This is a genomic window from Streptomyces sp. CLCI03 (assembly GCF_053615355.1).
Genome location: NZ_CM132132.1, coordinates 5,101,572 through 5,556,654 on the forward strand (window position 1 = coordinate 5,101,572; position 455,083 = coordinate 5,556,654).

The following is a 455,083-nucleotide window of genomic DNA, read 5'->3' on the forward strand; positions in this document are numbered from 1 at the left end:
GGGCGCGCAGTACTTCTCGCCTTCTGCTGACTGATCACTGTTGTCGCCCCTCGCGGGTCGTCACGCCGAAATGCACTTCTTTCGACGTTCGACGAGACCCTCCGGAGGGCCCGCGTGTCCGTTTTCACCCACCTTGTTGCTGAGCTGGGCCGGCTTCTGGAGCCGGTGCTGGCACAGTCCGCGACCGCTGCCGCGATCGTGCTGTTCACCGTGCTCGTACGGCTCGCGCTGCACCCGCTGAGCCGGGCCGCCTTCCGCGGGGCGACTCCGGCGGCGGGGTGCCTGCCGGTGCTGCTGCAGCTGCCGGTGTTCTTCGTGATGTACCAGGCGTTCTCCTCCGCCGAGGTGGGCGGGAAGGCGAACGAGCTGCTCGGGCACCGGCTCTTCGCCGCGCCGCTGGGGGCCCGGTGGACCGACGCGCTGGGCGAGGGCGGCCCGTTCGGGGCGCAGGGGCTGGTGTTCCTCGGGCTGTTCGGGGCGATCGCGGTGGTGGCCGCGTGGAGCGCGGTACGGGGGCGCCGGACGGCCGCCTCGGTCGCGGCGGCGGCTGCCGAGGCCAAGGCCGCCGGCCCGAGGAAGTCGGTCGGGCGGGTCGCGCCCCAGGGCAAGGCCGGCGCCAAGGCGGGGGCCGGGGTCGGGGTCATGGCCGAGGTGAGCGCCGAGCAGCAGGAGGTCATGCGCAAGCTGGGCGGCGTACTGCCCCTGCTCTCGTTCGGGACGCTGATCACGGCCGCCGTGGTGCCGCTGGCCGCCGGGCTCTACCTGCTGACCACCACCGCTTGGTCGGTGGCGGAACGCGTCTGGCTCCAGTACCGCAAGGAGCGGGCGGAGCGGTCCGGGGAGCAGGTGGCGTAGGAGCGGGCAGCGGATGGAGGCCGGCGTTCCAGTCCGTGAACAGGGTCTTGCGGATGGGAAGGACATCTTGGAGGATCGACCAAATCCTCCGATGGCCGCAACCCATCGGCCGGCCCTGGGCACGCCCCGGGCCGACCACCCACGACCACGGGAGAATGCCCATGAAGCTGCTGCGTGTCGGACCCGTAGGGTCGGAGCGCCCCGCGCTGCTCGACCGGGACGGGACCCTGCGTGACCTGTCCGGCCTGATCACGGATGTGGACGGCGGCCTGCTGGCCGACGACTCCGTCCTGACCCGGGTGCGGGAAGCGGCCGAGTCCGCCGAGCTTCCGGTCCTGGACGCCGAAGGCCTGCGCATCGGGGCCCCGGTCGGCCGCATCGGCAAGATCGTGGGCATCGGCCTGAACTACTTCGGCCACGCCGCCGAGATCGGCGCGGAGCCGCCGGCCGAGCCGATCCTGTTCCTGAAGGCCGCGGACACCGTGGTCGGCCCCGACGACACCGTGCTGATCCCGCGCGGCAGCGTGAAGACCGACTGGGAGGCCGAGCTCGGCGTCGTCATCGGCAGCACCGCGCGCTACCTGGACTCCGCCGTCCAGGGCCTCGCGCACGTCGGCGGGTACGTTCTGGTCAACGACGTCTCGGAACGCGAGTTCCAGATCGAGCGCGGCGGCACCTGGGACAAGGGCAAGAACTGCGAGACCTTCACGCCGATCGGCCCCTGGCTGCTCACCGCCGACGAGGTCCCGAACCCGCAGGTCCTGGACGTGAAGCTGTGGGTCAACGGCGAGCTCCAGCAGGACGGCAACACCTCGGACCAGATCTTCCCGGTCGGCGAGGTCGTCCGGTACCTGAGTCACTTCATGACGCTGTACCCGGGCGACGTCATCGTCACCGGTACGCCGGCCGGCGTGGCGATGGGCCGGCCGGAGCCGAAGCCGTACCTGCGGGCCGGTGATGTCGTGGAGGTGGAGATCGAGGGTCTCGGCCGGCAGCGCCAGGAGTTCAAGGGCGCGTAGGCGGACGCCTTAGCGGGATCAGGGGAAGGGGCGGGGGCGCATCGGCGGCCCCGCCCCTTTCGTGGCGACGGCCGCCTTCCGGCGATCGACGTTCGGTGCCGGTGCCGGTGCCGGTGCCGGTCCGCCGTCCCGTCCCGTCGCGCGGGCGGCCTCAGCCGGATGCGGCCCCGGTGGCGGGAAGCTCCACGACCACGCCCTGCTCGGACGACCGGCGGGCCGCCTCCAGCACGTCGAGGCACTGTGCGGCCTCCAGTGCCGTCACGGGCGCGGGCCCGCCCGTGCGCAGCGCGGCCGCCACCGCCGCGTAGTACGCGGGGTAGTCGCCCTGCTCGGTCGGAACCGGGATGCCGCCGCCGGTCAGCGGGGACTCGCCGGAGCCGAGCCGCCCCCACAGGTGCGGGGGCTCCTCGCCCCACGGCAGGTCCCCGCCCGGCCGCAGTCCGTCGCGCAGGGCGCCCTCCTGCGGGTCGAGGCCGTACTTCACATAGCCGGCCCGGGAGCCCAGGACGCGCAGTCGCGGTCCGAGCTGGGCGGTGGTGGCGCTGACGTAGAGGTGGGAGCGGACCCCGTTCGCGTGCGTGAGCGCGAGGAAGGTGTCGTCGTCGGTCTCGGCGCCCGGGCGGCGCACGTCGGTCTCCGCGTAGACCCGTACGGCCGGGCCGAACAGCACCAGCGCCTGGTCCACGACGTGGCTGCCGAGGTCGTAGAGCAGACCGCCGATCTCCTCGGGGGCGCCCGACTCGCGCCAGCCGCCCTTCAGCTGCGGGCGCCAGCGCTCGAACCGGGACTCGAAGCGCTGGACCTCGCCGAGCTCGCCGTCGGCGATGAGGCGGCGCAGGGTCAGGAAGTCGTTGTCCCAGCGGCGGTTCTGGAAGACGGAGAGGAAGGTGCCGCTGCGGTCCGCGAGGGCGGCGAGCGCGCGGGCCTCGGCGGCTGTGGCGGCGATTGGCTTGTCCACGACCACCGGGATGCCGGCTTCGAGGGCGGTGGTGGCGAGCGGGACGTGCGTCCGGTTGGGGGAGGCGATCACGACCAGGTCGAGGTCCCGCTCCCACAGCTCGGCGGCGGTGGCGGCGATGCGCACGTCGGGGAACTCCGTGCGGGCCTGGGTCTGCCGGGCCGGGTCGGAGGTGACGACGGTGTCGAGGGCGAGCCCGTCGGTGGCGGCCACGAGGGGGGCGTGGAAGACGGAACCGGCGAGTCCGTAGCCGATGAGGCCGACGCGCAGCGGGGCGGGAGAGGTGGGGGAGGCGGAGGTGGCGGGGGTGCTCATGCCTCCACTTTGGCAACAGTGTTGCCGAAGTGCAAGGAAGGTGGACAATGGTCATGTGAACAGCGGGAGCGGTGACGGGCGCGGCGGGGTGAACCTGCCGACGCTGCGCGGATACAACGAGGCGCTGATGCTGGATCTGCTGCGCGGCGCGGATCCGGAGGGCCTGGGCCGCGCCGAACTCGCGGCCCGTGCGGGACTCACCCCGCAGGCCGTCAGCAAGATCACGGCCCGGCTCGGCGCGGACGGACTGGTCGAGGAAGCCGGGCGCGCCGCGTCCACCGGCGGCAAGCCACGCACCCTGCTCCGGCTGGTGCCGGAGGCACGGCACGCGCTCGGGGTGCACCTGGATCGCGACGAACTCCGGGTCGTACGGGTGGACCTGGCCGGTCACGTCGTCGCCGAGAGCCGTGGCCCGCTGGACTTCGCGGTCGGGCCGGACGCCGTGCTGGAGGCCGTCGTCCAAGCGGTCGCGGGGGTCCGTGAACCGGCCGGGCCGCCTCTGCTGGGCGTGGGGGTGGCCGCGCCGGGGCCGCTCGACCACCGGTCCGGGGTGATGGGCCGGGTGACCGGGTTCCCGGAGTGGGAGGGCTTCCGGATGCGGGAGCTGCTGGAGGGGCGGCTGGGGCTGCCGGTGCTGGTCGACAAGGACACGAACGCGGGAGTGGCCGCCGAAGGTTCCGGACGGTCCGGCGGGTGCGGGCCCGGCACCTCCGTGTACCTGCACATGGGGACCGGACTCGGCGCGGGCCTGTGGCTGGGCGGCGGGATCTACCGGGGCGCGCGCTCGGCGGCGGGGGAGTTCGGGCACCAGGTGATCAGCCTGGACGGCCCGCCGTGTCCCTGCGGGGCGCGGGGCTGCGCGGAGGTGCTGTGCCTGGGGGCCGTGGCCCGGGGTGATCTCGCCGAGGCGGCGCGGGTCCTGGGGGTGGCGGCGTCCAACCTGGTCGCGCTGCTGGACGTGGACCGGGTGCTGCTCGGTGGGCGGGAGGTGACGGCGGCGCCGGCGGTCTTCCTGAGCGGGGTCCGGGAGGTGCTGGTGGAGCGGGCGGCGGTGCCGGCCGCGATGCCGGTGGTTGCTCTCGCGCGGGTGGGGGTGGCCGAGGGGGCGGCCGAGCTGGCGCTCGGGCCGACGTTCGGGCGGCGGGCCGGATGAGCCACGGGCTCGGTGCCGGGTGCCGGGTGCCGGGTGCCGGGTGCGGGGTGCGTGTCGGGTGCCGGGTGCGGCGCCGTTGCCGGGGGCGCTGCCCCCGGACCCCCGCGCCTCAAACGCCGGCGGGGCTGAAAGGGGGCTCGGCGGGGCTGGAAGGGCGGTGGGGTTGACCTCGTGTGTCATTCGGGCGTAAACCGGTACGACTCAGGCGTGGCTCCCGGTGGCGGGTCGTGCGGGGGTGGCAGGGTGCGGGCAGGCCGGGGTGATTGTCACCTCGTCCGATCATCGTCCCGTCCGGCGAGCAGCGAAGGTCTTCCATGCGACTACGCAAAGCCCTTGCCCTCACCGCCGCCCTCTCCGCCGCCCTGGTCGCCACCACCGCGTCCACCGCCGGAGCCGACATCGGTGCGGGCGGCGGGCGCCCCGCGCCCGCGCTGCCCTCGCGCGCGCAGGCCACCTGCGGTGACGGGAAGAGCACGGCCTTCCCCATCGGGGCGCGGATCCGTGGCGGTCCGGCCGTGTACCGCACCGGTGCCGGGGCGCAGACCTGGTACCTGGACCTGACCAACACCACCAACTCCGAGTGCACGGCCATCCACCCGATCGTCGTCTTCACGGACAAGGCCCACACCCTGCGCCCCGCCCACCTGCGCATGGAGTTCGACGCCCCGGGCGGCACCTTCCCCGTCAGCCTGGAACACAGCGACCGCGACGAGATCATCGCCATCTTCGACGGCGGCGACGCCTTCCCCGGCTTCACCGTCGGCCCCGGGGGCTCCATGACCGTCAAGGTGGGCCTCTCCTTCGCCCCCGACGCGCCCGTCGGCGAGGTCGTCGCCGACGCCGCGCTCGTCCAGCGCAAGGGGGACGACGGCGACTGGATCGGCGAGGCCGGCGGCTACCGCTTCTCCGTCGAAGGGTCGGAGGATCCCGTCGAGGCGGGCTCCCTCGCCCACACCGGCCCGCGCGAGTGGGTGTACGGCACGGGCGCCGTGGCCGCGCTCGCCACCGGTGGCGGACTGCTGCTGGGGGCCCGCCGACTGCGCCGTTCCGGCCGCTGACCACACGTACGGCGGCCGCGAACCGTCTTGTGCCCCCGTCACCGCGCGCCGTCGACCGCCCCGCATAGAGTCCCACCGTGGACGAACAGACCCAGCGGCACCGCCCCGGCTCACCCGTGCGCTCCGGCATCCCCGAGCACGGCCGGATCCCCAAGTACTACGCCGTCAAGGCCCGGATCGCCGAGCTCCTCGACGTGCTCGGCGAGGGCGGCACGCTGCCCACCGAGCGTGATCTCGCCGAGCGGTACGAGGTGTCCCGCGAGACCGTCCGCCAGGCCCTGCGCGAACTGCTGCTGGAAGGCCGGCTGCGCCGCTCCGGCCGCGGAACCGTCGTCGCCGGCCCCAAGCTGGAGCAGCCGCTCTCCCTCGCCAGCTACACCGAGGGCGTACGCCGCCAAGGCCGCCGTCCGGGCCGTCACCTCATCGGCCTGGAGCAGTTCCCCTGCCCGCCCGACCTCGCCCCCGGCATCGGGGCCGAGCCCGGCGAGCCCGTCTGGCACCTGGAGCGGGTCCTGCTCGCCGACGACGAGCGCGTCGGCCTGGAGAGCACGTACATCCGGGTGGCCCGGGCCCCTCGCCTGAACAGCGACTTCCAGCCGGACTCCTCCTTCTACGGATACCTCCGCGACAGCCTCGGCATCTCCTTCGGCGAGGCCGACGAGAAGCTGGAGACGGTCCTGGCGACCCCCCGCGAAGCCCTGCTGATCGGCACCCCGCCCGCTCTCCCCATGCTGCTGATCCACCGCTTCTCGCGGGACCAGGATGGCCGGCCGCTTGAGCGGGTACGTTCGCTCTACCGTGGTGACCGGTTCAGCTTCACGACCCGACTCCACGCCGAATAGCCCAGGAGGAATCATCCGGTACAGGTCGAATCAGGACGCATTCACATCACAAAAAGATAACGGGTCTAGTCCAAGTGTCGGGGGCTGTTCACCGGCGCGTCGCCGGACGGATCCTCGCGGGCCACGGACCCGACCCACCGTTGGCGGCGTGAAAGTCATAGTCGTCGGAGGCGGCGTGGTCGGCACCATGCACGCCTGGCAAGCAGTCGAACGCGGCCACGAGGTCGTCCAGATCGAGCGAGAAGCGGAGGCCCGTGGCGCGTCCCTGCGTAATTTCGGCCAGATCTGGGTCAGTGGACGGGCCGGGGGAGAGGAGCTCGACACCGCCCTGCGGGCCCGCGAGCTCTGGGAGCGCATCGGTGCGGAGGTGCCCGGCCTGGGCTTCCGCGCCATCGGTTCCCTGACCCCCGTCCGCACCCCGCGCGAACTCGCGGTGGCCGAGGCGGCCCTGGCCCGCCCGGATGCCGCCGCCCGCGGCTACCGACTGCTCACCGCGGCCGAGGCCCGGGAGATCAACCCGGCCCTGCGGGGCGCGTTCGAGGCCGCCCTGTGGTGCGAACGGGACGCGGCCGTCGAGCCGCGCACCGCGCAGCTCCACCTCCGCGAGGCCCTGCGCGCCCGCGCCGCCGGCCGCTACACCTTCCTCGCCGGCCGCGAGGTCCGCGAGGTCGTCGGTCCCGGCGCCGTCCGCGACGACCACGGAGACGTCCACCGCGGCGACGCCGTCGTCCTCGCCACCGGCGCCTGGCTGTCCGGCCTGGTCCGCGAGCTGGTCCCCGACCTGCCCGTCCGCCGCGTCCGCCTCCAGATGATGCAGACCGAGCCGCTCGGTGAGCCGCTGACCACCTCGGTCGCCGACGCCGACAGCTTCCGCTACTACCCCGCCTACCGGTCCCCCGCGCTCGACGCCCTCAACGCCGAGCAGGAGCAGGCGCCGATCGCCGCCGAGCACAAGATGCAACTGCTGATGGTCCAGCGCCGGGACGGCGGACTGACCATCGGCGACACCCACGAGTACGAGCACCCCTTCGCCTTCGACACCCTCGAAGACCCCTACGAGCACGTCGCCGCCGTCGTCGGGTCCTTCCTCGGCCGCCCCCTGCCGAGGATCCGACACCGCTGGGCGGGCGTGTACGCGCAGTGCACCGACACCACCCGCGTCGTCCACCGTCAGCAGGTGGCCGACGGCGTCTGGCTGGTGACCGGACCCGGCGGGCGAGGCATGACCTGCTCGCCCGCCATAGCCGAGACCACCGCGAACGAACTGGGCTGGTAAGTCAGATGAACGACACCGACGTCACCAACAGCACCGGCAGCACCGACAGCACCGACACCACCGACGGAACCGGCAGCGGCGGCCGCAAGCTGGTCGTCCTCGACATGGCCGGCACCACCGTCGCCGACGGCGGCCTCGTCGAGCGCGCCTTCGAGCAGGCCGCCGAGCGACTCGGCGTCGAGCCCGGCACCCCCGACCACGCCGAGAAGCTCCGGTACGTCCTCGACACCATGGGCGAGTCCAAGATCTCGGTCTTCCGCCACCTCTTCGGCACGGAGGAACTCGCCCACCGCGCCAACTCCGCCTTCGAAGAGGCCTACGGCGCCCTCGTCGACGGCGGCCTCGTCACCCCGCTCCCCGGCGCCCGCGCCGCGATCGAGCGGCTCCGCGCCGACGGCCGCACCGTCGCCTTGACCACCGGCTTCGCCCGGGTCACCCAGGACGCCATCCTCGACGCCCTCGGCTGGCAGGACCTGGCCGACCTCACCCTCTGCCCCGCCGACGCGGGTGGCCGCGGGCGCCCCTACCCGGACATGGTGCTGACCGCGTTCCTGCGCACCGGCGCCGTGGCCGACGTGAGCGACGTCGTGGTCGCGGGCGACACCGCCTACGACATGCTCAGCGGCCGCCGCTCCGGCGCCGGGATCGTGGCGGGCGTCCTCACCGGCGCCCACGACCGCGAGGCGCTCACCCGGCACGGCGCCACCCACGTCCTGGCCTCCGTCGCCGAACTCCCCGCTTTTCTCGGGGAGTCCCCGTGAGCGGCATCCGCTTCGACGCGGTCAGCGTCGCCTACGGCGGCAACACCGTCCTGGACTCCCTCGACCTGACCGTCGAACCGGGCGAGGTGATGGCCCTGCTCGGCCCCTCCGGTTCGGGCAAGACCACGGCCCTGCGCGCCGTCGCCGGTTTCGTCCGGCCCGTCGCGGGCCGGGTGCTGATCGGCGGCCGGGACGTCACCGCGCTCCCGCCGCACAAACGCGGCATCGGCATGGTCGTCCAGCAGTACGCGCTCTTCCCGCACATGCGGGTCGAGGACAACGTCGCCTTCGGCCTCAAGGCCCAGAAGGCCGCGAAGGCCGAGATCCCGGGGCGCGTCGCCGAAGCGCTGGAGATGACCGGCATGGCGGCGTACGCGAAGCGCTACCCGCGCGAGCTCTCCGGCGGCCAGCAGCAGCGCGTGGCCATCGCCCGCGCCCTCGCCATCCGCCCCGGGGTGCTCCTGCTCGACGAGCCGCTGTCCGCCCTCGACGCGCAGCTGCGCTCCGGAATGCTCGTCGAACTGGCCCGCCTGCATCGCGAACTGCCCGACGTATCGATCCTGTACGTCACCCACGACCAGGTGGAGGCGCTCACCCTGGCCGACCGGATCGCCGTCATGGACCAGGCCCGGCTGCGGGAATGCGGGACCCCGCTGGAGCTGTACCGGGCCCCGCGCACCGAGTTCACCGCCTCGTTCGTCGGCAACGCGAACCTGCTGCCGGTGACGGTGGCCGAGCGCGGCGCGGTCTTCGAGGGCCGGACGTTGGCCCTCGACCGCGGGCGGGCGGCGCCGGGCGCCACGGCCACCCTGTGCGTACGGCCGCACCTGCTCGGCCTGGGGGCCGGCCCCAACGCGCTGAGCGGCACCATCACCGAGGTCCAGTGGCGCGGCTCGACGCACCGGCTGTACGTGGACGTCGCCGGTCACCGCGTGAAGGCGGACCTTCCCGAGCTGCGGGAGACGCCCGCGCTGGGGGAGCGGGTCACGCTGCACTTCGAGCCGCGGGACGCCGTGCTGCTGGCCGCGGGGGTGTCGTCCCGTGCCTGACGCCGTGCGGGCGGCCGCGCCCCCACGGGGCTCCGCCCCGGACCCCGTGCCGCGAACGCCTGCGGGGCCGGGGCCGGGGCGGAGGCGGGTGGCCCGGGGTCTGTGGGTGTTGCCGCCTGTCGTCGTGCTCGGGGCGGTGTTCCTGTATCCGCTCGGGCTGGTCGTCCAGCAGTCGTTCAGTCCCGAGAACGGCGGCGGCGCCTTCGACGCGTACGCCTCCGTCTTCGCCTCGGAGAGCTTCCGCGAGGCCCTCGGGACCACCGTCTGGTTGGCCGTCGGCGCGACCCTCGGGTGCCTCGTGCTCGGCTTCGTGCTCGCGCTGATCATCGCCTTCGTGCCCTTCCCCGGGGCCCGCGCCGTCGCCAAATTCATCGACGTCTTCCTCTCCTTCCCCTCCTTCCTCATCACCCTCGCCCTCCTCTTCGTCTACGGAACGGTCGGCATGGCCAACGGCCTCGTCACCGACCTCACCGGAGCCGCAGAGGGGCCCTTCCACTTCCTCACCACCCCCTGGGGCGTCCTGCTCGCGGAGATCACGTACTTCACGCCCTTCGTGATGCGCCCGCTGCTCGCCGCCTTCTCCCAGCTGGACACCGCCCAGCTGGAGGTCGCCGCCGGCCTCGGCGCCCGGCCCGCCCGGATCGTGCGTCGGGTGATCCTGCCCGAGGCCCTCCCGGCCCTCGCCGCGGGCGGCAGCCTCGTCCTCGTCATGTGCCTGAACGAGTTCGGGATCGTCCTGTTCACCGGCGCCAAGGACGTCACGACCCTCCCGATGCTCATCTACGGCAAGGCCATCCTCGAATCCGACTACGCGGCCGCCTGTGTGGTCGCCGTCGTCAACATCGCGATATCCGTCGGCCTGTTCGGCCTCTACCGGGTGGTGGGCAAGCGTGCTGGTGCATAGCAAGACCGGCCGCTGGGCCGCATGGGGCCTCTTCGGCCTCCTCTTCCTGCCGCTGTTCGCGCTGCCCCTGCTCGTCGTGGTCGCGGCCTCCTTCGCCACCCACTGGTCCGGGGCCTTCCCCTCCGGACCGACCACCGAGAACTACGCGGCCGCCGTGCGCGGCGAATCCCTCCAGGCCCTGACCACCAGCCTGGTCACCGCCCTCGCCGCGAGCCTGCTCGCGCTCGCCGTCGGCACCTGGGCCGCGCTCGTCGCGGCCACCCTGCGCACGCGGGGGAAGCGGCTCCTGGACGCGCTGTTCGTGCTGCCCGTCGCCGTGCCGTCCGTGGTCGTCGGCCTCGCCGTGCTGGTGGCCTTCAGCCGGCCGCCGGTCCTGCTCAACGGCACCAGCTCGATCGTCATCCTGGCGCACACGATCCTTGTCACGGCGTTCGCCCACCAGTCGGTCTCGGCGGCGATCGTACGGCTCGACCCCGCGTACGAGCAGGCGGCCGCCTCCCTCGGCGCCCGTCCCGCGTACGTGCTGTGGCGGGTCCGGATCCCCCTGTTGCTGCCGTCCCTCACGGCCGCGGCCGGCCTCTGCTTCGCCCTGTCCATGGGCGAGTTGAGCGCCACGATGATGCTCTACCCGCCGGACTGGATGCCCCTCCCGGTCCGCGTCTTCACCGCCACCGACCGCGGTTCGCTCTACAGCGGCTCCGCCGTCGCCGTGGTCCTGATGGCCGCCACCCTGCTGGTCCTCCTGGCCGTCTCCCGCGTCCGCACCAGGGCCTCCTACCGCTGAACCCCGTACGCGCTCCGTACGCACCCCGTACGGACCCGTGCTCCCCACCCCGCCGACTCCCTTTCCCCGTAAGGAAGTTCCATGACCGGCAAGAGACTCCTCCGTACCGCCACCGTCGTCACCGGCGCCCTCGCGCTCGCCTCCTCCCTCACCGCCTGCGGTGGCGGCTCCGCCGCCGACGCGAAGGGTGGCGAGAAGATCGTCACCGTCTACAGCGCCGACGGCCTCAAGAGCGAGAAGGGCGACGGCTGGTACGACAAGGTCTTCGCGGACTTCACCGCGAAGACGGGCATCGAGGTCAAGTACGTCGAGGGCGGTTCCGGCGAGATGGTGCAGCGCGCCGTCCGCGAGAAGACCAACACCCAGGCCGACGTACTGATCACCCTGCCGCCCTTCATCCAGCAGGCCGACGGCAAGGGCCTGCTCCAGTCCTACCGGCCGCAGGGCTCCGACAAGGTCAACGGCGCCGACAAGGCGGCCGACGGCAGGTGGACCTCGGTCGTCAACAACTACTTCGGCTTCGTCCACAACAAGAAGGAGCTCCCCGAGGCCCCCAAGACCTGGGAGGAGCTGCTGGACGCCAAGTACAAGGGCAAGCTGCAGTACTCCACCCCGGGTGTCGCGGGCGACGGCACCGCCGTGCTCATCAAGGCCATGCACGACTTCGGCGGCCAGGAGCCGGCGATGGAGTTCCTGAAGAAGCTCCAGGCCAACAACGTCGGCCCGTCCTCCTCGACCAGCAAGCTGGCGCCCAAGACCGACAAGGGCGAGCTGCTCGTGGCCAACGGTGACGTCCAGATGAACTTCGCGCAGTCCAAGTCCATGCCGAACCTGGGCATCTGGTTCCCGGCGAAGGAGGGCGGCAGGCCCACCAGCTTCGCCCTGCCCTACGCGGCCGGTCTGGTCGACAAGGCCCCGCACGCCGAGAACGGCCGCATGCTGCTCGACTTCCTGCTCAGCGTCGAAGCCCAGCAGCGGGTCAGCGCGGTCGGCGGCGGCTTCCCGGCGCGCACCGACGTCAAGCCGACCGACGCCAACGCCGTCGCACTCACCCAGCTCATGACGGGTGTGGAGATCTTCGAGCCGAACTGGGCCGACATCGACAAGAACCTCACCGGTTACGTCGACGCGTGGAAGTCGGCAACCGGAAGCTGACCGGTTACTTGCCGGCCATCCCCACTCGGCAGAGTGGCTTTTGTATAACGGGTCTGGACCGAGGACCGCACCTTCGGTCCGGACCCGAGCACACCGGAACGCCGCACACCGGAACGCCGCAGACCCGAACGCCGCACACCGCTACGTCGCAACGCCCCCGCTCCTTTCGCCGCTCACTTGCTCCCAGGAGGAGTACGTGTCCCCTGTCCTGTCCGGACGTCGTGCCATCGCCGCGACCGCCGTCACCGCCGTCACCTCAGCCCTGATCGCCGCCACCCTCGCGGCCACCCCCGCCGCCGCGGCGGCGAACACCGACAAGGTCCTCGTCATCGGGATCGACGGCGCGGTCCTCGACCGCGTCAAGGTCGCCGCCGCGCCGAACCTGAACGGCCTGATGGCCCAGGGCCTGACCGCCCGCAGCACCCTCTACGCCGGCCCGATGGCCGCCACCTCCTCGGGCCCCGGCTGGTCCACCATCGCCACCGGCGTCTGGCCCGACAAGCACGGGGTGAAGGACAACTCCTTCATCGGCAAGAACTACGCCGCCCACCCGGACTTCCTGACCCGCATCGAGAACGCCGAGCCGGCGCTCAACACCTACGCGGCCGCCGACTGGGAGCCCGTCACCTCCACCGACCAGAACGGCCCGATCTTCTCCTCCAAGGTCGACAAGCGCCTCTCCCTCAAGGGCGACCGCGACGGCTACCGCACCGAGGACCCCAAGGTCGCCGCAGCCGCCGCCGCCGAGCTGCGCGACCGGAACCCGGACGCCGCCTTCGTCTACCTCGGCGAGATCGACGCGGCCGGCCACTCCTACGGGGCGGCGAGCCAGCAGTACCTCGACACGATCGCCCGCGTCGACACCCTGGTCGGTCAGCTCCTCACCGCCGTCAAGAACCGCCCGACGTACGCCCAGGAGAACTGGAAGATCCTGGTCAGCACCGACCACGGCCACACCGACTCCGGCGGCCACGGCGGCTCGACCATCCAGGAGCGCGGCACCTTCGTCATCGCCAAGGGCCCGGGCATCCCGGCCGGTTCCGTCCGCTCCGACGTGCGCCTGGTCGACGTCGCCGCCACCGCGCTCGCCCAGGTCGGCGTCAGCGGTACCGGACTCGACGGCGTCCCGCTGAACGCCCCGGACGACGATCCCTTCGACAGCCTGCGCCCCAACCTCCAGGCCCGGGTGGACGAGACGGGCATCCCGGCCGGGGTGAAGGGCTTCACGCACACCCCGCCCGCCGGCTGGTCCGTCGACAATTCCAAGATGGGTACGGGCGGTGTCACCGAGTGGGCCGGCTGGGCGTTCGCGACCGACGAGTTCTGGACCCAGGCGCAGCGCGACCAGTGGCGCGAGCTGAACGTCCGCTCCCGTGACGTCTTCGCGGTCGCCGACTCCGACGAGTGGGACGACAAGAGCCACACCGGCACCTTCGACTCCACCCTCGTCACCCCCAAGTGGGCGGTCAGCGGCGGCAGCACGCGGAATCTGACCTTCCAGACGCACTACCGGCACGAGGCCGGCCAGACCGCCCAGGTCCTGGTCTCCTACAACGGCGCCGCCCCGACCGTGGTGAAGACCTACACCGCCGACGCCGTCGCCAAGGCCGAGTCCCTCGCCCTCCAGGTCCCCGCCGGCGCCACCGACGTCCAGGTCCGCTTCCGCTACAGCGGCACCAACAACTGGTTCTGGACCGTCGACAACGTCCGCCTGGGCTGACGGCTCCACGCTCCGGATCACGCTCCGGATCACGCTTCGGGTCCGGGCTGTGGACGGCAGGGACGTCCACGGCCCGGCCCCGATAGGGTGGTAGAGACCAGAGGTCGCAGGTCACCGAGAGCGGAGAACAGTCCAGTGGCAGAGCGCAAGCCGATCGAATCCTGGCTCACCGACATGGACGGGGTCCTCATCCACGAGGGCACCCCGATCCCCGGCGCCGATGCCTTCATCAAGCGGCTGCGCGAGTCCGGCAAGCCCTTCCTGGTGCTGACCAACAACTCGATCTACACCCCCCGCGACCTCCAGGCCCGGCTGAGCCGCATGGGGCTGCAGGTCCCCGTCGAGAACATCTGGACCTCGGCGCTGGCCACCGCGAAGTTCCTCGACGACCAGCGTCCGGGCGGCACGGCCTACGTCATCGGCGAGGCGGGCCTGACCACCGCCCTCCACGACATCGGCTACATCCTGACCGACCACGAGCCCGACTACGTGGTCCTGGGCGAGACCCGGACGTACAGCTTCGAGGCGATGACCAAGGCGGTCCGTCTGATCAACGGGGGCGCGCGCTTCATCTGCACCAACCCCGACGAGACCGGCCCCTCCACCGAGGGCCCGCTCCCGGCCACCGGCGCCGTCGCCGCGCTGATCACCAAGGCGACCGGCAAGAAGCCGTACTTCGCCGGCAAGCCGAACCCGCTGATGATGCGGACCGGCCTGAACGCCATCGGCGCGCACTCGGAGACCAGCGCGATGATCGGCGACCGGATGGACACCGACGTGCTGGCCGGTCTGGAAGCGGGCATGCAGACCTTCCTCGTCCTCACCGGCCTGACCACCGAGCAGGACACCGAGAAGTTCCCGTTCCGCCCCACCAAGACGGTCGCCTCGATCGCGGATCTGGTCGACCTGGTCTGATCCGTTCCCGGGCAGGGCGTACGGCGTACGGCCGAACGGGCGTAGCGCGTTTGGGGCGTACGGCCGACACGTACGGCGCCGCTCCGGATGCGCGGCGGCGCGCCGCGCGTGAATCTCCTTGTCGAGGAGGTTCACCATGCGCAGTGTTCCGATCGCTGTCCGCGCCACCGCGATGGCCGTCACTCTGGCGGCGTTCTCGGTGGTGACCGCGCCGATCGCCCTCGCGGGCGAAGAGGACCGCGGTGACCGCGGTGACCGCGGCAGCGTCACGGTCGACCCGAATCCGGCTCACCCCGGAGCGCAGGTCAAGCTGCGCGTCCAGGGGTGTGACGGCACCCGCGGAGCGGCCAAGTCCGCCGCCTTCGTGTCGGACGTCGACCTCTACGGCCGCGACGGCGGCCGCAGCCCGCTCTACGGCGACGCGATGATCAGCTCGCACGTCTCACCCGGCTGGCACTCCGTCCGGGTGATGTGCGACGGCCACGAGAAGTTCAGCGGCTCCGTCCGGATCGCCCAGTACCGCCCGTCCCACCACCCCAGTCCCGTCTGGCCGGTCCACGCGGGCGGCGGCGGAATGGCGGCCGAGCTGGCGGCGCAGCCGGTCAAGAAGGCCCACGGCACCGACGGCCCGGGGCTGCCGCACACGGTGATCGGCGCCGTCCTCGCCGCGGTGGCCACGCTGGCCGTCGCGGGCCGGGCGCTGGCCCTGCGCCGCCGCCGCAGCGGCGAGTGAGGTCGGTGAGGGCCAGGTGAGTGAGGACAAGGCCTCGGCGGGCGGCCGGCTGCTGACCTTCGCCGCCTGGGCGGTGCTGGTGCTCGGCCTGTGGCTGTGGGGCCGCCAGCTCACCGTGGCACCGGCCCCGCCCGCAGGTCAGGCCGGCGGGACGGTGGGTTCGGGGCTGCCGGCCGCGCACGCCCCGCTCGCCGCGGCCCCGCCCCAGCGCGTCGACGTACCGTCCATAGGCATCCAGGCCCCGGTGATCTCCCGGGACCTGGACAAGGACGGGGCGATCGACCCGCCCCCGTACGACCAGCCGGGCACGGTGGGCTGGTGGGGCCGGGGCACCCAGCCGGGTGCGGCCGGGACGGCGCTGATGGTGGGGCACGTGGACACCCGGTCCAAGCCGGCCGTGTTCTACGGCCTGAGCTCCGCGCAGCCGGGCGACAAGGTGCGGGTGGTGCGGACGGACGGATCGGTCGCCGAGTTCACGATCGAGGACGTACGGGTCTACGAGCGCGCGGCCTTCGACGCGCACAAGGCCTACGGCCAGCGGGTCCGGGGCCGCGCCGAGCTGAGGCTGGTGACCTGCGGGGGCACCTACGACAAGGCGGCCAAGGAGTACACGGCGAACGTGGTGGTCTCCGCCTACCTGACCGGCGTCGGAGCCCGTCCGGGCGCGCCGGGCACCGCGGCCTGAGCGGAAAACGAAGAAGCCCCTCGCAGCTTTCGCTGCGAGGGGCTTCTTCCGTCTGTGCGCCGCCAGGGACTCGAACCCCGGACCCGCTGATTAAGAGTCAGCTGCTCTAACCAACTGAGCTAGCGGCGCTTGCTGACAGGGAAAACTCTACCCCACCTCCAGGGGTGCCCGTGACCAGCCACGCCCGCCTTGTCCGATTAACCCATGTTTGACGGGTTTATCGTGCACCATGTGTCTGCGCCTGCCGCATCTGATGCTTCATCAGGTGCGGCTCCGGTCGACCGGTGGACCAGTGGACGAGTGGATGAGCAGGGGAGTGGACGGATCCGCATGACGATGCAGCCTCCGACGCATGTGCAGATGCCGATGCCCGGTTTCCAGGAGTACGAGCCCGCGGGCGACTGTGCGTGCCGGGGCTGCGCCCAGCGCCGCCGCGCCCTCGCCCGCGCGCGGGCCATACCGCTCCGGGACGGGGGGCACCCGGCCGCGCGCGGCGCCCGCAGGGCGCTGGTGCTGGCCACCGCCGCGGGAGTGGTCCTCGGCGGCGGCAGTGCGACCGCGGTGGCCCAGGTCGCCCCGCCCCCGTCCCCGGGGCCGGCGGTCCTGGACGACCCGAGTTCCCCGCAGGGTGCCCGGACCCCGCTGCACGGCCCCAAGGGCGGGCCGGTGGGGAAGCCCGGCGCTCCGGCCCAGCCGGGCGCGGTGCGACGGATCGACCGCGCGACGATCATCAACCGGGCGAAGCTGTGGCTGGACGCGGGGGTCCCGTACAGCATGTCCGAGTACTGGACGGACGGGTACCGACAGGACTGCTCGGGCTACGTCTCCATGGTCTGGAACCTGGGGTCGAACGAATGGACCGGCAGCCTCGACAAGTTCGCCACCAAGATCACCAAGGATGACCTGCTGCCGGGGGACATGCTCCTCTTCCACAACCCGGCGGACCCCAACAACGGCTCGCACGTCGTCATCTTCGGCGGCTGGGTCGACTCGACGCGCACGCACTACGTCGCCTACGAGCAGACGCGCCCGAACACGCGGAAGCTGGCCACGCCCTACGGGTACTGGAGCAACGCGACGAAGTACGTCCCGTACCGGTTCAACGGGGTCCCGGGCGGCCTCCTCCCGGACGCCCCGGCGGGCCCCAAGCCGGGGGACGCGACGGTCTTCCCGGGCGCGGACAAGTTCGCCCCCGGCGCCACCAACGACCACGTGGCCCAGCTCGGCCGGATGCTGATCGAGCGCGGCGCCTACCGGTTCTACCCCAAGGGGGTGGCCGACCGGACGTGGAGCGACCACGACAAGCTCGCCACCGCCGCCTTCCAGCGCGCGCAGGGCTGGACGGGCGCGGACGCCGACGGCATCCCGGGCGCGCACACCTGGAAGCTGCTCGTCGAGAAGCAGGGCAAGAACATCCCGCCGACGGTGGCGGCCGCACCCGGACCGGGTGGGGTACGGGCCTACCCGGGTGCCGCGGTGTTCCGCCCGGGGCAGTCGCACGAGGCCATCAGGGCGCTCGGTCGTCAGCTGGTGAAGAAGGGCTTCGGCAAGTACTACACATCCGGTCCGGGCCCGCGCTGGAGCGAGGCCGACCGCCGCAACGTCGAGGCCTTCCAGCGCGCGCAGGGCTGGACCGGCGCTTCGGCCAACGGCTACCCGGGCCCGGAAACCTGGCGCCGGCTGTTCGCATGACGGAGGTAACGATGTTCCCCACGCGCACCACCTCGACGACGGGCACCCTCCGAGTGCCGCCCCTGGCCGCCCCGGTGGCGGTCCGGTCGGCGGATCCCACCCCCGCGCCCGCCCCGGCTCCTTCCCCCGCGCCCATGGCCGTGCCGGCGGCGGTCCACCCCGGGTGGGCCGCGGAGCCGGCGCCCGTGCCGGAGCCGGCCTACGCGGCCGTGGCCGTCGCGGCGCCGCGCGAGGTCGCCGCCCCGGAGCACGCCGTCGCCGCCGAGACCTCCTTCGGCTGGGCCGCGGCGCAGGCCGCCCGCCCGACGCCCGAGCCGACGCACGGCTGGGAGGTGCCGGCGGCGCGGGCCCACCCGTACGACGAGGCCGACCAGGGCGCCGCCGACCCGTCGGCCGCCGGCCTGGACATCCCGCACCCGCAGGAGCCGGAGGCCCCCGTCGGAGGGGCCACCCTGCGCCTGCGGACCACCGAGGTCCACCCGCGGACCGAGCCGGACGCCGTACCGCGAGCCGAAGCCGCAGCCGAGGCCGCAGCCGCCACAGCCGCCCCCGAGCCGGAAGCCGTGTTCGAGCCCGAGCCCGACTTCGAACCCGAGCCCGAGCCGGAACCCGAGCGCGAGTTCGAGCCCGAGCCCGGACCGGTCACCACGCCCGAACCCGGGGACGCGGCACCGCACTCCGGCATCCCCGGGCCCGGACCGGTCGAGATCGTCGCCCAGGCGGTGGCCCGCGGCCTGGACGACGGGGCTGCCGCGCCGGACCTCCCGCACTCCGGAGTCCACCGGGGCACCTCCGTCACCGAGGTGCCGGTGCACCTCCCGTTCCGCGGTACGCGCCGGCCGCCGGTGGTCCCCGCCCCCGCACCCGCCGCGGCCACCGCACCCGCGCCCCGCGCCCCGCGCCCCGCCCCCGGCCGCCGCGTCCCGCGCGGCGACGACCAGCTCCGCGAGCACCGCGGCCCGGTGCTGCCCGGCTGGGTCGGCGTGGCCGTCGGCGGGCTCGCCCTCGCCGGCTGCGTGGCCGTGCTCTGGCGGGCCGGGGCCGTCCCCGCCGCCTTCGTCGCCGCCTTCGGGGCGGCGCCCCGCGCCTACCAGGGCCTGCGCGCCACCCACTGGCCGCCGCTCGCCTTCCTCGGCATCGTCGCCCTCGTGGCGCTCGGCGGACTCGGCCGGTCCCGCACCGGCCACGCCTGGGTGCTCACCCTCTTCGGCCGCTACCGCGGCACGGTCCGGCGTACCGGCCTGACCTGGGTGAGCCCCCTGCTCCTGCGCCGGCGTGTCGACGTACGCCTGCGGCACTGGCGCAGCGACCCGATGCCCGCGGTGGACTCGGGCGGCCTCGCCCTCCAGGTCGTCGTCCAGGTCGTCTGGCAGGTCCGGGACACCGCACGCGCCACCCTCGCCGTCGAGGACCACACGGAGTACCTCGCCGAGCAGGTCGAATCGGCGATGGCCCGCGTGCTGTCGCAGCTGCCCGCCGACGCCTTCCACGAGGACGCCCCGACCCTGCGCGACGCCGAGGCCGTCGGTGACGCGCTGACCCGGATGCTGGCCGCCGAGACCGAGGCGGTCGGGATCGAGGTGTTCTCGGCCCAGCCGACCCGGATCGAGTACGCGGCCGAGGTGGCCGAGGCCATGCGTCGGCGTCGGGTCGCGGCGATCGACGCCAAGCACCGGGACACCGTGCTGACCTCGGTCGTGGACGCCGTCGACGACACCGTCCACCGGCTGACCTCCCGCGGGCTGGTCGAGCTCGACGACTACGAGCGCAAGGCGCTGGTGAAGGACCTCACGGTCGCCTTCTGCACGGGCCGCTCCGAGTAGGGGCGCCGGCGGGGCGGGAGCGCGCGGGAGAACGGGTGGCCGGAAGGTGACGGACCACCCGTTCTCCCATTGGTATGGACATGGCCAACTCTCGTCAATAATCTGGGACTTGGTCTAGACCTGATCCCCACACGCGCGCGCTCTCATCGAACTCCCCCCACGTTCAAGGAGCATCATGCGTCCCATCCGCATGCCCAGAATGCCCAGGCGGGCCGGCGTCGCCGCGCTCGGCATCGGCCTCGTCGCCGGAATCACGCTCGTCAGCGCCCCCACCGCCAGCAGCCACGGCTACACCGACACGCCCATCAGTCGTCAGAAGCTCTGCGCCAACCGCACCGTTTCCAACTGCGGCGCGATCCAGTGGGAGCCGCAGAGCGTCGAGGGCTTCAAGGGGTTCCCGGCCGCCGGCCCCGCCGACGGCAAGATATGTTCCGGCGGACTCTCGCAGTTCTCCGAGCTCGACGACCCGCGCGGCGGCGCCTGGCCCACCACCAAGGTGACCAGCGGGCAGAGCTACGCCTTCCGGTGGCAGTTCACCGCCAACCACTCCACCACCGACTTCAAGTACTACGTCACCAAGAACGGCTGGACCGGCACCAGGGCCCTCACCCGCGCCGACCTCGAACCCCAGCCCTTCCTCACCGTCGCCTACAACGGCGCCCGCCCCTCGATGACCACCGTCCACCAGGGCGCCATGCCGAGCGGAAAGACGGGCCGGCACATGATCCTGGCCGTCTGGACCGTCAACGACACCCCGATGGCCTTCTACGCCTGCTCCGACGTTCAGTTCTGACGTAACGTCAACTAACCTCCGGCGGCATGCGGACGACGACTGCACCCGACACCGTCGCGGAGCTCATAGCGCGCCAATGGGGCGACCACCGGCCCGGGCTGATGCACCAGGACACCGAGCGGCACGTCCTCACCCACCACCGGACCGTCCAGGAGGCCGCCGCACGCGCCGCGCTCCTCGTCGACCTCATGCCCCCGGGGGCCGAGCCGCACCTCGGGGTCCTGCTCGACAACACCCCCGAGTTCCCGTTCTGGCTCGGTGCGGCGGCCCTCGCCGGGGCCGCCGTCGCCGGGATCAACCCCACCCGGCGCGGCCCCGAGCTGGCCCGCGACATCCTGCACACCGACTGCCGGATCCTGATCACCGAGCGCGCCCACCTGCCGCTGCTGCGCGGCCTCGACCTGCCCGGCGTCCGCGTCCTGGTCACCGGCACCGAGGAGTACGAGGCCCTGCTCGCCCCCTACGCGGCGGCCGAGCCCGGAGAAGCCGCCCTGCGGGCCCCCGCACCCGACTCCCGGCTCCTGCTCTACTTCACCTCCGGCTCCACCGGCGCCCCCAAGGCCGCGATCTGCACCCAGGGCCGGCTCGCGGCCGCCGGCGCCGCGCTGGCCCGCCGGTTCACCGTCACCCCGGACGACGTCCACTACATCTGCATGCCGCTCTTCCACGGCAACGCCGTCATCGCCGACTGGCTGCCGGCACTCGTCGGCGGGGCACCGGTGGCGCTGCGCCGCCGCTTCTCGGCCTCCGCGTTCCTGGACGACGTACGGGCCTACGGGGCCACGTACTTCACCTACGTCGGGCGGGCGATCCAGTACCTCCTGGCCACCGAGCCCCGCCCCGACGACCGCTCCCACACCCTGCGGCTCGGCTTCGGCACCGAGGCCGGTGCGGTGGACGCGGCCCGCTTCGCCGAGCGGTTCGGGGTCCGGCTGGTGGAGGGCTACGGCGCCACCGAGGGTGGCGCCTCCGTCCAGCACACCCCGGACACCCCGCCCGGCGCCCTGGGCCGCGCGGGCTCCGGCGACGACCTGGCGGTGATCGACCCGGCCACCGGCGCGGAATGCCCGCCCGCGGTCCTCGACCCGGAAGGGCGCCTGCTCAACGGCTCGGCGGCGATCGGCGAGCTCGTCAACCGCGGCCGCAGCCTCTTCGAGGGGTACTGGCGCAACCCGGACGCGGAGGCCGACCGCACCCGCGACGGCTGGTACTGGACGGGAGACCTCTTCTTCCGCGACCCGGCGGGCTTCCTCTACTTCGCGGGCCGCACCGACGACCGGCTCCGGGTCGACAGCGAGAACCTCGCCGCCGCGGTCATCGAGAACATCCTGGCCCGTTGGACGGACGCGGCGGCCGTCGCCGTCTACGCCGTCCCGGACGAGGTCGCGGGGGACCAGGTCATGGCGGCCCTCGCCCTGCGGGCCGGCGCGGCCTTCGACCCGGCCGCCTTCGCGGACTTCCTCTCCCACCAGCCCGACCTCGGCACGAAGATGGCCCCGCGCTACGTCCGCGTCGTCCGGGCCATGCCGACCACGGCCACGAACAAGATCCACCGGGTCTCCCTCCGCCACGAGGGCTTCGGCTGCGCGGACCCGGTCTGGCACCGCTCCCCGACCGGTGGCTATCGCCGCCTCGACGAAGCCGCCCTGACCGCGCTCCTCGCGACCTACGCGGCCCAGGGCCGTTCCGATCTGCTGCGACGGCCGGGGACACCTCCAGCGCGGAACGACCGGCCGTGCGGCGGCGTCGAAGCACCCGACGGGCCGTGACCCCGCCGGGGCTCAGTCGTCGGCCCGCACCACCGGGATCCACAGCTCGGCGTCCGCGTGCGTGCCGTCCTGCGACACCCGCGTGCGCGAGAGCGACGGGCCCGGACGGCTCCGGTACGGGTTCGACGGGAACCACTGCGTGTACACGTCCCGCCAGAGGTGCTGGACCGCAAGCGGGAACTCGCCCGAGGACTCGAACACCGCCCACGTCCCCGGCCCCACGTCCAGGCTCTCCGAAGCCCCCGGCACGTCCTCGTCGCTCAGGACCCCGTGGAAATAGTCCAATTCGGTGCCTTCCGCGTCCTGCGCGGAGTGGTTGTCGACCACGGCCAGGACCCCGCCCGGCTCACCCGACCCGTACGCCTCCCACCGCCCCAGCGTCTCCTTGCCGATGCTCTTGACGAACTCCACGATGGCCGGGTTCATCCCCTCGTAGACCAGCGGGACCCGCGTCCCCCTGCCCACGAGCCGGAACCCGTCCTTCTCCACCACCCGGTAGCGCATGCTGCTCCTCCCTTCGACGATCAACCGGAAGGACATCCGGGGCTGGGAGCGCAACGCCGCACCCGTCCGCCGCGCCTCGCCGGGGCCGACCCCGTGCATGGCGCGGAAGGCCCGCGCGAACGCCTCGCCCGAGCCGTAGCCGTAGCGCACCGCGACATCGAGCAGCGTCCGCCGCCCGGCGAGCACCTCGGCCCCCGCGAGCGTCAGCCGTCGCCGGCGGACGTACTCGGAGAGCGGGATGCCCGCCAGCGCGGAGAACATCCGCCGGAAGTGGTACTCCGACGTCATGGCGATACGCGCCAGCTCGGCCACGTCGACGGGCTCGTCGAGGTGCTCCTCGATGTGGTCCATGGCCTGGTTCAGCCGCTCCAGCACTCCTGGCCGTCCTTCCCTCACGGATCTCCACGCTAGGGAGGTCTCCCTGTGCCGGACCCGACTTCCCGTGCCCGGTGCGGTCGGGTCGCCCCGCCCGTTCCCGCGCGGCCGGCGGCCGCGCGGGGGTAGGGCCAGGCCTACCCCCGGGACGCCCGCAGGAGGTATCCCGCTCCGCCGGGCCCCCGGATAGCTTGCCCGTATGGACGATCAGCCCCGCACCCCCTGGCCCGCCCCGACCGGCGGCCGGTACCTGCGGTCCGCCCGGCCCTGGCGGGCCGCCGGATACCTCGTCGGCAGCGCCCTCACCGGGATCCCCGTGCTCCTGGCCCTCGTCCTCCTCGCCGGGGCCGGCGCCGCCCTCGGCCCCGTCCTCGTCGGCCTGCCGCTGCTCGCCCTGCTCTGCCTGGTCGGCGTACCGACCGGCGCCGTCGAGCGCCGCCGGCTGCGCCTCGTCGACCGCGCCCCCGCCCGCACCCCCCACCGCACGCCCGCCGAGCCCGGCCTCCTCGCCTGGGCCCGGCTGCGCTACCGCGAGCAGGCCACCTGGCGCGAGCTCGCCTACGCGGTCCTGCACGGGCTGCTGCTCTGGTGGGTCGACCTCGCCGCCGTCGCGGTCCTCCTCGGTCTGCCGCTGTTGTTGCTCACCACCCCGCTCCAGCTCGCCCTCGCCGCCGACGGCGAGGTCAAGGTGATCAAGCTGTGGCTGGTCACCTCCTACCCGGCCGCCTTCGCCTGCGCCGCCGCCGGGGCCGTCCTGCTGCCCGCCCTCCTCCACCCGCTCGGCGCGCTCGCCGGGGCCCGCGCCGCCCTCACCCGCGCCCTGCTCACTCCCCGCGAGCGCGAACTGAAGAACCTGCTCGCCGAGGTCACCCGCTCCCGGGCCCGGCTCGTCCACGCCTTCGAGGCCGAGCGCCGCCGGATCGAGCGCGACCTCCACGACGGCGCCCAGCAGCGGCTCGTCGCCCTCACCATGACCCTGGGCCTGGCCCGCCTCGACGCACCCCCGGGCCCGCTCGCCGACCGCCTCGCGACCGCCCACGACGAGGCCGGCAAGGTCCTCGCGGAACTGCGCGAGCTGATCCACGGCATCCACCCGCAGGTGCTCACCGACTACGGCCTCACCGGCGCCCTCGCCGACGTCGCCGAGCGGTCCGCCGTCCCCGTGGACGCCGATCTGGGCACCGCCCTGCCACGCCTGCCGGAGTCCGTCGAGGCCGCCGCCTACTTCGGGGTCTGCGAGGCCCTCGCCAACGTCGGCAGGCACAGCGGCGCGGCCCGCGCCGCCCTCACCGCCCGGCACACCGGCACCGCCCTGCGCATCGACGTCGCCGACGACGGCCGCGGCGGCGCCGATCCGGCCGCCGGCTCCGGGCTGACCGGACTGGCCGACCGGATCGCGGTCCTCGATGGCACACTGACGATCACCAGCCCGCCCGGCGGCCCGACCGTTCTGAGCCTGGAGATCCCGTGCCCGGTGATCAGCCCCACGAGCCATCCCTGACCATCGTCCTCGCCGAGGACGGGGTCCTGCTGCGCGAAGGACTCGTCGGCCTGCTGACGCGTTTCGGCCACCGGGTGGTGGCCGCGGTCGGCGACGCGGACGAGCTCCGCGCCGCCGTCGCCGCCCACACCCCGGACGTCGTCGTGACCGACGTACGGATGCCCCCGGGCCTGGCCGACGACGGACTGCGCGCCGCGGTCGAGCTGCGGGCCGCGCGCCCGGGCCTGCCCGTGCTGGTGCTCAGCCAGTACGTGCAGCGCTCGTACGCCGCCGACCTGCTGGATTCCGGGGACGGCAGCGGTGTCGGCTATCTGCTGAAGGACCGGGTCGGGCAGGTGGAGCAGTTCCTCGACGCGGTGGTCACGGTGGCCCGCGGCGGCACGGTGGTGGACCCGGAGGTCGTACGCCAACTCTTGCGTCGGCGGCGTGACCCGCTGGCCGCGCTGACCCCGCGGGAGCGCGAGGTACTGGGCCTGGTGGCGGAGGGGAAGTCGAACGGGGCCGTGGCCCGGGAGCTGGTGGTGTCCGAGGCGGCCGTCGGCAAACACATCGGGAACATCCTGGGAAAGCTCGACCTGCCGCCCGCCGAGGACACCCACCGCCGGGTCCTGGCGGTCCTCGCGTACCTCCGCGGCTAATGGTTTTGAGCACCCCTGAGGACCGGGTAGTATTTTCTCTGTCAGCAGGCGCCGCTAGCTCAGTTGGTTAGAGCAGCTGACTCTTAATCAGCGGGTCCGGGGTTCGAGTCCCTGGCGGCGCACCTGTCCTTCGGGCGGTTTCCGGTCTCACCGGGAACCGCCCGAAGTGTTTTCCGGGCCTGCGCCAGGGCCTGCCAGGGCCTGCCAGGCCCCGCCGGGGCCCGTCCGATCGGTTCCTAGAGCGTGAGCGACAGCAGCAGCGGTGCGGCCTTGCGGTTCAGGGTGTCCGCGGCGGCCCGCAGCCGGTGCGCGTGCTCGACGGGCATCGACAGGGCCAGGCAGCCCACCGAGGCACCGGCCGTGATCGGCACCGCCGCGCAGACGGTACCCACGGCGTATTCCTGCAGGTCCAGCATCGGCACGGTGGCGGGCTGGGCGTCCAGCTTGGAGAACAGGATCCGCTCGTTCACGATCGTCTTCGACGTGAGCCGGGCGATCTTGTGTCGGGACAGGTGGTCGCGCCGCCCGTTCAGGTCCAGCTGCGTCAGCAGGCACTTGCCGACCGCGCTGGCGTGCGCGGCGGAGCGGAAGTCGACCCACTCGTGCACCTTCGGGGTGCGGGGACTGTCCGCGAACTGTGTGATCCTGACCTCGCCGTCCACGTACCGGCTGATGTAGACGGCCGCGCCGACCGAGTCGCGCAGCCGGTCCAGGGTCTCCTGGAGCTTGTCGGTGAGCGCCTGCTGCCGGTCGATCCCGGAGCCGAGCAGGACGAGGGAATCCCCTATGGCGTAAGCACCGTCGGACACCTGCAGGACGTATCCCTCCCGGCGCAGCATGAGCAGCATCGGAGCGAGATGGGCTGCGGGCAGGCCGGTCTCACGCGCGATCTGCGCGTCCGTCACACCACCGGTGTGACGCGCGATCGTTTCGAGTACGCGTAGTGCGTACTGCACCGAGTGGAACGGCGCGGTCGGCTCGGGCTTCAGCGCCACGGTTTCCCCCTAGCAGGTTGTTACCGCTTGCCCTACCACGATAGCCATCAAGAGGCCCATGTGGAGCGCCTGTTGATGAGATTGATGGCTCAATCAGGTCTGCCTGCCTGGATCTACTCCATTGGCATATGCCACTGGCATGCGCGACGACTCCCAGCGCGGGGAATGCCCGGCGGCCGCCCACGGTTCGAACTCTTCGTACGGTGTCGCACTGATGTCGTACGGACCGGAGAGCGAAACGGGAGCGACGATGAGTGACGCAGGGGACGACGCACAGGGCGACGCGCGCGGCAGCCGCGAGGCGAACCGGAACGCGGGCGACGGGATCCGCGCCACCGCACCGGGCCGGGCGACCGTACCGCTCTCCGTCCTGGACCTCGTCACTGTCGGCGCGGGCAGCACCGCCCACGCCGCACTTCGCACGAGCGTCGACATCGCCCGCCTCGCCGAGTCCCGCGGCTACCACCGCCACTGGGTCGCCGAGCACCACTCCATGCCCGGCGTCGCCAGCTCCTCGCCGGCCGTGATCCTGGCCCACCTCGCCGCGCACACCTCCCGCATCCGGCTCGGTTCCGGCGGGGTCATGCTGCCCAACCACGCCCCGCTCGCCGTCGCCGAGCAGTTCGGCACCCTGGAGGCGCTCGCCCCGGGCCGGATCGACCTCGGACTCGGCCGCGCCCCGGGCACCGACGGCCGCACCGCCGCCGCCCTGCGCGGACCCGGACGCCTCGACGAGGCCGCCGACGAGTTCCCCCGAAGCCTCGCGGAGCTCACCCGCTTCCTCGACGACGACTTCCCCGACGGGCATCCGTACGCCCGCGTGCACGCCGTGCCGGGCCCGGTCCAGGGCCCCACCGGCCGACCGCCGCTGTGGCTGCTCGGCTCCTCCGGCTTCAGCGCCCGCCTCGCCGGCGAGCTCGGCCTGCCCTTCGCCTACGCCCACCACTTCTCGGCGGCCGGCACCCTGCCCGCGCTCGACCTCTACCGCCAGACCTTCCGCCCCTCGGCCGTCCTCGACGCCCCCTACGCCGTCATCGGCGTCTCGGCGCTCGCCGCCGACACCGACGCCGAGGCCCGCGCCCAGGTGCTCACGGGCGCGCTGTCGATGCTGCGCCTGCGCACCGGCCGCCCGGGTCTGATCCCGACGCCCGAGGAGGCGGCGGCGTACGCGTACTCCCCGCTGGAGCGGGAGTTCGTGGACAGTTGGCTCGCGAACGTCGTCCACGGCACCCCGGACGAGGTCCGCACGGGGCTGGACGACCTGGCGAAGAGGACGGGCGCGGACGAGCTGATGCTGACCACCAACGCCCACAGCGGGGCCGCCCGGTTGCGTTCGTACGAGCTCGTCGCGGACGCGTACGGCATGCCGGTGGAGGCGCCCGCTGCCGATTGACGGCGTACGAACGGCGTTTGGCTGGTTTGTTGCCGAAACCTTGCGAGGAGCTGCCTGAAGGCAGCCTTAAACCGCTCGTCACCCGGGGTGGCGGGCGGTTTCTGATGTGCGCCCATGTCTCTGACTTGGGGAAATAGCGCGTGAGTGGTCTAGTCCTTCTTTGGTCCGAACCATTGACGTGGGGGTGGAGTGATCGCTATCACTTCTCTCACCCGAACCGCTTGAACTCCCCTCCCACCCCCACGGAGACAGCTCATGCACATCCGTAAACCACTCCTCGCAGCCGCCGCCACGGCCGCGTTGGCCGCCGGAGCGCTGGCCTCCTTCGCGGGACTCGGCACCGCCCAGGCCGCCGACGCCTCGGCCGGGGCCGCGGCGGGCGGCGTCCGCATCGCCTACTACGACCAGTGGAGCGTGTACGGCAACGCCTTCTACCCCAAGCACCTCGACACCCGGGGCATAGCGGGCAAGCTGGACGTCATCAACTACTCGTTCGGCAACATCCACCCCACCAACCTCACCTGTTTCGAGGCGAACAAGGCGGCGGGCGACGACAACAACCCCAACGCCGGTGACGGCGCGGGCGACTCGTACGCCGACTACCAGAAGTCCTTCAGCGCCGCCGACAGCGTCAGCGGGGTCGCCGACAAGTGGGACCAGCCGATCGTCGGCGTCTTCAACCAGTTCAAGCAGCTGAAGGCCAAGTACCCCCACCTGAAGATCAACATTTCACTGGGCGGCTGGACCTACTCCAAGTACTTCAGCGACGCGGCGAAGACCGACGCCTCCCGCAAGAAGCTCGTCTCCTCCTGCATCGACCAGTACATCAAGGGCAACCTGCCGGTCGAGGGCGGATACGGCGGCCAGGGCGTCGCGGCCGGCATCTTCGACGGCATCGACATCGACTGGGAGTACCCGGGCTCCTCCGGCGGCCACCTCGGCAACCACTACGCCCCCGAGGACAAGCAGAACTTCACGCTCCTGCTCAAGGAGTTCCGCGAGCAGCTCGACGCCTACGGCCAGGCCAACGGCGGCAAGAAGTACCTGCTGACCTCGGCGCTCCCGGCCGGCCAGGACAAGATCAAGTACATCGAGACGGACAAGATCGGCGCGTACCTCGACTACGCGAACATCATGACGTACGACATGCACGGCGCCTGGGACAGCGACGGCCCCACCTACCACCAGTCCCCGCTGTACTCCCCGGCCGGCGACCCGACCGACCCGATCGCGCCGGGCACCCAGAAGTACAGCATCGACAACGCGATCGACTCCTGGATCGACGGCAACCCGGCCTACGGCATCACCGGCGGCTTCCCCGCCAACAAGCTGACGCTGGGCTACGAGTTCTACTACCGCGGCTGGAAGGGCGTCCCCGCAGGGGCGAACAACGGTCTCGCCCAGTCCGCGACCGGCGCCTCCGGCGCCCGGCCCACCAGCCAGCAGGCCGGTATCGCCAACTACAAGGAGCTCGGCGGCCTCGTCGACAACCCGGCGACCACCTTCTGGGACGACCAGGCCAAGGCCTCGTACTTCTACAAGGACGGCGAGTTCTTCACCGGCCTCAACCAGAAGGCCATCCAGGCCCGGGTCGACTACGGCAAGCAGCGCGGCCTGGCCGGCGCGATGATGTACTCCCTGCTCGGCCTGGACAACAACACCACCCTGCTGAACCAGATCTCGGACGCCCTCGGCGGAACCACCGTCCCGCCGACCACCCCGCCGACGACGCCTCCGACCACTCCGCCCACGACCCCGCCGACCACGCCCCCGACCACCCCGCCGACGGGCTGCGGCTCGACCCCGGCGTACGTCGCGGGCACGATCTACACGGCCGGCAACGAGGTCGCGCACAACGGCCGCAAGTACAAGGCCCAGTGGTGGACGCAGAACGAGACTCCTGGCACCACGGGTGAGTGGGGCGTCTGGAAGGACCTCGGCGCCTGCTGATCTCCCCCCACCCCGCGCCGAGCGACGCCTGTGCCCCGCCCCCACTCTCCCGGGGGCGGGGCGGAGGTGTGTCACCCGGGCGGGATCCGGCCTTCGGCCTCGTGGCGGTGCACCTGCTCGATGAGGCGGTGCAGCAGGGTGCGGGCGCGGGTGATCTCGCCGGTGGAGATGTCGGCGGTCAGCGCGCGGTGCACATCGGCGGCACGTGCCGTGATCTTGTCCAGTACATGGTGCCCGTGGGGTGTGAGGGTCAGGAGCGGCGAGCCGCGGTGGTCCGGGTTGGGCCGGAAGTCGGCCAGGTCCTCGCGGACGAGATCGTTGGCCACGCGTTGCACCCCCTGGCGTGCGATGCCGAGGCGGCGGGCGGCCTGGGCCACGGTCAGGGGCTCCTCGGAGACCACGCTCAGCAGCTGCCACCGGGCCTGCGTCTGCCCCTCGGTCGCGGCGATCGCCTCGCCGGACCTGCGCAGCACTCCCGCCGCCTCGAACACGTCGGCGACCAGTAGGGCCATCTCGTCCGGCATGCCGCCTCGCCTCCTTGGATTGACAACATGATGTCAGTGCGTAAACCTGTTGTCATTATAGGAGGGAGGAACCATCAGCACCGCGATCACCACCCTGCAGGCCGCCCTGGAGCGCGCGGCGACCGTCCGCCCCAAGGTCGGCGGCTTCCCCTACCTCGCCGAGGTCCTCCGCCAGGCCGGCGTCACCCACTGCCGCATGGCGGTCCCGTCGAACGCCATGCTGTACCTCACCGACGCGGGGCCGGTCGTCGTCCAGGGCGGGCCGCCGGCCACGGGCATGATCGACGTCGCGCCGTTCGACCGCGAGACGCTCGTCGCGGCCCTGCGCGCGGACCAGGCGGGAGAGACGACGTTCCCCGAGTTCGTCCAGGGCTGCCGGCAGGCAGGCGTCGTCTGGTACGACGTCGACCTCGGAGCGCGCACCTGCACCTACTACGGCGCCGACGGCGACAACTACGTCGAGGCCTACCCCGCGGTCGAGGTCGGGATCTGACGATTCCGACCCCGGAGCGTAGGGGAGTCGTTACGCTCGGCCGCAGGCCGAATCCGGCTCCGACCCGCGTTCGTATGGGGGTTACCGTCCCATGGTCCAGGCCCGCGACATCGATCCCAGCGCCTCGCCGCTGGACTACTACAGCTACGAGCTGCGCCGGCTGAGAGAAGAAGCGGGCCTCAAGCAGGCACAGCTCGGCGCGATCATCTTCTGCACGGGCTCCCTGATCGGCATGATCGAGAACGGCAAGCGGGTCCCGACGCGGGACTTCTCGGAACGGGTGGACGCCGCGCTGGGCACCGGCGGTGTGTTCTCCCGCCTGGTGGGGTTGGTCCTGCGGAGCCAGCTGCCGGCTTGGTTTCAGGCTTACGCGGAGATGGAAGCCAGGGCGACGCACATCTCATCGTTCCAGCCGCAGTTGGTCTACGGACTCCTGCAGACGGAGGCCTACGCGAGAGCGGTCCTCCAGGCGGGGTGGGGAGAGAAGCTTGACGAGGCGGTGGCCGCGAGGATGGAGCGTCAGCGCATCCTTACCCGGGAGCGCCCGCCGCTCGTCTGGGTGGTACTTGACGAAGCCGTGCTGCACCGGCCGTTCGGCGGTCGCGAAATAATGCGAGACCAGCTGAGCCACCTGCTGAACTTCCGGAATACCCGCGAGATGCGGATCCAGATTCTTCCGTTCAGCGCGGGTCATCACCCGGCCACTGTTGGGGCGTTCAACGTTCTTCGGTTCGAAGGGGACCCGGATATCGTCTATGCCGAGAGCTACGGTTCGGCTCATGTGACAGCGAATCCCGAGACGGCCAGCGACTGTGCACATCGCTATGACCATTTGCAGGCCGCAGCACTCTCGATGGACGAATCGGCGGCTCTGATCGCCCGTGTACGGGAGGAACGTTATGGGGACCATCCAGGACCGGTCGGGCGTGCTGTGGCGTAAGTCCAGCTACAGCGGCGGGACCGGCGGCGACTGCGTCGAGTGCTCCCCCCTCGGCACCGCCGCCTGGCGCACGGCTTCGTGCGGCGGTACCACCGGAGGAGACGGCCGGGTCGCGGTCCGGGACTCCAAGAACACCGGCGGGCCGGTCTTCACGGTCACGGCAGCCGCGTTCACCACCTTCGTGCGGAGCCTCTGACCTTACGGCGGATCGGCAGCCCCGGCCGGGGCTGCCGCACGCGCGGTCAGAACTGGTACTGGCCGACCGTGATGAAGTGGCGGAGCTCCTCCGGGGTGCCGTCCACGACCTTCTGGGCCGCCGCGTACAGGGCTTCGCTGATGCCCGGACGGGCCATGATCACGCCCACGGCGACGCGGTCGTCCTCGGTCTGGGCCAGTCGCAGGCCGGGCTTCAGGAAGGCGGTCCTGTCGGCCGGGGTGCCGTCCATGGCCTTGGTGATCTCGCGTCGGACGGCCTTGCTGGTGGCCGGCGTGGTGGCGAGGATGCGGCCGATGGCGACCCTGTTGTCCTCGTCCTGGGCCTTCGCGAAGCCCGTGGTCAGGAACGCCACGCGGTCCTCGGGAGTGCCGCTGAGGGCCGCGTTCGCCGCGCGGATCACGCCCTTGCCGCTCGCCGGGTCCGCCAGGATCTTGGCGATGGTGGCGGCGTTCTCCGTGTCGGAGCCCGGCGTCGCGCTCGCCGGTGCCGTGACCGACGTCTTGGCCGGCGCGGCGGTGGCGAGGGCCGGGGTGGCGAGCAGCAGGGCCGGGGTCAGGGCGCCGGCGGTCAGGGCGAGCGCGGTACGGGTGAGCTTCATGGCGATTTCCCCCCACAGGTCAGGATCTTGGTCAAGAACCCTTGGCCTGAAGATCGTCACAGGGGGGTTCGGGGCTGTCCAACGAGGAAAGAGCCCCTAGAAGCCCGCCGAACAGCCAACCGGAACGGCTAGCAGGGGTGGTCCGCGCCGGGCCGGGTGCCGATCATCTCGGCGATCCGTTCCGGGGCCACCGCCCGGGAGTAGAGCCAGCCCTGACCCGTGTCGCAGCCCACGCGCCGCAGCCGTGCCGCCTGCCCGGCGGTCTCCACGCACTCCGCGGTCACCGTCAGCCCGAGCCGGTGCGCGAGCTGCACCAGGGCCTCGACGATGGTCTCGTCGGCCGGGTTCGGGTGCGTGCCCTCCTCGTAGCGGAACCCCCGGACGAAGGAACCGTCCAGTTTCAGAACTGATACAGGGAGCCTGCTGAGGTAGGCGAGGTTCGAGTAGCCGGTGCCGAAGTCGTCGATCGCGATCCGCACGCCCATGTCGCTCAGCGCCTGAAGGGCCTGCAGTGGGCGGCCGGCCGAGCCCATCACGGCCGACTCGGTCAGCTCCAACTGCAGCAGCTGCGGGGCGAGGCCCGTCTCGGCCAGGATCTCCGCGACATCGCCCACGAGGTCGGAGTCCCAGACCTGGCGGACGGCGACGTTGACGGACACGAAGACGGGGGCGTCGCTGGGCTGTTCGATCTGCCAGCGCCGGGCCTGCCGGCAGGCGGTCCGCAGGACCCACTGCCCCAACTGGACGATGGACCCGTCCTCTTCGGCGATTCCGATGAACCGATTCGGCGTGAGCGTGCCGAACTGGGGGTGGTTCCAGCGCACCAGGGCCTCGACCCCGCGCACGGAGCCGCTCTCCAGGTCCACGAGCGGCTGGTACTCCAGCTCGAACTCGCCGCGTTCCACGGCCGGTCGGAGCGTGGAGGAGAGGGCCTGGCGGGTCATGCGGTGCGCGTTGCGTTCCGGGTCGAAGAGCGTCCAGCGGGCCTTGCCGTCCGCCTTGGCCCAGTACAACGTCGTGTCGGCGGCCTGCATCAGCCCGGTCGCCGAGGTGCCGGCCGTCGCCCGCTCCACGACCCCGATCGAGGCGGAGACCGACAGCCGCTGCCCGGCCAGGTCGAAAGGTTCCTGTACGGCGGCCAGCACGCTCCGCGCCAGATCGGCGAGTTGTTCGGTGCCGGTGGAGTCCTCCACCAGCAGGGCGAACTCGTCGCCGCCCAGGCGCGCGACCAGGTGCCCGCCGGTGCGCCCGTAGCCGGACTGGTCGGCGCACTGGGTCAGTCGGGCGGCGACGGCCGTCAGCAGCCGGTCGCCGACCCGGTGGCCGAGGGTGTCGTTGACGGCCTTGAACCCGTCGAGGTCCAGATAGCACAGTCCGATCCGGCCGGTGCCGCCGCCGTGTTCGTACGAGGAGGCCTCCAGGGCGGCGGAGAGCCGCTCGAAGAACAGCGCACGGTTGGGCAGGCGCGTGACCGGGTCGTGCATCTGCAGGTGGCGCAGCCGGGCCTGGAGGTCGCGGCGGTCGCTGATGTCGGTCACCGACAGCAGGACGTCCCCGGTACCGGGGACGGGTCCGAGGGTGACCTCGGTCCAGAGCGAGTGTCCGTCGGGATGCTTGAGGCGGCGGGTGCAGCGCAGTCGGGCCTGCCGGCCGCGGAGCACCTCCTGGTACGCGGCCCAGGTGCGGGCCTCCGCGGCCAGGTCCACCAGATCGGCGGCGGACCGGTGCACGAGGGTGTGCGGTTCGCTGCCGAGCAGCCCGGCGAAAGCCAGGTTGGCGGCGACCACGTAGCCCTCGCGGTCGACGACGGCCATGGCGAGGTGGGCCGCGTTGAACGCGGCCCGGTAGTCGCGCAGGTCGGAGTCGGCGCGGTACGACGACGCCGGCGTGGCCTGGCCGGCTGACGCCGACGGCACTACCGGCACTGCCGGGTGACGCTCCGTAATGGCCGATCGGATGCTGTCGGCCGCCGAACCGGTTCCTTCTGAGGTTCCGCTCACCGTTGGCTCCCGCAGTGTTCGTGAGTGTCCGCGCAGGAAAGTGTGCCGATCATAGAGGCTGTAGGGAGGCCCTATCCAGCGGCGCCACCGGTTGAGACGGTTCGGTTCGGCATGATGACGGATCGTCGACGCACGACCGGGCGATCGTTTCTGCGCGGCTCTGAGCGTGCGAGGGCTTCTGCTGATCTCAGGTGATCGGTCGTGACGTTCTGTAGGCAAGGGCGTGAAGTTCGGGGGTCACCGACTTGCCGTATTACTCACTCGTGTGGGGCAGCGGAACAGGGCATTAGTAAGACAATCGCCTCAAGGTGGATGAACAGGTACGAATCCACCACCGGAGGTCGATGTGGCGCGACAGCAGACACCCGGGGGAGTGGAACGCTCCCGCCTCCGACGTACCGCCGCGGGACTCACCTCTCTGACGGCGCTCGCCGCCATGTCGCTCGTCGCCGGCCCCGCGGTGGCCGACTCCGGAGCCGGACCCTGTGCGCTGACCCGCACCTCGGCGCACCACTCCCTCGGCCTGGACACCTGGAACGGCGCCTACCCCAAGCCCGAACGCACCCTCGACGCCGTGATGGTCTTCCTCTCCTTCCCCGACCACCACAGCACCCTGAAGACCGAGGAGATCGTCGCCGACTACTTCCCCGCCACCAGCGACTTCTTCGAGCAGGCCTCGTACGGGCGGTTCCGGCTGGCCCCGCACCCGCAGAAGCAGTGGATCCAGATGCCCAAGCCGTCGACCGCGTACGGCATAAAGCGCGACTGGGCGGCCGAGGACCGGGCGTCCTACCTCCGGGACGCGGTCGCCACCGCCGACGCCCAGGTGGACTTCCGCAAGTACGACGTCGTCTACTTCGTCGCCGACCCGGACGCGCCCGGCGTGGACTCCGACGCCACCAAGGTCGTCAACTTCGAGCACCCGATCGTCGCGGACGGCACGGAACTGCGGCGGATCGTCACGGTCTTCGAACGCCACCCGCCGGACCGCAACGTCCTGGCCCACGAGACCGGGCACGTCTTCGACCTGCCCGACCTCTACCACCGGCCCACGGACGGCAAGGGCGACTGGGACACCTACGTCGGGGACTGGGACGTCATGGGCAGCCAGTTCGGCATGGCCCCGGACCTCTTCGCCTGGCACAAGTGGAAGCTGGGCTGGCTGGACCCCGCCCAGGTGGACTGCGTGCAGACGGGCTCCTCGATGCACACCCTGCAGCCGCTGGCCCAGGCCCCGCCGAGCGGCGGCACGGGCGGGACCCGGCTCGCGGTGATCCGTACCGGCCCCGGCAGCGCGATCGCCGTCGAGGCGCGGGGCTCCGCCGGCAACGACGGGGACACCTGCACGGAGGGCGTCCTGGTCTACCGGGTGCGCAACGAGGCCTCGTCGGGCGGCGGCCCCATCGAGGTGCTGGACGCGCACCCGTCGACGGAGGCGTGCTGGGACCGCTCGGTGTACCCACCGCTGGCGGACGCGCCGCTGGAGGTCGGAGAGACGTACACCGTGCCGGGGGAGCGGATCACCATCGAAGTGGCGGACCGCACCCGATCCGGCGCGTACACGGTGAAGATCACGACGTGACCGTGGGCGCGCCGGGGGACGGCCCGCGGCGCGCCCCACCGGACGACGAAGAAGGCCCCCACTCGCGTGGAGGCCTTCTTCCGTCTGTGCGCCGCCAGGGACTCGAACCCCGGACCCGCTGATTAAGAGTCAGCTGCTCTAACCAACTGAGCTAGCGGCGCTTGGTGACGAGAGAGACATTAGCAGGAGGATCCGCGGAACGAAAAATCGATATCCCCAGGTCCGGTCGGTGCGGGGCTGCGGGCCGCCCGTACGAAGGCCCAGAGCAGGGCCTCCGGCCCGGGAAGCCAGGGCTCACGCGCGTCCGGGGCCACGAGCCACCGGGACTGGCCGGGGGTGGCGGCCAGCGGCGGCACGGTGACGGCGTCGCCGCGGCCGTGACACAGCGGCGCCGGGGCGGTACGGGAACCTCCCCACTCCTCCCACGCCAACAGGGCGGGCAGCCGGTGCGCGGTACCGGGCGCGGCGAACAGCAGCATCCGGCCGCGGTGCACGGCGACCGGCCCGGAGCCGGGGCCCTCGGCCCAGAGCAGGTCCAGGACGCGGCGCCCGAGGACGAGCGGGACGTTGACGACGTCGAACGGGTCCCCGCAGGGCAGCGTGGCCGGCAGTCCGGGCCGCGCCTCCCACACCGCGAGCGTGCGCCGGGGGTGGGCGGCCGCCGAGGTGAGCCAGGCGGCGCCCTGCGGGGTGACGTGGGTGGCGGGCGCGGTGCGGGCGGGGGCCGTCGTCAGCGTCGTCATATGCCAGGTGTACCCGCCGTAGCGATTTGGATGCCTGGAGTTACCGAAAACCGGGACGGGGAAGGTGTCGCTGGAGTATCTTGCGCACCGCCGGTCCGCCGCGTTCGGCGGTGCGCGCTCGACGGTCTAGGTGAGGTCGGTGCCGGTGCCGCGCTGGAGGGTCTCGCCGAATTCGATCATCTTGAGGGCGTAGTCCTCGGTCCACTCGGCCTGTTCGGCGATCAGCGCCGGCGAGAGCCGGTCGAACCGGCGGGGATCCGCCAGCTGGGCCGCCGCCAGGGCCTGGAACTCCACCGCCCGCTCCTGCGCGGCCCGGAAGGCCAGCGTCAGCTCGGTCGCACGGGTCAGCAGCTCCCTCGGGTCCTCGATCGACTCCAGGTCGAAGAAGTGCTCCGGGTCCGCCACGGCCTCCGAGGGCTCGAAGAGCAGAGGCGCCGGCCGCAGCCGCCGCTCGGTCCGCTCGGGCTCTGCCATGCGTGTCCTCCTGCTGCGCGTGCGAAGTGATTCCGGGCCACCGTCCATTGTCCAACGCCACGCAAGCCCCCTGCGCGAGGGGCTGGAACACCCGTACGGCCGATGGGGTGCGCGAGGGCGACGACGGGTTCGGTGACGGTTGAGTCGCACGCGTGATCGGCCGGCGCCGACATCCGCGCCGATTCGAACCGATCCGCACCCCCGCCGCCCGGTCGCGGGCACCGACCGGGCGGCGGAGGCGGGTGGCACCCGCGGCGGGGAGCCGGCTCAGACCGTGACGGCCTCGGCGGCGCGCCGCGCGGCCAGTTCGGCCACGTCGTCCAGGACCCCGGCGAGTTCGCCCGCGAGCGCCTCCGGGGCCTGGAAGCCCTCGGGGCCGAGCAGCTTGGGGATGCCCGGGATCGCGGCGGAACGCTCGGCGGGCAGCATGCCGAGGCGGGTGAGGACCGGCAGCAGCATCTCGGCGGCCGGGGCGCCGCCGGTGGGGCCGGCGCTGTAGCTGACGATGCCGACCGGCTTGCCCTTCCACTCGTTGTAGAGGAAGTCGATGGCGTTCTTGAAGGGGGCGGTGAAGCCGCCGTTGTACATCGGCAGGACGAAGAGGAAGGCGTCGGCCGAGTCGACCAGGGCGCTCCAGTCGCGGGTGTGCTGGTGCGCGTAGTTGCCGGTGGAGGCGTACTCGGGCTCGTCGAGGAAGGGCAGGGCGATCTCGGCGAGGTCGACGGAGGTGACGTCGAAGCCGCCCCGCTCGCGGGCCTGCTCGGTGACCCAGTGGGCGAGCGGGCGGCCGGCGGAGGTCGGGCGGGTGGCGGCGGAGATAACGTGCAGGCGGGTCATGCTGGGAACTCCCCGTTGGGTGCGGCTGTTGATGTGTCACCTGATGAAACCCAGGATCTGGATGACATGTCAACCAGGTAGGTGATGTGTCACCGACCTGGCTAGAGTGGCGGGCATGACCCCCGCACCGGAGCCAGGTCCCCGCTGGCTCACCGAGTCCGAACAGGACGCCTGGTACGCGTGGCGGCGGATGTTCCCGCTGGTCAACGCCGAGATCGCGCGCGACCTCACGCAGGACAGCGGACTCTCCGAGGCCGACTACGACGTCCTCTCCGTGCTCGGCTCCACGGACGGCCACCGTATGCGCATCAGCGCACTGGCCGAGCTGATGCGCTGGTCCCGCAGCCGGCTGTCCCACCAGCTCACCCGCATGGAGCAGCGCGGCGCCGTCCGCCGCGAGGAGGTGGCCACCGACGGCCGCGGGGCGGAGGTGGTCCTCACCGACGCCGGCGTCACCCTGATCACGGAGGCGGCCCCGCTCCACGTGGAGTCCGTGCGCCGCCACCTGATCGACGCCCTGACCCCGGACCAGCTCCGCACCCTGGCCGAGATCGGCGAGGTCCTCCACGAACGCCTGGGCGCCCGCCGTAAATCGTGAGCCGGCGAGGGCTCTCGCCCGCGGCGCCGCCGCCGGGACTCAGACGGTGAACCCGGAGACCCGTACGTGCGCGACGTCCCCGTCCTCGTGGTCGAGCTCGATGTGTACTCCGTCCGCGAGCCGGTGGCCGGCCTCGTCCTGCGATCGGGGGGTTCCTGGTTCCACATCCGCCCGAAGATCACAACGGCGGGGTGAGGTGACGGGGCGACCGGGCCCCGCAGACCTTCCCTACGGCCGCCAGGCCACCCGGTGCTCGGCCAGATGGGCCAGGACCGAGTGGTTCGCCTCCCAACCATCCGGAAATTTGACCGTCACGCCCAACTGCACCGGCTCCGTCGACGGATGGTCGTCCAGCAACTCCGCGATGCCCGCCCGGGCCACCACCACGCACGCGTGCCGGTGCCGGGACGCCAGCACGCACAGCCGGCCCGTCTCCAGATGGAACGCCGTCGCGTCCGGGCGGCCCGACAGCGGGTGCAGGACCACCGTCAGGTCGTACTCGCGGCCCTGCAGCCGGTTCGCGGTGTCCACCGTGACCCCCGTGACCCCCAGCGAAGCCAACGCCGCGCGGACCGCGGCCGCCTGGTCGCGGTGAGCCGTACCCACCGCGATCCGGTCCGCCGTCAGCGGAGCCGGCGCCGGGGACTGCTCGTCCGAGGTCACCGCCCCGCGGTCCAGGGCCCGGCGGACCACCAGCGCCACCGCCCGCACCGCCTCCGGGTCCGTACGCGGGGTGTGCCGCGCCGGCAGCTCCAGCAGACCCCAGCCCGCCTCCGCCGCCTCGTCCAGCACCCGATCCGGCCCCGACCCGTCCGAGGGCACCCCGTACGCCAGCCGCCGCTCACCCGGGCCCGTACCGCTGCGGAACTGCGTGTACGGGTAGAAGGCGCGCGAGACCAGCGGCGCCGCCGTCGCCGGAAGCCGCCACGACACCGGCAGCCGGTGCTGCGGCAGCTGCGGATTGTGCGCCAGCAGCGTGCTCACCGCCGAGGCCGAAGGATCGTAGGACAACCCCGCCCACTGCTCCGCACCCACCACACTGAACGGATCCAACTGCCCCGGATCGCCCACGAACAGCGCCCGCTCGAACAGCCCGGCCACGGCCAGCAGCGCGTCCGAACGCATCTGGTACGCCTCGTCGACGATGGCGTGCTCCCAAGGCTCCACATCCTTGACGAACGCCCACTTCGCCGCCGTGGAGATGGTGATCGGCAGCTCCGCCAGGTCCTTCGGCTTGGCCGACAACGTGACCGAGGGCAGCTCGCGCAGCGCCGGATCGTAGGCGTCCCCGTCACTGCTGTGCAACCGGCCGACCTTCAACTCCGGGTCCTTGTCGGCGAGACGCAGCACCAGGTCGTCGACCTGCGCGTTCGTCTGCGCCACCACCATCAGCCGGCGGCCCGCCGCGGCCAGCTCCCGGGCCGCCCGCACCACGAGCGTCGACTTGCCCGCGCCCGGCGGCGAGTCGACGACCACCCCCCGCTCCGTCCCGTGCAGGGTGTCGGCCAGGATCGCGGCGGTCGCCCGGGCGGCCGCCGCACCCGGGTCGAAGGAAGCGGTCGTGGTCACAGCAGGTCCTCGTCGGTCACGGAATCGGGCAGGGGGAGGACGCCGGCCGCCGATCCCGGCGGGCCGCCGTGCGTCCACGGGGTCTGCTCGGGCTCGGGAAGCTTCGGGCCGCCCCGCGCGTCGTGCTCGAAGAGCGTCCAGCAGATCCGGTCGCCCTTCTCCGGGACCGTCCCCGGCTCGGGGTCCCGGCCGCGGCCCATCTTGTCGAGGAGCCGCAGCACCAGCCGCCCGTCCTCCTCGAAACGAACGAACTGCGCGCTCTGCGGACGCCCGTCCAGCGAACGGAACACCTTCCCGCCACCCTCGTCGGCGAGCTGCGGCCGGTCCGCCGTCACCACCGTCACCAACGGGCGCGGACTCGGCCGCTTCGACTCCGTCCACTCCATCACCACCTCGGTGACCTCACCGGCGAAAGCCTCGCCCGCGAACCGCCGACCCGCCATCACCAACGGGTCGTCCAAGGCCTCCTGCGCGTCGAGCCGCACCTGCTCCGTCTCCCGCGTGGCCAGCTTCTGGGCCGCCGTCACCGCGTCGTCGCGGCGCGGCTGCGGCGGCTCGCCCGCCCGGACCCGGTCCCGGTGCCCCGTGTAGGACCAGCGGTCGCGCGTCCAGCGCTCCTCCGCCCGCTCGCCCGGCGGCAGGGCGCGCAGCAGGTCGATCGCCTCCCAGGTCCTCCGCCAGGTGCCCGACAGCTGGGACTCCACCAGCCGGCGCACCTCCCGCTCGGCCGCCCGGACATGCCGGTCGTCGTCCCCGAGCCCGGCCGCCAGGTCCGTACGCGCGGCGTCGTACCGGGCGATGGCCGGAGCCAGCAGCTTGTTGTCGAAGGCCGGGTCGGTCGCCGGACCGGCGGGCGGACACACCAACTGGCCGTCCCCGTCGCGACCCACCTCGGCCCGGTGGGCCTCCTCGGCACCCGACCGGCCCTCGGGCGGATCGATCCACCCCAGCAGCGCGCCCAGGTGCTGGTCCTCCAGATTGCTCTGGCCGGTGGCCCAGTGCCGGGACAGCAGGTCCGTCGCCGACAGCAGCATCGAGGAGCCGGGCACCCGCGAACGCTCGGCGAGATGCGTGAACCAGCGCCCGAGCAACGGCACCTGCGAAGGCGCCGGATACGGATTCTCCGGATCCTCCTCGGCGGTGCGCCGGAAACGCATCGAGCGCCCCAGCAGCCGTACGTACTCCACACCCGCCCGGCTCGGCACGATCAGCTGCGGCGCGTCCACGCACAGCTCGGTCTCCACCTTGACCCGCTTGCCCGTCTCCGGATCGGTCTCGCTGCGCTCCGCCGGCTCCACCACGTCCGCGTACGCGTCGATGTGCGCCAGCACCTCCACGGCCAGCTCCGCGAGGAAGGCCCAGCGGCGGTCCCGGTCGCGCGGCTGAGGTATCACGAACAGCCGCGGCTCGTGCCGATCGGTGCCCACCATCGCGCCGAGCGGGGCACCCGCCTCACCGGCCGTGGTCAGCGGCACGAAAACCATCGGGCGCTCGCTCAGATGGCGGTGCCGCACGGTCGCGAGCGGCTGGGCGCGCCCCGCGCGTACGGCCTCCAGCCGGGCCAGGGTGCTCAGCAGGGGCATGCGGGGGTCTCCGGGGAGGGGTGCGGCGGACGGACGGCGGCAAGCTCCAGGGCCTCGGCGCGCAGCCGGGCGGCCCGGTGCAGCGCGGCGGCGGTCGGATCCTCGGCACAACCGGTCCCGGCGGCCGCCGCGAGGGCGGCCTCGACGGTGGTCAGCGCGCCCAGCTCACCGCGGACCGACCGGCCCAGCGCGGTGACCTGGTCGGCGGAACGGGCCCGGTCACGGCAGTGGAAGGCCAGCTCACAGGCGGCCAGGCACTCGGGGGCGTAGGCGGCGTCCACCGCGGACACGGCCTCCACGAGCTCCTCGGCGGTCCGGGTCGCCGGGTCGAAGCTGAGACCCTCGGGCAGCGCGGCGGCCAGCTCCTCGACACGGGTCAGCCGATCCAGCTGGCGGCGGGTCACCGAGCGCTCGCGACGGATGTCGACGGGGGCGGCGGTGGGCAGGTTGGAGAAGTCCTTCGGGCAGACCAGCAGCACGGTGTGCCCCACCTCGGCGCCGGGCAGCTTCCCGGCGGTCCGCTCCAGGGCCAGTGCGTAGACGGCGGCCTGCCGGGCGGCGGCGCCCACCTTCGCCGCGTCGGCGGCGCCGTCGATCATCGGGAACGACTTGATCTCCACGACGGTCCACCGGCCGTCGGGATGGACGACGACGGCGTCGGGCTCCAGATAGGCCGGGGAACCGGCCACCTCCAGCGCCAGCATCGGATGGTCCAGCAGCGTCCAGTCCTTCGCCGACGTGGCCTCGCGCAGCGCGAGCGCGGTCCGCGCGGCACGGCCCTCGGGCCCGGCGGCGCTCAGATCGGGCACGCGGGCACCGGCACCGGGCGGCTCGGCGGCCGTGTCGAGGTGCGCGTGCACCAGCCGCAGCAGCTCGGCCCCGCCGTCGCCCTTGACCTTGGCCTCGAAGGAGTTCCCACGGACTATGGCGAACTGCGACTGCCCGAAGGCGGCGGGCGAGCCGAGCGCCGTGGCCAGGGCGGTCTTGTCCACACCGGCACCGTCGAGCAGGGCCCGTCTGCCACAGCCGGGATTGGCGGCGAGGGCCGCCAGTGCCCGGGCGTCGAGCGGACGGGGCGGCACGGCGGGGCCGCGCAGACCGGCGAGCCGCTGCCGCAGAGACGTCGGCTGCGCGGGGCTGGCGGGCGGGTAGGAGCTCACCCGCGGAAGTGTCCCATCCGCCACTGACAATCGTGGACGGAGTACGGAAACCGGTGGTGGGGAGCGGTGCGACCGGTGCCCCGCGGTGCCCGGCTGTTGGATGATGGACGGAATCGACTCGACCGGGAGAACTCACATGGCCCCCCGCATCCTGCTGGCCCGCCACGGCCAGACGGCGTGGTCCCAGCTCGGCAAGCACACGGGACGCACGGACGTACCGATGCTGGAGGAGGGCAGGCTGGGCGCGAAACTGCTCGGCGAGCGCCTGGCCAAGGACCCCTGGCGGGGACTGCCGGGCGTCGAGGTCCGCACCAGCCCGCTGGTGCGGGCGAGCGAGAGCTGCGACCTGGCGGGCTTCGGGGCGCGGGCCGAGCCGTGGGACGCGCTGATGGAGTGGAACTACGGCGAGTACGAGGGCATGACCCCGGCCGAGATCCAAGCCGTGCGGCCGGGCTGGCTGATCTGGCGCGACGGGGTCCCCGGCGGTGAGTCCGTGGCGGACGTCGCGGCGCGGGCGGACGAGGTCGTGGCGTGGGCCCGGGCGGCGGAGCGGGACGTGCTGGTCTTCGCGCACGGCCACATCCTGCGCACGCTGGCCGCCCGCTGGCTGGGCTTCGAAGCCTCCTTCGGCGCCCGCATCCGCCTGGAGCCGACCTCCCTGTCGGTCCTGGGCTGGGCGTACGGCGCTCCGGCGCTGGAACGCTGGAACGACACCGGTCACTTGGACGTGTAGTCCCGGCGGGGTCCCTGCGGTGTCCCTGCGGGGTGCTCGGCGGTGTTCAGCTGGACTCGGGCTGCGCCCGGGGCCGCGCCTCAATCGCCGGCGGGGCCGGTTCCCCTGCGGGGTTGCTCGGCGGTGCGGGTCGTCTGCCGGGCGCTGCCCGGACCCGCGCCTCGAACGCCGGCGGGGCTTGATGTGCGGGCCTGTGGCGTGGTGGGTGTCGGGGTGGGGGGCGGGGTGGGGTGTCTCCTCGGCTCGCGCCTTACGGGCATGTCTCGGCTGTCGGGCGGGGTTGCGCGCTCGTCCTGCGGGGACACCCCACCCCGTCCCCCCACCCCTCCGGCCGTACCGTCGAAGCCCCGGCGTGGGGCGGGGACACGCAGGAGGGTCCCCGCAGGACGAGGCGTCACCACGGCCGCCTTGCCGGGACGTGCCCGCACGCGCCGAGCCGAGGAGACCCTCCTGCGGGGCCCCGCACCACCCACACCCCCAGCCCCGCCGGCGATTGAGGCGCCGCCCCGGGCGCAGCCCGACCCGCACCCCACACCACCGAGCACCCCGCAGGGGCAGGGGCAAGGTCCGGCTGAACACCGCCGAGCACCCGCGGGTACCGCCGAGCGGACCGCAGGTCACACCGTGACACGGCGGGTCAGGAACGCCGCGACCCGGGGGGAGCGTTGGTGGGGGATGAGGGTTTCGGCCGTTTCCGCCAGCATCGAGCGGACGCGGGTGGACTGGACCTCGGCCAGGAGGTCCAGTACGCGGCCCCCCGCCCACGCGGCCTCGTCCGGGGCCCCCGCGCGGGCCAGGTCGCCGGCCAGTTCGGCGGTGTAGAGGGCCACGTTGCGGGCGAAGTGGGGGTCCTGGAGGTCGGCGGCGCGGCGGGCGTGCCGGGCCGCGCGGGCGTGCTCGCCCAGGGCCGACCAGCAGCGTGCCTCCAGGGATTCCAGTTCGGCCTGGCCGAAGAAGGACATCCACTCGGGGTCGGCGTCCGACTCGCCGCGGGAGAACTCCGTGTGCGCCCGGGTCAGTGCCTCCTCGCAGGCCTTGCGGTCGGCCAGTCCCGCCCATCCGCCCGCCTCCCGCAGCGCGAGCAGGGACAGCAGCCGGGGGGAGCCGAGGGAGCGGGCGGCGCGGAGGCCCGCCTGGGCGGCGCGGACCGCCTCGCGGGAGCGGCCGCAGTCCCGGGCCAGGAACGCCATGTTGCTGAAGGCGTGCGCCTCCAGGCCCGCGTCCCGTGCGACCCGGGCCGTCGCCAGGGCTTCGGCGTAGTGCGAGCGGGCGTCGTCGAAGCGGCCCGAGTCGTGGGCGAGCCAGCCGACCGAGACGGCCAGTTCGCCGGCGCCCGAGTGGAGCCGGTCCTCGGTGGACTGCCGGGTGGCTCCCGCGTCGAGCAGTGCGTAGGCGGTGCGCAGGGGTTCGGCGGCCCGCCGGTACAGGGCGTCGGCGCCGTGCCGGTCGTCCAGCAGGCGGATCTGGCGTACCGCGTCCTCGACGGCGGCGGCTTCGGACTCGCCGGCGCGGGAGGGGAGCCGGCGGGTGTCGCCGAGCAGGGTGAGGCTGAGCGTCGCGGCCGCCACGGTCGCGGAGCCGCCCGCCATGAACGCGCGACGCAGCACGTCGCTCTCCTTGGCACTGGAAGGGGATCGGTGGAGGGGGAGGGAGAGGGGAGCACGTCGGCCCGAGCGGCCGCGGACGCTCTCGCGGGGGGAGAAGCCGAGGTCGGCCAGGGTGCGGCCGGGGAACATGTGGAGGAAGACCCGCTCGTAGGCGTAGTTGGGGCAGCGGATCTCGCCGGACTCGACCCGGCCGATGTAGCGCGCGTCGCAGGAAACCGTTTCTCCGATTTCCTTCGCGGCCCGGCGTACGAGGGCCGCGAACTCGGCCGGGGAGTGCTGCCCGCGCAGTCGCCGGAAGGTGGAGTTGGGTGAGTGGGGGGACGCCGCCATGGACGTGACCTCTCTGGCAAGGAACGCAGTGCCGGTGCTGTGACGTGGGGGTCCGGCGCGCATGAACGTACCGCCAGCGAGGGGGTGTTCATGCGATGTTTGGCTACAAAACGGATATCTCACCCGCGATCCGCCATGAACTGCCATCCTTTGCGGGCTCTTGCCACCGCACCCGTTGACGTTCCCGTGCGTTGAACCCATGCGGATACGGATCGAGGAGGGGTTCCCTTGGTGGAGGGCGGCATGGAGAGCACTGGAACGAATACCGCGTCCGAGCTCGGCACGGCCCCGGACCTGGACCTGGTGACCGTTCCCACGCGGCAGGGGCTGGAGGCGGTGGACATCATCCGCCGGGCCGCCAGTCAGGCCGGTGGGGTCGGGCCGGTCCTGCACGACGGGTCCGGCGACACCCTCGGCTTCCTCGTCCCGTCCGGTACGGCCGACGCGTGGGACCTGCCGGGCAGTGCGTGTACGCAGACCAACGGGCGCGGTGTGCGCTTCGGGGACGCCGCCTCGCCGACCGCGGGCGCCACCGGCTGGCTGCTGCCGCCGGAGGCCGTCGGGCCGGTCACGGATCCGGATGTGCTGCGTGCGGCGCTGGGTGAGGCGGCGCGGCTGATCGAGGCCGCGGACAACTGTCGCTGACCGGTCACAATGGGGTGGTGGCAGGCAAGGACAGGAACAAGGGCAAGCAGCGCGGCCGGGGCGGCGCCGAGGCGGTCGTCGGGCAGGTGGACGGCGGCCGGGCGGAGCTGGAGCCGGACCGGGAGCGGGCCGATGCCTGGACCCTGCTGATCGACGGGGCCCCGCAGTCGCACGTGGACCTGGCCGATCCCGGGTACCTGGATTTCGCGTACCAGCGGCGGATCGGCCACCTGATCGACCTCGTCGCGCCCGCCCGGCAGCCCTTGAACGTGGTGCACCTGGGCGGCGGCGCCTTCACCCTGGCCCGCTACACCGCCGCCTCCCGGCCCCGCTCCACCCAGCAGGTGGTGGAGATCGACGCCGCCCTGGTGGCCTTCGTACGCGAACACCTGCCGCTGGATCCGCAGGCGCGGGTCCGGGTCCGGGCGGTGGACGCGCGGGCGGGTCTGGCGAAGGTTCCGGACGGCTGGGCGGACCTGGTGATCGCGGACGTGTTCAGCGGGGCGCGTACCCCGGCGCACCTGACGAGCACCGAGTTCCTGGACGACGTACGCCGTGCCCTCGCGCCCACCGGGTGGTACGTGGCGAATCTGGCGGACGGTCCCCCGCTGACGCACCTGCGGGGCCAGATCGCGACGGCCGCGTCCCGGTTCGCGGAGCTGGCGCTGGCCGCCGATCCGGTGGTGTGGCGGGGGAAACGGTTCGGCAACGCGGTCCTGGTGGCGGCCGACCGGGAACTGCCCGTAGCGGAGTTCACCCGCCGGGTCGCGAGCGACCCGCACCCGGGCCGGGTCGAGCACGGCCGAGCCCTCGCGGACTTCGCGGGCGGCGCGGCCCCGGTCGCGGACGACTCCGCGGTGGCCTCGCCGCAGCCGCCGCCCTCGGTCTTCCGGTAGCGGTTCCGTCGGTCAGGGGTCGACGAGTTCCACCAGCGGCGGGTGGTCGTGCCAGGTGCAGAAGACCGACACCTCGCGGCCGTCCCGGGTGAAGGTGACCCGGATCCAGAAGTCCGTCTTCCACACCTGCATCCGCCAACCGGCCGCCGGTGTGGCCGAGACGAGCTCGGCGGAGGACGCGCCCAGGGAGAAGACCACCCGGCCGCCGGACACCGGATAGGCCTGCACCTTGCCCGCGTCCGCGTCCTGGCCGTCGGGCCGCCGGTAGGGGTCCGGACCGGCGGCCGGCTTCGAGGACTTCTCCGGAGAGGGCCCGGCGGTCGGCGACGCCTGCGGTGTGGGTGACGCGGAGGGCGACGGGGACGCGGACGGCGAGGGGGACGCCTGCGCGCTGTGTGTCGACGAGGACAGGGGATGCGAGGTCAGGGGTACCGCGAGCGGTGGATCGTAGGCCGTTCCCGACATGACGGTGTGCACGCCCCACCACGACAGCGTCACCGCCGCGCCGGTCGCCAGCATCCAGGCCATGGCATGGAGAAGTCCTCGTCGCATCAGAGCACATACTGCACCACCCGCCACAAGAGTGGCCCGACACCCCGCTGAGTCGCTCGGATGGACTACCGTGCGGGCCATGGCAAGTGTGCTCGTGGTCGAGGACGACCAGTTCGTACGTTCCGCCCTCATCCGGCACCTGACCGAGGCCTCGCACACCGTGCGGAGCGTCGGCACGGCCCTGGAGGCCCTGCGCGAGGTCGCGCACCACCGTTTCGACGTGGTCATCCTCGACCTCGGACTGCCCGACCTGGACGGGTCCGAGGCGCTCAAGATGCTGCGCGGCATCACCGACGTCCCTGTGATCATCGCCACCGCGCGTGACGACGAGGCGGAGATCGTCCGGCTGCTCAACGACGGCGCCGACGACTACCTGACCAAACCCTTCTCCGTGGAGCACCTCTCCGCCCGGATGTCCGCCGTCCTGCGCCGGGCCCGGGCCGCCGCGGGTGCCGAGCCGCCTTCGCGCGTCCTGCGCGTCGGCGGTCTCGCCATCGACCCGCTGCGCCGCCAGGCCGAACTGGACGGGGCCGTACTGGACCTCACCCGCCGGGAGTTCGACCTGCTGGCCTTCCTGGCCGGGCGACCCGGGGTGGTCGTGGCCCGGCGCGAACTGCTCGCCGAGGTCTGGCAGCAGTCGTACGGCGACGACCAGACCATCGACGTCCACCTGTCCTGGCTGCGCCGCAAGCTCGGCGAGACCGCCGCCCGGCCGCGCTACCTGCACACGCTGCGGGGGGTCGGGGTCAAGCTGGAGCCGCCCCGGTGAGCGCGCGATGAGATGGGCGCTCGTCAAGGTGTGCCTGGCGGTCACGGCCATGGTGGTCGTGGCCTTCGCCGTCCCCCTCGGCCTCGTCGTCCAGGAGATGGCCAGCGACCGGGCCTTCTCCAACGCCGAGCGGCAGGCCGCCAGCATCGGGCCGACGCTGTCCATCACCACCGACCCCGTACAGCTGCAGAAGGCCGTGGAGTCCACCCAGATGGGCGCCGCCCGGAGGATGGCCGTCCACGTGCCCGCGATCGGTGACAGCCCGCGGGTGGACATCGGCCGGGGCCGGGCCGGCGAGCGCGCGGTCGCGGAGACCCGCCGGATGGGGCGGGCCACGACGGCCAAGGTGTCGGGCGGCGGCTCGGCGCTGCTCCAGCCGACCGCGCTCGGGTCCGGCGACATCGCCGTGGTGGAGATCTTCGTACCGGAGAGCGAGGTCAGCAACGGCGTCGCGACGGCCTGGCTGGTGCTCGCGGGCGTCGGGCTGGCCCTGATCGTCGGCTCGGTCGCGGTCGCCGACCGGCTCGGCGCCCGGCTGGTCCGGCCGGCCGAACGGCTCGCGGACGCCGCCCACCAGCTCGGCGAGGGCAGGCTCGGCGCGCGGGTGCCCGAGGACGGGCCGACGGAACTCCGTTCGGCGGCCGCCGCGTTCAACGCCATGGCGGACCAGGTCGTCGAGCTCCTCGCCAACGAGCGGGAACTGGCCGCCGACCTATCGCACCGGCTGCGGACCCCACTGACCGTGCTGCGGCTCAACACGGCCTCGCTCGGCGACGGCCCGGCCGCCGAACAGACCCGGGCCGCCGTGGAGCAGCTGGAGCGCGAGGTCGACACGATCATCCGTACCGCCCGGGAGCAGCGCCCGGCCACCGGCCCCGGATCGGGGGCGGGCGCGGGCTGCGACGCCTCCGAGGTGATCCGCGACCGGATGGACTTCTGGTCGGCGCTGGCCGAGGACGAGGGCCGCGAGGTGCGGCTCGCGGGTGTGGACCGTACGGTACGGATCCCCGTGGCGCGGCCCGAACTCGCCGCGGCGCTCGACGCCATGCTCGGCAACGTCTTCCGGCACACCCCCGAGGGCACCCCCTTCTCGGTGGACGTCCACGACGCGGGCGACGCCGTCATCGTGCTCGTCTCGGACGCGGGACCCGGGATCGCCGACCCGGACGCGGCCCTGCGTCGCGGCAACGACGGCGGCCGCGACGGGTCGACGGGACTGGGCCTGGACATCGTGCGGCGGGTCGCCGAGTCGACCGGCGGCGACGTGCGGCTGGGCCGCTCGGTGCTCGGCGGGACCGAGGTCCGGGTCTGGATCGGCCTGGACGGCCGGAGCCTGGGCGGCCCCGGCGCGGGGCGCGCCGGGCGCGGCCGACGCGGCAACCGACGTAACCGGGGGCGCGCCTAGCAGGCGCGATGTCGCCGTCTCGGTACGGTCCGCGGCATGGACACCCTCATCTTCGGCGGGCTCCTCGCCACGCTGGTCGCCCTGTACCGGGGCGCGTCCCGGACCGTCGTGCTCGGTGCGTGGTGGGCGGTGCTGATCGCCGTCACCCTGCTGACGGCCCACCACATCACCAGCGGTCTCGCGCTGAAGCTGAGCTACTGACCGTGGCCGCGACGATGCACAGCCTCGTGCCGGACGCCCCGCCGGAGAGCGGTCTGCTGGGCCGGGCCCAGTACTGGTTCGCCTGCTTCTTCGCCTTCGGCTGGACGTGTGTCGTCCTGGGGGGCCTCTACCACCAGTTCGGGCTGGGGCAGATCCCGTGCCCGCTGTGCGTCGCGCAGCGGATGTTCATGGTGCTGGCGGCCCTGGGCGCGGCGTACATCATCCGCGCGGCGCTGATCAGCGGCACCGTGACGGCCCGCGTCTACATGACGGGCTGGGGGATGTCGCTGCTCGCGGCGATCGGGGGCTCCTTCGCGTCCTGGCGGCAGACCACCCTGCACATCCTGCCGGGGGCCAAGGGGTACGGGAGCGAGGTGTTCGGCCTGCACCTGTACGTGTGGGCGTGGATCCTCTTCCAGCTCTCGGTGGTCGGCGTCGGTGTCGCCCTGGCCTTCGCCCACGTGACGGCCGACCGTGCGGTCCCGGCGGTCCGGCCGGGGGCCCTGCGGACGGCGGGCATGTGCGCGCTGTGGTTCCTGGGCATGGTGATCGCGGTGGACCTGCTGGCGGTGTTCCTGGAGGAGGGCCTCCACTGGTTCCTGCCGGACGCCCCGGACCGGTACCGGTTCTTCTACGATCTCGGGATCCTGGGTTGACCGGGCTTCGCGTGAAGGGACTTCCACAGTGCGCTTCGCAGTCTTCGGTACCGGCACGGTGGGTCGTACGGTGGCCGCAAAGCTCGTCTCCCTGGGGCACGACGTACGCGTGGGCACCCGTGACCCCGCCGCCACACTGGCCCGGACCGAACCGGCCGGGACCGGAGCCCCGGTCGCTCCGTACGCCGTCTGGCAGGCCCAGCATCCCCGGGTGGGGCTCGCGACCTTCGCGGAGGCCGCCCGCTCGGCCGAGGTCCTCGTCAACGCCACCGGTGGTCGGGTCAGCGTCGACGTGCTGAGCTCGGTGGGCGCCGAGCACCTGGACGGCAAGGTGCTCATCGACCTCGCCAACCCGCTGGACTTCTCGGGCGGGTGGCCGCCCGTGCTCGACCCGGGCAACAACGACAGCCTGGGCGAGCTGCTCCAGCGGACCTTCCCGGGCGCGCGGGTGGTCAAGACCCTGAACACCATGAACTGCGCGGTGATGGTCGACCCGGCCCGGGTGGCCGGCGACCACGACGTGTTCCTGTCCGGGGACGACGAGGAGGCCAAGGCGAGCGTGCGCGAGCTGCTGCGCTCCTTCGGGTGGCCGGAGGCGAACATCCTCGACCTCGGCGGGATCCAGACCGCGCGGGGTGTGGAGATGCTGCTGCCGATCTGGTTGTCGCTGACGGGGCGGCTGGGGCACGCCGACTTCAACTTCCACGTCCAGGGCGCCTGACGGCGCTCCGGGCCCGGGCCCGGACGGGGGCGCATATGTTGCCGCGCCCGCGGCCCGCGCGGAGGGTGGGCGTGACGGAAGGAGCCACGCATGAGAGTCATGCTCAGGGCGCACATGGACACGGCCGCCACCAACGAGGGCATCAAGACCGGCGCCCTGCCCCTGGCGATCACGACCCTGATGGAGCGGGTGGAGCCGGAGGCCGCCTACTTCGGCCTGCACGAGGGGGTGCGCTCGTGCTGGATGGTCTTCGACCTGCAGGACAGCGCGCAGATGCCGCCGCTGATGGAGGACCTGTTCCTGCAGTTCAACGCCGAGGTCGAGGTCGCTCCGGTGATGAACGCCGAGGAGCTGGCGAGGGGCCTGGCGGCGATGGGGAACCGGTCCTGAACCCGTCCTGAGCGGCCCCGCTACTGCACGCTGAACCCGTGCGGGTGGGACGGGTCGCGGGGGCAGGCGAAGACGTTGAGCTTGCCGTGGTTGCCGACGACGACGCCGGTCGGGCTCATCGGTCCGTCCTCCAGCGGGATCCAGCTCTTCCGGTCCGCCTGCCACTCGGTCGTCGCGACGGTCAGCAGCAGCTCCATCGGGCACCCGCAGGCTTCGCAGTCCATGGTTCCGGGCCCGGTGAGGTTCCAGGCCGCGTGCCCGCCGACCTTCCAGCCCGGGGCGACGGACAGATCGTACTGGTAGGTCGGCAGCCAAGGCTCGTCGCCGTCCTCCTCCGCTTCCTCCTCGGCCTCGTAGGCGGCCTCCTCCTGGGCGTCCTCCCACTCCTCGACCGCCGCTCCCAGCTCCCCGGTGAGCAGCTCGATGTACGGGTACTCGGTGATCCGCTCCGGGTGCAGCACGCACGGTTCGGGCAGGTACCCGTCGAAGCCGACGGCTGCCGGCGCCGGCAGTTCGGCCGCCGGCTCGTGGACCTCGGCCGCCCGGCGCCACCGCAGATGCGTGTACATGCCGTATCCGGTGGGCCCGTGGGCGTCGAAGGGGCACCAGAACACCTGCAGCAGATCGCAGCCGTCCGGGCCGGCCGGCAGGTCCGGCACGTCCCGGGCGTGGAGCTGGGTCAGGGCGACCAGCGGCAGCGGTTCCGGTCCGGGGGCACGCCGGTGCGGGGTGGTGCACACCGGCCAGGCTTCGTCGGCGGGCCACAGCATCGGCCCTCCTACGTGGCTGTCGTGCGGGCCGGGCGTGCCGGGGCGCGGGTGCAGCCGGGTCGCGGTGCGGCGGTGGGCGGCCAGGTCCGGGAAGAGGGACTCCACGTCCAGGGGGCGCGGGGGCGTGGTGCGGCCGGGTCGGTGGTCACTCGCGCGCATCGTCGTCTCCGGGCCGCAGAAGGGGGGATCATGATCGTAGCGGCGGGTGCGAGCGGACCGGCGGCCGCGTCCCGGAGCGGGCCGCGGCCGTCGGGACCCCTATCGCATCCCGTTCAGGCCGGTCTCCTCCCCGTAGGTGAGGAAGCTCCCCTTGCGGGCCAGGCGGGCGTACCAGTGGGCGCTGGAGCGGGGGGTGCGGGCCTGGGTCTCGTAGTCGACCTGCACGATGCCGAAGCGCTTGCTGTACCCGTAGGACCACTCGAAGTTGTCCATCAGCGACCACAGGAAGTAGCCCTCCACCGGGGCGCCGTCCGCCAAGGCGCGGTGGACGGACGCCAGATGAGCCTCCAGGTAGCCGATGCGCTGCGGGTCGTGCAGGTCCGGGGCGTACGCGGCGCCGTTCTCGGTGACCAGCAACGGCAGCCCCGGCGCCTCCCGGGTGAAGCCCATCAGCAGGTCGTACAGGCCGGTCGGGTCGATGGACCAGCCCATGTCGGTCCGCTCGCCCGGGGGTTGGTGGAAGGCGACCGTATCCGCCGCGGGCCAGGGGGAGTGCGCGGTGGCCCCGTGCCCGTCGGCGCGCGGGCCGGCCCCGTCGGGGGCGGCCGAGACCACCGCCGGCGTGTAGTAGTTCACCCCCAGGAAGTCCAGCGGCTGGTGGATCAGCGCCTCGTCGCCGTGGCGGACGAAGGACCAGTCCGTCACGGAGGCGGTGTCCGCGAGCAGGTCCTGCGGGTAGGCCCCGTGCAGCAGCGGGCCGGTGAAGACCCGGTTGGCCAGGGCGTCGATCCGGCGCGCCGCGTCCGCGTCGGCAGCCGAGTCGGTCAGCGGCCGTACCGCGCTGGGGTTGAGCGCGATACCGGCCCGGGCCCCGGCCGGCAGGGTCGCCGCGGCCAGTCCGTGGGCCAGGTTGAGGTGGTGGGCGGCGCGCAGCGAGTCGGCGGGGGAGGTGCGGCCGGGGGCGTGCACGCCCGAGGCGTAGCCGAGGAAGGCGCTGCACCAGGGCTCGTTGAGGGTGGTCCAGAGGTCCACCCGGTCGGCCAGCGCCGCCGTGACCTGCTCGGCGTACCGGGCGAAGGCGTAGGCCGTCTCCCGCTCGGGCCAGCCGCCCGCGCTCTCCAGCTCCTGCGGCAGGTCCCAGTGGTACAGGGTCACGCAGGGCCGGATCCCGTACGAGAGCAGCTCGTCGACCAGTGCGTCGTAGAAGCCGATCCCGCCGGCGAGGACCCGTGGCCAGGACACCGAGAACCGGTAGGCGCCGAGTCCGAGCGAGGCCATCAGGCGGACGTCCTCCCGCCACAGCCGGTGGTGGTCGACGGCGACGTCGCCCGTGTCGCCGCCGTGCACCTTGCCCGGTGTACGGCAGAAGGTGTCCCAGATGGACGGCCCGCGCAGGCCGGCGGCGCCCTCGATCTGGAAGGCCGCCGTGGCCGTTCCCCACAGGAACCCTTCGGGGAAGCGCAGTTCCCGCGCGCCGGCGTCCGTGTGCGGGTCCGCGCCGGCGGCTTCGACGTTCGTGTTCGTGTGCGTCATCCCTTGACCGCTCCTTGCATGATGCCGCCGACGATCTGCCGGCCGAAGACGAGGAACACCAGCAGCAGCGGGAGCGTGCCCAGCAACGCACCCGCCATGATCACCGACTGGTCGGGGATGTAGCCCCGGCCCAGTCCGGTCAGAGCCACCTGCACCGTCGGGCTGCCGTTCTGCGTCAGCGCGACGATCGGCCAGAAGAAGTCGTTCCAGGCCATGACGAAGGTCAGCATCCCCAGCACCGCCATCGCGGGCCGGGCGGCCGGGAACACCACGTGCCACAGCACCCGCAGCGAACTCGCCCCGTCCGTGCGCGCCGCCTCCACCAGCTCCATCGGCAGCGCGTGCACCAGGTACTGGCGCATGAAGAACACCCCGAACGCACCCACCAGCGTCGGCAGGATCACCGCCTGGAGCCGGTCGGTCCACGACAGCTTCGCGATCAGCATGTACAGCGGCACCACGCTCAGCTGCGGCGGGATCAGCATCGTCGCGATCACCAGCGCCAGCAGCGGCCGGCTGCCGCGGAAGCGCAGCTTGGCGAAGGCGAACCCGGCGAGGGTGGAGAAGAACACGGTGCCCGCGGCGACCGTGCCCGCCACGATCACCGTGTTCAGCAGGGCGGTGCCCATGTTGGCGTCGGTCCACGCGACCTGGAGGTTGCGCCCCAGGTTCCCGCCGAACCAGAACGGCGGCGGGGTCTGCGCCAGTCGCGTGTTGCTCCGGGAGGCCGCGATCGCCGTCCACACCAGGGGGAAGAGCGAGCCGGCCGTGAACAGGGCCAGCACCACGTACGTGAGCCGGCCCGCGCGCAGTGCCCTCATCGGGTCTCCTTCCGTCCGCGCAGCAGCCGCGCCGCCCCGGCGATCAGCAGCAGGATCAGGAACATCGCCCACGCGATCGCCGAGGCCCGCCCGAGGTGCAGGTTCACCCAGCCCTGCTCGTACAGGTACAGCCCGAGCGTCTGGAACTGGTGGTCGGAGCCGCCGGTCGCGCCCGACCCGCCGTTGAACAGCAGCGGCTCGCCGAACAGTTGGGTCGCCCCGATCGTCGACACCACACAGGTGAAGAAGATCGTCGGCCGCAGCGAGGGCACGGTGACGTGGAGGAACTGCTGGAAGCGCGAGGCCCCGTCCAGTGCGGCGGACTCGTACAGCTCCGCCGGCACGGCCTGCATGGCCGCCAGATAGATCAACGCGTTGTAGCCGGTCCACCGCCAGATCACGATGGTGGAGACCGCGAACTGGGAGGCGAAGGTGCCGTTCTGCCAGTCGACCGCGTCGAGACCGACCGTCGACAGCGCCCAGTTGACCATCCCGTAGTCCCGGCCGAAGAGCAGCACGAAGACGAGCGTGGCCGCCGCCACCGAGGTCGCGTACGGGGTGAGCACCGCGACCCGGAAGAAGGCGGAGCCCCGCAGACGGTAGTTGAGCAGATGGGCCAGGCCCAGCGCGATCGCCAGCTGCGGCACCGTGGACAGCAACCCGATGGTCACCGTGTTGCGGAGCGCGTTCCAGAAGAACTCGTCGTCCCACAGCCGGGTGAAGTTGCGCAGCCCCACCCACGTCATGCTGTCGGGATCGGTCAGCTCCACCTGGTGCAGCGAGGCCCAGCCCGTGTAGAGCAGCGGGAACAGCCCGAAGGCGGCGAAGAAGAGGAAGAAGGGCGCCACGAAGGCGTACGGGCTCCAGCGCAGGTCCCAGCGGTAGCGGCGCGAGCGCCACACCTGGCCCGGCCGGCTCCGGCCGCCCCCTTCCGCCGCCGGCCGCTCCGGGCCGACGGCGGAAGGGGACAGGACAGCCGTCTCGTCCGTCACCGGTGCCTCACTGGTCCAAGGCGTTGTCGATCGCCTTCACCGCGGCCTCCCAGCCCTCCTCGGGGCTCCGGCCCTTCTGGTCGACCTGGAGCATCCCGATGTCCGCCAGGTTCTGCGCGATCACCAGGTCCTTCGGACCGACCGCCGCCACCGGCACGGCCTCGGCCGCCTTCGCGAAGATCTCGCCGATCGGCGCGCCGCCGAAGTACGCGTGCTGCGCGCCCGACACGGTCGACAGCTTGTACGCGGCGCTCGCGCTCGGGAAACTTCCCCGCTTCTCGAAGAGCTTCGCCTGCTGCGCCGGGGCCGTCAGCCAGGCCGCCAGCTTCGCGGCCGCCTCGGCCTGCTTGCCGGCCTTCGGCACCACCAGGAAGGACCCGCCCCAGTTGCTGGGCTTCGGTGCCTGCGCCACGTCCCACTTGTCCTTGCCCGCCGAGCCCGCCTTGTCCTGGATGTAGCCGAGCATCCAGGCCGGGCAGGAGATGGTGGCGAAGTTGCCGTTGGAGAAGCCCTGGTCCCAGGCCGGGGTGAACTGCTGCAGCTTGGCGCTCAGACCGTCGGTGGCGAAGGAGGCCGCCAGGTCGAAGGCCCCGCGCACCGCCGGGTTGGTCTTGTAGACGACCTTGCCCTGGTCGTCGTAGAACCGCTGGGCGCTGCTGCCGGTCACCGCCGCCATCACACCCGACGCCGAGTCCACGAAGGCCTTCCCCTCGCCGGCCTTCGCCTTGTACGTCCGGCCCACCTCCAGGTACTTGTTCCAGTCGCCCGCCCACAGCGCCCCGACCGCCGCCCGGTCGCTGGGCAGTCCGGCCGCCTCGAAGAGGTCCTTGCGGTAGCAGATGCCCTGCGGGCCGATGTCCGTGCCGAGGCCGACCGTGGCCCCGCCCTTGGCCGCGCTCGCCGTGCCCTGGGCCCACTTCCAGGGCAGGTAGGCGGCCTTGTCCACGCCGGGGGCCTTGCCCAGGTCCACCAGCTTGTCGGCCTGGGTGGCGGTGATCTCGGCGATGTTGTTGACCTCGACGGCCTGGATGTCGGCGAGCCCGCTGCCCGTGCCCAGGTGGGTGAGGAGCTGGGGGTAGTAGTTCTCGTTCCGCTCGATGGAGGTCTGCTCGATGCGGATCCCGGGATTCTGCGCCATGTACTCGTCGTAGAGCCCGGCCTCCTTGAGGCCGAAGGCTCCGAAGACGCCGACGGTGAGGGTGGTCGTGGCGCCGCCGGAGGCGCCGGAGGTCGGGGCGCCCTTCCCGGAGTCCTCCTCGGGGTCCTGGGCGCACCCCGCGAGCAGCAGGGCGGCCGCCCCGAGCGCGGTGACGGTCGTGAGGAGGGTTCTTCGGGCTCGGGCTCGGGTTCGGACGCTCATGCGCTTCCTCCCTGAAGGACGGAACGTGCCAGGTGTCGTGTGACACAGTGTGGGAGCGCTCCCACAGTCGTCAAGAGGTAGATTCACAACCGGGAGGAAGTCATGAACGGGCACGGGCGCAGTGGGGGACGACCGACCCTGGAGGAGGTCGCGGCGCGCGCCGGAGTCGGGCGCGGCACGGCCTCCCGGGTGATCAACGGATCCTCCAAGGTCAGCGAGCACACCAGGGTCGCCGTCGAGGCGGCCGTGGCCGAGCTGGGGTACGTACCGAACCGCGCCGCGCGGGCCCTCGCGGCCAACCGTACGGACGCCATCGCCCTGGTGATCCCCGAGCCCGAGGCCCGTTTCTTCGCCGAGCCCTACTTCTCCGAAGTGGTCCGCGGGGTCGGCGCCGAGCTCGCCGACACCGAGGTCCAGCTCGTCCTCACCCTGGCGGGCAGCGACCGGGAGCGCCGCCGCCTCGCCCAGTACCTGTCCGGGCACCGCGTCGACGGGGTGCTGCTCGTCTCCGTCCACGCCGGGGACCCGCTGCCGGAGCTGCTGGCGGAGCTGGGCATCCCGACGGTGATCAGCGGGCGCCGGTCCGCCGGCGAGACCCTGCCCTGCGTGGACTCCGACAACCTGGCGGGCGCCGCCGAGGCCGTACGCCACCTCCTCGACCGGGGTCGGCGCACCATCGCCACGATCACCGGCCCGCTGGACGTGTACGGGGCCCAGTGCCGCCTCGACGGCTACCGCCAAGCCCTGGCGGCCGCCGGTCGTCCCGTCGACGAGCGGTTGATCGCGGTCGGCGACTTCACCGAGGAGGGTGGCCGGCGTGCCATGCGCGAGCTGCTGGAGCGCGATCCAGGGCTCGACGCGGTCTTCGCCGCCTCGGACGTCATGGCGGCGGGCGCCGGGCGGGAGCTGCGCGCGGCCGGCCGTCGGATTCCGCGGGACGTGGCGCTGGTCGGCTTCGACGACTCGGTGGTGGCCCGGCACATGGACCCGCCGCTGACCAGCGTGCGGCAGCCGATCGAGGAGATGGGGCGGACCATGACGCGGATGCTGCTGGGGAGGATCGCCGGGGAGGCGGGCGAGGCGGCAGCCGTGCTGCCGAACCGACTGGTGGTCCGGGAGTCGTCCTGACGGGCCGGGTGGGGGCGGACGGGGCCGGGCTGCCGCCGGACGGGACCGCCCGGCGGCAGGTCCCGCTCATGCAGAAGGCCCCGGTCCGCTTTCGCGAACCGGGGCCTTCCCGCAGGGTGAGTGACGGGACTTGAACCCGCGGCCACCTGGACCACAACCAGGTGCTCTACCAACTGAGCTACACCCACCATGTCCGGTCGGAAAACCGACCGGCCGAAGAAAAGGGTACAGGGTCCGGGAGGGTGCTCGCTCCACCCTTTTTCCCGCACCCTCCTCCGGAGGCTCGGAGCGGGACGCTACGCGCCCGGCGCCGTGTGCTTGGCCGCGATACCGCGGGCCGTGTCCGAGTCGGGCCCGGGCTGCGGCACGAAGACCGCTTCCCGGTAGTAGCGCAGCTCGGTGATGGAGTCCTTGATGTCCGCCAGCGCCCGGTGGTTGCCGTTCTTCGGCGGGCTGTTGAAGTACGCCCGCGGGTACCAGCGGCGCGCCAGCTCCTTGACCGAGGACACGTCCACGATCCGGTAGTGCAGGTAGCTCTCCAGCGCGGCCATGTCGCGCAGCAGGAAACCGCGGTCGGTGCCGACCGAGTTTCCGCAGAGCGGCGCCTTGCGGGGTTCCTTCACGTGCTCCCGCACGTAGGCCAGGACCTGGGCCTCGGCGTCCGCGAGGGTGGTCCCGCCGGCCAGCTCGTCGAGCAGGCCGGAGGCGGTGTGCATCTCGCGGACCACGTCGGGCATGGTCTCCAGGGCGGCGTCCGGCGGGCGGATCACGATGTCCACGCCTTCGCCGAGCACGTTGAGCTCCGAGTCGGTGACCAGTGCGGCCACCTCGATAAGTGCGTCGTCCGTCAACGAGAGCCCGGTCATCTCGCAGTCGATCCACACCATGCGATCGTTCATGTGTCCCACCTTATGCGGTCCCCCGGGGCGCGGACCGCATATGCGGAAGGTCCCCCATCGGCGGTGGCCGATGGAGGACCCTCGTGCGTCGTACTCAGTGCGCGGTCAGGCGTGTTCCCGCATGACCCGGCCCGGAGCGTAGAGCTCCGTCACCGTGGGACCCGACGCGGCCAGTGCCGCCGCCGCCCGGTGGGGCTGCGGAGTGCGCTGGTGCGGAACCGGACCCGCGTTGATCTCGGCCACCTGTGCCACGTCGGCCTGCGGTCGGCGTGCCCGGTAGGCGGAGCGGTAGGCGGCCGGGGAGGACCCCAGCTGCCGCCGGAAGTGACCCCGCAGGGCGACCGGCGAGCGGAACCCGCAGCGTCCGGCGACCTCGTCGACCGAGTAGTCGGAGGTCTCCAGCAGCCGCTGTGCCTGGAGCACCCGCTGGGTGATCAGCCACTGGAGCGGGGCGCTGCCCGTGAGCGAGCGGAACCGCCGGTCGAAGGTGCGCCTGCTCATGTAGGCGCGGGCGGCCAGCGTCTCCACGTCGAACTGCTCGTGGAGGTGTTCCAGTGCCCAGGCGACGACCTCGGCCAGCGGGTCGGCGCCGATCTCCTCCGGCAGCGACCGGTCGAGATAGCGTTCCTGGCCGCCGGTCCGGCGCGGTGGCACGACGAGCCTGCGGGCCAGGGCCCCGGCCGCCTCGCTGCCGTGGTCCGTGCGCACGATGTGCAGGCACAGGTCGATTCCGGCCGCCGTGCCGGCGGACGTGAGCACGTCGCCGTCGTCGACGAACAGTTCGCGCGGATCGACATGGACGGACGGGTACCGCTTGGCCAGCGTCGGCGCGTACATCCAGTGCGTCGTCGCGGGCCGGCCGTCCAGCAGACCGGCGGCGGCGAGCACGAAGGCTCCCGTGCACAGTCCGACGATCCGGGCCCCCTCCTCGTGCGCCAGACGCAGTGCGTCGAGCGCCTCGGGCGGCGGCGGTGAAGTGATGGAGCGCCAGGCGGGAACGACGACCGTTCCTGCCCGGGCGATCGCCTCCAACCCGTACGGCGCGGTCAGTTCGAGTCCGCCGGTGGTCCTGAGCGGACCGTCCTCACCGGCGCACACGAGCAATCGGTAGCGTGGAACTCCCGCGTCCTGCCGGTCAATGCCGAACACGGAAAGTGGAATGGAGCTCTCGAAGATCGGTCCGCCGCTGAAGAGCAGCACCGCGACGATCTCCCTGCGGCGACGCCCCGCGAGCTTCCGGCCGGCGTCTGCTGTGACGACGGCGGTGGAATCCTGGCTCATGGCGCTAAGCCCCCCTTGGGTGTCGCGACTCCTTGGTCTGGTCGCACCTGCACGTTTCCCCTCGGCCTTGCACGTGGATCCCCCGCCGTAAATACATGATCGAATCTACTGCGTCCCGTGGTGTCGGCGTGACAAGTTCAGCACGCAGCGCTATGTCGACTTCTCAACTTGGCGAAAAGCATTCGATCAGTAAGCGTTCCACTCCGCTACCCGAACGGGAAGCGTGGTCCCCGGCCATGGCCAGTACCTGTAGGGCCGGAACGCCCCCCGAGGTCTGTCGTCGCTGGTGGTGAGGGGGACGGTGGGACATTCCGGCAAGGAGGGCACCCTGCCGGGAAGTTGGCTGAAAACATGCGTGTGTGGGTGTGCGAATGAGTCAGTCCTGCGGGGAGAGGGGGTCGGAGCCCCGGCAACCGCGGTGGTGCCCGGCGCCGGTGCGCGAGCGCCGGCCGCGGTGGGCCGGCGGAAGCGACTCCTCCGCCCGCACCCGCGCCGCGGCCCGCTGGTTCTTCTCCGAGTGGCGCAGCAGGATCCGGCACGCGGCCGTGACGGCGAGCAGGCCGAGGGTGGCGACGGCGGCCCCGCCGTAGGAGGTTCCGTAGACGACGAGGACCACGGGGACGAGGAGGCAGCTGAAGGCGGCCCAGCGCACGACGTCACCCGCGGGGTCGTCGTGGGGGTGCCCGGCGGAACGCACGGACGGGTGAAGGGTGGAGCGGGCGGACGGCGCGAAGTGCGGGGCGGGGTCGGCGTTCTGGCGGGACCGGACGGACTGCGTCGGCTGAGTCGGCTGGACGGGGTGAACCGGATGACCGGGCACGGCGTACTCCCTGCGGGCTCTTACCTGAAGGTCGGACGCATGTCCCAACGCCCGGCGGAGGGGCTCGGTCACTGCGCCAACGGGTGGCGATGGCCGCTCTCGTCACTGGCTGTAGGGGACAGTGGTCATTGCCAAGGCGCGCTCGCTCCGGCATGCTCCCTGGGACGCTCTCCAAGGGCGGCATGCCCTGTGCAGGATAGGAGTGTCGCCGTACCCTGGTGGGTATGGGCTTGGGAAGATGCTTCCCGGACAGAGCTCCGTCACACTGCGTCGCCGATTTCGCCCCTGTTGCTTCCTCCAAGGACCTCTTCGCCGAGACACCCATGGCCGGTCACGAATTCTCCGAACCCGCGGACCGCAAGCGCAAACGCGTCGTCGACCCCTCGTCGGCCGCCGATCTGCGCGCGGTGGAACAGACACGCGTGCACTGCGATCCGGCCTTCCGGCACGGGGTCGTTGTGGGATTCGACGGATCCACCTCCAGTGAGCGAGCGCTCGCCTATGCGATCGGCATGGCCCGCCGCTCCGGATCCGGTCTGATCATCGTCCATGTCGCCAACCGACTGCCCACCACGGTGTGGGCCGGCTGCGAGCCGCCGGTCTTCGTGGACGTCCCGGACCACCGCACCGAGGTGCTCGGGCTGGAGCTGGCCTGCGCGGACTATCTGTCCGAAGTGCCGTGGATCCTGGTCGAGCGCGGTGGTGACATCTGCCATGAGCTGGAGGAGGTCGGCCGGGAGTATTCGGCCGACGCCATCGTGGTCGGCTCCACGCACGGCATCGTGGGCCGGATCTTCGGATCGGTCGCCGGCCGCCTGGCCAAGCGGGCGCAGCGACCGGTCGTCGTCATCCCCTGACGGTCCCTCGGTCCGCCCGGACTCCGTGACGTTCCCTCGGGGGCGAGAGGGCGGTCGATCCGTCGCTCACCGTTGTCATTTCGTGACCGCTTGTTAAGTCGCTTGTGCGGTTGTGCCCCCGTGTAAAGGGTAGATAAATGCTGCTGGGACGCAGCAAACAACTGCAGATCGAAGGGAGCCCGCCGTGGACAATGGTGTCTCTGCGGGAAGCACGGCCTCGACTTCGACCCTCGGGAACATCGCCCTGGGTCTCACCCTTCTCGCATTCGGTATCGGCCACACCGGTGTCATCGACGGCGTGTCCGCTGCCAACTCCGTGTCGCTCGCGATGTACGTCGGCGGCGCGGCCCTGTTCCTCCTCGGCCTCCTGGAGTACCGCGGCGGCGACGGGTTCAACGGCACCGCGTTCGCGGGCCTGGGCATCTTCTGGTTCACGTGGGCCAAGGGCGCGGGCGGTTCGGTCACCGACGAAGCCGCCGGAACGTTTCTTGTCCTGTTCGCGATGCTCGCGCTGACCCTCACGGTCGCCGCCGCGAGCGGTCTGTTCAGCCAGGGCGTCTACGCCCTGCTGACCCTGTCGCTGCTCCTGCTCGCGATAGGCGCGTTCGTGGACAACGGCACGCTCGCCAAGGCGGGCGGCTGGGTCGCCGCCGTCTCCGGACTGCTGGCCTGGTACGGCGCCACCGCGGCGCTGGCGCACTGGCCGATGGCCTTCGGCAAGGCCCGCAGCGGCGGAGCGGTCGCCGCGAGCTGACCGGCGGCGCTGGACGTCCCCGAGCATCTCGTCGAGGTGGAGGCCATCGCCGTCGTCGACCGAACGGGGACGCCCCCGAGGCCGTGGGCCTCGGGGGCGTTCGCGTGCGGTGGGGCGGTGCTTACTCGACGGTGACGGACTTCGCCAGGTTGCGCGGCTTGTCGATGTCCCGGCCCATGGCCAGGGCCGTGTGGTACGCCAGCAGCTGGAGCGGGATGCCCATGAGGATCGGGTCCAGCTCGTCCTCGTTCTTCGGGACCACGATGGTGTGGTCCGCCTTCTCCTGCTCGCGGTGGGCGACCGCGAGGATCCGGCCGCTGCGGGCCTTGATCTCCTCCAGCGCCGCGCGGTTCTTCTCCAGCAGGTCGTCGTCGGGGACGATCGCGACGGTCGGGAGCGAGGGCTCGATGAGCGCGAGCGGGCCGTGCTTGAGCTCGGAGGCCGGGTAGGCCTCGGCGTGGATGTAGGAGATCTCCTTCAGCTTGAGGGAGGCCTCCAGCGCCACCGGGTAGCCGCGGACCCGGCCGATGAACATCATCGACTTGGCCTCGGCGTACTCGGCCGCCAGCTTCTTGATGTCCTCTTCGCCCTCAAGGATCTCCTGGATCTGCGCGGGCAGCTTGCGCAGGCCCTCGATGATCCGCTTGCCGTCGGTGACCGAGAGGTCCCGGATGCGGCCCAGGTGCACGGCGAGCAGCGCGAAGGCCACGACCGTGTTGGTGAAGCACTTGGTGGAGACGACGCAGACCTCCGGGCCGGCGTGCACGTACACGCCGCCGTCGGCCTCGCGGGCGATCGCGGAACCGACCACGTTGACCACGCCGAGGACGCGGGCGCCCTTGCGCTTGAGCTCCTGCACCGCGGCGAGCACGTCGTACGTCTCACCGGACTGGGAGACCGCGATGTAGAGGGTGTCGGGGTCGACGACCGGGTTGCGGTAGCGGAACTCGGAGGCCGGCTCGGCGTCCGCGGGGATGCGGGCCATGCCCTCGATGAGGCCGGCGCCGATGAGGCCCGCGTGGTACGAGGTGCCGCAACCGAGGATCTTGACCCGGCGGATGCCGCGCGCCTCGCGCGGGTCCAGGTTCAGGCCGCCCAGGTGCACGGTGCTGAAGCGGTCGTCGATGCGGCCGCGCAGCACGCGGTCGACCGCGTCGGGCTGCTCGGAGATCTCCTTGTGCATGTAGGTGTCGTGGCCGCCCATGTCGTACGAGGCGGCCTCCCACTCCACGGTCTCCGGGGTGGCGTTGGTCGTCGTGCCGGAGGTCGTGTAGGTGCGGAAGTCGTCGGCCTTGATGGTGGCCATCTCGCCGTCGCCGAGGGTGACGACCTGGCGGGTGTGGGCGACCAGCGCGGCGACGTCCGAGGCGACGAACATCTCCTTCTCGCCGATGCCGAGCACCACGGGGGAGCCGTTGCGGGCGACGACGATGCGGTCGGGGAAGTCGGCGTGCATGACGGCGATGCCGTAGGTGCCGTCGATGACCTTGACCGCCTCGCGGACCTTCTCCTCCAGGGAGTCGGCTTCGGAGCGGGCGATCAGGTGGACGATGACCTCGGTGTCGGTCTCCGAGACGAAGACGACGCCCTCGGCCTCCAGCTTGGCGCGCAGCTCGGAGCAGTTGTCGACGATGCCGTTGTGGACGACGGCGACCTTGTTCTCCGGGTCCAGGTGCGGGTGCGAGTTGATGTCGCTCGGGGCGCCGTGCGTGGCCCAGCGGGTGTGGGCGATGCCGGTGGTGCCGGCGAAGCGCTTGGGGACGCGGGACTCCAGCTCGCGGACGCGGCCCTTGGCCTTGACGACCTTCAGAGCCGGCGCCTTCGGGGTGTTGACCACGATGCCCGCGGAGTCGTACCCGCGGTACTCCAGCCGTGCCAGGCCCTCCAGCAGCAGCGGTGCCACGTCACGCTTGCCGATGTAACCGACGATTCCACACATACGGTTCTGCCCCTCCTGAAGTTCGGTTCTGTACTCGTCCGGTGCCGCGTGCGGCGGCGGCCGGCTCAGCCGTAGACGATGCGGCGCAACTGCCGGAGCGAGAGCTGCGGCGGCGCCACGGCGCGGTGCGGCAGTTCGGCCGCGATCCGCTCGAAGATCTCCGCGTTCACCGCTCCGCCGGACTGCAGTTCCCGGTGGCGGCGGCGGACGAACTCCTCGGTCGTCTCGTCGAAGTAGGCGAGCACGTCCAGTACCACCCGGATCGCCTCACCGCGCTGCAACGCGGTGCTGCGCACCAGGTGGTCGACGAGGTCGTCATGCGACGGGCGGCGATCGAGCACTCGTAGATATTGGCGGCTTGCCGCGTCGAACGCAAAGATCCTGCCCGATTCCGGGCAGGATCTCTCTGGTCTGGACCAGTGAGGCGCTCGATGTGCCTTCCTTCGGATGATTTCCGCCCGCCCCGGATTCACCCACCGGACGCGGCGGCCCGCTTGGCCTATACCTGTGGGCATGAGAGTCCTGCGATGCACGCTCGGCACCCTCCTCGCCCTCGCGGCGGCCCCGGCCCTGATGACCGCCTGCACCGCCGCCCACGGTGACGACGCCCGACCCGGGGACGACCCGCCGGTGGCCCTCGCCCCCTTCGAACAGCTGCTGCCGGCGCCGGTCTCCGCGCGCGCGGAAGGCCCCGGCTACTCCTTCGGCGCGACCACGGTCATCCGCGTCGGCCACGGCGCGGACGAGGAGGTCCGCCGGGTGGGCGAGCTCCTCGCCGAGCAGCTGCGCGGAACCGGCGGGCTCCCGCTCCCGGTGGTCGACGGGGCGCAGGGCGACGGGATCCGGCTCAGGATCGACGGGGCGGCGCAAGGGGTGGGCGACGAGGGCTACCGGCTGGAGTCAGGACCGACCGGGGTCACCCTCACCGCACGGACGCCGGCCGGGCTCTTCCACGCGGGACAGACGCTGCGCCAGCTGGTGCCGGTGGCGGGACCGGGGACGGTGCCCGGTGGGACGGTCACCGACCGGCCGCGCTTCGCGTACCGGGGGGCCATGGTCGACATCGCGCGTCACCACTTCTCGGTGGAGCAGGTCAAGCGGTACGTGGACCAGCTCGTCCAGTACAAGGTCAACACCCTGCACCTGCACCTGACCGACGACCAGGGCTGGCGCCTGGCGATCGACTCCTGGCCGCGGCTGGCGGAGTACGGGGGCGGTAGCGAGGTCGGCGGCGGACCCGGCGGCCACTGGACGAAGGACGAGTACCGGGAACTGGTGGCCTACGCGGGGCAGCGGTACGTGGACGTGGTTCCCGAGATCGACATGCCCGGGCACGTGAACGCGGCGCTCGCCTCCTACGCCGAGCTGAACTGCGACGGGAAGGCCCCCGCGCGGTACACCGGCATCAAGGTCGGCTTCAGCTCGCTGTGCGTGGCGAAGGAGCGGACGTACGAGTTCATCGACGACGTGCTCGGTGAACTGGCCGAGCTGACCCCGGGCCGCTACCTGCACATCGGCGGCGACGAGGCGCACGCGACGCCGGCGGCGGACTACGCGGCCTTCATGGACCGGGCCCAGGAGGTGGTGGGGCGGTACGGCAAGACGGTGGTGGCCTGGCACCAGCTGGCGACGGCCCGCCCGGCCCCGGGCGCGGTGCTCCAGTACTGGGGCCACGACAAGACCGCGGCAGCGGACAAGGCCGCCGTGGTGGCGGCGGCGAAGGCGGGGCACCCGCTGATCCTGTCGCCGGCGGACCGGCTGTACCTGGACATGAAGTACGACCCGGCGACCGGGCCGGGCCTGGCCTGGGCGGGGTACGTCCCGGTGGCGCGCTCCTACTCCTGGAACCCGGGGGCGTACCTGGCCGGGGTCCCCGAGTCGGCGGTGCTGGGCGTGGAGGCCCCGCTGTGGACGGAGACCGTCGCGACGCGCGGCGACTGGGAGCAGCTGGCCTTCCCGCGGGTGCTGGGCCTGGCCGAACTGGGCTGGTCGCCGGCGGCCGCGCTCGACTGGACCTCCTACAGCCGCCGGCTGGCCGCGCAGGCACCCCGCCTGGACGCGCAGGGCATCGGCTTCTTCCGGGCGCCGGACGTCCCCTGGCAGTGACCGGCGGGGGACGGGATCAGGACCAGCAGGAGGTCGTGGCCCCGTCGGCCTCCGAGCCCGCCGTTGTCTCGAATCCGGCCCCGGTGGCGAATTCGGCGGCTGCCTCGGGACCGTAGAAATCGGTGATGAAGCGGGCGGGCGGGAAGGAGACGGTGAACGTCTTGGCCTGCCCGTCCTCGCCCTTCGTGAAGCACACGTCGCCCGAGTCCCGATCGAACATCGGCTCGGGCACGAACCGCCAGCCGTCGGCCTCGGCGGCCTCGCGGTAGTGGTCCACGACCTCCTGGCGGGTGCCGGGATACACGTAGGTGCGCCCGGCGGACAGCCAGGCGTCGCCGCTGTCGTCCGCGCACTCCGCATACACGCCGTCGAAGGTGCGGGGAGGCTCGCGCCGGGCGGCGGCGAGGCGAGCAGGGGCAGCGACTCCAGCTCCTTCATCCGCGCCTCGGTCCCCTCGCAGGTCTTGAACGGCGTCAGGAAGGAACAGCCGGACAGCCCCCCGGCCACGAGCGCGGCCGACAGGAGCAGGGCGGCCGCACGGCCAGGGTGGATCCGGAACGGCATACGGGCTCCCAGACGGATTCGGGCCGCGGGCTCCGGCCACGGGAGCGGACACACGAGAGCGTGACCGCGAAGAGGGCCATTGTGCTTCGCGGTCACGCCGCCCGGATCTCGGGGTGGGGAGAGGGAGGCATCGAGGGACCGTATCGATGCCTCCCCCGCCCGGTGGGTCACCGCCGGGCGAAGGCCGCGACGGGGTTTCGGAGGTTGCCGATCAGCTGCAGGGCGGCCGCCGGGTCGGCGAGGTCGACCATCTGCTTGTTGTTGCGCAGCTGGAGGCGGTTCAGGCAGGACAGCTGGAACTCCGGCGCGAACAGGTCGTACCGCTCGAAGCGCTCCGCGAGCTGCGGCATCGACTCCTGGTACGCGTGGCCGCAGTCCGCGACGGCCTGCCAGAAGGTGTCCTCGTCGCAGATGCCCTCGTCCGCGAGGATCGCGCCGAGGAAGCGGAAGAAGCAGTCGAAGACGTCCGTGAAGATCGACAGGAGCTTCATGTCCTCGGGGATGTCCGCCCGGACCCGCTCGACCGCGGGCGGCAGCACCGCGTCCGCGTCCATGATGACGATCTCCTCGGCGATGTCCTTGAAGATCGCCCGCTTCACCAGGCCGCCCTCGATGACGAGGATGGTGTTCTCGCCGTGCGGCATGTACGCGAGGTCGTACTGGTAGAAGCAGTGCAGCAGCGGCACCAGGTACGCGCGCAGGTAGTGGCGCAGCCACTCGGCCGGCGTCAGACCCGACTCCGCGATCAGCGCGCCGACGAAGGACTTGCCCTCGGCGTCCACGTGCAGGAGCGAGGCCATCGTGGCGAGGCGCTCGTCGCCCTCGATCCGGTTGACGGGGGACTCGCGCCACAGCGCGGCCAGCATCTTGCGGTACGGGGAGTACCGGTCGGTGGCACGCTCGTACTGGCGGTGGTGGTAGCCGATCGCCGCGCGCTCGCGGATGATCGAGAAGTCCACCGACTTCAGGACCTCGTCGCCCTCGATCAGCTGGTGCAGCCAGTCGTTGATGGCCGGGGTGGCCTCCATGTACGCGGCCGACAGGCCTCGCATGAAGCCCATGTTCAGGACCGAGATGGCGGTCTTGACGTAGTGCTTGTGCGGCGCGCTCCGGTTGAAGAACGTGCGGATCGACTGCTGCGCGAGGTACGCGTCCGGGCCCTCGCCCAGCAGCACCAGGCGGCGGTTCGCGATCTCGGCCGCGAAGGTGACCGTCGTCTTGTTCCACCACTGCCAGGGGTGGATCGGGAAGAGGTGGAAGTCGGCCAGGTCCAGGCCCAGCGCGGTCATCCGCTCGGCGAAGACGCCGATGGTCTCCTCGCCGAGCTCCTCGCGCATGAAGGAGTCGTGGTCCAGGCCCGCGCCCGCCGTGAAGGTGGAGACGTCCTTGCGGGCGGCCACCCACACCAGGTGGACGGGGCTGGCGGTCTCCGGGGCGTACGAGAGGTACTCGTGCACGCCGAAGCCCAGTCGGCCGTTGTTCGCGACGAAGCAGGGGTGGCCCTCGGTCATGCCCGTCTCGATGTCCTGGAAGGAGGACTTCGCGAGGACGTCGGAGGAGACCTGCGGCTTCGTGTACTTGTAGCCGGTGCCGGCCAGGGTGGAGGAGATCTCCTCCAGGTAGACGGGCAGCACCTCGGGGCTCAGGCCCAGGGCCTCGCGCAGCTCGATGTGGAAGTCGAGGGCGTCCAGCTCCAGCTCGGCACCGTCACGGTGACGGGTGATGGAGGCCTCGTCGACCGACCAGTGGTCGAGGGCGTGCAGGACGGCCTTGAAGCGGTACTCGACCGTGGAGTCGTCGCTGCGGACCGCGTACCAGGAGTCCCCGAGGGACTCGGGGGTCAGCAGGCGCTCGTGGGAGAACTCCGCGAGGCCCTTGCGGACGAGGGCGCGGTTGGCGCGGGCCCACAGCTCGGGGTTCAGGTGGGCGACGGCGTCGGCGAGGCTCATATGGAGACCCCCTGGGCGGCCGTGGCGGCCTCGAACCGGGCGCGGGTGCAGAAGCTCAGCAGGGCTTCCTTCTCCGGCTTGGTGACCTGGCGCTCCGGTACGAAGCCGACGACCTCGTTGAGGGCGTGCACGGCGGTGTTGGCGACGTCCGGTTCGACGACGACGCGCTCGGTGGCCGGGTCGGCGAAGATCGCGGCCATGACCGTGGTGATGACGGCGCGGGTGAAGCCGTGCAGCGGGGTGTCGCTGGGGGCGACGAGGAAGTGCATGCCGACATCGCCCGGCTGGGCGTCGTAGAGGCCGACCAGCTCCAGCTCGGACGGGTCGTAGGTCTCCATGAGGAAAGCCGGGCGGCCCTCGTGCAGGCCGATGAAGGCCTGGTGGTGCTCGTGCGCGGCGATCCTCATGTACTCGCGCTCGACGTCCGGCAGGGAGGCGTCCTGCATCATCCAGAACGAGGCCTTCGGGTGGGTGACCCAGCCGTGGAGCAGCTCCGCGTCGGCGAAGGGGTCCAGGGGGCGCACGGCGAAGGAACCGAGTTCTTTGTCGGTGCGGGAGAAGAGGAGTTCGGTGGTGCTCATCAGAGGGTGCCTTCCGGGGCGGCGAACTGCTGGAACGCGATGGACTTCTCGACCTTGTAGTGCTCGCGGCCGAGGAGCTCACCGACGATGTACGCGTTCCGGTACGCCGCCATGCCCAGGTCGGGCGAGGTGAGGGAGTGGTTGTGGGTGGTGCCGTTCTGCAGGTAGACCCCGCGGCCCGTGGTGTCGATGCTGTAGTTGCGGGCGGCGTCGAGACGGCCGTGCCCGTCGAAGTTCAGGCGGCCCCGCACCGGGTTCAGGAACTCCGGGAAGGTGTACTTGTAGCCGGTGGCCAGGACCAGGCCCTCGGAGGTGAGGGAGAAGTCCCGCTCCTGCTCCTCCTGGCGCAGCCCCAGCGTGTACGTGCCCGTGGTGGTGTCGTACGCGGTGCTGTTCAGGGAGGTGTTGGTCAGCAGGGTGGTCGGGACCGCGCCCGGCATGCTGATCTTCTTCTGGTAGAGCAGGTCGAAGATGGCGTTGATCAGGTCGCCGTCGATGCCCTTGAAGAGGTTCTTCTGCTGGGTCTCCAGCCGGTACCGGGTGTCCTCGGGGAGCGCGTGGAAGTAGTCCACGTACTCGGGGGAGGTCATCTCCAGGGTCAGCTTCGTGTACTCCAGCGGGAAGAACCGCGGCGAGCGGGTCACCCAATTGAGCTGGTAGCCGTGGACGTCGATCTCGGCGAGGAGGTCGTAGTAGATCTCGGCCGCGCTCTGGCCGGAGCCGATGAGGGTGATCGACTTCTTCTTCTGCAGTTCCGCCTTGTTCTGCATGTAGGCGGAGTTGTGCAGGAAGTCGCCGCCGAGGCCCTCGCAGGTCGGCGGGATGTGCGGCGGGGTGCCGGTGCCCAGGACCAGGCGGGGGGCCCGGTGGGTCTCGCCCTTGTCGGTGTGGACCTCGTACAGGCCTGCCTGCTCGTCGTAGGTGACCTCGGTGACCGAGGTGGACCAGCGGACGTTGTCGAGGCGGTCGGCGGCCCAGCGGCAGTAGTCGTTGTACTCGGCCCGCAGCGGGTAGAAGTTCTCCCGGATGTAGAAGGAGTACAGCCGGTCCTGGTCCTTCAGGTAGTTCAGGAAGGAGAAGGGCGAGGTCGGGTCGGCGAGCGTGACCAGGTCCGACATGAAGGGCGTCTGCAGGTGGGCGCCGTCCAGGAACATGCCGGCGTGCCACTCGAAGTGCGGCTTCGACTCGATGAAGAGACCGTCGATCTCGTCGAGCGGGGCGGTCAGGCAGGCGAGTCCGAGGTTGAACGGACCGACGCCGATGCCGATGAAGTCGTGGGTCTCAGCGGTGGAGGGCAAGGGATTCTCCCAGGAACTGCTCGGCATGTGCGGCGAGAAGGTCGAGGACGGCAGCGATGTCGGCCGTCGTGGTCTGCGGGTTGAGGAGGGTGAACTTCAGGTACTGCTTCCCGTCCACCTTGGTGCCGGCCACGACGGCCTCACCGGAGGCGAACAGGGCCTTGCGGGCGTGCAGGTTGGCCTCGTCGACGAGGTCGGCGCGGATGTCGCCGCCCTCGGGGACGTAGCGGAAGACCAGGGTGGAGATCTGCGGCTTGACGACGACCTCGAAGCGCGGGTCTGCGTCGATGACGTCCCAGCCGGCCGCGGCCAGGTCGATGACCTCGTCGAAGAGCGAGCCGATGCCGTCGGCGCCCATGACGCGCAGGGTCACCCAGAGCTTGAGCGCGTCGAACCGGCGCGTGGTCTGGATGGACTTGTCGACCTGGTTGGGGATGCGTTCCTCGGCCATGCGGCGCGGGTTGAGGTAGTCCGCGTGGTACGTGGCGTGCTTGAGGGTGTCGCGGTCGCGCACCAGCATGGCGCTGGAGCTGACCGGCTGGAAGAACGACTTGTGGTAGTCGACGGTGACCGAGTCGGCGCGCTCGATGCCGTCGAGGAGGTGCCGGCGGGTCGGGGAGGCCAGCAGTCCGCAGCCGTAGGCGGCGTCCACGTGCATCCACGCGGAGTGCTCGTCGGCGAGGCGGGCGATCTCGGGGAGCGGGTCGATGGACCCGAAGTCGGTGGTGCCGGCGGTGGCGACGACGGCCATCGGGAAGAGGCCCTCGGAGGCGCACTCCTCCAGTTCCAGGGCGAGCACCGCGGTGTCCATCCGGCGGTTGCGGTCGACCGGGACGGAGATGACGGCCTCGTAGCCGAGTCCGAGCATCGCGGCCGACTTCTGGACGCTGAAGTGGCTGGCCTCGGAGGTGAAGATGCGCAGCTTCGGCAGGAGTTCGGCCTTGGTGAGCTCGCGTCCCTCGTCGAGGGCCTTCTTCATGACGAGGCGGCAGGCCTCGTCACGGGCCAGGAGCAGGGCGTGGAAGTTGGACTGGCTGCCGCCGGAGGTGAAGATGCCGTCCGCGGCCGGGCCGAGGCCGATGCGCTCGGTGGTCCAGTCGATGAGGCGGCGCTCGATGAGCGTGCCGCCGATGGACTGGTCCCAGGTGTCGAGCGAGGAGTTGACCGCGGAGAGGATCGCCTCGCCGAGCACGGCGGGGATGACGACCGGGCAGTTGAGGTGGCCCAGGTAGCGCGGGTGGTGGAAGTACACCGCGTCGCGCAGGTAGACGTCCTCCAGCTCGTCCAGGACGGCGGCCGCGTCGGCGAGCGGCTTGTCCAGGTCGATCCCGTTGATGACCGGGGCGAGTTCGTCGACGGATATACCGGTGTGGGGTCGCTCCGTCGTCGCGAGTTTGGCGGCGACGCGCTCGACGCCCTCGGTGACGGATCGCCGGTAGAGGTCCGCGGTCGTCTCGTTCAGCAGATGCGAGCGCATCAACTTTCCTCCGGGCAGGGGGTGGAGATGGGGCGTGTGTGACGTGCGTCGATAAGGTTAGCCTAACCTTATCGAGGAACCAAATGCAGACAGACCCTGACTGAATAGCCAGGGCCTGCGTCAACTGCTCTATGGGGTAAGGGAACTGACTACAGCTCGGACGCCGGGTCCTCGCTGGGAGCCTTGCCCGCGTACGCCTCGGCGAGGAGCTGTTCCTCGCTCGCGCCGAGCCGCCAGTAGCCGGTGAAACGTACGGCGCGACGGTCGACGGATCGTTCCTGCACGAAGTGCCGGCGCACCGCGCGGATCGTGCCCGACTCGCCCGCCAGCCAGACGTACGGGGCTTCGGCCGCACCCGGGTCGGCCGAACGCAGGGCGCTCAGCACCTGCTCCGTCCGCTCCCGGCCGTGGCCCTCGCGCACGATCCAGGTGATGTCCGCGTCGGCGGGCACCCGGAGGTCGAGCCGGTCGTCCTCGTGCGGGATCTCGAACCAGGCCCTGACCCGGGCCTGGGCGGGCAGCCGGTCCAGGATCGCGGCCGCGGCCGGCAGCGCGGTCTCGTCCGCGTACATCCAGATCGCGTCGGTGTCGGCCGACGGCTGGAAGCGCACGGACTTGTTCTCCGCGACGGCCGGTCCGATCGCCAGGATCCGACGGCCGGTCACCGCCCGCCCGGCCCAACGGGACGCGGGGCTCGTGTCCCCGTGCAGGACGAAGTCGATGTCGACCTCGTCCGCCCCCTCGGGCGTACGGCGCTGCTCGCGCACCGTGTAGGAGCGCATCACCGGCCGCTCCTCGTCCGGCATCCCGCGCCAGGCGGCGAACCAGGTGTCCTCGTCCCTGGACGGCAGGATCGTGTGCTCCTGGTCGGCCGCGGGCAGGAAGAGCGACAGGCTCTGGTCGAAGCCGCCCGAGCGGAAGCCCGCGAGGGACTCCCCGCCGAACGTGACCCGCAGGAACGAGTGGCCCAGACGGCGCGTGCGGAGCACTTCGAGCTCGAAGAACCGGAAGTGGGCGACGGCCGGGGCGTCGGATGCGGTGGCGGTCATGCGGAGAGGTCCCCCTGGGAGTCGGTACGGCCTGCCTGGCGCCCGGGGTCACCGGGCGCCGACGGTCAGCTGACCTTCTTGGCGTTCTGGATGGACTTCGCGAGGTCTTCCAGGATCTGCGCGCACTTGTCGTACGAGAAGATCGGCTCGGTCACGCGGGGGGTGATCTGACCGGCCTTGACGGCGGGCAGCTCGTTCCAGGTCGGCTTGGCCTTCAGCTGCTCGGGCTGCAGGGTGCCGGTGCGGTTGTCGAGCAGGATGACGTCGGCCTTGTACTTGCCGACGTTCTCCCAGCTGAGGCTCTCGAAGAAGCCGCCCTCGTCCAGCTTCTCGGGGGTGACGAACTCGACGCCGAGCTGCTTGAAGTACTTCAGGTCGGCCGAGGTCTCCGGGGTGGACGCGTAGAACAGGGCGTCCGCACCGGAGCCGGCGAGCACCTTGACGCCCGGGTTGGCCTTGGTGGCCTCGCGGACCTTGGCGGCGGCGGCCTCGAAGCGGGCCTTGGCGTCCACGGTCTTCTTGGAGTTCATGTCCGCGCCCAGGGACTTGGCGAGGTCCGCGGTGCGCTCCAGCGCCTTGTCGAGGGTGACGTCGCCGCCCACCTTGATGGCGGCGTGCGGGGCGAGCGCGAGGATCTTGTCCTTCGAGGCCTCCGGCACGTACCAGTAGGTGCCGTCCCAGCTGTTGGTGACCATCAGGTCGGGCTGCAGGGCCGCGTACTTCTCGACGTTGAACTCGTCGTAGACGTTGCCGAGGATCTCGACCTTGGAGATGTCCATCGAACCGGCCTGGACGTCGGGCTTGCCGTCGGCGGTCTTGGTCGGACCGAACACGCCCTTGACCGGGACGCCGTAGTCGTACAGCGCGGCGGCGGTGCCGGTGAACGCGACGATGTTCTTCGGCTGGGACTTGGTGGTGACGTCCTTGCCGAGGTCGTCCTTGAAGGTCCAGGTGCCGGAGGTCGCGGCGCCGTTGTCCTTGCCGCCGTCACCCTTCGCCGAGTCGGTGCCACCGCACGCGGCGAGGACGGCGACGAGGCCGAGGGCGCCACCGGCCGCGATGAAACCGCGACGGGTGAAGGAGGAGGTTCGGGACTTGGGCATGTCGATGTCCGCTTTCGTGCGTGCAGGGGCGGCGGCTGGGCCGTTCGGTGAGAAGGTTAGCCTAACCTAATGAGATGTCCAGTGGTGGGGGAAGATCCGTTCGTGAGGTGGATCACCCTCCGGAATCCGGGCCGACCGGCCGGCACCCGTACCGCCCCTGACGGGAGCCCGAGTTGGGGGCTTTCACGCACCGGGTGGGGGATCGGCCCGCATGGGGATCCGCCGGCCCGCGGCCGCGACCCGACCACGTCCCGTCATCCACGAAATCCGATCACGCGTGTGAATACTGAGCGCATGCGAAGGAACTGGTGGATAACCGCGGGAACGAACCTGGTGATGGGAGTTCCCGGCATCGTGCCCGTCTGGCTCGTCTGGTACGTCGCCGTCAACGGGCCGCTCGCCGACCTCGGCTGGACCGTTCCGGAGCCCACGGAGAACGACGGCATGCTGGTGGTCCTGGTCCCGATCGTTGCGGCGTTCGCGCTGCTGTGGTGGCTCGCCAACGACTTCCTGCGGCGGTGGAACACGGCGGCCGCCCGCGTCTACTGGCCGGTGTGCGCCCTGGCGGCCCTGGTCCCCACTGCCGCGCTCATCGTCCTTCTCTGACCGTTCGCGGGCATGCCGAAGTCCGGCGCGGGCCCGTGGCCCGCGCCGGACGGCGTCATCGGGTGCCTCAGCCGGCGAAGCCCAGCTCGCGCGCGATCAGCATGCGCTGGACCTCGCTCGTGCCCTCGCCGATCTCCAGGATCTTGGAGTCCCGCCACATGCGGGCCACCGGGTACTCGTTCATGAAGCCGTAGCCGCCGTGGATCTGGGTGGCCTCGCGGGCGTTGTCGACCGCGACCGTCGAGGAGTACAGCTTCGCGATCGCCGCCTCCTTCTTGAACGGCTCCCCGGCCACGAGGCGGGAGGCCGCGTCACGCCAGCCGATGCGGGCCATGTGGGCGCGCATCTCCATGTCGGCCAGCTTGAACTGGATGGCCTGGTTGTCGCCGATCGCCTTGCCGAAGGCGTGCCGCTCCTTGGCGTACTTCACCGACTCGTCCACACAGCCCTGCGCGAGACCCGTCGCGAGCGCCGAGATGGCGATCCGGCCCTCGTCGAGGATCCGCAGGAACTGCGCGTAGCCGCGGCCCTCCTGGCCCACCAGGTTGGCCAGGGGGACCCGTACGCCGTCGAAGGACAGCTCACGGGTGTCCGAGGAGTTCCAGCCCACCTTGGAGTACGGGGCGGCCACGGTGAAGCCCGGCGTGCCGGACGGGACGATGATCGAGGAGATCTCCGGGCGGCCGTCCGCCTTGCGGCCCGTCACGGCCGTGACGGTCACCAGACCGGTGATGTCCGTACCGGAGTTGGTGATGAAGCACTTCGAGCCGTTGATGACCCACTCGTCGCCGTCCTTGACGGCGGTGGTGCGGGTACCGCCCGCGTCGGAGCCCGCACCGGGCTCCGTCAGGCCGAACGCGCCGAGGATCTCGCCGGAGCACATCTTCGGCAGCCACTGGCTCTTCTGCTCCTCGGAACCGAAGAGGTAGATCGGCATGGCGCCGAGGGAGACCCCGGCCTCCAGGGTGATGGCGACCGAGGAGTCGACGCGGGCCAGCTCCTCCAGGGCGATGCCGAGGGCGAGGTAGTCCCCGCCCATGCCGCCGTACTCCTCCGGGAAGGGCAGACCGAACAGGCCCATGCGGCCCATCTCGGCGACGATCTCGTACGGGAACTCGTGCCGCTCGTACAGGTCGCCGATCTTCGGGGCGACGACGTCGTGCGCGAACGCCTCCACGGTGCGGCGGAGTTCCTCGTGCTCAGGGGTGAGCCGGTGGTCGAGGGACATGGTGTGACTACTCCTTGTGGGAGAGGGCGCGGACGGTACGGGAGGGGCTGGGGCGTCCCAGCTGTTCGGCCATCCACACGCTCGTGGCGGTGAGGGCGGCCAGATCGACCCCGGTTTCGATGCCGAGGCCGTCGAGCATCCACACCAGGTCCTCGGTCGCGAGGTTGCCGGTCGCGCTCTTCGCGTACGGGCATCCGCCGAGGCCGCCCGCGGACGCGTCGACGGTGGTCACGCCGTGCTGGAGCGCGGCGAGCGTGTTGGACAGGGCCTGGCCGTAAGTGTCGTGGAAGTGCACGCCGATCCGGTCGGTCGTGACCCCGGCCTCGTTCAGCGCGGCGAGCAGGGCCTGGACATGGCCCGGGGTGGCCACGCCGATCGTGTCGCCGAGGCTCAGCTCGTCACAGCCGAGGTCCAGCAGGGCCTTGGCGACGGAGACGACCTGGTGGACCGGGACCGCGCCCTCCCAGGGGTCGCCGAAGCACATCGAGAGGTAGCCGCGCACATGCGCCCGCCCCTCCTTGGCACGGGCCACGACGGGCTCGAACATGGCGAGGGACTCGGCGACGGTGCGGTTGAGGTTGCGGGAGGCGAAGGTCTCGGTGGCCGAGCCGAAGACCGCGATCCGGGTGGCCCCGAGGGCGAGCGCGCGGTCCAGGCCGCGCTCGTTCGGGACGAGGACGGGCAGGTCCGCGGCGACATCGGCGAGCTGCGGGAACAGCTCCTCCGCGTCGGCCAGTTGGGGCACCCACTTGGGGTGCACGAAGCTGGTGGCCTCGATCGTCGTCAGCCCGGCGGCGGCGAGGCGGTGGATGAACTCCGCCTTGACGGCCGTCGGGACGGCGCCCTTCTCGTTCTGCAGCCCGTCGCGGGCGCCGACCTCGTGGATACGGACCCGGGCCGGGAGGCCGGCGGCCGGGACGTTCATGGGCAGCCTGTTCACGCGGCCTCCTCCGTCTCCTCGTCCGGGGTGACGACCGCCAGGATCTGGTCCATGGCGACCGTGCTGCCGGGGGTCACGTCCAGCTCGGTGACGGTGCCGGCGTGCGGGGCGGAGATGACGTGCTCCATCTTCATGGCCTCGACGACCAGCAGGCTCTGCCCGGCCGCGACCTTGTCGCCCACGGCCACCTTGACCACGGTGACGGTGCCGGGCATGGGGGCGGCGAGGGTGTTCGCGCCGCCGTGTCCGGCCCCGCTCAGGTTGGCCACGACGGGGTCGTACGTCTGGACGTGCCAGGAGTCGGCGTCCCGGCCGAGCCAGGTCCCCTCCGGGGAGGCGGCGTGGCTGAAGCGGTGCGTGACGCCGTCGAGTTCGATCGTGACAGTGTCCGGGGTGCGGCTGACGATCCGGCCGCGGGCCGGTACACCGGGGCTCTGCCCCGGACCCCGCGCCTCGATCGCCGGCGAGGCTGAATTCGCCCCGGCTTCGTCGATCACCAGCTCGTGGTCGGCGTCTTGGGCGCGGGATCGGACCGTCACCGGGTCCTGGCCGGGGAGGCGGAAGTGGTGGACCGTCCAGGCGGGGGTACCGCCCAGGCGCCAGCCGCTCGATGCGTCGAACGGGTCGACCCACCCGGCCGCCCGCTGCTCCGGCGCGGTGCCCGCCAGCAGCGCAGCAGCCGCGTACACCTCGTCCGGGACCCCCTCCGGCAGGAGCTCGGCGAGGTCGCGTTCGACCAGGCCCGTGTCCAGGTCCCCGGACACCACGTCCGGGTGTGCCAGCAGCCTCCGCAGGAAACCGGCGTTGGTCTGCACGCCCAGGATCACCGTATCGGCCAGCGCCGCCCGCAGCATCCGCAGCGCGGTGGGGCGGTCCGGGCCGTGGACGATGACCTTCGACAGCATCGGGTCGTAGGTGGAGCCCACCGGGACGCCCGCCGTCAGCCCGGAGTCCGTACGTACCGCACCGCCCGAGGGCTCGGACAGGGCCAGCACCGTGCCGCCCGACGGCAGGAACCCGCGCGCCGGGTCCTCCGCGCAGACGCGGGCCTCGATGGCGTGCCCGGTCAGCGTCACCTCGGACTGGTCGAAGCCCAGAGGCGCGCCCGCCGCGACGCGCAGCTGCTGCTCCACCAGATCCAGCCCGGTGATCAGCTCCGTCACCGGGTGCTCGACCTGGAGGCGGGTGTTCATCTCCATGAAGTAGTAGGAGGAGGGGTCGCCGCCCGGGACGATGAACTCCACCGTGCCCGCGCCGACGTACCCGCAGGAGCGGGCCGCGTCGACCGCCGCCGCGCCCATCGCCGCCCGGATCTTCTCGTCGAGCAGGACCGACGGGGCCTCCTCGATCACCTTCTGGTGCCGGCGCTGCAGCGAGCACTCGCGCTCGCCCAGGTGCACCACGTTCCCGTGGGCGTCCGCGAGCACCTGGATCTCGATGTGCCGCGGCCGGTCCACCCACCGCTCGACCAGCAGGGTGTCGTCGCCGAAGGAGGACCGCGCCTCGCGGCGGGCCGCCGCGATCTCCTCGGCGAGCACCGCTTCGTCGCGCACCAGCCGCATGCCCTTGCCGCCGCCGCCCGCCGAGGGCTTGAGGAGCACCGGCATACCGATCTCCATCGAGGCGGAGACCAGTTCGGCGTCGGTCAGGCCGCTGCCCGAGGAGCCCGGTACGACGGGCACGCCCGCCGCCTTCACGGTCTCCTTGGCGCGGATCTTGTCGCCCATCAGGTTGATGGCGCTCGCCGGCGGCCCGATGAAGGCGAGGCCGGCGTCGGTGCAAGCCTGCGCGAAGGCCGCGTTCTCGGCGAGGAAGCCGTAGCCGGGGTGGACGGCCTCCGCGCCGGTGCGGCGCGCGGCATCCAGCAGCCGCTCCACCGACAGGTAGCTCTCGGCGGCCGCCGCCGGGCCGATACGGACGGCCGTGTCGGCCTCCCGGACATGGCGGGCGTCCGCGTCGGCGTCGCTGAAGACGGCCACGGAGCGGATGCCGAGCTGCCGCAGGGTACGGATGACCCGGACCGCGATCTCGCCCCGGTTCGCCACCAGAACAGTGCTGAACATCAGTGAGGTCCTCACGTCACATACGGAAGATGCCGAAGCCCGAGTCGCCCAGCGGGGCGTTCGCGCACGCGGTCAGGGCCAGTCCCAGCACCTGCCGGGTTTCCATCGGGTCGATGACCCCGTCGTCCCACAGCCGCGCGGTGGCGTAGTAGGCGTTGCCCTGCTCCTCGTACTGCGCGCGGACCGGGGCCTTGAAGGCCTCCTCGTCCTCGGCGGGCCACTCCTGGCCCGCGCCCTCGATCTGGTCGCGCTTGACCGTGGCGAGCACCGAGGCCGCCTGCTCCCCGCCCATGACGGAGATCTTGGCGTTGGGCCACATCCACAGGAAGCGGGGCGAGTACGCCCGACCGCACATCGAGTAGTTGCCCGCGCCGTACGAGCCGCCGACCACCACGGTCAGCTTCGGCACCCGGGTGCAGGCCACCGCCGTCACCATCTTGGCGCCGTGCTTGGCGATGCCGCCGGCCTCGTAGTCCCGGCCGACCATGAAGCCGGAGATGTTCTGCAGGAAGAGGAGCGGAATGCCGCGCTGGTCGCACAGCTCGATGAAGTGCGCGCCCTTCTGCGCGGACTCGGCGAACAGGATGCCGTTGTTCGCGATGATCCCGACCGGGTGCCCGTGGATCCGGGCGAAGCCGGTGACCAGCGTCTGGCCGAACTCGGACTTGAACTCCTGGAAGCGCGAGCCGTCCACGATCCGCGCGATGATCTCGCGGGCGTCGTACGGGGTGCGCGAGTCGACGGGGACCGCGCCGTACAGCCCGTACGGGTCCACCTTGGGCTCTTCCGGCACCTCGACCGACCAGGGCAGGGCCCCGCGCTCGGGCAGGGTCGCCACGATGTTCCGTACGATCCGCAGCGCGTGCGCGTCGTCCTCCGCGAGGTGGTCGGTCACGCCGGAGATCCGGGAGTGGACCTCGCCGCCGCCGAGCTCCTCGGCCGTGACCACCTCACCGGTGGCGGCCTTCACCAGCGGCGGGCCGCCGAGGAAGATCGTGCCCTGGTTGCGGACGATGACGGCCTCGTCGCTCATGGCCGGCACGTACGCCCCGCCCGCGGTGCAGGAGCCGAGGACGGCGGCGATCTGCGGGATGCCGGCCCCCGACATGCGGGCCTGGTTGTAGAAGATGCGGCCGAAGTGCTCCCGGTCGGGGAAGACCTCGTCCTGCATGGGGAGGAAGGCGCCGCCCGAGTCGACCAGGTAGAGGCAGGGGAGACGGTTCTCCAGCGCCACTTCCTGGGCGCGCAGGTGCTTCTTGACGGTCATCGGGTAGTACGTGCCGCCCTTGACGGTGGCGTCGTTCGCGACGATCACGCACTCGCGGCCGCTGACCCGGCCGATGCCCGCGATGACCCCGGCGGCGGGGGCCGCGCCCCCGTACATGCCCTCGGCGGCCAGCGGGGCCAGCTCCAGGAAGGGGGATCCGGGGTCGAGGAGGGTGTCGACGCGCTCGCGCGGGAGGAGCTTCCCGCGGGCGGTGTGGCGGGCGCGGGCCTTCTCGCCGCCGCCGAGCCGGGCCGCGTCGAGCCGGGCGCGCAGGCCCTCGGTCAGCTCGCGGTGGGCGGCCTCGTTGGTCCGCCAGGCCTCGGACGCCGGGTCCGCGGCGCTCGTCAGCACTGGTGCCTGCTGCATCGGTCGAGCTCCCTTGCTCGTTCCACGCGGTTAATGAGCGTTAACGCTTGTGGGGCTCAGGTTAACGACCGCTAACGGCCCTGTCTAGAATGGTTTCCCATGAGCACCAGAGCGGCCGCCGCCCCGACCCGTCGCGAGCAGATCCTCAGTGAGGCCGCTCGTCTCTTCGCCGCGCGTGGATTCCACGGCGTGGGCGTCGACGAGATAGGGGCCGCGGTGGGCATCAGCGGCCCCGGCCTCTACCGACACTTCGCGGGCAAGGACGCCATGCTCGCCGAACTGCTCGTCGGCATCAGCGAGCGGCTGCTGACCGGCGGCCGGCACCGGGTCGCGGAGGCGGCGGGCGACCCGGCCCGGGTGCTGTCCTCCCTCATCGACGGCCACATCGACTTCGCACTCGACGACCGGGCGCTGATCACCCTCCACGACCGGGAGCTCGACCGGCTCCGGGACACCGACCGCAAGCTCGTACGGCAGCTGCAGCGCCAGTACGTGGAGCTGTGGGTGGAGGTCGTACGGGAACTGCACCCGGAGGTCGGCGAGGCGGAGGTACGGGTCGCCGTGCACGCCGTCTTCGGCCTGCTCAACTCCACCCCGCACCTCGCGGCCCTGGGGCGCGAGGCGGTGGAATCACTGCTCCGGCGCCTCGCGCACGGCGCGTTCGGGGCGCTGTCGGCATGACCCGGGGCGTCCGCCGACCGGAATGGACGCGCCGTCTGCGGCCCGGCGGCGGCAGAATGGCCCGTATGTCGAAGCCGATAGAGACGCCCGTACCCACCCGCGCCGAGCTCATCGACCACTTGGTCCGCACGCGGATCGCGGGCGAGGTCGCCACGCCGCGCGACAACAACCTCAGCCACTACCGCAAGCTCGCCAACGGAGACCGGCACTACTGGCTCGGCCTGGAACTGGGCGACCGCTGGACGGACGAGCAGGACGTGCTCGCGGTGATGGCGGAGCGGTGCGGGGTGGTGGACGACCCGGCGTTCCGGTTCGGTCAGGACACCATCGACCCCGAACTGACCGTGGCCGGCCTGGACCGCCTGGCGGCGAGACTGCGCAAGGCGGCGGCGGACCGGCAGAGCGTGCTCTTCGCGACCGGCCACCCGGGCGGCCTGCTGGACGTCCACCGCGCCACGGCGGCGGCCCTGCGGGCGGCGGGCTGCGAGATCGTCGTCATCCCCCGGGGCCTGGTGGCCGACGAGGGCTCGGTGTGGCAGTTCGCGGACGTCGCGGTCCTGGAGCGCGGCGCGACGCTGTGGCACACCCACTCGCCGGAGCCGATGGCCGCGATCCTGGACGGCCTCGCGGCGGAGAACCGCCCGCTGCCGGACCTGGTCGTCGCGGACCACGGCTGGGCGGGCTGCGCGGCGCAGCGCGGCCTGGACGCGGTGGGCTACGCGGACTGCAACGACCCGGCGCTGTTCATCGGCGAGGCGGAAGGCACCGTCCAGGTGACGATCCCCCTGGACGACCACGTCCGCGACCCGCGCTTCTACGACCCGATGGTGGCGTACATCCTGGACGCGGCGGGCCTGACGGACGCGTAGCCGCACCGGACGCGTAGCCGCACCGGACGCGTAGCCGCACCGGACACGGAGAAGCCCCGGCCGGGCGTGCTCCGGAGCGGGGAAGTCTCGCCGCCGCCGGTTGTCAGTGGCCGTGGTTACGGTCGGCCCATGGCGAAGTCTTCGAAGGTGCGCACCCCGCTGTCCGTCCTGGCCGAGGATCCCCAAGGGGGCTCCATCGGGCTGGAGTTGCCGCCCGGTGCGCTCATCGACAGACCCGGTCGGCGGGGGTGGTGGAGGGAGCCCGAGCCCTTGCTGTGGGTGTCCGACGAGGCCGTGGGGGTCGGTGCGCTCGCCGCTCACCGGAGTCCGGCGCTCGCCGCCGCCGGGCTGCAGGCCGTGCTGTTCCAGGGGCGGCGCGGGCTCGAACGGTGGTGGCAGGACGGGGAGTTCTCGCCGGAGCGGATGTCCGACCCCGACGACCACCACGTCGAGCCGGTGCTGCGCGAGTTCTGGAGCCGAGTGGTCCCCGATCCTGAAGAGGGGGAGGGGGAGGACGGCGGTGAGATCGTCGCGCCCTTCGGCAGCGACTGGCCCGGCCTCGCCGAGGACGGGCCGAAGGGGTCGAAGGGGCCGGACGGGCCCGACGGGCCGGACGGCGAGGACGGGTCTGACGATCCCGACGCCCTGGCCTGCGAGCTCGCGGACGCGCTGATCGCGAGCGGTGTCCTGCCGAGCCCGCGGCTCGCCCTGGTCCCCGCCGGCCGCGGGGCGGACGTACCCACCGCCGTGGGCTGGGGCGGGCCGACCAACTTCGAGAACGACACCGCCCTCATCAGCACCGTCCTGCGCTCCTGGGAGGACCGCTTCGGCGCCCGCGTCGTCGCCCTCGGCTTCGACGAGCTCCACGTGTCCGTGGCGGCCCCGCCGCGTACGACCGCCCACGCGCTCCCCGTCGCCGCGGAGCACTTCGCCTTCTCGCCCGACAACATCTGGCAGGGCTCCGGGACCATCCGTGCCTACGCCGACGAGGCGGTCACCGGTAGCAACCACTGGGGGTTCTGGTGGGACTGAGCGACCGGGCGGAGGTCACGCGCGCGGGACGCGTACGACACCCTCCTGGATGACCGTCACGGCCAGCCGGCCGTCCTGCGTCCAGATGCGGGCCTGGCCGAGGCCCCGGCCCGCGGCCGCCGAGGGCGACTCCTGGTCGTACAGCAGCCACTCGTCCGCGCGGAACGGCCGGTGGAACCACATGGCGTGGTCCAGGGAGGCGCCGACGACGTCGCCCACCGCCCAGCCGCCCCGGCCGTGCGCGAGCAGCACCGAGTCCAGCAGGGTCATGTCGGAGACGTAGGTGGCCAGGCAGGTGTGCAGCAGCGGATCGTCGCTCTCCAGCTTGCCGGCCGTACGGAACCACACCTGCGAGCGCGGCTCCACCGGCTCGCCGACGCTGCCCCAGGGCGGGGTCGTCGCGTAGCGCAGGTCCACCGCCTCCCGCGTCTCGATCAGTCGCTCCACCGTGCCGGGGTCGCGGAAGATCTCGCGGTACGCGGGCAGCGACTCGGCCGCGGTGGGCAGGGACTCCGGGTCCGGCGCGGACGGCATGGCGACCTGGTGGTCGAGGCCGTCCTCGTACTTCTGGAAGGACGCGGAGAGGTGGAAGATCGGCTGGCCGTGCTGGACGGCGACGACGCGGCGCGTGGTGAAGGAACGCCCGTCGCGGATCCGGTCCACCGAGTAGACGATGGGCGCGGAGGTGTCCCCGGTGCGCAGGAAGTAGGAGTGCAGCGAGTGCGCGGTGCGGTCCGCGGGGACGGTCCGGCCGGCCGCGACCAGGGCCTGGGCCGCGACCTGGCCGCCGAAGACGCGCGGTACCAGCGAAGGCCGGCTGGTACCGCGGAAGATGTTCTCCTCGATCTGCTCCAGGTCGAGCAGATCGAGGAGCGTCGTCAGTGCGTCGTTCATGGGGGAAGGGTAGGTGCCCGGATTCCCTACAGGCCCATGGACTTGGCGATGATGGACTTCATGATCTCGCTGGTGCCGCCGTAGATGCGGTTCACGCGGTTGTCGGCGTACAGGCGGGCGATCGGGTACTCGTTCATGTAGCCGTAGCCGCCGTGCAGCTGGAGGCAGCGGTCGATGACGCGGTGCGCGACCTCGGTGCAGAACAGCTTGGCGGAGGCGGCCTCGGCCGGGGTCAGCTCGCCGGCGTCCAGGGCGTCCAGGGCGCGGTCGGCGACGGCCTGCGCGGCGTCCACCTCGGCCTGGCAGGCGGCCAGTTCGAACTTGGTGTTCTGGAAGTGCGCGACGGGCTTGCCGAAGACGGTGCGCTCCGTGACGTACTGCTGGGCGAAGCGGACGGCCGCGGCGGCCTGGGCGTAGGCGCCGAAGGCGATGCCCCAGCGCTCGGAGGCCAGGTTGTGGCCGAGGTAGTAGAAGCCCTTGCCCTCCTCGCCGAGCAGGTCCTCGACCGGGACCTTCACGTCGACGAACGCCAGCTCGGCGGTGTCGGAGGTCTTCAGGCCCAGCTTGTCGAGCTTGCGGCCGATGGAGTAGCCCTCGGACTTGGTGTCCACGGCGAAGAGGGAGATGCCGAAGCGGCGGTCCTCGGCCGACGGGGCGGAGGTGCGGGCGCAGACGATCACGCGGTCGGCGTGGACGCCACCGGTGATGAAGGTCTTGGAGCCGTTGAGGACGTAGTGCGTGCCGTCCTCGGAGAGCTTGGCGGTGGTCTTCATGCCCGCGACGTCGGAGCCGGTGCCCGGCTCGGTCATGGCGAGGGCCCACATCTCCTCGCCGGAGACGAACTTCGGCAGGAAGCGCTTCTTCTGCTCGATGTCGGCCAGCATCTTGATGTAGGGGAGGGCGAGCAGCACGTGCACGCCGGAGCCGCCGAAGTTGACGCCCGCGCGGGAGGTCTCTTCGTAGAGGACGGCCTCGAACTTGTGGGTGTCCAGGCCCGCGCCGCCGAACTCCTCCGGCACGTTGATCCCGAAGACGCCGAGCTCGCCGAGCTTGTAGTAGAAGTCGCGCGGCGCCTGACCGGCTGCGAACCACTCGTCGTAGACCGGGACGACCTCGGCCTCGATGAAGGCGCGAATGGTCTCGCGGAATGCCTCGTGGTCCTCGTTGAAAACGGTACGGCGCACAGCCGGCTCCCTTCGGTCGCGGCGGTCCGCCGCCATGCCTAAGCGCTTGCTCAGCATAAGTTACCGGCCAGTCAAACTGGCTGTCCAGAGTGGAGACGCCGTGGAAAGGGTGGGGTGCCTCACCCTCGCCCGCGCGGGGCGGCCCGTACGGCGGCCCCTCGGTCGGGCCCCGCGGGCGATCCTGTGGCGCCTCCGAGGTGCCCCGACGCGCCCCCGAGGTGACCTCGGCGGAAGGGGCTCGTCCGCGCCTCCGTGGCCGGAATGTGCTCAAGAATGCCTTGTTCGTGGTCTCACGTACCGATTCGCCCTCCCCTAACCTGCCCGGCATGCCACTTTTCCGGAGAGCGAAAAAGGCCGGTTCGGGTGTGGGCGGGGGACAGGACAGGGGGCAGAGCGGGGGGCCCGGTGGGGAGCCGGATCCTTCGCCGGTGCCACCGTGGTGCGCATGGTTCGGTCCCGCCGACTGGCACGCCTTCGAGGCCCTTCTGAACGATGTCTTCCTGGACGGGAACACGAGCGGGCCGCCCATGCGCTTCGGGGAGCACCGCCACCTCTCGCTCGCCGCCGAGGGGCAGACCGGCGCCCCGCTGGACCTGGCCGAGATCGCCGAGCTGGTCCGCGCGCTGCCGCACGCGAACTGGCGGTCGGCCACCGTCTCCTTCCTGAACCAGAAACAGCGGCTCGCCGAGCGCCGCCGCGAACTGGAACGCGCCGGCTTCACCGAGGTCCGCAACCTGCTCATGCCGAGGCTGGTGACCGTCGACGCGGTCACCGAGCGCCACGCGCTGGCGGTCGCCCTCACCGAGGAGCTCGCGGCCGTCGTGGTGATCCAGGTGGGCGGCTCCCTCTCCGCACCCGTCCCGCCGGAGCAGTTCGACTCCTGGCGGGTGGACCGCTCCGAGGTCTGGGCCGCGGCCATGACCAACCTCGACGCCGCGCCCGTCTCGCTCCAGTACAACGAGGACGCGAACCCGCTGGTGAACGTCGAGGCCGACGGCGGATGGACCTCCACCCACCTCCTGCGCGCCGTCGACCTGATCGACCGCCCGGCGCCGCTGGGCATCCTCGCGATGGTCCCCTACCACGGGCACCTGATGCTGTGGGCGGTGGAAGGGCCGGAACTGCACACCTGCGTCATCGCCTACGGCCCGCTCGTGCGGAAGATGTGGCAGGACGCCCCCGAGGAGTACCGCCTGAGTTCGCGCCTGCTGTGGATCGGCGAGGACGGCATCGAGTCGGTCGACGTCGATCCCGCGCCGCCCGGCAGCAGGGAGCCGAGCGTGATCACCGGCTCCGCCCGCTTCCTGGAGATGCTCGCCTCCTTCAGGCCGCCGGACGACTACCCCGGCTGAACCGGGCCGCGGTCGGTGGTCCGCAGCGCGAACCACAGCTCCATCCGCACGTCAGGGTCGTCCAGGTCACGGTCCAGCAGTTCCGCGGCGCGGCCGACGCGCTGCCGGACGGTGTTGCGGTGCACGCCTAGGGCCGCCGCCGTGCGGTCCCAGTTGCCGTGGTGGGCCAGCCAGCCGCGCAGGGTCTCCCGCAGGGCGGGGGGGAGCGGCCCCAGCAGGGCCTCGGCGTGGGCGCGGGCCTCGGCCTCCCCGACCAGGCCCGCGAAGCCGGGGTCGCTGTGGTGGGCCAGCGGGGTGCGGGCCGCCTCCGCCCGCCGCACGGCCCGCTCCGCCTGGGCGTCGGCCGTGGCCAGCCCGGAGGGGGCGGCCGGGGCGCTCACCCCGAGCCGCCAGCCGGGCTGCGCGGCGGGCTCCCGGTCCGTGAGCAGCCGTACGCCGCCCTCGTACGGGTCCAGCAGTACGGTGCCCAGCGCGGCCGCGAGGGCCTGTGGATCCCCGGTCCCGCGGGCGTGGACGGCGTACCAGGGCCCGGCCGCCAGGGCTTCGGCCGGATCCCCGTCGAGCAGCAGCCGGGTCAGGGCCGCCGCCTCCGCCCCGGCGGGCCGTTCGGCGGTGAGCAGGGTCAGCAGGACGGCGGCCACCGAGGCCACGGTGTGGTCGCCGGGCGCGCGGACCGGGGTCGCCGTGCCCAGGGCCGCCCGCCCGGCCAGGGCGTAGGCGGCCAGGTGGTGTCCGCCCGCCCGGTCGGTGGCGGTGGCGGGCCCGCCCTCGCGACCGACCCGGGTCAGCAGCGCGGACAGGGCCTCCCAGGCCGGAGCCGGCAGCTCGGGGCCCGCCGCCCGGCCGCCGGGCCACAGGGCGACCGAGCCGCCCAGGCTCGCCGCGAGCCTGGCCAGCACCGCCGGGACCGGATCGGGGCGGGCAGCGGCCGCCGCCAAGGCCTGCTGGGCCTCGGTGACCCGGCGCAGCTCCCGCGTCCGGGCCTCCGCCAGCAGCCGTCCCACCGCGCGGGCGACCGCCGAGAAGGGGGTCCGCGGCGGCACCTCCAGCAGCGGCAGCCCGTGCCGGGCGCAGGCCTCGGCCAGCGCGGCCGGGACCTCCTCGTGCACCGGGGCCACGCCGAAGCCGAGCGCGGCCGCCCCCGCCCCGGCCAGCCGGGCCACGTAGCCGTCGGGGTCCTCGGCGGGACCCGCCCCGGCGGTCAGCAGCAGCTCGCCGCCGAGCAGGTAGGGGGAGGGGTCGGGCATCTCGGAGGCGTGCACCCCGTGCACCCCGGCCGTGGCCGGCCCGGCGAGGTGGCGCAGGCCGAGCTCCCGGTCGCCGAGCAGCGCGGAGAGCGGTACCGGTGGGGTGAGCGGTGCCGGTGGGGTGAGCGGCTCCCCGGCGGGGCCGTGGCCGTCCTCGGGATCACGGGGGCCGGCGGTCATGGATGCTCCGTACATTTCAGCACTGTCAGATGGATGAAACGTACACTCCCCACCCCTGGGTGGCCCGCTTACGCTCGAAGTACCGCACACGTCAGGCCAGAGAAAGAGGCACAGCCATGAGCACGCAGCCGCGCGGCCCCGTCGACTCCTCCCGTATCCCGCGCTACGCGGGCCCGGCGACCTTCGCCCGTCTGCCCCGCCTCGACGAGGTCGGCTCCGCCGACGTCGCCGTCGTCGGCGTGCCCTTCGACTCCGGCGTGTCCTACCGCCCCGGCGCCCGCTTCGGCGGCAACGCCATCCGCGAGGCCTCGCGCCTGCTGCGCCCGTACAACCCGGCCCAGGACGCCTCCCCGTTCGCGCTCGCCCAGGTCGCCGACGCCGGTGACATCGCGGTGAACCCCTTCAACATCAACGAGGCCGTCGAGACGGTCGAGGCCGCCGCCGACGAGCTGCTCGGTGCCGGCTCCCGCCTGATGACCCTGGGCGGCGACCACACCATCGCCCTCCCGCTGCTCCGCTCCGTCGCGAAGAAGCACGGCCCGGTCGCGCTGCTCCACTTCGACGCGCACCTGGACACCTGGGACACCTACTTCGGCGCCGAGTACACCCACGGCACCCCGTTCCGCCGCGCCGTCGAGGAGGGCATCCTCGACACCGAGGCGCTCTCCCACGTCGGTACCCGCGGCCCGCTGTACGGCAAGCAGGACCTGGACGACGACGCCAAGATGGGCTTCGGCATCGTCACCTCGGCCGACGTCTACCGCCGTGGCGCCGACGAGGTGGCCGACCAGCTGCGCCAGCGCATCGGCGACCGCCCGCTGTACATCTCCATCGACATCGACGTGCTCGACCCGGCGCACGCGCCCGGCACGGGCACCCCGGAGGCGGGCGGCATGACCTCCCGCGAGCTGCTGGAGATCATCCGCGGCCTGTCCTCCTGCAACCTCGTTTCCGCCGACGTCGTCGAGGTCGCCCCGGCGTACGATCACGCCGAGATCACCTCGGTCGCGGCCTCGCACACCGCGTACGAGCTGACGACGATCATGTCGCGACAGATCGCGCAGGCGAAGGGCAAGTAAGCGAAGTGACGCACGACCACGACCTGGTACTCCGTCCCACCGAAGCCCAGAAGGCGGCCGCGCTCGCGCCGCCGCCGGGGCGGACGGGCGGGGACCTGGTCGTGGAAACGCTCCGCGGCCTCGGCGCGACCACCGTCTTCGGTCTGCCGGGGCAGCACGCGCTCGCCCTCTTCGACGCGGTCGGCCGCTCCGACCTGCGCCTCGTGGGGCTGCGTACGGAGAACAACGCGGGCTTCGCGGCCGACGCGTACGGCCGGATCACGGGCGAGGCGGTGCCGCTGCTGCTGTCCACCGGCCCGGGCGCGCTCATGGCGCTGCCCGCCCTGGCGGAGGCGGCGGCCGCCTCGGCCCCGGTCCTCGCGATCTCCTCCCAGGTCCCGGTGGCGGGCCTGGGCGGCGGGCGGCGCGGGCACCTGCACGAGCTGCGGGACCAGTCGGCGTCGTTCCGGGACGTGGTGAAATCCGTCCACACGGTCCGTACGCCCTCCCAGATCCCCTCCGTGATCGCCGAGGCCTGGGAATCGGCGCTGACCGCCCCGCACGGCCCGGTGTTCGTGGAGATCCCGGAGGACGTACTGCGGGCCGAGACGATCGTCCCGCAGGTCACCGGCGTGGACGCGACCCCGCACGAGCTCGCGCCGCGGCCCGAGCTCACGGCGCTCGCCGCCCACTGGCTGGAGAACGCCACCCGCCCGGTGATCATCGCGGGTGGCGGGGTCGTCCGCTCGGACGCGGCGCGCAAGCTCAAGCAGCTCGCCGAGCGGCTGAACGCGCCCGTCGTCACCACCTTCGGCGGCAAGGGCGCCTTCCCGTGGACCCACCCGCTGTCCCTCCAGTCCTGGCTGGAGGACCGTCACATGACCGACTTCCTGGAGGACGCGGACGTCCTGCTGGTGGTCGGCTCGGGCCTCGGTGAGCTCTCCTCGAACTACCACACCTTCTTCCCGACGGGCCGGGTCGTCCAGATCGACGCGGACCTCGGCAAGCTGGAGTCGAACCACGCCGGCCTCGGCATCCACGCGGACGCCCGCCTGGCGCTGCAGGCCCTGCTGGAGACGGTGGCCGAGCGCCCGGACCCGTCCGCGCCGGAGCGCGTCCGCCTGCTCCTCGCGGACATCGCGGCCCGCCTCGCCACCCAGGACCTGGCTCTCGAACAGGAACTCCTCGGCTCGATCCGGGCCGCCCTCCCGGCCCGTTCCCCGTCCTTCTGGGACATGACGATCCTGTCCTACTGGGCCTGGTCCGCCTTCGACCCGAAGCACCCCAACACCATGCACTCGGCCCAGGGCGCGGGCGGTCTCGGATACGCCTTCCCGGCGGCCCTCGGCGCGTGCGTCGCCGAACCGGACACCCCGGTGCTCGCGGTGTCCGGCGACGGCGGCGCGATGTACTCCGTCGCGGACCTGGCCACGGCGAAGCAGCACGACCTCGACGTCACCTGGCTGATCGTGGACGACGGCGGCTACGGCATCCTGCGCGAGTACGGCTGCGAGGCCGGCACCCGGCTGGCCGGCCCCGACTTCGTGGCCCTGGCCCTGTCCTTCGGCGTCCCGGCCGCCACCACCACCCCGGAGTCCTTGAAGGACGATCTGAAAGCATCCCTCGGCACTCCCGGGCCTTCGGTACTGCTGCTTTCGGCCAAGCTCAAGATGTTCGCCCCCACTCACCTTTAGGGCCCCGCCCGGGTGACTCGTAGGGTATGCGTGATCAGATTCGGGCGGGTGACGAGGGGGAACGGTGTCGTTCGAGCAGGAGTGGGCCCAACAGAAGCAGGCCACGGCCGGCGTCTCGTCGCCGCAGATGCGGCTGAACCAGCTCCCCGCCGACCAGGGTGGCTCCCCGGCGCCCGGCGCCGGTGCCGGGTACGGGGTACTGGCCATCACCCCGCCCGAGAAGAAGAAGGCGGCCAACACCATCGAGAACGTCCTGCAGCCCGGCACCACGAAGGCGGCCGACGCGGCCGACGAGCCCACCAAGAGCGCGGTCAAGGCCTTCAGCGGCTGGGACACGGCGGCAGGCCTGTCGAAGGCGCACACGCACTGGGACGACCAGGTGAAGCGCCTCATGGCACGGCTGAACTCGGAGAAGACGGGCCTGCGCGGGGCTTCGACGCTCCTGTCGGGAACCGATCAGCTGACGGGCAGCAGCTTCCAGCCGGTGCAGTCCAAGGTCACCGGACTCCACTAGAAGGCCACAGGGCTCTACCAAGGGAAGACATGCCGAACTACGCCGAGGTCATGCAGACGGACCTCTCCGCGCTCACCACCGCCGCCGACGGCTGGAAAGCCATGGCGACGCAGCTCAAGACCATGGAGGACGTCTACAAGGACGAGGTCCAGAGCGTCTCCTCGGGCAACGGCTGGATGGGTTCCAGCCAGCAGGCCGCCGCCACCCAGTCCGCCATGACGCGCCAGGAGTACGGAGCCGCGCAGAAGGAGGCCCTGGCCATGGAGTCGCTGCTGCGCGACGCCCATGCCCGGTTCACGGACCTCAAGGCCCGCGTGGTGTCGGCCGTGGCGGACGCCAAGACCGCCGGCATGAAGGTGTCGGACGCCGGCATCGCGAGCTACGACTTCAGCAAGGCCGACCCGGCCTCCGTGAACGCGATCCGCCACGACCCCGACCTCCCCGGGATCGAGCAGTCCTGGACAAGCAAGATCTCGGACACGGTCAAGGCGGTGACGGAGTTCGACGAGGACGTCAAGGTCGCTCTGCTGAACGCGTCGGGCGCGGACGGCACGGCGATGTTCGGCTTCAACTCGAAGCCCGTCAACGACGTCGAGGCCGTGGAGGCGCTGGCCCTCACCCAGAAGATCCGTGACGGCAAGGCCTCCCCGGAGGAGCTGCGGCACTACAACGACGTCCTCAAACAGAACTCCGGGGACGCGCACTTCGGCGAGGCATACCTGCACGCGCTGGGGCCGAAGGACACCCTGCTGCTGGCGGACCAGATGAACCTGGCGTCCAACGACCGCGGCGCGTCGGCGGCCGAGAAGAAGCTCTACGAGTCGATCAATTCCGGCCTCGCGGGGACGATCGCCTCGGGCACCAAGGATCCGACCGGCTACGCCTACAAGCCGTTCGTCGACGGGCTCAAGGAACAGGGCCCGGAACTCGTCGCCAAGGGCCTGCGGCCGACGTACGGCTACCAGGCGCTCGTCACGGTGATGGCGAACGGCAGCGGCTACGGCAAGCAGTTCCTCAACGACCTCGGCGACGGCATGATCGAGGCCGAGAAGTCGAAGCCGCACATGTACGACCACGCCTACGACTCCCAGCGCCCGAACCTGGTCTCGGACCCGCTGGACGGCCTGCTGGGCATCATGGCCAAGGACCCCGACTCGGCGACGTACTTCCTCGACCCCGAAGCGCCGGGCAACAAGAACGAGCACCTGAAGTACATGCTCACCGACCGGGACATGCCCGACCCCTGGATCTCGACCGGCGTCGGACAGCCGATCGAGATGGACGGCGACAAGACGGCAGGCCTGGGCGCCGCGATCCAGGCGGCGGCCACGGGCCACACGGACGGCGAGAAGCTGGGAGAGCCGGGCCCGCACACCGAGGGCCAGGCCCGCGTGATGCACAACGCCATCCGCCTCCTTGACGACGAGATGGGCGGGGACGAGTTCCCGGAGGACCTGGAAGGCCTGCAACAGCCGATGGCGAAGGCGCTGGTCGACTACGTGGCCGACACCCACGAGATCCTGGGCGGCCAGAACTCCGACCTGGGTGGCGTCGGTGGCAGCGACGCGATCCACGGATCGGGCGACAAGGCCCAGATCGCGGTGGGCCAGGGCAGCCTGATCCGCGTGATGCGCGGCATCGCGGACGACGGCCCGTCCTACGCCCTGCTGGTCGAGGCGGAGCGGGCCTACTCGGCGGAGCAGCTCGCGACCGCCGCGCCGTACAAGGGTGACCTGCACGGTGTGAGCGCCGACTGGGACAATCGCGCCCATGGCATCGGAGCGGCCAGCGGCGCGCTCAACGGCATCGGCGCCGACGTCTACAAGGACAAGGAAGACGACCAGGTCAAGTGGGCGGAAGGCACGTCCGAACACACGGCTGCCGCTGCGAACGGGCTCATCGGCGAGATCCCGGTCGTGGGCACGGTCGGTGGTTCACTGATCGACTCGCTCAAGTACGAGTGGGTCGAAGGCGTCAAGGACGAGGCCGAGGCGCAGAGCAAGCAGGATTCCAGCAAGAACTACGCGGCGGGCGTGGAAGGCACCAACGAAATGTTCGATGCGTGGGGACGCCAGCGGAACGTCGGCGGCGACCCCGCGTTCACTCACGCCAAGAACGAAGCCGGCGAGGGGTTCACCTCGGGACGGGACGCAGCTCGTGCACACCTCATGCCGTGACGTGATCAAGACCCTCGGACGTTCGGCGGCCGCGCTCGTCTGTGTGGCGGCGCTGGCGTCGTGCACCTCGGGCGAGCCCGAGGCGAAGGCCGACCTGTGCGGGATCGGCGCCGCTTCGGAGGAAGAGGCGCTCGTGCGGGAGATCCTCGGCACCGCGGACTTCGAGACGAAGACCCACAGGTCCGAGAGCGTGCTGGCGGACAAGGTGAAACAGGCATTGCCGGGCATGCGGCCGGGCAAGAACTCGTACTTCAACACCGCATGCAGCTACCGGGTGGAAGACGAGCGCCGCGCCGTCAGTGCGACCTTCTCCTTCGGCTGGTCCCCCCGGGTACCTCCCGGGCCCCCTTCCGACGGAGTGTCCTACGAACTGAACGGTGCGAGCGGTGTCACCAGCGGGTCCAGCTCCACGCTGCTCGTCCAGTGCGATCTGCCTGGTGAACTCGGAGCGCAGTCGCGGAACGTGTGGTTCTCGGGGGACGCCTATTTCTCATCCATGCCGGCCACCGGGACGGATCCGGTGGATCAGGCGGGTAAGGACCGGCGGATGACCCTCACGTACCTCATGACCCGCCGTGTCACCGACGCGCTCGGCTGCGAGAACAAGCCGCTGGAGAAGCCCCCTGTGGTGAAGCCGCTCCCCACCCCCTGACCGGCGCCTCGGCCGGGGCCGCCACGATCGCGTGTACTGAGGGTCACCACACCTGATCTTTCAGTGCCCATGCCGCCCGTCCTCGTCCTCCTCCTCGCCCTCGTAGGTGTGGAGGAGGAGGCTGACCACGGCCACGCCCAGCGCCGTACCCAGCCGGGCCCACGGGTTCTCCGTCAGCAGGCCGACGATCTTCGCCGCGAGCAGCGCGATGAGGAACGCGGTCACGTACGGGACGACGGTGCGGACCGTGCGTTGCACGAAGGTGCCGCCGGTCCGGTGTTCGTGGTGAGTGGACATGGTCCTCGATCCCTTCGCTGCGCCACCGCGATCGGCGGGCGGCCGACCTCCAGCATCGGCAGCGCGACCCGTCCCTCACAGATCCGGAAAGTCGTGGCTTGACAGGGCCCGCTCCTGCGGCCCGCCCTGCCTCCCCGCCGCGTCCACACCGGCTCCGGACCGCCTCCGCGCCCCGGTCGGACGCGGCCCGCGCGCCCCCGCCGTACGACAGTGCGATTGTTGCGGCGGGATGAAATCCGCCGGTCGGAGCGTTGGCGCTTCCGGCAGGACAGGACGAACGGGGAGGCCTCACGTGGCGGCGGCTAAGACAGCGGCTGGGGAGAAACAGGGCTGGGGCAAGCGGCTGGCGGCCTACACCTGGCGGTACAGGACCAATGTGCTGCTCGCGCTCGGCTCCTCGCTGGCCGGTATGGCCGTCATGGCGGTCGTGCCGCTGGTCACCAAGGTGATCATCGATGACGTCATCGGGGACCGCACCAAGCCCATGGCGCCCTGGGCCGGGATACTCATAGCCGCGGCCCTGCTCGTGTACGTGTTCACCTACATCCGCAGGTACTACGGCGGGCGCCTCGCCCTCGACGTGCAGCACGACCTGCGCACCGACATGTACGCCACGATCGCCCGCCTCGACGGGCGCCGGCAGGACGAGCTGAACACCGGTCAGGTCGTCGGCCGCGCCACCAGCGACCTCCAGCTGATCCAGGGCCTGCTCTTCATGCTGCCCATGACGATCGGGAACTTCCTGCTCTTCGGGATGTCCCTCGGGATCATGCTCTGGCTCTCGCCGCTGCTGACCGTCGTCGCCCTGCTCATGGCCCCCGCCCTGTGGTTCATCGCCAAGCGCAGCCGCAAGAAGCTCTTCCCCGCCACCTGGTGGGCCCAGGGCCAGGCCGCCGCCGTCGCGACCGTCGTCGACGGGGCCGTGACCGGCGTCCGCGTCGTCAAGGGCTTCGGCCAGGAGGCGCAGGAGACCGGCAAGCTGCGCGCGGCCGGCCGCCGGCTGTTCGCCGGCCGGATGCGGACCATCCGGCTCAACTCGCGCTACACCCCCGCCCTCCAGGCCGTCCCCGCGCTCGCCCAGGTCGCCATGCTGGCCCTCGGCGGCTGGCTGGCCACCAACGGCCAGGTCACCCTCGGCACCTTCGTCGCCTTCTCCACCTACCTCGCCCAGCTCGTCGGACCCGTCCGCATGCTCGCCATGGTCCTCACCGTCGGACAGCAGGCCCGGGCCGGTGTGGAGCGCGTCTTCGAGCTCATCGACACCGAGCCCGAGATCCACGAGGGCACCCACGAACTGCCCGCCGACGCGCCCGCCACCGTCGAGTTCGACGACGTCCGCTTCGGCTACGACCCCGGGCGGCCGGTCCTCGACGGGTTCTCGCTCTCCGTGGCGCAGGGCGAGACCGTCGCCGTCGTCGGCTCCTCCGGCAGCGGCAAGTCCACCGTCGCGCTCCTGCTGCCCCGCTTCTACGACGCCGACGGCGGCGCCGTCCGCGTCGGCGGCCACGACGTCCGCGAGCTGACCTACGACTCCCTGCGCGGCGCGATCGGCCTGGTCCCCGAGGACTCCTTCCTCTTCTCCGACACCATCCGCGCCAACATCGCCTACGGGCACCCCGGCGCCACCGAGGAACAGATCGAGGCCGCCGCGCGCGCCGCCCAGGCCGAGGGGTTCATCCAGGCCCTGCCCGCCGGGTACGACACCAAGGTCGGCGAGCAGGGACTCACCCTGTCCGGCGGCCAGCGCCAGCGCATCGCCCTCGCCCGCGCCATCCTCACCGACCCGAGGCTGCTGCTCCTCGACGACGCCACCTCCGCCGTCGACGCCCGTGTCGAGCACGAGATCCACGAGGCCCTGCGCTCCGTCATGGCGGGCCGGACCACCCTGCTGATCGCCCACCGCCGCTCCACGCTCGCGCTGGCCGACCGGATCGCCGTACTCGACCGTGGGCGGCTCGCCGACATCGGGACGCACGAGCAGCTGGAGAGCCGGTCCGCGCTCTACCGCAGGCTGCTCACCGACCCGGACGCGCTCGGCGCCGCCTCGCCGCGGACCCCGGACGCCCGGGTGATGACCGAGTTCGAGCGCGAGCTCGACCGGGACCTCGAACGCGGCATCGAGCTGGAAGCCGAGATCGACTCGGAGCCCGTCAACGCCAAGCGTCGCGTCGCGGGCGGGGTCACCCCCGAGCTGTGGCGCCGCCAGGACGAGCCCGACGGCGCCCCCGGCGCCCCCGTTCCCGGTGCCCCCGCCGCCGCGGGCGGCGCGCCCGGAGCCGGGCATTCCATGGCCGGGTCCGTCGCCGGCATGCCCGCCACCCCCGAACTGCTCGCGCAGGTGGCCGCGCTGCCGCCCGCCGACGACCTGCCCGAGGTGGACGAGACCCGCGCCGCGGCCGCCGAGGAGAGCTACGGCCTGCGGCGCCTGCTCCACGGGTTCTGGGCGCCGCTCGCCATCAGCCTCGGGCTCGTCGCCGCCGACGCGGGGGCCGGGCTGCTGCTGCCGATCCTGATCCGGCACGGCATCGACCAGGGCGTGGAGCAGGCCGTGCTCGGCGCCGTCTGGGTGGCCGCCGGGCTCGCCCTCGCCGTCGTCGTCGCGCAGTGGGCCGCGCAGTTCGCCGAGACCCGGATGACGGGCCGTACCGGCGAGCGCGTGCTGTACGCCCTGCGCGTCAAGATCTTCGCCCAGCTCCAGCGCCTCGGCCTCGACTACTACGAGCGCGAGCTGACCGGCAAGATCATGACCCGGATGACCACCGACGTGGACTCGCTCAGTTCCTTCCTGCAGACCGGGCTCGTCACCGCCGTGGTCTCCGTCTTCACCTTCTTCGGCATCCTGATCGCGCTGCTCGTCCTCGACGTCGAGCTCGCGCTGATCGTCTTCGCGACCCTGCCCGTTCTGGTCGTCGGCACGATCGTGTTCCGCCGCAGGTCCGTCGCCGCCTACGAGCTCGCCCGCGACCGGGTCAGCCTGGTCAACGCCGACCTCCAGGAGTCCGTCTCGGGCCTGCGCATCGTCCAGGCCTTCCGCCGCGAGGGCTCGGGCGCCAAGCGCTTCGCCGAGCGCAGCCACTCCTACCGCGAGGCCCGGGTCCGCGGCCAGTGGCTGATTTCCGTCTACTTCCCCTTCGTGCAGCTGCTGTCCTCGGGGGCCGCCGCCGCCGTGCTGATCGTCGGCGCGGGTCGCGTGGAGGCCGGCACGCTCACCACCGGCGCGCTGGTCGCCTACCTGCTCTACATCGACCTGTTCTTCGCGCCCGTCCAGCAGCTCTCCCAGGTCTTCGACGGCTACCAGCAGGCCACGGTCGCCCTCGGCCGCATCCAGGGGCTGCTGCGCGAGCCCACCACCACCCCGCTGCCCGAGCGGCCGCGCGCGGTGGAATCGCTCGGCGGGGAGATCGCCTTCGAGGACGTCCGCTTCCAGTACGGCACGGCCGAGGAACGGGGCGAGAAGGGCGAGGCCCTGGCCGGGATCAGCCTGCGGATACCCGCCGGCCAGACCGTCGCCTTCGTCGGCGAGACCGGAGCCGGGAAGTCCACGCTGGTCAAGATGGTGGCCCGGTTCTACGATCCGACCTCCGGCCGGGTCACCGCCGACGGCGCGGACATACGGGAGCTGGACCTGACGGCGTACCGCCACCGGTTGGGCGTCGTCCCCCAGGAGGCCTACCTCTTCCCGGGGACCGTCCGTGACGCCATCGCCTACGGGCACCCCGAGGCGAGCGACGCCGAGGTGGAGGCCGCCGCCCGCGCGGTCGGCGCCCACGACATGATCGCCACCCTCGACGGCGGCTACCTGCACACCGTCGCCGAGCGCGGCCGCAACCTCTCCGCGGGCCAGCGCCAGCTGATCGCACTGGCCCGGGCCGAACTCGTCGACCCGGACGTGCTGCTGCTCGACGAGGCCACCGCCGCCCTCGACCTGGCCACCGAGGCCCAGGTCAACCAGGCCACCGACCGGCTCGCCGGCAAGCGCACCACCCTGGTGGTCGCGCACCGGCTGACCACCGCGGCGCGCGCCGACCGGGTCGTGGTCATGGACCGCGGCCGGGTGATCGAGGACGGCACCCACACCGAACTCCTGGCGCGCGGCGGCCGGTACGCCGAGCTGTGGCGCACCTTCGTCGGCGAGGACGAGCACGCCGCGGCCTGAACCACCCGCCCTCAGGGACGCCCCGGGATCAGAACTCGCCGAACAGCAGGTTCCCCGGGGCGTCCTCGTCGGTGCCGGTGTAGTACTCGCGTACCGCGTCGAGCAGTTCGTCGACGGTGAGGCAGCCGTCCCCGTTCGCGTCGATGCGACGGAACAGCGCCTCCGTGTCGGCGGGGCTCAGCCGCGTGTCGAAGGCCTCCTGCGCCCGGTGGAACTCCTGCGGGCTGATGAATCCGTCGCCGTCGGTGTCGACGATCGTCAGGATCGCCCGCATCATCGGCCGGAACGAGCGGTCGTAGGCGGGCCCGCCCTGCGCGTACAGGCGGGTCATGCCCTGCTTGTACTCCTCCGGCGTGACCTTGCCGTCCCGGTCGATGTCCAGCTCGGTGAACAGGTCCTGCCAGAAGTCGGCCAGACCACCCATCACCAGTTCCGCCTTGGGCGAGCCGGCCGGCTCCGCGAGGGCCGTCAGCAGCCGGGAGCCGAGCGCGATGATGTCGTCGGCGTCGATCACGCCGCTCCGGTCGGCGTCCAGGTGCGTGAAGGCGCGCGCCAGCTTGCGGTCGAGCAGGTCGTCGGTCATCTCAGGGCCTTTCACGGCCGCAGCACGGCTGCGGTGACGGCGAGCGGGGTACGGGTCACCTAGCGTAATCGCCTGCCCGGGTGCGAACTTCCCCTCTCCCGCGGGGAAGTGACGGATGCACCCGTACGAGGGAGGGTGGCCGACCTCGTGCGGGTCGGATCCGGGGTCGGACCCTTGCGCGCGGCAACCATCCGGGGGGTTCGGATGTCGTACGTGCGTGCGTGCTCCGTACGTACGACCGATCGGGGGACAGGGTGTTGCAGGGGTGGAGGAGGCGCGGCCGCCGGGTCGCGTCCCTGGGGGTTCTCACGGCGGCGCTGTGGCTGTGCGCGGGCGGGCTGTTCACGCCGCCGGCGGCGCGGGCCGCGACCGAGAGCTGCGGGGGCAGGCTGGCCCGGACGGTGACGTTCGAGACGGGTGAGGTGCGGGTCTACAAGAGCCGCAACCAGGCCTGCGCGATGACCGTGGCGCGGGTTCCAGGCGAGCGGCGCCGGATGGCGGTGAGCGTCCAGCCGCGTGGCGGGGTCCCCGTGCGCGAGGACGGGCGATTCACGCACTACGCCGGGCCCGTCACGGTGGGCGCGATCAACCGCTGCGTGTATGTAAAGGGGAGCGTAGGGGCCGGATCCGCGGATTCCGGCTGGATCCTGTGCTGACGGACAGGCCCAACTAGGTCTGTTCACCGGCGCGTTCGCCCAGCTAGGTTCACGGCGACCGAAGTGAACTCAAGGGGAGGGTGAATGCGCAAGACGCTCGGATGGCTGCTGTCGCTCGTGGTGCTCATCGGCACCGTGGGTGCGGCCGGCTCCACGGCGCAAGCGGCCACAGCCGCGCAGCCCGCGGCCGCCACGGACATCAAGGACCAGATCCTCGGCATTCCCGGGATGAGCCTGATCGAGGAGAAGCCGTACCCCGGCTACCGCTTCTTCGTGCTGAACTACGAGCAGCCGGTGGACCACCGGCAGCCGTGGAAGGGCACCTTCAAGCAGCGCCTGACCCTGTTGCACAAGGACGTCTCGCGGCCGTCGGTGTTCTACACCTCCGGCTACAACGTCAGCACCAGCCCGCGCCGCAGTGAGCCGACGACCATCGTCGACGGCAACCAGGTCTCTCTGGAGTATCGATTCTTCACACCCTCCCGTCCCGACCCGGCCAACTGGTCGAACCTGGACATCTGGCAGGCCGCCAGTGACCAGCACCGCCTCTTCACCGCGCTGAAGAAGATCTACAAGAAGAACTGGCTGGCCACGGGCGGCAGCAAGGGCGGCATGACGGCGACGTACTACGAGCGCTTCTACCCGCGCGACATGGACGGTGTCGTCGCGTACGTCGCGCCCAACGACGTCGTCAACGACGAGGACTCGGCCTACGACCGGTTCTTCGCCAAGGTCGGCACCAAGGAGTGCCGCGACAAGCTGAACGCGGTCCAGCGCGAGGCGCTCGTGCGCCGTGCGCCGCTGGAGGCCAAGTACGCGGTCGCCGCCGCCGAGAACGGCTGGACCTTCACCACCGTCGGCGACCTCGACAAGGCCTACGAGGCCGTCGTCCTCGACTACGTGTGGGCCTTCTGGCAGTACAGCCTGCTCGCCGACTGCGCCTCGATCCCGGCCGCCGCCACCGCGAGCGACCAGGAGATCTGGGACTCGATCGACGGGATCTCCGGCTTCTCGGCCTACACCGACCAGGGACTGGAGACGTACACGCCGTACTACTACCAGGCCGGTACGCAGCTCGGTTCCCCGGACATCAAGCTCCCGCACCTGAAGGGCCTGAGCCGCTACGGCTACCAGCCGCCGCGCAACTTCGTGCCCCGCGACATCCCCATGACCTTCCAGCCGGGGGCGATGGCGGACGTGGACCGGTGGGTGCGCGACAACGCCCACCAGATGCTCTTCGTCTACGGGCAGAACGACCCGTGGGGCGCCGAACCGTTCCGCCTCGGCTACAACGTCCGCGACAGCTACGTGATGATCGCGCCCGGCGCCAACCACGGGGCGAACGTCGCCAAGCTGATGGACGGCGAGAAGGCCCTCGCCACCGCGAAGATCCTCCAGTGGGCCGGGGTGGCCCCGGCCGCCGCGCTCGCCGACACGGGCAAGGCGGCGCCGCTGGCGGCGCCCGACGCGGAGCTCGACCGCCGTGACCTGGAGCGCGAGCCGCAGCTGCGGCCGTGACCGGGAGACCGGGACGGACCGGGGGACCGGGACGGACCGGACGCGCGAGCCGTGAGCCGTGAGCCGCGAGCCATGAGCCGAGGGCCGCGGGCGGGCGCCTGAGCGATCAGCGCGTCAGCCCGTGGCCCAGCGGGTAGCGGCCCGGCACCGGGACGGGAAGGCGGCCGGCGGGCCGCAGCGCCCCGGTGAGCACCCGGGCCGCCGCCCGCATCTCCACGTCCGTCCACGCGTACGTCGCCAGCTCGGCCGCGCAGGTCGGCAGCCGGGCCGGGTCGTACGGGTTGCGGACGGCCAGGGTGACGACCGGGACACCGGTCGCGATCAGGTCCGTCACCAGCGTGCGCTGCGGACTCGTCCCCTCCGGGACGTTGTACGTGCACACCAGCACGGCCGCGTGACCGGCCGCGGCGGCCACGGCGCGGGCCGGCGGCACCGCCGTGGCCCGGCAGCCCAGGGCGGTCAGCTCCCGAGCCAGTACGGCCGTAGGGGGGCCGGTGGTACCCGTGGGGGAGACCGGGTCCGTCCCGGTGACCAGCAGGCGTGGCCCGGCCGTCGCATCGAACGGCACCAGCCCGCGGGGGTTGGCCAGCAGGGTCGTCGTGGCCGCCGCGATCGCGTCGGCGGCGTCGAGATGCTCCTGCGCGCCCACGACGGCGTCCACGTCCCGGCCCGTGGTGTAGGCCTCGTCGAACAGGCCCCGGCGGGCCTTCAGCTCCAGGATCCGCAACACCGATTCCTCGACGCGTGCCTCCGTCAGCTCGCCCGACTCGACGGCCGCCCGCACGCTGCGCTGCGCGAGCGCCAGGTCCGGTGCGTTCAGCAGCTGGTCGCAGCCCGCCAGCAGGGCCAGGACGGGCACGCGGTCGTTCCCGTACTTCTGGCGGACCCCGGCCATGTCCAGGGCGTCGGTGACCACCACCCCCTCGAAACCGAGGCGTTCGCGCAGCAGACCGGTGACGATCGGTCGGGAGAGGGTCGCCGGGTCCCCCGAGGGATCGAGCGCGGGGAAGACGATGTGCGCCGTCATGATGGCGTCCACGCCCGCCTCCACCGCGGCCCGGAAGGGCGGCTCGTCCGTCTCCTCCCAGGCGGCCCGGGTGTGCCGCATCACCGGCAGCCCGACATGGCTGTCGGTCTCGGTGTCCCCGTGGCCGGGGAAGTGCTTGGCGGTGGCGGCGATCCCCGCCCCCTGGTAGCCGCGGACCTGGGCGGCGACGAGCTCCGCCACGGCCCGCGGGTCGGAGCCGAAGGACCGTACGCCGATCACCGGATTGGCCGGATTGACATTCACGTCGGCCACCGGCGCGTAGTCCTGCCGGATGCCCATGGCGGCCAGCTCGGAGCCCGCGATGTGCGCGGCCCGCCGGGCGTGGGCGGTGGAGCCGGCCGCGCCGAGCGCCATCGCCCCCGGGAGCAGGGTCGCGGGCTTGCCGATCCGGGCGACGGCGCCGTGCTCCTGGTCGGTGGAGAGCAGGAGGGGGATCCGGGCACCGGCGGTCAGGGCGGTCTGCTGGAGCCCGACCGAGAGCGCGGCGATCTGCCGCGGGTCGCGGGTGTTGTGGGCCCAGGCGAAGTAGATGACCCCGCCGAGGTGGTAGCGGGAGACCACTTCGGCGGCGGTGCGCACACCGAAGGCGGCCAGGTTCTGCTCGGCGTCCGCCGGATCGGGATCGGTCGCCGAATGCCCGTAGGCCCGGGAGACGAAGAGCTGCCCGATCTTCTCGTCGAGGCTCATCCGGTCCAGAAGGGCGCGCAGCCGCGCCCGGCCGGGGCGGCGGCTCGGGGGCCGCGCGTCGTCGGGGGTGTGGTGGGGGCGGGGGCCGACCGCGGCGGAAGCCGCCCCGGCGGCCGTGACGGCGACCATGGCGGCCGCAGCGAGCAGGTTTCGGCGCGAGGCGTGGTACGGCACGCGCCGGACCCTACTGCCGGGGTACGCCCCAGGGGTGACGGACACTCGGAAGGTCCCCCGGAAGGGACGGCCCAAGGGCTGTCCCGTCCTCCCCGGTGGATCGGCGCACGGCGTCGGATGCGGTGCATCGCAAGCGGCGGGGCGTCCTCGTACGGGGCGTACCAGGGCGTTCCGGCGACGCGGCGAGGTGCCGTAGCTGTCGTCGTGCGCCCGCCGGGGATCGCGGGACAGGTCTTAGGCCTTTTGGTGGTCCGCCCAGTGGTCCTGAAGGCTCCGTACGGCCTCGGTGATCGCGGGGCGTCGAGCCGCCCCGGTCCGCCACAGGGCGTACAACCGGCGTACGGGTCCCGGCTCCAGCGGTACGGCCACGGCCCCCGGCGGCAGCGCGCCGGTGCCCAGCCGGGGGACGACGGCCACCCCGAGCCCGGCCGCGACCAGCGCGACGATGGTGTGGTTCTCCTCCGCGACGTGCGCGATGTCCGGCTCGAACCCGGCCGTGCGCAGGGTCCGTACCAGCCAGTCGTGGCACACCCGGCCGGGCGGCTGGCAGACCCAGCGCTCGCCGCCGAGGTCGGAGCGTCGGATGACCCGGCGCGTGGTGAAGGGATGCCCGGCCGGCACCACCAGGTCGCAGAGGTCGTCCCCGATCACCGCCTGCTCGATCCCCTCGGGCGCGGGCAGCGGGGCGATGTCCCAGTCGTGGGCCACCGCCAGGTCGGTGACCCCCCGGGCCACCAGTTCCACGGAAAGGTGCGGGTCCACCTCGGTGAGGCGGACGTCCAGGGCCGGATGCCGGCGGGCCAGATCGGCCAGCACCCCCGGCAGCAGTCCGCGCGCCGCCGAGGCGAACGCGGCCACCGTCAGCAGCCCTCCGGGCTGCCCGCGCCGCTCCTCCAAGGTGGTCTCGGTGCGCTCCACGATCGCCAGCAACTCCTGTGCCGCGTCTGCGAGATGACGGGCCTCCTCGGTGAGCGCGACCCCGCGCCCACGCCGCTCCAGCAAGGTGGTGCGGGTCTCCCGTTCCAGCTTGGAGATCTGCTGGGAGACCGCCGAGGGGGTGTAGCCGAGGGCGGCCGCCGCACCGGCGACCGAGCCGTGGACGGAGACGGCGTGCAGGGCGCGGAGCCGGGCGAGATCGAGCATGCCTCCATCGTGACACCCCACATATTCGTAAGCAACGCTTCATCCATCACTGAAGACATCCGCGCTGGTGCTACATGGTCGGGCGGTCGATGCTCGAAGCATGCGTCCCGTACACACCGCCCTCGCCGTGCTCGTCGCGGCTGTCTGGGGCTTCAACTTCGTGGTCATCGAGATCGGCCTCGACCACTTCCCGCCCCTGCTGCTGTCCGCCCTGCGCTTCCTGGTCGCGGCTCTCCCCGCCGTGTTCTTCGTCGGTCGGCCCAAGGCCGCCTGGAAGTGGATCGTCGGCGTCGGGATCGCCCTCGGCGTGGCCAAGTTCGGTCTGCTCTTCACCGGGATGGACGCCGGTATGCCCGCCGGGCTGTCCTCGCTGGTCCTGCAGATCCAGTCCGTCTTCACCGCCGTCCTCGCCGCCGTCCTGCTGCGCGAACGGCCGGGCCGGGTCCGGGTGCTCGGGATGACCGTCGCGCTCGCCGGGATCGCGGTCGCCGCGGTGGACGGCGGGACCTCCGGGCCGGTGCTCGGCTTCACGCTGGTCGTGGCCGCCGCCGCGTGTTGGGGCGTGTCCAACGTGCTGACCCGCAAGGCCGCCCCGCCCGACGCCCTGAACTTCATGGTGTGGGTGTGCACGGTCCCGGTCCTGCCGTTGCTCGCGCTCTCGCTGCTGCTGGAGGGCCCGGAGCGGGACCTGGCCGCGCTGCGGGCCCTGGACTGGTCCGGGGTGGCCGTCATCGGCTACGTCGCCTGGGTGTCCACCGTCTTCGGCTTCGCCGCCTGGAGCTATCTGCTGCGCCGCTACCCGGCCTCCGCGGTGGCCCCGTTCTCGCTGCTGGTCCCGGTCTTCGGGATGTCCTCGGCGGCCCTGGTCCTCGGGGAGTCCGTCTCGGGGCTGCGCTGGCTGGCGGCCGTCCTGCTGGTCGGCGGGGTGGCGCTGACCTCGCTGACCCCGGCGCGGTCGGCGGCGCCGGCGCCGGCGCCGGCACCCGCCGGGATCAGTGCGGCCGGGTCTCCTGCAGCGGCAGCCGCCAGTCCTGTCCCGTCAGGCTCACCCCGTACGAGCGGTGCGGCCGCTCCGCGATCAGGGTGAACCCGGCCTTCAGGTAGAGCTCGCGGGCGCCGGTCAGCACGTCGTTGGTCCACAGCACCAGCTCGCGGTAGCCGACCGAGCGGGCGAAGGCCACGACGGTGTCGACCAGCAGGGTGCCGATGCCGTGGCCGCGGCCCTGCGGATCGACCAGGAGCAGCCGCAGTCGGGCGGTGCCGGGCGCGCCCTCCTCCCGTACGCACATCACCGAGCCGACGGGCCGGCCGTCCAGCTCCGCGATCCACACCCGTTCGAGGTAGGGGTCGTGGTCCTGGGCGAAGTCCGCGACGATCCGGGCGACCAGCCCCTCGAAGTCGCTGTTCCAGCCGTACTCGGCGGCGTACAGCGCGCCGTGGCGCTGCACGATCCACCCCAGGTCACCCGGTTCCGGGTCGCGGAGCCGCACGCTCTCAGCCATGGGCCAACTCTAGGGGGAGGGTTGGGCGGTGGGGCCCCCGAGGAGGCTCTTTCCTGCCGGCTATTTCTTGCCACTGCCGAGGATCTCGCCGAGCAGGTCCCCGAGGCCGCCGCTCGCTCCGGGGGCCGTTCCGGGTGCGGCGCCGGGGGCACCCGCGGCTCCGGCGCCCGCCGCCTTGCCGGAGGCGCGCTTGGCGAGGACGGCCAGGACGACCGGGATCAGCATCTCGATGACCCGGCTGATGGTGGCCGCGGGGATGCCGGTCCGCTTCGAGAGGGCCGCGGCCACGGGCTTGCTCACCTTGGCCAGCACCCCGGCCATCATTCCGCCGCTGAGCAGGCCGCCGAGGCCGCCGAGGCCGCCGAAGGTGGCCACGCCCTCCAGTGGCGGCTCGGCCTCGGCCACCTCGGCGATGGCCTGGCGCACCTCCACGCCGTCGGCGTCGTCGGCGTCGGCCTTCTCCCGGAGGTCGCCGGTCATCGCGCCGACGGTCTCCGCGACGGTCTCCCGGGCGCCGGTGGTGTCCGTGCCGAGCAGGCCCGCGATCTCGGTGAGCTTGTCGTCGCCGAGTTCGCCCAGCACGTCGTCCTGGAATGAAGATTCGCTCATGCCGGAAACGCTACTTCTGTGCCGATTCGCCGGCACCTTGAGTAGGCGTTTGGTAACGGAAACATAAAGCTGTGGCTCCGGGTGCAACCCTGCGGGCGTATGGCGGGTCGTATGGTGCGTCGGCACTTCCGGGGAGGGATCTGGGGGGATCGGGAAGTCCGACACGGGAGGGGTAACCGTGAGGGGGTCCGGCCGCGAGGCGGGACCCCCTTTGCGTTGTCCCTCCGCGTTGTCCACAGGACCGGCGCGCTGTCGGCGCCACCCGGTAGCTTCGGGTCATGGCAGCAGCAGAGGGGGCGCCGCGGGCGGTGCAACTGGCAGTGGTCGACGGCGTGCTCGAACGCATCACCTACGCCAACGAGGAGAGCGGGTACACGGTCGCCCGCGTGGACACCGGTCGCGGCGGCGGCGACCTGCTCACGGTGGTCGGGGCGCTGCTGGGCGCGCAGCCCGGCGAGTCCCTGCGCATGGAGGGCCGCTGGGGCTCCCACCCGCAGTACGGCAAGCAGTTCACCGTGGAGAACTACCGGACGGTGCTCCCGGCGACCATCCAGGGCATCCGTCGCTACCTCGGCTCCGGCCTGATCAAGGGCATCGGCCCGAAGATCGCCGAGCGGATCGTGGAGCACTTCGGCACCGACACCCTCGACGTCATCGAGGGGGAGCCGAAGCGGCTGATCGAGGTACCCGGGCTCGGCCCCAAGCGCACCGAGCTGATCGGCGCCGCCTGGGAGGAGCAGAAGGCCATCAAGGAGGTCATGGTCTTCCTCCAGGGCGTCGGCGTCTCCACCTCCATCGCCGTGCGCATCTACAAGAAGTACGCCGACGCCTCCATCTCCGTGGTGAAGAACCAGCCGTACCGGCTCGCCGCCGACGTGTGGGGCATCGGCTTCCTCACCGCCGACCGCATCGCCCAGGCCGTCGGCATTCCGCACGACAGCCCCGAGCGGGTCAAGGCCGGCCTCCAGTACGCCCTGTCCCAATCCACCGACCAGGGGCACTGCTTCCTCCCCGAGGACCGCCTGATCGCCGACGGGGTCAAGCTGCTCCAGGTGGACACCGGGCTGGTGATCGACTGTCTGGCCGAGCTCGCCGCCGATCCGGAAGGGGTCGTACGGGAGTCCGTACCGGATCCGCAGGGCGGGCCGGACCCGCTGACGGCCGTGTACCTGGTGCCCTTCCACCGGGCCGAGCTGTCCCTGGTGGGGCAGGTGCGCCGGCTGCTGCACGCCGAGGACGACCGGATGTCGGGCTTCCAGGACGTGGACTGGGAGAAGGCCCTGGGCTGGCTCGCCGGGCGGACGGGGGCCACACTCGCCCCCGAGCAGCGGGACGCGGTCAAGCTGGCGCTGACCCGCCGGGTCGCCGTCCTCACGGGCGGGCCGGGCTGCGGCAAGTCCTTCACCGTGCGCTCCATCGTCGAGCTGGCCCGGGCGAAGAAGGCCAAGGTGGTGCTGGCCGCGCCCACCGGCCGGGCGGCGAAGCGGCTGGCCGAGCTCACCGGGGCCGAGGCCTCCACCGTGCACCGGCTGCTGGAGCTCAAACCGGGCGGGGACGCGGCGTACGACCGGGACCGGCCGCTGGACGCGGACCTGGTCGTGGTGGACGAGGCCTCGATGCTGGACCTGCTCCTGGCCAACAAGCTGGTCAAGGCGGTCGCGCCGGGGGCGCACCTGCTGCTGGTCGGCGATGTGGACCAGCTGCCCTCGGTCGGCGCCGGGGAGGTGCTGCGGGACCTGCTGGCCGAGGACGGCCCGGTGCCCGCGGTGCGGCTGACCCGGATCTTCCGGCAGGCCCAGCAGTCCGGCGTGGTCACCAACGCCCACCGGATCAACACCGGCCTGCCGCCGATCACCGACGGGCTGCCGGACTTCTTCCTCTTCCCGGAGGAGGACACGGAGGCGGCCGGGGTGTTGGCCGTTGACGTGGCGGCCCGAAGGATTCCGGCCAGATTCGGGCTCGACCCGCGGCGGGACGTCCAGGTGCTCGCCCCCATGCACCGCGGCCCGGCCGGCGCCGGGAACCTCAACGGACTGCTCCAGCAGGCGATGACCCCGGCCCGGCCCGACCTGCCGGAGAAGAGGTTCGGCGGCAGGGTCTTCCGGGTGGGCGACAAGGTGACCCAGATCCGGAACAACTACGAGAAGGGCGCCAACGGGGTCTTCAACGGCACGGTCGGCGTGGTCACCGGCCTGGACGTGGACGAACAGCGCCTGACGGTACGGACGGAGGAGGATGAGGAGATCGTGTACGAATTCGGTGAGCTCGACGAGCTGGCCCACGCGTACGCCGTCACCATTCACCGTTCACAGGGGAGTGAATATCCGGCGGTGGTGATCCCCGTCACCACCGGGGCCTGGATGATGCTCCAGCGCAACTTGCTCTACACGGCGGTGACCAGGGCGAAGAAACTGGTCGTCCTCGTCGGGTCCCGCAAGGCCCTCGGGCAGGCGGTGCGTACCGTTTCCGCAGGCAGGAGGTACACGGCGGTCGCTGCCAGGCTGTCCGGCCGGATACCGGTGGGAAACATCACCTAGATGATCGATCATTTGGGGTTCCGGCACCGGTGCGGAGGGGGCAGGATGAGGAGGTTGGCGGCACTCAGTGCCGTCAGAAGCGCCAAAGGCCGACCCCGAGTGCACTCTCCTGCGCCAAATGGGGGAAGGTAGAGGAAGTCAGGGCACCTCGAAGAAGAGGCACTACGTCGGTGAGGGATGACGTGAGCGACAACTCTGTAGTACTCCGGTACGCGGACGGTGAATACACCTACCCGGTGGTCGAAAGCACCGTCGGTGACCAGGGCTTCGACATCTCGAAGCTGCGGGCCCAGACCGGGCTCGTCACCTTGGACAGTGGGTACGGCAACACCGCGGCCTACAAGTCCGCGATCACCTACCTCGACGGTGAGCAGGGCATCCTGCGCTACCGCGGCTACCCGATCGAGCAGCTCGCCGAGCGCTCGACCTTCATCGAGGTCGCGTACCTGCTGATCAACGGCGAGCTGCCGACCGTCGACCAGCTCGCGTCGTTCCGCAACGACATCACCCAGCACACGCTGCTGCACGAGGACGTGAAGCGCTTCTACGACGGCTTCCCGCGTGACGCGCACCCGATGGCGATGCTGTCCTCCGTGGTCAGCGCGCTGTCGACGTTCTACCAGGACAGCCACAACCCGTTCGACGAGACGCAGCGCAACCTCTCGACGATCCGACTGCTGGCCAAGCTCCCGACGATCGCGGCCTACGCGTACAAGAAGTCGGTCGGCCACCCGGTGGTCTACCCGCGCAACGACCTCGGCTACGTCGAGAACTTCCTGCGCATGACCTTCTCCGTGCCGGCCCAGGAGTACGACCTGGACCCGGTCGTGGTCTCCGCGCTCGACAAGCTGCTGATCCTGCACGCGGACCACGAGCAGAACTGCTCCACGTCCACCGTGCGTCTGGTCGGCTCCTCGCAGGCGAACATGTTCGCCTCGATCTCCGCCGGCATCTCGGCCCTGTGGGGTCCGCTGCACGGTGGCGCCAACCAGTCCGTCCTCGAGATGCTGGAAGGCATCAAGAACGACGGCGGCGACGTCGACGCCTTCATCCGCAAGGTGAAGAACAAGGAGGACGGCGTCCGCCTCATGGGCTTCGGACACCGTGTCTACAAGAGCTTCGACCCCCGCGCGAAGATCATCAAGGCGGCGGCCCACGACGTCCTCTCGGCGCTCGGCAAGAGCGACGAGCTGCTCGACATCGCGCTCAAGCTGGAAGAGCACGCGCTGGCCGACGACTACTTCGTCGAGCGCAACCTCTACCCGAACGTGGACTTCTACACCGGTCTGATCTACCGGGCGATGGGCTTCCCCACCGAGATGTTCACCGTGCTCTTCGCGCTCGGCCGCCTTCCCGGCTGGATCGCCCAGTGGCACGAGATGATCAAGGAACCGGGTTCCCGCATCGGTCGCCCGCGCCAGATCTACACGGGCGAGGTCCTGCGCGACTTCGTTCCCGTGGAAGCCCGCTGACCCGAGGCTTTCCTCCGCGCGGCGTGCGGCCGCGCGGAGCGCACCACCGATCACCCTGAGCATGCGAGAAGCGCCCCGCCGTCGATCCCCCCACGGGTCGACGGTCGGGGCGCTTCCCTTTTCCCCGAAACGGATTCCCCCCACGGGACCCGAGCCGGGGCGTCGGTGTGCCGGGACCCGTTCGTCCGGGAGGGCCGCTCAAAGCCTCCCGCGGGTACGTGTCCCGGCCGGCTGATACCCACGGAAACCCCCCAGGCTTCCGTGAAACGTCCCCCAAGACGTTCTTGGTATCGCCCCATTAGACCCGCGACGACCCCGGATGGTTACGTTGCGGTCACTGTGATCTGCGTCTCCTGTGAAGGAAGTGTGCGGACCGTGGGGAGGGGGCCACTAACGGAAGGACCGCAACCGGAGGCTGTTGGTCACCACGAAGACCGAGGAGAAGGCCATCGCGGCCCCCGCGATCATCGGGTTGAGCAGACCGGCGGCCGCCAGCGGCAGGGCCGCCACGTTGTAGCCGAAGGCCCAGAACAGGTTGCCCTTGATCGTGGCCAGGGTCCGGCGCGAGAGCCGGATCGCGTCGGCCGCGACCCGCAGGTCGCCCCGTACCAGGGTCAGGTCGCCCGCCTCGATGGCCGCGTCCGTGCCGGTGCCCATGGCCAGCCCGAGGTCCGCCTGGGCCAGCGCGGCCGCGTCGTTGACCCCGTCGCCGACCATCGCGACCGTACGGCCCTCGGCCTGCAGGCGGCGTACGACGTCCACCTTGTCCTGCGGGAGGACCTCGGCGATCACCTCGTCGATGCCCACCTCGCGGGCCACCGTCGCGGCGACGGCCTTGTTGTCACCCGTCAGCAGGACCGGGGTGAGGCCGAGCGCCCGTAGCCGGGAGACCGCCTCGGCACTGGTCTCCTTGATCGCGTCGGCCACGGTCAGGACCCCGCGCGCCGCGCCGTCCCAGGCGACCAGGACGGCGGTGCTGCCCGCGGCCTCGGCGGCCGTCTTGGCCTCGGCGAGGGCGGCCGGCAGCTCGATCGACCAGTCGGCCAGCAGGCGTTCGCGGCCCACCAGGACGGCGTGTCCGTCGACCACGCCCTGGACGCCGAGCCCGGCGACGTTCTCGAACGACTCCGGAACCGGCAGGGAGCCGGCCCGTTCCGCCGCCCCGGTGGCGACGGCCCGGGCGATCGGGTGCTCCGAGGCGTGCTCCAGGGATCCGGCCAGGCGCAGGAGTTCGCGCTCGTCGACGCCCTCGGCGGTGAAGACGCCGGCGAGGGTCATCCGGCCGGTGGTGACGGTGCCGGTCTTGTCCAGGACGACGGTGTCCACACGGCGGGTGGATTCCAGGACCTCGGGGCCCTTGATCAGGATGCCGAGCTGGGCGCCCCGCCCGGTGCCGACCATCAGCGCGGTCGGGGTGGCCAGGCCCAGGGCGCACGGGCAGGCGATGATCAGGACGGCCACGGCCGCGGTGAAGGCGGCGGTGGGGTCGTCGGTGATCAGCAGCCAGGTGATCCAGGTGCCGAGGGCGAGCACCAGGACGACGGGTACGAAGATCCCGGAGATCTGGTCGGCGAGGCGCTGCACCTCGGCCTTGCCGTTCTGCGCGTCCTCCACCATCTTCGCCATCCGGGCGAGCTGGGTGTCGGCTCCGATCCGGGTGGCCTCGACGACCAGACGTCCGGAGGTGTTGACGGTCGCTCCGGTGACGGAGTCGCCCACGACGACGTCGACCGGGACGGATTCGCCGGTCAGCATGGAGGCGTCCACGGCGGAGCCGCCCTCGACGACGGTGCCGTCGGTGGCGATCTTCTCGCCGGGGCGGACGACGAACCGGTCGCCGACCGCGAGCGCGCTCACCGGGATCCGTACCTCCTGGCCGGCGCGCAGGACCATGACGTCCTTGGCGCCCAGCTCCAGCAGGGCCTTGAGGGCGGCGCCCGCCTTCCGCTTGGAGCGGGCCTCCAGGTAGCGGCCGAGCAGGATGAAGGAGACGACGCCGGCCGCGACCTCCAGGTAGATGGCGGAGGAGCCGTCGGTGCGGGAGATGGTGAGGTCGAAGCCGTGGCGCATGCCGGGCATGCCCGCGTGGCCGAAGAACAGGGCCCACAGCGACCAGGTGAAGGCGGCCAGCGTGCCGACCGAGACCAGGGTGTCCATGGTGGCGGCGCCGTGCCGGGCGTTGGTCCAGGCGGCCTTGTGGAAGGGGTGTCCGCCCCAGACGACGACGGGGGCCGCGAGGGTCAGCGAGAGCCACTGCCAGTTGTCGAACTGGAGGGCAGGGACCATCGCGAGCAGGATCACGGGCAGGGCGAGCGCGACGGAGACCAGCAGGCGCTGCCGCAGGGCGGCGAGCACCGGGTCGGGGGTTTCGGCCCCGGCTTCGCCGCGTACCTCTTCGGCGGCTTCCGGCGTGGGCGGCGGCGGAGGCTCCTCGGCGGTGTAGCCGGTCTTGACGACGGTCGCGATCAGGTCGGCGACCCGCACGTCACCGGTGTAGGAGACGTGGGCCTTCTCGGTGGCGTAGTTGACCGAGGCCTCGACGCCGTCCATCCGGTTGAGCTTCTTCTCGATGCGGGCGGCGCAGGAGGCGCAGGTCATCCCGCCGATCGAGAGTTCGACCGCCGTTATCGGTCCGTCGTGCACTGTGCTGCTGCTCATGTTCCGGCTCCAGGGGGATGGCCGGGCCGTACGGGACCAGTATGAGCTGGCCGGCACGGCCCGGCGGGGTCCCGCGGGGCTGCCGCGGGTGTCGTGCGGGTGGGGCGGGCCGCTCAGACCTGTCCGGCGAACTCGTAGCCGGCCTCGTCCACCGCGGCGCGGACGTCCTCGTCCGCGAGCGGGGCGGCGGAGACCACGGTGACCTCGCCTGTCGCGGCGACGGCCTTGACGGTGCTGACGCCCGGCAGGGCGGAGATCTCGGTGGTCACCGCGCCCTCGCAGTGTCCGCAGGTCATGCCGGTCACCCGGTAGACGGTGGTGGTCTGGGTGTCCGTCTCGGCGGTCATGTCGTTCTCCTCTTCAGGGGCGTGTGCCGGTCACCGGGAGGGGCGGCCGATGGCTCCACCGTCCTCCCGACACGTCGAGACTATACCCCTGGGGGGTATAAAGCGAGCACCGGCTCCCGGTCTTTCGATCCTCGTGGGAAAACTGGCCGGTATGGCCGGACTGTACGTAAATGGCTGATATGGATCACTCGGGAAGCCTCGTCGACGTACTGAGTCAGCTGGGGCTGGCCATGCTGATCTTCCTCGCGGGGTACGAGATCCGGTTCGACCGCGTGAAGGGGGACACCCTCAAGCGCTCGGTGTGGGCCTGGCTGATCGCGCTCGCCCTGGGGCTGGTCGTCGGGACCCTGCTCGCCCGGGGCGGTGGTTTCGGCCAGGGGGTGTACGTGGGCACCGCGCTCACCAGTACGGCGCTGGGTGCCGTCCTACCCATCCTCAGGGACACCGGGGACCTCCAGGGCCGCTTCGGGTCCGTGATGATGGCGATGGGCGCGGTGGGCGAGTTCGGGCCGATCATCGCCATGTCGCTGCTGCTGAGCGGGCGTGCGCCGGCCGGCTCGGCGGCGCTTCTGGTGGTCTTCGCCCTGCTGACGGCCGCGGCGCTGTTCTGGGCGCTGCGGCCCAAGCCGCCGTGGCTGTCCCGGGTCATCGCCAAGACCCTGCACAGCAGTGCGCAGTTCGCCGTGCGGCTGGTCCTCCTGTTGCTGGTGGCGATGCTGGCGTTGTCCGAGGCGCTCGGCCTCGACATGCTGCTGGGCGTCTTCGCGGCCGGGCTGATCACCCGGCTGGTGCTGCACGGGGCCGCGCCGGAGAGCAGCGAGACCGTGCTGTCGAAGGTGGAGGCCATGGGGTTCGGCTTCCTGGTGCCACTGTTCTTCGTGGTCACGGGGATCGAGTTCGACCTGGACGCGCTGCTGTCGGGCGGGCGGGAGCTGCTTCTGCTGCCGGTGTTCCTGGCGCTCTTCCTCGTGGTGCGCGGTCTGCCGATCCGCCTGCTGGCGCCGCGCGACCTGGGGCGGTACGAGCGCTCTGCCCTGGTGCTGTTCGGGTCCACCGCGCTGCCGCTGGTGGTGGCCATCACGACGCTGGGCGTGGAGGACGGGATGATGACGCCGGGCGTGGCGGCGGCGCTGGTGGGGGCCGGGATGCTGTCCGTCCTGGTGTTCCCGCTGGTGGGGCTGTGGCTGCTGGCCCGCGCGCGGGGCCCGGAGGGCGCCGAGATGGTGCGGGCCGGCCGGGCCGGGCGGGTCAGCGAGGGGGAGTCGTGGTGATCATCGGCTCCAGGTAGCGCAGCAGGACGGTCTTGAGCTCGGCGGTGTAGGCGGCGCGCTCCTCGCCCTCGTGGGCCAGGATCAGGTCGAGGGACGACTTGAAGATGCCCAGGATCATGTTCGAGATGTGGGTGAGCTCCTGGGTCGAGGCTTCGGGGCAGAAGTCGCGCAGCACGGCCTCGATCCGGGCGAGCAGACCGACGTGCAGTTCCTCGTGCTCCTGGGCGATGCCGGGGACGCCGGTGCCGTGCATGAGTGCCCAGAAGGCCGGGTTCTCGCAGTTGAAGGCGATGACCGGGTCGAGGACGGCGTCGAGCAGCTCGGGCAGCGGACGCCGGAGGTTCTCGGGGCGGAAGGCCTGCCCGTGCGTCTCGTGCGCGCGCTGGAGCAGCTGGCCTCCGAGCTCGACCGCGATGGCCTCCTTGTTGGGGAAGTACTGGTACAGGGTGCCCGGCGACACGCCCGCCTCGCGGGCGATGGCGTTGGTGCTGGCCGAGGCGTAGCCGGTACGGCAGAACACTCCGGCGGCGGCGGCCAGCAGCTGGGAGATCCGACGTTCGCCGCGGGCCTGACGGCGGCGCGGGGTGGCCGTGGTGCCGGTGTCGGCAGTCACCTTCTCGGAGCCCTCGGTCCCCTTTCCGGGGCCTTCGGTCCCCTTTTCGGTGTTTTTGCCCATGCGTGTCCCTGGCATGTCCAATCCCCTGCTTCCCGTGGGCGATTGACAAACGCGAGTGATCGCTCGCATTCTTGAGAAACGCGAGCGACTGCTCGTGTTTGCCAGTCTAAGTGGCCTGGCAATCACGGTGAAGGGGACACCGAGTCATGTCCGAAGTCAAGAAACCGCCGTCCTCCGGGGCGGACGCGGGGTGGACCCGGTTCGTCACGGCCCGGCCGCGGCTCACGCTGCTGCTCGCCCTGCTGGTCACGGCCATGGCCGTGGTCGCCGGCGGCGGCGTCGCCGACCGGCTGGGAAGCGGCGGCTGGGAGGACCCGGGCGCCCAGTCCACCTACGCCACACGGGCCCTGGAGCGGGAGTTCCCGGACTCCGAGCCCAACCTGCTCCTGCTCGTCGACTCCGCCGCGGGCACCGGCGGGGTCGACGACCCCGCCGTCGCCGCCGAAGCCGAACGGCTCACCACCGCACTCGCCGCCGAACGGGGGGTCGTCGGCGTCGGCTCGTACTGGCGCGCCCAGCTGCCCACGCTGCGCTCGGAGGACGGCCGGCAGGCGCTCGTCGTCGCCCGCGTCCAGGGCGACGAGAAGACGGCCACCGCCACCCTGGAACGCCTGGCCCCGCGCTTCGAGGGCGAACACGGCCCGGTGCGGGTGTCCCTCGGTGGTCCCGCCGCGGTCCAGCGCGAGGTCACCCGGACCATCCAGGAAGACCTGCTGCGCGCCGAACTGATCGCCCTGCCGATCACCCTCGTCCTGCTCGTCCTCGTCTTCGGCAGCGCGGTCGCCGCCCTGCTGCCCCTCGGCGTGGGCATCGTGGCCATCCTCGGCACCAATGCCGTCCTGCGCGGACTCACCGAGGTCACCGACGTCTCCGTCTTCGCCCAGAACCTGACCACAGCCCTCGGTCTCGGACTCGCCGTCGACTACGCCCTGTTCATCGTCCGCAGGTTCCGCGAGGAACTCGCCGCCGGGCACGATCCGGTCGCCGCGGTCGGGGTCACCCTGCGCACCGCCGGGCGCACCGTGCTCTTCTCGGCACTCACCGTCGCCGTCTCGCTCTCGGCGATGCTCTTCTTCCCCATGTACTTCCTGCGCTCCTTCGCCTACGCCGGAGTCGCGGTGGTCCTGCTCGCGGCCGCGGCCGCACTGATCCTGCTGCCGGCCGCCCTGGTCCTCCTCGGCAACCGGGTCAATGCCCTCGACCTGCGCAGACTGTGGCGGCGGGGCCGGCCCGAGGCAGCCGCGACGGAACCCGCGGAGACGGGCAAGGGCTGGCGCTGGACGGCCGCTCTCGTGATGCGGCGCGCCCCGGTGTTCGCCGTGGCCACGACCGTGGGCCTGCTGCTCCTCGGACTGCCTTTCCTGGGCGTCAAGTTCGGCACGGTCGATGACCGGCAGCTCCCGAAGGACGCCTCCTCGCACATGGTGCAGGAGCAGATCCGCGACGGCTTCCCGAACAGCCCCGGCGGCGGTCTCACCGTGCTCGCCGAGGGAGCCCCCGGCCCCGAGAGCCTGATGGCCTACCGGGACCGACTGGCCGCCCTGCCCGGCGTGATCCGGGTCGACGGGCCGATCGCCTCCAGGACGGAAGGCCGCTACAGCTCCTTCTCGCTGTCCGTCGAGGGTGAGGCCGTGGGAGAGACGGCCCGGGACCTGGTCGACGACGTCCGCGCCGTGGACGCCGACTTCAAGACCTCGGTGACCGGACAGGCCGCCGTCCTCGTCGACGCGCAGCAGGCCATCGCCGGCGCCCTGCCCGCGGCGGCGGCCCTGGTGGTCCTTGCCACGCTGCTGCTGGTGTTCCTGCTCACCGGGAGCCTGCTGATACCGCTGCAGGCGGTGCTGCTCAACGCGCTCAGCCTGACCGCGATGTTCGGGGCGGTGGTGTGGGTGTTCCAGGAGGGCAACCTCTCCGGACTCCTCTCCTTCACCGTCACCGGCGACATAGAGACCACCCTGCCGGTGCTGATGTTCTGCATCGCCTTCGGACTCTCCATGGACTACGGGGTGTTCCTCATCTCCCGCATCAAGGAGGAGTACGACCGGACCGGGGACCACGAGAGCGCCGTCCGGACGGGGCTGGCCCGCACCGGTGGGCTGATCACCGCGGCGGCCGTGATCCTGGCGGTGGTGATGGTGGCCATCGGCACCTCCCGGGTGACCAACACCAAGATGCTGGGGCTCGGGATCGCGCTGGCGGTCCTGATGGACGCCATGGTCGTCCGCAGCCTCCTCGTCCCGGCGGTGATGAAGCTGACCGGCCGGGCCACCTGGTGGGCCCCGGCCCCGCTGCGCCGCCTGCACGAGAGGTTCGGCCTGAGCGAGGGCGAGTCCGCGCCCCGGACGTCGGAGCCGGACCGGATACCCGTAGGAGCCGGCACCTAGGGCCTGTCAACGGGGGCGCGGGCGGGTGAGGGGATCCGGGGGTCCCCTCACCCGGCGCCGAGCAGGTCAGTCCTCGCGGCGGCCCCGGTTCCCGGGCCGGCGGGCCACCCAGGCACGCACGGTATCGGCGTACCAGTAGGGCTTGCCCCCCTCCACGTGATCGGGCGTGGGCAGCAGTCCGTGCTTGCGGTAGGAGCGCACGGTGTCCGGCTGGACCCGGATGTGGGCAGCGATCTCCTTGTACGACCACAGTTGTCGGTCGCTCATGCTGGACACCTCCTTGTCCACGCCGCGGGGCCGGCCGGGAGGCCGTCGGGGGAGCCGGCGCGTGGACACTGACGATCACTCGGGTTGTGCCCGGGGAACGACGCGGAGTGACGACAGGGGAGGGGCTGTCGACCTCCTGTGACGGAAGACCCGCGTAATACGGACATGCGTGACAGAAGAGGGATCCCTGTGACAGGAGCGCCACAGGGGTCGGGTGTGATGAGTGGGCGGGGCGTCAGAGGTACAGGGCCGGGCGTTCCGTCAGCTCCACCACGGAGCGGGCGCCGCTGCGTGCCGCCGCGAGACCCGCCTCGGAGACGGCCGCCGCCGCGTAGCCGTCCCACGCGTCGGGCCCCGCCACCCGGCCGCGTCCGGCCGCGGCCACCCAGCTCCGTAGCTGGCGGTCGTAGGCGTCGGCGAAGCGCACCGTGAAGTCCTGGTCGATCGCGCCGCCCCACCGGCCCGCCGCCTGCACCACCATCGCGTGACCGTCGCCGATCCGGGCACTGCCCGCCTCGCCGACCGCCTCGCACTGCACCTGGTAGCCGAAACCGCAGTTGACGAAGATCTCCACGTCGACGACGGCCCCGCCGGAGGTCTCCAGCAGCACCAGCCGGGGATCGCTCAGCCCCTCGGGAGCGGCCGCCGTGGGCCGGGGCGAGAGCACGGTGACGGCGGTGATCTCCTGCCCCAGCAGCCAGCGGGCCGCGTCCACCTCGTGCACCACCGAGTCGCTGATCAGCATGTCGCTGGTGAAGAACGACGGCGACGAGGCATTGCGGTGCCGGCAGTGCAGGAAGAGCGGGCGCCCGATCCCGCCCGCGTCCAAGAGCTCCTTCAGCCTCGTGTACTCGGCGTCGTAGCGCCGCATGAATCCCACCTGCACCAGGCGCCGCCCCAGCCGCTGTTCGGCCTCCATGACCCGCAGCGCCCCCGCCGGGTCCGGGGTCAGCGGCTTCTCGCACAGCACCGGCAACTCCCGCTCCAGCGCCTGCAGGATCGCCTCCTCGTGGGCGGGCCCGGGAGAGGCGATCAGCACCGCCTGGACACCGGGTGCGGCTATCGCCGCCGCCGGGTCGGTGTGCGCCGTCGCCCCGTCCAAGGTGCCCGCGACCTCCTTGACCCGGTCCCCGTCCGGGTCGGCCACGGCCACCACACGGGCCCCGCCCACGGTCCGCCCGATCCGGCGGACGTGATCGGCGCCCATCTTCCCGGTGCCGATGACGGCGATGCCGAGCGTGCTCATCTCGTACTCCTCTTCCTTCCGAAGGGTCAGCGGGCGCCGCAGGAGCGGAGGTAGGCGCGGGTGCGGCGGGCGATGGGCAGCGGCCGGTCCGGCGCGCACGGGTACATGTCCTGCTCCACGATCGCGAAGAGGTCCACGCCCAGACGCTGGGCCGCCGCGAGCACCGGCTCCAGCGCGGGCACCCCCGAGGGCGGTTCGCACATCACCCCACGGCCCACGGCCGGCCCGAAGGGCAGCTCCTCGGCGACGACTTCGGCGAGGATCCGCGGATCCACCTGCTTGAGGTGGAGGTAGCCGATCCGCTCACCGAAGGTCTCCACGGCCCGCACGCTGTCCCCGCCGCAGTACGCGTAGTGCCCCGTGTCCAGGCAGAGGGAGACGAGCGCGGGGTCGGTGGCGTCCAGGAAGCGGGCCACGTTCTCCGGGGTGTCGATGTGGGTGTCGGCGTGCGGATGGACCACGATCCGCAGTCCGTACCGGTCCTGGACCTCACGGCCGAGGCGCTCGGTCTGCGAGGCCAGTTCACGCCACTGAGCGGGGGTGAGGGCGCGGTCCTCCAGCACCTTCCCGGTCTTGTCGTCCCGCCAGAAGGAGGGGATGACGACGAGATGGGCCGCGCCCATGGCCTGGGTGAGCGCCGCGATCCGCGACACGTGCTCCCAGGTGTCCTCCCACACGGCGGGCCCGTGATGGAGTCCGGTGAAGACGGTTCCGGCCGAGACGCGCAGTCCGCGCCGGGCCGTCTCCTCGGCGAGGCGGACGGGATCGGTGGGCAGGTAGCCGTAGGGGCCGAGCTCGATCCACTCGTACCCGGCGTCGGCGACCTCGTCGAGGAAGCGTTCCCACGGGGTCTGCCGGGGGTCGTCGGGAAACCAGACACCCCAGGAGTCCGGAGCCGAACCGATGCGGATACGCGTCAACGCGGGCGGGGAGGACGTCATGACGGCCACCTTAGGGTGGAGGACCAATGGGAGGACTGACTGTGACCGGCACCGGCGATCCGTTCTCGTTCGATCTGATCACGATGGGCCGGATCGGGGTGGATCTCTACCCGTTGACGACGGGCGTACCACTGGCCGAGGCGGAGACCTTCGGCAAGTTCCTGGGCGGCTCCCCGACCAACGTGGCCGTCGCGGCCGCCCGGCTGGGCCGCCGGGTCGCGGTCATCACCCGTACCGGCGCGGACCCCTTCGGCGGGTACCTGCGCTCCGAACTGCGGGGGTTCGGGGTGGACGACCGCTGGGTCGCCGAGGTCGCCGGGCTGCCCACCCCCATCACCTTCTGCGAGATCTTCCCGCCGGACCACTTCCCGCTGTACTTCTACCGGTTGCCGAAGGCGCCGGACCTGGAGATCACGGTGGACGAGGTGGACCTCGCGGCGGTACGGGCGGCCCGCGTGTTCTGGATGACGGGTACGGGCCTGAGCGAGGAGCCCTCGCGGGCGGCGACCCTGGCGGCCCTGGAAGCCCGCGCGCGCACCGGGACGACGGTCTTCGACCTGGACTGGCGGCCGATGCTGTGGCGGGAGAAGCCCGGACCGTACTACGAGCGGGCGCTGCGGTCGGCGACGGTGGCCGTGGGCAACACGGAGGAGTGCGAGATCGCCACCGGCACGTCGGATCCGCACGCGGCGGCACGGGAACTGCTCGCGGCGGGCGTGGAACTGGCGGTCGTCAAACGCGGACCGGAGGGCGTGCTGGCGGTCCACCGCGACGGCACGGTCGCGGAGGTCGCGCCGGTGCCGGTGGAGGTGGTCAACGGGCTGGGCGCGGGGGACGCGTTCGGCGGGGCGCTGTGCCATGGACTGCTGGCGGGGTGGGAACCGGGGAAGGTGATGAGGTACGCGAACGCGGCCGGGGCGATCGTCGCCTCACGACTGGCGTGCGCGGCGGCGATGCCGTTCTCTCACGAGGTGGAGGAGGTGCTGGGACGTGCCGGTGGTGTCTGAGTGGGGGATGGAGTGGACGAGGCTGATGGTCCTCGACCTGGCCCCGGGGGAGGTGTACGCGCACACGTCCGGCGAGTGCGAGTGGATCGTGCTCCCGTTGTCGGGCGGATGCCAGGTCCGTTGCCGGGCGCTGCCGAAGCCGGCCTCGCCGGCGTGTGAGGCGCGGGGTCCGGGGCAGAGCCCCGGGAACGGACCGGAGGTTTTCCAATTGCACGGGCGGACAGGGGTGTTCAGCGGAACCACCGACTTCGTCTACCTGCCGCGGGACGCGGACGCGGAGATCCTGTCGGCCGCCGGCGGCCGGTTCGCCCTCGCCGGGGCACGGTGCGAGACGCGGCTCCCCGCCCGGTACGGCCCCGCCGCCGACGTCCCCGTCGAGCTCCGCGGCGCGGGCCACTGCTCCCGCCAGGTCAACAACTTCGCCGCCGCCGGCCCGGACGGCTTCGACTGCGACCGACTCATCGCCGTCGAGGTGCTCACCCCGGGCGGGAACTGGTCCTCCTACCCGCCCCACAAACACGACGAGCACCACCCCGGCGAGGAGTCCCGGCTGGAGGAGATCTACTACTTCGAGATCGCCCCGCACGGGGACACCCCCGGGCTCGGCTACCAGCGCGTCACCCCCTCCCCGGCCGGGGAGACCGACATCCTCACCGAGGTGCGGACCGGGGACGCGGTGCTGATCCCCGACGGCTGGCACGGGCCGTCCATGGCCGCCCCCGGGCACGACATGTACTACCTGAACGTGATGGCCGGGCCGGGCGCGACCCGGGAGTGGCTGATCCGGGACCACCCCGACCACGGCTGGATCCGCAGCAGCTGGGACGGCCAGGACGTCGACCCCCGGCTGCCCTTCTCCCGAACGGAGGACCACCGATGAGGCTCACCGTCGCGCAGGCGCTGGTCCGCTTCCTGTCCCGCCAGTACACCGAGCGCGACGGGCACCGGCACCGGCTGATCGCCGCCACCTGGGGGATCTTCGGGCACGGCAACGTGGCCGGCATCGGCCAGGCCCTCCTGGAGACCGGGCCCGAGGTCATGCCCTTCCTCCAGGGCCGCAACGAGCAGGCCATGGTGCACGCCGCCGTCGGGTACGCCCGCCAGAGCGGCCGGCTCTCCGCGCACGCCGTCACCACCTCCATCGGCCCCGGCGCCACCAATCTCGTCACCGGGGCCGCCCTCGCCACGATCAACCGGATCCCGGTCCTGCTGCTGCCCGGGGACACCTTCGCCACCCGGCCCGCCGACCCCGTGCTCCAGCAGTTGGAGGTCCCCCACGCCGGGGACGTCTCCGTCAACGACACCCTGCGCCCCGTCTCCCGCCACTTCGACCGGATCAGCCGCCCCGAGGCCCTGATCCCGGCCGCGCTGCAGGCCGTACGGGTGCTCACCGACCCCGTGCAGACCGGCGCCGTCACCCTCGCGCTGCCGCAGGACGTACAGGCGCAGGCCCACGACTGGCCCGAGGAGTTCTTCGCCGAGCGCGTGTGGGGCGTGCGCCGGCCCCGGCCCGACCGGCACGAGCTGGCCCGCGCCGCCGAGGCCGTACGGGGCTCCGCGCGCCCGCTGATCGTCGCGGGCGGCGGGGTCCGGCACAGCGAGGCCGGTGCGGCCCTGGCCGCCTTCGCCGAGGCCACGGGGATCCCGGTGGCCGTCACCCAGGCGGGCAAGGGCGTCCTGCCGTACGGGCACCCCGCCGACGTGGGCGGGATCGGCCACACCGGCACCTCCGCCGCCGCCGCGCTCGCCCGGGAGGCCGACCTCGTCATCGCCGTCGGAACCCGGCTGACCGACTTCACCACCGCCTCCGCGACCCTCTTCCAGAACCCGGCCGTCCGGTTCGTCGGCCTCAACCTGGACCCGTACGACGCCCACAAACTCGCCGCCCTGCCCCTGGTCGCCGACGCCCGCGAGGGGCTCGACGAGCTCCGGGTCTCGGTCGGCGGCCACCGGGCGGACCCGGCGTACGGAGCGGGGTACGCGGCGGAGCGGGCCCGCTGGGAGAGCCGCGTGGACCTGGCCTACGCCGTCCCGGAGACGGCGGAGGACACCCCGCCCACCCAGGCCCAGGTGCTCGGCCTGCTCGACGCCCTGGTCGACGACACCGACATCCTGATCAACGCGGCCGGTTCCCTCCCCGGCGACCTGCACAAGCTGTGGCGGGCCCGGTCGCAGGACCAGTACCACGTGGAGTACGGGTACTCCTGCATGGGCTACGAGATCCCAGCGGCCATCGGGGTGGCGTTGGCCGCGCCCGGCCGCCCGGTGTGGGCGCTGGTCGGCGACGGCACGTACCTGATGAACCCGACCGAGATCGTCACGGCCGTCCAGGAGGGGATCCCGATCAAGGTGGTGATCCTCGACAACCACGGCTACGCCTCCATCGGCGGCCTGTCCGGGGCGGTCGGCGGTGAGGGATTCGGCACCGCCTACCGCTTCCGGGCCCCCGACTCCGGGTATACGGGGGACGTCCTTCCGGTGGACCTCGCGGCCAACGCGGGTTCCCTCGGGATGGCCGTGCTTCGCGCCCGCACCACGCGTGACCTGCGCGAAGCCCTCGCCGAGGCCCGCTCGGCGACCCGCCCCACATGTGTCTACGTACAGACCCGAACGCCCGACACTGTGTCGGGCCCACCCCCGGCACAGGCGTGGTGGGATGTTCCTGTGGCCGAGACCGCGACCCGCAAGGCCGCTGCCACGGCCCGTGAAGAGTACGACCGGCAAGCCGCGCAGCGACGTCGCCATCTGTGAAGGAGCAAGGCATGAAGACCGTCAACCACTGGATCGGTGGCAAGACCGTCGAGGGCGCGTCGGGCAACTACGGCCCGGTCACCGACCCGGCCACCGGCGAGGTCACCACCCAGGTGGCGCTCGCCTCGGCCGACGAGGTCGACGCGGCCGTACAGGTCGCCCGGGAGGCCTACCTCAGCTGGGGCCAGTCCTCGCTGGCCGCCCGCACCAAGGTGCTGTTCGCCTACCGCGCCCTGCTGGACGCCAACCGCGACGAGATCGCCGCCCTGATCACCGCCGAGCACGGCAAGGTCCACTCGGACGCGCTGGGCGAGGTCGCCCGAGGCCTGGAGATCGTCGAGCTGGCCTGCGGCATCACCACGCAGCTCAAGGGCGAGCTGTCCACGTCGGTCTCCAACCGGGTGGACGTCTCCTCGATCCGCCAGCCGCTGGGCGTCGTCGCCGGCATCACCCCGTTCAACTTCCCGGCGATGGTCCCGATGTGGATGTTCCCGCTGGCCGTGGCCTGCGGAAACACCTTCATCCTCAAGCCCAGCGAGAAGGACCCGTCGGCCGCCAACAAGCTCGCCGAGCTGGCCACCGAGGCCGGCCTCCCGGCGGGCGTGCTGAACGTGGTCCACGGCGACAAGGTGGCCGTCGACGCGCTGCTCGCCCACCCCGGCATCGCGGCCGTCTCCTTCGTCGGATCGACCCCGATCGCCCGCCACATCCACACCACCGCCTCGGCCAACGGCAAGCGCGTCCAGGCCCTGGGCGGCGCCAAGAACCACATGCTGGTGCTGCCGGACGCCGACCTGGACGCCGCCGCCGACGCGGCCGTGTCCGCTGCCTACGGTTCGGCCGGTGAGCGCTGCATGGCGATCTCCGCCGTGGTGGCCGTCGGCGCGATCGGCGACGAGCTCGTCGAGAAGATCCGCGAGCGCGCCGAGAAGATCAAGATCGGCCCCGGCAACGACCCGACCTCCGAGATGGGCCCGCTGATCACCGCGGCCCACCGCGACAAGGTCGCCTCGTACGTGAAGGGCGCGGCCGACCAGGGTGCCGAGGTCGTCCTCGACGGCACCGGCTACACGGTCGAGGGCAACGAGAACGGCTACTGGATCGGCCTGTCCCTGCTGGACCGCGTGAAGACCGACTCCGACGCCTACCGCGACGAGATCTTCGGCCCGGTCCTGTGCGTGCTGCGCGCCGAGACCTACGAGGAGGGCGTGGCCCTCATCAACGCCTCGCCGTTCGGCAACGGCACCGCGATCTTCACCCGCGACGGCGGCGCCGCCCGCCGCTTCCAGCTGGAGATCGAGGCCGGCATGGTCGGCGTCAACGTGCCGATCCCGGTGCCGGTGGGCTACCACTCCTTCGGTGGCTGGAAGGACTCGCTCTTCGGCGACCACCACATCTACGGCAACGACGGCATCCACTTCTACACCCGCGGCAAGGTCGTCACGACCCGCTGGCCGGACCCCTCCGAGGGCCACCTCGGCGTGGACCTGGGCTTCCCCCGCAACCACTGACCCGCCCCGCCCCCAGCAGCCCCCGGCCACCTTCCCCCGGCCGGGGGCTGCCGCCGTTCCCTCCCGTCTACGCTGACCCGTATGGCAGAACTCCCACATTTCAGCGTGCTGTTGACCCGGCTGGCGGAGCGCCGCGGGCTGGGCGTCGACGGCCTGGCCCGGCTGTCCGCGGTCCCGGACACCGAGCTTCGGGCCGTCTGCGACGGAGCGGCGCCCGAGCCGGCGCTGCTGCTCCGGCTCGCCCCCGCGCTCCAGCTGCACGCCGAGGACCTGTTCGTCATCGCCTCCGTGGCCCTGCCGCAGGAGATGACGCCCCTCGACCCGGACGCCGGGGGAGTGGCGGCCGTTCTCGCCCTGCACGCGATGGGCCTGCCGCGGCAGGAGCAGGAACGGTTGCGCCGGCTGGCGGCGGCACTGCCGCGGCAGGACCGCACCCGGCCGACCCCGGAACCACGCCCGTGGGAGCAGTATCCGCCGGGTCCCGGCGGACTGCTCATGCGCCTGCTCGCCAACCGGAACCTGGGATGGTCGGCCGGAGCGAAGGTGTTCCTGTCCCTGACCGGCCGGTACTGGTCCGCGGCCACGTACGGGCAGGTGGGCTGGGGCGAGGTGGAGCTGAGCCCCGAACTCCAGGCCGACTACGCGACCGTGCTCGGCATTCCCGCCGACGACCTCGCCGTACTGACCGGCACCGGCCTGCCCGACGGACACCGTCCGCCGCCGCGGGCCGCCGTCGAGGTGGCCGGCCTCGTCCGGGACGTCCGACGCCTGACCCAGGACCAGGTGCGGGAGCTGGCCGACACCGCGGAGCAGGGGCTGCGCGTGCCGTGACCGACCGGCGCCGTCAACCGCGGGCGTCCGTACCGGTCAGGGCGTCCGGGCCAGGTCCGGTACGGGGTGCGGCTGTTCGCCCGCCACCCGGCGACGGCGGCGCAGCACCCACACCGTGGCGCCCGCGCCCGCCAGGACCAGGAGCAGTCCGACGGCCGGCCAGGGCACGGCGACGAAGTCGGTCTCGGACACCGACACCAGGTCGGGGTGGGCGGCCGCGCCCGCCGTGACCTTCACGGTCACCCAGTCCGACTGGGGGGCGTCCGGCCACGGTTCGGACAGCTCGATCCGTTGGCCCGGCAGCAGGGTCAGCTTCAGCTCGCGGGCGGGCCTGTTCAGCACCGTCCGCCCGAACAACCCCTCCGCGGACACCGCCACCGTGGGCTCGACGACCACGTTGCCCCGGTTGACCAGCGCGTACGAGACCGTCGCGCGGGCGTTCTTGACCCACGGCAGCAGCGGCGCCGAGCGGCTGACCCGTACGTCCTCCACGCTCAGCCCCGCCGTGACCGGCCCCGGCACCCGGAAGTAGAGCCGGGCGCCGACCGAGCGCTTCACCCCGACCTGGACCTTGCCCTCCCGCTGCACGCCCTCCACGGAGGTGCCCAGGGCGACGATCCCGCCGACGTGGTCGCCGGGCGTCGCGTCCGCCGGGACCTTCACGGAGAACGGAATGTCCTTGCGCCTCTTGGCGGGCACGGTGACGGTGCTCGCGGTCTCCGGCGCCAGCGCGATCCAGGCGCCGACGTCCTTCGGTTTCGTCTCCACCGGCAGCAGCGCGAAGGCGCCGCCCGCCGGGGTGTTCACGGCGTCGGTGGCGAAGACCTGGAACGTCAACTCCTTGTCGGAGGAGTTCACGATCGTCACGCTGTCGCTCAGCGTGCTCCCGGCCGTGCCCTGATGGAAGAAGTACGCGCGGTCGGTCATCGCCGCGCCGGCCGCCGGCGTGGGGAACACTCCCCACGTGCCGTTGTCCGCGGCGCGCGCCGCGGTGGCCGGCAGCAGGCCCGCGCCGCCGAGCAGCAGGCCGAGGAGCAGACCGTACAGAAGGGTGCGGGTGCGACGACGGGTGCGGCTGCGGGTGGGCATGGGCGGTCTCCAGTGGGCGCGGAAAGGGGAAAGGGGTGGTGCGGCGCCGGAGCGCCGCACCACCCTGGGTCGAGCGGCCGTACGGGTCAGGCGATCGAGAAGGTCACGACCGTCTGGTAGGTGTCCGCGAACATGAAGGGCGGGAGCTGGATCATTCCGGCGCCGCCGACGGCGAACTCACCGCCGGTCAGCTCGTCCCCGCCGGCGGCCTGGGAGGCCACCTTCATCGGGACGTCGGAGATCGCGCCCGGGGTACCCGCGGTGCAGGTGCTCGGGCTGTCCGGGTTGGTCACGGTGCAGGACGGCTGGATGCCGATCTGCGCCTTAGCCATCGAGTGGCCGGTGGTCTGGTTCAGGAACGGCGTGCGCGTCGCCGTCACGTCCCAGCCGAGCGAGCCGCCGCGGAAGTCCTGGACGGTCGCGGCGTTGAAGACGCCGACCACCGACTGGGCCTTGCCGTTGATGGTGACCGCGCCGAAGCTGACGGCCGGCTGGCCGTCCTTCGGGCCCAGGCCCAGCGGACCGGGCAGGACCTCGACGTCGACCGGATTCTTCACACCGGCCTGCTCCTCCAGGAACACGAAGGCCTTGTACGGGGTGATCGAACCGTCGATCCTGATCGCGTCGGCCTTCTTGGTGACCGTGACGTTGCAGGTGGCCGCGCCGGACGCGTCCGCCGTGCCCGTACCGGTGTCACCGGTCGCGGTGCCCGCGAGCAGGGCGGAACAGGCGACCGGACCGGCCGGGAAGTTGGCGCCGGTCACGGTGACGGCGGTGCCCGCCGGGCCGCTGTTGGGCGTCAGCTTCGTGGTGACCGGGTCCTTGGGCAGGGCCTCGACCGCGACCGAGCCGAGCGAGGCGCTCGGACGCGGCGCCGGGGTACAGGTGGTGGTGAAGACCGAACCGGACAGGTCCGCGTCGGTCACCGCCAGGTCGAGGGCGACCTGGACCGTGGTGCCCTCGGTGCCGTCCGGGATCCTGATGGTTCCGGAGAACGCCTTGGGGTCGAGCGGCTGCCCGGCGATGACCGAGACGGTCTCCGGCGGGCTGGTGACCACCTGGGTGGTGGTCCCGACCTTGAGGGTGATCTTGGACGTGTTCACCGTGGTGACGGAGAACGAGGGGATCAGGGGGCTCGCACCCGGGTCGATCGTGATCGGGACGACGTCACCGGCCTTGGCGCCGTCGGGCAGGGTGACCGTGAAGTTCTGGTTGCCGGAGCCGTCCGGCTGCGGCGCCGGGGCGTCGCAGTTCTCGAAGACTGCCGTGGTCTTGGTCGCGGCCTGCGCGGATCCCGTCAGGGCCACCACGCCGCCCGTCAGGGCCAGAGACAGGGCTCCCGCCCCGGCCAGCACTCTTCGTCGAAGCGTTCTCGTACTCACTGGGTCGCGACTCCTTCGTCATGACGAACCCCTCCCCCCACCCGCTGTGTGGGGGAGGCCGAGCCGGTGCGGTGGCCGATATTGACGCGTCGCCGTGATGAGAAGTCAATGACTTGCTTTCGCCCGAAGCACACAGAAATTGATGGGCCATCAGGGAGAGTCTGATGGCCCGTCGAATACAGACCGGTCGGGGTGGGAGGGAAGGGGCGACTAGCGTCCGGTGGGGGTGTGGAGCAGCAGGTTCGGGGTGCCGGCCGGGAGCCCGGTGATGTGGTCGGACACGGCGCTGCGCAGCAGTTCCGCGGACACCTGCGCCGGGGTGCGCGCCGTACCGCGCGCCAGGACGAGCGCGGCGACCCCGGCCACGTGCGGGGCGGCCATCGAGGTGCCGGAGGCGCGGGCCGTGGCGGTGGTGGAGTCCTTCCAGGCCGAGGTGATGCGCACGCCGGGCGCCGAGAGGTCCACGCAGGGGCCGTGGTCGGAGAAGGGCGCCCGGCGGTCCTCGGCGTCGGTCGCCCCGACCGTGAGGGCCTGGGGGACGGCGGCAGGGGATCCGCCACAGGCGTTCTTGCCGTCGTTCCCGGCGGCCACGGTGAAGGTGATCCCCTTGGCCACGGCCCGGATCACCGCGGTGTCGAGCGCCCGGCTGCGGCTGCCGCCGATGCTCATGTTGGCCACGGCCGGGGTGGTCGGGGCCTTGGCGGCGTCCTTCACCACCCAGTCGACGCCCTTGAGGATCGCCGACAGGGGCGCGGAGCCACGGCAGTCGGCCACTTTCACCCCGACGAGGGAGACCCCCTTGGCCACCCCGTACGTCTCCCCGCCCACGGTCGCCGCGACATGCGTGCCGTGGCCGCTGCAGTCGCGGGAGCTGCCGAGGAACAGCGCGTTGTAGCCGGCCCGGGCGCGGCCGCCGAACTCCCGGTGGCCGGTGTTGATACCGGTGTCGAGGACGTAGACGGTGACGCCCTCGGCCCTGCCGGGGTACGTGTACGAGCCGTCGAGCGGGAGTTCGCGCTGGTCGATCCGGTCCAGCGACCAGGGCGCGGGGGTCTGCAGCCCGGTCGGGAGTTCGTCGGTGGTGTGGAACTCCGCGTCGGGCTCCACGGACGCCACCCGCGGGTCGGCGGCCAGGGCGGCGGCCCGGGCGGCCGTGGTGCGGACGGCGAAGCCGTTCAGGGCGGCCTCGTAGACGGGTCCGACCTCGTCGCCGGCGTCCACCGCCTCGGCGGCCAGGGCACGGGTCGGCGCGCGGGAGGTGGTGTCCTTGAGGACGACGACGTAGGGGGCGGTGGCGTCGGCGTCCGGAGCCGGAGGCGAACCCGTGACGGTGGCCGCGAGCAGGGCGGCGGCGGGGAGGAACACGGCGAATGCGGTCATGCGGCCGATGTTCGGCGAGCGGGGGCCCGGGCGCGCGGAGGGTGCGCCGAGTGGGCGCACGACACGCCGCGGCGCGGGTGGATCCGGGGGACCGGCCCGGCGTGGGCGGCCGACCGCTCCGTCAGGCCACGCGCCAGACCGTCATGTCCGCCATCAGGAAGCTCGGCAGGTTCTCCAACCACGGGGTCGACTTGATCGTGAGCACGAGCAGCGCGATGTCCCCCGACCGGTGCTTGACACAGAACTCGCTGCCGGCCGCCGCACTGTTCAGTGACTGGCTTCTCGTGCCCTTGCCGTCGAGGGCGGCCCGACAGGATTCGAGGGAGCCGTTCGGCTTGCCCGACAGCTGGACGATCACACTGGTGTCGCTCTGCAGTTCGCAGTCCACCCGGTCGCAGTCCAGTCGCAGGTCCCCGGAGCGGGTGGCGCGCTCGACCGGTTCCTTGATGCCCACCGAGTTGCTGTCGTCCAGGCGCAACCCGGGGTAGGGGAAGGCCTTCGGGGCAACGCTCGGGGTCGGGCTCGGGCTCGGGCTCGGGGTCGGGCCGGCCTGCGCCGCGGCTTCGGCGGACTTGCGGGTCGGGTCGGAGCTCGCCGAGCCGGCCGGACCCGCCGAGGTCCCCTTGTCCGTCGGGGACTTCGCGCGGTCGCGCAGGTTGTCCGCCGCCCGGTCGACGACCGACCAAGCGGCGCCCAGCAGCACGGCGACCGTCACGATCGACACGGCGGCGACCAGGGCGTTGCGCCGTCGGCGCCTGCGCCGCTGCTCCGGCCCTTCCGGAGCCGCCGGCTCCGGAGGCTGCCACACCTGGTGCATCGTGTGCCCGGCGAGCGGAGCCGGACCGGACGCGGGAAGCCGCATCGGTATCGGCATCGGCATCGGTATCGGCTCCTGCACGGGCTCCGGGACCGTCACCTGCGGTCCGGTCACCTCGCGCCAGAGCGCCGGGCCGCCGTCCGCGTCGGCGTCCTCGCCCAGTTCCTTCCTGCACCACGCCACGATCTCCGCGGGGGTGGCCCGCTCCTGCGGATCGGTGGCCAGGCACCGGGCGAGCAGCGGACGAAGCTCCTGCGGGACCCGGGACAGGTCGGGCTCGGAGTGCACGATCCGGTACAGCACGGTGGCGGAGGGGCCGGTGCCGTACAGCGGCTCGCCCAGCGCGGCGAACGCCGCGGTCTGGCCCAGCGCGAACACGTCGGCGGCCGCGGTGACCTCACCCGCCGACGCCTGCTCGGGGGCCATGTACTGGGGCGTTCCGATGGTGGCGCCCGTGGCGGTGTGCGCGGTGGTGTCGGACGCCAGCGAGATCCCGAAGTCGATGACGCGGGGCCCGTCGGCGGCCAGGAGCACGTTCGACGGCTTCAGGTCGCGGTGCACGATGCCCGCACCATGGATGGCCTGCAGCGCCTCGGCCACACCCGCCATCAGCCACAGCACGGCGGGCACGGGCAGCGGCCCGCGCCGGGTCACGGCCTGCGAGAGCGAGGGCCCGGGTACGTAGAGGGTGGCCAGCCAAGGCGTCGCAGCGTCCGCGTCGGCGTCGATCAACTCGGCGGTGTACGCGCCCCGGACCCGTCGGGCGGCCTCCACCTCGCGGCGGAACCGCCGTCGGAACGCCGGGTCCTCGGCCAGTTCCGGGCGTACGACCTTGATCGCCACCGGGCGGCCGCCCTGGGTGTGGGACAGGTAGACCCGGCCCATGCCGCCCGCACCGAGCCGGGCCGCGATGCGATATCCGGCCACGGTGGACGGATCGTCCGCCCGCAGCGGCTCGAACACCTCGGTCGCGCTGTTCATCTGCCCTCCCCCGATCCCCCGGTCGACCGACGGGGCGACCAGCGAACACCCTAAGCGCCGGGCGGAGGACGGAGGTTGCCGGGGAGGCGGTGCGCGGGGCGTTGCGCGGGCGCGCGCGTGGTGCGTCGCGGGCCCGGCCTGATCCGAAAGACCGGCCCTAGGGGGCGAGGGGCCAGCCGCGCATCGAGAAGACTCCCTCGTCGCGGGCGCCGGCGGCATCGTAGGTGGCCAGAGCGGCCTCGTTGTCGGTGTCGACCCCCACCCACATCCCGTAGCAGCCACGGGCCTTGGCCTCCTCGGCGAGGGCCAGGGTCAGGTCGCGGCCGATGCCGCGGCGACGGTACCCCTCGTCCACGGACAGCTCGTACAGGCACATCTCGGTGCCCTTGTCGGGGTGGCTCATCTCGATGCCGGAGACCATCCCGGCGGGCACGCCGTCGACGTAGGCGATGAGCATCAGATGTCCCGGGGCGGCGAGGAAGCGCTCGGACCACTCCGTGCGGGCGGGCCCGTCGAAGAGGGACTCGGCTGCTTCGAGCTCGGCAGGGGTGAGGGCCCGGCGGATGTCCATGGCCGTCACGATAGTGCGCACATGACGGATGGTCAGCCGATGTACGGGCACGGCGTGGCGGCCTCGGCACCCGCCCGCGTCCGGGCAGCCCTTAGCCTGTTGCGGCTGTCGAGGACTTGAGGGGGAGCATCGTGAGGAACGCCGTGGTCACGCCCGAGGGCGACCGGATCCGCTGGGTCGAGCTGGCGGGGGAGGAGCCGGCCCGGGTGTACGTGCACGGGCTCGGCTCCACCTCACCCGCCTACTTCGCGGCGAGCGCCACCCATCCGCTGCTGGCGGGGCGGCGTTCGCTGCTGGTCGATCTGCTGGGCCACGGGCACAGCGACCGGCCCGAGGAGTTCGACTACACCCTCGAAGGGCACGCCGACGCGCTGGCGGCCGCCCTCACCGAGGCCGGGGTGGAGGCGGCCGAACTGATCGCCCACAGCATGGGCGGAGCCGTGGCCATCGTGCTCGCGCACCGGCACCCCCACCTGGTGTCCCGGCTGGTGCTCGTCGACGCCAACCTGGATCCGCAGCGGACCGTTCCCGTCATGCCGGGCAGCAGCGGGATCGCCTCCTACACCGAGGAGGAGTTCCTGGCCGGTGGCTGGGCCGAGGTCCGGGACCGGGTCGGCGCGCACTGGTGGTCCACGATGCGGCTGACCGACCGAACGGCCCTGTACCGCACGGCCGTCCACCTGGCCGCGGGCACCAGGCCCACCATGCGTGAGCTGCTGCTGGAGTCGAGGATCCCGCGCACCTACCTGCTGCCCGAGGCGGACGGCCCGCTCCCGGGCACCGACGCCCTCGAAGCCTCGGGCGTGGCCGTGGTGTCCGTTCCCGACTGCGGGCACAACATCATGCTCGACAACCCGGAAGGCTTCGCCCGGGCCACCGCGGCGGCCCTGGCCCGCGACTGACGGGCCACCGCCGCGGCCCCGGCCCGCGACCGAGCGGTCCGGTCCGGGCCGGGCGTGCCGCGCGGGCGGGCGCGCCGGGCGGTCAGCCCTGGGTCCGGGGCGTGGAGGCGGCGCCGTCCTGGGGCCCCACGGAGCCCGGGGACGGGGTGCCGTCCGTCCAGGCGTAGACCTGCTTGCCGCGCACCGCGACCTGGTACTGGAGGGCACCCCGGCACTCGGCCCGCACGCCTTCCCGCAGGCTGCCCGGCCACCACCTGGCGTGCAGAGCCGGGGCGCCCATCTGCTTCGGCGGGCCCGTGTCGCACCGGGGGGCGTCCAGCGGGGTCGCGCCGAGGGTGAACCGGATCATCCGGGCCTCGCCGCTCGTGCGTATGCGTATCCGGACATCGGTGGCGTCCTTGGGTATCCAGGACGGCAGGGCGAACGGCGCCTTCTCGCGTGTGGGGGCGTCGGCGGCGCTCGCGAAGCGCTTGCCCGCCTCCTTGTACACCTTGCTGTCAATTTTGTCGGTCACGGGATTGGGCGGCAGGTTGGGCAGCGCGAAGGCGGCGGTGGCGATGACTCCCACGGTGGCTGCGGCGACGACGAGCGGGCGGCGGTTCATGCTTTCCAGTCTCGGTGGCCGGGCCCCCGTCGCGCGTCCCTCCTCAGGACGAACCGGGACTGCGCCGCAGGTCCCATACGGACTCATACCTGGGAGGGTGTCCGGTCCGCGTGCGTCGACGCGCAGTAACCGAGAGGCCTCCGGGGGAGTTGGCCGGAGGTGATCCGTCCGCCCCGGCACCGAGGAACCCCATGCGCCGTCGCCGCCTCCCCGCTCTCGTCCCGGCCCTCGCCACCGCCACCGCCACCGCGGTGCTCGCCCTCGCCCCGGCCGCCTGGTCGGCGCCGCAGGTCCCGGCCGACAAGCCGCAGGTGCTGAGCCGCTGGACGCAGACCAGCGCCGCCAGCTACCAGGAATGGGCCGAGGCCCGCGCGCACCGGGTGGCCTGGGCGGCGTACGGCTTCGACTGGTCGACGGACCACTGCACCTCGTCCCCCGACAACCCCCTCGGCTTCCCCTTCGCGGACGCCTGCGCGCGCCACGACTTCGGCTACCGCAACCACCGTGCTGCGGGGCTGTTCCCGGCCGCCAAGACCCGGCTGGACCTCGCGTTCCACGCGGACCTCAAGCGGGTCTGCGCACACTACTCGGGCTCCCGCAGGAGCTCCTGCGAGGGCACCGCGTGGACCTACTACCAGGCGGTCCGGCTTCTCGGCATCTCCTGATCGCCCGGGGAGCGCACGGCCGACGGCGCGCGCCGCCGACGGGAGCGGAGCGCCTCAGCAGCACAGTACCGGGACCTCCTGGACCAGGTTGTTGCCGAAACCGCCCCGGTTCCAAGGCTGTTCGATGGGCTGCGTGCCGCCCTCGGCGTCCGTGGCGCGGACGGTGAGCGTGTGCCGTCCCGGCACCGCCGCCCAGACACAGGACCAGGCCTGCCACGCCCACCGGTGCGGCCCCGGCGGCGCGACCTCGGCCCGGATCCACGTGCCGCCCCCGTCGGCGCTCACCTCCACCCGGTCGACGGCCCCGTGGCCGGACCAGGCCCGCCCCTCCAGCGGTACCGGGCCGGGGCGCACGACGCGGGTGCGGGACATGAAGTCGGGGAATCCCGGCGGGACCATCAGGGCGCGCGGCGCGATCCGGGTGACCGGCTCGCCGGGGCCGTCCGGATCGTCGGCGGCCGACCGGTAGCGGTAGGCCACGGCCTGCTGGAACCCGGTGAACGGCGCGTCCACGAGGGTGATCTCGCGCAGCCATTTGACGTGCGCCATGCCGTACCAGCCGGGGACGACCAGCCGCAGCGGACACCCGTGCTGCGGGGGCAGGGGCAGGCCGTTCATCGTGTGGGCGATCAGCACCTCGGGGTCGTCCCCGGCGGCGGCGGCCACGGGCAGGCTGCGCCGGTAGTCCTGCTCGACGCCGCGCTCGACCCCGTGGTCGGCGCCGGTGAACACGGCCTCGACGGCGTCCGGCCGCACCCCGGCCTCGGCGAGCACCAGACGCAGCGGTACGCCCGTCCAGTCGGCGGTCCCCACCGCCTCGACCAGCCACGGCTGGCTGACCGGCCGGGGTGTCAGGCGGGCCCGGCCGTTGCCCGCGCACTCCATCGTGACGCGGTGGGTGACCGTGGGGAACGCGTGCAGCGCGGCGAGGTCCAGGGCCAGCGGGGTACGCACCCGGCCGCCGACGGTGAGGGACCATCCGGCCGGGTCGGCGGCGGGGATGTCGTAGTGGACCAGGACGTAGTGCAGTCCCGGCGGTGTGACCTCGTAGCGCAGGGCCTCCAGCGGGAGTCCGTGGTTGCGGGCCGCGAGCGCCAACTCGTCCGGGCCGATGCCCTCGCCGGGCGACGCGATGCGGCCCGGGGTGCTGACGTCCCGCACCGACGGCTGCTCCATCTCCTCATGGTCGCGCGTGCCTGCGCCGCCGCGCCACCGCTGCCGGCGCGGTGCCGCCGAGGCGGGCGCCACTTCGCGGACACAGCTCAGGGCACCAGGTGGCGGGTGAACCAGTCACCGGCCAGGCGGGCCACCTCGTCCAGGGCTCCCGGCTCCTCGAAGAGGTGGGTGGCCCCCGGGACGATCTCCAGCCGGTTCTCGCAGCGCAGCTCGCGCTGGGCCCGGCGATTGAGGTCGAGCACCGTCGAGTCCCGGCCACCCACGATCAGCAGCGTGGGGGCCCGTACGACGGTGAGCCGCTCACCGGCCAGGTCCGGCCGGCCGCCGCGGGACACCACCGCCCCGATGTCGGCGCCCGCCTCCCCGGCCGCCCACAGCGCCGCCGCGGCCCCGGTGCTCGCCCCGAACCAGCCCGCCGGGAGGAACTCCCGCCGGCGCAGCCAGGCGGTGGCCTCGGCGAGGCGTCGGGCCAGGGTCTCGATGTCGAAGACGTTGGCCCGGTCGGCCTCCTCCTCGGGCGTGAGCAGGTCGAGGAGCAGGGTGGCGAGGCCCGCCCGGTTGAGGTCCGCCGCCACGGACCGGTTGCGGGGGCTGCGGCGACCGCTGCCGGAGCCGTGCGCGAACACCACGACCGCCCCGGCACCCTCCGGCAGGGCGAGGTCCCCGACCAGGACGGGGCCGCCGGTGTCCACCTCGACCTCGACGGCTCGGACGGGCGGGCGACCGGCGGGGTCGGCCGCCGCCCGCGCCAGCAGGAAGACGACCTCCTCGTCGGGGGTCTGGGAGAAGTCCTGGTACCACTCGCCGACGGCGCGGAAGGCATGCGGCGTGGCGAGGCACACCACCTCGTCGGCCGTGGAGCCCAGCCGGGCGACGGCGTCCGGCGGGGCCACCGGAACGGCCAGCACCACCCGTGCCGCGCCCTGCGCCCGTACGACCTCGCACGCGGCGGCGGCCGTGGCGCCCGTCGCGATCCCGTCGTCCACGACGATCACGGTCCGGCCGTCCAGGGGCACGCGCGGCCGGTCCCCGCGGAACCGCGCGGCCTGTCGGGCGAGCTCCGCCGCCTCGGCGTGTTCCACCGCCTCGATGTCCGGCGGGCCCAGCCGGCTGCCGCGGACGATGTCCTCGCTGACGACGCGTACGCCGCCTTCGCCGATGGCGCCGAAGCCCAGCTCACGATGGTGGGGGACGCCGAGCTTGCGCACGACGACGACGTCGAGGGGGGCGCCGAGCGCGCGTGCCACCCGGTAGGCGACCGGGACTCCGCCGCGGGGCAGGCCCAGGACGACGGGGTCCTCCCCCTTCAGGTGTCGGAGCGCTTCGGCGAGCCGCTCGCCGGCTTCCGCGCGATGGGTGAACAGCACGATGGCTCACCCCCAACCAGGGGAGACGGAAACCACGTACCCATCTCCTTCGACGCAACCGCATCCCCGGCCGTCCCGCAAGTCGGTCGGCCGGCCCTCCGGGCCGCCGGCCCCGGCGGACGCGTTCCGTTCCGGAGCCGGCGCGGTGAACTGGTCGGAATTCGCCGTCCAGTTCGCTGTTCTCCGGGGGCTCCCGTCGCTTCACCAAGAGATGTTTCTGCAACCCGCCGAACCCGCTTCACCCGCACGAAAGCCCTCCGCTGAGGGAGGGCTTCGGGTGGTGCGGAAAGAGTGCCCCCGGCAGGACTCGAACCTGCGGCCAAGTGCTTAGAAGGGACTGCCGTCGTTTCCTCTTCATAGGGTTCTGAAGTGCAGCTACGTTCGCAGATGTTGCCGTTCCCCACCTCTCGCACCACGTATCCACCGGAGCGATGCCTTCCGCCTTGCTGGAGCCAGCCCGCGCCGCATACATGACCTGCTTTGGTTGCTCACCCAACCCCGCGCCAAGCCCGGACCGGGTCGGCTGGCTAGCCACAGAAGCCACCCACTAAATGTGTCGATCTTCCTGCGTACGGTGCCGTCAACGGTCGCCGTCAGCCGTCGCATGCCCCCCCAGGGTCGCGCGCGCCAGCACGCGCGGCTCCTGAAAGCCCCGGGTGCCTCACGCGACAGCAGGTCAGGGCTCTGCCCCAAGCGGTACATGAGCAGGCTGCAGGCGCCCGTCCACGAGGACAGGAGTAGGGGCTAGACATTGCGGTGGATGACGTCCTGCAGACGCGGGCGATACAGGTGCGGGTCACACGATCAGCTAGATGCCCACCATCGTGCGGGTGGATCAGCTGTCCGCCCAGGACTAGGCCGAAGGTGTTGACGCCATCCGAATGCACCCCAGGTGGCCAACAGGAGATGTCGCGCTAGAAAATGCAGGTCAGAAGCCTGGTGACTTGACGTGGGCATGGCGGATTGTCCGGATTCCGCGTGCCGCCGAACCGTTGACCGGCTAGGCTCCCGGCATCATACTTTCCCGTAACCTTCCCAATGAGAGGCTTCTGTGACTCCGTCGCCGCTGGTCCTGCCGAAACCATCCACGACACAGCTGGAGAAGGCGCCCCTCCAGCTGGTGGTCTGCCAGGTGCGTCACGATCGAGTTGCTGGGCCGCAGCACGGTGATCAAGTGCTGGAGATTCGCGATGCTCTGACTGCTTCCATGGGGGAAGAGCTTGGGCTGGAAGAAATCACCCAGCATGAAATCGGATTCCAGTTCGGCCCTGCAGGAGTTGCGCAACTGCCGGACAATGGCCGTATGAGTGGTTGGCGGTTGCGGTCGAGGGACGGCAAGTGGGTGGTAGCCATCTTTCCGGACTTCTTCGCATTGGAAAGCACGGGATACACCTCATGGACCGACTTTCGCACGCGCCTGAAGGACCTCTGCGGCGCCATCGAAAAAGTTTTCAAGCCAACCGTCGAGCAACGCCTCGGCCTTCGGTACGTAGACGACATGCGTCGTGCTGATGTGAGTTCGGCTGGAGACTGGGCCGGATACATTGAGGACACTCTCCTCGGTCCAGTTTTGCATCCAAAATTTGGTGGCTCCTTGTCTGGGGTCCAGCAAGTATTGGAAATGGTGGCGCCCGAGGGCATGCAGGTGCTACTCAGGCATGGCACGCAATTCGAGGAGTCGTCTAACACCTGGCCCTATGTGTTGGACACGGATTGTTCACGGGCGGCGAGCCGGAGGTTCAAGGCTGATCAAATCATCGAAGGGGCTGGCTCATTGCATGAGCTGGCACTACAGGTATTTCAAGCCTCTGTCACACCTGAGATGCTTGAGAGTTTGCAAAGGAAGGAATAGGCGTGAACGCTTTGACGCTGGACGCCTTTTATCCTGATCAGACTCCTATCCTGACAGCGAGCGGCGCCCATTCGGAATCCCCGTTCGGCTTTATTGATTCACTCAAGCGTGCGGCGAGGCCGATCCTAATCCTCGGCGCTTTTGCTGTCACAGCGTCAATGCCGGCTACCCCCGCAGAAGTAATCTCGCGGGCTATTAGTACACGGTTTCCCGTGACGCGCACTGGGCTTGGTGACGAGATTGAACCGCTTCTCCCGTTTGTTTCAGATCGTGCGTCTGTGCGCCTGGCCAGCGAAGCATCTACCCACTCTGCTGCCGCCGACAAGAATAGACGAGCTGCAGAGCGGGCTCTGGTCGCGGTTGGAGAACTCAGCAGTTGGCTGAACCTTCCGGAAGAGAGGATCGCTGAGCTTGGCGGGTTCAGCCGTAGAAGCACAAGTAACTGGCGCGCTGGAGGCGGCGTATACCCGAAGACTGTGCGAGGACTGTTTGAGATCCACAGTGTCGTAAAGAGTGTAGTTAGCGGTATGGGGCTTGGCGCCGCCCTGCTCTGGCTGCAGCAGCCGAATGTCTCTGGCGAATGCTCTAGACTGGAAGAATTGGCGTCGGAGAAGGGTCGGCGCAGTATTTCAGCCGAGATTCAAACCCTGATCCTCTCTCCGGTTCCGGTGGTCGAGCGTGCCAGCTTTGAGCCTGAATCGAACGAGTATAGTCAGCCTGCCAAGCCTGTTCTGTTCAATGATCCGCCAAAGTCTCGGAGGCCCCGGCCGGCGTGAACGAGTTCTCGGGCGAAAACGCCCTCCGTGCAACTATTGACCAAGGGCTTCCGGTCACAAGAGACGACTGGCCAGCTGGTGTCCTGGATAAGCTGAAGGCTTTCACGCAGGGTTGCCTGATATCAGACCCGCCATTTTTCTACTACGCGGATCCTCGTTCCTCCATTTGGGCGCGCACCCGTGCGTACGTAGGAGGTGAGGGCCCCGAAGTGATTGAAGGCGCGGGCGCTAGCCTTCCGCGCTACGGGATTATTACCAGTCAAACTTGCGACATTGCGGAAGAAGATGCCCCTCGGCCGAGGCGGCCTTGGGTGCAGGTGAGCCCGGTGTATGACATCGGAACCCTTGTCGATAAAGGGCAAAGGTCTCAACTCGCTAAATTTCAGGGAGCCTCATACTTTCTCCACGTCCCGAAAATTGCTTCGGGTGATGAGTTCTGGGTGGCCGATCTCAGGATTGAATTCCCAGTGGAGAAGGGCTGGTTGGCGGATCAGTCTCCTCTGGATGGATTCGGCAGCGAAGAGATTCAACGAAAAGTTGGCGAAAGGCTAGCTGTTCAGAGGAGTCGGCCGGCGTTCGCTGGATCCTTCGTTACGGCAGTGCAGGGTCCGCTTGTGTCTTCTTTGCGTGAGCTGAAAAAGAAGAATCGCGACTTCCATGGAGAAATCCTAGATAAAGTGGTTGAAGTTAGGGTGGCTCTCGATAGCTACCTTGTGCCCAAAGAAGCACGTCTTGCCGTCCTGGTGAAGGAAAATCTATCGGTTGACGTGTGGGAATGGTGGATGGCTTGGTGGGATGAAACCGCAGAAGTTGCTGACGGCCTGCAGTTCACCCTTCACCCTCTTGTGCAACGGACGATCGACGAGATGTCTGTTCGTGAGTATATGGAAATGGTCGAGGTTCCTACGGATCGCGTGAGCCCGTCAGGCTGAGCACGTAGGGTTCGGCCGGTTTCCTGCCCGGTTTGGGTCGAGCGTGATCAGGGGGCCGTATGTTCGTTGGCAACTCGGTCAGGTCTGTGAGATTGGCCGCAATGCGATCGAGTGGTCCCCTGGTCTTGCTTGACGCGAGACCCGAACCGGGAGGCGGGCAAACCGTGGAGCCGACCGCCCCAGCCGCAGCGTGCTTCTCCCACCAGCTACTCGAACCGCAGGCCCCGCGGACGGTGGCAGGGCTGGAGCAGCAGGCCCGGGCGACGGGCTGCGGGCGTGCGTTGCGCGACCTTCATACCGCATGAGGTCGCGGCGGATTTCAAGACCCACTCGGTGGCATCACCCATCAGCACTTCCACCTGGGCTTTTTGGATCCGCCAGCTGTCCTGAACAGTCGTGTTGGCCAGAGCTTGGGCACGGCCGCTGATCAACAACGTACTGATGCTGCGCGTTAGCGCGGGGCAGTTGAATTGAGGTGTGTTCGAGCCCCACTGATGAAGCCCCTGAGCGTTGCTTCCATCTTCGCCTGCCCCGTGCTCAGCAAGTCGCCGACGCTGGCGTCGTGCACACCAGCGTCTCTGAGGATGGTCTCCGCCTCAGGCTCTGTGATAGTCCCGGCCTCAACATAGGAAGAAAGTAGGGACTTGGCCTGCAGGAATTCTGTACGCCATCGAGCGCCTAACTCGCCTAGTTCACCTGCGGCCGACAAGAGATCGATGCTGCAGAACAAGCGCATTCGTTCATTTCTGGACATCAGCCTATAGGTAGACTGCAATCGATCCAGGGGTTCGATGACCAGGAAATCCCGCAGATTTCCATTGCCATGAAAGGCCCAAAGCTTGTTCATGGCGCGATAGGCGCTTCCGCGAATTTCAAGAAGGTGTTGAAACTCCGAGGCTTCACGCTGAAACTTTAGGGCTGTCGCCAGGACCGCCTCGGGCCCCTCCAGCTCAACTGCAACGTAGGCAGTTTCCACCTGCAGAAGAGGCTCGGTTAGATCCTGAGCACTCTGGTCACGGTCTCCATCCAAGCGGGTGTACTCGGCGCGGCGCACGAAGTCTCTAGCCACAGCAAGGAAGCCGACATACGCAGCCCTCTGAGCTGCTCGATTCTGCTGCTCCAGCGTGGCCGCGTACTGCGTTGTCGCCGTTGTCTTGGCTGCCCGGAAGGTCGCATCTGCCTGAGCGTGACTGCCCTTGGCCTGGATGCGTGCAGCAGAGAGGGTGCCAGCGATGCCGAGAGCCACACCGGTCAGGGTGGCTATCGCAGTGACCAGTTCCGGAGACATGCCCGGCATCATCGCTTGAGCTACCGGTGTGGCGCTGCTCTTTCACCAGGCTGGCAGCAATGGCGTTCCGAGCGCGACGTCCGGGCAGCCTCTAGCCGAACTAACGAGCACCCCACGTCCAACGGAAGAGAGATCGGCATGACTGAGTCCTCCCAGCTGGTCCCCCACTACGCTGGCCCATGTAGGCCGACGAACGGGGAGAGTGCTCTGAGGATGGGACCGAAGTCGACGAGGGTCTACCAGACGATCCGGTCTTGGATCGAGTCGGGCAAGTACGGCCCCGGCGAAAAGCTTCCCTCCGAGCGGACCATGAGCGCTGAGCTGGAGATCGGCCGTACCGCCCTCCGACAGGTGCTCGCACGACTGGCGAGCGAGCACCTCATCAAGGCGTACGACCGCAGTTCGTACCGGGTCGTGGGTGGTGAGACCGTACCCACGCCGGCGGAGCTGGAGCCCTGGACGATCCACGGCAGCAGGACGGTTTACGAGAACCGGTGGGTGAACCTAGACCTCGTCGACGTCGAGCCGCCCGGGGTTGAGCGGTTCGAGCACCACGTGGTGCGCCTGCACCACGTGGCGATCACGGCTGTGATCGATGAGCAGCAGCGCGTCCTGATGATGTGGCGCTACCGCTTCGTCCCGCAGCAGTGGGGATGGGAACTCCCCGGCGGGATCGTGGACGAAGGAGAGGATGCGGCGACTACTGCGGCGCGTGAGACCGAGGAAGAGACCGGTTGGCGGCCGACGAACGTCGAGCACGTCGTGACGTATCAGCCCATGATCGGCATGGTCGATTCACCTCACGAGATCTTCGTGGCTCGGGGCGCGGAGAAGGTAGGCGAACCCACGGACATCGAGGAAGCGGGGCAGATTGCCTGGGTGCCCCTGGCGGACATTCCCCGGCTCATGGCCGAGGGGAAGCTCATGGGGTCAGGGACCCTCGTCGCCCTGCTGCACGTCCTAGCGTCGCGGGCTACAGCCGTCCCGTAAGTAGCTCCACACGCCGGCGGTGCCGCACGGACCCCGTGCGGTTCGCCAGCAGTCGCGCCTGTTGGAGGTTCGAGCGGGCCTCGTCGAACTCGCCGCGTGCAAGGTGTGCCTGCGTCAGGTCGCTGTGCAGTCCTGCCTTCGCGCGAACAAATGTGGGGTCCGTCGCCTGGAGAGACGCGTACAGGTCACCCATAGCCGAGCTATCCCCCAAGAGCGCCAGCACGTTCCCCCGCCAGCGCGCGAGGTGATCCGCGTTCAGGAAGATGCTCAGCATGTCGGAGTCACGAGGGTTCACGCCTTCCGGCAGCGCGGACGCCGCCCGGTCCAGCGCATGACGAGCGTCGTCGTGCATGCCAGCGGCAGCGCACAACTCTGCTTCGGCCGCGCTCAGCCAGGCTCGAAGGCGGGGCGACTGCCGCTCCGCGTGGGTGCGCTGCGCGTCTCGGATCAGCTCAACCGCCATCTCGGGTCGGCCAGCATCACCCAGGACGTATGCCTGCTCTCCCATGGCGTGGGCCAAATACTGCGGGGCGTCAGCGTCCTGTGCGGCCCGCTTCGCCAGCTCGTAGTGCCGCCATGCGCGCTCCACAGAACCTGCGTCCAACGCTTGCCAGGCTGCCAGGGTCGCCGCCCCTGCCAGGGCTGTCGCGATGGGACGGCGCGTTCCTGGCAGGACCGCGAACGTGAGTGCGTCCTCCATTGCCGTCAGGTGGCCGTTCATCTGGTCCACCAGGCCTGATGCACCCATCTGCCGGTCCATGGTCCGCAGTAGCTCGGTTTGGTCCATGAAGGTGCTCACCATGGAATCGCTGACGCTCCGCGCCGAGTCGATCCGGCCCAACAAATCCTCGTAGCCATCCGCCTGTTGGGGGACTGACCGAGCAGGCTCCCCGCCCAGCTCGGCGTCAGTCACCCCGAGCAGCGGCCGGAGGATCACGGCGTACCGCTCCGTAATGGCCCGTCGCCCGTTCTCCCATTCCGACACGTAGGTCTTCAGGCTCGCGCTGGATGCGACGTTCAACATGTGCTGCCGCGCGTAGCGCTCAATCTCGAAGATCAGCCGCTCCTGCGACCATCCCCGCGCGGTACGAACAGCTCGTAATCCCTTGCCCACGTGCATCGCCTCCGATGGCCGTGCCACCTGCGGGGGCCTAACCGAATCGCCGCAGGTGGGAGCGGGTTAACACCCTTGAGGTTAACCCCTGTTGGCTACCGAGGCCCCCTGTCTGGGCCGTTTCCTGAAGTCACACCGGAACACACCGGCAAGCCCCGAACGAACCAGGGGCTTGCGTCTGGTGCGCACCAGATGCCATGCTTCTGGTGCGCACCAGATGGCCCGCAAGGGCTCAGCTTCGGTGTGCACGCACGACCGAGAGCCCACTTTGCAGCCCGGAGGAAAGCCCGAGGGGGCGAGTACGAAGGCAGCGTCCGTTCCTTAAGAACTCAACAGCGTGTCAAGCGATACGAGACGGGGCGTGATCCCCGTCCCCCATGGCGACGTGTTGTCGCTGGCGGCAACACCTTCTCTTGCGTGCTGGCTCTGGAGGACACCTTCGGGTGCCACCCGGTACGCGCCGCCCTGCTGGCGTCAGAGCAGAGACGATGACGCACCCGACTTCCAGGCTCGGGGCCGGAACGCCGTGGCAACGGTACTCCGGCGAAGCCTCGCCCCTCCGGCTAGGAGGCTGCTGTGTTTCACCGACATCTGTGGGCGCTCGCCGTACTGGACCGGTACGGCTGGCCGCGCCTTCCGCGTCACTGCTCAACCGCTGTGCGACGCAACTGCGGGTTCACGGCCCGCGGTCGCTCGCACGGCAACACCTTCCGAGTCGCCTGACTATCTCGGTCGGCTGCCTCCTCCGCCCGTCCGATCCCTGGGTCGTACGGGCGGGGTTGCAGGGAGCCGAGTACCTCCGCTCCACCCCCAACGCAGTGCAGCCCCCGGCGCTCGAACGCCGGGGGCTGCTGTTCGGGCCCCGTTCCTCTCTCGAAGGAGCAAGACCCATGAAGTCCATCGCTGCACTTCAGAACCTCGTTACCCCGTGGTCCGACGGCTTGGAGCCGTCGGACGCGGAGCTGAACGCGATCGAGCAGGAGATGCCGCTGATCCTGGCGCGCGTCGACCTGCTCGACGCGCAGATCATGACGATCGACCGGACACCGTCCGAGGTGGACGAGCGGCGGATCCGCCGGGCCCGCAACCGGGTCCTGGTCGCCCGGCGGGACCTGGCCAACCGCGTCGCCGGCTCGACGGGCTCGGGGGATGCGGCATGACGTACAGCGCCCGCCTGGCGAACTCCTACTTCGGTGAGTGGGAGATCTACATCATCGTCGAGGGCCACGCCGACGACTGGCCCGTCCACTCCTTCGGCCGCACCGCGCCGACCCCCACGCTCGCCGAGCGCACCGCCGCCCTGGCCGGCCTCGGCTACGAGGCCACCGGCGGCGCCGACTGGGAGTGGATGGAGCTGGAGAACGACTACACGGACGCCGTTGAGTTCCGGGGCTCGTTCGAGGTCCGCCCCATCGGGGAGGCGCTGTGAACCGCAATGCCAAGCGTGCTCTCGTCCTCGCGCTGGTGGTCGTGGTCGGCATGGCCTTCCGGGTCTCCTGGAACGCCCTGCGTGACATCGCCAAGGCCATCGGCGCCGACAACGTCGCCGCCACCCTGTATCCGTTCGTGGTCGACGGCCTCATGGCCCTGGCCCTCGTCGCCGCCCTCGTGCTGACCGACGAGGCCCGCAGGTTCGCGCTGCGGGTCCTCGCCGGCTACACCCTCGCGTCGCTGGTTCTGAACTACGTCCACGGGTTGCTGCCCGAGCTGCACGCCGAGTCGATCGGGTGGAGTCGACTGGCTGAGGGGAACCTGACGAACTGGGCGCTCGTGCTGCTGGCGACGTCGCTTCCGGTCGGGTCGATCTACTTCGGATCCGATCTCGTCGCCAAGGTTCTCCACCATCGACCGGCGATCGAGCCGGACAAGCAAGAATCCACCCACACCCACGCATATCGGTCCACCTCTGAGCAGGACGAACCTCCCGCCGAGCAGCCGGAGCCGCAGGGGGAGGTGGACTCTTCCCCTGTCGCACCGGTCGAGCCGATCGAGGCCCGACCGCAGCTCGCGGTGGCAGCTGAGGGGACACGTCCTCGTCGGGCGACCGGTCGGGTCCCCGTGGCGGCCCGATCGACCCGCTCGACCCGGACGGAAGTCGAGCTGCTGGCCGAGGCGCGCAGCCTGACGGAGTCGTGGCCGGTCGAGAAGTTGACCGGTGAGGGGATTCGCAAGGCCTTGCGTACCTCGCCGGCGAAGGCGCGGATCGTGCGGGAGACGTTGAAGGCGGAGCGGGAGCGGGACGCCGCGGCGGCGGTGGCCGGATGAGTCTGCGGATCGGCTCCCTGTGCACCGGATACGGCGGTCTCGACATGGCCGTCCAGAACGTGCTGGGCGGTACGCCCGCGTGGGTGTCTGACAACGACCCGGGCGCCTCCCGCATCCTGGCCCACCACTACCCCCGGGTGCCGAACCTGGGGGACCTGACCGCGGTCGACTGGCAGCAGGTCGAACCCGTCGACGTCGTGTGCGGCGGCTATCCGTGCCAGCCGTTCAGTTCCGCCGGCAAGCGCAAGGGAGTCGCCGATGACCGGCACATCTGGCCCCACATCGCCCACGCCCTTGGCGTTCTTCGACCCCGCTACGCGATCTTTGAGAACGTCGCAGGGCACCTTTCCCTCGGATTCGCCACCGTCCTCGCCGACCTTGCCGCCCTCGGGTTCGATGCACGGTGGGCTTGTGTTCGCGCATCCGACGTCGGCGCACCCCACCAGCGCAACCGGCTCTTCGTCCTCGCCACTGCTGCCGACCCCCCGCACCTCGGACACCAACGGGGCGGGACGCCACGGAGCGGGGGGCCTGGATCTGCGGACCACGGTCCGGCTGCTGCCGACCCCGACAGCCGCGGACAGCGAGAGGCGATCGACGTCCTACGGCAGGGGCAACCCGACCCTGACTGGGGCCATTACGGTCCAGCCGTTCAGCGGTGGGAAGCGATCCTCGGACGCCCCGCTCCCCGGCCAACTGACCCTCTGGGGCGACTGAACCCGCCTCTGGTCGAGTGGCTGATGGGCCTGCCCGCCGGACACGTCACCGACGTCCGCGGACTCTCCCGCACGGCCCAGCTCAAGGCCTTGGGAAACGGTGTCGTCCCCCAGCAGGCCGACGCTGCCCTGCACGCCCTCGTGAGCCCTGGCGTTGCGGCCGTGGCTGCCTGACCTCCCCGAAGGGAGACGCTCGTGAATCACCTGCCTGAACCGGCCCGCATCGTCGAACTCCCGGCACCCGAGCTGAAGGCGTTCAGCTTCGGGGGTGGCTGGCAGTCCATGGCCGCCATGGTCCTCGCCGCGACCGGCGAGCTGGACTATCGGACGTTCCTGATGGCCAACGTCGGGGACGACTCCGAGAACCCGGCCACCATGGCCTACCTCGACCAGTACGCCCGCCCCTACGCCGAGAAGCACGGCCTGGAGCTGGTCCTCCTGGACCGGGTCATGGTCCGATCCAAGGAGACCCGCACCCTCTACGGGGAGCTCACCAGGCCGGGGTCGAGGTCGTTGAAGATCCCGGTGCGGATGAGCAACGGGGCCCCCGGCACCCGCTCCTGCACCGCCGACTACAAAATCAAGACCGTCGGCCGTGAATTGAAACGCCGCGGCGCCACCAAGGAGCACCCGGCCACGGTCGGGATCGGCATCAGCCTGGACGAGATCGGCCGGGCCAACAAGCGCCGCTGCGAGCCGTACGAGGACATCGAGTACCCGCTGCTGGAACGCGGGATCCGCCGCATCGACTGCGCCCGCATCATCCGCTCCGCCGGCCTTCCCGTACCGCCCAAGTCATCGTGCTGGTTCTGCCCGTTCCACCGGCCCGAGGCCTGGCACGACATGCGCCGCGACCAGCCCGAACTCTTCGAGAAGGCCTGCCAGCTCGAAGACCTGCTGAACGAACGCCGTGACGCCCTGGGCAAGGACCACGTCTACCTGACCCGCTTCGGCCGCCCCTTGCGGGCCGCCATCCCCGACGGCGTCGACACCCTGCCGTTCGACGACATCGACCCCGGATGCGACTCCGGCTGGTGCATGACCTGACCGTGCTCCGAAGGGAGACACCCGTGAACCACCTGCCCGAACCTGCCCGCGTCGTCCGCCTCCCCGACGGAACCCACGTCTACGCCGACCGGATCCCCGCCACCTTCCAGAGCGGCTCGCAGGTCGTGCACCAGCACATCCACCAGGCCGCCCCGGACCGGACCGTTCAGCGCCTGGCGCTCGGTTCCGGGGTCGGCGCCGGCGCGGTCGCGGCCGGCGTGTACTTCGGCCCGCTGCTGGTCGGGGTGCTCACCGCGATCGCCGCGAACATCGCGATGCTCGCCTTCCTCGCCTTGGTCCTCGCGTGGGGTGTCCACACGGTCGTGAAGTCGACCGGGAGCTCCGAGGGCGCCGCTGCGGTGAAGAACGCGCGCAGGCTGGCCCGTCGCCGCCGTCGCTGACGGTTGCCCGATCCACCCACCCGCTGGTGGGTGGTGAGGGGAGCCGGACAGACCGGCCCGCGGAAGGAGTCCCGTGATGGCGAAGGACCCGAAGTTCACCGCCAAGGAGATGGCCCAGCTCGGCTGGTACACGGCCCGGATGGCCAAGCGCGGCATCGCCAGTCAGACCGTCTACCAGGGCGATCTGGAGCGCAAGGTCGACCGGATCATCGACGGCGCCCGCGAACGCGAGGCCCGCCAGGCGGCCGAGGCCGCCGCGGCTGCGAAGGCCGCCCGTAAGGCCGCGGCGAAGGCCAAGAACCGCAAGTAGCTGTGCCCCCGGAGCGGCCGTCCCGGCCAAGGAAACCGCGCCGCTCCGGGGCCCTACCCACCCGCCCACAGGCGAGAGCAGGAGTTCACAGCATGACCGACACCCAGCAGACCACGCACCTGCGGGCCGTCCCGGACGAGGACGTCGAGCCGGTGATCCCGAAGATGGTCGACAACCCGAACCTGCCCGACCCCAAGGTCCGCGAGGAGAAGCGCAAGCCGGTCCTGGCCGGGTGGCTGACCAACCGGCGGGACTTCACGGCCACCGCACGCCACGCCGCCGCGAACCTCGGCTACGCCACCCTCTTCCACGGTGTCCGGATGCCCGTCTACGCCGCCCGACTCGGTATCCGCTCCCCTCGGGGAGCCTGCCGGTTCATCGCCTCCACCAACCGGTGGGTGTGGGACCGCGAGGCCGCACCGTTGAGGGACTTCGCCGTCCGCACCGAGGACGTCGACGAGTACATGCGCCTGGCCAAGCTCCGCCAGGGCCGCATCCGGCTCCGCGGACTGGTCACCCTCGTCGCCGCCGTGTTCGGCGCCGGCTTCGCCCTCTGGCTGTACGTCCTGGCCCCGGTCTACCTGTACGCGTTCGCCGCCGGCGGGGTACTCCTCCTCGGCCTGGCCGGTCAGCAGCCGGACGCTCCGGTCATCGGCCCTGCGGTGTTGAAGACCGAGCTGCAGAAGATGACCGGCTCGATCGTGCTGCGCGGGCTGGACAGCATCGGCAACGCGAAGATCTCCGCCGCCATCAAGAAGGGCGGCGACATGAACGGGCTCCGCTTCACCTCGGAGATCGTCCGCGACGGGCCCGGCTACCGCGCCGACCTCGACCTCCCCTACGGCGTGACGCCGGAGGACATCATGGAGGCCCGCAAGCCGCTGGCCTCGGGTCTGCGCCGCAAGGTCGGCTGCGTCTGGCCCGCCCCGGATCCGACCGAGCACGAGGGACGGCTGATCCTGTGGGTCGGAGACAAGCCGATGAACGAGACCACCAAGCCCGCCTGGCCGCTGTTGAAGTCGGGGCAGGTGGACCTGTTCAAGCCGGTCGTGTTCGGCAACGACCAGCGCATGCGGGACGTGTCGGTGACCCTCATGTTCGCCTCGGTCGTGGTCGGATCGATCCCGCGCATGGGCAAGACGTTCCTGATGCGGCTGTTTCTGCTGATCGCTGCCCTCGACCCGCGCGCCCAGATCTACGCGTTCGACTTCAAGGGCACCGGGGACTTCGGCGCGCTGGAGCCGGTATGCCACCGCTACCGGGCCGGGGAGGAGGACGAGGACATCGAGTACGTCGTCCAGGCCCTGCGCGAGTTGAAGGACGAGCTTCGGCGCCGGGCGAAGGTCATCAAGTCCCTGCCCCGCTCGCGGTGCCCGGAGTCGAAGGTGACCCCCGAGCTGGCCGGCGACAAGACGCTTGGGCTGCACCCGATCGTGGCCGGGTTCGACGAGTGTCAGGTGCCTTTCGAGCACGAGAAGTACGGGGCGGAGATCGAAGCGATCTGCACCGACATCACCAAGCGGGGCCCGGCCCTGGGCATCGTCGGCATGTTCGGCACCCAACGCCCCGACGCGAAGTCCCTGCCCACCGGGATCAGCGCGAACGCGGTGCTGCGGTTCTGCCTCAAGGTCATGGGGCAGCCGGCCAACGACATGGTGCTGGGCACCTCGATGTACAAGGCGGGGATCCGGGCCACGATGTTCTCCCGCTCCGACCGCGGCATCTGCTGGATGGCCGGCGAGGGAGACGACCCCCGCATCGTCGCCTCCGCGTTCGTCGATGCGGTCGCCGCCGAGCAGGTCGTCGCCCGCGCCCGCAAGATGCGTGACGAGTACGGCAACGTCACCGGCCACGCCATCGGCAAGGACCCCGAGACCACCGCCGGCGTCGACATCCTCGCCGACGTTCTCGCGGTCGTCCCGGCGGACGAGGACGCGGTGTGGTGCGAGCGGATCGCCGTCCGCCTCACCGGCCTCCGGCCCGACGCGTATGCGGGGTGGAAGGGCGAGAACGTCACCGCCGCCCTCAAGCCCTGGGGCATCAAGCCCGGCCAGGTCTGGGGCCAGACCGACGACGGCGAGGGCAAGAACCGGCGCGGCATCAAGCGCACCGACATCACCACCGCCATCACCCGCCGTGACGCCGACAGGGCCGCCGCCTGACCCCGAAACCGGTGCTAGACCTAGCGGGAGCCGCTGCTAGGTCTAGCACCCCCGCTAGCACCCCATCAGGCCCCTGACCAGGGAACTAGCGTCTAGCGGCCCACCTGCGAAAAGCCCCGGAAACCGCCCCAGCCACGGGAGGACCCGCATGCTCATCGCTAGCACCGCCCTCATCCTCGCCACCCTCGCCGGTTACACCCTGTTGTGCATGGCCAGCCCCTTCGGGACCTGCCGCAAGTGCGACGGTGCCGGCGCCAAGCTCACCGTCAACCGCGCCGGGAAGCTCAAGCGGGTCAAGCCCTGCCGCCGCTGCCACGGCCAGGGCAAGCGCCTGCGCGTCGGGCGCCGCCTGCACAACCACAGCCGTGAGATCCACCGCGCCGGCGCCCGCTGACCCCGGACAGCACAAAGCCGGTGGCCGTCCGCCATCAGGCGGGCCCCTCGCCTAGCTGACGACAGGCGGACACGGCCACCGGCAACACCCCGAGCTTGTCAGCACCCGAAGCATGCGCAGCCTCCCAGCACACCCCGAGCACCGTCAAAGGAGATTCCGGCATGGCCATCACCGTCTCGCTCGTCGCGCTCTTCGGACTCGTCCTGTACTTCCTCCTGCGCTCCCACAGCCTCAGCGCTGGCAGCGCCTTCGTCGCCGCCGGCTTCGGGTTCTTCCTCGCCTCGACCGGCGCCGCGGGCCCCATCAACGAGATGGCCAACGCCATCGTCCACGCCATTCCCAACCTCTAGCGACCGCAGACCCGCCCGCTCCACACGCACAGCAAAAGGGCGGCCCCCGTCTCGCCAAAGCCGGGGCCGCCCTCATCCAGCACTGAGCAAGAGAACTGGAGACCCCAATCATGAACCACACGACCGAAATCCCGCGAGACCCCAACCGGCCTGCCTTACCCATCCACCTACGAACCGCCCTCCAGCTCGCCCGGATCGGCTTGCCCGTTCTGCCCCTGCGGGAGGGAAAACTTCCCTTCGGGAACTGCCCCGCCTGCACCAGCAGCAAAGCCGCCACGCCCTGCCGGTGCGGCGACCGCCCGAACATGAAGTTCGCCGGGCCCTGCCACTGCCCCGCCCCCTGCCACGGCTGGGCCGCCGCCACCACCGCCCCCGGCATCCTCACCGGCCCGGCCTGGGCGACCGCCTGGCACCAGGCGGTCGCCCTCGCCTACCACCCCGGCGGGGCCCACCTCACCGTCGTGGACCTCGACAACCCCGATGCCGTGGCCTGGGCCCGCGAGAACCTCCCCGCGACCAAGGTCGTGGCGACGACCCGCGGGGAGCACTGGATCTACCGAGGTTCCATGCAGTCCGCCAACAAGGTCCGGCCCGGCGTGGACATCAAATCCCTCATGTCCTACGCGCGCTGGTACGGCACCGGCACCGGCCCCATCACGGCCCTACCGGACGTCGTCCGGGCGCTCGTCGTGAGGGAAGAGTCCACCCGGGCCCTTCGCGGGGAGGTGGACTCTTCCTCCCCGGCCCGCGCCACCTGGGACCGTTCGGTTGCCACCGGCTGCCGCCACAACGACACCTTCGTCCGGACCGGGCTCACCCGGGGCCTCGCCAGGATCGCCGCCTGCCCCGAGCAGGGCGCTGGCAGCACCGCCTACGGAGTCGCCCGCTTCCTCGCCAACCAACACACCCGATGCCCCGGCCCGTGCGGACTGGACGTGCTCGGGCAGCAGATCATCGACGCGGCCATCGCCGTCGGAGTGCCCGAGGCGTACGCGGCCCGAGCGGTCGCCAACGGCTTCAACGCGGTTGTGGTGAGGGCAACGTGACCACCGGCCCCCGCTCCGCCGAACCGACCCCCACCCCGGACGACAGTGGCGCGCCGAAGGTCGTCGCCGAAGGCGTCCCTTCTGCCCTTCGCTCTGCCCCGCGCTGGGACGACGGGCGCCGCCCCATCGCCTGGCTCCACATCACCGCCCCCGGACGCGGCGTGACCCCGTCCGTCCGGTCGTGGTGCGTGTGCGGACGGAACCTGTTCGCCGCCGGACAGCGGCGCGCGCTCGCCCTGATTGCCGACCACGCCGCTCATCGAGACGTCTGCCCGTCACGCGACGAGGAAAGGAGGGACGCCGCATGATGGACTGCCCCGCCCTCGAAGCCGAGGAACTCCCGCCGCCGACCAACCCTCTGGCGGTCGCCCGCCGGCTGGAGCCGGACTGGCAGACCGCGGACGGACAGCTCGTGTGCCGGCGCTGGCGCGGATCATGGATGCGCTGGACGGGTACCTGCTGGCGTGAGCTGGACGACGCCCAGGTACGCAAAGCCATGTACGAGCGGCTGGAGCACGCCGTCTACCGGGTACCCGGCAAGGACGGCGAACCCGAGGAACGCGCTTGGGCGCCGACGAAACAGAAGATCAGCAATCTCCTCGACGCGCTGGGATCCATCACTCTGCTGCCCACCGACACCGACGCGCCCGCGTGGCTCGACGGCAGTGGCGCGAGCGACGCGGACAGCGATCCCATCGTGGCGTGCGCGAACGGCCTGCTCAGGATCCGTGACCGCGCGCTGATGCCGCACACCCCCGGTTTCTTCAACCTCGTCTCCGTCCCCTTCGACTACGACCGCACCGCCACGGCCCCGACATGGGAACAGTTCCTGGCGCAGATCTGGCCCGACGACCCCGACGCCATCACCGCACTACAGGAGTGGTTCGGCTACGTCCTGTCCGGCCGCACCGACCTCCAGAAGATTCTGCTCATCGTGGGCCCGTCCCGCTCCGGCAAGGGCACCATCGCGCGGGTACTGAAAGCGCTGGTCGGCAAGGAGAACCTTGCCGGGCCCACGCTCGCCGGGCTGGGCACGAACTTCGGGTTGGCCACGCTGGTCGGGAAGTCCCTCGCGGTCATCTCCGACGCCCGACTGTCCGGGAACGACAACAGCCAGATGGTGGAGCGGCTGCTGACCATCTCGGGTGACGACACCATCGACGTCGACCGCAAGTACCGCGAGCAGTGGACCGGCAAGCTCCCCTCACGGCTGATGATCCTGTCCAACGAGCTGCCGCACTTCGGCGACTCCTCGGGCGTCATCGCCAACCGGTTCGTCCTCCTCAGCATGCGCGTTTCGTGGCTCGGCAAGGAGGACCCCACCCTCACCGACCGGCTCACCGCAGAGATGCCCGGCATCCTCAACTGGGCGCTGGAGGGGCTGGCCCGGCTCCGGCGCACCAACCGGATCACAGAACCCGCCTCCAGCCGAGACGCCGTCACCACCATGCGCGACACCGCGTCCCCCACCAGCGCGTTCGTCCGAGAGCGTTGCACGACCGGCCCCACGTGCAGCGTCCCAGTGGACGACCTGTGGGCGATCTGGCGCGAGTGGGCGGAGGACAACGGAGTGCGCGCCGGAACGAAGCAGGTGTTCGGCCGCAACCTCCTGTCCGTCATCCCCCAGCTCAACCGCACCCGCCCCCGAGATGAGCACGGCCGGCAGGTTCTCACGTACAGCGGCATCACCCTCAACCAGTCCGACCCACATTCGTGAAAGTCGCGACTCAACGCGTCTCAAGACGCTCAGACCACCTCTGAGACGCGATGAGTAGCGACTCAACGCAATGTGAAGCCAACTGAATCCGACGGGCCCCGGTGCCGCTGGCCCCTCTGCCGAAGCTCAGCTACCTAACTTCCCATCCTCAGCAAGGCGTGGCCGGTACCCCCGGCCATGCCCTGCTGCCGGTTCAAAGGAACCCACATGGCCACGCACACCAGCAGGCGGGGGATGCTCAAAGTCCCGGAGGTCTGCGACGAACTCGGGATCTCGCGATCCACCTTCTACGAGTGGCGGCTGAAGCAGCGCGCCCCCCGCTGCATCAAGCTCCCCAACGGCGAACTGCGCGTACGCCGGGGCGACCTGGACATCTGGCTCAACGATCTCGAGGACGCCGCCTGATGGACACGACGTACGAAGTCAAGATCTGGAAGATCGGATCGCGCAAGCAGGCCAAGGGCATCACGTACACGGTTCGATGGTTCCTGGGAGGCCGCGAATGGCGAGCTCCGTTCGCTACCCGGGCGTTGGCTGACGCCTTCCGCTCCGAGCTGGTCAGCGCCACCCGCCGCGGTGAAGCATTCAGCGTTTCGACAGGGCGGCCGCTCTCGCACGCAGCAGGTGCAAGTGCTGTGAGCTGGTACGAGTTCGCGGTGAAGTTCACGGACTTCCAGTGGCACCGCACGAGCGGGAACAGCCGCAAGACGACGTCCAAGGTCTTGATGGCCGCCACCGGGGCGCTCCTACGTAGTCCAGTGCCCAGCACCTACGACCCGGTGGTCGTGCGCACGGCGCTGCGGGAGTTCGCCTTCAACACCCGCCGGCGGACCGAAGCGCCTCCTGAAGTTCTTTCCATCCTCAAGTGGGTGGAGCGCAACAGCCTGTCCATGGCTGCGTGGGAGGACTCCGCTCGGGTGGATGCGGTCTTGCGGGCGGTGTCCACTCGGCTCGATGGCTCCGACACAGCGGCCAGCACCATCAAGCGCAATCGGCGGGTGCTGAACGTGATGCTGGAGCACGCCGTCAAACACAACGTGCTGAGGGCGAACACCTTGCCGAAGGGGCGAGGGGCGACACCGAAGACGTCCATCGCCGTCGACAAGCGCTCTCTGATCAATCTCCGCCAGGCGGCCGGCCTGCTGGGCTGGGTCCGCCGACGTCCTCGTGGTGGGCCTCGCCTCCATGCCTTCTTCGCCGCGATGTACTACGCCGGCCCGAGACCGGAAGAGGTGGTGGCCATGTACGTCATGGATGTCCGGCTTCCTCCGGAGGGCGCTGCCGACCAGTGGGGCGAGCTGCTGATCCACACGGCGCAACCCGAAGTGGGAAAGCACTGGACGAATGACGGCGCGATCCACGAGGAGAGAGGTCTCAAGGGCCGGGCCAAGGACGACATGCGAACGGTCCCGTGCCGACCCGCATTGACCAAGATCCTCAGGGAGCACATCGAGCGCGAGGAGCTGAAGCCGGGCGACCTGCTCTTTCCGGGTGAGAAGGGGGAGATGCTCGCCGGGTCCGTCATCCGGCGGGCATGGCGTTCCGCCCGTCAGGAGACCCTCACCCCGGAGGAGATCCCGTCACCCCTGGGGAAGCGTGTCTACGACCTGCGCCACACATGCCTGACGAACTGGCTCAACGACGGCGTTCCGCCGGCGCAGGTGGCGGAATGGGCAGGTAATAGTGTCCCGGTCCTGCTGGCCGTCTACGCCCGATGCGTCGTTGGCCATCTAGGGGACCTGAAGAAGCGCATCGAGGCGGGGGGTGACCTCCCCGAGGTCTGAGGCCTCTTGCCGAGAACGCCACCGCGTATCCACCGTGGCCACCCGCAGAAACTGGGAATCAGCCGGATACGGCCGGACTGCCGGTTGGGGTTACCGCGCGATGTTCCGACCCTTATCAGGCGACTACCGATATCTCGATAAGGTGCGCTGACCTGCACGAAAGCCCTCCCCGGGGGGAGGGCTTCGGGTGGTGCGGAAGTGGTGCCCCCGGCAGGACTCGAACCTGCGGCCAAGTGCTTAGAAGGCACCTGCTCTATCCACTGAGCTACGGGGGCCGGAAAGTGGCCTTGGTGGGCCTGGAGCCTCCGGTGGGGGTGGGGCTGAGGTCCGTGCCGGGTCAAGGATAGGGCTCCGGTTGCCTTGTCCCGGTTGCTTCACTCGCGGGCCACGATGTGGAGGTTCGGTGAAGCGGTCCCGATAATCGCAGGCAGGTGCGATTCTCGCATCGCTTTTGCGCCGCGTCGCCCCTGGTGTTGTGCACTCGTTATGCCTGCGCCCCACTCGTCCGTCGTGCCCAGAATGTCCCACTGGAATCGCGGTCGGCGCGCAGAGGACGTATAAGCTTCAAAAATGGTCCCAAATTGGGCATTCTTCGCATGTGGTGACCTTGGATGTTCGGCCTCAGCTGCTCGATGCCCTGTCCGCCCTGCGCGACCGGGTCGCGTCCGTGCGTCTGCCGCTGCCCCTGCCCGGCGCTCCGCGCGCCCGCCAGACCAGAGCCGAGCTGCTCGCGCAGCTCGACGACTACCTCGTACCCCGACTGAAGGCGCCCGAGGCGCCGATGCTCGCCGTCGTGGGCGGGTCCACCGGGGCGGGTAAGTCCACCCTCGTCAACTCCCTCGTCGGCCGGCAGGTCAGCGAAGCCGGGGTGCTGCGCCCGACGACCCGCACCCCGGTGCTCGTCTGCCATCCGGACGACCACCACTGGTTCGCCGGAATGCGCGTGCTGCCCGACCTGATGAGGGTCTGGGTGCCGCACGGGGAGGACGAGGCGCCACCGACCGCCAGATCCCGGGCCCGCGACCGCGGCCGCGGCCCGGCAGACACCCACGCGACCCGCGAGATGCGGATCGAGACCGTTTCCAGCCTGCCGCGCGGGCTCGCCATCCTCGACGCCCCCGACATCGACTCCCTGGTCGTCGAGAACCGCACCCTCGCCGCCCAGCTCATCTGCGCCGCCGACGTCTGGGTGATGGTCACCACCGCCTCGCGGTACGCCGACGCCGTCCCCTGGCACCTGCTGCGCACCGCCAAGCAGTACAGGGCCACCCTCATCACCGTCCTCGACCGGGTCCCGCACCAGGTGCTCGCCGAGGTCTCGCGGCAGTACGGGGCCCTGCTCACCAAGGCCGGACTGGGCGACGTACCGCGGTTCACCGTCCCGGAACTGCCCGAGTCCGCCGGCGGGGGCGGGCTGCTGCCGGCCAGCGCCGTCGCCCCGCTGTTCGCCTGGCTCGCCCACCACGCGCAGGACCCCGCCGCCCGGCAGTACGCCGTCGGTCGCACCGCGCTCGGCGCGCTGGACTCCCTCGCGCGCCGGATGCCGGAACTCGCCTCCGCCGTCGCCGCCCAGCACGCCGCCGCCGTACGACTCACCTCGGCCGTCGAGGACGCGTACAAACGGGAGGGCAAGCGGGTCCGGAGCCGCCTCGACCACGGCGCCGTACTGGCCGGGGACGCGCTGACCCGGTGGCGCGGCTACCCGCTCGACACGAGCGCCGACGAACTGCTGGACTCGCTCGCCGAATCCCTCGCCGCGCTCCTCCAGTGCGCCGTCGCCGCCGCCGACGAGCGCATCGCCGACGCCTGGCGGCGCGAACCGGCCGCCGGCGCGGTCTCGCTGCCCGCGCCCGACCGGGAGGCGGGGGAGCGCATCGGCGTGGCTGTGCGCCGCTGGCGACGGGTCCTGGAGGAACTCGCCGAGGAGGAGGTGGCCAGGAGCGACAGGCAGCCCGCACCCGACCCCGGCGGCATCGCCGCCCTGCTCGTCGCCGCCCTCCTCGGCGGCAAACGGGCCCGGCCCGCGGGGGAGAAGCTCGCCGAACGGATCGGCGCGCAGGCCGCCCTGCGGCTGCGCGACCGGGGCGGGGAACTGGTCGGCGACCACCTCGACCAGGTGCTGCGCGCCGAACGCGACCGCCGGCTCGCCCCGCTGGAGGCGCTCGAAGTGACCCCGGAACCACAGGCCGAGCTGATTGCCGCGCTGTCCGTACTGCAGAAGGAGAGGTGACGCGGTGACCGCCCTGACCGACCGCACCGACGACCGCTGGGACGACGGGCTCATCGCGCGCTCGCGCCCCCGGATCGTCGAAGGGGACCCGGACGAGGACGGGCGCGAGGGGGAGGAGGGCGACGAGGGCGACGACGCCCTCGTCCGGGCCGTCTCCGGCGCCGGCAGCGACGGCGGCAAGTCGACCGCGCCCCCGCTCAGTCCCGAGGGGCAGGCCCTGCGGCTGCGCCTCGACGCACTGCGCCAGCTGGTCGGGCTGTCCCGGACCAGGCTCGACGGGAAGACCCTCGCCGAGGCCGGCCGGGTACTGGACGAGGCGGCCGCGCGCCGCGGACTGTCGCCCCAGCACACGGTCGTCGCGATCGCCGGAGCCACCGGAAGCGGTAAGTCCACTCTCTTCAATTCACTCGCCGGTGTGCAGATCTCCGAGATGGGACTGCGCCGCCCGACCACCGCCGCGCCCATCGCGTGCAGCTGGTCGGACGGAGCCGCCGGACTGCTCGACCGGCTGGAGATCCCGGGACGGCTGCGCCGCCGGCCCCGCGAGACCTCGGAGGCGGAGGCGCTGCGCGGGATGGTCCTCGTCGACCTGCCCGACCTGGACTCCGCGGTCGGCGCGCACCGGGACCACGTGGACCGCGTACTGGCGCTGGTCGACGCCGTGGTGTGGGTGGTGGACCCGGAGAAGTACGCGGACGCCGTGCTGCACGAGCGGTACCTGCGGCCGCTCGCCGGGCACGCGGAGGTGACCTTCGTCGTCCTCAACCAGGTGGACCGGCTGCCCGGGGAGGCCGCCGACCTCGTCCTGGACGACCTGCGCCGGCTCCTCGACGACGACGGCATCGCCCTCGGCGAGCACGGCGAGCCCGGCGCCACCGTCCTCGGGCTGTCCGCCCTCACCGGGGAGGGCGTCGGGGAACTGCGCGAACTCCTCGGACAGTTCACCCAGGAGAAGGGCGCGGCCACCCGGCGGATCTCCGCCGACGTCGACCGGGCGGCCGCCCGCCTGCGCCCGCTGTACGTGGCCGACGGGCATCCGGGGCCGGAGATCGGGGAGGCGGCGCGCGCCGAGTTCGAGGACCGGCTCGCCGAGGCGGTCGGGGCGTACGCGGCCGGCCTCGCCGCCGAGCGCGCGTGGCGGCGCAACGCCGGAAAGGCGTGCGGGACGCCGTGGCTGCGGCTGTGGCGCTGGTACGAGGGCCGCCGCGCGCCGCGGACCCTGGCGGGCCTGGCCGCCCTCGCGGCGATCGGCGGGCGTGGCCAGGCGGTCGCCCAGGCCCCGGTCGAGGAGGAGGTGACCGCGCGTCAGCGGGTGGAGCAGGCCGTACGGACGGTCGCCGACGAGGCGGTGTCCGGGCTGCCCGACCCGTGGGCGCAGGCGGTCCGCGAGACCGCGGTGCGGGGCGCCGACCGGCTCCCGGAGGCGTTGGACGAGATCGCGGTGACCCTGGGGGCGGCGGTCGCGGTGCCGAGCGCCAAACCGCCGCGGCCCAAGTGGTGGCCGGCGGCCGTGCTGACCCAGGCGGCCATGACCCTGCTGCAGATCTTCGGCGGGCTGTGGCTGGTCGGACAGATCGTCGGGGTCCTGGAACCGAGGCTGCTGCCGCCGGTGCTGCTGATGGTGGCGGGCATCATCGGCGGACCGCTCGTGGAATGGTCGTGCTCGATCGCGGCCCGGGGACCGGCGCGGCGCTACGGGCAGGACGCGGAGCGCAGACTGCGGCAGGCGGCGGCCGGGTGCGGGCGGGCCCGGGTGCTGGAACCGGTGGCGGCGGAGCTGCTGCGGTACCGGGAGGTGCGGGAGCAGTACGCCACCGTCGCCGCAGGGGGGAGCAAGTTGTCCACAACCCGGCAGTGATCCACAGGCCGGAGCGGGGATCCGCGGCCTGCCCCAGCATGGTGCGTACCTCGTACGGATGGTCCGTACGGCCGGTCCGCGCGGATCCGTACGGACGGCAACCATGGGGGAGGCGACCGGAATGCACGACACCCAGGTGACGCTGGTGGGCCATGTGGCGACGCAGATCGACTACAAGGAGACGGTGAGCGGTCCGGCGGCACGGTTCCGCTTCGCGGTGACGCCACGGTACTTCGACCGGCGCAAGGACGCCTGGACGGACGGACCCACCAGCTTCTACACGGTGTGGGCGCGGCGCACCCTCGCCGTGAACCTCGCAGGCTCCGTATCGGTCGGCGAGCCGCTGGTGGTGCACGGGCGGATCCGGGTGCGGGAGGACCCGCCCGACGGCGAGGGGAACCGGTGGTTCTCCGCGGAGATCGACGCGACGGCCATCGGGCACGACCTGAACCGCGGGACCGCGGCCTTCCGACGCGTGGTGCGGACGGAGACACCACTGATGGTCAATCAGGAGGCGGCGGTGGTCTGAGTGTTCGAGGTGGATAGGATTCCCCGGTACTCACGGGCACCAGGGTCTTTGGCCCGAAGGGGAAGACTGTGTCGATTGCCGTTCCCGCATCCTCCGCTCCTGATTCCACTCCTGCGTCCGCGCTCGCTCCCGCACCCGCCGCCGCTGCTGTTCCTGCCGCTACTCCTGCCGTGGTTCCCGCCGTACCGCTCGAACCTCCCGTCGCGGTACGGGGCTCCGCGCGCCGGCCGGTGGCGGTGGCCCTGCTGGCCGCGGCCCTCGCCACCGCGCCGGCGGCGCGGGCCGCCGCCGACTCCGGTCCGGTGGCGCCCAGGTCACCCGAGGGCGCGAGCGCCGTGCTGGACGGGCTGAAGACGTTCGGGCAGGCGGTCCTGCGGTCCGGGGACGGCTCCGTCCGGCAGATCCCGGCCGGGCTCTACGAGATGCGGGTCGACGGCGGCGGGATGCTGCAGACCTACGGGGTCGGCTTGACGGGCAACGCCCAGCCGCAGGCCCGGTACACCGAGAGCGGCTGGAGCGGCAGCCCGCTCGCCGGGAACCGGGAGGCGGGCCGGATCCGCTGGGTCCTGGAGCACTCCTACCCGCAGCACAACGATCTGGCCGGGCTCGCCAAGGCGGCCGGGGCCGGTGCCCTCACCGCGCAGAGCGCGGCCGCCGGGACCCAGGTGGCGATCTGGCGGCTGGCGGAGGGGGCGCAGGTCGAGGCCGCCGACCCGGCGGCCGAGAAGCTGGCCGACTATCTGCAGCGGGCCGCGGGGCAGCTGCCGGAGCCGCCGGCCTCGCTCGGGCTGGACCCGGGCGACGTGTCGGGGGCGGTGGGCAGCCGGCTCGGCCCGGTGACCGTGCGGACCGGAGCGCCGAGCGTGTCGGTCATCCCGGACGCGGCGGCCGTCGCGATGGGGGTGCGGGTGGTGGACGCCGACGGGCAGCCGCTCACCACCGCGGTCAACGGGAGCCGGCTGTACTTCGAGGTGCCCGCGGGCACCCCCGACGGGACGGCCTCGGTCACCGTCCAGGGCGCGACCAAGGTGCCGGTCGGGCGGGTCTTCACCGGCGAGCTGCCGGCCCACGCCCAGATCGTGGCCGGCTCCAGCGAGTCCGCGGCCGCCGCCACGGCCACGGCGGTGTGGCCGCAGCCCCCGGCGACGGCGGTGGGCGACGCCTCGGGCGACGCCGTGGGGACCGGTGCCGGCTCGGCCCCCGAGGCGCTGGGCTCCCAGTCCGCGGCCCTCACCACGACCTCCCCGGACGAGGAGCGGCTGGCCACCAGCGGCAGCTCGGCGGCCACCCCGGTCATCGCCTCCCTGGCGGTGGGCCTGGTGGTCCTGGGCGGCCTGGTGGTGCTGTTGCTCCGCAAGCGCCCGCTGGACGAGGAGGACACCCCCTAGAGCTGTGGGATGCCCCGCCCGTCCAGGCCCTTCCGCGCCCGCCCGTCCACGGACCCCGGCTCGGACGGATGGGCGTGATGGGCCGGGTGGCCGCGTCGGCCGATTCGGATCCGCCACCCGGGGTAAGGGCAGAAGATGGCTGATCAAGAACTGACCTGGTCCGGCGCTTTCGCCCGGTGGGACCGTCGGCTGTTCGACGCGGTGGCCCGGCGACACTGGCCCGGGGCCGACCGCGTACTGCCCCGGCTCGGCAGGGCCGCGAACCACGGCGTGCTGTGGGGCGGGGCCGCCGCGGCGATCGCCGTCTTCGGGTCGGCCGGCGCCCGCAAGGCCGCCGTGCGCGGGGTCGCCTCGCTGGCGCTGGCCTCCGCGACCATCAACACCGTCGGCAAGTGGTCCGTACGCCGGCCGCGACCGCGGCTGGAAGGCGTCCCCCTGACCCGGCAGCTGGCCACGCAGCCGCAGACCACCTCCTTCCCGTCCGGGCACTCCGCCTCGGCCTTCGCCTTCGCCACCGGTGTGGCGCTCGCGTCCCCGGGCTGGGGGGCCGTACTGGCCCCGGTCGCCGCGTCCGTGGCGTTCTCCCGCGTCTACACCGGGGTGCACTATCCCTCCGACGTGCTCGTGGGCGCGTCACTGGGAGTGGCCTCCGGGTTCGTCGTACGCCGCCTCGCCCGGGACGCGCAGGAAGCCCGGGTCGTACCGGGCGACGAGCGGCCGGCCGACAGGGCCCCCGCGCTGCCCGACGGGGCCGGTCTCGTCGTGGTGGTGAACACCGGGTCCGGGACGGCCGCGGTCGCGGGGCTCGACGTACTGCGCACCCGCCTGCCCGAGGCCGAAGTGATCGAGTGCGAGGGCCCGGAACTGCCCGCCACTCTCGCGAAGGCCGCCTCGCGGGCCACCGTGCTCGGCGTCTGCGGCGGCGACGGCACGATCAACGCGGCCGCCACCGCCGCCCTGCGGGCCGGGGTGCCGCTGGCCGTGTTCCCCGGAGGCACCCTCAACCACTTCGCGATGGACCTCGGCCTCGCCGGGACCGAGGACACCTGCCAGGCCCTGGCCGACGGGCAGGCCGTCCGCGTCGGGGTGGGCCGCTTCTCCCCGGGGCCCGACGGCGAGAGCGGCTACTTCCTGAACAACTTCAGCATCGGCGCCTATCCGGAGCTGCTGGGCCACCGGCTGCGCTGGGGCCCGCGCATCGGCGGCGGCCCGGCCGCGCTGCTGGCGGCCTGGCGGGTGCTGCGCGCCCAGCGGCCCGTGCGGCTGCGGCTGGCCGGACGGCCGCGCAGCGTGTGGCTGCTCTTCGCGGGCAACGGCACCTACCACGGCACCGGCCCCACCCCCCGACGCCGCGACAACCTCGGCGAGGGCCTGCTCGACCTCCGGCTCGTCCACGGTGGCGGCCGACCCGGCCCCCGGCTGCTGGCGGCCGCCTTCACCGGCCCGCTGAGCCGGTCCCCCGTCCACGTCGCCACCCGACTGCGCAGCCTGCGCATCGGGGACATCCCGGCGGGCACCCCGCTCGCCTACGACGGCGAGCACGCCGAGGCACCCACCGCGCTCGTCCTCGACGGACTGCCCGACGCGCTGACCGTCTACCGCCCCCGCTGACCGTCGACCGTCGACCCGCGAGGATGCGCGGGTCAAGCGTCGGCCGGTCCCGGATCCACCCCCAGGTCGGCCCGCATGATGCCGCGCATGTCCTTCCACCGGTCCCCCAGCCGCAGCAGCAAGGTCTGTATCTCCTCGAACGACCAGCCGGGCTGCGGGTCGCCGTCCGCCAGCAGCAGTGTCCGGCTGTACGCACCGGCCAGCGTCACCGTCATCGCGTCGAGCTCCCGCAGCACGGCATCCGAGGCGACCATCTGGGCCTCGGCGAAGGCGGTGTGCATGGAGTGCCGTGTCTCCTCCAGATCGGCCCGCGCCGACGCGGTGACCTCCGCCTTGTGGACGAGCCACAGGTACTTCATGAGCTCGATGCGGTGGCGGCGGTAGCCGGAGTTCGCGGTGACGTAGCAGGCGCGCCGCTTCTCCACCTCCGCCACGCGCTGCTCCCGTATCCACTGGGCGTCGGCCGCCCGCTGCTGCCGTTCGAACTGCTCCGCCTGAATACGGGCCAGCATGCGTGGCGACAGCACGGAGGCTATGAGGGTGCCGGCGACACCCACCACGGCCACCGCCAACGCGATCAGCGTGTTTCCCACCGAATCCCCCCGAGCGTCTCTGTCCGTCCGTCCTGCCAGGGGCATCCTGCCCCGGGGCGAGCCGCGGTCACCTCCGGTCAGGCGGTCCTGCGGGGGGCGGGGGTCTTGCGTGTCCGTACGCCGGTGACGACGAGCGCCAGCCCCACGGCGACGACGCCGAGGTACGCGGCGGACGGAAGGTCGACGACCTTGTGCAGCCAGCCCCACTCCGTACCGAAGAAGGTCTGCGAGGCGAAGCTGACGAGCCCCTGGGCTCCTACGACGTAGCCGATGCTTTCGAGGGTGTATCCGATGGTTGTTCGCACGGATCAACCCTCTCGCGATGGTGCCGCGAGAGCGTCGTCCGCAAGATCGAGAGCACGGTAGGCCGAAGGATGCAGTCCCGTCCCGGCCGTCCCCGGCTACCGATGGCCGGGGCCGTCGTCCATCTCATCGGACCCCTTGAAGACGCTGTCGACCGCCCTCCGGGTCCGCCCCTACCAGGCCGGGCGCGGGTCCCGCAGTTCCTCCGGAGTCTGCTCGGGCAGCCGCGCCCCGACGTCCGTCCGCCACAAATAGCCGGGGTGGGGCACGTACTCCCGCGTGGGCGGGGCCGGATCGTGGAAGCGCTCGGTGCCTGGCAGCCGCAGCTCCACCAGCTTCCCGTCGCGGAACATCCACAGCCCGAAGCAGTCGTCCTCCTCGTCGTGGAGCATGACCTGCACGCACTCCGGGCGGTTCCACGGCAGCGCCTCCAGATCCTTCAGGATCCCGGTGCGCTGCCTCTCCCGGATGAACTCCAGGTACCACCCGCCGACGAACCAGTCCGGTATCGGCTCGAACCGGCCGAACCATGTACGCGACTCGTCGTACCGCGTCAGCGGCTCCATCACCTCGTCCTCGTACCGGGCCAGCACGAGGACCTGCGCCATTCTGCTCATGGCCGTATGTGACCGGAGGTGGCCCCTGCCGGGCAAGTGGATTCCCCGGAGGTGGCCGCCAGGGCCCGTCACCTGCGCGAACGGGACCGGGAGCGGCTGCGGCCGGGACGTTCCTGGGCTGCAGGAGGGGCCCAGGGGCGGCCAGGAACGACCGAGGACGGCCACGACCGTCACGTCCCCTCCGGCCGCGCCCCAGCTCAGGGGCCGGCCCCTACGCGTTTCCCCCGGGGTATGGACGCCTGGCAAGATGGGGTGTATCTGCCCACCATCGATCTGCCGGACGGTTTCTCTTGGCTGAGTTCATCTACACCATGCGCAAGACGCGCAAGGCGCACGGCGACAAGGTGATTCTTGATGACGTCTCCTTGAACTTCCTGCCCGGCGCGAAGATCGGTGTGGTCGGCCCCAACGGCGCCGGTAAGTCCACCGTTCTGAAGATCATGGCGGGCCTGGAGCAGCCGTCCAACGGTGACGCGTTCCTGTCGCCCGGCTTCACCGTCGGCATCCTCATGCAGGAGCCCAAGCTCGACGAGTCGAAGACGGTCCTGGAGAACGTCCAGGACGGCGCCGCCGACACCATGAAGAAGCTCAAGCGCTTCAACGAGGTCGCCGAGCTCATGGGCGTCGAGTACACCGACGCCCTCATGGACGAGATGGGCAAGCTCCAGGAAGACCTGGACCACGCCAACGCGTGGGACCTGGACGCCCAGCTGGAGCAGGCCATGGACGCCCTGGGCTGCCCGCCCGGCGACTGGCCGGTCACCACCCTCTCCGGTGGCGAGAAGCGCCGCGTGGCGCTCTGCAAGCTGCTGATCGAGGCCCCGGACCTGCTCCTCCTCGACGAGCCCACCAACCACCTCGACGCCGAGTCGGTGAACTGGCTGGAGCAGCACCTCTCGCAGTACAAGGGCGCCGTCGTGGCCGTCACCCACGACCGGTACTTCCTCAACAACGTCGCCGAGTGGATCCTTGAGCTCGACCGCGGCCGCGCGCACCCCTACGAGGGCAACTACTCCACCTACCTGGAGAAGAAGGCCACCCGCCTCAAGGTCGAGGGCCGCAAGGACGAGAAGCGCCAGAAGCGCCTCAAGGAAGAGCTGGAGTGGGTCCGCTCCAACGCCAAGGGCCGCCAGACCAAGTCCAAGGCACGCCTCGCCCGCTACGAGGAGATGGCAGCCGAGGCGGACAAGATGCGGAAGCTGGACTTCGAGGAGATCCAGATCCCGCCGGGCCCGCGTCTGGGTTCGATCGTGGTCGAGGTCAACAACCTCTCCAAGGCGTTCGGTGACAAGGTCCTCATCGACGACCTGTCCTTCACGCTGCCGCGCAACGGCATCGTCGGCATCATCGGCCCGAACGGCGCCGGCAAGACCACGCTCTTCAAGATGATCCAGGGCCTGGAGACGCCGGACTCCGGCGCCATCAAGGTCGGCGAGACCGTCAAGATCAGCTACGTCGACCAGTCCCGCGCCAACATCGACCCCAAGAAGACCCTCTGGGCGGTCGTGTCGGACGAGCTGGACTACATCAACGTGGGCCAGGTCGAGATGCCGTCCCGCGCGTACGTCAGCGCCTTCGGCTTCAAGGGCCCGGACCAGCAGAAGCCGGCCGGCGTCCTGTCCGGTGGTGAGCGCAACCGCCTCAACCTGGCGCTGACCCTCAAGGAGGGCGGCAACCTGCTGCTCCTCGACGAGCCCACCAACGACCTCGACGTCGAGACCCTGTCCTCGCTCGAGAACGCGCTGCTGGAGTTCCCCGGTGCGGCCGTGGTCATCTCCCACGACCGCTGGTTCCTCGACCGAGTCGCCACGCACATCCTGGCGTACGAGGGCGAGTCCAAGTGGTACTGGTTCGAGGGCAACTTCGAGTCGTACGAGAAGAACAAGATCGAGCGTCTCGGTCCGGACGCGGCTCGTCCGCACCGTGCCACCTACAAGAAGCTCACGCGAGGCTGAGGTCGCCGTCATGGCCAGACACCACTACCGGTGCCCCCTGCGCTGGGCGGACATGGATGCCTTCGGGCACGTCAACAACGTCGTCTTCCTCCGTTACCTGGAGGAGGCGCGGATCGACTTCATGTTCCGTCTGGCACCGGGGGAGGGCAGTGAGTCCTTCACGGGCGGGTCCGTCGTGGCCCGCCACGAGATCGACTACAAGCTGCCCCTCGTGCACCGTCACGAGCCGGTCCTCATCGAGTCCTGGGTGACCCGGATAGGCGCCGCGTCCCTGACCATCCGCTACGAGGTCAAGGACGAGGCGACCGAGGACGCGCCCGAGACGGTCTACGTGCGCGCCGAGACCGTGGTCGTGCCCTACAACCTCGCCGAGGGGCGGCCCCGCCGCATCACGGCCGAGGAGAGGCACTTCCTGGAGGAGTACCTCGACGAGCCCGTGAAGGCGTCCTCGACCGGATCCCTCGCGGCATGACCGACCAGCTGCGCTTCGCCGATTCCGGGGAGGCGGCGGACCTCGCCGCCTTCCTGGGCCGGCTGGTGCACTACGACCGCGCCGCCGCCGTACGCCTCCAGGCGGGCGGCGGCGCGCTCGCCGTCTTCGGACGGCCGCCGTCCTTCGACATCCTCGCCATCCGCACGGTGCGGCTCGCCGTGCCCGTCGCGATGCCGCTGGACCTGACGGTGTCCGCCGGTGAGCTGCTGGAGTCCGTGGACGAGACCTCGGCCGAGGCCACCGTGCCCGGTCCGGTCACCGGGCCCCCGTGGGCCGGGGTACTGCCGCCCCGAGGCGGCTGGCGGCAGGTCCCGGGGCTGCCCGGCCCCGAAGAGATGGCAGCGGCCGTGGCCGCCGCCGTCGCCGAGTTCCGCGCCCGGGACGAGGCCCTGCCCGTGCAGCACCGGACCCGGTCCGAGCGCGACCGCATCGGCCGCGAGATCTGGTCCCGCACCCTGGGCGACACCGAACTCCCGCTGCGCGCCGTGCACGCCGCGCAGTCCCTGGGTTTCCTGCGGCCGGTACGGGCCGCCGTGCCCGCCCCCGCACCCCTACCCGACGCCCCCGCCCCCGTGGCGCTGCTCGCGGCCGGGACCTGGCTGCGGCTGCGCACCCCGTACGGATCCGTCGCCATGCGCCGCCCCGGCGTCACCGGCGGCCTGGGCGCCCTCCAGGTCCGGCCGGTCTGATCCCCCGGGAGTCCGTCAACCCGCCGTGTTGATCATCGAGGCGGCGGCGTACGTCAGGTACTTCCACAGCTGCGCCTCGTGCTCCGGCGCCAGGCCCAGCTCGTCCAACGCGACCCGCATGTGCCGCAGCCACGCGTCGTGGGCGGCCGCGTCCACCTGGAACGGCGCGTGCCGCATCCGCAGGCGCGGGTGGCCGCGGTGCCGGCTGTAGGTGGTCGGACCGCCCCAGTACTGCATCAGGAACAGCGCGAACCGCTCCTCGGCGGGGCCCAGGTCCTCCTCCGGGTACATCGGGCGCAGCAGCGGGTCCTCCGCGACCCCCTCGTAGAAGCGCCGGACGAGGCGGCGGAAGGTGTCCTCGCCGCCCACCTGCTCGTAGAAGGTCTGCTCCTGAACCGTGCCGTGCGGAATCTCATTCACCCGACCATCGTCTCAGACGCGCGGATCCAGGACCGAGGTCCTAGGACCGCCCCCCCGAGGCCCCCAAGCCCCCAAGCCCCCAGCGCCCCCTGAGCCCCGCTGAGCCCCGCTGAGCCCCACGCATCCCTCGCGTTCGCACGCGGCGGCCCGCCGCAGGACAGTGGAGGCATGGCCGCACACACCGCGCACACCGAGACACGGGACCTGCGGGAGACCGCGCACGCCGCCCAGGTGCGGGAGCTGACCGCCGCCGGGGTGCTGGAGGATCCGCGCTGGCGGGCGGCCTTCGCGGCCGTGCCCCGGCACGTGTTCGTCCCGTACTTCTGGACCGGCCGCGGCGCCGGTCACGAGCGGCTCTGGGCGCAGGACCCCGACCCCGAACGCCGGGCCCGCTGGCTGCGCGGGGTCTACGTCGACACCCCGCTGGCGACGCGGATGCGCGACGGCCTGCAGGTCTCCTCCAGCAGCCAGCCCTCCCTCATGGCGAAGATGCTGGCCGCCCTGGACGTACGCGACGGCGACGACGTCCTGGAGATCGGCGCGGGCACCGGCTACAACGCGGCCCTGCTGTGCCACCGGCTCGGCGAGGACCACGTCACCAGCGTGGACCTGGACGAGGAGATCACCGAGTCCGCGCGGGCCCACCTGGCCGAGCTCGGGTACCGGCCGGTGGTGGTCACCGGGGACGGGGCGCGCGGCTGCCCCGCCCGGGCCCCGTTCGACCGGATCATCGTGACCTGCACGCTCCCGCTGATCCCGCACGCCTGGCTCGGCCAGTGCCGGCCCGGGGCGCGGATCCTGGCGCCGCTCTCGACGGGGCTGATCGCGCTGACCGTCCGGGACGCCGGTTTCGCCGAGGGCAACTTCCTGCACACCTCGGCCTATTTCGTCCCGCTGCGCGGGGCCACGGCCGCCCCACCGCCCGACCCGGCCGGCTTCGGGTACGGGCTTCCGTACGAGCTGGTGGAGAACGAGCGCTTCCAGTTCATGCTCGTCCTGACCGCGGGCGTACTGCACCCCCGCGAGGCCCTGGACCTGTGGCGCCGCGAGGGCCGCCCGGCCAGGGAACGCTTCGGGGTGTCGGTGAGCGCGGACGGCCAGTGGTCGTGGCTCGACGATCCCCAGGGGCCGTACGTGTGGCCCCTGGGGGAGGGGTGAACCGAGGGCCGGATCAGCCGCGGCGGATCGTGATCGTCGTCCAGGCGCCCACGTGGACCCGGTCGCCGTCGGCGAGGGGGATCGGGACGTAGGGCTGGATCGGCTCCTCGCCACCGTTGATGGTGGTGCCGTTGGTGGAGTTCTGGTCCACCACCGCCCAGCTGAGGTCGGGCTGCTGGACGAGCACCGCGTGCTGGTGGGAGACGCCCGGGTCCTCCGGGGGCACCGACAGGTCGATGTCGGGGGACTCGCCCGTGGAGGCGCGGCGACGGCCGATGGTGATCTGCCCGCCGGACAGCGGAAGATGCTGCTCCGGGGAGTAGGCGGGCAGGTTGAGCCCGGCGGCCTCGGGGCCGCTGCGCTGCATCATCGCCATGAAGTACGAGCGGTCGGGAGCGATCGTCGCGCTCCAGGCGCCCCCGCCCTGCGGCGGGAAGGGCTGGTGCTGCGGCGGAGGCTGCTGCTGGTACTGCTGCTGGGGCGGCGGTCCCTGCTGCTGGTACTCCTGCTGGTACTCCCGCTGCTGCGGCGGCGGGGGCTGCTGCTGGTACCGGGACTGCGGAGCCTGCTGGTACTCCGGCGGCTCGTTCGCGGGCGGCGGCAGCAGCCAGTCGTCCTCGCGCTGGAGCGGCTCGGCCGGCCGGTTGACCCGCGACGGCCGCGAACCCTGGTACTCGAAGTGGTCCTGGGAGTAGGTCCCCGGAGCGGGCACGGGCGGCGGAGGCGTACCGCGCCCGCCGGCGCCGGCGCCTCCGCCTGCGCCCGTCGCCTGGGGGCCCGGGTCCGGGACCGGCGGCGCGTACGAAGTCGGCGTACGGGTGAGGTAGTTGTAGCGGCATTCCTCGCAGAACGGCGCCATGGCCTCGCGCGGGGTCCGGCACTGCGGGCAGAGCTCGGCCTGGGCGGTCGGTTCACCGGCGGTCGGGGGGAAGCCGTAGCCGTAGGAGGGCACCGGAGGCGGACCCTCCGAGGCAGCCATGCGATGGCCGCAGACCTCGCACCAGTCGTCGGAAGCGGACTGGTGCCCGTTCGGGCAGGTCGGCATGGCGGCGCTTCCCCCTTCTTCTCCCTGCGTCATCACGTCAGGTCTCAGGTCTTCTTCACTCGGACGGTCTGCGTCGAACGCGTGTCGAGAGTCATCTCGTCGGCGTCGGCGACCTTCGCTTTCAGCCGCACAGTACCCGCCACCGCGTCCACCACATCCACCACCTTCGCCAGGAGTCGTGCTGTGTCGGCGTTTCCGGAAGAACTCGCCAGTTGTACCGCACGCCCCAGCTTGGCCGTGGCACCACCGACATCGCCCATTTTGCGGGCTTCCAGGCCCTGCTGGATAGCCTCCGCCAGCTCCGCCTGCCCGGTGTAGTGGGCGACCTGCGCGTTGATGGCGGTGGACGCCGCCAGATCGTCGGTCCACACCGCGCGCACCAGGCCCTGGGCCAGGACGGTCGGCTTCTCCTCCGGCCCGCCCGCCGTGGACGGCAGCACGAGCGTGGCGCGGGCGGCGAGCATCTCCTGACCCACGGTGGCCGTGGGGACGCGGACGCACACGTGGTACTCGCGGGACTCGTCGCCCCACGACCCGGTCGGGTAGTCACCGGCGCGCGGGCCCGCCTCGGTGCGGCGGTCGGTCAGGTCCTGGAGGACGGGAGCCACCTGCTTGACGTACTGGATCTCCACCCCGACCGGGGTCCAGACGCGCAACGCGACGTCCGCGACCTCCTTGCCCATGACGTTCTCCATCATGCGCGTGAAGTCCTCGGCGAGGTGGGCCGGGTCGGCCACGATGTCGGCGGAGCCGAGCAGCGCGTTCGCGATCCCGGTGACCTCCTTGACGTCCCAGTCGGTGCCCACCCCGCGGGCGTCGCAGGTGAAGCGACCCGCGCAGGCGTCGAGGGTGGCGCGGAGCACGGCCGGCTCCTCGTGCTCGTTGCGGCCGTCGGTGAGCAGGACACCGTGCCGGATGGCGGCGGTGGAGCCGCGCAGCAGGCCGTCGGCGAGGCGCAGCCAGGTGCCGATGGCGGTGCCGCCGCCGGCGCTCAGCCCGCGCAGGGCCTCCTTGGCCTGGGCGCGGGTGGTGGCGTCCGCGATCGCGAGGCGGCCCTGGCCCGGGTAGACCTCCTTGGCCACGTGCGTACCGGCGATCACGGCGAAGGAGGTGCCGTCGCGCAGGGTGTCGACGGCGGCCGCCGTGGCCTCCCGGGCCCCGCGCATCTTCTCCGGCGGGTACTCCATGGACCCCGAGCAGTCGACCATGAGGACCACGGCCGCCGTGCCGTCGGTGACGGGTGCGCGTGTCGCGGTGGCACCGCCGGTGGCGGTGACCGTGACGATCGCGTGGACGTCCCGTCCGCCCTCGGGGAGAAACTCGTTCTGATACACCTCCACGCTGAACCTTGGGGCAATCGGCTTGGCGAAATTCGCCATCGGTTGGACTCCTAGGGGCTCGGGCAGGCGGGTCAGACCTGCGGGCGCGCTTCCACTTCCTATTCCGGTCCTGCCGCCGGGCCCGGCTCCGCATCCGGTCCCGGTTCCTGCTCGGGTTGCGTGGCGAACGGCACGACCGCCACGGTGACGTTGTCGTGGCCACCGCCGTCGAGTGCGTAGCCCACCAGTACCTGGGCGCTGTGCAGCGGGCGGGTCGCGGCGTCGGTGGGGAGCACCTGGGCCATCTCCCGCGCGGACTCCGCGTAGTTCCACAGCCCGTCGGTGCAGACCACCACCACCCCCGGGTGGTCGGGCTTGAAGGTCGCGGTGTGCGGTTCGAGGTCGTACGCGTCGGCCCCCAGCCAGCCGGTGATGGCGTGCGCGCGGACGTCCGCGTAGGCCTCGGCCTCGCCCATCAGACCGGCGGCGACCATCTGGGCGGCCCAGGAGTCGTCCTCGGTCAGCCGGCGGGGCAGGGCGGCACGGTCGTCGGGGATCCAGTAGGCACGGCTGTCGCCCACCCAGCCGATGGTCAGCAGGCCGCCGCTGACGACGGCGCCGACCAGGGTGCAGGCGGGGGCGTTCTGCGCGCCCGGGGTCTCCGGGGCCAGGGCGTTCACCGCGTCGGCGGCGGCCAGGATCGCCTCGTGCATGGCCTCCTGCGGGTGGGCGCCGCGGGGGAGGGCTTCGAGCAGCGCCTCGTTGGCGGCGACGGCGGCGGCGGCCGAGGCCTCGTCGGGGCGGCTGGCGGAGGAGACGCCGTCGCAGACGATGGCCACGGTGGCGGCGGAGCCGTCGGGCAGGGCGGTGGCCGCCACGGCGAACGAGTCCTCGTTGCGGTGGTGGCGCAGCCCCCGGTCGGTGACGGCGGCCACGCTCCCGAGCTCCTCCTCGATGTGGTCGCGCTCGCGGGGCTGCGCGTGCCCGCAGTGCTCGCAGTAGCCGTCGGTGTCGACGTGCCCGGCGCGGCAGGCGACGCAGGTCTTCCCGCCTTCCGGTGCCGGTGCCGGGGCCGGGTTCGCCTGCGGGGGCTGCGGGGCGCCGTACGCCGGTTCCTGGGCGGGCTCGGCGCCGTACGGGTTCTCGCCCGTGGGGTGCCCGGCCCCGTCGGGCGCGTCGCCGCCGCCGGGGAGGTCGTACCGGGCCCTCGGGGCGTCGCCCGCGGCGCCGTACGGGTGCTCCGCCGCGCCCCACGGGGTGCCTTCCGGCGGGGTGCCGGTGCCGTACGGGTTCCCGTGGCCGGAGGCCGCGTACGTGGCTCCGGTCGGGCCCTGCCGCGGCTCCGGTTCGGGCTCCGGTTCCGATTCCGGCGGGGCGACGGCCCAGTCGGCCGGGTCGCCGACCAGCGTCGGCGCGGCCGTGGTCACGCTGCCCCAGCCGGGGGCGGGCTCGGCGGCGGCGTGCGAGGCGCCGGGAGCCGGGCTGCCGTAACCGCCCGCGCCCGCCCCGGAGCCGGCCGGCCGGGCCGCGGACGCCGCGGGCGTCGGCGGTGCCGGTGGGATCGGGATGGTCGGATGGTCCACGGCGGCCGGGGGCGGAGCGCTCACGGCGTAGCCGCACACGCCGCAGAAACGGTCACCCTCCTCCAAGGGTTCCGCGCAGCTGGGGCAGCCCGACAGCCGATGCATCGACATCACTCACACCCACGTCCGGGGACGGAAACGGTTTGCCCGCTCCACCAGTTCGATCCTCTCCTCGCCACGCCGCGCCAGCCGTGCGAGGACGCGGTACGAGCGCTCCAGTCCGAAGCGCAGGCCCCGCTCGTCCAGTTGACTGCCGAGCAGCGAGGTCCGGCCGGGGTCGGAACCCCGACCACCCGACAGTACCCAGTCCAGGGCCGAGCCCAGAACTTCCGCCCGGAGCCGCTCCTGCCGCTCCGGGTCCAGCCCGAACCGCCGCAGGGCCTCCACCTGGTCCGCTGCCGCCGCCAGGTCGGCCGACAGCGGCTCCTGCGGGGACCGGTCGCGCAGACGTGCGCGTACCGCCGCCACCCGCGCGGCGGTGTAGTGGATGGACGACTCCGGCACGGATTCCAGCGTGCGCACGGCCGCGTCCCGGTCCCCGGCGGCCAACTGGACCCGGGCCAGCCCGAAGGCCGCGCTCACGAATCCCGGGTCGGTGATCCACACCAGGCGGTAGTACTCGGCGGCGTTGTCCAGCTGGCCCAGCACCTCCGCGCACAGCCCCAGGGCCAACTTCGGCGCGGGCTCGCCCGGGAAGGCGTCGTAGATCGCGTCGAAGGACAGGGCCGCTATCTCGTCGTCCCCGGTGGCCAGCGAGGCGATGCCACGGGCCCACACGACCCGCCAGTCGTCCGCGTGCCGGGCCTCCAGATCCGCCAGGGTGCTTCCGGCGGCGGGCAGTTCACCCAGCTCCAGGTGGGCTCGCAGTTCCCGCAGCCGCAGCTCGGCCGAGTCGGCCGGGGCCGCGCTCAGGGCGCCCAGCAGGTCGCCCGGCGGGGAGGCCAGCAGACCGGTCAGGAAACCGGCGTTCGGGTCGGTCGGGTCCACCAGCGGTACGGGCAGGGCCAGCGCGGCGTCGCGGGCGTCGAGGGTCGTCGCCCTCGCGGCGGACCGCTCCGGGGACAGGAGTACGGGTACGGGTGCGGCCCCCGCGCCGTGGAACGCGGCGGGCGGCGCGGGCCGTTGGCCCGGCACCGGCGCGGCCGTCACGCGGGTGGCGGTGCCGCCGAGACCGTGGGCACCCCCGGCCTGGCTCCCGGGTCGGGCCGTCGCCGTCGCGCCGGCCGGGCCCGTCGCCGCGCCGGGCGCGGAAGCCGCCGTGGGCAGGGCGGCCGCGCCACCGGGCGCAGGGATCCCCGCGGCGAGGCCGGTGTGGGCCCCGCCGGCCGCTCCGGCGTGTGCCCCGCCTCCGGCCGGGCCGCGGCCCAGCATCCCGAACAGCCCGCCACCGCGCCGGGCGGCGATCGGCCGGTAGCCCAGCCGGGAGACGACCGCGTCGGCCGTGTCGGCGAACAGTCGGGTGTCCGGAACGCGCAGCTCCGGGCCGAAGAGGGTCGACAGCTGCGGCCGCGGCCGGCCCGTCTGCAGGGCGACCACCTCCCGCAGCACGCCCGTCAGCTGGTCCGCCATCTCCTGCGCGGACGAGAACCGCCGCCCCGGGTCCGGGTCGGTGGCCCGCACCAGCAGCCGGTAGAAGGACTCGTACCGCCGGAACACCTCGATGTGCTCGGGATCCGGCAGCGAATCCACGAACACGTTCGTGTAGCCCTGGAAGTCGAAGGTCAGCACGGCCAGCGTCCGCGCCACCGTGTACAGGTCGGAGGCGACCGAGGGCCCCAGCTCCGCGACCTCGGGGGCCTGGTAGCCCACCGTGCCGTAGATGGCCGACTCGGTGTCGTCCATCCGCCGTACCGCGCCCATGTCGATCAGCTTCAGCTGGTCCTGCTGCTGGATCGCGTTGTCGACCTTGAAGTCGCAGTACAGGAGGTTCCTGCTGTGCAGGTGACCGAGCGCCTCCAGCGCCTCGATGCCGTAGGCGCAGGCCTGTTCCACCGGCAGCGGGTCGCGTCGACCGTCCGGCCGGCGCCGCTCGTTCGCGATCTCCTTGAGCGATTTGCCGCCGACGTACTCCATGACGATGTACCCGTCCAGCGAACCGGTCCGCTGGTCCAGGTGCTCCACGAAGTTGTAGATCCGCACGATGTTGGAGTGCTCGATCTCCGCGAGGAAGCGCCGCTCCGAGATCGCGGCCTCCATCGCGTCCTGGTCCCCGGTGTCCAGCAGGCCCTTGAGGACCACCCACCGGTCCGCGACCGCCCGGTCCACCGCCAGGTACACCCAGCCGAGGCCGCCGTGCGCGAGGCAGCCGGCCACCTCGTACTGGCCGCGCACCACATCACCGGAGCGCAGCTTGGGCACGAAGGAGTACGGGTGCCCGCACTTGGTGCAGAACCCTTCCGTCCGGCCCGGCCGGTCGCCCCGGGAGCGGCCCACCGGGGCCCCGCAGTCCGAGCGGGAGCAGAACCGCTTGCGCTCCGGCACCTCCGGATTCTCCAGCACCGCGGTCGAGGGATTCGGACGCGGCACCTCCGGCACGTTGACCAGGCCGGCGCCCAGCCGGCTGCGGCCCGAGGCCGCCGAGCCCGAACTGCGCACCGACACCGAACGGGTGGACGTGGTCCCCGACACCGAGCGCGACAGCCGCCCGGACACCGAACGGCGCGAGGAGGAGGAGCGGGAGGACCGGGCCGAGGCCGAGGACCGCGCCGAGCCGTGGGAGCCCTGCGAGCCCATCGATCCACGGGACCCGCCGGAGCCCAGGGAACCCCGGGCCGCGCTCGTCATCCCGGTCGGCGGCGACACCAGCTCGTCCGCGCCCGCGGCGATCGAGCCGACCGGCGCCAGCCCGCACGTGTCGCAGTAGACCTCGCCGCCGCCCATGTCCTCGTACGCCCCCGGGCAGCCGGGGCGGACGCACGTGGTTCCGATCAGGCTCATGCGTCCCCCTCTCCCGGCCCGTCGGGCCGCTGTTCCTGGTCTCGCGGTGGTTCGGGCCGGTGCTGCGGCACCAGTGATTCCGCCGTCGCCTGCTGGTAGCGCAGGACGGCCTGCTCGGCGGCCCGTAGGTCGCAGGGCGCGCTCCACAGCATCCGCCGGGCGGTGTCGTACCGCTCGATCAGCAGCGGATCCTCCGCCATCCCGTGCCGGGCCACCTTCGCCTTGTACGCGTCGAGCCGCCCGCGCAGCTCGGCCCGCACGGCCAGGGGCGCCGTCACGGCGGTCAACGATTCACGGGCCCGCCGCAGTTCCTCCTCGGCGCGCACCTCCAAGGACTCCAGCAGCGGTGAGAGCCGGTGCCAGCGGGCCTGGCGCCGATGCTCGGCGGCCGCCGCGAGCTGCTCCTGGAGCACCGTGGGCGGACCGCTCACCGCGGGCACCTCGGACGCGGCGATCTTCGCCAGCACCTCGCCGCGCGCGGTCCGCGCCTCCGCCAGGGTCCGGTCGGCCCGTGAGAGCACGTCCCGCAGGGCGATCAACCGCTGTTCGGCGTCCTGCCGTACGTCCAGCACCGCCTCGATCTCGCGGCGTACGTCCTCCAGCGCGAGCGCGGCCCGGTCGTAGCGCCCGGTGTCCGGACGGCCGCCGCCGGGCGCGGAGCTGCCCGTCGCCGGCAGCCAGAAGGCCAGCGGATCCGCGATCACCCGGGTGCGCAGCTCCGTCAGCTCGGCGGTGATGTCCTCCAGGTCGTCGCCGGAGGGGTGCTCGCCCGGCCGCACGCCCACCGAGTGGGCCAGCGAGCGGGTGCGGTGCAGCTCGGCGGCGAGCAGGTCGATCCGGGCGGGCAGCGCGGACCATACGGCGTCGGCGGCGACCACCACGTCCAGCGAGCGCGCGTACAGGCCGTTCATGCGGGACACGAGCTCGGCGAGCGAGAGCCGCTCGGCCAGCGCGACGCCCTCGGTCGCGGACCCGGCGATCAGCACTCCGGGCCCGCGCAGCCGCTCCGTCAGCTCGATGAGGTCCTCGCGGTTCGGCCAGCGCCGCCGCTCCCGGACCTCCCGGGCGGCGCTCAGTGCCCCGCTGTAGGCGTCGAAGTAGGTCCACAGTCGGGTGATGTCCGCGTCGGCGGTCGTCCAGCGGTCCTTGGTGGTCCCGGCCAGCGCGGCGCCCTCCAACAGCCGGCGCCCGGCATGGTCCTGGAGGGCGAGCAGCGAGGTCTCGACGGCCTCGTGCTCCGCGCTCAGCCGGGCCAGGGCACGGTCGACGTCGTCCCGGTCCATCACTGCAGACCCCGCCTCCACCGAATGTGCCTCCGCTTCCGCCGCCGCCTCCGTGTCCGTCCTCGTATCCTGCCCCGCGCCCGGTCCCGTGTCCGAAACCGTCACGGGCCTCAGCCGTCCCGGTACTTGGGTGCGGGGGGCGCGGTCACGCCCGGCAGCACGGGCTGCAGGTGCTTGAGGTACGCCTTCATCCACGGGCTCTCACCGCCGCCCGCGCGGTAGTTCTCCAGCACCTTGTTGACCCGGCGGACCAGGTCGGAGGCGTCCTTGTTCATCGCCACCCCGTAGAACTCGCGGGTGAAGGGCGAGCCGACCAACCGCACCGAGGGGTCCTGGGCGGCCTGGCCGGCCGCGAGGGCGTTGTCCGTGATGATGCCGTCGACCTCGCCCAGCTGGAGGCGCACCAGGCAGTCGAGCTGGTTGGCGACGGTGACCGGCGCCGAGCCGTACGACTGGGCCTTCAGGGCCGCCTCCGCCGTGGAACCGGAGGCGACGCAGATCCGCCGGTCCTTCAACGAGGTGTCGTACCCGGTGATCGGGGAGCTCTTGGGCACCAGCACCTGCTGCCCGGCCTCGAAGTAGGCCGTCGAGAAGGCGACGTCCTCCAGCCGCTTGCAGTTGATGGTCATGGTCCGCACGACGATGTCGACGCGCCCCTCCTGGAGGGCCGGGATGCGCTGACTGGTGGGGATGGCCCGGTAGATGACCGCGTTCTCGTCGCCCAGGATGTCCTTGGCGATGGCCTTGACCAGGTCGATGTCGAAGCCGTCGAGGCGGCTGCCCTCGGCGGTCTGGTTGCGGTACCCCCAGCGGAAGCTGTTCTGGTCCACGCCGGCGACGAGCTTGCCCGCCGCCTTGATCCGCGCGATGGTCGCCCCGTCCACGTCGGAGGGGCGCAGGCTGGCCTCGGGGTCCTGGCAGGTGTCGGTGAGGGTCCAGGGCGTGGCCGGGGCCGCGGCCATCGAGGCCGGCCGGCGGACCACCGGCTTGTCGGTGTCGGGTGTGGCGTGGGCCAGCGGCAGCAGGACGACGGCGACGGTCGTCGCGCAGGCGACGGCCATCGCGCTCACCCCGCCCCAGCCGCGCAGCCGGCGCGCCGCGCGGCGGAAGCCGGACGCCGGGCCAGGGCTCGCCGCGTGCCGGGCCCGGCCGGCCCGGCCCGTGCGGCTCTCCGGGCCCGCCTGGCCCTCGCGGTTCTCGACGTTCTCGTGACCTTCGGCGGCCCGCCTCGCTCGTATCCGCATCGCGCTCACCTGTACTCCGAAAGCCTGCGCCCGATGCCGAGCAGAGCCGCTGCCGCGCCGATGACCACCAGGACCGCGGCGCCGGTCACCAGGCCGCCCAGCGCGCCGAGCCCGTCCTGGGCGGCCCGGGTGAACTCCTGCTGCTCGTGGTCGACGGCCTGTTCCAGGGAGGCGTCCACCGTGTCGAAGGCGGCTCCGCTGCTCTCCTTGTGCTTCTCGTCCCCGACGACGAGGGGCAGCGCGGCCTCGTAGTCCCCCTTCAGGTCCGCCTCCCGGGCCGCCGTGTGCCGCTGCTTCCACTGCCGCACGCCGTCCTCGGCCCGGCCGACGGGGTCCCGGCCGGCCGCGTCGTCGGCGAGCCGCAGCGCGGTCTCCAGTCCGGCGTCCAGCTGCTTCATGTTGTTGGTGAAGTCCACGTCGTACTTGTCGGACTTCTTGTCCTCGGCCAGTACGGCACCCCGCGCGATCAGGGTCAGGTTCTCACCGGCCCGCGCCTGCAGGGAGGCGATCCGCGCGTCGTTGAGGACCTTCATCGACTCCTGCCCGTCCGCCCGGGCCTCGCTCAGCGAGGACCGCGCGACCGTGTGCCCCACGGTGAGCCACAGCAGGACCACCACCGAGGCGGCCGTCGCGGCCACCAGCCCGTGGTTGAGGACCCGGTTCGTGTGCCGGTAGTTGCGGCGCTGCGCCCAGACGAGGGCGGCGACCGCGAGCAGGCCCAGACCGATCGAGGCCAGCGGCCAGGACCGGGCGTCGTCGTGGTCCCGGTAGAGCCGCTGGGTCTCCGACTCGTACAGCCGCTGCGCGGCGGGCAGCAGCTGGGTGGTCATCTGCTCGTTGGCGTAGCGGAGGTAGGCGCCGCCGAGCGGCAGGCCCTGCCGATTGGTGGCGCGGGCCTGTTCGATCAGGCCGGTGTAGCGCGGGAGCTGCTCGCTCAGCACGGTGATCTGCCGACGGGAGTCCTCGTTGCCGCCGGTGTTGGCGGCGGCGCTCACCAGCAGCTTGGAGGCGTTGGCGATGTCCTTCTCGTACCGCCGGCGCACCTCGCGCGGCTCCTGGGCCCCCAGCAGGAACCCGCTGGAGGAGGCGGTGTCGGCGTCCGCCAGGGAGCGGTAGATGCTCGCCGCGTCCGCGCTCAGCGGCTGGCTGCGCCCCACCACGTCGTCGGCGGCCGCGACCCGGTCGGAGATCTCCCAGACGCTCACCGTGCCGAACAGCACGATCAGGGCGGCCAGTACCGCGCCGATGATGCGCAGTCGGCCCGGCTCGGTGGTCGCCGCCTCGCGCAGCCGCTCCACGCCCTCGGCCCAGGCGGTGCCCCGACGGGCCGGCCCGGTGGGCGGTGGTGCCGTCGGCCCGGCGGACGGCACGGAAGCACCGCCCCCTGGCGCGGGCGCGCGTGATGTGATCGCCACCGTGACCTCCCCCTCGGTCCTGTCGTCCTCCAGCCGACGCTGGGAGGTACCCCCTGCGCAGCAGTATGGCCGTAGTGCCGGTCGACCACAGCACCCGGTGCTGGATCCAGGGCGATCCGTCCCCGAGGGCCCCCTTCGTCGCCCCTTCACCGTCAATACGTCCGTATGGGCGCCACGGTTCCAGACCGGAGGACTTCCCGGGTGGGTTCATCCGAAATGGGCGCGGAGTTTTTCGTACGCCTCGGGCGGGGAGCCGAGCGCGTCCAGGCCCAGCAGACCGGCGCCCAGCACCGGCGGCGCCGTGATCACGCGGATCCGGGCGTGCGGGGCCCGTTCGGCGAGGCCCTCGGCGATCCGGTCGTTGAGCTGCGGGTGGCCGGCCGCCAGCACACTGCCGCCCAGCACCACCGGTACCTCCCGCTCCAGCAGATCCAGGCGACGCAGCGCCACCGACGCCATGGCCACCACCTCGTCCGCCTGCCGGTGCACCAGCGACAGCGCCACCGGGTCGCCGGCGGCCGCCACCGCGAACAGCACCGGCGTCAGTTCGTGCCGTCGCGCGCGTTCCAGCCGGCCCAGGTGCATCGCCTCGATCAGCGAGGCCATCGACGTGTGGCCGAAGTGCGCGGGCAGCGCTCGGGCCAGCTCCGTCGGCCCGCCCCGACCGTCCTCGGCGCGGGCCGCGCACCACAGGGCCTCCTCGGCCAGCCCGCCCCCGCCGCCCCAGTCGCCGGAGATCCGCCCGACCGCGGGGAAGCGGGCGGTCCGCCCGTCCGGGGTCATCCCGACGCAGTTGATGCCCGCCCCGCACACCACCGCGACCCCGCACGGGTCGGCGCCCGCCGGCAGTCCGGAACGCAGCAGCGCGAAGGTGTCGTTGCGGACCGTCGTCGTACGGCCCCAGCCGCGGCGCTCGATCTCGCGCGCCAGCTTCCACTCCTCCACCGGGAAGTCGGCGTTGGCCAGACAGGCCGACACGTGCGCGAACCACGGCCCGGACGGCCCGCTCCCGCGCAGCCCGGCGTCGGCCATCGCCTCGGCGAGCACGTCGACGGCCGCGGCCACGCCCGTGCGCGGCGGCTGGAAGCCTCCGGCCTGGCCGGAACACAGCACGGAGCCGTCCGGGCCGATGAGCGCCACGTCCGTCTTGCTGTTGCCCGCGTCGATCGCCAGCACCGAGGGGAGGGTCACGCCCATGGCAGGTGCTCCTTGTTGTGTGCGAGGAGCCGGTCGGTCAGCCCCTCGGCGAGGTCGTACTGCCCGATGAGCGGGTGCGCCAGCAGTGCTGTGAAGACCCGCTCGCGCCCGCCGCGCAGCGCCGCGTCCAGCGCGAGGTCCTCGTACGCGCTCACGTGACCGATCAGCCCGGAGAACAGCGGGGCCGGCCGGGGCACCGGCAGTGGGACGGCGCCGGATCCGTCGACGCGGGCCGGCACCTCGATCACCGCGTCGTCCGGGAGGAAGGGCAGTGTGCCGTTGTTGTACGTGTTGACCACCTGCACGGCGGATCCGCCGTCGCCCAGCAGGGAGGCGGCCAGGTCCACGGCCGCCTCGGAGTAGAAGGCGCCGCCCCGCTTCGCCAGCAGCGCCGGCTTCTCGTCGAGCGCGGGATCCCCGTACAGGGCGAGCAGTTCCCGCTCCATCGCGGCGACCTCGGCGGCCCGTGAGGGCTTGGTCCCCAGCTCCCTTACCACCTCGTCGTGGGCGTAGAAGTAGCGCAGGTAGTACGAGGGCACGACGCCGAGCCGGTCCAGGACCGCCCGCGGCAGCCGCAGGTCCCCCGCGACGGCCTCGCCGTGCGCGGCCAGCAGACCCGGGAGCAGGTCCTCGCCCTCCGGGCCGCCCCGGCGCACGCCCAGTTCCCAGGTGAGGTGGTTGAGGCCCACGTGGTCGAGGTGGAGGTCGGCCGGCGCCAGGTCCAGCAGGGCCGCGAACTTCCGTTGCAGGCCGATGGCGACGTTGCACAGCCCGACGGCCTTGTGCCCGGCCCGGAGCAGGGCCCGGGTGACGATCCCGACCGGGTTGGTGAAGTCGATGATCCACGCGTCCGGGTTGGTCCGCCGGACGCGCTCGGCGATGTCGAGGACCACGGGGACGGTGCGCAGCGCCTTGGCGAGCCCGCCCGCGCCCGTGGTCTCCTGCCCGACGCAGCCGCACTCCAGCGGCCAGGTCTCGTCCCGCAGCCGGGCGGCCTGCCCGCCGACGCGCAGCTGGAGCAGGACCGCGTCGGCCCCGGCGATGCCCGCGTCGAGGTCGGAGGTGGTGGTGACGCGGCCCGGGTGGCCCTGCCGGGCGAAGATCCGCCGGGCCAGGCCGCCGATCAGCTCCAGCCGTTCGGTGGCCGGGTCGATCAGGACGAGCTCGCCGACGGGCAGGGTGTCGCGCAGCCGTGCGAACCCGTCGACCAGTTCGGGGGTGTAGGTGGAACCGCCGCCCACCACTGCGAGTTTCATCGTCGTCAGCCTTTCACGCCGGTCAGGGTGACTCCCTCGACGAACGCCTTCTGAGCGAAGAAGAAGAGGACGATCACCGGTGCCATGACCAGTACGGTCGCGGCCATGGTCAGGTTCCAGTTGGTGTGGTGCGCCCCCTTGAAGGACTCCAGTCCGTAACTGAGGGTCCAGGCGGCCGGGTTGTCGGAGGCGTAGATCTGCGGGCCGAAGTAGTCGTTCCAGGCACAGAAGAACTGGAAGAGCGCGACGGCGGCGATCCCGGGCTTGGCCATCGGCAGCACCACCCGCAGCAGGGTGCGCAGTTCGCCGCAGCCGTCGACGCGGGCCGCGTCCAGGTACTCGTCGGGGATGGTCAGCAGGAACTGGCGGAGCAGGAAGATGGAGAAGGCGTCGCCGAAGGCCATCGGGATGATCAGCGGCCACAGCGTGCCCGACAGGTCGAGCTGTTTGGCCCAGAAGAGGTACATGGGGATGACCACCACCTGCGGCGGCAGCATCATCATGGCGATCACGAGGAGCAGCGCGAGCCGCCGCCCGCGGAAGCGGAACTTGGCGAGCGCGTACGCGACGGGCACGGAGGAGACCACGGTCAACAGGGTGCCGAGTCCCGCGTACAGGAGCGTGTTGCGCCACCAGGTCAGGAAGCCCGGGGTGTGCCACACCTTCGCGTAGTTGCCCCATTCCCAGGTGTCGGGCCACAGGTCGCGGGTCAGCGCCTGTCGGTCGCCCATCAGGGAGGTGAGGAGCAGGAAGACGAAGGGGAGGACGAAGAAGAGGGCGGCGGCCACGCCGAGCGAGTGCACCGCCACCCAGTGCAGGACCGCCCGGGAGGATCTCCGGCCGGTGTGCGAGCTGGTCATTCACCGGCTCCGATCAGACCGCCACGGCGCCGCATCAGGAGCGCGGTGAAGGCCATGGAGAGGGCGAACAGGACGAGCGCGACGACACACGCGGTGCCGTAGTCGAAGCGCTGGAACCCGAGGTTGTAGACGAGTTGGGGCAGCGTCAGGGTGGACTTGTCGGGGTAGCCGGGCTCGAACTGCTGGCCCGAGCCGCCGATCACCCCGGCCGCGACCTTCCCCGCCACCAGCGGCTGGGCGTAGTACTGCATGGCCTGGATGACCCCGGTGACCACGGCGAACATGATGATCGGCGAGATGTTGGGCAGGGTGATGTGCCGGAACCGTGCCCAGGCGCCGGCCCCGTCGAGCTCCGCGGCCTCGTACTGCTCCTTCGGTACGTCGAGCAGCGCGGCCATGAAGATGACCATCAGGTCGCCGACCCCCCACAGGGCGAGGGCGGTCAGGGCCGGTTTGGACCAGTCGGCGTCGGTGAACCAGCCCGGGGTGGGCAGTCCCACCGCGTCCAGCAGGGTGTTGACGGGTCCGGTGCCGGGGTTGAGCAGGAAGACGAAGGCCAGGGTCGCGGCGACCGGCGGGGCCAGGTAGGGCAGGTAGAACAGGGTCCGGAAGACCCCGGTGGCCGTCTTGATCTTCGTGATGAGCAGTCCGATGCCGAGGCCGAAGGCGACCCGGCAGGTCACCATCACCAGGACCAGCCACAGGGTGTTGCGCATCGCCGGCCAGAACAGCGGATAGTCCGTGAGGACGTAGCTCCAGTTGTCCAGGCCGTTGAAGGCGGGCTGCCGGAAGCCGTCGTACCGGGTGAAGGAGAAGTAGAGGGTGGACAGCAGCGGGTAGACGAAGAAGACCGCGAAGCCGATCAGCCAGGGGGACAGGAAGGCCGCGGTCCGCAGGGCGGAGCGCCGCCGCTTCGAGCGCAGGGGGTGGGCGCCGGTCATCGGGCTACTTCGCCTTCGCGATGTCCGTGTCGATCTGCCGGTCGGTCCTGGCGAGACCGGCCGGGATGTCGGTGACGTCGCCCTTCTCGACCCCGTACGCGAAGTCCTCGAAGGTCAGCTGGTAGGTGCCGCCGTCGGCCTTGGCCGGGGTGGTGCTGGACTTCGGGTGCCGGGCGATGTCGAGGAAGGTCTTGAACTCCGGGGTCACCTGAAGGTTCGGGGACTCCAGGGCGGCCAGGGTGGAGGGCACGTTGTGGATGGCGTTGGCGAAGGCCACCACCGCCTCGGTGTCCGTGGTCATGTACTCGACCAGCTCCCAGGCGGCGTTCTGCTTCTTGCTGCCGGAGGCGATGCCCATGATCGTGCCGGCGAGGTAGCCCTTGCCGTAGTCGGCGGCCTGCTCGTCGGGGACGGGCAGCGGGGCGGTGCCGATCTCGAAGGGCACCCCGGCCTCCTTGGCCATCGGGGCACGCCACTCGCCGTCGATCTGCATGGCCACCTGGCCGGTGTGGAAGGGGTGCTCGGCGCTCCACTCGTCACCGAAGGTGTTGCGGAACCGCTCGAGCTTCTCGTAGCCGCCGAGCTTGTCCACCAGGTCCTTCTGCGCGGTCAGCATCTTGGCGAAGGCCGGGTCCCCGGCCAGGTTGGACCTGCCGTCGGGGCCGAAGTACGTGGCGCCCCACTGCGCCGCGAGCCGCGTCGGCTTGGTCTCGTAGCCGTGGAAGGTGGGCATCAGGCCGACCTGCTCGTACGAGTCGCCCTTGAACTTGGTGAGTTTCTGCGCGACCTCGGTGAACTGGCTCCAGGTCTTCGGGGGTTCGGTGATGCCGGCGGCCGCGAAGGCGGTCTTGTTGTACACGAGGCCGTACGCGTCGTTCAGCAGCGGCAGCGTGCACTGGTTGCCTTCGAACTCCGTGTACTCCAGCAGGGTCTTGGGGAAGACCTTCGTCTTGTCGACCCCGGACTTCTTCAGGAAGGGGTTCAGATCGGCGAAGGCGCGGGAGTTGCAGAACTTGCCGACGCTGTCGGTGGTGAAGGAGGAGACCACGTCGGGGGCCTTGTCCCCGCCCGCCCGCAGCGCCTGGTTGATCTTGTCGTCGGTCATGTTGCCGGTGACCTGGACCTTGATGTTCGGGTGCGCCTTCTCGAACCGGGCGATGTTGTCCTCGATGGCCTTGGCCTCGCTCGGCGCGGACCAGCCGTGCCAGAAGGTGAGGGTGACGTCCGCCTTCGGATCGTCGGAGGCGGTGTCCGCGCCCTGGCCCGTACAGGCCGTGGCGAGGGCGGATATCGCCGCGAGGACGGCGATCGCGGTGGTCGGGCGTCCGGTTCTGGGCATGGCGGGGCTCGCTCTCTGCGGGAGGAACTTCCGTGGGGGGTGCCGGTGGGGATGGCGGTGGGGACTGCGTGTGTGGGTGTGCCGCTACGGGGTGCAGGAGGGGCGGAAGGAAGACGGGACGGCGGGGCCGGCGGGCGCCGGGCGGTTCAGCCCGAGGTGTCGAACACTTCGTCCCGGGTGGCGGCCAGCGCGCTCTCCAGCGCGCCGTGCAGGACCGGCCGCTCCCGTACCTCACCGGGGACCAGCCGGGGCCGGGAGGGGGCCAGTTCGGCGAGCTCGGCCTCCAGCAGTGCGCGCAGCGGCTCGCCCCCCGCACTGATGGCCGCCCCGGACAGGACCACGATCTCCGGGTCCAGCACGGCGACGACCGAGGCGAGACCGGTGGCCAGCGCGGTGGCGTACGACTGGAGGAAGCGCAGTTGCGCTCCCTCGGGCGCGGCGGCGGCCCGCGTGAGCAGGGCGACGGCGGCGGCGACCTCCGGTCCGTGCGGTGCGCCAGGAGCCTCGGCGCCGCCGGAGGTGTCCGGCGGCTCGACGCCCAGTTCGGCGGCGAGTCGGGGCAGTCCCTCCACGCCGGCCAGCTCCTGGTACCCGCCGGAGTTGGCCCGGGTGACCTCCCGGACCAGGGGTCGGCCCGGCACGGGCAGGAAGCCCACCTCGCCGGCGCCGCCGGTCCAGCCGCGGTGCAGCCGGCCGCCCAGGACCAGCGCGGCGCCCAGGCCCTCCTCGTTCCACAGCAGGACGAAGTCCTCGTGGCCGCGGGCGGCGCCGAGCCGCTGTTCGGCGACGGCGGCGAGATTGACGTCGTTCTCGTACTCGACGGGCATCGGCAGGGCCGTCGCCAGCTCCTCCAGGAGGGTGGGGGAGTGCCAGCCGGGGAGGTGGCTGGCGTAGCGCAGGCGCCCGGTCTGGGGGTCGAAGGCGCCCGGTGTGCCGATGACCACCCGGCGCAGGTCGGTCCGGGTCAGTCCGGCGGCCTTGACCGCCCCGCCGAGGGCCTCGGTCACCTGGTCGACGGCCTCGGCCCCCTCGGTGTAGGGGACCTCGTGGGTGGCGACCACCGTGCCGGTGAGGTCGGCGACGGCCGCCAGTACCCGCTCCGGGGTGACGTCGAGGCCGCCGACGTAGGCGGCCCGCGGGTTGATCGCGTAGAGCTGGGCGCTGGGGCCGGGGCGTCCGCCGTCGGTGCCGGTGGCCACGACCAGGCCGACCGCTTCGAGGCGGGCGAGCAGCTGGGAGGCGGTGGGCTTGGACAGCCCGGTCAGGTGCCCGATGCGGGTCCGCGACAGCGGGCCGTGCGTCAGCAGCAGTTCGAGTGCGGCCCGATCGTTCATGGCGCGCAACAGGCTGGGCGTTCCGGGCGTGGCGGCGGGCATCGTGCGGCTCTCCCTCACCGAGGTGATCTGTTAGGTAAGTTTCCTATCACCTGTTGAAGTGTGTCAATGCCGCTGCCCCGCAGGCTGTGTCATTTCACGGATGACCTGCGGGGCAGCGGAACGAGCGGGGCTCGTGGGGCGTGCGGTGACGGGGCTACGCGGCCACGGGCCGCACGGGCCGACGGACGGACGCGGTCACTTGGTGATCCGCGGGCCGGCCGGCGGCGGGATCGGGGCCGTGGCCAGCGACTGAGGGGAGGTCGGGTTCGCCAGGGCGGACGGCGCGGCGACCGAGGCCGACGGGTCCGCCGCGGCCTCCTCGTCCTCGTCGGCCGCCGGCACCCCGCCGATGATCCGGATGCCCGCGGCGTCGAAGGCCTCCTTGATCCGCCAGCGCAGCTCCCGCTCCACGGCGAACTGCTGACCGGGCATGGTCTTCGCGGACACCTTCACGGTCATCGAGGCGAGCAGCACCTCGTCCAGGCCCAGGACCTCCACCGGACCCCACAGGCGCTCGTCCCACGGGGACTCCTTGGCCATGGCGTCGGCGACCTCCTTGACCACCTCGCGGATCCGGGACAGGTTCTCCGAGGGCTTGACCTGCACGTCCACGCCCGCGGTCGCCCAGCCCTGGCTGAGGTTGCCGATCCGCTTGATCTCGCCGTTGCGCACGTACCAGATCTCGCCGTTGTCCCCGCGCAGCTTGGTCACGCGCAGTCCGACCTCTATGACCTCGCCCGAGGCCACACCCGCGTCGATCTTGTCGCCGACGCCGTACTGGTCCTCCATGATCATGAAGACGCCGGACAGGAAGTCCGTCACCAGGTTCCGGGCACCGAAACCGATCGCCACACCGGCCACACCGGCACTCGCCAGCAGCGGGGCCAGATCGATCTTCAGCGCGGCCAGGACCATCAGCGCGGCCGTACCGAGGATCAGGAACGAGGCCACCGACCGGAGCACCGATCCGATCGCCTCCGAACGCTGGCGCCGCCGCTCCGCATTGACCAGCAGCCCGCCCAGCGCGGTGCCCTCCACGGCCTCGGCGCTGGTGTTCATCCGGGTTATGAGCTTGGTCAGCGCCTTGCGGACCGCCGAGCGGATCACCGCCGCTATCACGACGATCAGCAGGATCCGCAGGCCGATGCTCAGCCAGGTGGCCCAGTTCTGCTCGATGAAGCTGGCGGCCTCGGTGACGCTCGCCTGCGCCTCCTTGACCGATGCGGGCGCGTCCGGAACGTCGGCTGCCAGCGGCAGCAGAGCGGCGGGCCAGGGCACGACGGGAACCTCCAGGTGTAGCGGTCTGCCCGCGGAACCGGGGGACCCCCGGACGGATCCGGGGATATGCGGGACAGACAGACCACACTAACGGGGCAATCCCTTCACCTTGGTGCCGTGTTCGAGGGAGAGACCAGACTCACCTGGGGATGACTGACTGTGGTTGAAAACACCTCGGACCCGTTACGGGCGAGTGGTGGCGTTTCGACCAGCCGTAAGGAGAGACTGGAGAGCAGATCGTCCCGGCGCGAGCCACGCGCCGCCGGCGTACAAGGAGGCAGTCCGTGCCGCACGTCCTGGTCCTCAACGCGTCGTACGAGCCCCTCGGCGTCGTACCGCTCCGCCGCGCGCTCGTCCTCGTCCTGGAGAACAAAGCGGTCTCCCTGGAGGAATCCGGCGCCTATCTGCACAGCGCGACAAGGGTCGTCCCCGCGCCCAGCGTGGTACGGCTCAAGCGCTTCGTGCGGGTCCCCTACCGGGGGCCCGTTCCACTCACCCGGCGCGCCCTGTTCGCGCGGGACGGCGGGCGCTGCATGTACTGCGGTGCCGTCGCCACCAGCGTCGACCACGTCATTCCGCGCAGCCGGGGCGGTCAGCACGCGTGGGACAACGTCGTGGCCGCCTGCCGCCGCTGCAACCACGTCAAGGCCGACCGGCACCTGCTGGAACTCGGCTGGCGCCTGCGGCACCAGCCGGCGCCGCCGTCCGGGCTGGCGTGGCGGATCATCGGGACGGGGCATCGGGATCCGCGGTGGATGCCGTATCTCCAGCCGTACGGGGCGGAGGACGCCTTGGAGCGGATCGGCGTCGCGGCCGGGTAGCTCCGCCGGGCCGCCGGTCGCGTGCGGGTTGCGCCCGTCGTGGACCTGCGGCCCGGCTTCCCGGGGCGCCGCCCCGGACCCCGCGCCTCGAACGCCGGCAGGGCCGGGAGGGCGGGGTCGGGTCACGGGGTGACCGCGTAGGCCTCCGCCGACCAGAGGGAGCAGCCGTACCGCGTCGCGCGGGTCTCGCAGGTGACCCGTAGGAAGCGGGTGTCCGGGGCGTCCATCCGGAGCGTCTCGTGGCCGCCCCGGGAGGCCTTGACGGCCGCCGCCGGGCGCCAGGTCACGCCGTCCGTGGAGGTCTCCACCCGGTACGCCGACGGGTACGCGTCCTGCCAGTACAGCTCCAGCCGGCCCACCCGCGTCGCGGCGGGCAGTTCCGCCTTCCACCACGCGCCGTCCACCGCCGGTGACGACCAGCGGGTGGCCGGGGAGCCGTCCACGGCCGCCGAGGCCGGGAAGTCGGGGGTCTCGTTCGCAGAGGAGGTCGCCCGCGCGGTCCGCAGCAGATCGGGGCCGCCGGTACGGGCCACCGCGCGCACCGTCAGGGTCCGCGACTCCCCGTCGAAGGTCACCGGCACCTGGTAGGTGCCCGCAGGGGTGCCCGCGGCGACGCTGACCTCCAGCGGGATCGACACCTGGCCGCCCCGCGGGGCCACCGCGGCCTGCGGGAGGCGCACCTCGATGCCCGCCGGCGGCCGTGCCGACAGCGGGCCGCGGACCTCGGTGGGCCCCAGCGCCGACAGCTGCGCCGAGACCCGCTGAGCGGTGCCGCCGATCTCGGCGTCGGCCGCGGCCCCGTCCGCCAGCTCGAAGCGGGCCCGCGGGCCGTCCCCGAACCACGGCACGACGTGGTGCACCGTGGGCGCGGACCCGGCCCCGGCCCAGGACAGGCGCACCGCGTCCGCGCTCAGCCCCGGCGTCTCCACCTGGGTCCAGCCGGAGGCCGCGGCGTCGGCGACCTTGCGCCAGCCCTCGCCCGGTACGTGCGCCTCGACCACGGCACCCCGCGCCCCGGCCGGGAGCGGCTCGGTCATCACGGTCACGGCCGACAGCGGGCGCGGGGCGTCCAGCCGTACGGTCCAGGCCTCCGTCTCCTTCGTCACCGTTCCGGTCTTCCGGGCGGCCCCGGTCCAGGCGTCGGCCTCGGCCACCGCCTTCGTCAGGAAGGGCTCCAGGACGGCCTTGTCCACCCGGGCCGATCCCGGCTGCGCCAGCGTCGCCCGTACGTCGGTCAGGGCCCGGGAGGCCTTCCAGGCGGCCGCCCCGTCCCCGCGGGCCTGGGCCTGGAGGACGTCCACCGCCAGCTCGCCCGCCGTCCCGTAGCGCGCCAGGCGGTCCAGCCAGGGGCCCGCCTCGCCCGACAGGGCCGGCAGCCGCTCCTTGGCCTCGCGCAGGACCGTGAACGCCTTGCGCAGCTCGGTCCCGGCCGCCGGATCGCCCGCCGCGCGGGCCTTCCAGAACTGCTCGACCAGGGGCTTGAGATACGCCGACTCCTCCTGCTTGAGCCCGGAGGACGCGGTGTTCCCGGCGAGCGCCGCCACCGCCTGGCGGGTGCGCTGGTCGGCGCCCGTCAGCTCGCGCACCGCCGCCGCCCAGGACTCGGCGGGCCGGTATCCGCGCGGGTTCCACGCGAAGTCCGCCGCCGTGAAGAGCGGGATCCGCGACAGGGTGCCCTGCGGCATCGCGTTGGCCAGCAGCGCCGCCGAACCGCCCGCCACCGCCGGCTCGCGGCCCGCGTACGGGCCGAGGAAGATCCGGCCCGGATCCCAGTCGTTCACCGGGTAGTTGTCCATGGTGATCAGCGGGTGTCCCAGGGCGGCGCGCGCCCCGGCCAGTTCCTTGCCCGTGATCGTCCGCGGCACCACGCCCACGCCCGTCCAGGCCACCTCCACCCGCGGGTCCAACGCGCCCGCCAGGGCGGTCCGGTAGGTGGTGGCGCCCTCCTGGTAGTACTCCGTCGGCAGCAGTGACAGCGCGGGGGCTCCCGGGTACCGGGCGGCCAGGTGCGCGGCCAGTCCGCCCGCGACCTCCGCGTGCGCCTTCGCGGCCGCCGCCGGGCCCTTCCCGTACCGGTCCCGGTCGGCCCGGCAGCCCCACTCGGTGTAGCTGACGTCCTGGAACTGCACCTGGAAGGCGCGGAAGCCGAGGTCCCACATCGCGTCCACCTTGCGCGCGAGCGCCGCCCGGTCGGCCTCCGAGGACAGGCACATCGACTGTCCGGGGGTCACCGCCCAGGCCAGGACGACCTGGTTGGCGCGGGCCCGTTCGGCCAGCGCGCGGAACTGCGCCTGCTGCTCCTGCGGGTAGTCCTGGCGCCAGGCCGTCGTGCGGTACTGGTCGTCGCCCGGTGCGACGAGCAGCCGGTTCTGCTTGGTGCGGCCCATGAAGTCGAGCTGCGCGAGGCGCTGTTCCTGGGTCCACGGCTGCCCGTAGAAGCCTTCGGTGATCCCGCGCACCGGCGCCGCCGGCCAGTCCCGCACCAGTACGCCGGGCATCTTCCCGCCGCCCGCCGCGAGGAGCTGGCGCAGGGTCTGCGCCGCGTGGAAGAGTCCTTCCCCGCCTATGCCGGCCAGCGCGATCGTGTCCCGGCCGGCGTGCCGGCCCGCGGCCAGCCGGTAGCCCCCGGTCGGCAGGTCGGACGGCGCGGCCGCGCCCAGCGCGCGCAGCGCCTGCTCGGCGTCCGCGTCCTGGAGCCGTACGACGGTGCCCCGCGCGGGCAGCGGAGCCCCGGGGGCCGGTTCGTGGACGGTCCGTACTCCCGCGGCGCGCAGGGCGTCGCGCACGACCCGGACCGCGTACGGGTCGGCGTCGGGCGCCGCGACGAGTACGGCCTCGGTGCCCAGCGGCAGCTCGCGCGCAGGGTCGGCGGCCATCGACTGCGGCCGGGGCCACACCGCGGGCCCCTCGGTGGCGGCGCGGGGGATGTCGGCCCCGGGGTCGAGCACGGGCCCGGCCGCGGCGGTCACGGGGGTCGCCCCCGGGCCCGCTCCCGGCGCCGGTCTGTCCGGTGCGGTGGGCGCCGCGTGGATCCCGGGTGGCGCGGAGGAAACGGCGCCGCCCAGGAGCGTGCCGATCACCGCCACAGCGGCGGCGGTGTTCCGCCTCCTACCCCTGAGCTGCACTGAGCCTCCTCGTCCCGAGACGTCCCCCACTCGTACGAATGAGCCTGAGCCCACCATCCGTGCGGCTGGAGTGTCAATGTGGATGGGTGATCTGCCCCGGATGCGGCAGGAATGCGGTGCCTCCGAGTGGGTATGGACGCGGTGTTCCCCGGCGGCGTCCCACCCTCGTGAACCACCCTTGTGCCCCACTCTTCTGACTCACCCTCATGCCCTCATGCCCGCACGCACGAAGGAGCGCCCGCAGATGGACGACCTGGCCCGGCTCGCTGCCCAGTACGGCGTCGCCACCGACTACCGGCCCGCCGCCGACGTCACCGTCCCGGTACCGGAGACCACCGTCAGGGCGGTCCTCGGGCTGCTGGGGGTGGTCACCGACGACCCGGAGAGCATCCGGATCGGCGCCGCGTCCGCGGCCCGGGAGTCGGCCGGGCGGCTCCTGCCGCCCACGGTGGTGCTGTGGCAGGGGGAGCGGACGGCCCCGGAGCCCGCCGGGCTGCCCCCGGGCACCCGGGTGCGGGTGGTGGAGGAGGAGACGGGAGAGCTGCTCGCGTGGGGCCCCGCGCTGCCGCTGGGCGTCCACCGGCTCACCGCCGAGGCGCCCGACGGGCGCAGCGCCGAGGCCACCTTGGTCGTGGCCCCGGAGCGGGCCCCGGCCGCGCCCGAGCGGGCCCACGGGCTGCTCGTCCAGCTCTACTCCCTCCTCTCCGAGCGGTCCTGGGGCATGGGCGACCTCGGCGACCTCGCGGAGCTGGCCCGCTGGGCGGGCCGTACCCACGGCGCCGGGTTCATCCAGGTCAACCCGCTGCACGCGGCCGTCCCCGGCGCCCCGACCGACCCGTCCCCGTACCGGCCGTCCTCGCGGCGCTTCCCGGACCCCGTCCACCTGCGGATCGAGGACGTCCCCGAATACGCCGACTGCCCCGATCGCGAGGCCCTCGACGCGCTCGCCGGCCGCGGCGGCGAACTGCGCCGCCAGGTCCTGGAGAAGGGCGCGCTGATCGACCGCGATGCCGTCTGGGAACTCAAGAGGGCGGCCCTGGAGCTCCTGTACGCCGTCCCGCGGACACCCGAACGCGAAGCCGCCTACCGCGCCTTCTGCGCCGAACAGGGCGCTCCGCTGGACGTGCACGCCGCCTGGTGCGCCGGACACGCGGGGGAGGAGGACCCGAAGGGGCGGAGCGATTTCCACCGCTGGCTGGTCTGGCTGACGGACGGCCAGCTCGCCGCCGCCCAGCGGGCCGCCCGCGAGGCCGGCATGACGGTCGGCATCGTCCACGACCTCGCCGTCGGGGTGCACCCGCAGGGTTCCGACGTCTTCGGCTCGCCCTGCTACGCCCCGCACATCTCGGTCGGCGCGCCCCCGGACGCCTTCAACGCGCGCGGTCAGGACTGGGGGCTGCCGCCGTGGCGCCCGGACGTGCTGGCCGCCACCGGCTACGCCCCCTTCCGGTCCCTGCTGCGCGGGGTGTTCCGCTATGCGGGCGCCCTGCGGATCGACCATGTGATGGGTCTGTTCCGGCTCTGGTGGATCCCGGAGGGGACCCCGCCCGCGGAGGGCGCGTACGTCAGCTACGACGGCGAGGCCATGCTGGCGATCCTCGTCCTGGAGGCCCACCGGGCGGGCGCCCTGGTCATCGGCGAGGACCTCGGGACGGTGGAGCCGCGGGTCCGTCAGGAGCTGGCTCGGCGCGGGGTGCTCGGCACCTCGGTCCTCTGGTTCGAACGGGACTGGGACGGCGGTGGGAACCCGCTGGCCCCGCAGGCCTGGCGGGCCGACTGCCTGGCCACCGTCACCACGCACGACCTCCCGCCCACGGCCGCCAAGCTCGCCGGGGGGCATGTGGAACTGCGTGACCGGCTCGGCCTGCTGACCCGCCCCGCCGAGCTGGAGCGTGCCGAGGACGCCGCCGACACCGCCGAGTGGCTGGAGCTGCTGGACGGGCTGGGGCTGGACACCAAGGGCGAGGAGGCCGCCGTACGGGCCCTGTACGCCTTCCTGCTGCGCACCCCGGCGCGGCTGGTCGGCGTCTGGCTGCCGGACGCGGTGGGGGACCGGCGGCCGCAGAACCTGCCGGGCACCTGGGACCAGTACCCCAATTGGCGGCTTCCGGTCGCCGATGCGGCGGGGCGGCCGCTGTCCCTGGAGGAACTGGTCTCCTCGCCCCGGGCGAACGCCCTGCTGAGCGCGGTGGGGGAGGGCGTACGACCTCGTACGGCACCCCCGGGCGCGCGCCCCGTTTAGGTGTTCGCTACGTTTGCACCGTGGACAAGAAGAACGCTCTGCGCGCCGGCGCCGTCACGGCCGGAACCGCGCTGATGATGCTGCTGATGACGTCTCCCGCCCTCGCGCTCACCCGCGACGACGGTGACGACCCGGGTCCGGGCCTGAGCATCGGCGAGACCGTCGGCCTGTACGTGGCCCTGCCCCTCGTGATCTTCCTGGGCATCATCGGTCTCGTGATGGTCCTCGACAAGTCGGACAAGCAGAAGAAGGCCTGAGCCGGTCCGGCCCCGCGGGGCCGGGACCAGCAGACCTTTCCGGGCGCCGGGGGTCCGCACCGCCGATTCGATTCGGCCGTGCGGCGACCCCCGGCGCCTTGTCGTACCCTCAGACGCCGGCCAGGAGCCGGCGGAGCAGCCCGGTGAGCACCGCGACCTCGTCGTCGGTCAGCCCGGTGAGCGCGGCGCGTTGTACCTCCAGCCCGGCGCCGACGGCCTCGTCGATGAGAGCCAGGCCGCGCTCGGTGATCGTCACCTGGAGCCCCCGCCGGTCGTGCGGATCGGGCTTGCGGCACAGCAGCCCGGCCTTCTCCAGCTTGTCCAGACGCCCGGTCATGCCGCCCGTCGTGAGCATGAGGGTGGCCGAGAGCTGCCGGGGCGAGAGCGTGTACGGCTCCCCCGACCGGCGCAGCGTGGCCACGACGTCGAACTCGCCGCGCGAGATGCCGAAGCGCGCGTAGCACTCCTCCATCGCGTCGCCCATCGCCCTGGCGATCCGGTAGATGCGTCCGAAGACGGCCATGGGCGCCGTCTCCAGGTCGGGGCGCACGGCGAACCACTGGGCCGTGATCGCGTCCACTGCGTCCTTGTCGTCACTCATGCCTGCAGTATCCGGCTTCCCCGAGATCGTTCGCAAGAAAGTTGCTTGACGGTAAGTAGCTTAGCGGTAAGCTACTTACCAGCAATCGAGTCCGGGGGAGAGGCCATGACCGTGTTCATGAGGAAGACAGCCGCGTCAGGGGAGGCGAAGGTCGCGGGGGAGCGGTCGCTGCTCCTCGGAATCGGTATCAGCTCGGTCGGGATCGGTATGTACATCCCCTTCTCGCTGGTCTTCTTCCACCACGTCACCGGCCTCTCCCTCACCGTCGTCGGCCTGGTCATGACGGTCACCGGGCTGGCCGGCCTGGCGTTCATGCCGGCGGCCGGCACGGCCGTCGACCGGTTCGGCGCCAAGCGGGTCAACCTGGTGCTCTACGGGATACGGGCGCTCGGCTTCGCCCTGTACCCCTTCGCGGGCTCCCTGCCCGCCTTCGCCGCCGTCTCCCTCGTCACCGCGCTCGCCGACCGCTCCTTCGGCGTCGTCCAGCAGTCCCTGATCGGCGAGGTGGCGCAGGGCTCCGCCCGCGACCGGCTCCAGGCCTCCACGCGGGCCCTGCAGAACGCCGGGATGGGTGCGGGCGCCCTGCTCGTCTCCGGAGTGCTGGCCCTGTGGGGCACCGGCGGATTCACCTACACCGCCTGGGGCAACGCGCTCGCCTTCGCCCTCGCCGGACTGCTCGTCGGCCGGGTTCGGGCGGTCCGGGCGGCCGGCGCGTCCGTTGCCGCGGAGGCCGGGTCCGTCGGATACCGCACCGTCCTGCGCGACCGCCCCTTCCTCGGGCTCACCGCCGCCAACTTCTTCACCGCGCTGGGCTACTCCGCCCTCTCCGTCCTCTTCCCGCTCTACCTCTCGACCTGGCTGACGGCCCCCGACTCCCTCACCGGAGCCGCCTTCACCGTCAACACCGTGCTGTGCGCCGGGATCGGCGTCCTGATCGCGAGCCGCGTCCGCCGCTCCGGCGCCCGCCGCACCCGCTCCGCCGCCCTCGGAGCCCTGCTCTTCGCCGCCGCCTTCGTCGGGCAGATCGTGCTGGGCACGCTGCGGCCCGGGCGGACCGCCACCCTGATCGCCCTGCTGGCCATCGTCGTCGTCTACACCCTCGGCGAGCTCGTCCACAGCCCCTCCGGCGGCGCCCTGTCGGTCTCCGCCGCCCCCGAGGCCGTCCGCGGCCGCTACCTGGCCACCTACCAGCTGTCCTACTCGCTGGCCGGCGCCCTCGCCCCCTCCCTCTTCACCGCCCTGCTCGCCGTCGACGGCCGCCTGCCCTGGGCCCTCCTGGCCGTCGCCGCCCTCGGCGCCGCCCTGGCGTTGCTCCGGCTGGAGCGGCACCTGCCGGCCGAGGCCGTCCACGCCGAGCCCCCGGTGGTCCGGGACACCACCGGCCGGCCGGTCCCCGTGACCGCCGCCGCCTGAGTCCTGCCCCCGGTCCCTTCCGCTTCCGTCGCCCGATCCAGGAGCCACCCGCCATGAAGCGTGCAGCCACCGTCGCCCTGACCGCCCTCGCCCCCATCTCCTGGGGTTCCACCTACGCCGTCGCCACCGAGCTGCTGCCCCCCGACCGGCCGCTGTTCACCGGGGTCATGCGGGCCCTGCCCGCCGGACTCCTGCTGACCGCCCTGGCCCGCACCCTGCCCAAGGGCCAGTGGTGGTGGAAGTCCGCCGTCCTCGGCATCCTCAACATCGGCGCCTTCTTCCCGCTGCTGTTCCTCTCCGCCTACCGGCTCCCCGGCGGGGTCGCGGCCGTACTGGGCGCCGCCGGACCGCTGTTCGTCGTAGGACTGGCCGCGCTCGTCCTCGGGGAGCGGGCGAGCCTGCGCACCGTACTGGCCGCCGTCGTCGGAGCGTTCGGCGTGAGCATGGTGGTCCTGACCGCCGAGGCCCGCCTCGACGCGGTCGGCGTCGTCGCCGGTGTGATCTCCTCCGCCTCCATGGGCGCCGGCACCGTGATGACCAAGCGCTGGGGCCGCCCCGAGGGCGTGGGCCCGCTGGCGATGACCGGCTGGCAGCTCACCGCGGGCGGACTGTTCATCATCCCCGTCGCCGCCCTCGTCGAGGGCGCCCCGCCCGCGCTCGACGGCAGGGCCTTCCTCGGCTACGGCTACATGATGCTGATCAACACCGGGATCGCGTACTGGCTCTGGTTCCGCGGCATCGGCGCCCTCAGCGCCACCTCCGTCACCCTGCTCGGCCCGCTCTCCCCGCTCACCGCCGCCGTCATCGGCTGGGCCGCCCTCGGACAGGCGCTGTCGCCCGTGCAGCTCGTCGGAATGGCGATCGCCTTCGGGGCCACCGTCGCCGGCCAGCTGGCGGCCGCCCGTACCGCCCGACCGTTCAGTTCCACTGAAAAGAACGATCAGAACATTTCGATGGACCTGACGGATGGGGCGGTGCGACGGTAGTCCCCACACACCACCGAACCACCCAGAGGAGCAGACCCACAGTGGCCGTCATGGACCGCGTCCGTACCGTCTCGCACACCGAGCCCGGCAGCACCGGGAAGAAAGGTGCCGCCGGGCTCGGCGTGCTCCTCGCCCTGCTCGCGACGGTCGTCTGGTCCGGCAGCTTCGTCGCCACCCGGGGCATGGCCGAGACCGTCCCACCCGTCCAGGCGGTCTTCTGGCGCTGGATCATCGCCCTGCTCGCCGTCGCCCCCTTCGCCGCCCGCCAGGCCTGGCGGCAACGGGCCCTGATCCGCCGGCACCTCGGCTTCATCGCCCTCGCCTCGCTGTTCGGCGTCACCCTCTACAACACGCTCGTGCACCAAGCCGGACTGACCACCTCCGCCTCCAACATGGGCATGATCATGGCTGCCTCGCCCGTCATCATGGCGCTCTACGCCCGCCTCGGCGGCGAACGGCTCGGCGTACGGCGGACCTTCGGCATCCTGCTCGCCGCCCTCGGGGTGCTGCTGCTCGTCGGGGACGGCTCGATCGGCTTCGACTTCGGCGCCGGAGACCTGTGGATGTTCGCCGCCGCCCTCTCCTTCGCCACGTACAGCGCCCTGCTGCGACGCAAGCCCGCCGAACTCGGCGGAATGGCCTTCCTGATCACCACCTTCGTGCTCGGCGCGCTGATGCTGGCACCCGCCTACGCCGTCTCCGTCGCCGTCCAGGGCGGCTTCGAGGTCACCACCGGCACGGTCGGCCCGCTGCTGTACGTCGGGGTGTTCTCCTCGGCCGTCGCCTTCTTCGCCTGGAACAAGGCCGTCTCGATGATCGGCGCCGCCCGCGCGGGAGTCGTCTACTACCTCCAGCCGGTGTGCGTGGCCGGGCTCGGCTTCCTGCTCCTGGGCGAGCGGACCGGACCGGCGCAGCTGCTCTGCATGGCGCTCATCCTCGGCGGAGTCGGGCTGGGGAGTGCCCGGCGGTAGGTTCGGGCCCATGACCGAGTGGGACATCAAGAAGCTGCGGATCCTGCGGACCCTCGCCGAACAGGGGACCGTGACCCGAGCGGCCGAGACCCTCCACATGACGCCCTCGGCCGTTTCGCAGCAACTGACGAACCTGGCCCGCCAACTCGGTGTGGTGCTGCTGGAGGCCGAGGGCCGCCGGGTGCGGCTCACGGACGCGGCCCACCTCGTCCTGCGACACACGGAGGCGGTGTTCGCACAGCTGGAACGGGCCGACGCGGAACTGGCCGGATACCTCGCCGGCGACACGGGCGAGGTACGCGTGGGCGCCTTCTCCACCGCCGTACCGGCGCTCGTGGTCCCGGCGGTGGCCGCGCTGCGGCGCACCCACCCCGGGGTGGAGGTCCGCGTCCGGGAGACGGAGGCGGCCGAGGCCTACGAACTGCTGTCGGCCGGGGGCGTGGACCTGGCGCTGTCCCTCACCGCGCACGCGCCGACCGCGCGCGACCCCCGGTTCACCCGGGTGGCGCTCCTGGAGGACCCGCTGGACGTGGCCCTCCCGCCGGACCACCCGCTGGCGGCCGCGCCGGACCTGCGGCTGGCGGACCTGTCCGGCGACCCGTGGATCTACGGGGGCAGCGGCCCCTGGTCGGAGATCGCCCGGTCCGCCTGCGAGGCGGCGGGCTTCGTCCCGGAACAGGCGCACTCGGCGTCCGGCTGGACGGCGATCCTGGCCATGGTCGAGGCGGGGATGGGGGTGGCCCTGGTCCCCCGGATGGTGTCGAGCCGCGCCTCGGGCGTGGCCGTCCGGGTGCTGTCACGGGACCGCCCGACGCGGCACGTGCTCGCCGCGGTCCGCCGAGGCGCCGAATCCGCGCCCGCGCTGTCCCGCGTACTCGCGGCCCTGCGTGAAGTGGCCTCGGCCCGGCGGTAGCGCCTGCGCGGCTCCGCCGCCGGGGGCGCTGCCCCCGGACCCCCGCGCCTCAAACGCCGGCGAGGCTGGTTGTGCCGGGCACCGGCGAAATCAAGCCCCGCCGGCGTTTGAGGCGCGGGGTCTGGGGCGGAGCCCCAGGAGCGGAGCCGCACCCGCGGGGGGCGTTGCTCCCACGGGTGCGGGCAGAGCCCGGAACTTCCTACTGCTGAGCGGCGGCGTCCGCGGCCTGGGCCTTCAGCGCACGCTCGACGCCCGCGCGGGACTCCGAGATCAGCCGGCGCAGGGCCGCGTTCGGCTCGGCCGAGGCCAGCCACGCGTCCGTCGCGTCCAGCGTCTCCTGCGAGACCTGCAGCGTCGGGTAGAGACCCACCGCGATCTGCTGGGCGATCTCGTGGCTACGGCTCTCCCAGACCTCCTTGATCGCCGAGAAGAACTTCTCGGTGTACGGGGCCAGCAGCTCGCGCTGGTCGGTCTGGACGAAGCCGCCGATCACCGCCTCCTGGACCGCGTTCGGCAGGTCGCCGGACTCCACCACCGAGGCCCACGCCGCGGCCTTGGCCTCCGCTGTCGGGCGCGCCGCCCGGGCGGTCGCCGCGTGACGCTCGCCGGCCGCCGTGGCGTCCCGCTCCAGCTCCGCCGCGATGGCCGGCTCCCCGGCGACACCCGTCGCGACGAGCCGCTCCAGGAAGGTCCAGCGCAGCTCGGTGTCGACGGCCAGTCCCTCGATCTCGGCCGCGCCGTCCAGCAGCGCCGACAGGTAGGTCAGCTGACCCTCGGTGCGGGCGGTGGCCGCGAACGCCCGTGCCCACGCCAACTGGTGGTCGCCCGCCGGCTCGGCGCCGCGCAGGTGCTCCAGGGTGGCCTCGGTCCAGGCCGCCAGGCCCTCCTCCCGCCACGCAGGGGCGGCGTACTGGTCGATGGCCAGCTTCACCTGGCGGTGCAGCGACTGCACGACGCCGATGTCGGACTCCTTGCCGATGCCCGAGAGGACCAGCGAGAGGTAGTCGCGGGTGGCGAGCTCGCCGTCACGCGTCATGTCCCACGCCGAGGCCCAGCACAGGGCGCGCGGCAGGGACTCGGTGAAGTCGCCGATGTGCGCGGTGACGGTGGCCAGGGACTCCTCGTCCAGGCGGACCTTCGCGTAGGACAGGTCGTCGTCGTTCAGCAGGAAGACCGCCGGACGGGGGCGACCGACCAGCTCCGGCACCGTGGTGAGGGCGCCGTCGATGTCCAGCTCGATCCGGTCGGTGCGCACGAGGGCGCCGTCCTGGAGCTCGTACAGGCCGACCGCGATGCGGTGCGGGCGCAGGGTGGACTCGCCCTTGGCGCCGGCGGGCAGCGCGGGCGCCTCCTGGCGGATGCCGAAGGCGGTGATCACACCGTTCTCGTCGGTGGTGACCTCCGGGCGCAGGATGTTGATGCCGGCCGTCTCCAGCCACGCCTTCGACCAGGCGGTCAGGTCGCGGCCCGAGGTCTCCTCCAGCGCGCCCAGCAGGTCGGACAGGCGCGTGTTCCCGAACGCGTGCGCCTTGAAGTACGCCTGCACGCCCTTGAAGAAGGCGTCCATGCCGACGTAGGCGACGAGCTGCTTGAGCACCGAGGCGCCCTTGGCGTACGTGATGCCGTCGAAGTTGACCAGGACGTCGTCGAGGTCACGGATGTCGGCCATGATCGGGTGCGTGGAGGGCAGCTGGTCCTGCCGGTACGCCCAGGTCTTCATGGAGTTGGCGAAGGTGGTCCACGCGTGCGGCCACTTCGAACCCTCGGCGTAGGCCTGGCAGGCGATCGAGGTGTACGTCGCGAACGACTCGTTCAGCCACAGGTCGTTCCACCACTCCATGGTGACCAGGTCGCCGAACCACATGTGCGCCAGCTCGTGGAGGATCGTCTCCGCGCGCACCTCGTACGCCGCGTCCGTCACCTTGGAGCGGAAGACGTACTGGTCGCGGATGGTGACCGCGCCCGCGTTCTCCATGGCGCCCGCGTTGAACTCCGGGACGAAGAGCTGGTCGTACTTGGCGAAGGGGTAGTCGTAGGCGAACTTGTCCTGGAACCAGTCGAAGCCCTGCCGGGTGACGTCGAAGATCGCGTCCGCGTCGAGGAACTCGGCGAGCGAGGGACGGCAGTAGATGCCGAGCGGGACGGACTGGCCGTCCGGGCCCTCGTAGGAGCTGTGCACGGAGTGGTACGGACCGACGATCAGCGCGGTGATGTACGAGGAGATGCGCGGGGTCGGCTCGAAGCGCCAGACGTTGTCCTTGACGTCCGCGGCCTCAGGGGTCGGAGAGTTCGAGATGACCGTCCAGCCCTCGGGGGCCGTCACGGTGAACTGGAACGTGGCCTTCAGATCGGGCTGCTCGAAGCTGGCGAAGACCCGCCGCGCGTCCGGTACCTCGAACTGGGTGTAGAGATAAGCCTGCTGGTCGACCGGGTCGACGAAGCGGTGGAGGCCCTCACCGGTGTTCGTGTAGGCGCAGTCCGCGACGACCCGGAGCTCGTTGGCCCCGGCCGCGAGGTCCCGCAGCGCGATCCGGGAGTCCTGGAAGACGGCCGCGACGTCCAGCGACGTGCCGTTGAGGACGACCTCGCGCACGGCCGGAGCGACCAGGTCGATGAAAGTCTCACCCCCGGCCTCGGTCGACTGGAAGCGCACGGTGGTCACGGACGGGTAGGTGCCACCCTCCTGCGCGCCGCTGAGATCGAGTTCGATCTCGTAGGAGTCGACGGTCAGCAGCTTGGCCCGCTGCTGAGCCTCTTCACGGGTGAGATTCGTGCCAGGCACGCGTTCATCTCCTTCGATGGTGACGTTGCCCGGCCATCCTGCCATCCGGACACCGTCACCGCCTCGGAGTAATCCACGGGCGAAAAAACGCGCACGGGGCGCCGCCGTGACGGCGGCGCCCCGTGCGGGGTCGGGCGGGATCAGCCCCGCAGCTCCTCGGCCACGAGCTCGGCGATCTGCACCGCGTTCAGGGCCGCGCCCTTGCGGAGGTTGTCGCTGGAGAGGAACAGCGCGAGGCCGTTGTCCACCGTCTCGTCGGCGCGGATGCGGCCCACGTACGAGGCGTCCTTGCCCGCCGCCTGCAGCGGGGTCGGGATCTCCGAGAGCTCGACGCCGGGGGCGTCCTTCAGCAGCTCGTAGGCGCGCTCGACGCTGATCGGGTTCGCGAAGCGGGCGTTGACCTGCAGCGAGTGGCCGGAGAAGACCGGGACGCGCACGCAGGTGCCGGAGACCTTGAGCTCGGGGATCTCCAGGATCTTGCGGGACTCGTTGCGGAGCTTCTGTTCCTCGTCGGTCTCGAAGGACCCGTCGTCGACCAGGTTGCCCGCGAGCGGGACCACGTTGTAGGCGATCGGGCGCTTGTAGACGGCCGGCTCGGGGAAGTCCACCGCGTCGCCGTCGAAGGTCAGCTGGTCGGCGGTCTCGGAGACCGCGCAGGCCTGGCCCTTGAGCTCGGCGACACCGGCCAGGCCCGATCCGGAGACGGCCTGGTAGGTGGTGGCGACCAGCGCGGTCAGGCCGGCCTCGTCGTGCAGCGGGCGCAGCACCGGCATCGCGGCCATGGTGGTGCAGTTCGGGTTCGCGATGATGCCCTTGGGGCGGTTCCTGACCGCGTGCGGGTTGACCTCGGAGACCACGAGGGGGACCTCCGGGTGGCTGCGCCAGGCGGAGGAGTTGTCGATCACGACGGCGCCCTGGGAGGCGACCTTCTCGGCCAGGACCCGGGAGGTGGCGCCGCCCGCGGAGAAGAGCACGATGTCCAGGCCCGAGTAGTCGGCCGTGGAGGCGTCCTCGATGGTGATCTCCTGGCCCTCCCATTCGAGGGTGGAGCCCGCGGAACGGGCCGAGGCGAACAGCCGCAGCTCGTCCACCGGGAACTTCCGCTCGGCGAGGATGCCGCGCATGACTCCGCCGACCTGTCCGGTGGCTCCGACGATTCCGACCCTCACGGTGACTCCTTTTGGTACGTACGACGCGGGCGCGCGTGAAGCCATCATGCGTTCGACCCCACGAGCCTTGTCCAATCCATTGTCCGAGGTACGGACGGTGTCCTGAATGTGAACCCCTGTGGCGAGTTCGTGGCGGGCGTGTTGCGGGGTCACTGAACACCCGTTCTGCCTGGTCGGAGCCGGTTAGCGTCCGGTCTGTCGTGTCCGCTTTCCGGACATGACCGACCGCAGAACGAACCACCGATTCGGGGAGATCCACCGTGCGCGCCATCCGCCACCGCCGCCGGTCCATACCGGCGCTCGCCGCCCTCGCGGCCGCCGCCGTCGCCGCACCCGTCCTGCTGACCGCCACGCCGGCGGCCGCCCACCCGCGCGAGGGCAGGCTGGCCGAGGAGCTGGTGGAGGAGGTCACCGCCAAGGGCGCCTACCGCCACCTGAAGAAGTTCCAGCAGATCGCCGACGCCAACGGAGGCAACCGCGCCGCCGGTACGCCGGGCCACGCGGCCTCCGCCGCGTACGTGTACGACACGCTGAAGAAGGCCGGCTACCAGGTCTCCTACCAGGACTTCGACATCTACGAGGCGCACACGAAGACGGAGAAGGCCACCGTCCTCGGGGCGGACTCCCGCGAGCTGGCCACCGCCGCCTTCACCTTCACCCGGTCCACCCCGGCCGGCGGCCTGGCCGCGCCGATCGCCCCGGCCCGGGTCGACGACACTCCCGGCTGCACGGCCGACGACTATCCGGCCGGTGCCTTCGCCGGGAAGATCGCCCTGGTCAAGCGGGGCGCCTGCACCTTCGTGGAGAAGCAGCGGGCCGCCGCCGAGGCCGGCGCGGTCGGCGTGATCGTCTACAACCACAGCGGCACCACCCCGGTGCGCGGCGGCTTCGGCTCGCCCGCCGAGGGGATCATCCCGAGCGCCGGCATCACCTTGGCCGACGGCGAGGCGCTGACCGCGGCCGCCGCGAAGGGCGAGGTGAGCGTACGCCTGGAACTGGACCAGGAGCAGGTGAGGAAGACCACCCGCAATGTGATCGCCGAGACCCGCGGCGGCCGCTCCGACCGGGTGGTGACCTTGGGCGCCCACCTGGACTCGGTACCGGAGGGCCCGGGCATCAACGACAACGGCTCGGGTTCGGCCGGCCTGCTGGAGGTGGCCCTGAAGCTCGCGGACGAGGGCGCGAACAAGAAGGGCAAGGGGCCCGCCAACAAGGTGCGCTTCGGCTGGTGGTCGGCGGAGGAGCTGGGCCTGCTGGGCTCGGAGCACTACGTCGCGCAGCTGTCCGAGAAGCAGAAGAAGGACATCGCGCTGTATCTGAACTTCGACATGATCGCCTCGCCGAACCCGGTGCAGTTCGTCTACGACGGCGACGACTCGGACAGGACGGGCGCGGGCGCGGGGCCGGCGGGCTCGGCCGAGATCGAGGCGCTGATCAACGGCTTCCTCGACAAGAAGCGCAAGCCGCACGAGGGCAGTGACTTCGACGGCCGCTCCGACTACGGCCCGTTCATCGCGAACGGCATCCCGGCGGGCGGCACCTTCACCGGGGCCGAGGGCATCAAGACCGCCGAGCAGGCGAAGCGTTACGGCGGCACGGCCGGAGCCCCGTACGACCCGAACTACCACGGGGCGGGCGACGACCTGAAGAACCTGGACCCAGGGGTCTTCGACACCAACCTGGACGTGATCGCGCACGCGGTCGGCACCTACGCCGAGTCGCTGCGTTCGCTCGGCAAGCCGTAGCGGCCGAAGGACGACCCGGGGGAACGGCCCGAGGGGGCGGTGCTCGTCAGAGCGCCGCCCCCTCGGGTTCTCCGTACTTCGGGGTCCTACGGGAGGACCTTCTCGATCTGCACGCTGCCGGTGCCGGCGGCGGTGCCGCGGGCGTTGAGCAGCTGGACCTGGCCGAAGAACTGCCGGCCCTCGGGGGCGGCACTGGTGACCAGGACGTTCGCCGAGACCTGCGCGGTGGCGCCCGTGGCGAGGTTCACCGCGGCGGCCTCGTCGACCTGGACGGAGCCCAGGGCGGCCGAGAAGAACACGTCGCGGTAGTCGTACGTGGTGGAGCCGGACGGGATCGCGTAGCCGATCACCTTGACGGTGTAGGTGCCCGCGGCCGGGTTCACCAGGCTCACGGCCTCCTCGGAGTCGCCGTCGGCGGCCGAGCCGACCTTGATGCCGTCCTTGTAGACCTCAAGGTCGAGGTCGGCTGCGGTGTCGGACACCTTGCCGATCGCGACGTCGAGGCGCGAGGTGCCCGCGGGGACCACGATCTCGGTGGAGTGGGTCTCACCGGGCGCGATGGTCGGCTTGGCGACCTTCGCGGAACCGAGCGGGCCGCCGACGAGCTTGCCGCCGGAGATGGCCGCGCCGGCGTTCTTGACGCTCCACTGGACCGGGGCGGGGGTGCCCTGCTTCACCTCGGGCAGGACCTTGACCGCGGGGTCGAAGGCCGCGCCGAGCACGGAGACGTCCAGCTTGAACGGGTTGTCGAGCACCGGCGACGTACGACGGGCCTCGACCTCGATCTCCCAGACACCCGGGGTCGGCTCGGGGTACGAGCGGACGTCGGGGCGGCAGGTGTTGGCCGGGTTGTCGTAGTTCGGGTAGCAGTTGGTCGTGGCCGTCGGGTCGACCGGCACGCCGTACGGGTGGATCGCGATGAAGCGCGTCTGGGCGCCCGCCGCGAGACCGCCGAGCGCGACCTCCAGGCTCTTGGCACCCGGAGGCACGGTCACGAAGTAGGACTTGTGCGAGTTGCGCTGCACGGTGGAGGACTCGGACAGGGAGAACGCCGGCGCGGCCAGGGGGGCGGAAGCCACGACGGTCGTGAGGATCTGCTTGTCGATGCCCTCGGTGGTCTCGTCGTCCAGCTGCAGGATGCCGCTGTGGACGCCGGCCGTCTTGGCGTTGGCCTCGACCTTGATGGTGACGGGCTTGTTCAGCGGCAGGGTGACGTAGTCGTAGCCGCCGATGACCTTGAAGGTGCCGTCGTTGTTGCGCCAGCTCAGGTCGTGCCGGGTGCCGTACTTGACGCCCGTGGTGCGGGTGACGACGACGTTGTAGACCTTCTTCTGGCCGACCTTGAGGCCGCCCTCCCGGTCGTACAGGCCGGTGCCGAAGCCCGGGGTCTTCAGGAACTGGTCGATCGCGGTGTCGACCGGCGCCTTGACGGTGAACTCGTTGGCCTTCGCGTCACGCTGGATGGACTCCCACGCGCCGGGGATGTCGATCAGACCCGAACCCTGCGCGTGCGCGGGGACGTTGTCGATCTTCTTGGCGGCCGTGGTGAGCGCGACCCGCAGGGAGGCCGGCGTCAGCTTGATGTTGTGCTGCTTGGCGGCCGAGATCAGCAGGGCGCTCGCGCCCGCCGCCTGCGGCGAGGCCATCGAGGTGCCCTGGAGCATGCCGTAACCGGCCGGCAGGGTGTAGCCGGCCTCCTTCACCGGGGCGCCGGGCAGCCAGGTCTGGATGGTGTTGATGGCCGCGCCGGGGGCGCTGATGGTCGGCGTGAAGCCGCCGTCCTCACGCGGACCGCGCGAGGAGAAGGGGAACATGTTGTACTTCGCGCTCACACCGGAGCCGTAGTTGGCGGCCCAGGTCTCCTTGGAGACCGACGCGCCCACGGAGATGACCTTGTCCGCGAGGGCGGGGTCGCCGATGGTGTTGACGCCCGGGCCCGAGTTGCCGGCCGAGATGACCAGCTGGACGCCGTAGGTGTCGATGAGGTTCTTGTACAGCTCGGAGCGCGCGTTGTTGCCGTCGTTCAGCGCCGGCAGGCCGCCGATCGACATGTTGACGATGTCCACGCCGCGGTTGACGACGAGGTCGATCATGCCCTCGGTCAGCGCGATGTTGGTGCAGCCGCCGGACCAGGAGCAGGCGCGCGAGGAGACGAGCTTGGCGCCGGGCGCCTCGCCGTTCATCTTGCCGCCGAAGAGGCTGTTGGCGGCGGTGATGCCGGCGACGTGCGTGCCGTGCTCGGACTCGATGATGCCGACGTTGACGAAGTCGGCCTTCTTGCCGACCCAGTCACCGCCCAGCGGGTCCATCGGGACGTCCTTGCGGATCTCGATCACGAACGGGATGCGCTCGGCGACGTCGGTCGCCGGGTTGTCCGTGCCGAAGTAGCCGATCTGGTAGCCGTCCTTGTACGGCTTCATCGGCTCGTTGTTCGTGAAGTCGCCGTCCTGGTCGGTGTCGACGCGGACGGTGCCGGCGGCGGCGTCGTAGAGCAGGCCGAACCGGTCGGTGGTGTCACCGTCGCGGTTGACGTCGCCCGCCATGTCGCCGGTGGCGGTGATCGACTCGGTGAAGCGGCTCCACTGGAAGCTGCCCTCCGGGGCCTTCCAGCTCTGGCCGCCCGCGGTGAAGCTGCCGCCGCTGGAGGTGACCGGGGTGATCTGCGGGCGCCAGGTGGCGTCGTTGTCGGTGATCGGGTCGGTGGCCGTCACCCAGTCGACGATCTTGCGCTCGCCGGTCGTGGTCTTCTGCAGGGCCGGGTGACCGAGGTCGATGCCCGAGTCCATGATGCCGATGGTCACGCCGCGGCCGTCGGCCTGCGGGTTGTCCTTCACGAAGTCGACCGCGCCGGTCTCGAAGGACGGGTTGTACGGGTTCTTCGCGGGGGTGTTCTTGTCCGGCGCCGCGTAGGTCTCGGCGGCGGTCTTCTTCACCGTGCCGGTCTCGCGGTCCGCGTCGGGACGCGGGTCCGGCAGCTGGATCTCGTGCCGCAGGTCGATGCCGTGCACCGAGTCCAGCTTGGTGGCCGCCTTCAGCGCGGCCTCGGCCTTGCCGGTGGGCAGGGTGGCGCGCACGTAACCGAGCTTGTCGTACGTCTGGCCGACCGAGGCGCCCTGGACCGAACCGAGCTGGTCCGCCACCTGCTTGGTCTGACCGGGGGCGGTCGCGACCATGACGGTGACGTTGGCGTCGCCCTTGGCCTTGGCCTGCTGAAGCAGCTCGGCGTCGGCCGAACCGAGCTTCTGGTCGGCGGACTTGACCGCGGGCGAGGTGCCCGGGGTGTCCGCGCCGGTCGCCGCGAAGACGGGCCCGGCGCCGGTGGCCGCGAGAGCGGCGACCAGACCGGCCGCGGCCGCGACGCGCGCGACGCGTCTGGCCCCGGATATGGAGCTGGGGGATTCGAGGGTCATCAGCATCCCTGGTAAGTGAAAGATACGGTCCGGATTTCGGTGCCGGATGACCGGTCAGCTTGGCCTAAGCGACAGCTCTTTGGGGAGAGTTGTCATTGACCGAGACCTGCCATGGCGGACTCTCGCCGGCGCTGAGAATGCGCCGGCGCGACCTAACCGGGGCACAGCGGTGCGAACCGCAGGGGTTGACCGATCGATTTATCGACTTGGCGGCCATACGTCGGCACCGGGACGCGATCGCGCCCCGGTGCGGGTGTGACAGATTTCGTGCGCTCAGCGCTCGCGCGTGCGCGCGTAATGACGTGAGGCTTTCGCCCGGTTTCCGCAGACGGACATCGAGCACCAGCGCCGGGTGCCGTTGCGCGAGGTGTCGTGGAAGTGCAGGACGCAGGTCTCGGAGGCGCACCTGCGGATCCGCTCGGGCGCGGTGCCCAGCAGCTCCAGGTAGTTCCGGGCCGCCGTCCAGGCCGGACCCCAGGTGGGGTCGTCGAACTCGGCTCGTTCGCCCGGCCCCTCGGCGGTCAGGGTGGCGCGGATGCGGCCGTGCTCCAGTACGGCGTCGACCAGCGCGCGAGCGCTCTCGTCGGCCGGGTCCGCCACCGCGCGGGCCAGCGCCTCGCGCGCGGTCATCAGGTGGACGAGGGTCGAGGCGTCGGCCCGGAACCGGCCGGCCAGCCCGGTGGACTCCAGCCAGACCGCGAGCCCTTCGACGCGGCTCAGCCCGAAGGCCCCCGCGAAGAGGTCGACGAGTTCCCCCTCCCGCATCCAGCGGGTGTTCAGCAGATCGAGGGCGATCGGCTCCCCGGTCAGGGGTCGTGCGTCCGCCGTCGCCATGTCCGTCTCCTCGCTCGCTAACCCCTCAAGAATACGTGAACGGTTGACCTCGATCGAACTAACCTTTAAATTGGATTTAGAAGGTTAGAACTCGTGGGACGATCTCCGGGGAGGACCCGTCATGACCACCGCCATCAGCAAGCTCCGCACCGGGCACGTCGGCCTGAACGTCACCGATCTGGAGCGCTCGCTCGCCTTCTACCGGGACGCCCTCGACTTCCAGGTGCTCGGCGAAGGCAAGGAGGAGGGTCGCCGCTTCGCCTTCCTCGGCCGGGACGGCGAGCTCGTCCTCACGCTCTGGCAGCAGGCCGACGGCGCCTACACGCCGGCCGCGGCCGGACTGCACCACCTGGCGTTCTCGGCCGACGACGTCCGGGAGGTGCGCGCGTACGAGGAGCGGCTGCGCGGCCTGGGCGTCGCGTTCGCCTACGAGGGCGTCGTCGCGCACCGCGAGGGCGCGGCCTCCGGCGGCATCTTCTTCCACGACCCCGACGGCGTCCGCCTGGAGATCTCCGTACCGACCGGCGCCGAGGGTGCCCCCGCCCCCACCGCGGACGCGCCGACCTGCGGGTTCTTCTAATGTCCGGCGTCTACCACCGGGGGTCGCTCGCGGTGCAGGAGCGGGTCGGCGTGCGCGGGCCGGCCGAACACGTCGGCCGCTCGATCGGCACGGGCATCCGCGACGTCGCCGCGGCCTTCCTGGAACTGCAGCCGCACCTGGTCGTCGGGGCCGCCGACGGCGCCGGCCGGATGTGGGCCTCGCTGCTCACCGGCCCACCCGGCTTCGTACGGGCCACCGGCCCGCACCGGATCGCCGTCGTGGGAGCGGTACCGGCCGGGGACCCGCTCGCCGAGGCACTGGCCACCGACGGGACCCGGATCGGGACCATCGCGCTCGACCCGCGCACCCGGCGCCGGATGAGGTTGAACGGAACCCTCGCCGCGACGCCGCGGGGCTTCGCCGTCGAGGCCGAGCGGGTCTTCGCCAACTGCCCCAAGTACCTGCAGAGACGTCAGCCGCTGGAGCTGGTCGAGGAGGGGGTCGGCGTGGTGCGCCACGGGGACGCGCTGACCCCCGGCCAGGTGCGTGCCGTCCGGGGCGCCGACACCTTCTTCATCGCCACCACGGCGGAGGCGGACGGCGTCGACGCCAGTCACCGGGGCGGGCTGCCGGGCTTCGTGGAGGTGCTCTCGCCGGTGGAACTGGCCTGGCCGGACTACGCGGGCAACGCCATGTTCCTGACGCTGGGGAACCTGGCGGTCGATCCACGGGCCGGGCTGCTCTTCCCGGACTGGGAGAGCGGGGCGGTCCTCCAGCTCACCGGTCGGGCCCGGACGGAGTTCGGGGCCGACGGGAGCCGCCGCACCCGCTTCCGGGTGGAGTCGGTGGTGGAGAGCGTGCACCCGGGGCGGCTGCTCTGGAGCACCCCGGAGTACTCGCCTCACCTGGGCAGTACGACCAGGTAGGCGGCGGGTTCCCGGTCGTCGGCCGCCGTCAGGGCGGTCCGGATGACCGCGGCCTGCTGCTCGGGCCAGTCCCGGAGCTTGCGCGGGGTGATGTGGATGACGGTCACCCCGAGCCGCTCCAGCGTCTCGCGCTTGCGCACGGACTCGGACCACTGCTCGTCCTCGCCCTGGCGCGGGGCACGGGTGTCGATCTCCACCGCGACGGAGTGCTCGGGCCAGTACGCGTCCACACCGCCGAGGTGCGGTCCGCCGGGCAGACGCAGGTCGACGTTCCAGACCGGGTCGGGGAGCTCGTAGCCGCGTACGACGTGGTACAGCCGGTCCTCCGCGATGGCCCGCCCCTCCGCGAGCAGCGACTCGACGGCGTCGACCACGTGCGGCCGGTTCAGCAGCCGGGCCACGGTCAGCTCCCGGACGACGGCGGCCGGTTCGCAGTGGCCGCCGCGGACGGCCTCGCTCAACAGTCGGCGCACGGTGCCGGCGTCGGAGAGCTGGGTGACGGCGTCGGCGACGGCCCGGGCGACGGGGGCCACCGGCAGCCCGGTCACCTCCTGGGACCGCGGCGGGGTGTGCGTCCGTACGATCCGTACGTCCCCGGTGGAGCGCAGCCGCCGGGTGCCGGGCACGAGGACGTCGATGTGCGAGAGGGCGAGCAGCGGGGGCGCGGAGCTGAACCGGTACAGGGCCAGCGCCGCCAGCCCGGTGATCATGGCCTCGCCACCGCCGCGCCGCTCCGCGTACAGCAACGCCGCGTGCAGCCGCTCCTCGCTGGTCGCGGGGCCCGCGTGGAGCAGGAACACCCCGGGCAGGATCTGCTGCCAGGGCCGCTCGGCCGCGTCGGAGGCGGTCACGCCGTGCTCGCGCAGCTGTGCGAGGGTCAGCACGCGGGGGCGGCTGCCGGTGAGGTGGGCGAGGGGGAGGGGTGCGTTGTGGTTCATGACGCGGTGATTCCCTCAGGCCATGGCCTTGCTAACCCCTGTTACACGCTCGTCGACAAATCCGGACAAGCTGGGGCTAAAGTACGGGCGTTCGACTGCCGATGAGGTGCGCCCGTGTGGGGGACCGGCCCGGCGCCGTTTCCCGGGGCTCCGCCCCGGACCCCGCGCCTCAAACGCCGGCGAGGCTGAATCCCTCAGCCCGTCCGGCGTTTGAGGACCGGGGGTTCGGGGGGCGGAGCCCCCGCAGCGGCGCCGCAGGTCAGCTGCCCGCCGCCGTGTCGCACCGCTGGGCGGCAAGGGCCCGGGCCAGGTCGTCGCGGGACTCCAGGACCAGGCGGCGCAGGGCCGGCGGAGCCGAAGGGTGGGCCGACAGCCAGGCGTCGGTGGCCTCCAGCGTTGCGGAGTCACTCTGCAGCGACGGGTACAGCCCCTTCACCACGTCCATCGCGATCTGGATCGAGCGGTCCGCCCACACCCGTTCGATCACCTCGAAGTAGGGCCCGGCGAACCCCGCGAGCAGGCCCCGCTGCGAGGACTGCTGCATGCCCGCGATCGTCGCCTCCACCAGCGCGTTCGACAGCGCGTCCGACTCGACCACCGCCGCCCACGCCTGGTCCTTCACCGCCTGCGAGGGCCGCGCCGCCAGGCACCGCACCTGGTGCCGCTTGCCCGAGGCCGTGTCGTCGCGCGCCAGTTCGGCGGCCAGCACGCCCTCGTCCACCGCACCGTGCGCGGCCAGCGGCAACATGAAGTCCCAGCGCAGCTCCTGGTCCACCTCCAGCCCGTCGATCCGGGCCGAGCCCTCCAGCAGCCCCAGCAGCAACTGGAAGTCGCCCTCCGTCGCCGCGCTCGCCGCGAAGAAGCGGGCCCACGTCAGCTGGTGCTCCGACCCCGGCGCCGCGATCCGCAGCTCGTGCAGCGCGCCCGCCGCCAGTTCCCGACCGCCCTGCTCGCGCCAGGCGGGCGCCGCGTAGTGGGTGACCGAGGTCAGGGCCTGCGTGTGCAGCATCTGCAGGACGCCGACGTCGCTCTCGCGGCCCGCGTGCGCGAGGACCAGCGAGATGAAGTCGCGCGCCGGCATCAGGCCGTCGCGCGTCAGGTTCCACAGCGCCGACCAGCACAGGGCCCGCGCGAGCGGGTCCGTCAGGTCCCCGAGGTGCGCCCGCAGGGTCTCCGACGAGCCCTCGTCGAAGCGGATCTTGCAGTAGGTGAGGTCCTCGTCGTTGACCAGGACCAGGTCGGGACGCTCGGTGCCCGCCAGTTCCGTGACGACCGTCCGCGCGCCCGACACGTCCGCGTCGGCCCGCGCGTAGCGGACCAGGGTCCCGTCGGACTCCAGCCGGTACAGGCCCACCGCGACCCGGTGCGGACGCAGCTCGTCGCCCTCCTGCACGACGGCCAGTTCCGTCAGGCGGCCGCCCGCGTCGTAGGTGAGCACCGGGGTCAACGCGTTCACACCGGCGGTCTGCAACCAGGCCCGCGACCACTCGGCCATGTCGCGCCCCGAGACCTCCGCGAGCACCGACAGCAGGTCGTCGAGCGTCGTGTTCCCGTAGGCGTTGGCCTTGAAGTAGCGCCGGGCGCCCTCCAGGAAGGCCTCCCGTCCCACATAGGCGACGAGCTGCTTGAGCACCGCCGCGCCCTTGGCGTAGGTGATGCCGTCGAAGTTCAGCTTGGCGTCCTCCAGGTCACGGATGTCGGCCGTGATCGGGTGTGTGGACGGCAGCTGGTCGGCACGGTAGGCCCACGCCTTGCGGTTGTTGGCGAAGGTGACCCACGCCTGGTCGAAGCGGGTGGCCTCCACCAGTGCGAAGGAGCCCATGAAGTCCGCGAAGGACTCCTTCAGCCACAGGTCGTCCCACCACTTCATGGTGACCAGGTCACCGAACCACATGTGCGCCATCTCGTGCAGGATCGTGTTCGAGCGCCGCTCGTAGGCGGCCTTCGTGACCTTGCCGCGGAAGATGTACTCCTCGCGGAAGGTCACCATCCCCGGGTTCTCCATCGCGCCCAGGTTGTACTCCGGCACGAAGGCCTGGTCGTACTTCCCGAAGGGGTACGGGTAGTCGAAGATCTCGTGGAACAGGTCGAAGCCCTGCTTGGTGATGAGGAAGACGTCATCGGCGTCGAAGTGCTTCGCCAGACCCTTGCGGCACATCGCGCCCAGCGGGATGGTCAGGTCCCCGCGCGTGTAGGAGTCCGTCACGTAGTGGTAGGGGCCCGCGACCACGCACGTGATGTACGTCGAGATCGGCGCGGTTTCGGCGAACCGCCAGACGCCCGCGTCGCGGGACTCCTCCGCGCCGTTGCTCCACACCTGCCAGCCGTCGGGAGCCGTCACCTCGAAGCGGTACGGGGCCTTCAGGTCGGGCTGTTCGAAGTTCGCGTACACCCGCCGCGCGTCGGCCGGCTCGTACTGGGTGTAGAGGTAGACCTCGCCGTCCTCCGGGTCCACGAAGCGGTGCAGGCCCTCGCCGGTCCGGCTGTACGCGCAGTTGGCGTCGACCACGAGGACGTTCTCGGCGGCGAGGCCGTCGAGGGCGATCCGGGAGCCGTCGAAAACGGCGGCCACGTCCAGGGCGCGCCCGTTCAGGGTCACGGCGTTCACCGAGGGCGCGATCAGGTCCGCGAAGGTGGAGGCGCCGGTGCCCGCCGCCCGGAAGCGGATCGTCGTCACCGAGCGGAAGGTCCGCGGACCCTCGGCCGGTTCGGCGTCGTCCACCGCGGACCGGATGTCGAGGACCACCTCGTACCCGTCGACGGACAGCAGCTCGGCCCGCTCGCGGGCCTCGTCGCGGGACAGATTCTCTCCGGGCACGTGCACTCCTTCGTGCGTGATCGCGTTCTTGTGTCGAATCCTCGCACGAGGGAATGCGCGCCACCCGGTACTGGTTGGTGACGGGGAACGTGAGCCCGGTGAAGCCCTTGGGCCACGCATGCCCAGACTGAGGAGAGAGATGACCGACACCCAGGTGCGCGAGAAGACTCCGGTCGACTTCTGGTTCGACCCGCTCTGCCCTTGGGCCTGGATGACGTCCCGCTGGATGGTCGAGGTCGAGAAGGTGCGCGACGTCGAGGTCCGCTGGCACGTGATGAGCCTCGCGGTGCTCAACGAGAACAAGCTCGACGAGCTGCCCGAGGTCTACCGCGAGCTGCTCGGCCCCAAGGGCTGGGCCCCGGTGCGCGTGGTGATCGCGGCACAGCAGAAGCACGGTGAGGAAGTGACCGGCAAGCTCTACACCGCGCTCGGCACCCGCATACACAACGACGAGAAGGGCCCGACCCGCGAGGTGATCGCCGAGGCGCTGGCCGAGGTCGGCCTGCCGGCCGAGCTGCTCGCGTACGCCGACTCGGACGAGTACGACGAGGTGCTGCGGGCCTCGCACAACGACGGGATCGACCGGGTCGGCCAGGAGGTCGGCACCCCGGTGATCTCCGTTCCGGGTGCCGAGGGCGATGTGGCCTTCTTCGGTCCGGTCGTCACCCCGACCCCGCGCGGCGACGCGGCCGCCCGGCTCTGGGACGGCACCCTGCTCGTCGCCTCGACCCCGGGCTTCTACGAGATCAAGCGCACCCGTACCAAGGGCCCGTCCTTCGAGTAGGCGGACCCGCCGGCCAGGCCGGCGCGCCAGACAGAAGACCCCCGTGAGTCACGTCCTCACGGGGGTCTTCCGCTGAACACGCCCGCACGCGAAGGTTGAGAAGACGATCACGAGGCGGACGGGCTTGGGGTGGCGCGATCAGCCCTTGGCGGGGATCAGCAGCGGGGTGTTCGCCTTGGCGTCGGCGTAGCGCTTGGAGACGTCCTGCCAGTTGACGACGTTCCACATGGCCTCGATGAAGTCCACCTTCTGGTTCTTGTACTGAAGGTAGAAGGCGTGCTCCCAGGCGTCGAAGACCAGGATCGGGGTGCTCGCCACGCCCACGTTGCCCTGGTGGTCGTAGACCTGCTCGACGACCAGACGGCCGCTGACGGGCTCGTACGCGAGCACGCCCCAGCCGGAGCCCTGCGTGGCGGAGGAGGCGAAGGTCAGCTGCTTCTTGAACTTCGCGAAGGAGCCGAAGGACTCGGTGATCGCGTCGGCCAGGTCACCCAGGCCGTCGGCCGCGGTGGGCTCGCCGCCGCCCTCGCCGGTCTTCGGGCTGGCCATGTTGTGCCAGTAGATGCTGTGCAGGATGTGGCCGGAGAGGTGGAACGCGAGGTTCTTCTCCAGGCCGTTGAGGGCGCCCCAGTTCTCCTTGTCGCGCGCCTCCGCCAGCTGCTCCAGCGTGTTGTTGGCGCCCGTGACGTAGGCCGCGTGGTGCTTGTCGTGGTGCAGCTCGATGATCTGCGGGTTGATCACCGGCTCCAGTGCCGCGTAGTCGTACGGAAGCTCAGGAAGCGTGTAGATGGCCATGCGTGTTATCCGGTCCCCTCGGCGTGCCAACTGCTTATTGCAATCAATGCGCAACTGCACGCTAGCAGTATCTATTCCAGGCCACATGTAAGGGTTACCTCTGAACGACGAAGGCGGGCCCCGTGTCTTCGCACGGGGCCCGCCTTCGTCTTCCGATGAGCCGTCAGGCCCGGCCGGCCGCCCGGCGTTGCATCACGTAACCGGTCACCGCGAGGGCGACGGTCAGCCCGCCGGTGAAGATCACCTGGACGCGCGTGTCCTCACCCAGGGCCATCAGCACCAGGACCCCGGCCACCCCGGCCAACGCCACCCAGGTCAGATACGGGAAGCCCCACATCTTCACGACCAGCTTCTCGGGGGCCTCGCGCTCCAGCCGGCGGCGCAGCACGAACTGCGAGACGGCGATGAAGCCCCAGACGACCAGGATGACCCCGCCCACCATGTTCAGCAGCCAGGCGAACAGGGTGTCCGGGTACCAGTAGGACAGCAGCACGGTGACGAAGCCGAAGCCGCAGGAGGCGAGGACCGCCCGGCGAGGCACCCCGCCGCCGATCTTGCCCAGCGCCTTCGGACCCTGGCCGCGGGAGACGAGGGAGTAGGCCATGCGCGAGGAGCCGTAGATGTTGGCGTTCATCGCGGACATCAGGGCGATCAGGATGACCACGTTCATGATCTCGCCGGCGGCCGGGATGCCCAGGCGGTCCAGGGTCGCGGCGTACGGGCCGTCCGCCGTGACGGCCGGGTCGTTCCACGGCAGGAGGGTGACGATGACCAGCATGGAGCCCACGTAGACGATCGCGATCCGCCACATGGTGGTCCGCACGGCCTTGGCCACGCCCTGCACCGGGTTCTCGGACTCGGCGGCCGCGATGGTCACCGTCTCCAGTCCGCCGTACGCGACGACGGAGGCGAGCAGTCCGACGAGCAGGCCGTCCACGCCCTGGGGCAGGAGGCCGCCGTCGTGCAGCAGGTTCGCGGCGCCGGGGGAGTCCGTGCCGGGCAGCAGGCCGAGCACGGCGAGGACGCCCAGGCCCAGGAAGAGCGCGATCGCGCCGATCTTGAGGGCGGCGAACCAGAATTCGAACTCGCCGAAGTTCGAGACGGCGGCGAGGTTGGAGCCGCAGAACAGCGCCATGAAGACCAGCACCCACATCCAGGAGGGGGTGCCCGGGAACCAGCCGGTCATGATGTGCGCCGCCCCGATGCCCTCGATGGCCACGCCCACGCAGAGCAGGGTCCAGAACATCCAGCCGGCCGCGAATCCGGCCCAGGGGCCGATCGCGCGCTCCGCGTGCACGGAGAAGGAGCCCGAGGCCGGGTCGGCGGCGGACATCTCGCCGAGCATCCGCATCACGAACATCACGAGCAGCCCGGACGCCGCGTACGCGAGCACGATCGAGGGGCCCGCGGCCGCGATGCCCGCGCCGGAGCCGACGAAGAGTCCGGCGCCGATGACACCACCGAGGGCGATCATCGAGAGGTGGCGCTGCTTGAGTCCGTTGCCGAGAGGTGATCCGGCGTCGGTTCGCGGTGCTTCGGGAGGTGTCAGGGTGCTCTGACTCATGAGGGGTGTGCCTGTCCGGTTGTGCGGGGGGACGTGATGAGGTGCGCCAGTCTGCCGAGTGTCCGATCGCCGGACGTCTGACGTCCGATATTCGGACATCCGGCTCACGGTTCGTGATCATCCCCGTACGCGCCCCACGTCCCGGCCGGCCAGGGACAGAGGAATGAAGAAAGAGGAGGACTCCGGCGCCACGGCACCGGGGTCCTCCTCGACGTGTCCCGCGTCAGGCCTTGCGGGCCCGGAGCTCCCGGATCCCCGCCACGGCCAGGACCAGCGCGGCCGCGCCCGTGGACCACAGCAGCTGCGGCCGCGCCGAGTCGTCGAACAGCATCAGGACCAGCACCGCCGCCATCCCGAGCAGCGCCGCCCAGGTCGCGTACGGGAACAGCCACATCGGCAGGGTCAGCCGCTCGGGCATGTCCCGCTCGATCCGGCGGCGCAGCTTCAGCTGCGAGACGGCGATCAGCGCCCACACGAACAGCAGCACCGCGCCGACCGCGTTGAGCATGTAGAGGAAGATCGTGTCCGGCCACAGCAGGTTGAGCACCACCGACACGAAGCCGAAGGCCACCGAGGCGAACACCGCCCGGCGCGGCACCCCGCCGCCCGAGACCTTCAGCAGCGCCTGCGGCGCCTCACGACGCTCGGCCAGCGAGAAGACCATCCGCGAGGACCCGTACAGGTTCGCGTTGAGCGCCGACAGCAGCGCCACGAACACCACGATGTTCATGATCTGCCCGGCCGCCGGGATGCCGATCGAGTCGAGGACCGCGACGTAGGGGCTCTCGCCCGGCTTCAGCGAGCTCCACGGCAGCAGGGTCACGATGACCACCATCGAGCCGACGTAGAAGAAGAGGATGCGCCACACCGCGCTGCGCACCGCCCGGGACACCGACCGCGCCGGGTCGTCCGACTCGGCGGCCGCGATGGTGACGACCTCCAGACCGCCGAAGGCGAAGATGACGGCGAGCATGCCGGCGACCACGCCGCCGAAGCCCTCGGGGAAGAAGCCGCCCTGGCCGGTGAGGTTGGCCATGCCGACCGGCTCCGTGTCCGGGAGCAGACCGAAGACCGCGAGGGTGCCCAGGATCAGGAAGAGCACGATCGCGCCGACCTTGAGCGCGGCGAACCAGAACTCGAACTCGCCGAAGTTCTTCACGGCGGCCAGGTTGCTCACGGTGAAGACCACCATGAACAGCAGCACCCAGACCCACTGGTCGACCGCGGGCAGCCAGCCGTTCGCGATCTTCGCCGCGCCGGTGGCCTCCACGGCCAGCACCACGACCAGCAGGAACCAGTACAGCCAGCCCGCCGAGAAACCGGCCCAGCGCCCGAGGGCCCGCTCCGCGTACACGGAGAAGGAGCCCGAGGCGGGCATCGCGGCCGACATCTCGCCCAGCGCACGCATCACCAGCATCGCGAGGACGCCCGCGAGCAGATAGGAGCAGATGATCGCGGGACCGGCGATGCCGATACCGGCGCCGGAGCCGACGAAGAGCCCGGCGCCGATGACGCCGCCGAGGCCCAGCATGGTCAGGTGGCGCTGCTTGAGGCTGTGGCTGAGGGGTTCCGCGGGCAGGTCGCCCGTCGTGGGAGGTGCTTCTTCCAGGCGCTCGCGCATGAAGGGTGCTCGTACTCTCGTTCGGCCCAGCGGCGGTGGGGGCTCCGCGTCAGGATTGGCGGGACCCTACAGTCTTGCTGAGCGGCGGCCGTCCGTGCAAAACGGACGTGTTGTCTGATCTTCCTCGTGACGAGGATCACGTCAGGTCGAGGGTGATGTGCAGGGTTTGTGGTATCCCCACCAAAGTGAGGAGGGCTGCTTTGTCCCGGGCGACGGTGGGGCGGCGGGGGAGCGCGCACTAGCGTCGGTGATCGTCCCGCCACCCCCTTCCCCGTGGAGCCTCCCGATGAGCACTGCCTCCGTCTCCCTCCGGCCCGGCGCCGTCCTCGCCGACCTGCTGCCCGCGAGCCGCGTCCGCGACATCGCGCTCGTCGTCGGCGGCGCCGCGCTCACCGGCCTGGCCGCCCAGATGGCGGTTCCCGTTCCCGGCTCCCCGGTCCCCGTCACCGGCCAGACCTTCGCCGCGCTGCTCGTCGGTACCGCGTTCGGTGCCCGCCGCGGCTTCCTCTCGCTGGCGCTGTACGCCCTCGTCGGCATGGCCGGTGTGCCGTGGTTCGCGGGCGGGACCTCCGGCGCGGGCGGCGCCTCCTTCGGCTACGTGCTCGGCATGCTGCTCGCCGCCACCGTCGTCGGCGCCCTCGCGCGGCGCGGCGGCGACCGCTCGGTGCTGCGTACCGCCGGCCTGATGGTGCTGGGCTCGGCCGTGATCTACGCGGTGGGCGTGCCGTACCTGATGGCCGCCACCGGGATGTCCCTCGGCGTGGCCGTCGCCAAGGGCGTGGTCCCGTTCCTGATCGGCGACGCCCTCAAGGCCGCGCTGGCCATGGGCGCCCTGCCCGCCGCCTGGAAGCTGGTCGGCCGCCGCGGCTGAGCGGACCCCGATACGCACCGGAGCCCGGCCCGCCTTGTGAAGGCGGGCCGGGCTCCGGCGTACGTGCACGTGCGATCAGCCCTGCAGGGCCTTCTTGCGGCGGAGGTCCAGGACCACGCCGACGAGCACGACGATGCCGGCGACCAGGGTGGACAGGGTGACCACCTCGCGGTTGGCGTCGTCCACGAACATGTAGCCGATCACGAACATGATCAGGGCGGCGGTGGCCCAGGTCAGCCACGGGAAGAGCCACATCTTCACGGTCAGCTTCTCCGGGGCCTCGCGGACCAGGATCCCGCGCATCCGCAGCTGGGTGAAGCAGATCACCAGCCAGACGAAGAGCGCGATGGCGCCGGACGAGTTCAGGAGGAAGTTGAAGACCGTGTCCTTGAACGCGTAGTTGAAGTAGACGGCGACGAAGCCGAAGACCGTGGAGCCGAGGATCGCGGCCACCGGCACACCGCGGGAGTTGACCTTGGCGAACGCCTTGGGGGCGTCACCGCGCTCACCGAGCGAGAAGGCCATGCGGGAGGCGGTGTAGAGGCCCGAGTTCAGGCAGGACAGCACGGCGGTCAGGACGATGACCTCCATGATCGTGCCGGCGTGCGCGATGCCGATCGAGTCCAGGGCGGCGACGTACGAGCCCTTCTCGGTGATCGACTTGTCGTTCCACGGGAGCAGGGTCAGCACGATGAAGATCGAGCCGAGGTAGAAGACGCCGATCCGCCAGATGACGGAGTTGGTCGCCTGGGTGACCGCCTTGCGGGGGTTCTCCGACTCGCCGGCCGCCAGGGTGACGATCTCGCTGCCCATGAAGGAGAAGACGACCATCAGCACACCGGTGAGGACGGCGCCGTAGCCGTTGGGGAAGAACCCGCCGGCGTCGGTGAGGTGCGCGAAGCCCGCGCCCGGGTTGTCCGAGCCCGGCAGCAGGCCGAAGACGGCCAGCATGCCGACGATCACGAACGCGCCGATGGCGACGACCTTGATGCCCGCGAACCAGAACTCGAACTCACCGTAGGAGGCGACCGAGCCGAGGTTGGTGGCGGTCAGCACCGCCATCACGATCAGGGCCCAGGCCCACTGCGGGACGGCGGGGATCCAGCTCTCCAGGATGGCGGCACCGGCGGTGGCCTCCACCGCGAGCACGACGACCCAGAAGAACCAGTAGAGCCAGCCGATGGAGAAGCCCGCCCAGCGGCCGAGCGCGCGGTCGGCGTAGGCCGAGAAGGAGCCCGAGTTCGGGCTGGCGGCGGCCATCTCGCCGAGCATGCGCATCACGAAGACGACCATCGCGCCGACGAGCGCGTAGGAGATCAGGATGGCGGGGCCGGCCTTGGCGATGCCGCCACCGGAACCGACGAAGAGGCCGGCGCCGATGACGCCGCCAATGGCGATCATGGACAGGTGGCGGTTCTTGAGACCGGCCTTCAGACCGTCGGAGGGCTGGCCGTCACCGGGGTTCCCGGTGGGGCCGCCTTCCTTCTGAAGGGTCGTCGTGGAGCTCATGGACGGATCCTTAGGTTCTCGGGTTGCGAGCCCCGGCATTCAAACCTGAGATGAACGCAGGACGGAAGACCTCAATCCGGATCGTTGCCTTGGTGTGAACGTCCAGGAGGTCGCTCCGCCGTGTCCCATCTGCGTTCTTTGGGTTTACTTGAGCTTTAGAAGTGACTTACGCGACACCCGCTGCGGGCCGGCGGGCCTCCTCGTGCCACACTCGTCCCATGCGCGTGTACCTCGGATCCGACCATGCCGGCTTTGAGCTCAAGAACCACCTGGTGGACTGGCTCAAGAACAACGGCCACGAGCCCGTCGACTGTGGGCCCCACATCTACGACGCGGTGGACGACTACCCGCCGTTCTGCCTCCGCGCCGCGGAGAAGACCGCCGCCGACGCCGGCAGCCTCGGCATCGTGATCGGCGGCTCCGGCAACGGCGAGCAGATCGCCGCGAACAAGGTCAAGGGCGTCCGCGCCATCCTGGCCTGGAGCGTCCAGACCGCCCAGCTCGGCCGTGAGCACAACAACGCCAACGTCATCTCCGTCGGCGGCCGGATGCACACGCAGGACGAGGCCGTCAGCTTCATCGAGGCCTTCCTGGCGACCCCGTACTCCGACGAGGAGCGCCACACCCGCCGCATCGACATGCTCTCCGCGTACGAGACCACCGGCGAGCTCCCCCCGATCCCGGCCCACCACCCGCAGGGCTGATCCCGCCGCAGGCCGTGCCGCCCGAGGACGGGTGGCACGGCTCTTTCATTCCCCGAAGCCTTCTCCGAGGAGCACCGCCGTGCCCGAAGGGCATACGATCCACCGCCTCGCCGAGGACCACCTGACCCGCTTCGCCGGGTGGGAGGTCGCCGTCAGCAGCCCCCAGGGACGGTTCGCCGAGAGCGCGGCCCTGCTCGACGGCCGGATCCTCGACGGCGTCGACGCCCACGGCAAGCACCTCTTCCTCGGCTTCAAGGAGAGCGGGTGGATCCACATCCACCTCGGACTCTTCGGCAAGTACGCGATCGGCCCCGCGCCCGCCCCGCCACCCACCGACACCGTCCGGCTGCGCCTGGCCAACGACCACCACTTCTCCGACCTCCGCGGCCCCACCACCTGCGCGTGGATCACCGACGAGGAGAAGGACGCGATAAGCGACCGGCTCGGCCCGGACCCCCTGCGCCGAGGCGACGACCCCGACCGCGCCTGGGCCCGGATCTCCCGCTCCCGCACCACCGTCGCCGCCCTGCTCATGGACCAGAAGGTCGTCTCGGGCGTCGGCAACGTCTACCGCGCCGAGGTCCTCTTCCGGCACGGCATCGACCCGTACCGCCAGGGCAAGGACCTCACCCGCACCGAGTGGGACGCCCTGTGGGCCGACCTGGCCGCCCTGATGCGTGAGGGTGTGCGCAACAACCGCATCGACACCGTCCGCGACGAGCACCTGCCCGAGGCGATGGGCCGGCCGCCCCGCGTCGACGACCACGGCGGCGAGGTGTACGTCTACCGGCGGGCGAACATGCCCTGTCACATCTGCGGGGGCGAGATCCGCACCGCCGACCTCGCCGCCCGCAACCTCTTCTGGTGCCCCGGCTGCCAGTCCCGCTGACGCGGGACCGGCTCCGGTCCGGCTGACTCGGGACGGGAGCCGCTCCGGTCCCGCCGACGCTCGTCGGTCAGAAGCCGTGCGGCAGCCAGGGCGCCACGTCCCCGGCGAAGGCCCGCGAGGCCTCCGTCAGCGCGCCCGGGCGCAGCTCCCGCACCAGGCCGGCCGCGGCCAGCGAGGTGAGGGTGATCCCGCCCAGGTACGCCGACCCCAGCTCCCGCACCGACAGCTCCAGGTCCGCGGGCTCCGCGGTCCGGGCGCAGCGGGCCACGCCCTCGGCGTCCACGACCAGCCGCCACCGCCCCTCGTTCCAGGGGCAGAACGCGTCCTCGACCTCGATCACCACGTCCGCCGGAGCCCCGTACGTCCGCGCCTCCAGCGCCGCCGCCAGGTCCACCAGCCGCAGGTGGAGCGAGTCGCGCACGGTCGGCTTCGACCGTCGGACGTCACTCACCAGGTGCAGCAGCGGGTCGTCCACCGGGCGCTTGGCGGCCCGCACGGTCCACGTCAGGTCGATGGAGAACAGGTAGCGCCACAGGGCCGCCGTCGCCGCCGGGTCCAGCGCGTCGAGGGCCTCGACCTGGACCGTGCCGTCCGAACCCGACGGGGTCCAGTCCGGCTTGACCCGGTAACGGGCGTACCCGATCACCTCGCCGTCCGCCCGCTCGGCCACGACGCACTTCAGCGGGGAGGCCCCTCCCCGTTCCCCGGGCGGATCCGTGATCGTCATGCGCTCCCAGCCCGGCCGGCGGGCCGGCGCTCCCGGCCGCCGGGACACCAGTTCCGCGTACACCCGCTCGCAGTCGGGCAGCGACTTCTCCGGGTCGGCCAGTCGCAGTCGCACCTCGTCCGTCCCCGGCGGCACGGCGAGCCGGACGCGCGTCGTGTCGATCTCCAGGGACAGGGAGTAGGTCGCGGTGCCGTACCCGAAGCGCCCGTAGATCGCCGGATCCGAGGCCGTCAGCACGGCCAGCGGCTCACCGGCCGCCCGGAAGTCGTCCAACTGGCGCCGCATCAACGAGGTGAGGATTCCGCGTCGGCGGTGGGTCGGCGCGACTCCCACGAAGGTCACCGCGGCCGCCGGGACCAGCGCGGCACCCGGCACCGAGAGCCGGAAGCTGAAGGCCGATGCCGAGCCCACGCATGTCTCGCCGTCCCAGGTTCCGAGCGAACGCCCCGGTTCCGTCAGGGTCCGCAGCAGCTCCCGGCCCTCCGGGGGCTCGGCCACGCCGCCGAACGCCAGTTCCAGATGATCGAACCAGACATCCCACTCGTCCTGTTGCAAAACGCGCATCTCAAGAGCCATCAGACCATCCTCACCCAGGAGTTCCGTCGCAGTCGAAGGGTTTTCCGGCGTCGGCGCGACCCCGGTCCGGGGGTACCCCTGCGCATCCACAGCCAGGATGGATAAGGTCCCGAAGCAATGGCCGGAGCACGCGTGGAATCCCTCATGGCCCGGATGCGCATGCTGTCGCACCGGAGCCGCACAGCCCTGCGTAAATCAGCCGTCGACTACTTCCGCGGCGACGGCTCCGACTGGCTCGCCTTCGGCGGGCTGCTGCTCACCGTCCCCGCCATCGCCTGTGGCACGCTCATGCTGCCGGTCTGGTTCTCGCCGTCGGCGCTCGTCCTGCCGATCGTCGCCGGCGGCCTGCTGCTGCGCCCCGCCAGCCTCCTCGCCCTCTACGCCGCCTCCGCGGCCGCACTGATCGTCGAGGCCCTGGTACTCGGCCCGTACACCCAAGGTCCGGCCCGCGTCACCCCCGGCACCGTGCTGGTCGTCGCGGCCTGCGGATTCTTCGGCCTGGTCATCGCCCAGTTCCGCAGCCGCGTCGGCGTGCCCTGGCGGCGCGGCGGCACCATGCTCTTCGACCTGCGCGAACGCATCCGCGTGCAGAGCAAACTGCCCGCCCTGCCACGCGGCTGGCACCGCGAGATGGCCCTGCGCCCCGCCGGCGGCCAGTCCTTCTCCGGCGACTTCGTCGTCGCGGCCCGCACCAACGGCGGCCGGACCCTGGAGATCGTCCTGACCGACGTCTCCGGCAAGGGCATGGAGGCCGGCTCCCGGGCCCTGCTGCTGTCCGGCGCCTTCGGCGGGCTGCTCGGCGCGCTGCCCGCCCACGGCTTCCTGCCCGCCGCCAACGGCTACCTGCTCCGCCAGGACTGGGACGAGGGCTTCGCCACCTCCATCCACCTCGTCCTGGACCTGGAGACCGGCGACTACGAACTCCTTTCGGCCGGCCACCTCCCCGCCCTCCAACTCTCGGCGGGCACCGGCCGCTGGCAGGAGAAGTCCGGCGAGGGCCCCCTCCTCGGCGTCTACGACGGCGCCGAATTCACCCCCGCCCGCGGCAACCTGCGCCCCGGCGACGTCCTGATGCTCTTCACCGACGGCCTGGTCGAGACCTCCGACCGGGAGATCAGCGAGGGCATCGACCGGCTCACCGGCGAGGCCGACCGCTACGTCGCCTCCGGCTGGGACGGCGCGGCCTGGCACCTGATCGAGAAGGTCGCCAAGGACGTCAACGACGACCGCGCCCTGCTGCTCATCCGCCGCTCCGCCTGACCGCGAGGTGGGGTTTGCCCCACCACCGGTCCGCCGGACGGCGTCATGGCCACCGCCGCACCCTGATCCGTAGCGTCGCAGTCACGATCACGACGGCGGCGAAAGGCGGCACACCATGGGGCTCCGACGGAGCGAGCGGCGACACCGGCACACCTCGCGGGAGCCCGGTGAGCGGTACGACACCGCGGCCGCCGTGGAGCTGCGCGGCGTACGGCGGGCCTACGGACGCGGGGCCGCGGCCGTGCACGCGCTGCGCGGGATCGACCTCAGCCTGCCGCGCGGCAGCTTCACCGCCGTCATGGGACCCTCCGGCTCCGGCAAGTCCACCTTCCTGCAGTGCGCCGCCGGACTCGACCTCCCCACCGAGGGCTCCGTACGGCTCGGCGGCACCGAGATCACCGCGATGAACGAGGACGAGCTCACCGAACTCCGCCGCAGCCGCCTCGGTTTCGTCTTCCAGGCCTTCAACCTGCTGCCGTCCCTCACCGTCGAGCAGAACGTCCTGCTCCCGATGCGGCTCGCCGGCGGCCGTCGCGCGCACGAGGGCCGGGCCCGCGCCGCCGAGCTGCTCGCCCGCGTCGGTCTGGAGGGCAAGGGCGGCCGCCGGCCGGCCGAGCTGTCCGGCGGCCAACAGCAGCGCGTGGCCATCGCCCGGGCCCTCGTCACCCGGCCCGACGTGGTCTTCGCCGACGAGCCCACCGGCGCGCTCGACACCACCACCGCGGCGGAGGTCCTCGGGCTGCTCCGGGACTCCGTCGACGCCCTGCACGCCACCGTCGTCATGGTCACCCACGATCCGGCCGCCGCCGCCCACGCCGACCAGGTCCTCTTCCTCGCCGACGGCCTGATCGCGGACCGGCTGCCGCGCAGCTCCGCCGCGGCCGTCGCGGCCCGGATGGCCACGCTCGCCACCCAGGCCCGGGCGCCCACGGGAGCAGCCGCCTGATCCGCCGAGCCGCGACGGTCGCCGGCGCGCAGGGTCACCGCCTCCAGGGACCGACCCCCAGCCGCCCGGTGTTCCCGAGGTCGACGGGCCGGGTCAGGCGCAGGCCCAGCCGAGGCGCGCCCGGCTTGGGCGTCACCTCCAGCACCCAGCCCTCCACCGGCGGCACGGTCACATCGGTGATCCGGTCGCGCCACAGCAGCGCCATCGACGCGGTCTGCCCCGGCGCCAGCGTCACGCGCTCCGGCGGGGCATCCACGGCCGGCACCTCGGAGGTGATGGGCGCCGAGCCGTGCCCGACCGCCACCTCCAGCAGCCGGTCCTGCTTGTCGAGCAGCCGCACCTGCGGATAGCCCTCCAGCACGTACTCGTCCGTACCGCAGTTGACCAGCCGATAGCCCTCCAGCCGCAGCCCCATCACGGCGTCCCCGGACCCCTCGACGAGCCGGACCCCGCCCTCGGGGCACGGCTCCGGGGCCTGTTCCGGCGCGGTCGGACTCGCGGGCACAGCCGGAGTCGGGCTCCGCCTCGGCGCCCCGGTCGGACCCGGCGCGGCCTTCGGCGCCGGCGGCGTCTCACACCCCGCGGCTCCGGCCAACACCCCCGCGGCCACCGCACCCCCGACGACGCCCCGCACCCATCGCCTCGTCCGCCGCTTCGTGATCATCCGGTGAGCCTACGACGACACGCGGGCCAATCCCCGTGGATTGGCCCGCCCCCTCGGGTCGGGTCGCGCCTACCGTGCCCCCATGGACCGCACGCTCGCCGCCGACCTCGCCCGGCTCCCCGAACTCCTCGACGCCACCCGCGCCGCAGCCGCCGACGCGCTCGCCACGCTGGACGCGCGTCCCGTCGTACCGCCCGCACCGCCCGCACCGCCCGCACCGCCCGCCCGGCAGGCGCCCGCCCCCGAAGGCCTGCCGGAGCACGCCACCGGCACGGACGCCGCGCTCGACGCCTTCCGTGACCGCTGGGAGCCGCGGCTGTCGGCCTCCGCGGGACCGCGCTACCTCGGCTTCGTCACGGGAGGCGCCACCCCGGCCGCCCTCGCCGGCGACTGGCTCACCGCCGTCCACGACCAGAACTCCAACTCCGCCCTCGACGGCGGCGGCCAGGACCTCGAACGCGAGACCGTCGGCTGGCTGCGCGACCTCTTCGGCCTGAGCGCCGCCCACTGCGGCACCTTCGTCTCCGGCGCCACCATGTCCAACACCACCGGCCTCGCCATCGCCCGCGAATGGCTCGGCGAACGCCTCGGCGTCTCGCCCGCCGAGGACGGCGCGGCGGCGCTCGGACCGGTCCGCGTGCTCTCCGGAGCCCCGCACTCCTCGATCGGCAAGGCCCTCTCGGTCCTGGGCCTCGGCCGCAACGCCCTGGTCCGGGTGCCCACCTTGCCGGGCCGCGAGGCCGTCGACCCCGCCGCCCTGGAAAGGGCGCTGGCCGACACCCCCGGACCCGCCGTGGTCGTCGCCAACGCCGGCACCGTCAACACCGTCGACTTCGACGACCTCCGAGCCGTCCAAGCCCTGCGCGAGCGGCACGACTTCTGGCTGCACACCGATGCCGCGTTCGGCGCCTTCGCCGCCCTCTCCCCGCAGCACGCGCACCTCGTCGACGGCCTGGACGCCTCCGACTCCGTCTGCGTCGACCTGCACAAATGGCTCAACGTCCCCTACGACAGCGCCGTCCAGTTCACCCGCCGCCAAGATCTGCAGGCCCGTGTCTTCCAGAACTCCGCCGCCTACCTCGGCCCCCTCGGCGAGGACCCCGACCTCGTCCACCTCACCCCCGAGAACTCCCACCGGCTGCGGGCCCTCGCCGCCTGGTTCACGCTCCGCGCGTACGGCCGTCAGGGCCACAGGGAGATCGTCGAACGCGACATCGCCTGCGCCCGCGCCCTGGGCGCCGCCGTGGCCGAGGACCCCGCCCTCACCCTCCTCGCCCCGGTCCGCCTGAACGTCGTCTGCTTCACCCTCGCCGAGGCCCCCACCCCGGCACGCCTCACGGCCCTGCGCGAGGCGGTGGCCGGCGAGGTGTTCGTCACTCCCACCGTCCTTGAGGGAACCGCCGGCCTGCGGGCCGCGTTCTCCAACTGGCGTACCACACAGGCGGACGTACGCCGGGCAGCGGAGGCACTCGGCGCAGCGGCAAGGGAGATCGCATGACGGACAGCCCCCTGACTCTGATCGAGGTCGAGGCCCTGGCGCGCGACGCGCACGAGGGCCAGACCGACAAGGCCGGACGGCCGTACGCCGAACACCTCGCGGCCGTCGCCGAGGGCGTACGACTGCGCGGCGGCACCGCCGACCAGCAGGCGGCGGCCTGGCTCCACGACGCCATCGAGGACGAGGCCCTCAGCCTCACCTGGCTGGACGCGGCGGCCCTCCCGCAGACGGTGAAGGACATGGTCCTGGCGGTCACCAAGCGCCCGGGCGAGCCGGTCGAGCGGTACGCGGCGCGCATCCTGGCCACCCCGGGCGCCCTGCTGATCAAGGAGGCCGACCTCGCGCACAACGCGGACCCCGTACGGCTCTCCGCGCTCGACGCTCCCACGCGCGAGCGGCTGTCCGTAAAGTATGCGAATATCCGTTCCCTCCTCGGCCTCACCGCCCCGTGATCCGCGCCCCGCGCCCGAAATATTCCTGTTGCTCGTGGGGTTGGCGGAAACGGAACCACGGTGGTTCGTCACGGGGCGTATAGCCGAGGCCCGTTGGTGGGAGGATGGTCCATGTGGGGGTGTGCCTGGCCGTACGCCCCGGGCCGACCAGGGGACGACCGAAGGTGTGATCAGTAGTGGCCATTTCGCTGTCAGTGGTGGTTCTGTTGGCGGTCATCCTGGTGGTGCTGATCCGCGGCAACCACATCAAGACGGGCCCCGCGATCGTCGCGGCGCTCTTCGGCTTCTTCCTCGCGTCCAGCTCGATCGCGGACGACGTGAACCGCTTCCTGAACTCCCTCGCGACGATGATCGCGAACATCAAGCTCTGATCCACGGGCGGTCGACCCGGGGCGCCGTGGACCGCCGCCGGTACCTCGCCGCCGGGATCGGCAGCACCAGGAAGAACAGGGCGGCCCCGCCCGCCGTCACCGCCCCCACGGCCGCCGCGCCGCCCCCGAGGTCCTCCTCTCGGGCGACCACACGCGGATCGTCCGCCCGCTCGCCGTCGCGCAGCGACCGTAGGTGCTGGGCCGCCGGAAGCAGCACCAGTACCGACAGAGCGCCCAGCAGCAGCGCGAGCACCAGCGGTACGACCAGGGCCGTACGAGACCCCGAGCGGCGCCCGCCGTCGACGCCCACCGTCGTGGTGCCGTCCATGTACCCCACCCCCCGTTCACCGTCGAACAGGATGCGACGGGAAGCGACTTGGCGGCAGGTACCGACGCCGGCACACCCGCACCCGCCCCGACTTCCCGCCGTCGGCACGGAAGGCGCGGGTCGCGAAGCTCAACAGAAGCTCTGAGCAGGGCCGTAGGAGGGCCGCAGTCGCCGCCTCCGGGTGACCATGCGAGCAGGGGTCCGGAAGGGGGAGACGGTATGGCACGGATACACCGGCGGGCGGGGACGGGGAGCGGCGGGGAGGTGCTCGACGTGTACGCGTACGCCTACCTCGCCGGCGGCGAGCAACGCGTCGTGGAGAGCGCGATCATCGCGCTCGTCGAGCGTGGGACCCTGTCCCTGGGGGCCGGCCGGCTCCGCACCGTCGACGCGGAGCAGCCCCCGCATCCGGTCGAACGCGCGGTGATCGCCGCGTGCCCGCGCAGCAAGCGCGTCGAGGAGGTGTTCGAGGACCTCAGGCACCGCGAGGAAATCGACGCCCTCGTCCACCGGCTCGTCCACCTCGGCCTCGTACGCCACTGGCGCCGCCGACCCACCCGGGCGGGACGCCGGCAGCTGGCGGCCGCGGTATCGGAGGGAACCCTTCCCGCGTACGTGCTCGAAGGCACCGCAGCCCTCGCCCCGGGCCCCGTCCGAGCCGGACCGAGCGGCACCCACACCCTCCCCGACGGCCTCGGCCGCACGCTGCGCCGCATGGGCAAGGCCCTCGAAGACGACTCCGACAACACCTCGGGCGGCTACGGCGGCGGAGGGGACGGCGGCGGAGGCGGCGGGGACTGAGGGCCGCACCGAGGGCCTACGCAGGCCCCCACGAGGGGCAGGCGATGGCTACAGGTGATCCGGATCCGACGCCCACTCCGCCACGAGATCCGCGCACAGGATCCGCACCGTCGCCCCCGTGAGCCTCAGTTCGTGACTGCAGCCCACCTCGTGCGGCAGCACTTCGTCCAGCCGCACGCTGTTGTGGTCGGACAGCTCGACATCGCCGCCGTCGTCCGCCGTGATCTCGACGCGGCCGACCCCGCTGTACCGAATCGTGAGCACCTCGTCCTGGCCCCCTGACCAGGCAAAACGGATCTCGAACCGCTCCGGGGCGCCGTCGGCGGGCGGCAGGCCCAGAGGGCGGAGGTCCTTGACGCACCGCGCCGCCGAGAAGTCGTAGTGGTCGGGATCCGTGGCGAACGCACGCGCGCCGGGCGGGAGGGCCGGGGCGATCTCCGGCAACGCGGCGAGGTAGGCGCGGGGGCTGTGCCAGTACGTCCCCGGTCCCTGCTGTTCGACCACCACGTATTTCACGTTGCCTCTTCGGTCGACGGTTTGCGGTACTTGAGCGACGCGCCGACTGTACGTGCGGACGGCCGAACGTCGAGACGGGGGCTCCGATGGAACGAGTAGAGGCCGAGCTGTTCACCGACGGCGGCAACGACGCCGTGGTACGCCTCCCGGGACGCGACTTCGGGGGTTCTGATCCAGGGGGACACCCTGAGCATCCTCCGGACCCCACGCCGACCTGGACGAAAAGCTCCTGCGCTACACGGACGCGCTCGACGCCCACGGAATCCGTCGCCCCTTCTTCTGATCCCCGATCGCTCTCCGAGGCGCACCAAGGCGCCGGAGCACGGGAGTTGATGACGCGTACGGGTCACGGCACCGCCGGTTCCGCGCCGATCCACCACCGCGCCGGCGACGATCGGGGGCCGGCCGATCGCGGACGTGCCGAGCGGGCTCGCACAGAAGGGCCGAGAGGGGCCGCGCGGAGCCGACCGCCGCCCCGGGAACGACGAAGGGCCAGGTTGAGGAGATGCCCTCTGACCTGGCCCTTCGTACTTCTGAGCGGGTGACGGGAATCGAACCCGCGTAGCTAGTTTGGAAGACTAGTGCTCTACCATTGAGCTACACCCGCAATGCGCGCGCCGCAGGTCCTGGGACCTTGGCACGGACAGCATCCTAGCGGGTCGCTCCCGGTGGGTGCACACCACATTCGACGCCGTGGCGGACGTCCACCCGAAATACCTCGGGAAACCCCGCGCATCAGAGTGTCTCCGGGCATGTACCCTACGTGTCGCACCGACGGGGTGTGGCGCAGCTTGGTAGCGCGTCCGCTTTGGGAGCGGAAGGTCGTCGGTTCGAATCCGGCCACCCCGACCAGCAGCAGTGTTCTCCACAAGATCGCGTTGTGGGCTGATTGCCGCTTGCGGTTACTATGCAAGCTGCGTGCCCGTGTGTCTGATGTACCGGGCCGAAGTCCGCCGAACCGCTGAATCACAGCGTGACGGCAGAATCCCCAGCAGTCAGCCACAAGGAGACCGAACCGTGAAGAGCGCCGTGGAGACCCTGAACCCGACTCGGGTTCGGCTCACTGTTGAGGTGCCCTTCGAGGAGCTCAAGGACAGCCTCGACGCGGCGTACAAGAAGATCAACCAGCAGGTCACGGTGAAGGGCTTCCGCAAGGGCAAGATCCCGGCCCGCGTCATCGACCAGCGCTTCGGCCGCGGTGCGGTGCTGGAGGAGGCCGTCAACGACGCGCTCCCGAAGTTCTACACCGAGGCCGTCAACGAGGCCGACCTGAACCCGCTGGGCCAGCCGGACGTGGACATCACCGAGCTCAAGGACGGCGAGGTCCTCGCCTTCACCGCCGAGGTCGACGTCCGTCCCGAGATCGAGATCCCGGACTTCTCCGGCATCGAGGTCGAGGTCGACGCCATCGAGGTCTCCGACGAGGACGTCGAGAAGTCCGTCGAGCAGCTGCGCGGCCGCTTCGCGTCCACCCAGGACGTCGAGCGCGCCGCCGCCGAGGGTGACGTCGTCACCATCGACCTCGAGGCCAAGGTCGACGGCGAGGTGCTGCCCGACGGCGTCGCCTCCGACGTCTCCTACACCATCGGCTCGGGCGAGCTCCTTGAGGGCATCGACGAGGCCGTGACCGGCCTGGAGGCCGGCGGCGAGGCCACCTTCACCTCGCAGCTGAAGGGCGGCTCCGCCGAGGGCAAGGACGCCGAGGTCACCGTCAAGGTCACCAAGGTCTCCGCCAAGGAGCTCCCGGAGCTGGACGACGAGTTCGCGCAGATGGCGAGCGAGTTCGACACCCTTGAGGACCTCAAGGCGGACAGCCGCAAGCGCCTCGAGAACATGAAGCAGTACGACCAGGCCACGCAGGCCCAGGAGCGCGTCCTGGAGAAGCTGCTGGAGCTCGTCGAGGTCCCGATCCCCGAGAAGCTCCTCGCGGACGAGGTCCAGACCCGCAAGCACAACCTGGAGCACCACCAGCTCGGCCAGATGGGTCTGACCATCGAGAAGTACCTGGAGTTCCAGGGCAAGACGGTCGAGGAGTTCGACGCCGAGACCTCCGAGCAGGCCATCAAGGGCATCAAGACCCAGTTCGTCCTCGACGCGCTGGTCAACAAGGAGAAGCTGGGCGTCGACCAGGAGGAGCTCACCGAGCACCTCATGCGCCGTGCCGCCTCCTCCGGCATGTCCCCCGACCAGTTCGCCCAGGCCGTGGTCGAGGGTGGCCAGGTTCCGATGCTGGTCGGCGAGGTCGCCCGCGGCAAGGCCCTCGCGGTCGTCGTCGAGGCCGCCAAGGTCGTCGACACCAACGGTGAGGTCGTGGACCTGTCCGACGAGGACGAGGAGCAGGCCGCCGAGACGGTCGAGGCCGCCGTCGACGGCGACGACGAGGTCAAGGCCGACGAGGCCAAGTAACACCCCGGGCGAAGCCCGCTGAGCAGTGCCCCGAAGGGCCCGGACACCGTCGTGTCCGGGCCCTTCGGCACAGGCCCCGTAAGGCCCCCGGAGCTTGCGCTCCGAGCGAACAGTTCGGGAAGCGGGATGGCGTTGTCCTACCTGCGCGTTAGGGTCCATGAATACGAGGGCACGTGAGTACCCGGGCGCCGGCGGACCCGTCCGCTCCGGCCGGACCGGACCCCAGAACGAGACGCTGAGACGGCACATGGCCGTCGGAGACGAGCAGGTGGATACGTGACGAATCTGAAGCCTTACGCCGCGGGTGAGCCGTCCATCGGTGGCGGCCTCGGCGACCATGTCTACAACCGGCTGCTCGGCGAGCGCATCATCTTCCTCGGCCAGCAGGTCGACGACGACATCGCCAACAAGATCACCGCGCAGCTCCTCCTCCTGGCCGCCGAGCCGGAGAAGGACATCTACCTCTACATCAACAGCCCCGGTGGCTCCGTGACGGCCGGCATGGCCGTCTACGACACCATGCAGTACATCCCGAACGACGTCGTCACCATCGGTATGGGCATGGCGGCCTCGATGGGCCAGTTCCTGCTCACCGGTGGCGCCAAGGGCAAGCGCTTCGCCCTCCCGAACACCGACATCCTGATGCACCAGGGCTCCGCCGGCATCGGTGGCACCGCGTCGGACATCAAGATCCAGGCCCAGTACCTGCTGCGCACCAAGCAGCGGATGGCCGAGATCACCGCGTTCCACTCGGGCCAGACCGTCGAGGCGATCATCCGTGACGGTGACCGTGACCGCTGGTTCACCTCCGAGGAGGCCAAGGAGTACGGCCTCATCGACGAGATCATCTCGGCAGCGTCCAACGTTCCGGGCGGCGGCGGCACCGGGGCCTGATCCCGGGACCCACCGTCAGTACCCAGCAGCCGACAGCCCGCAGAACGCCACCAGGATGGTGAACACCCAGATGCAGAACAACTTCTCCGCGAGCGGCCTCTACACCGGCCCGCAGGTGGACAACCGCTACGTCATCCCGCGCTTCGTCGAGCGCACCTCGCAGGGCGTGCGCGAGTACGACCCGTACGCGAAGCTCTTCGAGGAGCGCGTGATCTTCCTCGGCGTGCAGATCGACGACGCGTCCGCCAACGACGTCATGGCGCAGCTGCTGTGCCTGGAGTCGATGGACCCGGACCGCGACATCTCCATCTACATCAACAGCCCCGGTGGCTCCTTCACCGCGCTGACGGCGATCTACGACACGATGCAGTTCGTGAAGCCGGACATCCAGACGGTCTGCATGGGCCAGGCGGCCTCCGCCGCCGCCGTCCTGCTGGCCGCCGGCACCCCCGGCAAGCGCATGGCCCTGCCGAACGCCCGTGTGCTGATCCACCAGCCCTCCGGTGGCACCGGCCGCGAGCAGCTCTCCGACCTGGAGATCGCGGCCAACGAGATCCTGCGCATGCGTGACCAGCTGGAGACCATGCTGGCCAAGCACTCGACGACGCCGATCGAGAAGATCCGCGACGACATCGAGCGCGACAAGATCCTCACGGCCGAAGATGCTCTCGCGTACGGGCTGATCGACCAGATCATCTCCACCCGCAAGAGCAGCAAGGCCTGATCCTTGCCACCAGTTGGCGTGAGCACGTCTCCGGACTCGGAGATGTGAACCACGTCAAGGGGGCCCCGCACGGGGCCCCCGGCAAGGTACCGTCGGATATGAGGCACCAGGAGCGCTGAACCAGGCGTCTCCCAGGCGAAGGGGAAGCACCTCGTGGCACGCATCGGTGACGGCGGCGACCTGCTCAAGTGCTCGTTCTGCGGAAAGAGCCAGAAGCAGGTGAAGAAGCTCATCGCAGGACCCGGTGTGTACATCTGCGACGAGTGCATCGACCTCTGCAACGAGATCATCGAAGAGGAACTCGCGGAGACCTCCGAGGTCCGGTGGGAGGAACTCCCCAAGCCCCGTGAGATCTACGAGTTCCTGGAGAGCTACGTCGTCGGCCAGGAGCCGGCGAAGAAGGCTCTCTCGGTAGCGGTCTACAACCACTACAAGCGGGTACAGGCCGGCGAGAACGGCGGCGCGCAGGGTCGGGACGACGCGATCGAGCTCGCCAAGTCCAACATCCTGCTGCTGGGCCCCACGGGCTCGGGCAAGACGCTGCTGGCGCAGACCCTCGCCCGCATGCTGAACGTCCCGTTCGCCATCGCCGACGCGACGGCGCTGACGGAGGCCGGGTACGTCGGCGAGGACGTCGAGAACATCCTGCTGAAGCTGATCCAGGCCGCCGACTACGACGTCAAGAAGGCCGAGACCGGGATCATCTACATCGACGAGATCGACAAGGTGGCCCGCAAGAGCGAGAACCCGTCGATCACGCGCGACGTGAGCGGCGAGGGCGTGCAGCAGGCCCTCCTGAAGATCCTGGAAGGCACGACGGCCTCGGTGCCGCCGCAGGGCGGTCGCAAGCACCCGCACCAGGAGTTCATCCAGATCGACACGACGAACGTGCTCTTCATCGTGGGCGGCGCCTTCGCCGGCCTGGAGAAGATCATCGAGTCGCGTGCGGGCGCCAAGGGCATCGGCTTCGGGGCGACGATCCGCTCGAAGCGCGAGATCGAGGCCAGCGACCAGTTCCAGGAGGTCATGCCGGAGGACCTGGTGAAGTTCGGGATGATCCCCGAGTTCATCGGCCGCCTCCCCGTGCTGACCTCCGTGCACAACCTGGACCGCGAGGCCCTGCTCCAGATCCTGATCGAGCCGCGCAACGCGCTGGTGAAGCAGTACCAGCGGCTGTTCGAACTCGACGGCGTGGAGTTGGACTTCGAGCGCGAGGCGCTGGAGGCCATCGCGGACCAGGCGATCCTCCGCCAGACGGGCGCGCGTGGTCTGCGCGCCATCATGGAAGAGGTCCTGATGTCGGTGATGTACGAGGTCCCGTCCCGCAAGGACGTGGCCCGCGTGGTCATCACCGCGGACGTGGTCCGCTCCAACGTCAACCCGACGCTGGTCCCCCGGATCGTCCCGAAGGACCAGGGCCCGCACGAGAAGTCGGCGTAGCCGCACTCGGCAGCGAGCATCACACAGAAGGGGCGCCCCGGTCGGGGCGCCCCTTCTGTGCATCCGGTCAAGGCGAAAGGGTCACGCCTTCATGCATATGGCGAACCGGTGGTTCCAGTTGCTGATGCCGGCGTTCTCGAGGTGCCTCATGCACCCAGGGTGGGGCGTGACCCACGGCTTGCCGAAGCTGGGCTGTTCGGCCGGGAAGCCGCAGGCGCCGGCGACCTTGGGTCCGACCCGGTAGCCCAGGGCCTTCGCCATCGCGTAGCAGTCGCTGCCCTGCGACGCCGATGCGGGCGCCGCAACGGCCATCGGCGTGATGACGACTGCTGCCGTCAGGAAGAGCGATGCGACAAGTCGCTTGGTCCGTACAGGTGCCACAGGAATCCCCGATTGAGTTGTTGATCAACAACGGTCGAGCGGCATTAGATCACATGATCAATTGGGGATCGTAATCGTTGTTTCCCAGGCAGCTGATGGCTCTTGACGATTGATCAGACCTTGGTGCGCGAGGTGCCGTAGAGCTTCGCGGCCAGCTTGGAGGTGTCTTCCAGGGTGCCCTGGCTGCCGCCGGTCAGGATCGTGGTCTGGTCCATGTGGTTGACCGCGACCAAAGTGGAGTGGTCGCTCCACGCGCAGGTCGGGATCACGAGGGAGTTGGGCTCTCCCGGCTTGGTGGTCTTCGTGGTGCTCGACTTGATCTCGACGCATTTCATGACGGCGCCCTTGAGCCCGTCCGGCGTGAACGCCTTGGGGGAGCCGACCTTTTCGAACTTCACGCCGAGCTTGTCGGTTTCCGGGTTGGGCGCGCCGACCGTGGCGAAGTAGGCATCGAGAGCCTTCTCGGGGTCGTCGATCTGGCCCCAGAAGCCGCTCGCCGTAATCTGCTTGGCCTTGCCGTTGACGCCGCTCACGTACTGCTGGCTCGCCTTGTACGGGTTCTTGATGCCGAGGGCCTCGGCCTTCGTCTTCTGCTCACCCGTCAGCGGGGTGTCCCCCTTCGCGGTGCCGACCGCGTCGGGGTTCTTCGCGTAACTCTCGACCGAGTCCGGGAAGGCCAGCTTGTAGCCCTTGGTGTCCGCGGCCACCGCGCCCGAGGCGTCGCCGCCCGCGCCGCCGCCCACGAGGTACCAGCCGCCGCCCGCGATCACCGCCACCGCGACGACCACGCCGATGATCAGGCCCGCCTTCGACTTCTTCGGCGGCTGGCCGCCGTACGGGGCCTGCTGCTGCGGGTAGCCGTACGCCGGGGTCGGGGGCTGCTGGGGGTAGCCCTGCGGGGGGACGCCCGGCTGCTGCGGGTAGCCGTAGCCCGGCTGCGGGGCCGGCTGCCCGTACGGGTTCGGCTGGGGGGCCGGCTGGCCGTACGGGCCCGGCGGCGGCGGGGGCTGCTGCCCGTACGGTCCCGGCTGCTGAGGCTGCTGTCCGTAGGGCCCTGGCTGGTTGTAGCTCATCCCGTGTCCCCCCATGAGGTTGCTCATCCGTTTCACACATCCTGACGGAAGCCGGGAGCGGGAAGGGCGCCGGGCCCCGGGAATACCGGTTTCATGACTGGACTGTTACCGCTCTAAACTGTGCCCCGTGACCGAGAACACGCAGACACCCAGCAGCCCCACCTCCGAACTGCCGACCACGTACGCGCCGGCCGAGGTAGAAGGGAAGCTCTACGAGCGCTGGGTAGAGCGCGGTTACTTCGAGGCGGACGCCAAGAGCGAGAAGCCTCCGTACGCGATCGTCATTCCGCCGCCCAACGTCACCGGCAGCCTGCACCTGGGCCACGCCTTCGAGCACACGTTGATCGACGCCCTCACCCGCCGCAAGCGCATGCAGGGCTACGAGACGCTGTGGCAGCCCGGCATGGACCACGCCGGTATCGCCACCCAGAACGTCGTCGAGCGCGAGCTCGCCAAGGAGGGCAAGTCCCGCCACGACCTCGGCCGGGAGGCCTTCGTCGAGCGGGTCTGGCAGTGGAAGGACGAGTCCGGCGGCCAGATCTCAGGCCAGATGCGCCGCCTCGGCGACGGCGTCGACTGGTCCCGTGAGCGCTTCACCATGGACGAGGGCCTCTCCGAGGCCGTCCAGACCATCTTCAAGAAGCTCTACGACGACGAGCTGATCTACCGCGCCGAGCGCATCATCAACTGGTGCCCCCGCTGTCTGACCGCGATCTCCGACATCGAGGTCGAGTACCAGGACGACGAGGGCGAGCTCGTCTCGATCCGCTACGGCGAGGGCGACGCGTCCATCGTCGTCGCGACCACCCGCGCCGAGACGATGCTGGGTGACACCGCGGTCGCCGTCCACCCCGACGACGAGCGCTACAAGCACCTCGTCGGCACCGAGATCGAGCTGCCGCTCACCGGCCGCCGCATCCCGGTCGTCGCGGACGAGCACGTCGACCCGGAGTTCGGCACCGGCGCCGTCAAGGTGACCCCGGCGCACGACCCGAACGACTTCGAGATCGGCCAGCGCCACAACCTGCCGAACCTCGCCGTCATGGACGAGCACGCGATCATCACCGCCCACGGCCCCTTCCAGGGCCTGGACCGGCTGGAGGCCCGCTCCGCCATCGTCGGTGCGCTGCGCGCCGAAGGCCGGATCGTCGCCGAGAAGCGCCCGTACACGCACTCCGTCGGCCACTGCTCGCGCTGCAAGACCACGATCGAGCCGCGCCTGTCGATGCAGTGGTGGGTCAAGGTCGGCCCGCTCGCCAAGGCCGCCGGTGACGCGGTCCGCAACGGCGAGGTCAAGATCCACCCGCAGGAGATGGAGAAGCGGTACTTCGACTGGGTCGACAACCTCCACGACTGGTGCATCTCGCGCCAGCTGTGGTGGGGTCACCGCATCCCGGTCTGGTACGGCCCGAACGGCGAGGTCGTCTGCGTCGGACCGGACGAGCAGCCGCCCGCCGGCGAGGGCTGGACCCAGGACACCGACGTCCTGGACACCTGGTTCTCCTCGGGCCTGTGGCCGTTCTCCACGCTCGGCTGGCCGCAGCAGACCGAAAGCCTGGAGAAGTTCTACCCGAACGCCGTCCTGGTCACCGGTTACGACATCCTCTTCTTCTGGGTCGCCCGGATGATGATGTTCGGCCTCTACGCGATGGACGGCACCCCGCCGTTCCACACCATCGCCCTGCACGGCATGGTCCGCGACGAGCGCGGCAAGAAGATGTCGAAGTCCTTCGGCAACGTGGTCAACCCGCTGGACTGGATGGACAAGTACGGTTCCGACGCCGTTCGCTTCACCCTGGCCCGCGGCGCCAACCCGGGTGTCGACGTCCCGATCGGCGAGGACTGGGTCCAGGCATCCAGCAAGTTCGCCAACAAGATCTGGAACGCCACGCGCTTCGCGATGATGAACGGCGCCACGATCGAGGGCGAGCTGCCGCCCGTCGAGCGGCTGTCGGCCACCGACCGGTGGATCCTGTCCCGGCTGAACGAGACGGTCGCGCAGGTCGACGCGTACTACGAGGACTACCAGTTCTCGAAGCTCAGCGAGGCGCTCTACCACTTCGCGTGGGACGAGGTCTTCGACTGGTACGTCGAGCTGTCGAAGACGACCTTCTTCGCGGGCGGCGAGCAGGCGCAGGTCTCCGGCCGCGTCCTCGGCGAGGTCGTCGACGTCATGCTGCGACTGCTGCACCCGATCGTCCCCTTCGTCACCGAGACGCTGTGGACCACGCTGACCGGCGGCGAGTCCCTCGTCATCGCCGACTGGCCCAAGGACAGCGGCTTCCGCGACGAGGCCGCCGAGGCGGAGATCGCCTCCGTCCAGTCGGTGATCACCGAGGTCCGTCGCTTCCGCAAGGAGCAGGGCCTGCAGGACGGCCAGAAGGTTCCGGCCCGTCTGGACCTGGGCGCCACCGCGCTCGGCGCGCACGAGGCGGCCATCCGGCAGCTGCTGCGCCTCCAGCCGGAGGGTGACTCCTTCAGCGCCACCGCGACCCTCCCGGTCGCCGGCGGCACCGTCGCGCTCGACCTGTCGGGCACCATCGACGTGGCGGCCGAGCGCAAGCGTCTGACGAAGGACCTGGGCGCCGCGGAGAAGGAGAAGCAGCAGGCCGAGGCGAAGCTCGGGAACGAGGCGTTCATCGCCAAGGCTCCGGACAACGTCGTGGACAAGATCAAGGGCCGGCTCGCCAAGGCCGAGGCGGACATCGCCCGGCTCCAGGCGCAGCTGGACGGCCTGCCGGCCGCCTAGTCCCCGTCGCACCCGGTACGTACGTACAGGTGAAGGCCCCCGCACCGTCGGTCGATGCGGGGGCCTTCGCCGTATCCCTTCCCCGTGCGGGGGTTCGTGTCACAGCGGACTCCTGTCCGAAGTGCCCTAAATCACTGCTATTTCGATTCCGGGGCGATCCGAACCGAAGCGCCGACCACGGATGATGGAGGGCATGCGCGTCAAGCCCGTCGTCCCGGCCTTCGACCGGCTGGTGGCTTCCGGCCGTCGGCTCACCGAGGGCTGGGCCGGGTCGCCGCGGGCCGTGGACGTGCTCACCGCGCTCGGTTGCCTCGGCCTGATGGCCCTCGACCTCCCGGGCCTCGCCGCCGCCGACAACTCCCTGACCGGGCCCGCCGCCGCCGTCGTCCTCGCCCTGGGCTGCGTCACCCTGCTGGTGCGCCGCCGACAGCCCTGGCTCTCGTACCTGGCCGCGCTGCTCTTCATCGGATGGCTGCACGAGCTCACCCTGATCCAGTTCGCCCTCTACTCGGTCGGCCGCTACCGCGGGCGCCGGGCCGGGATCCTCGCCACCCTCGCCTACGTGGCCTTCGCGCTGGGCATGTTCGTCCTGCCGGGCTGGCCCGAGCCCGCGGGGCAGACCCTCAGCGGGTTCCTCAGCGTGGTCGTACCCATCGGGGTGCTCGCCTCCGCGGTGGGCATAGCCGCCTACCGGCACGACCTGGTGGGGGAGCTGACCGCCCGGCGGGCCGAGTCCGCCGTGCTCCACGCCGTCCAGCAGGAGCGCACCTCCGTGGCCCGCGACGTCCACGACTTCGTCGGGCGCGAGCTGACCCTGCTCACGGTCCGCTCCGAGGTGCTGTCGATGCGGGCGCGGGAGACGGCGTACGGGCCGGACTTCGAGGAGTTGGCCGACACCGCGCGCCGGGCCCATCTGGTGCTCAACGAGATCATCGTGCAGCGCGGGGAGCGGGCCTCGACCCCCGGCGTGAACGGGCTGCCGGCGCTCGCCGAGGAGAGCGGGCGGGCCGGCTCACCCGTCCGGCTCACCATGGACGAGGACGTGCACGAGCTCTCCCCGCTGCGGCAGGCGGCGGTCTACCGGGTGGTGCAGGAGTGCCTGACCAATGCCGCCAAGCACGCGCACGGGGAGACCATCGACGTGTCGATCACGGCGGACGGCCCGCGGCTGCGGATAGCGGTCCGCAACGGGCTGCCGGACCGGACCCCGGGCCGGGCCCCCGTCTCGGCGGGCTCGGGCACGGCGAGCATGTCCGAGCGCGTACGCAGCCTCGGCGGGACCCTGACGGCGACCCGCACGCGGGACGCGTACGAGGTCGTCGCCACCCTCCCCCGCGGCTGAGCCCCGCTCAGACCTTCGCCGGGGCCGACAGACCGCCCAGGGTGTCCAGGGTGTCCAGGTCCTCCACGCAGCGGCCGGAGCCCAGTACCACGCAGTCCAGCGGGTTGTCCGCGACGAAGACCGGGATGCCCGTGGCGGACGCCATCCGCAGGTCCAGGCCGGGCAGCAGCGCGCCGCCGCCGGTCAGCACGATGCCGTGCTCCATCACGTCACCGGACAGCTCCGGCGGGCACTCCTCCAGAGTGGTGCGCACGGCGGTGATGATCGCCTCGACCGGCTCGTCGAGCGCGGCCCGGACGTCCTGCGCGGTCAGCGTGAGGGTCTTGGGCATGCCGCCGACCCGCTCGCGGCCGCGCACGGTGAAGGTGCGCGTCTCCAGCTCCGGCCGGTCCGGGACCGGCCAGGCCGAGCCGAGGCCCAGCTTGACGTCCTCGGCGGTGCGCTCCCCGATGAGCAGTCCGTGTTCCTTGCGTACGTGGTCCATGACCGCGGCGTCGAGGCGGTCCCCGCCGACGCGCAACGACCGGGAGGTGACGATGCCGCCCAGGGAGATGACGGCGACCTCGGAGGTGCCGCCGCCGATGTCCACGACCATGGAGCCGCGGGGTTCGGCCACGGGCAGTCCGGCGCCGATCGCCGCGGCCATCGGCTCCTCGATGAGGTGCACGGCCCTGGCTCCGGCCCGGGTGGCCGCCTGGACGATGGCCCGCCGCTCGACGGGGGTGACACCGGAGGGCACGCAGATCACCATCCGGGTGCGGGGCCGCCTTCCGGGCACGGCCTTGCGGACGAAATGCCGGATCATCTCCTCCGCGGCCTCGTAGTCGCAGATCACACCGCCCCGCAGCGGGCGGATCGCGGTGATGGAGCCGGGGGTGCGGCCGATGGTCTCCTTGGCGTCCGTACCGACGGCCAGGGCGGTGGTGGTGCCCGCCTTCACGGCGACCACGGACGGCTCATCGAGGACGATCCCGTGCCCCCGTGCGTAGACGAGGGTGTTGGCGGTGCCCAGGTCCATCCCTATGTCGCGGCTGGTTGCTGTCTTGTTGCTGCTGGCCTGCGGCATTTATTCCCCTATCTCCTGCCGCAAGGCTTGCATAACGATCAGGTCGCTCCGGGTGCCGTAGGTCCCGAAACGGCCGGGCCGAAAGTCCTCCGGGTCCCCGTCCGTAGACTGGCCCTGTGAGTGACCAGCAGCCCGAGAGCCACGACCGCGACGACAACGACGACCTCGCCGGATCCTTCGACGAGTTCGACCAGATCGTGGCGGAAGAGTCCGACCGCGACCCCGACCTGGCGGTGATCGAGGCCGGTAGCCGCACCCTGCGCGCCCAGGCCGGACCGCCCCAGGGCGACCCGGTACCCGCCCGGCCCGTCGACCCGGAGGTCGCCAAGGCGCTGCTGGAGGTGGAGCAGGAGCTCGCCACCCGCTGGGGCGAGACCAAGCTGGAGCCCTCGGTGTCGCGGATCGCGGCGCTGATGGACGTGCTGGGCGAGCCGCAGCGCGCGTACCCGTCCATCCACGTCACCGGCACCAACGGCAAGACGAGCACGGCACGGATGATCGAGTCCCTGCTGAACGCCTTCGAGCTGCGCACCGGGCGCTACACCAGCCCGCACGTGCAGTCGATCACCGAGCGGATCAGCCTCGACGGGGCTCCGATCACAGCCGAGCGCTTCGTCGAGACGTACCACGACATCAAGCCGTACGTGGAGATGGTCGACGCCGCCGAGGAGTACCGGCTGTCCTTCTTCGAGGTGCTCACCGGAATGGCCTACGCGGCCTTCGCGGACGCCCCCGTGGACGTGGCCGTGGTCGAGGTCGGCATGGGCGGCAGCTGGGACGCCACCAACGTGATCGACGCGTCCGTCGCGGTGGTCACCCCGATCAGCCTGGACCACACCGACCGGCTCGGCTCCACGCCCGGTGAGATCGCCGTGGAGAAGGGCGGCATCGTCAAGCAGGACGCGACCGTGATCCTGGCCCAGCAGCCGGTGGACGCGGCGCAGGTGCTGCTGAAGAAGGCCGTCGAGGTGGATGCCACGGTGGCCCGCGAGGGCATGGAGTTCGGCGTCGTCTCGCGCGAGGTCGCGGTCGGCGGCCAGCAGCTGACGCTGCGCGGTGTGGGCGGCGAGTACGACGGCATCTTCCTGCCGATGTACGGCGCGCACATGGCGCACAACGCGGCGGTCGCCCTGGCCGCCGTGGAGGCCTTCTTCGGTATCGGCGGCGAGCACGCCCGGGTCCTGGACGTGGACACCGTGCGCAAGGCCTTCGCCTCGGTGTCCTCGCCGGGCCGTATGGAGGTCGTGCGGCGCAGCCCGACCGTGGTCCTGGACGCCGCCCACAACCCGGCGGGCGCGGCGGCCACCGCGGAGGCGGTCACCGAGTCGTTCGGCTTCAGCCGGCTGATCGGGGTCGTGGCCGCGAGCGAGGGCAAGGACGTCCGCGGAGTGCTGGAGGCCTTCGAGCCGATCTTCGCGGAGGTGGTGGTGACGGAGAACTCCAGCCACCGGGCGATGGGCGCGGACGAGCTGGCGGCCGTCGCGGTCGAGGTCTTCGGCGCGGAGCGGGTGCAGGTGGAGCCGCGGCTGGACGACGCCCTGGAGGCGGCGATCACCCTGGCGGAGGAAGAAGCCGAATACGGAGGAGCCGGGGTCCTGGTGACCGGTTCCGTGATCACGGTGGGCGAGGCCCGCCTGCTGCTGAAGAGGGGCTGAGGGATGCGCACGCTGTGTGCGAGCACGCTGATCGGCGAGTTCTTCGTGATCGGCTTCGCGGGGCTGGTGGCGATGAAGGACCCCGATCTGACCCAGGCCACGGTCTGGACGGTGTGCGGGGTCACCATGCTGCTGTCGGTCCTGCTGTGCGGGATGCTGTCGCGTCCCGGGGCGGTCCAGCTGGGCTGGGCGCTGCAGATCGGCCTGGTCCTGAGCGGGTTCGTCGTGCCGACGATGTTCTTCCTCGGCGCGGTGTTCGCCGGGCTGTGGTGGTGCTCCGTGCACTACGGCCGCAAGATCGACACGATCAAGGCGCGCTGGGCGGCCGCTCAGGAGGCACCAGGGGCCCCCGGGGCGCCTGACGCTGCGTGACGGGTCCCCGGATCGGCCCTGTAGATTCGCCCTACCGCACCCGTTTGCCGCAAGGAGCCGCAACATGACCCAGCGCACCCTCGTCCTGCTCAAGCCCGACGCCGTCCGTCGTGGTCTGGTCGGCGAGATCATCGGCCGTATCGAGCGGAAGGCCGGCTGGACCATCCCCGCACTGGAGCTGCGTACGCTGGACCAGGAGACCCTGGAGGCGCACTACGGCGAGCACAAGGGCAAGCCGTTCTACGAGCCGCTCATGGGCTTCATGGCGAGCGGTCCCGTCGTCGCCCTGGTGGTCGAAGGGGAGCGCGTGATCGAGGGTGTCCGCCAGCTGGCCGGACCCACTGACCCGATCGCCGCGGCTCCTGGCTCCATCCGGGGTGACTTCGGCACGATCACGCGTGAGAACCTGATCCACGCCTCGGACTCGGAGGAGTCCGCCGAACGTGAGCTGAAGCTGTTCTTCCCGGCGCTCTGAGCACTCTTTCCTGACGGAACATCAGCCGAATAGCGCTCATGACCTGGGGCGACCGAAGTAATTTCGGTCGCCCCCCGGTATTTCCGGCCCGAAGCGGGAACGCCTGGGCAGGACACGTCGTCACCACTGAGGGGGCGGGTATCCATTCCGGCGGGATTGCCGGAGTCCCGTCGCGCGGTCTTCGTACTCGCGGCACTACGATGGGGCCTCCACCCACACACCCACCTCGCCGACCTGACAGCAGCCGCTATCAACTGGAAGGCCAGACGCTCCTCATGGGGAACAAGGGGAACAAAATGTCGTTCATCGGCCGTGACATGGCGATCGACCTCGGGACCGCCAACACGCTGGTGTACGTGAGGGGCCGGGGGATCGTCCTGAACGAGCCGTCCGTGGTCGCCATCAACACGAACACCGGCGGCATCCTGGCGGTCGGCTCGGAGGCGAAGAAGATGATCGGGCGCACGCCCGGCAACATCGTCGCCGTGCGGCCCCTCAAGGACGGCGTGATCGCCGACTTCGAGATCACCGAGCGCATGCTCCGGTACTTCATCCTCAAGATCCACAAGCGCCGCTACCTGGCCCGCCCGCGCGTGGTGGTCTGCGTTCCCTCCGGCATCACGGGAGTGGAGCGACGCGCCGTCATCGAGGCGTCCACGCAGGCCGGCGCCCGCCAGGTGCACATCATCGAAGAGCCCATGGCCGCCGCCATCGGCTCGGGCCTGCCCGTCCACGAGGCCACCGGCAACATGGTCGTGGACATCGGCGGCGGCACCACCGAGGTCGCCGTCATCTCCCTCGGCGGAATCGTCACGGCACAGTCCATCCGGGTGGCCGGCGACGAGCTCGACAACGCGATCATCCAGCACATCAAGAAGGAGTACTCGCTCCTCCTCGGTGAGCGCACGGCCGAGCAGATCAAGATCACCATCGGGTCGGCCTACGACCTCGACAAGGACGAGCACACCGAGATCCGCGGTCGCGACCTGGTCTCCGGCCTGCCCAAGACGGTCGTCATCTCGGCCGCCGAGGTGCGCAAGGCCATCGAGGAGCCGGTCAACGCCATCGTCGACGCGGTCAAGACCACGCTCGACAAGTGCCCGCCGGAACTCTCCGGCGACATCATGGACCGCGGCATCGTCCTGACCGGTGGCGGCGCCCTGCTGCGCGGCCTCGACGAGCGGCTGCGCCGGGAGACCGGCATGCCTATCCACATCGCGGAGGACCCCCTCGACTCCGTCGCGCTCGGCTCCGGCAAGTGCGTCGAGGAGTTCGAGGCCCTCCAGCAGGTCCTGGACGCCCAGCCCCGTCGCTGACAGATGCCCCTCCCTGCCGGAGGGGCCATGCGGAACACAAGGATCCGCCGTACGGGTGCTACCGGGCCCGTGCGGCGGATCGTTGATATACAGGCAAATGAGAAATCCGACGAGGAAGGCACGGCCGCCGCACGTGAGGGACACACGAGAAAGCCGGCTGCTCCTGGTGCTTCTGATCGCCATCGCGTTCGCACTGATCACGGTGGACATCAGGGCAGGCGAGGAGTCGCCGGTCGACGGTGCCCGGCAGGCCGCCGCAGCGGTCTTCGGCCCGGTCGAGGAAGGTGTGGCGACCGCGGTCGATCCGGTCGCCAACGCCATAGGGGCGGTACGGGACTCCGGCGAGCGCCACAACCGCATCGCCACGCTGGAGCGCGAGAACGCGGCGCTGAAGGCCAAGCTGGGCAGCGAGGACCAGACCCGCAGCCGCATCCACGAGCTCGACGAGATGCTCAAGCGGGCCGGCGCCGGCCAGTACGGCATCAAGGGCGCCGAAGTCATCGCCATAGGAGCGGCCCAGGGCTTCTCCTGGACCGTCACCATCGACGCCGGCAGCAAGGACGGCATCGAACGCGACATGACCGTTCTCAACGGGGACGGCCTCGTCGGCCGGGTCAGCACCGTCGGCCCCGACACCGCGACCGTCGTCCTCGCCAACGACCCCGACTTCACCGTCGGCACCCGTCTGGAGAAGACCGGTGAACTGGGCTTCGCCACCGGCCAGGGCGACCGTGCCCTGTCCGTCCAGATGCTCAACGGCAAGGCCAAGGTCAGCCCCGGCGACCGGCTCGTCACCTTCGGCTCGCGCGGCAACAAGCCCTTCGTGCCCGGCGTGCCGATCGGCGAGGTGGTCAAGGTCGACCCCTCGCGCGGCGACCTGACCCGCACCGTATGGGTGCGTCCGTTCGTCGGCTTCTCGCGCCTGGACATCGTCGGCGTCGTCGTGATGCCGCCGCGCGAGGACCCCCGCGACGCGGTCCTGCCGCCCAAGCCCGAGGCCCCCAAGCCCACCCCGACGGTCACCGTCACGGTCACCCCGTCCGGGGCCGCCAGCCCGCTCGCCCAGCCGGCCGACGACTAGGAGCCGACCCCGCATGCGCTTCAACCGGATCCTGCTCTCGGCCACGCTCGTCGTGGTCGCCCTCGTCATCCAGGTCACCGTCCTGGGCCGGCTCCAACTGCCCGGCGCCGTACCCGACCTGCTGCTCCTCACCGTCGTGTCCCTCGCACTCGTGTACGGGCACGTCAGCGGCGCGCTCATCGGCTTCGGCGCCGGACTCCTCGCCGACCTGGCACCGCCCGCCGACCACGCGGCCGGGCGGTACGCGCTCGTCCTGTGCGTCATCGGCTACGTCGCCGGCCTGGTCCGCCCCGACGGCGGGCGGTTCCGCTCCGCCTGGGGCCCGATGCTGACCGTCGTCGCCGCCGCGATCGGCTCCACCCTGCTCTACGCGAGCGTGGGCGCCCTCGTCGGCGACACCGCCGCCCGCCACGTGGGCCTGACCGGGCTGGTGTTCACCGCCACCCTCTACGACCTGCTGCTCGCGCCCTTCACCGTGCCGTGGATCATGGCGCTCGCGCGCAAGGCGGAGAACGACCCTATGGCCGTCGAGGCAGGCGGCGGCCCCGCCAACAAGGCCGCCGACGTCTCCGCCGGCTGGCTGACCGGCGGCACCGGCCTGCGCATCGGCAGCCAGCGCGGCGGCCTGCGCCTGAAGACCGCGCGGTCCCGCGCCAACAAGGCCGTCCGCATAAAGGGCGTCAAGCCGGCCAAGGGTGTGAAGAGCGTCAAGAAGCTGTGAGGGAGGAGCAGACGTGACCAACGTCCCGGAGACCGGCCGCACCTCCCGGGTGCAGATCAGGCTCGTCATCATGCAGGTCCTCGTCTTCTCGATGCTCATCACCCTCGGCGGCCGGCTCTGGTTCCTCCAGATCCGCAACGGCGCGGAGTACTACCACGAGGCCAAGAGCAACCACGTCCAGCGGGTCGTCCAGCCCGCCGTGCGCGGCTCGATCCTCGACGCCCGCGGGGTCCCGCTCGCCGACAACGAGACCCGCCTGGTCGTCTCCGCCAGCCGCACCGCGCTGATGAAGATGAAAGACAAGGGCAAGGGCGTCATGACCCGCCTCGCCGACGTCCTGGACATGACCCCCAAGGAGGTCATGGACAAGGTCCGGCTCTGCGACTCCCAGACGCCCAAGCCCTGCTGGAACGGTTCCCCGTACCAGCCGATCCCGGTCACCCTCGAAGCCACCACCCAGCAGGCGCTCCAGCTGCGCGAGCGCCCGGAGGAGTTCCCCGGCATCACCGCGGAGCCCACCGCCGTCCGCCGCTACCCCGCCCCCGGCGGCGCCCGCACCTCACAGGTGCTCGGCTACCTCTCGCCCGTCACCGACGACGAGATCCAGAAGGCCAAGGACACCGACTCCCCGCACCTGCGGTCCGACCAGGTCGGCCGCTCCGGGATCGAGCGCACCTACGACCGTGAGCTGCGCGGCAAGGCGCAGGTCACCTCGTACGAGGTCGACAACCTCGGCCGGGTCATGGGCCAGACCAGGTCCGACCCCGGAATCGCCGGATCCACCCTCGTCACCAGCATCGACGCCCGGGTCCAGGCAGTCGCCGAGTTCGAACTCCAGGCGGCGATGAAGGTCGTCCGCAACGAGACCGACAACATCACCGGCCGCAAGTACGAGGCCGACTCGGGCGCCGTCGTCGTCATGGAGGCCAAGACCGGACGCATCGTCGCGATGGCCTCCCAGCCCGACTACGACCCCAACGCCTGGGTCGGCGGCATCTCCGGCGCGGACTACGCCAAGCTCACCAGCAAGGGCTCCAACTACCCGCTGCTCAACCGCGCCATCCAGGGCATGGCCCCCGCCGGCTCCATCTTCAAGGTGGTCTCCGCGAGCGCCGCCGTCCGCGCCGGCTACAAGTTCAACGACAAGTACAACTGCAGCAGCTCCTACAGCCTCGGCGGCCGCAGCTTCGCGAACTTCGAGTCCAAGGGGCACGGCCCCATCACCCTGGGCGAGGCCCTGAAGTTCTCCTGCAACACCGTCTTCTACGCCCTCGGGCACAAGGAGTGGCAGCGCGACGGGGGCCTCAGCCCCAAGAAGGACGCCCACGACTGGTTCTACCGGACCGCCCGCGAGTTCGGGCTCGGCTCCGAGACCGGGATCGACCTGCCCAACGAGGTCAAGGGCCGCATCCCCGACCGCCAGTGGAAGCAGAGCTTCTGGGCGGCGAACAAGAACTCCTGGTGCAAGCAGGGCAAGCGGGGCGGCACCTACGTCGAGCAGATCGCCTACGAGAGCTGCCTCGAAGGCAACCAGCTCAAGGCGTACGACAGCATCAACTTCGCCATCGGCCAGGGCGACGTCCTCGTCACCCCCATCCAGATGGCCACCGCCTACTCCGCCATCAGCAACGGCGGCACCCTCTACAACCCCACCGTCGGCAAGGCCGTGATCAGCCCCGACGGCAAGCGCGTCGAGATGATCAAGCCCCAGTCCCACGGCAGGCTCCCCATCGGCGCACAGACCGTCGCGGACCTCGACAAGGGCCTGCGCATGGTCGTCGAGCCCGGCGGCACCGCCGCGTGGCGCTTCGGCGGCTGGCCCCAGGACAAGATCCCGATGCACGCGAAGACGGGTACCGCCCAGGTCTACGGCAAGCAGACCACCTCGTGGCTGGCGACCTACACCAAGGACTTCACGATCGTCATGACGATCTCCCAGGGCGGCACCGGCTCCGGAGCCTCCGGCCCCGCCGTCCGCAACCTCTACAACGCCCTCTACGGTCTGACCATGGACGGGAAGTACGACCCGAAGCGGGCCCTGCTGCCGGCCCCGGAAGCGAAACTGCCCAAGATCAACCCCGACGGCTCCATCGAATCCCCCGAGATCCGGCCGTACGTACCGCCGTCCGCGGAGGAACTGGAACCGCCGGCACTCGCCGGGCCTCCCCCGACACGGCACGACTGAGGACCAGGACCCCATACCGACATGCCAACCGCCAACAAGTTCTCCGTCTCCCGGTACGCGCCCGAGCGTGGCCCGATGGCCAAGCTCACCGCCCGCGACTCCGTGCTGCGTCGGCTCGACTGGCCGATCCTGCTCTCCTCCCTCGCCCTGTCCTTCCTCGGCGCCCTGCTCGTGTGGTCGGCCACCCGCAACAGGACCACCCTGAACCAGGGCGACCCCTACTACTTCCTCGCCCGGCACGCCCTGAACACCGGCATCGGCCTGGTGCTGATGATCGGCACCGTCTGGCTCGGCCACCGCACCCTGCGCGGAGCCGTGCCCGTCCTCTACGGGCTCTCGCTCGTCCTCATCCTCGCCGTGCTGACCCCGCTGGGCGCCACCATCAACGGCGCCCACGCGTGGATCGTGATCGGCGGCGGATTCTCCCTCCAGCCGTCCGAGTTCGTGAAGATCACGATCATCCTGGTCATGGCGATGCTGCTCGCCACCCGGGTGGACGCGGGCGACCTCGCCCATCCGGACCACCGCACCGTCGTCAAGGCGCTCTGCCTGGCCGCCGCCCCGATGGGCATCGTCATGCTGATGCCCGACCTCGGCTCCGTCATGGTCATGGTCGTCATCGTGCTCGGCGTGCTGCTCGCCTCCGGGGCCTCCAACCGCTGGGTGCTCGGCCTCCTCGCCTCCGGCGTGGGCGGAGCCGTCCTGATATGGCAGCTCGGCGTGCTCGACGAGTACCAGATCAACCGCTTCGCGGCCTTCGCCAACCCCGAGCTCGACCCCGCCGGCGTCGGCTACAACACCAACCAGGCGCGCATCGCGATCGGCTCCGGCGGCCTGACCGGCTCCGGGCTCTTCAAGGGCTCGCAGACCACCGGCCAGTTCGTGCCCGAGCAGCAGACGGACTTCGTCTTCACCGTGGCCGGCGAGGAGCTCGGCTTCGTCGGGGCCGGACTGATCCTCGTGCTGCTGGGCGTCATCCTCTGGCGGGCCTGCATGATCGCCCGGGAGACCACCGAGCTCTACGGGACCATCGTGTGCGCCGGCATCATCGCCTGGTTCGCCTTCCAGTCCTTCGAGAACATCGGGATGACCCTCGGCATCATGCCCGTCGCCGGTCTGCCGCTGCCGTTCGTGTCCTACGGAGGCTCGTCGATGTTCGCCGTGTGGATAGCGGTAGGACTCCTCCAGTCGATCAAGGTCCAACGGCCATTGTCAGCCTGATGTTCCGTTCATCCTGCAGACGTGTTCCGTTCAGGACTAAGTTCGGTACATGGCGGACACAAAGCGCGAGATCGAGCGGAAATTCGAGTTCTCCAAGGCCAAATCTGCCCGGCGCGGGGTGCCGGACCTGACGGGGACGGCCGCGATCGCGGCCGTCACCGACCAGGGCACCGTCGACCTCGACGCCGTCTACTACGACACCCCCGACCGGCGGCTCGCCGCCGACGGCCTCACCCTCCGGCGCAGAACGGGCGGCGCCGACGAGGGCTGGCACCTCAAACTGCCCGTCTCCCCGGGGGTGCGCGACGAGGTCGGCGCCGCGCTCAGCGACACGGTCCCACCCGCCCTCGCCTCCCTCGTCCGCTCCCGCGTCCGCGACGCCGGACTCGGCCCGCAGGTCCGGCTGGTCTCCTCGCGCCGCGTCAGCCATCTGCTCGACGCCGACGGAGCACTCCTGGCCGAACTGAGCACCGACGAGGTCCTGGCCGAGCGCGGCGACGCCACCGCCGGCTGGACCGAGGTCGAGGTCGAACTCGCCGACGGAGTCGACCCCGACCTGCTCGACGCCGTCGAGAAGACCTTCCGCAAGGCCGGGCTCCGGGTCTCCGACGCCCCCTCGAAGCTCGCCCGGGCCCTCGCCGAGACCGACGCCGAACCCCCGGCCCGCCCCGCCGGAGGCGGCCCCGAGGGCACCGCCGGCGCGCACGTCCTCGCGTACCTGGCCGAGCAGCGCGACGCCCTGGTCGCCCAGGACCCCGCCGTACGCAGGAACCTCCCGGACTCCGTCCACCAGATGCGGGTCGCCACCCGCCGGCTGCGCAGCGCCTTCAAGACCTACCGCAAGGTCCTGGACCGCGAGGTCACCGACCCGATCGGCGAGGAGCTGCGCTGGCTGGCCGCAGAACTCGGCGTCGACCGCGACCAGGAGGTCCTGATGGAGCGGCTCCAGGCCCAGCTCGCCGAACTGCCCCGCACCCTGCTGACCGGCCCCGTCCGCAGCCGGCTGCGCACGTGGAACACCGCCCGGCGCTCCGGATCGCGCCGCAGGGCCCTGGCCGCCCTCGACAGCGACCGCTACGTCACCCTGCTGAACTCCCTCGACGCCCTGCTGGACGAGCCCCCGCTGCTCGACGCCGCCGCCGGCTCCCCGGAGAAGGTCCTGCCGAAGGCGGTGCTCCGCGACTACGCGCGCCTCGCCACCCGCATCGACGGCGCCCTCGCCCTCGACGCCGGCAAGGAACGGGACCTGGCCCTGCACGAGGCCCGCAAGGCGGCCAAGCGCGTCCGGTACGCGGCGGAGTCGGCCGTCCCCGAGCTCGGCAAACCGGCGAAACACCTGGCCAAGGCCGTGAAGAAGGTCCAGACCCTGCTCGGCGACCACCAGGACAGCGTCGTGGCCCGCGACGCCCTGCGCGGCCTCGCGGCCCAGGCGGCCGACGCCGGGGAGTCCGCCTTCACCTGGGGCGTGCTGTACGGCCGCGAGGAGGCCCTGGCCGAGCGCCGCGAGCGGGAGCTTCCGGACAAATGGGCGAAGGCCTCGTCCCCCGCCCTGCGGGCCGACCTGCGGGCTGCCCTGCGGTGATCATGCGGGTGGGGGCGGCCGAGCCGTCGGGGTACGCTAGATAGCTGCCCCCTGCCCGCTTCACGAAAGTCGCGTGATGACCGAGTCGGTCTTCCCTCAGCTTGAGGCCCTGCTTCCGCACGTGCAGAAGCCCATCCAGTACGTCGGCGGTGAACTCAACTCCACGGTGAAGCCGTGGGAGAGCTGCGACGTCCGCTGGGCGCTCATGTACCCGGACGCATACGAAGTCGGGCTGCCCAACCAGGGCGTCATGATCCTGTACGAGGTGCTCAACGAGCGCGAAGGCGTCCTCGCCGAGCGCACCTACAGCGTCTGGCCGGACCTCGAAGAACTGATGCGCGAGCACAAGGTGCCCCAGTTCACCGTGGACAGCCACCGCCCCGTCTCCGCCTTCGACGTGTTCGGCCTGTCCTTCTCCACGGAGCTGGGCTACACGAACATGCTCACGGCCCTGGACCTGGCGGGCATCCCGCTGGAGGCCAGGAACCGCACGGTGGACCACCCGATCGTCCTCGCGGGCGGCCACGCGGCCTTCAACCCGGAGCCGATCGCGGAGTTCATCGACTGCGCGGTCATCGGCGACGGCGAGCAGGCCGTCCTCGACATGACCGAGATCATCCGCACCTGGAAGGCCGAGGGGCGGCCCGGCGGCCGCGAAGAGGTCCTCCTGCGTCTCGCCAAGACCGGCAACGTCTACGTGCCGGGCTTCTACGACGTGGAGTACCTGCCGGACGGCCGCATCGGCCGTGTCGTGCCCAACCGCTCCGGCGTGCCGTGGCGCGTGTCCAAGCACACCGTCATGGACCTCGACGAGTGGCCCTACCCCAAGCAGCCCCTGGTCCCGCTCGCCGAGACCGTCCACGAGCGCATGTCGGTGGAGATCTTCCGCGGCTGCACCCGCGGCTGCCGTTTCTGCCAGGCCGGCATGATCACGCGCCCCGTGCGGGAGCGAAGCATCACCGGCATCGGCGAGATGGTGGAGAAGGGCCTGAAGGCCACGGGCTTCGAAGAGGTCGGCCTCCTCTCCCTCTCCTCGGCCGACCACACCGAGATCGCCGACATCGCCAAGGGCCTCGCCGACCGCTACGCGGACGACAAGGTGGGCCTGTCCCTGCCGTCGACCCGCGTGGACGCGTTCAACGTGGACCTGGCCAACGAGCTGACCCGCAACGGTCGCCGCTCCGGCCTGACCTTCGCCCCCGAGGGCGGCTCCGAGCGCATGCGCAAGGTCATCAACAAGATGGTCTCGGAAGAGGACCTGATCCGGACCGTCTCCACCGCGTACGGCAACGGCTGGCGCCAGGTGAAGCTGTACTTCATGTGCGGCCTGCCCACCGAGACCGACGAGGACGTGCTCCAGATCGGCGACATGGCGGTCAACGTCATCGCCAAGGGGCGCGAGGTCTCCGGCCAGAACGACATCCGCTGCACGGTGTCCATCGGCGGATTCGTCCCCAAGCCGCACACCCCGTTCCAGTGGGCGCCGCAGCTGTCGGCAGAGGAGACGGACGCCCGCCTGGGCAAGCTCCGCGACAAGATCCGCGGCGACAAGAAGTACGGCCGCTCCATCGGCTTCCGCTACCACGACGGCAAGCCGGGCATCGTCGAGGGCCTGCTCTCGCGCGGTGACCGCCGCATCGGCGACGTCATCCGCGCCGTGTACGAGTCGGGCGGCCGCTTCGACGGCTGGCGCGAGCACTTCAGCTACGACCGCTGGATGGAGGCGGCCGAGAAGACCCTGCCCGCCTACGGCGTGGACGTGGCCTGGTACACGACCCGCGAGCGCACCTACGAGGAGGTCCTGCCCTGGGACCACCTGGACTCCGGTCTCGACAAGGACTGGCTCTGGGAGGACTGGCAGGACGCCCTCGACGAGACCGAGGTCGACGACTGCCGCTGGACCCCGTGCTTCGATTGTGGCGTGTGTCCTCAGATGCAGACGGAGATCCAGATCGGCCCGACCGGCAAGAAGCTGCTGCCGCTGTCCGTCGTGAAGTAACCCTTGGGTCACGAGAGGCCCCCGCCCGCAACGGGTGGGGGCCTCCGTCGTGTCCTCGACTGCATGGAAACGGACAAGCGGCCTCCCGCCGGCGGCGGCGACGGGTGCCTGGTGGGCGTCATCAGGATCCCCGTGAAGATCGTCGCGGTACTCGTCGTACTGCCCGTACGGGTGGTCTGGGAGCTGCTGGTCGCCGGGGCCCGGGCCGTGCACCGGCACGTCCTCGGGCCGCTGTACGTCCACGTCGTCGAGCCGCTGCTGCGTGCGCTGGGGTGGCTGCTGACCACCCTGCTCAAGCTGGTCCTCGTCTGGCCGTGGGTCGGACTGTGGCGGTATGTGATCACCCCGGTCGGCCGGGGCTTGGCGTGGCTGGGGCGCGGTGCGTACGCGTACCTGCTCGCGCCGGCCGGGCGGATCCTGATGACCTACCTCCTGCGTCCCCTCGGCGCGGCACTGGCCTGGATCGGCCGAGGAGGGCTGCGGTACCTGCTCGCCCCGCTCGCCCAGGGCGTCACCTGGATCCTGTGGGCCCTGGCCATGACGCTGTTCGTGTGGCCGTGGGTCGCGCTGTGGCGCTACGTGCTCGCGCCCGTCGGCCGCGGCGTCGCCTGGCTGGCCGCGGCGGTTCACCGGTACGTGCTGACCCCGGTCGGGCACGGCTTCGTGTGGCTCGTGGCCGCGGTGTTCCGCCACCTGCTGCGGCCGGTGGGGCTGGGCCTCGCCTGGCTGGTGACCGTGCTGTACCGGTATCTGCTGCGGCCCCTCGGGACCTACGTCCTGCGGCCGATCGGGCAGGTCCTGGCATGGGCCTGGCACGTGGCCGGGCGGATCCTCGCCGCCCTGTGGCGCGGGCTCACGTGGGTCGGGTGGGTGCTGGTCGGGTGGCCCGCGTCCCGGGTGTACCGGTACGTGCTGACCCCCGCCGGGCACGCCGTCCGCGAGGTCTGGCGGACCGGCCGCGCTGCGGTCCGTGAGGCGCGGGCCACGGTACGCCGCGCGCTCTTCGGTACTCCTCCCGTGGAACCGACGAGGTCACGGGCGCGTACTCTGGGTAGTACGACAGCCGCAGGCAACACGCCCGCTCCCGAGATCTCCCTCCACGAACGGCAGGGGTGAGCCGGAGGCAGGGCGACGCCCGCCGGCCCCACAGACGCTCAGGGCGACGCGCGAGCCGCGGAGCCCCGCACAAGGAGAAGAACCACTGGGCAAGCGACAGCCCGAAGGCCCGCCTCCCGCACCGGTGGTGCAGCGCATCCGACTGCGCTACACCAAGCGCGGCCGCCTCCGGTTCACCAGTCACCGTGACTTCCAGCGCGCCTTCGAGCGGGCCCTGCGCCGCGCCGAGGTGCCGATGGCGTACTCGGCCGGTTTCACCCCGCACCCGCGCGTCTCGTACGCGAACGCCGCGCCGACCGGCACCGGCAGCGAGGCCGAGTACCTGGAGATCGCCCTCGCCGAGTCCCGCGACCCCGAGAAGCTCCGTGAGCTGCTCGACGAGTCGATGCCGACCGGACTCGACATCATCGACGCAGTCGAGGCCCGCACCTCGGGCCTCGCGGACCGGCTGACCGCCTCCGTGTGGGAGCTGCGCCTGGACGGCGTGGAGCTCGCGGAGGCCGAGCGGGCCGTGACGGCCTTCCTCGCCGCCGAGAACGTGGAGGTGCAGCGTCGGACCAAGAACGGAATGCGGACCTTCGACACGCGTGGTGCGGTCGTGAGCCTCGAAGCGCTTCCCGCCCCGGCTGATAGGCCGCTGGACAGTGCCTGTGCGATACTGCGCCTGGTTGTTCGGCATCTGACACCTGCCGTGCGACCCGACGACGTCCTGTCCGGTCTCCGAGCTGTGGCCGACCTGGCGCCGCCGGTCCCCTCAGCGGTGACCAGGCTGGCGCAGGGGCTCTTCGACGAGGAGTCCGGCACGGTGACCGACCCGCTCGCGCCCGACCGCGAGGCTGACACGGCCGCTCCACCCACGGCCGCCGTAGCGGCCGACGCGAAGGCGCCGGAAGGTCCCGCCGCGTAAGGAACGCCGTCGTCGCGCAGCCCTGGTACTCGGGAGCCACCTGGGTCGGGCCGCGCACTGACCTGAAGACTTCCGCCAGGCCGTACGGACAACACGTACGGAACCGGCGGCCATGGACTACAGCTCCCGTGTGGCGAACGCGCCCCGGAGGCCGGCTCCGCGCTCATTACGCGGAGCCGTGCCGGACCGGAAGTCAGCCGCGGCGCCCGGGAGCGTGACGGGAGAACCGCCCGCAATGCCCAACAACGAAAACGACACCAATCCTGCTGGTAGCGCCGACAGCGGCAGCCCCAGCGACAACCTGCCGCCGCGCCGTCGCCGCCGTGCCGCCTCCCGGCCCGCCGGCCCGCCCGGTGGCGTCGTCGCCGAGACGACCCCGGTGACCGAGGCCGCCCCGGCCGCCCCCGCCGAAGAGGCCGCTCCGGCCGCCGCCCCCGCTCGTCCCCGCCGCCGCGCGACCCGCGCCGTGGCCGCCCCGGTGACCCCGGCCGCCGAGGCCGTCGTGGTCGACACCCCGGCCGCCGAGCCCGTCGCCGCCCCCGCGGCCGCCGTCGCCGAGGAGCCCGCCGCTCCCGCCCCGCGGACCCGCCGCCGCGCCACCCGCGCCGTGGCCGCCCCGGAGACCCCCGCCGCCGTGGTCGAGGCCGCGCCCGTGGTCGAGGAGGAGGCTCCGGCCGCTCCGGCCCCGCGTGCCCGTCGTCGTGCCACCCGCGCTGTCGCCGCGCCGGCCGCCGAGGCCGCCGCCGTGGTGGAGGCTCCGGCCGCCGCCGAGGCCGCGCCCGTGGTCGAGGAGGAGGCTCCGGCCGCTCCGGCCCCGCGTGCCCGTCGCCGTGCCACCCGCGCCGTGACCGCCCCGGCCGCGCCGGCCGCCGAGGCCGCCGCCGTCGTCGAGACCCCCGCCGCCGTGGCCGAGGCCGCGCCCGTGGTCGAGGAGGAGGCTCCCGCCGCTCCCGCTCCGCGTGCCCGTCGCCGTGCCACCCGCGCCGTGACCGCCCCGGCCGCCCAGGCCGCCGAGGCCGTGGTCGAGACCCCCGCCGCCGAGCCCGCGCCCGTCGTGGAGGAGGCCCCCAAGGCCCCCCGCGCGGTGACCGTCGCCGACGCCGTGGACTCGCCCAAGCGTGGCGGCCGCCGCCGCGCCACCCGCTCCGCCGCCCCGGCCGCCGCCGCGCAGCCCGTCGTCGAGAGCGCCGAGCCCGCCGCCCCGGCCCGTGCCCGCCGTGCCGCGCGTCCCGCCGTGGCCGTCTTCCAGGCCCCGGTCTTCGCCGAGCCGATGTTCCAGACCCCCGAGACCGCGGCCATGGCCGCCGCCGCGGCGCGCGCCGCCGAAGAGGTCGAGGAGGAGGAGACCGAGGTCGAGGCCGAGGTCACCACCGCCCCCGTCGCGCAGCCCACCGGCCGCCGCCGGCGCCGTGGACGCGGCGCCGCCGAGTCCGCCCCGGTCTCGCTGCCCGAGGTGCTCGCGGAGGAGGAGCCGGAGGCCGAGGCCGCCGAGCTCGACGAGGAGTCCGCCGAGTTCGAGGACGGCGACGAGTCGGGCGAGCGCCCGTCGCGCCGTCGTCGTCGTGGTGGCCGTCGCCGTCGTCGCGGTGAGTCCGCCGACCTCGACGAGTCCGCCGAGGACGAGGCCGAGCCCGCCGAGCAGGACGCCGCCGAGCGGGACACCGAGGAGGAAGAGGACGAGGAGTCCGACGAGGCCCTCGGCTCCAGCTCCAGCCGTCGTCGCCGTCGCCGGCGCCGTCGTAGCGGCGAGGGTGCCGCCGAGACGACCGAAGCGGGCGACGAGGACGGTGTGCGGACCGTCGTCAAGGTCCGCGAGCCGCGTCCGGCGCGCGAGAAGACCGAGTCCTCCGACGAGGTCCAGTCCATCAAGGGCTCGACCCGCCTGGAGGCGAAGAAGCAGCGGCGCCGCGAGGGCCGCGAGCAGGGTCGCCGCCGCGTCCCGATCATCACCGAGGCCGAGTTCCTGGCCCGCCGCGAGGCCGTCGAGCGCGTCATGGTCGTCCGCCAGGCCGGCGAGCGCACCCAGATCGGCGTCCTTGAGGACAACGTGCTCGTCGAGCACTACGTCAACAAGGAAGAAGCCACCTCGTACGTCGGCAACGTCTACCTGGGCAAGGTCCAGAACGTGCTGCCGTCGATGGAGGCCGCCTTCATCGACATCGGCAAGGGCCGCAACGCCGTCCTGTACGCCGGTGAGGTCAACTTCGAGGCGCTCGGCATGGCCAACGGGCCGCGCCGCATCGAGTCCGCCCTCAAGTCCGGCCAGTCGGTCCTGGTGCAGGTCACCAAGGACCCGATCGGCCACAAGGGCGCCCGCCTGACCAGCCAGGTCTCGCTGCCCGGCCGCTACCTGGTCTACGTGCCCGAGGGCTCGATGACCGGCATCAGCCGCAAGCTGCCCGACACCGAGCGCGCGCGTCTGAAGACCATCCTCAAGAAGATCGTCCCCGAGGACGCGGGCGTCATCGTGCGCACCGCCGCCGAGGGCGCGAGCGAGGACGAGCTGCGCCGTGACGTCGAGCGTCTGCAGGCCCAGTGGGAGGACATCCAGAAGAAGTCGAAGCAGATCTCGACGTCTTCGCCGAGCCTGCTGTACGGCGAGCCGGACATGACCGTCCGCGTCGTGCGCGACATCTTCAACGAGGACTTCTCGAAGGTCATCGTCAGCGGTGACGGTGCCTGGGAGACCATCCACGGCTACGTGAACCACGTGGCCCCGGACCTGGCCGACCGGCTGTCCCGCTGGACCTCCGAGGTCGACGTCTTCGCGACGTACCGGATCGACGAGCAGCTCGCCAAGGCGCTCGACCGCAAGGTGTGGCTGCCCTCGGGCGGCTCGCTTGTGATCGACAAGACCGAGGCGATGATCGTCATCGACGTCAACACCGGCAAGTTCACCGGTCAGGGCGGCAACCTTGAGGAGACCGTCACCAGGAACAACCTGGAGGCGGCCGAGGAGATCGTGCGCCAGCTGCGGCTGCGCGACCTGGGCGGCATCGTCGTCATCGACTTCATCGACATGGTCCTGGAGTCCAACCGCGACCTGGTCCTGCGGCGCATGCTGGAGTGCCTGGGCCGCGACCGTACGAAGCACCAGGTGGCCGAGGTCACCTCGCTGGGCCTGGTCCAGATGACCCGTAAGCGGGTGGGCCAGGGTCTGCTGGAGTCCTTCTCCGAGACCTGCGTCCACTGCAACGGCCGCGGTGTCATCGTCCACATGGAGACCCCGACCGTGATCGGCGGCGGTGGCAACGGCAAGCGCTCCAAGCGCCGCGGTGGCCGCACCGAGTTCGACCAGCACGACCACGAGGTCGAGACGGTCGAGTCCGCCGACATGGGGGCCTTCGAGACCGAGGCGGAGGTGGCTGCCGAGGCCGCCGCGCCGCGGGCGCTGCCCGAGCCGGAGTTCGTCGCGGACGAGGAGCTCTACAGCAGCCCGGCCGAGGCCGAGGCCGCCGCGGGCATCAGCGGCCGCCGTAACCGGCGCCGTGCCACCCGTAAGGCCACCGCTCCGGCGGGCGCCCCGCGCGGTGCGGCAGCTCCGGTCCGGGCCCCGGCCCCCGTGGTCGTGGACGAGCCGGTGACCGAGGCTGCCGAGACGGTGCTGGAGCCGGCTCCGGAGTTCGTCGCCGAGGCCGCCGCTGTGGCCGAGGTCGCCGAGGTCGCTCCGGTCGTCGAGCCGGTCGAGGAGGCCGCGCCGAAGGGCCGTACCCGTCGCCGTGCGACCCGTAAGGCCACCGCCCCGGCGGGTGCCCCGGCCCCCGCGGTCGAGGTGGCCCCGGAGCCGGTCGTCGTGCCGGAGCCGGAGCCCGTCGTCGAGCCCGAGCCCGTCGCCGTCGCCGAGGTCGAGGAGGCCCCGGTCGTGGAGGCCGCTCCGGCCCGTCCGCGTCGCCGTGCCACCCGTAAGGCCACCGCACCCGCCGGTTCCCCGGCCGGCGCGGCAGAGGCCGCCGTGGTGGTCGTCGAGGCCCCCGTGACGGAGGCCCCGGCGCCGGTCGAGGAGGCCGCACCGGTGGTCGAGGAGGCCGCACCGGCCAAGAAGGCCGCCAAGAAGGCTCCGGCCAAGAAGGCGACCGCGGCGAAGAAGGCCCCGGCCAAGAAGGCGGCGGCCGCCAAGAAGACCGTGGCCAAGAAGGCGGCCACGACCAAGAAGACCGCGACGAAGCGGGCGACGAAGAAGACCGCGGCGGCGGAGCAGCAGACGCTCCCGTCCGTCTCGGCTCCGACCGAAGCCTGATCCATCGCCGAGTGACACGCGTTCGTGGGCCCCGCCGAGCGGCGGGGCCCACGGCCGTACGGGCCCGGTTTGACCCTCCGGAACCGGCCCCGTAACCTAGACCGTCGGCATGCTTGGGCGAATGCGTCCAGTGCGTGCCGCGCTCCTGAGCACCTTCCTCACGTTCCGTACGCGCAAGCGTCGGGCGCGAGAGGCCGCTCGTCCAATCCGGATCCGTGCGGTTCCGCCTTCGAGGCGGGGCTTGCCTGAGCGGCTGGCTTCAGGAGCATCCGTCCCGAGTGAGAGAGAGATCCGCGTGTACGCCATCGTGCGCAGCGGTGGTCGCCAGCACAAGGTTGCTGTCGGCGACATCGTTGAGGTTGACAAGATTTCCACTGCCAAGGTTGGCGACACGGTCGAGCTCTCGACCCTGCTCGTTGTCGACGGCGACGCCGTGACCAGCGACCCGTGGGTCCTGGCCGGTATCAAGGTCACGGCTGAGATCGTGGACCACCACAAGGGCGCCAAGATCGACATCCTGCGCTACAAGAACAAGACCGGCTACCGCCGTCGCCAGGGTCACCGCCAGCAGTACACGGCGATCAAGGTCACCGGTATCCCCGCGGCTGCGAAGTAAGAGGGACTGAGACATGGCACACAAGAAGGGCGCATCGTCCACCCGGAACGGGCGCGACTCCAATGCCCAGCGGCTCGGCGTGAAGCGCTTCGGCGGTCAGGTCGTTTCCGCCGGCGAGATCCTCGTCCGCCAGCGCGGCACCCACTTCCACCCGGGTTCGGGTGTCGGTCGTGGTGGCGACGACACGCTGTTCGCGCTGCAGGCCGGTGCGGTCCAGTTCGGCACGCACCGTGGCCGCAAGGTCGTCAACATCGTTCCGGCCGCCTGATCCAGCTTCGGCTGATCGAGCGTTCGTAACTTCCCGAGGGCGGATCTCAGCTCTTTCCGGCGCAAGCCGGGAAGAGAGGTCCGCCCTCGGCGCGTTGTCACTTAGACACGTTTAATGGGCGGCAAGGCCTGCCCGGGACATTCCCGTATGTATCTGGAGGAACACCCATGACCACCTTCGTGGACCGCGTCGAGCTGCATGTCGCCGCGGGTAACGGGGGCCACGGCTGCGCCTCCGTTCACCGGGAGAAGTTCAAGCCGCTGGGCGGCCCCGACGGCGGCAACGGCGGCCGTGGCGGCGACGTCATCCTGGTGGTGGAGCAGGCGATCACCACCCTGCTGGACTACCACCACAGCCCCCACCGCAAGGCCACCAACGGCAAGCCCGGCGAGGGCGGCAACCGCTCCGGCAAGGACGGCCAGGACCTCGTCCTGCCCGTGCCGGACGGCACCGTCGTCCTCGACAAGGAGGGCAACGTCCTCGCCGACCTCGTCGGTCAGGGCACCACCTACGTGGCCGCCGAGGGCGGTCGCGGCGGTCTCGGCAACGCCGCGCTCTCCTCCGCCCGCCGCAAGGCCCCCGGCTTCGCGCTCCTCGGCGTCCCCGGCACGACCGGTGACATCGTCCTGGAGCTCAAGACCGTCGCCGACGTGGCGCTGGTCGGCTTCCCGAGCGCCGGCAAGTCCTCGCTGATCTCGGTGCTCTCCTCGGCCAAGCCGAAGATCGCGGACTACCCCTTCACCACTCTCGTCCCGAACCTGGGCGTCGTCACGGCCGGCTCGACCGTCTACACGATCGCCGACGTCCCCGGCCTGATCCCCGGCGCCAGCCAGGGCCGTGGCCTCGGCCTGGAGTTCCTGCGTCACGTCGAGCGCTGCTCGGTGCTGGTGCACGTCCTGGACACCGCCACGCTGGAGTCGGACCGCGACCCGATCGCCGACCTCGACGTCATCGAGGAGGAGCTCAAGCTCTACGGCGGCGGTCTGGAGAAGCGTCCGCGCCTCGTCGTCCTCAACAAGGTCGACATCCCGGACGGCCAGGAGCTCGCCGACATGGTCCGCCCGGACCTGGAGGCCCGCGGCTACAAGGTGTTCGAGGTCTCCGCGGTCGCCCGTACCGGCCTGAAGGAGCTCTCCTTCTTCCTCGCCGAGGTCATCGCCAAGGCGCGTGCCCGCAAGCCGAAGGAGGAGGCGACCCGTATCGTCATCCGCCCGAAGGCCGTGGACGACGCCGGCTTCACCGTCACCTACGACGAGGTCGAGGACGTCTACAACGTGCGCGGCGAGAAGCCGGAGCGCTGGGTCCGCCAGACCGACTTCAACAACGACGAGGCCGTCGGCTACCTGGCCGACCGCCTCAACCGCCTCGGTGTCGAGGAGGCGCTCAAGAAGGCCGGCGCCCGCGCCGGTGACGGCGTGGCCATCGGCTCCGACGAGAACGCGGTCGTCTTCGACTGGGAGCCGACCGTCATGGCCGGCGCCGAGATGCTGGGCCGCCGCGGCGAGGACCACCGTCTGGACGCCCCGCGTCCGGCCACCACCCGCCGCAAGGACAAGGAAGCCCAGCGCGGGGACTCGGCGCAGAAGGAATACGACGAATTCAAGCCGTTCTGAGCCCCTCCCGAGGGACTTGTGCCCGGAAGGTTTGAAGGCGCCTTTATGTGGGTCGCCTAGGATCTTCCGGGTGAACAGCAGCAACCTCCCCACGGTTTCCGTCGTGGTCATCGCGTACAACGACGCCGGGCTCGTGGGCGAGGCCGTTTCCTCGGCCCTCGCCCAGGGCCCGGTGGTCACCGAGGTCATCGCGGTGAACGACGCCTCGTCCGACGGCACCGCGCGGGTGCTGGACGAGCTGGCCGCCGTCCACCCCCGCCTCAAGGTCGTCCACCGGACGGAGAACAGCGGGGGGTGCGGTACCCCGCGCAACGACGGGATCGCGGCTGCTTCCGGCCGCTACGTCCTCTTCCTCGACAGCGACGACATCCTGCCGCCGGGAGCCGCCGACGCCCTGGTGCGCACCGCCGAGGAGCACGAGGCCCCGGTCACCGTCGGGGCGGCGGTACGACGCGAGCTGCCCCTGCACCACGACGTCCCGTGGATGCCCGGACTGCACACCCCGGGCGAGGTGATCGAGCGGCCGGTGGACCGGCCCGAGCTCGTCCGCGACACCCTCTGCGTCAACAAGCTGTACGCCCGCGCCTTCCTCCAGGAACACGGTCTGCGCTTCCCCGACGGCCGGTTCATCTACGAGGACTTCGTCTTCACCGCCCGCGTGCTCGCCGCGGCCCCCCGCATCGCCGTCACCGGCGACCTCGTCTACGTGTGGCACGTGCGCCGCAGCGCCGCCCAGGTGTCGATCTCCCTGGACCGCAAGGACGTGGGGAACTGGCGCTCCCGCATCGAGGCCCACCGGACGGCCGCCCGGATCCTCGCCGAGGCCTCCCCGGTGCTGGGCAGTGCCTGCCGGGTGAAGTTCCTGGAGTACGACCTGCGCATGTACCTGCGCGAGCTCGGCCGGGACCCCGAGTACCAGGCCGCCTGGTGGACCCTGACCCGCGAGTACGTCGACACCTTCCCCGAGGCCGACATCGAGGCCGCCGCAGCCCACGCCCGCTGGATCGTCTCGCTGCTGCGCGCCACCGTCACCCCGCCCGCCGACGTCGAGCGCCTCACCCGGCTGGCCGCCGAACCGCCGCGGCTGCTGCCCCCGTACGCGACCGGTACCACCGGAGCTCCGGTGTGGAGCGAGGAACTGCCGGTCGAGCTGGTCGGGCTGACCGGGCTGCCGGTCGGCGAGCTGCCCGTCACCGTCGACGCCGAACCGGCCGGCCGCGCCGCCGTCCGGATCCGGGTGCACGACCTGTACGGGCGCCTCGCCGAGGCCGGACCGGTCACGGCGCAGCTGAGCTTCGTCCCCCGTGCGGGCGGCGCGGCGGTCCTCGCGCAGCCGGTCGAGCTGCACCCGGATGCCGGCGGAGGCTGGGGCGCGGTCCTGCCGTTCCGTCTCGCCGATCTCGCCGTCACGGGCCGCCGCCAGGGGCTGCGCAGGATGCAGGCGTGGAACGTGGGGGTGGGCGTGCGGTGTGCCGACGGGAGCTCGGTCCTCACCTCCTTGCGCCCCCGGGGCCGACTGCTTCGCCGTCGGGCCCTGCCCAGCAGCCGGTACGGTGTTCTGCTGGCGCAGCCCTACCGGACCGGGGCCGGTGCCCTCGCGCTGCGCCTCGCGCCGGGCGCCGAGGGCGCGCTGTACCTCGTACGCAACCGTCTCGACCGGGCCCGGGCGGCCCGTGGGGCGGACTGAGGCCAGAGGCGGGCGCCCGGTCGGAGACCCTCACCCGCCGCACTCTTCATCCCGAAGTCGGACAGGACCAAGGAGAGAACATGACGTTTCTGATCACCGGTGGCGCCGGATACATCGGCGCGCACGTCGTCCGCGCGATGCGGCTCGCGGGGGAGGAGGTCGTCGTCTTCGACGACCTCTCCACGGGTGACGAGAACCGCGTACCGGAGGGCGTCCCGTTGGTGGTCGGTTCCGTCCTGGACCGGCTGGACCTGGAGAAGGTCATCCGTGCGCACAAGATCACCGGCGTGGTGCACCTCGCGGGCAAGAAGCAGGTCGGCGAGTCCGTCGAGAAGCCGATGTACTACTACCAGGAGAACGTGCAGGGCCTTTCCGTCCTGCTCCAGGCCGTGGCCGACGCGGGCATCCGGAACTTCCTCTTCTCCTCCTCCGCCTCCGTCTACGGCATGCCCGACGTGGACCTGGTCACCGAGGACACCCCGTGCAAGCCGCTGAGCCCCTACGGCGAGACCAAGCTGGCCGGGGAGTGGCTCGTGCGGGCCGCGGGCAAGGCGCACGGCATCTCCACCGCCTGCCTGCGCTACTTCAACGTGGCGGGCGCCGCGGTCCCCGAGCTCGCCGACACCGGCGTCTTCAACCTGGTCCCGATGGTCTTCGAGCGCTACGACGCCGGCCAGGGCGCCAAGATCTTCGGTGACGACTACCCGACCCCGGACGGCACCTGCATCCGCGACTACATCCACGTGGAGGACCTCGCCGAGGCGCACGTGGCGGCGGCGCGCAAGCTCGCCGAGTGGGGCGCGGCCGGCGAGTACAAGGACCTCACCGTCAACATCGGGCGCGGCGAAGGCGTTTCCGTCGCCGAGATGGTCGAGCTGCTGAACAAGAACACCGGGCACGACATCGCCCCCGTGATCAGCCCGCGCCGCCCCGGTGACCCGGCGAAGGTCGTGGCCTCGGCCGACCGGATCACCAGCGAGCTGGGCTGGAAGGCCCGGCACGACGTCCGCGAGATGGTCACCTCGGCCTGGGCGGGCTGGGAGGCGAACAAGGTGGCCCGCAAGGACGCCCACCGGGACGTCCACCAGGCCTGACCGGTCGCGTTCGAGCCGGATCGACCGCGTGTGGAGCAGCCCGCCCCGGACATGTCCGGGGCGGGCTGCTCCACACGCGCGTCGTGGCCGGGGTGCGGTCAGCGCTCCAGGAAGGAGAACAGCTCTTCCCACCGGTCGGTGATCTCGGGGCTGGAGTAGCGCTGCACCGAGCGGAAGGCGTTGTCCCCGAGCCGGTCGCGCAGCTCACGGTCGGACATCAGCACGCGCAGGTGCCCGGCCAGCTCCATCGTGTTGCCCAGCCGGGCCAGCAGCCCGTCCTCGCCGTGCTCGACGATCTCCCGTACGCCCGGCGCGCAGTCGAAGGCCGCGGCCGGCACGCCCGCCGCCATCGCCTCCAGCAGGGTGATCGGGAAGCCCTCGGCCCGGGAGGCCTGCGCGGAGACCGAGGCCCCGCGCAGCGCGCCCAGCACGTCGTCGGTGCTGCCCATCCACTCCACGGAGTCGTCCAGGCCGAGCGAGGTGCAGTGCGCCTTCAGCGTCGCCTCCTCCGCGCCCGCCCCGTAGATCCGCAGGACCCAGTCGGGGTGGTGCGGCGCGACGTCCGCCCAGGTGTCGAGCAGCAGGTCGACGCCCTTCTCGAAGGCCAGCCGGCCGACGCACGCCACGACCTTCTCCGTGCGCGGCGCGGGGGAGTCGGGCATGAAGGGCAGCGGGTTCGGCATGCTCCCCACGTTCTCCATGCCCGCCCGGATCCACAGGTCCGCGTCCTCGGCGGTCAGCACCAGCAGCCGGTCGACCTGCGGGTAGAAGCGGCGGACCCGCTCCCCGCGGGTGGACTTCTGGCTGGCCTCGAACGACTCGTGGCTCATCCCGATGACGGTGAGCCCCTTGGTGTCGGCGAGCGCCACCCACTCCATCGCCCAGACCTGGGTGACGATGACGACACCGCCCGGGCGGGCCGCCCGCAGCAGCTCGCTCAGCTGCTCGGCCTTGACCCGCATCTGCGCCCGCCGGGCCGCCTGGCGGCGCCGCTCGGGGGCGTTCAGCCGGCCCTTGATCCCGCGCAGCCGGCGGGCCGACGGCGGGTGGGTGTCGTAGAGCGTGGTCGTCTCGTACGGCAGGCCCTGCGGCAGCTTCTGCCGGATGTCGTCGGCGACCGGCGCGATGCCCACGATGTGCACCCGGTGGCCGCGGTCGGTGAACTGGCGGGCCATCTGGTGCGACCAGGTGGTCACGCCGCCGATCTCGTCGACGTTGTTCGAGACGAAGAAGATGTCACGGCCGCCCGGAGCGACGGTCTGCTGGTTCACTTGCCGCTCCTGGTGAAGAACTTCTCGACGATCCGGCGGGCCGCGTCCCCACGGTCGTACTCGCCGAACTCGGCGAGGAAACGCTGCCGTGCCTGGGCGTACTTGACGTCCGCCTCCTCGAAGGCGGCGAGCGCCTGCAGGAGCTCGTCCGCCGTGGCCACCACCGGACCCGGGGCCTTCTCCTTGAGGTCGAAGTACGTGCCGCGGATGTCGGTGGCGTACTTCTCGTAGTCGTAGGCGAAGAACAGCATCGGCCGGTCCAGGACCGCGTAGTCGAACATCACGGACGAGTAGTCGGTGATCAGACCGTCGGCGAGGGCCAGCAGCGGGGTGATGTCGTGGTGCCGGGACACGTCGATGACCCGGCCCGCGACGGACGGCGGCAACGAGACGCTGTTGAGGTAGTGGGTCCGCACCAGCAGCGTGAAGCGGTCGCCGAGCCGGTCCGCGAACTCCTCCACGTCGAAGGGGAAGGTGAAGCCCTCCACCGCGCCGTCCGCGCCCGCCCGGAAGGTCGGCGCGTACAGCAGCACCTTCTTGTCCGGGTCGATGCCCAGCTCGCCCGCCAGGGGCCCGCGCACCCGCTCACCGCTGTTCGACTCGGTCCGGTGCGCCTCGACGAGGGCGTCGTTGCGCGGGTAGCCCGTGCGCAGCAGTACCTCGTCCCGCAGTCGGAAGCCCTTGGCGAGGGTCCGGGTGTCGTGCTCGGAGCGGATCAGGAAGTGGTCGAAGCGGTCGACGGCCGCCTGGAAGCGGGCCTGGCCGGCCCGGCCCTGCGCCTTGGTCCGGGGCTCGTGGAAGCCCATCCGCTTGAGCGCCGAGCCGTGCCAGGTCTGGATGTACGTGGTTCCCGGGCGCTTGGCCAGCGCCAGCGGGAAGCCCTGGTTGTCGACCCAGTACTCGGCCTGGGCGAGGGCCCGCAGGTACTGCCAGCCCCAGCGCCTGACCAGGGTGGCCTCCTTGGGGAAGCCGGTGGGCTTGGCGCCCGCGTAGGACCAGATCGCCTCGAACGGCGCGCCCTGGCGGACGAGCTCCTCGTAGATCGCCTTCGGGCTGTCGCTGTACTGCTTGCCCATGTGGCTCTCGAAGACGACCGTGCCCTTCTTGATCGGCAGCTTCGAGAAGACCTCGTGGTAGATCTTCACCTTCTGCTCGCCGGAGCCCATGTTCCGGCGGGCCCGCAGTGCCTTGCGCAGGCCCCGCTTGACCACGCCGGCCGCCTTGCCCTGTATGGCGTTGTTGATCAGCGACTGGGTGCGGACGGCGGCGGCGCCCTCGGCGATCAGCACATAGCTGAGGTTGCCCTTCTTGGTCATCTGCGGCCCGAAACGGTCGGAGACCAAGCGGGTCAGGCGCGGACGCACGCGCAGCCGGTTGGCCGACTCCAGGTCGACCCCGCCGATCGCGACACGGGTGATGATCCGTTCGCCGCCCGCGGTCAGCTTGAGGCGGACGTCCCAGACGGCGTCGATGATGCCGAGCGGACGGACGGTGCTCGCGACGTCGGCGGTGCCGGTCCACTCGATCGTGTCACCGGCGTGGCGGACCGTTTCCACCGGGAAGCTGAAGGACCGCACGCCGATCTGCCGGCGGGCCCGGAACTCGATCGTGGCCTTCAGATCCGCGTCGGCCGGGATTCGACGCAGCGGGTTCACGACGGAGCCGGACATGGTGACCGTGCCGCGGCCGTCGTCCTCGTAGGAGGTGAGCCGGTTGCCCAGGGTGAGGGAGGTGAGCGGCGTGGTGTGGAAGGCCTGCTCGGTGACGTCCAGTATCCGGCGGGCCTCGTCGGCGTCGGGACCGTCGATGTGCTGCGCGCACCAGTAGACGCGGCCGTCGCGCTCGGCGAGCGGGGAGGTGAGCCGGCCCTTGTTGGTCATGGCGTCGGCGGCCGGGAGCAGGTTGTCCCAGTCCTCCTTGCCCAGCAGGTAGGCGCAGATCGCCTGGAGGTAGGTGACGTTCTCGTACGCGGTCGGGTCGATCCCCGCGAGGTAGCCGTTGGCGAGGCGGGCGAACTCCTGGCGGTACTCGTCGCTCAGCAGCGGCAGGTCGCGCAGGTGCAGCACGAGGTCGTGCTTGAGGAACTTGGCGTCCTTCGCGGACTTGATGTCCGTGTGGCCCTTCTCGGCCAGCAGGGCGTCGACGCGGCGGTGGATCTCCATCCGGTGGACGAAGTTCGCGATCTCGTGGCGCCGGTTGCTGATCGACAGGGCCGCGGCCTTCTCGACCACGTTCCAGAAGTAGACGTGGTTCGGGATGAGCGTGATGCGGCGGGCGGCCACGTAGGCCTGCGCGGAGAACAGCAGGTCCTCGTAGTGGATGCCGACCGGGAACTGCAGGCCCTGTTCCAGCAGGAACTCGCGCCGGTAGCACTTGTTCGTGGAGAGGGTGTCGTAGACCAGCAGGTCCGGGTACTCGGTGATCGACTCCAGCGTGCGCGTGCGGGAGTAGATCCAGGGGTACCACTCGGTGGTCTTGCCCCACCGGTTGTCGAGGTGCACGCGTACGCACATGCCCGAGACCAGGTCGGATCCGGTCCGCACGGCGGCGTCCAGCATGTTCCGGCAGGCGTTGCGCTCCAGCACGTCGTCGCTGTCGAGGAACATCACGTACGTTCCGGTGGCCTGCTGGATGCCGTGGTTGCGCGGCGCACCGCAGCCGCCGCTGTTCTCCGGCAGCTGGAAGGCGCGCACCCTCCCCGGATGTGCGGATTCCAGTTCCTGGGCGACCGCGTACGAGCGGTCCTTGCTGCAATCGTCGACGATCACGACTTCGACGCTGTGCAGGGTCTGGTCCAGAACCGACCGGACTGCTGTCGGCAGACGCTCTGCGTCGTTGTAGACGATGACGACCACGGAGACGTCGGGCACGTGCACCTCGATCCCTTCGTTTCGTTACGTTGAGCTGATTCCGCTTATCTCGTCCACGCTACCGTGTGCCGCCCTCGACTCCCGCAGCCCGACGCCCGTCCGACCCTCGCCGTGCATACTTCTAAGGAAGAGGTGAGAGGTGGGTCCGGCCGCCGACAATCACCCGTTCGGATCCAGCAGGAAGTGTTCATGACGAAGCTGTCCGTAGTTGTCCCTTGCTACAACGAAGAGGCCGTCATCGACAGCTTCGACGTGGAGATCCGGAGGGTCCTGGACGCCCTCCCCGTCGAGTACGAGGTCTGCTACGTCGACGACGGGAGCCGTGACGGCACCCTCGACAAGCTCCGGAAGATCGCCGCCGAACACGGCGACCGGACCCGCTACGTCTCCTTCAGCCGGAACTTCGGCAAGGAGGCCGGCATGCTCGCCGGCCTGCGCGAGACCACCGGCGACGCCGTGGTGATCATGGACGCGGACCTCCAGCACCCGCCGGAGCTCATCGCGACCATGCTGGAGCACTACCGGCAGGGACACGACCAGATCATCGCCCGCCGCACGCGCGAGGGCGACAAGAAGCTCCGCTCGGCCCTCAGCAGCCTCTACTACCGGGGTGTCAACCGCTGGGTCGACGTGGAGCTCACCGACGGCGTCGGTGATTTCCGCATGCTCTCGCGCCCGGCAGTGGACGCCCTGCTGTCGCTGCCGGAGTACAACCGCTTCTCCAAGGGCCTCTTCTCCTGGATCGGCTTCGACACCGTCCACTTCGACTACCGCAACGCGCAGCGCGAGGCCGGCGAGACGAAGTGGAAGTTCGGCGCCCTGCTGAACTACGGCATGGACGGCCTGATCTCCTTCAACAACAGGCCGCTGCGGATCGGGATCTGGTTCGGCGTGTCGCTGGTCGTCCTGACCGGTCTGTACGCCCTGTGGATCACGATCATGGCGATCACCAACGGCGTCGAGTCCCCGGGGTACGTCACCCTCGTGGCCATCATCACCGGCCTGGGCGGCGTACAGCTGATCATGCTGGGCCTCATCGGCGAGTACATCGGTCGCATCTACTACGAGGCCAAGCGCAGGCCGCACTTCCTGGTGAAGGAATCGCACGGGGCACAGCCGCTCCCGCGGACCGACGACCGGCCGGCGGCCCCGGTCGCGGAGCCCACGATCGTGGAGCGCAGCACCCGATGAGCCGCAAGGAGCAGCTCGGCCAGGTGTTCAGATTCGCCCTCGTGGGCGGGGTCAACACCGGCACCTTCTTCGGCATCTACCTGCTCCTGCACCCGTGGATGCCGTACTTCGCCGCCTACTCGCTCGCCTTCGTCCTGGCGATGGTCGGCTCGTTCTTCATGAACACCTACTTCACCTACCGGACCCGGCCGACCTGGAAGAAGTTCTTCCTCTTCCCGCTGACGAACATCACCAACTTCGTCATCCAGTCCGTCGGCCTCTACGCGCTGGTGACCTGGGCCGGGATGGACACCCGGATCGCCCCGCTCGTCGCGGCGGTCGTGGCCATCCCCTTCACCTTCCTGATCTCCCGCAAGATCCTCGTCCCGGGCGCCGCCCGGGCGGCCGCGGCCGGTTCCGCCGCGGCGGGGCCCGTGGCCGGCTCCTCGGCGGGATCATCGGCAGCGTCTTCGACGGGGTCCTCGGCCGAGTCCTCGTCCAGGCTCTGAAACCCCCGAGCAGCCCCGCGCGCCCACCCCGTAGATTGATACGGCAGGCATCTCGGCGACAGGCATTTCGGCAAGGGGCAAGGGGACAGACGTGTCAGCGGCTAGGCAAGGTGTCGTGGACGCCCGCAGGATCGTGGTCAAGGTCGGCTCCTCCTCCCTGACCACCGCGGCGGGCGGACTCGACGCCGACCGCGTGGACGCGCTCGTCGACGTCCTCTCCAAGGCCCGCAGCGGAGGCGAGAAGGAGATCGTCCTCGTCTCCAGCGGAGCCATCGCCGCCGGACTCTCCCCGCTCGGCCTGCGCCGCCGCCCCAAGGACCTCGCCCGGCAGCAGGCCGCCGCGAGCGTCGGCCAGGGCCTGCTCGTCGCCCGGTACACCGCCTCCTTCGCCCGCTACGGCGTCCGCGTCGGTCAGGTGCTCCTCACCACCGACGACACCAGCCGCCGCGCCCACTACCGCAACGCGTACCGCACCCTCGACCAGCTCCTCGCCATGGGCGCCCTGCCCGTCGTCAACGAGAACGACACCGTCGCCACGGACGAGATCCGCTTCGGCGACAACGACCGGCTGGCCGCCCTCGTCGCCCACCTCGTCCGGGCGGACCTCCTCGTCCTCCTCTCGGACGTGGACGGCCTCTACGACGGAGACCCGTCCCAGCCCGGCACCACCCGCATCGAAGAGGTCCGCGGGCCCGAGGACATCGCGCACGTCTCGATCGGCAGCGCGGGCAAGGCAGGCGTCGGCACCGGCGGCATGGTCACCAAGGTCGAGGCGGCCCGGATCGCGGCCGCCGCCGGGATCCCCGTCGTGCTCACCTCCGCGAGCCAGGCCGCCGACGCCCTCGCCGGACGGGGGACCGGCACGCTGTTCCACGCCACCGGGCGCCGCTCCGCGGACCGGCTGCTCTGGCTCCAGCACGCCTCGACCCCGCAGGGGCACCTGGTCCTCGACGACGGCGCCGTCCGCGCCGTCACCGAACGCGGCAGCTCCCTGCTGCCCGCCGGGATCGCGGCGGTCGAGGGCGACTTCGTCGCCGGGGACCCGGTGGAACTGCGCTCCGCGGACGGCCGCGCCGTCGCCCGGGGCCTGGTCAACTTCGACGCCAAGGAGCTCCCGCAGCTCCTCGGCCGCTCCACTCGCGAGCTCGCGCGGGAACTCGGACCCGCGTACGAGCGGGAGGTCGTCCACCGGGACGATCTGGTCCTGCTGGAGGGCTGAGGTTCGGTAAAAGCGGAGCGCGGCGGCCCGTGGACTGGTCAACTGTGAGGGGCGGGCGGACGCGCGTGGTGGAGACAGGAGGCGACTGGTGAGACGAGCGCTGACCAGCGTCGGCACAGGGGACGGTGACGGCGGCGGTGGCGGGGAGGAGCAGGACCACGCGTCGCGCCTGTGGCACGTGACCCTGAGCGTCTCCGGCAAGCCGGCCCCGCTGTCCGAGGTCCGACGCGGACTGGAGCAACTGGCCCACGACCACCCCTTCCTGCTGACCAGCCGGTACGCCGACGACCACGCGGAGATCCGCTACTGGGAAGAGGCCCGGGACCTCCACGACGCGGCGGCCGTCGCCCTGCGCCTGTGGGGCGAACACCGCTCCTCGGCGAAGCTCCCGCCCTGGGAGATCGTCGGCCTGGAGGTCATCGACCGCGCCACCTACCACCAGCGCGTGGCGGAGGGCTACGGCCCACCCCCGGCCCATCCGGTAGGCGTGCACCCGTACTAGGACCGGTCCGGGACCGTCCAGCCCCTCCGGCGTTCGAGGAGCGGGGTCCGGGGCGGAGCCCGGTTTTCCAGCCCGTCCGGCGCTTGAGGACCGGGCCGGGCGGAGCCCGGGGAGAAGGCCCCGCGCAGCGGCCCCGCACCCGCCCCGGACCGACCGACACCGACCGCGGGAGCCGCAGGGGCCGCAGGGCTCCGGGGGCAAAGCCCCGGCCCCACCCCCGCCGACCCGGCCGGAGGTCGTCTCGCGGGGTGGAAACCCCCAGGGCCACGCCCCGGCCGGGGACTACCCTGGGCGGCATGACCTCGCTCGATGCCGCCACCTCGCCCGTCCTCGCCACCGCGCAGCGGTCCCGTACCGCCGCCGCCGTCATCGCCCCACTCCCGCGGTCCGCCAAGGACACCGCCCTGCTGGCGATCGCGGACGCGCTGGAGGCCCGTACGGCCGAGATCATCGCCGCCAACGCCGTGGACACGGACAAGGCCCGCGCCGCGGGCACCAGCGAGACCGTCATCGACCGCCTCACCCTCACCGCGGAGCGCGTCGCCGCCATCGCCTCCGACGTCCGCGACGTCGCCGCCCTCCCCGACCCCGTCGGCGAGGTCGTCCGCGGCAACACCCTCCCCAACGGCATCGACCTCCGCCAGATCCGCGTCCCGCTCGGCGTCGTCGGCATCATCTACGAGGCCCGCCCCAACGTCACCGTCGACGCCGCCGCCCTCTGCCTCAAGTCCGGCAACGCGGTGCTCCTGCGCGGCAGTTCCTCCGCCTACTCCTCCAACACCGCGCTCGTCGCCATCCTGCGGGACGCCGTGGAGAGCGCCGGCCTGCCCGCCGACGCGATCCAGCTCGTCCCCGGCGAGTCCCGCGACTCCGTCCGCGAGCTGATGCGCGCCCGCGGCCTCGTCGACGTACTCATCCCGCGCGGCGGCGCCTCCCTCATCAAGACCGTGGTCGAGGAATCCACCGTCCCGGTCATCGAGACCGGTACCGGCAACTGCCACGTCTACGTCGACGCCCAGGCCGACCTGGACATGGCGGTGGACATCCTCATCAACTCCAAGGCCCAGCGGCCCTCGGTCTGCAACTCCGCCGAGACCCTCCTCGTCCACCGCGACATCGCAGACGCCTTCCTGCCGCGCGCCCTCGACGCGCTCGCCGAGGCGGGCGTCACCGTCCACGGCGACACCCGCGTCCTCGCCGCCGCCGAGCGCGGCAAGGTCACCGCCCTGCCCGCCACCGACGAGGACTGGGCCGCCGAGTACCTGTCCTACGACATCGCCGCCGCGGTCGTGGACTCCCTCGACGACGCCGTCACCCACATCCGCCGCTGGACCTCCGGTCACACCGAGGCGATCGTCACCACCTCGCAGGCCGCCGCGCGCCGCTTCACCCAGCTGGTCGACTCGACCACGGTCGCCGTGAATGCGTCCACTCGGTTCACGGACGGTGGCCAGTTCGGCTTCGGTGCCGAGATCGGTATCTCCACCCAGAAGCTGCACGCCAGGGGCCCGATGGGCCTTCCCGAGCTGACCTCCACCAAGTACATCGTCACCGGAGACGGTCACGTTCGGTAGTGAACGCCTGAGCACCGTGTGGCCGAAATTCGGCGGACACCCTGCCCAAGGAGGCCCCCCAGGTCTAGGCTGTTCCTGTGCCGGACGACGTGGGGGGCAAGCCGTTCCCGGACGACGGGACCCCCGAAGACGATGCAACAGACCGCGGAGGCGCGGATCACGACTTCGCCTCCGTGGTGTTCGACGAGGACTTCGTCCGGAACGCCGAGATCCATGAACCGAGCGCCGCCGAGCGCCAGCGGGCGGCGGACCGAGCGCGCGCGGAGGCCGAGGCCGCCCGCGCCGTGGCCGGTGGCTGGACGGGCGACGACGACCACGACAGCTACGGATACGGCCACCCCGACGGGTACGACGACCACGGTTGGGACCACGACCGCGGCTACGGATACCCGGACGGCCCGTACGGGGCCTACGGCGGCAGTCTGCGCCCCTACCGCGGCCGCGCACCGTGGCTGCGCCCCGTCGCCTGGGTGCTCGCCTTCGTGATGGGCCTCGGCATGGTCGCCCTCGCCTTCAGCGCCGTCTACCGCAGTGCCTCGGGTGAGGCGGACCCCGCTCCGGCGCCCGCCAGCACCCCCAGGGGTGAAGTCACCGGCGTCGGCGCGTTTACGTACCCCTCCGTTCGCCAACCCTGAAGGTACGACCCCACTCGCGTACGTTGGAGCTGGGGGCTTCTCTGGAGCGGGGACAGCGGGGAGAAGCGATGGCCGTGCCAGGAGATCCACCCAACAGCACCCCCGAGGGCATGGGCGGGGGCGACGACGACTTCCGGTCGGACGAGTACCGGTCGGTGGTGTTCGACGAGGACTTCGTCCGGGCTGCCCGACTTCAGGAGTACTCCGCGCAGGAACGGATGGGCGAACACGCCCGTGCCGTACGCAGCCGCTCCATCTGGTCCGGCAGCGGCTCCACGGCCCGCACCGGCACGCCCGGACGGGGCGCCCGGCAGGGCATGCTGCTCGTGCTGCTCATCGCCACGGCCTTCGCCGCCGCCGTCTACATGGGCCTGCGCAACCCCTACCTGCCCCCGGCCGGCGGACCCGCCCAGGCGCTCACCAGCACCGTGGTGCCGCTCGCCCCGACCAGCGACGTGCCCGGCGGGCGCCCCGCCGAGCTGTACGCGAAGAGCCCCGCCGCCGACTACCGGGTCGGGGCGGCGGGCATCACGATGCCCGCCGTGCGCCGCACGCACCACTTCACCGACGCCCAGGTCGGCGCCGCGCTGTCCATCGCCAAGGACTACCTGGTGCAGTCCTCGCTGGACCCCGACATCCTCACCGGAGCGGCCTCCCGCCCGGTGCGGGTCCTGCTCGACCCCGACCAGCTGGCGCAGTTCGACCGCAGCCTGACCTCGCCCTCCGGCGACGGGCGTCACGCGGCCACCGGCTGGCTGGTCCGCTTCGACCCGGCGACCGCCGTCCTGGCCGACTCCCGGGTCCGGGTGAGCGGCACCCTCGCGGTGGAGGAGGTGGCCGCGGACATGCTGGAGGTCACCACCGACCACACCTTCGTCTACGCCGTACGGCCCGCCACCGGATCCCCGGCGGCGGCCGACGGCGCCTCGCTGTTCACCGTCCGGCGCGAACTGCGGCTGCGCTTCGACCGGGACGACCTGAACGCCCGGCGGCTGGAGCTGGCCTCGGCCTACGTGATGGCCGGGCCCCAGGACTGCTCCGCCGACCCGGCCGGGGCCTTCCACCCGCTCCTGGCCGGAGCCGGCCCGACCACGGTGGGCCCGGCCGCGAGCGACCCGTACACCACCGGCCGGCCGCGGCGCACGGCCGGGCTGTGCGGCGTCCTGGCATCGCCCCAGGCGCCGCCCGTGACCGAGTCCGCGACGCCGCCCCCGCCCCCGCAGGCCGCTCCCGTCAGCCCTGCTCCGTAGCCGCCCCCTTGTCCTGCGACGCGGTGCCGGCTCCCGCTCCGGCGGATCCCGTGAACTTGTCGCGGAGCTTGCCGCCCATGTCGGCCGCGCCGCCCGCGATGTCGCCCACCAGCTTGAACAGCGGGTCCTTGCTGGTGCGCACCGAATCGGCGTAGTGCGCGGCCGACTGGCGGAAGGAGTCGGTCACCGAGGTGTCCTTGTCCTCGTCCCGGCGCGGGTAGTGGCCGTCCATGATCCGCTGGTGGTCGCGGCTCTCCGCCCACTTCTTCAGCTCGGCGGCCCGCACCGTGGTGAAGGGATGCGTCCGGGGCAGCAGGTTCAGGATCTTCAGCACGGAGTCGCGCAGGTCGCCGCTCGACTCGTACTCCTCGGCCTGGGCCAGGAAGGCGTCCACGTTCATCTCGTGGAGGTGGTTGCCGCCCGCGATCTTCATCAGCCCTCGCATCGAGGCCTGCACGTCCTGCCCCACCAGCAGTCCGGCGCGGTCCGCCGAGAGCTCCGACTTGCGGAACCACTCCCGCAGCGCCGTCACGATCGTCATGATCGCCACATTGCCCAGCGGGATCCACGCGACCTTCATCGCCAGGTTCGTCAGGAACAGCAGGATCGTGCGATAGACCGCGTGCCCCGACAGCGCGTGGCCCACCTCGTGGCCCACCACCGCCCGCATCTCCTCCTCGTCGAGCAGCTCGACGAGGCCCGTGGTCACCACGATGATCGGCTCGTCCAGGCCGATGCACATGGCGTTGGGATTCGGGTCCTGCTGCACATACATCTGGGGGACCTTCTCCAGGTCCAGGATGTAACAGGCGTCCCGCAGCATCGCGTACAGGTGCGGGAACTGCGTCTCGCCCACCCGCACCGACTCCGACAGGAACATCAGCCGCAGGCTCCGCTCCGGCAGCAGGCCGCTCAGGGCCTTGAACACCGTGTCGAAGCCGCTCAGCTTGCGCAGCGCCACCAGCGCCGAGCGGTCCGCCGGATGCTCGTACGCCCGCGACGAGATGCCGGGAAACCGCCTGCGGTCCCGTGCCGGTGACTTCTCGAACCCTGTTTCCGTCATAGCGCCCTCCCCTGGATGGACCTGCTCGACCCTGCGTCTATCCTCTCCAACGCCTGAGTCGGCGTGAGCGTGCCCCAGGCCCCCGCATACGATGTGAGCGAAGTCTCCGCTCGCTCCCCGACTCGATAGGTATCTGCCTGATGAGCCTCTCCACCACCGCCCACAACCTGGTCGTCCTCGCCTCGGAGGGGGCCGAGCAGCACGGCGGCAACCACGACAGCCTGAACCCGTACCTGACCGGCGGCGGTGCCTTCGTCATCCTGATGCTGATGCTGTGGGTCACCACGCGCCTCAACCGCGACCGCTGAACCCGCTGAACCCGCCGGGAACGCCGCGTCCGCCGGGCCAGTAGGCTCTGCGCTCATGGGAGAGCAGGAGATGCCTACCGGTCCGGTCAAGCGCCGGCTCGGCGTGATGGGCGGGACATTCGACCCGATCCATCACGGACACCTGGTGGCCGCCAGCGAGGTGGCCGCCCTTTTTCACCTCGACGAGGTGATGTTCGTGCCGACCGGCGAGCCGTGGCAGAAGTCGCAGCGGGCCGTGTCGCCGGCCGAGGACCGTTATCTGATGACGGTCATCGCCACCGCGTCGAACCCGCAGTTCTCGGTGAGCCGCATCGACATCGACCGCGGCGGGCCGACCTACACCATCGACACCCTGCGGGACCTGAAGGCGCAGAACGACGACGCCGATCTGTTCTTCATCACCGGTGCCGACGCGCTCGCACAGATCCTGACCTGGCGAAACGCCGAAGAACTCTTCTCGCTCTCCCACTTCATCGGAGTCACCCGGCCGGGCCACGTGCTCACCGACGACGGGCTCCCGGAGGGCGGTGTCTCCCTGGTGGAGGTGCCCGCGCTCGCGATCTCGTCCACCGACTGCCGCGCGAGGGTGGCCCAGGGGGATCCTGTCTGGTACTTGGTGCCGGACGGCGTCGTGCGCTACATCGACAAGCGTGAGCTGTACCGGGGAGCCTGAGCTTCCGGAGAGAGAGGCCCCGCGGTGAACGACCGACAGGATCCGTACGACCCGTATGCCGCCCAGGAGCAGCAGCTCGTCGGCTACGACGCGTACGGGCGGCCGGTGTACGGCCAGGCGCCCGCGCAGTCCGCCCAGCCCGCCCCGCAGCAGTACGGGCAGCAGTACGAGCAGCAGCAGTACGGCTACGACCACCAGGGCTACGGTCAGCCGCAACAGCAACAGCAGTACTACCCGCAGCAGCCGGCCGTCCAGGAGTACGGGCAGCAGGAGTACGCCCAGGCGCAGGGCTACGCGTACGACACGCAGCAGACCCAGCAGTGGATCCCGCAGCAGACCGCCCCGGAGCCCACGGAGGCCCCGGCCGCCGCCGAGCGCCCGGCCGCCCAGGTCCCCGAGCCGCGCCGGCCGGACGGCGAGGGCGGCGCCGCCCGCGGCGAGACGCACGACGACGAGCCCGCGGCGGGCCGGGACTACCGCACCGAGATGTTCGCCTTCATCGACCAGCCGGACGAGGACTCCGAGGACGTCATCGACTGGCTCAAATTCACCGAGAGCCGCACCGAACGCCGCGAGGAGGCCCGCCGCCGCGGCCGCAACCGGGTGGTGGCCCTGATCGTCGTCCTCGCCCTGTTCCTCGTCGGCGGCCTCGGCTACCTCTGGTACGCGGGCAAGCTCCCCTTCCTCGACGGCCCCGGCGACAAGAAGTCCGGCGCGACCGCCGACGCCGGCGCGCAGAAGCGGGACATGATCGTCGTCCACCTGCACAACACCAAGAAGGGCGGCACCTCCTCGGCGCTGCTCGTCGACAACGTCACCACCAAGCAGGGCGCCACCGTCCTGCTGCCGAACACCCTGGCCATCACCGGCCAGGACGGCACGGCGACGGGACTCGGCAAGTCGGTCGAGGACGGCGGTCTCGGCACCCGCGAGGCCCTCGACTCCGTGCTCGGCACCCACATCGGCGGCACCTGGCGCCTGGACACCCCCTTCCTGGAGAACCTGGTCGAGCTGGTCGGCGGCATCGAGGTCGACACCGACACCGCGGTCCCGGCCGACGACGCGGCCAAGACGCCGGCCGTGGCCCAGGGCCAGAAGCAGAGCCTGAGCGGCCCGATGGCCGTCGCGTACGCCACGTTCCGCGGGCAGGGCGAACCGGAGGCCAAGCAGCTGGAACGCCTGGGCAAGGTGCTCCAGGCGGTGCTGCGCAAGGTTCCGAGCGATCCGAAGGCGGCGGCCGTGACCGTCGAGAGCATCGGCCAGATCCTCGACCCGGCCCTGAACGCGCAGACCCTCGGCGCCCTGCTGTCCCGGCTCGGCGCCCACGCCAAGGTGGGCGCGTACCGCACGGACGTCCTCGGCGTGAAGGCGGACGGCGCGCTCACGGACGACGCGAACAAGAAGGTCGTCAAGGAGGTGCTCGGCGGCTCCGGCGCTGCGGCGCAGCCCGGCGCGGCCCCGCGCGTCGGCCTCAAGGACGCCACCGGCGACGAGAAGACGCAGATCGCGGCCAAGGCGGCGCTGGTGAACAGCGGCTACACCTTCGTCGACGGCGGCAAGGCCGACAAGACCGCGGCCGGCTCGCAGATCACCTACCAGGACGACGCGCAGCGGGACCGCGCGATCGAGGTCGCCAAGACGCTGGGACTGCCCGAGACGGCCGTCAAGAAGGGCGAGAACACGGTCAACGCGGACATCGTGGTGACCCTGGGCAAGGACTACAAGGCGTCCTGACCAGGCCCCCGATCGGTCCGGAGGGAGGCATTCGCCCGCGCGCGACGCTGCGCGCGGGCGGTGTCGGCGGTACATGAGACCCTTGTAAGGATCTGCCCGCCAACCCGAAAGCATGGCCAGTGACCGCCACGGACCGCTCCATCGAGCTCATCACCGCCGCCGCCCAGGCCGCGGCCGACCGGCTCGCGCACGACATCATCGCGTACGACGTCAGCGACGTGCTGTCGATCACCGACGCCTTCCTGCTCGCCTCGGCGCCCAACGACCGCCAGGTCAAGTCGATCGTCGACGAGATCGAGGAGCGCCTGCTCAAGGAGCTCGGCGCCAAGCCGGTGCGCCGCGAGGGCGACCGCGACGCCCGCTGGATCCTGCTCGACTACGTCGACATCGTCGTCCACGTCCAGCACAGCGAGGAGCGTGTCTTCTACGCGCTGGAGCGCCTGTGGAAGGACTGCCCCGAGATCGAGCTTCCCGAGGACGCCAAGCTCACCATCGGCAAGGCCGAGGAGCACGCCAAGCTGCGGGAGGCGGCGGGCGACGACGAACTGGACGGTGATCTGTTCTGAGCGCGACCACCTCGGGCAAGTCCGGCAGGAAGATCGTCCTCTGGCGCCACGGCCAGACCTCGTGGAACCTGGAGCGACGCTTCCAGGGATCCACGGACATCGAGCTGACCGAAGCGGGCGTGGCGCAGGCGCGCCGCTCCGCGCGGTTGCTCGCCTCGCTGAAGCCGGATGCCATCGTGGCCTCCGACCTGCGGCGCGCTTCCGCCACGGCCGCCGAGCTGGCGGCCCTCACGGGGTTGACGGTGTCGCACGACGCGGCGCTGCGCGAGACGTACGCCGGCGAGTGGCAGGGCCTCACGCACGACGAGATCCTCGAGAAGTACGGCGAGCAGTACGCGGCGTGGAAGCGCGGCGAACCGGTCCGTCGTGGCGGCGGTGAGCTGGAGACCGAGGTCGCCGACCGCGCGGCGCCGGTGGTGCTGGAACACGCCGACCGGCTGCCGCGGCCCGGCACCCTCGTCGTGGTCAGCCACGGCGGCACCATCCGTACGACGATCGGGCGCCTGCTGGGCCTGAACTCGCACGACTGGGAGGGGCTCGGCGGGCTCTCCAACTGCTGCTGGTCCGTCCTCGGCGAGGGCGCGCGCGGCTGGCGCCTGCTGGAGCACAACGCCGGCACGCTGCCGGAACCTGTGCTCGGCGACGACGACTGAGCGGCCTTCTGCCGCTCCCCGGCGGGGCTTCCACCCGGATTTCACTTTCCGGCTGGTCACAGGCTAGAGTTCTTCTTGTTCGCAGCGCAGAACACCGGAGACGGGGGGAGCGCGGCGAAGAGCGGGGCTATAGCTCAGTTGGTAGAGCGCCTGCATGGCATGCAGGAGGTCAGGAGTTCAATTCTCCTTAGCTCCACAATCAGGATCCCGTCCCCAACAGGGGGCGGGATCCTTGCTTTTGTACCCTTTGCGTTTGCTGACCTGGCCCGCACCGGCATGGCAGAATCGTGACCGCCGGAGGGGGACACGACGGCCCGACGCGGGAGGGAGTCGCTGACGGATGGGTGCACACCGGCGCCGGTGCGACTGGTGCAACAACGGCACGCCGATCGTGCGGGACATGGACCCGGTCAACCCCGACTACCAGTACTGGTGCGAGGAATGCGCTCGGGCGCTGATCATAAAAGGCGACCCGATCGAGACGTACCGTGAGCTGGAAGGGGAGCCGATCTACGGGCGGCTGCTCGACGAGCACTGCACGCTCAAGCGGTTCTATCAGTTCGCACGAGCGTGACAAGTTGGCTCAAATCGGACATGGCCTCTGGTCGGTGGAAACCGATTTTTGGACCAGGGCCATGACCGTGTAATGTTTGGGACGTCGCCAAGGGGAACCGGCAAGGGAGACCGAAGCGGCAAGCACAACAAGGGGCTATAGCTCAGTTGGTAGAGCGCCTGCATGGCATGCAGGAGGTCAGGAGTTCAATTCTCCTTAGCTCCACAGTGAAGAAGCGGGCCACCCGGATCGGGTGGCCCGCTTCTCGTTGTCCCCCGGTGCGGCGCGGGTCCTGCGTCGCGCGGTGTGCGGGTGCGTCGTGTGGCGTGCGCCGTGTGGGGTGCGCCGTGTCGACGGGTGGAACGGCCGAGCGTCGCAAGGGGCCGCTGCGGTACCCTGACGCCATGCGTGCCGTACGCCTTCTGCTTACCGAGCCGCGCTGATCAGTACCGACCCTTCGAGATGGTCGGACCCGGCGCGGCGTCCCCTCCTGTGCGAGGGGTTTTTTCGTTTGGGCAGGCAGAGACGGCGAAGACGATCGATGGAGCTTCAGAAATCATGAGCGAGACGAACACCCCGGCCCCCGAGGCGGCCGAGGCGCACCGCTACACGGCTGCCATGGCCGCCGACATCGAGGCACGCTGGCAGGACGTCTGGGACGCGCAGGGCACGTACGAGGCCCCGAACCCGACCGGTGACCTGGCCGGGGACCCCGCGGTGGTCGCACGGCCCAAGAAGTTCATCATGGACATGTTCCCGTACCCGTCCGGCGCGGGCCTGCACGTCGGACACCCGCTCGGGTACATCGCCACCGACGTCTTCGCCCGCCACCAGCGGATGACCGGCCACAACGTCCTGCACACCCTGGGCTTCGACGCCTTCGGCCTGCCGGCCGAGCAGTACGCCGTGCAGACCGGCACGCACCCGCGGGTCTCCACCGAGGCCAACATCGAGAACATGAAGGTCCAGCTGCGCCGGCTGGGCCTGGGCCACGACAAGCGCCGGTCGTTCGCCACGATCGACCCGGACTACTACAAGTGGACCCAGTGGATCTTCCTGCAGATCTACAACTCCTGGTACGACGCCGACGCCAAGAAGGCCCGCCCGATCACCGAGCTGGTCGCCGCCTTCGAGGACGGCACCCGTGAGGTCCCCGGCGGCCGCGCCTGGGCCGGCCTGACCGCGGCCGAGCGGGCCGACGTACTGAACGAGTACCGCCTGGCGTACTCCTCGGACGCGCCGGTGAACTGGTGCCCCGGGCTGGGCACCGTACTGGCCAACGAGGAGGTCACCGCCGACGGCCGTTCCGAGCGCGGCAACTTCCCCGTCTTCAAGTCCCGGCTGAGCCAGTGGAACATGCGGATCACCGCCTACGCCGACCGGCTGATCGACGACCTGGACGCGCTGGACTGGCCCGAGGCCATCAAGCTGCAGCAGCGGAACTGGATCGGCCGCAGCGAGGGCGCGCGCGTCGACTTCGCGCTGGGCGACGAGGCCATCACCGTCTTCACCACCCGCCCGGACACCCTGTTCGGCGCCACCTACATGGTGCTGGCGCCCGAGCACCCGCTGGTCGAGAAGTTCATCCCGGCCGCCTGGCCCGAGGGCACCCACGCCATCTGGACCGGTGGGCACGCCACGCCGGCCGAGGCCGTCAGCGCCTACCGCAAGCAGGCCGCCTCGAAGTCGGACGTCGAGCGGCAGGCCGAGGCCAAGGACAAGACCGGTGTCTTCACCGGCGAGTACGCGATCAACCCGGTCAGCGGCGACAAGGTCCCGGTCTTCATCGCCGACTACGTGCTGATGGGCTACGGCACCGGCGCGATCATGGCCGTCCCGGCTCACGACGGCCGCGACTTCGAGTTCGCGCGCGCCTTCGAGCTGCCGATGCGCTGCGTCGTGGAGCCGTCGGACGGTCGCGGCACCGACCCGGCCGAGTGGGACGACGCCTTCGTCTCCTACGACGCGAAGCTGGTCAACTCCACGGGCGAGGGCATCGCCCTGGACGGCCTGGACGTCGCCCTGGCGAAGGCCGCGATCACCGACTGGCTGACCGAGCGCGGTATCGGCGAGGGCACCGTCAACTTCCGCCTGCGTGACTGGCTGTTCAGCCGTCAGCGGTACTGGGGCGAGCCCTTCCCGATCGTCTACGACGAGGACGGCGTGGCGCACCCGCTGCCCGAGTCGATGCTGCCGCTGGAGCTGCCGGAGGTCGAGGACTACTCGCCGCGCACCTTCGAGCCGGACGACGCCGCGTCGCAGCCCGAGACCCCGCTGTCGCGCAACGGCGCGTGGGTGAACGTGGAGCTGGACCTGGGCGACGGCCGCGGTGTGCGCTCCTTCCGCCGCGAGACCAACACCATGCCCAACTGGGCCGGTTCCTGCTGGTACGAGCTGCGCTACCTGGACCCGAACAACTCCTCGGCCCTGGTGGACCCGGAGATCGAGCAGTACTGGATGGGCCCGCGCGAGGGTGCCCCGCACGGCGGTGTCGACCTGTACGTGGGCGGCGCCGAGCACGCGGTGCTGCACCTGCTGTACGCCCGCTTCTGGTCGAAGGTGCTGTTCGACCTGGGCCACGTCTCCTCGGCGGAGCCGTTCCACAAGCTGTTCAACCAGGGCATGATCCAGGCGTACGCCTACACCGACGCGCGCGGCGTGTACGTGCCCGCGGCCGAGGTCGAGGAGCGCGACGGCGGGTACTTCTACCAGGACCAGCCGGTCAAGCGTGAGCACGGCAAGATGGGTAAGTCCCTGAAGAACGCCGTCACGCCGGACGAGATCTGCGAGGAGTACGGCGCGGACACGCTGCGCCTGTACGAGATGGCGATGGGCCCGCTGGACGTCTCCCGTCCGTGGGACACCCGGGCCGTGGTGGGCCAGTACCGGCTGCTGCAGCGCCTGTGGCGCAACATCGTGGACGAGGAGACGGGCGCCGTCACCGTCGTGGACGGCGAGCCGGACGAGGCGACCCTGCGCGCGCTGCACAAGGCGATCGACGGGGCCGGCTCGGACCTGACGGGGCTGCGCTTCAACACCGCCATCGCGAAGATCACCGAGCTGAACAACGCGCTGACGAAGGCCGGCCGCCCGCTGGAGCGCTCGGTCGCCGAGGCCCTGGTGCTGCTGGTCGCCCCGCTGGCCCCGCACATCGCGGAGGAGCTGTGGCACCGCCTGGGCCACAGCGAGTCGGTCGTCCACCAGGACTTCCCGGTCGCGGACCCGGCGTACGTCGTGGACGAGAGCGTGACCTGCGTGGTGCAGGTCAAGGGCAAGGTCAAGGCGCGGCTGGAGGTGTCGCCGACGATCTCCGAGGCGGAGCTGGAGCAGCTGGCCGTGACCGACGAGGGTGTCGTGGCGGCGCTGGGCGGCGCGGAGATCCGCAAGGTGATCGTGCGTGCGCCGAAGCTGGTGAACATCGTCATCTGAGTCGTCCGTCGTCCCAGGACGCACACCCCCTCGCATAGGGGGGATCCCGTACGGGCAGGTTGGGGGTTCGAATGGAACCCCTGACCTGCCCGCGGCGTTTACCGTGGAGGGGACGGAAAAGAGCCGTCGGGTGCTGGGGAAGGGACGCTCATGGAGTCCGCGTTGATCATCTTCGCGCTGATGCTGCTTATGACCTTCCTGGGGTTGGGCGTGTACGCGACCGTCAAGGTGGTGCAGGCGACCAAGCGCGGTGTGGACCGGACCATCACACAGGCGCGGCGGACCGTGGAGGACACCGCCCTGCGGGCCAAGAGTTTCGGCCAGGTCGGGGTCCCCGGTGCGCTCGCCCAGCTGCGGCTCGACCTGCGGACATCGATGCGCGCCACGGAGCAGGCGCTGCGGGACGGGGTCCGGGTGGACGCCTCGCTGCACGAGTCGATCGCGCTGTTCGAGCGGCTGAGCGCGCACGGGCGTGAGCTCGACGACGAGCTGAAGGGGCTGGAGCAGGACCCGGACCGCGGGCGTATCGCGGAGCGCCTGCCGGATCTGCGGGAGCGAACGGCCAAGATCAAGCAGGCCGCGGACTCGCTGCGGTGGGCCGCGCGGGATCGGGCGCAGCGTTTCGCGCAGGACGACCTGTCCACGTTGTCGGCCCAGATCGAGGTCGAGTCCGACGCGCTGCGGGACTGGGCGCGGGAGCCGGTGGACGACCTCGCGGCGGCGGCCGCGGCGTGGGATGCGGCGCAGGCGAACGGGAGCGCGGCGGGTCCGGGGAGCGCCTCGGCGAATGCTTCGGGGCAGCCCTCGGCGGCGGGCCCGGCTCGCGGCGGGGACCAGCCGCAGGCCCTGAATCCGGCCGCTCCGGCGCCGCAGTACCCGTGGCAGAAGACGCGCCGGCCGGAGAGCACGACCTGAGGACGAGGACGGGGAGGCGAGGCGAGGGGCGAGGGGCGTGGGCTGAGGGCGTGGGCTGAGGACGCGCCCGGGGGTGCGAGCTGAGGGCGCAAGCCGAGGAAGCGACCCGAGCCGGCCGCGGTGCGTCCGAGGTCGACCCGGTGCGTCCGAGTCCGACCCGCGGATGCGTCCGAGTCCGACCCGGGTGGGACATGGGACCGGCCTGCGGAGAGGTGCGCGGGGGCTCGTACCGTAGGCTCTCGCCGCCGTAGGAGACCCGACCGGCGGTCGAGTCGTGGGCCCAGGCTGCCGTCCTGCCCCCACGGGCGGTAACCTCCGGCTCATGTCCCGCCATGTCGCCATCGTCACCGATTCCACGGCCTACCTGCCCCGACCGGCCATGGCGCGGCACGGAATCACCGCCGTCCCGCTCACCGTGGTGCTCGGTGGCGAGGCCCTGGAGGAAGGCACCGAGATCTCGGCGCGCAGCCTGGCCCAGGCCCTGCAGAAGCGCCGATCGGTCACCACCTCGCGCCCCGGGCCCGAGGAATTCGTCCGGGCCTACCGGGCGGCGGCGGACGCCGGCGCCACCGGCATCGTCAGCCTGCACCTGTCCGCCGAGTTCTCCGGCACCTACGACGCGGCCGTGGTCGCCGCCAGGACCGCACCCGTACCGGTCCGGGTCCTGGACACCGGCATGGTCGCGATGGCCCTCGGTTTCTGCGCGCTGGCCGCCGCCGAGGTGGCCGAGGCGGGCGGATCCGTGGACGAGGCCGTGGCGGCGGCCGAGAAGCGGGCGACGGACATGTCCGCCTACTTCTACGTCGACACCCTCGACTACCTCCGCCGCGGCGGACGGATCGGGGCCGCCCAGGCCCTGCTCGGCTCGGCCCTCGCGGTGAAGCCCCTGCTGACGCTGGACGGCGGCCGCATCGAGATGCTGGAGAAGGTCCGTACGTCGTCCAAGGCGATCGCCCGACTGGAGGAGCTGGCCGTCGAGCGCGCCGGGTCCGCCGAGGTCGATGTGGCGGTGCACCACCTCGCGGCTCCGGAGCGGGCGGAGAAGCTCGCCGAGCGGCTGCGCGAACGCATTCCCGGGCTGGTCGAGCTGCACGTCAGCGAGGTCGGTGCGGTGATCGGGGCGCACACCGGGCCGGGGCTGCTGGCGGCGGTCGTCTCCCCTCGCTGATCACCGGAACGGGTGGCCCGGTTATCCACAACGGGCCTTTTTTCCACTGGAATTGAGTGTTCCGAACCGGGGGCGGGCTCGGCCTCTACGGTCGTGGCATGACTCTTCGAACGCGTGCTTCGTATCGGTCGGGTGCCACCGGTGGCCCGGGCCGCTCCCGCCTCTCCGACGGCCGACTTTCCGATGGTCGGCCCGCCAGGGGTCCGCTCTCCGGCGGTCCGCTCTCCGACGGTCGGCTCGCCGACAGCCGTCTCCGGCCTCGCCGTACGGCGCTTGGTGGCCGACGGGTTGCTCATCCGGAGCCGGGCGCGGTGCGCCGGCGGGCCGAGGCCCTGCTGGGGGACAGCGGCCCGCCGCAGGCCCCGCGGCCGCCTTCACCGCCCCCGCCACCCGAGGCCTTCCAGGCGCCGTCGGAGGCCGTGGAAAGGGCGGATGCCCTGGATGTCGAAGCTGCGCCCGATGACGCGTCCGGGCCGCCCTCAGGGGCCGCGCGGAGGCCTTCCGTGCGGGAGCGCCTGCCGCTGTGGCTGCAGGACAGCTGCGCGGTGCGGCCGCGGGCGGTGGCCGCCGTCGGGGTGGTGCTGATCTGCGCCGTCGGCTTCGCCGGGCAGCAGTACTGGTCGGCCCGGCCACGCGCGGTGACCGCGCCCGCGGTGGTCGCCCCGGGGGCGCTCCCGGCGGCGGCCACGGCACCTGCGGCGGCTCCGGCCCAGGGAGCGGGCACGGGGGCCGGTGGGACGGCCGCGCGGATCGTCGTCGACGTCACGGGCAAGGTCCGGGATCCCGGGGTGCGGCGGCTGCCCGCAGGTTCGCGGGTGGAGGACGCGCTGGCCGCCGCCGGGGGAGTGCGGCCGGGCGCCGACACGACCGGGCTGAACCGGGCCCGCGTGCTGGTGGACGGCGAGCAGGTGGTGGTCGGAGCCCCGGCGCAACCGCCCCCCGCCGGGGTGACGGGCGGCTCGGGCCCTGCCTACGGCGCAGGCTCAGGCCTCGGTTCCGGCGCCGGCCCGCTGAGTCTGGGTTCGGCCACGGTCGCGCAGCTCGACGGGCTGCCGGGGGTCGGGCCGGTGCTCGCGCAGCACATCGTCGACTTCCGTACCGCCCGCGGCGGCTTCCGTTCCGTGGAGGATCTCCGCCAGGTCGACGGCATCGGTGAGCGGCGTTTCGCCGACCTGCGCCCGTTGGTCCGGCCGTGAACCGCCCGGCGGGTCCGGTTCCGCCGGACCTCCGCCTCGCGGTGCCCGCCGCGGCCGCCTGGGCGGCGGCCGCCCTCGCCCTGGACGCGCCCGTCCACCGGACCGCCCTCGGGGTGGGGCTGGGGATGGTCTGCGCGGGCCTGTTGATGCTGGGCGCGTGCCGGCGTCCGGGACCGCTGTGGCGGCTCGCCCCGGCCGCGGCGGCGGCCCTGCTGTGCGCGGCCGCCGGAGCGGGGGTGGCGGGGCTCCAGCGGGCCGAGGCGCGGGCCGGGCCGGTGGCCGGGCTGGCTCGGGAGCACGCCCGTGTCCTCGTGGAACTCACCGTCGGCTCCGACCCGCAGGCCGCCCGGAGCGGGAGCGGGCCGCCGGTGGTGGTCCTGGACGCGGTGGTGAACCGGGTGACCGGGCCCGACGGTTCGAGCACCCGGGTCGAGACCCCGGTGCGGGTGCTGGCCGGACATCCGGGATGGGCCCGGCTGCAACCTTCCACCCGGGTGGTGGTGGTCGCCCGGCTGGCTCCGGCGCGGGGCGGGGAGCGGGCCGTGGCGCTGCTGCGCCCGGCCGGTGACACCCCGCCCCGGGTGGCCGGCGGCCCGGACACCGTCCAACGGTTCGCGGGGCGGCTGCGGGCCGGGCTGCGCGAGGCCACCGAGGGGCTCCCACCGGATGCCAGGGCCCTGCTGCCGGGGCTGGTCGTCGGGGACACCTCCAGGGTTCCGCCCGATCTGCACGAGGCCTTCCGGGCCACCGACCTGCTGCACCTGCTGGCCGTCTCCGGATCCAACCTGACCGTGGTGCTGTTCCTGCTCATCGGGCCCCCGGCCCGCGCGCAGCGGGCGGAACGGCGCGGGCTGGCGCCCCGGCTCGGACTCTCGTTGCGGGTCACCGCCCTGTGCGGGGCGGCCCTGACGCTGGCGTTCGTCGTGGTGTGCCGGCCGGAGCCGAGCGTGCTGCGGGCCGCCGCCTGCGGGGCGGTCACCCTGCTGGCCATCGCCACGGGGCGGCGCCGATCCCTGATCCCGGCCCTGGGCGCCGCCGTGCTGCTGCTGGTGCTCTACGACCCCTGGCTGGCCCGAAGCCACGGCTTCCTGCTCTCCGTCCTGGCCACCGGGGCGCTGCTCACCCTCGCTCCCCGGTGGAGCGCGGCCCTGCGACGCCGTGGCGTGGGGCCCCGGTCGGCCGATGCGCTGGGGGCCGCCGCGGCCGCGCAGGCGGTGTGCGCGCCCGTGGTGGCCGTGCTCGCCGCCCGGGTCAGCCTGGTGGCCGTGCCGTGCAACCTGCTGGCCGAGCTGGCGGCCGGCCCCGCGACGGTCCTCGGCTTCGCCGCGCTCGCGGTGGCTCCGGTGTGGATGCCCGCCGCGGAGCTGCTCGCCCGGTGCGCGGCGGTGCCGGCCGGGTGGATCGCGGGCGTGGCCCGGGCCGGGGCCCGGTTCCCGGGCGCGGAGCTGGCGTGGCCGGGCGGGCTCACCGGTGGTGTTCTGCCGGCCGCCGCCACCGTGGCGGTCGTGGTGATCGGCGGTGCCCGGTTCCGTGGGCGCGGGTGGCTGTGCTCCGCCCTGGCGGCGCTGCTGCTCCTGGCCGTACTGCGGCCGCCGCAGCTCACCCGTACGCTGTCCGGCTGGCCGCCGCCCGACTGGAGCTACGTCCAGTGCGCCGTGGGGCAGGGGGACGCCGCCGTGCTCGCCCTGGGACCCGGTGAGGCCCTGGTGGTGGACGCCGGCCCGGAGCCCGGACCGGTGGACGACTGTCTGCGTGCCCTGGGTGTGCGGCGGGTGCCGCTGCTTCTGCTGACGCACTTTCACGCCGACCACGTCGGTGGCCTGTCGGGGGTGCTGCGGGGTCGGTCCGTAGGGGTGATCCAGGCCACCACGCTGGAAGAACCAAGCGGGCAGGCCGAGTTCGTCCGGCGGACCGCGGCGGCCGCCGGGGTGCCGATCGTGAAGGCGGCGCAAGGGGAGCGGCGCCGGGCCGGGACGTTCGAATGGCAGGTGCTCTGGCCGCCGCCGGACGGACCGCCGCCCGAGGGCCCCAACGACGCGAGCGTCGCCCTCCTGGTGCGCGGCGCGGGGCTGACCCTGCTCCTGCTCGGCGACCTCGAACCGGCCGCGCAGCAGGCGCTCTTGAGGGCCCGCCCGGACCTCGGCCCGGTGGACGTCCTCAAGGTCGCCCACCACGGCTCCGCGCACCAGGACCCGGAGCTGTACGCCCGGGTCCGGCCACGGCTCGCGCTCGTTCCCGTCGGCGTGGGCAACCGCTACGGACACCCGGCGCCGCGTACGCTCGCCCGGCTTCGGGAGTTGGGTGCGACCGTGCTGCGCACCGATCTCGACGGCTCGATCGCCGTCACCGGCAGCGGAGTTCGGCTACGGTCCTTTTCGGCCAACCGGCGGCGGAATCGGCGCGGCCATACCGGGCGCGACCACTCTGTTTGCCCACAACCCGACAGCATGATCGAATGCGTCTTCGCCAGAACGGTCCAAGTCCACACAGCACGGGGGTGCATCAGCCATGTTCGGTCGCAGACGGGGGATGGAGTCGGCCGGAAGTTCCAGCCCGCCCACATCCGCGACACTGACGCTGCCGCCGACGGCGCGGCTGCTCAGCTGCCGGGTTCTCGACACGGTCCACCGACCGGTGCGGCAGGCGGCGTTCGAGGTGACCGACCCGATCGGTCGGCGCATCGTCAGCGGGGAGACCGACCCGTACGGCGGCTTCGCCGTGGCCGTACCGGAGGGGGAGTACCGACTTTCCGTGACCACGGAGGGGTATGCGCCGTTCCACGGGGTCACGATCGTGGGGGACCCGGGACAGCCCGGCACCGCGGAGATCATCCTCGACGCGGTGGAGCCGCCGCTGCTGCCGCAGCCCGGCCACTGGGAGCTCGACCCGACGCACTCGTCCATCGGCTTCACGGCCCGCCACATCGGCCTGGCCCGGATCCGCGGCCGGTTCACCACGTTCGCCGGGGCGGTACGGATAGCCGAGCGCATGGAGGACTCCTCCATGCACGTGATCATCGACGCGGCGAGCATCGACACCGGGGTGCGGCTGCGCGACGACCACCTGAGGTCGGGGGACTTCCTGGACGCGGTCCGCCACCCGACGGTGGAGTTCTACAGCGAGAGGTTCATCCACCGCAGCGGCAGCGCCTGGACGGTCGCCGGTGCGCTGACCCTCCACGGGGTGAGCCGGTCCGTGACCCTGGACACCCAGTACCTGGGCCTGGGCACGGGCATGGAGGGAGAGCTCCGGGCGGCCTGCCGGGCCACCACCGAACTGCACCGCGAGGACTTCACCCTCAACTGGCAGTCGATGCTGGCGCAGGGGATCGCGGCCATCGGTTCGAGCGTGGACGTAACCCTGGACATCCAGGCCGTGCGCAAGGCCTGACGGGAAGGCTGCCGAGCCCCCTACGGGGCTTCCAGCCAGCCCTCGTACTCGGCGGCGAGGTCGTCCAGCGTGCCGGTGTCGAGCCGTTCCTGCGGGTCCTCGACGACCACCAGCCACTGGGCGTCCTCGGCGTCGTCCTCGCCGGCCAGCGCGTCGCGGACCAACTGCGGTTCCTCCGGGAGGCCGAAGCGGTCGACGGCCTCCCGGGCCACCTCCTCGGCGGCGTCGCGGTCGGGCAGGACGAGTACATGTCGCACATTCACGCGACCATTCTCGGGCACGCGGGGCGGAGGGCTGTCGGTGCGGCGTGGGATGCTGGATCCGATGGCCACCAGGAAGAACTCCACCGACGATCCGCTTGCCCCGCTCACCCTCGCGGTGGGGCAGGAGGAGCTGCTGCTCGACCGTGCCGTGCGCGAGGTGGTGGCGGCCGCCCGCGCCGCCGACGCCGACACGGACGTACGCGACCTCGCATCCGAGCAGCTCCAACCCGGCACGCTCGCCGAGCTGACGAGTCCCTCGCTCTTCTCCGAGCGGAAGGTGCTGGTCGTGCGCAACGCGCAGGACCTCTCCGCGGACTCGATCAAGGAGGTCAAGGCCTACCTCGCCGCGCCCTACGAGGAGATCATCCTGGTCCTCCTGCACGCGGGCGGGGTCAAGGGCAAGGGTCTGCTGGACGCGGCCCGCAAGGCGGGCGCGCGGGAGATCGCCTGCCCGAAGATGACGAAGGCGGCGGACCGGCTGTCGTTCGTGCGCGGCGAATTCCGCACGCTCGGCCGGTCGGCGACGCCGGAGGCCTGCCAGAACCTGGTGGACGCCATCGGCAGCGACCTGCGGGAGCTGGCCAGCGCCGCCGCACAGCTGTGCGCGGACGTCGAGGGCACCATCGACGAGGCCGTCGTCGCCCGCTACTACACGGGCCGGGCCGAGGCCTCCAGCTTCACGGTCGCCGACCGGGCGGTCGAGGGGCGGGCGGCCGAGGCCCTGGAAGCCCTGCGCTGGTCCCTGTCCACCGGGGTGGCACCGGTCCTGATCACCAGCGCCCTGGCCCAGGCGGTCCGGGCGATCGGCAAGCTCGCCTCCGCCCCCCGCGGAGCCCGGCCCGGCGACCTCGCCCGGGACCTGGGCATGCCCCCCTGGAAGATCGACCGGGTCCGCCAGCAGATGCGCGGCTGGTCGGCGGACGCCGTCTCGGACGCCCTGCGTGCCGTGGCCGCCGCCGACGCCGGCGTCAAGGGCGGCGGTGACGATCCCGAGTACGCCCTGGAGAAGGCCGTGGTGGCGGTGGCCCGAGCGGCCCGCCCACAGCGGCGGTAGCGAGCAGCGCCGGCAGCGGGCAGCGCGAAGGCCCCGGCCGCCACCCTGGGGAAGGGTGCTGGCCGGGGCCTTCGGTTACTTCTGAGTTGCTCCGCACCCGCGTGGCGAACGCTTCGTGTGCGGAGCGGGGTGCCGGTCAGGAGCGGGAGAGAGGGCCCACTGGGTCCCTTCCGGCGATCACATCAGGAGCTTCAGCCCTGCAGGGAGGCAACCTTGGTGGCCAGCGCCGACTTCTTGTTGGCGGCGGCGTTCTTGTGGATGACACCCTTCGAGACAGCCTTGTCGAGCGCACGCGCGGCGGCGCGAGAAGCCACGGTGGCCTTCTCGACGTCACCGGCGAGGACGGCCTCGCGGGCCTTGCGGATCGCGGTCTTGAGCGAGGACTTGACGGCCTTGTTGCGCAGGCGCGCCTTCTCGTTCGTCTTGTTCCGCTTGATCTGGGACTTGATGTTCGCCACGAAAGAGCCTTTTCAGGTTCAGAGTTTGATCTTCGGATTGTGCCTCGACAGCTGAGAGGGCATACGAGACACAGCTGCCCAGGCTACCAGGCACGCTAGGGGCGGCCCAAACCGAGCGCACTGCCCCGTCCATGGGACCATGGGAGTCTGCGTAGAGATCCGACATCGCGCCGCCGACAGCGACGGGAGCCGGACTTTCGCTCCGACCGACGCTCCGCAAACGCTTCCGACTGCGACCGAGAATCAGGACACTGCGTGCCCGCGATCCCCAGCCACGTGCCCGAGCCGAGCCGTACCGACTCGGCGCTGATCCGCAACTTCTGCATCATCGCGCACATCGACCACGGCAAGTCGACCCTTGCCGACCGGATGCTCCAGATCACCGGTGTGGTCGACCAGCGGCAGATGCGCGCCCAGTACCTCGACCGCATGGACATCGAGCGTGAGCGCGGCATCACGATCAAGTCCCAGGCGGTCCGGCTGCCCTGGGCGCCCACCACGGGCGAGGGTCAGGGCAACACCCACATCCTCAACATGATCGACACCCCCGGGCACGTCGACTTCACCTACGAGGTCTCCCGCTCCCTGGCCGCGTGCGAGGGCACGGTCCTCCTGGTGGACGCCGCCCAGGGCATCGAGGCGCAGACCCTCGCCAACCTGTACCTGGCGATGGAGAACGACCTCGCGATCGTCCCCGTCCTGAACAAGATCGACCTGCCGGCCGCCCAGCCGGAGAAGTTCGCCGAGGAGCTCGCGAACCTCATCGGCTGCCAGCCCGAGGACGTGCTGCGGGTCTCGGCGAAGACCGGTCTCGGCGTCGAGGCGCTGCTCGACAAGGTCGTCGCCACGGTCCCGGCCCCGGTCGGTGTCAAGGACGCCCCGGCCCGCGCCATGATCTTCGACTCCGTCTACGACTCGTACCGTGGCGTCGTCACGTACGTCCGTGTGGTCGACGGGCAGCTGAACAAGCGCGAGCGCATCCGGATGATGTCCACCGGCGCCACCCACGAACTGCTGGAGATCGGTGTCTCCTCCCCGGAGATGACCCCGTCCGACGGCATCGGCGTCGGCGAGGTGGGCTACATCATCACCGGCGTGAAGGACGTCCGTCAGTCCAAGGTCGGTGACACCATCACCAGCCTGCACAACGGCGCCACCGAGGCCCTCGGCGGATACAAGGACCCGCGGCCGATGGTCTTCTCGGGCCTCTACCCGCTCGACGGTTCGGACTACCCGGACCTGCGCGAGGCCCTGGACAAGCTGCAGCTCAACGACGCCGCGCTGGTCTACGAGCCGGAAACCTCGGCGGCGCTCGGCTTCGGCTTCCGCGTCGGCTTCCTCGGCCTGCTCCACCTGGACGTGGTCCGTGAGCGCCTGGAGCGCGAGTTCGGCCTCGACCTGATCGCCACCGCGCCCAACGTGGTCTACCGGGTGGTCATGGAGGACGGCAAGGAAGTCACCGTCACCAACCCGAGCGAGTTCCCCGAGGGCAAGATCTCGGACGTGTTCGAGCCGGTCGTCAAGGCCACCGTGCTCGCGCCCACCGAGTTCATCGGCGCGATCATGGAGCTGTGCCAGCAGCGCCGCGGCACCCTCCTCGGCATGGACTACCTCTCCGAGGACCGGGTCGAGATCCGCTACACCCTCCCGCTCGCGGAGATCGTCTTCGACTTCTTCGACCAGCTGAAGTCCAAGACGCGCGGCTACGCCTCCCTGGACTACGAACCCACGGGCGAGCAGTCCGGCAGCCTGGTCAAGGTCGACATCCTGCTGCACGGCGACAAGGTCGACGCCTTCTCCGCCGTCACGCACAAGGACGCCGCCTACGCCTACGGTGTGCGCCTCGTCGCCAAGCTGCGCGAGCTCATCCCGCGGCAGGCCTTCGAGGTGCCTATCCAGGCCGCGATCGGCTCCCGCGTCATCGCCCGCGAGACCATCCGCGCCATCCGCAAGGACGTCCTCGCCAAGTGCTACGGCGGTGACATCTCCCGTAAGCGGAAGCTGCTGGAGAAGCAGAAGGAAGGCAAGAAGCGCATGAAGATGGTCGGCTCCGTGGAGGTCCCGCAGGAGGCCTTCATCGCCGTCCTCTCCAGTGACGAGTCCGGCGGCAAGAAGAAGTAGTGGTCCGCCGTCACCCGACGCACACAGGCCCCCGCACTCCGGTGCGGGGGCCTGTTTCGTTATGAAGCGGCCGCTCGCGGGCTCTTACGCGCACGCCGGTCGCGCTCTAGTCTGATCACTGCTCGACGGTTACTCGCCAGTTTAAAAAGACAACGGCTGCAAACCCGCCAGTCCCCAGCGCCCCCCAGCGCCCCACGCCCACGCACTACCGCGTGGATCGGTCCGGAGGATGTCGTGAGCGACACACAGACCTATCTCGAGAACCGCCCGCCCACCGTGGCGGTGCTCTTCCTTGAGCGCGTCGCAGCGACGCCCAACGACGAGGCCTACCGGTACCCGGTACCGGCGGCCGACGGCCAGGGCGGCCCAGACGACTGGAAATCACTCAGCTGGGGCCAGGCGGCCGAGCGGGTCTTCGCCATCGCCGCCGGTCTGATCGCCCTCGGCGTCGGGACGGAGGAGCGCGTCGCGCTCGCCTCCAACACCCGGGTCGAGTGGATCCTCTCCGACCTCGGCGTGATGTGCGCCGGCGGTGCGGTCACCACCATCTACCCCAGCACCAACGCGGACGAGTCGGCGTTCATCCTCTCGGACTCCGACAGCCGGGTGCTCATCGCCGAGGACGGCAAGCAGCTGGCGAAGGCGCGCGAGCGCCGCGCCGACCTGCCGAACCTCGCCCACGTCGTGGTGCTGGACGCCGCCGACGCGGTCGCCGCCGAAGGGGACCCCGAGGGCTGGGTGCTCTCGCTCGCGGAGCTGGAGGAGCGCGGCAAGGAGTACCTCGCCAAGCACCCCGAGGCGGTCAAGGAGAGGGTGGGGGCCATCACCTCCGACCAGCTCGCCACCCTCATCTACACCTCCGGCACCACCGGCCGCCCCAAGGGCGTGCGGCTGCTGCACGACAACTGGTCGTACCTGGCCAAGGCCATGGTCGCCACCGGGCTGATCGGCAAGGAGGACGTCCAGTACCTCTGGCTGCCCCTGGCCCACGTCTTCGGCAAGGTGCTGACCTCCGGGCAGATCGAGGCCGGGCACGTGACCGCCGTCGACGGCCGGATCGACAAGATCATCGAGAACCTGCCGGTCGTGCAGCCGACGTACATGGCCGCCGTCCCGCGCATCTTCGAGAAGGTCTACAACGGCGTGGCCGCCAAGGCCCGCGCCGCCGGCGGCGCCAAGTACAAGATCTTCAAGTGGTCCGCCGGCGTCGCCCGCGAGTACGCCAAGGTCACGCAGGACAACTTCCGCCGCACCGGCCAGGCGACCGCCCCCTTCGGCCTCACCACCAAGCACAAGATCGCCGACGCGCTCGTCTACTCCAAGCTCCGTGAGGCCTTCGGCGGAAAGCTGCGGGCCGCCGTCTCCGGCGCCTCCGCCCTGGCCCCCGAGATCGGCTTCTTCTTCTCCGGCGCCGGCGTCCACATCCTGGAGGGCTACGGCCTGACCGAGTCCAGCGCGGCCTCCTTCGTCAACCCGGGCGAGGCCTACCGCACGGGCACGGTCGGCAAGCCGCTCCCCGGCACCGAGGTCCGCATCGCCGACGACGGCGAGGTCCTGCTGCGCGGCCCCGGCATCATGCAGGGCTACCACCGGCAGCCCGACAAGACCGCCGAGGTCCTGGAATCCGACGGCTGGCTGCACACCGGCGACATCGGCGAGCTGTCGCCCGACGGCTACCTGCGCATCACGGACCGCAAGAAGGACCTGATCAAGACCTCGGGCGGCAAGTACGTCGCCCCGGCCGAGATCGAGGGCCAGTTCAAGGCGATCTGCCCGTACGTGTCGACCATCGTCGTGCACGGCGCCGACCGGAACTTCTGCTCCGCGCTGATCGCCCTCGACGAGCCGTCCATCCTGACCTGGGCGGCCGAGAACGGGCTGGAGGGCAAGACGTACGGCGAGGTCCTGGCGGCGGCGGAGACCAACCGCCTCATCGAGACGTACGTACAGACCCTCAACGAGGGCCTGCAGCGCTGGCAGACGGTCAAGAAGTTCCGGCTGCTGCCCCGCGACCTCGACGTCGAGCACGGCGACCTCACGCCCAGCCTCAAGCTGAAGCGGCCGGTGGTCGAGCGTGAGTTCAAGCACCTGATCGAGGAGATGTACGAGGGCTCCCGGGAGGCGTAGCGCCTGCCGCGGGCTCGGGGGCCGGGCCGCCCGCGGACCCCGCCGTTCCCTGGCGGGGCCCGGGGGAGGGGCCTGGTGCGTCATGGCTCCTTGCGGGCCGCTTCCCGGGATTCCGCCCCAGACCCCGCGCCTCGAACGCCGGCGGGGCTGGTTGTGACGACGGCTGGGCTGGATGAGAGGCCGGCGGGGCTGTTCCCGTGCGGGATGATGGGGGTATGCCTTCCGCACTCCCCGACGGTGAACCCATGCCCGAAGACGGCTCGCTGCCGTCGCACGCCCTGGCGGGCGCGGGGGAGCGGCCGCTCGGTTTCTACCTGCACGTCCCCTACTGCGCCACGCGCTGCGGCTACTGCGACTTCAACACCTACACGGCCACCGAGCTGCGGGGCACCGGCGGCGTGCTCGCCTCCCGGGAGAACTACGCCGACACCCTGATCGACGAGGTCAGGCTCGCGCGGAAGGTGCTCGGCGACGACCCGCGCCAGGTCCGGACCGTCTTCGTCGGAGGCGGCACGCCCACGCTGCTGCCCGCCGCCGACCTCGTCCGCATGCTCGCGGCGATCCGGGACGAGTTCGGCCTGGCCGAGGACGCCGAGATCACCACGGAGGCCAACCCCGAGTCGGTGGACCCGCGCTACCTGGCCGAGCTGCGCGCCGGGGGCTTCAACCGGGTCTCCTTCGGCATGCAGAGCGCCAAGCAGCACGTCCTGAAGGTGCTCGACCGCACCCACACGCCCGGGCGCCCCGAGGCGTGCGTGGCGGAGGCCCGCGCGGCGGGCTTCGATCACGTCAACCTCGACCTGATCTACGGGACGCCGGGCGAGACGGACCAGGACTGGCGCGACTCCCTCGGCGCCGCCCTCGGGGCCGGCCCGGACCACGTCAGCGCCTACGCGCTGATCGTGGAGGAGGGCACCCAGCTGGCGCGGCGGATCCGCCGGGGCGAGGTCCCGATGACGGACGACGACGTGCACGCCGACCGGTACCTGATCGCGGACTCGGTCATGGCCGAGGCCGGGTACTCCTGGTACGAGGTCTCGAACTGGGCGACCTCGGAGTCCGGGCGCTGCCTGCACAACGAGCTGTACTGGCGCGGCGCCGACTGGTGGGGCGCGGGGCCGGGCGCGCACTCGCACGTCGGCGGGGTGCGGTGGTGGAACGTGAAGCACCCGGGGGCGTACGCCGCTGCGTTGGCGGAGGGCCGGTCGCCGGGGGCTGGACGGGAACTCCTGTCGGAGGAGGACCGGCGGGTGGAGCGGATCCTGCTGGAGCTCCGGCTGGTGGACGGCGTCCCGCTGTCGCTGCTGGCTCCGGCCGGGCTCGCGGCGTCCCGCAAGGCCCTGTCGGACGGGCTGCTGGAGCCGGGGCCGTACGAGGCCGGGCGGGCCGTGCTGACGCTGCGCGGGCGACTGCTGGCGGACGCGGTGGTGCGGGACCTGGTGGACTGATCACCTTCCCGGGTGAACCCGCGCGGATCCGGGTCGGCGCTGCCTACCCTGTTCCTAGCCTGTCGTCGTACCTCACGGCGGCAGAAACGGAGGGCCGGAGATGACCGCTGTGGACGATCAGCGCATGACCGAGTTCTTCGAGAGCCTCGCGGCTCCCGAGGGCGTCAAGGTCGAGCTTCTCCGGGGGGAAATCGTGATGATGGCCGGGCCCGACGTGGTCCACAACCTGATCGTGCTGTTCATCGCGCGTCAGATCCCCCCCGACCGCTGGTACCCGCTCCAGACCCAGGACGTGGCCATCCCAGGGGAGTCCTCCGAGCCCCAGCCCGATCTCGTCGTGGTCGCTCCGGAAGCGCTTCCGGAGGGCATCGGACGGCTCCTGCCGGTGCAGGCCGTCTCGCTCCTCGTCGAGGTCGTCTCCAAGACGAGCAGGCTGCGCGACTACGTGACGAAGCGCTCCATCTATGCCGCGGGCGGGGTTCCCGCCTACCTGATCGTCGACCCCTTCGAAGCGAAGTGCACGCTGCTCACCGAGCCGTTCGGCGGCGGGGACCAGGCTGACTACCGCACGGCGCGGACCAGTAAGTTCGCAGAACCGGTCCCGCTCGACGGCCTCGGCGTGACGCTCGACACCGCGGAGTTCGGCACCCTGCCGTAGATCAGGCCGGGGCCGTGACGAAGTCGATCAGCTCCTCGACCCGACCCAGCAGGGTCGGCTCCAGGTCCTTGTAGGACGTGACCCGGGACAGGATGTGCTGCCAGGCGGCGCCCGTGTTCTCCGGCCAGCGCAGGGCCCGGCAGACGCCCGTCTTCCAGTCCTGGCCGGGCGGGATCACCGGCCACGCGGGGATGCCCAGCGCGGACGGTTTCACCGCCTGCCAGACGTCCACGTACGGGTGGCCCACGATCAGGACGTCCGGCGACGTCACCGACGCCGCGATGCGGGACTCCTTCGAGCCCGGGACGAGGTGGTCCACCAGGACGCCGAGGCGGGCGTCCGGGGCCGGGGCGAACTCGGCGACGACGGCCGGGAGGTCGTCGATGCCCTCCAGGTACTCCACCACCACGCCCTCGATCCGCAGGTCGTCGCCCCAGACCCGTTCCACCAGCTCCGCGTCGTGCCGGCCCTCCACGTAGATCCGGCCCGCCCGCGCCACCCGCGCCCGCGCCCCCGGTACGGCCAGCGAGCCCGAGGCCGTCAGGAGCGGCCCCGAGGGCCTGCGCGTGGGGCGGACCAGGGTGACCACCTCGCCGTCCAGCAGGAACCCGCGCGGCTCCATCGGGAACACCCGCCGCTTGCCGAAGCGGTCCTCCAGGGTCACCGTGCCCGCTTCACAGGCCACCACAGCGCCGCAGAAGTCCGTACCCGCCACCTCGATCACCAGGTCGGGGTCCGCCGCCACCTCCGGCACGGCCTTGGGTCGCTTCCACTGCGGGGTCAGGTCGGGGGAGTACTCGCGCATCCGGCCGACAGTAGGAGAGCCGCGCGCGTCATGCCTCCGACACGCCGGAAACGGCCGCCAGTGTGGCGCGTTGCGCACGGACGAACTCCGCCCCGACCACCGCTCCGTGACCCGGCACGTACAGCGCGTCGTCCCCGCCCAGCGACAGCAGCCGGTCCAGGGCCGCGGGCCACTGCCCCACCATGGCGTCCGGGCCCACCGAGGGCTCGCCCGACTCCTCGACGAGGTCCCCGCAGAACACCACCTCGCGCTCGCCCGGCACGAAGACGGCCAGGTCGTGGCCGGTGTGCCCGGGCCCCACGTTGGCCAGCAGCACCTGTACGCGGCCCAGTTCCAGCGTCCACTCGCCCGACACCTCGTGCCGGGGCGGCACCAGCAGGTCCACGGCCTGTGCCGCCTCCGCCGCCGCGAGCCCGTGCCGTACCGCGTCCCGACGCAGCTCCTCACGGCCCGTCGACAGCAGCGCGGCCAGCCCGACCGCCCCGAACACCTCGACCCCGGCGAAGGCGGCCCCGCCCAGGACATGATCGAAATGACCGTGCGTGAATGCGATATGGGTCACGCGCCGGCCCGTCAGCCGCTCCGCCTCGGCGCGTACCTGAGCGCCCTCGCGTACACACGAACCGGGGTCGATCAGAAGGACCGAATCCTTGCCCACCACCAGTCCCACGGTGCAGTCCCACACCGGCAGTCGCCGCCGGCCGACCCGTCCGGTCAGCCGTTCCCACCCGGACTCTTCCCAACGCACGTCCATACGGCGACGCTACCCTGGCGGGCCTCCCTTGCCAGGGGCTTACCGCCCGGCCGTACACTGAGCGGGGGCTCTCTGGCACTCGAACGATCAGAGTGCCAACAAACACGGCAGAACACGGCAACGGACCACAGCTGGAGGTGTGCGCGCGATGCTCAGCGAACGCAGACTCGAAGTGCTGCGCGCCATCGTCCAGGACTACGTCGGGACGGAGGAGCCGGTCGGCTCCAAGGCGCTCACGGAGCGGCACCGGCTCGGCGTCTCGCCCGCCACCGTGCGCAACGACATGGCCGTGCTGGAGGAGGAGGGGTACATCGCCCAGCCCCACACCAGCGCCGGCCGGATCCCCACCGACAAGGGCTACCGCCTCTTCGTCGACAAGCTGGCGGGGGTCAAACCGCTGTCGTCGCCCGAGCGCCGGGCCATCCAGAACTTCCTCGACGGCGCCGTCGACCTCGACGACGTGGTCGGCCGCACGGTACGGCTGCTCGCGCAGCTCACCCGGCAGGTCGCCGTCGTCCAGTACCCGAGCCTGACCCGGTCGACCGTTCGGCACGTGGAGCTGCTCTCGCTCGCTCCCGCGCGCCTGATGCTCGTACTGATCACGGACACCGGGCGGGTCGAGCAGCGGCTCATCGACTGCCCGAGCCCCTTCGGGGAGACCTCGCTCGCGGACCTGCGGGCCCGGCTCAACAGCCGGGTCGTGGGGCGCCGCTTCACCGATGTGCCCCCGCTCGTCCAGGACCTCCCCGAGTCCTTCGAGGCCGAGGACCGCGGCACCGTCTCCACCGTGCTCGCGACCCTCCTCGAAACCCTGGTCGAGGAAGCCGAAGAGCGGCTGATGATCGGCGGAACCGCCAATCTCACCCGCTTCGGACACGATTTTCCCCTGACGATCAGGCCGGTGCTCGAAGCGCTGGAGGAGCAGGTCGTGCTCCTCAAGCTGCTGGGCGAGGCCAACGAGTCGGGAATGGCCGTACGGATCGGGCATGAGAACGCCTACGAGGGACTGAACTCCACGTCGGTCGTCTCGGTCGGTTACGGTTCGGGCGGCGAAGCAGTCGCCAAACTCGGCGTGGTCGGACCGACCCGCATGGACTACCCCGGAACGATGGGAGCGGTACGCGCAGTGGCACGTTACGTCGGACAGATCCTGGCGGAGTCGTAAGTGGCCACGGACTACTACGCCGTTCTCGGCGTGCGCCGCGACGCATCGCAGGACGAGATCAAGAAGGCATTCCGGCGGCTCGCGCGCGAGCTGCACCCGGATGTGAACCCTGATCCCAAGACGCAAGAGCGTTTCAAGGAGATCAACGCCGCCTACGAGGTCCTCTCGGACCCGCAGAAGAAGCAGGTCTACGACCTGGGTGGCGACCCGCTGTCCTCCTCGGGCGGTGGCGGCGGAGCGGGCGGCTTCGGAGCGGGTGGCTTCGGCAACTTCTCCGACATCATGGACGCCTTCTTCGGCCAGGCCTCGCAGCGCGGCCCGCGCTCGCGGACCCGGCGCGGCCAGGACGCGATGATCCGCCTCGACCTGGAGCTGGACGAGGCGGCCTTCGGGACCACCAAGGACATCCAGGTCGACACGGCCGTCGTCTGCAACACCTGCTCCGGCGAGGGAGCAGCTCCCGGCACCTCGGCGCAGACCTGCGACATGTGCCGCGGCCGCGGTGAGGTCTCCCAGGTCACCCGGTCCTTCCTGGGCCAGGTCATGACCTCGCGGCCCTGCCCGCAGTGCCAGGGCTTCGGCACCGTGGTCCCGACCCCGTGCCACGAGTGCGCGGGCGACGGCCGGGTCCGCTCCCGTCGCAGCCTCACCGTCAAGATCCCGGCGGGTGTCGAGAACGGCACCCGGATCCAGCTCGCGGGCGAGGGCGAGGTCGGCCCCGGCGGCGGCCCCGCCGGCGACCTGTACGTGGAGATCCACGAGCTGGCGCACCCGACCTTCCAGCGGCGCGGGGACGACCTGCACTGCACGGTCACCATCCCGATGACGGCGGCCGCACTGGGCACCAAGTGTCCGCTGGAGACGCTGGACGGGCTGGAGGAGATCGACATCCGGCCCGGCACCGGGTCCGGCCAGGCGATCCCGCTGCACGGGCGCGGCGTCACCCACCTGCGCGGTGGCGGGCGCGGCGACCTGATCGTGCACGTCGAGGTCACCACCCCGGGCAAGCTGGACGCCCAGCAGGAGGACCTGCTCCGCCAGCTGGCGAAGCTGCGCGGCGAGGAGCGGCCGATGGGCCAGTTCGCGCCGGGTCAGCAGGGTCTCTTCAGCCGGCTGAAGGACGCCTTCAACGGTCGCTGACCGACCGGGATCCACCGTCACGAGCCCGGCCTGGGGATTCCCCGGCCGGGCTCGTCGCACGAGGCCGCCGGCGGCTCCGGGCCGGTGGGGAAGCGGACTATGCCAGGCGAATGCCATGATTCGGCCCCCTGCGCGGGACGTGGCACGATGCAGTCCATGTCCTCGGCACCGAACGGTCTGTCCCCGTACCCGATCGTGCAGGCTCCCATGGCGGGCGGCGCCTCCTGTCCCGTCCTCGCCGCCGCCGTGTGCGAGGCGGGCGGACTGGGGTTCCTGGCCGGCGGCTACAAGACCGCCGACGGGATGTACCAGGAGATCAAGCAGGTGCGCGCGCTGACCCGGCGCCGTTTCGGTGTCAACCTCTTCATGCCGCAGACAGGTTACGTCGATCCCGCCGCGGTCGAGGCCTACCGCGGGCAGCTGGCCGGCGAGGCGAGCTGGTACGAGATCTCGCTCGCCGAGGAGGACATCATCGGCACCAGCGACGACGGCTACGACGCCAAGCTCGCCATCCTCCTCGAAGACCCGGTCCCGGTGGTCTCGTTCACCTTCGGCTGTCCCGCCTTCGCGGCCCTCGCCGCCCTGCGCAAGGTCGGTACGTACACCGTGGTCACGGTGACCTCCGTCGAGGAGGCCCGCGGCGCGCAGCACGCGGGCGCCGACGCGGTCTGCGTCCAGGGGGCGGAGGCCGGCGGTCACCAGGGCACCCACCGGGACGATCCGCAGGTCGACGGCACGGCGAGCGTGGGCCTCCTCGCGCTGGTGGCCCAGGTACGGGAGGCCGTGGCGCTCCCGATCATCGCGGCTGGCGGGGTCATGCGGGGCGCGCAGATCGCCGCCCTGCTGGCGGCCGGCGCGGAGTCGGCGCAGCTCGGGACGGCCTTCCTGGCCTGCCCGGAGTCCGGGGCCGACCCGGTGCACAAAAAGGCCCTGACCGACCCGCTGTTCGTCCGTACCGAGCTGACCCGGGCCTTCTCCGGGCGGCCGGCGCGCGGGCTGGTGAACCGCTTCGTGCGCGAGCACGGGCCGTACGCCCCGGCCGCCTACCCGCAGGTCCACCACCTGACCTCGGGGCTGCGCAAGGCCGCCGCCGCGGCCGGGGACGCCCAGGGCATGGCCCTGTGGGCGGGCCAGGGACACCGGCTGGCGCGGCCGCTGCCGGCGGGGGAACTGGTGGAGGTGCTGACGGCCGAACTGGCCGAAGCACAGAACACGTTGAAGGCAACGCAGATGAGGAGTGCGTCATGACCGCCCCGGTTTTCGTGGTGGAAGAGGTCCCCGCGGGGCCGGAGTTCGTCCTGGACGGCCCCGAGGGCCGGCACGCCGTGTCCGTGAAACGGCTGAACCCGGGCGAGGACGTGGTCCTCACGGACGGGCGCGGCCACTGGACGGAGGGCGTGGTCAAGGCCGCCGAGGGCAAGGACCGGCTGGTCGTCATGGACCTGAACTCGATCGCGGAGGAGCCGCAGCCGGAGGTACGGATCACGGTGGTCCAGGCGCTCCCCAAGGGGGACCGGGGCGAGCTGGCCGTCGAGACGATGACCGAGACCGGCGTGGACGCGATCGTGCCCTGGCAGGCCTCGCGCTGCATCACGCAGTGGCGCGGCGACCGGGGCGCCAAGTCCCTGGCCAAGTGGCGGGCCACGGCCCGGGAGGCGGGCAAGCAGTCCCGCCGGGTGCGCTTCCCGGAGGTCGCCGAGGCCCTGTCCACGAAGCAGGTGGCCGCGCTGCTGGCCGGCGCCGACCTGGCGATGGTGCTCCACGAGGACCGCGACACCCCCGCCGAGGCGCTGGCGACGGCCGAGCTCCCGACGGCCGGTTCCGTGGTGCTGGTGGTCGGCCCGGAGGGCGGTGTCTCCCCGGAGGAACTGGCGGTCTTCGCCGAGGCCGGCGCCCGCCCCTACCACCTGGGCCGCTCCGTGCTGCGCACCTCCACGGCCGGTACGGCGGCGGTCGCCGTCCTGCTGGCCCGCACGGGCCGCTGGTCCTGACGGGCGGCCGACCCTGACGGGAGCCGGTCCTGACGGTCCGGTGCGGACGGTCGGCTCCCGGTCGGGTCGGGCCCGATCGGCCCGGCCGGCCGCGAACTTCGGCCCGACCGGCCGAAATGCCCGCCCGTGGCAGGCGTCCGGCTGGATACGATGCCCGGACCGATCACCGTCACAGGAGGCGAAGCAATGGCCGGGGAACCGCAGGCCGACTGCCTGTTCTGCAAGATCGTCGCGGGGCAGATCCCCGCGACCGTGGTACGGGAGACCGAGACCACGGTCGCCTTCCGGGACATCAACCCGCAGGCGCCCACACACGTCCTCGTCATCCCCAAGGTGCACTACCCCGACGCGGCCTCCCTCGCCGCGGCCGAGCCGGGCGTGGCCGCCGACATACTGCGCGAGGCCGGCCAGGTCGCCCTCGACGAGAAGATCGTCGAACACGGCTACCGGGTCGTGTTCAACACCGGCTCCGGCGCCGGTCAGACCGTCTTCCACGCCCACGCGCACGTCCTCGGCGGCCGCGGCCTCCAGTGGCCCCCCGGATAGCACGTGTCCGCGAGAGAGTTCGTGGTGCTGGGCACGGCCAGTCAGGTGCCCACCCGCCACCGCAACCACAACGGCTACCTGCTGCGCTGGGACGGCGAGGGCATCCTCTTCGACCCGGGCGAAGGCACCCAACGCCAGATGCTGCGCGCCGGGGTGGCCGCGCACGACATCGACCGGATCTGCGTCACCCACTTCCACGGTGACCACAGCCTCGGCCTCGCCGGGGTGATCCAGCGGATCAACCTCGACCAGGTCCCGCACCCCGTCACGGCGCACTACCCGGCCTCCGGGCAGAAGTTCTTCGACCGGCTGCGCTACGCGACGGCCTACCGGGAGACCGTCGCGCTGCGCGAGGAACCGGTCTCCGCGGACGGCACGCTCGCCCAAGGGCCCTCGTACACGCTGGAGGCCCGGCTGCTCTCGCACCCCGTGGAGTCCTTCGGCTACCGGATCACCGAACCCGACGGGCGGCGCATGCTGCCCGAGCTGCTCGCGCGGCACGGGATCAAGGGGCCGGACGTGGGTCGGATCCAGCGGGAGGGGCGGATCGGCGCGGTCACCCTGGACGAGGTCAGCGAACCCCGGCCCGGGCAGCGGTTCGCGTTCGTCATGGACACCCGGCTCTGCCCCGGCGTGGACGCGCTCGCCGAGGGCTGCGACATGCTGGTGATCGAGTCGACCTTCCTCGACGAGGACGAACGGCTGGCCACCGACCACGGGCACCTCACCGCCGGCCAGGCGGCGCGGGTGGCGCGGGACGCGGGCGTGCGGCACCTCGTGCTGACGCACTTCTCGCAGCGCTACACCGACCCGACCGAGTTCGAGCGGCAGGCCCGCGCGGCAGGCTTCGAGGGCGAGCTCACGGTGGCCGCGGACCTGATGCGCGTCCCCCTGCCCAAGCGGGGCTGACGGCGGGCCCGACCCGCCCCTGCCCGGCCCCTTGCCCGGCCCTCTGGACGACCTCTGCACGGTCAGGGCCCGGGCAGGGGCCGTGTTCGCCGAGTGGTCCGAGTGACGAAGGGTCTTCCGAGCATGATCTGCGCCACACTGGGTTTTGGTCCTGGTCGGGGCGGGCAGGGCCGGCAGCTTTCCATGGGACGACGTCATGCAGAAACGGGCCTTCGAGAAACAACGGGGAGATCGCCGTGACCGGTCGGGACTACGAAATCCGCGCAGCCGCAGTGGACCCGCTCGGTCCGCTGCGTGACCCCCAGGAACCCGGCTGTGACGTCTTCCTGACCGGAACCGTCTTCCTCGACATCATCTTCACGGGCCTCGACTCCGCCCCGGTGCGCGGTACGGAGTCCTGGGCGCGCGGCATGGGCTCCAGCCCCGGCGGCGTCGCCAACATGGCCACGGCCCTGGCCCGGCTCGGCCTGCGGACCTCGCTCGCCGCCGCCTTCGGGGACGACCACTACGGCGAGTACTGCTGGGACGCCCTCGAACAGGGGGAGGGCATCGACCTGTCCATGTCGCACACCATCCCCGGCTGGCACAGCCCGGTCACCGTCTCGATGGCCTACGAGGGCGAGCGCACGATGGTCTCGCACGGCCACGAGGCCCCGCCCCCGGCGGGCCCCGGGCCCTTCCCACAGTGCCCGCCGAGAGCCCGTGCGGCCGTGGCGGCCCTCGGCCCCGGCCGGGGCCGGGAGTGGATCGCCGAGGCCGCCCGGCGCGGCTCGCGGATCTTCGCCGACGTGGGATGGGACGAGAGCGGCCGGTGGGACCTGGGGGCCTTGGCCGACCTGGAGCACTGCGAGGCCTTCCTGCCGAACGCCGGCGAGGCGATGCGCTACACCCGGACCGACTGCCCGAGAGCCGCGGCCCGGGCGCTGGCCGAGAAGGTACCGATCGCGGTGGTGACGATGGGCGCGGAGGGCTCGTACGCGGTGGACGGGCGTACCGGGGAGACCGCGCACGTCCCCGGGATCGCGGTGGACGAGCTGGATCCGACGGGCGCGGGCGACGTCTACGTAGCGGGCTTCGTGACAGGCACCCTGGCGGGCTGGCCGCTCGCCGACCGCCTCGCCTTCGCCGGGCTGACGGCGGCCCTGTCGGTGCAGGAGTTCGGCGGCTCCCTGTCGGCCCCGGGCTGGCCGGAGGTGGCCCACTGGTGGCGGACGGCCCCGCAGGAGCTGCGCGGCCGCTACGGCTTCCTGGACGACCTCATCCCGCCGAGCGGCGCCCCGGCGGCCCGACGCAGGGCCGTACCCACGATCGGCTTCCGGCACCCCGCCTAGGTGCTGGCCCGCGGCGCGATCCGGCGGTAAAACCTCTCGGGGAAGCAGCGGCGGAGACGTACGCTTGGTACTCCGGAGGTCGTCGATCGGCGCGGCCCCTCAGCGGGAGGTATGCGCAGGCCACAGTGCCGGCCCATGACTCAGACACCGACAGCCCACATCCCTGCGCCGGGGCAGGCGCGAGCCCACTTCACCGTTCCGGCCACGCACCCGATGGTGACCGTGCTCGGCTCGGGCGACGCCCTGTTGCGCGTGATCGAGAAGGCCTTCCCGAAGGCCGACATCCATGTTCGGGGCAATCAGGTCAGCGCGATCGGTGAAGCGGCGGAAGTCGCCCTGATCCAGCGCCTTTTCGACGAGATGATGCTGGTGCTCCGCACCGGGCAGCCGATGACGGAGGACGCAGTGGAACGCTCGATCGCCATGCTCAAGGCGAGCGGCAACGGCAACGGCGACGGACCTGCCGAGACGCCCGCGGAGGTGCTCACCCAGAACATCCTCTCCAGCCGCGGCCGCACCATCCGACCCAAGACCCTCAACCAGAAGCGGTACGTCGACGCGATCGACAAGAACACGATCGTCTTCGGCATCGGCCCCGCCGGTACCGGCAAGACCTACCTGGCCATGGCCAAGGCCGTCCAGGCCCTCCAGTCCAAGCAGGTCAGCCGGATCATCCTGACCCGGCCCGCCGTCGAGGCGGGGGAGCGGCTCGGCTTCCTGCCGGGCACCCTCTTCGACAAGATCGACCCGTACCTGCGCCCGCTCTACGACGCGCTGCACGACATGATCGACCCCGACTCGATCCCGCGCCTGATGGCGGCGGGCACGATCGAGGTGGCTCCGCTGGCGTACATGCGCGGACGCACGCTGAACGAGGCGTTCGTCGTCCTCGACGAGGCGCAGAACACGACCACCGAGCAGATGAAGATGTTCCTCACCCGACTCGGCTTCGACTCGAAGATCGTGATCACCGGTGACGTCACCCAGATCGACCTGCCGGGTGGCGCCAGGAGCGGTCTGCGTCAGGTGCAGGACATCCTGGAAGGGGTCCCGGACATCCACTTCTCACGGCTCACGTCCGAGGATGTCGTCCGGCACAAGCTGGTCGGCCGTATCGTCGACGCGTACGAGAAGTACGACGACGGCCAGCAGGCCGCGAACGGCCACCAGCGGAAGTAGAACTCAGCGCACCATGTCGATCGACGTCAACAACGAGTCCGGAACCGAGGTCGACGAGCAGGCGATCCTCGACATCGCCCGCTACGCGCTCACCCGGATGCGGATCCACCCGCTCTCCGAGCTCTCCGTCATCGTCATCGACGAGGACGCCATGGAGCAGCTCCACATCCAGTGGATGGATCTGCCCGGTCCGACCGACGTCATGTCCTTCCCGATGGACGAGCTCCGTCCGCCGTCCAAGGACGAGGAGGAGCCCCCGCAGGGGCTCCTCGGCGACATCGTGCTCTGCCCCGAGGTCGCCAAGAGGCAGGGCGAGGAAGCCCCGACGCAGCACTCCATGGACGAGGAGCTCCAGCTCCTGACCGTCCACGGAGTGCTGCACCTGCTCGGCTACGACCACGAGGAGCCGGACGAGAAGGCCGAGATGTTCGGTCTCCAGGCGGCCATCGTCGACGGCTGGCGCGGCGAGCGCGGCATCACCGGCCCGTCCCCGGCACCGACCGTCTCGTGAACGCCCCCCAGCTGATCACCGGGGCGGTCCTGCTGGTCGTGGTGGCCTGGTTCGCGGCCTGCGCCGAGTCCGGCATCGCCCGTATCTCCAGCTTCCGGGCCGAGCAGGCCGTACGGGAGGGCCGGCGCGGCAGCGAGAAGCTCGCCCAGGTCGCCGGCGACCCCACCCGCTACCTCAATGTGGCCCTGCTCGTCCGGGTCACCTGCGAGATGGCGGCCGGGGTGCTCGTCACCTACGTCTGCCTCGACGAGTTCGGCGAGAACTGGACCGCGCTGCTCGTGGCCATCGCCGTCATGGTGCTCGTGTCCTTCGTCGCCGTCGGTGTCTCCCCGCGCACGATCGGCCGCCAACACCCGCTGAACACGGCGACGGCGGCCGCGTACGTCCTCGTCCCCCTGGCCCGGATCATGGGGCCGATCCCGCAGCTGCTGATCCTCATCGGCAACGCGCTCACGCCCGGCAAGGGTTTCCGCAAGGGGCCCTTCGCCTCCGAGGCAGAGCTGCGCGCGATGGTGGACCTCGCGGAGAAGGAATCGCTGATCGAGGACGACGAGCGCCGCATGGTGCACCAGGTCTTCGAGCTCGGCGACACGCTGGTGCGCGAGGTGATGGTGCCGCGCACCGACCTCGTCTGCATCGAGCGGTACAAGACGGTCCGTCAGGCGACCACGCTCGCGCTGCGGTCCGGCTTCTCCCGCATCCCGGTGACCGGGGAGAACGAGGACGACATAGTCGGGATCGTCTATCTGAAGGACCTGGTCCGCAAGACGCACATCAGCCGGGAGGCCGAGGCCGACCTGGTCTCGACCGCGATGCGGCCGGCCGTCTTCGTACCGGACACCAAGAACGCGGGCGATCTGCTGCGCGAGATGCAGCAGGTGCGCAACCACGTGGCCGTCGTCATCGACGAGTACGGCGGCACGGCCGGCATCGTCACCATCGAGGACATCCTCGAAGAGATCGTCGGCGAGATCACCGACGAGTACGACCGGGAACTCCCGCCGGTCGAGGACCTGGGCGAGGACCGCTACCGGGTCACCGCACGGCTGGACATCACCGACCTCGGTGAGCTGTTCAAGGTCGAGGCCTTCGACGACGAGGACGTGGAGACGGTCGGCGGACTGCTGGCGAAGGCACTGGGGCGGGTGCCGATCGCGGGCGCCTCCTCGGTGGTGGAACTGCCGGACGGGCGTCCGCTGCGGCTGACCGCCGAATCCCCGGCGGGCCGCCGGAACAAGATCGTGACGGTGCTGGTGGAGCCGGTCGCCGCGGCGGAGGCCGCGGGGGAGGAGGGGGAATGACCCCGGAGCAACTGCGTGCGTTCTGCCTGGGCTTCAACGCGGCGGTGGAGGAGTTCCCCTTCACGCCGGAGACCTCGGTGTTCAAGGTGCTGGGGAAGGTGTTCGCGCTGTCGGCGCTGGACGGGGAGCCGCTGAAGGTCAACCTGAAGTGCGACCCGGAGCTGGCGGTGCGACTGCGCGAGGAGCACGAGGCGATCGTGCCGGGCTACCACATGAACAAGCGGCACTGGAACACGGTGACGGTGGACGGGGTCCCCGACACGATGCTGCGTGAGCTCGTCGAGGACTCCTACGACCTGGTGGTCGCGGGGCTGCCGCGGGCGGAGCGACTGAAGCTCGACCGGCCCTGATCGGGGCCCCGGCGGGGTCGTTGCACGGCCGGACAGCGGCGCTCCCTATGCTTTCGACCATGACGGAGAGCACCGGGATCGACCCCGAGGACAGCAAGATCATCACGCTGGCGCGCAGCGCCCGGGCCCGTAACGGGGTGCCCGAGGGGGCGGCGGTGCGGGACGAGACGGGCCGCACGTACGTCGCCGGGACGGTGGAGCTCGACTCCCTGAAACTGAGCGCGCTGCGGACCGCGGTCGCGATGGCCGTGGCCAGCGGGGCGCGGTCGCTGGAGGCGGCGGCCGTCGTCACGGCGGCGGACGCTCCGGCCGACGCGGATCGCGCGGCGGTGCGTGACCTCGGCGGCCCGGACACCCCGGTCCTCCTCGCCGCCCCGGACGGCACCCTGAAGTCGACGACCCCGGCCGGCCCCTAGCCTCCCGGCGGGGCGGCGGACGACCCCGGCTCGCCGGCCGACCTCGCTGCCAACTCCGGCTGCGCCGGCCCATCCAGCCTCGCCGGCGTTTGAGGCGCGGGGTCTGGGCGGAGCCCCAGGGAACCCGGCTCCGACGGGCACCGGGCTCCGCCCGGACCCGCGCCTCAAACGCCGGCGAGGCTGGATCGGCCCGGGTTTCGGGCGCCGGCGAGGCTGGATCGGCCCGGGTTTCGGACGCCGGCGAGGCTGGATCGGCCCGGGTTTCGGACGCCGGCGAGGCTGGATCGGCCCGGGTTTCGGACGCCGGTGAAGGGTCGTGTGTGGTTGCCCCCGCCGGGAGGCTATCGGCGGCGGATCGTCATCGCCATCAGCGCAGCCATCGCGCACAGCGCGCCCGACGCGTACCAGACGGTGTCGTACGAGCCGGTGAGGTCGCGGGTCAGGCCGCCCAGGAACGCCACCAGGGCCGCGCCGATCTGGTGCGAGGCCAGGACCCAGCCGAAGACGATCGCGCCGTCCTCCCCGTAGTGCTCGCGGCACAGCGCGATCGTCGGCGGGACGGTCGCGACCCAGTCCAGGCCGTAGAAGACGATGAAGAAGACCAGCGGCGGTCGCACCGACGGCGCCAGCAGGATCGGTAGGAAGAGCAGCGAGATCCCGCGCAGGGCGTAGTAGACGGCCAGCAGTCGCCGCGAGTCGAAGCGGTCCGTGAACCAGCCCGAGGCCACCGTGCCGATCACGTCGAACACGCCGACCACCGCCAGCAGCCCGGCGGCCGCCGTCACCGGCATGCCGTGGTCGTGGGCGGCGGGCACGAAGTGGGTCTTGACCAGGCCGTTGGTCGAGGCGCCGCAGATCGCGAAGGTGCCCGCCAGCAGCCAGAACGGGCCGGTCCGGGCCGCGTCGACGAGTACCCGCAGGGCCCGCCGGGTCGCGCCCGGGGTCGGGGCCGGCTTCTCCACGTACGTGCCGCCGTACGGCGCGAGCCCCACGTCCGCCGGGTGGTCGCGCATCAGCAGCCACACGAAGGGGGTGACGGCCAGCGCCGACAGGGAGACCGTCACCGTCGCCGGGCGCCAGCCGTGGTGCTCGACCAACCAGGCCAGCAGCGGCAGGAAGACCAGCTGACCGGAGGCCCCGGCCGCGGTCAGGACGCCGGTGACCAGGCCGCGCCGGGCGGTGAACCAGCGGTTCGTCACCGTCGCCGCGAAGGCCAGGGCCATGGAGCCGCTGCCCAGCCCCACGAGGACGCCCCAGAACAGCACGAGCTGCCAGGGCTCGGTCATCCACACCGTGGCCAGCGAGCCCGAGGCGATGACGAGCAGGGCCAGGGCCACGACCCGGCGGATGCCGAAACGATCCATCAGGGCCGCGGCGAAGGGCGCGGTGAGCCCGTACAGCGCGAGATTGACCGATACGGCGAGGCCGATGGTGCCGCGTGACCAGTCGAACTCCGCGTGCAGCGGCTCGATGAGCAGTCCGGGCAGGGAGGCGAAACCGGCCGCGCCGATGATCGTCACGAATGCGACGGCGGCGACGAACCAGGCGCGGTGGACGCGTCCGGCCTGGCGGGGGGTGGGCGAGGGGGCCGTGGAGGGAGGGGCTGTCTGGGACACCTCGACAGCTTCCGGCCACCGCGCCATCGCGCGACAGTGGCTCGAACGTCATGGTTCGATACGATCGGGCCATGGAGTCGGAGAAGTCGCGGAAGCCGGCGCACCGGGTCGTCGTCCTCGCCCTCACCGGGTTGCTGCCCTTCGAGCTCGGCATCCCGCACCGGATCTTCGGGCGGGCCAAGGACCCGGCCGGGCGACCGCTGTACGAGATCCTCACGTGCGGGCTCGCCCCGGGGGCGGTGCGCACGGACGCCGACTTCGCGATCCACGTCGAGCACGGTCCCGAACTGCTGGCCACCGCCGACACGGTGGTGGTGCCGGCCTCGTACGAGCTGGGCCCGGTGCACGAGGAGGGCCGGCTGACCGACGAGCTGGCGGCGGCCCTCGCCCACATCCGGCCCGGCACCCGGCTGGTCTCCATCTGCACGGGCGGCTACGTCCTCGCCGCCGCCGGATACCTGGACGGGCGCCCGGCGACCACCCACTGGGCCTGCGCCGCGCACTTCCAGCGGCTCTTCCCGGCCGTCCGGGTCGACCCCGACGTGCTCTACACCGACGACGGCGACGTGCTGACCTCGGCCGGCGTCGCCGCCGGGGTCGACCTGTGCCTGCACATCGTGCGCCGCGACCACGGCGCGGCCGTCGCCAACGAGGTGGCCCGGCGGACGGTCGTACCTCCCCACCGGGAGGGCGGGCAGGCGCAGTTCATCGCGCGCCCGATGCCGGAGCCGCAGCTCGCCAGCACCACGGCGGCCCGCGCGTGGGTGCTGGACCGGCTGCACGAACCGCTCCGGCTGACCGACCTGGCCCGGCAGGAGGCCATGTCGGTACGGACCTTCACGCGCCGCTTCCGCGAGGAGTCGGGCGTCAGCCCCGGCCGGTGGATCGTCGACCGGCGGGTGGAGCGGGCGCGGCAGCTGCTGGAGCAGACGGAGCTGCCGATGGAGCAGGTGGCGCGGGACAGCGGCTTCGGTACGGCCCAGTCGCTGCGCAAGCACGTCCAGGCGGCGCTCGGGGTGAGTCCGACCGCGTACCGCCGCACCTTCCGTGCGGCGTGCGTGCCGGGGCCGGGGCCGGAGCCGAGCAACCTGACATCTCTTGATGGGCCATCAGATGGTGCCGGAGCCGTGCATTGACTTCTCCCGCCCTCCGCTCGTGAATGGCCCCCTGCGCCGGGCTCGGGCGCGCGGGAACCTAAGGGGCGGGCAGTGCGAACAGGGGCGCGGAAGCGGAGATGGCCGGCGGCCGTAGGCCTGGTCGTGCTGGCGGCCACGACCGGGGGCGCGCTCGGCGCACCCGCCGCGGCCGAGGGGGAGACACCCCCGGGCCAGGTCGACTTCCCGACCCACTGCCCGGCCCCCCAGGAGGCCGGGCTCCCGCCTGCGGACGGACCGACCACCGCGCGGATCACCGTCGACAACCCGGCCCCGCAGGTCGGCGACACCGTCACCGTCACCTATCAGGTGGTGCGCACCCCCGCCGTCAACCCGGTCGGGGGCGAACTCCCCGCCGACGTGCTGACCCCGACCGGCCGGATCCTGCTGGCGGGCGCCCAGAGCGGCGAGATCACCGTGGTCGGGGCCGAACGCAACGACCCCGTCCCGGCGGGCGCGGCGCTTCCCGCCGTCACGATGACCGGCACCTTCACCGTCACCGCACCCGGCGAGACCACGCTCGCCCCGGGCGGCTACACCCTGCACACCAGCCACCTGCTGGACCTGGACACCCTCTGCACCACCGACGCCGCGTCCCCCGCTCCCGTCTCCGCCCGACTGACCGCGACCGCGCTGCCGACGGCCAACCTGCGCAGCGTCTTCCTCGGCGCGGCCCAGGGCCGGCCGGGTGCCAAGGTCGAGGTCACCGCCGCCGGCTTCCCGCCGGGCGCGGTCGTCACGGTCGCCGGGCGGGCCGGCGCCGCCGAGACGGCCGACCGGGCGAGCGCCACCGCCGACGAACGGGGCACGGCCCTGGTCGAGCTACCGGTCACGGACAGGGCCACCACCGCGGTGATCGCCTACGAGGGCGCCGCCTGGTCGGCGCGCCAGGGCTCGGGGCCGGCCGCGTACACGGTCATCGACGCCGTCGCGCCGCCGGCCCCCACCGTCCGGAAGGTCACGGCCACCGTCGAGCCGGGCGTCCTGGGCATGACCCAGACCGGCGAGGACATCACCCTGGGCGCCGTCCCGTACGGCGACGGCGGCGCCGCCCCCGGCCGGATCGGGACGGTGACGGTGACCGACGCCCGCGGCGGCCAGGCCGGCTGGTCCCTGATCGGCAAGGTCACCGACTTCACCGGTCCCGGCGGGATCCGCATCCCGGGCGCCTCCCTGTCCTGGACCCCGACGTGCGTGGCCGCGGCGGGCAGTCGGAGCGTTTGTACGGCGGGCAGCGCGGGCGTGGTCGGGCCGGAGGGGGCCCTCCTCGCCTCCACCCCCGACGCGCCGCTGGTCGCAGGCACCTTCACCATCGACGCCACGGTGACGCTGCGGGTGCCGCCGTACACCCCGCCGGGCGCGTACACGGCGGTCCTGACCCTGACCCTGTCGTGACGGGCCGCCCGCGGCTGCCGCGGCGGGGACGGCTCCGCGTGGCGACGGCGGCGCTGCTCGGCGGCATCTTCCTCGGCGGACCCGCCGGGACGGCCACCGCCGACGACGGGCAGTGGTCCGTGCTGCCCGTCGCGAACACCGTCGGGCAGCGGCCCTCCTTCTACCTCGCCGCCGCGCCCGGCCGGTCCGTCGCCGACGCCGTCACCCTCACCAACCGCACCGACCGACCCCGCACCTTCCGGCTGTACGTCGCCGACGCCTACAACACCGCCCGCGACGGCGGTTTCGCCCTGCGCGGCCCCGACGAACCGCGGCTGACCACCGCCGCGTGGGCGAAGCTCGACCGGGACAGGGTCACCGTCGCGGCCCGCGCGTCGGTCGCCGTCGGCTTCACCCTCACCGTCCCCGACCGGGCGGAACCAGGAGACCACCCCGGCGCCGTCGTGGCCTTGGAGGAACGGCCGGCCGCCGCGGCCGACACCGGCCGGGGGATCGACGTACAGCGGGCCGTCGCCGCCCGGCTGTACCTGCGGGTGACCGGCCCCACCGCCCCCGCCCTCACCGTCCGGGACGTCACCGTCCACCGTCGCGGCTCCGGCACGGACATCTCGTACACGCTCCACAACATCGGCAATGTCACCCTTCGCCCCCGGGCCACCCTCACCGCCACCGGGGCCCTCGGCCGTCCGCTCCACGCCCAGCGGCTCGGCGGGCTGCCCGCGGAGCTGCTGCCGGGTCAGGAAGTACGGCTCGGGGCCCGTTGGGAGGGCGCGCCCAGAGCGGAATGGGCCGAGGTCACCGTGCGCGCCCGGGCCGACGGAACCACAGCTCAGGGCCGTGCGGACCTCGCCGAGTACCCCTCGCTCACGGCCGTGCCGGCCCTCGTCGTCGTGATCTGGTCGGCGCTGGGAGCCGCATCGGGGAGAATGGCCCGTATGAGCGATCGTTCCCCCGAGTCCACCGCCCCGCACCGTGCGGGGTTCGCCTGCTTCGTCGGCCGCCCCAACGCGGGGAAGTCGACCCTCACCAACGCACTCGTGGGCACCAAGGTCGCGATCACCTCCAACCGGCCGCAGACCACCCGCCACACCGTTCGCGGCATCGTGCACCGCCCCGACGCCCAGCTCGTCCTCGTGGACACGCCCGGCCTCCACAAGCCGCGCACCCTGCTCGGCGAGCGCCTCAACGACGTCGTACGGACCACCTGGGCCGAGGTCGACGTCATCGGCTTCTGCCTGCCGGCCGACCAGAAGCTCGGCCCCGGCGACAAGTTCATCGCCAAGGAGCTCGCGGGGATCAAGAAGACCCCCAAGATCGCCATCATCACCAAGACCGACCTGGTCGAGTCCAAGCAGCTCGCCGAGCAGCTCCTCGCCGTGCACCAGCTCGGTGCCGAGCTCGGCTTCGAGTGGGCCGAGATCGTTCCCGTCTCGGCCGTCGGCGACACCCAGGTCCAGCTGCTGGCCGACCTGATCGCGCCGCTGCTGCCGGAGAGCCCGCCGCTCTACCCGGAGGGCGACCTCACCGACGAGCCCGAGATGGTCATGGTCGCGGAGCTGATCCGCGAGGCCGCGCTGGAGGGCGTACGGGACGAGCTCCCGCACTCCATCGCCGTGGTCGTGGAGGAGATGATCCCGCGCGAGAACCGTCCGGCGGACCGCCCGCTGCTCGACATCCACGCCAACGTCTACATCGAGCGGCCGAGCCAGAAGGGCATCATCATCGGCCCGAAGGGCTCCCGTCTGAAGGAGGTCGGGATGAAGTCGCGCAAGCACATCGAGGCGCTGCTCGGCACCCCGGTCTTCCTCGACCTGCACGTGAAGGTCGCCAAGGACTGGCAGCGCGACCCCAAGCAGCTGCGCAAGCTCGGTTTCTGAGGCGCGAGCCGCACCACGCGACGACACGACGAACGGACGCCGCCCCCGCACGGGGTCGCGTCCGTTCGTCGTTCCGTCCCTCTGCCGGGCCGTCCGGCTACGCGGGCCGGCGCACCCGCACCACGTTGTCCGTACGGGTTCCGGGCGTGCCGTCGGGCTGGTTCTGGATCCGCTCGGTCTCCTCGGCCCGCAGGACCTCCCAGCCCGCCGTGACCGGTTCGAGCTGCGCGAGGACCTCCTCGGGCGTGGGGAAGTGCGCCTCCTCCCGCTCCTCCTGCCACGGCGCCCAGCCCGCGTGGCCGACCACCAGCAGGGTGCCGCCGGGGGCCACGGCCGAGGCGGCCGCACGCAGGACGGCGTCCCGGGGGAAGTCCCCGTAGTTGTGCAGGAAGCACGCCGAGACGAGGTCGAACTCCCCTTCCGGGAAGGACTCCGTCAGATCGTGCCGGGCGAAGGCGATCCGGTCCGCGACCTCGGCCTCGGCCGCGTGCTCGGCCGCCCGGCCGAGGGCGACCCCGGAGATGTCGGTCCCGGTGACCGTCCATCCGCGGCGGGCCAGCCAGACGGCGTCGGCGCCCTCCCCGCACCCCAGGTCCAGGGCCCGGCCCGGGGCGAGCGCGGACACCTCGTGCACCAGCATGGCGTTGGCCTCACCGCTCCAGATCCGGTCGCTCTCCCCGTAGCGGCCGTCCCAGAAGGCCTCCCCGGCGGGCGGCGCGTCGGCGGGGTGGTCGTGGGAGTGTGCGTGGGTGTGCGTGTGGGTGTGCTCGGTCATGGGTCCCTCTTCCATTACGGGTGCCGGTTCGGCCGATGCTCCGCCCGCCCGGCGCCCTACGGCAAACTTTGTTGCCGACTCGGCAAAGAGGAATCCGAAGCGGTCACTCCTCGGGCTCGGCGATCAGAGCCGTGGCCACGCGACGGAAGCCGATGCGGGCGTAGACGCGGGCCACGTCCTCGTCGCCCGCCGAGAGGAAGACCGTACGGGCCCCGCGCTCGCGGGCCAGGGCGACCAGGGCGGCCGTGACCCCGAGGGCCAGGCCCTGACGGCGGGCCGAGGGCAGGGTGCCGACACCCACGACCTCCACGACGTCCCCGACCGGGTTGTACTGGCCGGCGCACAGCACCACGCCGTCCCGGACGGCCGCGGCCAGGGCCGTGGTGCCCGCCGCCAGCTTGCCGGACACCCGGGCCCTGCCCTCCTCGGCCGCAGGCTGCGTCATCGCGGCCGCCAGCTCCGCTGGTCCGGCCTCGCCCACGGCCGTTCCCGGGGCCGCGAAGGCCAGGGCCGGGACCGTCACCGCGGCGGTCAGCAGCGGATCGTCGGCGTCGAGCAGCCGGACCTCCGGGTGCGGGGGCAGGGCCTCGGCCGCGGGGTCCAGGACCATCAGGGGGTGCGCGTGGACCCGCAGTCCGGCGGCTTCCACCGCGGCCCGGAGCGAAGGGCTGGTTTCGGCCACCCACTCGAAGGCCTCGGGCACCTTCAGCTCACGCTGGCGCTCCCAGACCCGTTCCACGTCGGCCCGGGTCGCCTCGGGACCGTCGAGCGTGGGCCGCGCGTAGTACGGCCAGCCCGTGCCCTCCTGGACGAACAGCGTCAGCGGGCCGAAGTCCTCGGCGCGGGCCCCGCCCACCCGCGGCACCGTGTCGTAGTACCGCTCCAGCTCGGACAGCGTCGAATCGATCATGTGGTTGGTCATTCGGCCATCCAAACAAAGCGGCGCCGACCGGGCACCTTCTTTCCCGGCCGGCTCAGGCGCCCTCCTTCAGGACGCGCGAGATCAGCGCCCGCTGGGCGTCCGACAGGTGCGGCTCCGCGCACGCCACCGTCCGCCCGTCCACCGTGATCCGGTACGAGAAGCCGTCCCGGACCCGGTCCGCCGGGTCGCCCGGCGGGGCGGGCCGCAACGCGAGCTGGGCCAGGGCCCGCCACTCGTCCTCGTCCGGTCGGCCCGTGGTGTCCACCTCGGCCCGGCGCTCGATGCCCGCGAAGCCGCCCGTCCGTACCACCTGAATGCGCATGGGAGCCCTCTACCCCGCGAGCGGGACACCCACCGCGGACCACGCCTTCTGGAGCGCCTGGTGCTCGGCGCCTCCGTCCCCGTACCGGGTCACGGCCGCCGCCGTCGAGAGTCGCGCGAAGTCCGCGAAGTCCGCGTTCTCGGCGAGCTGTCCGCCGGTCAGGGTGTCGTACCAGATCTGTCCGGCCCGCTCCCAGGCCTTGCCGCCCAGCTCGGTCGCCACGATGTAGAAGGCGTGGTTGGGGATGCCGGAGTTGATGTGGACCCCACCGTTGTCGCTGTGGGTGTTCACGTAGTCGTCCATCGTGGCCGGCTGCGGGTCCTTGCCGAGTTCGTCGTCGTCGTACGCGGTCCCCGGCGCCTTCATCGAGCGCAGTGCGACCCCGGTGACCTCGGGACCGAGCAGCCCGGCCCCGATCAGCCAGTCGGCCTGCTCGGCGGTCTGCTCCAGCGAGTACTGCTTGATCAGCGAGCCGAAGACGTCGGACATCGACTCGTTCAGGGCGCCGGACTGGCCGCGGTAGATCAGGTTCGCCGTGTACTGGGTGACCCCGTGGGTCAGCTCGTGCCCGATGACGTCCACGGACACGGTGAAGTCGAGGAAGAGGTCCCCGTCACCGTCGCCGAAGACCATCTGCCGGCCGTCCCAGAAGGCGTTGTTGTAGTCCTCGCTGTAATGGACGGTCGCGTCCAGGGGGAGCCCGGCGTCGTCGATGGAGCGCCGACCGAAGCCCTTGAGGAACAGGTCGTAGGTGGCCCCGAGCCCGGCGTAGGCACGGTTGACGGTGGCGTCCTTGCTCAGCGGGTCGCCCTCGCCCCGGACCTTCTTCCCGGGCAGCCGGGTGCGGTGCTGGGCGTCGTAGACGGTCCGGTCCGGATCGTCGGAGGCCGTCACGGCAAGGGTGGGGACGACCCCCCGGACGGCGGTGACCCGGCGCCGGGTACGCAGCAGGGAGTCGCGTTCCAGGGTGCGCTGGGCGAGGTCGGCGCGGCGGGAGTCCTCGGAGCGGGCGGCCTTGTCGAGGAGGTGCGGGGGGACGACGGTGCAGAAGACGGGGTGATGGCGGTGGGTGTGGGAGGCATCCATGCCCGGCAATGTGGCAGTGGGTCATGACGCTGTCACTACCTGCGACCATGATTCATTCACTTGTCTGAAAGCGATGACGCCGGATTGACGGAACAACCGGACCCGGCGGGAGCAAGCGAGGCTTGGCTCACATTTGGGGCAAATCGGACCCTCGGGTCTTGCATACTGAAACAGGTCCTCGCGCAACGGCGCGGCTCGGCTAGGCTCGGCCCATCATGCGTTTCGGGCTGCTTCTCCTTAGCTGCCGCGGCGAGGGTCTGTAGTCGTAGGCCGACCCCCTCCCCGCGGAGTTTGGTGTTGCGGTTTTCACTACCGCCGTCGGCCGTCCCAGCGAACTACACGCGGACACGCGAGGAGCCCAACGCCATGAGCCAGCAGCCTTTTGTCGGTCGCCCCACGCCCATCACGAACGCGACCCACACCCAGAAGACCTCCGGGATGCCGATCCACAAGTACGGCTCGTACGAGCAGGTGGACATCCCGGACCGGACCTGGCCGGACGCCCGTGTCACCAAGGCCCCCCGCTGGCTCTCCACCGATCTGCGTGACGGCAACCAGTCGCTGATCGACCCGATGACCCCGGCCCGCAAGCGCGAGATGTTCGACCTGCTGGTACGCATGGGCTACAAGGAGATCGAGGTAGGTTTCCCCTCCTCCGGCGAGACCGACTTCGCCTTCGTGCGCTCCATCATCGAAGAGGGCGCGATCCCGGACGACGTCACCATCTCCGTACTGACCCAGGCCCGCGAGGACCTGATCGAGCGGACCGTGGAGTCCCTGGTCGGCGCGAAGCGCGCCACCGTGCACCTGTACAACGCGACCGCCCCGACCTTCCGCCGGGTCGTCTTCCGCGGCTCCAAGGAGCAGATCAAGCAGATCGCCGTCGACGGCACCCGCCTGGTCATGGAGTACGCCGACAAGCTGCTGGGTCCCGAGACCACCTTCGGCTACCAGTACAGCCCGGAGATCTTCACCGACACCGAGCTGGACTTCGCCCTGGAGGTCTGCGAGGCCGTCTGCGACGTCTGGCAGCCGGCCGAGGGTCGCGAGATCATCCTGAACCTGCCCGCCACCGTGGAGCGTTCGACGCCGTCCACGCACGCGGACCGCTTCGAGTGGATGGCCCGCAACCTGACCCGCCGCGAGCACATCTGCATCTCCGTGCACCCGCACAACGACCGGGGCACCGCCGTTGCCGCCGCCGAGCTGGCCCTGATGGCCGGCGCCGACCGCATCGAGGGCTGCCTGTTCGGGCAGGGCGAGCGCACCGGCAACGTCGACCTGATCACCCTGGGCATGAACCTGTTCTCCCAGGGCATCGACCCGCAGATCGACTTCTCGCAGATCGACGAGATCCGTCGCACCAGCGAGTACTGCAACCAGATGGAGGTCCACCCGCGCCACCCCTACGCGGGCGACCTGGTCTACACCGCCTTCTCCGGCTCCCACCAGGACGCCATCAAGAAGGGCTTCGACGCCATGGAGGCCGACGCGGCCGCCCAGGGCAAGACCGTGGACGACATCGAGTGGGCCGTTCCGTACCTGCCGATCGACCCGAAGGACGTCGGCCGCTCCTACGAGGCGGTCATCCGGGTCAACTCGCAGTCCGGCAAGGGCGGCATCGCCTACGTCCTGAAGAACGACCACAAGCTGGACCTGCCGCGCCGCATGCAGATCGAGTTCTCCCGGATCATCCAGGCCAAGACCGACTCCGAGGGCGGAGAGGTCACGCCCAAGGCGATCTGGTCGGTCTTCGAGGACGAGTACCTGCCCAACCCCGAGAACCCGTGGGGCCGCATCCAGCTGCGCTCCGGTTCGACGGCCACCGACAAGGACGGCACGGACACCCTGACCGTCGAGGCGGTCGTGGACGGTGTGGAGACGGTCCTGGACGGTACCGGCAACGGTCCGATCTCGGCCTTCTTCGACGCCCTGGCCGGCATCGGCATCGACGCCCGCCTGCTGGACTACACCGAGCACACCATGAGCGAGGGCGCCTCCGCCGTGGCCGCCTCGTACATCGAGTGCGCGATCGACGGCCGCGTCCTGTGGGGCATCGGCATCGACGCCAACACCACCCGCGCCTCCCTGAAGGCGGTCATCTCCGCCGTCAACCGCGCGGGTCGCTGACCACTCGTACGTGAGCCCCGTCGCCCTCCTCCGGGAAGGCTGCGGGGCTCCGTCGTTCCTCCGCGGGCCGGTGCGGGGGCGGGCTCAGCGGGCCAGGTAGCCGCCGTCCACCGGCAGGACCACGCCCGTCACGAACGAGGCCGCGTCCGAGGCGAGGAAGGCGATCACACGGGCCACCTCCTCCGGCTCCCCGAGCCGGCCCATCGGGTGCGCCCCCGTGATCTCCGACAGGTACTCCGGCCCGCCCGGCTCGTCCCGCAGCGCGATCACCCGCTCCGTACGGATGGTTCCCGGTGCCACCGCGTTGACCCGGATCCCGTGCGCGGCCCACTCCACCGCGAGGTGCTTGGTCAGCCCCGACGCCACGAATTTCGCGGGCCCGTACGCGGCCTGGCGGGCCTGCCCGGCCACCCCCGAGATCGACGACACGCAGACCAGAGCCCCACCGGGGCGGGGCTGCGCGGTCATCGCCTCGATGGCGTACTTGCAGGTCAGGAACATGCCGCGGCCGTCGACGGCCATGACGTGGTCCCAGTCCTCGGCACTGGTCTCCCGTACGTCGGAGAGGGGGAGCACTCCGGCGTTCGCCACGGCGACGTCCAGGCGCCCGTAGGCCTCGACGGCGGCCGCGACCATCGCGCGGTTGGCCTCCGGATCGGCGACGTCACCGGCGACCGCGGTGATCGCGTACCCCTCGGCGGCCAGTTCCGTACGGAGGGCCTCCACCCCGGGGCCATTGATGTCGGCCGCGGTCACCCGGGCCCCGGAACGGGCCAGCAGCAGGGCGGTGGCCCGGCCGATCCCGCTCGCGGCGCCGGTGACCAGACAGGACTTCTCGTTCATGCGGCGAACCCTAGGGGGAGCGGGCGGGGGGTGGGGGGACGTCGGGGACGTAGACCGGCCAAGTCCGGGGCCGGGGACATGTTGTCTTGTCACACGGCTGACGCATCCTCATCGATGTGGCTAACATCACGCCAACCCGGCGATGTTGCCGGAAGGTTACGGAGGTGCGACGTGCTGCCAGTTCGGGGTGGGGACGGCCGGAAGCTGACGGTCTGGGGCACCCGTACCACCTGGAGCACCGTGGGCGACGGGGAGTTCTTCTGCCCCGCCTGCGGTGGCGACCGCAATTACCGCAGGCGGACCGGGCGGCGCCGGTTCACCGTCCTCGGGGTGCCGCTGCTGCCCCGCGGGCAGGCCGGTCCCGTCATCGAGTGCCAGGGCTGCCGCGCGCGCTTCGCCACCGACGTCCTGGACCACCTCACCACGACCCGGTTCACGGCCCTCCTGCGCGATGCCGTGCACACCGTGGCGCTGGCCGTGCTCACCGCGGGCGGGACGGCCTCGCGCAGCGCGCTGGAGGCCGCCGTGGGCGCCGTACGGGCCGCGGGCTTCCAGGAGTGCACCGAGGAGCAGCTGGAGTCCCTCGTGGAGGCGCTGTCCACGGACGAGGGCCGGCAAGGCCTGTACGACGTCCCGGAGTGCTGCGGGGCCGCGCTGTCGATAGAGCTGCACGAGGCCCTGGAACCGCTGGCCCCGCACCTGGCCGGCCCGGGTCGTGAATCGATCCTGCTCCAGGGGGCCCGGATCGCGCTCGCGGACGGCCCGTACACCCCGGCCGAGCGCGAGGTGCTGGCGACGGTCGGCTCGGCGCTGCGGATCGACACGGACGAGGTGGCCCGACTGCTGTCGGCGGTACGCGCTCCCTGAGGGGTGCCACGGATCCCGCACGAGCGGCCCCGCGCGAATTCCTCGCGCGGGGCCGCTTCGTGTCCGAACCGTGGACTCCGGAGGGGCCGTTCCGTCCGAAACGGGCCTCCGCGACGTAACGATCCGGCCTCGCAGGGCCTGTTTCGGGACGCGTGAACGTCGTGTGAACGGTGTGGGCGCATGCTCGGTGCCCGATGTGTCCACCAGTCGGACGGTCGGAACAGGGCCTTCGAGTTTGCCCGTCCGAAGGGCTGCAAAGGCCGTATGCGCACGTCACGGTGTATGTGCTTCACGGTCGCGCGGTGGGAGGACCCGGCTCCGCACCCCTGTGCGCATACCCCCCGCCGAGGACTGCGCACCACTGGAGAAACCTACAGATCCGACGGGCCTGAACGTCAACAGTTTGTCGAAGTCGACGATATGTGTGGCGCCTCCCACAGGCGTTCAATTCCGGTCACACGACAAGACGGCGCCGTCAACACAGCGCGGCTTCGATTCACCTCAGCGTGAATGCACTGACAACCCTGGCGTACCAACGGGTTAGCGACCCACTACGCCCAGGGATAACCAGATCTCCTCTCACTTACCTACCTTGAAGGGCAAGGCTGAGATGGCACGTGTCGCCGCCCGGCTTTCCACCGACGGAGAGCAGAGCACGCACCCGGTCGACGAGGTGCTCCCCCTCCCCAAGCTCGCGCTGTACGGCTTCCAGCACGTACTCGCCTTCTACGCCGGCGCGGTGATCGTCCCGATCATCGTCGGCAACGCGCTGAAGCTGAGCCCTGAACAGCTGGTCTACCTGATCAACGCGGACCTCTTCACCTGCGGTATCGCCTCGATCATCCAGGCCTGGGGCATCGGCCGGATCGGCGCGCGCCTGCCGCTGATCCAGGGCGTGACCTTCACAGCGGTCTCCCCGATGATCGCCATCGGCCTCGGGGCCGGCGGCGGCACCGCCGCCCTGCTCGTCATCTACGGTGCGGTGATCACCGCGGGTATCGCCACCTTCGCCTTCGCCTGGCTACCGGCCAAGGCGTTCCGGACGGTGATGCGGCTGTTCCCGCCGGTCGTGACCGGCACGGTGATCACGGTGCTGGGCATCGTCCTGATCCCGGTCGGTCTCAACGACGCGGCCGGCGGCCTCGGCAGCCCCGACTTCGGAGACCCGAAGAACTTCGCCTACGCCGGCGGCACGATGCTCTTCATCCTGATCCTGATGAAGATCGGCAAGCCGTTCCTCTCCAGCATCTCGATCCTCCTCGGCCTGGTCGTCGGCACCACCGTCGCCTTCCTGCTCGGCGACGCGAAGTTCGGCGACGTGAGCAACTCCGACTGGATCGGCGTCACCACCCCCTTCCACTTCGGTGCCCCGAAGTTCGAGTGGTTCCCGATCGTCCTGATGCTCATCGTCATGCTGATCACCATGGTCGAGACGACCGGTGACACCTACGCCGTCGGTGACATCGTCGGCAAGGAGGTCGACAGCGAGACCGTGGCCCGCGCCCTGCGTGCCGACGGCGCCGCGACCGCCCTCGGCGGTGTCCTCAACTCCTTCCCGTACGTGGCCTTCGCCGAGAACGTCGGCCTGGTGCGGATGACGAAGGTGAAGAGCCGGTTCGTGGTGGTCGCCGCGGGTGTCTTCATGATCGTCCTGGGTCTGCTCCCCAAGGCCGCCGCGATCGTCGCCGCCGTCCCGCACGGAGTCCTCGGCGGCGCCGCGACCGTCATGTTCGCCATGGTCGCCCTCGCCGGTATCCAGACCCTGGCCAAGGTGGACCTGAAGGAGGAGAAGAACGCACTGATCGTCGGCGTCTCCCTCGCCTTCGCCCTGCTCCCCGCGACCGTCCCGGTCTTCTTCACCAAGCACATGGACCCGGACCTGTCCTCGCTGCTCAACAGCGGCGTGACCCTCGGCGCCACGGCCGCCATCGTCCTCAACCTGATCTTCAACGGCCTGGGCAAGGAAGGCGCCCACGACGCCCCCAAGGTCGAACTGCCCGCCCAGGTGGCGGCGGCCGGGGACAGCGCGGACTCCGCAGCAGCCGTACCGGCCCCGTCGGGTGAGGGCGAAGAAGCCCGGACCCCGGCCTCCTGACCCTCCCAAGGGGTGGACCCCGGCCGGGCCCCGAGCCCGGCCGGGGCCGCTGCCGTTCCCCGGCCGGCCACGGCGCCGACACCCGGCCCGTGGTCGCGCCGCCGTACGGGACAATGGGCGCATGAGTCTGTTCCGCGACGACGGCATCGTGCTGCGCACCCAGAAGCTGGGTGAGGCGGACCGCATCATCACGTTGCTGACCCGCGGCCACGGCAGGGTGCGGGCCGTCGCCCGCGGGGTCCGGCGTACGAAGTCCAAGTTCGGCGCCCGGCTGGAACCTTTCTCCCACGCCGACGTGCAGTTCTTCGCCCGCGGCAGCGAACTGATCGGCCGCAGCCTCCCGCTCTGCACCCAGACCGAGATCATCGCCCCGTACGGCAACGGCATCGTCACCGACTACGCCCGCTACACCGCCGGCACCGCCATGCTGGAGACCGCCGAGCGGTTCACCGAGAACGAGGGCGAGCCCGCCGTGCAGCAGTACCTGCTGCTCGTCGGAGCCCTGCGCACCCTCTCGCGCGGCGAACACCAGCCCCACCTGATCCTCGACGCCTTCCTGCTGCGCTCGCTGGCCGTCAACGGCTACGCGCCCAGCTTCGAGGACTGCGCGAAGTGCGGCATCCACGGCCCCAACCGGCACTTCTCCGTCGCCGCGGGCGGAGTGATATGCGGGGACTGCCGCGTGCCCGGCAGCGTCGTACCCTCATCTGAGGCCATCGCCCTGCTCAGCGCCCTGCTGACGGGCGACTGGGGGCATGCCGACGCGTGCGAGGCGCGTCACGTGCGGGAGGGCAGCGGGCTGGTCTCCGCCTATTTGCACTGGCATCTGGAGCGCGGGCTACGCTCCCTGCGATACGTCGAGAAATAGGAGCTGGACACATGGCACGACGCGGGATTCTGGGGCGCTCTCGCCGCGAGTACAAGGTTCCCGAGCCGCACCCGTCCGGCGCGGTTCCGCCGAAGATCCCCGGCGAGCTGGTCCCGAACCACGTCGCGGTCGTCATGGACGGCAACGGCCGCTGGGCCAAGGAGCGCGGCCTGCCGCGTACCGAGGGCCACAAGGTCGGCGAGGGCGTCGTGCTCGACGTGCTCAAGGGCTGCCTGGAGATGGGCGTCAAGAACCTCTCCCTCTACGCCTTCTCGACCGAGAACTGGAAGCGCTCGCCCGACGAGGTCCGCTTCCTCATGAACTTCAACCGCGATGTCATCCGGCGCCGCCGCGACGAGATGAACGAGCTGGGCATCCGCATCCGCTGGGTCGGCCGCATGCCGAAGATGTGGAAGTCGGTCGTCCAGGAGCTCCAGGTCGCGCAGGAGCAGACCGTCGACAACGACGCCATGACCTTGTACTTCTGCGTCAACTACGGCGGCCGCGCGGAGATCGCGGACGCGGCGCAGGCCATCGCCCGCGATGTCGCGGCGGGCCGGCTGGACCCGTCGAAGGTGAACGAGAAGACCTTCGCGAAGTACATGTACTACCCGGACATGCCGGACGTGGACCTCTTCCTGCGCCCGAGCGGCGAGCAGCGCACCTCCAACTACCTGCTCTGGCAGAGCGCGTACGCCGAGATGGTCTTCCAGGACGTGCTGTGGCCGGACTTCGACCGCCGCAACCTCTGGGCGGCCTGCCTGGAGTACGCCCAGCGCGACCGCCGCTTCGGCGGGGCCGTCCCGAACCAGGCCGAGGGTTCTGCGGGCTGACCCGGGTACTACGCTCGGCGCCCATGGACACGACAAGTGGAGCGCCGCAGGTCACGGGCCTGGACGTGGAGAGTTAGGCGTACTACAGCCCCCGGCGCGATGACGCCCGTAGGGCGCTGAGGTGGTACAGCCGCAAGACGGTGCCGGGTTGCCTGCGGCTCCTCCTGTGGCTGGTGCTGCCGGTGGCGCCCGCCGCGCTGGGGGTCGCCCGGGGCGTCGAACCGGCGCTCTGGGGCGCGCTGGCCATGCTGGGGCTGTTCGTCGCGGTCTACGGGGCGTACATGAGCTTCGACCGGCGGGCGTTCCGGCTGTACGAGCTCGCGGCGCGGCACCGCGAGTACCGCTGCACCTTCTCGGACTCCGGGGTGGTGACCCGGCTGCCCGAGGGCGCCGTGCTGACGGACGCCGAGCTGGACCGGATCCGCGAGCTCCACGAGCGGAACCTGCGGCGGCTCTAGGAGGTGTCCCGGCCGTCTCTTCTGATCTTGCCGCGCGGTGCGGCCGGGCAGGATCCGAAGGACACGCCTTAGACCTTGGCGCAGTCGGCGCAGGTGCCGAAGATCTCCACCGTGTGGGCCACGTTCACGTAGCCGTGCTCGGCCGCGATGGACTCCGCCCACTTCTCCACGGCCGGACCCTCCACCTCGACGGCCTTGCCGCACTTGCGGCACACCAGGTGGTGGTGATGATCGCCGGTGGAGCAGCGGCGGTAGACGGACTCGCCGTCGCTGGTGCGCAGGACGTCGACCTCACCGGCGTCCGCGAGCGACTGGAGGGTGCGATAGACGGTGGTCAGGCCCACGGAGTCGCCACGGTGCTTGAGCATGTCGTGGAGTTCCTGGGCGCTGCGGAACTCGTCCACCTCGTCCAACGCCGCCGCGACCGCGGCCCGCTGTCGGGTGGATCGTCCTCGTACTGGCGCGGTATTCATCTCGCCAGGCGCAGTCGCCACCGGTTCCTCCTCGTATCGGCCTCGGCCCATTGTGCCAGGCGGCCGACATTTCTAGACCTTCACATCGTCCCTCGTGCAGACCTCTTCGGTGACGGCGCGGGCCGCCTTCGCCCGGCGCCTGGCCAGTGGCGCCGACACGGCCGTCATCACGACGAAGACGGCGATGGCGAGCAGCACGATCGCCGCGCCCGAGGGCGCGTCGAGGTAGTACGTGGCGGTCACGCCGCTGAGGGAGACCAGCACACCGATCAGCATGGCCAGCGACAGCGTCGCGGCGAAGCCCCGGGTGACCCGCTGGGCGGCCGCGACGGGGATCACCATCATGGCGCTGACCAGCAGCAGGCCCACGATCCGCATCGCCACCGTGACGGTGAGGGCGGCCGTGACGGCCATCAGGAGGTTCAGCGCGCGCACCGGCATACCGGTGACCCGGGCGAACTCCTCGTCCTGGCTGATGGCGAACAGCTGGCGGCGCAGTCCGACGGTGACGCCGAGGACGAGGACGGCGAGGACCACCGCGGCCCAGACGTCCTCCGGCGCGACGGTGGTGATGCCGCCGAAGAGGTAGCTGGACAGGGTGGCGGTGGAACCACCGGCCATGTTGATGATCATGACGCCGCCGGCCAGGCCGCCGTAGAAGAGCATGGCGAGCGCGATGTCGCCGCTGGTCTTGCCGCGGGAGCGGATGTGCTCCATGCCCACCGCGCCGACGACGGCGACGAGGGAGGCCATCCACACCGGGCTGGTGTTCAGCAGGAAGCCGAGGCCCACACCGGTGGTGGCCACGTGGCCGATGCCGTCGCCCATGACCGCCTGGCGGCGCTGGACCAGGTACGTGCCGATCGCGGGCGCGGTGAGGCCGACGATGGCGGCCGCGATCAGGGCCCGCTGCATGAAGGCGTATTCGAGGAAGTCCATCAGCTCAGCAGTCCCGTCCGCAGGGGCTCGGCGTCGTGCGCCGCGTGGGGGTGTACGTGGTCGTGGCCGGGCAGCGCGTGCTGTCCCACGGCCTCCGGGGGCGGGCCGTCGTGGACCACGCAGCCGTCGCGCAGGACGACGGCCCGGTCGATCAGGGGCTCCAGCGGGCCCAGCTCGTGCAGGACGAGCAGGAGGGTGGTGCCGAGGGCCTTCTGCTCGCGCAGGGCGTTCGCGAGGACCTCCTGGTTGGCGAGGTCCACGCCGGCCATCGGCTCGTCCATGATCAGCAGTTCGGGTTCGACGGCGAGCGCCCGGGCGATGAGCACCCGCTGGTGCTGGCCGCCGGAGAGGGCGTTGACGGAGGAGGAGGCGTGCTGCTCCATGCCGAGGAGGGCCAGCGCGCGCTCGACCGCGGCCTTGTCGGCCTTGCGCAGGATCCCGAAGCGGGAGCGGGCGAGCCGGCCCGCGGAGACGACCTCGCGGACGGTGGCGGGGACCCCGCTGGCCGCCGTGGTGCGCTGCGGGACGTAGCCGATGCGCGACCACGAGCGGAAGCGCTTGAACTCGGTGCCGAAGAGCGACAGCTCGCCGCCGGTCAGCGGGACCTGGCCGACCACGGCGCGCACGGCCGTGGACTTGCCGGAGCCGTTGGCGCCGAGCAGGGCGACGACCTCGCCGCGCCGGACGGTGAGGTCGACGCCGCGCAGCACGGGGCGCGAGCCGAGCGAGGCCGTGGCCCCGCGCAGGGATATGACGGGCTGGTCCGCTGACTGTGCCGGCGTCGACTGCATGGCTCGCGCCTCCGTTGCTGCTGTCATCTACTTGGCTCCGAGCGCCTTCTGGAGGTTCTTCAGGTTGGACCGCATGACCTCGAAGTAGTCAGCGCCCTGGGACTTGTCGGTGATTCCTTCGAGCGGGTCCAGGACGTCGGTCTTCAGACCGGTGTCCGCCGCCAGGGTCCGGGCCGTCTTGTCGCTGGCCAGGGTCTCGAAGAACACGGTGGAGACATTCTCCTGCTTGGCGAGGCCCTGGAGTTCCTTCATCCGGGCCGGGCTCGGCTCGGACTCGGGGTCGACGCCGGAGATGGCCTCCTGGTCGAGGCCGTAGCGCTCGGCGAGGTAGCCGAAGGCGGAGTGGGTGGTGATGAAGGTCCTGGAGGCCGTGTTCTTCAGGCCGTCCTTGAACTCCGTGTCCAGCGCGGTCAGTTTGCCGACCAGCTCGTCGGTGTTCTTCTTGTAGTCCGCCGCGTGGTCGGGGTCGGCCTTCTCCAGGGCCGCGCCGACTCCCTTGGCGATCTCCGCGTACTTGGCGGGGTCGAGCCAGACGTGCGGGTCGCGGCCGGCCTCGCCGTGCTCGTGGCCGTGGTCGTGGCCTTCGCCCTCGCCCTCACCCTCGGTGTGGCCCTCGGCGCCGTGGTCGTGACCGGAGGAACCGTGGACCTCCAGCTCGGTGAGGGTCGAGGCGTCGACGACGTTCTTCACGCCGGACAGGGAGACGGCCTTGTCGACGGCGGGCTGCAGGCCCTTGAGGTAGAGGACCACGTCGGCCTCGCCGAGCTGCCCGGTCTGCCTCGGGGTGATCTCCAGGTCGTGCGGTTCGACGCCGGGCTTGGTCAGGCTGTCGACCTTCACGTGGTCCTTGCCGATCTGCTCGGCGAGGAAGGCCATGGGGTAGAACGACGCCGTCACGCCGACCTTGCCGTCCTTGCCGCCACCGGTGCCGGCGGCGGCTCCGGAGCAGGCGGTCAGGGCCGTCGCGCCGAGGGCGACGGCTCCGGCAAGGGCGGCGGTGGGTATGAGGCGGCGTACGTTCATGACATCCATTTTCATCAAAGATGGAAACGATTGTCAAAAACGCAGGTGGGAGGCCTGGGTGCCCGGGCCTGGAAGGGGAACCGATTTGAAAGGGGGGGTGCGGGCGCCGGTAATCTAAAGGCTTCGCCGTTCGTCCTCGTAATGAAGAGAGCACCGTGGCCGCCGACAAGATCGAAACCATCGTCAGCCTGAGCAAGCGCCGTGGCTTCGTTTTCCCGTGCAGTGAGATCTACGGCGGCTCCAAGGCCGCCTGGGACTACGGCCCGCTCGGTGTCGAGCTCAAGGAGAACATCAAGCGCCAGTGGTGGAAGGCGATGGTCACCGGGCGTGAGGACATCGTCGGTATCGACTCCTCCGTGATCCTGGCCCCCGAGGTGTGGGTGGCCTCCGGCCACGTCGCCACCTTCTCGGACCCGCTGACCGAGTGCACCTCCTGCCACAAGCGGCACCGCGCGGACCACCTTGAAGAGGCGTACGAGGCCAAGCACGGCCGTATGCCCGCCAATGGTCTTGCCGACATCAACTGCCCCAACTGTGGTGTGAAGGGCCAGTTCACCGAGCCCAAGCAGTTCTCCGGCATGCTGGAGACCCACCTCGGCCCGACCCAGGACACCGGCTCGAAGGCGTACCTGCGCCCCGAGACCGCCCAGGGCATCTTCACCAACTTCGCCGTGGTGCAGACCACTTCGCGCAAGAAGCCGCCCTTCGGCATCGCGCAGATGGGCAAGTCCTTCCGCAACGAGATCACTCCGGGCAACTTCATCTTCCGCACCCGCGAGTTCGAGCAGATGGAGATGGAGTTCTTCGTCAAGCCGGGCGAGGACGAGCAGTGGCAGGAGTACTGGATGCAGGAGCGGTGGAACTGGTACCGCGACCTCGGCATCCGCGAGGAGAACATCCGCTGGTACGACCACCCGAAGGAGAAGCTGTCCCACTACTCGAAGCGCACCGCCGACATCGAGTACCGCTTCAACTTCGGTGGCAACGAGTTCTCGGAGCTCGAAGGCGTCGCCAACCGCACCGACTACGACCTCAAGGCCCACTCCGCGGCCTCGGGCGCGAACCTCACCTACCACGACCAGGAGTCGGGTGAGCGTTACACCCCGTACGTCATCGAGCCGGCCGCCGGTGTCAACCGCGCCATGCTCGCCTTCATGCTCGACGCGTACAACGAGGACGAGGCCCCCAATGCCAAGGGCGTCATGGAGAAGCGCACCGTGATGCGCCTCGACCCGCGCCTGGCCCCGATCAAGGTCGCCGTCCTGCCGCTGTCCCGCAACGCGCAGCTGTCGCCGAAGGCCAAGGGCCTCGCCGCCGACCTGCGCAAGAACTGGAACATCGAGTTCGACGACGCGGGCGCCATCGGCCGCCGCTACCGTCGCCAGGACGAGATCGGTACGCCGTTCTGCGTCACCGTCGACTTCGACACCCTGGACGACAACGCGGTGACCGTGCGCGAGCGCGACACCATGAAGCAGGAGCGCGTCTCCCTGGACCAGATCCAGGCCTACCTGGGCAGCCGTCTGCTCGGCTGCTAGGTCCTGCCGTACGAAGACCGGTGGCCCGGTGCGCTGCGAGCGCACCGGGCCACCGGTCTTTTCGCGGGACGGGCCGGGGTCAGCCGGCCGCCGCGGCCTCGGCGGCCGCCGCTTCGGCCGCGCGGCGCTCACCCTCGGCCTGGGACCGCTTCCCGTACATGGCGGTCCATACGCCGAGGGCGCCCAGCACCGCGTAGATCATGATCGGGCTGACCACCACCATGGTCTTGGTGGGCAGCGTGGAGGCGAGGGCGACGCGGACGATCGCCTCGGCGACGTACGCGACGCCCCACACCAGCGTCATCCGGTTCATGGTGGTGCGGAAGCCCTCGTACTGCCACAGGCCGTTCCACCAGGCGGTGCTCTCCGGGGTGCCGTCGGTGGCGAACTTGCGGCCGAAGTAGAACATCAGCGGCCGCGGCGCGAGCAGCGTCCCCAGACAGAGCAGCCCGAACAGCCCGGTGACCCCCGAGTCCTTGATGAGCAGGGCGCGGGCCGAGTGCGCGCCGACGAGCGAGACGACAGCGGTGATCACCAGGAACACCAGGGTGACGACGGCGAATTCGTCGATCTTGCGCCGCCAGGCCAGGCTGATGACGCTGTCGAGCACCGGCCAGGCACTGCTGACCAGCAGCGCGGAGAACTCGCTCCAGCCGTGGTCCTCGGTCAGCACGTTGTAGGTGATGATCGGCGCGACCACGTTGAGCCCGATGGTCAGGATCCAGCCGAGGGCGGTGGCGGCACCCGAGCGCTTCGGAGGTGCCGGTCGTGCGTGTTGAGTTGCTGGAGTGGACAAGGTTCCCCCTGAGACGTGCCCGATGACGTGCGGTAGGGGGACCGTAAGGACCTTGACGGGACGCGAACAACCCGAACGCACCCAAAATGATCATCAAGTTGTCCGGACCGGCCGATTCCGAATGGTGGCCGCCCCGCGTCAGGCGCGCAGACCCCGGATCACGAGAGCGGTGACCGCCTCGAACTCGGTGATGATCGTCGGCGAGAGCCAGTCGGCCGCGTACTGCGGATCGTGGAAGCGGCCGGTGGCGTCGAAGACCGCACGAGCGGCCGCCGGCACGTCGTCGGCGGCGAGCGAGCCCGCGGCGACGCCCTCGGCGATGATCCGGCCCAGCTGGTCGATCAGCTCGGTGAGGTGCGCGTCGACCACGCCGCTGTTCTCGGCGAGCAGCACGGTGTAGGTGGCGAAGAGCTCCGGGTCGTCGCCCGCCTTGTGGCGCTTGGCCTCGAAGAGGGCCTCCAGCCACGCCTCCAGCTTGGAGGGGGCGCTCCCGGTGGGAGCCGAGGTGATCTCCTCCAGCATGACCACGCTCCGGGCGAGCCAGCGGTCCGTGACGGCCTCGCGCAGCGCCGCCTTCGACGGGAAGTGCCGGTACACGCTGCCGTGGCTGACACCCAGGGCGCGGGCCACGTCCACCACGGTCGCCTTCGTGGGACCGAAGCGGCGCAGCACCTCCTCGGTGGTCGCGAGGATGCGCTCGGGAGTCAGGGGCTCGGCAGCAGCGGGGGGCATGGGTACGACCGTACCGTCAGCTCAGTGCTCACTGTCGAGGTGGGCCATCTGCGCCGCCGGGTACCTCTCCCCGGCCGCGGCGCCGGCCGGGACGGCCTCTTCCACGGCGGCGAGGTCGGCGGCGTCGAGGGAGACGCCCATGGCACCCAGTGCCTCGGCGAGTCGGTCCCGGCGCCGGGCGCCCACCAGCGGCACGATGTCGACCCCGTGGCGCGGCCCCTGTGCGAGCACCCAGGCGATCGCGGTCTGGGCGACGCTCACGCCCTTGCCCTCGGCCACCTTGCGCAGCGCCTCCACCAGATCGAGGTTCCGATCGAGGTTGTCGCCCTGGAAGCGGGGGCTCATGCCGCGGAAGTCGCCCGGGGCCAGGGCGCGGTCGCGGGTGAAGTGGCCGCTGATCAGGCCGCGGGACAGCACCCCGTACGCCGTGATCCCGATGCCGAGCTCGCGGGCGGTCGGCAGGATCTCGGCCTCGATGCCGCGGGAGATCAGCGAGTACTCGATCTGGAGGTCGGAGATGGGGGCCACGGCGGCGGCGCGGCGCAGGGTGTCGGCGCCGACCTCGGAGAGGCCGATGTGGCGCACGTGCCCCGCCTGGACCGCCTCGGCGATGGCCCCGACGGTCTCCTCGATCGGCACGTCCGGGTCCACACGCGCGATCCGGTAGATGTCGATGTGGTCCCGGCCGAGCCGCTGGAGCGAATACGCCAGGAAGTTCTTGACGGCCTCCGGCCGGCCGTCGTAGCCGGTGAAGCCGCCCTCGACCGTACGCAGCGCACCGAACTTGACGCTGGTCAGCGCCCGCTCGCGGGCCTCGGCGGGCGCCGTACGCAGGGCCTCGTTGATCAGCAGTTCGTTGTGCCCCATGCCGTAGAAGTCGCCGGTGTCCAGCAGCGTGTGCGTGCCGTCGGGGGTGGCGTCCAGGTAGGCGTGGATGGTCGCGACGGATTCGGCGCGGTCCGCCTCCCCGTAGAGGGCGGACATCCCCATGCAGCCCAGCCCCAGCGGGAAGACGGTGGGGCCGGTGCTGCCGAGGGTGCGGCGGTCGGCGGTCACGTAGGTGCTCTCGTTCTTCGTCATGGAACGAGAATGGCATGACGAGTGACAGATTTCAATATCTGTCACTCGTCAGTGTCAGGCGAGGATCCGCAGCGTCAGGGCGGCCGCCGCGACCAGCGTCAGAACCGCTGCCGGTGCCAGCTCGTAGTCCTTGACCCGGAGGTGGGCGACGACCGCGCCGACGAAGTAGAGGGTCACGCCGACCGCCGCGGCCACGCCGAGCGGTGTCACCCACAGGCCGGCGACCAGGCCGATCGCGCCCGCGGCCTTGAGCGTGGCCAGGCGTGGCAGCCACGAGTCCGGGACCTGGACCTTCTGCATGTTCGCGACGATCTGGTCGTTGCGCTGGAGGGTGAAGGTGGCCGAGGCGGTGAGGGCGAGGGCGAGCAGGACGCCGACGACGGCATAGGCGATGAACATGAAGATCTCCAACGATCGATAGCGTGAAACCATTGAATAGCATCAACGATGTCTCCGACGCAATCATTTCCTGATTGCTACGATGTGGACCATGACGGCAGATCAGGACGGACCGCACCCTCCCCAGCGGCTGGGCCTGCTGCTGGCCTGGCACGGATCGGTCACCCAGACGCGGATGAAGCGAGCGCTCGGCGCGGCCGGGCTCACCCCGCGGCACGCGATGACGCTGATGCACCTGGAGGGCGGTCCCATCAGCCAGCGGGGGCTCGCGGAGCGGCTGGAGGTGGACCCGAGCGTGCTCGTCGGGATCCTGAACGACCTGGAGGGCGAGGGCCTGGCCGAGCGTCGCCGGGACCCTGCCGACCGCCGCCGGCACAACGTGGCCATCACCGACGCGGGCGAAGCCGCCCTCCACAAGACGAACACCGCCCTCGACGAGGTCGAGAGCGGCATCTTCGCGGGTCTGTCGGCCACCGAGCGCGAACTCCTGCGCGGCCTCCTCGACCGGGTCAACACCTCGGCCGAGGACTTCGACTGCGGCGAGTAGCCCCCGGCCGGATCCGACAAGATCCGAAAGAGCGACCTAGGCGCGCGGTGAACCCGTCGTCGTCGCGGCGGCGCCGACCGACTCCTCCAGGGTGCGGGCGGTGCGTTCCGCCGTCGCCCGGGCCCACGCTCCGCTCGTCGCCGCGCCCACGACCAGGACCAGCAGCCCGCAGATCGTGATGATCCACCAGGCCGGCTGGGCGGCCCCGGAGAAGTCGGAGCCGTTCGCCAGCCCGGCCGCGAGCACCGAGCCGATCACCGCCACGCCCAAGGTGCCGCCGGTCTGCCGGCTGGTGGAGGCGATGGCGGCCGCGACCCCGGCCTGGGAGCGGGGCATCCCGGACACCGCCGTATTGGTGATCGGCGCGTTCACCATGCCGAAGCCGAGCCCGAACAGCATGTACCCGGCGAACAGCAGCGGATTGGACGTCTCGGCCTCGAACAGGGCGAACAGCAGCCCGCTCGACGCCATCGCCACGCCCGCGATCAGCAGGCAGATCCGCGGCCCGCGGCTGCCCACCAGCCGCCCGGCCAGCGGCGCGAACAGCACGGTCAGACCGGCCATCGGCAGCATGTAGAGCCCGGCGTGCAGGGCGCTGAGCCCCCGTACGTCCTGGAGGTACAGCGTGTTCAGGAAGAGGAAACCGGCCAGCCCGGCGAAGGCGCTGATCGCGATCACGGTCGACCCGCTGAAGGGCGCGCTCCGGAAGAACCGAAGATCGATCAGCGGCTCCTCGCGCCGCGGCTCATGGATCAGCAGCCCCAGGAACGAGGCGACGGCCACCACCGCGCACCCCATGATCAGCGGGGAGCGCCAGCCGGCGGCCGGGGCCTCGATGATCCCGTACGTCAGACTGCCCAGCAGGGCGATGACCAGCACCTGGCCCAGCGGGTCCGGGCGGCGCGGGTGGGCCGCCCGGGACTCGGGGATGTGCCGCAGGGTCAGCGCGAACGCCGCCAGCCCGATCGGCAGGTTGATCAGGAAGATCGAGCGCCAGCCCACGGAGTCCACCAGCACCCCGCCGATCAAGGGGCCGGCCGCCATGGAGATGCCTCCGACCGCCCCCCACACACCGATGGCCCGGGCCCGCTCGGCGGGGTCGGTGAAGGTGTTGGTGATGATCGACATCGCCACCGGGTTGAGCATCGCGCCGCCGACCGCCTGGACCATCCGGAAGACGATGAGCCAGTTGAGGCTGGGGGCCAGCGAGCAGAGCAGCGAGCCGCCGGTGAAGGCCACCAGACCGGCCACGAACACCTTGCGGCGCCCGATCCGGTCCGCCGTCGAGCCCATGAGCATCAGCAGCGAGGCCAGCACGAGGGTGTAGGCGTCGATGCTCCACTGCAGCCCCGCGACCGAGGCGTCCAGGTCGCGGCGCATCGAGGGCAGAGCGACGTTGAGCACGGTGTTGTCGAGGCTGACGATCAGCAGGCTCATGCAGCAGATCGCGAGGACGAGCGTGCGCTGCCGGGGACTCGGCTCGATCATGCGCCGATGCTACGTCCCCCCCACCCCCTCGGCATGCGGGACAATGGGCGGATGACCACGCTCCCTCCGCCTCTCGCGATCGGCCCGCACACCGTGCAGCCCCCGGTGGTGCTCGCGCCCATGGCCGGCATCACCAATGCCCCGTTCCGTACCCTCTGCCGGGAGTTCTCGGGCGGCAAGGGGCTGTTCGTGAGCGAGATGATCACGACCCGCGCCCTGGTCGAGCGCAACGAGAAGACCATGCAGCTGATCCACTTCGACGAGACCGAGAAGCCTCGCTCGATTCAGCTGTACGGGGTGGACCCGACCACGGTCGGCAAGGCGGTCCGCATGATCGTCGAAGAGGACCGCGCCGACCACATCGACCTCAACTTCGGCTGCCCCGTCCCCAAGGTGACCCGCAAGGGCGGCGGCTCCGCCCTCCCGTACAAGCGCAACCTGCTGCGCGCGATCCTGCGCGAGGCCGTCGCCGGAGCCGGTGACCTGCCGGTCACCATGAAGATGCGCAAGGGCATCAACGACGACCACCTCACCTACCTCGACGCGGGCCGGATCGCCGTCGAGGAGGGCGTCACCGCCATCGCCCTGCACGGCCGGACCACCGCCCAGCACTACGGCGGCACCGCCGACTGGGACGCCATCGCGCGGCTCAAGGAGCACGTGCCGGAGATCCCCGTGCTCGGCAACGGCGACATCTGGTGCGCCGAGGACGCGCTGCGCATGGTCCGCGAGACCGGCTGCGACGGCGTGGTCGTGGGACGCGGCTGCCTGGGGCGGCCGTGGCTGTTCAACGACCTGGTGGCGGCCTTCGAGGGACGCCCCGAGGACTTCCACAAGCCCACCCTGCGCGAGGTGGCCACCACCATGCACCGCCACGCCCAGCTGCTGGGGGAGTGGATCGGCGACGAGGCGCGCGGGGTGATCGACTTCCGTAAGCACGTGGCCTGGTACCTCAAGGGCTTCGCGGTGGGTTCCGAGATGCGCAAGAAGCTCGCGGTCACCTCCTCCCTGGCCGAACTGGACGCTCATCTGAGCGAGCTCGATCTGGATCAAGCATGGCCGGAAAGCGCGGACGGGCCTCGCGGCCGGACGTCCGGAAACAACCGAGTTGTCCTGCCGGACGGCTGGCTGAAGGACCCGTACGACTGCGCCGGTGTGAGCGAGGACGCTGAACTGGACACCTCCGGAGGCTGACAAATCGCCCTCCGTGGTGCGTGATATACGCCACGCATGGGAAGGGTTTCGCTCAGATGAGCACAGAAGTCACGGGTAAGACTTTCAAAGGGTGGCACTGGGTGCCACCCTTTGTGCGTTCAACACTTGAACGCAAATGTATCGATGATCGCTCATCCGAGCGTGATCAGGCCTCAGGAGCCCCCTCACCCTTCGGGATGTGAACGCTGTTCCTACTTTCTGATTACCCATGAGTTACTTTCGATCTGCTGGCGCACGGGTGGTTACAGCCGTATGACGACCAAGTGGACGTACCCAGAAGCCTTCGATCTGGGTATGTTCCTGGCCGTCAGGGCAGCCACCGAGCCTCGAGGAGTCGAGACCCGTGTCGGAAAACAAAGATCAGAAGTTCGTCTACGACTTCACCGAGGGCAACCGCGACCTCAAGGACCTTCTCGGCGGCAAGGGTGCCAACCTCGCCGAGATGACCAACCTGGGTCTGCCGGTCCCTCCCGGCTTCACCATCACCACCGAGGCCTGCAAGGTCTACCTCGAGAGCGGCACGGCCCCGGCCGAGCTGCGCGAAGAGGTCAGCGCCCACCTTGCCGCCCTTGAGGCGAAGATGGGCAAGAAGCTCGGACAGTCGGACGACCCGCTGCTGGTCTCCGTGCGCTCCGGTGCGAAGTTCTCGATGCCCGGCATGATGGACACCGTCCTGAACATCGGTCTCTCCGACGACTCCGTGAAGGGCCTCGCCGCCCAGGCCGGTAACGAGCGCTTCGCGTGGGACTCGTACCGCCGCCTCATCCAGATGTTCGGCAAGACCGTGCTGGACGTCGACGGCGAGCTCTTCGAGGAAGCCCTCGACGAGGCCAAGGCCGCCAAGAAGGTCACCGTCGACACCGACCTCGACGCCGCCGACCTGAAGAAGCTGGTCACCCGCTTCAAGAAGATCGTCGCCAAGCAGGCCGGCCGCGACTTCCCGCAGGACGCCCGCGAACAGCTCGACCTCGCCGTCGAGGCCGTCTTCAACTCGTGGAACACCGACCGCGCGAAGCTCTACCGCCGCCAGGAGCGCATCCCGAGCGACCTGGGCACCGCGGTCAACGTCTGCTCCATGGTCTTCGGCAACCTCGGCCCCGACTCCGGCACCGGCGTCGCCTTCACCCGTGACCCCGCCAGCGGCCACGCGGGCGTCTACGGCGACTACCTCCAGAACGCCCAGGGCGAGGACGTCGTCGCGGGCATCCGCAACACGGTGCCGCTCGCGGACCTGGAGACCATCGACAAGGCCTCCTACGACCAGCTCATGACGATCATGACGACGCTGGAGACCCACTACAAGGATCTCTGCGACATCGAGTTCACCATCGAGCGCGGCCAGCTGTGGATGCTCCAGACCCGCGTCGGCAAGCGCACCGCCGGCGCCGCCTTCCGCATCGCCACCCAGCTCGTGGACCAGGGCCTGATCGACGAGGCCGAGGCCCTCCAGCGCGTCAGCGGCCACCAGCTGGCCCAGCTGATGTTCCCCCGCTTCGACGAGGGCGCCAAGACCACCCTGCTCGGCCGCGGCATCGCCGCCTCCCCGGGCGCGGCGGTCGGCAAGGCCGTCTTCGACTCCTACACGGCCGTCAAGTGGTCCCGCTCCGGCGAGAAGGTCATCCTGATCCGCCGCGAGACCAACCCCGACGACCTGGACGGCATGATCGCCTCCGAGGGCATCCTGACCTCGCGCGGCGGCAAGACCTCCCACGCGGCCGTCGTCGCCCGCGGCATGGGCAAGACCTGTGTCTGCGGCGCCGAGGAGCTCGACGTCGACACCAAGCGCCGCCGCATGACGGTCGGCGACACGGTCATCGAAGAGGGCGACGTCGTCTCCATCGACGGCTCCACCGGCAAGGTCTACCTCGGTGAGGTACCCGTCGTACCGTCCCCGGTCGTCGAGTACTTCGAGGGCCGCATGCACGCCGGCGCCGACGACGCCGACGAGCTCGTCGCCGCCGTGCACCGGATCATGGCCTACGCGGACCGCGTCCGCCGCCTGCGCGTGCGCGCCAACGCCGACAACGCCGAGGACGCGCTGCGCGCCCGCCGCTTCGGCGCCCAGGGCATCGGCCTGTGCCGCACCGAGCACATGTTCCTCGGCGAGCGTCGTGAACTCGTGGAGCGACTGATCCTCGCGGACACCGACGGCGAGCGCGACGAGGCACTCAGTGCCCTCCTGCCGCTCCAGAAGAAGGACTTCGTCGAGCTCTTCGAGGCGATGGACGGCCTGCCCGTCACCGTCCGCCTCCTGGACCCGCCGCTGCACGAGTTCCTGCCCGACATCACCGAGCTGTCGGTCCGTGTCGCCCTCGCCGAGTCCCGCAAGGACGCCAACGAGAACGACCTGCGCCTGCTCCAGGCCGTGCACAAGCTGCACGAGCAGAACCCGATGCTGGGTCTGCGCGGTGTCCGCCTCGGCCTGGTCATCCCCGGCCTGTTCAAGATGCAGGTCCGGGCGATCGCCGAGGCCGCCGCCGAGCGCAAGAACGCCAAGGGCGACCCGCGCGCCGAGATCATGGTCCCGCTCGTCGGCACCGTCCAGGAGCTTGAGATCGTCCGCGACGAGGCCGACGCCGTCATCGCCGAGGTCGAGGCCGCCACCGGCACCGAGCTCAAGCTGACCATCGGCACGATGATCGAGCTGCCGCGCGCCGCGCTGACCGCCGACCAGATCGCCGAGGCCGCGCAGTTCTTCTCCTTCGGCACGAACGACCTGACCCAGACGGTGTGGGGCTTCTCCCGCGACGACGTCGAGGCCAGCTTCTTCACCGCCTACCTGGAGAAGGGCATCTTCGGGGTCTCGCCCTTCGAGACCATCGACAAGGACGGCGTCGGCTCCCTCGTGCGCCACGCGGCCAAGCTGGGCCGGGCCACCCGTCCCGACCTCAAGCTCGGCGTCTGCGGCGAGCACGGCGGTGACCCCGAGTCCGTCCACTTCTTCCACGAGGTCGGCCTCGACTACGTCTCCTGCTCGCCCTTCCGGATTCCGGTGGCGCGCCTGGAGGCCGGCCGTGCCGCCGCCGAGGCGAAGGGCAGCGACAGCCGCTGACCCACGGCCCGCCGAGGGCCCCATAGACCGCGCCTGTCCCCGGGTTCCCTGACTGCCCGGGGGCGGGCGCGCCTATTTTTGTTGTTCAACAAATCTTTACGCCAGCAGGCGGTGGACGGATCCCCACCCGTCCACCGCCGCTGTCATTCTGCCGGGCACGTCGGCGCTTCCCGGTGCGACCGACCGCCAGGCCCCGCAAAGCCCCCCACGGCCTTCGCGGAGCGTTTCGGTCGCACCGGAGTGTGCCCGGCGGAGTACAGGATTTCGGTTGTCACGCCCCCGCCGAAAGGGGTTTCAACTGTGGCCGAAAGGGCGTGGTGACAACGTGTGACGGCGTGCATACTCATGGAGCGGGGGGATTGCGGTTGCACAGGTGGGGGTTCGGTGCTGCGTATCCATTTCACTGGAGTGGACCTGGCACGCGTACGGATGGCAGGGCGTCCCGATGCGTTGTGGGAAACGATTCTCAGCTTTCATCGCTTAAGAGACCGGCGCGATGCCCGGTTGTTCGGTGAATGGCGTACGGAAACCCGGAGCAGGTTGAATAGTGAAACACGCACGCTCGGTATGCTCATACCGAGTCGTGGTTATTTCCCCGATTTCTTGACCCCTGTGGAGGGGCAGTACGGGTGGGACCTGGGCCTCGACGCGCTGCGCGGGATCCGTCCCGAGCGCATGCGGCGCGAGCTGCAGCTGCTGGGCGCCGGTGCGCCGTTGACCCCGCGGCTACGGGAGTTCATGGACGCCGGTGACAAGCAGCTGCCGCGGCTCATGGGCGAGCTCCGGGCGTACCACCGGGCCGCCGTGGAGCCGTACTGGACGCATATCCAGGCCCAGATCGAGGCCGAGCGCGCCGCGCGCGGCCGGGCCCTGTTGGACGGCGGTGCGGACGAACTGCTGGACTCGCTGCCGCCGATGCTGCGCTGGCGGGCTCCGGTGCTGGAATGCGATTACCCCGTGGACCGTGACGTACGGCTGAGGGGGCGCGGGCTGCTGCTCCAGCCGTCCTTCTTCTGCCGGCGCACCGCGGTGACCCTGCACGATCCGGAGCTGCCGCCGGTGCTGGTCTACCCGGCCGCCGCGCAGCTGGCCTCGGCGCCGGCGGGGGGCGAGGCGGCGCGGCCCGTGGAGGAGCAGCGCCAGCGCACCCTGGGCAAGCTGGTCGGGCACACCCGGTCGGTGGTGCTGCGGGCCATAGGGGACGGGGCGACCACCAGCGAGCTGGCGCGCCGGGCCGGGGTCTCGCTGGCCTCCGCGAGTCAGCACGCGTGTGTGATGCGGGAGGCGGGGCTGGTGACCACGCTGCGGCGGGGGAACGCGGTGCTGCACACCGTGACGCCGCTGGGGGCCGCGCTGCTGAAGGGTGGGGCCGTGGCGTCGTGACGCGGCCGCCGCACCCCTGCGGGGTTGCCCGTGGGGGTGCGGCCGGTCGTGCGGGTGCGGCGCCGTCGCGGGGGCGCTGCCCCCGGGCCCCCGCGCCTCAAACGCCGGCGGGGCTGGAAGGGAGCGCCGGCGGGGCTGGAAGGGAGTTCCGGCGGGTCTGGAAGGGCGGGGCTCAGATGCGGAAGGGGCCCGTCACCTCGTAGGTGATGCCGCCGGTCGAGCTGCCGCTCGTGCCGCGCTGGCTGGAGAAGTAGAGCCGGTTGCCGGCGGGGGAGAAGGCCGGGCCGGTGATCTCGGAGGAGGACTGGCCGGTGATCCGCAGGAAGGGCGCCACCACGTCGTCCGGGGTGATCACGCAGATCTCCATGTTGCCGCCGTCCTCGGCGACGTACAGGTCGCCGTACGAGGAGCCGGTGACGTTGTCGACGCCGGTCAGCGGGGCCGCGCCGCCGGGTACGAGCGAGTCGTCGTAGGCCAGCTCGTACGTGCTGTTCGTGAGGTTCAGCTGCCAGACCCGGTTGTCGCCCTTGGTGGTGAACCAGACGGTGTCGTTGGCGTAGTGGCAGCCCTCGCCGCCGTTGAACTTCTTCGAGCCCGAGACCTGGCTACGGGTCGCGGTCGGCGAGCCGTCCGGGTCCGGGACGTTCTGCCAGGTGAAGGAGCCCGAGGTGGCGGTGCCGGCCTTCAGGACCTGGAGGGTGCCGGAGGAGAGGTTGCCCCAGGTGGTCGGGATGAAGCGGTAGAAGCAGCCGCTGGTCTCGTCCTCGGTCAGGTAGATCACCTGGCGCACCGGGTCGGCGGCGGCCGCCTCGTGCTTGAACCGGCCCATCGCGGGGCGCTGCACGGCCGCGTTCACCCCGTACGGGTCGGTCTCGTAGACGAAGCCGCGGTCGACCTCCTCGCAGGACAGCCAGGTGTTCCAGGGGGTCTTGCCGCCCGCGCAGTTCTGCCGGGTGTTCGAGAGGATCCGGTAGGCGCCGGTGACGGTGCCGGAGGAGTTGAACTTCACCGCGCTCGCGCCGCCGGAGGGGTTGATCTCCGAGTTGGACACGTAGATCCAGCCCGAGCCGTCGGTGTAACAGGCACCGCCGTCGGGGGCGCTGTGCCAGGTGTACGAGGTACCGCTGACGGTCTGGCCCGAGCGGGCGATGACCCGGCTGGTGAAACCGCTGGGGAGCATGATGCCGTTGGCGTCGGCCGCGCCGAGCGCCCCGTAGGGTCCGGCACCCGGCTGGGCGGGGGCGGCGTAGGCGGCTCCGTGCATCAACGTGCCGCCGAAGGCGGCGGCCGACGAACCGATCACCGCACCGCGCAGGAAGGTACGACGTTCCACGGTCACTCCTGTGGGAGGAAGGCCCCGCGGCCGGTCGGACGCGGGGACGCACGGTGGAGGAACCTAGGAGGCGCCAGTTGCCGTGGCCCCAACTCCCCGTGACGCAGGAGCGACCGCCCGACGGACACTTACCCTGACCTGCGGTTTCGTGGTTCGGAAAGAAAAATCGAAAAAAGTTCGCGCGGCAGCGATGAGTTTTCCGGGGACTCGCGGTCCACCTCTCGAAAGCACCGCACACGAGAGAAGAGAGACCTCGATGTCCGCCACCATGATCTTCGTCAACCTGCCGGTCAAGGACCTGGAGGCCAGCAAGGCCTTCTGGGGCAAGCTGGGCTACTCCTTCAACGCCCAGTTCACCGACGAGAACTGCGCCTCGATGGTCATCAGCGACACCATCGTCGCGATGCTCCTGACCGAGGCCCGCTACAAGGACTTCACCCACAAGGAGATCGCGGACGCGACGAAGACGTCCGAGGTGCTGATCTGTCTGAGCGCCGAGAGCCGCACCGCCGTCGACGAGCTGGTGGACGGGGCCCTGGCGGCCGGTGCCACCGAACCCCGCCCCGCCCAGGACCACGGCGTCATGTACGGCCGTGCCTTCGACGACCTCGACGGCCACACCTGGGAGATCATGTGGATGGACCCGTCGATCGTCCAGAGCTGATCACGCACCCCACTCCGAGGTCAGGCGGTCACGAGGTCACGAGGTCACGGCGGTCCGCACCGGGTAGGTCCGGACCGCCGTCTCCTCGTCGTCCAGGCAGCGCCCCGACTCCAGGTCGAAGCGCTGCTTGAGCAGGGGGGAGGCCACGAAGGGCCGGCCCCCGGCCGTCCCCACCAGCCCGCGCGAGAGGACCTGCGCCCCGGTGAAGGGGTCCTGGTTGCCGATGGCGTACGGGCGCCCCGCGCGGTCGACGAACACCGCGGCCTGGCTCCCGTCCGGCAGCAGCGCCGCCACCCCGCGCCCGGGGATCAACGAGGACAGCTCGCACACCGTCAGCCAGCCCTGCGCCACCTGCAGTTCCACGGTCATCGGACGGATCCTCCTATGGTCAGGACGGCCAGGTCGGGCTTGACCTGGTCACGCTCGGGGACGAACTTCACGGTCGGGTCGGGGGCGCCGGGCGCGTTGACGAAGGACACGAACCGGCGCAGCCGCTCCGGATCCTGGAGCGTCTCGGCCCATTCGTCCCGGTAGGCCGCCACGTGGTCGGCCATCAGGGACTCCAGCTCGGCGCACAGCCCGAGCGAGTCGTGCACGACCACGTCCCGCAGGTGGGCCAGGCCCCCCTCCAGCCGCTCCAGCCAGGTGGAGGTCCGCTCCAGCCGGTCGGCGGTGCGGATGTAGAACATCAGGAACCGGTCGATCAGCCGGACCAGTTCCGCGTCCGACAGGTCCTGGGCCAGCAGGTCGGCGTGGCGCGGGGTGGCCCCGCCGTTGCCGCCCACGTACAAGTTCCAGCCACTCGCCGTCGCGATGACGCCGAAGTCCTTGCTCTGTGCCTCCGCGCACTCGCGGGCGCAGCCGGAGACCGCCGACTTGAGCTTGTGCGGGGAGCGCAGCCCCCGGTAGCGCAGCTCCAGGTCGATGGCCATCCGGACGCTGTCCTGGACCCCGTAGCGGCACCAGGTCTGCCCCACGCAGGACTTCACCGTGCGCAGGGCCTTCCCGTACGCGTGCCCGGACTCGAACCCGGCGTCGACGAGCCGCGCCCAGATCCGCGGGAGCTGGTCCACGCTCGCCCCGAAGAGGTCGATCCGCTGCCCGCCGGTGATCTTCGTGTAGAGGCCGAAGTCGCGGGCCACCTCACCGATCACGATCAGCTTGTCCGGGGTGATCTCACCACCGGGGATGCGCGGGACGACCGAGTAGGAGCCGTTGCGCTGCATGTTCGCGAGGAAGTGGTCGTTGGTGTCCTGGAGGGCGGCCTGCTCCCCGTCCAGGACGTAGCCGCTCGCGCCGAGGGTGGGGGCCAGCGACGCGATGATCGAGCCGACGGTGGGCTTGCACACCTCGCAGCCGTCACCGCCGCGGGCCTCCGGCCGGCCGTGCCCGTCGAGGATCTCCTCGTACGACGTCAACCGGCGGGTGCGGACGATCTCGTAGAGCTCGGCCCGGGTGAAGGGGAAGCAGCCGCACAGCCCCTTGTCGGTGGCGGCGGGCAGCAGCTGTCCGATCACCTTGACGCAACTGCCGCAGCCGGTGCCCGCCTTGGTGCACTTCTTGACCTCGGCGAGAGTGGCGCAGGCGGCGATGGCCTTCTTGGTGACGTTGTGGCAGGAGCAGATCACCGCGTGGTCGGGGAGTGCGGACGGGCCGAGCGCGACCGGGGCGCCGACCCCGGCGGGCAGCACCAGCTGCTCGGGGGCGACGGGCGGGACGCTTCCGGTGAGCGGGCGCAGCAGGCCGTAGGAGTCCGCGTCACCGACCAGGACCCCGCCGAGGAGGACGCCGTCGGGGGAGACGACCAGCTTCTTGTAGACCCCGGAGCGGGAGTCGGACCAGACGACGTCGAGGCTGTCCGGTGTGGTGCCGTGGGCGTCGCCGAAGGAGGCCACGTCCACGCCGAGGAGCTTGAGCTTGGTGGAGAGGTCGGCGCCGGTGAACTCCTTCTCGCGGCCCAGCAGGTCGTCGGCGGCCGTCTCGGCCATCTCGTAGCCGGGGGCCACCAGTCCGTAGACGCGGCCGTCGACGGCGAGGGCGCACTCGCCGATGGCGTAGACGTGCGCGTCGGAGGTGCGGCAGCGGGCGTCGACCGCGATCCCGCCGCGTTCGCCGACGTCCAGTCCGCAGTCGCGGGCCAGCTGGTCGCGGGGGCGCACGCCGGCGGAGAAGACGACGAGGTCGGTGTCGACGACCGAGCCGTCGGACAGCCGCATGCCGCTGACGTGGCCGTCCTCGCCGGTCACCACCTCCTGGGTGCCGACGCCGGTGTGGACGGTCAGCCCCATGGACTCGATGGTGCGCAGCAGGGCCGCGCCACCGCCCTCGTCGACCTGTACGGGCATCAGGCGCGGGGCGAACTCGACGACGCGGGTGGCGAGCCCGAGGCCCTGGAGGGCTCCGGCGGCCTCCAGGCCGAGGAGACCGCCGCCGACGACCGCGCCGCTGGTCCTGTCCTTCGCGTACGCCTCGATGGCGAGGAGGTCCTCGATGGTGCGGTAGACGAAGCAGCCGGGGGCGTCCTTGCCCGGGACCGGCGGTACGAAGGGGAAGCTGCCGGTGGCCAGGACCAGGACGTCGTACGGGAACACCCGCCCGGACCGGGCGGTGACCGTACGGGCGGCCCGGTCGATGTGCTCGGCGGGGTCGTCGAGGTGGAGGTCGATGCCGTGCCGCTCCATGAACCCGGCGGGCGTCATGGACAGGTCCTCGGCGGTGCTGCCGGAGAAGTACGAGGTCAGGTGCACGCGGTCGTAGGCGGGCCGGGGCTCCTCGCAGAGCACGGTGATCCGGTGCGTGGCGGTGACCCCGCGCTCGGCGAGTGCTTCGAGGTAGCGCTGGCCGACCATGCCGTGCCCGATGAGCACGATCGTGGGCAGGGGCTCGGTCATGTCAGTGGCCTCCGTCGTCGGTGAGCAGGTGGAACAGGTCGTGCGGTGATTCCTCGCCCTCCCAGGTGCGGGCGAGGGCCCCCACGGTGGAGAGCTCGCCGAGCAGGACGCCACCGACGAGGCGGTCGCCCCGCAGGACGACCTTGCGGTAGGTGCGGCGGGTGGCGTCGGCGAGCCGGACCACGTCGTCGCCGGGGAGGGCGGTGGTCTCGCCGAAGGCGGCGAGATCGAGGGTGCGGTCCCCGTCGGCGGTGAGGGTGAGGCGGGTGAGGGCGCGGGTGCCGGTGTACCGCGTGGGCTCGCCGGTGAGGAACGCGGCCAGGGCGTCGGCCTGCTCCAGGGCGGCGCCCGCGAGGCCGTACACCTGGCCGGCGTGCTCGGCGCAGTCGCCGATGGCGTGGATGTGGGGGTCGTCGGTGCGGAGGTGGTCGTCGACCACGATGCCGGTGCGGACGTCCAGCCCAGCGGCCCGGGCGAGGCCGACGCGGGGGCGGACGCCGCAGGCGAGGACGACGAGATCGGCGTCGAGGCGGTAGCCGTCGGCGAGCTCGACCCCGGTGACCTTGCGCTGCGTTCCCGTTCCGCCCCGCCGCTTCCCGGGCTCCGTCCCCGGCAGCGGCGCGGCGGATGTGAGCACACCACGGACCCGGCATTCCGTGTGGATCTCGACGTCGAGTGCGGTCAGGTGCGCGTGCAGCAGGGCGGAGGCGTCCGCGTCCAGTTGGCGTTCCATCAGGCGTTCGCCCTGCTGGGCGAGGACCACCTGCGCGCCCCGCGCGGCGAGCGCACGGGTCGCCGAGACGCCCAGCAGGCCCCCGCCGATCACCACCACGCGTGCCCCGGGCCGTACGGCCGCCGAGAGCGCCAGGCAGTCGTCCATCGTGCGGAAGGCGTGCACCCCGTCCGGGAGGTCCCGTCCTTCCGGTTCGAACAGTCCGCGCAGCGGCGGGAGCACCGCGTTCGAACCCGTGGCCAGGACCAGCGTGTCGTACCGGGCCACCGTGCCGTCGTCGCAGTGCACGGCCCGCTCGTCGCGGTCCACGCGTACCGCCCGGACCCCCCGCCGCAGCGCCGGGCCGGGTGCCGGCAGGGCCGTCACCTCCGGCGCGTACCGGCCCGCGAGGACCTCGGCGAGCAGGACCCGGTTGTACGGCACGTGGGTCTCCTCGCCGAGGACGGTCACCGCCGCCGCCGGGCCGAGTCGCTGCGCGAGCCGTAGGCCCGCGAGGCCGCCGCCGATCACCACCACACGCTGGTCCGAGGTCATGCCACGAGCGTGCGCGGCCGCTGTTTCCCCACGACATCGCCTCTGTTACCCGGACGGAACGCCGACCTCAGCGCCGGGGTTAAGGGTCGGTGAGGCCTTCCTCAAGGCCGGCTTAAGCACCATCAGGGCCGCCATCTGCGCCCTTAGCGTGATCCGTATGCGGAATGCGGTGGTGCGGGTGAGGGGCGGGATGCTGGGCGGCGCGGGGGTGGTGACCCTGCTCTGGGCGGCGCAGGTGCGGCCCTCGGCCCGGCCCGACGCGCTGTTCGCCACCGCCGCGCACCTGTCCGGCCTGCTCGCCGGGTACGGGGTACTGGTGCTGCTGTTCCTGATGGCCCGGGTACCCGCCGTCGAGCACGGGGTCGGCGCCGACCGGCTCGCCCGCTGGCACGCCTTCGGCGGCCGGTACGTCCTGCTGCTCGTCTTCGGGCACGGGCTCTTCGCCCTGCTCGGCTACGCCGTGCACGAGGGAACCGACGTGCTCTCCGCCACCTCGGAGCTGCTCGGCTACCCCGCGCTCGCCGCCGCCGCGGCCGGGACCGTCCTCCTGGCCGCGGTCGGCGTGACCTCCGCCCGGGCGGTACGCCGCCGGGTGCCGCACGAAACCTGGCGCGGAGTCCACCTGTTCGTCTACCTGGCCGCGGCCCTCGCCTTCGGGCACCAACTCGCCGGGCCCGATCTGGCCGCGGCCGGCTGGTTCTGGGCGCTCGCCCACACCGTGGTCGCCGTCCTGCTGGTCTGGTACCGCGGCGTGGTCCCCGTACGGCAGGCCCTGCGGCACGCACTGCGGGTGGCGGACGTCCGGGTCGAGGGGCCCGGGGTGGTCTCCGTCGTCATGTACGGGCAGCACCTAGTGGAACTGCGCGCGGAGCCGGGCCAGTTCCTGCGCTGGCGGTTCCTCCAGCGGCGGCTGTGGCACACGGCCCTGCCGTTCTCGCTGTCCGCGCCCGTACGGGGGAACGCCCTGCGGATCACCGTGAAGGGGCTCGGCGGCCACTCCCGCAGGATCCGCCGGCTGCGCCCCGGGACGCGGGTGCTGGCCACCGGGCCGTTCGGCGCGCTCACCGCCGCCCGGCGGACCAGGCCCAAGGTGCTGCTGATCGCGGGCGGGGTCGGGATCACCCCGATGCGGGCCCTGTTCGAGACGCTGCCCGGGGGCCCGGGGGACATCACCCTGCTCTACCGGGCCGGAGCCGAGGAGCACCTCGTGCTGCGGGCCGAGCTGGAGTCCATCGCCGCCGAGCGGCAGGCCGGTCTGCACTATCTGCTCGGGCCGTCCGGCGCCGCCTACGACCCGCTGGCTCCGCAAGCACTGGCCGCGCTGGTGCCGGACCTGGCCGAGCACGACGTGTACCTGTGCGGGCCGCCGGGGATGGCCGAGGCGACCCGGGCCGCGCTGCTGCGGGCCGGGGTGCCGGTCGGTCGGATCCATTCCGAGTGCTTCAGCTTCTGAGCCGCGCCCCGCCTTTCCCACGTCCTGCGCGTTCCGTGCGTTCCGCGCGTTCCGTGCGTTCCTGTGCGTCCCGTGCGTTCCGCGTTCCCCCGAGGAGTCACCGCCCCATGCGTCACCCGTTGCACGTCGCTCTCCCCGTCCCCGTCCCCGTCGGCGCCGAGGCTCCCGTGGCGGCGACGGCCCGGCACCGCAAGCCGCGGCGCCCCTCGCCGGTACGGGTCGCACTGGCCGCGCTGGCCTCCGTACCGCCCGCGCGGCGGCTGGCGGCGGGGTTGGGGGCGGCCAGTGTGCTGGCCGCGACCGTGCTGACGGCGGCCGTGGACCCGGCGGCTCCGGTGGCCCCGGACCGGGTGCCGGCCCGGCAAAGCTCAACCTTTGCGCAACTTTCCGGAGATTGATGCCCACTGCACCCAACAGCTCCGTAGGGTCAGGTCGTGCCTGACATATCAACGACCATGATCGTCATCCTGTGCGTGGCGGCGGCCGCCGCAGGCTGGATCGACGCGGTGGTGGGCGGCGGCGGTCTGCTGCTCCTGCCGGCGCTCCTGCTCGGCCTGCCGAACGCCCACCCCGCCACCGTCCTCGGTACCAACAAGGCCGTGGCCATCGTCGGGACCGCCGGGGCGGCCGTCACGTACGCCCGCAAGGCCCCGGTGAACGTGAAACTGGCCGTCCGCATCGGCCTGGCCGCGCTCGCCGGCTCGATGGGCGGCGCCGCGCTCGCGGGCGGCATCAGCAAGGACACCCTCCGCCCGCTGATCATGGTGGTCCTCGTCTTCGTCGCCGCTGTCGTGATCTTCAAGCCCGGCTTCGGCACCGCCCCCTCCACCGCGCCCGTCAGCCGGCAGCGGGTGCTGCTCGCCATCGGGCTCGCGGGCCTGGGCATCGGCTTCTACGACGGCCTCATCGGGCCCGGCACCGGTACCTTCCTGGTGCTCGCCCTCACGGCGCTGCTCCACCTCGACCTGGTCACCGCCTCCGCCACCGCCAAGATCGTGAACTGCTGCACCAACGGCGGGGCGCTCGCGATGTTCGCCTACCAGGGCATGGTGCTGTGGCAGCTGGCCGCGCTGATGGCGGTGTTCAACCTGGCCGGCGGCATGATCGGCGCCGGTATGGCGCTCAAGAAGGGCAGCGGCTTCGTCCGCGGCGTGCTGCTGACGGTGGTGGGCGCGCTGGTGCTCAAGCTCGGCATCGAGCAGTGGGGCTGACCCGCCGGAACAGCTTCTAGTACGTCCCGGTGAGGTGTGCGAAGACCACCACGTTGCCGCGGTAGCCCGTGCGGGGCGAGAAGCCGCCGCCGCAGGTGATCACCCGGAGCTCGGCGCGCGCCGAAGGCCCGTACACGCGGGTGTCGGGGAAGGCCTTGGCGTCGTAGACCTCGACCGCGTGGACCGTGAACACCGCCGTACGGCCGTCCGCGCGCGGGATCTCGATGGAGGCCCCGCGGCGCAGCGCGCCCAGGTCGTAGAAGACCCCCGGCCCGACGGCGTCGTCCACGTGCCCGGCGATGACGGCGGTGCCGGTGGCGCCCGGTGTGGTGCCGTCGCGGTACCAGCCGGCCAGGTCGCGCCGGTCCGGCGGGGGCACTTCCAGGCTGCCGCGCCGATCCAGGCCCAGCCCGGTCAGCGGGGCGTCGACCCGGATGGAGGGGATCCGGATCCGGGCCGGCGGGGAACCGGGGAGCGGGGCGATCCCGGGGCCCACCACGCCGGCGGCGGTCAGTGATTCGGCGGGGGAGGGCAGTGGCGGTCCGACGGGTTCACGCGAACCGCTGGTCACGAGCCAGATGCCGACACAGGCGGCGAGCGCGACGAGTCCGCCGTGGCGGGCGGTGGGGGTGCGGGCGACGCGCCCCCGCGCACCACCGAAATCGCCACCCATGCGTACCCCCTCGGCTTCCGTTTCGGGTGACTGGCCGTCGCCCGGCCCCGCGAACGGGGGGACCTCGCGGGGCGGGCGACGGGGGACGGTACCGGTCGGACCGCGGCCGGAGCCGCGGTGGGCGTCCGTCAGCTCCGCGTGCCGCTCGCCCGGCGACGCAGGAGCCAGGTACCGCCGACGGCGGCAGCGGCCAGTACGGCCGCTCCCGCCGCGATCTTGGCGGGGTCGGTGGTGGTGGTCGTGCCACCGCCCACCCCGGTGTTGACGTGGCCCTGCGGGCCGCGCTCGGTGACGATCAGGTCGCCGGTGGCGAACTTGCCGTTCGCACAGGTCACGCCGATGGCGTAGGTCCCGCCGCGGGTGCCGTGGGCGATCTGGAACTGCCCCACGACCACCTCCTTGTGGGGGCCCGGGACCAGCTTGAACCGGCCGCCGCCCACCGTGGTGGCATCGCCGTCCGCGTGGCTGCCGCTCCCGCAGGCGGTGGTGTTCACGGTCACCGTGGCGCCGGGGGCGGCGGACTTGGGCCACACCTCCAGCGGCGCGAAGTCCCCAGGCGCGAAGCCCACCACGCCGAGTTCGGCGGCGGCGACGGCGCCGGCGACCGGCCCGGTGAACGCGGCGGCGGTCAGCACGGTCGCGGTCAGCAGGTGTGCGGTACGTCGGCGCATGGGGACTCTCCTGAAGACACGGGGTCGTGTTCCCGAGGAAACCCGGCCCGCCCGCCACGCGCCTGCTGATGTCCCGTCAGGTATGCCCCGCGAAGGCCCATCCGCTGTCCGTCCCCGCAGGTCAACGCGGGTGCAACGGCCATCGGGGAGCCCCGCGCCGTCCGGGTGACCGCGGTCGGCCGCGGGCCGGGCCGGCGGGGGCTCCACGGTGGCCGAGGCGCCCGCCGGGAGGACGTGCGCCGGCGGTGCGTACGGTGGTGGGGCGCGGGAGGGCGGGGGCCTTGCGGCCCGGCCCGCGCACCGTCGTGCCAGACCCGAGGGAGGGCCCCGTGACATCGGTCGAACGGCTACCGGACCCAGGCGATCCGCTCCCGTTCTTCGTCTACGGGACCCTGCGCCCGGGCGAGGTCAACCACGATCTCTTCCTGCGCGGCCGCACGGCCTCGGAGGAACCGGCCGTCCTCCCGGACGCGGCGCTCTACGACGGTCCCGGATACCCGTACGCGGTCCACCGCCCCGGCACGGTGGTCGTCGGCGAGCTGATCACGGCGGCGCCGGGTGGCTACGGGCGGCTGCTGGCCGCGCTGGACCAGCTGGAGGAGTACGGGGGCCCGGGCCGGCCGGGGAACATCTACGACCGGATCGCCCGCCCGGTGCTGCGCCCGGACGGCACCACGGTCCGCGCCTGGGTCTACCTGGCGGCCCCGTTGATCGCCCGCGACCTGCGGGAGTCGGGCACGGAGATTCCCGGCGGCGACTGGTTCGGGCGCGGGTGACCGGCGGCCGGTGACCCCCGGCTACGGCCCCCCGGCTACGGGCCCCGCGGCTTCGGTGCCCCGCGGCTACGGACTCGGCGCTACAGCCCCTCGGCGCCGCGGTTGCGCAGCCGTTGGCCGTACTGCTGGAGCACCCACAGCTCCTGCTGGACGGCCGCGTGCTGCTCCGGCGGGGCCTGCGGGCTCAGGCGCGTCATGGTGCCCTGGATCTCCAGGACCCGCCGGTCGACGGCCCGCAGGCGGACCTGGACCAGCTGCACCCCGGCGTAGATCTCGTCGACCGTCTTGGCGTGGATGGCCTCGACCGCCAGCTCCGTGACCATCGCGCGGACGGTGTCGTTCGGCGCGGCCTCGCGGACCCGGGCCAGGTAGTCGTCGGCGGCCTGCGAGGCACCGCCCGCGTCCTGGATCGCCTGGCGGACCGCGGCGTAGGGCGGGGCTGTGAACTCGTCGATCCCGTACGCGTCGAAGGCAGGCGAGACCAGGGCCGGCCGCTGGAGGGCGAGCTTGAGCAGCTCGCGCTCGGTGCGGTGGGCCGGGCTGCGCAGGTTCAGCGCGGGACCCCCGGCCGGCTGGGCGGCCGGCGCCGGGACGTCCTCGTAGGACGCGCGGCCCCGCTGCGGCTTCCCGCCGGGGCGGCCGCCCTGCGGTCCGTCGCCCTGGCCGCGCTCGCGGGCCCAGCGGGCCAGCTGCGCGACCCGCTTGACCACGAACTGCTCGTCGAGGATGCCCAGCATGCCCGCCAGCTGGACCGCCGACTCGTGCTGGATCGAGAGGTCCTTGATGCTCGCCACGACCGGCGCTGCCTCGGCGAGCGCGGCCGCCCGGCCCGCCGGGTTCTCCAGGTTGTGCCGGGACACGATGTGCCGCAGGGCGAACTCGAACAGCGGAGTACGGGCCTCCACCAGGCCGGACACGGCCGCGTCGCCCTGGGCGAGCCTCAGGTCACAGGGGTCCATCCCGCCGGGGGCGATGGTGATCGAGGTCTCCGCGGCGAACTTCTGGTCGTCCTCGAAGGCCCGCAGCGCGGCCTTCTGGCCCGCCGCGTCGCCGTCGAAGGTGAAGATCACCTCGGCGGTGGCGTTGTCCATCAGCAGTCGGCGCAGGATCTTGATGTGGTCCCCGCCGAAGGCGGTGCCACAGGTGGCGATCGCGGTGGTGACCCCGGCCAGGTGGCAGGCCATCACGTCCGTGTAGCCCTCGACGACCACGGCCCGGGAGGTCTTCGCGATCTCCTTCTTCGCCAGGTCGATGCCGTAGAGCACCTGGGACTTCTTGTAGATCGCGGTCTCGGGGGTGTTCAGGTACTTCGGCCCGTTGTCGTCGTCGCGCAGCTTGCGCGCGCCGAAGCCGACCACCTCGCCGCTGATGTCGCGGATGGGCCACATCAGCCGGCCGCGGAAGCGGTCGATCGGCTTGCCGCTGCGGCTGTCCTGGGCGAGCCCGGAGGTGATCAGTTCCTTGTCGGTGAAGCCCTTGCCGCGCAGGAAGCGGGTCAGGTGGTCCCATCCGGCCGGGCTGTACCCCACGCTGAAGTGCGTGGCCGCGGCCTGGTCGAAGCCGCGCTCCGCCAGGAACTTGCGGCCGATCTCCGCCTCGGGGCCGCCCAGCTGGTCGACGTAGAACTGGGCGGCGGCCTTGTGCGCCTCGACCAGTCGGATGCGGTCACCGCGGCCGCTGGTGCCGGCGGTGTAGCCGCCCTCCTCGTACCGCAGGGTGATGCCGGCCAGGCCGGCCAGGCGTTCGACCGCCTCCGAGAAGGAGAGGTGGTCGATCTTCATGACGAAGTCGAGGGTGTCCCCGCCCGCCTGGCAGCCGAAGCAGTGGTAGAGCCCCTTGCTGGGGCTGACCTGGAAGGAAGGGGACTTCTCGTCGTGGAAGGGGCACAGGCCCTTGAGGTTGCCGCCGCCCGCGTTCCGTAGCTGGAGGTACTCGGAGACCACGGCGTCGATCGGGACCGCGTCCCGTACCGCCTTCACGTCGTCGTCGTTGATCCGTCCTGCCACCCGTGAAGTCTACGGCCGGGCGCCGGCAATCCGGTCAGGCCCCCTCGGCCGCCACCAGGGAGTCGAGCGGAACGGACGGGTCCGCCAGCGCCTCGCGGTTGACCGGGGTCTTCGACCTGATCAGGGCCTGGATGTGCTCGGTGACGTCCCACACGTTCACGTTCATCCCGGCCAGGACCCGCCCCTGCGACAGCCAGAAGGCGATGAACTCCCGCTTGCCCACGTCGCCGCGGATCAGCACCTGGTCGTAGCCGCCGGCCGGCGCGTAGCCCGAGTACTCCAGGCCCACGTCGTACTGGTCCGAGAAGAAGTACGGCACGCGGTCGTAGCCGACCTCCTGGCCCAACATCGCCCGTGCGGCGGCCGGGCCGCCGTTCAGCGCGTTGGCCCAGTGCTCGACCCGCAGCCGGGTCCCGAGCACCGGGTGGTGGGCGGCGGCCACGTCCCCGACCGCGTAGACGTCCGGGTCGTTGGTCCGCAGGGAGGAGTCCACCGCGATCCCGCCGCCGTGCTCCCGGTCGACGAGCGCCAGCCCGGCGGTCTCGGCGAGCGCGGTCCGCGGGGCGGCCCCGATCGCGGAGAGCACCGCGTGCGCCGGGTGCTCCTCCCCGTCATCGGTACGGGCGGCCAGCACCATGCCGTCGTGGCCCACGATCTCGGTCAGCCGCGCCCCGAAGTGGAAGCGCACCCCGTGATCGCCGTGCAGGTCCGCGAAGAGCCGGCCGATCTCCGGGCCGAGCACCGCGTGCAGCGGGGTGGCCTCCGGCTCGACGACGGTGACCTCGGCGCCGTAGCCGCGGGCCGCGGCGGCCACCTCCAGCCCGATCCACCCGGCGCCCGCGATGAGCAGGTGCCCGTTGTCCCGGCCGAGCCCGGCCAGTACGCCCTTCAGTCGTTCGGCGTGCGCGAGGCGCCGCAGGTGGTGCACCCCGGCCAGGTCGGTGCCGGGGATGTCCAGGCGGCGCGGCTCGGCGCCGGTGGCCAGCAGCAGCTTGTCGTAGTACAGGACGGTGCCGTCGCCGAGGACCACCTTCTTGGCGTCCCGGTCGAGGTGGACCGCGGGCTGGCCGAGGTGCAGCTCGATGTCGGAGGCCGCGTACCAGGACGGCTCGTGGACGAAGACGCTCTCCCGTTCGTCCTTGCCGGTCAGGTACCCCTTGGACAGCGGGGGGCGTTCGTAGGGATGGTCGCGCTCGTCGCCGATCAGGATCACCCGCCCCGTGAACCCCTCGGACCTCAGCGCTTCGGCCGCCTTTGCCCCGGCGAGCCCTGCGCCGACGATGACGAATGTCCGGTGTGCGTCGACCACCTGATGCCTCCTCATAACCTCTCCGCCACATGCGACCACATGCGAGCGTCCCGCACCGAGCCTGCCGCGTGAAGGGGGAGTGGCTCGATCAACTCACCTTTCGGCGCGTCGGCCGCGCCGGGTGAGGCGTGCGTGAAGGGAACGGGCGGATGCGTCGGTGAGGCACGCGATCTGGTCGATGACCGCCCTTTTCCTGGCCTTGTCGTCCGGGGCCGCGTCGAAGATGGCCCGGAACTGCGGGTCCAGCCCCTCGGGCGCGCGGGCGCTCAGCGCCTCCGCGAGTTCGGCCAGGACGATGCGCTGGTCGGCGCGGATCCGTTCCTGCTCGTCGCGCTGCATCACGTACAGGTCGGCGACCGCCTTGAGCACCGCGCACTCGTTGCGCGCCTCGCGCGGGATCACCAGCTCGGCGCCGTAGCGGGTGAGACGGCCGGATCCGTACGCCTCGCGGGTGGCGCCCTCGGCGGCCAGGCAGAACCGGCCGATCAGCTGGCTCGTGGCGTCCTTCAGCCGGGACTGGGCGAGGGCCGAACCGTCGTACCCGTGCGGCCACCACTCCTGCTCCATCAGACGGTCGAGGGCGGCCCGCAACTCCTCGGGCGCGGTGTCGGCGGGGACGTAGCGGCCGATGGCCACCTGCCAGATCGCCGCGCGGTCGGGCTCGGCGTAGAGCATGTTGGGGTCGAGGTGGCCGGCGTGCAGACCGTCCTCGAAGTCGTGGACGGAGTACGCGACGTCGTCCGCCCAGTCCATGACCTGGGCCTCGAAGCACTTGCGGTCCGCGGGCGCGCCCCGGCGCAGCCACGCGAAGACCGGCAGGTCGTCCTCGTACGCGCCGAACTTGACCGAGTCGGGGTCGGTGGGGTGGTCCCCGCGGGCCCACGGGTACTTGGTGGCCGCGTCCAGGCAGGCCCGGGTGAGGTTGAGGCCGACGCTGACCAGCTCGCCGCTGGTCGGGTCGGGCACGAACCGCTTGGGCTCCAGGCGGGTCAGCAGGCGCAGCGACTGGGCGTTGCCCTCGAAGCCGCCGCAGTCCTTGGCGAATTCGTTGAGTGCCTCCTCGCCGTTGTGGCCGAAGGGTGGGTGGCCCATGTCGTGGGAGAGGCAGGCGGCTTCGACGAGGTCGGGGTCGCAGCCGAGCGCGGCGCCGAGCTCCCGTCCGACCTGGGCGCACTCCAGGGAGTGCGTCAGGCGGGTCCGGGGGCTCGCGTCCCAGTCGTAGGAACGGGTGCCGGGGGTGACGACCTGGGTCTTCCCGGCGAGACGGCGCAGCGCGGCCGAGTGCAACACGCGGGCGCGGTCGCGTTGGAAGGCGGTCCGGCCGGGCCGTTTGTCGGGCTCGGCGGCCCAGCGTTCGGTGTCGGCCGCGTCGTAGAGGTCGCGGTGGTCGTCGGTGAGGGCGTGCGTGGTGCCTTCCATGCAGAGACGGTAACCGGAACAACTGACAAACCTGGATCAGGCGGAGAGGAGTTCCGGCCGGGCCAGGTGGACGGGCCGGGCGAGGGCCTCGTCGTAGCGGTGCAGCACCAGCCGGGCCAGGGCCGGGTGATCGCCCAGCGGGGCGGCGGCGGGGCCGGGCGCCGCCGCGGCGGTCTGGCCGGCGAATCGGCCGGGAGCGGCGAAGTACGAGGCCACGGCGATCCGGTGGTGGCCGCGGGCGGCGAGGGCCCGGACCGCCTCGGGGGCGCTCGGCGCGGCGGCGGAGGCGTAGGCGGGGGTCACCGGGATGCCGCCGAGGCGCTCGGAGAGCAGGGCGGCGGTGCGGCGGGTGTCGGCCGCGGAGTCGGGGTCGCGGGAACCGGCGGCGGCCAGCACGACGGCCGAGCCGGGGGCCGGGGTCCAGCCGGTCTCCAGCAGCCGCTCGTACAGGGCCTCGACGAGCAACGGGTGCGGGCCCAGCGGGGCGGCGACGCGGGTGAGCAGGTGCCCGGCCCGGGCTGCGGCCGCGGGGAGGTCACGCTTGACGTGGTACCCGCGACCGAACAGCAGCGGGACGAGCACGGCCGAGCCGGACAGCTCGCCCAGGGTGTCGTCGAGCAGCGGCGCGGTCAGCTCGATGTGGCCGAGCCGGACGTCGAGCCGGGGGCGGAGTTCGCGGACGCGTTCGAGGAGGGCGCGTGCGGTGTGCAGGGCGCGCGGGTCACGGCTGCCGTGGGCCACGGCGACGAGGGTGGGCTGCATGGGCGGACTCCGGGTCGGCGCAGGCCGCTGAGCTGGGTGCCCAGCTGGCGGGTGATGCGGCCGAGCAGCTCGGCCGTGCTGTCGAAGGGAAGGGCGGGAAACTCGGGAGGGTGCACCGGCTCCGTCATGCATCGATCCTCCGCGCCGGAGGTTGCCGGTGCGTTGCGCGGGGATGACGGGTCTTTGCCGGGTGCTCACAGGGGCGTCGGCGCGGCTGTTCGGGGCGGGCGCGGCCGGCGGCCTACCCGCCGCGGATCGGGTCCGGGTGAACCGCGCGGCCGCGGGACGCGTCCTGACCTGCGGACGAGCAGTCGAGAGACCTGGGGATGGATGATGCGCCGACCACGCCTGCCGCGCCTGCCGCGCCTGCCGAGAGTCGAGTGGAGTCGGGCGGTGGCCGCGCTGCGCAGCGTGCGGAACCGGCGGCGGGCGGTGCAGACCGTCATGGCGGGCTGCGTGCTGGCGCTGCTGCCCTCGGCGTGGATGCACGCGGTGGCCGCCGACCGGTTGCGGACCACGGCCGACGCGCCCGTCGCCGAGGTGGCCGTGGTGTTCGGCGCGGGCCTGTTGGGGAGCCGGCCCACCCCGTACCTCGCCGACCGGCTCGACGCCGCCGCCGAGCTGTACCGCACCGGCAAGGTCAAGGTCGTGCTGGTCACCGGGGACAACAGCCGCACCGAGTACGACGAACCCGACGCGATGCGGAAGTACCTGACCGCGCACGGGGTGCCGGACCGGAAGATCGTCAGTGACTACGCGGGCTTCGACACCTGGGACTCCTGCGTGCGGGCCAAGGAGATCTTCGGCGTGGAGCGGGCCGTGCTGGTGACCCAGGGCTTCCACATCCGCCGGGCCGTCGCCCTGTGCCAGGCGGCGGGCCTGGACTCGTACGGCGTCGGGGTGGCCGACGTGCACGACGCCACCTGGTACTACGGCGAGACCCGCGAGGTCTTCGCGGCGGGCAAGGCGGCGCTGGACGCGGCCTTCAAGCCCGCCCCGCACTTCCTGGGACCGAAGGAGGAGGGGGTGTCGCGGGCCCTGGAGGCTCTGGCAGACTGACGCCGCGCCGACTATGCCGATTAGTCATATGCCGGTTGGTCCGTACGAGAGCGTCAGGGGTGTGGAACCGTGGCTGTTGTGGATCTGAGCGGCAAGGTCGTCGTCATCACCGGTGGAGCCCGCGGCCTCGGCGCCGCGGCCGCACAGGCCGTCGTCGACGGCGGCGGCCGGGTGCTGATCACCGACGTCCTGGAGGCGGAAGGCGCCGAGACGGCCGCGAAGCTCGGCGGCGCGGCGCGCTTCGTCCGGCACGACGTGACGAGCGAGGCCGACTGGCGGGCGGCCCTGGAGTACGCGGTCGCCGAGTTCGGCCGCATCGACGGCCTCGTGAACAACGCGGGCATATCCACCGGCCAGTTCCTGGAGCACGAGAGCGTCGAGCACTTCCGCCAGGTCGTCGAGATCAACCTGGTCGGCGTGTTCATCGGCATCAAGACCGCGATCCCGCTGCTGCGCGCGCACGGCGGCGGGTCCATCGTCAACATCTCCTCCGCCGCCGGACTGACCGGCCTCGCGCTCACCGCCGGGTACGGGGCCTCCAAGTGGGGCGTGCGCGGCCTGTCGAAGATCGGCGCGGTGGAGCTCGCCGAGGCCGGGATCCGCGTCAACTCCGTCCACCCGGGCATGACCCTGACCCCGATGACCGCCCCGATCGGCATCCAGGCGGGCGAGGGCAACTACCCCGGCGCCCCGCTCGGCCGGGTCGGCGTCCCCGAGGAGATCGCCGCGGCGATCTCCTTCCTGCTCTCCGACGCCGCCGGCTACATGACGGGCGCCGAACTCGCCGTCGACGGCGGCTGGACCGCGGGCCTCACGGTGAAGTACCTGACGGGTCAGTGACCCGCCACGCGCCCCCCGGCGGGACGGCCGCATGTGCGCGTGCCGCCGGAGGGACCCCCGGGCCACCGTCCGCCGCGCCGCGCCGGGCCTCACCGCGGCCGTCCGGCGGCGCTGAGGCGCAGCACCCGGACTTGTAACGCGCGGCGGCGGCCGGTGTAACACCGCCGACCCACGCTGGACCGTATGCACACCTCCGACTCCGCCATCGACACGCACTGCCCGTACTGCGCCCTGCAGTGCGGCATGAGGCTCCGCCCCGAGCCGGGCGGTGCCACCGTGGCCGTGGAGGAGCGGACCGACTTCCCCGTCAACCGGGGCGCTCTGTGCGGCAAGGGCCGCACCGCCCCCGCCGTGCTCTCCTCCCGGGTGCGCCTGACCCGGCCGCTCGTCCGCACCCACGCCGGGCGGCTGGAGCCGGCCACCTGGGAGGAGGCTCTCGACGCCGTCGCCGAGGGCCTCGCCCGTACCGGCCGCACCCACGGCCCGGACGCCGTCGGGGTCTTCGGCGGCGGCGGGCTCACCAACGAGAAGGCCTACGCGCTCGGCAAGTTCGCCCGCGTCGCCCTGCGCACCTCGCAGATCGACTACAACGGCCGCTTCTGCATGTCCTCGGCCGCCGCCGCCCACCAGCGGGCCTTCGGCCTCGACCGCGGACTGCCCTTCCCCCTGGCGGACATCCCGCGCACCGGCTGCGTGATCCTCGTCGGCTCGAACCTGGCCGAGACCATGCCGCCCGCCCTGCGCTACCTCACCGAACTCAAGGCGGCCGGCGGCACCCTGATCGTCATCGACCCGCGCCGCACCCGCACCGCCGAACAGGCCGACCTGCACCTCGCCCCGCGCCCCGGCACCGACCTCGCCCTCGCGCTCGGCCTGCTGCACCTGATCGTCGCGGAAGGCCGGGTCGACGCGGAGTTCATCGCCGCCCGCACCACCGGCTGGGAGGAGACCAGGGCCGCCGCCATGGCCCACTGGCCGGAACTGGTCGAGCGCATCACCGGGATACCGGTCCCCAGGCTCCGCGAGGCCGTCGCCCTGTTCTGCGCCCCGGAATCCGCCATGGTCCTCACCGCCCGTGGCCCCGAGCAGCAGTCCAAGGGCACCGACACCGTCGGCGCCTGGATCAACCTGTGCCTGGCCACCGGCCGGGCCGGCCGCCCGCTGTCCGGCTACGGCTGCCTCACCGGGCAGGGCAACGGCCAGGGCGGCCGCGAGCACGGCCAGAAGGCCGACCAGCTCCCCGGCTACCGCAAGCTCACCGACCCGGCGGCCCGCGCCCACGTCGCCGAGGTCTGGGGCGTCGACCCCGACAGCCTCCCCGGCCCGGGCCGCAGCGCCTACGAACTCCTCGACGCCCTCGGCACGGACGTGAAGGCCCTGCTCCTGATGGGCTCGAACCCGGTGGTGTCCGCCCCCCGCGCCGCGCACATCGAGGACCGCATCCGCTCCTTGGACTTCCTCGCCGTGGCCGACGTCGTCCTCTCCGAGACCGCCGCCCTCGCGGACGTGGTACTCCCCGTCACCCAGTGGGCGGAGGAGACCGGCACCACCACCAACCTGGAGGGCCGCGTCCTGCTCCGCCGTCGGGCGATCACCCCGCCGCCGGGGGTCCGCGGCGACCTGGACGTGCTGCACGGACTCGCCGCCCGCCTCGGCGTCGAGAAGGGCTTCCCCACCGAGCCGGAGGAGGTCTTCGAGGAGCTGCGCCGCGCCTCGGCCGGCGGCCCCGCCGACTACTCGGGCATCACCTACGCCCGCATCGAGGCCGAACAGGGCGTCTTCTGGCCCTGCCCCCAAGGCCCCGAAGCCCCCGAAGGCCCCGGCGGATCCGAGGGCTCGCCGGGCACCGAGCGCCTCTTCCTGGACCGCTTCGCCACCGACGACGGGCGGGCCCGCTTCGTCCCCGTCTCCCACCGCGACGCCGCCGAGGTCCCCGACGCGGACTACCCACTGCTCCTCACCACCGGCCGGGTGATCGCCCAGTACCAGTCCGGGGCCCAGACCCGCCGGGTCGACGAGCTCAACGCGGCCGCCCCCGGCCCCTTCGTGGAACTCCACCCGCGCCTCGCCGCCCGGATCGGCGCGGTCGAGGGCGGCCCGCTCGCCGTGACCTCCCGCCGCGGCCGGGTCGTCGCCCCGGCCCGCATCACCGACACCATCCGGGCGGACACGGTCTTCATGCCCTTCCACTGGCCGGGCGAGGGCCGCGCCAACACCCTGACCAACCCGGCCCTGGACCCCACGTCCCGGATGCCGGAGTTCAAGGTCTGCGCGGTCCGCGTCGAGCCCGCCTGATCAGGCGCCGTCCGCGAAGGTCGATCCGGCGCGGCCACCGCTCCTCCCCGGCCGCGTCCCGCGCGTGCGTCCCGCTCACGCCGTGGCCTCCTGCTCGATCCAGCCGTCGTCCACCGACAGGTCACTGTCGTAGAGCACGAACTCCCTTTTCCCCGTGCCCATTTCGTACCCGGCCGAGGCGAGCTCCCGGATCAGCGCGTCGAAGGCGTCACCCGCGCCGGCCGCGCCCGCGGCGCCGCGCCACCGCTGCGTCACGAACCGCACCTGCCAGCCCCCGCCCCCGACCCGCCGCGCGTTCGACGACAGGTGTGCCCCGTGCGGGACCACCAGGGCTTCCAGCGCCGGGCGGTCGAAGTCCATGGGCAGCAGCACCGGGATGTGGTGCTCGAAGTAGCCGCCGCCCGGGCCGGGGGCGTCCGTGGTCCAGGGGACCGTCTCCACCTTGACCCGGACCGGGTCGAAGCCGTCCGCCCGCAGTTGCGGCACCAGCCGCTCGTGACACGTGCGGTCCGGCACGGTCAGCATGGGCTGCGACACCATCCGCCCCCGCGCCGGCTCGATGTGGGTCACCTTCAACTCCCGCGCGGCGGCCCAGGCGTCGAGCCGCGCCAGCTCGGCCGCGTCCGCGCAGCGCACCGTCACGTGGGTCTCGTACTCATGCATGGAGTCGATCATCTCGGACATGCGTCCGATCCGCATCGGGGTTCCCGCCGGGGGGTAACCATGCGGTCACGCACCGGACTCAGAAAGTGCTCGCACGCCCCTCGTGGCCGCGATGTGTCGTACCCCACACTGAGGTGCGGTGCCCCCGTCCTCGGAGCCCTGGAGGTCGCCCCCGTGCAGACCCGGACCCTGACCGTGAACGTGAGCGAGTCCTCGGAGGCCAAGGCCGTGGACGAAGAGCCCGAGGTACTGGAGCTGATCGAGCCGGTGCCCGTGCAGCGCAGGCGCAGCAGCGGCGACAGCGGAGGCGGAGCGGGCCCGTCCGCCGATCTGTTCCGGCAGTACCTCCGCGAGATAGGCAGGATCCCGCTGCTCACCGCCGCCGAGGAGGTGGACCTCGCGCGACGCGTCGAAGCCGGCCTGTTCGCCGAGGAGAAGCTCGGCAACACCCCCGACCTCGACTCCCAGCTCGCCCTCGACCTCGACAAGCTCGTCGTCATGGGGCGGATGGCCAAGCGCCGGCTCATCGAGTCGAACCTTCGACTCGTCGTCTCCGTCGCCAAGCGGTACGTGGGTCGCGGGCTCACGATGCTCGACCTCGTGCAGGAGGGGAACCTCGGGCTGATCCGGGCCGTCGAGAAGTTCGACTACGCCCGCGGCTACAAGTTCTCCACCTATGCCACCTGGTGGATCCGGCAGGCGATGTCCCGGGCCCTCGCCGACCAGGCCCGGACCATCCGCGTGCCCGTCCACGTCGTCGAACTGATTAACCGGGTCGTCCGCGTGCAGCGCCGGATGCTCCAGGAGCGCGGGTACGAGCCGACGGCCGAAGAGGTGGCCGTCCAGCTGGAGTTGACCCCGGAGCGGGTCCTGGAGGTGCTCCGCCTCGCCCAGGAGCCGGTCTCCCTGCACGCCCCGGTGGGGGAGGAGGACGACGTCGCGCTCGGCGACCTCATCGAGGACGGGGACGCCGCCTCACCCGTGGAGTCGGCCGCCTTCTTCCTGCTGCGCGAGCACCTGGAAGCCGTCCTCTCCACCCTCGGCGAGCGCGAGCGCAAGGTCGTGCAGCTGCGGTACGGCCTCGCCGACGGGCGGCCCCGCACCCTGGAGGAGATCGGACGGATCTTCGGCGTGACGCGTGAGCGGATCCGCCAGATCGAGTCCAAGACCCTCAACAAACTGCGCGACCACGCTTTCGCGGACCAGCTCCGCGGGTACCTGGACTGACGGACCACCGGAAAAGGGGGCGCCCCGCCAGGCGCCCCCGCTCCGCCGCCCCGACGGCCCCGCTCCGCGGGCTTCTAGGCGTCGGTCAGCGGCCGGCTCATCCAGACGTCGTCGACGTACGCCCCGTCCAGCAGGAACTCCTCCGGCAGGACCCCGACCACCTCGAAGCCGCAGCGACGGTAGAGCTGCCGCGCCGGGTGGTTGTGGCCGAGCACGCGCAAGGTCATCCGGCGGGCACCGTCGGCCCGGGCGGCGGCGCAGACGGCCTCGACGAGGGCCACCGCGACCCCGCTGCCGCGGGCGGACTCGCGGACGGCCAGTCCCTGGATGTGCCGGACGTGCCGATTGGACGCGAGGGGACTGGCCGGGGCCTGGGCGATGTACCCGACGACGTGCCGGTCGCGTTCCGCGACGAGGAACCTCTCCACGGGATGCCGCTCGTCGAAGAGGACCGCGTCCGCCGGGCGCTCGGGGCCGGGTTCGCTCGCGCGCGACCACACCGACCGCAGCACGTCCAAGATCTCGCGTTCGTCCTCCGCCCGCGCGGGGCGTATCACCACGTCCGATGCCATGCCGTCATGCTATCGACGGCGCAGGGGCACCCGCGTACGTGTCCCGTACCCGAGTGCCCCTGCGCCCTGCGACGTCCGAAGGAAGGGACGTCCTAGTCGACCTCGGCCACCGCCTGCGCGAACTGCGCCGCGTACAGCCGGGCGTACGCGCCGCCCGAGGCCAACAGCTCCTCGTGCGTGCCCTGTTCCACGATCGATCCGCTCTCCATCACCAGGATCACGTCCGCGTCGCGGATCGTGGACAGCCGGTGCGCGATCACGAAGGACGTACGGCCGCGCGCGAGACGGGCCATCGCCTTCTGGATCAGCACCTCGGTGCGGGTGTCCACCGAGCTCGTCGCCTCGTCGAGCACCAGGATCACCGGCTCCGACAGGAACGCCCGGGCGATGGTGATCAGCTGCTTCTCGCCCGCGCTGACGCCCGCGCCCTCGTCGTCCAGCACGGTGTCGTACCCGTCCGGCAGGGTGCGGATGAACCGGTCCGCGTGAGCGGCCCGCGCCGCCTCCTCGACCTCGGCGCGCGTGACCTCGCGCGAGGCGCCGTAGGCGATGTTCTCCGCGATGGTGCCGCCGAACAACCAGGTGTCCTGGAGCACCATGCCGATGCCGTCGCGCAGTTCCTCACGGGTCATCTTCGCGATGTCCACCCCGTCGAGGGCGATCTCCCCGCCCGTGACCTCGTAGAACCGCATCAGCAGATTGACCAGCGTGGTCTTGCCCGCGCCCGTCGGGCCGACGATCGCGACCGTGTGACCCGGCTCGACCGTGAGCGAGAGGTTCTCGATCAGCGGCTTGTCGGGCTCGTAGCGGAAGGCCACCTTGTCGAAGGTGACCTGGCCGAGCCGCTCCTCCGGACGCTCCGGAACCACGGCGTCCGGCTCCTGCTCCGGCGCGTCCAGCAGCTCGTACACCCGCTCCGCCGAGGCGACACCGGACTGCACGAGGTTCGCCATCGAGGCGACCTGCGTCAGCGGCATCGAGAACTGCCGCGAGTACTGGATGAAGGCCTGCACGTCACCGATCGACAGGGTGCCGGAGGCGACCCGGAGCCCGCCGACGACGGCTATCAGCACGTAGTTGATGTTCGAGATGAAGAACATCACCGGCTGCATGATGCCGCTGACCAGCTGCGCCTTGAAGGAGGCCCGGTACAGCGCCTCGTTCTGCTCGGCGAAGACGGCCGCGGACTCCCGCTGCCGGCCGAAGACCTTGACCAGGCCGTGGCCCGAGTACATCTCCTCGATGTGGGCGTTGAGCGCGCCGGTCGCCTTCCACTGCGCCACGAACTGCGGCTGCGACTTCTTGCCGATCTTCGCGGCGACGAAGACCGACAGCGGTACGGTCACCAGCGCGACCAGCGCCAGCAGCGGCGAGATCCAGAACATCATCACGAGCACACCGACGATGGTCAGCAGCGAGTTCAGCAGCTGACCCATCGTCTGCTGCAGCGTCTGGCCGATGTTGTCGATGTCGTTCGTGGCCCGGCTGAGGACCTCGCCGCGCTTCTGCTGGTCGAAGTACGACAGCGGCAGCCGCGACAGCTTCGCCTGGAGCTCCTCGCGCATCCGGTAGACGGTGCCGTTCATGACGTGGTTCGACAGCCTCGTCGCGACCAGCATCAGCAGGCCGGCCAGGGTGAAGACCACCAGCGCCCAGATCGCGACGACCCCGACGGCGCCGAAGTCGATGCCCTGCCCCGGGGTGAAGTCGGTACCGGCGAGCATGTCCGCCATACCGTCCTGGCCCCGGGCGCGCAGGCCGTCCAGCGCCTGCTGCTTGGTGGTCCCGGCCGGCATCTCACGGCCGACGATCCCCGCGAACACCAGGTCGGTGGCCTCACCGAGGATCTTCGGGCCGACCACCGCGCAGCCGACACTGCCGACGACGGCCGCGACCATGCCCCAGATCTTGGCCCGGTCGTGCGCGAGCTGCCGCAGCAGCCGCTTGCCCGAGCCCTTGAAGTCCATGGACCGCTGGGCCGGCCCCATCATCATCCGTCCTCCGGGCCCGCTCATGCGGCCTCCGCCTCCGTCAGCTGGGAGAGCACGATCTCCCGGTAGGTCTCGTTGTCGGCCATCAGCTCGTGATGGCGTCCCTCACCCACGACCTGGCCCTCGTCCAGGACGATGATCCGGTCCGCGTCCCGGATCGTGGAGACCCGCTGGGCGACGATGACCACGGTCGCGTCCTCCGTCTCGCGGGCGAGCGCCGCGCGCAGCGCCGCGTCCGTCGCGTAGTCCAGGGCCGAGAAGGAGTCGTCGAAGAGGTAGATCTCCGGGCGCTGCACGAGCGTGCGGGCGATGGCCAGACGCTGGCGCTGGCCGCCGGAGACATTGGTGCCGCCCTGGCTGACCGGGGCGTCCAGGCCACCCTCCAGCGCGGAGACGAATTCCCTGGCCTGGGCCACCTCCAGCGCCTGCCAGAGTTCCTCGTCGCTCGCGTCCGGACGGCCGTAGCGCAGATTGGAGGCGATGGTCCCGGAAAACAGGTACGGCTTCTGCGGCACCATGCCGACCGTCCTGGCCAGCAGGTCCGGGTCGAGTGCGCGGACGTCCTCCCCGTCGACGAGGACCTCGCCGCCGGTCGCGTCGAAGAGCCGCGGGACCAGGCCCAGCAGCGTGGACTTGCCGCTTCCGGTGGAGCCGATCACCGCCGTGGTCTCGCCGGGGCGGGCCACCAGGTCCACCCCGCGCAGCACCGGGGCCTCGGCGCCCGGGTAGCGGAAGTCGGCGCCGCGCAGCTCCAGGCGGCCACGGCGGGCGAGTTCGCGCACCGGGTCCTTGGGCGGGACCACGCTGGACTCGGTGTCCAGGACCTCCTGGATGCGCTCGCCGCAGACCTCGGCGCGCGGCACCATCATGAACATGAAGGTGGCCATCATCACGGCCATGACGATCTGCATCAGGTAGGCGAGGAAGGCCGTCAGCTGGCCGATCTCCATGCCGCCGCTGTCGACGCGCATCGCGCCGAACCAGATGACGGCGACGCTGGAGATGTTCACGACCACGATCACCGTCGGGAACATGAGGGCCAGCAGCTTGCCCGCGGCCAGCGAGACCCCGGTCAGGTCGGCGTTGGCCTCCCGGAAGCGGTCCTTCTCGTAGTCGTCGCGGACGAAGGCACGGATCACCCGGTTACCGGTGATCTGCTCCCGCAGGACCCGGTTCACGGTGTCCAGGCGCACCTGCATCCGACGGAACAGCGGCCGCGTGCGGAAGACGATCGCGCCGACGGCGATCCCGAGCACCGGGACCACGGCGAGCAGGACCCCCGACAGCTTCACGTCGAGCGAGAGCGCCATGGCGATACCGCCGACGCACATGATCGGCGCCGAGACCATCAGCGTGAAGGTCATCAGCACCAGCATCTGGACCTGCTGGACGTCGTTCGTCGTACGGGTGATCAGCGACGGGGCGCCGAACTGGCCCAGTTCCCGCGCCGAGAAGCTCTGCACGCGGTCGAAGATCGCGGCGCGCAGGTCCCGGCCGAAGGCCGCGGCCGTACGGGCGCCGTAGTAGACGGCGCCGACGTTGCAGACGAGCTGGACGAGGGAGACACCGAGCATCAGCGCGCCGAAGCGCAGGATGTAGCCGGTGTCGCCGTTGACGACACCGTTGTCGATGATGTCGGCGTTGAGTGTGGGCAGGTAGAGGCTGGCGCTGGTCTGCAGCAGTTGCAGCAGGACCAGCACCGCGATGGGTTTCCGATACGGAACCAGATGGGTCCGCAGAAGTCGTATGAGCACGCGCAGGCTCCGGTCGGCACGATCGAGGGGTTCAACCCATCTTGGGCCAACCGGACCTGTGATCCCCACCGGATTTCGCAAAGGCCGGTCAAAAGGACCAGCCCGCCCCGACCATCGCCCTAGGGACGGGCACCCGGGGACGGAAGCCTAGGAACGGGCCCCCTGGAACGCCCCGGGGTGGATCTGCTCGCGCGTGGCGATGTACTGCTGGCGTACCCCCTGCCACGCCGCGAATTCCTCGCCCGGCTCGAAGACCTGCGCCGACGGGGCCGGCCAGACCGGCGGGGTGTGCGGGGCCAGCGTGCCCTGCGCCACACCGAGCGCCCAGGCGGCCTGGCGCGCCGCGCCCAGCGCCGCGTAGTCGGCCGGCGCCGGTACGACGACCTGCGTGCCGAACAGCCCGGGAGCCGCGGCCTGCACGGCGGGCAGCTCGGCCGCCGCGCCCAGCAGGAACACCCGGCGGATCTCGACCCCGCGCGAGCGCAGCACGTCCAGCGCGTCCACCAGCCCGCACAGCATGCCCTCGAAGGCGGCCCGGGCCAGGTGCTCCGGCTTCATCGAGTCCCGGCGCAGTCCGGACAGGGTGCCGGCGGCGTGCGGCAGGTTCGGGGTCCGCTCACCCTCCAGGTACGGCAGGAGTACGAGGCCGTGCGCGCCCGGCGTCGACTTCAGCGCGAGCTCGGACAGCCCCTCCAGATCGGTGCCGAGCAGTTCGGCGGTGCCGCGCAGGGCCCGTACGGCGTTGGAGGTGTTCACGACGGGCAGGTGCATGCCGCCGGCGTCGGCCAGCGAGGTGACCAGCCCGCCCGGCTCCGACACCGCCTCGTGGTGCACCGCCATCACCGAACCGGAGGCGCCGAGCGAGACCACCGCGTCGCCGGGGCCCAGCCCCAGCCCGAGCGCGGCGGCCATCGTCTCGCCGGTGCCGGCCGATATCAGGAGCCCCTCGGGCGTGGTCCCGGCGGCGTCGGCCGGGCCGAGCACCTCGGGCAGCAGCGCCCGGTGCCCCAGCGCCAGCTCGACCAGGTCGGGGCGCCAGGTCCCGGTGGCGGCCGACCAGTACCCGGTGCCGGAGGCGCCGCCGCGGTCGGTGGTCCGCCGGGCGGGGCGGCCCAGCAGCTGCCAGACGAGCCAGTCGTGCGGGGACATCAGCACGGCGATCCGGCGGGCGGCCTCGGGTTCGTTGCGGGCCAGCCAGGCCAGCTTCGCGACCGGCTGGGCGGCGTGCGGGACCGAGCCCACCGCCTCGACCCAGCGGTGCCGGCCGCCGAAGGCGTCGATGAGGTCGGCGGCGGCGACCTGGCCGCGCTTGTCGTTGCCGACGAGGGCGGGACGGACCAGGGCGCCCTGCGGGTCCAGCGGCAGCAGGCCGTGCTGCTGCGCGGAGACCCCTATGGCCTGGACCCCTTCGAGGAGTCCGCCGCCGGCGGCCTCGCCGAGCGAGAGCAGCCAGGCCTGCGGGTCGGTCTCGTGCGGATTCGAGCCGTCCGGTTCACCCGTGGGCTGTGGATGGGGTGCGTACCCCTGGCGCAGCACGGCGCCGGTCTCGGTGTCACAGACGACGATGCGTGTGAACGCGGAAGAGCTGTCCAGCCCGGCGACTATCCCCATGCGGTGAATTCTGCCGCACGCGAGGCCGGACGCGACCGGTCCGGAGCCCCCGGAACCTCATGGATCCCGTGGGCCCCAGACGTGTACTGCCGATCAGGTGTTGCTCGTGCCCCAGTCGTCCTCGCCGGCACTGCCGCCGACCCGGTCGCGCAGGCCCCGTACCCGCCCGGCGAGCGAGTCCGGGACGGCGTCGCCGACCTTCTGGCTCACCGCGGTGAAGGCCTTCCCGGCGAACTCGCGCCCGGTCTGCCCCGCGGTCTCGGCGGCGTTGCGCACCGCCGGGTTCTGCGCGAGCTGCCGGGCGGACTTCCGGAGCTGCTCGTAGCGCTCGCGTCCGGCCCGGGTTCCGAGCACGTACCCGAGGGCCAGTCCGACCACGAACGTGACCTTGTACCGCATGCCTGTCACCCTTCGTCGTGTGGTGCCCGACCCGCTGTCGATACCGATTGGCGGAGCACCCCCCTGCTTGCGCTAATCTATGACTCGCAACGGGCACTCGCCCCCCGGCAACGCCGGAGGTGGGCTGTTCGATGCATAGCAGCAATCCCCTGTAGCTCAATTGGCAGAGCAGCCGGCTGTTAACCGGCAGGTTACTGGTTCGAGTCCAGTCGGGGGAGCGCGGTCCCCTGTAGCTCAATTGGCAGAGCATTCGGCTGTTAACCGGAGGGTTGCTGGTTCGAGTCCAGCCGGGGGAGCAAGGAAGAAGAAGAGGGCCCTGAGGGGTCCTCTTCTTTTCTTTGTGGCCCCGTCCGGGAACCGGACAGCGCTCAGCGCGGTCTCTCTGGACAGGCGAAGCCGATCATGCGAGGCATCCGAGGCAGGAGATCGTATGAGCGGCTATGCTGCGGCAGACGGCGCGCACACGTGTACGCGCCACGCCGTGAAGGGGCGGTAGCTCAGCCGGTTAGAGCAGCGGACTCATAATCCGTCGGCCGTGGGTTCGAGTCCCACCCGCCCCACCACAAGCCGCAGGTGAAGAAACGATCGCACCTGCGGCTTCGGCGTTTCCGGGCACCGTTTCGCACGGGCCGGGGTGGGGTCAGAAGTCCTCCGTCTCGTCCGTGAGGTGGCGCAGGACGTCCGTCAGGTCCTGCCGGCGGGCGAACGCCACCCGCTGGCGGTGGGCGCCCGAGCCGTCGCGCAGGAGGCCCGCCAGGGTCTTGGCGGCGTGGTCGAGGTCGCCGGCGGCGGACAGTTCCGGGGCGACCAGGTCCAGCAGGGCCTCCGCGAGGTCCGCCGCGGGGAGTTCCGTCCCCGAGTACGGGTCGAGGCCGAAGCCCTCCAGGCCGTCGTGGGCCGCCCGCCAGCGCGCGAGGCGCAGTACGTCGTCCCGTACGGCCGGTTCGGGGCGCCGCTCCGCGATCTCGCGCAGCGCCGTGGAGACCAGCGCGCGGGCCAGTTCGGCCTGCAGGATCGCCGAGTCGATGTCCGGGGACATGTCCGGCGCCCGGATCTCGAGCGTCGGCCAGTGCCCGGAGGGGCGGAGGTCCCAGTAGACCATCTTGGTGTCCAGGGCCGCCCCGGAGCCGAGCAGGGTCTGCACCGAGCGCCGGAAGTGCGCCGTGGACGTGAAGTGCGGCGGCAGGCCCGCCGAGGGCCAGCCGGACCAGGCCATCGCCCGCCAGCTGGCGTGGCCGGTGTCACGGCCGCCCCAGAACGGCGAGTTGGCGGCCAACGCGATCAGCGTGGGCAGCCAGGGTCTGATCCGGTTGGACACGGCCACCGCCGTGTCCACGTCGAGCGTGCCGATGTGGATGTGGCGGCCGCAGCTGACGAGGGTGTCGGTGAGCGCGCCGAAGCGGCGGTGCTGCTCGCGCTGGCGCGGCTCGTCGTCGGTCAGGTGCAGCGGCCCCTCCACGGCGACGACCGGCGAGGGGGCGGCCAGCAGCCGGCAGCCGTGGGCGCGGGCGGCCCGGCCGACGGTGCGCCGCAGGGCGGCGAGCTCGGCGCGCAGCGAGGCCGCCGAATGGGCTATCGGGGTGGATATCTCCACCTGGTAGCGGGTGCCCTCCGGGTGGAGTTCGCCGGGCAGTCCGTCGGCCGTCGCCAGGACCAGCGGGGCGGCGGGGACCACCCGGAAGCTGCGGGCGTCGACGAGCAGGAACTCCTCCTCCACGCCGACGGTGAGGGGGACGGTGGTGCGCACCGTGTTCTGCGTCGTGCCGGTGCTCGTGGTGCTGTTGCCAGGTTCGATCACTACGCCTCCCTGGACATACGAGTCTTTTCATCATGAGCCGAACACGAGGGGAGGAGCGCACGACGATTCGGTCAAATGTCCGGTGATAGTGGCGAGTTACCGGTAATGCGCCTCCCGGGTCGGGAGGCCGGAGCCGGGTGTGGCGACTGTTGCCGGTGTGTGAAGTGCCCGAAAATGCCGGAGGGCGGCGGACGGCCGGTGGTTATCATCCGACGTGACCCGGACGACCGCCCCACCCCAGCTCTGGCAGCGAATATTCGCCGACCTCACCCCGCTCAGCGTGTCCGCCGACTATCGGCGGCTGTGGTTCGGCGGAACCATCTCCTGGGTCGGTCAGGCGATGACCATCCTCGCGATCTCGCTCCAGGTCTACGACATCACGCGGTCCAGCTTCTCGGTCGGGCTCGTCGGGCTGTTCTCGCTCGTTCCGCTCGTCGCCTTCGGCCTCTACGGCGGGGCGATCGCCGACACCGTGGACCGGCGCAAGCTCGGCCTCTACAGCTCGATGGCCGCCGCCGCGCTGTCGGTCGTGCTCGCCGCCGCCGCGCTGCTCGACCACCACCGCGTCTGGTTCCTGTACGCCGTCGTCGCACTCCAGGCGGTCTGCGGGGCCCTGACCGGCCCGGCCCGGTCCGCCATGATCCCGAGGCTGCTCCCGGTCGAGCAGTTGCCCGCCGCCAATGCCCTGAACTCCGTGACCATGACCTTCGGGTCGATGGTCGGCCCGGCCCTCGGCGGATTCATCGTCACCGTCGCGGGCTACGAGGCGGCCTACCTGATCGACGCCGTCACCTTCACCGCCGCGCTCTACGCGATGTGGAAGCTGCCGTCGATGAAGCCCGACCGGGCCGAAGGCGCGCGGGGCCGGGCCTCCGTCCTCGACGGCCTGCGCTTCCTCGGCACCCGACCGAACATCCGGATGACCTTCTTCTCCGACCTGGCCGCCATGGTGCTCGCCCAGCCCCGGGCGCTGTTCCCGGCCATCGCCGGGCTCTGGTACGGCGGCGGTCCCGGCACGGTCGGTCTGCTGGTCGCGGCGATGGCCGCCGGGGCGCTGCTCGGCGGGCTGTTCTCCGGCTGGCAGGGTCGCATCCGCCGGCACGGGCTGGCGATCCTGCTGGCCGTCGCCGGCTGGGGGCTGGCCGTCGCGGTGTTCGGGGTCACCCGGAACCTGTGGCTCGGCATGTTCTTCCTGGCCCTGGCCGGGTACGCGGACACCGCCTCGATGGTGTTCCGCACCACCATGCTCCAGGCCGCCACACCCGACGACATGCGCGGCCGCCTGCAGGGCGTCTTCATCATCGTCGTCGCGGGCGGACCCCGGCTCGGCGACTTCCTCGCCGGGTCCGCCGCCGACCTGATCTCCCCGACCGTGGCCGTCACGGGCGGCGGGCTGGCCTGCGTACTGGTGCTGGGTCTGCTCGCGCTGCGCTGGCGCGACTTCGCCCGCTACGACGCCCGTTCCCCGGAGGCGTAGCGGCGCAGTCTCCGGCGCCGCCGGGACCGCCGGTCCGGACGGCTTCGGGCGGCGGCCGGGCGCGCGCCGAGGCCGGTCGTGCCGGGGGCGGGCGCGCGCCGGGGCGTCTCCTCGGGCGCCGAACGTGGCGAGGGGTCGGAACGTCGGGCGGCACTGCGTTCGGCGCCCTGCGGGGAGCGCCCCGCCACACACCCGCCCCCGACACGACCGGCGGCCGGGCTACGCGTCCACCGGCTCCCGGGTGCGGTCGCCGCCCTCGGAGCCGGTGTTGGGGGTGCCGGCCGGTTCGAAGAGCAGGATCTGTGCCTCCGCCGCCGCCGCCGGGCAGTGTTCGACCCCGCGCGGGACCACGTACATCTCGCCGGGGCAGAGGACCACGTCCCCGTCGCGCAGGCGGATCGTCAGGGTGCCCCCGACCACCAGGAAGAGCTCGTCGGTGTCCTCGTGGGTGTGCCAGATGAACTCCCCCTGGAGCCGGGCGGCCTTGACCTCGTAGTCGTTGAAGCGGGCGAGGCGCCGCGGCGCCCACTGCTCGGTGAAACCCGCCAGCTTCTCGGCGATGTTGACCTTGTGTGTCGTCATGTGGACAGCCTGTCGCCACCCCCGCGGGCGGTCTTGTACGTTCCTGACATGGCCGCGATACGTCCGCCCAGCACCGTGTCCGCCTGGCAGCCGTCGGTCCCGGGGATCGCCGAGGTCTTCCACGCCCGGTTCACCGACCACGCCTATCCGGCGCACGTGCACGACACCTGGGCGCTGATGATCCTGGACGGCGGGCGGGTCGACTTCGCCCTGGACCGTGAGCGCCACGGCGTCGGGCTCCGGAACTCCGTGATCCTGCTGCCGCCCGGGGTGGCCCACGACGGGCGGACCGTCACCGAGGCCGGGTTCCGCAAGCGCGTCCTCTACCTCGACACCTCCGTCCTGCCCGAAGGCCTGACCGGGGCCGCCGTCGACGCCCCGCTGCTGCTCGACCCGGCGCTGCGCGAGCGCGTGCACGGCCTGCACGTGGCGCTGGCCGCGCCGGAGCTGCCGGCCGGGGCGGTCGAGCGGCTGGAGGCCGAGTCGCGGCTGGCCTTCGTACGGGAACGGCTGCACCGGTGGCTCGCGGGCCGCGCGCCGACGGCGTACGGGGAGCCGGGCGCGGGCCTCGCCGTACGGCTGCGCGAGCTGCTCGACGCGCGGGTGACCGAGGGGATCGGCCTGGAGGAGGCTTCGGCGGTGCTGGGCCATGTCCACCCCACCCACCTGATCCGGAGCTTCAAGGCGGCGTACGGGCTGCCACCGCACGCGTACCTCACCGGGCGGCGGGTGGAGCTGGCGCGGCGGCTGCTGCTGGCGGGGGTGCGGCCGGCCGAGGCGGCGACGGCCGCGGGCTTCTACGACCAGGCGCACCTGACCCGGCACTTCGGACGGCACGTGGGGACCAGCCCGGCGCGGTTCGCCCGCTCCGGCCGGGTGTGAAGGCCAGGGGGGAGTCCTGCGGGAGAACTGCGGTGGAGCTACTGGAGCCAGCCGCGCTGGGCCGCCTTCAGTCCGGCTTCGAACCGGCTCGACGCGTCCAGGCGCTCCATGAGCCCCGCCATCTGCCGCCGCACGCTGCGGGCGGAAATGCCCAGCCGACGCCCCGCGACCTCGTCGGTGAGGCCGGACGCGAGCAGCGTGAGCAGCTCCTGCTCCGCCGTACTGAGACCCGTACGGGTGTCCTTGGAACGATCGGCGCCGAGCGGGACCGCGGAGTGCCACGTCTGCTCGAACAGGGCGACCAGGGAGGCGACGACCCCGGCTTCGCTGATGCAGATCGCGCCGCGCTTCGTGTCGGCCGGGTCGATCGGCACGACGGCGACCCGGCGGTCGAAGACGAGCATGCGCGGCGGGAGCGTCGGACAGGTGCGCACCATGCCGCCGCGCTCGGTCGTCCACCGCGCGTACGCGAGCGTGGCGGGGTCGTGCCGCACGCTGTCCTGGTAGAGCGTCAGTACGGAGATGCCCCGGCCCAGGGCCGCGTCGTCCAGGGGTCGGGAAGCGTCGAGGCTGGCCTGTGACTGGGCTCCGCCGGGCATCACCGAGAGGCACTCGTCGGACATCTCCCGGGCGAGGCCCTCCAACCGTGCCTGGATGGCGTCGAGGCCGACGAGGCGCTCGCTGGTCGCGGTCCGGGTGGCCGGCCGGAAGTCGGCGTACTCGGCGATCGCCCGCGCGGCGGCGGCCTTGCCGAGTTCGAGTTCCTGCCGCCGGCGCAGGAGTTCCTCCTCCTGTCGTCGCAGGAGCATCTCCAGTCCGAGCTCGGGGCTGACCGGCCGCATCTCGCCCAGGACGTCCCGGGAGGCGCGCAGCAGTCTCAGGTCGGCGAGCTTGTCCAGGGCGTCGCGCACGGTGCTCTCCGGTACGCCCAATTGGCAGCACAGATCCTGCACGCTGCCCTCCGGGTGGGCCAGCATCGCCCGGTACACCGCTTCCACCCCGCGGTCGAGCCCCAATACATCCAGCATCCGCCAGCCCCCCAGCCACGCGACGATTACAATCGCCACAACCTTACGGGCCGCCCCACAGGGCAACAAACGGTCTGACGGCTTCCAGCCAACGAATGTCCCAACCAGTGAGCCATGAGCGGTGGATGGTGCGGCTAGTAAAATCGCCATCAGGGTTGGGGGGTATCGTGTTTTCCCGACGGATCGGAGCTGGCTGGGATGGACGCAGGACCAGGTGGAGGCCGCGAGCACCCGCCGTCGTTGCCCGACCGCGCTCACAAGATCTCCGAGCGGCTCGACGGGCTGATCCTCCAGGAGGCCGCGCGGGCGGGAGGGAAGTCCCCCGCCTACCGGGAGCTGGCCGACCGGGTCAACCGGATCGCCGGACGCAGCGTCATCTCCCGCGACACGATCCGCAATCTGCACCAGGCCACCACGCAGAAGGGCCAGTCCCCGAACCCCACCGTGGAGACCCTGGACTGGCTGGGCCTCGCGTTCGGGATCCGCTGCGGGGCGACCTACTTCCTCGACGATGCCAAGGCCGCCGTCGTGGACGAGCAACTGCTCGCCCTGGACGCGCTGGCGAACATCCGGGCGGCCGCCGGTAACGCCGGCGTCATCGGGCTCGCACAGCGCGCCTCGGGTCTGTCCGACAACAGCCTCCACATGCTGGCCGCGCTCGCGGACCGGCTGAGCGCACTGGAGGCGGCCGGGGACGGCGGCGCCACCGCCCAACCATCCCAAGAAGGCCGCTGAGGAAGATCGTTAGTAGTCTGAGGGCGTCGCACGGACCGCTGATCCACCGCTGACCGAAGGATTCGGTGCCGCCATGCCTGTACCGCGGGGTCTGCGAAGGCGGTGCGAGGGCATCCTGGCCGAGATCGAGCTGCCCGACCCGTTCACGGTCGACTCCTTCCGGGACGCACTCGCCCGTCACCGCGGACGTCCGATCGTGATGGAGCCGCTGCCCGAGCTCGGGTTCGCCTCACCGTGCGGGGCGTGGATCGCCCTGCCCAGCCTGGACGTCATCTTCTACGAGCAGAAGACCAGTCCGGCCCACCAAGACCTGATCAAGCTCCACGAACTCGGCCACGTGCTGTGCGGCCACACCCACAACGTCGAACTGGCCCAGCTCGCACAGGCCCTCTCCGAACTGACCCCGGACCTCGTCGTACGGACGCTCGGCGCCGCGCGCACCAACTTCGCCTCCGTCGAGGAACAGGAGGCCGAGATGATCGCCGTGCTCCTGGCCGACCTCGCCGGCGCCGACCGGGTCGGCACCCCCTCCTCACGCCGGCTGGCCACCAGCCTCGCCCACCCGGTGCGCCGTCTGCGCCGCTGGCGGGGCAACTGATGTACTCGATATATCACTTCACCCTGCCCGCCCTCATGTGGGTCATGGTGCTCTGGCGTGCGCCCTCCGCCCTGGGCGGCACGCGCGCCTCCCGGTTCCTGTGGGGGTTCCTCGCCGCGATCGCCGTCGCACTGACGACCAGACCGCCCGAGGTGGACCTCCTCATCCGGGGCCTCACCGGGTCACCCGACCTGTCCGTGCTGGTCAAACACCTCGCCGGGCTGGCGTCGAACTACTGCGTCCTGGAATACGTGATCGCGGTCCACGGCCGCGGACCGCAACGGGCGCGGGACACGTGGCTGCGCCTCGTCGCAGTGGTGGCCGCCGCACTGGCCCTCACCGTGCTGTTCGTCTTCTTCTTCGAGCACGACCCCAGCGCTCCGCCGACCCGGGTGACCGACGCCCACCTCGGCGACCCGGCGGTGCGCCTGTACGAGACCATCGTCTACGTCTACCTCGGCATCGCCACGGCCCTGTCGGCGAAGCTCTTCTGGTCGAACCGCCGCAGCGTGCCCGCGGGACTCCTGCGCGCCGGAGTCGTGTGCCTGGCCGGCGGCGGCGCGATGGGCTTCGTCTACACCATGTACCGGGTGGTGTTCCTCGCCCACCAGGAGAGCCGGCCGGACGTCCCGGGGCGCGGAACCCCCGATGCCCTCTCCGAGATCCTCCCGGTGATCTCCCTCCTCCTCGTCCTCGTGGGTGTGGGCCTGCCGCCGCTGCGGACCCTCGTCCGCTACGTCGGCGACCAGTACGCGCTGTGGCGCCTGCACCCGCTGTGGTCGGACCTGCTCCACGCCGTCCCGTCGGTCGCGTTCGGACCGCGCATGGGCCGGACGCGCGATCTGTTCGTCGCCGGCGACCGGACGCTCGACGTGGCCCACCGGGCCTTCGAGATCCGCGACGCCTGCCTCGTCCTGCGGGACCGGTCCGCGGCGACGGGGGCGGAGCAGCCCGCGGAGGCCCCCGGCCACGCACACCCCGGAGGCGGGGTGCCGACCGCCCGGGCGGAGGCGGAGTGGCTGTTCTCGGTGCTCCACGGGGAGCCGGACGCCCGCCAAGCCCCCGCGCCGCCCCCGGCCCACAGCAGGACGCCCGCCGAGGAGGTGGCCTGGCTGCTCAAGGTCGCCTCGGCCTACGGGCAGTTGCCCCGAGGGGGCGCCGAGGCGGTGCGGCGGACGGCGGGCCAGGAGGCCCGGTAGGGGGCATCGCCGCAGGTCGGCAGGGGCCGCGTCCTGATGCGGCCAGTCCTAATGCTGACGTCCGCATCGTCTTCCTCGGGGTCTCCGGGGTCGGCAGGATAGTGCTCACCGGAACGGCGGGGGAGGCAACTCCAGGCCGGACCCGGGGGCCACGGCGCCGACCGCCGGTCCCGAACTTCCTGCTCACGTCACACCTGGGGGAAACCGTCATGTCCACGACCGCCCGCCTACTCGCCACCGTCTTCGCCGCCTCGGTCCTGTCCGGTGTGGCGGCCCCCCTCGCGTCTGCCGCCACGACGGCGACGGACCCGAAGGGCATCGGCTGGGACGTGGTCCCGGCCCACGCGACGGTGTCCGTGTCCGCGGCGGGCGCGTCGGACAACGGCATCGGCTGGGACTGACCCCGCGGTGCTACCCGTCCATCTCACCTTGATGCCGACGGGAGGAACCCTGCCGACCGACCACCAGGCACACGCCCTGGTCGACGCCCTGTGGGCCCACGCCACACCCGACTGCGGCATGGAACACATCAGGGCCCGCACACATCCGGACGGCATCGGGATCGTCCTCTTCATCCGCGCCGCCCGCACCGACATCGCCCAGGCCCAGGCCCGCCGCCTCGTCGTCGACACGCTCGCCTCGGGCGGCATCGGAGTCCACGGCTACTCCGTCACGTTCCACCCCTGATCGAGGCCCCGCGCATCGCGGCCCGCCCGCCCCGTCGAGGGTCGGCCGGCCTCTCTCCCCCTGTCTTCCTTCGCTCTTCCCACTCTTCCCGCTCTTCCCGGCTCTTCCAACGGCGCCCAGGCCCATCGGCCGGCCCGTCCATCAGCCCTGTCTTCCAGGAGACTTCATGCCCAGCAAGTCCAACGCGGCCCGCGCCACGGGCACCCTCGTGGCCCTCTCCCTCGCCGCGGCCGTCCTCGCCTCCGCACCCGTCAACGCCGCTCAGGTGGATGCGCCGTCCGCCGCGGCCGTCGCGGCGGCCGCGGCCACCGCGGACGTCGAGCGTCCGCAGGGCAAGCCGGAGCCCCTCAAGACCGAGGGGGCCGGCAAGAGCACCTTCTCCGGCGCGGCGGCCGCGCAGAGCGCCGGCGCCCCCATCACCCGCAGTTCGGTCATCGCCCGGGCCAAGACCTGGGTCGACGCCCAGGTCCCGTACAGCATGAACAACTACCGCGACGGCTACCGCACCGACTGCTCCGGCCTGGTCTCCATGGCCTGGAACCTCGGCACCAGCGCCTGGACCGGCAACCTCGACACCTTCGCGGACCGCATATCGAAGAACGACCTGCGCAAGGGCGACATGCTGCTCTTCCACAACCCCTCCAACCCGGAGCGGGGTTCGCACGTCACCATCTTCGAGCAGTGGACCGACTCGTCCCACACGTCCTACATCGGCATCGAGCAGACGCCTCCGCACGCCGTGCGACGCGTCATCCCCTACGCCTACTTCAACAACTCCAGCTCCTACATCCCCTACCGCTACAAGAACATCATCGAGGACGCCAAGCCGACGAATGCGGGGGTGTATCGGCCGGCGGAGTCGAAGTTCTATGTGGCGGACCGTACTGGTGGTGTGTACGGGTGGTCGGGTTTCGGTGTTCCGGGTGACAAGCCGTTGACGGGTGACTGGAACGGTGACGGTCAGGACACGTTCGGTGTTTATCGTCCGGGGGATCAGACGTTCCATCTGAGCGATGACAATGCCACGGCTGCGGTGTCGGTGACGTACGGGAGTCCTGGGGACGTTCCGTTGGTGGGTGACTGGGACGGTGACGGCAAGAAGTCGATCGGTGTGTATCACCCGGCGGACCAGACGTTCTATCTGAGCAATGACAACCGGGTCGCCGCTTATGCGATTCAGATGGGTGTCGGTGGTGACACTCCGATGACGGGTGACTGGAACGGTGACGGCAAGGACACGATCGGTGTGTATCGGGGTGCGGACCAGACGTTCTATCTGACGGATTCTCAGAACAGTGCGCCGGTGAACCACCAGATCAGGTTCGGTAATCCGGGGGACATTCCGATCAAGGGTGACTGGAACGGGGACGGCACGGACAAGGTCGGTGTCTATCAGATCGCCGGTTCCGATTTCGTCGGTGCCGGCAAGGATTCCGACCAGGTCATCTACAACGTCCGGTTCGGTGTTCCCGGCGACGTCCCGATCACCGGCCAGTGGTGACGGCCGACCACACGGAGCCCCGTCCGGTGCGGAGCCGCGTGCTCCGCACCGGCGGGCGAGGCCGTGCCCGAGCAGTCGCCGCCGCACTGGGTGCGACCATGGTGCTGGCCCTGCCGGCCGCAACGGCGGACGCGGCGTCCGTCGCGACGTGGGACAAGGTCGCCCAGTGCGAGAGCAGCGGCAACTGGAGCTACTACAAGTCCGGCTTTCCGTACTTCGGAGGTCTGCAGATCTCCCTGCCGACCTGGCGGGCCTACGGGGGCGAGCAGTACGCGAGCTACCCGCACCAGGCGACCAAGAAGCAGCAGATCCTCACCGCCGAGAAGATCCTCGCCGGTCAGGGGCCAGGAGCTTGGCCCAACTGCGGTCGGTCGAACGGCCTCGGCAGTGATCACGCGGATCCGTACCCGGCGCCCAGCCACAAGGCATCCAATGCGGGTGTGTATCGGCCGGCGGAGTCGAAGTTCTATGTGGCGGACCGTACTGGTGGTGTGTACGGGTGGTCGGGTTTCGGTGTTCCGGGTGACAAGCCGTTGACGGGTGACTGGAACGGTGATGGTCAGGACACGTTCGGTGTTTATCGTCCGGGGGATCAGACGTTCCATCTGAGCGATGACAATGCCACGGCTGCGGTGTCGGTGACGTACGGGAGTCCTGGGGACGTTCCGTTGGTGGGTGACTGGGACGGTGACGGCAAGGCGTCGATCGGTGTGTATCACCCGGCGGACCAGACGTTCTATCTGAGCAATGACAACCGGGTCGCCGCTTATGCGATTCAGATGGGTGTCGGTGGTGACACTCCGATGACGGGTGACTGGAACGGTGACGGCAAGGACACGATCGGTGTGTATCGGGGTGCGGACCAGACGTTCTATCTGACGGATTCTCAGAACAGTGCGCCGGTGAACCACCAGATCAGGTTCGGTAATCCGGGGGACATTCCGATCAAGGGTGACTGGAACGGGGACGGCACGGACAAGGTCGGTGTCTACCAGATCGCCGGTTCCGATTTCGTCGGTGCCGGCAAGGATTCCGACCAGGTCATCTACAACGTCCGGTTCGGTGTTCCCGGCGACGTCCCGATCACCGGCCAGTGGTGACGGATCGCCGCACCCGTAACTGACCTTTCACCCAGCAGTTCCGCCTCCCCGGGTCCCGCTGATCCCAGCGGGACCCCGGGCCCCGCGCTGCCCACACAGGAGACCTCCATGTCACGTGCACGTGTTTCTCTGCCGCCCCTCGGGCGGGGCCTCGCCGTACTGGCCGCCACGGCAGCCGTCTTCGGCCCGGCCACCGTGTCGGCCCAGGCTGCGGCGCCCGCCTCCGACTCCAAGGCGGTGACCTTCCAGGGGCACCGGTTCGAGGTTCCCGCCGACTGGGAGGTCGTCGACCTCGCAGCCGATCCGACCGCCTGCGTCCGGTTCGACCGCCACGCCGTCTACCTCGGCACCCCCGGCACGCAGCAGAACTGCCCGTCACGACTGGTGGGACGGACCGAAGCACTGCTCGTGGAGCCCGACACGTCCGGCGAAGCGGCGCGGGGCGGCACCACGGTGTCCGAGGACGATCGCGAGATCGCCGGAGGGGCCCGGGGCATCCGCGTCACGGCGACCTACGCCGAAGACCAGTCCCTGGTCCGCAAGATCCTCACTGGTGCCGGCGTATCGGCCTCGGCCCCGAAGAGCAAGGCGCGCGCCTCCGCGGCGCCGGCCGCGCAGCCGGAGGCGTCGGCGTCCGCAACCGCCGCCACCTCGTCGGCCGCACTGACGAACTACACCGGCAAGGGGTTCGACGCCTGTGCCGCCCCGGACTCCGCGACCATGAACGCGTGGAAGGCGCACTCTCCTTACAACGCGGTCGGCATCTACATCGGTGGCCGCAACCGGGCGTGCGCGCAGAAGAACCTCACGGCCTCGTGGGTCCAGCAGCAGGCATCGGCCGGCTGGCGCTTCATGCCGATCTACGTCGGTGCCCAGGCGAGCCAGATCACCTCGCCCGCGGCCGAGGGGCGCAGCGCCGCGGACGACGCGGTGAACCAGGCCGCGGCCCTGGGGCTCGGGCCCGGAGCGCTGCTGTACTACGACATGGAGGCGTACAACAAGAACTACTCGGGCAACGTGCTCGGCTTCCTGTCCGCCTGGACCGAACAGCTCCACGCCCGCGGCTACAACTCGGCGGTCTACAGCAGCTCCTCGTCCGGAATCGCCGACCTGGCCGCCCACAGGGGCAGCCACACGATGCCCGACGTCGTCTTCAGCGCCTACTGGAACGGTGTCGCCGACACCAACGACCCGGCGCTGCCCGGCGGGGCGTGGGCCAACCGCCGGCGCGTCCACCAGTACAGCGGGAACGTGACGGAGACCTGGGGCGGCAAGCAGATCCAGATCGACCAGGACTACATGGACGTCGCGCTGACAGGGACCCGCAAGCCGACGAATGCGGGTGTGTATCGGCCGGCGGAGTCGAAGTTCTATGTGGCGGACCGTACTGGTGGTGTGTACGGGTGGTCGGGTTTCGGTGTTCCGGGTGACAAGCCGTTGACGGGTGACTGGAACGGTGACGGTCAGGACACGTTCGGTGTTTATCGTCCGGGGGATCAGACGTTCCATCTGAGCGATGACAATGCCACGGCTGCGGTGTCGGTGACGTACGGGAGTCCTGGGGACGTTCCGTTGGTGGGTGACTGGGACGGTGACGGCAAGGCGTCGATCGGTGTGTATCACCCGGCGGACCAGACGTTCTATCTGAGCAATGACAACCGGGTTGCCGCTTATGCGATTCAGATGGGTGTCGGTGGTGACACTCCGATGACGGGTGACTGGAACGGTGACGGCAAGGACACGATCGGTGTGTATCGGGGTGCGGACCAGACGTTCTATCTGACGGATTCTCAGAACAGTGCGCCGGTGAACCACCAGATCAGGTTCGGTAATCCGGGGGACATTCCGATCAAGGGTGACTGGAACGGGGACGGCACGGACAAGGTCGGTGTCTACCAGATCGCCGGTTCCGATTTCGTCGGTGCCGGCAAGGATTCCGACCAGGTCATCTACAACGTCCGGTTCGGTGTTCCCGGCGACGTCCCGATCACCGGCCAGTGGTGACGGATCGCCGCACCCGTAACTGACCTTTCACCCAGCAGTTCCGCCTCCCCGGGTCCCGCTGATCCCAGCGGCACCCGGGGTTCCGGGCTGCCCGCACAAGAGACTGCCGCGGTCGTCGACCTCGCTGCCGCCACCGTCCTGCTCGCCGGCCTAAGGGCTGTCCCGTAATCCGCGGTGGGTCAGCGCGCGGCGTCAGATGCGGTGCATCGCAAGGCGGAGGGTCGTCCTCATACTGGGCGTATTTGGGCGATCCCGACAACGCGGCGAGGTGCCGTAGCTGGCGCCGCGCGCCCGCCGGGGATTACGGGACAGCCCTTAGGCCGGGCCGACGATGCCGCGGGCGACGCCCAGGGCCACCAGGTCCTGCGGGCGGATGCGGAGCTGGTCCGCCGTGGCCGGGGCGGCCGACGGGGGCCGTTTGAGGATGGCCGCCGCCAGTTCCGGGGCGATCACCGAGAAGTAGCTGTCCGGGGTGACCCAGGTGTTCCCCGGAGCGGCCAGCGCGAGGGCGCCGCCCGAGCCGCCCTCGCCGATCAGCAGGGTGGTGACGGGGACGGTGGCCGCTGCCAGCGCCGCGAAGGTGTCGGCGATGGCCGCGCCCGCGCCGGCGTGTTCGGCGGCGGCGTCGTTGGCCGCGCCCGGGGTGTCCACCAGGGTGAGTACGGGGATGCCGAGTCGGTCCGCGAGCCGGATGACGCGGGCGGCCGTACGGTAGCCCGCCGGCCGGGTGGCGGTGCCGCACTGGGCGGCGTAGGCGACGGCGCGGCCCTCGCGCAGCCCGAATCCGCACAGCATGCCGGGGTCGGTGCCGCCCGCCCGGTCCCCGGAGAGCGGCAGGCGGAGCTCGAAGTACGCGTCCAGGTAGGCGGCGGCGTGCGGCCGGTCGGGATGCCGGGCCTGCCGGACGGCGTCCCAACCGGTCCGCGGCGGTGCCACGTCGGCGAGCGCGGCCGGCGGTTCGACCGGCCCGCCGGGGCGGGGCGCGGCCAGCACGCGGAGCCAGTCGGCGAGGACGCCCGGCAGTTCGGCGGCGGGCACCACGGCGTCCACGTGACCGGCGTCGTACTGGCCCTCGGCGCAGTAGGCCGCCGGATCCGCGTCCGCCGGACGCACCCGGGACCCGGCGAAGCCGACCTGGGCCCCGGGGAGCGCGAGGACGACGTCGGCCCCGGCTCCGAGCGTGGCCCAGCCGCCGCCCGTGGTCGGATCGCGCAGGACGGCGAGCTGGGGAAGTCCGGCGGCCCGGGTCAGGACGCACTGGCGGGCCACGCGCTGGAGTTGGGTGAGCGCGAGCATGCCCTCCTGCATCCGGGAGCCGCCGGTGGCGATGAGCGAGACGAGGGGGAGCCGGTGCTCGCGGGCATGGGCGTACGCGGCTTCGAGCCGGTCCCCGGTGCGCTGCCCCAGCGAGCCGCCCAGGAAGCCGAACTCGAAGGAGACGACGGTGGCTTCGTGGCCGCCCACCAGTGCGGTGCCGGTGACCACGGAATCCTGCTCGCCGGTGCGCTCGGCGGCGCGGGCCCGGGAGCCGTCGTAGCCGGTCCACTCCAGGGGGCCGTCGGTGGGGGACACCCGCAGGGGCGCGGGGAGTTCGGTGAAGGTGCCGGGGTCGGTCACGGAGGCGATGGCCTCGCGGGCCGAGAGGCGGGTCGTCACGGGGTCACCCCAGGTCGGGTCGGCGGTCGTCGGTCATCGGTCATCGGTCGTCGAGCGTCGGTCTACGCTCGTCGAAGTCGTGTACGGGCGACAGTACTTGGACGCGGTGGTGCCGCGGCGCGTCCGGCGCCGGATCCGGACGGCGTCGGTCAGCGCTCGGGTCCGTGCCGCAGGTGGGTCTGCAGGGCCGGTCCCGTCTCGATGCTGTTCTCGTCGAGCGCGTTGGCGATGCGCAAGCGGCCGGCGTCGAAGACGAACTCCACCGCCAGGGTCCCCGCCGCCAGGTCATGGCCCGCCGGACGCCATTCGATCAGCGCGAGGTCGCGCAGCTCCTGGCCGACGAACGGTTCGAGGCGCGCGTCACGGTGCGACCACTCGGGCGTCAGCCCGACCTCGTCCCAACCCGTGATCACCTCCGTGGTCCGTATTGCGCCCCAGCCGATCGAGAGCTCGTCGAACTTCGTGTGGCAGACCTCGACCCGGGTTCCGTCGAAGTCGAGCACCACCGGGCACTCCGCGTACCAGTCCCCGTCCTCGGCGAACCGCACCAGGGCGAACCCCGTCAGCCGGCGGCCGACGAGCGCCGCCAGCCGGGCGCCGTGCGCCTGCCGGACCGCCTCGATCCCGACCAGGAAGGACGGCTCGAAACCGGAGATCCCCATGTTCACGGGACCGAGTCTCGCCGCCGGGGGCACCGGGGGCAACCATCGGCCGAGCAGCCGGTCGGTCATGGGAGCGGGAGGGCGATCTTCACCGCGTACGCGGCGACCAGGCCGTAGCCGAGGCGGAAGGTCCAGACGCGGGCGCGGTCCGGGATGCGGGTCCCGGCGAGGGAGCCGAGTGCCACGAGGGCCTGCTGCCACAGGAGCGAGGCGGCGCCGACACCGAGGAGGAACGCGGCGCCGGCCGTTCCGGTGCCCAGGGTGGCGCCCTGCGCGGTGGTGAGCGCGGCGAAGTAGAGCGCGGTGGTGGGGTTGAGGGCGGTCAGCCCGACGTACCGGGCGAAGGCCTTACCGGGCCGCGCCCGCACGAACACGCCCGCCTGCCCGACGCCGACGCCGGACCCGACCCCGGCACCGGCGTCGACGTCGACCGTGTCCTGGCCCAGGACCGCGCCGGAGCCGGAGTCGGGTCCGGCTCCGGGCCTGCGGGCTCCGGCCAGGCCGTGCGCCGCGATGACCAGCAGGATCACCGCCGATGCCAGCCGGACCCAGGCCTCGACCGGGGAGATGTGGGAGGCCACCCAGGGCCCCAGGGCGGTGGCGAGGGCCGCGTAGCCGAGGTCGACCGCCGCGATTCCCGCGGCCGCGGCCACGGCGGTGCGGCGGTCGCGCATCGCCTCCTGCAGCAGCAGCACGCTCATCGCCCCCATGGGCATCGCCACGCCCAGGCCCGCGGCCGCGCCCGCCAGCGTCGGTGACATCAGTTCGTCCATGGGGCGAGCGTCGGGCCGGGCCGTCGGGGGATGAGCGCGCATACCGGGCTCGGCTGCGAGAATCGCGGTATGGACCGCCTCGACAGGGAAATCCTCGGCATCCTGCAGCAGGATGCGCGGATCTCGTACCGGGATCTGGGCGTCCGCGTCGGCCTCAGCGCCAACGCCACCGCCGACCGGGTACGACGCATGCGCCGCGAGGGGGTGATCCGCGGCTTCACCACGATCGTGGACCCGGCCGCCGACACCGCCGGCGGGCTCGTCGTCTTCATCGACGTCACCCTGCGCCAGGACACCACCAACGAGGAGTTCGAGCGGCAGGTAGCCAAGCTCTCCGGGATCACCGAGGTCGTGCACGTGACGGGCGAGCACGACTACCTCGTCCGCGCCCGGGCCGCCGACCCCGCCGCCCTCGACGGGCTGCTCCGCCGGATGAAACGGGAGGCGGGGGTGGCCCAGTCCAACACCCGGATCGCGCTGCGCGCGGCCACCCGCCCGGACCGGCCCTGAGGCGGAGGTGCGGCAGGGGCCGCGGGAGGCGTCAGGTCACCCGGCTGCCGTTGTCGTCGCCGCTGCGGCGTAGCAGTGGACGGTCACCGTGTGCTCCGGGCTCCACCGCTGCTCGACCGTGGCCAACCGTTCCCAGCCCAGGCGTTCGTACAGGGCCACCGCCGAGGTGTCCGAGGCCACGACGTCGAGCACGGGATGCAGAGCGCGCTCCCGCGCCTCCCGTACCGCCCGCTCCATCAGAAGCGCACCGATCCCATGGCCTCGTGCGGCCGGAGCGACGAACAGGCGGCCGACCACGGCGGCCGCCGCACTGCTCACCCCCTCGCGGCCGCTCCACAGCGCGGGCGCCGCGTCGTCCGCCTCACCGCGGGAGAGGCCGATGTGACCGACGATCCGCCCGTCCAGCTCCGCCACCCACGCCGCGAGCAGCGCCGGCTGCGACAGCCAGTCGGCGGGGTGGACGGGCCAGTTCACGGGGTAGCCGTCGCGCTCATGGACCTCGGCGAGCGCGCGGACGCACGCACCGAGGTCGGCGTCGGTCCGCCGCCGGACCTGTCGGACCGGGCTGTCGTCGGCTGCGGGAGTACGGTCGCCAGTCATCCGATCATGGAAGCACAACCCGTGGAGCGCAGGCTCGGGGCCGGGAAGGTCCGCCACCCCAGGCACCCCAGGCGCCCCGAGCACCCCAGGCACCCCGAGCACCCCAGGCGCCCCGGCCGCCCCCCGCCGCCGCTTCCGCCCGAGGGCCGGTCACAGGGCCGACTCCCACGTCATGGTCGTGCCCCGCGCGCCCGATTCCGTGCGGCCGTCGTCCGCCACCGTCAGGCGGACCCGGGACGGGCCCGCGTCCACCTGTACGTCGATGAAGGTGATCTCACCGCGCCGGTGCGCCGCGGCCAGCGCGCCGCGCAGGGCCCCGAGCAGCTCGGCCGCCACGGGATCCGGCAGCAGGGCGTCCACCGCTCCCGCGAAGTGCACCGACGGCTGGAAGCCGAGCACGGCCGCCGCCCCGCCCGTCTCGCGCAGCACCCGCCCCCGGAAGGTCGTCGGGGCGTCGGTCGGCGGTTGTTGGAGGGCGAAGATGGCCGTCCGGACCTCCTGGATGGTGGAGTCCAGCTCGTCCACGGCCCGGCTGAGCTCGTCGCCCACGGTGTCTCCCGACGGGGCGTTCGCGGCCCGCCGCCGGGTGCTCTCCAGCATCATCTCGGTGGCGAAGAGCCGCTGGACCACCAGGTCGTGCAGGTCCCGGGCGATCCGGTCGCGGTCCTCGTACACCGCCAACTGCTCCCGGTCGTGCTGGGCGTCCGCCAGTACGAGGGCCAGTGCGGCCTGGGAGGCGAACTGCGAGGCGAGCAGCCGGTCCACCGCGTCGTACGCGGGGCCACCCCGGTCGCGGGGCAGGGCCAGGGTGCCGATCAGCTGGCCGCCGCTCTGCAGCGGAAGCATCATGGAGGGCCCGAACCGCTCGCGCACGTGCGTGGTCATCCGAGGATCCGTCGCCGAGTCGTCGATGAAGACGGGCTCGCCGCCGAGGAGTTGGACCAGCACCGGCGAACCGGGGGCGATCGCCGTCCCGACCAGGTCCCCGGGGTCTCCCTGGGTGGAGGCGGCCACGATCTCCATGCCGCCCTCGGGGGTCGGTTGGAGCACCACCCCGGCCGCGGCGTCCGCCAGCAGTCGCGCCCGTTCGGCCACGCACCGCAGGGCGTCCGCAGCCGGGCGTCCGGCGAGCAGGGCCGTGGTCACGGCGGCGGCGCCGTCGATCCAGCGCTCCCGGCGGCGCGCGGTCTCGTACAGCCGGGCGTTGCCGATCGCTATGCCCGCCTGCGAGGCCAGGACGCGCAGCAGGGCGAGGTCCTCGTCCGTGAAGGGGCCGCCGCCCCGCTTCTCGGTGAGGTAGAGGTTGCCGAACACCTCCGTGTGCACCCGGATCGGTACCCCGAGGAGGCTGTGCATGGGTGGGTGGCCCGGCGGGAAGCCGGCGGCCCGCGGGTCCTGGGTGACGTCGTCCAGGAGCAGCGGGCGCGGATCGCTGACGAGGGCTCCGAGCACTCCGGAGCGCGCGTCCGGCAGGTGCGGGATCGCGGCCCGCTCCTGCTCGGTGAGCCCTGCCGTGAACAGCTGGGTCAGCAGGACGCGCTCGGGGTCCACGACCCCGAGCGCTCCGTACCGGGCCGCGCACAGCTCGGTCGCCGAGTCCACGATGTGCTGGAGGGTGGTGTGCAGTTCCAGCTCGGACCCGACGTTGAGGACGGCTTCCAGCAGCACCGGAAGTCTCGCCGCCTCCTCGTCGGAGTCCACGGGCTCGTAGGACTCCTCGGGCTCCTCGGTCTCTTTCGGTTCCTGGGGCCTCATTCGGCCAGCGGGTTGAGGACCATGGGGGCGATCTTCCCTTCGAGCATCGCGCCGAGACCGAGTACGGCGCACACGTCCGGCCGTTCCGCGATGGCGACGGGCATTCCGGTGGCGTCCCGCAGCATCTGGTCCAGGCCGGGCAGCAGGGCGCTGCCACCCACCATCATGATCCCCCGGTCCGTCAGATCGGCCACCAGGTCCGGCGGGCAGTCCCGCAGCACCTTGCCGATGCCGTCGAGGACGGCGGTCAGCGGGGTGTAGATGGCGTCCCGTACGGCGGCGGTGTCCACCTGCACGGAGCGGGCCAGTCCGGTGGCCACGTCGCGGCCGTGGATCAGGGTGGAGGCCGGGCCGCCGACGGTGAGGCCGTTGCCGTGGAGGGCCAGTTGCAGCGGCCGGACGGCCTGGCTGGGCAGCATCAGCTCGTGCGCGTGGCGCAGGTGCTGGACGACCGCGTGGTCGATGGCCTCGCCGCCGACCGGGATCCGCTGGGCGGTGACGATGGATCCGAGGGAGAGGACGGCGACCTGGGTGGCCGCGGCCCCGCACACCATGATCATCGTCGCGGTCGGCTGCTCCACGGGGAGTCCGCAGCCGACGGCCGCCGCGATCAGGGTGTCGACCAGTTCGACACGCCGGGCGCCGAGTCCGACGAGGGTCTCCACGGTGGCCCGCTGGGCGAGCGGGTCCGCGTCGTGCGGGGTGCAGGCGGCGGCCCGCAGGCGCGGCTTGCGCCGCAGGGCGCGCCGCAGCTTCTCGCCGAGGAGGTGACGCAGCATCCGCTGGGCCATCTCGATGTCGACGACGGTGCCGCCGGAGACGGGGCGGACGACCCGGATGTAGTCGGGTGTGCGGCCGGTCATCCGTTCGGCGAAGGAGCCGACGGCGATGAGTGCGCCGGTGCGCGTGTTGACCGCGGCGACGCTGGGTTCGTCGACCACGAGGCCGGCGCCCTTGACGTACACGCGGGTCCTTGCCGCCCCCAGGTCGACGGCGACGTGGCAGCGGCGCAACTGCTCAAGACTGACGGTCACGGCAGATCCTCCCGAGAGCGCTGACGCAAGAGGACCGACGGAAATGTCGGTCACTTTTCATATCATCGCGGGCAATTCGGTCTCATGCCCCGTTGAGATGCTCCGGCCGGGGGGTGCCTCGCGGCTGCATGGGGGTGGATTTCTGTACCGACAGGCAGCACCATGCCCGCACCGCACGCGCTACTCACGCGTAACAAGGTAAAGGGGACCCGATGCTGACGGCCCGACAGGGACTGCGGGTGCTCCCGCCCCTCCCCGCGCTCCTGACCCTGCCGGTACTCCTGGCGCTCCTGACGCTGTGCCTCGCACTGCCGGCGGCCTCCCCGGCGCAGGCCTATGCCGCGCGGGCGGCCTCCCGTAATCCGGTGGTCCTCGTGCACGGCTACAACGCCGATCCGGGAGTCTGGGGAGCGCTGCGCGCGGACCTGCGCGCCGCCGGGTACACGGACGCGGAACTCTTCTCCTTCGGCTACGACACCCATCGGTCCGTCAACGAGGTCCTCGCCGGGCGGCTCGGCGCGTACGTCGACCAGGTCCGCCGGGAGACCGGCGCCGCCGAGGTCGACGTCGTCTCGCACTCCTTCGGCTCGCTCGTCAGCCGCTGGTACGTGAAGTTCGGCGGCGGCGCGGCCGCCGTGGACCACTGGGTCTCGCTCGCCGGACCAAACCGCGGCACCTCCACCGCCTGGGCCTGCGCGCTGTGGGACCAGGCGTGCCGGGACATGACCCCCGGGTCGTACGTGGTGAAGAACCTGAACAGCGGGGACGAGACCCCGGGCGCGGTGAAGTACGCGACCTTCTGGTCCGGCTGCGACGAGGTCGTCAACCCGGACGACAGCGTCCCGCTGACCGGAGCCACCAACACCCCGGTCGGCTGCCTGGGGCACAACGACCTGCTCGGCGACGACGGAACCTCGGCCGGAGTCCGCGCCTTCCTCGGGAGCTAGGGGCCCCTAGGGGGTGCCTTCCAGGGAGAACCGCTGGAGCAGGCCGTAGGTGAACTCCGCCACGCAGGGCCGCCCCCGCACGGCGAAGGCCAGGCGCCGGCGGGTCGGCGCGGTGCCCTCCATCGGCCGGACGGGGGCGAAGGCCCTCGCCACCTCGTCCACCGTCGCCGACCAGGGCCGAAGGTCGTCCGGCGACTCCAGTACGGGCCCCCGGGCGCCCGGGGCCCGCACCAGCCACTCGTTCCACACCGCCCCGTCCGGCGCGGCCAGCACCTCGAACCGCAGGTCCGGCCAGAGCGGCAGCGGCCACAGCAGGGCCTCGCACTCCAGATCCCCGATCGTGCGGTGCTCGGCGGACTCCGGCGGGCCGAGCACCGAGCGGTAGCGGGCCAGGGCCCCGCGGGAGCGGGGTGACCGGACCATCGCCTGCCAGCGCTTGTTCGCCTCCCGCTGGTCCGCGAGCGAGGCGCCCAGTCTGCGGCGGGCCTCGTCGGCGAGGTCCGGCTGGAAGTCGGCCATCCGCCGCAACAGCACCAACTGGAATCCGCTCGGCCCGAAAGATGTCATGCCGGAAACGATTCCACACAGGATCCTTACGTTCTCGGGATCCGGATGTTGCCGCAGACCACGTAGCCTGCGGGCGCCATGAACTACTGCCACGCATGCCGGAGGCACCTCAACGGCGCACTGGCGTGCGCCGGATGCGGAACCCCCGCCGAGTACCTGATACCCGCCGCGTCCGGTGCCGTGCCGCCCGCCGCGCCCGCTGCCGAGACGCCGTACTCCGGACCTCCGACCGCACTGGCCGAGGTCTTCGCCGACTCGCTCGTCGTGTTGTCCGAGCCGAACGAGCGGCGCCCCGGCGCCCGCCGCCGGGCCACGCACCGGCGCCGCCGGCGGACCGTGCTGTCGCTCTCGCTCGGCCTGCTGATCGCGGTCGGGGGCTCGATGGCGGTGGCCCGCATGGCCACCGAAGGGGAGCGCACCGACCGGGCCTCGAACGTGGTGCTGACCGACGACGGTCCGCAGCAGCCGGCCCCGGTGCCCGACGCCCCGACGGCCGGCGCGCCGAAGGGGCCAGCGAAGGTCACGGCGAAGGCCACCGCCGCGGGGACGAGGACGGCAGGGGCCGCGGCGCCTTCCGGGGACGCCACGCAGCCGGGTCCGACCGCGTCCGCCCCCGCGCCCGAGACATCGGGCCCGGCCTCCCGCACTCCCGGCCCGGGGCCGACCGTACGGGGGAGCGCGTCGGGGAAGCCCTCGCCGAGCGCCTCCACGAGCACCCAGGCTCCGCCGCCCCCGCCGTCCCCGACGCCGACCCCCTCGCCGACCAAGGACTGCTGGATCTTCTGCTGGTTCTAGAGAGCCCTGTACCGCTGCCGCCGCCGGGACCTCGTCGTGTGCGGGGCGATCCGGGCCGGTCGGCGCCGTCAGGCCAGCATGCGTCGCAGGAGGTCCCGAAGGACCGTCCGCTCCTCCGCGGACAGCCCGGCCAGCGGCTCGCGGGCGAAGTCCAGCGACTCCCGCAGGCGCTCCGCCGTCAGCGTGCCCTCCTCGGTGGGGGCGGCCAGCTTCACCCGCCGGTCGGCCGGGTCCGGGCGGCGTTCGACCAGGCCGCGGGTCTCCAGGCGGTCGACGATGCCGGTCACGTTCGAGGGCTCGCACCGCAGCTTCAGCGCGATGCGCCGCATCGGCATCGGCTCCAGCGAGAGCATGTTCAGCACCCTGGCCTGGGCGCCGGTGAGCTGGTGGCTGGCGGCCGCGTGCTCGTACTCCATGTGGTACCTGGCCACGACGTCGCCGATGAGCTCGACGACTTCGATGGTCACTGGGTCTACGCGACGACTGGGCATGGAAGCAGCGTACCCATTTACTTGACAACATGAAATATCTAGGCGCATGGTTGTTTCACCTAGTGAAGCAATTTCGTTCTGACCAGGAGCGCCGCATGTCTCAGATCCCCGCCGTCAGCCGCGAGTGGCACCTCGTCCGTCGCCCGCAGGGCTGGCCCGTCGCCGAGGACTTCGCCCTGCGCGAGGTGCCCGTGTCCGCCGAGCCCGCCGCCGGCCGGATCCTCGTGCGCAACCTGTACATGTCCGTGGACCCCTACATGCGCGGCCGGATGAACGACGCGAAGTCGTACATCCCGCCCTTCCAGCTGGACGAGCCGATGCAGGGCGGCGCGGTCGGCGAGATCGTCGCCTCCTCCGCCGAGGGCTTCGCCGTCGGCGAGCACGTCCTGCACCCCTTCGGCTGGCGCGAGTACGCGGACCTCGACGCCGCGCACGCCGTCAAGGTGGACGCCTCGCTCGCCCCGCTCTCCGCCTACCTCGGTGTCCTCGGCATGCCGGGCCTGACCGCCTACGCCGGACTCTTCGAGGTCGCCTCCTTCAAGGAGGGCGACTCCGTCTTCGTCTCCGGCGCCGCCGGTGCCGTCGGCAGCCTCGTCGGCCAGTTCGCCAAGATCAAGGGTGCCTCCCGGGTGATCGGCTCCGCCGGCTCGGACGAGAAGGTGACGCTGCTCACGGAGAAGTACGGCTTCGACGCCGCCTTCAACTACAAGAACGGCCCCGTCGCCGAGCAGCTGCCGGCCGCCGCCCCCGACGGCATCGACGTCTACTTCGACAACGTCGGCGGTGACCACCTGGAGGCCGCCATCTCCTCGATGAACGTGAACGGCCGGGCCACCCTGTGCGGCGCGATCGCCGGCTACAACGACACCGAGGCCGCGCCCGGTCCGCGCAACCTGATGCAGGTCATCGGCAAGCGCCTGCGCCTGCAGGGCATCCTCGTCAACGACCACAACCACCTGCAGCAGCAGTTCGTCCAGGACGTCGCCGGCTGGCTGCGCTCCGGTGAGCTGCGGTACGACGAGACGGTCGTCGAAGGGGTCGAGAACGCCACCTCCGCCTTCCTCGGCATGCTGCGCGGCGAGAACACCGGAAAGATGATCGTTTCCTTCACCGGTTAGGCTCACTGCACACCGTCGTGATCGTGGGCGCGACTCACGGCGATTACCAGGAGGATTTTCCTTTATGTCCATCCAGCAGTCCGACGTCGCCTACACCGCTGTCGCCACCGCCGAGAACGGCCGTGACGGTCGCGTCGCCACCAACGACGGTCAGCTCGACGTCGTCGTGAACCCGCCGAAGGAGCTCGGTGGCAGCGGCGCCGGTACCAACCCGGAGCAGCTGTTCGCCGCCGGCTACAGCGCCTGCTTCCAGGGCGCCCTGGGCGTCGTCGCGAAGAACGTGAACGCCGACATCTCCGGCTCCACGGTCACCGCCGAGGTCGGCATCGGCAAGAACGACGAGGGCTTCGGCCTGATCGTCAAGATCTCCGCCGTGATCCCGAACGTGGACGCCGCCACCGCCAAGGACCTCATCGAGAAGGCCCACCAGGTCTGCCCGTACTCGAAGGCCACCCGCGGCAACATCACCGTCGAGCTCGCCGTCTGATCCGGCGCTCGCAGCGCGAAGGCCGCACCCCACCGGGGTGCGGCCTTCGCCGTAAACTGGCCCCATGCGTGATCTTGCGGGGGGCTTCCGGTATCTGCTGGCCGGACAGCGGTGGGTGTTCGGCCACGGCCGGTGGCTGGGCTTCGGGCTGCTGCCCGGGCTCGTGGCGTTCGTCCTCTACGTCGGGGCCCTGATCGGGCTCGGCTACGGAGCCGACGACCTGACGGCCTGGGCCACCCCCTTCGCCGCCGACTGGTCCTCGCCCTGGCTCTCGCTCTTCCGCGGCTTCCTGACCGCCCTGCTCTTCGGCCTGGGCCTCTTCGTCGCGGTGATCACCTTCACCGCCGTGACCCTGTTGATCGGCCAGCCCTTCTACGAGTCCCTCTCGGAGCAGGTCGATCGCAGCGAGGGCGGCGAGGTGCCGCAGTCGGGGCTCCCGCTCTGGCTGGAGCTGTGGATCTCGGCCCGGGACAGCGTGAAGGTGCTCCTGCGGGTGCTGCTGTACGGGATCGTGCTCTTCGTCCTCGGCTTCGTCCCGGTGATCGGCCAGACCGTGATCCCGGTGCTCGGCTTCTGCGTCTCCGGGTACTTCCTGACCCAGGAGCTCACCGCCGTCGCCCTGCAGCGGCGCAAGGTGGAGCTGCCCGACCGGCTGGAGCTGATGCGCTCGCGGCGGCTGCTCGTGCTGGGCTTCGGGGTCCCGCTGGTGCTGGCGTTCCTGGTGCCGCTGGTCGCGGTGTTCCTGATGCCGGGCGCGGTGGCCGGGGCCACCCTCATGGCCCGGGACCTCGTGCGGACCGACGAGACTCCGGCCGCCGAGACCACCCCCGCGGGTTTCGGACCGCCGCCGCCCGCGTACTCGTAGCACCCCGGCCCGGGCCGGCTACCGCTTCAGCAGCAGGATGGCCCCCGTGGTGTCCTCCCCGCCGTGCGCGGCCGGGTCCGCGGCCAGTCGGCGGCGCAGCAGGTCCACGTACGGGAGGACCAGCTCGGAGCTGACCCCCTGCTCCTCGGCGGTGCGGAGCATCGTGTCGGTGCCCGTGACCTGCATGGCAAGGTTGGAGACCACCCCCGAGGTGAAGTCCCGCGAGGTCAGCCGCTCGGCGGCGTTCCCGACGAAGAAGCCCATCGCGCCGAGCCACTCGGACAGCAGCGGAGCCAGGTCCTTCGGGGCGATGTCCTCGCCCTCCGTCAGGGCGTAGGCGTGCGAGATGCCGGCGAACATCCCCCACATCGCGCTGAGCAGCGCCACGTCGTGCAGGGCCGCGTGCCCCGGGTCCTCACCGACGAAGCGGGAGCCGGCCGGGACCTCCAGCACCGCCCGGTGGGTCTCGAAGAGCGCGCGCGAGCCGCTGTGGAAGACGTATCCGCCCGCCTCGGGGACGCCGATCATCGTCGGTGTGGCCATGATCCCGCCGTCCAGGTACCGGGCGCCGCGTGCCTCGGCCCAGGCGGCGCGGGCGCGCGCCTCGCCCGGGGTGCCGGTGGTGAGGTTGACGAGGTCCTTGCCGGTCAGGTCGATCCCCTCCAGGGCGGACCCGACGCTCTCGTCGTCCAGCAGACAGACCACGACCAGGGTGTTCGCGGCGACCGCGGCGGCCGGGCTCGCGGCGACGGAGGCTCCTTCGGCGGCCAGGGCCTCGGCCTTGGCGGCGGTGCGGTTCCAGACGGTCAGGGGGTGCCCGGCGGCGAGCCAGGTGCGGGCCATGGCGGTGCCCATGTCGCCGAGGCCGATGAGGGTGAGGGAAAAGTGAGCTGTGGTGTCGGTCATGACGTCTAGCCTGGTCGCAGGCGGCAGAGCGCTCAAGTACGCACTTCGGAGTGGGTGGTTACCCCGAGGTGAGCGAGCAGGTGGGGAGGGTGTGCGATGGCGGTGGCACGAAGGCCTGGTGCGGATCAATGCGGGATCGCCGCGGCGATGTCCGTGATCGACGGGAAGTGGAAGGTGTCGCTCCTGTGGGTGCTGGATCAGCGGCCCCACCGGTTCGGGGAACTGCGCAGGCTCCTCCCCGGCATCTCGGAGAAGGTGCTCGCCGCCCAGCTGCGCGAGCTGGAGACCGACGGCATCGTGCACCGCGAGGTGTACGAGGAGGTCCCACCGCGCGTCGAGTACTCCCTGACCCCCCTGGGCCAGGACCTGAACGCGGCCCTGGAACCCCTGGGGGCGTGGGGCGGCAAGCACCTGCTGGCCGAGACCGCGTGAGCGCTCAGGCGCGCGGCTGCACCCACAGCGCCTCGGCGACGGCGCACAGCTCGCCGTCGGCCGTGGCCAGGGCCGTGCCCACGGTGTACTTGCGGCCCGCCGACGACAGCATCCAGGCATAGGAGACGAGCCCTTCGCCCACCGGCACCGGCCGCAGCAGCCGCGCGCCGAGCGCGGCGGTGACCGCCCCGGCCCGGCGGCCGTCCAGCAGGCGCCCGGCCGCGTTCCCCGGGCAGTCCAGCGCGCCCCACACCAGCTCGGGCGGCAGCAGTCCGTCCGGGCCGCCCAGTTCGGGCGCGGGCGTCCACGCGGCGGCGACCAGCTCGCGGCCCGGCACCGTACCGCAGTGCAGGCGCAGCCCGGTGGCGGGCGTCCGCTCCAGGCCGCAGCCGAAGCAGTCGGCCTGCCCGTCCGGCGGGTCCGACCGGAAGGCCTCCGCGGCCGCCACCGCCCGGTCCCAGGACGGGGCTTCGGGACACGGGGTGGCGGGAGCCTCGACGGGGGTGGCGGCGGCCAGCAGCAGTTCGCCGTCCGTCAGCTCGCAGCCGCCGTCCGCGGTCGCGGCGAGCCGTACCGGTGCCCCGGTCGGCACGGGCCGCCGGAAGTCCACCCGTACGTCCTTCGCGGCGGCGCGGGCGGCCAGTACGCCCGCCACGTAGCCGCCGAAGGCCACCCCCGGATATCCGTGGAGGCGTTCCGGAACCGTGATCGTCTCGAAGTCGCTCATGGCGCCCACCTCATCACACCGAGGCCGTCGCGACGGAGGCCGTCACCACCGAGGGCGTACGGTCGTCCGCCTCGGCCAGCAGGGCGCCGCCGGGGGCCCACAGGGCCGAGCGGCCACAGCCGGTCCACCGGCCGGCCGGGCCGACGTGGTTGGCGAGGACCACGTACAGGCCGTGCTCCCGCGCGATCCCCGGGTACACGGTGGCACGCTCGTGGATCCCGTCGCCCGTCCCGTAGAGGGAGCTCGCCAGGTGCACCCGGCAGCCGTCGGCGGCGCCCCGGCCGGGCAGCTCGGGGAAGTGGTTGTCGAAGCAGACGCCCAGGGAGAAGCGGATCCCGCCGAGTTCGAAGCGCCCGTCGCACTCGCCGCGCTCGAAGACCTCCTGCTCGTGCTCGTACAGGTGCTGCTTCGCGTACGTGGTGACGTGCGCGCCGTCCGCGTCGTGGACCAGCGTCGCGAGGGCGGGGCGCGGGCCTTCGGTGGGCAGGGCGACGTTCACCGCCGTGGCGATTCCGGCGGAGCGCAGCGGATCCAGCCGCGGGTCGTCGGCGGCCGTCCACAGGCCGGGGTCGGCGGCCAGCGCGTCGAGTTCGTAGCCGGTGAGCGCGAGCTCGGGGAACACCACCAGTTCGGCGCCCTGTGCGCGGGCCCGGGCGGCGAGGTCCGCGGCCTGCGCGACATTGGCCCGGACATCGGCGGGGGTGCAGGTCAGCTGTGCTGCGGCGATCTTCACCGGGTCAGGATGTCAGCCCGGCGGCGACCTCCACGAGCAGGGCCAGGAAGGCGAGGGCGGCGGGGGAGGGGACGACCCCGTGCGGGGTGGCGGCGTAGACCCGGCGGCGCGGGGTGTCGTCCGGGTGCAGGGGGACGAGCGCGAGGTCGGCCCGCGCCGAGGAGGCGGCGAGCGCCGGGATCAGGGTGACGCCGAGGCCGGCGGCGACGAAGCCCTGCTTGGCGATCCAGTCGGCGGCGACGAAACCGGTGCGCGGGCGGAAGCCACCGGCCAGCGCGGAGTGCATCAGGGTCTCCTCGGGCCGGGTGTCGGCCGCGATCCACTCCTCGTCGGCCAGATCGGCCAGCCGTACGTCGGACTGCCCGGCGAGCCGGTGGCCGCTCGGCAGGGCCACGTACATCCGCTCGTCCAGCAGGTGGTGCGGGGTGCAGCCGGAGGGTGGCCGCGCGGAGGTGTCGGCGACGACGGCGAGGTCGAGGTCACCGGTGGCGAGCAGGGCCAGGTGCTTGGCGGAGGGACCTTCGGTGCGGGTGACGCTCACTTCGGGGTGGCGGGCCCGGAAGGCGGCCAGTGCCCGGGGCAGCAGGGCGGCGTCGGCCGTGGAGAAGGCGCCGATCCGCAGCCGCCCGGCGTCGAGGGCGCGCAGCGCGTCGAGTTCGGCGCGGGCGGTGCGCAGCCGCTCGCCGACGGCCTCGGCATGCGGGAGCAGGACCCGGCCGGCCTCGGTCAGGCGGACCCCTCGGGGGAGGCGGTCGAAGAGCGGGGTGCCCCACTCGTTCTCCAGGGTCTGGATCTGCCGGGAGACCGCGGACTGGGTGTAGCCCAGGGACCGGGCGGCGGCGGTGAAGGAGGCCAGGTGGGCCACGCGCAGGAAGACCTCGTACAAGCTGTGCGAAGTGGGCATGGTGACCATGCTAGACATTCGCTTGTCGCATGGATGGGCCCGGCCTAGCGTCGTGGGCATGGACACCGCACAGAAGATCGCGTTCCTCGGCCTCGGCCGCATGGGCGCCCCGATGGCCCGTCACCTGCTGTCCCGTGGACACGAACTGACGGTGTGGAACCGCACGCCGGGCAAGGCGGGACCACTGGTGGAAGCCGGTGCCGTGCTCGCGACCTCGCCCGCCGAGGCGGTGCGCGACGCCGACCTGGTCGTCACGATGCTGGCCGACCCGCAGGCGCTGCGGGCCGTCGCCGAGAGCGTCCTGCCCGCGCTGCGTCCGGGCACGCACTGGATCGACACCTCGACGGTGGGCCCGAACCCGGTGCGGGAGCTGGCGGGGCGACTGCCGGCGGGGGTGACGCTGACCGACGCGCCGGTGATGGGGAGCGTCGACCGCGCGGGTGCGGGGGAGTTGTGGGTGCTGGCGGGCGGTGGCCCGCCGCCCGGCCCGGTCCGGGCCGTCCTCGACGCGCTCGGCGAGGTCACCGAGTGCGGGCCGCTCGGCTCCGGGGCCGCCCTGAAGCTGGTCCTGATCAACGCGGCGGTCGGCGGGGTGGCCCTGGTGACCGAGGCGCTGAGGTTGGGAGGCGCCCTGGGCCTGCCGGAGGAGCTGGTCCGCGGACAGCTGGCCCGCGGGCCGCTGGCGGGCGCGGTGGCCCGTGCGTACGCCGACGCCTCGCACTTCCCGGTCTCCCTGGCCGCGAAGGACGTGGCCCTGGCCACCGCCCACGCGGCGCTGCCGGTCCTGGCGTCGGTGCACACGGTGCTGACGTCCCGTCCGGACCTGGCCGACCGGGACCTCTCCGCCCTTCGTGCCTGACCCGCCCGAGCGGGACTTCGCCCACGGCCCGGATCAACCCGCATAAACTGCCTGTGTGATCTTCATTGTGGTGAAATTCCCCGTCAAGCCCGAACACGTCGACGCGTGGCCCGACAAGGTCGCGCCCTTCACCCGGGCCACCCGTGCCGAGCCCGGCAACCTCTGGTTCGAGTGGTCGCGCAGCCTGGAGGAGCCGGATACCTACGTCCTGGTCGAGGCCTTCCAGGACGATGCCGCCGAGGCGCACGTCACCTCGGAGCACTTCCGTGCCGCGCTGGAGACGATGCGGCCGCTGGTGACCCGTACGCCCGAGATCGTCAGCACCACCATCGAGGGTGCGAACGGCTGGAGCCGGATGGGCGAGCTCCAGATCGACTAGACAGCCGTCAGGCCTGGTCAGGCCCCCGTAGCAGGGTCAGGAAGGCCCGGAAGGCGGCGGGCATGTCCACGGACTCGGGGGCGAGCAGCCACTGGTACTGGAGTCCGTCCATGACCGCCGTCAGCAGCGGGGCCGCCTGCTCCGGGGTGAGCCCCGAGGGCAGGCGGTCGCCGAACTCGGCGCGCAGCACCGCCGCCATCTCCCCGCGGACCTGCGCGTAGCGCTCGGTGAAGAACTCCCGGGCCGGGTGCCCGTCGGTGACGCTCTCGCCCAGCAGCGCCGAGAAGGTCTGCACGATGCCCGGGCGCATGGCGTTGTACTCGACCAGCGAGGCCAGCAGGTCCAGGCGCCAGGTGTCGGCCGCGGCGCGCGAGCCGCCGCCCGTGTCCCACCGGTCGCGCTCCTCCAGCACCGCGACCAGCAGGGCCTCCTTCGTCGGGAAGTAGTGCAGCAGCCCCTGCTGGGTCAGGCCCACGCGTTCGGCGACGGTGGCCAAGGACGCGCCTCGGTAGCCGCGCTCGGCGATGACCTCGACGGCCGCGCGGACGATCTCCCCGCGGCGCTCCTCGCTCCTCGCCCTGACCATCGACCGGCTCCCCTTCCCGTTCCCGTGCTGTGCCCTGCTCACAGGACCGTACGGCATCCAAATATCACGAACAGGTGACGAACCCTACCGTTCAACAGGCAACAGGTTCACGATGGGGGCACCGCACCGCGCCGTACTACGCCGCACCGCGCCGTACCGCGCCACCGCACCGCTCTCAACGAGGAGGCTCGGCCGTGACCGACGCCGATCAGGTCCGCGATCAGATACGCAACGACGCCGTCGAGGCGGCACTGGGCAAGCTGGACCTCGACACCAAGACCCGGCTCCTGGCCGGCCAGGACATGTGGGCCCTGCCCGCCGTCCCCGCGATCGGGCTGGAGTCCCTGGTGTTCTCCGACGGCCCCATCGGGGTCCGCGGCGTCCGCTGGACCGCCGACGACCCGTCCGTGGCCCTGCCGTCCCCGACCGCGCTCGCCGCAGCCTGGGACCCGGAGCTCGCCCGCCGCGCCGGACGGCTCCTCGCCCAGGAGGCCCGCCGCAAGGGCGTGCACGTCCTCCTCGCGCCCACCGTCAACCTGCACCGCTCCCCGCTCGGCGGCCGGCACTTCGAGTGCTACTCCGAGGACCCGTACCTCACCGGCGTCGTCGGCGCGGGCTATGTGAACGGCGTCCAGGACGGCGGGGTCGGCACCACCGTCAAGCACTTCGTCGGCAACGACGCCGAGACCGACCGGTTCACCGTCGACAGCGTCATCGCCCCGCGGCCGCTGCGCGAGCTGTACCTGGCGCCGTTCGAGGCCATCGTCGCCAACGCCCACCCCTGGGGCATCATGACCGCGTACAACCAGGTCAACGGCACCACCATGACCGAGCACCAGTACCTGGTGAACGAGGTGCTGCGCGCCGAATGGGGCTTCGACGGCTGCAACGTCTCCGACTGGATGGCCGCCCGGTCCACCACCGGCGACATCCTCGGAGGCATGGACGTGGCCATGCCCGGCCCCACCACCGTCTACGGTCCCGCCCTCGCCGAGGCCGTCCGGGGCGGCGAGGTCCCCGAGTCCGCCGTCGACGAGGCCGTGCGCAACGTCCTGCGCCTCGCCGCCCGCGTCGGCGTCCTGGAGGGTGCCCCCGCCGTCGTGGCGGACCCCCCGGCCCCGATCGACGGCCAGGCGCTGGCCCGCGAGCTCGCCGCCCGCGGCTTCGTCCTGGTCCGCAACGAGGGGGCGCTGCCGCTCGACGCGGCCGCCGGCGGCACGGTCGCGCTGTCGGGCGCGGCGGCCCGCGACGCCCGCATCCTCGGCGGCGGCAGCGCCACCGTCTTCCCCGAACGGCTGATCGCCCCGCTGGACGGCCTCACCGCCGCCCTCCCCGAGGGCGCCCTCACCTACAGCGTCGGCGCCGACCCCTCCGACGAGCTCACCGCCGCCGGCCAGGGCTTCGAGCTCCACGCCGTCTGCCGCGACGCCTCCGGGGCCGTCCTCGGCGAGGGCGGCCTGCCCTCCGGCCAGGTCCAGTGGATCGGCGACGACCTGCCCGCCGGGGTCACGTACGAGACCATGGCGAGCATCGAGGTGCGCGGTACGTTCGTGCCGCGCGAGAGCGGCGAGCACGCCTTCGGCACCCGCGGACTCGGCGCCTTCGCCCTGGCCGTCGGCGGCGAGACCCTGTGGAGCGGCGTCCAGGAGATGGGCGACGAGGCCGACCCCTTCGAGGCCTTCTTCGGCGCCCCCAGCGAGCGGGCCCGCCTCACCCTCACCGAGGGCGAGCCCGTCGAGGTGTCCCTGACCTTCCAGGTTCCCGACATGTCCGCGCTGCCGCTCAGGGCGATCATGTTCTCGCTGCTCCACCTCGGCCCGCGGCGCGACGCCGACGAACTGATCGCCGAGGCCGTGGCCGCCGCGCGCGAGGCCGACACCGCCGTCGTGGTCGTCGCCACCACCGAGCGCGTGGAGTCCGAGGGCTTCGACCGCCAGGACCTCACCCTCCCGGGCCGCCAGGACGACCTGGTGCGCGCCGTCGCCGCCGCCAACCCGAACACCGTGGTCGTCGTGAACGCGGGCTCCCCGGTGGAACTCCCGTGGCGGGACGACGTCGCCGCCGTCCTGCTGGCCTGGTTCCCCGGGCAGGAGGGCGGGGCCGCGCTGGCCGACGTACTCCTCGGCGACGCGGAGCCGGGCGGGCGGCTGCCCACCACCTGGCCCGCACGGTTCGCGGACGCGCCCGTCACCGAGGTCGTCCCCACCGACGGGCGACTGGAGTACCGCGAGGGCCTCTTCATCGGCTACCGGGCGTACGAGAAGCACGGCGTGACCCCCGGCTACCCCTTCGGGCACGGACTCGGCTACACCGACTGGACGTACGACTCCCTGGAGGTCACCGCCGACACGGTGCGGGTCCGCCTCACCAACACCGGCGCGCGCCCCGGCCGCGAGGTCGTGCAGGTCTACCTGGCCCCCGAACGGGACGGCGTGGAGCGTCCGGCGAGCTGGCTGGCCGCCTTCGGGAGCGTCGTGGCGGGCCCCGGGGAGAGCGTCGAGACCGAGATCGCCCTGCCCGCCCGGGCCTTCGAGATCTGGGACGAGGAGGCCCGTGGCTGGCGGCGGATCGGCGGCACCTACGAGGTCCGCGCGAGCCACTCGCACGGTGACACCCGGCTGACCGCGACGCTCGACCTCGCGTGACACGCCGTATGGCCGGAAAACACCCCTGAGAACCGGTCCGGGGGCGGGCCCTGACTCCCGCCCCCGGACCCTGCGCGCGCCCCGGGCGTCAACGCGGCGGTTCGGCCGCCGTCACCTGACGGTGCGCCAGTTCCGCGAGCCGCGCCTGGCCGTCCTTGCCCGGATGGAACCAGTCCCAGCGGCTCAACTGATCCGCCGCGAAGGGGTACTGGAACACCGCGCCGCCGTCGTAGCGGCACAGAGGATCCTTTCCGCAGACCTCGCGCAGCACCTCGTTGTACTCCACCACCCGCGCCCGCACCTGCTCGCGCCGGGCCGTCGCCCCCGAGGCCGCCGACAGCGGGTCGGCGAGCATGGACTGACAGATGCCCAGCTTCCAGATCTGCCGCACCATCGGCAGGTCCTTGCCCTGCTCCCACAGCCGTTGCAGATCCGGCACGCTGGAGACGTACACCTGGGAGGCGGGGGAGGCGGCTCGCAGGTCCGCGATCGCCTTCTCGAACCCGGACCGGAACTCCGCCACCGGGGTCATCGACGAAGCCGTGGGCCGGCAGGCGTCGTTCGAGCCCACCATGACCGTGACCAGGTCGGGCTTGTGCGCGGCCGCCCCGGCCAGCTGGGCCGGCAGGTCCGCCATGCGCGAGCCGGTGACCGCGTAGTTCCAGCTCCGGGCGGGCACCTCGGCGTCCCCGAGCAGCCGGGCCGCCAGGGAGCGGACCGCCGGGTCGTTCCCGGTGGCCCAGGAGACCTCCGGACAGTCGGCCAGCACCGAACAGGCGTCGAACCCGCGCGTGATGGAGTCGCCGACGGCGGCGATCGAGGTGGGCTTCGTGTTCCACCGCGGTGCGCTCTGCGCCCCGCGCTCGCCGCCCTGCTCGCCCGACCCGCCCGAGCTGCACCCGGTGGCCGCCCCGGCCAGCAGGACGACCGCCGCGCCCGCGCCCGCGAACGTCCGGCGCGCGCGGCGGCGCGGAACGGTGGTGCGCATGGGAAGGGCCCCTCTTTGTCGTCCCCTCATCGTTCGGGGGGTCCTGCTGAGTGAAAGCTCTGCGTTTACGGGTCTTGGAGCGACCGTACGTCACATCATGACCCCTGGCGCACGGTAGCTTTTTCCCGTGGCGTTTCGGCCGCAGGTCCCGTAGCGCAATGTCAAATAATTTCCGTTACATTACATCACGTCACATACTGTCCGTTTTCTGGAGTTTATTCCCGACCTCGTCCCACACTGGAGGTCCCGGTGACGACACGTGGAGTTCTGTACGTGCATTCCGCACCGCGCGCGCTCTGCCCGCACGTGGAATGGGCTGTTGCGGGCGTGCTCGGGGTGCGGGTGAACCTCGACTGGATCAGACAGCCCGCCTCCCCCGGCACCTGGAGAGCCGAGTTCTCCTGGCAGGCCGAAGCGGGCACCGCCTCGAAACTCGCCTCCGCGCTGCGCGGCTGGCACCTGCTGCGCTTCGAGGTGACCGCGGAACCCTGCCCGACCGCCGAGGGCGAGCGCTACAGCTCCACCCCGGAGCTCGGCATCTTCCACGCCGTCACCGGCATGCACGGCGACATCCTGATCCCGGAGGACCGGCTGCGCGCCGCCCTCGCCCGGTCCGCGCACGGCGAGACCGACCTGGAGGCGGAGATCGCCAAGCTGCTCGGCAAGCCGTGGGACGACGAACTGGAGCCCTTCCGCCACGCGGGCGAGGGCGCCCCGGTCCGCTGGCTCCACCAGGTGGTCTGACCACCGGTCAACCGGTCACGCGAAAGGCCCACCCGGATCCACCGGGTGGGCCTTTCGCGTAGCTCGGACGTACTAGACCGTGCGGAATGCCAGGGTCACGTTGTGGCCGCCGAAGCCGAAAGAGTTGTTGATCGCGGAGATCGGGCCGTCGGCCGGCAGCTTGCGCGGCTCACCGACGACGATGTCCGCGTCGATGTCCTCGTCCAGCTCGTCGACGTTGATCGTCGGCGGGGCCAGCCGGTTGTACAGCGCCAGCACGGTCGCGACGGTCTCGATACCGCCCGCGCCACCGAGCAGGTGACCCGTCATCGACTTGGTCGCGGAGATCGCGATGTGGTCGAGGTCGTCGCCCAGCACCTTGCGCAGGGCCTTCAGCTCGGCCGTGTCACCCTGCGGGGTGGACGTGGCGTGCGCGTTCAGGTGGACCAGCTCGGCCGGGTCGAGACCCGTGTTGTCGAGCAGGTTCTGCACGGCGGCCGCGACACCGCGGCCGGTCGGCTCCGGCTGCGCGATGTGGTGGCTGTCCGCGGACAGGCCCTGGCCCAGCACCTCGCAGTAGACCCGGGCACCGCGCGCGGCGGCGTGCTCGGCGGACTCCAGGACGACGACGCCCGCGCCCTCGCCCAGTACGAAGCCGTCACGGGCCTTGTCGTACGGACGGGAGGCCTGCTCGGGGTTCTCGTTGTTCTTGGACATCGCCATCATGTTGGCGAACGCGGCGATCGGCAGGGGGTGGATCGCCGCTTCGGTGCCGCCCGCGACGACCACGTCGGCGCGGCCGGAACGGATCATCTCGACGGCGTAGCCGATGGCCTCGGCGCCGGACGCGCAGGCGCTGACCGGAGTGTGCACGCCCGCCTGGGCGTTGACCTCCAGGCCGACGTTGGCCGACGGGCCGTTCGGCATGAGCATGGGGACGGTGTGCGGGGAGACCCGGCGCACACCCTTGTCCTTCAGGACGTCGTACTGGTCGAGCAGGGTGGTGACACCGCCGATGCCGGAGGCGATCACGGTGCCCAGACGCTCGGGCGCGATGAAGGCGCCCTCTTCCGTCTCCTCGCCGGCCGGGGTGGTGTAACCGGCGTCGGCCCATGCCTCGCGGGCCGCGATGACGGCGAACTGCGCCGAGCGGTCCAGCTTGCGGGCCAGCGGCCGGGGCAGGACTTCACTCGGGTCGACGGCGGCCCGAGCGGCGATGCGTACCGGGAGTTCGGCGAAGCGCTCGCCCTCCAGGGGCTTGACGCCGGAACGGCCGGCAAGCAGACCTTCCCAGGTCGAAGCGCTGTCGCCACCCAGCGGAGTGGTTGCGCCGATACCGGTGACGACCACGGTGCGATTGGTCGGGCTCACAGGAATTCTTTCTCCACGTCTCAGGGGGTGCTGAATTGTCACGGCGCCACCGCCAGGTGGCGACAAACGCTCGTCAGGCTCAGGCCTGGTGCTTCAGGATGTAGTCAGCGGCGTCGCCGACCGTCTTGAGGTTCTTGACGTCCTCGTCCGGGATCTTGACGTCGAAGCGCTCTTCGGCGGCGACGACGACCTCGACCATGGAGAGCGAGTCGACGTCCAGGTCGTCGGTGAAGGACTTCTCGATCGCGACGTCCTCGGTGGGGATACCGGCGATCTCGTTGACGATCTCCGCGAGACCCTCGACGATCTCTTCCTGCGTGGCGGCCATGTGGCGCTCCTTCTCTAGCTGACTGATGTGGAACAGGGTGGGATGTGGATCCCGGCCCTAGGGGAGGGTAACGACCGTCGCGGCGTAGACGAGTCCCGCCCCGAAGCCGATGACGAGCGCGGTGTCGCCGCTCTTCGCCGCTCCGGTCGCCAGGAGCCGCTCCATGGCGAGCGGGATCGAGGCGGCCGAGGTGTTGCCGGTGGTCTCCACGTCACGGGCGACCGTGACGTGCTCCGGCAGCTTCAGAGTCTTCACCATCGAGTCGATGATCCGCATGTTCGCCTGGTGCGGAATGAAGACGTCCAGGTCGTCCGCGGTGATCCCGGCGGCGTCGAGCGCCTGCTGGGCCACCTTGGCCATCTCGAAGACGGCCCAGCGGAAGACCGCCTGACCCTCCTGGGTGATGGCCGGAAACTTCTCGCCGCCGTCCTTGCCGAGGTACTCGTCCCACGGCACGGTCTGCTTGATCGTCTCGGACTTGTCGCCCTCCGAACCCCACACCGTGGGGCCGATGGCCGGCTCGTCCGAGGGGCCGACGATCACGGCGCCGGCGCCGTCACCGAACAGGAAGGCCGTCGCGCGGTCCTCCAGGTCGGTCAGGTCCGAGAGCCGCTCCACGCCGATGACGAGGACGTACTCCGCGGAGCCTTCCACCACCAGCCCCTTGGCCAGGGTCAGGCCGTAGCCGAAACCGGCACAGCCCGCGGAGATGTCGAAGGCCGCGGGCTTGCCCGCGCCGATCCGGTGCGCGATCTCGGTCGCGACGGCCGGGGTCTGCTTGAAGTGCGAGACCGTCGAGACGATCACGGCACCGATCTGCTCCGGGGCCACGCCGGCGTCGGCCAGCGCCTTCCCCGAGGCCTCCACCGACATCGCGGCGACGGTCTCCTGCGGCGAGGCCCAGTGCCGGGTCGCGATGCCGGAGCGGGAACGGATCCACTCGTCGGAGGAGTCGATGGTCTCGAGGATGACCTCGTTGGGCACCACACGGGTCGGGCGGTAGCCGCCGACACCGAGGATGCGGGCGTAAGGGGAGCCCTTGGCCGGCTTGATCTTGGACATGCTGTGTGGGCTCCTTCTCTCAGGCCGTCAGTTCGGCGATGAGCGCCGCGGCCTTGTCGAGATCGTCCGGGGTCTTCAGACCCACGCTCGGTACGCCCTTCAGCGCGCGCTTGGCCAGACCCGTCAGGGTGCCACCGGGGCAGAGCTCGATGATTCCCGTGACGCCCAGCTCGGCGAACGTCTCCATGCACAGGTCCCAGCGGACCGGGTTGGCGACCTGACCGACCAGGCGGGCGACGACGTCGGCGCCCGTGGTGACGACGAGGCCGTCCTTGTTCGAGACGTACCTCAGCGCCGGGTCCGCCGGGGTGAGGGCCTCGGCGGCCTTCTCCAGCGTGGCGACCGCGGGGGCCATGTGGTGCGTGTGGAAGGCGCCCGCGACCTTGAGGGCGACGACCTTCATGGAGCCTTCGGGCTTGTCGGCCTCCAGAGCCGCGATCTGCTCCATCGTGCCGGCGGCCACGATCTGGCCCGCGCCGTTGATGTTGGCGGGCGTCAGACCCAGCTTCTCCAGGTGCGCGACGACCACGTCACGGTCGCCGCCGAGGACCGCGGCCATGCCGGTCTCGGTGACGGCGGCGGCCTCGGCCATGCCCAGACCGCGCGTCCGGACGAACGACAGCGCGTCCTTCTCGGACAGCACGTCGGCGACGGCCGCGGCGGTGATCTCACCGACGCTGTGGCCCGCGACGGCACCGAAGACCGAGGCGGAACCCAGCGCGGACGCGGACAGCAGGCCCGCGGCGACCAGCAGGGGCTGGGCCACCGCCGTGTCGCGGATCGCGTCGGCGTCCGCGGTCGTGCCGTAGTGGGCAAGGTCCAGCCCGATGGCGTCCGACCACGCGGCGACGCGGTCAGCGGCACCGGGAAGTTCGAGCCAGGGAGTCAAGAAGCCGGGCGTCTGAGCGCCTTGGCCGGGAGCGACGAGTACGAGCACCCTCACACTCTCTCTTGTGGATGGTCCCTGCCGCCCGTGGGGACAGGGACCAAGAACCGTCGGGGTAATTGTTGATGTCCGACAAAAGTCTAGGACTGGGGGTCACCGTCGGCCAGACGCCCCAGAATCAGGGCGATCCGCAACGTGAACGCCGATCGGACATCGGACGGCGACCATCCGGTGACGTCGGTCACACGTCGCAGCCGGTAGCGCACCGTATTGGGGTGCACGAACAGCATGCGCGCCGCCCCTTCCAGGCTGCTCGCCTGTTCCAGGTAGACGCTCAAGGTCTCCAGCAGTGCCGATCCCGCCTCCTCAAGCGGTCTGTAGATCTCCTCCACCAGTTGTTCCCTGGCAGCCGGATCGGAGGCGATCGCGCGTTCCGGCAGGAGATCATCCGCCAGGACCGGCCGCGGCGCGTCCTGCCACGCCGTACAGGCCTTCAGTCCGGCCGCCGCGGCCTGCGCCGACTTCGTCGCGTTCAGCAGGTCGGCCACCACCGGACCGGCCACCACCGGACCCGCCGCGAACGGTCCGATCAGCGACTTCGCCACCTGGATCGGGTTGTCGCTGCCGCCCGCGATGACGACCAGCCGGTCCCCGAGCACACCCGTGAGGACCTGGAGCTTGTGGTGACGGGCCGCCCGCCGGATCGCCTCGACCGTCAGCTCGCTGTCGCCCTCCGGCGCGGTACCGAGCACCACGCACACGTGCTCGGGGGAGTTCCAACCCAGCGCCGCCGCCCGGGACAGCGCGCCCTCGTCCGCCTCGCCGGACAGCACCGCGTTGACGACCAAGGACTCCAGCCGGGCGTCCCACGCCCCGCGCGCCTCCGCGGCCTGCGCGTACACCTGGGCGGTCGCGAAGGCGATCTCCCGGGCGTACACCAGCAGCGCCTCGCGCAGGATCGACTCGTCGCCCGGGGCCGCCACCTCCTCGATCGCGGCCTCCATGACCTCGATCGTGGTGCGGACCATCTCGACGGTCTGGCGCAGGGTGATCGCCCGGGTCAGCTCGCGCGGAGCCGTGCCGAAGACATCGGTGGAGATGGCCTGCGGGGTCTCCGGGTGCCTGAACCACTCCGTGAACGCGGCGATACCGGCCTGGGCGACCAGGCCGATCCAGGACCGGTTCTCGGGCGGCATGGCCCGGTACCACGGCAGGGTCTCGTCCATGCGCGCGATCGCGTTGGCGGCCAGCCGGCCCGCGGACTTCTCCAGTCGGCGGAGCGTCGCGGTGTGCGGATGGGCGGGAGCGGAATGCGCGGCATGTGGGGCGGGCGAATGCTCACGTTCGGGTTGGGACACGTGACAAGACTGCCTTATCGGGACGGGTACGCGGAGTCCGGTCCCGCCCGTGGCCCGCGCCCCGGCCTCCGACGGGGTCTACCGTGGCGTCCATGATTGATGTTCGCCCCGGCGCCGACCGGTACGAGGGCGGGGACCCGGCCTCCGGGATCACCACCCGGCACGCCTTCTCCTTCGGCTCCTTCTACGACCCGGACAACCTGCGGTTCGGCCCGGTCCTCGCCTGCAACGAGGAGACCCTCGCGCCGGGCGCCGGCTTCGACGAGCACCCGCACAGCCACACCGAGATCGTCACCTGGGTGATCGAGGGCGAACTCACCCACCACGACAGCACCGGCGAGAAGAGCGTGGTGCGGCCCGGGGACGTGCAACGGCTGAGCGCCGGATCCGGGGCCCGGCACGTGGAACGCAACGACGGCCCCGGGCGGCTGCGCGTCGTGCAGATGTGGCTCGCGCCCCTCACCGCGGGCGGCGAGCCCTCGTACGGGGTCGTCCGGGAGATCGCCGACGCCGCACCCTACGAGGTCCCCGCGGCCGGCGCCGTCCTGCACGTCCGGCGGCCCGGCGCGGGCGAGCGGGTCGCCGTACCCGCGGCGGACCGGGTGTACCTGCACGTGGTGCGGGGGGACCTGCGCCTGGACGGGGCCGAGCTGGGCCCCGGGGACTCGGTACGCATCACCGCCGAACGGGACCTGGAGGTCGTCGCGGGTTCCCCGGGGGAGCTGCTGATCTGGGAGTTCCCCGACCCTCCGGCCGCGCAGGTCCCGCAGGCTCCTTAGCGGGAGCGGAGCTCGGCCAGTACCGCGTCGGTGAACGGGGTCCACGCCTCGGCCGCCCACGGGCCGAAGGCGCGGTCGGTCAGCGCCACGCACGCGGCGCGCGCGTCCGGGTCCACCCACAGGAAGGTGCCGGCCTGGCCGAAGTGGCCGAAGGTGCGCGGCGAGGAGGAAACGCCCGTCCAGTGCGGGGACTTGTGGTCGCGGATCTCCAGGCCGAGCCCCCAGTCGTTGGGGGACTGGTGTCCGTAGCCCGGCAGGACGCCCTTGAGCCCGGGGTGGACGACGGAGGTGGCCTCGGCGACCGTACGGACGTCCAGCAGCCGCGGCGCCTGCAGCTCGGCGGCGAACCGCAGCAGGTCGGAGACGGTGGAGACGCCGTCCTTGGCGGGCGAGCCCTCCAGGGTGGTCCGCGTCATGCCCAGCGGCTCGAAGACCGCCTGGTGCAGGTACTCCGCGAAGGGGATGCCGGTGGCCTTGGAGATGTGGTCGCCGAGCTCCTCGAAACCGGCGTTCGAGTACAGCCGGCGCTGCCCGGCCGGAGCCGACACCCGGTGCTCGTCGAAGGCCAGGCCGCTGGTGTGCGCGAGCAGGTGACGGACCGTCGACCCCTCGGGTCCGGCCGGCTCGTCCAGCTCGATCGCCCCCTCCTCGTACGCGACGAGGGCGGCGTACGCGGCGAGCGGCTTGGTGACCGAGGCCAGGGCGAACCGGTGGTCGACGGGCCCGTGGGAGCCCGCCAGGCTCCCGTCGGCCCGTACGACGGCCGCCGCGGCGGTCGGCACCGGCCAGGTCTCGATGATCCGCAGGCTTTCCATGCCGTTCCCGTCCTCCACGCTGTCCATGCCGCCGAGCCTACTTGCTTGGAGTGCACTCAAGGGTTTTAGCGTGGAGCCATGAGCCAGAGCCTGACGCAGACGCGGTACACGATCAGCGAGGTCGAGGCCCGGACCGGTCTGACCCAGCACACCCTGCGCTGGTACGAGCGGATCGGCCTGATGCCGCACGTGGACCGCTCCCACTCGGGGCAGCGGCGCTTCACCGACAAGGACCTCGACTGGCTCGCCTTCGTGGGCAAGCTGCGGGCCACGGGGATGTCGGTGGCGGACATGGTGCGGTACGCCGAACTGGTCCGCGAGGGCGAGCACACCATGGCCGAACGCCGGGAACTGCTGGAACGCACGCGCCGCGAGGTGCGCTCGCGCATCACGGAGCTCACGGACGCGCTCGCCGTACTGGATTACAAGATCGATATGTACGCCATGAAAACGGTATCGGGGAAGGCACAGCAATGACGGAGCACGGCACCACCCTCGAACAGGTCGAGCTCGGCAAGGGCGGCCCGCAGGTCGGCGTCCAGGGCCTCGGCTGCATGGGCATGAGCGAGTTCTACGGCGACACCGACGAGACCGCGGCCCGGGAGACCCTCGACGCGGCGCTGGCCGCCGGGGTCACCCTCTTCGACACCGCCGACGTCTACGGGCGGGGGCGCAACGAGGAGTTCCTGGCGCCCTTCGTGGCCGCCCACCGCGACGAGATCACCCTGGCGACGAAGTTCGCGATAGAGCGTTCCGACGACCCGCGCTACCGGGGCGTCCGCAACGACCGCGCCTACATCCGCACGGCCGTGGAGGCCAGCCTGCGCCGGCTCGGCGTCGACGTCATCGACCTGTACTACATGCACCGGCGCGACCCGGCCGTGCCGCTCGCCGAGTCGGTCGGCGCCATGGCGGAGCTGGTCGCCGAGGGCAAGGTGCGCCACCTCGGCCTCAGCGAGGTCACCGGGGCGGAGCTGCGCGAGGCGCACGCCGTGCACCCGATCGCGGCGCTCCAGTCGGAGTGGTCGCTGTTCAGCCGGGACGTGGAGCGCAGCGCGGTGGGCGCGGCGGCGGAGCTGGGCGTGGCCTTCGTGCCGTACTCCCCGCTCGGCCGGGGCTTCCTGACCGGGTCCTTCGCCGACGCGTCCGCGGAGCTGTCCCAGGACGACTTCCGGCGCCACCAGCCGCGGTTCACCGGCGACAACGCGAAGACCAACGCGGCGCTGCTGGCCCCGGTCCGGGAGATCGCCGAGCGGCACGGCGCGACCCCGGCGCAGATCGCGCTGGCCTGGGTGCAGCAGCGGGCGAAGGTGCACGGGCTGACCGTGGTCCCGATCCCCGGCACCCGCAAGCCCGGCCGGCTGCGCGAGAACACCGGGGCGACCCGGATCACCCTCACGCAGTCCGAGCTGGACCTGCTGGAGCCCATCGCCGCGCAGGTGGCGGGCGACCGCTACCCGGACATGAGCTCCACCTCGGCGGCACGGGAGGTCTGAGCCGCCAGGCCCGCCCGGCCCCGCTCAGAGCGACTCGGCCGCGAACCGGTCCCGCAGCGCCGCGTACTCCGCGTCCGTGAGCAGCCCCGCCGTGTGCAGCTCGCTCAGGTGCCGCAGCCGGTCGTCGCCGGAGCGGGCACGCGGCACGGAGGCGACCGGGGTACGGGCGCGCAGGGCGGCGAGCACGGCCGCGGCGAACGGCAGCGAATCGTGCACCGCCCCGTAGCCCGTGCCGAAGACGGCGGCCGCCAGGTCGTGGTCGGGGCGCGGGTCACCGGTGGTGTCCCGCAGCAGCAGCCGCAGGTGCCCGCCGGGGCCCTCCGGGGAGGACCACTCGACGCCGGTCAGGGCGGCCAGCGGGAAGCGCTGGTCGCCCGCCTTCCATTTGGTGCTGGAGGCGCCCGTACGGGACCACTGGAAGGTGATCGCCGAGCCGTCGAAGCCCACCCGGGCGTCGTACGCCTTCAGGTGCAGCGGCGGCTGCGGTACGTCGACGAGGAAGCCCGCGGACGGCTCGGCGGCATCCGGCCCGAGCCGGGACCGCAGCGCGTCGGCGAACGCGGCGACGGCCGGCGCCTTGTCGGCGGGCAGCACGAGCCGGTAGGGGTCGCAGGCCTCCTTGAGCTGCCCGGCGGCGACCTCCATCAGCGGGTCCGCGCCCGGCCGTGGCAGGGCGCGCAGGACCACCGTGTCCCGCTTGCCGCCGGTCACGGTCACCTCCACGGCGGACACCGCTTCGAGGGGGATCCGGCGCGAGCCCAGGGCATGCCAGAGTCTCGGCAGCCTCGGCGTTCTGATCCCCCGTGCGAAGCGGATGAGCACCGAGTCCGAATCGAACTCCCAGACGGCATGATTTCCGGCCAGTACGTCACCCATGCGGCACATCGTAAACGGCGGCGCCCCCGCGCGTCCCCCCGGTTGCGGGAGCCGATTTCCACGCCTCTACGCGCGTCAGTCCTGCTCTGTCCCGGAAATCCCGCGTCGGCACGCATCGTTCCCGGTCGCACAGACAACGGAACCGAACGCGCCGGTTCCGATCTTGGCGAAGTTGTCCATCGAGTCCGTACCTGGCGCGAAATAGCCGGTGTGGCTCTTGGCCCGGGCCGAGGACAGCAGCCGCGCGCCGAACGCCGGGGACACCGGATCCGCGCCGTGGCCGAGGCCGCCGACCTCCAGGTGCGGAACGTCCGCGATCCAGTCGCCCTCGTCGCGCGTCGCCCAGACCCGCGCCGAGGTGTGCAGCTCGGCGACGTTCTCCGCACGCATCCCGGGGCTGCCCGCGACCACCACGTCGGTCACCCGGCGCGGCAGCTCGTGCGCCGCGACCCCGCAGACCACCGATCCGTAGCTGTGGCAGAACAGCGCCACGCTCGCGTCCCCGGGCAGGGCCGCGGTCAGGGCCTTCAGCAGGACGGCGCCGTCGACGGCCATCCGGCCCGTGGCCGCGTCCACACCGACCCCGGTGGGCGCGGTGTAGCCCGCCCAGGCGATGACCGCCGTGCGGCTGTCCGGATCGGCCGCGCGCTGGGCCTCGTACAGGGACTCGGCCATGCCGACCGGAGAGGTCAGCCGACGCTGGGTGCGCTCGAAGGTGAGGACGTCGGTGTCGACACCCGGGACGATCACCGAGACCCGCTCCGCCCCGGAGAGGTCACCGAAGACCTCGGCCACGCGACCGTTGCCCGTCGGGTCGAAGGCGAAGATCTGCCGGCCGGGCTCGGCGAGCGAGGCGAAGCGGTGGGAGCGCCGGGTGGCCGTCGCCCGGTCGGCCGGGGTCAGCGCGACGTCCTGGCTCCGGGCCTCCTCGACCCGGCGCGCCTGTTCCAGGCCCTCCAGATTGGCCCGGTAGCGGACCGCGGCGGGGGTCCCGTCGAGGTTGCCCACGACGAGCGGGTAGGTGTCGGCGAGCCGGGCGCGCTCGCCGCCGTCGAGGCCGGCGAAGAAACGGGCCACCGTCCGGGCGGGGGCGTCCGCGGGAGGCACCGGGCGGCCGTCGACCCGGGCCTTGGCCCAGGCGCCGAGGGCGGCGACCCGCATCGGGGTGCCCTCCTCCGGCCGGTGAACGGCCGTCCAGCCGGTGGTCGCCAGCATGATGAAGACCACCGCCAGCGCGAGCAGGGCACGCAGAGCGGCAGGGCGCGGGTCGGCGCCGAGGGCGGTGGGGTGGGCAAGGCCGGGCACGTTCACTGTGACCAGCCTATGAGACGTCTTACGCCACGGACGTGCCAGGTGACCGGACTCACGGCCGACCGTGGGACCACGTGAGGCCCGAGCGGGCGACCCGCCGAGGCGTCGGCGGAGCCCGCCGACGCGGGCCGCCGGGCTACGCGGACCCGCGCCAACTGGAGGTCAGCGCCGGACCGATCCGGTCGAGGTACGTCTCCGTCAGCCCGCGGATCGACTCCACGCTGGTGTCCTCGCCCCGCCCCCAGAGCCGCCCTGTGACGCGCATCACGCCGCAGAACGCGGCGACGGCGACCCGCGGCCGCGGATCGACGTCCACGTCCAGGCCCTCACGGGCACCGATCAGCCGGGAGATCCGTTCCTCCAGCTCCGTGGAGCGCCGCAGGTGCACGGCGAGCAGGGCCGGGGTGGACTCGATCAGCCGGTAGCTGCGCATGTACAGATCGACCGGGACCACCTCGGACAGGGCCACTTCCACGGTGTCCCAGGCCGCGAGCGCCGCGCCCCGCAGGGCCTCGAAGGGCCCCTCGGCGGCCGGCCTGGCGCGCAGCTCGGCGACGAACCGCGACTCGACCAGCTCCTGGAGGGCGAAGACGACCTCCTCCTTGTTGGCGAAGTAGCGGAAGAAGGTGCGCTGGGACACGTGCACGGCGTCGGTGATCTCGTCGACGGTGGTGCGCTCGTACCCCTGGGAGAGGAACAGCAGGAGGGCGGCGCGCAACAACGCGTTCCGGGTGCGCCGTTTCTTGCGTTCACGCAGTCCGGTCACCGGCGCGGCCGTCGCCGACCGCTCGTCGATCATCACCGCGGGGCTCCCTTCTGACGCCGAGTGGGCGGTCAGCGTACCGGTGACGGGTGGGGTGGCGACCGCCGCGTTAAGCCGTTTGCGACGTCCCGTCCGCGGTCCTCGGCGTGCCCGCCGGAGCGCCCGCGCATGACACGTTCGAGGTCGGGTCCGGCCGGGTCCGCACCCGGGCCCGGGCGGCCACGGGCCCGGCCCGCAGGCTCCCGGAAGCGTCAACTCCGTACGTACCAAGGCCCTGTCGGAGGGTTCCGGCGGGGCTGTCGCCTATCCGGGTGGACCCGTCCGGGGCCTCTTCCGCCGGCCTGTCCGCGCAGGTCAGCGTGGTGTCGGCGGAGCTCCGGAAACGGTCCGGGCGCCCGCCGTCCACAAGGAGTTGACCCGTCATGCGTACGTGTCGAAGCATCCGCGCCACCACCACGACCACCCTCGCCGCGACCGTCCTGGCCCTCACCGCCCTCATCCCGAGCACGGCCGGCACGGCGCACGCCGCGGGCCCGCCGACGCTCGGGGCCTGCGCGACCGGGCAGCTGTGCCTGTGGGCGAAACCGGAGTTCAAGGGAGCCCGTCAGACGCACGAGCTCAGCACCCTGGACATCAACAGCTGCACCGCGCTGCCGGCCGGGACCAGCGCCCAGTCGCTCACCAACCGCACCGGGCGCCCGGTGACCACCTACCAGTCGGCCGAATGCGCCGAGACCGGCGAGTTCCAGACCTACCCGGGCGACGGGGTCTGGCTGCCCCAGTCGCCCTACCAGGTGCGGGCGTTCAAGGTGTGGGAGAGGTGACCTCGCGCTGCGCCGGGGCGTTCGGCGGGTCGGCCACGGGCGCGGCGGCCGGCCCGGTCACGGCCGCGACCGGGCCGGCGGCCGCGGCCGCCGCGCCGCCCAGCCGGGCGACCTCGCCGCGCAGCGCCCGTACCTCGTCCTGCAGCTCCCGGATGGCCGCCAGCTGGAGCATGTCCGCCCGGTCGTCGCGCTCGAAGCGGGAGATGAACCACGCGGCGATGTTGGCGGTCACCACACCGAGCAGGGCGATCCCGGACAGCATCAGACCCACGGCCAGGACCCGGCCGAGGCCGGTGGTGGGCGAGTGGTCCCCGTACCCGACCGTCGTCATCGTGGTGAACGACCACCACACGGCGTCGCCCAGGTTCTTGATGTTCCCGTCGGGGGCGTCCCGCTCCACGCTGAGCACCGCCAGCGAGCCGAACATCAGCAGCCCCACCACCGCACCGGCCACATACGTCGTCAGCTGGATCTGCGGAGCCATCCGGGCCCGCCGACCCACCAACATCAAGGTGGCGACCAGTCGCAGCAGCCGCAGCGGCTGTACGAGCGGCAGCACCACGGCGGCCAGGTCCAGCCAGTGGGTCCGCACGAAGTGCCTACGGTCCGCCGCGAGAGCCAGACGGACCAGGTAGTCCACGGCGAAGGCCCCCCACACCACCCACTCGACGTAGGCGCAGGCCCGGTGCACCTGCGCACGGGCGTCGGGGGCGACGATGGGCACGGCGTACGCCACGGCGAACGCCACGGCGAGCAGGAGCAGCGGGGTCTGGCTCCGCCGCTCCCACAGCAGCTGGCGGGAGGGTTCCTTCATGCCGAGCATCGTAAGGAACCCGTAAAGGGGAGCGGGCCCCGGCCGAAGCCGGGACCCGCTCACCGAACCCACCCAGGGCGCTACGCGTCGCCGCCCGCCGCACCCGGGTCCGCCGCCGCCACGTCCAGCAGCTGGTACCGGTCGACCGCCTGCTTCAGCACCGAGCGGTCGACCTTCCCCGCCCGGGCCAGCTCGGTGAGCGTCGCCAGGACCACCGACTGGGCGTCGATGTGGAAGAAGCGCCGAGCCGCGCCCCGCGTGTCCGCGAAACCGAAACCGTCCGCGCCCAGCGAGGTGTACGCGCCCGGCACCCACCGCGAGATCTGGTCCGGAACCGACCGCATCCAGTCCGAGACCGCCACGAACGGCCCCTCCGCACCCGACAGCTTCCGCGTCACGTACGGGACGCGCTGCTCCTCCTCCGGGTGGAGCAGGTTGTGCTCCTCGACCTCCACCGCCTCGCGCCGCAGCTCGTTCCAGGAGGTCGCCGACCAGACGTCCGCCCGCACACCCCAGTCGGCCGCCAGGATCCGCTGCGCCTCCAGCGCCCACGGCACCGCCACGCCCGAGGCCATCAGCTGAGCCCCGATCGTGCCCTCGGTACCCCGCGACACGCGGTGGATACCGCCCAGGATGCCGTCCACGTCGACGTCCGCCGGCTCGGCCGGGTGCTGGATCGGCTCGTTGTAGACGGTCAGGTAGTAGAAGACGTCCTCCGCCTCCGGGCCGTACATCCGCCGCAGGCCGTCCTTCACGATGTGCGCGATCTCGTAGCCGTAGGCCGGGTCGTACGCCACGCAGCCCGGGTTCGTCGAGGCCAGCAGCTGGGAGTGACCGTCGGCGTGCTGGAGGCCCTCACCCGTGAGGGTGGTCCGCCCCGCCGTCGCGCCGAGCACGAAGCCCCGCGCGAGCTGGTCGGCCATCTGCCAGAACTGGTCACCCGTGCGCTGGAAACCGAACATCGAGTAGAAGACGTAGACCGGGATCAGCGGCTCGCCGTGCGTCGCGTACGCCGAACCGGCGGCGATCAACGAGGCCGTGCAGCCCGCCTCCGAGATGCCGTCGTGCAGCATCTGGCCGGTCGGGGACTCCTTGTACGCGAGCAGCAGGTCGCGGTCGACCGCCTCGTACTGCTGGCCCAGCGGGTTGTAGATCTTGGCGCTCGGGAAGAAGGCGTCCATACCGAAGGTGCGGTACTCGTCGGGCGCGATCAGCACGAAACGCTTGCCGATCTCCTTGTCCCGCATCAGGTCCTTCAGGATGCGGACGAAGGCCATGGTCGTGGCGATCGACTGCTGTCCGGAACCCTTCTTGGCGGCCGCGTACGTCTTGTCGTCCGGCAGCTGCAGCGGCTTCGCCCGCACCACGCGGGTCGGCACGTACCCGCCCAGCGCACTGCGCTGGTCGTGCATGTACTGGATCTCGGGGGACTTCGGGCCCGGGTGGTAGTACGGCGGGGCCCCGCCCTCCAGCTGCGCGTCCGTGATCGGGATGTGCAGGCGGTCGCGGAAGCGCTTGAGGTCGTCGACCGTCAGCTTCTTCATCTGGTGCGTCGCGTTGCGGCCCTCGAAGTTCGGGCCGAGCGTCCAGCCCTTGACCGTCTGGGCCAGGATCACCGTCGGCTGGCCCTTGTGGGCCTTGGCCGCGGCGTAGGCCGCGTAGACCTTCTTGTGGTCGTGACCGCCACGGCCCAGGTGCTGGATCTGCTGGTCGGACATGTTCTCGACCATCGCCCGCAGCCGCTGGTCGCCACCGAAGAAGTGCTCACGGATGTACGCGCCCGACTCGGTGGCGTACGTCTGGAACTGCCCGTCCGGCGTGGAGTTCATCTTGTTCACGAGGATGCCGTCGCGGTCCTGCGCCAGCAGCGGGTCCCAGGAACGGTCCCAGATCAGCTTGATGACGTTCCAGCCGGCACCCCGGAAGATCGACTCCAGCTCCTGGATGATCTTCCCGTTGCCGCGCACCGGGCCGTCGAGGCGCTGCAGGTTGCAGTTGACCACGAAGGTCAGGTTGTCCAGACCCTCACGGGCGGCGATCGACAGCTGACCCAGCGACTCCGGCTCGTCCATCTCGCCGTCACCGAGATACGCCCAAACGTGGGACTTGGAGGTGTCGGCGATCCCGCGCGCCTCCATGTACCGGTTCATCCGCGCCTGGTAGATCGCCCCCAGCGGACCGAGGCCCATCGAGACGGTCGGGAACTCCCAGAAGTCCGGCATCAGCCGCGGGTGCGGGTAGCTGGAGAGGCCGTACGGGGCCTTCGACTTCTCCTGCCGGAAGGAGTCGAGCTGCTGCTCGGTGAGCCGGTCCAGCAGGTACGCGCGGGCGTAGATACCGGGGGAGGCGTGCCCCTGGAAGAAGATCTGGTCGCCGCCGTCGCCCTCGTCCTTGCCCCGGAAGAAGTGGTTGAAGCCCACGTCGTAGAGGGAGGCCGAGGAGGCGAACGTGGCGATGTGACCACCGACGCCGATACCGGGACGCTGAGCACGCGAGACCATGACGGCCGCGTTCCAACGGGTGGCGTTGAGGACCTTGCGCTCGATCTCCTCGTTGCCCGGGAAGAACGGCTCGTCCCGGGTGGCGATCGTGTTCACGTAGTCCGTGCTGCGCATCTCCGGCACGGCCACGCGCTTCTCACGAGCCCGCTCGATCAGCCGCAGCATCAGATAGCGGGCGCGCTCACGGCCCCGCTCGTCGACTGCGGCGTCGAGGGAGTCGAGCCACTCCTGCGTCTCCTCCGGATCGAAGTCCGGGACCTGACTCGGCAGGCCACCAATGATGATCGGATTGCGATCGGATGCGGAAGCCACGCTGTTCCTTCGCTGTCGTGGGAGTCGTACGGGAGGCATGCCTGGGGACGCCGCCGCCTCCCATGCTCTTACGCTGGGCCGAAATCTTCATCTTTACCACCGGGTAATCCCTGGAAACCGCAGGGAACCCGGGAGGAAGGATCGGCGCGGATCCGTCGCGAGTCCGGCCGAACCGGACCCCACGCCCGAGGCGGGCGCCGACTTCGCACGGCCGTTCGTCCCTCAAACAGGTAGGAAAGACCCAACCGTCGACGATGATGCCGAATGAGCTGGAATGGTGTGGGATGAATCACGAGAGGTACACACGGGAAGGCTGAAAGTTGCGGCGAGACGGCCGCAATCGTCACCGTTTCGACGGTCTCGGCGGCCGGGTACTTGCGCGATCCGCCGCGCCCGTGTGGACTACGCCCAATGCTGCGCGTACGCGCGCCGCCGAAGACATTCACCGAACATGAGCAGGAGGCACCCCGTGAGCGCGACCGCGGACCACGCGGAGAGCCTGGCCGCCCGGCTGGGTTTCCAGTCCGAACAGGTGGTCCAGGAGATCGGCTACGACGACGACGTCGATCAGGAATTCCGTGACAGCGTCGAAAAGGTCGTCAGCGAACTCGCCGACGAGGACTACGACGACGTCGCCGACGCGGTGCTGTTGTGGTTCCGCGACGAGGACGGCGATCTGACGGACGCCCTGGTCGACGCGACCGAGCTGGTCGAGGACGGCGCACTGATCCTGCTGCTGACCCCCAAGACGGGCCGTGACGGCTACGTCGAGGCCAGCGACATCAGCGAGGCCGCCGAGACGGCCGGCCTCTCCCTCGCCAAGGGCCTGCCCGTCGGCAAGGAGTGGACCTCCACCAAGCTGGTGACGCCCAAGGCGGCCAAGGCCAAGCGCTGAGCCGAGCCCCGCAGCGATGCGGACACACGCCCCGCCGCACCGGGTCATCCCGGTCGGCGGGGCGTGTGCGTTCACGGCCCGGAGCCGGGCCCATAAGGTGGGACCACCCGAACAGCCCAACGCGGGGATGCGGGAACGAAGGGATGCGAGAGATGGCGATCGAGGTCGGCGACAAGGCCCCGGACTTCGAGCTCAAGGACAACCACGGCCGGACCGTGCGACTCGCCGACTTCCGGGGCGAGAAGGCGGTCGTGCTGCTCTTCTACCCGTTCGCCTTCACCGGCGTCTGCACCGGCGAGCTGTGCGAGCTGCGCGACCAGCTCCCGCGCTTCCAGAACGACGACGTGCAGCTCCTCGCCGTCTCCAACGACTCCGTGCCCACCCTTCGGGTCTTCGGTGAGCAGGAGGGTCTGGAGTACCCGCTGCTGTCGGACTTCTGGCCGCACGGGGAGACCTCGCGCGCCTACGGCGTCTTCGACGAGGACAAGGGATGCGCGGTCCGCGGCACCTTCATCATCGACAAGGACGGCGTCGTGCGCTGGACTGTCGTCAACGGACTGCCCGACGCGCGTGACCTGAACGAGTACATCAAGGCACTCGACAGTCTCTGAGCGCGACGGCGTGGGCCGTACACGCATTTTCCCTGCGAAAACCGCTTACAGGCGGGAACCCGTCACTAGGATCGAAACGTTGATCCGGTAGCTCCCCCGGTCACGACCGGGAGGGCCCCCTGCACGACGGGGCACCGCCCCACACACAGAACCCAATGGAGGACCCGTGGGAGTCAGCCTCAGCAAGGGCGGCAACGTCTCGCTGACCAAGGCCGCGCCTAACCTGACGGCGGTCATCGTCGGTCTGGGCTGGGATGCTCGCACCACCACCGGTGTCGACTTCGACCTCGACGCCAGCGCGATCCTGACCAGCGACCAGGGCAAGGTCACCAGCGACGCGAACTTCGTCTTCTTCAACAACCTGAAGAGCCCCGACGGCTCGGTGGAGCACACCGGTGACAACACCACCGGTGAGGGCGAGGGCGACGACGAGGCCATCAAGGTCAACCTGGCCGGCGTCCCGGCCGACGTCGCGAAGATCGTCTTCCCGGTCTCGATCTACGAGGCCGAGAGCCGCCAGCAGAGCTTCGGCCAGGTCCGCAACGCGTACATCCGCGTGGTGAACCAGGCCGACAACAGCGAGCTCGCTCGCTACGACCTCTCCGAGGACGCCTCGACCGAGACCGCCATGGTCTTCGGCGAGCTGTACCGCAACGGTGCGGAGTGGAAGTTCCGCGCCATCGGCCAGGGTTACGCATCGGGCCTGCGCGGCATCGCGCAGGACTTCGGCGTCAACGTCTGAGTCCGAGAGCAGTCCGTCCGTCCGGCGCCGTGCACTGTGTGTACGGCGCCGGACCGGCTTTACCTCGCGGACACCACCGCGGGCCGCACACCGCACCACCGGTCGTACCGGCCACACCGCCACACCGCACCACCCGCCACACCGCACCACCGGCACATCGCCATACCGCCACACCGTCGTCCGGGGAGGACCACAACATGGGCGTCACACTCGCCAAGGGGGGCAATGTCTCCCTCTCCAAGGCCGCACCGAATCTCACCAGGGTTCTGATCGGTCTCGGATGGGACGCGCGCTCGACCACGGGAGCCGACTTCGACCTCGACGCCAGCGCACTGCTGTGCAACAGCGGCCGGGTACTGGGGGACGAGTACTTCGTCTTCTACAACAACCTGAAGAGCCCCGACGGCTCCGTCGAACACACGGGGGACAACCTCACCGGCGAGGGTGAAGGCGACGACGAGTCGATCATCATCGACCTCACCAAGGTGCCGGCGGCCGTGGACAAGATCGTCTTCCCGGTCTCGATCCATGACGCGGACTCCCGCCGGCAGAGCTTCGGCCAGGTCAGCAACGCCTTCATTCGCGTGGTGAACCAGGCCGACGGTCAGGAACTGGCCCGCTACGACCTGTCCGAGGACGCGTCCAGCGAAACCGCGATGATCTTCGGCGAGGTCTACCGGTACGGGGGTGAATGGAAGTTCCGTGCGGTGGGGCAGGGGTACGCGTCGGGGCTCCGAGGCATCGCTCTAGACTTCGGGGTCAACGTTTCGTAAAGCCGTACAAGACGATGGGGTGCCAGTGGTTCTCAAAACCTTCGGCTGGTCGTTCGCAATCACTGCGCTCGGTCTGGTCGCAGCGGTGTTCTACGGGGGGTGGCAGGCCTTCGGTATCGTGGCGATCCTGTCGGTCCTCGAGATCTCGCTGTCTTTCGACAACGCGGTGGTCAACGCCGGGATCCTGAAGAAGATGAATGCCTTCTGGCAGAAGATCTTCCTCACCATCGGCGTACTCATCGCGGTCTTCGGTATGCGACTGGTCTTCCCCGTTGTGATCGTCGCGATCAGCGCCAAGATCGGGCCCATCGAGGCCGTGGACCTCGCCCTCTCCGACAAGGAGATGTACGAGCAGCTGGTGACGGACGCTCACCCGTCCATCGCCGCCTTCGGTGGCATGTTCCTCCTGATGATCTTCCTCGACTTCATCTTCGAGGACCGTGACATCAAGTGGCTCGCCTGGCTGGAGCGCCCGCTCGCCAAGCTCGGCAAGGTCGACATGCTGTCCGCCTGCCTCGCGCTGATCGTCCTCGTCATCGCCTCGATGACGGTGGGGGCCAATGCCCACCAGCACGGTGGCATCCACGTGGACAAGGCGCAGACCGTTCTGATCTCCGGCGTCCTCGGCCTGATCACCTACATGATCGTCGGTGGCCTCTCCGGCTACTTCGAGAACAAGCTGGAGGAAGAGGAGGAAGCCGAGCACGAGGCCGAGGAAGAGGCCAAGAAGACCGGTAAGCCCGTCACGGCCGTCGCCATGGCCGGCAAGGCCGCCTTCTTCATGTTCCTCTACCTTGAGGTCCTCGACGCCTCCTTCTCCTTCGACGGAGTCATCGGCGCCTTCGCCATCACCAACGACATCGTCCTCATGGCCCTCGGCCTCGGTGTCGGTGCCATGTACGTCCGTTCGCTGACGGTCTACCTGGTCCGCCAGGGCACCCTCGACGACTACGTGTACCTGGAGCACGGCGCGCACTACGCCATCGGCGCGCTCGCCGTGATCCTGCTCGTCACCATCCAGTACGAGATCAACGAGTTCATCACCGGTCTCGTCGGCGTGGTGCTCATCGGATGGTCCTTCTGGTCCTCCGTGCGCCGCAACAAGCGCCTGGAACTGGAGGGTTCCACCGCCGAGGCATGACCGCGGCGCTAATGCGGAACGCTCCATCTGCGGGGCGGTCCACCGGGTCCACGGACCCGGCGGGCCGCCCCGCTTCCGTAGGCTCAGGGCGTTTCGGGGATCAGGGGACCAGGGGGTAGGGGATGGGCTTCTTCGACGGCATCATGGGCAGCCGGGCCGTGCAGTTCCAGTCGGGCAGTGCCTCGTCGAACGCGATCGAGCTGACCAAGCGACATTCGACGGTGTCGCTCACCAAACAGGGGGCCGTCCACGGCAATCTGCGCGTCAATCTGTCCTGGCGCATGCGCACCTCGGACATCGGCGGCCGCTCGGGGCAGAGCGGCCAGCTCTTCCGGCACCCGTTCAAGCTGTTCAAGCCGGACATGGTGCAGGCGCACACCCAGGGCATGGTCAATGTCGACCTCGACATGGGCTGCCTGTACGAGCTGGAGGACGGCACGCGCGGTGCCGTACAGCCGCTGGGGAACCTGCTGGGCGACCTCAACGACCCGCCGTACGTGAAGCTCAGCGGGGACGACCGGTTCGGCTCGGCGTCGGGGGAGACCCTCTACGTCAATCTCGACCACGCCGACGAGATCAAGCGGCTGCTGGTCTTCGTCTACATCTACGACCAGACGCCGGCCTTCGACCGGACGCACGCCATGGTGACCCTCTACCCCGTCACGGGGCCGCGGATCGAGATCCCGCTGGACGAGCGGCACCCGCAGGCCCGGTCCTGCGCGGTCGTCTCCCTGGAGAAGGTCAAGGGCGAGCTCGTGGTGCGGCGCGAGGTGAAGTTCGTGTACGGGTTCCAGGCCGAGCTGGACCGGCTGTACGGCTGGGGGCTCCAGTGGGGGCGGGGCTACAAGAGCACCAAGAGCTGACCGGGGCCCCGCGGACGTGGGAGCGTCCGCGGGGCCCTCGGCGGGGCCGTCCGGCGGCCCTGTGTCGGCCTCACCCGGCCTCGGAAGCCGCAAGGGCTTCGAGGCTTCAGAGGCCCCAAGGGCCTTCGTGTGTCAGCGTCGGATGAACTGCGGGCCCTGCACCGGCAGCCGGAAGGACGGATCGCCGCCCGGACCCGGTACCGGGGCCGGGGACACCGGCTGCGGGTACCCGTACGCGGGCTGGACGGGCGGCGGGGCCTGCGTGGGCGGGGCCATCATCGCCGTCTGTTCGGAGGCGGGCCCGGTGCCAGGGCCGGCACCGACGCCCGCCGCGGGGCTCGCGTCCGGCTCGGCGGCGGCAGCGTTCTCGTCGACCGAGATCCCGTGGTCGGTCGCCAGCCCCACCAGTCCGTCGGAGTAGCCCTCGCCGAGCGCCCGGAACTTCCACCCCTCGCCCCGCCGGTACAGCTCCCCGCAGATCAGCGCCGTCTCGGCGCCGGTCTCGGGCCGTACGTCGAAGTAGGCCAGCGGTTCGGAGCCGCCGGTCGCGGTGGCGTCGTAGAGGAGGATCCGCAGGTCGTGGACCCGCTGGAACGGGACGTCCTCGGCGGAGGCGACCACCAGGATCCGGTCCACCGTCGGCGTCACCGTGCGCAGGTCCGCCTGCACGGCGTCGGTGATCGCGTCACCGATCTGCTTCTTGCCGAGTCGCCAGACGGCTCCCGAGGGGTGCCGGGGCTGGTTGTAGAAGACGAAGTCCTCGTCCGAACGCACCCGGCCGTCCGGGCCGACGAGCAGTGCCGAGGCGTCCACGTCCGGCACCTCGGGGCCGCCGGTCCAGCGCAGCACCGCCCGGACCGCCACGGCGGCCACCGGGATGTTCGAGCCCTTCTGCATCGCGTGCGTCATGCACGTCATCCTGCCCTCCCGGGGTGGACAGGGACAATGCGGCCCCCCGTAGGGCCTTGTCTCGAACGCGAGACCTGGGCATGGTGCAAGAGGGTTACCTGAACTTCATGTGCTTGAGGAACTCTTGACTCACGTTCGTACGTACTATTACCGGCCATGCCAGTTGGGCCGCCGAGGCAGTACGGGGGAAGCACATGCGTCACTTTGGGCACATATCGCCCACCGTCCGTAAGGACCTCTTCCACCAGGAACCGGCGGAATTCACCGGAGCCTCGCCGTCGCGCGTCCTCGCGGCGGCACTGGGAGCCACGCTCTACAGCCCGGCCACCCGGCCCACGCTCGCGGCCGACATCCGTAAGCAGGCCGGCCGCGGGGTCGTCTCGATGGTCCTCTGCCTGGAGGATTCCATCAGCGACGGCGATGTCACCGGGGCCGAGGAGAACCTCGTCCGGCACTTCTCCGAGCTCGACACGGACGGCGCCGAGCTCCCGCTGCTCTTCATCCGGGTCCGCACGCCCGAGCAGATACCCGACCTGGTGCGCCGGCTCGGCGGCTCCGTACGGCGCCTGGCCGGATTCGTACTCCCGAAGTTCGACGAGAAGCGGGGTATCGCCTTCCTGGAGGCCGTCGCCGAGGCGGAGGCCGTCGCCGGGGTACCCCGCCTGTATGCCATGCCCGTCCTGGAGACCCCGGACCTCCTGCACCTCGAAACCCGCGTCGAGGCCCTCGCCGGCATCTCCCGCACGGTCAACAGCCACCGCGAGCGCGTCCTGGCGCTACGGCTCGGCGTGACGGACTTCTGCTCGGCCTACGGCCTGCGGCGCACGCCCGACATGACCGCCTACGACGTCCAGATCGTGGCGGGCGTCATCGCGGACGTCGTCAACGTCCTCAGCCGTGCCGACGGCACCGGCTTCACGGTGACCGGGCCCGTCTGGGAGTACTTCCGCAGCCAGCAGCGCCTCTTCAAGCCCCAGCTGCGCCGCAGCCCCTTCCTGGAGGAGGGCGTGGAGGAACTGCGTACCGCCCTGATCGAGCACGACCTGGACGGACTGCTGCGCGAGATCGAGCTGGACCGGGCCAACGGACTGCTCGGCAAGACCTGCATCCACCCCGCCCACGTCACGCCCGTGCACGCGCTGTCGGTGGTCTCTCACGAGGAGTTCTGCGACGCGCAGGACATCCTGCGGCCCGAGCGAGGCGGCGGCGGAGTGATGCGCAGCGCCTACACGAACAAGATGAACGAGGTGAAGCCCCACCGGGCCTGGGCCGAGCGCACCATGCTGCGCGCCGAGGTCTTCGGGGTGGCGAAGGAGGAGGTCGGCTTCGTCGACCTGCTCACGGCCGGGCTCCAGGTGTGAGCACGCCCGCCGGCAGCTCCGCCGGCACGCCCGCAGGCAGCCCTTCCGGCACCCCCGCCGGTACGCCCGCCGGCACCCCCGCCGGTACGCCCGCCGGTACGCCCGCGCGGACGCGGGCCCGGGCGCGGACAATGACGATGACGAGGAAAGGCAAGACGATCGAAGCGGTGTGGTCGGGTACCTGGGTCGCGGACCGGCTGGGCGTGAGCCTGGAGGATTCCGGCGACGGTCCGCGGCTGACGGAGCTGCTCGGACTGGCCCTGCGGCGCAACCCCAAGCGCGCCCACCTGCTGGTCTCGCAGGTCCTCGGCAAGCACGTCCCGCAGTCCCCGGAGGCCGTGTACGCGGCGGGCTTCGGCCTCGGCGAACGCGTACGGGAACTGCTCGGCGAGGAGGGCGCCGCCGCTGCCGTGGTCCTCGGCTACGCCGAGACCGCCACCGGCCTCGGCCACTGCGTCGCCGACGGCCTCGGCCCGGCCCCGTACCTGCACTCCACCCGCCGCCCCGTGGCCGGCGTGGAGCAGGCCGGCGGCTTCGAGGAGGCGCACTCGCACGCCACCTCGCACCTGCTGCTGCCCGAGGACCCGCGGCTGCTCGCCGGCACCGGACCGCTGGTCCTCGTCGACGACGAGTTCTCCACCGGCAACACGGTCCTGAACACCATCCGCGACCTGCACGCCCGCCATCCGCGCTCGCACTACGTCGTCGTCGCCCTCGTCGACATGCGCTCGCCCGCAGACCGCGACCGGCTCACCGCCTTCGCCGCAGAGCTGGGCGCGCGCGTGGACCTGATCGCCCTCGCCTCGGGCACCGTCTCCCTCCCGGACGGCGTCCTCGCCAAGGGCCAGGCGCTGGTCGAGGAGTACGAGGCACGGGCCGAGCGGCATCAGCCCCCGCGGCGTCCGAGCGGCGGGGCCCACGACGAAGCCCCGGTGGACGGCCCGCGACCGATCACCCGCGTCGACCTGGGCTGGCCGGCGGGAGTGCCCGACGGCGGACGCCACGGCTTCACCCCCGCCCACCGCACGGCGCTGGAGGCCGCTCTCCCCGCGCTGGCCGGCCGGCTCACCGCCGCGCTCGGCACCGAACCCGGGCGGGTCCTCGTACTCGGCAACGAGGAGCTGATGTACGCGCCGCTGCGCCTCGCCAAGGCCCTGGAGGAGGCGGGGGCGGCCCGCGAGGTCCGCTTCTCCACCACCACCCGCTCGCCCGTCCTGGCCGTCGACGACCCCGGCTACGCCATCCGCACCCGGCTGGTCTTCCCGGCCCACGACGCCCCGGCCGACGGCCCCGGCGACCGCTACGCCTACAACGTCCGCGGAACGGACGGCGCCGGTTTCGACGCCGTCGTCGCCGTCGTGGACTCGGTCGGGGACACCCCCGAGCTGCACACCGGACTGCTGGCGGCCCTCGCCCCGCACACCGGCCACGTCGTCCTGGCCGTCGTCCCGTCCTACACACCCGACCGGCGGGAGCCGAAGCCGATCATGACTGCACCGACCGAGCAGACCGCACCGAGCGCGAAGGCCGAGCAGGCCGAGCAGACCGAGCCGACCGGGTCGACGCCGGCGGCCCTGCGCGAGCCCCTGCGCGGCCCCGCCTTCTCCTCGTACGCCCCCGAGGACGTCGGCTGGCTGCTCCAGGACTTCTCGGACGTCGAGCTGGAGGCGCCGACGGAGGAGCGCGAGGAGGCGATACAGGCGGGCGGGGCGCACTACGCCGAGTCCCTGCCCGTCGAGTACCAGCCCTCCCCCCAGTACCAGGAGCTGTACGCGAGCGCGCTGACCGCCTCCGCCGCCCGCGTGGCACGGGCCGTCGGCACGGTCACCGAGACCGTCCTCGCCGAACGCTCCCCGTCCCCGGTCCTGGTCTCCCTGGCCCGCGCAGGCACCCCCGTGGGCGTCCTGATGCGCCGCTGGGCCCGCGCCCGCCACGGCCTGGACCTCCCGCACTACGCCGTCTCCATCGTGCGCGGCCGCGGCATCGACGCCAACGCCCTGCGCTGGCTGGCCGCCCACCACGACCCGGCCGACGTCGTCTTCGTCGACGGTTGGACCGGCAAGGGCGCCATCACCCGCGAGCTGAAGGAGGCCCTGCGGGAGTTCCCGGGCTTCGACCCGGAGATCGTCGTCCTCGCCGACCCCGGCTCCTGCGTGCCCACGTACGGCACCCGGGAGGACTTCCTGATCCCCTCCGCCTGTCTCAATTCCACCGTCTCCGGTCTCATCTCGCGTACGGTGCTGAGGTCCGACCTGGTCGGTCCCGCCGACTTCCACGGCGCGAAGTTCTACCGCGAGCTCGCCGGAGCCGATGTCTCCGTCGCCTTCGTCGACACCGTCGCCGCCCACTTCGACGAGGTGGCCGACGCCGTCGACGCGGAGGTCAAGGAGCTCCTCGCGGCCGACCGCACCCCCACCTGGGAGGGCTGGGCGGCCGTCGAGCGGATCAGCGAGGAGTACGGCATCCACGACGTGAACCTCGTCAAGCCCGGCGTCGGCGAGACCACCCGGGTCCTGCTGCGCCGCGTCCCGTGGAAGATCCTGGCGCAGCGCGGCGCCGGGGCCGACCTGGACCACGTACGGCTGCTCGCCGAGCAGCGCGGCGTCCCGGTGGAAGAGGTCGACGGGCTGCCCTACACGTGCGTAGGACTCATCCACCCCCGATACACGCGCGGCGCCACCGGCGCCGACGGAAAGGCTGTGGCCTCGAAGTGACTGTCCTCGTAGCCAGTGATCTCGACCGTACGCTCATCTACTCGACGGCCGCCCTCGGCCTGACCATGCCCGACCCGGTGGCCCCGCGGCTGCTGTGCGTGGAGGTCCACGAGAGCAAGCCGCTGTCCTACATGACGGAGACGGCGGCGGGACTGCTGGCGGAGCTGACGGCCGATCCTTCGGTGGTCTTCGTCCCCACCACCACCCGGACCCGCAAGCAGTACCAGCGCATCCGCTTCCCCGGCCGTCCGGCCCCGTACGCCATCTGCGCCAACGGCGGGCAGCTGCTCGTCGACGGGGTGCCGGACCGGGACTGGCGGCGGCAGGTCGCCGCCCGCCTGGCCGAGGAGTGCGCCCCCCTGGAGGAGGTGCACCAGCACCTGCTGGCCGTGGCCGACCCGGCCTGGCTGCGCAAGGCACGCCTCGCGGAGGACCTCTTCGCGTACCTCGTCGTGGAGCGGGACCTGGTCCCGGACGAATGGCTGAAGTCCCTGACGGCATGGGCCGAGGCCCGCGGCTGGACGGTCTCCCTCCAGGGTCGGAAGATCTACGCGGTCCCGCGCCCGCTCACCAAGAGCGCGGCGATGCGCGAGGTCGCCCGCCGCACCGGAGCCACCACCACCCTCGCCGCCGGCGACTCGCTGCTGGACGCGGACCTGCTGCTCGCGGCGGACGCCGGCTGGCGCCCGGGACACGGCGAACTGGCCGACGCGGCCTGGACCGCGCCGTCGGTGACCGCGCTGGCCACGGCGGGCGTCCTGGCGGGCGAGGAAATCGTGCGCGCATTCGCCCAGGAGGCCGCCCGACTGGGCAGACTGGACGCATGACCAAGGGCAACAGCACCAAGATCACCGACGAGCTCTACCGGTACATGCTCGACCACAACCCCCCGCTGGACCGGGTCCAGCGGGGGCTGGTGGCGACGACGTACACGAAGTTCCCGGACGTGGCAGGAATGCAGTCGGCGGAGGAGCAGGGGCCGCTGCTGGCCTTCCTGGTGCGCCTGACCGGCGCCCGCCACATCGTGGAGGTCGGCACCTTCACCGGCTTCTCGGCCCTGTCGATGGCCCAGGCACTGCCCGCCGACGGCCGCCTCATCGCCTGCGACGTCTCCGAGGAGTGGACCCGGTACGGCCGCCAGGCCTGGGAGGACGCGGGCGTCGCGGACCGCATCGAGCTGCGCATCGCACCGGCGCTGGAGACCCTGCGCGCGATGCCGACCGAACCCCACATCGACATGGCCTACGTGGACGCGGACAAGCAGAGCCAGATCTCCTACTGGGAGGAGCTCGTGCCGCGACTGCGTCCGGGCGGCCTGATCGTCACCGACAACACGCTGTACCACGGCACGGTCCTCGACGAGTCGGCCACCGGCGCCGCGGCGGGCGTCCGCGCCTTCAACGACCACGTGTCGGCGGACCCGCGCATGGAATCCGTCCTGCTCGCGATCTCGGACGGCCTGACCCTCTCGCGCAAGCGCTGACGGCCCCCGACCGGACTCAGCCGCAGCCGCCACCACCGCAGCAGCCGCCGCCCCCGCCGCCCATCGCGGGCGCGGGGGCACTGCTCGTCCCGCCCACGGCGACGGCGGACAGCAGCTTCACGGTGTCGGAGTGCCCCGCCGGGCAGTCGGCGGGCGCGGAGGACTCGGCCATGGGCCGGCTGACCTCAAAGGTGTCGTCGCAGGTCCGGCAGCGGTAATCGTATCGAGGCATGCGCACAGGCTAAGCGCGCCCGGGTGCCGCGCGCTACGCGACTCTCGTCCGCCCCGACCCGGTCGACCCGGCCCGACGCGCCCGGTCCTCCCGGGCCGCCTGCTCGGGGTGGCGGGCCCGCCAGTACGGATTGTCGTGCGGCAGGGCGCTGCCCACCCGCCCGTACATCCCGAACCACATCAGCATCACGCCGACGACGAAACTGAACAGCACGTTCTGGATCCTGAAGGCCAGGAAGTTCAGCTCCGTGTCCAGCAGCGCGAGATTCACGAAACCGCTCGCGATGAAGAGCACGCCCAGCACGATGTTCAGGGTCGAGGCGAAGGTTCCGCCCACCACCATCCCGTAGATCAGCAGCGCGCCGATGCAGATCGACAGGACGCTGAGCGCCCCGTTGGTGTTCAGTGCCAGCACCGTGTCCCCGCCGGTGTCGAAGAACCCGATCTGATTCACCAGCCCCAGGATCCCGAACACGACCAGCAGCAGGCCCATCAGCCCCGCCCCGACCCGGTAGACCTGGCCGAGCTTGTGATCGGTGGGCAGATGATCGTCGAGCTGCGCGTTGACGGGGTGCAGCACGCGTTCCATGCGCCGGGAGACCGTGTCCGCCATGCGCGGTGGGGCGGGTGCGTTCGGATCGGGCTCATGGGGGACGTAGGGCGCGTAGTGCTCGTGCGGTTCCGTGCACCCGTACGCCGCATGAGCCACATAGGGCTCATGGGTCTCAGGAGGCTTCTTGTAGGTGTGGGCAGCCATGGTGCCCTCCTCTGCTCCGTTCCCGGCACCTCCCAGCATCCGCCGCCGGCCGCCCGGAAACAACCGGGTGCCCGACAGGGCCCCGACGAGGCACCACGGCCGGGACCACCCGGGCGCTCCGGAGGGACGACGGCCCAGGCCGTCTCCAGGCCGTTTCCAGGCCGTCCCTATCCGTGCCCGCGCTCGGCCCGGATCCCGGTCACCACCCGGTTCACGGAAGCCCGTACGTCCGCCATCTCCAGCAGGAACGCCCAGTAGTCCGGATGCCGCCCCTCCAGCGCCGAAAGCGCCCGGGTCACCCGCGCCACCGCATCGTCCAGCGGCCGCGCGTGCTGCGGATCCGGCACACTGCGCCCCGCCATCGCCAGCCGCTGCGCGTCCCGGATCGCGAAACGGGTCCGGTCCACCTCCGCCTGCGGATCCCGCGCCACCGCCTCCAGCCGCGTCAGCCGGTCCTGCGCCGCCGACACCGCCTCGTCCGTCGCGTCCAGCGAGCCCCGAACCGCCTCGATCAGCGCCCCGACGTCGGCCCACCGCTGCTCGTCCCGGGCCTGCCCGGCCTCCCGCAGCTGCTCCTCGGCCCGCGCCACGTCCCGTACCGCCTCGTCCGGCACGTGCTGCAGATCCTGCCAACAGGCCGCACTGAACCGCCGCCGCAACTCACTGAGCACCGGATCGACCCGGTCCGCCCGGTTGCGCAACGCCTGCGCCCGCGTCCGCAGACTCACCAGCCGCCGATCGATCTCCGCCGCCCGCTCGGGCAGCCGTGCCGCCTCGGCCCGTACGGCCTCGGCGTCCCGCAGGATCCGGTCGGCACGTTGCACCGTCTCCTGCACGCCGTGCCGGGCCGCTCCCTCGTTCAGCTTCGTCAGCTCCGGGCCGAGCGCCGCCAACCGCGCCGCCAGGTCATCGGCCCGTATCCCCTTGGCCCGTACGGCATCCAGCGCGTCACTCGCCCCGAGCAGCGCGGCCCTGGCCCGCTCCCGGGCCGGCGCCACCCGCGCCAGCTGCGTCTCGGCCTTGTCCAACAACGGCTGCAGCCCCTGCGCGAACCGCTCCAGCTCCCCCTGGACCCGCACCAGCTCGTCCCGCGCCCGGGTCAGCTGCTCCCGCGCGCGTGTGGCGACCGAGGCCTCCAACTCCGCCCGGTCCAGGTCGTGCGCGTCGACCGCCTCGATGTAGACGTGACTGACCTCGTCGATCCGCCGCCCCAGCGCGGCGAACCCCTCGGTCGCCTGCCGCGCGGCGGGCGACCCGTCCGCCGCCGCGATCGTCTCGATCGAGATCCGCAGATCCCGCTGCGCCGTGTCCAGCTCGTAGAACGCCGCCGCGGCGGCATCCTTCGCCGCCTGCGCATCCGCCCGCCGACTCTCGTCCCGCCCGCCGAACCACCGCCGGGATGCCGTCGTCACAATCCCTCTCCCGTGCCGCGTCCGCCGTGCCCCGGTCCATTCTCTCCCACGCGAACGGGTTTGCGTGGGGGGTGTGCCCGCCATGTAGGCTGTCCACTCATCCACGGGTGCGTAGCTCAGGGGTAGAGCGCTGCTCTTACAAAGCAGATGTCGGCGGTTCGAAACCGTCCGCGCCCACCAGCACAAAGGCCCCCAACCGATCTTGGTTGGGGGCCTTTGACGGTTCCAAGTGACGGCAGTGGCCTACTCGGTCGGCCGCCGACGGCGCAGCATCCGGTCCATGTGTCCCATAGCCTCGCGCCTGCCGCCGTCAGCCACGTGGGTGTAGATGTTCATCGTGACGGCGATCTGCGAGTGACCCAGGATCTCCATCACCACCCGCGGTGCCACCCCGGCTGCGAACAGCAGGGTGGCGCACCCGTGCCGCGCGTCGTGCAGCCGGATCCGCGGCAGGCCGGCGTCCTGGCCGATGCGCTCGAAGGACCGGCTGATGTTGCGCGGCTCGATCGGCCGGCCGGTGCGCGTGGTGAACACGTAGTCGCTCTCCTCCCACTCCTTGTCCTTGGCCGCGGCCCGCAGCGCGACCTGGCGCATCCGCTGCCAGCGCAGGGGCGCCACGCACATCCGTGGGAGCGGGATGGCCCGGCTCCGCCGGTTCTTGGTCGAGTCCGCGTACAGCTCTTTCTGCACCCGCTGGATCTGGTTCCGCACGGTCAGGGTCCGGCGGTCGAGGTCGATGTCAGACCAGCGCAGCCCGAGGATCTCGCCCCGGCGCAGCCCCAGGGCGACCGCCAGCACGAACGCGGCGTACAGCGGGTCGCGCCGACTGGCCTCCAGGAACGCGAGCGTCTCGTCGAGGTCCCACGGTTTCAACTCACGCTGGACGACCCGCGGGGCGGGCACGAGCATCACCACGTTGCGGCTGATCAGCTCCTCCCGGTTCGCCGCCGTGAGCGCGCTGCGCAGCACGCGGTGCGACTCTTTCGCCGTCGCGGCGGAGGCCTGCGCGGTCACGGCCGCCAGCATGCGCCGCACGTCCCGTACCCCGAGGGTCTCAAGACGCTTAGAGCCCAGATGCGGGATGAGATACAGACGGACGTGAGTCTCGTACTTCGCGTACGTCGTCTTCTTGCGGTCGTGCCTGACGAACGTCTCCAGCCAGAACGGCAGCCACTCGGAGAGCTTGGCCGAGCGGGTGGGCGTCGGGATCCCCTGCCGGTCGCGGAGGACCAACTCCTGACGCTTGGTGTCGCACTCTTCCCACGTCTTGCCGTACACGGTCTTCCGACGGCGCGTGCCGTCGGGCTGCGGGACGTAGACGCGCGCCTCGTACCGACCGTCGCTGCGCTGCCAGATGCTGCCGGCGCCGTTCGGGTTCCTCTTGCGTGCCATCAGGCTGCTTCCTCCAACTTGGCTTCCAGGTAGGCGCGAACGCTGTCTGCGGGGATCCGTCGCGAGCGGCCCTCGGTGAAGCTTGGGAGGGCGCGGGAGCGGATCAGGTTGTAGACGGTGAAGCGGCTGAGCCGCAGGGCGGCCATGACCTCGGGGACAGTCAGGGCCTGGTGGGTAGTGGGCAGGGAGGAACTCACAGCGGCCTCCGGGGCGGTGGTCAGTGCGTGTGTGTCCGAGGCTGGGATTTCTGCGTCATCGCGTCATCTGCGTCACTCATGGCCCTGACCAGCGGGTTTGGGTGACGCAGGAGTTGAGGGTCTGCGTCACCGGTGACGCAGGCGTCCGTCACGGGGTGACGCAGGTGACGAAGGGTGACGCAGGATTCAGGGCTCTGCGTCACCCCTGTCGATGCAGGTCAGGCCGGGTTCTCGGGGCCGTGGTGACGCAGGTGACGCAGCGTCTTCCTACTTAGGAAAAAAGAGGGGCTTGTGTCTGTTGCTGTGTGCGCCTTCGGGCGAAATGCGGAGCCGCAAGCGGCACGCCCTTCGGGCGGCGGCGCGGCCGCCGAAGAACAAGAAGAGCACCCGGGCGCCTGGGGGGGGGTGCTCTTCTTGCTTGTGCGGTCGGGACCGTCGCGGCGGGGTTTAGAAGAGGTCGTTCTGCTCGTCCTGTGGAGGTTGGGGGCGGGTCATCGCGATGTGGCGCGCGGTTTTGGTGCGGCCCCAGTCGACGAGGACGCCGCGGGCGGCGAGGACGGGTTGGAGGCGCTTTAGGCGGTCGGAGAGGACTTTGCCCGTGGTGGGCCAGCCCTTGGGCTGGGGCCGGAAGTCGTCGCCGGCGTAGAGCTGGGTGAGGGCGTGCAGCCACTCTGCCGACGTCATCCGGACCTCGGTGCCGGGTTCGGTGTCGGCGGCGTGCTTGAGGACGGTCTGAGCAAGGAGGTCACCCTCGATGACGTCGTCGTTGAGGTCGTCCAGGCTGGCCCGGTAGGCGTCCAGCGCACCGAAGCTGCGGGCGGCGTCGAGCTGCGCGCACAGGTGGGCGAAGTCGGCCATGCGCAGGTCGGTGGGGATGTCGGCCTGGGCGGCGCGGACGCTGACGGCGAGGTCAAGGACGGATCCGAGGATCACGGGCAGATCCCGGGCGAACTCCGTCCACAGCTCCGCCTCGGTCCGCCGCACGCGGGGGCGTTCCAGGCGGAGGGGGAGGAGGCGTTCGGCGAGGTCGGGGCGGATGACACCGACGTCGATACCGGTCAGGAGCAGCGGGCGGCGGTAGCGGGCGCGGACGACGTCGCCGTCGGTGAACAGGGCCCGTTTGACGTTCTCGGCGCCGGTGACGATGCAGCACATGAGGTCGGAGAGGTCCGGGGTGAGGTGGGAGAGGTTGTCCAGGCCGGTGATCCACCCGGCGGCGACAGCGGTGATCAGGTTCTCTTCGTCCTTGGGCGGGCGGCGCAGGTCGCCGCTCATGCCCTCGATGATCCGGACGAGCATCTTGCCGGCGGTGGACTTGCCCGCGCCCTGGGGGCCGGTGAGGAACGGGGCGGGGACGGGGACGTCGGGGCCGAGGCAGCCGACGAGCCAGGCCAGGGCCAGTCCCTCGCTCTGGGCGCTGGCGAAGTTGACCAGGCGCATCAGCAGGTCGATGCCCTTGCCGTCGGTGTCCTTGACGGGGAGGGGGAGTTCGCCGGTGAGCTGGGTGCGGCGCCAGCAGACCTCACGGGGGTCGGGGGTGAGGATGTCCCAGCCGTTGGGGTGGATGCGGACGGACCGGCCGTCGTCGCGGCCCAGGTCCAGCCACGTCGCCCCGTCGAAGCCGGGGGCGACGCGGATGTGGACGGGCTGGACGTCCTCGGTGAGCGCGAGTGCTTCGATCAAGTCGAGTGCCTCCTTCAAGGCGCTTCCGTTGAAGACGCCGACCCCGTCGCGGAACAGGCCGACCATGAGTTCCTGCCGGTGGCTGCCGGTAGTGCCCTGGGAGCGGATCGGGCGGGCCACGGGGTGGCCGTTGCGCTGGGCGTAGACGGTGCCGTCCACGGTGCGGAAGTACCGGAAGTGGGCCTGCGCGTAGTCGGTGATGACCTCGCGCGCAGGGTTCTTCTCGTCCTCAGGCATGTCACATCCCCAGAGCAGCGGCGGCGTTGGACCACGCGTCCTCGCAGTGCCGCAAGGACTCGCCCTTGCCCTGCGCCGCGGTGAACAGGCGCTTGATGTGTGCGTCGGTGAGGCAGCCGCACCGGCCGTGCGTGGACAGCACCGCGAGGAACATCCGGTACACGGCCTTGTGGATGGTTTTCTGGGCTTCCTCGATCCGCTGCTCCGCCATGGCGATTCCACGTTCCAGGTAGGCGGGCGAGCGGTGAGGGCACGGCCCGCCCCCGGCCAGCGCCGAAATGGTGATGGGGCTCGATGTCGGCCGGGCCGCGGGCGGCTCTTTCACGGCGAGCGCGCGCACTGCGCCCGGGAGCGGCGCCATGGTGCCCGTGCCGGGGCCGAGCCAGCGGGCGTAGGACATGACGGACTTGATGTCCACGCTGGGGCGTACGCCGTTGCGGGAGATCATGGTGCCCAGATAGATCCAGTGCTCCCCGCGTGTGGTCGCCATGGTCCTGGTCGCCGGGAGGTTCCGGCGGGCCCATGCGACCGCGTCGGCGTTGTCGAGGTCGACGACGGTGAACCCGGCACCGCCGGGGTGGTAGGCCACAGCCGCAGCCTGCCGCCAGGCCGCGGCCCACGCAGGGGAGATGAGGATGCTCGGGTCGGTGGTGGCGGCGGCCCAGGCGTGACACGGCGCCGGGCACGCGCAGGGGCCTGGGGCCTTCATGTTCGGCCGGCCGCCGCAGGCATTCTTCCTACAGTCCCGGCAATTCCCCATGGGGCCCTTGCCCTCCCGCAGCGGCATCACCGGCAATCCCCACTCCGCCAGTTGGAGCGAGGTGGTCAGATGACTGGTCGTTGTCCTCACGCGGCCACCGCCCCGGCCAGAGTGCGGGCCAGGAACGCGCGGCCGAGCCATTCCGAGTAGGCGGGCGGAATCGCTTCGGTGAGTTCCTCGTGGACGTCGGTCCAGTCGATGCCCATGGCCTGCTGCATCTCGGGGACGGTGGCCTTGCCGCCGCCCTTGCCGTAGGCGGCGACGTACGGCCCGTCGCGGTATTCGCCGTGACGCCAGCCACGTACATAGCCACGGTGCTTCAGGTGCTTGGGCTGGATGGCGGTCCAGCGGCCGAGTTCGAAGTTGCGGTGCCGGAGCACGCCGAGGCCGAACATTTCGCCGCACAGGGTGATGTCCTTGCGGACGTCGGCCTTGCCGTCGGGCTGTTCGATCACATACGGAAGGCCGGACGCGTCCAGGAGTTTCCGGGTGGGGGCGACGAGGTCGATGTGGGTGCCGCCCCAGCCCATGGCCTGGTTGGTGCCGACTGTCAGGGCGCACTTGTCCTGGCACGGCGGGGAGGCGTGCACCGCGCTGTAGCTGCGGATCTCGCCGGATGCGATCAGGGCGGTGAGGACGGTGAGGGCGTCGCCCTGGATGAAGGTGAAGGGGTAGTTCGGGCGGGGGCGAATGTCGACGCCGGTAACGGCGAACCCGGCCCGGTCGTAGCCCCTGCCCGCACCACCGGCGCAGCAGAACAGATCGAGTAAGGCGGGCCGGTGGCCCTCTCGCCGGATGTCGGTCGTGTGAGTCATGCTGGTCTCTCCAGTTCTTGAGGGTTCTGGATGAGGGCGGCCCCGTCATTGGCGTGAGGGGGGCCGCCTTCGCGTTTCAGCGGTTGTTGATGGTTCCGGTGGCCCGGCCGAACAGGCCGGACGCGGTGACGTGCTGGGTGATGTGCTGGACCGGCGCCGCACCCCGGCCGCGTGTCCTGCGGCCGGGGCGGAGGATCAGGGGGAGGACGGTGCCGGCGGCGATGAGGGCGACGAGGGCCCAGAGGGCTTCGGCCATGGCGAGGACTCCGGGGGCGGCGTAGCTGATTCCGATTCCGGCTGCCCCGATGCCTCCTCCGACGGTCGGGGCGAGGAGTGCGGTGGTCTTGGCCCACGCGGGAACGGCGGCCGGGGGCGCCGGTGCGGCCGGGACATCGGTGTGGGTGGGGTGGGTGTAGGCGAGGGTGCGGGTGCCGTCGGGGAGGGTGACCCACGCGATGCCCGAACCGGTCGACAGGACGGGCAGCGGGGCCGCGGTGTGGTGGTTCGGCGCGGGGGGCCAGGTGATCGGGGTGGGGTGGTGGACGGCCGGTTCGTGGGGCATGTGCATGCCTCCGGGCGTGGGGCGGGACCGCGCCGTGTGGGTGGCGCGGTCCCGCCGGGGTGGGGTGTCAGGGACAGGTGTCAGGCGGTGTCAGACAGCTGGTGTCAGGTGGTCTGACAGCGGGTTTGCCTAGGGGTTCGGGTGTCACGGGCCCTGACGGTGTCAGGGGGTGTCAGGTGTCAGGCGGCCATGAGGGAGGGGACGATCCGCCACCGGCCGGTCGCCGAGGTCGGCTCCAGCCGGCCGTCGAGGGCGGCCTCCTTGAGGCGTTCGGAGACCCACGGGCGGGACAGGTTGTGTCGGTCGCACCAGTCCATGAAGTCCTTCGGTCCGACGACCATCTGCCCGGCCGTCTCGAAGTCGTCCAGAGCCCGCGCGAACAGTTCGCGAGCCTCCGCCGGCGACGGCTTGTAGCCCGGGGACTCCCACAGAGGGGTCTCGTCACCGTCCTGCCCGTCGGGGAGTTCGGCCTCGGGATCGATGCCCCCATCCTCGGGGTCGGTCAGCAGGCCCTGGGGTTCCGCTTCCATGCCGGGCCCTTCCTCGTCTGCCGTCGGCCGCGGTGCCGGGTCGCTGCCCTCGGTGGGGCGGCCGGTGTAGTTCTGTCCGGCGACCGCGCGTGCGGCGCCGGCGGTGATGGGGTCGGCGGTGGCGCCGTTCGCCTGTGCCCATCGGGCGAGGGCTTCCATGGTCGGGATGGCGGTGTGGGGGATGGCGAAGGTGCGGCCCGGGGAGGGGTAGCGGTCCTCTCGGATGCCGGGCGAGACGACGTAGCAGTAGCCCGGCCGCCGGTTCCCCCACGCGCCCGGGTGGGCGCCCGCGTCGATCACCGAGTCGGGGAGGGAGAACCCTTCGTCGCGGGGGTCGCAGCCCAGGGCGATCACGGACGGCAGGGACGCCCTCGTGCTGGTGGACATCTGGTCGTAGGAGGGACGTTGGAGGGAGATGATCAGGGCGACGCCGGCGGAGCGTGCTTCCTGGGCGATCCCGGTGAACGCGTCGTCGCCCATCAGCCGCAGCGTGTTCGCGGCCTCTTCCATCCACGTGACGAGGAACGGCATCCCTTCACAGCCGCAGGCCCGTCCCGGCTTGCAGGAGTGCGCGGGGTCGGTCTGCCGCTCGGCCGCCGCGGGTACCCACTGGCGGTAGCCGTGGGCGCCGAGCCAGCGGGTGCGGGCGGGAATGACGGCCTTGATGGCCTCCACCATGACCTCGGTGTCCGGGCCGCCCTCGGCGGCCCAGTCCATGCCGGGCAGGAGCGGGCGGAAGTCCTGGAACATCTTCGGGTCACTGACGAACAGCAGGACGTCACGACGGGAGAGGATCTCCGTCATCAGGTTCAGCGCGGTCTCGCCCTTGCCCGAGCCGGTGCCACCCGCGATCAGGACGTGGGTGGCGTTGCGGTTGCGCTCCGGGTCGCCCGGCAGCCACAGGACGAGGGGTGAGCCGTCGTCGTAGCGGCCGATGACCAGCGGCTCCGCGATGCTCCCGCCCAGGCTCGACGGGCCGGGCCAGTCGGCGACCTGGGCGAGCATGTCCTCGGGGACGATGACCAGCTCCCCGCGGCGCGCCGAAGCCGGGTCGCCCAGGTATCGGACCGCTGAGGTCGGCAGGTCCAGTGCGGACGCGAGCCGCGGCAGCACCTTCGACACGTCCTCGTTGGTCTGCTCACCGGCCTCCAGGATCATCTTCGCGGTGACCCGGTTCGGCTCCACCGACGTCGCCCCGATCTGCGCACGGGCGAGGCCGACCTTCTCCAGGAGGCCCTTGTCGGTGCTGCCGGTCGGGGTGCCGTCGACGTTTCGGCGCAGGACCATACGGATGTTCCACGACAGGGCCAGCGCCGGCCCGCCCATCAGATACAGGTCCGGCAGCGGACCTGTGGCCGGTCCGGCGAGGCAGGCCCCGGTCAGCCAGGCCGAGCCGGCCGCGACCGTGATGGCCGAGTGCAGGCGACGCTGCTGACCGGTGGCCTTGCCCGCCCACCAGGTGACGCCGGTCAGAGCGACGGATGCCAGGGTCAGGCCGACCCCGGCCGCCGCGCTGCCCTGCCACTGCAGACTGCCGAGGGCTCCGGCGAGGCCGAGGCCGCCGGCGGCGAGCCAGGGCGGCAGGTGGGGCTTGGCCCGGTGCAAGACGTACGCGGTGACGCCGGAGCCGTCGGAGGATCCGCGGAGCTGGTCTTCGTACTGCTGCTCAACTGTGTGCTTGTGCTCGCCCATCAGATGCTTCTCCCTTCTTGCTAGAGCTGGCCCCAGTCCATGCGCGGTTGCTGGGGCGGGCGGGCGCGGTGGCGGACGCGGTTGAGTTCTTCCTCGTACTCCTGCTGGAACAGGGCATAGGTCGCGGCCGCGTTCTTCGCCGCGTCCCGCAGGGCATCGGCGGCGCGCTGCATCTTCCGGGCGACCTTCGCCGCCCGGATCCGGGAACCGCCGATCCGGCCGTTCGGGTCGGGGACCTGCGCCAACGTGGCTTTGAGGATTTCGGCGCCCATGGCGACCTCGATGGAGAGGGCGACGCCGGCGGCGCGGACGCTGTTGCAGTACTGGCGGACCTGCGCCGGGGAGGTGAACTCGGGTGCCGGCAGCAGCGACTGCGGCTGACGCCCACCCCCGCCAGACCCGTTGGGGGAGGCGAACCCGCCGCCCCCGCCGCTGCCGCGGCCTCCGCTGTTGACGTTGAGGGTGAACCCGGGGGAGAACGTCTTGTTGTTGACTTTGGTCTGGGAGCCGTTGGCGCCCGCGCGGGGCGCGGAGCGGGGGCGCTGCGGGCGGGGCTGCTGCCGACGGCCGGTGATCTTGTATCCGGGCCCGTTGGCGCCCCAGTTCGCGTTAGAGGTGCCGGCCATCAGCGGGTCTCCTTCACAGTGGTGGTGGTCAGGCGGCGAGCGATGAGCCAGGCGACCTGCGCGGTGAGTGTCAGGAGCGCCCAGGCCAGGGCCACGGCCGGGCGGGCGGGGCCGAACCAGATGGCCACCGGCACCCAGGCCACGGCTGTGGTGACCGCGGCGGTGAGCAGGGCACGCCAGGTCCGGGCGGTGCGGGAGGTGGCCGGGCGGCGCCGGGCGGTCCACGCCCACACCCCGAGCGGGGTGAGGGCGAGCGGGGCCAGGAACCATGAGGTGTGGGGCTCGATGAGGTGGACCAGCCCGGTCAGGACGAGCAGGACGGCGGCGAGGCCGGTCGGGGCCCAGGTCCGGCGGTGGTTCCACAGCCAACGGCCCGTCGCATCGGCGGCGCGGGCGGTGAGGGTCGGTTCGTCGGAAACGACCACGATCACCTGCGGACCCTGGCGGTGTCCGCGCTGGCGGGGGATGTGAACGGTGCGAGGTTCAGCCCAAGGGGCGGCCTTCGTACGGGTGCGGCGAGGCACGAGAGACTCCTTCATGCGTCGGATGGAGAGCGCGAGCGCGGGGTCGGAGCGTGGTCAGGTCATGCACCAGCCGGAGTCGCATCCGGGGTCGGTGTCGTCGAACGGCAGGGTGTCGACGCCGTCGGGGATCGCGGCCCGCAAGGGGCGGCCGAAGCGGGTCAGGTAGACGTGGTCCTTGCCCAGGGCGTCGCGGCGGGCGTTGAGGAGGTCTTCGAGTTGGCAGGCCTTCTCGAAGAGTTCGGGCTGTTCGCGGCGCATGTCGTGCCAGGCCTCGGGCCGGTGGAACGGGCAGAACCAGCACGATGACTTGGGCGGTACGGGAAGGCCGGCGGAGCGGATGATGCGGGCGCAGTCGATCCGGCGGATCCCGCGTTCCAGCAGCGGGTACTCGATGTCCTCGTACGGCTCGCAGCGGCGCTTGTTTGCCCGGCCGATCTCGTCCAGGCTGATACCGATCCCGACCGTCGCAGGCCGGTCCTTCGTGGCGCCGCGGCGCTTCAGTTCACGGCCGATGACCTTGATCTTGTAGTCGGCGGTGCAGGAGCGGGTGCCGGGGGCCCCGTTGCTCATCCGCACCGGGATCTTCAACGACCTCGACCCCGGCCTGGTGAGCTCCCCGTAGAGGGTGCGTGTCTCCTTGGAGCGGACCATGACCCGGTCCAGGAGGACCAGCTCCAGGCCGTGCTTCTCGGCGTAGGGGCGGGCGTATTCGTCGAGGTAGGCCATGGTGGCCGGGTTCTCGGAGTCGTTCCCGACGTTGGCCATCAGGAACGTGCGGTAGTCGATCTCGCCGGTTGCGGCGAGGACCATGGCGGCCATGGACTGCCAGCCACCCCCGAAGCTGAAAGCGCGAAGCGAGAGCGTCACGCGCCTACTCCTTCCCGGGCCGGGGTGGAGCCGTTGTCGCGGAGTTCCTGGTAGCGGTTGGAGGCCCAGCCGACGGACCAGCCGGTCAGCTCGGCGGCGACCCGGACGGCGAGGCCGGCGGTGAATGCGGCCTGTACGACCTGGCGGGCCCGGTCCTCGGCGAGCTTCTCGTCCGGCGGACCGGCGGACAGCAGCGCGGCGCGTTCACGCTCCAGCCGCTCCTGTTCACGGGCCTGTTCACGGCGTTCACGCTCGGCCCGCTGCTGGGCCTCCAGCTCACGCTGCTGGGCGGCTTGGCGTTCGAGGCGTTCACGCTCGGCCTGCTGCTGTTCACGGATCTGTTCACGGCGTTCAGCCGCTTCCCGCTCCGCCCTCTGCGCGGCTTCCGCCTGCTCGGCTGCCTCGCGCCGGATGCGGTCCTGCCGGTCGGCCTCCTCGCGGGCGAGGGTGGCTTCGTGCTCACGCTGTTCACGGGCGATGGCGGCGTCGTGCTCGCGCTGTTCACGAGCGGCCCGGAGCCGGTTCTCCTCCCGCTCCGCCGCCGCCCGGTCCCGGGCGTCCTGCTCGGCCCGCTTGCGGGCCTCCACCGCCAGGACGGCGGCGGTCAGGGCCCGCCGGTAGGCGAGCCCCGCCTCCGCCGTGACGATCAGGAGCAGCGGTGCGACGGCGTGCACGGCGACCCCGACCAGGTCCCCGGCCAGGGCGGATACCCCGATGTTCAGGGCGAGGGTCATGGTGCCGGTCATCCACCGCAGCGCCACCGGCCAGGCCCCGCCGTGCCCGCCGAGACGGGCCAGGACGGAGTCGAGACGGACCACGATGACCACCGCGGCGTCGACCACGAGCGGCAGGATCGGGGCCGTCCACCGCCACTCGGCCGGCGTGTGCGCGGCCATCAGCGGGGTGACGGTGAGGACGGAGTACAGCATCGCTCCGCCGACGATCAGCCACGTGCCGACGGACAGGGCGCGCTCGGATGAACGGATCTGAACACGGTTCATGAGTCGACCTCCGCCCGTGAACGCGTCTCCTCCGGGGTGGGGATCGTGGTGAAGCAGATCAGCTTCACGGGGCCGCCGGAGTAGTTCGTCACCGCCTGCATGACGCCGGTACGGCCGTCGCCGTGAACGCTGTGCTGCACCGCTCCGGGGCGGATCCTGAGTGCCTCGCACCAGATCTCGAACCCGTCGGCATCGTCGTGGAACGATAGCTCCAGCAGGTC

At 71.6% G+C, this 455,083-nt stretch carries 408 protein-coding genes, 13 tRNA genes and 4 pseudogenes (1 of these 425 running past the window's edge); 240 read left to right on the forward strand and 185 right to left on the reverse strand.

Annotation, left to right across the window (positions count from 1 at the left end):
- Positions 1–114 precede the first annotated feature (114 nt).
- Together ACWG52_RS23525 and ACWG52_RS23530 are read left to right on the forward strand one after the other, a co-directional pair.
- A complete protein-coding gene (locus ACWG52_RS23525) occupies positions 115–855 on the forward strand; it encodes a YidC/Oxa1 family membrane protein insertase (protein WP_453125817.1) in 741 nt (246 codons plus the stop codon).
- A gap of 161 nt (positions 856–1,016) precedes the next feature.
- The gene (locus ACWG52_RS23530; RefSeq protein WP_389817269.1) at positions 1,017–1,874 is read left to right on the forward strand and encodes a fumarylacetoacetate hydrolase family protein; all 858 of its coding nucleotides are present in this window, start codon (positions 1,017–1,019) and stop codon (positions 1,872–1,874) included.
- Positions 1,875–2,025: 151 nt separating this feature from the next.
- Here ACWG52_RS23530 and ACWG52_RS23535 read toward each other — a convergent pair whose 3' ends face one another.
- The gene (locus ACWG52_RS23535) at positions 2,026–3,147 is read right to left on the reverse strand and encodes a Gfo/Idh/MocA family protein (RefSeq protein ID WP_390169448.1); all 1,122 of its coding nucleotides are present in this window, start codon (positions 3,145–3,147) and stop codon (positions 2,026–2,028) included.
- A 55-nt stretch (positions 3,148–3,202) separates the two neighbouring features.
- On the opposite strand from ACWG52_RS23535, the gene ACWG52_RS23540 reads away from it, so the two are divergent.
- The 13 genes from ACWG52_RS23540 (at position 3,203) to ACWG52_RS23600 (ending at position 16,182) form a co-directional block, all read left to right on the forward strand.
- The gene (locus tag ACWG52_RS23540) at positions 3,203–4,300 is read left to right on the forward strand and encodes an ROK family transcriptional regulator (RefSeq protein ID WP_389817277.1); all 1,098 of its coding nucleotides are present in this window, start codon (positions 3,203–3,205) and stop codon (positions 4,298–4,300) included.
- A gap of 314 nt (positions 4,301–4,614) precedes the next feature.
- Positions 4,615–5,358, forward strand: coding sequence for a hypothetical protein (locus tag ACWG52_RS23545; RefSeq protein WP_389817280.1), 744 nt, complete (start codon positions 4,615–4,617; stop codon positions 5,356–5,358).
- 77 nt (positions 5,359–5,435) lie between these two features.
- Complete coding sequence (locus ACWG52_RS23550; protein ID WP_389817283.1) at positions 5,436–6,200, forward strand: GntR family transcriptional regulator; 765 nt, start codon at positions 5,436–5,438, stop codon at positions 6,198–6,200.
- Positions 6,201–6,348: 148 nt separating this feature from the next.
- Complete coding sequence (locus ACWG52_RS23555; RefSeq protein WP_389817286.1) at positions 6,349–7,476, forward strand: TIGR03364 family FAD-dependent oxidoreductase; 1,128 nt, start codon at positions 6,349–6,351, stop codon at positions 7,474–7,476.
- 5 nt (positions 7,477–7,481) lie between these two features.
- Positions 7,482–8,237, forward strand: a complete 756-nt coding sequence (locus ACWG52_RS23560; protein ID WP_389817289.1) for a phosphonatase-like hydrolase — start codon at positions 7,482–7,484, stop codon at positions 8,235–8,237.
- A complete protein-coding gene (locus ACWG52_RS23565) occupies positions 8,234–9,286 on the forward strand; it encodes an ABC transporter ATP-binding protein (RefSeq protein WP_389817293.1) in 1,053 nt (350 codons plus the stop codon). The genes ACWG52_RS23560 and ACWG52_RS23565 overlap by 4 nt, the downstream gene beginning before the upstream one ends.
- Before the next feature lie 46 nt (positions 9,287–9,332).
- Entirely contained in the window at positions 9,333–10,190 is an 858-nt protein-coding gene (locus ACWG52_RS23570) for a 2-aminoethylphosphonate ABC transporter permease subunit (protein WP_389817376.1), read from the forward strand.
- Positions 10,177–10,974 carry an ABC transporter permease gene (locus ACWG52_RS23575; protein WP_389817296.1) on the forward strand — a complete coding sequence of 266 codons (798 nt, stop codon included), beginning with the start codon at positions 10,177–10,179 and terminating at the stop codon, positions 10,972–10,974. The genes ACWG52_RS23570 and ACWG52_RS23575 overlap by 14 nt, the downstream gene beginning before the upstream one ends.
- Positions 10,975–11,055: 81 nt before the next feature.
- Positions 11,056–12,129: a 2-aminoethylphosphonate ABC transporter substrate-binding protein gene (locus tag ACWG52_RS23580; RefSeq protein WP_453125819.1), complete on the forward strand. Its 1,074-nt coding sequence runs from the start codon at positions 11,056–11,058 to the stop codon at positions 12,127–12,129.
- A gap of 196 nt (positions 12,130–12,325) precedes the next feature.
- Positions 12,326–13,849 (forward strand): alkaline phosphatase family protein, encoded by a 1,524-nt coding sequence (locus ACWG52_RS23585; protein ID WP_389817302.1) that lies wholly within the window; start codon positions 12,326–12,328, stop codon positions 13,847–13,849.
- Positions 13,850–13,984: 135 nt separating this feature from the next.
- On the forward strand, positions 13,985–14,764 hold the full coding sequence (locus ACWG52_RS23590; RefSeq protein WP_389817306.1) for an HAD-IIA family hydrolase: 780 nt from the start codon (positions 13,985–13,987) through the stop codon (positions 14,762–14,764).
- A gap of 136 nt (positions 14,765–14,900) precedes the next feature.
- Positions 14,901–15,497 (forward strand): hypothetical protein, encoded by a 597-nt coding sequence (locus ACWG52_RS23595; RefSeq protein ID WP_389817309.1) that lies wholly within the window; start codon positions 14,901–14,903, stop codon positions 15,495–15,497.
- Positions 15,498–15,513: 16 nt separating this feature from the next.
- Entirely contained in the window at positions 15,514–16,182 is a 669-nt protein-coding gene (locus tag ACWG52_RS23600; RefSeq protein ID WP_389817312.1) for a class F sortase, read from the forward strand.
- 55 nt (positions 16,183–16,237) lie between these two features.
- On the opposite strand, the gene ACWG52_RS23605 is transcribed toward ACWG52_RS23600, so the two are convergent.
- A tRNA-Lys gene (locus tag ACWG52_RS23605) sits at positions 16,238–16,311 on the reverse strand.
- 231 nt (positions 16,312–16,542) lie between these two features.
- On the opposite strand from ACWG52_RS23605, the gene ACWG52_RS23610 reads away from it, so the two are divergent.
- The 4 genes from ACWG52_RS23610 (at position 16,543) to ACWG52_RS23625 (ending at position 22,259) form a co-directional block, all read left to right on the forward strand.
- On the forward strand, positions 16,543–17,874 hold the full coding sequence (locus ACWG52_RS23610) for a peptidoglycan-binding protein (RefSeq protein ID WP_389817379.1): 1,332 nt from the start codon (positions 16,543–16,545) through the stop codon (positions 17,872–17,874).
- A gap of 11 nt (positions 17,875–17,885) precedes the next feature.
- Positions 17,886–19,697 (forward strand): SPFH domain-containing protein, encoded by a 1,812-nt coding sequence (locus ACWG52_RS23615; RefSeq protein WP_389817314.1) that lies wholly within the window; start codon positions 17,886–17,888, stop codon positions 19,695–19,697.
- A 175-nt stretch (positions 19,698–19,872) separates the two neighbouring features.
- The gene (locus ACWG52_RS23620; RefSeq protein ID WP_389817317.1) at positions 19,873–20,490 is read left to right on the forward strand and encodes a lytic polysaccharide monooxygenase auxiliary activity family 9 protein; all 618 of its coding nucleotides are present in this window, start codon (positions 19,873–19,875) and stop codon (positions 20,488–20,490) included.
- Positions 20,491–20,516: 26 nt separating this feature from the next.
- A complete protein-coding gene (locus tag ACWG52_RS23625) occupies positions 20,517–22,259 on the forward strand; it encodes an AMP-binding protein (protein ID WP_390169444.1) in 1,743 nt (580 codons plus the stop codon).
- 12 nt (positions 22,260–22,271) lie between these two features.
- Here the strand turns inward: ACWG52_RS23625 and ACWG52_RS23630 are convergent, their stop codons facing one another.
- Positions 22,272–23,138, reverse strand: coding sequence for a helix-turn-helix domain-containing protein (locus tag ACWG52_RS23630; protein WP_033224785.1), 867 nt, complete (start codon positions 23,136–23,138; stop codon positions 22,272–22,274).
- Positions 23,139–23,337: 199 nt separating this feature from the next.
- On the opposite strand from ACWG52_RS23630, the gene ACWG52_RS23635 reads away from it, so the two are divergent.
- From ACWG52_RS23635 to ACWG52_RS23645, 3 genes are all read left to right on the forward strand, one after another.
- Positions 23,338–24,639 (forward strand): sensor histidine kinase, encoded by a 1,302-nt coding sequence (locus tag ACWG52_RS23635; protein ID WP_389817325.1) that lies wholly within the window; start codon positions 23,338–23,340, stop codon positions 24,637–24,639.
- Complete coding sequence (locus tag ACWG52_RS23640) at positions 24,606–25,277, forward strand: response regulator (protein ID WP_390141384.1); 672 nt, start codon at positions 24,606–24,608, stop codon at positions 25,275–25,277. The genes ACWG52_RS23635 and ACWG52_RS23640 overlap by 34 nt, the downstream gene beginning before the upstream one ends.
- 48 nt (positions 25,278–25,325) lie before the next feature.
- Positions 25,326–25,399 (forward strand) — tRNA-Lys (locus ACWG52_RS23645).
- A gap of 114 nt (positions 25,400–25,513) precedes the next feature.
- On the opposite strand, the gene ACWG52_RS23650 is transcribed toward ACWG52_RS23645, so the two are convergent.
- Positions 25,514–26,272, reverse strand: a complete 759-nt coding sequence (locus ACWG52_RS23650; RefSeq protein WP_389817329.1) for an IclR family transcriptional regulator — start codon at positions 26,270–26,272, stop codon at positions 25,514–25,516.
- A gap of 250 nt (positions 26,273–26,522) precedes the next feature.
- On the opposite strand from ACWG52_RS23650, the gene ACWG52_RS23655 reads away from it, so the two are divergent.
- Together ACWG52_RS23655 and ACWG52_RS23660 are read left to right on the forward strand one after the other, a co-directional pair.
- Entirely contained in the window at positions 26,523–27,665 is a 1,143-nt protein-coding gene (locus ACWG52_RS23655; protein ID WP_389817331.1) for an LLM class flavin-dependent oxidoreductase, read from the forward strand.
- Between the two features lie 255 nt (positions 27,666–27,920).
- Positions 27,921–29,615 carry a glycosyl hydrolase family 18 protein gene (locus tag ACWG52_RS23660; protein ID WP_033224789.1) on the forward strand — a complete coding sequence of 565 codons (1,695 nt, stop codon included), beginning with the start codon at positions 27,921–27,923 and terminating at the stop codon, positions 29,613–29,615.
- A 71-nt stretch (positions 29,616–29,686) separates the two neighbouring features.
- On the opposite strand, the gene ACWG52_RS23665 is transcribed toward ACWG52_RS23660, so the two are convergent.
- The gene (locus ACWG52_RS23665) at positions 29,687–30,139 is read right to left on the reverse strand and encodes a MarR family winged helix-turn-helix transcriptional regulator (protein WP_453125826.1); all 453 of its coding nucleotides are present in this window, start codon (positions 30,137–30,139) and stop codon (positions 29,687–29,689) included.
- 106 nt (positions 30,140–30,245) lie between these two features.
- On the opposite strand from ACWG52_RS23665, the gene ACWG52_RS23670 reads away from it, so the two are divergent.
- The 3 genes from ACWG52_RS23670 to ACWG52_RS23680 all read left to right on the forward strand — a co-directional run bounded on the left by ACWG52_RS23670 (position 30,246) and on the right by ACWG52_RS23680 (position 31,768).
- On the forward strand, positions 30,246–30,632 hold the full coding sequence (locus tag ACWG52_RS23670; protein ID WP_453129076.1) for a DUF1398 family protein: 387 nt from the start codon (positions 30,246–30,248) through the stop codon (positions 30,630–30,632).
- Positions 30,633–30,723: 91 nt separating this feature from the next.
- Entirely contained in the window at positions 30,724–31,572 is an 849-nt protein-coding gene (locus ACWG52_RS23675) for a helix-turn-helix domain-containing protein (RefSeq protein ID WP_390169439.1), read from the forward strand.
- Positions 31,532–31,768 carry a DUF397 domain-containing protein gene (locus tag ACWG52_RS23680; RefSeq protein WP_453125828.1) on the forward strand — a complete coding sequence of 79 codons (237 nt, stop codon included), beginning with the start codon at positions 31,532–31,534 and terminating at the stop codon, positions 31,766–31,768. The genes ACWG52_RS23675 and ACWG52_RS23680 overlap by 41 nt, the downstream gene beginning before the upstream one ends.
- Positions 31,769–31,814: 46 nt before the next feature.
- On the opposite strand, the gene ACWG52_RS23685 is transcribed toward ACWG52_RS23680, so the two are convergent.
- Positions 31,815–32,387: an ALF repeat-containing protein gene (locus ACWG52_RS23685; protein WP_453125830.1), complete on the reverse strand. Its 573-nt coding sequence runs from the start codon at positions 32,385–32,387 to the stop codon at positions 31,815–31,817.
- Positions 32,388–32,515: 128 nt separating this feature from the next.
- On the reverse strand, positions 32,516–34,387 hold the full coding sequence (locus ACWG52_RS23690; protein WP_389817351.1) for a putative bifunctional diguanylate cyclase/phosphodiesterase: 1,872 nt from the start codon (positions 34,385–34,387) through the stop codon (positions 32,516–32,518).
- A gap of 346 nt (positions 34,388–34,733) precedes the next feature.
- On the opposite strand from ACWG52_RS23690, the gene ACWG52_RS23695 reads away from it, so the two are divergent.
- On the forward strand, positions 34,734–35,969 hold the full coding sequence (locus ACWG52_RS23695; protein WP_375940391.1) for a M6 family metalloprotease domain-containing protein: 1,236 nt from the start codon (positions 34,734–34,736) through the stop codon (positions 35,967–35,969).
- 87 nt (positions 35,970–36,056) lie between these two features.
- Here the strand turns inward: ACWG52_RS23695 and ACWG52_RS23700 are convergent.
- From ACWG52_RS23700 to ACWG52_RS23715, 4 genes and pseudogenes are all read right to left on the reverse strand, one after another.
- Positions 36,057–36,130: transfer RNA gene (locus ACWG52_RS23700), tRNA-Lys, on the reverse strand.
- Positions 36,121–36,712 (reverse strand): annotated as a pseudogene (locus ACWG52_RS23705) (bifunctional DNA primase/polymerase). The gene ACWG52_RS23700 and the pseudogene ACWG52_RS23705 overlap by 10 nt, the downstream one beginning before the upstream one ends.
- 126 nt (positions 36,713–36,838) lie before the next feature.
- Positions 36,839–37,186: a hypothetical protein gene (locus ACWG52_RS23710; protein WP_030728746.1), complete on the reverse strand. Its 348-nt coding sequence runs from the start codon at positions 37,184–37,186 to the stop codon at positions 36,839–36,841.
- Between the two features lie 267 nt (positions 37,187–37,453).
- The gene (locus ACWG52_RS23715) at positions 37,454–38,023 is read right to left on the reverse strand and encodes an NADPH-dependent FMN reductase (protein ID WP_453125833.1); all 570 of its coding nucleotides are present in this window, start codon (positions 38,021–38,023) and stop codon (positions 37,454–37,456) included.
- 115 nt (positions 38,024–38,138) lie between these two features.
- Here ACWG52_RS23715 and ACWG52_RS23720 point away from each other — a divergent pair, with 115 nt between their 5' ends.
- Complete coding sequence (locus tag ACWG52_RS23720; RefSeq protein ID WP_389817358.1) at positions 38,139–38,621, forward strand: MarR family winged helix-turn-helix transcriptional regulator; 483 nt, start codon at positions 38,139–38,141, stop codon at positions 38,619–38,621.
- A gap of 39 nt (positions 38,622–38,660) precedes the next feature.
- Here ACWG52_RS23720 and ACWG52_RS23725 read toward each other — a convergent pair whose 3' ends face one another.
- From ACWG52_RS23725 to ACWG52_RS23740, 4 genes are all read right to left on the reverse strand, one after another.
- Positions 38,661–38,786: a hypothetical protein gene (locus tag ACWG52_RS23725; RefSeq protein ID WP_389817360.1), complete on the reverse strand. Its 126-nt coding sequence runs from the start codon at positions 38,784–38,786 to the stop codon at positions 38,661–38,663.
- 63 nt (positions 38,787–38,849) lie between these two features.
- Entirely contained in the window at positions 38,850–40,190 is a 1,341-nt protein-coding gene (locus tag ACWG52_RS23730; RefSeq protein ID WP_390141379.1) for an AAA domain-containing protein, read from the reverse strand.
- Complete coding sequence (locus tag ACWG52_RS23735; protein WP_389817368.1) at positions 40,187–41,773, reverse strand: hypothetical protein; 1,587 nt, start codon at positions 41,771–41,773, stop codon at positions 40,187–40,189. Before ACWG52_RS23735 ends, ACWG52_RS23730 begins: the two co-directional genes overlap by 4 nt.
- The gene (locus tag ACWG52_RS23740) at positions 41,761–42,933 is read right to left on the reverse strand and encodes a hypothetical protein (RefSeq protein WP_389817371.1); all 1,173 of its coding nucleotides are present in this window, start codon (positions 42,931–42,933) and stop codon (positions 41,761–41,763) included. Before ACWG52_RS23740 ends, ACWG52_RS23735 begins: the two co-directional genes overlap by 13 nt.
- 136 nt (positions 42,934–43,069) lie before the next feature.
- Here ACWG52_RS23740 and ACWG52_RS23745 point away from each other — a divergent pair, with 136 nt between their 5' ends.
- On the forward strand, positions 43,070–43,666 hold the full coding sequence (locus ACWG52_RS23745) for a histidine phosphatase family protein (protein ID WP_389817374.1): 597 nt from the start codon (positions 43,070–43,072) through the stop codon (positions 43,664–43,666).
- Positions 43,667–44,283: 617 nt separating this feature from the next.
- On the opposite strand, the gene ACWG52_RS23750 is transcribed toward ACWG52_RS23745, so the two are convergent.
- Complete coding sequence (locus ACWG52_RS23750; protein ID WP_390141234.1) at positions 44,284–45,603, reverse strand: tetratricopeptide repeat protein; 1,320 nt, start codon at positions 45,601–45,603, stop codon at positions 44,284–44,286.
- Positions 45,604–45,846: 243 nt separating this feature from the next.
- On the opposite strand from ACWG52_RS23750, the gene ACWG52_RS23755 reads away from it, so the two are divergent.
- Both ACWG52_RS23755 and ACWG52_RS23760 read left to right on the forward strand, forming a co-directional pair.
- Positions 45,847–46,248 carry a hypothetical protein gene (locus ACWG52_RS23755; protein ID WP_390141233.1) on the forward strand — a complete coding sequence of 134 codons (402 nt, stop codon included), beginning with the start codon at positions 45,847–45,849 and terminating at the stop codon, positions 46,246–46,248.
- 17 nt (positions 46,249–46,265) lie between these two features.
- Positions 46,266–47,144, forward strand: coding sequence for a spermidine synthase (locus tag ACWG52_RS23760; protein WP_389811379.1), 879 nt, complete (start codon positions 46,266–46,268; stop codon positions 47,142–47,144).
- 12 nt (positions 47,145–47,156) lie between these two features.
- On the opposite strand, the gene ACWG52_RS23765 is transcribed toward ACWG52_RS23760, so the two are convergent.
- Positions 47,157–47,696, reverse strand: coding sequence for a hypothetical protein (locus ACWG52_RS23765; protein ID WP_390141231.1), 540 nt, complete (start codon positions 47,694–47,696; stop codon positions 47,157–47,159).
- Positions 47,697–47,775: 79 nt separating this feature from the next.
- Between ACWG52_RS23765 and ACWG52_RS23770 the strand changes: the two genes are divergently transcribed.
- The 6 genes from ACWG52_RS23770 (at position 47,776) to ACWG52_RS23795 (ending at position 51,838) form a co-directional block, all read left to right on the forward strand.
- The gene (locus ACWG52_RS23770; RefSeq protein ID WP_030010722.1) at positions 47,776–48,465 is read left to right on the forward strand and encodes a response regulator transcription factor; all 690 of its coding nucleotides are present in this window, start codon (positions 47,776–47,778) and stop codon (positions 48,463–48,465) included.
- A gap of 7 nt (positions 48,466–48,472) precedes the next feature.
- A complete protein-coding gene (locus ACWG52_RS23775) occupies positions 48,473–49,870 on the forward strand; it encodes a sensor histidine kinase (RefSeq protein WP_389811387.1) in 1,398 nt (465 codons plus the stop codon).
- A 36-nt stretch (positions 49,871–49,906) separates the two neighbouring features.
- Positions 49,907–50,071, forward strand: a complete 165-nt coding sequence (locus tag ACWG52_RS23780) for a DUF5993 family protein (protein WP_167745558.1) — start codon at positions 49,907–49,909, stop codon at positions 50,069–50,071.
- A 2-nt stretch (positions 50,072–50,073) separates the two neighbouring features.
- Positions 50,074–50,727: a disulfide bond formation protein B gene (locus tag ACWG52_RS23785; protein WP_389811391.1), complete on the forward strand. Its 654-nt coding sequence runs from the start codon at positions 50,074–50,076 to the stop codon at positions 50,725–50,727.
- 28 nt (positions 50,728–50,755) lie between these two features.
- A complete protein-coding gene (locus ACWG52_RS23790) occupies positions 50,756–51,448 on the forward strand; it encodes an NADPH-dependent F420 reductase (protein ID WP_389811394.1) in 693 nt (230 codons plus the stop codon).
- A gap of 90 nt (positions 51,449–51,538) precedes the next feature.
- A complete protein-coding gene (locus tag ACWG52_RS23795) occupies positions 51,539–51,838 on the forward strand; it encodes a hypothetical protein (protein ID WP_389811397.1) in 300 nt (99 codons plus the stop codon).
- Positions 51,839–51,858: 20 nt separating this feature from the next.
- Here ACWG52_RS23795 and ACWG52_RS23800 read toward each other — a convergent pair whose 3' ends face one another.
- The 5 genes from ACWG52_RS23800 to ACWG52_RS23820 all read right to left on the reverse strand — a co-directional run bounded on the left by ACWG52_RS23800 (position 51,859) and on the right by ACWG52_RS23820 (position 57,473).
- Positions 51,859–52,767 carry a hypothetical protein gene (locus ACWG52_RS23800; protein WP_453125840.1) on the reverse strand — a complete coding sequence of 303 codons (909 nt, stop codon included), beginning with the start codon at positions 52,765–52,767 and terminating at the stop codon, positions 51,859–51,861.
- Between the two features lie 99 nt (positions 52,768–52,866).
- Entirely contained in the window at positions 52,867–54,300 is a 1,434-nt protein-coding gene (locus tag ACWG52_RS23805) for a GH1 family beta-glucosidase (protein ID WP_390141227.1), read from the reverse strand.
- Positions 54,297–55,121, reverse strand: a complete 825-nt coding sequence (locus ACWG52_RS23810) for a carbohydrate ABC transporter permease (protein WP_078909406.1) — start codon at positions 55,119–55,121, stop codon at positions 54,297–54,299. The genes ACWG52_RS23805 and ACWG52_RS23810 overlap by 4 nt, the downstream gene beginning before the upstream one ends.
- Positions 55,118–56,113, reverse strand: coding sequence for a carbohydrate ABC transporter permease (locus ACWG52_RS23815; protein ID WP_389811407.1), 996 nt, complete (start codon positions 56,111–56,113; stop codon positions 55,118–55,120). The genes ACWG52_RS23810 and ACWG52_RS23815 overlap by 4 nt, the downstream gene beginning before the upstream one ends.
- A gap of 7 nt (positions 56,114–56,120) precedes the next feature.
- Complete coding sequence (locus ACWG52_RS23820) at positions 56,121–57,473, reverse strand: ABC transporter substrate-binding protein (protein ID WP_390141225.1); 1,353 nt, start codon at positions 57,471–57,473, stop codon at positions 56,121–56,123.
- A 102-nt stretch (positions 57,474–57,575) separates the two neighbouring features.
- Here ACWG52_RS23820 and ACWG52_RS23825 point away from each other — a divergent pair, with 102 nt between their 5' ends.
- On the forward strand, positions 57,576–58,601 hold the full coding sequence (locus ACWG52_RS23825) for a LacI family DNA-binding transcriptional regulator (protein ID WP_389811412.1): 1,026 nt from the start codon (positions 57,576–57,578) through the stop codon (positions 58,599–58,601).
- A gap of 115 nt (positions 58,602–58,716) precedes the next feature.
- Here the strand turns inward: ACWG52_RS23825 and ACWG52_RS23830 are convergent.
- From ACWG52_RS23830 to ACWG52_RS23845, 4 genes are all read right to left on the reverse strand, one after another.
- A tRNA-His gene (locus tag ACWG52_RS23830) sits at positions 58,717–58,789 on the reverse strand.
- 108 nt (positions 58,790–58,897) lie between these two features.
- The gene (gene orn / locus ACWG52_RS23835; RefSeq protein WP_030655539.1) at positions 58,898–59,500 is read right to left on the reverse strand and encodes an oligoribonuclease; all 603 of its coding nucleotides are present in this window, start codon (positions 59,498–59,500) and stop codon (positions 58,898–58,900) included.
- A gap of 105 nt (positions 59,501–59,605) precedes the next feature.
- Positions 59,606–60,781: a helix-turn-helix domain-containing protein gene (locus ACWG52_RS23840; protein ID WP_033222383.1), complete on the reverse strand. Its 1,176-nt coding sequence runs from the start codon at positions 60,779–60,781 to the stop codon at positions 59,606–59,608.
- A gap of 376 nt (positions 60,782–61,157) precedes the next feature.
- Positions 61,158–61,601 (reverse strand): hypothetical protein, encoded by a 444-nt coding sequence (locus ACWG52_RS23845; RefSeq protein WP_389811417.1) that lies wholly within the window; start codon positions 61,599–61,601, stop codon positions 61,158–61,160.
- Positions 61,602–61,924: 323 nt separating this feature from the next.
- Between ACWG52_RS23845 and ACWG52_RS23850 the strand changes: the two genes are divergently transcribed.
- The gene (locus tag ACWG52_RS23850) at positions 61,925–62,458 is read left to right on the forward strand and encodes a universal stress protein (protein WP_030716138.1); all 534 of its coding nucleotides are present in this window, start codon (positions 61,925–61,927) and stop codon (positions 62,456–62,458) included.
- A 184-nt stretch (positions 62,459–62,642) separates the two neighbouring features.
- The gene (locus ACWG52_RS23855) at positions 62,643–63,212 is read left to right on the forward strand and encodes a GPR1/FUN34/YaaH family transporter (protein WP_266357014.1); all 570 of its coding nucleotides are present in this window, start codon (positions 62,643–62,645) and stop codon (positions 63,210–63,212) included.
- A 121-nt stretch (positions 63,213–63,333) separates the two neighbouring features.
- Here the strand turns inward: ACWG52_RS23855 and glmS are convergent, their stop codons facing one another.
- Both glmS and ACWG52_RS23865 read right to left on the reverse strand, forming a co-directional pair.
- Positions 63,334–65,151 carry a glutamine--fructose-6-phosphate transaminase (isomerizing) gene (gene glmS / locus ACWG52_RS23860; protein ID WP_389811421.1) on the reverse strand — a complete coding sequence of 606 codons (1,818 nt, stop codon included), beginning with the start codon at positions 65,149–65,151 and terminating at the stop codon, positions 63,334–63,336.
- Positions 65,152–65,216: 65 nt separating this feature from the next.
- The gene (locus tag ACWG52_RS23865; RefSeq protein ID WP_389811424.1) at positions 65,217–65,492 is read right to left on the reverse strand and encodes a hypothetical protein; all 276 of its coding nucleotides are present in this window, start codon (positions 65,490–65,492) and stop codon (positions 65,217–65,219) included.
- 172 nt (positions 65,493–65,664) lie between these two features.
- Here ACWG52_RS23865 and ACWG52_RS23870 point away from each other — a divergent pair, with 172 nt between their 5' ends.
- Entirely contained in the window at positions 65,665–67,257 is a 1,593-nt protein-coding gene (locus tag ACWG52_RS23870; RefSeq protein ID WP_453125846.1) for a beta-N-acetylhexosaminidase, read from the forward strand.
- A gap of 16 nt (positions 67,258–67,273) precedes the next feature.
- Here ACWG52_RS23870 and ACWG52_RS23875 read toward each other — a convergent pair whose 3' ends face one another.
- The 7 genes from ACWG52_RS23875 to ACWG52_RS23905 all read right to left on the reverse strand — a co-directional run bounded on the left by ACWG52_RS23875 (position 67,274) and on the right by ACWG52_RS23905 (position 75,278).
- Complete coding sequence (locus tag ACWG52_RS23875) at positions 67,274–67,621, reverse strand: hypothetical protein (RefSeq protein WP_453125848.1); 348 nt, start codon at positions 67,619–67,621, stop codon at positions 67,274–67,276.
- 367 nt (positions 67,622–67,988) lie between these two features.
- A complete protein-coding gene (locus ACWG52_RS23880) occupies positions 67,989–69,770 on the reverse strand; it encodes an IucA/IucC family protein (protein WP_390141222.1) in 1,782 nt (593 codons plus the stop codon).
- Entirely contained in the window at positions 69,767–70,351 is a 585-nt protein-coding gene (locus ACWG52_RS23885) for a GNAT family N-acetyltransferase (protein WP_266441685.1), read from the reverse strand. The genes ACWG52_RS23880 and ACWG52_RS23885 overlap by 4 nt, the downstream gene beginning before the upstream one ends.
- Positions 70,351–71,649 (reverse strand): lysine N(6)-hydroxylase/L-ornithine N(5)-oxygenase family protein, encoded by a 1,299-nt coding sequence (locus tag ACWG52_RS23890; protein ID WP_390141220.1) that lies wholly within the window; start codon positions 71,647–71,649, stop codon positions 70,351–70,353. The genes ACWG52_RS23885 and ACWG52_RS23890 overlap by 1 nt, the downstream gene beginning before the upstream one ends.
- Positions 71,633–73,126 carry a pyridoxal phosphate-dependent decarboxylase family protein gene (locus tag ACWG52_RS23895; RefSeq protein ID WP_389811440.1) on the reverse strand — a complete coding sequence of 498 codons (1,494 nt, stop codon included), beginning with the start codon at positions 73,124–73,126 and terminating at the stop codon, positions 71,633–71,635. Before ACWG52_RS23895 ends, ACWG52_RS23890 begins: the two co-directional genes overlap by 17 nt.
- A 149-nt stretch (positions 73,127–73,275) precedes the next feature.
- The gene (locus ACWG52_RS23900; RefSeq protein ID WP_453125852.1) at positions 73,276–74,175 is read right to left on the reverse strand and encodes a siderophore-interacting protein; all 900 of its coding nucleotides are present in this window, start codon (positions 74,173–74,175) and stop codon (positions 73,276–73,278) included.
- A 65-nt stretch (positions 74,176–74,240) separates the two neighbouring features.
- Entirely contained in the window at positions 74,241–75,278 is a 1,038-nt protein-coding gene (locus tag ACWG52_RS23905; protein ID WP_389811446.1) for an ABC transporter substrate-binding protein, read from the reverse strand.
- Positions 75,279–75,572: 294 nt separating this feature from the next.
- Between ACWG52_RS23905 and ACWG52_RS23910 the strand changes: the two genes are divergently transcribed.
- Positions 75,573–75,884, forward strand: a complete 312-nt coding sequence (locus ACWG52_RS23910; RefSeq protein ID WP_389811449.1) for a hypothetical protein — start codon at positions 75,573–75,575, stop codon at positions 75,882–75,884.
- Between the two features lie 67 nt (positions 75,885–75,951).
- Here ACWG52_RS23910 and ACWG52_RS23915 read toward each other — a convergent pair whose 3' ends face one another.
- From ACWG52_RS23915 to ACWG52_RS23930, 4 genes are read right to left on the reverse strand one after another with little or no spacing between them, the layout of a single operon-like run.
- The gene (locus ACWG52_RS23915) at positions 75,952–77,112 is read right to left on the reverse strand and encodes an acyl-CoA dehydrogenase family protein (protein WP_389811451.1); all 1,161 of its coding nucleotides are present in this window, start codon (positions 77,110–77,112) and stop codon (positions 75,952–75,954) included.
- Between the two features lie 7 nt (positions 77,113–77,119).
- Entirely contained in the window at positions 77,120–78,037 is a 918-nt protein-coding gene (locus tag ACWG52_RS23920) for a hydroxymethylglutaryl-CoA lyase (RefSeq protein ID WP_033222361.1), read from the reverse strand.
- An 11-nt stretch (positions 78,038–78,048) separates the two neighbouring features.
- Positions 78,049–80,115, reverse strand: coding sequence for an ATP-binding protein (locus tag ACWG52_RS23925; protein ID WP_453125854.1), 2,067 nt, complete (start codon positions 80,113–80,115; stop codon positions 78,049–78,051).
- 16 nt (positions 80,116–80,131) lie between these two features.
- Complete coding sequence (locus ACWG52_RS23930; RefSeq protein WP_389811456.1) at positions 80,132–81,748, reverse strand: carboxyl transferase domain-containing protein; 1,617 nt, start codon at positions 81,746–81,748, stop codon at positions 80,132–80,134.
- A gap of 99 nt (positions 81,749–81,847) precedes the next feature.
- Here ACWG52_RS23930 and ACWG52_RS23935 point away from each other — a divergent pair, with 99 nt between their 5' ends.
- From ACWG52_RS23935 to ACWG52_RS23945, 3 genes are all read left to right on the forward strand, one after another.
- Positions 81,848–82,429, forward strand: a complete 582-nt coding sequence (locus tag ACWG52_RS23935; protein WP_033222355.1) for an SACE_7040 family transcriptional regulator — start codon at positions 81,848–81,850, stop codon at positions 82,427–82,429.
- Between the two features lie 56 nt (positions 82,430–82,485).
- A complete protein-coding gene (locus ACWG52_RS23940) occupies positions 82,486–83,298 on the forward strand; it encodes a phosphatase (RefSeq protein ID WP_389811459.1) in 813 nt (270 codons plus the stop codon).
- A gap of 129 nt (positions 83,299–83,427) precedes the next feature.
- Complete coding sequence (locus ACWG52_RS23945; protein WP_389811461.1) at positions 83,428–84,330, forward strand: DUF4253 domain-containing protein; 903 nt, start codon at positions 83,428–83,430, stop codon at positions 84,328–84,330.
- A gap of 15 nt (positions 84,331–84,345) precedes the next feature.
- Here ACWG52_RS23945 and tesB read toward each other — a convergent pair whose 3' ends face one another.
- Complete coding sequence (gene tesB / locus ACWG52_RS23950) at positions 84,346–85,224, reverse strand: acyl-CoA thioesterase II (protein WP_389811464.1); 879 nt, start codon at positions 85,222–85,224, stop codon at positions 84,346–84,348.
- 26 nt (positions 85,225–85,250) lie between these two features.
- Positions 85,251–86,408 (reverse strand): acyl-CoA dehydrogenase family protein, encoded by a 1,158-nt coding sequence (locus ACWG52_RS23955; RefSeq protein ID WP_033222345.1) that lies wholly within the window; start codon positions 86,406–86,408, stop codon positions 85,251–85,253.
- Between the two features lie 428 nt (positions 86,409–86,836).
- Between ACWG52_RS23955 and ACWG52_RS23960 the strand changes: the two genes are divergently transcribed.
- A complete protein-coding gene (locus ACWG52_RS23960; RefSeq protein ID WP_389811468.1) occupies positions 86,837–87,760 on the forward strand; it encodes a hypothetical protein in 924 nt (307 codons plus the stop codon).
- On the opposite strand, the gene ACWG52_RS23965 is transcribed toward ACWG52_RS23960, so the two are convergent.
- Positions 87,748–89,187 carry a helix-turn-helix domain-containing protein gene (locus ACWG52_RS23965; protein WP_389811470.1) on the reverse strand — a complete coding sequence of 480 codons (1,440 nt, stop codon included), beginning with the start codon at positions 89,185–89,187 and terminating at the stop codon, positions 87,748–87,750. The two genes, ACWG52_RS23960 and ACWG52_RS23965, sit on opposite strands and share 13 nt — an antisense overlap.
- Positions 89,188–89,303: 116 nt before the next feature.
- Here ACWG52_RS23965 and speB point away from each other — a divergent pair, with 116 nt between their 5' ends.
- From speB to ACWG52_RS23990, 5 genes are all read left to right on the forward strand, one after another.
- The gene (gene speB / locus ACWG52_RS23970) at positions 89,304–90,266 is read left to right on the forward strand and encodes an agmatinase (RefSeq protein WP_030013156.1); all 963 of its coding nucleotides are present in this window, start codon (positions 89,304–89,306) and stop codon (positions 90,264–90,266) included.
- Between the two features lie 5 nt (positions 90,267–90,271).
- Entirely contained in the window at positions 90,272–91,939 is a 1,668-nt protein-coding gene (locus tag ACWG52_RS23975; RefSeq protein WP_453125859.1) for a thiamine pyrophosphate-binding protein, read from the forward strand.
- A 64-nt stretch (positions 91,940–92,003) separates the two neighbouring features.
- Positions 92,004–92,453 carry a hypothetical protein gene (locus tag ACWG52_RS23980; protein WP_389811476.1) on the forward strand — a complete coding sequence of 150 codons (450 nt, stop codon included), beginning with the start codon at positions 92,004–92,006 and terminating at the stop codon, positions 92,451–92,453.
- Positions 92,454–92,482: 29 nt separating this feature from the next.
- Complete coding sequence (locus ACWG52_RS23985) at positions 92,483–94,630, forward strand: hypothetical protein (protein WP_389811479.1); 2,148 nt, start codon at positions 92,483–92,485, stop codon at positions 94,628–94,630.
- Position 94,631: 1 nt separating this feature from the next.
- A complete protein-coding gene (locus ACWG52_RS23990; RefSeq protein ID WP_389811481.1) occupies positions 94,632–95,282 on the forward strand; it encodes a hypothetical protein in 651 nt (216 codons plus the stop codon).
- A gap of 60 nt (positions 95,283–95,342) precedes the next feature.
- Here ACWG52_RS23990 and ACWG52_RS23995 read toward each other — a convergent pair whose 3' ends face one another.
- Positions 95,343–95,579 (reverse strand): hypothetical protein, encoded by a 237-nt coding sequence (locus ACWG52_RS23995; RefSeq protein WP_389811484.1) that lies wholly within the window; start codon positions 95,577–95,579, stop codon positions 95,343–95,345.
- A gap of 292 nt (positions 95,580–95,871) precedes the next feature.
- On the opposite strand from ACWG52_RS23995, the gene ACWG52_RS24000 reads away from it, so the two are divergent.
- Positions 95,872–99,735 carry an ABC transporter ATP-binding protein gene (locus ACWG52_RS24000; protein WP_390141208.1) on the forward strand — a complete coding sequence of 1,288 codons (3,864 nt, stop codon included), beginning with the start codon at positions 95,872–95,874 and terminating at the stop codon, positions 99,733–99,735.
- A gap of 28 nt (positions 99,736–99,763) precedes the next feature.
- On the opposite strand, the gene ACWG52_RS24005 is transcribed toward ACWG52_RS24000, so the two are convergent.
- Positions 99,764–100,318, reverse strand: coding sequence for an EF-hand domain-containing protein (locus ACWG52_RS24005; protein WP_389811489.1), 555 nt, complete (start codon positions 100,316–100,318; stop codon positions 99,764–99,766).
- A gap of 401 nt (positions 100,319–100,719) precedes the next feature.
- On the opposite strand from ACWG52_RS24005, the gene ACWG52_RS24010 reads away from it, so the two are divergent.
- Together ACWG52_RS24010 and ACWG52_RS24015 are read left to right on the forward strand one after the other, a co-directional pair.
- Entirely contained in the window at positions 100,720–100,974 is a 255-nt protein-coding gene (locus tag ACWG52_RS24010; RefSeq protein ID WP_389811491.1) for a hypothetical protein, read from the forward strand.
- Positions 100,975–101,058: 84 nt separating this feature from the next.
- Positions 101,059–102,492: a S28 family serine protease gene (locus ACWG52_RS24015; protein WP_389811494.1), complete on the forward strand. Its 1,434-nt coding sequence runs from the start codon at positions 101,059–101,061 to the stop codon at positions 102,490–102,492.
- Positions 102,493–102,598: 106 nt separating this feature from the next.
- Here ACWG52_RS24015 and ACWG52_RS24020 read toward each other — a convergent pair whose 3' ends face one another.
- Both ACWG52_RS24020 and ACWG52_RS24025 read right to left on the reverse strand, forming a co-directional pair.
- A complete protein-coding gene (locus tag ACWG52_RS24020) occupies positions 102,599–104,356 on the reverse strand; it encodes a glycoside hydrolase family 3 protein (protein ID WP_390141235.1) in 1,758 nt (585 codons plus the stop codon).
- Positions 104,357–104,635: 279 nt separating this feature from the next.
- Positions 104,636–105,544, reverse strand: a complete 909-nt coding sequence (locus ACWG52_RS24025; RefSeq protein WP_389811498.1) for a LysR family transcriptional regulator — start codon at positions 105,542–105,544, stop codon at positions 104,636–104,638.
- A gap of 100 nt (positions 105,545–105,644) precedes the next feature.
- Between ACWG52_RS24025 and ACWG52_RS24030 the strand changes: the two genes are divergently transcribed.
- Entirely contained in the window at positions 105,645–106,631 is a 987-nt protein-coding gene (locus ACWG52_RS24030) for an EamA family transporter (RefSeq protein WP_389811501.1), read from the forward strand.
- Here ACWG52_RS24030 and ACWG52_RS24035 read toward each other — a convergent pair.
- Together ACWG52_RS24035 and ACWG52_RS24040 are read right to left on the reverse strand one after the other, a co-directional pair.
- Positions 106,537–107,049: pseudogene (locus ACWG52_RS24035) on the reverse strand (GNAT family N-acetyltransferase); the annotation flags it as partial. The gene ACWG52_RS24030 and the pseudogene ACWG52_RS24035 sit on opposite strands and share 95 nt — an antisense overlap.
- Before the next feature lie 57 nt (positions 107,050–107,106).
- Positions 107,107–107,655, reverse strand: a complete 549-nt coding sequence (locus ACWG52_RS24040) for a DUF937 domain-containing protein (RefSeq protein ID WP_389811504.1) — start codon at positions 107,653–107,655, stop codon at positions 107,107–107,109.
- 278 nt (positions 107,656–107,933) lie between these two features.
- On the opposite strand from ACWG52_RS24040, the gene recD2 reads away from it, so the two are divergent.
- Complete coding sequence (gene recD2, locus ACWG52_RS24045; RefSeq protein ID WP_389811507.1) at positions 107,934–110,192, forward strand: SF1B family DNA helicase RecD2; 2,259 nt, start codon at positions 107,934–107,936, stop codon at positions 110,190–110,192.
- A gap of 182 nt (positions 110,193–110,374) precedes the next feature.
- Complete coding sequence (locus ACWG52_RS24050) at positions 110,375–111,664, forward strand: citrate synthase (RefSeq protein ID WP_030716028.1); 1,290 nt, start codon at positions 110,375–110,377, stop codon at positions 111,662–111,664.
- Positions 111,665–112,054: 390 nt separating this feature from the next.
- On the opposite strand, the gene ACWG52_RS24055 is transcribed toward ACWG52_RS24050, so the two are convergent.
- Both ACWG52_RS24055 and ACWG52_RS24060 read right to left on the reverse strand, forming a co-directional pair.
- Positions 112,055–114,322, reverse strand: a complete 2,268-nt coding sequence (locus ACWG52_RS24055; protein ID WP_390169403.1) for a heavy metal translocating P-type ATPase — start codon at positions 114,320–114,322, stop codon at positions 112,055–112,057.
- 113 nt (positions 114,323–114,435) lie between these two features.
- Positions 114,436–114,669 (reverse strand): heavy-metal-associated domain-containing protein, encoded by a 234-nt coding sequence (locus tag ACWG52_RS24060; RefSeq protein ID WP_030384770.1) that lies wholly within the window; start codon positions 114,667–114,669, stop codon positions 114,436–114,438.
- A gap of 170 nt (positions 114,670–114,839) precedes the next feature.
- Between ACWG52_RS24060 and ACWG52_RS24065 the strand changes: the two genes are divergently transcribed.
- Complete coding sequence (locus ACWG52_RS24065; protein ID WP_389811514.1) at positions 114,840–115,940, forward strand: cation:proton antiporter; 1,101 nt, start codon at positions 114,840–114,842, stop codon at positions 115,938–115,940.
- Here ACWG52_RS24065 and ACWG52_RS24070 read toward each other — a convergent pair.
- Positions 115,918–116,631: a TetR/AcrR family transcriptional regulator gene (locus tag ACWG52_RS24070; RefSeq protein ID WP_389811517.1), complete on the reverse strand. Its 714-nt coding sequence runs from the start codon at positions 116,629–116,631 to the stop codon at positions 115,918–115,920. The genes ACWG52_RS24065 and ACWG52_RS24070 overlap by 23 nt on opposite strands.
- Before the next feature lie 131 nt (positions 116,632–116,762).
- On the opposite strand from ACWG52_RS24070, the gene ACWG52_RS24075 reads away from it, so the two are divergent.
- Positions 116,763–119,000, forward strand: coding sequence for an MMPL family transporter (locus tag ACWG52_RS24075; RefSeq protein WP_453125867.1), 2,238 nt, complete (start codon positions 116,763–116,765; stop codon positions 118,998–119,000).
- 66 nt (positions 119,001–119,066) lie between these two features.
- On the opposite strand, the gene ACWG52_RS24080 is transcribed toward ACWG52_RS24075, so the two are convergent.
- From ACWG52_RS24080 to ACWG52_RS24090, 3 genes are all read right to left on the reverse strand, one after another.
- Positions 119,067–119,267, reverse strand: coding sequence for a helix-turn-helix transcriptional regulator (locus ACWG52_RS24080; RefSeq protein WP_030716013.1), 201 nt, complete (start codon positions 119,265–119,267; stop codon positions 119,067–119,069).
- 235 nt (positions 119,268–119,502) lie between these two features.
- Positions 119,503–120,513, reverse strand: coding sequence for a Gfo/Idh/MocA family protein (locus tag ACWG52_RS24085; RefSeq protein ID WP_389811524.1), 1,011 nt, complete (start codon positions 120,511–120,513; stop codon positions 119,503–119,505).
- Between the two features lie 26 nt (positions 120,514–120,539).
- Positions 120,540–121,454: a sugar phosphate isomerase/epimerase family protein gene (locus ACWG52_RS24090; protein WP_389811526.1), complete on the reverse strand. Its 915-nt coding sequence runs from the start codon at positions 121,452–121,454 to the stop codon at positions 120,540–120,542.
- Between the two features lie 26 nt (positions 121,455–121,480).
- On the opposite strand from ACWG52_RS24090, the gene iolC reads away from it, so the two are divergent.
- The 5 genes from iolC (at position 121,481) to ACWG52_RS24115 (ending at position 127,554) form a co-directional block, all read left to right on the forward strand.
- Positions 121,481–122,461 (forward strand): 5-dehydro-2-deoxygluconokinase, encoded by a 981-nt coding sequence (gene iolC, locus ACWG52_RS24095; RefSeq protein ID WP_389811529.1) that lies wholly within the window; start codon positions 121,481–121,483, stop codon positions 122,459–122,461.
- A 7-nt stretch (positions 122,462–122,468) separates the two neighbouring features.
- Positions 122,469–123,341 carry a 5-deoxy-glucuronate isomerase gene (iolB, locus tag ACWG52_RS24100; RefSeq protein ID WP_389811982.1) on the forward strand — a complete coding sequence of 291 codons (873 nt, stop codon included), beginning with the start codon at positions 122,469–122,471 and terminating at the stop codon, positions 123,339–123,341.
- Entirely contained in the window at positions 123,338–125,212 is a 1,875-nt protein-coding gene (gene iolD, locus ACWG52_RS24105; RefSeq protein ID WP_453125870.1) for a 3D-(3,5/4)-trihydroxycyclohexane-1,2-dione acylhydrolase (decyclizing), read from the forward strand. The genes iolB and iolD overlap by 4 nt, the downstream gene beginning before the upstream one ends.
- An 11-nt stretch (positions 125,213–125,223) precedes the next feature.
- The gene (locus ACWG52_RS24110) at positions 125,224–126,723 is read left to right on the forward strand and encodes a CoA-acylating methylmalonate-semialdehyde dehydrogenase (protein WP_453125872.1); all 1,500 of its coding nucleotides are present in this window, start codon (positions 125,224–125,226) and stop codon (positions 126,721–126,723) included.
- Positions 126,724–126,804: 81 nt separating this feature from the next.
- Entirely contained in the window at positions 126,805–127,554 is a 750-nt protein-coding gene (locus ACWG52_RS24115) for a hypothetical protein (protein ID WP_453125874.1), read from the forward strand.
- Between the two features lie 36 nt (positions 127,555–127,590).
- Here the strand turns inward: ACWG52_RS24115 and ACWG52_RS24120 are convergent, their stop codons facing one another.
- From ACWG52_RS24120 to ACWG52_RS24140, 5 genes are all read right to left on the reverse strand, one after another.
- Positions 127,591–128,643 carry a WxL protein peptidoglycan domain-containing protein gene (locus ACWG52_RS24120; protein ID WP_453125876.1) on the reverse strand — a complete coding sequence of 351 codons (1,053 nt, stop codon included), beginning with the start codon at positions 128,641–128,643 and terminating at the stop codon, positions 127,591–127,593.
- Positions 128,644–128,729: 86 nt separating this feature from the next.
- Positions 128,730–130,025, reverse strand: coding sequence for a hypothetical protein (locus ACWG52_RS24125; protein ID WP_389811539.1), 1,296 nt, complete (start codon positions 130,023–130,025; stop codon positions 128,730–128,732).
- Between the two features lie 210 nt (positions 130,026–130,235).
- Positions 130,236–131,405, reverse strand: a complete 1,170-nt coding sequence (locus ACWG52_RS24130) for a S8 family peptidase (protein WP_453125878.1) — start codon at positions 131,403–131,405, stop codon at positions 130,236–130,238.
- 121 nt (positions 131,406–131,526) lie between these two features.
- A complete protein-coding gene (locus tag ACWG52_RS24135; protein WP_389811544.1) occupies positions 131,527–133,203 on the reverse strand; it encodes a serine/threonine-protein kinase in 1,677 nt (558 codons plus the stop codon).
- Between the two features lie 157 nt (positions 133,204–133,360).
- On the reverse strand, positions 133,361–133,810 hold the full coding sequence (locus ACWG52_RS24140; RefSeq protein WP_371589811.1) for a GNAT family N-acetyltransferase: 450 nt from the start codon (positions 133,808–133,810) through the stop codon (positions 133,361–133,363).
- A gap of 95 nt (positions 133,811–133,905) precedes the next feature.
- Between ACWG52_RS24140 and ACWG52_RS24145 the strand changes: the two genes are divergently transcribed.
- Complete coding sequence (locus ACWG52_RS24145) at positions 133,906–134,676, forward strand: alpha/beta fold hydrolase (RefSeq protein WP_389811546.1); 771 nt, start codon at positions 133,906–133,908, stop codon at positions 134,674–134,676.
- 82 nt (positions 134,677–134,758) lie between these two features.
- Here ACWG52_RS24145 and ACWG52_RS24150 read toward each other — a convergent pair whose 3' ends face one another.
- Positions 134,759–135,280 carry a hypothetical protein gene (locus ACWG52_RS24150; RefSeq protein ID WP_389811549.1) on the reverse strand — a complete coding sequence of 174 codons (522 nt, stop codon included), beginning with the start codon at positions 135,278–135,280 and terminating at the stop codon, positions 134,759–134,761.
- A 191-nt stretch (positions 135,281–135,471) separates the two neighbouring features.
- Between ACWG52_RS24150 and ACWG52_RS24155 the strand changes: the two genes are divergently transcribed.
- Entirely contained in the window at positions 135,472–135,945 is a 474-nt protein-coding gene (locus tag ACWG52_RS24155; RefSeq protein WP_389811552.1) for a phospholipase, read from the forward strand.
- A 54-nt stretch (positions 135,946–135,999) separates the two neighbouring features.
- On the opposite strand, the gene ACWG52_RS24160 is transcribed toward ACWG52_RS24155, so the two are convergent.
- Positions 136,000–137,121 carry a sulfite oxidase gene (locus ACWG52_RS24160; RefSeq protein WP_453125881.1) on the reverse strand — a complete coding sequence of 374 codons (1,122 nt, stop codon included), beginning with the start codon at positions 137,119–137,121 and terminating at the stop codon, positions 136,000–136,002.
- 86 nt (positions 137,122–137,207) lie between these two features.
- Positions 137,208–138,488, reverse strand: coding sequence for a phosphoribosyltransferase family protein (locus ACWG52_RS24165; protein ID WP_389811556.1), 1,281 nt, complete (start codon positions 138,486–138,488; stop codon positions 137,208–137,210).
- Between the two features lie 1,051 nt (positions 138,489–139,539).
- On the opposite strand from ACWG52_RS24165, the gene ACWG52_RS24170 reads away from it, so the two are divergent.
- Genes ACWG52_RS24170 through ACWG52_RS24180 form a run of 3 tightly spaced genes read left to right on the forward strand, consistent with a single transcriptional unit; the run spans position 139,540 to position 142,048 of the window.
- Positions 139,540–140,340 (forward strand): TIGR04255 family protein, encoded by an 801-nt coding sequence (locus ACWG52_RS24170; RefSeq protein ID WP_453125883.1) that lies wholly within the window; start codon positions 139,540–139,542, stop codon positions 140,338–140,340.
- Between the two features lie 2 nt (positions 140,341–140,342).
- Positions 140,343–141,116: a hypothetical protein gene (locus tag ACWG52_RS24175; RefSeq protein WP_453125884.1), complete on the forward strand. Its 774-nt coding sequence runs from the start codon at positions 140,343–140,345 to the stop codon at positions 141,114–141,116.
- A complete protein-coding gene (locus ACWG52_RS24180) occupies positions 141,113–142,048 on the forward strand; it encodes a hypothetical protein (RefSeq protein WP_453125886.1) in 936 nt (311 codons plus the stop codon). Before ACWG52_RS24175 ends, ACWG52_RS24180 begins: the two co-directional genes overlap by 4 nt.
- Positions 142,049–142,499: 451 nt before the next feature.
- On the opposite strand, the gene ACWG52_RS24185 is transcribed toward ACWG52_RS24180, so the two are convergent.
- A complete protein-coding gene (locus tag ACWG52_RS24185; protein WP_390140020.1) occupies positions 142,500–143,336 on the reverse strand; it encodes a hypothetical protein in 837 nt (278 codons plus the stop codon).
- 213 nt (positions 143,337–143,549) lie between these two features.
- On the opposite strand from ACWG52_RS24185, the gene ACWG52_RS24190 reads away from it, so the two are divergent.
- Complete coding sequence (locus ACWG52_RS24190; RefSeq protein WP_453129077.1) at positions 143,550–144,326, forward strand: NUDIX domain-containing protein; 777 nt, start codon at positions 143,550–143,552, stop codon at positions 144,324–144,326.
- Here ACWG52_RS24190 and ACWG52_RS24195 read toward each other — a convergent pair.
- Entirely contained in the window at positions 144,310–145,440 is a 1,131-nt protein-coding gene (locus ACWG52_RS24195) for a helix-turn-helix domain-containing protein (RefSeq protein ID WP_453125888.1), read from the reverse strand. The two genes, ACWG52_RS24190 and ACWG52_RS24195, sit on opposite strands and share 17 nt — an antisense overlap.
- Before the next feature lie 890 nt (positions 145,441–146,330).
- Here ACWG52_RS24195 and ACWG52_RS24200 point away from each other — a divergent pair.
- The 14 genes from ACWG52_RS24200 to ACWG52_RS24265 all read left to right on the forward strand — a co-directional run bounded on the left by ACWG52_RS24200 (position 146,331) and on the right by ACWG52_RS24265 (position 157,632).
- Entirely contained in the window at positions 146,331–146,600 is a 270-nt protein-coding gene (locus ACWG52_RS24200) for a DUF6284 family protein (protein ID WP_453125890.1), read from the forward strand.
- The gene (locus tag ACWG52_RS24205) at positions 146,597–146,869 is read left to right on the forward strand and encodes a DUF6303 family protein (protein WP_453125892.1); all 273 of its coding nucleotides are present in this window, start codon (positions 146,597–146,599) and stop codon (positions 146,867–146,869) included. The genes ACWG52_RS24200 and ACWG52_RS24205 overlap by 4 nt, the downstream gene beginning before the upstream one ends.
- Positions 146,866–147,705: a DUF2637 domain-containing protein gene (locus ACWG52_RS24210; protein ID WP_453125894.1), complete on the forward strand. Its 840-nt coding sequence runs from the start codon at positions 146,866–146,868 to the stop codon at positions 147,703–147,705. The genes ACWG52_RS24205 and ACWG52_RS24210 overlap by 4 nt, the downstream gene beginning before the upstream one ends.
- The gene (locus ACWG52_RS24215) at positions 147,702–148,595 is read left to right on the forward strand and encodes a DNA cytosine methyltransferase (protein ID WP_453125895.1); all 894 of its coding nucleotides are present in this window, start codon (positions 147,702–147,704) and stop codon (positions 148,593–148,595) included. Before ACWG52_RS24210 ends, ACWG52_RS24215 begins: the two co-directional genes overlap by 4 nt.
- A 21-nt stretch (positions 148,596–148,616) precedes the next feature.
- Positions 148,617–149,468, forward strand: a complete 852-nt coding sequence (locus tag ACWG52_RS24220) for a phosphoadenosine phosphosulfate reductase (RefSeq protein ID WP_390166492.1) — start codon at positions 148,617–148,619, stop codon at positions 149,466–149,468.
- Positions 149,469–149,491: 23 nt separating this feature from the next.
- On the forward strand, positions 149,492–149,869 hold the full coding sequence (locus ACWG52_RS24225; protein ID WP_390166494.1) for a DUF6251 family protein: 378 nt from the start codon (positions 149,492–149,494) through the stop codon (positions 149,867–149,869).
- 76 nt (positions 149,870–149,945) lie between these two features.
- The gene (locus ACWG52_RS24230; protein ID WP_390166495.1) at positions 149,946–150,179 is read left to right on the forward strand and encodes a DUF6257 family protein; all 234 of its coding nucleotides are present in this window, start codon (positions 149,946–149,948) and stop codon (positions 150,177–150,179) included.
- 92 nt (positions 150,180–150,271) lie between these two features.
- On the forward strand, positions 150,272–152,341 hold the full coding sequence (locus ACWG52_RS24235; RefSeq protein ID WP_453125898.1) for a cell division protein FtsK: 2,070 nt from the start codon (positions 150,272–150,274) through the stop codon (positions 152,339–152,341).
- A gap of 148 nt (positions 152,342–152,489) precedes the next feature.
- Entirely contained in the window at positions 152,490–152,735 is a 246-nt protein-coding gene (locus ACWG52_RS24240) for a hypothetical protein (RefSeq protein ID WP_390140036.1), read from the forward strand.
- A 161-nt stretch (positions 152,736–152,896) separates the two neighbouring features.
- A complete protein-coding gene (locus ACWG52_RS24245) occupies positions 152,897–153,085 on the forward strand; it encodes a hypothetical protein (protein WP_030742441.1) in 189 nt (62 codons plus the stop codon).
- Positions 153,086–153,195: 110 nt separating this feature from the next.
- Positions 153,196–154,131, forward strand: a complete 936-nt coding sequence (locus tag ACWG52_RS24250) for a bifunctional DNA primase/polymerase (RefSeq protein WP_453125899.1) — start codon at positions 153,196–153,198, stop codon at positions 154,129–154,131.
- Between the two features lie 304 nt (positions 154,132–154,435).
- On the forward strand, positions 154,436–155,848 hold the full coding sequence (locus ACWG52_RS24255) for a DNA primase family protein (RefSeq protein WP_453125900.1): 1,413 nt from the start codon (positions 154,436–154,438) through the stop codon (positions 155,846–155,848).
- A 207-nt stretch (positions 155,849–156,055) separates the two neighbouring features.
- Positions 156,056–156,253: a helix-turn-helix transcriptional regulator gene (locus tag ACWG52_RS24260; protein ID WP_453125902.1), complete on the forward strand. Its 198-nt coding sequence runs from the start codon at positions 156,056–156,058 to the stop codon at positions 156,251–156,253.
- Positions 156,253–157,632, forward strand: coding sequence for a tyrosine-type recombinase/integrase (locus ACWG52_RS24265; RefSeq protein WP_453125904.1), 1,380 nt, complete (start codon positions 156,253–156,255; stop codon positions 157,630–157,632). The genes ACWG52_RS24260 and ACWG52_RS24265 overlap by 1 nt, the downstream gene beginning before the upstream one ends.
- A gap of 199 nt (positions 157,633–157,831) precedes the next feature.
- Here ACWG52_RS24265 and ACWG52_RS24270 read toward each other — a convergent pair.
- Positions 157,832–157,907: transfer RNA gene (locus ACWG52_RS24270), tRNA-Arg, on the reverse strand.
- Positions 157,908–158,239: 332 nt separating this feature from the next.
- Here ACWG52_RS24270 and ACWG52_RS24275 point away from each other — a divergent pair.
- From ACWG52_RS24275 to ACWG52_RS24295, 5 genes are all read left to right on the forward strand, one after another.
- Positions 158,240–159,862 carry a dynamin family protein gene (locus ACWG52_RS24275; protein WP_389811558.1) on the forward strand — a complete coding sequence of 541 codons (1,623 nt, stop codon included), beginning with the start codon at positions 158,240–158,242 and terminating at the stop codon, positions 159,860–159,862.
- Between the two features lie 4 nt (positions 159,863–159,866).
- Positions 159,867–161,720, forward strand: a complete 1,854-nt coding sequence (locus tag ACWG52_RS24280) for a GTPase (protein WP_389811561.1) — start codon at positions 159,867–159,869, stop codon at positions 161,718–161,720.
- A gap of 121 nt (positions 161,721–161,841) precedes the next feature.
- The gene (locus ACWG52_RS24285) at positions 161,842–162,249 is read left to right on the forward strand and encodes a single-stranded DNA-binding protein (protein WP_453125907.1); all 408 of its coding nucleotides are present in this window, start codon (positions 161,842–161,844) and stop codon (positions 162,247–162,249) included.
- A 170-nt stretch (positions 162,250–162,419) separates the two neighbouring features.
- Positions 162,420–163,637, forward strand: a complete 1,218-nt coding sequence (locus ACWG52_RS24290) for a thioester domain-containing protein (RefSeq protein ID WP_390167230.1) — start codon at positions 162,420–162,422, stop codon at positions 163,635–163,637.
- 135 nt (positions 163,638–163,772) lie between these two features.
- A complete protein-coding gene (locus tag ACWG52_RS24295) occupies positions 163,773–165,248 on the forward strand; it encodes a phosphatase PAP2 family protein (protein WP_453125909.1) in 1,476 nt (491 codons plus the stop codon).
- A 32-nt stretch (positions 165,249–165,280) separates the two neighbouring features.
- Here ACWG52_RS24295 and ACWG52_RS24300 read toward each other — a convergent pair whose 3' ends face one another.
- The 3 genes from ACWG52_RS24300 to ACWG52_RS24310 form a co-directional block, all read right to left on the reverse strand.
- The gene (locus ACWG52_RS24300) at positions 165,281–165,841 is read right to left on the reverse strand and encodes a hypothetical protein (protein WP_389811572.1); all 561 of its coding nucleotides are present in this window, start codon (positions 165,839–165,841) and stop codon (positions 165,281–165,283) included.
- A 77-nt stretch (positions 165,842–165,918) separates the two neighbouring features.
- The gene (locus ACWG52_RS24305) at positions 165,919–166,146 is read right to left on the reverse strand and encodes a hypothetical protein (protein WP_389811575.1); all 228 of its coding nucleotides are present in this window, start codon (positions 166,144–166,146) and stop codon (positions 165,919–165,921) included.
- A gap of 171 nt (positions 166,147–166,317) precedes the next feature.
- On the reverse strand, positions 166,318–166,761 hold the full coding sequence (locus tag ACWG52_RS24310) for a hypothetical protein (RefSeq protein ID WP_389811578.1): 444 nt from the start codon (positions 166,759–166,761) through the stop codon (positions 166,318–166,320).
- 290 nt (positions 166,762–167,051) lie between these two features.
- Between ACWG52_RS24310 and ettA the strand changes: the two genes are divergently transcribed.
- From ettA to ACWG52_RS24325, 3 genes are read left to right on the forward strand one after another with little or no spacing between them, the layout of a single operon-like run.
- Positions 167,052–168,716 carry an energy-dependent translational throttle protein EttA gene (ettA, locus tag ACWG52_RS24315; protein ID WP_078909513.1) on the forward strand — a complete coding sequence of 555 codons (1,665 nt, stop codon included), beginning with the start codon at positions 167,052–167,054 and terminating at the stop codon, positions 168,714–168,716.
- A 10-nt stretch (positions 168,717–168,726) separates the two neighbouring features.
- Positions 168,727–169,188: an acyl-CoA thioesterase gene (locus ACWG52_RS24320; RefSeq protein WP_033223949.1), complete on the forward strand. Its 462-nt coding sequence runs from the start codon at positions 168,727–168,729 to the stop codon at positions 169,186–169,188.
- Complete coding sequence (locus ACWG52_RS24325; protein ID WP_390140057.1) at positions 169,185–169,898, forward strand: hypothetical protein; 714 nt, start codon at positions 169,185–169,187, stop codon at positions 169,896–169,898. The genes ACWG52_RS24320 and ACWG52_RS24325 overlap by 4 nt, the downstream gene beginning before the upstream one ends.
- A gap of 15 nt (positions 169,899–169,913) precedes the next feature.
- On the opposite strand, the gene ACWG52_RS24330 is transcribed toward ACWG52_RS24325, so the two are convergent.
- A complete protein-coding gene (locus ACWG52_RS24330) occupies positions 169,914–170,318 on the reverse strand; it encodes a globin (RefSeq protein ID WP_375939085.1) in 405 nt (134 codons plus the stop codon).
- Between the two features lie 168 nt (positions 170,319–170,486).
- Between ACWG52_RS24330 and ACWG52_RS24335 the strand changes: the two genes are divergently transcribed.
- Positions 170,487–171,476 (forward strand): methyltransferase domain-containing protein, encoded by a 990-nt coding sequence (locus tag ACWG52_RS24335; protein WP_375939083.1) that lies wholly within the window; start codon positions 170,487–170,489, stop codon positions 171,474–171,476.
- Between the two features lie 13 nt (positions 171,477–171,489).
- Here the strand turns inward: ACWG52_RS24335 and ACWG52_RS24340 are convergent, their stop codons facing one another.
- The 14 genes from ACWG52_RS24340 to ACWG52_RS24405 form a co-directional block, all read right to left on the reverse strand.
- A complete protein-coding gene (locus tag ACWG52_RS24340) occupies positions 171,490–172,521 on the reverse strand; it encodes an FHA domain-containing protein (protein WP_389811587.1) in 1,032 nt (343 codons plus the stop codon).
- Positions 172,522–172,565: 44 nt separating this feature from the next.
- Positions 172,566–173,900, reverse strand: a complete 1,335-nt coding sequence (locus tag ACWG52_RS24345) for a VWA domain-containing protein (protein ID WP_389811590.1) — start codon at positions 173,898–173,900, stop codon at positions 172,566–172,568.
- A 59-nt stretch (positions 173,901–173,959) separates the two neighbouring features.
- Positions 173,960–175,528 (reverse strand): protein phosphatase 2C domain-containing protein, encoded by a 1,569-nt coding sequence (locus ACWG52_RS24350; RefSeq protein ID WP_453129078.1) that lies wholly within the window; start codon positions 175,526–175,528, stop codon positions 173,960–173,962.
- A 9-nt stretch (positions 175,529–175,537) separates the two neighbouring features.
- Complete coding sequence (locus ACWG52_RS24355) at positions 175,538–178,360, reverse strand: serine/threonine-protein kinase (RefSeq protein WP_390140062.1); 2,823 nt, start codon at positions 178,358–178,360, stop codon at positions 175,538–175,540.
- On the reverse strand, positions 178,357–179,643 hold the full coding sequence (locus ACWG52_RS24360; protein WP_389811599.1) for a coiled-coil domain-containing protein: 1,287 nt from the start codon (positions 179,641–179,643) through the stop codon (positions 178,357–178,359). The genes ACWG52_RS24355 and ACWG52_RS24360 overlap by 4 nt, the downstream gene beginning before the upstream one ends.
- A 110-nt stretch (positions 179,644–179,753) precedes the next feature.
- Positions 179,754–180,704, reverse strand: a complete 951-nt coding sequence (locus tag ACWG52_RS24365) for a glutamate ABC transporter substrate-binding protein (protein WP_389811986.1) — start codon at positions 180,702–180,704, stop codon at positions 179,754–179,756.
- A 188-nt stretch (positions 180,705–180,892) separates the two neighbouring features.
- Positions 180,893–182,257 carry a hypothetical protein gene (locus ACWG52_RS24370; protein ID WP_389811601.1) on the reverse strand — a complete coding sequence of 455 codons (1,365 nt, stop codon included), beginning with the start codon at positions 182,255–182,257 and terminating at the stop codon, positions 180,893–180,895.
- Positions 182,258–182,509: 252 nt separating this feature from the next.
- The gene (locus ACWG52_RS24375) at positions 182,510–183,499 is read right to left on the reverse strand and encodes an N-acetylglucosamine kinase (RefSeq protein WP_390140066.1); all 990 of its coding nucleotides are present in this window, start codon (positions 183,497–183,499) and stop codon (positions 182,510–182,512) included.
- Positions 183,490–184,755: a 6-phospho-beta-glucosidase gene (locus ACWG52_RS24380; protein ID WP_389811607.1), complete on the reverse strand. Its 1,266-nt coding sequence runs from the start codon at positions 184,753–184,755 to the stop codon at positions 183,490–183,492. Before ACWG52_RS24380 ends, ACWG52_RS24375 begins: the two co-directional genes overlap by 10 nt.
- A gap of 5 nt (positions 184,756–184,760) precedes the next feature.
- On the reverse strand, positions 184,761–185,615 hold the full coding sequence (locus ACWG52_RS24385) for a carbohydrate ABC transporter permease (protein WP_390140068.1): 855 nt from the start codon (positions 185,613–185,615) through the stop codon (positions 184,761–184,763).
- On the reverse strand, positions 185,612–186,556 hold the full coding sequence (locus ACWG52_RS24390) for a carbohydrate ABC transporter permease (protein ID WP_033223962.1): 945 nt from the start codon (positions 186,554–186,556) through the stop codon (positions 185,612–185,614). The genes ACWG52_RS24385 and ACWG52_RS24390 overlap by 4 nt, the downstream gene beginning before the upstream one ends.
- A 4-nt stretch (positions 186,557–186,560) precedes the next feature.
- Entirely contained in the window at positions 186,561–187,895 is a 1,335-nt protein-coding gene (locus tag ACWG52_RS24395) for an ABC transporter substrate-binding protein (RefSeq protein ID WP_389811614.1), read from the reverse strand.
- A gap of 146 nt (positions 187,896–188,041) precedes the next feature.
- Entirely contained in the window at positions 188,042–189,271 is a 1,230-nt protein-coding gene (locus ACWG52_RS24400) for an ROK family transcriptional regulator (protein WP_390140070.1), read from the reverse strand.
- Between the two features lie 195 nt (positions 189,272–189,466).
- Positions 189,467–190,549, reverse strand: coding sequence for a mechanosensitive ion channel family protein (locus ACWG52_RS24405; protein WP_389811625.1), 1,083 nt, complete (start codon positions 190,547–190,549; stop codon positions 189,467–189,469).
- Between the two features lie 284 nt (positions 190,550–190,833).
- Between ACWG52_RS24405 and ACWG52_RS24410 the strand changes: the two genes are divergently transcribed.
- A complete protein-coding gene (locus ACWG52_RS24410) occupies positions 190,834–191,370 on the forward strand; it encodes an HNH endonuclease (protein ID WP_030011969.1) in 537 nt (178 codons plus the stop codon).
- Positions 191,371–191,492: 122 nt separating this feature from the next.
- On the opposite strand, the gene ACWG52_RS24415 is transcribed toward ACWG52_RS24410, so the two are convergent.
- Positions 191,493–194,339: a beta-N-acetylglucosaminidase domain-containing protein gene (locus ACWG52_RS24415; RefSeq protein WP_390140072.1), complete on the reverse strand. Its 2,847-nt coding sequence runs from the start codon at positions 194,337–194,339 to the stop codon at positions 191,493–191,495.
- Between the two features lie 370 nt (positions 194,340–194,709).
- Between ACWG52_RS24415 and ACWG52_RS24420 the strand changes: the two genes are divergently transcribed.
- Together ACWG52_RS24420 and ACWG52_RS24425 are read left to right on the forward strand one after the other, a co-directional pair.
- On the forward strand, positions 194,710–196,737 hold the full coding sequence (locus ACWG52_RS24420) for a 4-alpha-glucanotransferase (RefSeq protein WP_389811631.1): 2,028 nt from the start codon (positions 194,710–194,712) through the stop codon (positions 196,735–196,737).
- 20 nt (positions 196,738–196,757) lie between these two features.
- Complete coding sequence (locus ACWG52_RS24425; protein WP_389811634.1) at positions 196,758–196,994, forward strand: hypothetical protein; 237 nt, start codon at positions 196,758–196,760, stop codon at positions 196,992–196,994.
- Between the two features lie 109 nt (positions 196,995–197,103).
- Here the strand turns inward: ACWG52_RS24425 and ACWG52_RS24430 are convergent, their stop codons facing one another.
- Positions 197,104–197,595, reverse strand: a complete 492-nt coding sequence (locus ACWG52_RS24430; protein WP_375939049.1) for a MarR family winged helix-turn-helix transcriptional regulator — start codon at positions 197,593–197,595, stop codon at positions 197,104–197,106.
- Positions 197,596–197,712: 117 nt separating this feature from the next.
- On the opposite strand from ACWG52_RS24430, the gene ACWG52_RS24435 reads away from it, so the two are divergent.
- From ACWG52_RS24435 to ACWG52_RS24450, 4 genes are read left to right on the forward strand one after another with little or no spacing between them, the layout of a single operon-like run.
- Complete coding sequence (locus tag ACWG52_RS24435) at positions 197,713–199,008, forward strand: MFS transporter (protein ID WP_389811638.1); 1,296 nt, start codon at positions 197,713–197,715, stop codon at positions 199,006–199,008.
- Between the two features lie 53 nt (positions 199,009–199,061).
- Positions 199,062–199,994, forward strand: a complete 933-nt coding sequence (locus ACWG52_RS24440) for an EamA family transporter (RefSeq protein WP_389811641.1) — start codon at positions 199,062–199,064, stop codon at positions 199,992–199,994.
- A 41-nt stretch (positions 199,995–200,035) separates the two neighbouring features.
- Positions 200,036–200,965 carry a DMT family transporter gene (locus ACWG52_RS24445; protein WP_389811643.1) on the forward strand — a complete coding sequence of 310 codons (930 nt, stop codon included), beginning with the start codon at positions 200,036–200,038 and terminating at the stop codon, positions 200,963–200,965.
- Between the two features lie 10 nt (positions 200,966–200,975).
- Complete coding sequence (locus ACWG52_RS24450) at positions 200,976–201,878, forward strand: LysR family transcriptional regulator (protein WP_389811645.1); 903 nt, start codon at positions 200,976–200,978, stop codon at positions 201,876–201,878.
- Between the two features lie 199 nt (positions 201,879–202,077).
- On the opposite strand, the gene pepN (ACWG52_RS24455) is transcribed toward ACWG52_RS24450, so the two are convergent.
- On the reverse strand, positions 202,078–204,660 hold the full coding sequence (gene pepN, locus ACWG52_RS24455; protein WP_389811648.1) for an aminopeptidase N: 2,583 nt from the start codon (positions 204,658–204,660) through the stop codon (positions 202,078–202,080).
- A gap of 140 nt (positions 204,661–204,800) precedes the next feature.
- Positions 204,801–205,829 carry an aspartate-semialdehyde dehydrogenase gene (locus ACWG52_RS24460; protein WP_389811651.1) on the reverse strand — a complete coding sequence of 343 codons (1,029 nt, stop codon included), beginning with the start codon at positions 205,827–205,829 and terminating at the stop codon, positions 204,801–204,803.
- Between the two features lie 260 nt (positions 205,830–206,089).
- Between ACWG52_RS24460 and ACWG52_RS24465 the strand changes: the two genes are divergently transcribed.
- Entirely contained in the window at positions 206,090–207,574 is a 1,485-nt protein-coding gene (locus ACWG52_RS24465) for a M28 family metallopeptidase (RefSeq protein ID WP_453125919.1), read from the forward strand.
- A gap of 86 nt (positions 207,575–207,660) precedes the next feature.
- On the opposite strand, the gene ACWG52_RS24470 is transcribed toward ACWG52_RS24465, so the two are convergent.
- A complete protein-coding gene (locus ACWG52_RS24470) occupies positions 207,661–210,984 on the reverse strand; it encodes a S8 family serine peptidase (protein ID WP_453125921.1) in 3,324 nt (1,107 codons plus the stop codon).
- Positions 210,985–211,257: 273 nt separating this feature from the next.
- Positions 211,258–211,818: a CGNR zinc finger domain-containing protein gene (locus tag ACWG52_RS24475; protein WP_389811659.1), complete on the reverse strand. Its 561-nt coding sequence runs from the start codon at positions 211,816–211,818 to the stop codon at positions 211,258–211,260.
- 121 nt (positions 211,819–211,939) lie between these two features.
- Between ACWG52_RS24475 and ACWG52_RS24480 the strand changes: the two genes are divergently transcribed.
- Positions 211,940–212,398: a VOC family protein gene (locus ACWG52_RS24480; RefSeq protein WP_389811662.1), complete on the forward strand. Its 459-nt coding sequence runs from the start codon at positions 211,940–211,942 to the stop codon at positions 212,396–212,398.
- Positions 212,398–213,285, forward strand: a complete 888-nt coding sequence (locus ACWG52_RS24485) for a pyridoxamine 5'-phosphate oxidase family protein (RefSeq protein ID WP_390167211.1) — start codon at positions 212,398–212,400, stop codon at positions 213,283–213,285. The genes ACWG52_RS24480 and ACWG52_RS24485 overlap by 1 nt, the downstream gene beginning before the upstream one ends.
- On the opposite strand, the gene ACWG52_RS24490 is transcribed toward ACWG52_RS24485, so the two are convergent.
- Positions 213,261–214,223: a hypothetical protein gene (locus ACWG52_RS24490; RefSeq protein WP_389811668.1), complete on the reverse strand. Its 963-nt coding sequence runs from the start codon at positions 214,221–214,223 to the stop codon at positions 213,261–213,263. The two genes, ACWG52_RS24485 and ACWG52_RS24490, sit on opposite strands and share 25 nt — an antisense overlap.
- 259 nt (positions 214,224–214,482) lie before the next feature.
- On the reverse strand, positions 214,483–217,041 hold the full coding sequence (pepN, locus tag ACWG52_RS24495) for an aminopeptidase N (protein WP_389811671.1): 2,559 nt from the start codon (positions 217,039–217,041) through the stop codon (positions 214,483–214,485).
- 139 nt (positions 217,042–217,180) lie between these two features.
- Here pepN (ACWG52_RS24495) and ACWG52_RS24500 point away from each other — a divergent pair, with 139 nt between their 5' ends.
- Positions 217,181–217,825 carry a mycothiol-dependent nitroreductase Rv2466c family protein gene (locus tag ACWG52_RS24500; RefSeq protein WP_030715850.1) on the forward strand — a complete coding sequence of 215 codons (645 nt, stop codon included), beginning with the start codon at positions 217,181–217,183 and terminating at the stop codon, positions 217,823–217,825.
- A gap of 138 nt (positions 217,826–217,963) precedes the next feature.
- Here the strand turns inward: ACWG52_RS24500 and ACWG52_RS24505 are convergent, their stop codons facing one another.
- The 3 genes from ACWG52_RS24505 to ACWG52_RS24515 form a co-directional block, all read right to left on the reverse strand.
- Complete coding sequence (locus tag ACWG52_RS24505; protein ID WP_030016698.1) at positions 217,964–218,620, reverse strand: superoxide dismutase; 657 nt, start codon at positions 218,618–218,620, stop codon at positions 217,964–217,966.
- A 163-nt stretch (positions 218,621–218,783) separates the two neighbouring features.
- Positions 218,784–220,184: an amino acid permease gene (locus ACWG52_RS24510; protein WP_389811674.1), complete on the reverse strand. Its 1,401-nt coding sequence runs from the start codon at positions 220,182–220,184 to the stop codon at positions 218,784–218,786.
- 223 nt (positions 220,185–220,407) lie between these two features.
- Positions 220,408–221,805 (reverse strand): amino acid permease, encoded by a 1,398-nt coding sequence (locus ACWG52_RS24515; RefSeq protein ID WP_453125925.1) that lies wholly within the window; start codon positions 221,803–221,805, stop codon positions 220,408–220,410.
- A gap of 286 nt (positions 221,806–222,091) precedes the next feature.
- On the opposite strand from ACWG52_RS24515, the gene ACWG52_RS24520 reads away from it, so the two are divergent.
- A complete protein-coding gene (locus ACWG52_RS24520) occupies positions 222,092–222,676 on the forward strand; it encodes a biotin transporter BioY (RefSeq protein WP_389811677.1) in 585 nt (194 codons plus the stop codon).
- A 75-nt stretch (positions 222,677–222,751) separates the two neighbouring features.
- Here ACWG52_RS24520 and ACWG52_RS24525 read toward each other — a convergent pair whose 3' ends face one another.
- Positions 222,752–224,185, reverse strand: a complete 1,434-nt coding sequence (locus ACWG52_RS24525) for an amino acid permease (protein ID WP_389811680.1) — start codon at positions 224,183–224,185, stop codon at positions 222,752–222,754.
- Positions 224,186–224,403: 218 nt separating this feature from the next.
- Between ACWG52_RS24525 and ACWG52_RS24530 the strand changes: the two genes are divergently transcribed.
- Complete coding sequence (locus ACWG52_RS24530) at positions 224,404–224,889, forward strand: ribose-5-phosphate isomerase (RefSeq protein ID WP_030010996.1); 486 nt, start codon at positions 224,404–224,406, stop codon at positions 224,887–224,889.
- Between the two features lie 79 nt (positions 224,890–224,968).
- Positions 224,969–225,778: an Fpg/Nei family DNA glycosylase gene (locus ACWG52_RS24535; protein ID WP_390167203.1), complete on the forward strand. Its 810-nt coding sequence runs from the start codon at positions 224,969–224,971 to the stop codon at positions 225,776–225,778.
- 67 nt (positions 225,779–225,845) lie between these two features.
- Here the strand turns inward: ACWG52_RS24535 and ACWG52_RS24540 are convergent, their stop codons facing one another.
- On the reverse strand, positions 225,846–227,081 hold the full coding sequence (locus ACWG52_RS24540; protein WP_389811685.1) for a GNAT family N-acetyltransferase: 1,236 nt from the start codon (positions 227,079–227,081) through the stop codon (positions 225,846–225,848).
- Positions 227,082–227,198: 117 nt separating this feature from the next.
- Here ACWG52_RS24540 and ACWG52_RS24545 point away from each other — a divergent pair, with 117 nt between their 5' ends.
- Positions 227,199–228,341 carry a PP2C family protein-serine/threonine phosphatase gene (locus ACWG52_RS24545; RefSeq protein ID WP_389811688.1) on the forward strand — a complete coding sequence of 381 codons (1,143 nt, stop codon included), beginning with the start codon at positions 227,199–227,201 and terminating at the stop codon, positions 228,339–228,341.
- Between the two features lie 115 nt (positions 228,342–228,456).
- Positions 228,457–229,287 (forward strand): ABC transporter ATP-binding protein, encoded by an 831-nt coding sequence (locus tag ACWG52_RS24550; protein WP_389811690.1) that lies wholly within the window; start codon positions 228,457–228,459, stop codon positions 229,285–229,287.
- A gap of 34 nt (positions 229,288–229,321) precedes the next feature.
- Here ACWG52_RS24550 and ACWG52_RS24555 read toward each other — a convergent pair whose 3' ends face one another.
- A complete protein-coding gene (locus ACWG52_RS24555; RefSeq protein WP_389811693.1) occupies positions 229,322–229,792 on the reverse strand; it encodes a DUF4232 domain-containing protein in 471 nt (156 codons plus the stop codon).
- Positions 229,793–230,033: 241 nt separating this feature from the next.
- Here ACWG52_RS24555 and ACWG52_RS24560 point away from each other — a divergent pair, with 241 nt between their 5' ends.
- From ACWG52_RS24560 to ACWG52_RS24570, 3 genes are all read left to right on the forward strand, one after another.
- A complete protein-coding gene (locus tag ACWG52_RS24560; protein WP_389811695.1) occupies positions 230,034–231,449 on the forward strand; it encodes a pyridoxal phosphate-dependent decarboxylase family protein in 1,416 nt (471 codons plus the stop codon).
- A complete protein-coding gene (locus ACWG52_RS24565) occupies positions 231,446–231,901 on the forward strand; it encodes an HD domain-containing protein (RefSeq protein ID WP_389811697.1) in 456 nt (151 codons plus the stop codon). The genes ACWG52_RS24560 and ACWG52_RS24565 overlap by 4 nt, the downstream gene beginning before the upstream one ends.
- A 176-nt stretch (positions 231,902–232,077) precedes the next feature.
- The gene (locus ACWG52_RS24570; protein WP_030008564.1) at positions 232,078–232,272 is read left to right on the forward strand and encodes a membrane protein; all 195 of its coding nucleotides are present in this window, start codon (positions 232,078–232,080) and stop codon (positions 232,270–232,272) included.
- Here ACWG52_RS24570 and ACWG52_RS24575 read toward each other — a convergent pair.
- Positions 232,262–232,600, reverse strand: coding sequence for a hypothetical protein (locus ACWG52_RS24575; RefSeq protein ID WP_389811700.1), 339 nt, complete (start codon positions 232,598–232,600; stop codon positions 232,262–232,264). The two genes, ACWG52_RS24570 and ACWG52_RS24575, sit on opposite strands and share 11 nt — an antisense overlap.
- Positions 232,601–232,819: 219 nt before the next feature.
- Between ACWG52_RS24575 and ACWG52_RS24580 the strand changes: the two genes are divergently transcribed.
- Positions 232,820–233,401, forward strand: a complete 582-nt coding sequence (locus ACWG52_RS24580) for a TIGR04222 domain-containing membrane protein (protein ID WP_389811703.1) — start codon at positions 232,820–232,822, stop codon at positions 233,399–233,401.
- A 48-nt stretch (positions 233,402–233,449) separates the two neighbouring features.
- On the opposite strand, the gene ACWG52_RS24585 is transcribed toward ACWG52_RS24580, so the two are convergent.
- Complete coding sequence (locus ACWG52_RS24585; RefSeq protein ID WP_389811706.1) at positions 233,450–233,917, reverse strand: hypothetical protein; 468 nt, start codon at positions 233,915–233,917, stop codon at positions 233,450–233,452.
- An 86-nt stretch (positions 233,918–234,003) separates the two neighbouring features.
- On the opposite strand from ACWG52_RS24585, the gene ACWG52_RS24590 reads away from it, so the two are divergent.
- Positions 234,004–234,462, forward strand: coding sequence for a DUF6959 family protein (locus ACWG52_RS24590; protein ID WP_389811708.1), 459 nt, complete (start codon positions 234,004–234,006; stop codon positions 234,460–234,462).
- Here the strand turns inward: ACWG52_RS24590 and ACWG52_RS24595 are convergent.
- Positions 234,454–234,524 (reverse strand) — tRNA-Gly (locus tag ACWG52_RS24595). The genes ACWG52_RS24590 and ACWG52_RS24595 overlap by 9 nt on opposite strands.
- A 168-nt stretch (positions 234,525–234,692) precedes the next feature.
- Between ACWG52_RS24595 and ACWG52_RS24600 the strand changes: the two genes are divergently transcribed.
- The 5 genes from ACWG52_RS24600 (at position 234,693) to clpX (ending at position 239,381) form a co-directional block, all read left to right on the forward strand.
- Positions 234,693–234,769: transfer RNA gene (locus ACWG52_RS24600), tRNA-Pro, on the forward strand.
- Positions 234,770–234,934: 165 nt separating this feature from the next.
- The gene (gene tig, locus ACWG52_RS24605) at positions 234,935–236,323 is read left to right on the forward strand and encodes a trigger factor (protein WP_375943923.1); all 1,389 of its coding nucleotides are present in this window, start codon (positions 234,935–234,937) and stop codon (positions 236,321–236,323) included.
- Positions 236,324–236,599: 276 nt separating this feature from the next.
- Positions 236,600–237,217, forward strand: a complete 618-nt coding sequence (locus ACWG52_RS24610) for an ATP-dependent Clp protease proteolytic subunit (protein ID WP_030649990.1) — start codon at positions 236,600–236,602, stop codon at positions 237,215–237,217.
- A gap of 55 nt (positions 237,218–237,272) precedes the next feature.
- Positions 237,273–237,941 (forward strand): ATP-dependent Clp protease proteolytic subunit, encoded by a 669-nt coding sequence (locus ACWG52_RS24615; RefSeq protein WP_033223992.1) that lies wholly within the window; start codon positions 237,273–237,275, stop codon positions 237,939–237,941.
- 153 nt (positions 237,942–238,094) lie between these two features.
- A complete protein-coding gene (gene clpX / locus ACWG52_RS24620) occupies positions 238,095–239,381 on the forward strand; it encodes an ATP-dependent Clp protease ATP-binding subunit ClpX (RefSeq protein ID WP_030026955.1) in 1,287 nt (428 codons plus the stop codon).
- An 81-nt stretch (positions 239,382–239,462) separates the two neighbouring features.
- Here clpX and ACWG52_RS24625 read toward each other — a convergent pair whose 3' ends face one another.
- Positions 239,463–239,762, reverse strand: coding sequence for a hypothetical protein (locus ACWG52_RS24625; protein ID WP_389811714.1), 300 nt, complete (start codon positions 239,760–239,762; stop codon positions 239,463–239,465).
- 113 nt (positions 239,763–239,875) lie between these two features.
- Positions 239,876–240,862: a hypothetical protein gene (locus ACWG52_RS24630; RefSeq protein WP_389811716.1), complete on the reverse strand. Its 987-nt coding sequence runs from the start codon at positions 240,860–240,862 to the stop codon at positions 239,876–239,878.
- 100 nt (positions 240,863–240,962) lie between these two features.
- On the opposite strand from ACWG52_RS24630, the gene ACWG52_RS24635 reads away from it, so the two are divergent.
- Both ACWG52_RS24635 and ACWG52_RS24640 read left to right on the forward strand, forming a co-directional pair.
- Positions 240,963–243,584 (forward strand): valine--tRNA ligase, encoded by a 2,622-nt coding sequence (locus tag ACWG52_RS24635; RefSeq protein WP_161291610.1) that lies wholly within the window; start codon positions 240,963–240,965, stop codon positions 243,582–243,584.
- Positions 243,585–243,777: 193 nt separating this feature from the next.
- A complete protein-coding gene (locus ACWG52_RS24640; protein ID WP_389811719.1) occupies positions 243,778–244,926 on the forward strand; it encodes a sensor histidine kinase in 1,149 nt (382 codons plus the stop codon).
- Positions 244,927–244,933: 7 nt separating this feature from the next.
- Here ACWG52_RS24640 and ACWG52_RS24645 read toward each other — a convergent pair whose 3' ends face one another.
- Entirely contained in the window at positions 244,934–245,992 is a 1,059-nt protein-coding gene (locus tag ACWG52_RS24645) for a rod shape-determining protein (protein WP_390167196.1), read from the reverse strand.
- Between the two features lie 116 nt (positions 245,993–246,108).
- On the opposite strand from ACWG52_RS24645, the gene folC reads away from it, so the two are divergent.
- The 18 genes from folC (at position 246,109) to galE (ending at position 270,137) form a co-directional block, all read left to right on the forward strand.
- Positions 246,109–247,647 (forward strand): bifunctional tetrahydrofolate synthase/dihydrofolate synthase, encoded by a 1,539-nt coding sequence (gene folC / locus ACWG52_RS24650; RefSeq protein WP_389811725.1) that lies wholly within the window; start codon positions 246,109–246,111, stop codon positions 247,645–247,647.
- 3 nt (positions 247,648–247,650) lie between these two features.
- Positions 247,651–248,019: a DUF4233 domain-containing protein gene (locus tag ACWG52_RS24655; RefSeq protein WP_033223997.1), complete on the forward strand. Its 369-nt coding sequence runs from the start codon at positions 247,651–247,653 to the stop codon at positions 248,017–248,019.
- A gap of 64 nt (positions 248,020–248,083) precedes the next feature.
- Complete coding sequence (gene ndk / locus ACWG52_RS24660) at positions 248,084–248,494, forward strand: nucleoside-diphosphate kinase (protein ID WP_030715774.1); 411 nt, start codon at positions 248,084–248,086, stop codon at positions 248,492–248,494.
- 296 nt (positions 248,495–248,790) lie between these two features.
- Positions 248,791–249,810, forward strand: a complete 1,020-nt coding sequence (locus tag ACWG52_RS24665; protein ID WP_008738981.1) for a rod shape-determining protein — start codon at positions 248,791–248,793, stop codon at positions 249,808–249,810.
- A 133-nt stretch (positions 249,811–249,943) separates the two neighbouring features.
- Positions 249,944–250,891 (forward strand): rod shape-determining protein MreC, encoded by a 948-nt coding sequence (gene mreC, locus ACWG52_RS24670; protein WP_389811730.1) that lies wholly within the window; start codon positions 249,944–249,946, stop codon positions 250,889–250,891.
- Positions 250,892–250,904: 13 nt separating this feature from the next.
- Entirely contained in the window at positions 250,905–251,612 is a 708-nt protein-coding gene (gene mreD, locus ACWG52_RS24675; RefSeq protein WP_381880213.1) for a rod shape-determining protein MreD, read from the forward strand.
- A 13-nt stretch (positions 251,613–251,625) separates the two neighbouring features.
- Positions 251,626–253,797 carry a penicillin-binding protein 2 gene (mrdA, locus tag ACWG52_RS24680; RefSeq protein WP_381880215.1) on the forward strand — a complete coding sequence of 724 codons (2,172 nt, stop codon included), beginning with the start codon at positions 251,626–251,628 and terminating at the stop codon, positions 253,795–253,797.
- 21 nt (positions 253,798–253,818) lie between these two features.
- Positions 253,819–255,018, forward strand: a complete 1,200-nt coding sequence (rodA, locus tag ACWG52_RS24685) for a rod shape-determining protein RodA (protein ID WP_381880217.1) — start codon at positions 253,819–253,821, stop codon at positions 255,016–255,018.
- A 49-nt stretch (positions 255,019–255,067) separates the two neighbouring features.
- On the forward strand, positions 255,068–256,600 hold the full coding sequence (locus tag ACWG52_RS24690; protein ID WP_389811734.1) for a CYTH and CHAD domain-containing protein: 1,533 nt from the start codon (positions 255,068–255,070) through the stop codon (positions 256,598–256,600).
- Between the two features lie 73 nt (positions 256,601–256,673).
- Positions 256,674–258,599, forward strand: coding sequence for a TIGR03960 family B12-binding radical SAM protein (locus ACWG52_RS24695; protein WP_389811737.1), 1,926 nt, complete (start codon positions 256,674–256,676; stop codon positions 258,597–258,599).
- 63 nt (positions 258,600–258,662) lie between these two features.
- Positions 258,663–259,715 carry a hypothetical protein gene (locus ACWG52_RS24700; RefSeq protein ID WP_453125940.1) on the forward strand — a complete coding sequence of 351 codons (1,053 nt, stop codon included), beginning with the start codon at positions 258,663–258,665 and terminating at the stop codon, positions 259,713–259,715.
- 127 nt (positions 259,716–259,842) lie between these two features.
- The gene (locus tag ACWG52_RS24705) at positions 259,843–260,622 is read left to right on the forward strand and encodes a TIGR03936 family radical SAM-associated protein (RefSeq protein WP_033224038.1); all 780 of its coding nucleotides are present in this window, start codon (positions 259,843–259,845) and stop codon (positions 260,620–260,622) included.
- Positions 260,623–260,857: 235 nt separating this feature from the next.
- Positions 260,858–264,859: an Rne/Rng family ribonuclease gene (locus tag ACWG52_RS24710; protein ID WP_453125941.1), complete on the forward strand. Its 4,002-nt coding sequence runs from the start codon at positions 260,858–260,860 to the stop codon at positions 264,857–264,859.
- Between the two features lie 295 nt (positions 264,860–265,154).
- A complete protein-coding gene (rplU, locus tag ACWG52_RS24715; RefSeq protein ID WP_030715748.1) occupies positions 265,155–265,475 on the forward strand; it encodes a 50S ribosomal protein L21 in 321 nt (106 codons plus the stop codon).
- A 13-nt stretch (positions 265,476–265,488) separates the two neighbouring features.
- Entirely contained in the window at positions 265,489–265,743 is a 255-nt protein-coding gene (gene rpmA / locus ACWG52_RS24720) for a 50S ribosomal protein L27 (protein ID WP_030027134.1), read from the forward strand.
- 167 nt (positions 265,744–265,910) lie between these two features.
- Complete coding sequence (obgE, locus tag ACWG52_RS24725) at positions 265,911–267,356, forward strand: GTPase ObgE (protein WP_030715744.1); 1,446 nt, start codon at positions 265,911–265,913, stop codon at positions 267,354–267,356.
- Between the two features lie 70 nt (positions 267,357–267,426).
- Positions 267,427–269,043 carry a glycosyltransferase family 2 protein gene (locus ACWG52_RS24730; RefSeq protein ID WP_453125944.1) on the forward strand — a complete coding sequence of 539 codons (1,617 nt, stop codon included), beginning with the start codon at positions 267,427–267,429 and terminating at the stop codon, positions 269,041–269,043.
- Between the two features lie 80 nt (positions 269,044–269,123).
- A complete protein-coding gene (gene galE, locus ACWG52_RS24735) occupies positions 269,124–270,137 on the forward strand; it encodes a UDP-glucose 4-epimerase GalE (protein WP_389811749.1) in 1,014 nt (337 codons plus the stop codon).
- A gap of 98 nt (positions 270,138–270,235) precedes the next feature.
- On the opposite strand, the gene ACWG52_RS24740 is transcribed toward galE, so the two are convergent.
- Positions 270,236–271,408 carry a glycosyltransferase gene (locus ACWG52_RS24740; protein ID WP_453125946.1) on the reverse strand — a complete coding sequence of 391 codons (1,173 nt, stop codon included), beginning with the start codon at positions 271,406–271,408 and terminating at the stop codon, positions 270,236–270,238.
- Positions 271,405–274,284: a bifunctional glycosyltransferase/CDP-glycerol:glycerophosphate glycerophosphotransferase gene (locus ACWG52_RS24745; RefSeq protein ID WP_389811756.1), complete on the reverse strand. Its 2,880-nt coding sequence runs from the start codon at positions 274,282–274,284 to the stop codon at positions 271,405–271,407. Before ACWG52_RS24745 ends, ACWG52_RS24740 begins: the two co-directional genes overlap by 4 nt.
- A gap of 183 nt (positions 274,285–274,467) precedes the next feature.
- Between ACWG52_RS24745 and ACWG52_RS24750 the strand changes: the two genes are divergently transcribed.
- The 7 genes from ACWG52_RS24750 (at position 274,468) to ACWG52_RS24780 (ending at position 281,137) form a co-directional block, all read left to right on the forward strand.
- Positions 274,468–275,469 carry a glycosyltransferase family 2 protein gene (locus ACWG52_RS24750; protein ID WP_453125949.1) on the forward strand — a complete coding sequence of 334 codons (1,002 nt, stop codon included), beginning with the start codon at positions 274,468–274,470 and terminating at the stop codon, positions 275,467–275,469.
- On the forward strand, positions 275,466–275,957 hold the full coding sequence (locus ACWG52_RS24755; protein WP_453125951.1) for a GtrA family protein: 492 nt from the start codon (positions 275,466–275,468) through the stop codon (positions 275,955–275,957). Before ACWG52_RS24750 ends, ACWG52_RS24755 begins: the two co-directional genes overlap by 4 nt.
- Before the next feature lie 91 nt (positions 275,958–276,048).
- Positions 276,049–277,176 carry a glutamate 5-kinase gene (gene proB, locus ACWG52_RS24760; protein WP_389811763.1) on the forward strand — a complete coding sequence of 376 codons (1,128 nt, stop codon included), beginning with the start codon at positions 276,049–276,051 and terminating at the stop codon, positions 277,174–277,176.
- Positions 277,177–277,210: 34 nt separating this feature from the next.
- Positions 277,211–277,678, forward strand: a complete 468-nt coding sequence (locus tag ACWG52_RS24765; protein WP_453129079.1) for a hypothetical protein — start codon at positions 277,211–277,213, stop codon at positions 277,676–277,678.
- A gap of 248 nt (positions 277,679–277,926) precedes the next feature.
- Positions 277,927–279,252, forward strand: coding sequence for a glutamate-5-semialdehyde dehydrogenase (locus ACWG52_RS24770; protein WP_453125952.1), 1,326 nt, complete (start codon positions 277,927–277,929; stop codon positions 279,250–279,252).
- Between the two features lie 77 nt (positions 279,253–279,329).
- Positions 279,330–279,887 (forward strand): SCO2584 family spore wall biosynthesis protein, encoded by a 558-nt coding sequence (locus tag ACWG52_RS24775; RefSeq protein WP_389811769.1) that lies wholly within the window; start codon positions 279,330–279,332, stop codon positions 279,885–279,887.
- 68 nt (positions 279,888–279,955) lie between these two features.
- Positions 279,956–281,137, forward strand: coding sequence for an SCO2583 family membrane protein (locus tag ACWG52_RS24780; RefSeq protein WP_390167188.1), 1,182 nt, complete (start codon positions 279,956–279,958; stop codon positions 281,135–281,137).
- Here ACWG52_RS24780 and ACWG52_RS24785 read toward each other — a convergent pair.
- On the reverse strand, positions 281,121–282,200 hold the full coding sequence (locus ACWG52_RS24785) for a M48 family metallopeptidase (protein WP_389811775.1): 1,080 nt from the start codon (positions 282,198–282,200) through the stop codon (positions 281,121–281,123). The two genes, ACWG52_RS24780 and ACWG52_RS24785, sit on opposite strands and share 17 nt — an antisense overlap.
- Before the next feature lie 140 nt (positions 282,201–282,340).
- Between ACWG52_RS24785 and ACWG52_RS24790 the strand changes: the two genes are divergently transcribed.
- The 14 genes and pseudogenes from ACWG52_RS24790 to ACWG52_RS24855 all read left to right on the forward strand — a co-directional run bounded on the left by ACWG52_RS24790 (position 282,341) and on the right by ACWG52_RS24855 (position 296,785).
- Positions 282,341–282,508, forward strand: coding sequence for a hypothetical protein (locus ACWG52_RS24790; RefSeq protein ID WP_033224011.1), 168 nt, complete (start codon positions 282,341–282,343; stop codon positions 282,506–282,508).
- Positions 282,509–282,563: 55 nt separating this feature from the next.
- The gene (gene nadD / locus ACWG52_RS24795; protein WP_030008626.1) at positions 282,564–283,181 is read left to right on the forward strand and encodes a nicotinate-nucleotide adenylyltransferase; all 618 of its coding nucleotides are present in this window, start codon (positions 282,564–282,566) and stop codon (positions 283,179–283,181) included.
- Positions 283,182–283,205: 24 nt separating this feature from the next.
- Entirely contained in the window at positions 283,206–284,915 is a 1,710-nt protein-coding gene (locus tag ACWG52_RS24800; RefSeq protein ID WP_389811781.1) for an LCP family protein, read from the forward strand.
- A 119-nt stretch (positions 284,916–285,034) separates the two neighbouring features.
- On the forward strand, positions 285,035–285,481 hold the full coding sequence (gene rsfS / locus ACWG52_RS24805; RefSeq protein WP_030008628.1) for a ribosome silencing factor: 447 nt from the start codon (positions 285,035–285,037) through the stop codon (positions 285,479–285,481).
- Positions 285,478–286,134, forward strand: a complete 657-nt coding sequence (locus tag ACWG52_RS24810; protein WP_033224013.1) for a histidine phosphatase family protein — start codon at positions 285,478–285,480, stop codon at positions 286,132–286,134. Before rsfS ends, ACWG52_RS24810 begins: the two co-directional genes overlap by 4 nt.
- A 123-nt stretch (positions 286,135–286,257) precedes the next feature.
- A tRNA-Ala gene (locus tag ACWG52_RS24815) sits at positions 286,258–286,330 on the forward strand.
- A gap of 144 nt (positions 286,331–286,474) precedes the next feature.
- Positions 286,475–286,708: a hypothetical protein gene (locus ACWG52_RS24820; RefSeq protein ID WP_008738908.1), complete on the forward strand. Its 234-nt coding sequence runs from the start codon at positions 286,475–286,477 to the stop codon at positions 286,706–286,708.
- Between the two features lie 131 nt (positions 286,709–286,839).
- Positions 286,840–286,912 (forward strand) — tRNA-Ala (locus ACWG52_RS24825).
- A gap of 333 nt (positions 286,913–287,245) precedes the next feature.
- Positions 287,246–290,116: a leucine--tRNA ligase gene (leuS, locus tag ACWG52_RS24830; protein WP_389811785.1), complete on the forward strand. Its 2,871-nt coding sequence runs from the start codon at positions 287,246–287,248 to the stop codon at positions 290,114–290,116.
- Positions 290,117–290,266: 150 nt separating this feature from the next.
- Positions 290,267–291,031 carry a hypothetical protein gene (locus tag ACWG52_RS24835; RefSeq protein ID WP_389811788.1) on the forward strand — a complete coding sequence of 255 codons (765 nt, stop codon included), beginning with the start codon at positions 290,267–290,269 and terminating at the stop codon, positions 291,029–291,031.
- Between the two features lie 322 nt (positions 291,032–291,353).
- On the forward strand, positions 291,354–292,199 hold the full coding sequence (locus tag ACWG52_RS24840; protein ID WP_389811791.1) for a DegV family protein: 846 nt from the start codon (positions 291,354–291,356) through the stop codon (positions 292,197–292,199).
- Positions 292,200–292,702: 503 nt separating this feature from the next.
- Positions 292,703–293,395 carry a helix-hairpin-helix domain-containing protein gene (locus tag ACWG52_RS24845; RefSeq protein ID WP_389811794.1) on the forward strand — a complete coding sequence of 231 codons (693 nt, stop codon included), beginning with the start codon at positions 292,703–292,705 and terminating at the stop codon, positions 293,393–293,395.
- 146 nt (positions 293,396–293,541) lie between these two features.
- Positions 293,542–295,767: pseudogene (locus tag ACWG52_RS24850) on the forward strand (ComEC/Rec2 family competence protein); the annotation flags it as partial.
- Positions 295,768–295,903: 136 nt separating this feature from the next.
- Positions 295,904–296,785, forward strand: a complete 882-nt coding sequence (locus ACWG52_RS24855) for a YceI family protein (protein WP_389811796.1) — start codon at positions 295,904–295,906, stop codon at positions 296,783–296,785.
- Positions 296,786–296,805: 20 nt separating this feature from the next.
- Here the strand turns inward: ACWG52_RS24855 and ACWG52_RS24860 are convergent, their stop codons facing one another.
- Positions 296,806–297,048 carry a hypothetical protein gene (locus ACWG52_RS24860; protein ID WP_376057025.1) on the reverse strand — a complete coding sequence of 81 codons (243 nt, stop codon included), beginning with the start codon at positions 297,046–297,048 and terminating at the stop codon, positions 296,806–296,808.
- Between the two features lie 61 nt (positions 297,049–297,109).
- Here ACWG52_RS24860 and holA point away from each other — a divergent pair, with 61 nt between their 5' ends.
- Entirely contained in the window at positions 297,110–298,102 is a 993-nt protein-coding gene (holA, locus tag ACWG52_RS24865) for a DNA polymerase III subunit delta (protein WP_375935659.1), read from the forward strand.
- A gap of 191 nt (positions 298,103–298,293) precedes the next feature.
- Here holA and rpsT read toward each other — a convergent pair whose 3' ends face one another.
- Positions 298,294–298,560, reverse strand: a complete 267-nt coding sequence (gene rpsT, locus ACWG52_RS24870; RefSeq protein WP_030010251.1) for a 30S ribosomal protein S20 — start codon at positions 298,558–298,560, stop codon at positions 298,294–298,296.
- Between the two features lie 255 nt (positions 298,561–298,815).
- Here rpsT and lepA point away from each other — a divergent pair, with 255 nt between their 5' ends.
- From lepA to ACWG52_RS24890, 4 genes are all read left to right on the forward strand, one after another.
- Entirely contained in the window at positions 298,816–300,681 is a 1,866-nt protein-coding gene (gene lepA / locus ACWG52_RS24875) for a translation elongation factor 4 (RefSeq protein WP_189736883.1), read from the forward strand.
- A 234-nt stretch (positions 300,682–300,915) separates the two neighbouring features.
- Positions 300,916–302,808: an AMP-dependent synthetase/ligase gene (locus tag ACWG52_RS24880; RefSeq protein ID WP_033224020.1), complete on the forward strand. Its 1,893-nt coding sequence runs from the start codon at positions 300,916–300,918 to the stop codon at positions 302,806–302,808.
- A 215-nt stretch (positions 302,809–303,023) separates the two neighbouring features.
- Positions 303,024–304,256 carry a radical SAM family heme chaperone HemW gene (gene hemW, locus ACWG52_RS24885; protein ID WP_389811802.1) on the forward strand — a complete coding sequence of 411 codons (1,233 nt, stop codon included), beginning with the start codon at positions 303,024–303,026 and terminating at the stop codon, positions 304,254–304,256.
- 100 nt (positions 304,257–304,356) lie between these two features.
- Positions 304,357–304,914, forward strand: a complete 558-nt coding sequence (locus ACWG52_RS24890) for a Uma2 family endonuclease (protein WP_389811805.1) — start codon at positions 304,357–304,359, stop codon at positions 304,912–304,914.
- A 1-nt stretch (position 304,915) separates the two neighbouring features.
- Here the strand turns inward: ACWG52_RS24890 and ACWG52_RS24895 are convergent, their stop codons facing one another.
- Both ACWG52_RS24895 and ACWG52_RS24900 read right to left on the reverse strand, forming a co-directional pair.
- Positions 304,916–305,719, reverse strand: a complete 804-nt coding sequence (locus tag ACWG52_RS24895; protein ID WP_453125961.1) for a DUF3097 domain-containing protein — start codon at positions 305,717–305,719, stop codon at positions 304,916–304,918.
- Positions 305,720–305,747: 28 nt separating this feature from the next.
- Positions 305,748–306,473, reverse strand: coding sequence for an MBL fold metallo-hydrolase (locus ACWG52_RS24900; protein ID WP_453125962.1), 726 nt, complete (start codon positions 306,471–306,473; stop codon positions 305,748–305,750).
- Positions 306,474–306,621: 148 nt separating this feature from the next.
- Between ACWG52_RS24900 and hrcA the strand changes: the two genes are divergently transcribed.
- The 12 genes from hrcA (at position 306,622) to ACWG52_RS24960 (ending at position 317,312) form a co-directional block, all read left to right on the forward strand.
- Positions 306,622–307,638 carry a heat-inducible transcriptional repressor HrcA gene (gene hrcA, locus ACWG52_RS24905; RefSeq protein ID WP_030715666.1) on the forward strand — a complete coding sequence of 339 codons (1,017 nt, stop codon included), beginning with the start codon at positions 306,622–306,624 and terminating at the stop codon, positions 307,636–307,638.
- A complete protein-coding gene (gene dnaJ / locus ACWG52_RS24910; protein ID WP_030010180.1) occupies positions 307,639–308,778 on the forward strand; it encodes a molecular chaperone DnaJ in 1,140 nt (379 codons plus the stop codon).
- A gap of 156 nt (positions 308,779–308,934) precedes the next feature.
- Positions 308,935–310,026: a nitronate monooxygenase gene (locus ACWG52_RS24915; protein ID WP_389811816.1), complete on the forward strand. Its 1,092-nt coding sequence runs from the start codon at positions 308,935–308,937 to the stop codon at positions 310,024–310,026.
- Positions 310,023–310,769, forward strand: coding sequence for a 16S rRNA (uracil(1498)-N(3))-methyltransferase (locus ACWG52_RS24920; protein WP_389811819.1), 747 nt, complete (start codon positions 310,023–310,025; stop codon positions 310,767–310,769). Before ACWG52_RS24915 ends, ACWG52_RS24920 begins: the two co-directional genes overlap by 4 nt.
- Positions 310,770–310,955: 186 nt before the next feature.
- Positions 310,956–311,315, forward strand: coding sequence for a histidine triad nucleotide-binding protein (locus ACWG52_RS24925; protein WP_030757400.1), 360 nt, complete (start codon positions 310,956–310,958; stop codon positions 311,313–311,315).
- Positions 311,316–311,318: 3 nt separating this feature from the next.
- Positions 311,319–312,224, forward strand: a complete 906-nt coding sequence (locus ACWG52_RS24930) for a ribonuclease Z (protein WP_375935682.1) — start codon at positions 311,319–311,321, stop codon at positions 312,222–312,224.
- A 236-nt stretch (positions 312,225–312,460) separates the two neighbouring features.
- On the forward strand, positions 312,461–313,555 hold the full coding sequence (locus ACWG52_RS24935; RefSeq protein ID WP_390140102.1) for a carbohydrate kinase family protein: 1,095 nt from the start codon (positions 312,461–312,463) through the stop codon (positions 313,553–313,555).
- 135 nt (positions 313,556–313,690) lie between these two features.
- Entirely contained in the window at positions 313,691–314,734 is a 1,044-nt protein-coding gene (locus ACWG52_RS24940; RefSeq protein ID WP_266441586.1) for a PhoH family protein, read from the forward strand.
- A 13-nt stretch (positions 314,735–314,747) separates the two neighbouring features.
- The gene (gene ybeY / locus ACWG52_RS24945; RefSeq protein WP_030715653.1) at positions 314,748–315,245 is read left to right on the forward strand and encodes an rRNA maturation RNase YbeY; all 498 of its coding nucleotides are present in this window, start codon (positions 314,748–314,750) and stop codon (positions 315,243–315,245) included.
- On the forward strand, positions 315,242–316,546 hold the full coding sequence (locus ACWG52_RS24950; RefSeq protein WP_030011941.1) for a hemolysin family protein: 1,305 nt from the start codon (positions 315,242–315,244) through the stop codon (positions 316,544–316,546). Before ybeY ends, ACWG52_RS24950 begins: the two co-directional genes overlap by 4 nt.
- Positions 316,543–316,896, forward strand: coding sequence for an MmcQ/YjbR family DNA-binding protein (locus ACWG52_RS24955; RefSeq protein WP_389811830.1), 354 nt, complete (start codon positions 316,543–316,545; stop codon positions 316,894–316,896). Before ACWG52_RS24950 ends, ACWG52_RS24955 begins: the two co-directional genes overlap by 4 nt.
- Before the next feature lie 47 nt (positions 316,897–316,943).
- Complete coding sequence (locus ACWG52_RS24960) at positions 316,944–317,312, forward strand: cytidine deaminase (protein WP_371587751.1); 369 nt, start codon at positions 316,944–316,946, stop codon at positions 317,310–317,312.
- A gap of 341 nt (positions 317,313–317,653) precedes the next feature.
- Here ACWG52_RS24960 and ACWG52_RS24965 read toward each other — a convergent pair whose 3' ends face one another.
- On the reverse strand, positions 317,654–318,928 hold the full coding sequence (locus tag ACWG52_RS24965) for an MFS transporter (protein ID WP_390140110.1): 1,275 nt from the start codon (positions 318,926–318,928) through the stop codon (positions 317,654–317,656).
- 71 nt (positions 318,929–318,999) lie between these two features.
- On the opposite strand from ACWG52_RS24965, the gene ACWG52_RS24970 reads away from it, so the two are divergent.
- The 3 genes from ACWG52_RS24970 to era all read left to right on the forward strand — a co-directional run bounded on the left by ACWG52_RS24970 (position 319,000) and on the right by era (position 323,354).
- A complete protein-coding gene (locus ACWG52_RS24970; protein ID WP_453125968.1) occupies positions 319,000–320,064 on the forward strand; it encodes a GlxA family transcriptional regulator in 1,065 nt (354 codons plus the stop codon).
- Between the two features lie 117 nt (positions 320,065–320,181).
- Positions 320,182–321,477, forward strand: a complete 1,296-nt coding sequence (locus ACWG52_RS24975; RefSeq protein WP_390167270.1) for a WxL domain-containing protein — start codon at positions 320,182–320,184, stop codon at positions 321,475–321,477.
- Positions 321,478–322,403: 926 nt separating this feature from the next.
- On the forward strand, positions 322,404–323,354 hold the full coding sequence (gene era / locus ACWG52_RS24980) for a GTPase Era (RefSeq protein WP_030384631.1): 951 nt from the start codon (positions 322,404–322,406) through the stop codon (positions 323,352–323,354).
- A gap of 97 nt (positions 323,355–323,451) precedes the next feature.
- Here era and ACWG52_RS24985 read toward each other — a convergent pair whose 3' ends face one another.
- The 4 genes from ACWG52_RS24985 to ACWG52_RS25000 form a co-directional block, all read right to left on the reverse strand.
- Complete coding sequence (locus ACWG52_RS24985) at positions 323,452–324,129, reverse strand: class I SAM-dependent methyltransferase (RefSeq protein ID WP_389811842.1); 678 nt, start codon at positions 324,127–324,129, stop codon at positions 323,452–323,454.
- 103 nt (positions 324,130–324,232) lie between these two features.
- Positions 324,233–325,051 (reverse strand): GNAT family N-acetyltransferase, encoded by an 819-nt coding sequence (locus ACWG52_RS24990; RefSeq protein ID WP_389811845.1) that lies wholly within the window; start codon positions 325,049–325,051, stop codon positions 324,233–324,235.
- A 52-nt stretch (positions 325,052–325,103) separates the two neighbouring features.
- Positions 325,104–325,373: a protealysin inhibitor emfourin gene (locus ACWG52_RS24995; RefSeq protein ID WP_033224717.1), complete on the reverse strand. Its 270-nt coding sequence runs from the start codon at positions 325,371–325,373 to the stop codon at positions 325,104–325,106.
- Between the two features lie 9 nt (positions 325,374–325,382).
- Positions 325,383–326,459 carry a M4 family metallopeptidase gene (locus ACWG52_RS25000; protein WP_389811849.1) on the reverse strand — a complete coding sequence of 359 codons (1,077 nt, stop codon included), beginning with the start codon at positions 326,457–326,459 and terminating at the stop codon, positions 325,383–325,385.
- 366 nt (positions 326,460–326,825) lie between these two features.
- On the opposite strand from ACWG52_RS25000, the gene leuA reads away from it, so the two are divergent.
- Positions 326,826–328,589, forward strand: coding sequence for a 2-isopropylmalate synthase (leuA, locus tag ACWG52_RS25005; RefSeq protein WP_389811852.1), 1,764 nt, complete (start codon positions 326,826–326,828; stop codon positions 328,587–328,589).
- Positions 328,590–328,673: 84 nt separating this feature from the next.
- Here the strand turns inward: leuA and ACWG52_RS25010 are convergent, their stop codons facing one another.
- Positions 328,674–329,432 carry an SDR family NAD(P)-dependent oxidoreductase gene (locus tag ACWG52_RS25010; protein ID WP_390140112.1) on the reverse strand — a complete coding sequence of 253 codons (759 nt, stop codon included), beginning with the start codon at positions 329,430–329,432 and terminating at the stop codon, positions 328,674–328,676.
- A gap of 171 nt (positions 329,433–329,603) precedes the next feature.
- Between ACWG52_RS25010 and ACWG52_RS25015 the strand changes: the two genes are divergently transcribed.
- The 5 genes from ACWG52_RS25015 (at position 329,604) to ACWG52_RS25035 (ending at position 334,553) form a co-directional block, all read left to right on the forward strand.
- On the forward strand, positions 329,604–330,299 hold the full coding sequence (locus ACWG52_RS25015) for a TerB family tellurite resistance protein (protein ID WP_389811858.1): 696 nt from the start codon (positions 329,604–329,606) through the stop codon (positions 330,297–330,299).
- A 610-nt stretch (positions 330,300–330,909) separates the two neighbouring features.
- Positions 330,910–332,394, forward strand: coding sequence for a nucleobase:cation symporter-2 family protein (locus ACWG52_RS25020; RefSeq protein ID WP_389811860.1), 1,485 nt, complete (start codon positions 330,910–330,912; stop codon positions 332,392–332,394).
- A gap of 121 nt (positions 332,395–332,515) precedes the next feature.
- Positions 332,516–333,262 carry a DNA repair protein RecO gene (gene recO, locus ACWG52_RS25025; protein ID WP_385609214.1) on the forward strand — a complete coding sequence of 249 codons (747 nt, stop codon included), beginning with the start codon at positions 332,516–332,518 and terminating at the stop codon, positions 333,260–333,262.
- An 11-nt stretch (positions 333,263–333,273) separates the two neighbouring features.
- The gene (locus ACWG52_RS25030; protein WP_301371274.1) at positions 333,274–334,095 is read left to right on the forward strand and encodes an isoprenyl transferase; all 822 of its coding nucleotides are present in this window, start codon (positions 333,274–333,276) and stop codon (positions 334,093–334,095) included.
- A 140-nt stretch (positions 334,096–334,235) separates the two neighbouring features.
- Positions 334,236–334,553: a hypothetical protein gene (locus ACWG52_RS25035; protein ID WP_390140114.1), complete on the forward strand. Its 318-nt coding sequence runs from the start codon at positions 334,236–334,238 to the stop codon at positions 334,551–334,553.
- A 68-nt stretch (positions 334,554–334,621) separates the two neighbouring features.
- On the opposite strand, the gene ACWG52_RS25040 is transcribed toward ACWG52_RS25035, so the two are convergent.
- The 4 genes from ACWG52_RS25040 to ACWG52_RS25055 are packed head-to-tail and all read right to left on the reverse strand — an operon-like array spanning position 334,622 to position 337,779.
- The gene (locus ACWG52_RS25040; protein WP_308296129.1) at positions 334,622–335,047 is read right to left on the reverse strand and encodes a Fur family transcriptional regulator; all 426 of its coding nucleotides are present in this window, start codon (positions 335,045–335,047) and stop codon (positions 334,622–334,624) included.
- Between the two features lie 51 nt (positions 335,048–335,098).
- Entirely contained in the window at positions 335,099–335,965 is an 867-nt protein-coding gene (locus tag ACWG52_RS25045; protein WP_390167182.1) for a metal ABC transporter permease, read from the reverse strand.
- Positions 335,965–336,756, reverse strand: a complete 792-nt coding sequence (locus ACWG52_RS25050; RefSeq protein ID WP_161288789.1) for a metal ABC transporter ATP-binding protein — start codon at positions 336,754–336,756, stop codon at positions 335,965–335,967. The genes ACWG52_RS25045 and ACWG52_RS25050 overlap by 1 nt, the downstream gene beginning before the upstream one ends.
- A gap of 27 nt (positions 336,757–336,783) precedes the next feature.
- Positions 336,784–337,779: a metal ABC transporter substrate-binding protein gene (locus ACWG52_RS25055; protein WP_390167180.1), complete on the reverse strand. Its 996-nt coding sequence runs from the start codon at positions 337,777–337,779 to the stop codon at positions 336,784–336,786.
- A 155-nt stretch (positions 337,780–337,934) separates the two neighbouring features.
- On the opposite strand from ACWG52_RS25055, the gene ACWG52_RS25060 reads away from it, so the two are divergent.
- Complete coding sequence (locus ACWG52_RS25060) at positions 337,935–339,317, forward strand: glycine--tRNA ligase (RefSeq protein ID WP_033224702.1); 1,383 nt, start codon at positions 337,935–337,937, stop codon at positions 339,315–339,317.
- A gap of 79 nt (positions 339,318–339,396) precedes the next feature.
- Here ACWG52_RS25060 and ACWG52_RS25065 read toward each other — a convergent pair whose 3' ends face one another.
- The 4 genes from ACWG52_RS25065 to ACWG52_RS25080 form a co-directional block, all read right to left on the reverse strand.
- On the reverse strand, positions 339,397–340,113 hold the full coding sequence (locus ACWG52_RS25065; RefSeq protein ID WP_389811875.1) for a VC0807 family protein: 717 nt from the start codon (positions 340,111–340,113) through the stop codon (positions 339,397–339,399).
- A 138-nt stretch (positions 340,114–340,251) separates the two neighbouring features.
- Entirely contained in the window at positions 340,252–340,845 is a 594-nt protein-coding gene (locus tag ACWG52_RS25070; RefSeq protein WP_389811877.1) for a TetR family transcriptional regulator, read from the reverse strand.
- Between the two features lie 21 nt (positions 340,846–340,866).
- Positions 340,867–341,925 (reverse strand): aldo/keto reductase, encoded by a 1,059-nt coding sequence (locus ACWG52_RS25075; protein WP_390140118.1) that lies wholly within the window; start codon positions 341,923–341,925, stop codon positions 340,867–340,869.
- 54 nt (positions 341,926–341,979) lie between these two features.
- Positions 341,980–342,324 carry a DoxX family protein gene (locus ACWG52_RS25080; RefSeq protein WP_389811883.1) on the reverse strand — a complete coding sequence of 115 codons (345 nt, stop codon included), beginning with the start codon at positions 342,322–342,324 and terminating at the stop codon, positions 341,980–341,982.
- A gap of 91 nt (positions 342,325–342,415) precedes the next feature.
- On the opposite strand from ACWG52_RS25080, the gene ACWG52_RS25085 reads away from it, so the two are divergent.
- Entirely contained in the window at positions 342,416–342,871 is a 456-nt protein-coding gene (locus tag ACWG52_RS25085; RefSeq protein WP_266356702.1) for a MarR family winged helix-turn-helix transcriptional regulator, read from the forward strand.
- Positions 342,872–342,907: 36 nt separating this feature from the next.
- Here ACWG52_RS25085 and ACWG52_RS25090 read toward each other — a convergent pair whose 3' ends face one another.
- Positions 342,908–344,359: an MFS transporter gene (locus ACWG52_RS25090; RefSeq protein ID WP_389811886.1), complete on the reverse strand. Its 1,452-nt coding sequence runs from the start codon at positions 344,357–344,359 to the stop codon at positions 342,908–342,910.
- Between the two features lie 33 nt (positions 344,360–344,392).
- Here ACWG52_RS25090 and dusB point away from each other — a divergent pair, with 33 nt between their 5' ends.
- The 3 genes from dusB (at position 344,393) to ACWG52_RS25105 (ending at position 350,009) form a co-directional block, all read left to right on the forward strand.
- On the forward strand, positions 344,393–345,553 hold the full coding sequence (gene dusB, locus ACWG52_RS25095; RefSeq protein WP_389811994.1) for a tRNA dihydrouridine synthase DusB: 1,161 nt from the start codon (positions 344,393–344,395) through the stop codon (positions 345,551–345,553).
- A 364-nt stretch (positions 345,554–345,917) separates the two neighbouring features.
- The gene (gene ppdK / locus ACWG52_RS25100) at positions 345,918–348,626 is read left to right on the forward strand and encodes a pyruvate, phosphate dikinase (RefSeq protein ID WP_389811889.1); all 2,709 of its coding nucleotides are present in this window, start codon (positions 345,918–345,920) and stop codon (positions 348,624–348,626) included.
- Positions 348,627–349,010: 384 nt separating this feature from the next.
- On the forward strand, positions 349,011–350,009 hold the full coding sequence (locus ACWG52_RS25105) for an ArsR/SmtB family transcription factor (protein ID WP_078909586.1): 999 nt from the start codon (positions 349,011–349,013) through the stop codon (positions 350,007–350,009).
- Positions 350,010–350,181: 172 nt separating this feature from the next.
- Here the strand turns inward: ACWG52_RS25105 and ACWG52_RS25110 are convergent, their stop codons facing one another.
- On the reverse strand, positions 350,182–351,342 hold the full coding sequence (locus tag ACWG52_RS25110; RefSeq protein WP_386129042.1) for an alkaline phosphatase PhoX: 1,161 nt from the start codon (positions 351,340–351,342) through the stop codon (positions 350,182–350,184).
- Between the two features lie 256 nt (positions 351,343–351,598).
- Between ACWG52_RS25110 and ACWG52_RS25115 the strand changes: the two genes are divergently transcribed.
- Positions 351,599–352,006: a VOC family protein gene (locus ACWG52_RS25115; protein WP_390140120.1), complete on the forward strand. Its 408-nt coding sequence runs from the start codon at positions 351,599–351,601 to the stop codon at positions 352,004–352,006.
- Between the two features lie 36 nt (positions 352,007–352,042).
- Here the strand turns inward: ACWG52_RS25115 and nirD are convergent, their stop codons facing one another.
- From nirD to ACWG52_RS25130, 3 genes are read right to left on the reverse strand one after another with little or no spacing between them, the layout of a single operon-like run.
- Entirely contained in the window at positions 352,043–352,375 is a 333-nt protein-coding gene (gene nirD / locus ACWG52_RS25120; protein ID WP_030715551.1) for a nitrite reductase small subunit NirD, read from the reverse strand.
- On the reverse strand, positions 352,372–354,897 hold the full coding sequence (gene nirB / locus ACWG52_RS25125) for a nitrite reductase large subunit NirB (RefSeq protein WP_389811895.1): 2,526 nt from the start codon (positions 354,895–354,897) through the stop codon (positions 352,372–352,374). The genes nirD and nirB overlap by 4 nt, the downstream gene beginning before the upstream one ends.
- Before the next feature lies 1 nt (position 354,898).
- Positions 354,899–356,164 carry an NAD(P)/FAD-dependent oxidoreductase gene (locus tag ACWG52_RS25130; RefSeq protein WP_389811898.1) on the reverse strand — a complete coding sequence of 422 codons (1,266 nt, stop codon included), beginning with the start codon at positions 356,162–356,164 and terminating at the stop codon, positions 354,899–354,901.
- Between the two features lie 157 nt (positions 356,165–356,321).
- Between ACWG52_RS25130 and ACWG52_RS25135 the strand changes: the two genes are divergently transcribed.
- The 3 genes from ACWG52_RS25135 to ACWG52_RS25145 all read left to right on the forward strand — a co-directional run bounded on the left by ACWG52_RS25135 (position 356,322) and on the right by ACWG52_RS25145 (position 358,828).
- The gene (locus ACWG52_RS25135; protein WP_389811900.1) at positions 356,322–357,617 is read left to right on the forward strand and encodes a ferredoxin reductase family protein; all 1,296 of its coding nucleotides are present in this window, start codon (positions 356,322–356,324) and stop codon (positions 357,615–357,617) included.
- 107 nt (positions 357,618–357,724) lie between these two features.
- Positions 357,725–358,015: a hypothetical protein gene (locus ACWG52_RS25140; protein WP_390140124.1), complete on the forward strand. Its 291-nt coding sequence runs from the start codon at positions 357,725–357,727 to the stop codon at positions 358,013–358,015.
- Positions 358,016–358,051: 36 nt separating this feature from the next.
- A complete protein-coding gene (locus ACWG52_RS25145; protein WP_389811906.1) occupies positions 358,052–358,828 on the forward strand; it encodes a sulfite exporter TauE/SafE family protein in 777 nt (258 codons plus the stop codon).
- Between the two features lie 16 nt (positions 358,829–358,844).
- On the opposite strand, the gene ACWG52_RS25150 is transcribed toward ACWG52_RS25145, so the two are convergent.
- Positions 358,845–359,501 carry a class F sortase gene (locus ACWG52_RS25150; RefSeq protein ID WP_389811909.1) on the reverse strand — a complete coding sequence of 219 codons (657 nt, stop codon included), beginning with the start codon at positions 359,499–359,501 and terminating at the stop codon, positions 358,845–358,847.
- A gap of 128 nt (positions 359,502–359,629) precedes the next feature.
- On the reverse strand, positions 359,630–360,172 hold the full coding sequence (locus tag ACWG52_RS25155) for a hypothetical protein (RefSeq protein ID WP_386232428.1): 543 nt from the start codon (positions 360,170–360,172) through the stop codon (positions 359,630–359,632).
- A 329-nt stretch (positions 360,173–360,501) separates the two neighbouring features.
- On the opposite strand from ACWG52_RS25155, the gene ACWG52_RS25160 reads away from it, so the two are divergent.
- Entirely contained in the window at positions 360,502–360,948 is a 447-nt protein-coding gene (locus ACWG52_RS25160) for a gamma-glutamylcyclotransferase family protein (RefSeq protein WP_371587743.1), read from the forward strand.
- Positions 360,949–361,028: 80 nt separating this feature from the next.
- Here the strand turns inward: ACWG52_RS25160 and dnaG are convergent, their stop codons facing one another.
- From dnaG to ACWG52_RS25180, 4 genes and pseudogenes are all read right to left on the reverse strand, one after another.
- Positions 361,029–362,954 (reverse strand): DNA primase, encoded by a 1,926-nt coding sequence (gene dnaG / locus ACWG52_RS25165; protein ID WP_389811913.1) that lies wholly within the window; start codon positions 362,952–362,954, stop codon positions 361,029–361,031.
- A 34-nt stretch (positions 362,955–362,988) separates the two neighbouring features.
- A complete protein-coding gene (locus tag ACWG52_RS25170) occupies positions 362,989–364,263 on the reverse strand; it encodes an NAD(P)/FAD-dependent oxidoreductase (RefSeq protein WP_389811916.1) in 1,275 nt (424 codons plus the stop codon).
- Positions 364,264–364,356: 93 nt separating this feature from the next.
- Positions 364,357–365,682, reverse strand: coding sequence for a deoxyguanosinetriphosphate triphosphohydrolase (locus ACWG52_RS25175; RefSeq protein WP_389811918.1), 1,326 nt, complete (start codon positions 365,680–365,682; stop codon positions 364,357–364,359).
- Positions 365,683–365,718: 36 nt separating this feature from the next.
- A pseudogene (locus ACWG52_RS25180) lies at positions 365,719–366,572 on the reverse strand (sirohydrochlorin chelatase).
- Positions 366,573–366,777: 205 nt separating this feature from the next.
- Between ACWG52_RS25180 and ACWG52_RS25185 the strand changes: the two are divergent.
- The 3 genes from ACWG52_RS25185 to ACWG52_RS25195 all read left to right on the forward strand — a co-directional run bounded on the left by ACWG52_RS25185 (position 366,778) and on the right by ACWG52_RS25195 (position 370,638).
- Complete coding sequence (locus tag ACWG52_RS25185; protein WP_389811921.1) at positions 366,778–367,503, forward strand: SanA/YdcF family protein; 726 nt, start codon at positions 366,778–366,780, stop codon at positions 367,501–367,503.
- Between the two features lie 69 nt (positions 367,504–367,572).
- Positions 367,573–368,343, forward strand: coding sequence for a glucose 1-dehydrogenase (locus ACWG52_RS25190; RefSeq protein ID WP_389811924.1), 771 nt, complete (start codon positions 367,573–367,575; stop codon positions 368,341–368,343).
- Positions 368,344–368,526: 183 nt separating this feature from the next.
- Complete coding sequence (locus tag ACWG52_RS25195) at positions 368,527–370,638, forward strand: molybdopterin oxidoreductase family protein (RefSeq protein ID WP_389811927.1); 2,112 nt, start codon at positions 368,527–368,529, stop codon at positions 370,636–370,638.
- Between the two features lie 75 nt (positions 370,639–370,713).
- Here the strand turns inward: ACWG52_RS25195 and ACWG52_RS25200 are convergent, their stop codons facing one another.
- A complete protein-coding gene (locus tag ACWG52_RS25200; protein ID WP_389811929.1) occupies positions 370,714–371,322 on the reverse strand; it encodes a hypothetical protein in 609 nt (202 codons plus the stop codon).
- Positions 371,323–371,361: 39 nt separating this feature from the next.
- Here ACWG52_RS25200 and ACWG52_RS25205 point away from each other — a divergent pair, with 39 nt between their 5' ends.
- A complete protein-coding gene (locus ACWG52_RS25205) occupies positions 371,362–372,528 on the forward strand; it encodes an RNA polymerase sigma factor (protein ID WP_389811932.1) in 1,167 nt (388 codons plus the stop codon).
- A gap of 74 nt (positions 372,529–372,602) precedes the next feature.
- Here ACWG52_RS25205 and ACWG52_RS25210 read toward each other — a convergent pair whose 3' ends face one another.
- The 5 genes from ACWG52_RS25210 to ACWG52_RS25230 all read right to left on the reverse strand — a co-directional run bounded on the left by ACWG52_RS25210 (position 372,603) and on the right by ACWG52_RS25230 (position 378,855).
- A complete protein-coding gene (locus ACWG52_RS25210) occupies positions 372,603–373,100 on the reverse strand; it encodes an N-acetyltransferase family protein (protein ID WP_453125984.1) in 498 nt (165 codons plus the stop codon).
- A gap of 92 nt (positions 373,101–373,192) precedes the next feature.
- Positions 373,193–375,115 (reverse strand): ABC transporter ATP-binding protein, encoded by a 1,923-nt coding sequence (locus ACWG52_RS25215; RefSeq protein WP_389811937.1) that lies wholly within the window; start codon positions 375,113–375,115, stop codon positions 373,193–373,195.
- Positions 375,112–376,845 carry an ABC transporter ATP-binding protein gene (locus ACWG52_RS25220; RefSeq protein WP_389811940.1) on the reverse strand — a complete coding sequence of 578 codons (1,734 nt, stop codon included), beginning with the start codon at positions 376,843–376,845 and terminating at the stop codon, positions 375,112–375,114. Before ACWG52_RS25220 ends, ACWG52_RS25215 begins: the two co-directional genes overlap by 4 nt.
- A gap of 147 nt (positions 376,846–376,992) precedes the next feature.
- Positions 376,993–378,456 carry an FGGY family carbohydrate kinase gene (locus ACWG52_RS25225; RefSeq protein ID WP_389811943.1) on the reverse strand — a complete coding sequence of 488 codons (1,464 nt, stop codon included), beginning with the start codon at positions 378,454–378,456 and terminating at the stop codon, positions 376,993–376,995.
- 93 nt (positions 378,457–378,549) lie between these two features.
- Positions 378,550–378,855, reverse strand: a complete 306-nt coding sequence (locus ACWG52_RS25230; RefSeq protein ID WP_389811947.1) for a YtxH domain-containing protein — start codon at positions 378,853–378,855, stop codon at positions 378,550–378,552.
- Positions 378,856–379,000: 145 nt separating this feature from the next.
- Between ACWG52_RS25230 and ACWG52_RS25235 the strand changes: the two genes are divergently transcribed.
- From ACWG52_RS25235 to ACWG52_RS25245, 3 genes are all read left to right on the forward strand, one after another.
- A tRNA-Asn gene (locus tag ACWG52_RS25235) sits at positions 379,001–379,073 on the forward strand.
- Positions 379,074–379,078: 5 nt separating this feature from the next.
- Positions 379,079–379,151: transfer RNA gene (locus ACWG52_RS25240), tRNA-Asn, on the forward strand.
- A gap of 190 nt (positions 379,152–379,341) precedes the next feature.
- Positions 379,342–379,418, forward strand: a tRNA-Ile gene (locus ACWG52_RS25245).
- Between the two features lie 77 nt (positions 379,419–379,495).
- On the opposite strand, the gene ACWG52_RS25250 is transcribed toward ACWG52_RS25245, so the two are convergent.
- Positions 379,496–380,653, reverse strand: coding sequence for a carboxylate-amine ligase (locus ACWG52_RS25250; protein ID WP_389811950.1), 1,158 nt, complete (start codon positions 380,651–380,653; stop codon positions 379,496–379,498).
- Between the two features lie 214 nt (positions 380,654–380,867).
- Here ACWG52_RS25250 and ACWG52_RS25255 point away from each other — a divergent pair, with 214 nt between their 5' ends.
- The gene (locus ACWG52_RS25255; RefSeq protein ID WP_389811953.1) at positions 380,868–382,130 is read left to right on the forward strand and encodes an MFS transporter; all 1,263 of its coding nucleotides are present in this window, start codon (positions 380,868–380,870) and stop codon (positions 382,128–382,130) included.
- 219 nt (positions 382,131–382,349) lie between these two features.
- Here ACWG52_RS25255 and ACWG52_RS25260 read toward each other — a convergent pair whose 3' ends face one another.
- Positions 382,350–382,712 (reverse strand): cupin domain-containing protein, encoded by a 363-nt coding sequence (locus ACWG52_RS25260; protein ID WP_389811956.1) that lies wholly within the window; start codon positions 382,710–382,712, stop codon positions 382,350–382,352.
- A gap of 48 nt (positions 382,713–382,760) precedes the next feature.
- Here ACWG52_RS25260 and ACWG52_RS25265 point away from each other — a divergent pair, with 48 nt between their 5' ends.
- Positions 382,761–383,594 carry a helix-turn-helix domain-containing protein gene (locus ACWG52_RS25265; RefSeq protein WP_389811958.1) on the forward strand — a complete coding sequence of 278 codons (834 nt, stop codon included), beginning with the start codon at positions 382,761–382,763 and terminating at the stop codon, positions 383,592–383,594.
- 38 nt (positions 383,595–383,632) lie between these two features.
- Here ACWG52_RS25265 and ACWG52_RS25270 read toward each other — a convergent pair whose 3' ends face one another.
- Entirely contained in the window at positions 383,633–384,622 is a 990-nt protein-coding gene (locus ACWG52_RS25270; protein ID WP_389811961.1) for a helix-turn-helix transcriptional regulator, read from the reverse strand.
- A gap of 198 nt (positions 384,623–384,820) precedes the next feature.
- Between ACWG52_RS25270 and ACWG52_RS25275 the strand changes: the two genes are divergently transcribed.
- The 8 genes from ACWG52_RS25275 (at position 384,821) to ACWG52_RS25310 (ending at position 392,446) form a co-directional block, all read left to right on the forward strand.
- Positions 384,821–385,357 carry a hypothetical protein gene (locus ACWG52_RS25275; RefSeq protein ID WP_389811964.1) on the forward strand — a complete coding sequence of 179 codons (537 nt, stop codon included), beginning with the start codon at positions 384,821–384,823 and terminating at the stop codon, positions 385,355–385,357.
- Between the two features lie 73 nt (positions 385,358–385,430).
- Positions 385,431–385,955, forward strand: coding sequence for a regulator component (locus ACWG52_RS25280; RefSeq protein ID WP_327385602.1), 525 nt, complete (start codon positions 385,431–385,433; stop codon positions 385,953–385,955).
- On the forward strand, positions 385,955–387,154 hold the full coding sequence (locus ACWG52_RS25285; RefSeq protein WP_389811967.1) for an MAB_1171c family putative transporter: 1,200 nt from the start codon (positions 385,955–385,957) through the stop codon (positions 387,152–387,154). The genes ACWG52_RS25280 and ACWG52_RS25285 overlap by 1 nt, the downstream gene beginning before the upstream one ends.
- A 209-nt stretch (positions 387,155–387,363) precedes the next feature.
- A complete protein-coding gene (locus ACWG52_RS25290; RefSeq protein ID WP_033224654.1) occupies positions 387,364–387,555 on the forward strand; it encodes a hypothetical protein in 192 nt (63 codons plus the stop codon).
- A gap of 31 nt (positions 387,556–387,586) precedes the next feature.
- Positions 387,587–387,841 (forward strand): hypothetical protein, encoded by a 255-nt coding sequence (locus ACWG52_RS25295; protein WP_389811971.1) that lies wholly within the window; start codon positions 387,587–387,589, stop codon positions 387,839–387,841.
- Between the two features lie 166 nt (positions 387,842–388,007).
- Positions 388,008–389,342 (forward strand): hypothetical protein, encoded by a 1,335-nt coding sequence (locus tag ACWG52_RS25300; RefSeq protein ID WP_453125990.1) that lies wholly within the window; start codon positions 388,008–388,010, stop codon positions 389,340–389,342.
- 98 nt (positions 389,343–389,440) lie between these two features.
- Positions 389,441–390,442 (forward strand): transglycosylase family protein, encoded by a 1,002-nt coding sequence (locus ACWG52_RS25305; RefSeq protein WP_453125992.1) that lies wholly within the window; start codon positions 389,441–389,443, stop codon positions 390,440–390,442.
- A 108-nt stretch (positions 390,443–390,550) separates the two neighbouring features.
- The gene (locus tag ACWG52_RS25310; protein WP_453125994.1) at positions 390,551–392,446 is read left to right on the forward strand and encodes a DUF1906 domain-containing protein; all 1,896 of its coding nucleotides are present in this window, start codon (positions 390,551–390,553) and stop codon (positions 392,444–392,446) included.
- 315 nt (positions 392,447–392,761) lie between these two features.
- Here the strand turns inward: ACWG52_RS25310 and ACWG52_RS25315 are convergent, their stop codons facing one another.
- From ACWG52_RS25315 to ACWG52_RS25325, 3 genes are all read right to left on the reverse strand, one after another.
- A complete protein-coding gene (locus ACWG52_RS25315; protein WP_390167167.1) occupies positions 392,762–394,102 on the reverse strand; it encodes a carboxyl transferase domain-containing protein in 1,341 nt (446 codons plus the stop codon).
- A 149-nt stretch (positions 394,103–394,251) separates the two neighbouring features.
- Positions 394,252–394,764: a hypothetical protein gene (locus ACWG52_RS25320; protein WP_389816772.1), complete on the reverse strand. Its 513-nt coding sequence runs from the start codon at positions 394,762–394,764 to the stop codon at positions 394,252–394,254.
- Between the two features lie 65 nt (positions 394,765–394,829).
- Complete coding sequence (locus ACWG52_RS25325) at positions 394,830–395,537, reverse strand: LysE family transporter (protein ID WP_389816751.1); 708 nt, start codon at positions 395,535–395,537, stop codon at positions 394,830–394,832.
- Positions 395,538–395,606: 69 nt separating this feature from the next.
- Between ACWG52_RS25325 and ACWG52_RS25330 the strand changes: the two genes are divergently transcribed.
- Positions 395,607–396,047: an Lrp/AsnC family transcriptional regulator gene (locus ACWG52_RS25330; protein WP_030715480.1), complete on the forward strand. Its 441-nt coding sequence runs from the start codon at positions 395,607–395,609 to the stop codon at positions 396,045–396,047.
- A 36-nt stretch (positions 396,048–396,083) separates the two neighbouring features.
- Here the strand turns inward: ACWG52_RS25330 and ACWG52_RS25335 are convergent, their stop codons facing one another.
- From ACWG52_RS25335 to ACWG52_RS25345, 3 genes are all read right to left on the reverse strand, one after another.
- Positions 396,084–396,647 (reverse strand): GNAT family N-acetyltransferase, encoded by a 564-nt coding sequence (locus ACWG52_RS25335; RefSeq protein ID WP_390167162.1) that lies wholly within the window; start codon positions 396,645–396,647, stop codon positions 396,084–396,086.
- A 150-nt stretch (positions 396,648–396,797) separates the two neighbouring features.
- Entirely contained in the window at positions 396,798–398,402 is a 1,605-nt protein-coding gene (locus tag ACWG52_RS25340) for a sensor histidine kinase (RefSeq protein WP_389816744.1), read from the reverse strand.
- Positions 398,399–399,436 (reverse strand): rod shape-determining protein, encoded by a 1,038-nt coding sequence (locus tag ACWG52_RS25345; protein ID WP_030757608.1) that lies wholly within the window; start codon positions 399,434–399,436, stop codon positions 398,399–398,401. The genes ACWG52_RS25340 and ACWG52_RS25345 overlap by 4 nt, the downstream gene beginning before the upstream one ends.
- A gap of 212 nt (positions 399,437–399,648) precedes the next feature.
- On the opposite strand from ACWG52_RS25345, the gene ACWG52_RS25350 reads away from it, so the two are divergent.
- A complete protein-coding gene (locus ACWG52_RS25350; protein ID WP_389816742.1) occupies positions 399,649–400,383 on the forward strand; it encodes an esterase/lipase family protein in 735 nt (244 codons plus the stop codon).
- Positions 400,384–400,389: 6 nt separating this feature from the next.
- Here the strand turns inward: ACWG52_RS25350 and ACWG52_RS25355 are convergent, their stop codons facing one another.
- Positions 400,390–400,950: a hypothetical protein gene (locus tag ACWG52_RS25355; RefSeq protein WP_389816739.1), complete on the reverse strand. Its 561-nt coding sequence runs from the start codon at positions 400,948–400,950 to the stop codon at positions 400,390–400,392.
- 78 nt (positions 400,951–401,028) lie between these two features.
- Here ACWG52_RS25355 and ACWG52_RS25360 point away from each other — a divergent pair, with 78 nt between their 5' ends.
- Positions 401,029–401,745, forward strand: coding sequence for an SCO2400 family protein (locus ACWG52_RS25360; RefSeq protein WP_389816737.1), 717 nt, complete (start codon positions 401,029–401,031; stop codon positions 401,743–401,745).
- 68 nt (positions 401,746–401,813) lie between these two features.
- Here ACWG52_RS25360 and ACWG52_RS25365 read toward each other — a convergent pair whose 3' ends face one another.
- Positions 401,814–402,236 (reverse strand): MarR family winged helix-turn-helix transcriptional regulator, encoded by a 423-nt coding sequence (locus ACWG52_RS25365; protein ID WP_389816734.1) that lies wholly within the window; start codon positions 402,234–402,236, stop codon positions 401,814–401,816.
- Positions 402,237–402,331: 95 nt separating this feature from the next.
- On the opposite strand from ACWG52_RS25365, the gene ACWG52_RS25370 reads away from it, so the two are divergent.
- From ACWG52_RS25370 to ACWG52_RS25380, 3 genes are all read left to right on the forward strand, one after another.
- Positions 402,332–403,354, forward strand: a complete 1,023-nt coding sequence (locus ACWG52_RS25370) for an NADP-dependent oxidoreductase (RefSeq protein ID WP_389816730.1) — start codon at positions 402,332–402,334, stop codon at positions 403,352–403,354.
- Between the two features lie 64 nt (positions 403,355–403,418).
- On the forward strand, positions 403,419–403,841 hold the full coding sequence (locus ACWG52_RS25375) for an organic hydroperoxide resistance protein (protein WP_030757623.1): 423 nt from the start codon (positions 403,419–403,421) through the stop codon (positions 403,839–403,841).
- Positions 403,842–403,905: 64 nt separating this feature from the next.
- Complete coding sequence (locus ACWG52_RS25380) at positions 403,906–404,706, forward strand: EI24 domain-containing protein (protein ID WP_389816725.1); 801 nt, start codon at positions 403,906–403,908, stop codon at positions 404,704–404,706.
- A gap of 18 nt (positions 404,707–404,724) precedes the next feature.
- On the opposite strand, the gene ACWG52_RS25385 is transcribed toward ACWG52_RS25380, so the two are convergent.
- Positions 404,725–405,612, reverse strand: coding sequence for an NAD(P)-dependent oxidoreductase (locus ACWG52_RS25385; protein ID WP_389816723.1), 888 nt, complete (start codon positions 405,610–405,612; stop codon positions 404,725–404,727).
- 96 nt (positions 405,613–405,708) lie between these two features.
- Here ACWG52_RS25385 and ACWG52_RS25390 point away from each other — a divergent pair, with 96 nt between their 5' ends.
- Positions 405,709–406,044 (forward strand): winged helix-turn-helix transcriptional regulator, encoded by a 336-nt coding sequence (locus tag ACWG52_RS25390; RefSeq protein WP_375932877.1) that lies wholly within the window; start codon positions 405,709–405,711, stop codon positions 406,042–406,044.
- A 4-nt stretch (positions 406,045–406,048) separates the two neighbouring features.
- Here the strand turns inward: ACWG52_RS25390 and ACWG52_RS25395 are convergent, their stop codons facing one another.
- From ACWG52_RS25395 to ACWG52_RS25405, 3 genes are read right to left on the reverse strand one after another with little or no spacing between them, the layout of a single operon-like run.
- Positions 406,049–406,771, reverse strand: a complete 723-nt coding sequence (locus ACWG52_RS25395; protein WP_389816719.1) for a hypothetical protein — start codon at positions 406,769–406,771, stop codon at positions 406,049–406,051.
- A 13-nt stretch (positions 406,772–406,784) separates the two neighbouring features.
- Positions 406,785–407,504, reverse strand: a complete 720-nt coding sequence (locus tag ACWG52_RS25400; protein WP_389816716.1) for a carbon-nitrogen hydrolase family protein — start codon at positions 407,502–407,504, stop codon at positions 406,785–406,787.
- A gap of 4 nt (positions 407,505–407,508) precedes the next feature.
- Complete coding sequence (locus tag ACWG52_RS25405) at positions 407,509–408,408, reverse strand: LysR family transcriptional regulator (protein ID WP_390140143.1); 900 nt, start codon at positions 408,406–408,408, stop codon at positions 407,509–407,511.
- A gap of 58 nt (positions 408,409–408,466) precedes the next feature.
- On the opposite strand from ACWG52_RS25405, the gene ACWG52_RS25410 reads away from it, so the two are divergent.
- On the forward strand, positions 408,467–409,267 hold the full coding sequence (locus ACWG52_RS25410; RefSeq protein WP_389816711.1) for an NAD(P)-dependent oxidoreductase: 801 nt from the start codon (positions 408,467–408,469) through the stop codon (positions 409,265–409,267).
- A 55-nt stretch (positions 409,268–409,322) separates the two neighbouring features.
- Entirely contained in the window at positions 409,323–409,646 is a 324-nt protein-coding gene (locus ACWG52_RS25415; RefSeq protein WP_033225983.1) for a putative quinol monooxygenase, read from the forward strand.
- 7 nt (positions 409,647–409,653) lie between these two features.
- Here ACWG52_RS25415 and ACWG52_RS25420 read toward each other — a convergent pair whose 3' ends face one another.
- Entirely contained in the window at positions 409,654–410,232 is a 579-nt protein-coding gene (locus ACWG52_RS25420; RefSeq protein ID WP_375932865.1) for a TetR/AcrR family transcriptional regulator, read from the reverse strand.
- Between the two features lie 194 nt (positions 410,233–410,426).
- On the opposite strand from ACWG52_RS25420, the gene ACWG52_RS25425 reads away from it, so the two are divergent.
- Entirely contained in the window at positions 410,427–412,877 is a 2,451-nt protein-coding gene (locus ACWG52_RS25425; protein WP_389816707.1) for a beta-glucosidase, read from the forward strand.
- Positions 412,878–412,965: 88 nt separating this feature from the next.
- Here the strand turns inward: ACWG52_RS25425 and ACWG52_RS25430 are convergent, their stop codons facing one another.
- On the reverse strand, positions 412,966–413,865 hold the full coding sequence (locus ACWG52_RS25430) for an SGNH/GDSL hydrolase family protein (protein ID WP_389816701.1): 900 nt from the start codon (positions 413,863–413,865) through the stop codon (positions 412,966–412,968).
- Positions 413,866–414,114: 249 nt separating this feature from the next.
- Between ACWG52_RS25430 and ACWG52_RS25435 the strand changes: the two genes are divergently transcribed.
- Positions 414,115–414,609: a DUF3145 domain-containing protein gene (locus ACWG52_RS25435; protein ID WP_389816698.1), complete on the forward strand. Its 495-nt coding sequence runs from the start codon at positions 414,115–414,117 to the stop codon at positions 414,607–414,609.
- 72 nt (positions 414,610–414,681) lie between these two features.
- Here the strand turns inward: ACWG52_RS25435 and ACWG52_RS25440 are convergent, their stop codons facing one another.
- From ACWG52_RS25440 to ACWG52_RS25460, 5 genes are all read right to left on the reverse strand, one after another.
- The gene (locus tag ACWG52_RS25440) at positions 414,682–415,959 is read right to left on the reverse strand and encodes a beta-ketoacyl-[acyl-carrier-protein] synthase family protein (protein ID WP_033225978.1); all 1,278 of its coding nucleotides are present in this window, start codon (positions 415,957–415,959) and stop codon (positions 414,682–414,684) included.
- A 79-nt stretch (positions 415,960–416,038) separates the two neighbouring features.
- Entirely contained in the window at positions 416,039–416,287 is a 249-nt protein-coding gene (locus ACWG52_RS25445) for an acyl carrier protein (protein ID WP_030009997.1), read from the reverse strand.
- Between the two features lie 57 nt (positions 416,288–416,344).
- On the reverse strand, positions 416,345–417,349 hold the full coding sequence (locus ACWG52_RS25450) for a ketoacyl-ACP synthase III (protein ID WP_033225975.1): 1,005 nt from the start codon (positions 417,347–417,349) through the stop codon (positions 416,345–416,347).
- 19 nt (positions 417,350–417,368) lie between these two features.
- Complete coding sequence (locus ACWG52_RS25455; RefSeq protein WP_453126007.1) at positions 417,369–418,286, reverse strand: ACP S-malonyltransferase; 918 nt, start codon at positions 418,284–418,286, stop codon at positions 417,369–417,371.
- An 89-nt stretch (positions 418,287–418,375) separates the two neighbouring features.
- Positions 418,376–419,593 carry a PucR family transcriptional regulator gene (locus ACWG52_RS25460; protein WP_033225972.1) on the reverse strand — a complete coding sequence of 406 codons (1,218 nt, stop codon included), beginning with the start codon at positions 419,591–419,593 and terminating at the stop codon, positions 418,376–418,378.
- 92 nt (positions 419,594–419,685) lie between these two features.
- On the opposite strand from ACWG52_RS25460, the gene ACWG52_RS25465 reads away from it, so the two are divergent.
- Positions 419,686–420,372, forward strand: a complete 687-nt coding sequence (locus ACWG52_RS25465) for a pirin family protein (RefSeq protein ID WP_453126009.1) — start codon at positions 419,686–419,688, stop codon at positions 420,370–420,372.
- On the opposite strand, the gene ACWG52_RS25470 is transcribed toward ACWG52_RS25465, so the two are convergent.
- Positions 420,369–421,187 (reverse strand): serine hydrolase domain-containing protein, encoded by an 819-nt coding sequence (locus ACWG52_RS25470; protein ID WP_033226016.1) that lies wholly within the window; start codon positions 421,185–421,187, stop codon positions 420,369–420,371. The genes ACWG52_RS25465 and ACWG52_RS25470 overlap by 4 nt on opposite strands.
- A gap of 78 nt (positions 421,188–421,265) precedes the next feature.
- Here ACWG52_RS25470 and ACWG52_RS25475 point away from each other — a divergent pair, with 78 nt between their 5' ends.
- Complete coding sequence (locus ACWG52_RS25475; RefSeq protein WP_051763908.1) at positions 421,266–421,664, forward strand: MerR family transcriptional regulator; 399 nt, start codon at positions 421,266–421,268, stop codon at positions 421,662–421,664.
- Positions 421,661–422,683 (forward strand): aldo/keto reductase, encoded by a 1,023-nt coding sequence (locus ACWG52_RS25480; protein ID WP_389816685.1) that lies wholly within the window; start codon positions 421,661–421,663, stop codon positions 422,681–422,683. Before ACWG52_RS25475 ends, ACWG52_RS25480 begins: the two co-directional genes overlap by 4 nt.
- Before the next feature lie 24 nt (positions 422,684–422,707).
- On the opposite strand, the gene ACWG52_RS25485 is transcribed toward ACWG52_RS25480, so the two are convergent.
- The 3 genes from ACWG52_RS25485 to ACWG52_RS25495 form a co-directional block, all read right to left on the reverse strand.
- Positions 422,708–423,568: a DUF4429 domain-containing protein gene (locus ACWG52_RS25485; protein ID WP_389816683.1), complete on the reverse strand. Its 861-nt coding sequence runs from the start codon at positions 423,566–423,568 to the stop codon at positions 422,708–422,710.
- A gap of 66 nt (positions 423,569–423,634) precedes the next feature.
- Positions 423,635–424,786, reverse strand: coding sequence for an alpha/beta hydrolase (locus tag ACWG52_RS25490; protein WP_389816769.1), 1,152 nt, complete (start codon positions 424,784–424,786; stop codon positions 423,635–423,637).
- Between the two features lie 220 nt (positions 424,787–425,006).
- Positions 425,007–425,669, reverse strand: coding sequence for a TetR/AcrR family transcriptional regulator (locus ACWG52_RS25495; RefSeq protein WP_389816680.1), 663 nt, complete (start codon positions 425,667–425,669; stop codon positions 425,007–425,009).
- Positions 425,670–426,055: 386 nt separating this feature from the next.
- On the opposite strand from ACWG52_RS25495, the gene ACWG52_RS25500 reads away from it, so the two are divergent.
- On the forward strand, positions 426,056–426,457 hold the full coding sequence (locus ACWG52_RS25500; protein WP_389816677.1) for a peptidase inhibitor family I36 protein: 402 nt from the start codon (positions 426,056–426,058) through the stop codon (positions 426,455–426,457).
- Here ACWG52_RS25500 and ACWG52_RS25505 read toward each other — a convergent pair.
- Positions 426,438–427,271 carry a potassium channel family protein gene (locus ACWG52_RS25505; protein ID WP_389816675.1) on the reverse strand — a complete coding sequence of 278 codons (834 nt, stop codon included), beginning with the start codon at positions 427,269–427,271 and terminating at the stop codon, positions 426,438–426,440. The two genes, ACWG52_RS25500 and ACWG52_RS25505, sit on opposite strands and share 20 nt — an antisense overlap.
- A gap of 80 nt (positions 427,272–427,351) precedes the next feature.
- Positions 427,352–430,084, reverse strand: coding sequence for a pyruvate dehydrogenase (acetyl-transferring), homodimeric type (aceE, locus tag ACWG52_RS25510; RefSeq protein ID WP_033225964.1), 2,733 nt, complete (start codon positions 430,082–430,084; stop codon positions 427,352–427,354).
- A 469-nt stretch (positions 430,085–430,553) separates the two neighbouring features.
- Here aceE and ACWG52_RS25515 point away from each other — a divergent pair, with 469 nt between their 5' ends.
- The 6 genes from ACWG52_RS25515 to ACWG52_RS25540 all read left to right on the forward strand — a co-directional run bounded on the left by ACWG52_RS25515 (position 430,554) and on the right by ACWG52_RS25540 (position 435,109).
- Positions 430,554–430,979, forward strand: coding sequence for a DUF3052 domain-containing protein (locus ACWG52_RS25515; protein ID WP_030715388.1), 426 nt, complete (start codon positions 430,554–430,556; stop codon positions 430,977–430,979).
- Between the two features lie 152 nt (positions 430,980–431,131).
- Positions 431,132–431,590: a peroxiredoxin gene (locus tag ACWG52_RS25520; protein WP_033225962.1), complete on the forward strand. Its 459-nt coding sequence runs from the start codon at positions 431,132–431,134 to the stop codon at positions 431,588–431,590.
- A gap of 166 nt (positions 431,591–431,756) precedes the next feature.
- A complete protein-coding gene (locus ACWG52_RS25525; protein WP_030715382.1) occupies positions 431,757–432,332 on the forward strand; it encodes a TerD family protein in 576 nt (191 codons plus the stop codon).
- A gap of 197 nt (positions 432,333–432,529) precedes the next feature.
- Positions 432,530–433,105: a TerD family protein gene (locus ACWG52_RS25530; RefSeq protein ID WP_030715379.1), complete on the forward strand. Its 576-nt coding sequence runs from the start codon at positions 432,530–432,532 to the stop codon at positions 433,103–433,105.
- Between the two features lie 25 nt (positions 433,106–433,130).
- Positions 433,131–434,246 carry a DUF475 domain-containing protein gene (locus ACWG52_RS25535; RefSeq protein WP_389816669.1) on the forward strand — a complete coding sequence of 372 codons (1,116 nt, stop codon included), beginning with the start codon at positions 433,131–433,133 and terminating at the stop codon, positions 434,244–434,246.
- 122 nt (positions 434,247–434,368) lie between these two features.
- Entirely contained in the window at positions 434,369–435,109 is a 741-nt protein-coding gene (locus ACWG52_RS25540) for a TerD family protein (RefSeq protein WP_030715374.1), read from the forward strand.
- Between the two features lie 132 nt (positions 435,110–435,241).
- Here ACWG52_RS25540 and ACWG52_RS25545 read toward each other — a convergent pair whose 3' ends face one another.
- On the reverse strand, positions 435,242–436,018 hold the full coding sequence (locus ACWG52_RS25545; RefSeq protein WP_389816665.1) for a TerD family protein: 777 nt from the start codon (positions 436,016–436,018) through the stop codon (positions 435,242–435,244).
- A gap of 194 nt (positions 436,019–436,212) precedes the next feature.
- On the opposite strand from ACWG52_RS25545, the gene ACWG52_RS25550 reads away from it, so the two are divergent.
- The 4 genes from ACWG52_RS25550 to ACWG52_RS25565 all read left to right on the forward strand — a co-directional run bounded on the left by ACWG52_RS25550 (position 436,213) and on the right by ACWG52_RS25565 (position 441,576).
- Positions 436,213–437,379: an HpcH/HpaI aldolase/citrate lyase family protein gene (locus tag ACWG52_RS25550; protein WP_389816663.1), complete on the forward strand. Its 1,167-nt coding sequence runs from the start codon at positions 436,213–436,215 to the stop codon at positions 437,377–437,379.
- Positions 437,380–437,516: 137 nt separating this feature from the next.
- Positions 437,517–440,093 carry a phosphoribosyltransferase gene (locus ACWG52_RS25555; protein ID WP_453126017.1) on the forward strand — a complete coding sequence of 859 codons (2,577 nt, stop codon included), beginning with the start codon at positions 437,517–437,519 and terminating at the stop codon, positions 440,091–440,093.
- Positions 440,090–440,920 carry an HAD family hydrolase gene (locus ACWG52_RS25560; protein ID WP_328963490.1) on the forward strand — a complete coding sequence of 277 codons (831 nt, stop codon included), beginning with the start codon at positions 440,090–440,092 and terminating at the stop codon, positions 440,918–440,920. The genes ACWG52_RS25555 and ACWG52_RS25560 overlap by 4 nt, the downstream gene beginning before the upstream one ends.
- The gene (locus ACWG52_RS25565) at positions 440,917–441,576 is read left to right on the forward strand and encodes an O-methyltransferase (RefSeq protein WP_375932809.1); all 660 of its coding nucleotides are present in this window, start codon (positions 440,917–440,919) and stop codon (positions 441,574–441,576) included. The genes ACWG52_RS25560 and ACWG52_RS25565 overlap by 4 nt, the downstream gene beginning before the upstream one ends.
- Before the next feature lie 16 nt (positions 441,577–441,592).
- On the opposite strand, the gene ACWG52_RS25570 is transcribed toward ACWG52_RS25565, so the two are convergent.
- The 3 genes from ACWG52_RS25570 to ACWG52_RS25580 all read right to left on the reverse strand — a co-directional run bounded on the left by ACWG52_RS25570 (position 441,593) and on the right by ACWG52_RS25580 (position 443,976).
- Positions 441,593–441,808 (reverse strand): FmdB family zinc ribbon protein, encoded by a 216-nt coding sequence (locus ACWG52_RS25570; RefSeq protein WP_030715356.1) that lies wholly within the window; start codon positions 441,806–441,808, stop codon positions 441,593–441,595.
- 33 nt (positions 441,809–441,841) lie between these two features.
- Entirely contained in the window at positions 441,842–442,420 is a 579-nt protein-coding gene (locus ACWG52_RS25575) for a DUF4383 domain-containing protein (protein ID WP_389816766.1), read from the reverse strand.
- A gap of 311 nt (positions 442,421–442,731) precedes the next feature.
- Complete coding sequence (locus ACWG52_RS25580) at positions 442,732–443,976, reverse strand: hypothetical protein (RefSeq protein WP_389816652.1); 1,245 nt, start codon at positions 443,974–443,976, stop codon at positions 442,732–442,734.
- Positions 443,977–444,081: 105 nt separating this feature from the next.
- Here ACWG52_RS25580 and ACWG52_RS25585 point away from each other — a divergent pair.
- Positions 444,082–444,156, forward strand: a tRNA-Val gene (locus ACWG52_RS25585).
- A 63-nt stretch (positions 444,157–444,219) separates the two neighbouring features.
- Here ACWG52_RS25585 and ACWG52_RS25590 read toward each other — a convergent pair.
- From ACWG52_RS25590 to ACWG52_RS25645, 12 genes are all read right to left on the reverse strand, one after another.
- On the reverse strand, positions 444,220–445,368 hold the full coding sequence (locus ACWG52_RS25590) for a site-specific integrase (RefSeq protein ID WP_266356587.1): 1,149 nt from the start codon (positions 445,366–445,368) through the stop codon (positions 444,220–444,222).
- Entirely contained in the window at positions 445,368–445,565 is a 198-nt protein-coding gene (locus ACWG52_RS25595; RefSeq protein WP_266356586.1) for a helix-turn-helix domain-containing protein, read from the reverse strand. Before ACWG52_RS25595 ends, ACWG52_RS25590 begins: the two co-directional genes overlap by 1 nt.
- 447 nt (positions 445,566–446,012) lie before the next feature.
- Positions 446,013–447,485, reverse strand: coding sequence for an ATP-binding protein (locus ACWG52_RS25600; protein ID WP_453126021.1), 1,473 nt, complete (start codon positions 447,483–447,485; stop codon positions 446,013–446,015).
- A 1-nt stretch (position 447,486) separates the two neighbouring features.
- Entirely contained in the window at positions 447,487–448,386 is a 900-nt protein-coding gene (locus ACWG52_RS25605; RefSeq protein ID WP_453126023.1) for a bifunctional DNA primase/polymerase, read from the reverse strand.
- Complete coding sequence (locus ACWG52_RS25610; RefSeq protein ID WP_453126025.1) at positions 448,332–449,060, reverse strand: DNA methylase; 729 nt, start codon at positions 449,058–449,060, stop codon at positions 448,332–448,334. The genes ACWG52_RS25605 and ACWG52_RS25610 overlap by 55 nt, the downstream gene beginning before the upstream one ends.
- Positions 449,061–449,136: 76 nt before the next feature.
- Positions 449,137–449,622: a hypothetical protein gene (locus ACWG52_RS25615; RefSeq protein WP_453126027.1), complete on the reverse strand. Its 486-nt coding sequence runs from the start codon at positions 449,620–449,622 to the stop codon at positions 449,137–449,139.
- A 179-nt stretch (positions 449,623–449,801) separates the two neighbouring features.
- Positions 449,802–451,844, reverse strand: a complete 2,043-nt coding sequence (gene traB / locus ACWG52_RS25620; RefSeq protein WP_453126029.1) for a plasmid transfer protein TraB — start codon at positions 451,842–451,844, stop codon at positions 449,802–449,804.
- A gap of 20 nt (positions 451,845–451,864) precedes the next feature.
- A complete protein-coding gene (gene traA / locus ACWG52_RS25625) occupies positions 451,865–452,470 on the reverse strand; it encodes a plasmid transfer protein TraA (protein ID WP_453126031.1) in 606 nt (201 codons plus the stop codon).
- A complete protein-coding gene (locus ACWG52_RS25630; protein ID WP_453126033.1) occupies positions 452,470–452,901 on the reverse strand; it encodes a hypothetical protein in 432 nt (143 codons plus the stop codon). The genes traA and ACWG52_RS25630 overlap by 1 nt, the downstream gene beginning before the upstream one ends.
- Positions 452,902–453,048: 147 nt before the next feature.
- Positions 453,049–453,861, reverse strand: coding sequence for a phosphoadenosine phosphosulfate reductase (locus ACWG52_RS25635; RefSeq protein WP_453126035.1), 813 nt, complete (start codon positions 453,859–453,861; stop codon positions 453,049–453,051).
- Complete coding sequence (locus ACWG52_RS25640) at positions 453,858–454,862, reverse strand: DUF2637 domain-containing protein (protein ID WP_453126037.1); 1,005 nt, start codon at positions 454,860–454,862, stop codon at positions 453,858–453,860. The genes ACWG52_RS25635 and ACWG52_RS25640 overlap by 4 nt, the downstream gene beginning before the upstream one ends.
- A protein-coding gene (locus ACWG52_RS25645; RefSeq protein WP_453126038.1) for a hypothetical protein crosses the window boundary here: on the reverse strand, positions 454,859–455,083 show its 3' portion. Its footprint extends 105 nt past the window's final position; only the last 225 of its 330 coding nucleotides appear in the window; its start codon lies beyond the right edge, outside the window — the gene reads right to left on this strand; it ends in the stop codon at positions 454,859–454,861. The genes ACWG52_RS25640 and ACWG52_RS25645 overlap by 4 nt, the downstream gene beginning before the upstream one ends.

Bases quoted from the DNA above. Each gene is read 5' to 3' on its own strand.
- ACWG52_RS24365 (WP_389811986.1), bottom strand. From the start codon at position 180,704: ATGGCCGTCGCCTGCGCGACGACCGTCGCCGTCGTCCTGCTGCCGCTG.
- ACWG52_RS24085 (WP_389811524.1), bottom strand. From the start codon at position 120,513: ATGAGCACGCTCGGCATCGCCGTCATCGGCACCGGGAAGATGGGCGCC.
- ACWG52_RS24840 (WP_389811791.1), top strand. From the start codon at position 291,354: ATGTCCCGCCATGTCGCCATCGTCACCGATTCCACGGCCTACCTGCCC.
- ACWG52_RS23840 (WP_033222383.1), bottom strand. From the start codon at position 60,781: ATGAGCCAGGATTCCACCGCCGTCGTCACAGCAGACGCCGGCCGGAAG.
- ACWG52_RS24580 (WP_389811703.1), top strand. From the start codon at position 232,820: ATGGCACGGATACACCGGCGGGCGGGGACGGGGAGCGGCGGGGAGGTG.
- ACWG52_RS24205 (WP_453125892.1), top strand. From the start codon at position 146,597: ATGACGTACAGCGCCCGCCTGGCGAACTCCTACTTCGGTGAGTGGGAG.
- ACWG52_RS24475 (WP_389811659.1), bottom strand. From the start codon at position 211,818: ATGGCGACGGCGGACGCACGACCCCTGACCGGGGAGCCGATCGCCCTC.
- ACWG52_RS25590 (WP_266356587.1), bottom strand. From the start codon at position 445,368: ATGGCACGCAAGAGGAACCCGAACGGCGCCGGCAGCATCTGGCAGCGC.
- ACWG52_RS24065 (WP_389811514.1), top strand. From the start codon at position 114,840: ATGGCTGATATGGATCACTCGGGAAGCCTCGTCGACGTACTGAGTCAG.
- ACWG52_RS24375 (WP_390140066.1), bottom strand. From the start codon at position 183,499: ATGGGCGTGACCCTCCCCTCGGTGCTGGCGATCGACGCGGGCAACAGC.
- ACWG52_RS25565 (WP_375932809.1), top strand. From the start codon at position 440,917: ATGACCAAGGGCAACAGCACCAAGATCACCGACGAGCTCTACCGGTAC.
- ACWG52_RS24450 (WP_389811645.1), top strand. From the start codon at position 200,976: ATGACCGAGTGGGACATCAAGAAGCTGCGGATCCTGCGGACCCTCGCC.
- ACWG52_RS24645 (WP_390167196.1), bottom strand. From the start codon at position 245,992: ATGCCGCAGGCCAGCAGCAACAAGACAGCAACCAGCCGCGACATAGGG.
- ACWG52_RS25520 (WP_033225962.1), top strand. From the start codon at position 431,132: ATGGCGATCGAGGTCGGCGACAAGGCCCCGGACTTCGAGCTCAAGGAC.
- ACWG52_RS23810 (WP_078909406.1), bottom strand. From the start codon at position 55,121: ATGAGGGCACTGCGCGCGGGCCGGCTCACGTACGTGGTGCTGGCCCTG.
- ACWG52_RS23755 (WP_390141233.1), top strand. From the start codon at position 45,847: ATGGAGAGCACTGGAACGAATACCGCGTCCGAGCTCGGCACGGCCCCG.
- iolB (WP_389811982.1), top strand. From the start codon at position 122,469: ATGGAGTGGACGAGGCTGATGGTCCTCGACCTGGCCCCGGGGGAGGTG.
- ACWG52_RS24700 (WP_453125940.1), top strand. From the start codon at position 258,663: ATGGAAACGGACAAGCGGCCTCCCGCCGGCGGCGGCGACGGGTGCCTG.
- glmS (WP_389811421.1), bottom strand. From the start codon at position 65,151: ATGTGTGGAATCGTCGGTTACATCGGCAAGCGTGACGTGGCACCGCTG.
- ACWG52_RS25225 (WP_389811943.1), bottom strand. From the start codon at position 378,456: ATGGGGATAGTCGCCGGGCTGGACAGCTCTTCCGCGTTCACACGCATC.
- ACWG52_RS24080 (WP_030716013.1), bottom strand. From the start codon at position 119,267: ATGAGCGACCGACAACTGTGGTCGTACAAGGAGATCGCTGCCCACATC.
- ACWG52_RS24655 (WP_033223997.1), top strand. From the start codon at position 247,651: ATGCGCACGCTGTGTGCGAGCACGCTGATCGGCGAGTTCTTCGTGATC.
- ACWG52_RS24200 (WP_453125890.1), top strand. From the start codon at position 146,331: ATGAAGTCCATCGCTGCACTTCAGAACCTCGTTACCCCGTGGTCCGAC.
- ACWG52_RS25615 (WP_453126027.1), bottom strand. From the start codon at position 449,622: ATGCCCCACGAACCGGCCGTCCACCACCCCACCCCGATCACCTGGCCC.
- ACWG52_RS24530 (WP_030010996.1), top strand. From the start codon at position 224,404: ATGCGCGTGTACCTCGGATCCGACCATGCCGGCTTTGAGCTCAAGAAC.
- speB (WP_030013156.1), top strand. From the start codon at position 89,304: ATGAGCACGCAGCCGCGCGGCCCCGTCGACTCCTCCCGTATCCCGCGC.
- ACWG52_RS25130 (WP_389811898.1), bottom strand. From the start codon at position 356,164: ATGACCTCGGACCAGCGTGTGGTGGTGATCGGCGGCGGCCTCGCGGGC.
- ACWG52_RS23720 (WP_389817358.1), top strand. From the start codon at position 38,139: ATGACCCCCGCACCGGAGCCAGGTCCCCGCTGGCTCACCGAGTCCGAA.
- ACWG52_RS24590 (WP_389811708.1), top strand. From the start codon at position 234,004: ATGGAACGAGTAGAGGCCGAGCTGTTCACCGACGGCGGCAACGACGCC.
- ACWG52_RS25320 (WP_389816772.1), bottom strand. From the start codon at position 394,764: ATGGGGATCTCCGGTTTCGAGCCGTCCTTCCTGGTCGGGATCGAGGCG.
- ndk (WP_030715774.1), top strand. From the start codon at position 248,084: ATGACCCAGCGCACCCTCGTCCTGCTCAAGCCCGACGCCGTCCGTCGT.
- ACWG52_RS25300 (WP_453125990.1), top strand. From the start codon at position 388,008: ATGCCCAGCAAGTCCAACGCGGCCCGCGCCACGGGCACCCTCGTGGCC.
- ACWG52_RS23915 (WP_389811451.1), bottom strand. From the start codon at position 77,112: ATGTCCCTCGACCACCGGCTCACCCCTGAGCACGAGGAACTCCGCCGC.
- ACWG52_RS24895 (WP_453125961.1), bottom strand. From the start codon at position 305,719: ATGCGCGAGTACTCCCCCGACCTGACCCCGCAGTGGAAGCGACCCAAG.
- ACWG52_RS24820 (WP_008738908.1), top strand. From the start codon at position 286,475: ATGGGTGCACACCGGCGCCGGTGCGACTGGTGCAACAACGGCACGCCG.
- ACWG52_RS25395 (WP_389816719.1), bottom strand. From the start codon at position 406,771: ATGAGCGACTTCGAGACGATCACGGTTCCGGAACGCCTCCACGGATAT.
- ACWG52_RS25010 (WP_390140112.1), bottom strand. From the start codon at position 329,432: ATGAACGAGAAGTCCTGTCTGGTCACCGGCGCCGCGAGCGGGATCGGC.
- ACWG52_RS24990 (WP_389811845.1), bottom strand. From the start codon at position 325,051: ATGACCAACCACATGATCGATTCGACGCTGTCCGAGCTGGAGCGGTAC.
- ACWG52_RS24325 (WP_390140057.1), top strand. From the start codon at position 169,185: ATGACCGACCAGCTGCGCTTCGCCGATTCCGGGGAGGCGGCGGACCTC.
- ACWG52_RS24750 (WP_453125949.1), top strand. From the start codon at position 274,468: ATGACGAAGCTGTCCGTAGTTGTCCCTTGCTACAACGAAGAGGCCGTC.
- ACWG52_RS25000 (WP_389811849.1), bottom strand. From the start codon at position 326,459: ATGGATGCCTCCCACACCCACCGCCATCACCCCGTCTTCTGCACCGTC.
- ACWG52_RS24235 (WP_453125898.1), top strand. From the start codon at position 150,272: ATGACCGACACCCAGCAGACCACGCACCTGCGGGCCGTCCCGGACGAG.
- ACWG52_RS23850 (WP_030716138.1), top strand. From the start codon at position 61,925: ATGGCCGGTCACGAATTCTCCGAACCCGCGGACCGCAAGCGCAAACGC.
- obgE (WP_030715744.1), top strand. From the start codon at position 265,911: ATGACCACCTTCGTGGACCGCGTCGAGCTGCATGTCGCCGCGGGTAAC.
- ACWG52_RS24005 (WP_389811489.1), bottom strand. From the start codon at position 100,318: ATGACCGACGACCTGCTCGACCGCAAGCTGGCGCGCGCCTTCACGCAC.
- ACWG52_RS24925 (WP_030757400.1), top strand. From the start codon at position 310,956: ATGGCCGGGGAACCGCAGGCCGACTGCCTGTTCTGCAAGATCGTCGCG.
- ACWG52_RS24260 (WP_453125902.1), top strand. From the start codon at position 156,056: ATGGCCACGCACACCAGCAGGCGGGGGATGCTCAAAGTCCCGGAGGTC.
- ACWG52_RS24120 (WP_453125876.1), bottom strand. From the start codon at position 128,643: ATGCCCACCCGCAGCCGCACCCGTCGTCGCACCCGCACCCTTCTGTAC.
- ACWG52_RS24940 (WP_266441586.1), top strand. From the start codon at position 313,691: ATGACTCAGACACCGACAGCCCACATCCCTGCGCCGGGGCAGGCGCGA.
- ACWG52_RS23610 (WP_389817379.1), top strand. From the start codon at position 16,543: ATGCCGATGCCCGGTTTCCAGGAGTACGAGCCCGCGGGCGACTGTGCG.
- ACWG52_RS24110 (WP_453125872.1), top strand. From the start codon at position 125,224: ATGAAGACCGTCAACCACTGGATCGGTGGCAAGACCGTCGAGGGCGCG.
- ACWG52_RS24075 (WP_453125867.1), top strand. From the start codon at position 116,763: ATGTCCGAAGTCAAGAAACCGCCGTCCTCCGGGGCGGACGCGGGGTGG.
- ACWG52_RS24185 (WP_390140020.1), bottom strand. From the start codon at position 143,336: ATGTCTCCGGAACTGGTCACTGCGATAGCCACCCTGACCGGTGTGGCT.
- ACWG52_RS24015 (WP_389811494.1), top strand. From the start codon at position 101,059: ATGCGCAAGACGCTCGGATGGCTGCTGTCGCTCGTGGTGCTCATCGGC.
- ACWG52_RS25115 (WP_390140120.1), top strand. From the start codon at position 351,599: ATGTCCGCCACCATGATCTTCGTCAACCTGCCGGTCAAGGACCTGGAG.
- ACWG52_RS25325 (WP_389816751.1), bottom strand. From the start codon at position 395,537: ATGGACGAACTGATGTCACCGACGCTGGCGGGCGCGGCCGCGGGCCTG.
- ACWG52_RS24360 (WP_389811599.1), bottom strand. From the start codon at position 179,643: ATGGACCGGGACGACGTCGACCGTGCCCTGGCCCGGCTGAGCGCGGAG.
- ACWG52_RS24630 (WP_389811716.1), bottom strand. From the start codon at position 240,862: ATGAGCAACCTCATGGGGGGACACGGGATGAGCTACAACCAGCCAGGG.
- ACWG52_RS24505 (WP_030016698.1), bottom strand. From the start codon at position 218,620: ATGGCCATCTACACGCTTCCTGAGCTTCCGTACGACTACGCGGCACTG.
- ACWG52_RS24155 (WP_389811552.1), top strand. From the start codon at position 135,472: ATGCGCCGTCGCCGCCTCCCCGCTCTCGTCCCGGCCCTCGCCACCGCC.
- tesB (WP_389811464.1), bottom strand. From the start codon at position 85,224: ATGAACGACGCACTGACGACGCTCCTCGATCTGCTCGACCTGGAGCAG.
- ACWG52_RS25385 (WP_389816723.1), bottom strand. From the start codon at position 405,612: ATGACCGACACCACAGCTCACTTTTCCCTCACCCTCATCGGCCTCGGC.
- ACWG52_RS25570 (WP_030715356.1), bottom strand. From the start codon at position 441,808: ATGCCTCGATACGATTACCGCTGCCGGACCTGCGACGACACCTTTGAG.
- ACWG52_RS24470 (WP_453125921.1), bottom strand. From the start codon at position 210,984: ATGACCCTCGAATCCCCCAGCTCCATATCCGGGGCCAGACGCGTCGCG.
- ACWG52_RS24440 (WP_389811641.1), top strand. From the start codon at position 199,062: ATGAAGCGTGCAGCCACCGTCGCCCTGACCGCCCTCGCCCCCATCTCC.
- ACWG52_RS24295 (WP_453125909.1), top strand. From the start codon at position 163,773: ATGGCTGATCAAGAACTGACCTGGTCCGGCGCTTTCGCCCGGTGGGAC.
- ACWG52_RS25070 (WP_389811877.1), bottom strand. From the start codon at position 340,845: ATGCCCCCCGCTGCTGCCGAGCCCCTGACTCCCGAGCGCATCCTCGCG.
- ACWG52_RS24090 (WP_389811526.1), bottom strand. From the start codon at position 121,454: ATGACGTCCTCCCCGCCCGCGTTGACGCGTATCCGCATCGGTTCGGCT.
- ACWG52_RS24070 (WP_389811517.1), bottom strand. From the start codon at position 116,631: ATGCCAGGGACACGCATGGGCAAAAACACCGAAAAGGGGACCGAAGGC.
- ACWG52_RS23625 (WP_390169444.1), top strand. From the start codon at position 20,517: ATGCGGACGACGACTGCACCCGACACCGTCGCGGAGCTCATAGCGCGC.
- ACWG52_RS25505 (WP_389816675.1), bottom strand. From the start codon at position 427,271: ATGAAGGAACCCTCCCGCCAGCTGCTGTGGGAGCGGCGGAGCCAGACC.
- ACWG52_RS24545 (WP_389811688.1), top strand. From the start codon at position 227,199: ATGGCCGGAGCACGCGTGGAATCCCTCATGGCCCGGATGCGCATGCTG.
- ACWG52_RS24970 (WP_453125968.1), top strand. From the start codon at position 319,000: ATGGAGTCGGAGAAGTCGCGGAAGCCGGCGCACCGGGTCGTCGTCCTC.
- ACWG52_RS23775 (WP_389811387.1), top strand. From the start codon at position 48,473: ATGAGATGGGCGCTCGTCAAGGTGTGCCTGGCGGTCACGGCCATGGTG.
- ACWG52_RS23925 (WP_453125854.1), bottom strand. From the start codon at position 80,115: ATGTTCAGCACTGTTCTGGTGGCGAACCGGGGCGAGATCGCGGTCCGG.
- traB (WP_453126029.1), bottom strand. From the start codon at position 451,844: ATGGGCGAGCACAAGCACACAGTTGAGCAGCAGTACGAAGACCAGCTC.
- ACWG52_RS23580 (WP_453125819.1), top strand. From the start codon at position 11,056: ATGACCGGCAAGAGACTCCTCCGTACCGCCACCGTCGTCACCGGCGCC.
- ACWG52_RS25360 (WP_389816737.1), top strand. From the start codon at position 401,029: ATGAACTACTGCCACGCATGCCGGAGGCACCTCAACGGCGCACTGGCG.
- ACWG52_RS24310 (WP_389811578.1), bottom strand. From the start codon at position 166,761: ATGAGCAGAATGGCGCAGGTCCTCGTGCTGGCCCGGTACGAGGACGAG.
- ACWG52_RS25210 (WP_453125984.1), bottom strand. From the start codon at position 373,100: ATGGCATCGGACGTGGTGATACGCCCCGCGCGGGCGGAGGACGAACGC.
- ACWG52_RS24040 (WP_389811504.1), bottom strand. From the start codon at position 107,655: ATGAGCGAATCTTCATTCCAGGACGACGTGCTGGGCGAACTCGGCGAC.
- ACWG52_RS25375 (WP_030757623.1), top strand. From the start codon at position 403,419: ATGTCCATCCAGCAGTCCGACGTCGCCTACACCGCTGTCGCCACCGCC.
- ACWG52_RS24550 (WP_389811690.1), top strand. From the start codon at position 228,457: ATGGGGCTCCGACGGAGCGAGCGGCGACACCGGCACACCTCGCGGGAG.
- ACWG52_RS24250 (WP_453125899.1), top strand. From the start codon at position 153,196: ATGAACCACACGACCGAAATCCCGCGAGACCCCAACCGGCCTGCCTTA.
- ACWG52_RS23715 (WP_453125833.1), bottom strand. From the start codon at position 38,023: ATGACCCGCCTGCACGTTATCTCCGCCGCCACCCGCCCGACCTCCGCC.
- ACWG52_RS25085 (WP_266356702.1), top strand. From the start codon at position 342,416: ATGACGGCAGATCAGGACGGACCGCACCCTCCCCAGCGGCTGGGCCTG.
- ACWG52_RS23560 (WP_389817289.1), top strand. From the start codon at position 7,482: ATGAACGACACCGACGTCACCAACAGCACCGGCAGCACCGACAGCACC.
- ACWG52_RS25465 (WP_453126009.1), top strand. From the start codon at position 419,686: ATGATTGATGTTCGCCCCGGCGCCGACCGGTACGAGGGCGGGGACCCG.
- ACWG52_RS25135 (WP_389811900.1), top strand. From the start codon at position 356,322: ATGCGGAATGCGGTGGTGCGGGTGAGGGGCGGGATGCTGGGCGGCGCG.
- ACWG52_RS24345 (WP_389811590.1), bottom strand. From the start codon at position 173,900: ATGGCGAATTTCGCCAAGCCGATTGCCCCAAGGTTCAGCGTGGAGGTG.
- ACWG52_RS23685 (WP_453125830.1), bottom strand. From the start codon at position 32,387: ATGAAGCTCACCCGTACCGCGCTCGCCCTGACCGCCGGCGCCCTGACC.
- ACWG52_RS24575 (WP_389811700.1), bottom strand. From the start codon at position 232,600: ATGGACGGCACCACGACGGTGGGCGTCGACGGCGGGCGCCGCTCGGGG.
- ACWG52_RS24915 (WP_389811816.1), top strand. From the start codon at position 308,935: ATGTCCTCGGCACCGAACGGTCTGTCCCCGTACCCGATCGTGCAGGCT.
- ACWG52_RS24500 (WP_030715850.1), top strand. From the start codon at position 217,181: ATGACCGACACCCAGGTGCGCGAGAAGACTCCGGTCGACTTCTGGTTC.
- ACWG52_RS24900 (WP_453125962.1), bottom strand. From the start codon at position 306,473: ATGGACGTGCGTTGGGAAGAGTCCGGGTGGGAACGGCTGACCGGACGG.
- ACWG52_RS23825 (WP_389811412.1), top strand. From the start codon at position 57,576: ATGAACGGGCACGGGCGCAGTGGGGGACGACCGACCCTGGAGGAGGTC.
- ACWG52_RS24420 (WP_389811631.1), top strand. From the start codon at position 194,710: ATGCCCGCACGCACGAAGGAGCGCCCGCAGATGGACGACCTGGCCCGG.
- ACWG52_RS23805 (WP_390141227.1), bottom strand. From the start codon at position 54,300: ATGACGCACACGAACACGAACGTCGAAGCCGCCGGCGCGGACCCGCAC.
- ACWG52_RS23675 (WP_390169439.1), top strand. From the start codon at position 30,724: ATGGTCCAGGCCCGCGACATCGATCCCAGCGCCTCGCCGCTGGACTAC.
- ACWG52_RS25545 (WP_389816665.1), bottom strand. From the start codon at position 436,018: ATGACGCACGCGATGCAGAAGGGCTCGAACATCCCGGTGGCCGCCGTG.
- mreD (WP_381880213.1), top strand. From the start codon at position 250,905: ATGCGCTTCAACCGGATCCTGCTCTCGGCCACGCTCGTCGTGGTCGCC.
- ACWG52_RS25310 (WP_453125994.1), top strand. From the start codon at position 390,551: ATGTCACGTGCACGTGTTTCTCTGCCGCCCCTCGGGCGGGGCCTCGCC.
- ACWG52_RS25055 (WP_390167180.1), bottom strand. From the start codon at position 337,779: ATGAACGTACGCCGCCTCATACCCACCGCCGCCCTTGCCGGAGCCGTC.
- ACWG52_RS23920 (WP_033222361.1), bottom strand. From the start codon at position 78,037: ATGAACGTCCCGGCCGCCGGCCTCCCGGCCCGGGTCCGTATCCACGAG.
- ACWG52_RS25340 (WP_389816744.1), bottom strand. From the start codon at position 398,402: ATGAGGCCCCAGGAACCGAAAGAGACCGAGGAGCCCGAGGAGTCCTAC.
- ACWG52_RS24130 (WP_453125878.1), bottom strand. From the start codon at position 131,405: ATGACCGCATTCGCCGTGTTCCTCCCCGCCGCCGCCCTGCTCGCGGCC.
- ACWG52_RS24215 (WP_453125895.1), top strand. From the start codon at position 147,702: ATGAGTCTGCGGATCGGCTCCCTGTGCACCGGATACGGCGGTCTCGAC.
- ACWG52_RS25020 (WP_389811860.1), top strand. From the start codon at position 330,910: ATGGCACGTGTCGCCGCCCGGCTTTCCACCGACGGAGAGCAGAGCACG.
- ACWG52_RS23635 (WP_389817325.1), top strand. From the start codon at position 23,338: ATGGACGATCAGCCCCGCACCCCCTGGCCCGCCCCGACCGGCGGCCGG.
- ACWG52_RS25450 (WP_033225975.1), bottom strand. From the start codon at position 417,349: ATGTCCAAGATCAAGCCGGCCAAGGGCTCCCCTTACGCCCGCATCCTC.
- ACWG52_RS25410 (WP_389816711.1), top strand. From the start codon at position 408,467: ATGGACACCGCACAGAAGATCGCGTTCCTCGGCCTCGGCCGCATGGGC.
- ACWG52_RS25480 (WP_389816685.1), top strand. From the start codon at position 421,661: ATGACGGAGCACGGCACCACCCTCGAACAGGTCGAGCTCGGCAAGGGC.
- ACWG52_RS23765 (WP_390141231.1), bottom strand. From the start codon at position 47,696: ATGCGACGAGGACTTCTCCATGCCATGGCCTGGATGCTGGCGACCGGC.
- ACWG52_RS25045 (WP_390167182.1), bottom strand. From the start codon at position 335,965: ATGGACTTCCTCGAATACGCCTTCATGCAGCGGGCCCTGATCGCGGCC.
- ACWG52_RS24400 (WP_390140070.1), bottom strand. From the start codon at position 189,271: ATGCCCGCCGCCACGCCCGGAACGCCCAGCCTGTTGCGCGCCATGAAC.
- ACWG52_RS24335 (WP_375939083.1), top strand. From the start codon at position 170,487: ATGGCCGCACACACCGCGCACACCGAGACACGGGACCTGCGGGAGACC.
- ACWG52_RS23910 (WP_389811449.1), top strand. From the start codon at position 75,573: ATGCGAAGGAACTGGTGGATAACCGCGGGAACGAACCTGGTGATGGGA.
- holA (WP_375935659.1), top strand. From the start codon at position 297,110: ATGGCCACCAGGAAGAACTCCACCGACGATCCGCTTGCCCCGCTCACC.
- ACWG52_RS25285 (WP_389811967.1), top strand. From the start codon at position 385,955: ATGTACTCGATATATCACTTCACCCTGCCCGCCCTCATGTGGGTCATG.
- ACWG52_RS24565 (WP_389811697.1), top strand. From the start codon at position 231,446: ATGACGGACAGCCCCCTGACTCTGATCGAGGTCGAGGCCCTGGCGCGC.
- ACWG52_RS24390 (WP_033223962.1), bottom strand. From the start codon at position 186,556: ATGACCGGCGCCCACCCCCTGCGCTCGAAGCGGCGGCGCTCCGCCCTG.
- iolC (WP_389811529.1), top strand. From the start codon at position 121,481: ATGGGAGGACTGACTGTGACCGGCACCGGCGATCCGTTCTCGTTCGAT.
- ACWG52_RS25270 (WP_389811961.1), bottom strand. From the start codon at position 384,622: ATGCTGGATGTATTGGGGCTCGACCGCGGGGTGGAAGCGGTGTACCGG.
- ACWG52_RS25445 (WP_030009997.1), bottom strand. From the start codon at position 416,287: ATGGCCGCCACGCAGGAAGAGATCGTCGAGGGTCTCGCGGAGATCGTC.
- ACWG52_RS23945 (WP_389811461.1), top strand. From the start codon at position 83,428: ATGGCGAAGTCTTCGAAGGTGCGCACCCCGCTGTCCGTCCTGGCCGAG.
- ACWG52_RS23535 (WP_390169448.1), bottom strand. From the start codon at position 3,147: ATGAGCACCCCCGCCACCTCCGCCTCCCCCACCTCTCCCGCCCCGCTG.
- ACWG52_RS23930 (WP_389811456.1), bottom strand. From the start codon at position 81,748: ATGCAGCAGGCACCAGTGCTGACGAGCGCCGCGGACCCGGCGTCCGAG.
- ACWG52_RS25265 (WP_389811958.1), top strand. From the start codon at position 382,761: ATGGCCGCGATACGTCCGCCCAGCACCGTGTCCGCCTGGCAGCCGTCG.
- ACWG52_RS24255 (WP_453125900.1), top strand. From the start codon at position 154,436: ATGATGGACTGCCCCGCCCTCGAAGCCGAGGAACTCCCGCCGCCGACC.
- ACWG52_RS25155 (WP_386232428.1), bottom strand. From the start codon at position 360,172: ATGCGCCGACGTACCGCACACCTGCTGACCGCGACCGTGCTGACCGCC.
- ACWG52_RS25640 (WP_453126037.1), bottom strand. From the start codon at position 454,862: ATGAACCGTGTTCAGATCCGTTCATCCGAGCGCGCCCTGTCCGTCGGC.
- ACWG52_RS24525 (WP_389811680.1), bottom strand. From the start codon at position 224,185: ATGAGCTCCACGACGACCCTTCAGAAGGAAGGCGGCCCCACCGGGAAC.
- ACWG52_RS25090 (WP_389811886.1), bottom strand. From the start codon at position 344,359: ATGATCGAGCCGAGTCCCCGGCAGCGCACGCTCGTCCTCGCGATCTGC.
- ACWG52_RS25495 (WP_389816680.1), bottom strand. From the start codon at position 425,669: ATGATCGACGAGCGGTCGGCGACGGCCGCGCCGGTGACCGGACTGCGT.
- ACWG52_RS24240 (WP_390140036.1), top strand. From the start codon at position 152,490: ATGCTCATCGCTAGCACCGCCCTCATCCTCGCCACCCTCGCCGGTTAC.
- ACWG52_RS25140 (WP_390140124.1), top strand. From the start codon at position 357,725: ATGCGTCACCCGTTGCACGTCGCTCTCCCCGTCCCCGTCCCCGTCGGC.
- ACWG52_RS23985 (WP_389811479.1), top strand. From the start codon at position 92,483: ATGCCGAACTACGCCGAGGTCATGCAGACGGACCTCTCCGCGCTCACC.
- ACWG52_RS24395 (WP_389811614.1), bottom strand. From the start codon at position 187,895: ATGCCCAGAACCGGACGCCCGACCACCGCGATCGCCGTCCTCGCGGCG.
- ACWG52_RS23935 (WP_033222355.1), top strand. From the start codon at position 81,848: ATGAGCACCAGAGCGGCCGCCGCCCCGACCCGTCGCGAGCAGATCCTC.
- ACWG52_RS25175 (WP_389811918.1), bottom strand. From the start codon at position 365,682: ATGGAAGGCACCACGCACGCCCTCACCGACGACCACCGCGACCTCTAC.
- ACWG52_RS24025 (WP_389811498.1), bottom strand. From the start codon at position 105,544: ATGCTCGATCTCGCCCGGCTCCGCGCCCTGCACGCCGTCTCCGTCCAC.
- ACWG52_RS25420 (WP_375932865.1), bottom strand. From the start codon at position 410,232: ATGGTCAGGGCGAGGAGCGAGGAGCGCCGCGGGGAGATCGTCCGCGCG.
- ACWG52_RS24385 (WP_390140068.1), bottom strand. From the start codon at position 185,615: ATGACCAGCTCGCACACCGGCCGGAGATCCTCCCGGGCGGTCCTGCAC.
- ACWG52_RS24510 (WP_389811674.1), bottom strand. From the start codon at position 220,184: ATGAGTCAGAGCACCCTGACACCTCCCGAAGCACCGCGAACCGACGCC.
- ACWG52_RS24520 (WP_389811677.1), top strand. From the start codon at position 222,092: ATGAGCACTGCCTCCGTCTCCCTCCGGCCCGGCGCCGTCCTCGCCGAC.
- ACWG52_RS24115 (WP_453125874.1), top strand. From the start codon at position 126,805: ATGGCAGAACTCCCACATTTCAGCGTGCTGTTGACCCGGCTGGCGGAG.
- ACWG52_RS25350 (WP_389816742.1), top strand. From the start codon at position 399,649: ATGCTGACGGCCCGACAGGGACTGCGGGTGCTCCCGCCCCTCCCCGCG.
- dusB (WP_389811994.1), top strand. From the start codon at position 344,393: ATGCGGGACAATGGGCGGATGACCACGCTCCCTCCGCCTCTCGCGATC.
- ACWG52_RS23820 (WP_390141225.1), bottom strand. From the start codon at position 57,473: ATGAGCGTCCGAACCCGAGCCCGAGCCCGAAGAACCCTCCTCACGACC.
- ACWG52_RS24190 (WP_453129077.1), top strand. From the start codon at position 143,550: ATGGGACCGAAGTCGACGAGGGTCTACCAGACGATCCGGTCTTGGATC.
- ACWG52_RS24955 (WP_389811830.1), top strand. From the start codon at position 316,543: ATGACCCCGGAGCAACTGCGTGCGTTCTGCCTGGGCTTCAACGCGGCG.
- ACWG52_RS24890 (WP_389811805.1), top strand. From the start codon at position 304,357: ATGACCGCTGTGGACGATCAGCGCATGACCGAGTTCTTCGAGAGCCTC.
- ACWG52_RS25260 (WP_389811956.1), bottom strand. From the start codon at position 382,712: ATGACGACACACAAGGTCAACATCGCCGAGAAGCTGGCGGGTTTCACC.
- ACWG52_RS25540 (WP_030715374.1), top strand. From the start codon at position 434,369: ATGGGCTTCTTCGACGGCATCATGGGCAGCCGGGCCGTGCAGTTCCAG.
- ACWG52_RS25530 (WP_030715379.1), top strand. From the start codon at position 432,530: ATGGGCGTCACACTCGCCAAGGGGGGCAATGTCTCCCTCTCCAAGGCC.
- ACWG52_RS24245 (WP_030742441.1), top strand. From the start codon at position 152,897: ATGGCCATCACCGTCTCGCTCGTCGCGCTCTTCGGACTCGTCCTGTAC.
- ACWG52_RS24690 (WP_389811734.1), top strand. From the start codon at position 255,068: ATGGCGGACACAAAGCGCGAGATCGAGCGGAAATTCGAGTTCTCCAAG.
- ACWG52_RS25365 (WP_389816734.1), bottom strand. From the start codon at position 402,236: ATGCCCAGTCGTCGCGTAGACCCAGTGACCATCGAAGTCGTCGAGCTC.
- ACWG52_RS25205 (WP_389811932.1), top strand. From the start codon at position 371,362: ATGCGGTCACGCACCGGACTCAGAAAGTGCTCGCACGCCCCTCGTGGC.
- ACWG52_RS25605 (WP_453126023.1), bottom strand. From the start codon at position 448,386: ATGGCTCGGCCGCGCGTTCCTGGCCCGCACTCTGGCCGGGGCGGTGGC.
- ACWG52_RS24560 (WP_389811695.1), top strand. From the start codon at position 230,034: ATGGACCGCACGCTCGCCGCCGACCTCGCCCGGCTCCCCGAACTCCTC.
- ACWG52_RS24060 (WP_030384770.1), bottom strand. From the start codon at position 114,669: ATGACCGCCGAGACGGACACCCAGACCACCACCGTCTACCGGGTGACC.
- ACWG52_RS23750 (WP_390141234.1), bottom strand. From the start codon at position 45,603: ATGGCGGCGTCCCCCCACTCACCCAACTCCACCTTCCGGCGACTGCGC.
- ACWG52_RS23995 (WP_389811484.1), bottom strand. From the start codon at position 95,579: ATGTCCACTCACCACGAACACCGGACCGGCGGCACCTTCGTGCAACGC.
- ACWG52_RS25050 (WP_161288789.1), bottom strand. From the start codon at position 336,756: ATGCAGTCGACGCCGGCACAGTCAGCGGACCAGCCCGTCATATCCCTG.
- ACWG52_RS24285 (WP_453125907.1), top strand. From the start codon at position 161,842: ATGCACGACACCCAGGTGACGCTGGTGGGCCATGTGGCGACGCAGATC.
- ACWG52_RS25295 (WP_389811971.1), top strand. From the start codon at position 387,587: ATGCCGACGGGAGGAACCCTGCCGACCGACCACCAGGCACACGCCCTG.
- ACWG52_RS25195 (WP_389811927.1), top strand. From the start codon at position 368,527: ATGCACACCTCCGACTCCGCCATCGACACGCACTGCCCGTACTGCGCC.
- ACWG52_RS23735 (WP_389817368.1), bottom strand. From the start codon at position 41,773: ATGCCCCTGCTGAGCACCCTGGCCCGGCTGGAGGCCGTACGCGCGGGG.
- ACWG52_RS24430 (WP_375939049.1), bottom strand. From the start codon at position 197,595: ATGAGTGACGACAAGGACGCAGTGGACGCGATCACGGCCCAGTGGTTC.
- ACWG52_RS23770 (WP_030010722.1), top strand. From the start codon at position 47,776: ATGGCAAGTGTGCTCGTGGTCGAGGACGACCAGTTCGTACGTTCCGCC.
- ACWG52_RS23780 (WP_167745558.1), top strand. From the start codon at position 49,907: ATGGACACCCTCATCTTCGGCGGGCTCCTCGCCACGCTGGTCGCCCTG.
- ACWG52_RS24780 (WP_390167188.1), top strand. From the start codon at position 279,956: ATGGCCGTGCCAGGAGATCCACCCAACAGCACCCCCGAGGGCATGGGC.
- recD2 (WP_389811507.1), top strand. From the start codon at position 107,934: ATGGCAGCAGCAGAGGGGGCGCCGCGGGCGGTGCAACTGGCAGTGGTC.
- ACWG52_RS24615 (WP_033223992.1), top strand. From the start codon at position 237,273: ATGGTGAACACCCAGATGCAGAACAACTTCTCCGCGAGCGGCCTCTAC.
- ACWG52_RS25075 (WP_390140118.1), bottom strand. From the start codon at position 341,925: ATGACGAAGAACGAGAGCACCTACGTGACCGCCGACCGCCGCACCCTC.
- ACWG52_RS24640 (WP_389811719.1), top strand. From the start codon at position 243,778: ATGCGCGTCAAGCCCGTCGTCCCGGCCTTCGACCGGCTGGTGGCTTCC.
- ACWG52_RS25600 (WP_453126021.1), bottom strand. From the start codon at position 447,485: ATGCCTGAGGACGAGAAGAACCCTGCGCGCGAGGTCATCACCGACTAC.
- ACWG52_RS24790 (WP_033224011.1), top strand. From the start codon at position 282,341: ATGAGCCTCTCCACCACCGCCCACAACCTGGTCGTCCTCGCCTCGGAG.
- ACWG52_RS24960 (WP_371587751.1), top strand. From the start codon at position 316,944: ATGCTTTCGACCATGACGGAGAGCACCGGGATCGACCCCGAGGACAGC.
- ACWG52_RS25230 (WP_389811947.1), bottom strand. From the start codon at position 378,855: ATGCGGTACAAGGTCACGTTCGTGGTCGGACTGGCCCTCGGGTACGTG.
- ACWG52_RS23800 (WP_453125840.1), bottom strand. From the start codon at position 52,767: ATGCGCGCGAGTGACCACCGACCCGGCCGCACCACGCCCCCGCGCCCC.
- ACWG52_RS25380 (WP_389816725.1), top strand. From the start codon at position 403,906: ATGCGTGATCTTGCGGGGGGCTTCCGGTATCTGCTGGCCGGACAGCGG.
- iolD (WP_453125870.1), top strand. From the start codon at position 123,338: ATGAGGCTCACCGTCGCGCAGGCGCTGGTCCGCTTCCTGTCCCGCCAG.
- ACWG52_RS23660 (WP_033224789.1), top strand. From the start codon at position 27,921: ATGCACATCCGTAAACCACTCCTCGCAGCCGCCGCCACGGCCGCGTTG.
- ACWG52_RS24920 (WP_389811819.1), top strand. From the start codon at position 310,023: ATGACCGCCCCGGTTTTCGTGGTGGAAGAGGTCCCCGCGGGGCCGGAG.
- nirB (WP_389811895.1), bottom strand. From the start codon at position 354,897: ATGACCGAGCCCCTGCCCACGATCGTGCTCATCGGGCACGGCATGGTC.
- ACWG52_RS23745 (WP_389817374.1), top strand. From the start codon at position 43,070: ATGGCCCCCCGCATCCTGCTGGCCCGCCACGGCCAGACGGCGTGGTCC.
- hrcA (WP_030715666.1), top strand. From the start codon at position 306,622: ATGCTCAGCGAACGCAGACTCGAAGTGCTGCGCGCCATCGTCCAGGAC.
- ACWG52_RS23905 (WP_389811446.1), bottom strand. From the start codon at position 75,278: ATGCCCAAGTCCCGAACCTCCTCCTTCACCCGTCGCGGTTTCATCGCG.
- ACWG52_RS24340 (WP_389811587.1), bottom strand. From the start codon at position 172,521: ATGCCGACCTGCCCGAACGGGCACCAGTCCGCTTCCGACGACTGGTGC.
- ACWG52_RS25030 (WP_301371274.1), top strand. From the start codon at position 333,274: ATGGCACGACGCGGGATTCTGGGGCGCTCTCGCCGCGAGTACAAGGTT.
- ACWG52_RS24265 (WP_453125904.1), top strand. From the start codon at position 156,253: ATGGACACGACGTACGAAGTCAAGATCTGGAAGATCGGATCGCGCAAG.
- ACWG52_RS25080 (WP_389811883.1), bottom strand. From the start codon at position 342,324: ATGTTCATCGCCTATGCCGTCGTCGGCGTCCTGCTCGCCCTCGCCCTC.
- ACWG52_RS23965 (WP_389811470.1), bottom strand. From the start codon at position 89,187: ATGACCGCCGGCCCCCGTGATCCCGAGGACGGCCACGGCCCCGCCGGG.
- ACWG52_RS23895 (WP_389811440.1), bottom strand. From the start codon at position 73,126: ATGCGCTCGCATCTGCTGAACGAGACGACCGCGGACCTCTACCGGCGA.
- ACWG52_RS24380 (WP_389811607.1), bottom strand. From the start codon at position 184,755: ATGAAACTCGCAGTGGTGGGCGGCGGTTCCACCTACACCCCCGAACTG.
- ACWG52_RS24135 (WP_389811544.1), bottom strand. From the start codon at position 133,203: ATGAACAGCGCGACCGAGGTGTTCGAGCCGCTGCGGGCGGACGATCCG.
- ybeY (WP_030715653.1), top strand. From the start codon at position 314,748: ATGTCGATCGACGTCAACAACGAGTCCGGAACCGAGGTCGACGAGCAG.
- ACWG52_RS24490 (WP_389811668.1), bottom strand. From the start codon at position 214,223: ATGAACCACAACGCACCCCTCCCCCTCGCCCACCTCACCGGCAGCCGC.
- recO (WP_385609214.1), top strand. From the start codon at position 332,516: ATGAGTCTGTTCCGCGACGACGGCATCGTGCTGCGCACCCAGAAGCTG.
- traA (WP_453126031.1), bottom strand. From the start codon at position 452,470: ATGGCCGGCACCTCTAACGCGAACTGGGGCGCCAACGGGCCCGGATAC.
- ACWG52_RS23680 (WP_453125828.1), top strand. From the start codon at position 31,532: ATGGGGACCATCCAGGACCGGTCGGGCGTGCTGTGGCGTAAGTCCAGC.
- leuS (WP_389811785.1), top strand. From the start codon at position 287,246: ATGAGCGAGACGAACACCCCGGCCCCCGAGGCGGCCGAGGCGCACCGC.
- ACWG52_RS24480 (WP_389811662.1), top strand. From the start codon at position 211,940: ATGACCACCGCCATCAGCAAGCTCCGCACCGGGCACGTCGGCCTGAAC.
- ACWG52_RS25485 (WP_389816683.1), bottom strand. From the start codon at position 423,568: ATGTGCCGCATGGGTGACGTACTGGCCGGAAATCATGCCGTCTGGGAG.
- ACWG52_RS24785 (WP_389811775.1), bottom strand. From the start codon at position 282,200: ATGACGGAAACAGGGTTCGAGAAGTCACCGGCACGGGACCGCAGGCGG.
- ACWG52_RS25200 (WP_389811929.1), bottom strand. From the start codon at position 371,322: ATGTCCGAGATGATCGACTCCATGCATGAGTACGAGACCCACGTGACG.
- ACWG52_RS25355 (WP_389816739.1), bottom strand. From the start codon at position 400,950: ATGACATCTTTCGGGCCGAGCGGATTCCAGTTGGTGCTGTTGCGGCGG.
- hemW (WP_389811802.1), top strand. From the start codon at position 303,024: ATGCCTTCCGCACTCCCCGACGGTGAACCCATGCCCGAAGACGGCTCG.
- ACWG52_RS24855 (WP_389811796.1), top strand. From the start codon at position 295,904: ATGTTCGGTCGCAGACGGGGGATGGAGTCGGCCGGAAGTTCCAGCCCG.
- ACWG52_RS24355 (WP_390140062.1), bottom strand. From the start codon at position 178,360: ATGAGCCTGATCGGAACCACGTGCGTCCGCCCCGGCTGCCCGGGGGCG.
- ACWG52_RS24665 (WP_008738981.1), top strand. From the start codon at position 248,791: ATGTCGTTCATCGGCCGTGACATGGCGATCGACCTCGGGACCGCCAAC.
- ACWG52_RS25150 (WP_389811909.1), bottom strand. From the start codon at position 359,501: ATGGGTGGCGATTTCGGTGGTGCGCGGGGGCGCGTCGCCCGCACCCCC.
- rodA (WP_381880217.1), top strand. From the start codon at position 253,819: ATGCCAACCGCCAACAAGTTCTCCGTCTCCCGGTACGCGCCCGAGCGT.
- ACWG52_RS23595 (WP_389817309.1), top strand. From the start codon at position 14,901: ATGCGCAGTGTTCCGATCGCTGTCCGCGCCACCGCGATGGCCGTCACT.
- ACWG52_RS24755 (WP_453125951.1), top strand. From the start codon at position 275,466: ATGAGCCGCAAGGAGCAGCTCGGCCAGGTGTTCAGATTCGCCCTCGTG.
- ACWG52_RS23885 (WP_266441685.1), bottom strand. From the start codon at position 70,351: ATGAGCACCACCGAACTCCTCTTCTCCCGCACCGACAAAGAACTCGGT.
- ACWG52_RS24030 (WP_389811501.1), top strand. From the start codon at position 105,645: ATGCGTCCCGTACACACCGCCCTCGCCGTGCTCGTCGCGGCTGTCTGG.
- orn (WP_030655539.1), bottom strand. From the start codon at position 59,500: ATGAACGATCGCATGGTGTGGATCGACTGCGAGATGACCGGGCTCTCG.
- ACWG52_RS25550 (WP_389816663.1), top strand. From the start codon at position 436,213: ATGCGTCACTTTGGGCACATATCGCCCACCGTCCGTAAGGACCTCTTC.
- ACWG52_RS24230 (WP_390166495.1), top strand. From the start codon at position 149,946: ATGGCGAAGGACCCGAAGTTCACCGCCAAGGAGATGGCCCAGCTCGGC.
- ACWG52_RS24160 (WP_453125881.1), bottom strand. From the start codon at position 137,121: ATGGAGCAGCCGTCGGTGCGGGACGTCAGCACCCCGGGCCGCATCGCG.
- ACWG52_RS25575 (WP_389816766.1), bottom strand. From the start codon at position 442,420: ATGGCGGACACGGTCTCCCGGCGCATGGAACGCGTGCTGCACCCCGTC.
- ACWG52_RS23530 (WP_389817269.1), top strand. From the start codon at position 1,017: ATGAAGCTGCTGCGTGTCGGACCCGTAGGGTCGGAGCGCCCCGCGCTG.
- ACWG52_RS23665 (WP_453125826.1), bottom strand. From the start codon at position 30,139: ATGCCGGACGAGATGGCCCTACTGGTCGCCGACGTGTTCGAGGCGGCG.
- ACWG52_RS25470 (WP_033226016.1), bottom strand. From the start codon at position 421,187: ATGGAAAGCCTGCGGATCATCGAGACCTGGCCGGTGCCGACCGCCGCG.
- ACWG52_RS25500 (WP_389816677.1), top strand. From the start codon at position 426,056: ATGCGTACGTGTCGAAGCATCCGCGCCACCACCACGACCACCCTCGCC.
- ACWG52_RS24710 (WP_453125941.1), top strand. From the start codon at position 260,858: ATGCCCAACAACGAAAACGACACCAATCCTGCTGGTAGCGCCGACAGC.
- ACWG52_RS24320 (WP_033223949.1), top strand. From the start codon at position 168,727: ATGGCCAGACACCACTACCGGTGCCCCCTGCGCTGGGCGGACATGGAT.
- ACWG52_RS23545 (WP_389817280.1), top strand. From the start codon at position 4,615: ATGCGACTACGCAAAGCCCTTGCCCTCACCGCCGCCCTCTCCGCCGCC.
- ACWG52_RS24435 (WP_389811638.1), top strand. From the start codon at position 197,713: ATGAGGAAGACAGCCGCGTCAGGGGAGGCGAAGGTCGCGGGGGAGCGG.
- ACWG52_RS23870 (WP_453125846.1), top strand. From the start codon at position 65,665: ATGAGAGTCCTGCGATGCACGCTCGGCACCCTCCTCGCCCTCGCGGCG.
- ACWG52_RS24485 (WP_390167211.1), top strand. From the start codon at position 212,398: ATGTCCGGCGTCTACCACCGGGGGTCGCTCGCGGTGCAGGAGCGGGTC.
- rpmA (WP_030027134.1), top strand. From the start codon at position 265,489: ATGGCACACAAGAAGGGCGCATCGTCCACCCGGAACGGGCGCGACTCC.
- ACWG52_RS25370 (WP_389816730.1), top strand. From the start codon at position 402,332: ATGTCTCAGATCCCCGCCGTCAGCCGCGAGTGGCACCTCGTCCGTCGC.
- ACWG52_RS25610 (WP_453126025.1), bottom strand. From the start codon at position 449,060: ATGACTCACACGACCGACATCCGGCGAGAGGGCCACCGGCCCGCCTTA.
- ACWG52_RS25405 (WP_390140143.1), bottom strand. From the start codon at position 408,408: ATGCCCACTTCGCACAGCTTGTACGAGGTCTTCCTGCGCGTGGCCCAC.
- ACWG52_RS24515 (WP_453125925.1), bottom strand. From the start codon at position 221,805: ATGCGCGAGCGCCTGGAAGAAGCACCTCCCACGACGGGCGACCTGCCC.
- ACWG52_RS24995 (WP_033224717.1), bottom strand. From the start codon at position 325,373: ATGCGCATTCAGGTGGTACGGACGGGCGGCTTCGCGGGCATCGAGCGC.
- ACWG52_RS25280 (WP_327385602.1), top strand. From the start codon at position 385,431: ATGCCTGTACCGCGGGGTCTGCGAAGGCGGTGCGAGGGCATCCTGGCC.
- ACWG52_RS24540 (WP_389811685.1), bottom strand. From the start codon at position 227,081: ATGGCTCTTGAGATGCGCGTTTTGCAACAGGACGAGTGGGATGTCTGG.
- leuA (WP_389811852.1), top strand. From the start codon at position 326,826: ATGAGCCAGCAGCCTTTTGTCGGTCGCCCCACGCCCATCACGAACGCG.
- ACWG52_RS25390 (WP_375932877.1), top strand. From the start codon at position 405,709: ATGGCGGTGGCACGAAGGCCTGGTGCGGATCAATGCGGGATCGCCGCG.
- ACWG52_RS25430 (WP_389816701.1), bottom strand. From the start codon at position 413,865: ATGCGCACCACCGTTCCGCGCCGCCGCGCGCGCCGGACGTTCGCGGGC.
- ACWG52_RS25290 (WP_033224654.1), top strand. From the start codon at position 387,364: ATGTCCACGACCGCCCGCCTACTCGCCACCGTCTTCGCCGCCTCGGTC.
- ACWG52_RS25335 (WP_390167162.1), bottom strand. From the start codon at position 396,647: ATGACTGGCGACCGTACTCCCGCAGCCGACGACAGCCCGGTCCGACAG.
- ACWG52_RS24150 (WP_389811549.1), bottom strand. From the start codon at position 135,280: ATGAACCGCCGCCCGCTCGTCGTCGCCGCAGCCACCGTGGGAGTCATC.
- ACWG52_RS25475 (WP_051763908.1), top strand. From the start codon at position 421,266: ATGAGCCAGAGCCTGACGCAGACGCGGTACACGATCAGCGAGGTCGAG.
- ACWG52_RS23940 (WP_389811459.1), top strand. From the start codon at position 82,486: ATGGCCCGTATGTCGAAGCCGATAGAGACGCCCGTACCCACCCGCGCC.
- ACWG52_RS25215 (WP_389811937.1), bottom strand. From the start codon at position 375,115: ATGAGCGGGCCCGGAGGACGGATGATGATGGGGCCGGCCCAGCGGTCC.
- ACWG52_RS25305 (WP_453125992.1), top strand. From the start codon at position 389,441: ATGGTGCTGGCCCTGCCGGCCGCAACGGCGGACGCGGCGTCCGTCGCG.
- ACWG52_RS25555 (WP_453126017.1), top strand. From the start codon at position 437,517: ATGACGAGGAAAGGCAAGACGATCGAAGCGGTGTGGTCGGGTACCTGG.
- ACWG52_RS23900 (WP_453125852.1), bottom strand. From the start codon at position 74,175: ATGACCGCCACCGCATCCGACGCCCCGGCCGTCGCCCACTTCCGGTTC.
- ACWG52_RS24055 (WP_390169403.1), bottom strand. From the start codon at position 114,322: ATGAGCAGCAGCACAGTGCACGACGGACCGATAACGGCGGTCGAACTC.
- ACWG52_RS25330 (WP_030715480.1), top strand. From the start codon at position 395,607: ATGGACCGCCTCGACAGGGAAATCCTCGGCATCCTGCAGCAGGATGCG.
- ACWG52_RS25185 (WP_389811921.1), top strand. From the start codon at position 366,778: ATGCGCCGACCACGCCTGCCGCGCCTGCCGCGCCTGCCGAGAGTCGAG.
- ACWG52_RS23880 (WP_390141222.1), bottom strand. From the start codon at position 69,770: ATGAGCCTCGCCGACGCCGTCGCCCACCTGAACCCCGAGCTGTGGGCC.
- ACWG52_RS24985 (WP_389811842.1), bottom strand. From the start codon at position 324,129: ATGACCGAGCACACCCACACGCACACCCACGCACACTCCCACGACCAC.
- era (WP_030384631.1), top strand. From the start codon at position 322,404: ATGGCCCGTATGAGCGATCGTTCCCCCGAGTCCACCGCCCCGCACCGT.
- ACWG52_RS24020 (WP_390141235.1), bottom strand. From the start codon at position 104,356: ATGGTCGCCGTCACGGCCGCCGGGGCGGCTTCCGCCGCGGTCGGCCCC.
- ACWG52_RS23655 (WP_389817331.1), top strand. From the start codon at position 26,523: ATGAGTGACGCAGGGGACGACGCACAGGGCGACGCGCGCGGCAGCCGC.
- ACWG52_RS23795 (WP_389811397.1), top strand. From the start codon at position 51,539: ATGAGAGTCATGCTCAGGGCGCACATGGACACGGCCGCCACCAACGAG.
- nirD (WP_030715551.1), bottom strand. From the start codon at position 352,375: ATGACCGTGGAACTGCAGGTGGCGCAGGGCTGGCTGACGGTGTGCGAG.
- ACWG52_RS23710 (WP_030728746.1), bottom strand. From the start codon at position 37,186: ATGGCAGAGCCCGAGCGGACCGAGCGGCGGCTGCGGCCGGCGCCTCTG.
- ACWG52_RS24350 (WP_453129078.1), bottom strand. From the start codon at position 175,528: ATGCATCGGCTGTCGGGCTGCCCCAGCTGCGCGGAACCCTTGGAGGAG.
- ACWG52_RS23615 (WP_389817314.1), top strand. From the start codon at position 17,886: ATGTTCCCCACGCGCACCACCTCGACGACGGGCACCCTCCGAGTGCCG.
- ACWG52_RS23620 (WP_389817317.1), top strand. From the start codon at position 19,873: ATGCGTCCCATCCGCATGCCCAGAATGCCCAGGCGGGCCGGCGTCGCC.
- ACWG52_RS24835 (WP_389811788.1), top strand. From the start codon at position 290,267: ATGGAGTCCGCGTTGATCATCTTCGCGCTGATGCTGCTTATGACCTTC.
- nadD (WP_030008626.1), top strand. From the start codon at position 282,564: ATGGGAGAGCAGGAGATGCCTACCGGTCCGGTCAAGCGCCGGCTCGGC.
- galE (WP_389811749.1), top strand. From the start codon at position 269,124: ATGACGTTTCTGATCACCGGTGGCGCCGGATACATCGGCGCGCACGTC.
- ACWG52_RS25275 (WP_389811964.1), top strand. From the start codon at position 384,821: ATGGACGCAGGACCAGGTGGAGGCCGCGAGCACCCGCCGTCGTTGCCC.